This is a genomic window from Croceicoccus marinus, from assembly GCF_001661675.2.
In the GTDB taxonomy this organism is placed as follows: domain Bacteria; phylum Pseudomonadota; class Alphaproteobacteria; order Sphingomonadales; family Sphingomonadaceae; genus Croceicoccus; species Croceicoccus marinus.
In genome coordinates, this window is record NZ_CP019602.1 from 54053 (window position 1) to 504042 (window position 449990).

Annotated in this window: 423 protein-coding genes, 5 tRNA genes, 2 other RNA genes and 13 pseudogenes (1 of these 443 cut by a window edge); 250 read left to right on the forward strand and 193 right to left on the reverse strand. The window is 64.3% G+C overall.

Features of this window, described 5'->3' with window-relative positions:
* Positions 1 to 1761 carry the 3' portion of a ligase-associated DNA damage response DEXH box helicase gene (locus tag A9D14_RS00305; protein WP_066841982.1) on the forward strand. The gene continues 666 nt to the left of window position 1, outside the view, so only the last 1761 of its 2427 coding nucleotides appear in the window; its start codon lies beyond the left edge, outside the window; the stop codon is at positions 1759 to 1761.
* A gap of 63 nt (positions 1762 to 1824) precedes the next feature.
* Here the strand turns inward: A9D14_RS00305 and A9D14_RS00310 are convergent, their stop codons facing one another.
* The 4 genes from A9D14_RS00310 to A9D14_RS00325 all read right to left on the reverse strand — a co-directional run bounded on the left by A9D14_RS00310 (position 1825) and on the right by A9D14_RS00325 (position 4464).
* Positions 1825 to 2292, reverse strand: a complete 468-nt coding sequence (locus A9D14_RS00310; protein ID WP_066841986.1) for an ExbD/TolR family protein — start codon at positions 2290 to 2292, stop codon at positions 1825 to 1827.
* A gap of 31 nt (positions 2293 to 2323) precedes the next feature.
* The gene (locus A9D14_RS00315) at positions 2324 to 2854 is read right to left on the reverse strand and encodes an ExbD/TolR family protein (protein ID WP_083987452.1); all 531 of its coding nucleotides are present in this window, start codon (positions 2852 to 2854) and stop codon (positions 2324 to 2326) included.
* 110 nt (positions 2855 to 2964) lie between these two features.
* Positions 2965 to 3738 carry a MotA/TolQ/ExbB proton channel family protein gene (locus A9D14_RS00320; protein WP_066841988.1) on the reverse strand — a complete coding sequence of 258 codons (774 nt, stop codon included), beginning with the start codon at positions 3736 to 3738 and terminating at the stop codon, positions 2965 to 2967.
* 75 nt (positions 3739 to 3813) lie between these two features.
* Complete coding sequence (locus A9D14_RS00325; RefSeq protein ID WP_232468646.1) at positions 3814 to 4464, reverse strand: TonB family protein; 651 nt, start codon at positions 4462 to 4464, stop codon at positions 3814 to 3816.
* 440 nt (positions 4465 to 4904) lie between these two features.
* On the opposite strand from A9D14_RS00325, the gene A9D14_RS00330 reads away from it, so the two are divergent.
* The 20 genes from A9D14_RS00330 to A9D14_RS00420 all read left to right on the forward strand — a co-directional run bounded on the left by A9D14_RS00330 (position 4905) and on the right by A9D14_RS00420 (position 22732).
* Entirely contained in the window at positions 4905 to 5741 is an 837-nt protein-coding gene (locus tag A9D14_RS00330) for a hypothetical protein (protein WP_066841991.1), read from the forward strand.
* Positions 5742 to 5888: 147 nt separating this feature from the next.
* Positions 5889 to 7244 carry a homoserine dehydrogenase gene (locus A9D14_RS00335; protein ID WP_232468648.1) on the forward strand — a complete coding sequence of 452 codons (1356 nt, stop codon included), beginning with the start codon at positions 5889 to 5891 and terminating at the stop codon, positions 7242 to 7244.
* 166 nt (positions 7245 to 7410) lie between these two features.
* Positions 7411 to 8343 (forward strand): class II fructose-bisphosphatase, encoded by a 933-nt coding sequence (gene glpX / locus A9D14_RS00340; RefSeq protein ID WP_066841995.1) that lies wholly within the window; start codon positions 7411 to 7413, stop codon positions 8341 to 8343.
* A 225-nt stretch (positions 8344 to 8568) separates the two neighbouring features.
* Positions 8569 to 9504: a ribose-phosphate pyrophosphokinase gene (locus tag A9D14_RS00345; protein WP_066841997.1), complete on the forward strand. Its 936-nt coding sequence runs from the start codon at positions 8569 to 8571 to the stop codon at positions 9502 to 9504.
* Positions 9504 to 10286 (forward strand): histidinol-phosphatase, encoded by a 783-nt coding sequence (gene hisN, locus A9D14_RS00350; RefSeq protein WP_066841999.1) that lies wholly within the window; start codon positions 9504 to 9506, stop codon positions 10284 to 10286. Before A9D14_RS00345 ends, hisN begins: the two co-directional genes overlap by 1 nt.
* A gap of 96 nt (positions 10287 to 10382) precedes the next feature.
* Entirely contained in the window at positions 10383 to 10754 is a 372-nt protein-coding gene (locus A9D14_RS00355) for a gamma-glutamylcyclotransferase family protein (RefSeq protein ID WP_083987456.1), read from the forward strand.
* A 117-nt stretch (positions 10755 to 10871) separates the two neighbouring features.
* A complete protein-coding gene (locus A9D14_RS00360; protein WP_157668084.1) occupies positions 10872 to 11036 on the forward strand; it encodes a hypothetical protein in 165 nt (54 codons plus the stop codon).
* A 130-nt stretch (positions 11037 to 11166) separates the two neighbouring features.
* Complete coding sequence (rpmI, locus tag A9D14_RS00365) at positions 11167 to 11370, forward strand: 50S ribosomal protein L35 (protein ID WP_047821885.1); 204 nt, start codon at positions 11167 to 11169, stop codon at positions 11368 to 11370.
* A 14-nt stretch (positions 11371 to 11384) separates the two neighbouring features.
* The gene (gene rplT, locus A9D14_RS00370) at positions 11385 to 11744 is read left to right on the forward strand and encodes a 50S ribosomal protein L20 (protein ID WP_066842003.1); all 360 of its coding nucleotides are present in this window, start codon (positions 11385 to 11387) and stop codon (positions 11742 to 11744) included.
* Positions 11745 to 12199: 455 nt separating this feature from the next.
* On the forward strand, positions 12200 to 13321 hold the full coding sequence (gene pheS / locus A9D14_RS00375; protein WP_066847794.1) for a phenylalanine--tRNA ligase subunit alpha: 1122 nt from the start codon (positions 12200 to 12202) through the stop codon (positions 13319 to 13321).
* Positions 13318 to 15747, forward strand: coding sequence for a phenylalanine--tRNA ligase subunit beta (pheT, locus tag A9D14_RS00380; RefSeq protein WP_066842005.1), 2430 nt, complete (start codon positions 13318 to 13320; stop codon positions 15745 to 15747). The genes pheS and pheT overlap by 4 nt, the downstream gene beginning before the upstream one ends.
* Positions 15744 to 16673, forward strand: coding sequence for an aldose 1-epimerase family protein (locus A9D14_RS00385; RefSeq protein WP_066842007.1), 930 nt, complete (start codon positions 15744 to 15746; stop codon positions 16671 to 16673). Before pheT ends, A9D14_RS00385 begins: the two co-directional genes overlap by 4 nt.
* Positions 16674 to 17429 (forward strand): SDR family oxidoreductase, encoded by a 756-nt coding sequence (locus tag A9D14_RS00390; RefSeq protein ID WP_232468650.1) that lies wholly within the window; start codon positions 16674 to 16676, stop codon positions 17427 to 17429.
* A gap of 6 nt (positions 17430 to 17435) precedes the next feature.
* A complete protein-coding gene (locus A9D14_RS00395) occupies positions 17436 to 18959 on the forward strand; it encodes a peptide chain release factor 3 (RefSeq protein WP_066842009.1) in 1524 nt (507 codons plus the stop codon).
* Positions 18960 to 18992: 33 nt separating this feature from the next.
* Complete coding sequence (locus A9D14_RS00400; protein ID WP_066842011.1) at positions 18993 to 19550, forward strand: pyridoxamine 5'-phosphate oxidase family protein; 558 nt, start codon at positions 18993 to 18995, stop codon at positions 19548 to 19550.
* A 42-nt stretch (positions 19551 to 19592) separates the two neighbouring features.
* Positions 19593 to 19838 (forward strand): endonuclease/exonuclease/phosphatase family protein, encoded by a 246-nt coding sequence (locus tag A9D14_RS20345; RefSeq protein WP_332459773.1) that lies wholly within the window; start codon positions 19593 to 19595, stop codon positions 19836 to 19838.
* On the forward strand, positions 19831 to 20280 hold the full coding sequence (locus A9D14_RS00405) for an endonuclease/exonuclease/phosphatase family protein (RefSeq protein ID WP_332459774.1): 450 nt from the start codon (positions 19831 to 19833) through the stop codon (positions 20278 to 20280). The genes A9D14_RS20345 and A9D14_RS00405 overlap by 8 nt, the downstream gene beginning before the upstream one ends.
* 211 nt (positions 20281 to 20491) lie before the next feature.
* Complete coding sequence (locus tag A9D14_RS00410) at positions 20492 to 20830, forward strand: P-II family nitrogen regulator (protein WP_066842013.1); 339 nt, start codon at positions 20492 to 20494, stop codon at positions 20828 to 20830.
* A gap of 14 nt (positions 20831 to 20844) precedes the next feature.
* Positions 20845 to 22194, forward strand: a complete 1350-nt coding sequence (locus A9D14_RS00415) for an ammonium transporter (RefSeq protein ID WP_066842014.1) — start codon at positions 20845 to 20847, stop codon at positions 22192 to 22194.
* Positions 22195 to 22393: 199 nt separating this feature from the next.
* Positions 22394 to 22732: a P-II family nitrogen regulator gene (locus tag A9D14_RS00420; protein ID WP_066842016.1), complete on the forward strand. Its 339-nt coding sequence runs from the start codon at positions 22394 to 22396 to the stop codon at positions 22730 to 22732.
* Positions 22733 to 22748: 16 nt separating this feature from the next.
* Here A9D14_RS00420 and A9D14_RS00425 read toward each other — a convergent pair whose 3' ends face one another.
* Positions 22749 to 23183 (reverse strand): protein tyrosine phosphatase family protein, encoded by a 435-nt coding sequence (locus A9D14_RS00425; RefSeq protein ID WP_066842018.1) that lies wholly within the window; start codon positions 23181 to 23183, stop codon positions 22749 to 22751.
* The gene (locus A9D14_RS00430) at positions 23180 to 23980 is read right to left on the reverse strand and encodes a TerC family protein (RefSeq protein WP_066842020.1); all 801 of its coding nucleotides are present in this window, start codon (positions 23978 to 23980) and stop codon (positions 23180 to 23182) included. The genes A9D14_RS00425 and A9D14_RS00430 overlap by 4 nt, the downstream gene beginning before the upstream one ends.
* A 228-nt stretch (positions 23981 to 24208) precedes the next feature.
* Here A9D14_RS00430 and A9D14_RS20245 point away from each other — a divergent pair, with 228 nt between their 5' ends.
* The 5 genes from A9D14_RS20245 (at position 24209) to queC (ending at position 28996) form a co-directional block, all read left to right on the forward strand.
* Positions 24209 to 25018 (forward strand): cold-shock protein, encoded by an 810-nt coding sequence (locus tag A9D14_RS20245; protein ID WP_066842023.1) that lies wholly within the window; start codon positions 24209 to 24211, stop codon positions 25016 to 25018.
* A 178-nt stretch (positions 25019 to 25196) separates the two neighbouring features.
* On the forward strand, positions 25197 to 26387 hold the full coding sequence (locus A9D14_RS00440) for an aspartate aminotransferase family protein (protein ID WP_066842025.1): 1191 nt from the start codon (positions 25197 to 25199) through the stop codon (positions 26385 to 26387).
* The gene (gene argF / locus A9D14_RS00445; RefSeq protein ID WP_066842027.1) at positions 26384 to 27313 is read left to right on the forward strand and encodes an ornithine carbamoyltransferase; all 930 of its coding nucleotides are present in this window, start codon (positions 26384 to 26386) and stop codon (positions 27311 to 27313) included. The genes A9D14_RS00440 and argF overlap by 4 nt, the downstream gene beginning before the upstream one ends.
* Positions 27313 to 28221 carry an Hsp33 family molecular chaperone HslO gene (gene hslO, locus A9D14_RS00450; RefSeq protein ID WP_066842030.1) on the forward strand — a complete coding sequence of 303 codons (909 nt, stop codon included), beginning with the start codon at positions 27313 to 27315 and terminating at the stop codon, positions 28219 to 28221. Before argF ends, hslO begins: the two co-directional genes overlap by 1 nt.
* A 76-nt stretch (positions 28222 to 28297) precedes the next feature.
* Positions 28298 to 28996 (forward strand): 7-cyano-7-deazaguanine synthase QueC, encoded by a 699-nt coding sequence (queC, locus tag A9D14_RS00455; protein ID WP_066842032.1) that lies wholly within the window; start codon positions 28298 to 28300, stop codon positions 28994 to 28996.
* Between the two features lie 78 nt (positions 28997 to 29074).
* Here the strand turns inward: queC and A9D14_RS00460 are convergent, their stop codons facing one another.
* The 4 genes from A9D14_RS00460 to A9D14_RS00475 all read right to left on the reverse strand — a co-directional run bounded on the left by A9D14_RS00460 (position 29075) and on the right by A9D14_RS00475 (position 31718).
* Positions 29075 to 30148 carry an OmpA family protein gene (locus A9D14_RS00460; RefSeq protein WP_066842034.1) on the reverse strand — a complete coding sequence of 358 codons (1074 nt, stop codon included), beginning with the start codon at positions 30146 to 30148 and terminating at the stop codon, positions 29075 to 29077.
* Between the two features lie 238 nt (positions 30149 to 30386).
* Positions 30387 to 30728: a DUF2793 domain-containing protein gene (locus A9D14_RS00465; RefSeq protein ID WP_157668085.1), complete on the reverse strand. Its 342-nt coding sequence runs from the start codon at positions 30726 to 30728 to the stop codon at positions 30387 to 30389.
* Entirely contained in the window at positions 30613 to 31239 is a 627-nt protein-coding gene (locus tag A9D14_RS00470; protein ID WP_415877341.1) for a terminase large subunit domain-containing protein, read from the reverse strand. Before A9D14_RS00470 ends, A9D14_RS00465 begins: the two co-directional genes overlap by 116 nt.
* 14 nt (positions 31240 to 31253) lie before the next feature.
* On the reverse strand, positions 31254 to 31718 hold the full coding sequence (locus A9D14_RS00475; protein WP_066842038.1) for a hypothetical protein: 465 nt from the start codon (positions 31716 to 31718) through the stop codon (positions 31254 to 31256).
* Between the two features lie 249 nt (positions 31719 to 31967).
* Here A9D14_RS00475 and A9D14_RS00480 point away from each other — a divergent pair, with 249 nt between their 5' ends.
* Positions 31968 to 32600 (forward strand): YqaA family protein, encoded by a 633-nt coding sequence (locus A9D14_RS00480; protein ID WP_066842040.1) that lies wholly within the window; start codon positions 31968 to 31970, stop codon positions 32598 to 32600.
* A gap of 24 nt (positions 32601 to 32624) precedes the next feature.
* Here the strand turns inward: A9D14_RS00480 and spt are convergent, their stop codons facing one another.
* From spt to A9D14_RS00495, 3 genes are all read right to left on the reverse strand, one after another.
* Positions 32625 to 33893, reverse strand: a complete 1269-nt coding sequence (gene spt / locus A9D14_RS00485) for a serine palmitoyltransferase (protein ID WP_066842042.1) — start codon at positions 33891 to 33893, stop codon at positions 32625 to 32627.
* Positions 33894 to 33897: 4 nt separating this feature from the next.
* The gene (locus A9D14_RS00490; protein WP_066842044.1) at positions 33898 to 34137 is read right to left on the reverse strand and encodes an acyl carrier protein; all 240 of its coding nucleotides are present in this window, start codon (positions 34135 to 34137) and stop codon (positions 33898 to 33900) included.
* A 126-nt stretch (positions 34138 to 34263) separates the two neighbouring features.
* Positions 34264 to 34644, reverse strand: coding sequence for a response regulator (locus A9D14_RS00495; RefSeq protein WP_066847800.1), 381 nt, complete (start codon positions 34642 to 34644; stop codon positions 34264 to 34266).
* Positions 34645 to 34768: 124 nt separating this feature from the next.
* On the opposite strand from A9D14_RS00495, the gene A9D14_RS00500 reads away from it, so the two are divergent.
* The 5 genes from A9D14_RS00500 to A9D14_RS00520 are packed head-to-tail and all read left to right on the forward strand — an operon-like array spanning position 34769 to position 38013.
* A complete protein-coding gene (locus tag A9D14_RS00500; RefSeq protein WP_083987960.1) occupies positions 34769 to 35008 on the forward strand; it encodes a DUF3572 domain-containing protein in 240 nt (79 codons plus the stop codon).
* A 10-nt stretch (positions 35009 to 35018) separates the two neighbouring features.
* Positions 35019 to 35672: an HAD family hydrolase gene (locus tag A9D14_RS00505; RefSeq protein WP_066842048.1), complete on the forward strand. Its 654-nt coding sequence runs from the start codon at positions 35019 to 35021 to the stop codon at positions 35670 to 35672.
* A complete protein-coding gene (locus A9D14_RS00510; RefSeq protein ID WP_066842050.1) occupies positions 35669 to 36139 on the forward strand; it encodes a RidA family protein in 471 nt (156 codons plus the stop codon). Before A9D14_RS00505 ends, A9D14_RS00510 begins: the two co-directional genes overlap by 4 nt.
* A gap of 3 nt (positions 36140 to 36142) precedes the next feature.
* Positions 36143 to 36880 carry a glycerophosphodiester phosphodiesterase family protein gene (locus tag A9D14_RS00515; RefSeq protein WP_066842052.1) on the forward strand — a complete coding sequence of 246 codons (738 nt, stop codon included), beginning with the start codon at positions 36143 to 36145 and terminating at the stop codon, positions 36878 to 36880.
* On the forward strand, positions 36877 to 38013 hold the full coding sequence (locus tag A9D14_RS00520) for a GNAT family N-acetyltransferase (RefSeq protein ID WP_066842054.1): 1137 nt from the start codon (positions 36877 to 36879) through the stop codon (positions 38011 to 38013). Before A9D14_RS00515 ends, A9D14_RS00520 begins: the two co-directional genes overlap by 4 nt.
* A gap of 7 nt (positions 38014 to 38020) precedes the next feature.
* Here the strand turns inward: A9D14_RS00520 and A9D14_RS00525 are convergent, their stop codons facing one another.
* Positions 38021 to 38314, reverse strand: a complete 294-nt coding sequence (locus A9D14_RS00525; RefSeq protein ID WP_066847803.1) for an SEL1-like repeat protein — start codon at positions 38312 to 38314, stop codon at positions 38021 to 38023.
* A 324-nt stretch (positions 38315 to 38638) separates the two neighbouring features.
* On the opposite strand from A9D14_RS00525, the gene dksA reads away from it, so the two are divergent.
* From dksA to A9D14_RS00545, 4 genes are all read left to right on the forward strand, one after another.
* Positions 38639 to 39091: an RNA polymerase-binding protein DksA gene (gene dksA / locus A9D14_RS00530; protein ID WP_415877342.1), complete on the forward strand. Its 453-nt coding sequence runs from the start codon at positions 38639 to 38641 to the stop codon at positions 39089 to 39091.
* A gap of 195 nt (positions 39092 to 39286) precedes the next feature.
* On the forward strand, positions 39287 to 39649 hold the full coding sequence (locus A9D14_RS00535) for a PilZ domain-containing protein (protein ID WP_066842058.1): 363 nt from the start codon (positions 39287 to 39289) through the stop codon (positions 39647 to 39649).
* Positions 39650 to 39706: 57 nt separating this feature from the next.
* Entirely contained in the window at positions 39707 to 41176 is a 1470-nt protein-coding gene (locus A9D14_RS00540) for an ABC transporter substrate-binding protein (RefSeq protein ID WP_066842060.1), read from the forward strand.
* Positions 41177 to 41223: 47 nt separating this feature from the next.
* Positions 41224 to 41619 carry a DUF4112 domain-containing protein gene (locus A9D14_RS00545; RefSeq protein ID WP_232468653.1) on the forward strand — a complete coding sequence of 132 codons (396 nt, stop codon included), beginning with the start codon at positions 41224 to 41226 and terminating at the stop codon, positions 41617 to 41619.
* A 15-nt stretch (positions 41620 to 41634) separates the two neighbouring features.
* On the opposite strand, the gene A9D14_RS00550 is transcribed toward A9D14_RS00545, so the two are convergent.
* Positions 41635 to 41802, reverse strand: a complete 168-nt coding sequence (locus A9D14_RS00550) for a DUF1674 domain-containing protein (protein ID WP_083987464.1) — start codon at positions 41800 to 41802, stop codon at positions 41635 to 41637.
* A 74-nt stretch (positions 41803 to 41876) separates the two neighbouring features.
* On the opposite strand from A9D14_RS00550, the gene A9D14_RS00555 reads away from it, so the two are divergent.
* Positions 41877 to 43133: an RsmB/NOP family class I SAM-dependent RNA methyltransferase gene (locus A9D14_RS00555; RefSeq protein ID WP_066842067.1), complete on the forward strand. Its 1257-nt coding sequence runs from the start codon at positions 41877 to 41879 to the stop codon at positions 43131 to 43133.
* A gap of 3 nt (positions 43134 to 43136) precedes the next feature.
* Here A9D14_RS00555 and msrA read toward each other — a convergent pair whose 3' ends face one another.
* Positions 43137 to 43679, reverse strand: a complete 543-nt coding sequence (msrA, locus tag A9D14_RS00560; protein WP_066842068.1) for a peptide-methionine (S)-S-oxide reductase MsrA — start codon at positions 43677 to 43679, stop codon at positions 43137 to 43139.
* Between the two features lie 88 nt (positions 43680 to 43767).
* Between msrA and aguB the strand changes: the two genes are divergently transcribed.
* The 3 genes from aguB to A9D14_RS00575 all read left to right on the forward strand — a co-directional run bounded on the left by aguB (position 43768) and on the right by A9D14_RS00575 (position 45249).
* Entirely contained in the window at positions 43768 to 44622 is an 855-nt protein-coding gene (gene aguB / locus A9D14_RS00565) for an N-carbamoylputrescine amidase (protein WP_066842070.1), read from the forward strand.
* 9 nt (positions 44623 to 44631) lie between these two features.
* Positions 44632 to 45141: a 2-amino-4-hydroxy-6-hydroxymethyldihydropteridine diphosphokinase gene (gene folK / locus A9D14_RS00570; protein WP_066842072.1), complete on the forward strand. Its 510-nt coding sequence runs from the start codon at positions 44632 to 44634 to the stop codon at positions 45139 to 45141.
* Positions 45142 to 45173: 32 nt separating this feature from the next.
* Positions 45174 to 45249: transfer RNA gene (locus A9D14_RS00575), tRNA-Lys, on the forward strand.
* Positions 45250 to 45580: 331 nt separating this feature from the next.
* Here the strand turns inward: A9D14_RS00575 and A9D14_RS00580 are convergent.
* On the reverse strand, positions 45581 to 46222 hold the full coding sequence (locus A9D14_RS00580; protein WP_083987466.1) for a lytic transglycosylase domain-containing protein: 642 nt from the start codon (positions 46220 to 46222) through the stop codon (positions 45581 to 45583).
* A gap of 129 nt (positions 46223 to 46351) precedes the next feature.
* Between A9D14_RS00580 and A9D14_RS00585 the strand changes: the two genes are divergently transcribed.
* Both A9D14_RS00585 and A9D14_RS00590 read left to right on the forward strand, forming a co-directional pair.
* Positions 46352 to 47281: a DUF7146 domain-containing protein gene (locus A9D14_RS00585; protein WP_066842075.1), complete on the forward strand. Its 930-nt coding sequence runs from the start codon at positions 46352 to 46354 to the stop codon at positions 47279 to 47281.
* Between the two features lie 44 nt (positions 47282 to 47325).
* Positions 47326 to 51564: a strawberry notch-like NTP hydrolase domain-containing protein gene (locus A9D14_RS00590; protein WP_066842077.1), complete on the forward strand. Its 4239-nt coding sequence runs from the start codon at positions 47326 to 47328 to the stop codon at positions 51562 to 51564.
* 24 nt (positions 51565 to 51588) lie between these two features.
* Here the strand turns inward: A9D14_RS00590 and A9D14_RS00595 are convergent, their stop codons facing one another.
* Positions 51589 to 51903, reverse strand: a complete 315-nt coding sequence (locus A9D14_RS00595) for an excalibur calcium-binding domain-containing protein (RefSeq protein ID WP_083987468.1) — start codon at positions 51901 to 51903, stop codon at positions 51589 to 51591.
* 355 nt (positions 51904 to 52258) lie between these two features.
* Here A9D14_RS00595 and A9D14_RS00600 point away from each other — a divergent pair, with 355 nt between their 5' ends.
* From A9D14_RS00600 to A9D14_RS00630, 7 genes and pseudogenes are all read left to right on the forward strand, one after another.
* Positions 52259 to 52480, forward strand: a complete 222-nt coding sequence (locus A9D14_RS00600; protein ID WP_198302028.1) for a hypothetical protein — start codon at positions 52259 to 52261, stop codon at positions 52478 to 52480.
* A 135-nt stretch (positions 52481 to 52615) separates the two neighbouring features.
* A complete protein-coding gene (locus A9D14_RS00605) occupies positions 52616 to 54628 on the forward strand; it encodes a ParB/RepB/Spo0J family partition protein (protein ID WP_066842081.1) in 2013 nt (670 codons plus the stop codon).
* A gap of 166 nt (positions 54629 to 54794) precedes the next feature.
* Positions 54795 to 55799 carry an ArdC family protein gene (locus tag A9D14_RS00610; RefSeq protein ID WP_066842082.1) on the forward strand — a complete coding sequence of 335 codons (1005 nt, stop codon included), beginning with the start codon at positions 54795 to 54797 and terminating at the stop codon, positions 55797 to 55799.
* Between the two features lie 11 nt (positions 55800 to 55810).
* A pseudogene (locus tag A9D14_RS00615) lies at positions 55811 to 56229 on the forward strand (hypothetical protein).
* Positions 56230 to 56289: 60 nt separating this feature from the next.
* Complete coding sequence (locus tag A9D14_RS00620) at positions 56290 to 56664, forward strand: MbcA/ParS/Xre antitoxin family protein (protein ID WP_066842083.1); 375 nt, start codon at positions 56290 to 56292, stop codon at positions 56662 to 56664.
* A 31-nt stretch (positions 56665 to 56695) separates the two neighbouring features.
* Positions 56696 to 57355: an RES family NAD+ phosphorylase gene (locus tag A9D14_RS00625; RefSeq protein ID WP_232468657.1), complete on the forward strand. Its 660-nt coding sequence runs from the start codon at positions 56696 to 56698 to the stop codon at positions 57353 to 57355.
* A gap of 346 nt (positions 57356 to 57701) precedes the next feature.
* A complete protein-coding gene (locus A9D14_RS00630; RefSeq protein WP_066842085.1) occupies positions 57702 to 58655 on the forward strand; it encodes a DUF2493 domain-containing protein in 954 nt (317 codons plus the stop codon).
* 106 nt (positions 58656 to 58761) lie between these two features.
* On the opposite strand, the gene A9D14_RS00635 is transcribed toward A9D14_RS00630, so the two are convergent.
* Positions 58762 to 59205: an RrF2 family transcriptional regulator gene (locus A9D14_RS00635; protein ID WP_066842086.1), complete on the reverse strand. Its 444-nt coding sequence runs from the start codon at positions 59203 to 59205 to the stop codon at positions 58762 to 58764.
* A gap of 88 nt (positions 59206 to 59293) precedes the next feature.
* On the opposite strand from A9D14_RS00635, the gene A9D14_RS00640 reads away from it, so the two are divergent.
* From A9D14_RS00640 to A9D14_RS00660, 6 genes are all read left to right on the forward strand, one after another.
* Positions 59294 to 59716 (forward strand): group III truncated hemoglobin, encoded by a 423-nt coding sequence (locus tag A9D14_RS00640; RefSeq protein ID WP_066842087.1) that lies wholly within the window; start codon positions 59294 to 59296, stop codon positions 59714 to 59716.
* Positions 59713 to 60015 (forward strand): TehB family protein, encoded by a 303-nt coding sequence (locus A9D14_RS00645; protein ID WP_066842089.1) that lies wholly within the window; start codon positions 59713 to 59715, stop codon positions 60013 to 60015. Before A9D14_RS00640 ends, A9D14_RS00645 begins: the two co-directional genes overlap by 4 nt.
* 65 nt (positions 60016 to 60080) lie before the next feature.
* Positions 60081 to 60785, forward strand: a complete 705-nt coding sequence (locus A9D14_RS00650) for an HPP family protein (protein ID WP_066842091.1) — start codon at positions 60081 to 60083, stop codon at positions 60783 to 60785.
* Positions 60769 to 61044: a hypothetical protein gene (locus tag A9D14_RS19235; protein ID WP_157668086.1), complete on the forward strand. Its 276-nt coding sequence runs from the start codon at positions 60769 to 60771 to the stop codon at positions 61042 to 61044. Before A9D14_RS00650 ends, A9D14_RS19235 begins: the two co-directional genes overlap by 17 nt.
* Entirely contained in the window at positions 61013 to 61192 is a 180-nt protein-coding gene (locus A9D14_RS00655) for a hypothetical protein (RefSeq protein ID WP_066842092.1), read from the forward strand. The genes A9D14_RS19235 and A9D14_RS00655 overlap by 32 nt, the downstream gene beginning before the upstream one ends.
* Before the next feature lie 859 nt (positions 61193 to 62051).
* Positions 62052 to 62444: a single-stranded DNA-binding protein gene (locus A9D14_RS00660; RefSeq protein ID WP_066768330.1), complete on the forward strand. Its 393-nt coding sequence runs from the start codon at positions 62052 to 62054 to the stop codon at positions 62442 to 62444.
* A gap of 114 nt (positions 62445 to 62558) precedes the next feature.
* Here the strand turns inward: A9D14_RS00660 and A9D14_RS00665 are convergent, their stop codons facing one another.
* Positions 62559 to 62789 (reverse strand): DUF6437 family protein, encoded by a 231-nt coding sequence (locus A9D14_RS00665; RefSeq protein WP_066847808.1) that lies wholly within the window; start codon positions 62787 to 62789, stop codon positions 62559 to 62561.
* A 347-nt stretch (positions 62790 to 63136) separates the two neighbouring features.
* Here A9D14_RS00665 and A9D14_RS00670 point away from each other — a divergent pair, with 347 nt between their 5' ends.
* On the forward strand, positions 63137 to 63370 hold the full coding sequence (locus A9D14_RS00670) for a hypothetical protein (RefSeq protein ID WP_066842093.1): 234 nt from the start codon (positions 63137 to 63139) through the stop codon (positions 63368 to 63370).
* Between the two features lie 116 nt (positions 63371 to 63486).
* Here the strand turns inward: A9D14_RS00670 and A9D14_RS00675 are convergent, their stop codons facing one another.
* The gene (locus A9D14_RS00675; protein ID WP_066847811.1) at positions 63487 to 63681 is read right to left on the reverse strand and encodes a hypothetical protein; all 195 of its coding nucleotides are present in this window, start codon (positions 63679 to 63681) and stop codon (positions 63487 to 63489) included.
* 454 nt (positions 63682 to 64135) lie between these two features.
* Between A9D14_RS00675 and A9D14_RS00680 the strand changes: the two genes are divergently transcribed.
* Genes A9D14_RS00680 through mobF (A9D14_RS00690) form a run of 3 tightly spaced genes read left to right on the forward strand, consistent with a single transcriptional unit; the run spans position 64136 to position 69820 of the window.
* Positions 64136 to 64468 carry a hypothetical protein gene (locus tag A9D14_RS00680; RefSeq protein ID WP_066842094.1) on the forward strand — a complete coding sequence of 111 codons (333 nt, stop codon included), beginning with the start codon at positions 64136 to 64138 and terminating at the stop codon, positions 64466 to 64468.
* On the forward strand, positions 64458 to 66851 hold the full coding sequence (locus A9D14_RS00685; protein WP_066842095.1) for a type IV secretion system DNA-binding domain-containing protein: 2394 nt from the start codon (positions 64458 to 64460) through the stop codon (positions 66849 to 66851). Before A9D14_RS00680 ends, A9D14_RS00685 begins: the two co-directional genes overlap by 11 nt.
* A gap of 35 nt (positions 66852 to 66886) precedes the next feature.
* On the forward strand, positions 66887 to 69820 hold the full coding sequence (mobF, locus tag A9D14_RS00690) for a MobF family relaxase (RefSeq protein ID WP_066842096.1): 2934 nt from the start codon (positions 66887 to 66889) through the stop codon (positions 69818 to 69820).
* A gap of 95 nt (positions 69821 to 69915) precedes the next feature.
* On the opposite strand, the gene A9D14_RS00695 is transcribed toward mobF (A9D14_RS00690), so the two are convergent.
* A complete protein-coding gene (locus tag A9D14_RS00695; protein WP_066842097.1) occupies positions 69916 to 70341 on the reverse strand; it encodes a thermonuclease family protein in 426 nt (141 codons plus the stop codon).
* A gap of 12 nt (positions 70342 to 70353) precedes the next feature.
* Positions 70354 to 70995, reverse strand: a complete 642-nt coding sequence (locus A9D14_RS00700; RefSeq protein WP_066768314.1) for a S24 family peptidase — start codon at positions 70993 to 70995, stop codon at positions 70354 to 70356.
* Between the two features lie 283 nt (positions 70996 to 71278).
* Here A9D14_RS00700 and A9D14_RS19240 point away from each other — a divergent pair, with 283 nt between their 5' ends.
* The 3 genes from A9D14_RS19240 to A9D14_RS00710 all read left to right on the forward strand — a co-directional run bounded on the left by A9D14_RS19240 (position 71279) and on the right by A9D14_RS00710 (position 72297).
* Positions 71279 to 71479 (forward strand): hypothetical protein, encoded by a 201-nt coding sequence (locus tag A9D14_RS19240; protein WP_157668087.1) that lies wholly within the window; start codon positions 71279 to 71281, stop codon positions 71477 to 71479.
* 199 nt (positions 71480 to 71678) lie between these two features.
* Positions 71679 to 71906 carry an AbrB/MazE/SpoVT family DNA-binding domain-containing protein gene (locus A9D14_RS00705; protein WP_066842100.1) on the forward strand — a complete coding sequence of 76 codons (228 nt, stop codon included), beginning with the start codon at positions 71679 to 71681 and terminating at the stop codon, positions 71904 to 71906.
* Position 71907: 1 nt separating this feature from the next.
* Positions 71908 to 72297 carry a type II toxin-antitoxin system death-on-curing family toxin gene (locus A9D14_RS00710; protein WP_066842101.1) on the forward strand — a complete coding sequence of 130 codons (390 nt, stop codon included), beginning with the start codon at positions 71908 to 71910 and terminating at the stop codon, positions 72295 to 72297.
* Between the two features lie 76 nt (positions 72298 to 72373).
* Here the strand turns inward: A9D14_RS00710 and A9D14_RS00715 are convergent, their stop codons facing one another.
* Positions 72374 to 73150, reverse strand: coding sequence for a ferredoxin--NADP reductase (locus tag A9D14_RS00715; RefSeq protein WP_066842102.1), 777 nt, complete (start codon positions 73148 to 73150; stop codon positions 72374 to 72376).
* Positions 73151 to 73242: 92 nt separating this feature from the next.
* Between A9D14_RS00715 and A9D14_RS00720 the strand changes: the two genes are divergently transcribed.
* The 3 genes from A9D14_RS00720 (at position 73243) to A9D14_RS00730 (ending at position 76416) form a co-directional block, all read left to right on the forward strand.
* Entirely contained in the window at positions 73243 to 74121 is an 879-nt protein-coding gene (locus A9D14_RS00720) for a LysR substrate-binding domain-containing protein (RefSeq protein WP_066842104.1), read from the forward strand.
* Positions 74122 to 74300: 179 nt separating this feature from the next.
* Positions 74301 to 75218: a tyrosine-type recombinase/integrase gene (locus A9D14_RS00725; RefSeq protein WP_066842106.1), complete on the forward strand. Its 918-nt coding sequence runs from the start codon at positions 74301 to 74303 to the stop codon at positions 75216 to 75218.
* Positions 75219 to 75222: 4 nt separating this feature from the next.
* The gene (locus A9D14_RS00730; protein ID WP_066842108.1) at positions 75223 to 76416 is read left to right on the forward strand and encodes an IS91 family transposase; all 1194 of its coding nucleotides are present in this window, start codon (positions 75223 to 75225) and stop codon (positions 76414 to 76416) included.
* A gap of 415 nt (positions 76417 to 76831) precedes the next feature.
* On the opposite strand, the gene A9D14_RS00735 is transcribed toward A9D14_RS00730, so the two are convergent.
* From A9D14_RS00735 to A9D14_RS00760, 6 genes are all read right to left on the reverse strand, one after another.
* Positions 76832 to 77455: a hypothetical protein gene (locus A9D14_RS00735; protein ID WP_066842110.1), complete on the reverse strand. Its 624-nt coding sequence runs from the start codon at positions 77453 to 77455 to the stop codon at positions 76832 to 76834.
* Between the two features lie 308 nt (positions 77456 to 77763).
* On the reverse strand, positions 77764 to 78885 hold the full coding sequence (locus tag A9D14_RS00740) for a DUF4238 domain-containing protein (RefSeq protein ID WP_198302029.1): 1122 nt from the start codon (positions 78883 to 78885) through the stop codon (positions 77764 to 77766).
* Positions 78886 to 78956: 71 nt separating this feature from the next.
* On the reverse strand, positions 78957 to 79886 hold the full coding sequence (locus A9D14_RS00745; protein ID WP_198302030.1) for a TIR domain-containing protein: 930 nt from the start codon (positions 79884 to 79886) through the stop codon (positions 78957 to 78959).
* On the reverse strand, positions 79883 to 80446 hold the full coding sequence (locus A9D14_RS00750) for a Mov34/MPN/PAD-1 family protein (RefSeq protein WP_066842116.1): 564 nt from the start codon (positions 80444 to 80446) through the stop codon (positions 79883 to 79885). The genes A9D14_RS00745 and A9D14_RS00750 overlap by 4 nt, the downstream gene beginning before the upstream one ends.
* Positions 80424 to 82127, reverse strand: a complete 1704-nt coding sequence (locus A9D14_RS00755; protein ID WP_066842118.1) for a ThiF family adenylyltransferase — start codon at positions 82125 to 82127, stop codon at positions 80424 to 80426. The genes A9D14_RS00750 and A9D14_RS00755 overlap by 23 nt, the downstream gene beginning before the upstream one ends.
* The gene (locus tag A9D14_RS00760; protein ID WP_066842120.1) at positions 82127 to 83698 is read right to left on the reverse strand and encodes an adenylate/guanylate cyclase domain-containing protein; all 1572 of its coding nucleotides are present in this window, start codon (positions 83696 to 83698) and stop codon (positions 82127 to 82129) included. The genes A9D14_RS00755 and A9D14_RS00760 overlap by 1 nt, the downstream gene beginning before the upstream one ends.
* Before the next feature lie 145 nt (positions 83699 to 83843).
* Here A9D14_RS00760 and A9D14_RS00765 point away from each other — a divergent pair, with 145 nt between their 5' ends.
* The gene (locus tag A9D14_RS00765; protein ID WP_198302031.1) at positions 83844 to 86945 is read left to right on the forward strand and encodes a tetratricopeptide repeat protein; all 3102 of its coding nucleotides are present in this window, start codon (positions 83844 to 83846) and stop codon (positions 86943 to 86945) included.
* A 57-nt stretch (positions 86946 to 87002) separates the two neighbouring features.
* On the opposite strand, the gene A9D14_RS00770 is transcribed toward A9D14_RS00765, so the two are convergent.
* Positions 87003 to 87710: an adenylate/guanylate cyclase domain-containing protein gene (locus A9D14_RS00770; protein WP_066842124.1), complete on the reverse strand. Its 708-nt coding sequence runs from the start codon at positions 87708 to 87710 to the stop codon at positions 87003 to 87005.
* Between the two features lie 4 nt (positions 87711 to 87714).
* The gene (locus tag A9D14_RS00775) at positions 87715 to 88218 is read right to left on the reverse strand and encodes a Pycsar system effector family protein (protein ID WP_066842126.1); all 504 of its coding nucleotides are present in this window, start codon (positions 88216 to 88218) and stop codon (positions 87715 to 87717) included.
* 475 nt (positions 88219 to 88693) lie between these two features.
* Between A9D14_RS00775 and A9D14_RS00780 the strand changes: the two genes are divergently transcribed.
* The gene (locus A9D14_RS00780) at positions 88694 to 88924 is read left to right on the forward strand and encodes a hypothetical protein (protein ID WP_066842127.1); all 231 of its coding nucleotides are present in this window, start codon (positions 88694 to 88696) and stop codon (positions 88922 to 88924) included.
* Between the two features lie 10 nt (positions 88925 to 88934).
* On the opposite strand, the gene A9D14_RS00785 is transcribed toward A9D14_RS00780, so the two are convergent.
* The 18 genes from A9D14_RS00785 to A9D14_RS00870 form a co-directional block, all read right to left on the reverse strand.
* Positions 88935 to 91637 carry a conjugal transfer protein TraG N-terminal domain-containing protein gene (locus tag A9D14_RS00785; RefSeq protein WP_066842128.1) on the reverse strand — a complete coding sequence of 901 codons (2703 nt, stop codon included), beginning with the start codon at positions 91635 to 91637 and terminating at the stop codon, positions 88935 to 88937.
* A 12-nt stretch (positions 91638 to 91649) separates the two neighbouring features.
* Positions 91650 to 93098 carry a conjugal transfer protein TraH gene (locus A9D14_RS00790; protein ID WP_066842129.1) on the reverse strand — a complete coding sequence of 483 codons (1449 nt, stop codon included), beginning with the start codon at positions 93096 to 93098 and terminating at the stop codon, positions 91650 to 91652.
* Complete coding sequence (locus A9D14_RS00795) at positions 93088 to 93939, reverse strand: conjugal transfer protein TraF (RefSeq protein WP_066842136.1); 852 nt, start codon at positions 93937 to 93939, stop codon at positions 93088 to 93090. Before A9D14_RS00795 ends, A9D14_RS00790 begins: the two co-directional genes overlap by 11 nt.
* The gene (locus tag A9D14_RS00800) at positions 93920 to 95578 is read right to left on the reverse strand and encodes a conjugal transfer protein TraN (RefSeq protein WP_415877356.1); all 1659 of its coding nucleotides are present in this window, start codon (positions 95576 to 95578) and stop codon (positions 93920 to 93922) included. Before A9D14_RS00800 ends, A9D14_RS00795 begins: the two co-directional genes overlap by 20 nt.
* A gap of 74 nt (positions 95579 to 95652) precedes the next feature.
* Entirely contained in the window at positions 95653 to 96396 is a 744-nt protein-coding gene (gene trbC / locus A9D14_RS00805) for a type-F conjugative transfer system pilin assembly protein TrbC (protein ID WP_232468677.1), read from the reverse strand.
* 20 nt (positions 96397 to 96416) lie between these two features.
* Positions 96417 to 97442, reverse strand: coding sequence for a conjugal transfer pilus assembly protein TraU (traU, locus tag A9D14_RS00810; RefSeq protein WP_066842145.1), 1026 nt, complete (start codon positions 97440 to 97442; stop codon positions 96417 to 96419).
* On the reverse strand, positions 97439 to 98071 hold the full coding sequence (traW, locus tag A9D14_RS00815; RefSeq protein ID WP_066842148.1) for a type-F conjugative transfer system protein TraW: 633 nt from the start codon (positions 98069 to 98071) through the stop codon (positions 97439 to 97441). Before traW ends, traU begins: the two co-directional genes overlap by 4 nt.
* A 23-nt stretch (positions 98072 to 98094) precedes the next feature.
* Positions 98095 to 98643, reverse strand: a complete 549-nt coding sequence (locus A9D14_RS00820) for a S26 family signal peptidase (RefSeq protein WP_083987474.1) — start codon at positions 98641 to 98643, stop codon at positions 98095 to 98097.
* Positions 98630 to 99034 carry a TrbI F-type domain-containing protein gene (locus tag A9D14_RS00825; RefSeq protein ID WP_066842150.1) on the reverse strand — a complete coding sequence of 135 codons (405 nt, stop codon included), beginning with the start codon at positions 99032 to 99034 and terminating at the stop codon, positions 98630 to 98632. Before A9D14_RS00825 ends, A9D14_RS00820 begins: the two co-directional genes overlap by 14 nt.
* A complete protein-coding gene (locus tag A9D14_RS00830; RefSeq protein ID WP_066842151.1) occupies positions 99031 to 99447 on the reverse strand; it encodes a hypothetical protein in 417 nt (138 codons plus the stop codon). Before A9D14_RS00830 ends, A9D14_RS00825 begins: the two co-directional genes overlap by 4 nt.
* 15 nt (positions 99448 to 99462) lie before the next feature.
* Positions 99463 to 102018, reverse strand: a complete 2556-nt coding sequence (gene traC / locus A9D14_RS00835; RefSeq protein ID WP_066842152.1) for a type IV secretion system protein TraC — start codon at positions 102016 to 102018, stop codon at positions 99463 to 99465.
* A complete protein-coding gene (locus A9D14_RS00840; protein ID WP_157668088.1) occupies positions 102018 to 102752 on the reverse strand; it encodes a hypothetical protein in 735 nt (244 codons plus the stop codon). Before A9D14_RS00840 ends, traC begins: the two co-directional genes overlap by 1 nt.
* Positions 102753 to 102764: 12 nt before the next feature.
* Positions 102765 to 103661 carry a DsbC family protein gene (locus A9D14_RS00845; protein ID WP_066842156.1) on the reverse strand — a complete coding sequence of 299 codons (897 nt, stop codon included), beginning with the start codon at positions 103659 to 103661 and terminating at the stop codon, positions 102765 to 102767.
* Positions 103658 to 105013 (reverse strand): TraB/TrbI/VirB10 family type IV secretion system protein, encoded by a 1356-nt coding sequence (locus tag A9D14_RS00850; protein ID WP_066842158.1) that lies wholly within the window; start codon positions 105011 to 105013, stop codon positions 103658 to 103660. The genes A9D14_RS00845 and A9D14_RS00850 overlap by 4 nt, the downstream gene beginning before the upstream one ends.
* The gene (locus tag A9D14_RS00855) at positions 105006 to 105761 is read right to left on the reverse strand and encodes a type-F conjugative transfer system secretin TraK (RefSeq protein ID WP_066842160.1); all 756 of its coding nucleotides are present in this window, start codon (positions 105759 to 105761) and stop codon (positions 105006 to 105008) included. The genes A9D14_RS00850 and A9D14_RS00855 overlap by 8 nt, the downstream gene beginning before the upstream one ends.
* Positions 105761 to 106333 carry a type IV conjugative transfer system protein TraE gene (locus tag A9D14_RS00860; RefSeq protein WP_066842165.1) on the reverse strand — a complete coding sequence of 191 codons (573 nt, stop codon included), beginning with the start codon at positions 106331 to 106333 and terminating at the stop codon, positions 105761 to 105763. Before A9D14_RS00860 ends, A9D14_RS00855 begins: the two co-directional genes overlap by 1 nt.
* A 12-nt stretch (positions 106334 to 106345) precedes the next feature.
* Positions 106346 to 106633: a type IV conjugative transfer system protein TraL gene (traL, locus tag A9D14_RS00865; RefSeq protein ID WP_066559984.1), complete on the reverse strand. Its 288-nt coding sequence runs from the start codon at positions 106631 to 106633 to the stop codon at positions 106346 to 106348.
* Between the two features lie 34 nt (positions 106634 to 106667).
* A complete protein-coding gene (locus tag A9D14_RS00870; RefSeq protein WP_066842166.1) occupies positions 106668 to 107012 on the reverse strand; it encodes a hypothetical protein in 345 nt (114 codons plus the stop codon).
* Between the two features lie 136 nt (positions 107013 to 107148).
* Between A9D14_RS00870 and A9D14_RS00875 the strand changes: the two genes are divergently transcribed.
* Positions 107149 to 107826, forward strand: a complete 678-nt coding sequence (locus A9D14_RS00875) for a helix-turn-helix domain-containing protein (RefSeq protein ID WP_232468679.1) — start codon at positions 107149 to 107151, stop codon at positions 107824 to 107826.
* A 52-nt stretch (positions 107827 to 107878) separates the two neighbouring features.
* On the forward strand, positions 107879 to 108121 hold the full coding sequence (locus A9D14_RS00880) for a helix-turn-helix transcriptional regulator (RefSeq protein WP_066842169.1): 243 nt from the start codon (positions 107879 to 107881) through the stop codon (positions 108119 to 108121).
* 120 nt (positions 108122 to 108241) lie between these two features.
* On the opposite strand, the gene istB (A9D14_RS00885) is transcribed toward A9D14_RS00880, so the two are convergent.
* Both istB (A9D14_RS00885) and istA (A9D14_RS00890) read right to left on the reverse strand, forming a co-directional pair.
* The gene (istB, locus tag A9D14_RS00885; protein WP_066842171.1) at positions 108242 to 109111 is read right to left on the reverse strand and encodes an IS21-like element helper ATPase IstB; all 870 of its coding nucleotides are present in this window, start codon (positions 109109 to 109111) and stop codon (positions 108242 to 108244) included.
* A complete protein-coding gene (gene istA / locus A9D14_RS00890; protein ID WP_066842173.1) occupies positions 109108 to 110613 on the reverse strand; it encodes an IS21 family transposase in 1506 nt (501 codons plus the stop codon). Before istA (A9D14_RS00890) ends, istB (A9D14_RS00885) begins: the two co-directional genes overlap by 4 nt.
* Positions 110614 to 110785: 172 nt before the next feature.
* On the opposite strand from istA (A9D14_RS00890), the pseudogene A9D14_RS00895 reads away from it, so the two are divergent.
* From A9D14_RS00895 to A9D14_RS00970, 17 genes and pseudogenes are all read left to right on the forward strand, one after another.
* Positions 110786 to 111322 (forward strand): annotated as a pseudogene (locus A9D14_RS00895) (IS21 family transposase); the annotation flags it as partial.
* Positions 111312 to 112118: an IS21-like element helper ATPase IstB gene (gene istB / locus A9D14_RS00900; RefSeq protein ID WP_066842175.1), complete on the forward strand. Its 807-nt coding sequence runs from the start codon at positions 111312 to 111314 to the stop codon at positions 112116 to 112118. The pseudogene A9D14_RS00895 and the gene istB (A9D14_RS00900), both read left to right, overlap by 11 nt.
* A gap of 94 nt (positions 112119 to 112212) precedes the next feature.
* The gene (locus tag A9D14_RS00905; protein ID WP_066842177.1) at positions 112213 to 113157 is read left to right on the forward strand and encodes a heterodisulfide reductase-related iron-sulfur binding cluster; all 945 of its coding nucleotides are present in this window, start codon (positions 112213 to 112215) and stop codon (positions 113155 to 113157) included.
* Positions 113154 to 113582, forward strand: a pseudogene (locus A9D14_RS00910) (GlcG/HbpS family heme-binding protein). Before A9D14_RS00905 ends, A9D14_RS00910 begins: the two are co-directional and overlap by 4 nt.
* Before the next feature lie 34 nt (positions 113583 to 113616).
* Positions 113617 to 113769: pseudogene (locus A9D14_RS20435) on the forward strand (hypothetical protein); the annotation flags it as partial.
* Between the two features lie 61 nt (positions 113770 to 113830).
* Positions 113831 to 114436 (forward strand): annotated as a pseudogene (locus tag A9D14_RS00915) (malate synthase G); the annotation flags it as partial.
* Positions 114436 to 114963: a gamma carbonic anhydrase family protein gene (locus A9D14_RS00920; RefSeq protein ID WP_066842181.1), complete on the forward strand. Its 528-nt coding sequence runs from the start codon at positions 114436 to 114438 to the stop codon at positions 114961 to 114963. The pseudogene A9D14_RS00915 and the gene A9D14_RS00920, both read left to right, overlap by 1 nt.
* 451 nt (positions 114964 to 115414) lie before the next feature.
* Positions 115415 to 116734: an aromatic ring-hydroxylating oxygenase subunit alpha gene (locus tag A9D14_RS00925; protein WP_066842185.1), complete on the forward strand. Its 1320-nt coding sequence runs from the start codon at positions 115415 to 115417 to the stop codon at positions 116732 to 116734.
* Positions 116731 to 117348, forward strand: a complete 618-nt coding sequence (locus tag A9D14_RS00930; RefSeq protein ID WP_083987476.1) for a 3-phenylpropionate/cinnamic acid dioxygenase subunit beta — start codon at positions 116731 to 116733, stop codon at positions 117346 to 117348. The genes A9D14_RS00925 and A9D14_RS00930 overlap by 4 nt, the downstream gene beginning before the upstream one ends.
* A 29-nt stretch (positions 117349 to 117377) precedes the next feature.
* Entirely contained in the window at positions 117378 to 118124 is a 747-nt protein-coding gene (locus tag A9D14_RS00935; protein WP_232468683.1) for an SDR family oxidoreductase, read from the forward strand.
* A 156-nt stretch (positions 118125 to 118280) separates the two neighbouring features.
* On the forward strand, positions 118281 to 119105 hold the full coding sequence (locus A9D14_RS00940; protein WP_232468685.1) for an alpha/beta fold hydrolase: 825 nt from the start codon (positions 118281 to 118283) through the stop codon (positions 119103 to 119105).
* Entirely contained in the window at positions 119102 to 120010 is a 909-nt protein-coding gene (locus A9D14_RS00945) for a VOC family protein (RefSeq protein WP_083987478.1), read from the forward strand. Before A9D14_RS00940 ends, A9D14_RS00945 begins: the two co-directional genes overlap by 4 nt.
* Complete coding sequence (locus tag A9D14_RS00950) at positions 120010 to 120792, forward strand: 2-keto-4-pentenoate hydratase (protein ID WP_066842188.1); 783 nt, start codon at positions 120010 to 120012, stop codon at positions 120790 to 120792. Before A9D14_RS00945 ends, A9D14_RS00950 begins: the two co-directional genes overlap by 1 nt.
* Before the next feature lie 16 nt (positions 120793 to 120808).
* Positions 120809 to 121750, forward strand: coding sequence for an acetaldehyde dehydrogenase (acetylating) (locus A9D14_RS00955; protein ID WP_083987480.1), 942 nt, complete (start codon positions 120809 to 120811; stop codon positions 121748 to 121750).
* Entirely contained in the window at positions 121747 to 122775 is a 1029-nt protein-coding gene (dmpG, locus tag A9D14_RS00960; protein WP_066842189.1) for a 4-hydroxy-2-oxovalerate aldolase, read from the forward strand. The genes A9D14_RS00955 and dmpG overlap by 4 nt, the downstream gene beginning before the upstream one ends.
* Complete coding sequence (locus tag A9D14_RS00965; RefSeq protein WP_232468687.1) at positions 122768 to 123736, forward strand: NAD(P)H-dependent flavin oxidoreductase; 969 nt, start codon at positions 122768 to 122770, stop codon at positions 123734 to 123736. Before dmpG ends, A9D14_RS00965 begins: the two co-directional genes overlap by 8 nt.
* Before the next feature lie 76 nt (positions 123737 to 123812).
* Positions 123813 to 124409, forward strand: coding sequence for a TetR/AcrR family transcriptional regulator (locus A9D14_RS00970; RefSeq protein ID WP_066842191.1), 597 nt, complete (start codon positions 123813 to 123815; stop codon positions 124407 to 124409).
* Between the two features lie 141 nt (positions 124410 to 124550).
* Here the strand turns inward: A9D14_RS00970 and A9D14_RS00975 are convergent, their stop codons facing one another.
* The 3 genes from A9D14_RS00975 to A9D14_RS00985 all read right to left on the reverse strand — a co-directional run bounded on the left by A9D14_RS00975 (position 124551) and on the right by A9D14_RS00985 (position 129766).
* The gene (locus A9D14_RS00975; RefSeq protein WP_083987484.1) at positions 124551 to 125897 is read right to left on the reverse strand and encodes a serine hydrolase domain-containing protein; all 1347 of its coding nucleotides are present in this window, start codon (positions 125895 to 125897) and stop codon (positions 124551 to 124553) included.
* A 16-nt stretch (positions 125898 to 125913) separates the two neighbouring features.
* Positions 125914 to 128709 (reverse strand): TonB-dependent receptor domain-containing protein, encoded by a 2796-nt coding sequence (locus A9D14_RS00980; RefSeq protein ID WP_083987486.1) that lies wholly within the window; start codon positions 128707 to 128709, stop codon positions 125914 to 125916.
* A gap of 160 nt (positions 128710 to 128869) precedes the next feature.
* A complete protein-coding gene (locus tag A9D14_RS00985; protein ID WP_157668089.1) occupies positions 128870 to 129766 on the reverse strand; it encodes an AraC family transcriptional regulator in 897 nt (298 codons plus the stop codon).
* Between A9D14_RS00985 and A9D14_RS00990 the strand changes: the two genes are divergently transcribed.
* On the forward strand, positions 129722 to 133192 hold the full coding sequence (locus tag A9D14_RS00990; RefSeq protein ID WP_066847833.1) for an indolepyruvate ferredoxin oxidoreductase family protein: 3471 nt from the start codon (positions 129722 to 129724) through the stop codon (positions 133190 to 133192). The genes A9D14_RS00985 and A9D14_RS00990 overlap by 45 nt on opposite strands.
* A gap of 105 nt (positions 133193 to 133297) precedes the next feature.
* On the opposite strand, the gene A9D14_RS00995 is transcribed toward A9D14_RS00990, so the two are convergent.
* From A9D14_RS00995 to A9D14_RS01010, 4 genes are all read right to left on the reverse strand, one after another.
* Positions 133298 to 134965: an acyl-CoA dehydrogenase family protein gene (locus A9D14_RS00995; protein ID WP_066842201.1), complete on the reverse strand. Its 1668-nt coding sequence runs from the start codon at positions 134963 to 134965 to the stop codon at positions 133298 to 133300.
* A gap of 70 nt (positions 134966 to 135035) precedes the next feature.
* The gene (gene leuB / locus A9D14_RS01000; RefSeq protein WP_066842203.1) at positions 135036 to 136133 is read right to left on the reverse strand and encodes a 3-isopropylmalate dehydrogenase; all 1098 of its coding nucleotides are present in this window, start codon (positions 136131 to 136133) and stop codon (positions 135036 to 135038) included.
* Positions 136133 to 138073, reverse strand: coding sequence for an aconitase family protein (locus tag A9D14_RS01005; RefSeq protein ID WP_066842205.1), 1941 nt, complete (start codon positions 138071 to 138073; stop codon positions 136133 to 136135). The genes leuB and A9D14_RS01005 overlap by 1 nt, the downstream gene beginning before the upstream one ends.
* A gap of 111 nt (positions 138074 to 138184) precedes the next feature.
* Positions 138185 to 139114, reverse strand: a complete 930-nt coding sequence (locus tag A9D14_RS01010) for a LysR family transcriptional regulator (RefSeq protein ID WP_066842207.1) — start codon at positions 139112 to 139114, stop codon at positions 138185 to 138187.
* Between the two features lie 124 nt (positions 139115 to 139238).
* Here A9D14_RS01010 and A9D14_RS01015 point away from each other — a divergent pair, with 124 nt between their 5' ends.
* From A9D14_RS01015 to A9D14_RS01020, 3 genes and pseudogenes are all read left to right on the forward strand, one after another.
* Positions 139239 to 140570: an MFS transporter gene (locus tag A9D14_RS01015; protein ID WP_066842208.1), complete on the forward strand. Its 1332-nt coding sequence runs from the start codon at positions 139239 to 139241 to the stop codon at positions 140568 to 140570.
* Between the two features lie 87 nt (positions 140571 to 140657).
* Positions 140658 to 140783, forward strand: a pseudogene (locus tag A9D14_RS19250) (IS110 family transposase); the annotation flags it as partial.
* A 436-nt stretch (positions 140784 to 141219) separates the two neighbouring features.
* Positions 141220 to 141453: pseudogene (locus A9D14_RS01020) on the forward strand (transposase); the annotation flags it as partial.
* Between the two features lie 244 nt (positions 141454 to 141697).
* On the opposite strand, the gene A9D14_RS01025 reads toward A9D14_RS01020, so the two are convergent.
* From A9D14_RS01025 to istA (A9D14_RS01035), 3 genes are all read right to left on the reverse strand, one after another.
* Complete coding sequence (locus tag A9D14_RS01025; protein ID WP_066842211.1) at positions 141698 to 142729, reverse strand: IS110 family RNA-guided transposase; 1032 nt, start codon at positions 142727 to 142729, stop codon at positions 141698 to 141700.
* A gap of 254 nt (positions 142730 to 142983) precedes the next feature.
* A complete protein-coding gene (gene istB / locus A9D14_RS01030; RefSeq protein WP_066842213.1) occupies positions 142984 to 143712 on the reverse strand; it encodes an IS21-like element helper ATPase IstB in 729 nt (242 codons plus the stop codon).
* Positions 143699 to 145213, reverse strand: a complete 1515-nt coding sequence (gene istA, locus A9D14_RS01035) for an IS21 family transposase (protein WP_066842215.1) — start codon at positions 145211 to 145213, stop codon at positions 143699 to 143701. The genes istB (A9D14_RS01030) and istA (A9D14_RS01035) overlap by 14 nt, the downstream gene beginning before the upstream one ends.
* Between istA (A9D14_RS01035) and A9D14_RS01040 the strand changes: the two genes are divergently transcribed.
* Positions 145152 to 145757 carry a TonB-dependent receptor domain-containing protein gene (locus A9D14_RS01040; RefSeq protein WP_157668090.1) on the forward strand — a complete coding sequence of 202 codons (606 nt, stop codon included), beginning with the start codon at positions 145152 to 145154 and terminating at the stop codon, positions 145755 to 145757. The genes istA (A9D14_RS01035) and A9D14_RS01040 overlap by 62 nt on opposite strands.
* Positions 145758 to 145949: 192 nt before the next feature.
* On the opposite strand, the gene A9D14_RS01045 is transcribed toward A9D14_RS01040, so the two are convergent.
* The 5 genes from A9D14_RS01045 to A9D14_RS01065 all read right to left on the reverse strand — a co-directional run bounded on the left by A9D14_RS01045 (position 145950) and on the right by A9D14_RS01065 (position 151545).
* A complete protein-coding gene (locus tag A9D14_RS01045; RefSeq protein ID WP_066842219.1) occupies positions 145950 to 146735 on the reverse strand; it encodes an IclR family transcriptional regulator in 786 nt (261 codons plus the stop codon).
* A gap of 315 nt (positions 146736 to 147050) precedes the next feature.
* Positions 147051 to 147704, reverse strand: a complete 654-nt coding sequence (gene maiA / locus A9D14_RS01050; RefSeq protein WP_066842221.1) for a maleylacetoacetate isomerase — start codon at positions 147702 to 147704, stop codon at positions 147051 to 147053.
* The gene (locus A9D14_RS01055) at positions 147701 to 148408 is read right to left on the reverse strand and encodes a fumarylacetoacetate hydrolase family protein (protein ID WP_066847836.1); all 708 of its coding nucleotides are present in this window, start codon (positions 148406 to 148408) and stop codon (positions 147701 to 147703) included. Before A9D14_RS01055 ends, maiA begins: the two co-directional genes overlap by 4 nt.
* Positions 148405 to 149451 (reverse strand): gentisate 1,2-dioxygenase, encoded by a 1047-nt coding sequence (gtdA, locus tag A9D14_RS01060; RefSeq protein ID WP_066842223.1) that lies wholly within the window; start codon positions 149449 to 149451, stop codon positions 148405 to 148407. The genes A9D14_RS01055 and gtdA overlap by 4 nt, the downstream gene beginning before the upstream one ends.
* Before the next feature lie 831 nt (positions 149452 to 150282).
* On the reverse strand, positions 150283 to 151545 hold the full coding sequence (locus tag A9D14_RS01065) for a tyrosine-type recombinase/integrase (protein WP_066842225.1): 1263 nt from the start codon (positions 151543 to 151545) through the stop codon (positions 150283 to 150285).
* Positions 151546 to 152034: 489 nt separating this feature from the next.
* Between A9D14_RS01065 and A9D14_RS01070 the strand changes: the two genes are divergently transcribed.
* Positions 152035 to 152220 carry a hypothetical protein gene (locus A9D14_RS01070; RefSeq protein WP_157668091.1) on the forward strand — a complete coding sequence of 62 codons (186 nt, stop codon included), beginning with the start codon at positions 152035 to 152037 and terminating at the stop codon, positions 152218 to 152220.
* 102 nt (positions 152221 to 152322) lie between these two features.
* Positions 152323 to 152583 (forward strand): hypothetical protein, encoded by a 261-nt coding sequence (locus tag A9D14_RS01075; protein ID WP_157668092.1) that lies wholly within the window; start codon positions 152323 to 152325, stop codon positions 152581 to 152583.
* A gap of 279 nt (positions 152584 to 152862) precedes the next feature.
* Here A9D14_RS01075 and A9D14_RS01080 read toward each other — a convergent pair whose 3' ends face one another.
* Positions 152863 to 153093, reverse strand: coding sequence for a hypothetical protein (locus tag A9D14_RS01080; RefSeq protein ID WP_066842231.1), 231 nt, complete (start codon positions 153091 to 153093; stop codon positions 152863 to 152865).
* A gap of 1179 nt (positions 153094 to 154272) precedes the next feature.
* Here A9D14_RS01080 and A9D14_RS01085 point away from each other — a divergent pair.
* Entirely contained in the window at positions 154273 to 155253 is a 981-nt protein-coding gene (locus A9D14_RS01085; protein ID WP_157668093.1) for a Crp/Fnr family transcriptional regulator, read from the forward strand.
* Here the strand turns inward: A9D14_RS01085 and hmgA are convergent.
* Genes hmgA through phhA form a run of 3 tightly spaced genes read right to left on the reverse strand, consistent with a single transcriptional unit; the run spans position 155250 to position 158539 of the window.
* The gene (gene hmgA, locus A9D14_RS01090) at positions 155250 to 156548 is read right to left on the reverse strand and encodes a homogentisate 1,2-dioxygenase (protein ID WP_066842238.1); all 1299 of its coding nucleotides are present in this window, start codon (positions 156546 to 156548) and stop codon (positions 155250 to 155252) included. The genes A9D14_RS01085 and hmgA overlap by 4 nt on opposite strands.
* Positions 156549 to 156561: 13 nt before the next feature.
* Positions 156562 to 157668: a 4-hydroxyphenylpyruvate dioxygenase gene (hppD, locus tag A9D14_RS01095; protein WP_066842239.1), complete on the reverse strand. Its 1107-nt coding sequence runs from the start codon at positions 157666 to 157668 to the stop codon at positions 156562 to 156564.
* Positions 157661 to 158539, reverse strand: coding sequence for a phenylalanine 4-monooxygenase (gene phhA, locus A9D14_RS01100; RefSeq protein ID WP_066847839.1), 879 nt, complete (start codon positions 158537 to 158539; stop codon positions 157661 to 157663). The genes hppD and phhA overlap by 8 nt, the downstream gene beginning before the upstream one ends.
* A gap of 163 nt (positions 158540 to 158702) precedes the next feature.
* Here phhA and A9D14_RS01105 point away from each other — a divergent pair, with 163 nt between their 5' ends.
* Positions 158703 to 159107: an Lrp/AsnC family transcriptional regulator gene (locus A9D14_RS01105; protein ID WP_232468689.1), complete on the forward strand. Its 405-nt coding sequence runs from the start codon at positions 158703 to 158705 to the stop codon at positions 159105 to 159107.
* Positions 159108 to 159128: 21 nt separating this feature from the next.
* On the opposite strand, the gene A9D14_RS01110 is transcribed toward A9D14_RS01105, so the two are convergent.
* Positions 159129 to 163880, reverse strand: a complete 4752-nt coding sequence (locus A9D14_RS01110; RefSeq protein ID WP_066842242.1) for an NAD-glutamate dehydrogenase domain-containing protein — start codon at positions 163878 to 163880, stop codon at positions 159129 to 159131.
* 771 nt (positions 163881 to 164651) lie between these two features.
* On the opposite strand from A9D14_RS01110, the gene A9D14_RS01115 reads away from it, so the two are divergent.
* The 19 genes from A9D14_RS01115 to A9D14_RS01205 all read left to right on the forward strand — a co-directional run bounded on the left by A9D14_RS01115 (position 164652) and on the right by A9D14_RS01205 (position 183265).
* Positions 164652 to 164909 (forward strand): Flp family type IVb pilin, encoded by a 258-nt coding sequence (locus A9D14_RS01115; RefSeq protein WP_066842244.1) that lies wholly within the window; start codon positions 164652 to 164654, stop codon positions 164907 to 164909.
* 150 nt (positions 164910 to 165059) lie between these two features.
* Positions 165060 to 165938 carry a Flp pilus assembly protein CpaB gene (gene cpaB / locus A9D14_RS01120; protein ID WP_066842246.1) on the forward strand — a complete coding sequence of 293 codons (879 nt, stop codon included), beginning with the start codon at positions 165060 to 165062 and terminating at the stop codon, positions 165936 to 165938.
* A 4-nt stretch (positions 165939 to 165942) separates the two neighbouring features.
* Positions 165943 to 167334, forward strand: coding sequence for a type II and III secretion system protein family protein (locus A9D14_RS01125; RefSeq protein ID WP_066842247.1), 1392 nt, complete (start codon positions 165943 to 165945; stop codon positions 167332 to 167334).
* The gene (locus A9D14_RS01130) at positions 167324 to 167623 is read left to right on the forward strand and encodes a hypothetical protein (protein WP_066842248.1); all 300 of its coding nucleotides are present in this window, start codon (positions 167324 to 167326) and stop codon (positions 167621 to 167623) included. The genes A9D14_RS01125 and A9D14_RS01130 overlap by 11 nt, the downstream gene beginning before the upstream one ends.
* A 33-nt stretch (positions 167624 to 167656) precedes the next feature.
* Entirely contained in the window at positions 167657 to 169255 is a 1599-nt protein-coding gene (locus tag A9D14_RS01135; RefSeq protein WP_066842250.1) for a pilus assembly protein TadG-related protein, read from the forward strand.
* Between the two features lie 56 nt (positions 169256 to 169311).
* Entirely contained in the window at positions 169312 to 169767 is a 456-nt protein-coding gene (locus A9D14_RS01140) for a TadE family protein (protein WP_157668094.1), read from the forward strand.
* Entirely contained in the window at positions 169764 to 170411 is a 648-nt protein-coding gene (locus A9D14_RS01145; RefSeq protein ID WP_066842252.1) for a TadE/TadG family type IV pilus assembly protein, read from the forward strand. The genes A9D14_RS01140 and A9D14_RS01145 overlap by 4 nt, the downstream gene beginning before the upstream one ends.
* A 12-nt stretch (positions 170412 to 170423) precedes the next feature.
* Positions 170424 to 171611, forward strand: coding sequence for an AAA family ATPase (locus A9D14_RS01150; RefSeq protein WP_066842254.1), 1188 nt, complete (start codon positions 170424 to 170426; stop codon positions 171609 to 171611).
* Positions 171611 to 172984: a CpaF family protein gene (locus A9D14_RS01155; protein WP_066842256.1), complete on the forward strand. Its 1374-nt coding sequence runs from the start codon at positions 171611 to 171613 to the stop codon at positions 172982 to 172984. Before A9D14_RS01150 ends, A9D14_RS01155 begins: the two co-directional genes overlap by 1 nt.
* A complete protein-coding gene (locus tag A9D14_RS01160) occupies positions 172981 to 173982 on the forward strand; it encodes a type II secretion system F family protein (RefSeq protein WP_066842257.1) in 1002 nt (333 codons plus the stop codon). The genes A9D14_RS01155 and A9D14_RS01160 overlap by 4 nt, the downstream gene beginning before the upstream one ends.
* Positions 173983 to 173986: 4 nt before the next feature.
* On the forward strand, positions 173987 to 174958 hold the full coding sequence (locus A9D14_RS01165; protein ID WP_066842258.1) for a type II secretion system F family protein: 972 nt from the start codon (positions 173987 to 173989) through the stop codon (positions 174956 to 174958).
* Positions 174959 to 174980: 22 nt separating this feature from the next.
* The gene (locus tag A9D14_RS01170) at positions 174981 to 175751 is read left to right on the forward strand and encodes a hypothetical protein (protein WP_066842259.1); all 771 of its coding nucleotides are present in this window, start codon (positions 174981 to 174983) and stop codon (positions 175749 to 175751) included.
* Positions 175752 to 175763: 12 nt separating this feature from the next.
* Positions 175764 to 176231 (forward strand): A24 family peptidase, encoded by a 468-nt coding sequence (locus A9D14_RS01175; protein ID WP_066842261.1) that lies wholly within the window; start codon positions 175764 to 175766, stop codon positions 176229 to 176231.
* Between the two features lie 38 nt (positions 176232 to 176269).
* A complete protein-coding gene (locus A9D14_RS01180) occupies positions 176270 to 177004 on the forward strand; it encodes an energy transducer TonB (protein ID WP_083987496.1) in 735 nt (244 codons plus the stop codon).
* A gap of 283 nt (positions 177005 to 177287) precedes the next feature.
* Entirely contained in the window at positions 177288 to 179618 is a 2331-nt protein-coding gene (locus tag A9D14_RS01185; RefSeq protein ID WP_066842262.1) for a glycosyltransferase family 4 protein, read from the forward strand.
* Positions 179619 to 179706: 88 nt separating this feature from the next.
* On the forward strand, positions 179707 to 180879 hold the full coding sequence (locus A9D14_RS01190) for a glycoside hydrolase family 130 protein (protein WP_083987500.1): 1173 nt from the start codon (positions 179707 to 179709) through the stop codon (positions 180877 to 180879).
* Positions 180880 to 180888: 9 nt separating this feature from the next.
* Positions 180889 to 181926, forward strand: a complete 1038-nt coding sequence (locus tag A9D14_RS01195; RefSeq protein WP_066842264.1) for a mannose-1-phosphate guanylyltransferase — start codon at positions 180889 to 180891, stop codon at positions 181924 to 181926.
* Positions 181927 to 181978: 52 nt separating this feature from the next.
* Positions 181979 to 182782, forward strand: a complete 804-nt coding sequence (locus A9D14_RS01200; RefSeq protein ID WP_066847846.1) for a class I mannose-6-phosphate isomerase — start codon at positions 181979 to 181981, stop codon at positions 182780 to 182782.
* Positions 182783 to 182824: 42 nt separating this feature from the next.
* Positions 182825 to 183265: a DUF2721 domain-containing protein gene (locus A9D14_RS01205; protein ID WP_066842268.1), complete on the forward strand. Its 441-nt coding sequence runs from the start codon at positions 182825 to 182827 to the stop codon at positions 183263 to 183265.
* On the opposite strand, the gene A9D14_RS01210 is transcribed toward A9D14_RS01205, so the two are convergent.
* The 4 genes from A9D14_RS01210 to A9D14_RS01225 form a co-directional block, all read right to left on the reverse strand.
* The gene (locus tag A9D14_RS01210) at positions 183262 to 183558 is read right to left on the reverse strand and encodes a polyhydroxyalkanoic acid system family protein (RefSeq protein WP_066842270.1); all 297 of its coding nucleotides are present in this window, start codon (positions 183556 to 183558) and stop codon (positions 183262 to 183264) included. The two genes, A9D14_RS01205 and A9D14_RS01210, sit on opposite strands and share 4 nt — an antisense overlap.
* Before the next feature lie 26 nt (positions 183559 to 183584).
* A complete protein-coding gene (locus tag A9D14_RS01215; protein WP_066842272.1) occupies positions 183585 to 184529 on the reverse strand; it encodes a hypothetical protein in 945 nt (314 codons plus the stop codon).
* A 10-nt stretch (positions 184530 to 184539) separates the two neighbouring features.
* Positions 184540 to 185754: a toxic anion resistance protein gene (locus A9D14_RS01220; protein ID WP_066847849.1), complete on the reverse strand. Its 1215-nt coding sequence runs from the start codon at positions 185752 to 185754 to the stop codon at positions 184540 to 184542.
* 104 nt (positions 185755 to 185858) lie between these two features.
* Positions 185859 to 186974: a transporter substrate-binding domain-containing protein gene (locus A9D14_RS01225; protein WP_066847852.1), complete on the reverse strand. Its 1116-nt coding sequence runs from the start codon at positions 186972 to 186974 to the stop codon at positions 185859 to 185861.
* Positions 186975 to 187152: 178 nt separating this feature from the next.
* Here A9D14_RS01225 and A9D14_RS01230 point away from each other — a divergent pair, with 178 nt between their 5' ends.
* Entirely contained in the window at positions 187153 to 187284 is a 132-nt protein-coding gene (locus A9D14_RS01230) for an entericidin A/B family lipoprotein (protein ID WP_083987502.1), read from the forward strand.
* A 38-nt stretch (positions 187285 to 187322) separates the two neighbouring features.
* Here the strand turns inward: A9D14_RS01230 and A9D14_RS01235 are convergent, their stop codons facing one another.
* Complete coding sequence (locus A9D14_RS01235; RefSeq protein WP_083987504.1) at positions 187323 to 189176, reverse strand: glycoside hydrolase family 15 protein; 1854 nt, start codon at positions 189174 to 189176, stop codon at positions 187323 to 187325.
* A 105-nt stretch (positions 189177 to 189281) separates the two neighbouring features.
* On the opposite strand from A9D14_RS01235, the gene A9D14_RS01240 reads away from it, so the two are divergent.
* The gene (locus A9D14_RS01240; RefSeq protein WP_066842274.1) at positions 189282 to 190868 is read left to right on the forward strand and encodes a DUF389 domain-containing protein; all 1587 of its coding nucleotides are present in this window, start codon (positions 189282 to 189284) and stop codon (positions 190866 to 190868) included.
* 42 nt (positions 190869 to 190910) lie between these two features.
* On the opposite strand, the gene A9D14_RS01245 is transcribed toward A9D14_RS01240, so the two are convergent.
* Entirely contained in the window at positions 190911 to 192677 is a 1767-nt protein-coding gene (locus tag A9D14_RS01245; protein ID WP_232468691.1) for a fatty acyl-AMP ligase, read from the reverse strand.
* Between the two features lie 289 nt (positions 192678 to 192966).
* Here A9D14_RS01245 and A9D14_RS01250 point away from each other — a divergent pair, with 289 nt between their 5' ends.
* The 4 genes from A9D14_RS01250 (at position 192967) to A9D14_RS01265 (ending at position 195103) form a co-directional block, all read left to right on the forward strand.
* On the forward strand, positions 192967 to 193548 hold the full coding sequence (locus A9D14_RS01250; protein ID WP_066842278.1) for a regulatory protein RecX: 582 nt from the start codon (positions 192967 to 192969) through the stop codon (positions 193546 to 193548).
* The gene (locus A9D14_RS01255; protein ID WP_066842280.1) at positions 193549 to 194070 is read left to right on the forward strand and encodes a DUF192 domain-containing protein; all 522 of its coding nucleotides are present in this window, start codon (positions 193549 to 193551) and stop codon (positions 194068 to 194070) included.
* Positions 194071 to 194147: 77 nt separating this feature from the next.
* The gene (locus tag A9D14_RS01260) at positions 194148 to 194546 is read left to right on the forward strand and encodes an NADH:ubiquinone oxidoreductase subunit NDUFA12 (protein ID WP_066842282.1); all 399 of its coding nucleotides are present in this window, start codon (positions 194148 to 194150) and stop codon (positions 194544 to 194546) included.
* A 5-nt stretch (positions 194547 to 194551) separates the two neighbouring features.
* Positions 194552 to 195103, forward strand: coding sequence for a DUF2155 domain-containing protein (locus A9D14_RS01265; protein WP_232468693.1), 552 nt, complete (start codon positions 194552 to 194554; stop codon positions 195101 to 195103).
* On the opposite strand, the gene aat is transcribed toward A9D14_RS01265, so the two are convergent.
* Complete coding sequence (gene aat / locus A9D14_RS01270) at positions 195034 to 195774, reverse strand: leucyl/phenylalanyl-tRNA--protein transferase (protein ID WP_198302032.1); 741 nt, start codon at positions 195772 to 195774, stop codon at positions 195034 to 195036. The genes A9D14_RS01265 and aat overlap by 70 nt on opposite strands.
* A gap of 107 nt (positions 195775 to 195881) precedes the next feature.
* On the opposite strand from aat, the gene A9D14_RS01275 reads away from it, so the two are divergent.
* Positions 195882 to 195957, forward strand: a tRNA-Trp gene (locus A9D14_RS01275).
* Positions 195958 to 196200: 243 nt separating this feature from the next.
* Here A9D14_RS01275 and A9D14_RS01280 read toward each other — a convergent pair.
* A complete protein-coding gene (locus A9D14_RS01280) occupies positions 196201 to 197718 on the reverse strand; it encodes an alanine/glycine:cation symporter family protein (RefSeq protein WP_066842283.1) in 1518 nt (505 codons plus the stop codon).
* 307 nt (positions 197719 to 198025) lie between these two features.
* Here A9D14_RS01280 and secE point away from each other — a divergent pair, with 307 nt between their 5' ends.
* The 3 genes from secE to A9D14_RS01295 all read left to right on the forward strand — a co-directional run bounded on the left by secE (position 198026) and on the right by A9D14_RS01295 (position 199705).
* Positions 198026 to 198262 (forward strand): preprotein translocase subunit SecE, encoded by a 237-nt coding sequence (secE, locus tag A9D14_RS01285; protein ID WP_066842284.1) that lies wholly within the window; start codon positions 198026 to 198028, stop codon positions 198260 to 198262.
* 63 nt (positions 198263 to 198325) lie between these two features.
* Positions 198326 to 198862 carry a transcription termination/antitermination protein NusG gene (gene nusG / locus A9D14_RS01290; protein ID WP_066842285.1) on the forward strand — a complete coding sequence of 179 codons (537 nt, stop codon included), beginning with the start codon at positions 198326 to 198328 and terminating at the stop codon, positions 198860 to 198862.
* A gap of 57 nt (positions 198863 to 198919) precedes the next feature.
* Entirely contained in the window at positions 198920 to 199705 is a 786-nt protein-coding gene (locus A9D14_RS01295; RefSeq protein WP_066842291.1) for a competence/damage-inducible protein A, read from the forward strand.
* Here A9D14_RS01295 and A9D14_RS01300 read toward each other — a convergent pair.
* From A9D14_RS01300 to rimO, 4 genes are all read right to left on the reverse strand, one after another.
* A complete protein-coding gene (locus A9D14_RS01300; RefSeq protein ID WP_087910439.1) occupies positions 199691 to 201253 on the reverse strand; it encodes a DUF1570 domain-containing protein in 1563 nt (520 codons plus the stop codon). The two genes, A9D14_RS01295 and A9D14_RS01300, sit on opposite strands and share 15 nt — an antisense overlap.
* Positions 201254 to 201453: 200 nt before the next feature.
* On the reverse strand, positions 201454 to 202152 hold the full coding sequence (gene rplA, locus A9D14_RS01305) for a 50S ribosomal protein L1 (protein ID WP_066842295.1): 699 nt from the start codon (positions 202150 to 202152) through the stop codon (positions 201454 to 201456).
* Between the two features lie 4 nt (positions 202153 to 202156).
* Positions 202157 to 202588 carry a 50S ribosomal protein L11 gene (rplK, locus tag A9D14_RS01310; RefSeq protein WP_066842299.1) on the reverse strand — a complete coding sequence of 144 codons (432 nt, stop codon included), beginning with the start codon at positions 202586 to 202588 and terminating at the stop codon, positions 202157 to 202159.
* Between the two features lie 171 nt (positions 202589 to 202759).
* Positions 202760 to 204148: a 30S ribosomal protein S12 methylthiotransferase RimO gene (rimO, locus tag A9D14_RS01315; protein ID WP_066842302.1), complete on the reverse strand. Its 1389-nt coding sequence runs from the start codon at positions 204146 to 204148 to the stop codon at positions 202760 to 202762.
* Positions 204149 to 204342: 194 nt separating this feature from the next.
* Between rimO and A9D14_RS01320 the strand changes: the two genes are divergently transcribed.
* Positions 204343 to 204744 carry a DUF1761 domain-containing protein gene (locus A9D14_RS01320; protein WP_066842304.1) on the forward strand — a complete coding sequence of 134 codons (402 nt, stop codon included), beginning with the start codon at positions 204343 to 204345 and terminating at the stop codon, positions 204742 to 204744.
* Between the two features lie 207 nt (positions 204745 to 204951).
* On the opposite strand, the gene A9D14_RS01325 is transcribed toward A9D14_RS01320, so the two are convergent.
* The 8 genes from A9D14_RS01325 to serS form a co-directional block, all read right to left on the reverse strand.
* Positions 204952 to 205701 carry a TorF family putative porin gene (locus tag A9D14_RS01325; protein WP_157668096.1) on the reverse strand — a complete coding sequence of 250 codons (750 nt, stop codon included), beginning with the start codon at positions 205699 to 205701 and terminating at the stop codon, positions 204952 to 204954.
* A gap of 143 nt (positions 205702 to 205844) precedes the next feature.
* Positions 205845 to 205997, reverse strand: coding sequence for a hypothetical protein (locus tag A9D14_RS19255; protein WP_157668097.1), 153 nt, complete (start codon positions 205995 to 205997; stop codon positions 205845 to 205847).
* Positions 205998 to 206119: 122 nt separating this feature from the next.
* Positions 206120 to 206548: a TadE/TadG family type IV pilus assembly protein gene (locus A9D14_RS01330; RefSeq protein ID WP_157668098.1), complete on the reverse strand. Its 429-nt coding sequence runs from the start codon at positions 206546 to 206548 to the stop codon at positions 206120 to 206122.
* Positions 206548 to 207048 (reverse strand): TadE/TadG family type IV pilus assembly protein, encoded by a 501-nt coding sequence (locus A9D14_RS01335; RefSeq protein ID WP_066842310.1) that lies wholly within the window; start codon positions 207046 to 207048, stop codon positions 206548 to 206550. The genes A9D14_RS01330 and A9D14_RS01335 overlap by 1 nt, the downstream gene beginning before the upstream one ends.
* Positions 207045 to 209081 (reverse strand): pilus assembly protein TadG-related protein, encoded by a 2037-nt coding sequence (locus A9D14_RS01340; protein WP_066842312.1) that lies wholly within the window; start codon positions 209079 to 209081, stop codon positions 207045 to 207047. The genes A9D14_RS01335 and A9D14_RS01340 overlap by 4 nt, the downstream gene beginning before the upstream one ends.
* 161 nt (positions 209082 to 209242) lie before the next feature.
* Positions 209243 to 210340 (reverse strand): potassium channel family protein, encoded by a 1098-nt coding sequence (locus A9D14_RS01345; protein ID WP_083987510.1) that lies wholly within the window; start codon positions 210338 to 210340, stop codon positions 209243 to 209245.
* Positions 210330 to 211106, reverse strand: a complete 777-nt coding sequence (gene surE / locus A9D14_RS01350) for a 5'/3'-nucleotidase SurE (protein ID WP_066842315.1) — start codon at positions 211104 to 211106, stop codon at positions 210330 to 210332. The genes A9D14_RS01345 and surE overlap by 11 nt, the downstream gene beginning before the upstream one ends.
* Entirely contained in the window at positions 211106 to 212398 is a 1293-nt protein-coding gene (serS, locus tag A9D14_RS01355) for a serine--tRNA ligase (protein ID WP_066842317.1), read from the reverse strand. The genes surE and serS overlap by 1 nt, the downstream gene beginning before the upstream one ends.
* A gap of 207 nt (positions 212399 to 212605) precedes the next feature.
* Here serS and ald point away from each other — a divergent pair, with 207 nt between their 5' ends.
* The 5 genes from ald to A9D14_RS01380 all read left to right on the forward strand — a co-directional run bounded on the left by ald (position 212606) and on the right by A9D14_RS01380 (position 219450).
* Complete coding sequence (ald, locus tag A9D14_RS01360) at positions 212606 to 213733, forward strand: alanine dehydrogenase (protein WP_066842319.1); 1128 nt, start codon at positions 212606 to 212608, stop codon at positions 213731 to 213733.
* A 142-nt stretch (positions 213734 to 213875) separates the two neighbouring features.
* A tRNA-Leu gene (locus A9D14_RS01365) sits at positions 213876 to 213962 on the forward strand.
* A 177-nt stretch (positions 213963 to 214139) separates the two neighbouring features.
* Positions 214140 to 215342, forward strand: a complete 1203-nt coding sequence (locus tag A9D14_RS01370) for a tyrosine-type recombinase/integrase (protein WP_066842321.1) — start codon at positions 214140 to 214142, stop codon at positions 215340 to 215342.
* A gap of 262 nt (positions 215343 to 215604) precedes the next feature.
* The gene (locus tag A9D14_RS01375; RefSeq protein WP_157668099.1) at positions 215605 to 217779 is read left to right on the forward strand and encodes a hypothetical protein; all 2175 of its coding nucleotides are present in this window, start codon (positions 215605 to 215607) and stop codon (positions 217777 to 217779) included.
* 99 nt (positions 217780 to 217878) lie between these two features.
* Complete coding sequence (locus tag A9D14_RS01380) at positions 217879 to 219450, forward strand: hypothetical protein (RefSeq protein WP_066842325.1); 1572 nt, start codon at positions 217879 to 217881, stop codon at positions 219448 to 219450.
* Between the two features lie 202 nt (positions 219451 to 219652).
* Here the strand turns inward: A9D14_RS01380 and A9D14_RS19950 are convergent, their stop codons facing one another.
* The 3 genes from A9D14_RS19950 to A9D14_RS01400 all read right to left on the reverse strand — a co-directional run bounded on the left by A9D14_RS19950 (position 219653) and on the right by A9D14_RS01400 (position 223265).
* Positions 219653 to 220687 (reverse strand): tyrosine-type recombinase/integrase, encoded by a 1035-nt coding sequence (locus tag A9D14_RS19950; protein WP_232468695.1) that lies wholly within the window; start codon positions 220685 to 220687, stop codon positions 219653 to 219655.
* A gap of 786 nt (positions 220688 to 221473) precedes the next feature.
* Positions 221474 to 222595: a patatin-like phospholipase family protein gene (locus A9D14_RS01395; RefSeq protein ID WP_066842330.1), complete on the reverse strand. Its 1122-nt coding sequence runs from the start codon at positions 222593 to 222595 to the stop codon at positions 221474 to 221476.
* Positions 222596 to 222656: 61 nt separating this feature from the next.
* Positions 222657 to 223265 (reverse strand): TetR/AcrR family transcriptional regulator, encoded by a 609-nt coding sequence (locus tag A9D14_RS01400; protein ID WP_066842332.1) that lies wholly within the window; start codon positions 223263 to 223265, stop codon positions 222657 to 222659.
* A gap of 309 nt (positions 223266 to 223574) precedes the next feature.
* Here A9D14_RS01400 and A9D14_RS01405 point away from each other — a divergent pair, with 309 nt between their 5' ends.
* The 8 genes and pseudogenes from A9D14_RS01405 to A9D14_RS01440 form a co-directional block, all read left to right on the forward strand.
* Positions 223575 to 225017, forward strand: a complete 1443-nt coding sequence (locus A9D14_RS01405) for an efflux transporter outer membrane subunit (RefSeq protein WP_006833872.1) — start codon at positions 223575 to 223577, stop codon at positions 225015 to 225017.
* A 128-nt stretch (positions 225018 to 225145) separates the two neighbouring features.
* A complete protein-coding gene (locus tag A9D14_RS01410; RefSeq protein ID WP_157668100.1) occupies positions 225146 to 226120 on the forward strand; it encodes an efflux RND transporter periplasmic adaptor subunit in 975 nt (324 codons plus the stop codon).
* Positions 226117 to 229245, forward strand: coding sequence for an efflux RND transporter permease subunit (locus A9D14_RS01415; protein WP_006833870.1), 3129 nt, complete (start codon positions 226117 to 226119; stop codon positions 229243 to 229245). The genes A9D14_RS01410 and A9D14_RS01415 overlap by 4 nt, the downstream gene beginning before the upstream one ends.
* Before the next feature lie 31 nt (positions 229246 to 229276).
* Positions 229277 to 229948, forward strand: coding sequence for a LysR family transcriptional regulator (locus A9D14_RS01420; protein WP_083987516.1), 672 nt, complete (start codon positions 229277 to 229279; stop codon positions 229946 to 229948).
* 44 nt (positions 229949 to 229992) lie between these two features.
* Positions 229993 to 231344, forward strand: a protein-coding gene (locus A9D14_RS01425; RefSeq protein ID WP_151884740.1) for an IS3 family transposase whose coding sequence is annotated in 2 segments (ribosomal slippage) — positions 229993 to 230328 and positions 230331 to 231344 — 1350 coding nt in all. Because the reading frame shifts where the segments join, the coding sequence is not laid out codon by codon here.
* A 408-nt stretch (positions 231345 to 231752) separates the two neighbouring features.
* A pseudogene (locus A9D14_RS01430) lies at positions 231753 to 232678 on the forward strand (IS3-like element ISEli1 family transposase); the annotation flags it as partial.
* A 53-nt stretch (positions 232679 to 232731) separates the two neighbouring features.
* Positions 232732 to 233955 carry an IS256 family transposase gene (locus A9D14_RS01435; RefSeq protein ID WP_066842340.1) on the forward strand — a complete coding sequence of 408 codons (1224 nt, stop codon included), beginning with the start codon at positions 232732 to 232734 and terminating at the stop codon, positions 233953 to 233955.
* 36 nt (positions 233956 to 233991) lie between these two features.
* Positions 233992 to 234255: pseudogene (locus A9D14_RS01440) on the forward strand (integrase core domain-containing protein); the annotation flags it as partial.
* Between the two features lie 29 nt (positions 234256 to 234284).
* Here A9D14_RS01440 and A9D14_RS01445 read toward each other — a convergent pair.
* On the reverse strand, positions 234285 to 234455 hold the full coding sequence (locus A9D14_RS01445) for a DUF2188 domain-containing protein (RefSeq protein ID WP_083987518.1): 171 nt from the start codon (positions 234453 to 234455) through the stop codon (positions 234285 to 234287).
* Positions 234456 to 234608: 153 nt separating this feature from the next.
* The gene (locus A9D14_RS01450; protein WP_054525419.1) at positions 234609 to 234833 is read right to left on the reverse strand and encodes a hypothetical protein; all 225 of its coding nucleotides are present in this window, start codon (positions 234831 to 234833) and stop codon (positions 234609 to 234611) included.
* Between the two features lie 249 nt (positions 234834 to 235082).
* Here A9D14_RS01450 and A9D14_RS01455 point away from each other — a divergent pair, with 249 nt between their 5' ends.
* Complete coding sequence (locus tag A9D14_RS01455; RefSeq protein WP_066842344.1) at positions 235083 to 235898, forward strand: HNH endonuclease; 816 nt, start codon at positions 235083 to 235085, stop codon at positions 235896 to 235898.
* A gap of 30 nt (positions 235899 to 235928) precedes the next feature.
* Here A9D14_RS01455 and A9D14_RS01460 read toward each other — a convergent pair whose 3' ends face one another.
* The 12 genes from A9D14_RS01460 to A9D14_RS01515 all read right to left on the reverse strand — a co-directional run bounded on the left by A9D14_RS01460 (position 235929) and on the right by A9D14_RS01515 (position 251511).
* Positions 235929 to 236312, reverse strand: a complete 384-nt coding sequence (locus A9D14_RS01460) for a DUF3768 domain-containing protein (protein ID WP_066842346.1) — start codon at positions 236310 to 236312, stop codon at positions 235929 to 235931.
* Positions 236309 to 236497 carry a hypothetical protein gene (locus tag A9D14_RS01465; RefSeq protein ID WP_066842348.1) on the reverse strand — a complete coding sequence of 63 codons (189 nt, stop codon included), beginning with the start codon at positions 236495 to 236497 and terminating at the stop codon, positions 236309 to 236311. The genes A9D14_RS01460 and A9D14_RS01465 overlap by 4 nt, the downstream gene beginning before the upstream one ends.
* Before the next feature lie 539 nt (positions 236498 to 237036).
* Positions 237037 to 239643: an AAA family ATPase gene (locus A9D14_RS01470; protein WP_066842350.1), complete on the reverse strand. Its 2607-nt coding sequence runs from the start codon at positions 239641 to 239643 to the stop codon at positions 237037 to 237039.
* 18 nt (positions 239644 to 239661) lie between these two features.
* Positions 239662 to 242184, reverse strand: coding sequence for a GIY-YIG nuclease family protein (locus tag A9D14_RS01475; protein WP_232468697.1), 2523 nt, complete (start codon positions 242182 to 242184; stop codon positions 239662 to 239664).
* A 19-nt stretch (positions 242185 to 242203) separates the two neighbouring features.
* Positions 242204 to 243784, reverse strand: a complete 1581-nt coding sequence (locus tag A9D14_RS01480; RefSeq protein ID WP_047819587.1) for an Eco57I restriction-modification methylase domain-containing protein — start codon at positions 243782 to 243784, stop codon at positions 242204 to 242206.
* A complete protein-coding gene (locus A9D14_RS01485; RefSeq protein WP_047819586.1) occupies positions 243781 to 244431 on the reverse strand; it encodes an N-6 DNA methylase in 651 nt (216 codons plus the stop codon). The genes A9D14_RS01480 and A9D14_RS01485 overlap by 4 nt, the downstream gene beginning before the upstream one ends.
* Before the next feature lie 90 nt (positions 244432 to 244521).
* The gene (locus tag A9D14_RS01490; RefSeq protein WP_066842351.1) at positions 244522 to 245400 is read right to left on the reverse strand and encodes an ArdC family protein; all 879 of its coding nucleotides are present in this window, start codon (positions 245398 to 245400) and stop codon (positions 244522 to 244524) included.
* A gap of 221 nt (positions 245401 to 245621) precedes the next feature.
* A complete protein-coding gene (mobF, locus tag A9D14_RS01495) occupies positions 245622 to 248369 on the reverse strand; it encodes a MobF family relaxase (RefSeq protein WP_066842353.1) in 2748 nt (915 codons plus the stop codon).
* Positions 248369 to 250189, reverse strand: coding sequence for a type IV secretion system DNA-binding domain-containing protein (locus A9D14_RS01500; protein WP_066842355.1), 1821 nt, complete (start codon positions 250187 to 250189; stop codon positions 248369 to 248371). The genes mobF (A9D14_RS01495) and A9D14_RS01500 overlap by 1 nt, the downstream gene beginning before the upstream one ends.
* On the reverse strand, positions 250186 to 250560 hold the full coding sequence (locus A9D14_RS01505; protein ID WP_066842357.1) for a hypothetical protein: 375 nt from the start codon (positions 250558 to 250560) through the stop codon (positions 250186 to 250188). Before A9D14_RS01505 ends, A9D14_RS01500 begins: the two co-directional genes overlap by 4 nt.
* Before the next feature lie 201 nt (positions 250561 to 250761).
* Entirely contained in the window at positions 250762 to 251277 is a 516-nt protein-coding gene (locus tag A9D14_RS01510; RefSeq protein ID WP_066842359.1) for a hypothetical protein, read from the reverse strand.
* 42 nt (positions 251278 to 251319) lie between these two features.
* The gene (locus tag A9D14_RS01515; RefSeq protein ID WP_087910441.1) at positions 251320 to 251511 is read right to left on the reverse strand and encodes a helix-turn-helix transcriptional regulator; all 192 of its coding nucleotides are present in this window, start codon (positions 251509 to 251511) and stop codon (positions 251320 to 251322) included.
* 347 nt (positions 251512 to 251858) lie between these two features.
* Here A9D14_RS01515 and A9D14_RS01520 point away from each other — a divergent pair, with 347 nt between their 5' ends.
* From A9D14_RS01520 to A9D14_RS01540, 5 genes are all read left to right on the forward strand, one after another.
* Entirely contained in the window at positions 251859 to 252296 is a 438-nt protein-coding gene (locus A9D14_RS01520) for a hypothetical protein (protein WP_232468699.1), read from the forward strand.
* Between the two features lie 70 nt (positions 252297 to 252366).
* Positions 252367 to 252732: an IS66-like element accessory protein TnpA gene (gene tnpA, locus A9D14_RS01525; RefSeq protein ID WP_066842361.1), complete on the forward strand. Its 366-nt coding sequence runs from the start codon at positions 252367 to 252369 to the stop codon at positions 252730 to 252732.
* The gene (tnpB, locus tag A9D14_RS01530) at positions 252729 to 253070 is read left to right on the forward strand and encodes an IS66 family insertion sequence element accessory protein TnpB (protein ID WP_062068002.1); all 342 of its coding nucleotides are present in this window, start codon (positions 252729 to 252731) and stop codon (positions 253068 to 253070) included. The genes tnpA and tnpB overlap by 4 nt, the downstream gene beginning before the upstream one ends.
* A 73-nt stretch (positions 253071 to 253143) precedes the next feature.
* Positions 253144 to 254787: an IS66 family transposase gene (tnpC, locus tag A9D14_RS01535; RefSeq protein ID WP_066842363.1), complete on the forward strand. Its 1644-nt coding sequence runs from the start codon at positions 253144 to 253146 to the stop codon at positions 254785 to 254787.
* Positions 254784 to 255005 (forward strand): hypothetical protein, encoded by a 222-nt coding sequence (locus A9D14_RS01540; protein ID WP_198302033.1) that lies wholly within the window; start codon positions 254784 to 254786, stop codon positions 255003 to 255005. The genes tnpC (A9D14_RS01535) and A9D14_RS01540 overlap by 4 nt, the downstream gene beginning before the upstream one ends.
* A 204-nt stretch (positions 255006 to 255209) precedes the next feature.
* Here the strand turns inward: A9D14_RS01540 and A9D14_RS01545 are convergent, their stop codons facing one another.
* The 3 genes from A9D14_RS01545 to A9D14_RS01555 form a co-directional block, all read right to left on the reverse strand.
* On the reverse strand, positions 255210 to 255761 hold the full coding sequence (locus A9D14_RS01545) for a nucleotidyl transferase AbiEii/AbiGii toxin family protein (RefSeq protein WP_232468700.1): 552 nt from the start codon (positions 255759 to 255761) through the stop codon (positions 255210 to 255212).
* Between the two features lie 133 nt (positions 255762 to 255894).
* Complete coding sequence (locus A9D14_RS01550; protein ID WP_066842364.1) at positions 255895 to 256158, reverse strand: hypothetical protein; 264 nt, start codon at positions 256156 to 256158, stop codon at positions 255895 to 255897.
* A 201-nt stretch (positions 256159 to 256359) separates the two neighbouring features.
* Positions 256360 to 257094 (reverse strand): topoisomerase DNA-binding C4 zinc finger domain-containing protein, encoded by a 735-nt coding sequence (locus A9D14_RS01555; RefSeq protein WP_157668101.1) that lies wholly within the window; start codon positions 257092 to 257094, stop codon positions 256360 to 256362.
* Between the two features lie 368 nt (positions 257095 to 257462).
* On the opposite strand from A9D14_RS01555, the pseudogene tnpC (A9D14_RS20555) reads away from it, so the two are divergent.
* A pseudogene (gene tnpC / locus A9D14_RS20555) lies at positions 257463 to 258060 on the forward strand (IS66 family transposase); the annotation flags it as partial.
* A 36-nt stretch (positions 258061 to 258096) separates the two neighbouring features.
* Here tnpC (A9D14_RS20555) and A9D14_RS01570 read toward each other — a convergent pair.
* Positions 258097 to 260169, reverse strand: coding sequence for a recombinase family protein (locus tag A9D14_RS01570; RefSeq protein WP_066842370.1), 2073 nt, complete (start codon positions 260167 to 260169; stop codon positions 258097 to 258099).
* Complete coding sequence (locus A9D14_RS01575; RefSeq protein ID WP_066847877.1) at positions 260156 to 260335, reverse strand: hypothetical protein; 180 nt, start codon at positions 260333 to 260335, stop codon at positions 260156 to 260158. Before A9D14_RS01575 ends, A9D14_RS01570 begins: the two co-directional genes overlap by 14 nt.
* A gap of 306 nt (positions 260336 to 260641) precedes the next feature.
* On the opposite strand from A9D14_RS01575, the pseudogene A9D14_RS01585 reads away from it, so the two are divergent.
* Positions 260642 to 260879: pseudogene (locus tag A9D14_RS01585) on the forward strand (transposase domain-containing protein); the annotation flags it as partial.
* Positions 260880 to 261279: 400 nt separating this feature from the next.
* Here the strand turns inward: A9D14_RS01585 and A9D14_RS01590 are convergent.
* From A9D14_RS01590 to A9D14_RS01610, 5 genes are all read right to left on the reverse strand, one after another.
* Positions 261280 to 262011 carry an EAL domain-containing protein gene (locus tag A9D14_RS01590; protein WP_083987524.1) on the reverse strand — a complete coding sequence of 244 codons (732 nt, stop codon included), beginning with the start codon at positions 262009 to 262011 and terminating at the stop codon, positions 261280 to 261282.
* Complete coding sequence (locus A9D14_RS01595; RefSeq protein ID WP_157668102.1) at positions 261897 to 263027, reverse strand: diguanylate cyclase domain-containing protein; 1131 nt, start codon at positions 263025 to 263027, stop codon at positions 261897 to 261899. Before A9D14_RS01595 ends, A9D14_RS01590 begins: the two co-directional genes overlap by 115 nt.
* A gap of 1363 nt (positions 263028 to 264390) precedes the next feature.
* Positions 264391 to 266910, reverse strand: coding sequence for a glycoside hydrolase family 9 protein (locus A9D14_RS01600; protein ID WP_083987526.1), 2520 nt, complete (start codon positions 266908 to 266910; stop codon positions 264391 to 264393).
* 125 nt (positions 266911 to 267035) lie between these two features.
* The gene (locus tag A9D14_RS01605) at positions 267036 to 267971 is read right to left on the reverse strand and encodes an alpha/beta hydrolase (protein WP_066842376.1); all 936 of its coding nucleotides are present in this window, start codon (positions 267969 to 267971) and stop codon (positions 267036 to 267038) included.
* A 60-nt stretch (positions 267972 to 268031) separates the two neighbouring features.
* Positions 268032 to 269660, reverse strand: a complete 1629-nt coding sequence (locus A9D14_RS01610) for an alpha-N-arabinofuranosidase (protein WP_083987964.1) — start codon at positions 269658 to 269660, stop codon at positions 268032 to 268034.
* Positions 269661 to 269989: 329 nt separating this feature from the next.
* On the opposite strand from A9D14_RS01610, the gene A9D14_RS01615 reads away from it, so the two are divergent.
* From A9D14_RS01615 to xylA, 3 genes are read left to right on the forward strand one after another with little or no spacing between them, the layout of a single operon-like run.
* Entirely contained in the window at positions 269990 to 271027 is a 1038-nt protein-coding gene (locus tag A9D14_RS01615) for a glycoside hydrolase family 43 protein (protein WP_066847883.1), read from the forward strand.
* Positions 271027 to 272478, forward strand: a complete 1452-nt coding sequence (gene xylB / locus A9D14_RS01620; protein ID WP_066842377.1) for a xylulokinase — start codon at positions 271027 to 271029, stop codon at positions 272476 to 272478. The genes A9D14_RS01615 and xylB overlap by 1 nt, the downstream gene beginning before the upstream one ends.
* Complete coding sequence (gene xylA / locus A9D14_RS01625; protein WP_066842386.1) at positions 272478 to 273800, forward strand: xylose isomerase; 1323 nt, start codon at positions 272478 to 272480, stop codon at positions 273798 to 273800. Before xylB ends, xylA begins: the two co-directional genes overlap by 1 nt.
* 192 nt (positions 273801 to 273992) lie before the next feature.
* Here the strand turns inward: xylA and A9D14_RS01630 are convergent, their stop codons facing one another.
* Positions 273993 to 274892, reverse strand: a complete 900-nt coding sequence (locus A9D14_RS01630) for an OmpA family protein (protein WP_066842388.1) — start codon at positions 274890 to 274892, stop codon at positions 273993 to 273995.
* Between the two features lie 440 nt (positions 274893 to 275332).
* Positions 275333 to 275407 (reverse strand) — tRNA-Val (locus A9D14_RS01635).
* 109 nt (positions 275408 to 275516) lie between these two features.
* On the opposite strand from A9D14_RS01635, the gene A9D14_RS01640 reads away from it, so the two are divergent.
* Positions 275517 to 275858 carry a DUF3297 family protein gene (locus A9D14_RS01640; protein WP_083987530.1) on the forward strand — a complete coding sequence of 114 codons (342 nt, stop codon included), beginning with the start codon at positions 275517 to 275519 and terminating at the stop codon, positions 275856 to 275858.
* A 61-nt stretch (positions 275859 to 275919) separates the two neighbouring features.
* Entirely contained in the window at positions 275920 to 277299 is a 1380-nt protein-coding gene (gene der / locus A9D14_RS01645) for a ribosome biogenesis GTPase Der (RefSeq protein ID WP_066842390.1), read from the forward strand.
* Positions 277300 to 277312: 13 nt separating this feature from the next.
* On the opposite strand, the gene A9D14_RS01650 is transcribed toward der, so the two are convergent.
* From A9D14_RS01650 to A9D14_RS01660, 3 genes are all read right to left on the reverse strand, one after another.
* Complete coding sequence (locus A9D14_RS01650) at positions 277313 to 277717, reverse strand: hypothetical protein (RefSeq protein ID WP_066842392.1); 405 nt, start codon at positions 277715 to 277717, stop codon at positions 277313 to 277315.
* 72 nt (positions 277718 to 277789) lie between these two features.
* Positions 277790 to 278293 (reverse strand): bacterioferritin, encoded by a 504-nt coding sequence (gene bfr / locus A9D14_RS01655; RefSeq protein WP_066842394.1) that lies wholly within the window; start codon positions 278291 to 278293, stop codon positions 277790 to 277792.
* A gap of 136 nt (positions 278294 to 278429) precedes the next feature.
* A complete protein-coding gene (locus A9D14_RS01660; protein ID WP_066842395.1) occupies positions 278430 to 278603 on the reverse strand; it encodes a (2Fe-2S)-binding protein in 174 nt (57 codons plus the stop codon).
* Positions 278604 to 278840: 237 nt separating this feature from the next.
* Between A9D14_RS01660 and A9D14_RS01665 the strand changes: the two genes are divergently transcribed.
* Genes A9D14_RS01665 through A9D14_RS01675 form a run of 3 tightly spaced genes read left to right on the forward strand, consistent with a single transcriptional unit; the run spans position 278841 to position 281731 of the window.
* A complete protein-coding gene (locus tag A9D14_RS01665) occupies positions 278841 to 279560 on the forward strand; it encodes a ParA family protein (protein ID WP_066847889.1) in 720 nt (239 codons plus the stop codon).
* A 13-nt stretch (positions 279561 to 279573) separates the two neighbouring features.
* Complete coding sequence (locus tag A9D14_RS01670) at positions 279574 to 280299, forward strand: hypothetical protein (RefSeq protein ID WP_157668103.1); 726 nt, start codon at positions 279574 to 279576, stop codon at positions 280297 to 280299.
* A 28-nt stretch (positions 280300 to 280327) separates the two neighbouring features.
* Entirely contained in the window at positions 280328 to 281731 is a 1404-nt protein-coding gene (locus A9D14_RS01675; protein WP_198302034.1) for an SPOR domain-containing protein, read from the forward strand.
* 50 nt (positions 281732 to 281781) lie between these two features.
* Here the strand turns inward: A9D14_RS01675 and A9D14_RS01680 are convergent, their stop codons facing one another.
* From A9D14_RS01680 to A9D14_RS01730, 11 genes are all read right to left on the reverse strand, one after another.
* Complete coding sequence (locus A9D14_RS01680) at positions 281782 to 282684, reverse strand: acyl-CoA thioesterase (RefSeq protein ID WP_066842398.1); 903 nt, start codon at positions 282682 to 282684, stop codon at positions 281782 to 281784.
* A 101-nt stretch (positions 282685 to 282785) separates the two neighbouring features.
* A complete protein-coding gene (locus A9D14_RS01685; protein WP_066842400.1) occupies positions 282786 to 284954 on the reverse strand; it encodes a sodium-translocating pyrophosphatase in 2169 nt (722 codons plus the stop codon).
* Positions 284955 to 285082: 128 nt separating this feature from the next.
* Positions 285083 to 285997, reverse strand: coding sequence for a thiamine-phosphate kinase (gene thiL / locus A9D14_RS01690; protein ID WP_066842401.1), 915 nt, complete (start codon positions 285995 to 285997; stop codon positions 285083 to 285085).
* Positions 285994 to 286440, reverse strand: coding sequence for a transcription antitermination factor NusB (nusB, locus tag A9D14_RS01695; protein ID WP_066842402.1), 447 nt, complete (start codon positions 286438 to 286440; stop codon positions 285994 to 285996). Before nusB ends, thiL begins: the two co-directional genes overlap by 4 nt.
* On the reverse strand, positions 286437 to 286961 hold the full coding sequence (locus A9D14_RS01700) for a DUF1993 domain-containing protein (protein WP_066842403.1): 525 nt from the start codon (positions 286959 to 286961) through the stop codon (positions 286437 to 286439). Before A9D14_RS01700 ends, nusB begins: the two co-directional genes overlap by 4 nt.
* On the reverse strand, positions 286958 to 288259 hold the full coding sequence (hisD, locus tag A9D14_RS01705) for a histidinol dehydrogenase (protein WP_066842405.1): 1302 nt from the start codon (positions 288257 to 288259) through the stop codon (positions 286958 to 286960). Before hisD ends, A9D14_RS01700 begins: the two co-directional genes overlap by 4 nt.
* Complete coding sequence (hisG, locus tag A9D14_RS01710) at positions 288260 to 288937, reverse strand: ATP phosphoribosyltransferase (protein ID WP_066842407.1); 678 nt, start codon at positions 288935 to 288937, stop codon at positions 288260 to 288262.
* A gap of 44 nt (positions 288938 to 288981) precedes the next feature.
* Positions 288982 to 289896, reverse strand: a complete 915-nt coding sequence (locus A9D14_RS01715; protein ID WP_066842409.1) for an alpha/beta fold hydrolase — start codon at positions 289894 to 289896, stop codon at positions 288982 to 288984.
* A gap of 26 nt (positions 289897 to 289922) precedes the next feature.
* Positions 289923 to 290831, reverse strand: coding sequence for a pirin family protein (locus A9D14_RS01720; RefSeq protein WP_066842411.1), 909 nt, complete (start codon positions 290829 to 290831; stop codon positions 289923 to 289925).
* Entirely contained in the window at positions 290828 to 291547 is a 720-nt protein-coding gene (locus A9D14_RS01725) for a glutathione S-transferase (protein ID WP_332459775.1), read from the reverse strand. The genes A9D14_RS01720 and A9D14_RS01725 overlap by 4 nt, the downstream gene beginning before the upstream one ends.
* Positions 291544 to 291840, reverse strand: coding sequence for a BolA family protein (locus tag A9D14_RS01730; protein WP_066842415.1), 297 nt, complete (start codon positions 291838 to 291840; stop codon positions 291544 to 291546). Before A9D14_RS01730 ends, A9D14_RS01725 begins: the two co-directional genes overlap by 4 nt.
* Before the next feature lie 65 nt (positions 291841 to 291905).
* On the opposite strand from A9D14_RS01730, the gene A9D14_RS01735 reads away from it, so the two are divergent.
* Positions 291906 to 292520, forward strand: coding sequence for a J domain-containing protein (locus tag A9D14_RS01735; RefSeq protein WP_066842417.1), 615 nt, complete (start codon positions 291906 to 291908; stop codon positions 292518 to 292520).
* Positions 292521 to 292535: 15 nt separating this feature from the next.
* On the opposite strand, the gene A9D14_RS01740 is transcribed toward A9D14_RS01735, so the two are convergent.
* From A9D14_RS01740 to A9D14_RS01750, 3 genes are read right to left on the reverse strand one after another with little or no spacing between them, the layout of a single operon-like run.
* On the reverse strand, positions 292536 to 293180 hold the full coding sequence (locus A9D14_RS01740) for a glutathione S-transferase family protein (protein WP_066842419.1): 645 nt from the start codon (positions 293178 to 293180) through the stop codon (positions 292536 to 292538).
* A 3-nt stretch (positions 293181 to 293183) separates the two neighbouring features.
* A complete protein-coding gene (locus A9D14_RS01745) occupies positions 293184 to 294032 on the reverse strand; it encodes a VOC family protein (protein ID WP_066842421.1) in 849 nt (282 codons plus the stop codon).
* Between the two features lie 35 nt (positions 294033 to 294067).
* Entirely contained in the window at positions 294068 to 294748 is a 681-nt protein-coding gene (locus tag A9D14_RS01750; RefSeq protein WP_066842423.1) for a glutathione S-transferase family protein, read from the reverse strand.
* Between the two features lie 98 nt (positions 294749 to 294846).
* On the opposite strand from A9D14_RS01750, the gene A9D14_RS01755 reads away from it, so the two are divergent.
* The 3 genes from A9D14_RS01755 (at position 294847) to A9D14_RS01765 (ending at position 298677) form a co-directional block, all read left to right on the forward strand.
* Positions 294847 to 295581 carry a winged helix-turn-helix transcriptional regulator gene (locus A9D14_RS01755; protein WP_066842427.1) on the forward strand — a complete coding sequence of 245 codons (735 nt, stop codon included), beginning with the start codon at positions 294847 to 294849 and terminating at the stop codon, positions 295579 to 295581.
* Between the two features lie 53 nt (positions 295582 to 295634).
* A complete protein-coding gene (cobS, locus tag A9D14_RS01760) occupies positions 295635 to 296612 on the forward strand; it encodes a cobaltochelatase subunit CobS (protein WP_083987965.1) in 978 nt (325 codons plus the stop codon).
* A 154-nt stretch (positions 296613 to 296766) separates the two neighbouring features.
* Positions 296767 to 298677: a transglycosylase domain-containing protein gene (locus A9D14_RS01765; protein ID WP_066842431.1), complete on the forward strand. Its 1911-nt coding sequence runs from the start codon at positions 296767 to 296769 to the stop codon at positions 298675 to 298677.
* Positions 298678 to 298683: 6 nt separating this feature from the next.
* Here the strand turns inward: A9D14_RS01765 and A9D14_RS01770 are convergent, their stop codons facing one another.
* Genes A9D14_RS01770 through fmt form a run of 3 tightly spaced genes read right to left on the reverse strand, consistent with a single transcriptional unit; the run spans position 298684 to position 301500 of the window.
* Entirely contained in the window at positions 298684 to 299796 is a 1113-nt protein-coding gene (locus tag A9D14_RS01770) for a zinc-binding dehydrogenase (protein ID WP_066842433.1), read from the reverse strand.
* 29 nt (positions 299797 to 299825) lie between these two features.
* Entirely contained in the window at positions 299826 to 300584 is a 759-nt protein-coding gene (gene truA, locus A9D14_RS01775; protein WP_066842436.1) for a tRNA pseudouridine(38-40) synthase TruA, read from the reverse strand.
* A 10-nt stretch (positions 300585 to 300594) separates the two neighbouring features.
* Positions 300595 to 301500, reverse strand: coding sequence for a methionyl-tRNA formyltransferase (fmt, locus tag A9D14_RS01780; protein ID WP_066842438.1), 906 nt, complete (start codon positions 301498 to 301500; stop codon positions 300595 to 300597).
* Positions 301501 to 301547: 47 nt separating this feature from the next.
* Between fmt and recR the strand changes: the two genes are divergently transcribed.
* Together recR and A9D14_RS01790 are read left to right on the forward strand one after the other, a co-directional pair.
* A complete protein-coding gene (gene recR / locus A9D14_RS01785; RefSeq protein ID WP_066842440.1) occupies positions 301548 to 302144 on the forward strand; it encodes a recombination mediator RecR in 597 nt (198 codons plus the stop codon).
* Positions 302145 to 302202: 58 nt separating this feature from the next.
* The gene (locus A9D14_RS01790; RefSeq protein WP_066842441.1) at positions 302203 to 302769 is read left to right on the forward strand and encodes a peptide deformylase; all 567 of its coding nucleotides are present in this window, start codon (positions 302203 to 302205) and stop codon (positions 302767 to 302769) included.
* Positions 302770 to 302899: 130 nt separating this feature from the next.
* Here A9D14_RS01790 and A9D14_RS01795 read toward each other — a convergent pair whose 3' ends face one another.
* Positions 302900 to 303307 carry a four-helix bundle copper-binding protein gene (locus tag A9D14_RS01795; RefSeq protein ID WP_066842448.1) on the reverse strand — a complete coding sequence of 136 codons (408 nt, stop codon included), beginning with the start codon at positions 303305 to 303307 and terminating at the stop codon, positions 302900 to 302902.
* 101 nt (positions 303308 to 303408) lie between these two features.
* Here A9D14_RS01795 and A9D14_RS01800 point away from each other — a divergent pair, with 101 nt between their 5' ends.
* Both A9D14_RS01800 and A9D14_RS01805 read left to right on the forward strand, forming a co-directional pair.
* Positions 303409 to 304842: a DNA recombination protein RmuC gene (locus A9D14_RS01800; RefSeq protein WP_066847892.1), complete on the forward strand. Its 1434-nt coding sequence runs from the start codon at positions 303409 to 303411 to the stop codon at positions 304840 to 304842.
* A gap of 25 nt (positions 304843 to 304867) precedes the next feature.
* Positions 304868 to 305587 (forward strand): hypothetical protein, encoded by a 720-nt coding sequence (locus A9D14_RS01805; RefSeq protein ID WP_157668104.1) that lies wholly within the window; start codon positions 304868 to 304870, stop codon positions 305585 to 305587.
* Between the two features lie 59 nt (positions 305588 to 305646).
* On the opposite strand, the gene A9D14_RS01810 is transcribed toward A9D14_RS01805, so the two are convergent.
* From A9D14_RS01810 to A9D14_RS01840, 7 genes are all read right to left on the reverse strand, one after another.
* Positions 305647 to 306444: a TrmH family RNA methyltransferase gene (locus tag A9D14_RS01810; protein ID WP_066842452.1), complete on the reverse strand. Its 798-nt coding sequence runs from the start codon at positions 306442 to 306444 to the stop codon at positions 305647 to 305649.
* Between the two features lie 33 nt (positions 306445 to 306477).
* Positions 306478 to 306750 carry an HPr family phosphocarrier protein gene (locus A9D14_RS01815; RefSeq protein WP_066847895.1) on the reverse strand — a complete coding sequence of 91 codons (273 nt, stop codon included), beginning with the start codon at positions 306748 to 306750 and terminating at the stop codon, positions 306478 to 306480.
* A 44-nt stretch (positions 306751 to 306794) separates the two neighbouring features.
* Positions 306795 to 307199 (reverse strand): PTS sugar transporter subunit IIA, encoded by a 405-nt coding sequence (locus A9D14_RS01820; RefSeq protein ID WP_066842453.1) that lies wholly within the window; start codon positions 307197 to 307199, stop codon positions 306795 to 306797.
* A gap of 153 nt (positions 307200 to 307352) precedes the next feature.
* Entirely contained in the window at positions 307353 to 308318 is a 966-nt protein-coding gene (gene rapZ / locus A9D14_RS01825; protein WP_066842454.1) for an RNase adapter RapZ, read from the reverse strand.
* Positions 308315 to 308788, reverse strand: coding sequence for an HPr kinase/phosphorylase (locus tag A9D14_RS01830; RefSeq protein ID WP_066842456.1), 474 nt, complete (start codon positions 308786 to 308788; stop codon positions 308315 to 308317). Before A9D14_RS01830 ends, rapZ begins: the two co-directional genes overlap by 4 nt.
* Positions 308785 to 310434 carry a sensor histidine kinase gene (locus A9D14_RS01835; protein WP_232468703.1) on the reverse strand — a complete coding sequence of 550 codons (1650 nt, stop codon included), beginning with the start codon at positions 310432 to 310434 and terminating at the stop codon, positions 308785 to 308787. The genes A9D14_RS01830 and A9D14_RS01835 overlap by 4 nt, the downstream gene beginning before the upstream one ends.
* A 67-nt stretch (positions 310435 to 310501) precedes the next feature.
* Entirely contained in the window at positions 310502 to 311212 is a 711-nt protein-coding gene (locus A9D14_RS01840) for a response regulator transcription factor (protein WP_066847901.1), read from the reverse strand.
* A 384-nt stretch (positions 311213 to 311596) separates the two neighbouring features.
* Here A9D14_RS01840 and A9D14_RS01845 point away from each other — a divergent pair, with 384 nt between their 5' ends.
* Positions 311597 to 313177: a phosphoenolpyruvate carboxykinase gene (locus tag A9D14_RS01845; protein WP_066842458.1), complete on the forward strand. Its 1581-nt coding sequence runs from the start codon at positions 311597 to 311599 to the stop codon at positions 313175 to 313177.
* Between the two features lie 81 nt (positions 313178 to 313258).
* Here the strand turns inward: A9D14_RS01845 and A9D14_RS01850 are convergent, their stop codons facing one another.
* Positions 313259 to 313693, reverse strand: coding sequence for a DUF3597 domain-containing protein (locus A9D14_RS01850; RefSeq protein ID WP_066842460.1), 435 nt, complete (start codon positions 313691 to 313693; stop codon positions 313259 to 313261).
* Positions 313694 to 313821: 128 nt separating this feature from the next.
* Between A9D14_RS01850 and A9D14_RS01855 the strand changes: the two genes are divergently transcribed.
* Complete coding sequence (locus A9D14_RS01855; protein WP_066842462.1) at positions 313822 to 314022, forward strand: hypothetical protein; 201 nt, start codon at positions 313822 to 313824, stop codon at positions 314020 to 314022.
* Here the strand turns inward: A9D14_RS01855 and A9D14_RS01860 are convergent.
* Positions 314019 to 315254, reverse strand: coding sequence for a dihydroorotase (locus A9D14_RS01860; RefSeq protein ID WP_066842464.1), 1236 nt, complete (start codon positions 315252 to 315254; stop codon positions 314019 to 314021). The two genes, A9D14_RS01855 and A9D14_RS01860, sit on opposite strands and share 4 nt — an antisense overlap.
* Positions 315251 to 316273, reverse strand: a complete 1023-nt coding sequence (locus A9D14_RS01865; RefSeq protein WP_066842466.1) for an aspartate carbamoyltransferase catalytic subunit — start codon at positions 316271 to 316273, stop codon at positions 315251 to 315253. Before A9D14_RS01865 ends, A9D14_RS01860 begins: the two co-directional genes overlap by 4 nt.
* Positions 316274 to 316447: 174 nt before the next feature.
* Here A9D14_RS01865 and sppA point away from each other — a divergent pair, with 174 nt between their 5' ends.
* Complete coding sequence (gene sppA, locus A9D14_RS01870) at positions 316448 to 318325, forward strand: signal peptide peptidase SppA (RefSeq protein ID WP_066842468.1); 1878 nt, start codon at positions 316448 to 316450, stop codon at positions 318323 to 318325.
* A gap of 19 nt (positions 318326 to 318344) precedes the next feature.
* On the opposite strand, the gene A9D14_RS01875 is transcribed toward sppA, so the two are convergent.
* Positions 318345 to 318533 carry a hypothetical protein gene (locus A9D14_RS01875; protein ID WP_066847904.1) on the reverse strand — a complete coding sequence of 63 codons (189 nt, stop codon included), beginning with the start codon at positions 318531 to 318533 and terminating at the stop codon, positions 318345 to 318347.
* A gap of 136 nt (positions 318534 to 318669) precedes the next feature.
* Here A9D14_RS01875 and A9D14_RS01880 point away from each other — a divergent pair.
* The 4 genes from A9D14_RS01880 (at position 318670) to clpX (ending at position 322918) form a co-directional block, all read left to right on the forward strand.
* Positions 318670 to 318754 (forward strand) — tRNA-Leu (locus tag A9D14_RS01880).
* Between the two features lie 82 nt (positions 318755 to 318836).
* The gene (gene tig, locus A9D14_RS01885) at positions 318837 to 320483 is read left to right on the forward strand and encodes a trigger factor (protein ID WP_066842470.1); all 1647 of its coding nucleotides are present in this window, start codon (positions 318837 to 318839) and stop codon (positions 320481 to 320483) included.
* Positions 320484 to 320710: 227 nt separating this feature from the next.
* Complete coding sequence (clpP, locus tag A9D14_RS01890; protein WP_066842472.1) at positions 320711 to 321355, forward strand: ATP-dependent Clp endopeptidase proteolytic subunit ClpP; 645 nt, start codon at positions 320711 to 320713, stop codon at positions 321353 to 321355.
* Positions 321356 to 321661: 306 nt separating this feature from the next.
* On the forward strand, positions 321662 to 322918 hold the full coding sequence (gene clpX / locus A9D14_RS01895) for an ATP-dependent Clp protease ATP-binding subunit ClpX (protein WP_066842474.1): 1257 nt from the start codon (positions 321662 to 321664) through the stop codon (positions 322916 to 322918).
* Positions 322919 to 322989: 71 nt separating this feature from the next.
* Here the strand turns inward: clpX and A9D14_RS01900 are convergent, their stop codons facing one another.
* Positions 322990 to 323949, reverse strand: a complete 960-nt coding sequence (locus A9D14_RS01900) for a cation diffusion facilitator family transporter (RefSeq protein WP_066842476.1) — start codon at positions 323947 to 323949, stop codon at positions 322990 to 322992.
* Between the two features lie 300 nt (positions 323950 to 324249).
* Here A9D14_RS01900 and A9D14_RS01905 point away from each other — a divergent pair, with 300 nt between their 5' ends.
* Positions 324250 to 326805 carry a TonB-dependent receptor gene (locus A9D14_RS01905; RefSeq protein WP_066842478.1) on the forward strand — a complete coding sequence of 852 codons (2556 nt, stop codon included), beginning with the start codon at positions 324250 to 324252 and terminating at the stop codon, positions 326803 to 326805.
* Between the two features lie 81 nt (positions 326806 to 326886).
* Here A9D14_RS01905 and mtgA read toward each other — a convergent pair whose 3' ends face one another.
* The 3 genes from mtgA to A9D14_RS01920 all read right to left on the reverse strand — a co-directional run bounded on the left by mtgA (position 326887) and on the right by A9D14_RS01920 (position 329712).
* Positions 326887 to 327558, reverse strand: coding sequence for a monofunctional biosynthetic peptidoglycan transglycosylase (gene mtgA / locus A9D14_RS01910; protein WP_066842480.1), 672 nt, complete (start codon positions 327556 to 327558; stop codon positions 326887 to 326889).
* Positions 327559 to 327707: 149 nt separating this feature from the next.
* Positions 327708 to 328607 carry an RNA polymerase sigma factor RpoH gene (gene rpoH, locus A9D14_RS01915; RefSeq protein WP_083987534.1) on the reverse strand — a complete coding sequence of 300 codons (900 nt, stop codon included), beginning with the start codon at positions 328605 to 328607 and terminating at the stop codon, positions 327708 to 327710.
* A 115-nt stretch (positions 328608 to 328722) separates the two neighbouring features.
* Positions 328723 to 329712: an RluA family pseudouridine synthase gene (locus A9D14_RS01920; protein WP_066842482.1), complete on the reverse strand. Its 990-nt coding sequence runs from the start codon at positions 329710 to 329712 to the stop codon at positions 328723 to 328725.
* Between the two features lie 14 nt (positions 329713 to 329726).
* Between A9D14_RS01920 and A9D14_RS01925 the strand changes: the two genes are divergently transcribed.
* From A9D14_RS01925 to rnpB, 4 genes are all read left to right on the forward strand, one after another.
* Entirely contained in the window at positions 329727 to 330134 is a 408-nt protein-coding gene (locus A9D14_RS01925; protein WP_332459776.1) for a M67 family metallopeptidase, read from the forward strand.
* A gap of 110 nt (positions 330135 to 330244) precedes the next feature.
* Positions 330245 to 330901 carry a histidine phosphotransferase family protein gene (locus A9D14_RS01930; RefSeq protein WP_066842484.1) on the forward strand — a complete coding sequence of 219 codons (657 nt, stop codon included), beginning with the start codon at positions 330245 to 330247 and terminating at the stop codon, positions 330899 to 330901.
* Positions 330902 to 330986: 85 nt separating this feature from the next.
* On the forward strand, positions 330987 to 331622 hold the full coding sequence (locus tag A9D14_RS01935; protein ID WP_083987966.1) for an N-acetylmuramoyl-L-alanine amidase: 636 nt from the start codon (positions 330987 to 330989) through the stop codon (positions 331620 to 331622).
* A gap of 47 nt (positions 331623 to 331669) precedes the next feature.
* Positions 331670 to 332124: RNase P RNA component class A (gene rnpB, locus A9D14_RS01940), an RNA gene on the forward strand.
* A 355-nt stretch (positions 332125 to 332479) separates the two neighbouring features.
* Here rnpB and A9D14_RS01945 read toward each other — a convergent pair.
* From A9D14_RS01945 to A9D14_RS01955, 3 genes are all read right to left on the reverse strand, one after another.
* Positions 332480 to 333028 carry a DUF4142 domain-containing protein gene (locus tag A9D14_RS01945; RefSeq protein ID WP_066842486.1) on the reverse strand — a complete coding sequence of 183 codons (549 nt, stop codon included), beginning with the start codon at positions 333026 to 333028 and terminating at the stop codon, positions 332480 to 332482.
* Positions 333025 to 334296 (reverse strand): ferritin family protein, encoded by a 1272-nt coding sequence (locus A9D14_RS01950; RefSeq protein ID WP_066842488.1) that lies wholly within the window; start codon positions 334294 to 334296, stop codon positions 333025 to 333027. The genes A9D14_RS01945 and A9D14_RS01950 overlap by 4 nt, the downstream gene beginning before the upstream one ends.
* A 424-nt stretch (positions 334297 to 334720) precedes the next feature.
* A complete protein-coding gene (locus tag A9D14_RS01955; RefSeq protein WP_066842490.1) occupies positions 334721 to 335185 on the reverse strand; it encodes a peptidylprolyl isomerase in 465 nt (154 codons plus the stop codon).
* 261 nt (positions 335186 to 335446) lie between these two features.
* Here A9D14_RS01955 and mgtE point away from each other — a divergent pair, with 261 nt between their 5' ends.
* Positions 335447 to 336922, forward strand: coding sequence for a magnesium transporter (gene mgtE, locus A9D14_RS01960; RefSeq protein ID WP_083987537.1), 1476 nt, complete (start codon positions 335447 to 335449; stop codon positions 336920 to 336922).
* 39 nt (positions 336923 to 336961) lie between these two features.
* Positions 336962 to 337354, forward strand: coding sequence for a DUF1489 family protein (locus A9D14_RS01965; RefSeq protein WP_066842492.1), 393 nt, complete (start codon positions 336962 to 336964; stop codon positions 337352 to 337354).
* Positions 337355 to 337453: 99 nt separating this feature from the next.
* On the opposite strand, the gene A9D14_RS19260 is transcribed toward A9D14_RS01965, so the two are convergent.
* From A9D14_RS19260 to mscL, 3 genes are all read right to left on the reverse strand, one after another.
* Positions 337454 to 337741, reverse strand: coding sequence for a hypothetical protein (locus A9D14_RS19260; RefSeq protein ID WP_157668105.1), 288 nt, complete (start codon positions 337739 to 337741; stop codon positions 337454 to 337456).
* 247 nt (positions 337742 to 337988) lie between these two features.
* Positions 337989 to 338333: a transfer-messenger RNA gene (gene ssrA / locus A9D14_RS01970) on the reverse strand.
* A 45-nt stretch (positions 338334 to 338378) separates the two neighbouring features.
* Entirely contained in the window at positions 338379 to 338846 is a 468-nt protein-coding gene (mscL, locus tag A9D14_RS01975) for a large conductance mechanosensitive channel protein MscL (RefSeq protein WP_066842493.1), read from the reverse strand.
* 283 nt (positions 338847 to 339129) lie between these two features.
* Here mscL and A9D14_RS01980 point away from each other — a divergent pair, with 283 nt between their 5' ends.
* From A9D14_RS01980 to A9D14_RS02005, 7 genes are all read left to right on the forward strand, one after another.
* Positions 339130 to 339729 carry a LemA family protein gene (locus A9D14_RS01980; RefSeq protein ID WP_066842495.1) on the forward strand — a complete coding sequence of 200 codons (600 nt, stop codon included), beginning with the start codon at positions 339130 to 339132 and terminating at the stop codon, positions 339727 to 339729.
* A gap of 10 nt (positions 339730 to 339739) precedes the next feature.
* Positions 339740 to 340324 (forward strand): TPM domain-containing protein, encoded by a 585-nt coding sequence (locus tag A9D14_RS01985; RefSeq protein WP_066842497.1) that lies wholly within the window; start codon positions 339740 to 339742, stop codon positions 340322 to 340324.
* Positions 340321 to 341109 (forward strand): TPM domain-containing protein, encoded by a 789-nt coding sequence (locus A9D14_RS01990; RefSeq protein WP_066842499.1) that lies wholly within the window; start codon positions 340321 to 340323, stop codon positions 341107 to 341109. Before A9D14_RS01985 ends, A9D14_RS01990 begins: the two co-directional genes overlap by 4 nt.
* A gap of 2 nt (positions 341110 to 341111) precedes the next feature.
* On the forward strand, positions 341112 to 341810 hold the full coding sequence (locus tag A9D14_RS01995; RefSeq protein ID WP_066842501.1) for a TPM domain-containing protein: 699 nt from the start codon (positions 341112 to 341114) through the stop codon (positions 341808 to 341810).
* A 22-nt stretch (positions 341811 to 341832) separates the two neighbouring features.
* Positions 341833 to 342369: an NUDIX hydrolase gene (locus A9D14_RS02000; protein WP_066842503.1), complete on the forward strand. Its 537-nt coding sequence runs from the start codon at positions 341833 to 341835 to the stop codon at positions 342367 to 342369.
* 45 nt (positions 342370 to 342414) lie between these two features.
* Positions 342415 to 342570 carry a hypothetical protein gene (locus A9D14_RS19265; protein WP_157668106.1) on the forward strand — a complete coding sequence of 52 codons (156 nt, stop codon included), beginning with the start codon at positions 342415 to 342417 and terminating at the stop codon, positions 342568 to 342570.
* 85 nt (positions 342571 to 342655) lie between these two features.
* The gene (locus A9D14_RS02005) at positions 342656 to 343480 is read left to right on the forward strand and encodes a class I SAM-dependent methyltransferase (protein ID WP_066842505.1); all 825 of its coding nucleotides are present in this window, start codon (positions 342656 to 342658) and stop codon (positions 343478 to 343480) included.
* Between the two features lie 86 nt (positions 343481 to 343566).
* Here the strand turns inward: A9D14_RS02005 and A9D14_RS02010 are convergent, their stop codons facing one another.
* Entirely contained in the window at positions 343567 to 344733 is a 1167-nt protein-coding gene (locus A9D14_RS02010; RefSeq protein WP_066847919.1) for a pyridoxal phosphate-dependent aminotransferase, read from the reverse strand.
* Positions 344734 to 345079: 346 nt separating this feature from the next.
* On the opposite strand from A9D14_RS02010, the gene A9D14_RS19270 reads away from it, so the two are divergent.
* Positions 345080 to 345247 (forward strand): hypothetical protein, encoded by a 168-nt coding sequence (locus tag A9D14_RS19270; protein WP_157668107.1) that lies wholly within the window; start codon positions 345080 to 345082, stop codon positions 345245 to 345247.
* A 27-nt stretch (positions 345248 to 345274) separates the two neighbouring features.
* On the opposite strand, the gene A9D14_RS02015 is transcribed toward A9D14_RS19270, so the two are convergent.
* From A9D14_RS02015 to A9D14_RS02025, 3 genes are all read right to left on the reverse strand, one after another.
* Entirely contained in the window at positions 345275 to 345730 is a 456-nt protein-coding gene (locus A9D14_RS02015) for a PRC-barrel domain-containing protein (RefSeq protein ID WP_332459777.1), read from the reverse strand.
* 145 nt (positions 345731 to 345875) lie between these two features.
* Positions 345876 to 346949, reverse strand: coding sequence for a glycosyltransferase family 4 protein (locus A9D14_RS02020; protein ID WP_066842507.1), 1074 nt, complete (start codon positions 346947 to 346949; stop codon positions 345876 to 345878).
* A gap of 41 nt (positions 346950 to 346990) precedes the next feature.
* Positions 346991 to 347917: a UDP-2,3-diacylglucosamine diphosphatase gene (locus A9D14_RS02025; protein WP_066842509.1), complete on the reverse strand. Its 927-nt coding sequence runs from the start codon at positions 347915 to 347917 to the stop codon at positions 346991 to 346993.
* Positions 347918 to 348177: 260 nt separating this feature from the next.
* Between A9D14_RS02025 and recN the strand changes: the two genes are divergently transcribed.
* Together recN and A9D14_RS02035 are read left to right on the forward strand one after the other, a co-directional pair.
* Positions 348178 to 349878, forward strand: a complete 1701-nt coding sequence (gene recN, locus A9D14_RS02030) for a DNA repair protein RecN (RefSeq protein ID WP_066842511.1) — start codon at positions 348178 to 348180, stop codon at positions 349876 to 349878.
* Positions 349879 to 349882: 4 nt separating this feature from the next.
* Positions 349883 to 350953 carry an AI-2E family transporter gene (locus tag A9D14_RS02035; protein WP_066842513.1) on the forward strand — a complete coding sequence of 357 codons (1071 nt, stop codon included), beginning with the start codon at positions 349883 to 349885 and terminating at the stop codon, positions 350951 to 350953.
* Here A9D14_RS02035 and A9D14_RS02040 read toward each other — a convergent pair.
* Positions 350950 to 351663 carry a peptidylprolyl isomerase gene (locus A9D14_RS02040; RefSeq protein WP_066842514.1) on the reverse strand — a complete coding sequence of 238 codons (714 nt, stop codon included), beginning with the start codon at positions 351661 to 351663 and terminating at the stop codon, positions 350950 to 350952. The genes A9D14_RS02035 and A9D14_RS02040 overlap by 4 nt on opposite strands.
* A gap of 174 nt (positions 351664 to 351837) precedes the next feature.
* On the opposite strand from A9D14_RS02040, the gene A9D14_RS02045 reads away from it, so the two are divergent.
* Both A9D14_RS02045 and A9D14_RS02050 read left to right on the forward strand, forming a co-directional pair.
* Positions 351838 to 352221 (forward strand): BlaI/MecI/CopY family transcriptional regulator, encoded by a 384-nt coding sequence (locus tag A9D14_RS02045; RefSeq protein WP_066842516.1) that lies wholly within the window; start codon positions 351838 to 351840, stop codon positions 352219 to 352221.
* Positions 352218 to 353909, forward strand: coding sequence for a M56 family metallopeptidase (locus tag A9D14_RS02050; protein WP_083987539.1), 1692 nt, complete (start codon positions 352218 to 352220; stop codon positions 353907 to 353909). The genes A9D14_RS02045 and A9D14_RS02050 overlap by 4 nt, the downstream gene beginning before the upstream one ends.
* 237 nt (positions 353910 to 354146) lie before the next feature.
* On the opposite strand, the gene ypfJ is transcribed toward A9D14_RS02050, so the two are convergent.
* Positions 354147 to 355004 carry a KPN_02809 family neutral zinc metallopeptidase gene (gene ypfJ / locus A9D14_RS02055; protein WP_066847935.1) on the reverse strand — a complete coding sequence of 286 codons (858 nt, stop codon included), beginning with the start codon at positions 355002 to 355004 and terminating at the stop codon, positions 354147 to 354149.
* A 94-nt stretch (positions 355005 to 355098) separates the two neighbouring features.
* On the opposite strand from ypfJ, the gene A9D14_RS02060 reads away from it, so the two are divergent.
* The 5 genes from A9D14_RS02060 (at position 355099) to A9D14_RS02080 (ending at position 359935) form a co-directional block, all read left to right on the forward strand.
* On the forward strand, positions 355099 to 355884 hold the full coding sequence (locus A9D14_RS02060; RefSeq protein ID WP_066847938.1) for a 3-hydroxybutyrate dehydrogenase: 786 nt from the start codon (positions 355099 to 355101) through the stop codon (positions 355882 to 355884).
* A 164-nt stretch (positions 355885 to 356048) separates the two neighbouring features.
* Positions 356049 to 357524 carry an IMP dehydrogenase gene (gene guaB, locus A9D14_RS02065; protein WP_232468715.1) on the forward strand — a complete coding sequence of 492 codons (1476 nt, stop codon included), beginning with the start codon at positions 356049 to 356051 and terminating at the stop codon, positions 357522 to 357524.
* Between the two features lie 7 nt (positions 357525 to 357531).
* Entirely contained in the window at positions 357532 to 358044 is a 513-nt protein-coding gene (locus A9D14_RS02070) for a DUF6653 family protein (protein ID WP_066842519.1), read from the forward strand.
* The gene (locus A9D14_RS02075; RefSeq protein WP_066842521.1) at positions 358041 to 359219 is read left to right on the forward strand and encodes an RsmB/NOP family class I SAM-dependent RNA methyltransferase; all 1179 of its coding nucleotides are present in this window, start codon (positions 358041 to 358043) and stop codon (positions 359217 to 359219) included. The genes A9D14_RS02070 and A9D14_RS02075 overlap by 4 nt, the downstream gene beginning before the upstream one ends.
* A 182-nt stretch (positions 359220 to 359401) precedes the next feature.
* Positions 359402 to 359935, forward strand: coding sequence for a tetratricopeptide repeat protein (locus A9D14_RS02080; protein WP_198302035.1), 534 nt, complete (start codon positions 359402 to 359404; stop codon positions 359933 to 359935).
* Between the two features lie 23 nt (positions 359936 to 359958).
* Here A9D14_RS02080 and A9D14_RS02085 read toward each other — a convergent pair whose 3' ends face one another.
* Complete coding sequence (locus A9D14_RS02085; RefSeq protein WP_066842534.1) at positions 359959 to 360456, reverse strand: RNA pyrophosphohydrolase; 498 nt, start codon at positions 360454 to 360456, stop codon at positions 359959 to 359961.
* A 229-nt stretch (positions 360457 to 360685) separates the two neighbouring features.
* On the opposite strand from A9D14_RS02085, the gene A9D14_RS02090 reads away from it, so the two are divergent.
* The 7 genes from A9D14_RS02090 (at position 360686) to A9D14_RS02120 (ending at position 369277) form a co-directional block, all read left to right on the forward strand.
* Positions 360686 to 362626, forward strand: a complete 1941-nt coding sequence (locus A9D14_RS02090; RefSeq protein WP_066842536.1) for a 2-oxoacid:acceptor oxidoreductase subunit alpha — start codon at positions 360686 to 360688, stop codon at positions 362624 to 362626.
* Between the two features lie 11 nt (positions 362627 to 362637).
* The gene (locus tag A9D14_RS02095; RefSeq protein WP_066842538.1) at positions 362638 to 363699 is read left to right on the forward strand and encodes a 2-oxoacid:ferredoxin oxidoreductase subunit beta; all 1062 of its coding nucleotides are present in this window, start codon (positions 362638 to 362640) and stop codon (positions 363697 to 363699) included.
* A 3-nt stretch (positions 363700 to 363702) separates the two neighbouring features.
* Positions 363703 to 364809, forward strand: a complete 1107-nt coding sequence (locus tag A9D14_RS02100; protein ID WP_066842541.1) for an NADH:flavin oxidoreductase — start codon at positions 363703 to 363705, stop codon at positions 364807 to 364809.
* A 97-nt stretch (positions 364810 to 364906) separates the two neighbouring features.
* Positions 364907 to 365548 carry a hypothetical protein gene (locus tag A9D14_RS02105; protein ID WP_066842543.1) on the forward strand — a complete coding sequence of 214 codons (642 nt, stop codon included), beginning with the start codon at positions 364907 to 364909 and terminating at the stop codon, positions 365546 to 365548.
* Between the two features lie 125 nt (positions 365549 to 365673).
* Positions 365674 to 366576: a metal-dependent hydrolase gene (locus tag A9D14_RS02110; RefSeq protein ID WP_066842545.1), complete on the forward strand. Its 903-nt coding sequence runs from the start codon at positions 365674 to 365676 to the stop codon at positions 366574 to 366576.
* Between the two features lie 33 nt (positions 366577 to 366609).
* On the forward strand, positions 366610 to 367995 hold the full coding sequence (locus A9D14_RS02115) for a cryptochrome/photolyase family protein (protein ID WP_066842547.1): 1386 nt from the start codon (positions 366610 to 366612) through the stop codon (positions 367993 to 367995).
* Between the two features lie 49 nt (positions 367996 to 368044).
* Positions 368045 to 369277 carry an SAM-dependent methyltransferase gene (locus A9D14_RS02120; protein ID WP_066842549.1) on the forward strand — a complete coding sequence of 411 codons (1233 nt, stop codon included), beginning with the start codon at positions 368045 to 368047 and terminating at the stop codon, positions 369275 to 369277.
* Positions 369278 to 369335: 58 nt separating this feature from the next.
* On the opposite strand, the gene A9D14_RS02125 is transcribed toward A9D14_RS02120, so the two are convergent.
* From A9D14_RS02125 to purF, 3 genes are all read right to left on the reverse strand, one after another.
* Entirely contained in the window at positions 369336 to 369707 is a 372-nt protein-coding gene (locus tag A9D14_RS02125; protein WP_066842551.1) for a PilZ domain-containing protein, read from the reverse strand.
* A gap of 110 nt (positions 369708 to 369817) precedes the next feature.
* Positions 369818 to 370543 (reverse strand): SDR family NAD(P)-dependent oxidoreductase, encoded by a 726-nt coding sequence (locus A9D14_RS02130; RefSeq protein ID WP_066842554.1) that lies wholly within the window; start codon positions 370541 to 370543, stop codon positions 369818 to 369820.
* 4 nt (positions 370544 to 370547) lie between these two features.
* Positions 370548 to 372053: an amidophosphoribosyltransferase gene (gene purF, locus A9D14_RS02135; protein WP_066842558.1), complete on the reverse strand. Its 1506-nt coding sequence runs from the start codon at positions 372051 to 372053 to the stop codon at positions 370548 to 370550.
* Positions 372054 to 372420: 367 nt separating this feature from the next.
* Between purF and A9D14_RS02140 the strand changes: the two genes are divergently transcribed.
* The 6 genes from A9D14_RS02140 (at position 372421) to A9D14_RS02165 (ending at position 381313) form a co-directional block, all read left to right on the forward strand.
* Positions 372421 to 373662, forward strand: a complete 1242-nt coding sequence (locus A9D14_RS02140) for a lipoprotein-releasing ABC transporter permease subunit (protein WP_066847943.1) — start codon at positions 372421 to 372423, stop codon at positions 373660 to 373662.
* Entirely contained in the window at positions 373655 to 374353 is a 699-nt protein-coding gene (locus tag A9D14_RS02145) for an ABC transporter ATP-binding protein (RefSeq protein ID WP_066842560.1), read from the forward strand. Before A9D14_RS02140 ends, A9D14_RS02145 begins: the two co-directional genes overlap by 8 nt.
* Positions 374354 to 374470: 117 nt before the next feature.
* Positions 374471 to 374752 (forward strand): hypothetical protein, encoded by a 282-nt coding sequence (locus tag A9D14_RS02150; protein WP_066842561.1) that lies wholly within the window; start codon positions 374471 to 374473, stop codon positions 374750 to 374752.
* Between the two features lie 81 nt (positions 374753 to 374833).
* Positions 374834 to 378370 (forward strand): DNA polymerase III subunit alpha, encoded by a 3537-nt coding sequence (gene dnaE, locus A9D14_RS02155; protein ID WP_066842565.1) that lies wholly within the window; start codon positions 374834 to 374836, stop codon positions 378368 to 378370.
* Between the two features lie 149 nt (positions 378371 to 378519).
* A complete protein-coding gene (locus A9D14_RS20250; RefSeq protein ID WP_087910535.1) occupies positions 378520 to 380646 on the forward strand; it encodes a TonB-dependent receptor in 2127 nt (708 codons plus the stop codon).
* Positions 380647 to 380719: 73 nt separating this feature from the next.
* Positions 380720 to 381313 (forward strand): SOS response-associated peptidase, encoded by a 594-nt coding sequence (locus A9D14_RS02165; RefSeq protein WP_232468717.1) that lies wholly within the window; start codon positions 380720 to 380722, stop codon positions 381311 to 381313.
* Here the strand turns inward: A9D14_RS02165 and A9D14_RS02170 are convergent.
* Entirely contained in the window at positions 381310 to 382407 is a 1098-nt protein-coding gene (locus A9D14_RS02170; RefSeq protein WP_066842567.1) for a PA0069 family radical SAM protein, read from the reverse strand. The two genes, A9D14_RS02165 and A9D14_RS02170, sit on opposite strands and share 4 nt — an antisense overlap.
* A gap of 53 nt (positions 382408 to 382460) precedes the next feature.
* Between A9D14_RS02170 and A9D14_RS02175 the strand changes: the two genes are divergently transcribed.
* The gene (locus A9D14_RS02175) at positions 382461 to 382997 is read left to right on the forward strand and encodes a YcxB family protein (RefSeq protein WP_157668108.1); all 537 of its coding nucleotides are present in this window, start codon (positions 382461 to 382463) and stop codon (positions 382995 to 382997) included.
* 3 nt (positions 382998 to 383000) lie between these two features.
* On the opposite strand, the gene moaB is transcribed toward A9D14_RS02175, so the two are convergent.
* From moaB to A9D14_RS02190, 3 genes are all read right to left on the reverse strand, one after another.
* Positions 383001 to 383528, reverse strand: a complete 528-nt coding sequence (gene moaB / locus A9D14_RS02180; RefSeq protein ID WP_066842571.1) for a molybdenum cofactor biosynthesis protein B — start codon at positions 383526 to 383528, stop codon at positions 383001 to 383003.
* 10 nt (positions 383529 to 383538) lie between these two features.
* Entirely contained in the window at positions 383539 to 385335 is a 1797-nt protein-coding gene (locus A9D14_RS02185; RefSeq protein WP_066842573.1) for a lytic transglycosylase domain-containing protein, read from the reverse strand.
* A gap of 111 nt (positions 385336 to 385446) precedes the next feature.
* Entirely contained in the window at positions 385447 to 386274 is an 828-nt protein-coding gene (locus A9D14_RS02190) for a uracil-DNA glycosylase family protein (RefSeq protein WP_066847949.1), read from the reverse strand.
* Between the two features lie 155 nt (positions 386275 to 386429).
* On the opposite strand from A9D14_RS02190, the gene A9D14_RS02195 reads away from it, so the two are divergent.
* The 6 genes from A9D14_RS02195 to A9D14_RS02220 all read left to right on the forward strand — a co-directional run bounded on the left by A9D14_RS02195 (position 386430) and on the right by A9D14_RS02220 (position 394277).
* Entirely contained in the window at positions 386430 to 388076 is a 1647-nt protein-coding gene (locus A9D14_RS02195) for an electron transfer flavoprotein-ubiquinone oxidoreductase (RefSeq protein ID WP_066842575.1), read from the forward strand.
* 13 nt (positions 388077 to 388089) lie between these two features.
* Positions 388090 to 388920 (forward strand): 4-(cytidine 5'-diphospho)-2-C-methyl-D-erythritol kinase, encoded by an 831-nt coding sequence (locus A9D14_RS02200; RefSeq protein ID WP_066842577.1) that lies wholly within the window; start codon positions 388090 to 388092, stop codon positions 388918 to 388920.
* Entirely contained in the window at positions 388917 to 389648 is a 732-nt protein-coding gene (locus tag A9D14_RS02205; protein ID WP_066842579.1) for an N-formylglutamate amidohydrolase, read from the forward strand. The genes A9D14_RS02200 and A9D14_RS02205 overlap by 4 nt, the downstream gene beginning before the upstream one ends.
* Positions 389649 to 389765: 117 nt before the next feature.
* Positions 389766 to 391622 carry a dihydroxy-acid dehydratase gene (ilvD, locus tag A9D14_RS02210; protein WP_066847952.1) on the forward strand — a complete coding sequence of 619 codons (1857 nt, stop codon included), beginning with the start codon at positions 389766 to 389768 and terminating at the stop codon, positions 391620 to 391622.
* A 13-nt stretch (positions 391623 to 391635) separates the two neighbouring features.
* Positions 391636 to 393072, forward strand: coding sequence for a bifunctional ADP-dependent NAD(P)H-hydrate dehydratase/NAD(P)H-hydrate epimerase (locus A9D14_RS02215; protein ID WP_066842581.1), 1437 nt, complete (start codon positions 391636 to 391638; stop codon positions 393070 to 393072).
* Positions 393069 to 394277: a class I SAM-dependent RNA methyltransferase gene (locus A9D14_RS02220; RefSeq protein ID WP_066842583.1), complete on the forward strand. Its 1209-nt coding sequence runs from the start codon at positions 393069 to 393071 to the stop codon at positions 394275 to 394277. The genes A9D14_RS02215 and A9D14_RS02220 overlap by 4 nt, the downstream gene beginning before the upstream one ends.
* On the opposite strand, the gene A9D14_RS02225 is transcribed toward A9D14_RS02220, so the two are convergent.
* The gene (locus A9D14_RS02225; RefSeq protein ID WP_066842585.1) at positions 394274 to 394705 is read right to left on the reverse strand and encodes an MAPEG family protein; all 432 of its coding nucleotides are present in this window, start codon (positions 394703 to 394705) and stop codon (positions 394274 to 394276) included. The two genes, A9D14_RS02220 and A9D14_RS02225, sit on opposite strands and share 4 nt — an antisense overlap.
* 184 nt (positions 394706 to 394889) lie before the next feature.
* Between A9D14_RS02225 and A9D14_RS02230 the strand changes: the two genes are divergently transcribed.
* The 5 genes from A9D14_RS02230 to A9D14_RS02250 are packed head-to-tail and all read left to right on the forward strand — an operon-like array spanning position 394890 to position 398928.
* A complete protein-coding gene (locus A9D14_RS02230) occupies positions 394890 to 396101 on the forward strand; it encodes a saccharopine dehydrogenase family protein (RefSeq protein WP_066842586.1) in 1212 nt (403 codons plus the stop codon).
* Complete coding sequence (locus A9D14_RS02235) at positions 396101 to 396901, forward strand: alpha/beta fold hydrolase (protein WP_066842587.1); 801 nt, start codon at positions 396101 to 396103, stop codon at positions 396899 to 396901. Before A9D14_RS02230 ends, A9D14_RS02235 begins: the two co-directional genes overlap by 1 nt.
* Before the next feature lie 15 nt (positions 396902 to 396916).
* Positions 396917 to 397312, forward strand: a complete 396-nt coding sequence (locus tag A9D14_RS02240) for a hypothetical protein (protein WP_083987543.1) — start codon at positions 396917 to 396919, stop codon at positions 397310 to 397312.
* 42 nt (positions 397313 to 397354) lie between these two features.
* Entirely contained in the window at positions 397355 to 397759 is a 405-nt protein-coding gene (locus A9D14_RS02245) for a VOC family protein (RefSeq protein ID WP_066842589.1), read from the forward strand.
* Entirely contained in the window at positions 397759 to 398928 is a 1170-nt protein-coding gene (locus tag A9D14_RS02250) for a carboxynorspermidine decarboxylase (RefSeq protein ID WP_066842590.1), read from the forward strand. The genes A9D14_RS02245 and A9D14_RS02250 overlap by 1 nt, the downstream gene beginning before the upstream one ends.
* 43 nt (positions 398929 to 398971) lie before the next feature.
* Here the strand turns inward: A9D14_RS02250 and A9D14_RS02255 are convergent, their stop codons facing one another.
* Positions 398972 to 399922 carry a DUF3137 domain-containing protein gene (locus A9D14_RS02255; protein WP_066842592.1) on the reverse strand — a complete coding sequence of 317 codons (951 nt, stop codon included), beginning with the start codon at positions 399920 to 399922 and terminating at the stop codon, positions 398972 to 398974.
* A 112-nt stretch (positions 399923 to 400034) separates the two neighbouring features.
* On the opposite strand from A9D14_RS02255, the gene A9D14_RS02260 reads away from it, so the two are divergent.
* The 4 genes from A9D14_RS02260 to A9D14_RS19275 all read left to right on the forward strand — a co-directional run bounded on the left by A9D14_RS02260 (position 400035) and on the right by A9D14_RS19275 (position 402921).
* Positions 400035 to 400589 carry a LemA family protein gene (locus A9D14_RS02260; protein ID WP_066842594.1) on the forward strand — a complete coding sequence of 185 codons (555 nt, stop codon included), beginning with the start codon at positions 400035 to 400037 and terminating at the stop codon, positions 400587 to 400589.
* Between the two features lie 197 nt (positions 400590 to 400786).
* Positions 400787 to 401995, forward strand: a complete 1209-nt coding sequence (locus A9D14_RS02265; protein ID WP_066842598.1) for a type III PLP-dependent enzyme — start codon at positions 400787 to 400789, stop codon at positions 401993 to 401995.
* 269 nt (positions 401996 to 402264) lie between these two features.
* On the forward strand, positions 402265 to 402543 hold the full coding sequence (locus A9D14_RS02270) for a hypothetical protein (RefSeq protein WP_066842600.1): 279 nt from the start codon (positions 402265 to 402267) through the stop codon (positions 402541 to 402543).
* 237 nt (positions 402544 to 402780) lie between these two features.
* Positions 402781 to 402921, forward strand: a complete 141-nt coding sequence (locus tag A9D14_RS19275; protein WP_157668109.1) for a hypothetical protein — start codon at positions 402781 to 402783, stop codon at positions 402919 to 402921.
* A 36-nt stretch (positions 402922 to 402957) separates the two neighbouring features.
* Here the strand turns inward: A9D14_RS19275 and A9D14_RS02275 are convergent, their stop codons facing one another.
* Positions 402958 to 403278, reverse strand: coding sequence for a DMT family transporter (locus tag A9D14_RS02275; RefSeq protein WP_066842602.1), 321 nt, complete (start codon positions 403276 to 403278; stop codon positions 402958 to 402960).
* Positions 403279 to 403437: 159 nt separating this feature from the next.
* On the opposite strand from A9D14_RS02275, the gene A9D14_RS02280 reads away from it, so the two are divergent.
* Together A9D14_RS02280 and A9D14_RS02285 are read left to right on the forward strand one after the other, a co-directional pair.
* Positions 403438 to 404073, forward strand: coding sequence for a CPBP family intramembrane glutamic endopeptidase (locus A9D14_RS02280; protein ID WP_083987547.1), 636 nt, complete (start codon positions 403438 to 403440; stop codon positions 404071 to 404073).
* 44 nt (positions 404074 to 404117) lie between these two features.
* Positions 404118 to 405041: an NAD(P)H-dependent flavin oxidoreductase gene (locus tag A9D14_RS02285; protein WP_066842608.1), complete on the forward strand. Its 924-nt coding sequence runs from the start codon at positions 404118 to 404120 to the stop codon at positions 405039 to 405041.
* On the opposite strand, the gene A9D14_RS19760 is transcribed toward A9D14_RS02285, so the two are convergent.
* The 3 genes from A9D14_RS19760 to murI all read right to left on the reverse strand — a co-directional run bounded on the left by A9D14_RS19760 (position 404998) and on the right by murI (position 407596).
* Positions 404998 to 405225 carry a hypothetical protein gene (locus A9D14_RS19760; RefSeq protein ID WP_332459778.1) on the reverse strand — a complete coding sequence of 76 codons (228 nt, stop codon included), beginning with the start codon at positions 405223 to 405225 and terminating at the stop codon, positions 404998 to 405000. The two genes, A9D14_RS02285 and A9D14_RS19760, sit on opposite strands and share 44 nt — an antisense overlap.
* 117 nt (positions 405226 to 405342) lie before the next feature.
* Positions 405343 to 406563, reverse strand: a complete 1221-nt coding sequence (hemA, locus tag A9D14_RS02295; RefSeq protein ID WP_066842610.1) for a 5-aminolevulinate synthase — start codon at positions 406561 to 406563, stop codon at positions 405343 to 405345.
* Positions 406564 to 406780: 217 nt separating this feature from the next.
* Positions 406781 to 407596: a glutamate racemase gene (gene murI / locus A9D14_RS02300; RefSeq protein ID WP_066842612.1), complete on the reverse strand. Its 816-nt coding sequence runs from the start codon at positions 407594 to 407596 to the stop codon at positions 406781 to 406783.
* Between the two features lie 132 nt (positions 407597 to 407728).
* On the opposite strand from murI, the gene plsY reads away from it, so the two are divergent.
* The 4 genes from plsY to A9D14_RS02320 all read left to right on the forward strand — a co-directional run bounded on the left by plsY (position 407729) and on the right by A9D14_RS02320 (position 413751).
* The gene (gene plsY, locus A9D14_RS02305) at positions 407729 to 408322 is read left to right on the forward strand and encodes a glycerol-3-phosphate 1-O-acyltransferase PlsY (protein ID WP_415877346.1); all 594 of its coding nucleotides are present in this window, start codon (positions 407729 to 407731) and stop codon (positions 408320 to 408322) included.
* A gap of 18 nt (positions 408323 to 408340) precedes the next feature.
* Positions 408341 to 409459 (forward strand): DNA-processing protein DprA, encoded by a 1119-nt coding sequence (dprA, locus tag A9D14_RS02310; protein WP_066842614.1) that lies wholly within the window; start codon positions 408341 to 408343, stop codon positions 409457 to 409459.
* Positions 409460 to 409569: 110 nt separating this feature from the next.
* Positions 409570 to 412209, forward strand: a complete 2640-nt coding sequence (gene topA / locus A9D14_RS02315; RefSeq protein WP_066842616.1) for a type I DNA topoisomerase — start codon at positions 409570 to 409572, stop codon at positions 412207 to 412209.
* Between the two features lie 114 nt (positions 412210 to 412323).
* On the forward strand, positions 412324 to 413751 hold the full coding sequence (locus tag A9D14_RS02320) for an MFS transporter (protein ID WP_066842618.1): 1428 nt from the start codon (positions 412324 to 412326) through the stop codon (positions 413749 to 413751).
* A gap of 1 nt (position 413752) precedes the next feature.
* Here A9D14_RS02320 and era read toward each other — a convergent pair whose 3' ends face one another.
* From era to lepB, 3 genes are read right to left on the reverse strand one after another with little or no spacing between them, the layout of a single operon-like run.
* A complete protein-coding gene (era, locus tag A9D14_RS02325) occupies positions 413753 to 414700 on the reverse strand; it encodes a GTPase Era (protein WP_066842624.1) in 948 nt (315 codons plus the stop codon).
* A 5-nt stretch (positions 414701 to 414705) separates the two neighbouring features.
* A complete protein-coding gene (gene rnc / locus A9D14_RS02330) occupies positions 414706 to 415419 on the reverse strand; it encodes a ribonuclease III (protein WP_232468720.1) in 714 nt (237 codons plus the stop codon).
* Between the two features lie 23 nt (positions 415420 to 415442).
* Positions 415443 to 416381, reverse strand: coding sequence for a signal peptidase I (gene lepB, locus A9D14_RS02335; RefSeq protein ID WP_083987551.1), 939 nt, complete (start codon positions 416379 to 416381; stop codon positions 415443 to 415445).
* Positions 416382 to 416517: 136 nt separating this feature from the next.
* On the opposite strand from lepB, the gene pgi reads away from it, so the two are divergent.
* Positions 416518 to 418053, forward strand: coding sequence for a glucose-6-phosphate isomerase (pgi, locus tag A9D14_RS02340; protein WP_066842626.1), 1536 nt, complete (start codon positions 416518 to 416520; stop codon positions 418051 to 418053).
* An 87-nt stretch (positions 418054 to 418140) separates the two neighbouring features.
* Positions 418141 to 419517, forward strand: a complete 1377-nt coding sequence (gene gor / locus A9D14_RS02345) for a glutathione-disulfide reductase (RefSeq protein ID WP_066842629.1) — start codon at positions 418141 to 418143, stop codon at positions 419515 to 419517.
* A gap of 41 nt (positions 419518 to 419558) precedes the next feature.
* Here the strand turns inward: gor and A9D14_RS02350 are convergent, their stop codons facing one another.
* The gene (locus A9D14_RS02350) at positions 419559 to 421352 is read right to left on the reverse strand and encodes a tetratricopeptide repeat protein (RefSeq protein ID WP_232468722.1); all 1794 of its coding nucleotides are present in this window, start codon (positions 421350 to 421352) and stop codon (positions 419559 to 419561) included.
* Between the two features lie 275 nt (positions 421353 to 421627).
* Positions 421628 to 423034, reverse strand: coding sequence for a helix-turn-helix domain-containing protein (locus A9D14_RS02355; protein WP_066842633.1), 1407 nt, complete (start codon positions 423032 to 423034; stop codon positions 421628 to 421630).
* A gap of 180 nt (positions 423035 to 423214) precedes the next feature.
* On the opposite strand from A9D14_RS02355, the gene A9D14_RS02360 reads away from it, so the two are divergent.
* The 9 genes and pseudogenes from A9D14_RS02360 to A9D14_RS02400 form a co-directional block, all read left to right on the forward strand.
* Entirely contained in the window at positions 423215 to 424747 is a 1533-nt protein-coding gene (locus A9D14_RS02360; RefSeq protein WP_066842635.1) for an acyl-CoA carboxylase subunit beta, read from the forward strand.
* 14 nt (positions 424748 to 424761) lie between these two features.
* Positions 424762 to 425235, forward strand: coding sequence for an OsmC family protein (locus A9D14_RS02365; protein ID WP_066842637.1), 474 nt, complete (start codon positions 424762 to 424764; stop codon positions 425233 to 425235).
* A 3-nt stretch (positions 425236 to 425238) separates the two neighbouring features.
* A complete protein-coding gene (gene mce, locus A9D14_RS02370; protein ID WP_066842639.1) occupies positions 425239 to 425676 on the forward strand; it encodes a methylmalonyl-CoA epimerase in 438 nt (145 codons plus the stop codon).
* Positions 425676 to 426455: an enoyl-CoA hydratase-related protein gene (locus tag A9D14_RS02375; protein WP_066842640.1), complete on the forward strand. Its 780-nt coding sequence runs from the start codon at positions 425676 to 425678 to the stop codon at positions 426453 to 426455. Before mce ends, A9D14_RS02375 begins: the two co-directional genes overlap by 1 nt.
* 8 nt (positions 426456 to 426463) lie before the next feature.
* The gene (gene scpA / locus A9D14_RS02380; protein ID WP_066842642.1) at positions 426464 to 428608 is read left to right on the forward strand and encodes a methylmalonyl-CoA mutase; all 2145 of its coding nucleotides are present in this window, start codon (positions 426464 to 426466) and stop codon (positions 428606 to 428608) included.
* Between the two features lie 6 nt (positions 428609 to 428614).
* Entirely contained in the window at positions 428615 to 429415 is an 801-nt protein-coding gene (locus A9D14_RS02385) for a heme-dependent oxidative N-demethylase subunit alpha family protein (RefSeq protein ID WP_066842644.1), read from the forward strand.
* The gene (gene bioB, locus A9D14_RS02390) at positions 429412 to 430440 is read left to right on the forward strand and encodes a biotin synthase BioB (RefSeq protein ID WP_066842646.1); all 1029 of its coding nucleotides are present in this window, start codon (positions 429412 to 429414) and stop codon (positions 430438 to 430440) included. Before A9D14_RS02385 ends, bioB begins: the two co-directional genes overlap by 4 nt.
* Positions 430437 to 430781 (forward strand): lysozyme inhibitor LprI family protein, encoded by a 345-nt coding sequence (locus A9D14_RS02395; RefSeq protein WP_232468724.1) that lies wholly within the window; start codon positions 430437 to 430439, stop codon positions 430779 to 430781. The genes bioB and A9D14_RS02395 overlap by 4 nt, the downstream gene beginning before the upstream one ends.
* Before the next feature lie 19 nt (positions 430782 to 430800).
* Positions 430801 to 432324: pseudogene (locus A9D14_RS02400) on the forward strand (acetyl-CoA carboxylase biotin carboxylase subunit); the annotation flags it as partial.
* Positions 432325 to 432379: 55 nt separating this feature from the next.
* Here A9D14_RS02400 and A9D14_RS02405 read toward each other — a convergent pair.
* Positions 432380 to 433663, reverse strand: a complete 1284-nt coding sequence (locus A9D14_RS02405; protein WP_066842647.1) for an IS256 family transposase — start codon at positions 433661 to 433663, stop codon at positions 432380 to 432382.
* Between the two features lie 99 nt (positions 433664 to 433762).
* On the opposite strand from A9D14_RS02405, the pseudogene A9D14_RS19280 reads away from it, so the two are divergent.
* A pseudogene (locus tag A9D14_RS19280) lies at positions 433763 to 434290 on the forward strand (biotin/lipoyl-containing protein); the annotation flags it as partial.
* Positions 434291 to 434662 carry a tRNA-binding protein gene (locus A9D14_RS02415; protein ID WP_066842652.1) on the forward strand — a complete coding sequence of 124 codons (372 nt, stop codon included), beginning with the start codon at positions 434291 to 434293 and terminating at the stop codon, positions 434660 to 434662.
* A 2-nt stretch (positions 434663 to 434664) separates the two neighbouring features.
* On the opposite strand, the gene A9D14_RS02420 is transcribed toward A9D14_RS02415, so the two are convergent.
* Positions 434665 to 435456 (reverse strand): metallophosphoesterase family protein, encoded by a 792-nt coding sequence (locus A9D14_RS02420; protein ID WP_066842654.1) that lies wholly within the window; start codon positions 435454 to 435456, stop codon positions 434665 to 434667.
* Between the two features lie 299 nt (positions 435457 to 435755).
* Here A9D14_RS02420 and A9D14_RS02425 point away from each other — a divergent pair, with 299 nt between their 5' ends.
* From A9D14_RS02425 to A9D14_RS02465, 9 genes are all read left to right on the forward strand, one after another.
* Positions 435756 to 436523 (forward strand): TorF family putative porin, encoded by a 768-nt coding sequence (locus A9D14_RS02425; protein WP_066847986.1) that lies wholly within the window; start codon positions 435756 to 435758, stop codon positions 436521 to 436523.
* 152 nt (positions 436524 to 436675) lie between these two features.
* Positions 436676 to 437113, forward strand: coding sequence for a VOC family protein (locus A9D14_RS02430; protein WP_066842656.1), 438 nt, complete (start codon positions 436676 to 436678; stop codon positions 437111 to 437113).
* A 145-nt stretch (positions 437114 to 437258) separates the two neighbouring features.
* Positions 437259 to 438683, forward strand: coding sequence for a glycosyl transferase family protein (locus A9D14_RS02435; RefSeq protein ID WP_066847987.1), 1425 nt, complete (start codon positions 437259 to 437261; stop codon positions 438681 to 438683).
* Positions 438680 to 439765 (forward strand): hypothetical protein, encoded by a 1086-nt coding sequence (locus A9D14_RS02440; protein WP_157668110.1) that lies wholly within the window; start codon positions 438680 to 438682, stop codon positions 439763 to 439765. Before A9D14_RS02435 ends, A9D14_RS02440 begins: the two co-directional genes overlap by 4 nt.
* 131 nt (positions 439766 to 439896) lie before the next feature.
* Positions 439897 to 440814: a sulfite exporter TauE/SafE family protein gene (locus A9D14_RS02445; RefSeq protein WP_066842660.1), complete on the forward strand. Its 918-nt coding sequence runs from the start codon at positions 439897 to 439899 to the stop codon at positions 440812 to 440814.
* Positions 440811 to 441596 carry a TIGR02186 family protein gene (locus A9D14_RS02450; protein WP_083987553.1) on the forward strand — a complete coding sequence of 262 codons (786 nt, stop codon included), beginning with the start codon at positions 440811 to 440813 and terminating at the stop codon, positions 441594 to 441596. The genes A9D14_RS02445 and A9D14_RS02450 overlap by 4 nt, the downstream gene beginning before the upstream one ends.
* 464 nt (positions 441597 to 442060) lie before the next feature.
* Entirely contained in the window at positions 442061 to 443896 is a 1836-nt protein-coding gene (locus A9D14_RS02455; protein ID WP_415877351.1) for an ATP-binding protein, read from the forward strand.
* Positions 443897 to 444245: 349 nt separating this feature from the next.
* Positions 444246 to 444569 (forward strand): hypothetical protein, encoded by a 324-nt coding sequence (locus tag A9D14_RS02460; protein WP_066842663.1) that lies wholly within the window; start codon positions 444246 to 444248, stop codon positions 444567 to 444569.
* Positions 444570 to 444659: 90 nt separating this feature from the next.
* Complete coding sequence (locus A9D14_RS02465) at positions 444660 to 445370, forward strand: HPP family protein (RefSeq protein ID WP_232468728.1); 711 nt, start codon at positions 444660 to 444662, stop codon at positions 445368 to 445370.
* Positions 445371 to 445382: 12 nt separating this feature from the next.
* Here the strand turns inward: A9D14_RS02465 and A9D14_RS02470 are convergent, their stop codons facing one another.
* From A9D14_RS02470 to A9D14_RS02480, 3 genes are all read right to left on the reverse strand, one after another.
* Positions 445383 to 446279, reverse strand: a complete 897-nt coding sequence (locus tag A9D14_RS02470) for an ATP-grasp domain-containing protein (protein ID WP_066842665.1) — start codon at positions 446277 to 446279, stop codon at positions 445383 to 445385.
* Positions 446280 to 446394: 115 nt separating this feature from the next.
* Positions 446395 to 447141, reverse strand: coding sequence for a 7-carboxy-7-deazaguanine synthase QueE (locus tag A9D14_RS02475; protein WP_066842667.1), 747 nt, complete (start codon positions 447139 to 447141; stop codon positions 446395 to 446397).
* Positions 447142 to 447145: 4 nt separating this feature from the next.
* Positions 447146 to 449854 (reverse strand): valine--tRNA ligase, encoded by a 2709-nt coding sequence (locus A9D14_RS02480; protein ID WP_066847999.1) that lies wholly within the window; start codon positions 449852 to 449854, stop codon positions 447146 to 447148.
* Positions 449855 to 449990 lie beyond the last annotated feature (136 nt).

Genomic DNA, 449990 nt, shown 5'->3' on the forward strand with positions numbered 1-449990 from the left:
GACATTTCCATCCTGCTGCCTGACGGAGAGCGCGTGCCATGGGGCGGCCATGCGGCGACCTGGGCGATCCCGCAGATCTATGAGGAGATCCGGCGAAACCGCACCACGCTGGTCTTCACCAATACGCGTTTCCTGGCGGAATATATCTTTCAGAAGCTGTGGGACGTGAACGACGACACGCTGCCCATCGGCATTCATCACGGTTCGCTGTCGGTCGAGGCGCGGCGCAAGGTCGAGGGTGCGATGGCCCGCGGCGAACTGCGTGCGCTGGTGGCGACAGCCAGCCTGGACCTGGGCGTCGACTGGGGCGACATCGACTGCGTGATCCAGATGGGAGCGCCCAAGGGGTCGTCGCGCCTGCTGCAGCGGATCGGACGGGCCAATCACCGGCTCGACCAGCCCAGCCGCGCTCTGCTGGTGCCGGGCAACCGTTTCGAATTCCTGGAAGCGCAGGCCGCGCTGGACGCGGTCGAGGAGGGGGTGCGCGACGGTGAGGATTTCCGCCAGGGCGGGCTGGACGTTCTGGCGCAGCATGTGATGGCCTGCGCCTGCGCGGCGCCGTTTCAGGAGGACGCGCTGATGGCCGAGATCCGCTCGACGCTGGCCTATGCCTGGGTGGATGCAGGGGTCTGGCAACGCGTGCTGGGCTTCGTCGAGAACGGCGGCTATGCGCTGCGCGCCTATGACCGGTTCAAGCGCATCACCCGCGAGGAGGGCGGCTGGTGGCGGCTGACCCACCCGGAACACGCGGCGCGGCACCGGCTGAATGCAGGCATCATCCTGGACGGGGAAATGCTGACGGTGCGGTTTCGCAACGGGCGGTCGCTGGGCCGCGTGGAGGAGCGCTTTGCCGCCAGCCTTTCGCCGGGCGACACGTTCCAGTTCGCCGGCCTGGACCTTGAGGTCGAGGTGATCCGCGAGATCGAGCTGATCGTCCGTGCGGCCAAAAAGTCGGCTATGATCCCCAGCTATGGCGGCGCGCGCATGCCGCTGACGACGCATCTGGCGGACCGGGTACGAGGTTTATTGATCGATCGCGCGGGCTGGGCGCGCTTTCCTGACGACGTGCGCGAATGGCTGGAAGTGCAGGACTGGCGGAGCGAACTGCCCGGTCCCGGCGAACTGCTGGTCGAGAGTTTCCCGCACGCGACCCGCGAATATAGCGTGTTCTATACCTTCGAGGGGTGGAACGCGAACCAGTCGCTGGGCATGCTGGTGACGCGCCGGATGGAGGATCGCGGGCTAGGCCCGCTGGGCTTCGTGGCCAATGATTATTCGCTGGCGGTGTGGGGGCTGAAGCCGATCACCGATCCGGCCGCGATCCTGTCGCCCGACATCCTGGCGCATGAATTCACCGACTGGGTCACCAATTCACATCTACTGCGCCGCGCGTTTCGCGAGGTGGCGGTGATTGCCGGGCTGGTCGAACGCCAGCAGCCGGGCAAGCGTAAGACGGGCAAGCAGGTCACCTTCTCGACCGACCTGATCTATGACGTGCTGCGCAAGTACGAACCAGATCACGTCCTGATCGAGGCCGCCTGGCAGGATGCGCGCACGCGCATGACCGATGTCGGCCGCCTGGCCGGCGTGCTGGAGCGTGCGGAGCGGGAGACCGTGCATGTCCGGCTTGACCGTGTCAGTCCGTTGGCCGTGCCGGTGCTGGTGCCCATCGGACGCGAACGCATGCCCGCGGGGTCCGCCGATGACGAGATGCTGATCGAGGCAGAAAGCCTCATCTCGCTGGCTATGACGCCGGAATAGGCCCTGCGCATAAAAAAAGGGCGGACCCGAAGGCCCGCCCCAATTCCATCGCTTGATCGTCGATCAGGCCGTTGTCTGCGTCGGGTTCACACCCTGCGGACCCGATTCGAACATGCGATAACGCTCGTTACCGACGAAGCCGAACTTGGTCGCGCCCGAGTTCTTGATGATCTTCAGAACCTCGGCAGTGACTTCATAGGCGGTGAACTCGTCGGGCTCGAACTGAAGTTCGGGCTCGACCGGCAGCAGCAGCGATTCCTGAATCGTGCTGACCAGTTCGCCCTGCGTCACGGTTTCGCCGTTCCACAGGATCTCACCCTCGCGGGTGATGATCACCTTGTTCTTGATCGGATCGATGTTGACTTCGCTCGGCACGTTGCTGGGCGTCGGCAGATCGATGTTCACGGCGTGCGTGGCGACGGGGATCGACAGGATGAAGATGATGAGCATGCAGAGCATGACGTCGATAAGCGGCGTCGTGTTCATCTCCATCATCGGGGAGCCGTCGTCGCTGCCTCCTGACATTGCCATGGCTGGTCTCCTTTAAACTTGCGCGGCGCGATCAGGCGTCGGGATCGATCGGCGTCGAGATGAAGCCGACGGTCGGGTAGCCTGCTGCCTGGATCTGGTAGATCGCACCGGCCACACACTTCCACGGCGCGTTCTGGTCGGCGCGAATGTGCACCTGCGGGATCTTCTCCGGGTCTTCCGCGATCGCTTCCGGACCACCTTCGCGCTGGACGATGGCATCGAGCCGGTTGAACGAACGCTCCTGCAACTCGTCCGAGCTGACCGGAGTGTCATTGATATAGACGCGGCAGGCACCTTCGCGGCTTGCGCCGGAATAGCCGGCTTCACCCGGGCTGAGGCCGGCCACGTCGGTCGAGGTGATCGACAGCATCAGGTTTTCGACCTTGTCCTGCGATTCTTCCGATTCGATGATCGGCACCTTGAGCTGTTCGATCGACTGGATCGCGACCGGAACCGCGATCAGGAAGATGATCAGAAGCACCAGCATCACGTCCACGAGGGGCGTGGTGTTGATGTCCGACATCGGTTTCTCGGCGCCACCGCCGCCACTGGAAATCGCCATTATCTTACCCTATCTGGCCGTTTTCGGGCCCCTGGGGGCCAATCCGCGTCTTCCGGCACTTGCCGGTCGGCGGGAAAGCGGGGCGGCCCGAAGACCGCCCCAAAGGTCACTTACTTCTTGACTGCAGCGCTTGCGCCGGCAGCGGTCGTGGCCGGCTTGGCAGTTGCCGGAGCAGCGGTCACGGTCGGCTTGATGGTGCCGCGCGAGTTGATGTTCGCCAGAATGTCGGTCGAGAAGCCCGACAGCTGCTCGGCGATACGCTTGTTGCGAGCCTGCAGGTAGTTGTAGGCAAGCACGGCGGGAACGGCGACCAGCAGGCCGAGCGCGGTCATGATGAGCGCCTCACCCACGGGACCGGCGACCTTGTCGATCGATGCCGAACCGGCGATGCCGATGTTGATCAGTGCGCGGTAGATGCCGACCACGGTGCCGAACAGGCCGATGAACGGCGCGGTCGCGCCGACGGTGGCGAGGAACGGCAGGCCCGAAGCGAGGCGAGCGTTGATCGTCGCTTCCGAACGGGCGAGCGAGCCGTGCAGCCAGTCATGCGCTTCGAGGCTGTCGGTCATCTTGGCGTGCTGCTCTTCGGCGGCCAGGCCGTCGTCGACGATCTGGCGATAGGCCGAGTTCTTGCCCAGGCGGCCGGCGCCCTCACGCAGCGAGTTCGCACGCCAGAAGCCCGAGCGGACTTCCTTGCCCTGGCGCATGATCTTGTTCTGCTCGAACCACTTGGTGAACAGGATGTAGAACGAACCGAAGGACATGATGCCCAGGATGATGACGGTGGCGTAGGCGATGAAACCGCCCTGCTCGAGCGCTTCCTTGAAGCCGAACTTGTTGGCCGGCGCTTCCGAGGCAGCAGCGGCGAGGATTTCGATAATCATGCGGAAACTTCCTTCAATTACAGTGATTTGTTTTAAAAATCAGAGTTATGGGGCGGGCACTACACCCGCCGCTGCTTATCTTGGGATCTGGTAGCGGATCGTCTGCGACATCGTGCTCGAGATCTCGTCACCCGCGGCATTGAGTGCAGGATTGTAGCGGGCGTACCGCCGCATTCCTTCACACGCCGCCTCGTCGAGCGAGGACGAGCCGCTGGAGCTGGTCACCGAACAATCGGTTACCCGGCCATCCGCGCCAACCGTGATGCGCATGCCGACGGAGCCTTCCTCCTCGTTACGCAGCGCGCGGCTGGGATAGTTGTCCTGGATACGGGCAGCCCAGCTGCCGGCGTTCCGGGGGCTTGCACCACGCGCCTGCGAAGGAGCGGGAGGAGCCACTGGCGCCGGGGGAGCCGCAGGCGGGATCCGTACTGCCGGCGGAGACGGCGGCGGAATCGTCTGGACCGTCTTGATCTGCGGCGCAGGCCGCGTGATCTTCACGGCCGGAGGAGGCGCGACCGGCGGAGGCGGAGCCTGCGGCGGCGGCGGTTCGTCCGGCGGCGGCGGTGGAGGAGGCGGCGGTGGCGGCGGTTCCTCGATGTTGACCGCGGTCACTGTTTCCTTGACCTTCTCGATTGCCTCGTAAGCGAGGCCCGTGACCAAGGCATAGATGGCCGCGATATGCAGAAGGGCAACAATGATGATCGCAGCGATCTTGTTGCCGCTCATCTGTTGGTCAGCATATGCCATTCAAATAACCCACTCCATTAAAAGCACGCGCAAGCAGGCCTGCTAAAGCCTGCCCTCAACAAATGGATCGCGCATGGTGCCAAGCACCATATCCAACCCACGTTTCCTGCCCTGCCGGTAGAACCGGGCGCAAGCTGCCGGCCGAATTAACCCTTAAGGGCGTATCAACCGTTGAACCTGCGCAAGATTATTGCGGCCCGATCTATCGCCAAGCCGTTCGTTCCGGGGGTTTAACGCCGAACCGGGGGGTGCGCAAATGCTTTGTCGATTAAGGAGCGATTCACTACCAAGCTCGTTTGTATGGTTCGATGCGTCCTTCGCGCACGCGTTCATGCGCGCGATATTCTATATACATATTCCGTCCAAAGGGGGCCGTTCAGTTGCTTAATTCGAAACGTCCAGAACGCCGCGTCTTTTCCATGGTGGCTGCAGCCGCCGCCGGCATCTCGCTGGCCGTCGCCGCTCCGCTCGCGGCCCAGAACAGTGCCGGGGAAGCCGCCGGCGAATCGTCGATCACCTACGCCGACCTTGCCGATCTGACGCTTGATGCGCCCCTGGCGATCACGGCAGAGGTGCGCAGGACCAGCAGGATCGACCCTTCGCGCACCGGGCCAGTCCGCCCCGGCTGGGCGCGGATCTATGTCGAGGCAGAGACGAAGAGCCTGCTGGCCGGGAACACGCCGATTGGCGAAAAGCTGAAATATCTGGCGGACGTCAAGCTCACGTCCCGGGGCAAGGTGCCCAAGCTGAAGGGCGAGACCGTGGTGCTGTTCGCCCGGCCGGTTCCGGGCAGCAGCGACGAGATCCAGCTGATCGCGCCCGATGCGCAGGTCCCTGCCGCGAAGATCAACACCGTCTCGCTGCGCAGCCTGCTGGCCGAGAAGCTGTCGCCCGACGCAGCCCCCGTGGTGACCGGGGTGCGCGATGTGCTGCATACGCCGGGAAATCTTGCGGGCGAGGGGGAGACGCAGATCTTCCTGAAGACCAAGGATGGATCGCCCGCATCGATTGCGGTGGTGCGCGCGCCCGGCCAGCCGCCGGTGTGGGGGCTCTCCACCGGAGAGCTGGTGCAGATCGACGCCCGCCCGCCGCGCCCCGGCACGCTGGAATGGTACCGCCTCGCCTGTTCGCTGCCCGCGGCGCTTCCGGCAGAGGCACAGCTTGCCAGCGATCCGGCGCTGCGACAGCAGGCCGCGGCGGATTACCAGGTGGTGATCGAGCAACTGGGCCCGTGCGAGCGCAGGCGCGAATTCTGACGCGCGTTTCGGCAACGACCTGAGGGGCGCACAATTCGTACCCGGCAGAGGCGCTTTTTGTAACGCGCCTCTGGCCAAGTGCGAGCCAGTCGCCTAACCGCCACGCTCCTTTTTCGACCATCAATGTCCAGCATGGAGCCCAATCGCGTGTCCGATCAGTCCCGTTCGCAGCCCGCCCCCCTTCGCATCGCCCTTGCCGGTCTGGGCACCGTGGGCGCGGGCGTCATTCGGCTGATCGAGACCAATCGCGACCTGCTGGCGCGGCGCGCCGGGCGCGGGATCGAGATCGTGGCGGTGTCCGCGCGCGACCGGTCGAAGGATCGCGGCGTCGACATCTCGCGCTATGACTGGGAAGACGACATGGGCGCGATGGCGACGCGGCCCGATGTCGACGTGGTGGTCGAGCTGGTCGGCGGATCCGACGGCCCGGCGCTGACCCTGGCCCGCGGCGCCATCGCCAATGGCAAGAGCTTCGTCACCGCAAACAAGGCGATGATCGCGCATCACGGCCTGAGCCTGGCGCGCGAGGCGGAAGCCGCCGGCCACGCCCTGAAGTTCGAGGCGGCGGTCGCGGGCGGCATTCCCATCGTCAAGGGCCTGCGCGAAGGCGCGGCGGCCAATGCGATCGAGCGGGTCTATGGCATCCTCAACGGCACATCGAACTATATACTGTCGACCATGGAGGACACCGGCGCCGATTTCGCCGATGTGCTGGGCGAGGCGCAGGCGAAGGGCTATGCCGAGGCCGACCCTACCTTCGACATCGACGGCATCGATGCCGCGCACAAGCTGTCGATCCTGGCCAGCATCGCGTTCGGCACCGAGCTGGACTTCACCAGCGTGGGCGCGGACGGGATCCGCCGCATCCTGGCCGCCGATATCGCGCAGGCCAACTCGCTGGGCTATGTGATCCGCCTGCTGGGCATGGCGAATGTCGAAACGGGATCGGATGGCACGACCCGGCTGTTCCAGCGCGTCCATCCCTATCTGGTGCCCAAGAACCATCCGCTCGCCCATGTCGACGGGCCAACCAATGCCGTAGTGGCCGAGGGCAATTTCTCGGGCATGCTGCTGTTCCAGGGCGCGGGTGCGGGCGACGGGCCGACCGCCAGCGCAGTGGTCGCCGACATCATCGACATCGCGCGTTACTGGGACAGCGAGGGGGAGATCGATCCGCCTTTCTCGATCCCCGTCGCGGAGCTGGACAAGACCCTGCCCGCCGAGACCGGTCACCGCACGGGCAAGGCCTATCTGCGCTTCCTGGTCAAGGACCGCCCCGGCGTGCTGGCCGAGATCACCGCCGCGATGCGCGATGCGGGCGTCTCGATCGAGAGCCTGATCCAGATGGGCACCGAATATTCCGGCGGAGACGACGGATCGGTGCTGGTCTCGATGGTCACGCACGAAGGCGAGGAAGCCGCCGTCGATAAGGCGCTCGACTTGCTGGCGGGACTGGAAAGCATGACCGCCACGCCGCTGGTCATGCATATCCTGAAACAATGAACGGGCATGGGGGCGTGTAGCCCCTAAGCGGCAATCCCGATGCCCTCGGGGCCACGAACTCGACAAGGGGGTGCCGCTCGGTTACCCCGCTTCGGCCTGATATTCGAAAGGAATTGCCTCCGTGCCGCTACCCAGTGACGTCCTCGACCGCGTTCTTGTCCTCGAGATGGTCCGCGTGACCGAAGCGGCCGCGATTGCAGCCTCATACCTCGTGGGCCGCGGCGACGAGAAGGCCGCCGACGCCGCCGCCGTCGAGGCGATGCGCAAGGCGTTCGACGAACTCTACATGGACGGCACCGTCGTGATCGGAGAGGGCGAGCGTGACGAGGCGCCCATGCTCTATATCGGCGAGAAGGTCGGCGGCGCGCCGGGCAAGGGGCCGAAGATCGACATCGCTCTCGACCCGCTGGAAGGCACCACCATCACCGCCAAGGCCGGGCCCAACGCGCTGGCCGTGCTGGCCGCGGCCGAGGAAGGCTGCCTGCTGAACGCGCCCGATGTCTACATGGAAAAGATCGCAGTCGGCCCCGGCTATCCCGAAGGCGTGATCGACCTGACCAGGACCCCGACCGAAAACGTGAAGGCGGTTGCCGCCGCCAAGGGCGTCGAACCGGCCGAGATCATCGTCTGCGTGCTCGACCGTCCGCGCCACGAGGCGATGATCGCCGAGTTGCGCGAACTGGGCTGCGGCGTGGTGCTGATCGGCGACGGCGACGTGGCCGGCGTGATCGCGACCACCAACCCCGAGACCACGATCGACATCTACATGGGTTCGGGCGGCGCGCCCGAGGGTGTGCTGGCCTGCGCCGCGCTGCGCTGCGTGGGCGGCCAGTTCCAGGGCAAGCTGCTGTTCCGCAACGATGACGAACGCGCCCGCGCAGCCAAGTGGGGCATCGAGGATCTCGACAAGATCTACAGCCTGCGCGACCTGGCCAAGGGCGATTGCATCTTCGCCGCGACCGGCGTGACCGACGGATCGCTGCTGGCGGGCGTGAAGCACCTGAAGGGCGGGCGGATGACCACCGATTCGGTGGTGATGCGCGCCTCGTCCCGCACGGTGCGCTGGATCAAGGGCGAGCATCAGCGCGAGCCGGTCTGATCCGGATTGGCCGCTCTTTCGCAAGGCCCGCGCGGATCGTCCGCGCGGGCCTTTGCATTTTCGCCGGCGCCGCGCCCGACGCGGGCGTGCAATACGCCTTTTGCGCCAGCACGATTGTTGCAATCGCGCGACTCCCCGTTAAGGCCCCGTAGCGAGGAACGCCCTGGCAGGGCCATCGGCCGACTCCCAGAAACCGAACCTGCCCGCCGTGTTGAGGAACGACGAATGAAGATCATGTCCGGCAATGCCAACCTGCCGCTTGCCCGCGCCATCGCCGGCTATCTCGAAGTGCCGATGACCGACGCCAGCGTGCGCCGCTTCGCCGACGAGGAGATCTTCATCGAGATCCACGAGAACGTGCGCGGCGAGGACGTGTTCATCGTCCAGTCGACCAGCTTTCCCGCCAATGACAATCTGATGGAACTGCTGATCGGCATCGACGCGCTGAAGCGCGCGTCGGCCAAGCGGATCACCGCCGTGGTGCCCTATTTCGGCTATGCCAGGCAGGACCGGAAGCCCGGCCCGCGCACCCCGATCTCGGCCAAGCTGGTCGCGAACCTGATTACCGAGGCGGGGGCCGACCGGGTGCTGGCGGTTGATCTGCACGCGGGGCAGATCCAGGGCTTCTTCGATATTCCCACCGACAATCTCTACGCCGCCCCCGCGATGGCGGCGGATATCCAGGCGCGATACGGCGACCAGGACCTGATGGTCGTGTCGCCTGACGTGGGCGGCGTGGTGCGTGCCCGCGCGCTGGCCAAGCGGCTGGACAATGCGCCGCTGGCCATCGTCGACAAGCGCCGCGACCGGCCCGGCGAATCCGAAGTGATGAACATCATCGGCGAGGTCGAGGGACGCCACTGCATCCTGATCGACGACATCATCGATTCGGGCGGCACCCTGTGCAATGCCGCGCAGGCGCTGCTGGATGCGGGCGCCAAGAGCGTCGCGGCCTATATCACCCATGGCGTGCTGTCGGGCGCGGCGGTGGCGCGGGTCGAGAAATCCGTGCTGAAGGAGCTGGTCATCACCGACACGATCCAGGCGACCGACGCCGCGCGCGACAGCGGTTCGATCCGCATCCTGTCGATCGCGACGCTGATCGGCGAGGCGATCCGCCGCATCGCGGACGAGAGCTCCGTCAGCTCGCTGTTCGATTGATGAGGCTGACCGACGATATCGCGCTGGCCCAGCGGCTGGCCGACGCGGCGGGCGCGGCGATCCGCCCGCATTTCCGCACCGCGCTGGAATCGGACCGCAAGGGCGATGCCTCGCCCGTGACGATTGCCGACCGCGAGGCGGAGCAGGCGATGCGCGCGATCCTGGCGGCCGAGCGGCCCGGGGACGGCATCATCGGCGAGGAATTCGGCAGCGAGCGCGCAGGCGCCAGCCGCCAATGGGTGCTGGACCCCATCGACGGGACCGCGGGTTTCCTGGCGGGCCGCGCGATCTTCGGCACGCTGATCGCGCTGATGGTCGATGGCTGGCCGCTGATCGGGGTGATCGACCAGCCGATCGCGGGCGAACGCTGGGTGGGCGGCTCGGGCCTGCCGACATTGCTCAATGGCGCGCCCGTGCGCTGCCGCCCCTGCGCCAGGCTGGACGAGGCGACGCTGGCCACCACCGGGCCGCATTATTTCGACGATCACGACGGCGAACATTTCATGGCGCTGGCCGCACAGACGGATCACAAGCGCATGGTGATGGGCGGCGATTGCTATAATTACGCCATGCTCGCCAGCGGCCATCTCGACATCGTGGCCGAGGCGGGGCTGAAGCTGTATGATTATGCCGCGCTGATCCCCGTGGTCGAAGGCGCGGGCGGGATGATGACCGACTGGAACGGCGACCCGCTGAACGCGGACAGCGACGGACACGTGCTGGCGGTCGGCGACAGCGCCCGGCTCGAGGACGTGATCGAGGCCTTGGCCTGCGACCACTAAGCCTGCGACCACTAGGCCTGCGACCACTAGAGGAGCGCTGTCATCGCGGACCGGCTGTTTGTCTACGGCACGCTGCTGCTAGCGACAGATACGCCGATGGCGCGCTGGCTCGCGCCCCGGTTGGGGAATGGACGGGCTGCCACCATCAGCGGGCGGCTGGCCGCGATCCCTGCGCGGGGCGGGTATTTCCCGGCCCTGCTGCCGGCACCGGACCATCGGCGCGTCATCGGCATGGTGTTCGATGCCGCGCTTTCGCCTGACGACTGGCGCACGCTCGACATCTATGAAGGCCGCGAATATCGGCGCGATACGGCGTGGGTATCCGGGCCCGGAGGACGCAGGCGCGCGTTCTGCTATCGCTGGGTCTCCGCGCTGCCCCCGGCCGCGCGATCGATCGGCGGGGACTTCGGCGCCTGGCTGTCGCGCCACCGGTTGGCTGCTTTCGGCGCAGTTCGGCGCGAGATTTAGCGAAAAATTTACCGCTTCGTGACACGCTTCGACGTGTTTGAGCACAGCTTTTACGCATTTGCAGCACGAGTGGGGATCATGCTCTCATTCCTCAAGGCCATTCCATTCGGGATTTTCATGAGCTGGATCCTCTCGCTCTTCATGGGCAATGGGGGAACGAGCGGCGGGGTGCTGGCGGTGCACCGTGCCCATATCCTCGACATGTCGTTCTATTGGAGCTGGCCTTTGTTCTTCGCGGGGCTGGCGCTGACCTGGGCGCTGCTGCTGATGATGGACGCCTGAACGCCGCGGCGCTTGCAAAACCGGCGGCACGCGTTTAAGCGCGCGCCTTCACCGACACGAGATTCGATGATCGGCCTGGCGAAAAGGGCTGCCAGGGCTGGTTGAGCGTGTCCCTTTGAAGGAGACGAAAATGCCCAAGCTGAAGACGAAGAGCGGCGTGAAGAAGCGCTTCAAGCTCACCGCGACCGGCAAGGTCAAGCATGGCGTGGCCGGCAAGCGCCACCGCCTCATCAGCCATAACGGCAAATATATCCGCCAGAACCGCGGCACCACTGTGATCTCCGACGCTGATGCGAAGACGATCAAGAAGTGGGCGCCCTACGGGCTGAATTGAGGAGGTAACGAACCATGGCACGTGTCAAAAGGGGTGTTACCACCCGCGCCAAGCACAAGCGTCTTCTGGAACAGGCCAAGGGCTACCGCGGCCGCCGGAAGAACACCATCCGCGTCGCTCGCCAGGCTGTCGAGAAGGCCGGGCAGTACGCCTATCGCGACCGCAAGGTTAAGAAGCGCAACTTCCGCGCCCTGTGGATCCAGCGCATCAACGCCGCGGTCCGCGAGGAAGGCCTGACCTATTCGCAGTTCATGCACGGCGTGAAGCTTGCCGGGATCGAGCTGGACCGCAAGGTCATGGCCGATCTGGCGATGAACGAGGGCGCAGCCTTCGGTGCGATCATCGCGCAGGCCAAGAAGGCGCTTCCCGCCTGACAGGCATGATGCCGGGCGATCCGTTTCGCCCGGCCACCAGCTGACAATCGAAAGGCCCGGACCGGCATATGCCGTCCGGGCCTTTTCGTGTCTGAAGCTGGTGTCCGGCTTTGGGTGGGGAGTTCGCTGGCGGCCAGGTCCCCCAACCCGGCTCGCCAGCTTCCGAGCGGCGACCGACAAATTCCGGTCGCTTTGATCGGATCGACTTATGCTGCTTTGCGGTGAAGCGTGCAATGTCCGCGAGCGGCAAACCGGCTGTTGCGCCATTTTCGAACAGCCATTGTCACCATTGCCAAAATTGTCAGTAGTTAATTTCCTAACAAAAGTGCGGCTGGCACCCCGGTTTTTCGCGACTCGGCGGGCGGGCGGGCGTTGCCCTTTTACAGGCGCCGTCCTAGAGAGCGCCCTTCATCCCGAACACCACTCGAATCTGCGAAGTGACGCCAACCGAGATCATGGCAATCACCGATACCGATAGTCTGCGCGCCGAGGCACTGGCGCAGGTCGAACAGGCCGGCACGCTCGACGCGCTGGAAGCGGCGCGCGTCGCCTTTCTGGGCAAGCAGGGCAGCATTGCGCTGCTGCTGAAGACATTGGGCAAGATGAGCCCTGACGAGCGTCAGGTCGCCGGCCCCGCCTTCAACGGGCTGCGCGCCGAGGTGACCGATGCGATCGCGGCGCGCAAGGCGGTGCTGGAAGCAGCGGCGCTGGATGCAAAGCTGGCGGGCGAGACGATCGACCTGTCGCTGCCCGCGCCCGAATCGCCGATCGGCAGCGTGCATCCCGTCAGCCAGGTGATGGATGAGCTGGCCGAGATCTTCGCCGACCTGGGTTTCGCCGTCGCCACCGGGCCCGAGATCGAGGACGACTGGCACAATTTCACCGCGCTCAACATGCCGGAAAGCCATCCGGCGCGCGCGATGCATGACACGTTCTATTTCCCCGATGCCGACGCCGAGGGGCGCTCAATGCTGCTGCGCACGCATACCTCGCCGGTGCAGATCCGCACGATGCTGCAAGAAGGCGCTCCGCTGCGCGTGATCGCGCCGGGCCGCGTCTATCGCAGCGATTCGGATGCGACGCACACGCCGATGTTCCACCAGATCGAGGGGCTGGTGATCGACAAGGGCATCCATCTCGGCCATCTTAAATGGACGCTGGAGACCTTCCTGAAGGCGTTCTTCGAGCGCGACGACATCGTCCTGCGCCTGCGCCCCAGCTATTTCCCCTTCACCGAGCCTTCGGTCGAGGTCGATGTGGGCTATTCGGTCGAGAAAGGCCCCAATAATACCTCCAGGCGCGTGGTCGGCGGGTCGGGCGACGATGACGGGCATGCCTGGATGGAAGTGCTGGGCAGCGGCATGGTCAATCGCCGCGTGATTGAATTCGGCGGGCTGGATCCCGACGAATGGCAGGGCTTTGCTTTCGGCACCGGCGTCGACCGGCTGGCCATGCTGAAATACGGGATGGACGATCTGCGCGCGTTCTTCGACGGCGACCTGCGCTGGCTGAAGCACTACGGTTTCGCCGCGCTCGACGTGCCGACCCTCTCGGCCGGTGTGGGAGTGGGCGCATGAAGTTCTCGCTCTCATGGCTGAAGGACCACCTCGATACCGGGGCAAGCGCCGGCGAGATCGCGGCCAAGCTCAACGAGATCGGGCTTGAGCTGGAAGGCCTGGAGAACCCGGCCGAGGCGCTGGCGGGCTTTCGCGTGGCCAAGGTGCTGACCGCGGCCAAACATCCCGATGCGGACAAGCTGCAGGTGCTGACCGTCGACACCGGGGAAGGCGATCCGCTGACCGTGGTGTGCGGCGCGCCCAATGCGCGGGCCGGGCTGGTCGGCGTGCTGGGCCTGCCCGGTGCGGTGGTGCCGTCGAACGGCATGGAGATGAAGAAGGCGGCGATCCGCGGCGTCGAATCGAACGGCATGATGTGTTCGGCGCGCGAGCTGGACCTGTCGGACGAGCACGAGGGCATCATCGAGCTGCCCGAAGATGCGCCGGTGGGCCAAGATTACGCGGCCTATGCCGAACTGGACGATCCGGTGTTCGACGTGGCGATCACGCCGAACCGGCCCGACTGCATGGGCGTCTATGGCATCGCCCGCGATCTGGCGGCGGCGGGGCTGGGCACGCTGAAGCCCGTGGCCGACCGGGTGCACGAGGGCAGTTTTCCTTGCCCGGTGCAGATCGCGATCGAGGACAAGGAAGGCTGCCAGGCCTTTTTCGGACGCGCCATTCGCGGCCTGACCAATGGGGACAGCCCCGCGTGGATGCAGGCGCAGCTGAAGTCGGCGGGCCAGCGGCCAATCTCGGCGCTGGTGGACATCACCAATTACGTGATGCTCACCTATGGTCGTCCGAGCCATGCATACGACATCGCGCAGCTGACCGGCACGCTGACCGCGCGCCGCGCCAAGGCCGGCGAGGGCGTGACCGCGCTGAACGAGAAGCATTACCTGCTCGACGACAGCATGACGGTGATCGCCGACGACGCGCAGGTGCATGATATCGCGGGCATCATGGGCGGCGAGCATTCGGGCGTTTCGGACACGACCACCGACGTGCTGCTGGAAGTGGCGGCCTTCGATCCGGTGCGATTGGCGCAGACGGGGCGCGCGCTGAACCTGACCAGCGATGCGCGCAGCCGGTTCGAGCGCGGGATCGATCCCGCCTTCCTGGCGCCGGGTCTGGAACTGCTGACCGGCCTGATCCTCGACATTTGCGGCGGCGAGGCGAGCGAGGCGGTGCATGTCGGCGCGCCGCGTTCGGGCAGCGATGTCGTGCGTTACGAGCCTGCGATGGCCGAAACGCTGGGCGGCCTTGCCGTGCGCGAGGAGGAGCAGCGCGCGATCCTGAACGCCTTGGGGTTCGAGGTCGCGGCGATCGAGGAAGCGGGCAGGAGTCATTGGGCGGTAACCCCGCCCAGCTGGCGGCCCGATGTCGACGGCGCTGCCGACATCGTCGAGGAAGTGATCCGCATCAAGGGCCTCGATGCGATCCAGTCGGTTCCGCTGGATCGCGGCGCGGGCGTGGCCCAGAAGACCGCGACCCCGCTGCAGGTGCTGGAACGCAAGGCACGCCGTGCTGCGGCCAGCCGCGGGATGCATGAGGCGGTGACATGGTCCTTCCTGCCCGCCGATCAGGCGTCCAGCTTTGCGGAAGAGGGGCACGAGCCCTGGACCCTGGCCAATCCGATCAGCGAGGATTTGAAAGTCATGCGTCCCTCGCTGCTGCCGGGCCTGCTTTCGGCCACGGCGCGCAACCAGGCGCGCGGCGCGGACAGCATTCGCCTGTTCGAGATCGGCCGCCGCTATCTGCGTGGGCACGGCGGCGCGAGCGACGAGCGGCTGACGCTGGGCCTTGTGCTGGCGGGCGAGAAGCGCGCGCGCGATTGGCAAAGCGGCAAGGCGGCGGCGTTCGATGCATTCGACGCCAAGGCCGAGGTCGAGGCGCTGCTGAGGGCGGCAGGCGCTCCGGTCGACAGGCTGATAGTGATGGGCGCTGATGACACTTGGGCAGGCAGCGCGTTCCATCCCGGACAGTCGGCCACGCTGCGGCTGGGACCGAAGAATGTGCTCGCGCGTTTCGGCACGATGCATCCTCTGGTCGCCAGGCAATTCGATATCGACGGGACAGTCGTCGCGGCCGAGATATTCCTCGACGCCGTTCCCGCGAAGAAGGGGGCTGCGGGCTTCACGCGCGCGGCCTTCGTGCCCCCCGCATTGCAGCCGGTGATGCGCGATTTCGCGTTTCTGGTTCCCGATACGCTGGCGGCAGGCGATCTGCTCAAGGCCGTGCGCGGCGCGGACAAGCAGGCGATCACCGACGCGCGCATCTTCGACGAATTCCGCGGTGCCGGCGTGCCCGAGGGGCAGAAGTCGCTGGCCGTTGAGATCGTGCTGCAGCCCGGCGATGCCAGCTTTACCGAAGCGGACCTGTCCGCGATTTCGGCAAGGGTGGTCGCGGCTGCCGAAAAGCTTGGGGCGTCCTTGCGCGGATGAGCGAGACCGTCACCATACGATCCGAAGCGCTGACCGCGCGCATCGCGCTGACGGGGGCGGAGCTTGTCTCGCTTCACGATGCGAGCGGGGCGGAATGGATGACCGATGGCGATCCCGCCGTGTGGGCTGGCCATGCGCCGATCCTGTTCCCCATCGTGGGCGAGCTGGCGGGCGGCAGCTATCGGCTGGATGGCAGCGAATATGCCTTGCCGCGCCACGGCTTTGCCCGCCGCCGCGAATTCGAGTTGGTCGAACACACCGGCAATAGCGCGGTGCTGAGGCTGGGCGACGATGCCGGGACGCGGGCGGTCTGGCCGTTCTCCTTCGTGCTGGACCTGCGCTATGTGCTGCAGGGCGACGCGTTGACCATGACGGCGATCGTGACCAATCGCGGGCAGGATGCCATGCCGTTCAGCATCGGCTTCCATCCCGGCTTCGCCTGGCCGCTGCCGAACGGCGGCGACAAGGCGAAGCACCGCATCATCTTCTCGGATTTCGAGGAAGGTCCGATCCGCCGCCTGGACGAGGACGGCCTGCTGCGCGCGTTCGAGGATACACCGGTCAAGAACCGCGTGCTGCGGCCCTATCCGGGGCTGTTCCATGCCGATGCGCTGATCTGGGATCGCCTTTCCAGCCGCAGCCTGAGGTTCGAGGGTGAGACCGTGCAGCCGGAAGCGGGTTCGGACAAGAAGGAAGCGGCAGCGCCCGCCGCGCTTCAGATCGCCTTTCCCGATTGCCCGATGCTGGGCATATGGCAGAAGCCGGACGCCGATTTCCTGTGCCTCGAGCCATGGGCGGGCATCGCCGATCCCGAAGGGTTCGACGGCAATCTGCGCGAGAAGCCAGGCATGATGGAACTGGCGGCGGGCGATTCGCGCCGTTTCGACGTGACCATCACGATCTTTCCCGCCGAAGCTGGAGAATAGATGATGAAGACCGTCCTTGTGACCGGAGCGACCGCCGGTATCGGCGAAGCCTGTGCCCGCGCCTTTGCGAACGCCGGTTGGCGCGTGGTCGGCACCGGGCGCCGCGTGGAGCGGCTGCAGGCGCTGCAGGATGAGCTGGGCGCGGAGCGTTTCCAGCCCTGCGTGTTCGACATCCGCGACGAGGCTGCGCGCGACAAGGCGCTGGACGATCTGCCCGAGGCGTTCGGACAGATCGACTGCCTGGTGAACAATGCCGGGCTGGCGCTGGGAACCCAGCCGGCGCAGGACAGCGATCTGGACCAGTGGAAGGTTATGATCGACACCAATGTCACCGCGCTGGTGTCGCTGACCCGCAGGCTGCTGCCGATGCTGGTCGAGCGCAAGGGCGCGATCGTCAACCTGTCCTCGGTCGCGGCGAATTATCCCTATACGGGCGGTAACGTGTATGGCGGGACCAAGGCGTTCGTGCGCCAGTTCTCGCTGGGCCTGCGCAGCGACCTGCATGGCACGGGCGTGCGCGTGACCAGCATCGAGCCCGGCATGGTCGAGACCGAATTCACCGTGGTGCGCACCGGCGGCAGCCAGCAGGCGAGCGATGCGCTGTATGGCGGGGCCAATCCGATGACGGGCGGGGACATCGCCGAGACGATCCTGTGGGTGGCAAGCCTGCCCCCGCATCTCAACATCAATACGCTGGAACTGATGCCGGTAAGCCAGAGCTTTGCCGGGTTTCAGGTCGCGCGCGACGAAAAGTAGAACTTCATGGCTTCCGAGCGGCGGACCTTCGCCATCATCTCCCACCCCGACGCGGGCAAGACCACGCTGACCGAAAAGCTGCTGCTGACCGGCGGCGCGATCCATCTGGCGGGTGAGGTGAAGGCGCGCGGGCAGGCGCGGCGCGCACGTTCGGACTGGATGAAGATCGAGCAGCAGCGCGGCATCTCGGTCACTTCGTCGGTCATGACGTTCGAGCGGGACGGGATCACCTTCAACCTGCTCGATACGCCGGGGCACGAGGATTTTTCCGAAGACACCTATCGCACGCTGACCGCGGTCGATTCGGCGATCATGGTGATCGACGCGGCCAAGGGGATCGAGCCGCAGACCCGCAAGCTGTTCGAGGTCTGCCGGCTGCGCAGCGTGCCGATCATCACCTTCGTCAACAAGGTCGACCGCGAAGGGCGCGATCCGTTCGAATTGATCGACGAGGTTGCCGACATGCTGGCGCTGGACGTCAGCCCGATGAGCTGGCCCATCGGCATGGGCGGCCAGTTCGAGGGCATACTGGATTACGCGACCGGCCATGTCGCGCGGCCCGAGGGCGGATCGCGGGAATTCCTGGGCAAGATCGACGAGGATCCGGCGATCCCGGACGATTTCGCCGAACAGGCCGAGCTGGCGCGCGAGGCCTATCCCGATTTCGACATCGACGCCTATCGCGGCGGTGACCTGACCCCGGTGTTCTTCGGATCGGCATTGAAGAATTTCGGCGTGGTACAGATGATCGAGGCGATTGCCAATTACGCCCCGCCGCCGCGCCCGCAGCCGACCGACGATGGCGAGGTGCAGCCCGGCCGCGACGAGGTATCGGGCTTCATCTTCAAGGTGCAGGCCAACATGGACCCGCAGCACCGCGACCGCATCGCCTTCATGCGGCTGGTGTCGGGCACGTTCAAGCGCGGCATGAAGCTGACGCCAAGCGGGCTGGGCAAGCCGATCGCGGTGCATTCCCCGATCCTGTTCTTCGCGCAGGACCGCGAGATCGCCGATACGGCGGAGCCGGGCGACATCATCGGCATTCCGAACCATGGCACGCTGCGCGTGGGCGATTCGCTGTCGGAAAAGAACGACATCCGTTTCACCGGCCTGCCCAATTTCGCGCCCGAGATCCTGCGCCGCGTGGTGCTGAGGGATCCGACCAAGACCAAGCAGCTGCGCAAGGCCCTGGACGATCTGTCGGAAGAGGGCGTGATCCAGGTGTTCTATCCCGAGATCGGGGCGCAGTGGATCATCGGCGTGGTGGGGCAACTGCAGCTGGAAGTGCTGATCTCGCGGTTGTCGGCGGAATACAAGGTGGAGGCGGTGCTGGAAGCGGCGCCTTTCGCCACAGCGCGTTGGATCAAGGGCGACGCGGCGGCCATGGCCGAGTTCGAAAGCTTCAATCGCCCCAATCTGGCCAAGGACCGCGACGGCGACCTTGTCTTCCTGGCGAAATCGCCGTGGGACGTGAATTACCAGCAGGAAAAGAACCCAAAGCTGACCTTTGGCGCCACCAAGGAGAGGTGACAGCGGGTCGCCATCCGGATTATGGCGGTAGGCATGGCCCAGTTCTTCGATGTTATCGGCGACGACCACCGCGCGATGATCTCTCGCCAGCCGGTGTATTTCGTCGCCACCGCCGCGGCGGAGGGGCGGATCAACCTGAGCCCCAAGGGTTACGACACGTTTCGCATCCTGTCCGACAGTCAGGTCGCATGGCTCGACCTTGCGGGTTCGGGTAACGAGACCCACGCCCATCTGGCGGTCGACGGCCGCATCACCGTGATGTTCTGCAATTTCGAGCAGCCGGCGCTGATCCTGCGGCTTTATGGCCGCGGGCGCGCGGTGCTGCCCGAAGACGGCGAATGGAACGGGCTGGCGAAGCATTTCACCCTGCTGCCCGGTACGCGGCAGATCTTCGTGATGGATGTGGACACGGTGCAGACCAGCTGCGGTTATGGCGTGCCCCTGATGTCGCTGGAGCGCGACAGGCCGACGCTGATCAAGCATCACCAGAAGTCCGATCCCGATGACTGGCTGGCTAGGCAGCAGGCTATGGATCGCAGCATCGACGGTCTGCCCGTTCGCACGACCGACCGTTATTTCGGCGATGCGTGACGGTGCGCGGAACAATTCGGCGCGTCGCACGATAGGTTCGATGTGCAGCTGAAGATCGCAAGCTACAACATACACAAGGGCGTGGGACTGGATCGCAAGTGCGATCCGGACCGGATCCTGTCGGTCCTGGCCGAACTCGACGCCGATGTCGTGGCGCTGCAGGAATGCGATCGCCGCTTCGGCCAGCGGCAGAGCGTCCTGCCCCGCGCCCGGATCGAGGATTCGCGTTACCGGCCCGTTGCCATCGATACGCGGCCCGGCAGCCTGGGCTGGCACGGGAATGGCTAAGACGGTCGAAATCGTCGACACCGCGGCCCTGACCCTGCCTGCACTGGAGCCGCGCGGTGCGGTGCGGATCGACCTGCGCAAGGACGGCAAGCGGGCGCGCGTCATCGGGATGCATCTTGACCTGTCGGGGCTAATGCGACGCGAGCAGGCGCGCAGCGTGCTGGCGCATCTGGATGGGCTGGGCAAGCCAGTGCCGACGGTACTGGCGGGCGACACCAATGAATGGGCCGCTCGCGGCGGAGTGTTCCGCTGCTTCGCCGATGGCTGGACGGTGCTGGACTGCGGGCGGAGCTTTCCGACACGGCGCCCGATCGCGCGGCTCGACCGGATGATCGTCAGCGACCACTGGACCGTCGAGGCGGCGGGGCCGCATCACAGCCTGCTCGCCTCGCGCGCATCGGACCATCTGCCGGTATGGGCCACTCTGTCGCTGGACAAGTAGCGACCTGCAAGCGGGCAATACACCATCCAGGCATGCCCAAAAAACAGGCAATGTCAGACGCATTGCTTACGCTTTAGGCGCGAACACCAATATTTTATTACTGCATATTCGCCGTCCGCACGGAAAAGATTGTGCAAATGTGACTTGGCACATCCCTTGCATTGTAGATGTCGACCGGCAGAGGGGTCGGTAGGCTAACGAGGGGGCAGGGATGAAATTCATCATCGCCATCATCAAGCCGTTCAAACTGGACGAGGTTCGCGAGGCATTGGGCTCGCTGGGTGTCGCCGGGATGACGGTTACCGAAGTAAAGGGCTTTGGCCGCCAGAAGGGCCAGACCGAGATTTACCGCGGTGCGGAATATTCGACCAACATGCTTCCCAAGGTGAAGCTCGAGATTGCGGCCGCAGATGCGCTGGCTCCGCAGATTATCGAGACGATCCAGCAAGTCGCCAGCACCGAGGCCATCGGTGACGGCAAGATCTTCGTGCTCGACCTGGCTTCTGCCGTGCGGATCCGCACCGGCGAGAGCGGCGACACCGCGCTGTGAGGGGGAAACCAGACATGATCCGCAAAATCGCTTGCGGTACGGCGACGCTGGGCGCGTCGCTGTTCGCCGCTGCCACCGCCTGTGCCCAGGAGGCCGGCGTTCCGATCGCAGCTGCCACCGAAACGGTGGAGACCCTGGCCGTTCCGAACCCGGGCAACAACGCCTGGATGATGACCTCTACCCTGCTGGTCCTGATGATGATCCTGCCGGGCCTTGCGCTGTTCTATGGCGGCCTGACCCGTTCGAAGAACATGCTCTCGATGATGACGCAGATCGGCGCCACCGCCGCTCTCGCCATGTTGATCTGGGTGATGTGGGGCTACTCCACCGCCTTCGGACCCGAGGGCAACGCGTTCTTCAGCTGGGGCAATATGTTCCTGTCGGCGACCACGTCGGACAGCACGGCGGCGACATTCTCCGACGAAGTGATCTCGGAATATGTCTTCATCAGCTTCCAGATGACCTTTGCGGCGATCACCGCGGCGCTGATCCTGGGTGCCACGGCAGAGCGCATGAAGTTTTCGGCGACCATGCTGTTCGTGACGATCTGGCTGACCATCGTCTATTTCCCGATCGCGCACATGGTGTGGGCGGGCGGCGGCCTGCTGTTCGAAATGGGCGCGCTGGACTTTGCCGGCGGTACCGTGGTGCACATCAATGCCGGCGTCTCCGCGCTGGTGCTCTCGTTCCTGCTGGGCAAGCGCCACGGCTATCCGGCCGAACCGATGCCACCGCACTCGCTGACGCTGACGATGATCGGCACCGGACTGCTGTGGGTGGGCTGGTTCGGCTTCAACGCCGGTTCGGAACTGGAAGCCGACGGCACCGCCGGTCTTGCGATGATCAACACCTTCGTCGCGACCGCTTCGGCTGCCCTGTTCTGGATGCTGTGCGAGAAGTTCAGCGGCCACAAGGGGTCGGCCCTCGGCTATTGCTCGGGTATCATCGCGGGTCTCGTCGCGGTTACGCCTGCGGCCGGTAACTCCGGTCCGTTCGGCGCCATCGTCCTGGGCGCGATCGCATCGATCGTCTGCTTCATCATGGTCGCCAAGGTGAAGCCGGCTCTGGGCTACGACGATTCGCTCGACGCATTCGGCATCCACGGCGTTGGCGGCATCGTCGGCGCCATCGGCACCGGCGTGGTCTATGCGCCGAGCCTTGGCGGCCCGGGCGGCGACGACTTCATGATGGGCAGCCAGGTCATGACGCAGATCATTGCGGTCCTGGTCGCCATTGGCTGGGCTGCCGTGGGTACGCTTATCGCCGGTCTCGTCACCAAGATGATCACCGGGCTGCGCGTCTCTTCCGAAGTCGAGATGGAAGGTCTCGACATCGGCGAGCATGGCGAGCGTGCCTATAACTGACACCAAGATCACCAGATTGGCGGGGTGAAATCCTTCTCTCCTCTCCCACTCCGCCAACCAGCGTTCCTCCTGCGAACGGTGAACTGGGGCCGGAAGCCAAGCGCTTCCGGCCTCTTTTTCCTGGCACCGTGTTTCCCTTGAGTTCGGGGCGGCTTGCCGCCATCACGGGCGCAAGGGATGCGAGAGGAGCCGCGCCGCGATGAAATATGTGATTGCCATCATCAAGCCCCACAAGCTGGACGAGGTCCGCGAAGGGCTGAGCGCGCTGGGCGTGGCCGGTATGACCGTGTCGGAAGTGAAGGGTTTCGGCAGGCAGAAGGGCCAGACCGAGATCTATCGCGGCGCCGAATATTCGCTGAACATGGTGCCCAAGGTGAAGCTGGAGATCGCGACGAGCGACGCGCTGGCGCCGCAGATCGTGGAAGTCATCCAGAACGCCGCCAATTCCGAGACGATCGGCGACGGCAAAATCTTCGTGCTGGATCTGGCATCGGCACTGCGCGTGCGGACCGGCGAGATAGGCGACAGCGCGCTATAGCGCTGACAGCCGGGGGTCAGCGACCGGCGCTGAGCATCTCGATCATCTGGCGGATCGGCGAAACGTCGTAGCCGCCCGATGCCGCCTGCGAGGCGATGACCGATGGATTGGCGCCCTGCTTCGCGCGGGCCAGCGCCCACAGCAACGTGGAACGCGTGCCCGATCGGCAATAGGCGAGGATCGGTCCGCCGGCTGCCTCCAGAGCGTCGACCATGGCGTCGACCTGTCCCTGCCCGAAACCCGCATGGGTCACCGGTATCGCGCGATAGGCCATGCCGGCCGCCTCGGCGGCGGCGGCGATTTCGGCGCCATAGACCTGGCCCGGCTCTTCATCGTCGGGGCGATTGTTGACGATCATGGTGACCCCCAGCGCCTTGGCTTTGGCAACATCGTCCACGCCGATCTGCGGGCTGGCCAGGAATTCGTCATTGATCCGGCGGAATTCGTTCATGCCGCGACCTCGGGATGAGCCTCGGCCTTGCGGCGGTTGCGCTTGACCATGTTGAGCATTTCGACGCCGACCGAGAAGCCCATCGCGGCATAGACATAGCCCTTGGGCACGTGGAAGCCGAAGCCGTCCGCGATCAGCACGAGGCCAATCATCACCAAGAAGGCGAGAGCCAGCATCACCAGTGTCGGGTTTTTCTCAATAAAGCGGGCGAGCGGATCGGCGGCGATCAGCATGATGCCGACGGTGATAACGACCGCGGTCACCATGATCGGAACATGGTCGGTCATGCCGACGGCGGTCAGGATCGAATCGATCGAGAAGACGAGGTCGAGAGCGATAATCTGCGCGATGGCGGCCCCGAACGTGATTTGCGCGACGCCCTTCTTCTTGTCGAGCATCTCGCCCGAATGTTCGTCAGGCTCCATGTTGTGATGGATTTCCTTGGTGGCTTTCCAAAGCAGGAACAGCCCGCCCGCAAGCAGGATCAGATCGCGTCCGGAAAAGGACGTTTCGAAAGTGGGGACCCCATGTTCGCCAACATCCCCGGTAAGGCCGAGATCGAACAGCGGCGTCTGCAACGTCACGATCCAGCCGATCAGCATCAGCAGGCAGATACGCATGATCAACGCCAGGGCAAGGCCGATCTGCCGCGCCTTCGCCTGCTGATGTGCTGGCAGCTTGTTCGACAGGATCGCGATGAACACGAGATTGTCGATGCCGAGAATAATCTCAAGCACGACGAGTGTGATAAGGGCCACCCAGGCCGCGGGATCGGAAAGCAGTGCGACAATGTCCATGGCGCATCTCTGCCCGCAGACCGCAACCCGCGCAAGTCTCCTGACCGGATCTTCCGGCAGGGAATCGACCCAGGGTGCGCAATTCGTTCGCTATTGCCGGATAAATGCTTTATGAACGCTTGGCAGTGGGAACCGATATCCGCAGTATCGGTCTGATCGCCCGGCGCTTGTCCGTCCGCACGCCGGGGCGATAGAGGGAAGGGCGAGACGCAAGGTACGCTTCGGTTTATGGGTTATGATAAAGGTCGGCGCGGTCGCGGTCGTGACAAGCGCGATAGTTTCGGTGAAGAAGGGTTCGATCCGTTCTCGCGCGGTGGTTTCGGATACGATCAGGCGCCTTCAGAATCGGGTGGTTTTCGTGGTGGCGGCTTCGATCGCGATCGCGGCGGTTTCGGTAACGACCGTGGTGGCAGCAGCTTCGGCGGCAACGATCGCGGCGGCTTCGGCGGCGGTGGTGGTGGCCCGCGTGGCGGCGGCGGCGGCGGCGGTGGCTTCCGCGGCGGCGCTGGCGGTGGTGCCGGCGGCGGTGGCGGCGGGCGCATGCCCCCGCAGGTTGTCGGCGCAGGCAAGGGTGTCGTAAAATTCTTCAACACCAACAAGGGCTTCGGCTTCATTCAGCGTGAAGACGGCGGTGAGGACGTGTTCGTCCACATCAGCGCGGTCGAGCGTGCGGGGCTTGAGGGTCTGGCCGAGGGGCAGGAACTTGCCTTCAACCTCGTGGATCGCGGCGGCAAGGTTAGCGCTGCCGATCTTCAGGTCGTGGGTGACGTGATTCCGGTCGCCGCCGCCAAGCGCGAGGCGCCGCAGCGTCAGCTTACCGGCGACAAGGCTGCCGGCACTGTCAAGTTCTTCAACAGCATGAAGGGCTTTGGCTTCATCACGCGTGATGACGGCGAGCCTGATGCCTTCGTTCACATCAGTGCGGTGGAACGTTCGGGCCTTGCTGGCATCAACGAGGGCGACCGGCTCGAGTTCGATCTCGAGGTGGACCGACGCGGCAAATATTCTGCCGTGAACCTCGTTCCGATCCAGGAATAGTCGGCCCTGCCGACAGACTTGGGCGGAACCGGGTTTGACCGGGTCCGCCTGAAGCCCTAAATGGGCAATAATGGCGGTTCCCGATCGGGGGCCGCCATTTTCCGTTGTTTTCTTCCACGACCACGGCAAGGGGAGCCACCAGTTCAAATCCCCGCCCGCGAATGCAAAGGACATAAGAATGTCGATCACGCCGTTGATGCCCGTGTACCCGCGCTGCGATGTCCGGCCGGTGCGAGGAGAGAACTGCCATCTGATCTCGGAAGACGGCCGCCGCTTCCTTGACTTTGCAAGCGGGATTGCGGTGAACCTGCTTGGCCACTCGCATCCAGCTCTGATCGACGCGATCCAGCGGCAGGCCGCGACACTCATGCATGTCTCGAACCTTTATGGCAGTCCGCAGGGAGAGGCTTTGGCCAAACAGCTGGTCGACCTCACTTTCGCCGATACCGTGTTCTTCACAAACTCGGGTGCCGAAGCGGTTGAGTGTGCGATCAAGACTGCGCGCATCTATCACCAGTCAGCCGGTGCGCAGGACAGGTTCGAGATCATCACCTTCAACAACGCCTTTCACGGCCGTACGATGGCGACGATCAGCGCTTCGAACCAGGAAAAGATGCATAACGGCTTCTACCCGATGCTCCCCGGCTTCCGCCATGTCGAGTTCAACGATCTAGAAGCGGCGAAGGCGGCCATTGGGCCGAATACCGCTGGGTTCCTGGTCGAACCGATCCAGGGCGAAGGCGGCATTCGGGTCGCAACCGAGGAATTCCTGCAAGGGCTGCGCAAGCTGGCCGGTGAGCATGATCTGATGCTGATCCTGGACGAGGTGCAGTGCGGAGTGGCGCGGACCGGCACCTTTTATGCCTATGAGCAATATGGGATCGAACCCGACATCCTCGCCACGGCCAAGGGGATCGGGGGCGGCTTCCCGTTGGGTGCATGTCTTGCGACGGAAAAGGCCGCGCGCGGCATGACCTTTGGCACTCACGGCAGCACCTATGGCGGCAATCCGCTCGCGATGGCGGCAGGCAAGGCCGTGCTGGATGTCGTCGGAAACGACGAGTTCCTCGCCCAGGTGCGCGCCAGCGGTGAGAAGCTGCGCGGGCGGCTGGAACAGTTTATCGGCAACTATCCCGATCTCTTCAGCGAAGTTCGCGGGAAGGGGCTGATGCTCGGACTCAAGTTGAAGGTCGAGAGCCGACCCTTCGTTGCGCATCTGCGCGATCATCACGGGTTGCTGGCCGTGGCCGCGGGCGACAACGTCATGCGCGTCTTGCCGCCACTCGTGATCGAGGACGATCATATCGACGAGTTCATGGAAAAGCTGTCGGCAGGCGCAGCGCCCTACAGTCCGGAAGCCGTCTCATGAGCGTGAGGCATCTGCTGGATCTTGTCGATGCGGGCGGCGACGCGCTGCAGGCGATGATCGATGACGCCATGGCCCGCAAGAAGGCGCGCAAAGGCTGGACCAAAGGTCGCGTCGACGAAGATGCGCCACTGGCCGGCTGTACGCTGGCGATGATCTTCGAAAAGAATTCGACCCGCACGCGCGTTTCGTTTGATATGGCGATGCGTCAACTTGGCGGCAGCGCGATCATCATGGAAGCTGGCAGCATGCAAATCGGTCGCGGCGAAACGATCGCCGATACCGCGCGTGTGCTTTCCCGAATGGTCGATGCCATCATGATTCGGACCGACGATCATTCGAAGATAGAGGCGCTCGCTGAAAATGCGAGCGTTCCTGTCATCAATGGACTGACCGACCGGTCGCATCCGTGTCAGATCATGGCCGATCTTCTGACCTTGGTCGAACATGGCAAGGTGCTGAAGGGAATGGAACTCGCCTGGCTTGGCGACGGCAACAATGTCCTGCATTCGGTGCTGGAAGCGGCCGGCCTCATGGGCTTCAATGTCCGCTATGGCGTGCCCGACGGCTACGAACCTGACGAGGAGTTCGTCGAATTCGCAAGGTTTCGCGGTTCGAAGGTCACACTGACGCGCGACGCTGCTGAAGCGGCACGGGGCGCCGATGTCCTTGTCACAGATACATGGGTGTCGATGGGGCAGGATATGGCTCACGACAAGGTTGCCGCCATGAAGCCCTTCCAGATCAACGAGGCCCTGATGGCCCACGCGAAGCAAGATGCCGTCTTCCTTCATTGCCTTCCCGCCCATGTCGGCGACGAGGTGAGCGAGGGTGTTTTCGAGGGACCGCAGTCGGTTGTATGGGACGAAGCGGAAAACCGCATCCATGCGCAAAAGTCCGTCCTGCGTTGGGCGTTTGGGCAGCTTTGATGCCCGATGTACCGGCTTTGCCGCCTGACGAGACGGGCTTCGATGTTGTGTTGGGGTTCAGCCTGCCGGAACGCGACGTTCGCGGGCGCTGCGTACGTTTAGGGCCGGTACTCGATACGGTCTTATCGGCGCATGATTACCCGGGGCCGATCCGGCATCTGCTGTCTGAAGCCCTGCTGGTTGCCACGCTGATCGGCTCGCTCGGCAAGGAAGATCGCAGCCAGATGACGATGCAGGCGCAGTCTGCGAACGGTATCGTGGACATGCTAGTCTGCGACTACCGGGATGGCGAGCTTCGCGGCTATGTCCGGTTCGATGCGGAGCGGCTGGATGACCTGGGGGCCAATCCGCCTCTATCCGCCCTCGTCGGGACGGAGGCCTATCTGGCGATCACTTTCGATGTTGCCGATGGTGGACGTTATCAAGGTATCGTCCCCTTGAACGCAGCTTCGCTAAGTGACGCTTGTGAAGCCTATTTTCGGCAGTCGGAGCAATTGCCGACCGTCCTGCGGATTGCGGTACAATCGCAGGATGGCCACTGCGTAGCGGGCGGTCTGCTGCTGCAATACTTACCCGATGGTGAGGAAGGCCGCGAACGGCTGCATGTTCGCCATGACGATCCCAATTGGGAGCATGTCGAGATAATCAGCTCGTCCGTCAGGCATAGCGAACTGGCAGACCCTGCATTGTCTCTCGAGGCTCTGCTTTGGCGCCTGTTCCACGAGGAAGCTGAACTGCGGGTCGAGACGATTGCCAAGTTGGTGCGGGGGTGCAGATGCTCTGCAGATCATTATCATGCGGTGCTGTCGCGATTCGGTTCGGCGGAACTGGATGAGATGCGTGACGATGACGGGCTCATCAGGGTCGACTGCGCCTTCTGTTCACGCATCTTTCCCGTTGAAGTCTGATCAGGCCAGCCGTTAGCAAATCGGCATGCCGAACAGGCTTCTTGCGACGCTGCGCAGGACCTTATAGCGCTGCGTCATGACTAAAGATGACTTGAACGAAAAGCCCGCTGTAGTCCTGTTGTCGGGCGGGCTCGATTCCATGGTGACTGCCGGAATCGCCAAGACGCAAGGGTATAGCGTCAATGCTCTCACGGTCGATTATAACCAACGCCATCGGCGTGAACTCGACAGTGCGACTGTCATCGCCAACGCGATCGATGTCGATCGCCATCTCGTACTGCCGCTCGATCTTCGCAAGATCGGCGGCTCTGCTTTGACGAGCGAGATGGCGGTGCCGAAGGATGGAGTCGGCAGCGACATACCCATAACATACGTGCCTGCCCGCAATCTGGTGTTTCTGTCGCTAACGCTTGCCTGGTGCGAGGCTATTGGCGCGCAGGACATTTTCATCGGCGTAAACGCGCTGGATTATTCCGGCTATCCCGACTGCCGGCCCGAATTCATCAAGTCTTTCGAAAAGACCGCTGAACTGGCCACGAAGGCAGGTAGCGAGGGCGCAAAGTTCTCTATCCATGCCCCGCTACAGTTCATGTCCAAGGCCGAGATCGTCGATAAGGCCTATGAACTTGGGCTCGATCCGTCGATGAGCTGGTCATGTTATGATCCGGGTGAAGACGGGCGTCCTTGTGGGTTGTGCGATAGCTGCAGGCTGCGCCAGCAAGGCTTTGCACAGACCGGACGCCAGGATCCGGTGGATTACAGCAAACGGATCTAACCGGACCCGCCTCAGCCTCAAAGAAAAAGGGGCCGGATTGCTCCGGCCCCTTTCCATATCGATCTTTCGATCTCTGGCTTACATGCCCGAACCCGGACCGTAGGTGATTTCCACCCGTCGGTTCTGAAGTTCACGCACGCCATCGGCAGTCGGAACCCGCGGGTTCTGCTCACCGAAGCCTTCGGTCGAAATCGCCGCGCCCGGAATGTTCCGAGCCGTGAGATACGATTCCACCGACTGAGCGCGACGCTCGGAAAGCCCGATGTTGTAGCTCGCCGTACCCGACGTATCGGTATAACCAGCCACCATGATCGGAACCGAGTTACAGTCGGCATAGGAAGCGATGGCGCTGTCCAGAATGCTGGCTGCTTCAGGCGTGATCTCGGACGAATCCCAATCGAAGAACACGATATAGGGCCCGGTATTGCACACGACCTGCGCCGGAGGCGGCGGGGGAGGCGGCGGCGGGGGCGGGGGCGGGGGCGGCGGCGGCGGCGGCGGGGGAGGCGGCGGCGGAGCAGGCGACCAGAAGTTGTAGGTCAGCGAGCCCAGCAACGAGTGCGAACGAATGTCCGTCTCGAGCGAGTTGCCATCCGGCGTCACCAGTTCGATGTCTTGGTGGTTGAAGAAGCGATACTTCAGACCGACATCCCAGTTGTCCGTCAGCGGAGCACGAATGCCCGCAATGGCCTGCCATGCGAAGCCAGTGTCCGAATCGTCGATCAGGACAGGCTCTTCGAATTCGCTACGAGCAACACCAGCACCGCCGCCGATGAAGCCCTGAAGGCCATCGTCGTCGCCAAAGTCGATCATGCCATTGACCATGAAGCTCAGCGTGTTGAACTCGTGGTTCACTTCGCTGTCTTCATAGTTTTCACCGAACAGCGTCAGGCCGTCGTCGCCGGCGCCCTTGTAGGCTGCTTCGGTTTCGAGGCGAAAGCCTCCGAAATCATAGCCGGCCACGACGTCGAAGTCATAACCATAGTCCCAGTCGAAAGTCGCCTGATCATCGACGCCATTCACGTTAACGTCTGAATCCTCGACGAGCATAGCACCGCCATCGACACCAATGTACCACGCATCTTCGCGTGCCAGTGCCGGCGACGCTATGGCCGTAGAGGCCAGAGCAAGGCCGATTACCGCTTTATGCATCAGCGTTTCCCCTTATTTTCCATCTTGTTGATTGAAGCCACGGAGGCGAGTTCTATCCGTAGTTGATTTTGCGCGCAAGCTTGGTGAAACGAAGCATTGTTGCATTCGCGCATCACTTTTCTTGCACGCCATGGTCTTTCCGCTGATAGATTTTCCCTCACGTTATGGCGGCAATGGCTGTGGGGCAAAAAAGTTCCCATTCAGTTACACAAAAAAAGACAAGGGGTTGCGGCAAGTTTTAGCTTTCGGGCAGATGGCCGGACGTGCGTAGGAGCGAAATGATCTGCTCGATCGCGTCCCGTGCCTCCGAGTCAACGGTAGAGCCGCTGTTCGGAAAATCGATCTGCATGGGCTTGCTCCACACTCCCTTGAACCGGCGCATGGCGTCGAGATTTCGATCATATACCGACATTCCCGATGTGGGCGTCAGGAACAGCCACTGCCCTTGCTGCCAGCAGGCCAGATCATTTTCGTGTCTCTCGAATTCGGCGCTGCCGCCGCTCACGATCCAGCAATCGCCAGGCTTTGGATCGAGTGGCGGCGCGCCGGCCTCTCCCTCGACGATCGGCTGCAACAGCATGTCGGTTCGGATCAGGGCCTCGTTGACGAACAACTCTTTCTGGGCCTGTGCCACAGGCATGGCTGTGCTGCGGTCCGCGCAGGCTTTCCGGCTCGGCCGCCGAATACAGATAGGCCTGCGCCCCGCTAGGCCAGCTGAGCCGGCGAAGCGAAGGCTCGAACACCGGCCTCCGATAGGGCGGCGAGACGGCCAGCAGACCGCTCTCCCCTTCGACCATGATCGCGCGCGCTTCCGCCAGCGAAGCGCCGATCAGCGCAATGCGCGCATCGGGATGGTCGCGCGCGATCCGCCGCACCCATTCCGCGCCCGCCCTCGTCTTGCCGAACCCGCGACCGGCGCAGATCAGCCAGACCAGCCAGTCTCCTACGGGGGACAATTGCTCCTCGCGGGCCCATAGCTCCCAGAAATAGCGAAGTTCGCGGCGCTCCTCGGGCTGCAGCAGGTCCAGCACGGGCCTGCGATCGACATGGGGCAGGCTTGCCAGCCAGGCGAGGCGGTCGGTCCTGTTCATCGTCCCCGCCCCATTCAGTCTGCGCCTTCGCTGCCGTTCCTGGCCGGCCTGGTCTTGTCGGCCTGCCGCATCCGCTCCCTCATCATGTCGAGCTTGCTGTTGATGCGGTCGATGACCTCCTTCTCGTCCTCACAGGTTTGCTGCGCCTTGGTCCGGCCGAATGCCTCGCGGTGCGAGAGCAGCAGCCGGATCGACTGGGCATTGTCATATTTGCGGTCGTTCTTCGCATCCGCGGGCTCGCCCTCGCGCAGGCGGCACAGCAGGTCGAGTTCGAGCGCTTCGTATCCAAGGCAGAGCGCTTCCTGCCAGGCCGCGGCGAAGGCCGGTTCGCTGCGGCGCGTCTTGTAGGCGGTGCTGACGTCGATCCTGCCGGCGCGGGCGGCGGCGGCTACATTCGAGCTTTGCGCCAGTGTTTCCAGAAACCGCTCGCGCCAGTTGTGAGGGCGGCGCATGCGTTTTGTCTGCCGAGCATCGGTCATGACCGGCTCCCGTCACTAGGGTTAAATCGGCGGACCATCGGCCCGCATGGCTTGTGAGGTGGTCGCAAGAAGCGTCGGCGAGGGGTCCTCGGCGACTCGCTTTATCGCGATGTTCCGTGTCTCTAACCAAAGAGTGTGACGATGTCAATATAAAAGTGCCAAATAGGTTATTTTATCTTGGGGCTGGCCATGCGCCCGCACCCTGCTACACGCCGGAAAGCACAGGGTTCATGGGGGCGCGGCAGGCGAATGCTTCGCAAGCTATACGACTGGACGATCGACAAGGCTCAGCACCGCCACGCCGAAGCATGGCTGGCGGCGATCTCCTTCATCGAATCGAGCTTCTTCCCGATTCCGCCGCATCCGCTGCTGGGGCTGATGTGCCTCGCCAACCCGCGCCGCGCGATTCGCTATGCGCTGATCTGCACGATCGCATCCGTCGTGGGCGGGCTGTTCGGCTATGCGATCGGCTATTTCCTCTACGAGGCAGTGGGCAAGGCGCTGATCGGCGCACTGGGCCTGTCCGAAAGCTTCCCCGTCGCGGCCTGCTACCTGCGCGAGCGGGACTGGGAGGTCATCGTGATCGCGGGCGCCACCCCAGTGCCGTTCAAGCTGCTGACGATCACCTCGGGCTTCATCGAGATGAACCTGGTGACCTTCACGCTGGCCGCGATCGCCGGACGCGGCTTTATCTTCATGACGGTCGGGATTCTATTTCGCCTGTTCGGAGCGCCGATCAAGGCGTTCATCGACCGCTATCTCGGCATGCTGACCACGGCCTTCGTGCTGCTGCTGGTCGGCGGCTTCGTGGTCGCGTCCTACGTGGGCAGCAGCGAGGGCGATCCGGTGCGCGACCAGTGCCAGATCGCCGCCTCGGCCTAGCCGAAAGCGTTGAGAAAACCGGCGTCAGATGATGCCGGTCTTCTTCCCCGCTGTCTCGAACATGGTCAGGATCTGGCCAACCTGCTCCTCGCTATGCTCAGCGCAAAGCGAACAGCGCAGCAGCGTCATGTTGGCAGGCGTCGCCGGCGGGCGCGCCAGATTGACATAGAGCCCTTCCTTGAGCAGCGCTTCCCACATGCCGGCCCCTCGCTCCAGATCGGGCATGATGACCGCGATGATCGCGCTCTGCGGCTCGTCGGTGCCAAGCTGGAAGCCCAGCTTCTTCAACCCCGCATGCAGCCGCCGGGAATTGTCCCACAGATGCTGACGCTTGTTGCCGGCATCCATCAGCTTGCGGATCGATGTCGCGGCCGTAGACACCACGCTGGGCGGCAGCGAGGCGGTGAAGACATAGGGGCGGCAGACAAGCCGCATGATCTCGAACTTGGGATGGTTGGATACGCAGAAACCGCCAACCGTGCCGACGGACTTCGAGAACGTGCCGATGACGAAGTCGACCTCGTCCAGCACGCCCTGGTCCTCGGCCACGCCGCGGCCGTTCGGCCCGATGAAGCCCATCGAATGCGCCTCGTCGACCAGCACCATCGCGCCGTGCTTCTTGGCGACCGCGACCATTTCCCTGAGCGGAGCGATGTCGCCAAGCATCGAATAGACGCCTTCCAGCACGACCAGCTTGCCCGCGCCCTCGGGAATCCGGCGCAGCCGCTTTTCCATGGCGTCGATGTCATTGTGCTTGAACGGCACCACCTCGGCATTGCCCATCGCGCAGCCGTCCCAGATGGACGCATGGCTGTCGATGTCGAGGACGATGTAGTCGCCCTTGCCTGCGATGGTGGAGATGATCCCCAGATTGGCCTGGTAGCCGGTCGAGAACACCATGGCATGATCCATACCATAGAATTCGCGCAGCGCGGCCTCGCACCCCTTGTGCCCCACATAGGTGCCGTTCAGCACGCGGCTGCCCGTCGTGCCCGAACCGAAATCCGACAGCGCCTGCTTTCCCGCCGCGATCACGTCGGGGTCGAAGGTCATGCCCATGTAGTTGTAGGTGCCGAGCAGGATCGTCTCGCGCCCGTTGCAGACCGCGGTCACCGGCGAGAGCACTTGCTCCATCACCAGGTTGAACGGATCTTCCAGCCCGGAATCGAGCAGGTCCGAACGCTGCTTGATCAGCGGATCGAATTTCGAGAACAGGTCGCGCGGATCGCCCGTGGCCTCGCCCTCTCCGGGCAGCGGTGCGGGCCTGTCTGGCTGGCTGATGGCTTCAGTCATGATCCTACCCGCGCAGCCTGGTGACCGCGTCGATCAGCTGGCCATAATTCTCGATCTCGGCCTGCTGGTTCATGCTGATGATGATGTCGAACTCGTCCTCGATCGCGGCGACGAAATCCATCACCGTCAGGCTGTCCCACTCCAGATCGCCTGCGAAGGTCGTGTCTTCGGTTATCTCGACACCCTTCTTGTTGAAGGGTTCGATCAGAGTGTCGATGCGGGTCTTGGTATCTTCGCGGTCCATGGTCCTGCCAATCGGAATGCCTGTTGGCCCGTGGCAAAGACGGGCAGAGCCCAAGTGTCAAGCCAAAGCCACTTGCACCAAAAGGCTGTGCCGCCGCGAAATCGTTGAATCGAGCCGCTTTGCCGGTCAGGCGGCGGCGCGATTTTCCACCAGGGAATTCACCGCGCTCATGAAGGCGTTGATCGAAACCGGCTTGGACAGATAGGCATGCGCTCCGGCAGAGCGGATCCGTTCCTCGTCTCCCTTGCCGGCATAGGCAGTCACCGCCAGCACGGGAATTTCCGCCAGTCGCTCGTCCAGCTTGAGCGATTCGATGAGCGAGATGCCCGAGATATTGGGCAGCTGGATGTCCATGATGATCAGGTCGGGCTCGAACGCAATGGCCTGGTCGATTGCGGCAAGGCCGTCGGCCACCGGCTCCACCGCAAAGCCATGAGCCCTGAGCAGGTCGCAGAAAAGCTTTCTGTTGAGATCGTTGTCTTCGACAACCAGAACCCGTAATGCCAAGATCAGTCCCCCGAGGATCATTTGAAACCCACCTGATCCAGGGGCCTTGTGTAAAACCGGCAGGCGGCGTTTGACAATCCCAATCAGAGAATCATCCGGACCGGAAGCAAAAACTGTGGCGCTGATGGCACTTTCATGGGTGCTGCAGGACGAGGATCGGGCTCAGCGGCTGCTGTCGCTGACCGGTCTCGAACCCGATCATCTGCGCCATGCGTTGGGCGATCCCGCGGTGCTGGCGTCGATCCTTGATTTCCTCGCCAATCACGAACGGGACCTGCTGTCGGCGTCGGAAGCGCTCGATCTGTCGCCCGACATCATCGTCGCGGCGCGCAATCGGCTGGCCCCGCCGCCTGACGAGATGTAGAGGCGCTGCCATGCCCCAAATCGATTCCAACGCGCCGCTCGTCATTACCGATTGCGACGAGGTGCTGCTGCGCATGGTCACCCACTTCCGTGCCTGGCTTGCGGAAGATCACGCGATCACGATGAACGTCAGCCGCGATTTCATTGGCGCGCTTCGCCGTGACGATGGCCGCACGCTGGAGCAGGAGGAGGTCTGGACCCTGCTCGGCGGCTTCTTCGATGCCGAGATGCACCGGCAGGACGAAGTACCCGGCGCGATCGACGCGATCCGCACGTTGAGCCTGCATGCCGAGGTGGTCGTCCTCACGAACCTGGGCGACGAGCGGCGCGAGGACCGGATTCGCCAGCTTGCGACCTTCGGCATCGACCTGCCCGTCTATACCAACCAGGGGCCGAAGGGCCCGGCGCTCGCCCGCATCGTCGAGGAGCGGGGCCGCGACGCACGAGGGAACCTGCGACCGACCTTCTTCATCGACGATCTGGCGGTCCATCACGGATCGGCCGCCGAGATGGTGCCCCATGTCACCCGGCTGCACTTCGTGGGCGAGCCCGAGGTGGCGGCGCACACCACCTGCGCGTTCACCGCGGGCCACGCCCATGCGCGCATCGACAACTGGCAGCAGGCCCTTCCGTGGCTGCTGGACCGCATCAAGGAGCATTCATGAGCGTGAAGAGCATCGACAAGCGCCTGTCGGAAATGGGCATCACCCTGCCCGAACCGGCCGCTCCGGTCGCCAGCTATGTCGCGGCGGTCGAGCATGGCGGATTGCTCCATATCTCGGGCCAGTTGCCCTTCATCGACGGCCAGCTCGTCAAGGGGCGGCTGGGTGAGAGCGTGACGCTCGATGACGGCATGGCGGCGGCGCGGGCCTGCGGGATCATGATCCTGGCGCAGGCAAGGGCGGCCCTGGGCACGCTGGAACGGGTCGAGCAGGTGGTGAAGCTGGGCGGCTTCGTGAATTCGACCGGCGACTTCATCGACCAGCCCAAGGTCGTGAACGGTGCGTCCGACCTGATGATGGCGGTCTTCGGCGACGCGGGTCGCCATGCCCGCAGCGCGGTCGGCGTGCCGGTCCTGCCGCTGGGCGCAGCGGTCGAGGTGGACGCGATCCTCGCCGTCAGGCCTGCCTGATCGATGGGGGCATCCGCTCCCTCGTGGCTGACCGACTGGACCTATGCGCATCGCGGGCTGCACGGACCCGATGGCGCGCTGGAAAATTCGCTGCCCGCCTTTAGGGCGGCGATTGCCCGCGGCCACGGGATCGAATGCGATATCCAGCAAAGCCGCGACGGGTGCGCGATGGTCTTTCACGACTGGACGCTCGACCGGCTGACCGACGAGCGGGGAGCGGTGCGCGAAAGGAACGCCGCCGATCTGCAGCGGATCGGCCTCCATCAGGCCAGCGGCACGATCCCGACGCTGGACGCCATGCTGCGGCTGGTGGCGGGGCGGGTCCCGATCCTCGTCGAGGTGAAGTCACGGCGCGATGTCGACTGGCGCCCGCTTGCGCGTGCGGCGCAGCGCGCGCTCGCGCCCTATCGCGGACCTGCCGCGCTGATGAGCTTCGACCCCGACATCGTGCACTGGCTGCTGCGCCACTCGCGCCGCCCCGTCGGCATGGTGATCGGCCGAGGGGAATGGCAGCGCGCCGGCGGGCGAGGCGGATTTGCCGCGTGGCGGGGTCTTGCGATCCAGCGTCTCGATCCCGATTTCATCGCTTGTGACATTGCCGACCTCCCCGATCCTTGGATTGCCCGCCTGCGCGCGCAGGGCCTGCCGGTGCTGAGCTGGACGATCCGCAGCCGCAAGCTGGCCGCGCGGGCGGCGATCCATGTCGACGCCCCGATCGCCGAGGGCGCGGGCCTGCCGTGAGCGAGGGAGACCTTGCGATACGCCTGGCCGGATCGGTCGGCACCATCCCCTCGGCGGACTGGGACGCGCTGAACCCCGGCGGCAATCCGTTCACCAGCCACCGCTTCCTCGACATCATGGAGCAATCGGGCAGCGTGGGGCCCGGCACCGGCTGGGCGCCCGCCCCGTTGATCCTGGGCGATGGCATCGCCCCTCCACGCGCAGCCCTGCCGGCCTATCTGAAGTCGCACAGCCAAGGCGAATACGTGTTCGACCACGGCTGGGCCGACGCGTGGGAGAGGGCCGGCGGCAGCTATTATCCCAAGCTGCAGATCTCCGTCCCTTTCACCCCCGCAACCGGCCCGCGCGTGCTGGCGGCGAGCGAGGACGACGCCCGCATCATGCTGCGCGGCGCCGAAGCGCTGGTGTCGGGCGAGGATCTATCCTCCGCCCATGCGACTTTCATCATGCCCGACCAGATCGACCTGTTCCGTGAAGCGGGATGGCTGATCCGCCAGGACATCCAGTTCCACTGGACCAATCGTGGATTCCAGGATTTCGAAGCGTTTCTCGCCACGCTGGCATCGCGCAAGCGCAAGGCGATCCGCAAGGAACGCGCCCGCGCCATCGAGGGATTGCGCATCGAGCATCTGTCTGGCGACGCGCTGAAACCGGAGCACTGGGACGCATTCTGGCTGTTCTACCAGGACACCGGCGCGCGCAAGTGGGGCCATCCCTATCTGACGCGCGAGGCATTTGACCTGTTCGGATCGCGAATGAAGGACGATGTCGTCCTGATCCTGGCCTTCGAGGACGACATGGCGGTCGCAGGCGCGCTCAACTTCGCGGGGCCGCAGGCGCTTTACGGACGCTATTGGGGAGCGCTGGTCGACCGTCCGTTCCTGCATTTCGAGCTATGCTATTACCAGGCGATCGATGCCGCCATCGCACGCGGCCTGCAGCGCGTGGAAGCAGGCGCGCAGGGATCGCACAAGCTGGCGCGCGGGTATGAGCCGGTTACGACCTACTCGGCCCATTTCATCCCGCACGAAGGCTTTCGCGCAGCCGTCGCGGATTATCTGGACAAGGAGCGCGCGGGCATCGACATGCAGCAGAATGCCCTGCAGTCGATGACGCCGTTCCGGCGCGGCTAGCCGGGCGTCAGGCGTCCAGCCGGGCGTTCTCGATCAGCCATGCACGGGCGTTGCGCTGTGCATCGGCGATTTCGCGTGCGGTCATTTCGCTGGCTACCTCGCAGCGGCATTGCGGCGCTTCCTCGTGTCCGTTCGCGGCGGCCAGGTTGAACCATTTATGCGCCTCGACCATGTCGCACGGCAGGCCGTGGCTGCCGGTGGAATAGGCGCAGCCGAGTTCGAACATCGCGTGGTCGTCGCCCGTATCCGCAAGTGCCCGATAGATGTCCAGATAGTCGCCCGCTCCGGACCGGAACGGCATCGCACTGCGGAAATCCTGCTGATCGAGATAGCCCATGGTTCACCCCCTTCGAAGCGCCTTGCCCCCTGTGGCAGCGCAGGGTGCAGTCTGTCCCACCTTGGTCAACAAGCCGTTAACGATGTTCGCGCCCTGTTACGTATGGTTTTTCAGGCGGTGATCGGACTGTTCGGGATTGCTTAATCTGTGCACGAATAAGCAGGATCCGCAATGCGCGCTTGTGCCTGAATAGCTTGACAACTATAGGGCCGCGCATCGGGGTTTCACATTTGTCGCCGATGAGGGCCGTGGCGACATCTGGAGGTGCGGATGGCAACGAGCATGAGCATGGCGACCGGAAGCGAGATCGACGACCTTGCTGCGGCACGCAATGCGCTGGCGGGCGAATATCTGCCCAGCGCTGACGAACCTTACATGAATACGCAGCAGCAGGATTTCTTCCGCAAGCTGCTGACCGAATGGAAGCAGTCCATTCTCGATGTCTCCGCAGGCACGCTGCAGAACCTCCAGGAAGGTCCGATCCGCGAGCCCGATCTCAACGATCGCGCTTCGAGCGAGACTGATTGGGGCATCGAGCTGCGCACCCGCGATCGCCAGCGCAAGCTGATCGCCAAGATCGATTCGGCACTCCGCCGCATCGACGAGGGCGAATATGGCTATTGCGAGGTGACGGGTGAGCCAATCGGTCTTGGCCGACTGATCGCCCGGCCCATTGCGACCATGACCGTCGAAGCGCAGGAAGCGCACGAGCGGCGCGAGAAGATCTCGCGCGACGACTGAACTGCGGTGAAGCGTGGCGTATCGGGCATCGGTCGAAGCCCGATTGTCCCGATGCGGTACAAAGTTGTGCTGTTGGGGATAGTCCCAATGCGCTTTAGACTTTCTTAGGTCTTGTTCTCTACTGATTGCGTATTGGAATGAGCGGGCATGCGGGCCGTTCATGTTTTAAATGCGCAGTCCCCAGGGAAACGAGCGATGATCGACCGCCAGGATAATCGCAGGCATGGCCGCGACTCGCTCTTCCTCGTGACGGAGTTGAGGCTCGAGCGCGACGGACCTCCCTATGAGGTAAAGCTGCGTAACATATCGGATTCCGGAGTCATGGCCGAAGGTCCGATGCGGGTTTCGCGCGGGACTCGGGTCTATCTGGAACTGCGCAACGTCGGTACGGTGGCAGGCCATGTCGCCTGGGCGGCTGGCGACCGATGCGGGATCGCATTCGACGAATCGATCCGGTCCTCGCTTGTCCAGTTCCCGGTTTCCAATGTCGACCTTCCCGAAGGCGACAAACAGGAAAACGACGTCTCCCACTTATCGGACCGCGACGACCAGGGCTGACCGGCCGTCACAAGCAAATGGCTGACCGCGCCCGTGCGACTTGCTAGGACGCGGGGCATGAGCCGCCATCTGCTTCGCCCCCTCTATTGTCTGACGCTCCTGCTGCCGTGCCTGTCGGCCTGCAGCCAGGACAATGCCGCGCCGGTCGACGTCGTGCTTGTCGGCGACCGGGCAGCCGCCCTGTCAGAGGATGGCGACATGGATCCTGCCAGGGCGGCGCTGACCTCCGCCACCCAGGAAGGGCTTGTCGACTTCGACGCCGAGGGGCGCATCACCCCGGGCCTTGCCGAAAGCTGGATCGTCACCGACGACGGGCTCAGCTATATCTTCCGCCTGCGGACCATGCGCGACGGCGAGGATGAGCCGATCACCGCCGACGATATACGCAGCCTTCTGTCCGCCGCTATCGACCGCCAGCAGGATACGGCCCTGGGCCTCGATTTCCAGGCGATCGAGGCGATCTATGCGCGGACGAGCAGGGTCATCGAGATTCGGCTGAAATCACCGATGCCCGAGTTCCTCAACCTGCTCGCCGGGCCGGAACTGGCGGTGCAGACGGGCCGCGGCAATCCGCAGGTGATGGTCCTGGACACGGACGGCACGGGCGAACCCCGACTGCTACCCCCTGCCTTGCCAGAGGGGGCGGACAATCCGTTCAGCGATGCGGAGCCGCTGGAAATGCGGATCCTGCCTTCGAAGGAGGCAGTGGATTTCTTCCAGTCGGGCAAGGCGGCCGTTTTGCTGAACGGCAATGTCGACGGATTGCCCTTTGTCCGCATGGGCGGGCTGCTACGCGGCTCGATCCGGCTCGATCCAGTCTCGGGCCTGTTCGGTCTTGCTGTCGCGCGGCGAGACGAAGGTTTCCTGAGCGATCCGGTCAATCGGGAAGCCCTGTCGATGGCCATCGATCGCGATGCGCTGATCGAACCCTTCAATATCGGCGGCTGGGTGCCGACGACGCGCATCTTTCCAGCCGGCCTTCCCGACAGTGCGGGCCCCCCGCAGGAGCGCTGGCAGGCAATCACCATGGAGGACCGGCAGGCGATCGCCCGCCGCCGGGTTCAGAGCTGGACCGGTGCTAATGACGCCGCTCCGCAATTGACCGTCGCCCTGCCGCCTGGCCGGGGCGGCGATCTGCTGTTCAATCGCCTGCGCCGCGATATGGCGGCCATCGGTGTCGGACTGCAGCGGACGGTCGACCGCGACGAAGCCGATCTGTGGCTTGTCGACGAGGTTGCGCGCTACCGCATGGCGCGTTGGTATCTGAACCGGATGAACTGCGGCATCTCCCAAGCCGCTTGCAGCCCTGAAGCCGACGCCTTGGTGCAGGAAGCGGTTGGCGAAGCCGACGACATGCGCCGCGCCGTACTGATGGCCGAGGCCGAAGCACTGATCGCTGCAGAAAATGGCTTCATTCCCTTTGGCGCTCCGATTCGGTTTTCGCTCGTCAGGGGTTCGGTCGACGGCTTCGCGGTCAACCCGCTGGGCGTGCATCCCTTGTCCCCGCTGGCCTTGCCCCCCACCTAGGTTTAATGAAGGACAACGAACCCCGCCGACCCGAAGGCCTGCAGCCCATGTTCGAGGCGCAGTCGATCGGCATGGGCAGCGACCCCGCCTCTATCCGCCAGCGGATCGAAATGCTGGAGCGCATTCTCGAGCGCAGTTTCCGCATCCCCGGCATCAACTATCCGGTCGGACTGGATGCGATCGCGGGTCTGGTCCCGGTGGTCGGCGACCTGCTGACGGCAGCGATGGGCGCCTATGTGGTATGGGAAGCGCGCAACCTGGGTCTGCCCAAGTGGAAGATCTGGAAGATGGGCGCCAATGTGGCGTTCGACACCGCGATCGGCGCGGTACCTCTGGTCGGGGATGCCTTCGATCTGGTGTTCCGCTCGAACACCAGGAATCTCAAAATCATCCGCAAGCATCTCGACAAGCATCATCCCGAGACGCGCGTCATCGAGCAATAGCCGCGAATGCCCCGATCAGAAGTCGATCGCGATCCCGTTCTTTTCCCAGTCGCCGTAACGCGTGGGATCGGGCCGCTCACCCCCTTCGTGGCGCGAACCCTTGCCCGGATCGGGCGCAGGTTCGTTCGTCCAATGGGCGGGCTTCTCGAAGTCGGCGGGCCGCTTGGTGGCGCGTTTTGTCATGCATCGAACATGGGGTGGCTGGCGCATGATGGCAAGCGCGGCTAGGGCGGCTCCATCATTTTCAGGAGCCTTGCTTGCCCGATATCGCCGGATTGCCCGCCCGTAGGGCTGCCCTTCAGGTCCTAGATGCCGTGCTTCGGCGCGGTGAGACAATGGATGTCGCCTTGCCGCGCGCAGCCGGGCGGCTGCGACCTGCCGATGCGGCGCTTGCCCGCGCCATTGCGGGCGAAAGCCTGCGCTGGCTGACCGATCTGGACGCCCTGATCGACGGCGCGACGCGCCAGCGTCTGGCCGACGACGCCAAGGTGCGCAGCGTGCTGCGGCTGATGCTCGCGCAGGCCCTGCGGCTCGATACCCCGCCTCACGCGGTCGTATCGACGGGGCTGGAACTCCTCATGGGTGGACCGCGCCGTTTGGCTCACGGTGTGTTCTCGACCCTGATGAAGCAGGACGTCCGGCTGCCCGTTCTGCCCAGCCTCCCCGATACGGTCGGCGATCGCTGGGCCCACCAATGGCCCGACCGCGTCGACGCGATACGCCAGGGGCTGGCCGAACTGCCACCGCTCGACATCATGCTGCGCGATCCGGCGAGCGAGGCCGAATGGGCAGAGCGGCTGGGCGGTACGCCTCTTGGCCACGGCCGACTGCGCCTGCCGCGCGGACAGGCCGTGACCGAACTGCCGGGCTATGCGCAGGGCGCCTGGTGGGTGCAGGACATGGCCGCGACGATCCCAGCAAGCCTGCTTGGCGATGGCGCCGGTCAGCGAGTGCTCGATCTCTGCGCTGCGCCGGGAGGGAAGAGCCTGCAACTGGCCGCCGCCGGATGGGAGGTGATCGCTCTGGAAATCTCCAAACGGCGGCTGGAACGGCTGCGCGACAATCTCGATCGCACCGGTCTGGCGGCGCAGATCGTCACCGCCGATGCGCTGCAATGGCAGCCGCAAGAGAAGTTCGACGCCATCCTTCTCGACGCGCCATGCAGTGCGACGGGTACGTGCAGGCGCCATCCCGACGTGCTCCATCGCTTCCTGCCCGGTCGTCTGGATGAGATGACCCAGCTGCAGCAGGCCCTTTGCGACAGGGCTATCGACTGGCTGAAGCCGGGCGGAAGGCTGGTCTATGCAGTCTGCTCGCTGGAACGCGAGGAAGGGGAAGAACAGGCAAGCAGCCTCGCGTCCGATCGCCGGCTTGAACCGCAGCCGATTTCCCCGGAGGAGCTACCGGCGTCGCTCGACCCGACGAGCGAGGGCTGGCTTCGCACCGATCCGGGCATGATGGCGGAAGCGGGCGGTATGGACGGCTTCTTCGCCGCCCGCTTCGTTCGCCGTTAGCACCTATTCCACTGGCGACTTCGACCGATCGGCAAAGCTCTTGCGAAGCTTGGCCAGCTTGGGCGGGATGGTGGCGAGGCAATAGGGATTGCGCTGGCCGTCGCCTTCCCAATATTCCTGGTGGTAATCCTCCGCGATGTAGAACTCGGTCGGTTCCTCGATCGTGGTGACGACGGGAAGGTCCCGCTCGTCCTGCGCGCGGCGAATGGCGGCTTCGGCCCCGGCCTTCTGCGCCTCGTTCAGCGGGAAGATGGCCGAGCGATATTGCGTGCCGACATCGTTGCCCTGTCGGTTCAGCTGCGTCGGATCATGCGTTCCCATGAAAACGTCGAGCATGTCGGCATAGCTGATGACATCGGGATCGAAGGTCAGCCGAACAGCCTCGGCATGACCCGTATTGCCCGAACAGACCTGCTTGTAGGTCGGATTCTCGACATCGCCGCCGATATAACCGCTTTCCACCTCGCTGACGCCGATCACGTCGCGGAAGATCGCCTCGGTGCACCAGAAGCACCCGCCGGCCACGATTGCCTGTTCTTCGCTCATGAAATTCTCCTTGGCGCTTCAGATAGGAACGCGCTCACCGCGTTGCCAGTGCTTGTCACCCCGCCATCGGCACCATAACTGGGGGCCCATGACCCAGATCACCGTCGCCGCCCTCCAATGTGCCCTCGCCTCGGACGACGAGCAGGCAAACATCGCCGCCGTGTCCGCCCTGGTGGAGGAGGCCGCGGGCAGGGGGGCGCAAGTCGTCCTGCCGCCCGAACTGTTTTCCGGGCCCTATTTCTGCCGCGAGGAGGACGAGGCCCTGTTCGCCCTTGCCCGTCCGACCGAAGAACACCCTTCGGTGCAGGGGATGCAGAAGCTGGCCGCCGGTCTGAAGATCGCGATACCGACCAGCTTCTTCGAACGTGACGGCCATCATTATTACAACACGCTCGCCATGATCGGCCCCGATGGCGAGATCATGGGCACCTATCGCAAGAGCCATATTCCCGACGGACCGGGATATGAGGAAAAATACTACTTCCGGCCCGGCAATACCGGATTCAAGGTGTGGGACCTGTTCGGAACCCGCATCGGTGTCGGCGTCTGCTGGGATCAATGGTATCCGGAAACCGCGCGCGCCATGGCATTGATGGGCGCGGAACTGCTGTTCTATCCCACTGCCATCGGTTCGGAACCCTATGACGCGGACCTGGATACCAGCCGGATGTGGCGGCGCGCGATGATCGGGCACGCCGTCTCGAACTGCATGCCCGTGATCGCCGCGAACCGGATCGGGAAAGAAGGCGAGTGCCAGACCTTCTATGGCCACAGCTTCATCTGCGACGAATGGGGCGATTATGTCGAGGAGTTCGGGCGCGAGGAAACCGGCGCGCTGGTCGCGACGCTCGACCTGAAGCGCGCCGCCATGCACCGTGCCGGCATGGGCTTTTTCCGCGACCGACGTCCGCAGCTTTACGGGCGGCTGGCGGAAGATATCTGATCCGCCGCCATGCATGCCGGAGATCGCCAGCATTATCTGATCGGGCTTGGCTCGAACATGCGGCATGTCCGCCATGGATCTCCGGCGCAGGTCGTCCGCAAGGCCATCGAAAGGCTGCACGCCGCTTCTGGCTGTACGGTTGAAGCGATGTCCGACATCGTCCGCAGCGCGCCCGTGGGGCCGTCTGCAAGGGAGTATGCGAACGCTGCTTGCGTGGTGGGCTGCGACATGTCGCCCAAGGCCATGCTGGCGCACGTCAACGCGATCGAGCATGCTTTCGGCAGGCGGCGCAGCGGCCAGCGCTGGCGGCAGAGGACGCTCGATCTCGACATATTGCTCTGGAGCGGCGGGAGCCATGCCGCCAGCGATCTGCTGATCCCCCATCCGCAATTGCCCCACCGGGCGTTCGTTCTTGGCCCTGCAGTCCAGATCGCGGGCGAATGGCGCGATCCGCTGAGCGGACTTTCGCTACGACATCTGCATGCACGCTTGACCCGGCCGCGCCCCCTCCCTAGGTGACCACCCGCGGACCGCGTATGATCGCGTGGAACGGGCCCTTAGCTCAGTCGGTAGAGCAACTGACTTTTAATCAGTAGGTCGCTGGTTCGAACCCAGCAGGGCTCACCACTAACTATCTGTAATATAATGAATATTCTGCGGAACGCTGCTGGCCTGAAACGGCTGGTTCGCGTCTAGGTAGCTCCCTAGGTAGCTTTTGGCTTTCATAAAGTTTTTTGGTCCCTATGCGTCCATATGGGTCGTTTTGGTGGTTGTCTGAGCAATCCGGTGCGTTTGATCGGTGTTTTTCCGACTCGGTGGCCGATTAGTGAACAAACTGTTTCAGCTGCGAGTGAGCGAACCAATTCTGGCCGCGTCTCAAGATTGGATTGGTATCTGGAATTGCGATCAGGCGACCAGTACTAGGGATTAGCGTAGAACTTATGGGACCCGTCTGATTCTACGGCCGCCAATGGCGCAACACGTCGCGCACATATCGCGGTGTTTCGCCATTCTTCGGAATTCCGCCAGCGCGGCGAACCGCACCGGGTCCAGCATTGTATGCGGCGAGGGCGAGATGGACCACCCCGAACTCATCGAGCATCTGCCGCAAATAGCGGGCTGAGCCTTCGATGTTTGCTCGCGGATCGAAGCGGTTGGCAACACCCAATTCACGCGCCGTCCCCGCCATCAACTGACCAAGCCCACCGGCCCCTGCCTTGCTGACCGCGAGTGGATTATAACGGGACTCAGTCCAAACGAGCGCGTCGAGCAAGCCGCCGGGAAGACCAAACCGTGCCTCCATGGCCATGACATGCGGCAAATACATAGCACGACGATAATTCGTTGCTTTGCTGCTCCCTAAGGGCCGGGCGGCGACTGTTGCCATTGGCTGGATGGGGTGCACGGGAGTGGCGCCCCCTTCGGCGCTGCCCTGACCCTGCCGGGCCCAGATCCCATGCTCGACCAGCCGGAATTCTCCGTCGAGGTTTTCAACCCGATAACCTGCTTCCCCGTCGTCACCGTCATTGGCAATTGCGGGTGCCCCGAAAGCCATGGCGAGCCCGAAGGCTATTGCTGACAACCAGATTCTTTGGCGCATCTTTCCTGTTCCCGACTGGACGACTCGAATTAGAACATATATAGAACATCAATTGTTGGAAAGACCATGCGAGCGTGCAGAGTGGAGGCTGCACCGGGACGGGCATCGCTCAATTCGAAAGGCGCGCCCATGTCCCGAAAGTCCCCGATTTCATCGCTCGAACGCCGTGCACGGCAGATCGTCGAACAGCTTGATGGCACATGGCGCGGCCGGAAGGGCATGTGCTGCTGCCCCGCCCATGATGACCGCACGCCATCGCTGAGCGTGACACTGGGCCGCCAGGCAATCCTGTTCCATTGCTTTGCCGGCTGCAGCAACGAGGCAGTCCTCGCCGCCCTCAACCATACCGGCGTCAGGTCTCGGGATTTGTTCGACGCTGACCAAACTGTCGACGAGGGCTATATTCGGCAGTCAGGTCCCGACCAAAACGCTTGTCGTCTGTGGCGCGAGGCGCACGCTCTCCCGGAATCCCCGGCCAAAGCCTACCTTGGGTCACGCGCGATCGAAATCGCATCGTCTGACCTGCGCTATCACGAACGCACACCGCTGGGACCGAAGGGGGAGGCCCGTTTCCTGCCCGCGATGCTGGCGGCCGTTCGCAACGACGAAGGCGTCATCGCAGTCCATCGGACCTTTCTCGATCCGAACAGCAATCGCCTTGCGAAGTTTGACGGGCCCAAACGCGCGCTGGGCAGCCTGCAGACCGGCGCCGTCCGTCTTGCCATGCCCCGGGGCGGGAAGCTTGGCTTGGCCGAGGGCATCGAGACCGCGCTCGCCGCAACTCAGCTTTCGGGCATCCCATGCTGGGCGACACTCGGCAACGAACGCTTCGGCCTTGTCACGATCCCCCAAAGCGTGCGCGAGCTGTTCCTGTTTCTCGATGCCGATGAAGGCGGCGACCTCGCGCAGGAACGCGCCTGCGGTGCCTATGCTGCCCCTGGCCGCCGGATCGTGATCCGGCGCCCACGCAAGGCTGGCTACGACTGGGCCGATGTCCTGTGGGCCAGAGAAGGCAAGACCCGGTCCCGACAGACCAGAGGGGAGGAAGCTCCTGCCTGATTGAGGCCCCGACGAGGTGAGGGCCTTTTTCTCAGGAGGTCCATATGTCCCAGTCAGCCCTTCAGTTCGAATTTTCCGAGCCTTCGGAACCACTGGTCCTTTCGGCGGCGCGTCAGCTTGCCGATCTTCTCGCATCGGGTGCGGCGTTGACCCGCCGCGTCATCAGCGATGCGCTGAGCGAACAATTAGGTGGCAGCGATGCCGACGGACGCTGGTCACTGACCGACGCGCACGCAGTGCTCGAACTGGCGCAGGTCCTCTGGCTGATTGGCAAATCCGACCTTCTGGTCACCACGCCGCCCGATCATGCCGACCAGGCGTTCGCGGGACTCGAAGCACAAATTCCCACCCAGACCAGCCGTAGCGAGGAGCAGGTCGAGCTCCAGCAGTTTGCGACCCCGCCACGGCTTGCCTGGCTTGCCGCCCGCGCTTGTGCCCTGACCAAGGATGACCGCGTGCTCGAACCGTCGGCGGGCACCGGCATGCTCGCGATCTGGGCGGCAAAGGCAGGCGCTACGCTCGATCTGAACGAAATTTCTGCGTCGCGCAGATCGTGCCTTGCCGCCTTGTTCCCGCAAGCGATGGTGACCGGACACGATGGCGAACTGATCGACGAACTGCTCGCGCCCGATTGTTTGCCCAGCGTGGTGATTATGAACCCGCCCTTCTCGTGGAGCGCCGAACGCGGCCATGACGGCCGGACCGGTGCGCGCCATCTGCGTTCGGCATTCGCGCGGCTTCGACCCGGCGGTCGCCTGGTTGCGATCATGCCCGAGTGGTTCGACCTGCACCTTTTCGTGGCCAAGCTGCGCGGTCCGGTCACCCCGTTGCTCAATGTCACAATCGACGGCGGTTTCCGAAAATCGGGAACGGGTATCGCAACGCGGCTGCTGGTGATCGAGAAGGCTGACCGTGATGTCGCGATCGCCACGGCCCGCACCAGCGATCTTGCCGAGATCGCGGAGCTGATCGATGCGCTCCCGGTTCGCGAAAGTCCGGGTACACCGCTGCCTCTCATCCCGGTCCGAGCAATCGGCGCGCTCCGGTTGGTTCCGCAAGCGCGACGAACGCCGCTAGCTCCTCCCGTTCGTTCTGCACCAACCTCGGAAGCGGCACCGGTCTGTTACGAGGCGCTTGCCGAACCTGCGCCGATTGATGAGCAGGTCGGGCATTACTTGCCCTATCGCCCGAGCCGGGTCGTCATCGTAGATGCGGCCATGCACCCCACCGTACTGGTGGAATCGGTCGCGATGGGCTCGATCGCCGCGCCAATCCCCGATGCCGTCCCGCAACTGCCGGCAGGGCTTATCGCCAAGGGCCTGCTTTCAGCCGCCCAGGCCGAAACGCTGATCTATGCCGCCAATGCCCATGCGCGCGATATTGCCGGGACGTTCGAACCCGAAGACGAGGGCTGTGCTCTCAAACCCAGCACCGACGGCAAGGCCTATCGCATGGGCTATTTCCTCGGCGACGGGACCGGTGCCGGCAAGGGCCGACAGGTCGCCAGCGTGATTCTCGATCGCTGGGTGCGCGGCGAGCGCCGTCATATCTGGATCTCGAAGAACGAGGCGTTGCTGGAAGACGCGCGCCGCGACTGGAGCGCGCTCGGCGGACTGCCGCTCGATATTCAGCCACTTGCCACCTGGAAGCTTGGTACACCCATCACGATGCCCGAAGGCATCCTGTTCGTCACTTATCCGACGCTGCGTTCGGGTCGCGGCGATGCCACGCGGCTCGAACAGATCCTTGCATGGGCGGGCGACGACTTCGACGGGGTCATCGTATTCGACGAGGCCCATGCCATGGCGGGCGCAGCCGGCGGCGAGGGTGCGCGCGGCAAGGTCAAAGGCTCCGAGCAGGGCATTGCCGGCATTCGGTTGCAGAATCTCCTGCCGCGTGCCCGCGTCGTCTATGCCTCGGCGACGGGTGCATCCGATGTCAACAATCTTGCCTACGCCACCCGGCTCGGTCTCTGGGGTCCCGAGACCGCGTTCCCCGATCGCGTGAGCTTCGTCGCCGACATTCGTCAGGGCGGGATCGCGGCGATGGAACTGGTGGCTCGCGACCTGAAGGCGCTCGGCCTCTACACGGCCCGCGCACTGTCGTTCGCCGGCGTCGAATACGATGTGCTCGAACATTGCCTGACCCCGGACCAGATCGCGGTGTATGACGCTTATGCCGATGCCTGGGCAATCATTCATGCAAACCTCAAGGACGCGCTCGAGGCCACGCGCATTGTCGACGCCGACAGCGGCGATACGCTCAATGGCGGCGCCAAGGCTGCTGCGCTTTCGGTCTTCGAAGGCACCAAGCAGCGATTTTTCGCCCAGCTACTCCTCTCGATGAAATTGCCAAGCCTGCTGCCGGCCATCGAGGCTGCGTTGGGAGCGGACAATTCGGTCGTCATCCAGCTGGTCTCGACATCGGAAGCCATGCTTGATCGCCGACTTGCCGAACTGTCCGACGCCGAACGCGCGTCACCCGAGATTGATCTGAGTCCGGCCTCGTTTGTGATCGATTACCTCGAAAAGAGCTTCCCGGTTCGCCTGATGGCGGTCTTTAGCGACGAGAACGGCAACCCTAGGTCGGAACCAATGAGCGACGAAGAGGGCCGTCCGGTGCTGTGCCGCAGCGCGCTTGCGGCCCGTGACCGTATGATCGAGCAACTCTGCGCCTTGCCGCCGATCGCCACCGCGCTCGATGCAATCCTCGAGCGCTTCGGCACCGACAAGGTCGCCGAAGTGACCGGGCGCAGCCGCCGGCTCGTCATCGGACCGGACGGGAGCCAGGTTCTCCAGTCGCGTTCGGCCCGCTCCAACGTGGCCGAGACCCGCGCCTTCATGGATGGCACGAAGCGCATCCTCGTCTTTTCCGATGCGGGTGGAACCGGTCGGTCCTACCATGCCGATCTCGATTGCCCAAACCGGGAACGCCGCGTGCATTTCCTGCTCGAACCGGGCTGGCGCGCTGATGCCGCGATCCAGGGTCTGGGTCGCACCAATCGCACCAACCAGGCCTCGGCCCCGCTGTTCCGTCCGGTCACCACCGATGTGCGCGGCGAGCGCCGCTTTATCTCGACGATTGCGCGCCGGCTCGACAGTCTGGGTGCGCTGACCCGCGGTCAGCGCCAGACAGGTGGGCAGAACCTGTTCGATCCTGCCGACAATCTTGAAAGTTCTTATGCCAGGGAAGCGCTGGTCCGCTGGTTCGGCCTGCTGTTCGAAGGGAAGCTCGGCGCCGTCAGTCTCGACCGCTTCGAGCAATTGACAGGCCTGCGGATCGCGGCCCCTGACGGCAGCATGGTCGACGACCTGCCGCCGATCCAGCGCTGGCTTAACCGGATCCTCGCCCTGCCGATCGGCCTGCAGAACGCGATCTTCGATGAATATCTCGCCCTCGTCGAAGCGCGCGTCGATGCGGCGCGACAGGCGGGTACGCTCGACCTTGGCGTTGAGACGATCCCTGTCGAAAGTTTTGAAATTCTGTCCGACACGCTCCTGCGCACCGATCGCGTATCTGGCGCGACCACGCATCTACTCGAAATCGAGATCGCCCGCGCGCTTCGTCCGCTGTCGCTCGAACGCCTCGATGTGTTTCACGGGATCGACGACAAGCACCATCGCTGCTTGCGCAATGCGCGTTCAGGCCGGGTCGCACTCCTCGTGCCCGCCCGCAGCCTGCTGACCGATGAGGGCGAACGCATCCGCCGCCACGAACTGATCCGACCCTTGAAGCACACCTACTTGTCGGACGATGTGCTGGCTGAAAGCTGCTGGGAGGACATGGGCGTTGCCGCATTCCAGGCAGCCTGGAACGGGGAAGTCGCCGAAGCTGGCGCCAGCCTGAAGCGCGAACGGCTCTACCTTGCCACTGGCCTGCTGCTGCCGGTCTGGGACAAGCTTCCCGCCGAGCATGTGCGGGTCAGCCGGATTGCGGCGAGCGATGGCCGCTCGCTGATCGGCCGCGAGGTGCTGGTCGCCTTCGTTGCCGACTTGTGCCGGACACTTGGTATCGAGGGTGGGCAGGTACTGCCGGTCGGCGAGGTCATCACGGCCGTGCTACAAGCCGGACGCCCACAGGAAATCGCCGGACCCGATAACCTCATGCTGAAGCGCAGCCTCGTCAACGGTTCGCAGCGGCTCGAGCTTGCCGGGTGGTCGGCCGCGCGGCTTGATTGGTACAAGGCGCAAGGCTGCTTCACAGAGATCATTCGCTACAAGACACGGCTCTTCGTGCCGACCGACCAGGCGGAGCAGGTCCTCGAGCGACTTGCCGTTCGCTAGTTCGCCTGTCGGCGGGTTTGGCTGTTATTCGCAGCCAATCCCGTCATTGTCGCGGTCGAGGTGCCGCCCGTAACCGGGATCGCCCCGCCTGACCGGTGCTGCGCCTGCCGCCCGTGCGGCGGCGCAGTTCGGGAAATAGGTGCTCGATCCGCTGCTTCGTTGCGGCGGACTGGCCGGCGCGGCGTTGGACCCGCGGTGGCAGTGCCGCGTTCCCGCCTTGCGATCGTAGTGGCAGCCGTCTGCGGCAAGCCCACCGCCATGCGCCAGAGCAGGAACCGCGTTGCCAAACATGGCAAGCGGGGTCGCGAGCACCAGGGCGAGTAGCCCGAGAAGTTTCATGTCTATTTCCCCCAACGTCGCGATGACAAATCCCCAGATGATGCTAGCTCTAGCCCCCTAACGCATGATGAAGACAGGAAAATACCGATCGCATGGGGCCGAAGCGGCAGATTGCAGGACCGCTTTTCATGTTGCTGGCGCTGACCGCGATGATGCTCGCCATTGGTGAGGGCTGGACCCCGATGAGGAGGTGAAGGCGATGTCGAGAAAACCAGAGCCGAAGAAGAGCCTCGCGCTTCGCGTCGAGTTTAGCCTTTTGCTAACCGCCTGGATCCTATCGCTGGTCTGGATGATCGCGAACGTGGTGCACTGGCTGAACTGAATGCGGCAGGACAATCCGATCCGCAGTCACCGCGTGACAGTATTCTGCGACTGGCTCGAAACCGTGCCGTTCGGCGAGGAATTCGACGAGCGGCCCGAATATGCCTTCTTCACCGACCTCACCGAGGACGAACTTGTCGCGGCCGAGCACGAACTCGTGCGCCGCTATGCCCGTCTCGCCCACCGCGAGGACCTCCAGGCGCTGACTGCCCAAATGGCGGGATTGCGCGCGCTTGCCTCCGACAACGACCCCTGACGGTCCGATAGGCAGATGCGCTCACGCTAACGGCGGTTCGCGGGACCAAAATTAGAGGGGAGGGGGCTTTGCCCTGATTGCGCCCAAGGCTGCCGGTGGTCGGCATGCAAGGTCGCTCAATCAGGAGTATATGCCATGATCAAGACCATCCCGCTGAACAAGCTCGCCCCTTCGCCGCGCAATGTGCGCAAGCACGCCGATCCTGCCGCCGATGCCGAACTGAAAGCCAGCATTGCCGCCAGCGGCCTGTTGCAGAACCTCATCGTGCGTGCCGGTTCCAAGAGCAAGTTCGAGGTCGAGGCCGGCGAACGTCGCCGCCGCGCGCTCGTCGCTCTTGCCGATGACAAGGTCCTGCCGCGCACCCATCCCGTCACCTGCCTGGTGCTGGACGAGACGGCAAGCGACGCGGTCGAGACCAGCCTTGCCGAAAACTTCCACCGCCTCGCGATGAACCCGGCCGATGAAGCCCAGGCCTTTGCCTCGCTCGTCGAGGCTGGCGCCAGCAGCGAAGAGGTGGCCCGTCGCTTCGGTCTCACCGTCCGCTTTGTCGAAGGCCGCCTCCGGCTTGCCAATCTTGCCGAACCGGTCCTCACTGCCCTCGCATCGGGCGCCATCACGCTTGACCTCGCCAAGGCCTATGGCGCGACTTCGGACCAGGCGATCCAGGCCCGGGTCTTCGAACAGGTGTCCTCGACCTATTATGCGCCCAGTCCCGACAGCATCCGCCGCATGGTCCTGACCGGCACCGTGCGCGGCAGCGATCCGCGCGCGCGATTTGTCGGGCGCGATGCCTATGTCGAGGCGGGTGGCCGCATCGAGCGCGAGCTCTTCGACGACGATGACAGCGAAAGCTGGGTCGACGTTGCCCTGCTCGAGGATCTCGCGCGGGCCAAGATGGAAGAGCAGGCCAAAGTCCTCGCCGCCGAGCACGCGATCGCCTGGGTGCGCCCGACGCTCGACAACTATGTCAGCCATGACGTGCTTGAGGGGCTGCATCGCCTGCCCGCCGAGCCCGCCCCCTTGAGCGAGGCGGAACTGGCGCGGCTCGACGAACTCGACAAGTCGTTCGACGAACATGCCGCGATCCTCGAATGCGAGGAAAGCGCCGAGGAGGCGATCGCTGCCGCCGAAGCGACGATCGATGCGATCGAACGGGAGACCGACGAGATCCGTCACCGTCCGCTGGTGCTCGATCCTGACCTCAGGCCCGATGCCGGGATGATCCTGACTTTGGGCCGTGACGGCTCGCCGGTGCTCCAGCCGCACTATTATACCGAGAATGCCGCAGTGCTGGCACCGGAGGACGATGCGGTCGAAGTGGTCTCGGACGGCACGCGCGATGCGCCGCGCCGTGCGACCCTGTCAAAGCGGCTCGTCGACGAGCTTGCGATGCAGCGCCGCGACGTCCTCGCGCTACATGTCGCGTCCGATCCGGCCCTGGCGCTCGATCTTCTCGTCTTCACGCTGGCCGATACCGATACGCATGACTGGCGTGCACGCTCGGCGACGACCTTGCGCGGACCGATCGCGGCGGGCCCGGTCGTCGGTTTCGAGGCGAAGGATGCGCCGGCGACTGCGGCGCTGGCCGAACTGAGGGGCGGTCTCGATGAAAGCTGGCGCGGCGCGGGCGACATCGTCGCCCGATTCAAGGCGTTCCGCCGCCTCGACGAGGATGCACGCACGTCCTGGCTCGGCTTTGTCGTTGCCCGCACTTTCGAGGCAAGCCTCAACATGGCGGGCGACCGGGCGATCGCACTCCATGATCACCTGGGTTCGGATATCGGTATCGAGATCGCCCGCTGGTGGCGGCCCACGGCGGCGAACTACTTCGACCGCGTGTCGAAGTCGGTGATCCTCGAGGCATTGTCGGAAGTCGGCGGGTCGGATCTCGTCGCGCGTTTTGCCGCGTCGAAAAAGGGCGAACTCGCGGAAAGTGCCGAACGGGTATTCTCAGGCAATTTCATCACCGATGCAGCGGTGCGCGAGGCAGCGCTGGCCTGGGTTCCCGAAGTCATGCGCTTTGCCGCACCTGTGAGCGACGCCGATGATCAGGCGGTCGACGACGACGGCGCTGATGAACATGCGTCGGATGCTGTCGCAGGCGATGTCGCCGCCGACGATGATGGTCCCCGCGAGATGGCCGCCTGACCTCCTCCTGACAGGACAGGCCATCTGGCAACAGGGTGAGGCGGCTCCTTCCACTCGGAAGGGGCCGCCTCTTCTCTTGGCTCCGCTGGAAGAGAGGAGAGGGTGCCTTTGCTTCTTGCGGACCGGGCGATGCCTTTGTCGTCCCGGCCGCATCAGGAGAACAGCCATGCCCCGCAATTACAGCAAGTCCCGCGCCCGTTCGCGGGCCGAGACCGTCTCGCCCGCGCAGCGCATCACCGCCGAAATCATCAAGCGCCTCGAGGAGGGTACACGTCCCTGGGTCAAGCCGTGGCGCGGCGTTCCCTCGGCGCGGCCTTTGCGCGCCTGTGGCATTCCCTACCAGGGCATCAACGTGTTCTGGCTGTGGCTGGTGGCCGATATGTCCGGATTCGCCTCGCCCTACTGGATGACCTACAGACAGGCAAAGGAGCTGGGCGGACAAGTCCGCAAGGGCGAGAAGGCGACGATCGCGGTCTTCTACAAGAGCTACACCAGGGAGGTTGAGGATCCCGCGACCGGCGAAATGGAAGACCAGGCCCGCCGCGTCCTCAAAAGCTTTCCGGTGTTCAACGCCGACCAGGTCGATGACTTGCCCGTGCGTTTCCGCCCCGCACCGCCGGTCCAGCCGGTGGCGCCCGCTGGCCAGCGCGACGAGCTCGACACCTTCTTCGCCAGGATTCCGGCAAAGCTACGGCACCAGGGCGCCGAGGCCTATTACGAACCCGTCGCCGACCGTGTCACCATCCCGCCGGTCGAGCTCTTCACAGGCTACGACCACTATTATGCGACACTTGCGCACGAGCTATCGCACTGGACGGGGCATGCCAGCCGGCTTGCGCGCGACCTCAAGAACCGGTTCGGTTCGGAGAGCTATGCCGCCGAGGAACTGGTGGCCGAACTCTTGAGCGCGATGCTGGGTGCCGAACTCGGGCTACCGGTCGCCCATCTCGACAACCACGCCAGCTATATCGACCACTGGCTGCAGCTCTTCAAAAAGGATGATCGCGCGATCCTGACCGCCGCCGCGCGCGCCGAAGCGGCCTCCTCGCTGCTGTTGAAGCTGGGCGGACGCAAGGCGGATGGCAGCGATGCCGGTGATGCCAGTGATGATGATCATGGTCATGACCACCATGATGACAACGAGCGCGGCGATGCCGTGCTCGCGGCGTGAGGAGGCGGATCATGGGACGTTCCGTCAGCTATCCCTGCGGTGCCATTGTCGCCGTCTGATCGGTGCCGACGACGATGATTTCGACTGGGAATACGAATGCCTCGTCGACTGGATTCGTGCCGAAGCGGTTCGCGCTTTCCCATCACTCCGCGAGCACGATGGCTGGCGCAGCCGCGAGGATCGCATCCTCCTGCGCAACGCCTACGCCGATTGCGGGATTTCGACCTATTGCGGGCTTGCCGCGGTCTGGCTCGTCGAGCGCGACGATGGTGCCTATTGGGATGCCGATGCGGGAACCGCCCGTTCGCCCCGCGCGCAGCGCTGGCTCGGGCAGGTCGCAGACAAGTTCACGGGCCTATTCGGTGAACTCGAATGCCTCGGGCGTTTTTCGAACGGCGAGGCGATCTACCGGCGCCGCGACGCCATCTAGCATCACTCTTTCCAATTGAACAGATATGCATTATATCGTGCATATGAAAGGAGCGATGTGATGGCGACCCTGGCCCCGGAAGCAGCCGATCGCGGTGCGGTTCTGACGGCTGCTGTCGCGCGCATCGCCGATCTCTGGCAATGGAACAACGGCAGGCTCGGGCAGGTGCTCGGCCTGTCGCCTGCCACCGTATCCCGCCTGCGGCACGGACAGGCGCGGCTCGATCCGGCCTCCAAGTCCTTCGAGGCCGGGCAATTCCTGCTGCGCCTGTTCCGGAGTCTCGATGCCCTGCTCGGCAGCGACGACGATGCCGCGCGGCGATGGCTCGAGGCCGACAATCTCGACCTCGGCGGCAAGCCGATCGACCAGGTCACAACGATGCGCGGGCTCATGGGTCTATGCGACTATGTGGACGCCTGGCGCGCTCGCGTCTGAACACCGGTCCTATCGGGCTCGGGTCTGGCGCGTGGTCGAAGCCCAGCACCGCATCTCGACCGGACGGCTTGTGTCCGATCCTGTAGCGCAGGCTCTCCTCGAGGACCTTGCCGACGAGGTAAAGCCGGCCTTGCCGGCGAGTGCCGCGCATCTCGACTACCTGCTGGCTTCACCCTTTCGCTATGGGCACCGGCAGGACAGCCGTTTTCGCCGGGCCGATGAACGTCCCGGTATCTTCTATGCAAGCGAAGCCGAGGCGACCGCGATTGCCGAGACAGCCTATTGGCGTCTCAGGTTCTTCTCGCGCTCGCCGGGCTTTGTCCCGCCCTCGACGACCAGCGAACATTCGAGCTTTTCGGTTCTCGTTGCCAGCCAGGCCGCGCTCGATCTGACCGAGCCGCCGTTTGAATCTAACGAAGCCGACTGGATCGATCCTGCCGACTATACTGCCTGCCAGGACCTTGCCGTGGCCGCCCGCGAGGCGGCGACCGGTCTGATCCGTACATTGTCGGCACGCGATCCTGAACGGGGCTGCAATGTCGTCGTGCTCGATCCGGCGGCCCTTGCCGAGCGCCGTCCGAAACCGGGGCGGACCTGGCATCTGCGCTTCGAGAACGACAGGCTCGTGGCGCTGGCGGCGTTCCCCGCGCGCGACCGGTACGAATTTACCGCTGCCAGGTTCGGGCTCTGATCCGGTCGGACCCGAAGCATATGGGGTGATCCCCTGCCGGTTCGTCATTCCCTTGGGAGAGGCCGGAGCGAGAGAGGCCCTGGACCGGTCGGCTGAGGCCGCAACCCGCCAGCGGCAGGCCCGTGTTGGTCGGCTGTGATCGTCCTTTGCATCATCATGCGTTCGGCATTGATCTGACATCGAGGCACGCGCGACGGCATCAGATGGCCGACCTGCCCGCACCAGCCTGCCGCTCGGGGGTTTCCCACTTGCGCGGTGCGTCCCCATCCTTGTCCCGGCCCTGACGGGCTTTCGCCGGCGCTCCCCATCGGGTCTTGCCGGATCAAACCGTCAGGAGGATTATCCCATGCATTCGCAATTCCACGACCAGCTATCCGGCCTCGACCTCGCCGGATTTTCGATCGGCCCGGCGCCCGTTGGCGCCGCCGATTTTCCGACAACCGAGCAGGCCAGCCAGACATTGGAAGCGATCTGGTCCGATCTCTTCGCGATGTTTTCGGGCACCGCGCTCGAAGCCGATGCAGAGGATATCGGATGGGCCTTCGTCAACCTCTTCCACCGCTCGGCGCAGCGCAAGTCCAGCGCGCTCGACAGGGCCAGCGACGAGGTCCGTGCGCTCCTCGCCAGTGCGGATGGTTCGGAAGTCCATACCGGAGATCTCGAAGACCAGGTCGAGCGTGCCCAGTGCGCCGAGGCGTCGATGCTGGCGATGGAAGAAATGCGCGAGATCGCCGCATGCCTCTACCTCAACGAGTTCGGGTCCTCGTGGAAGCCGGTCTCGAGTTCGCGCTTCAACCATGGCGCGATGCTGACCTCCGCGCTCGTCGAGGGCCGCGAGTTCCTGCGCGCACGGGCCGCGTCGAAGCGCCGCGCAGCCATGCCCGAAGGTACGCCCGTGGTCTTTGCCGGCGGGCGCCCGAAATTTGCAACCGACGAGGAGGCCAAGGCTTTTGCCACCAACGTCTGGGCGACGCTCGACAAGGTGCGCGACCGAGTCCCCGACATGGTTCTCGTCCATGGCGGCGACACCAAGGGCTGCGACCGGCTTGCCGCATCCTGGGCCGAACGTCGCGACATCGCCCAGGTCACCTTCTCGCTCGACCGGCGCATGGGCGCACGTGCCGGGTTCCAGCGCAACGAGCGCATGCTGTCACTCGATCCGCGATACGTCGTTGCCTTTCCGGGCAATGGCGTTCTGGAGCGGCTTGTCATCGAGGCGAAGGCACGCCGGATTACCGTTGTCGATCGCCGCGGCCTGCTGGGCACCAGCCCCAGGGCGGTACAGCAGGTCAAGCAATGACCCATATCCGACGGCTGCGTTGCTTCCCTGCAGCGCAGCCGTTCGCTGTCCGATTTCGGCCAGCGCGATGATGTTGAGCGCGTGTTTGCTGGTGGGGCCGACCTACTCAGGCTGACGGTCGGCTACCTTGCGAAGCAGCATGGAGGAGATGGGTGAAATCACCCTTCTTCGCGAGCACGTCCGCCAGGGAATAGCGGCCAAGGATATCGAGGAACGCACCGAGCGCCTCGTCGAGCACACTGGTGAGGCCGCAAGCGGGCGCAATGACGCATCCCCCGCATTCGACGAGATCGAAATCGTCCTCGGTATATCGGATCAGTTCGCCAACGTTGATCTGTTCGGTTGGCTTCGCGAGGCGTATCCCGCCGGATCGGCCCCGAACGCTTTCCAGATAGCCCGCACCGACGAGGTCGCTCACGACTTTCATCAGGTGGTTCTGAGAAATGCCATAGGCAGTCGCGATCTCGGAAATCGAGCACAGCCGGTCGGGCCGCGAGCCCAGGTAGAGCAGCACGCGCATCGCATAATCGGTGTAGCGGGTAAGCCGCATAGCCCGTTCTCCAAAAGATGCATTTCTATTGCATGTTTTTGCAGCCCCGCATAGATGCGTCGGCAATACCTGTTTTGGAGTGGAAGCTATGGAACTCGAACGGATCGACGACGAGGGCCTCGGTCACCTTGTCGAAGCGTTCTATGCGCGCGTGCGAGCCGACGAAGAACTCGGTCCCATCTTCAACGATGCGATTTCGGACTGGCCCGAACATCTCGGCAAGCTCACCGATTTCTGGTCGTCGGTGATGCTGACCACGGGGCGCTACAAGGGACAGCCCGTCCCCGCGCACATGAAGCACCGGTCGAAGATAACGCCCGAACTTTTCGAACGCTGGCTCGGTCTCTGGGCCGAGACAACAGACGCGTTGATGGAACCTGCTGCCGCAAGGGCGCTTCAGGACAAGGCACGGCGGATCGCGCAGAGCCTGCAACTGGCGATGTTCTTTCGCATTGATGCCGATCAGCCGACCGGCCGCGCGAATATTTCCGAGCGGGTTGCGGCAGAATGAGTAGCGCCGAGGCGGAGTTTGGCCGACCCGAACCCTATCGTTCGACACCGATCTTCGACGAGAGCTCGTTGCCGGCAGCCTTGCGCGAACGACATGATACCAAGCCCGGGGTCTGGGGACTGATCCGCGTTCTGGAAGGACGTCTGAAGCTCACCATCCTCGAGCCGCTTGGTGAAACGGTGCTCGAGCCGGGAAAACCCGGTATCGTCCTTCCCGGGCAGCCGCATTACGTCACGCTTCTCGGACCGATGAAGATGCAGGTTGATTTCTACAAAGAGCCTCCGCCGACTGGCCGATAAGCCAAGCAATCCCCCCAATCCAGTTGCGCCTGCTGCGACAGGCATTTCCGACCTGAAGGTTCTTCGTGCTCAAATTCCTGATCTCGCGATCGGCCACTCTCCTGCCGCAGGGCGCGATTGGTCACCTTGGTTGGCTGCGCGGCGCAATCGGAGGAGGGCTCGCCATCCTCACGTCGGGCCTGGTCGCCATTGTGCTGCTGGGTACCAACAGCGCCGCCCTTCCGGTCCTCGTCGCGCCGCTCGGCGCCTCCGCAGTCCTGGTCTTCGCCGTTCCCGCCAGTCCGCTGGCCCAGCCTCGTTCGGTCATCGGCGGGAACCTCCTGTCCGCGGCGATCGGGCTGGCACTGGGTCATGCCATCGGCGAACCGATGCTCGCGGCAGGCCTCGCAGTCGGCATCGCGATCGCGGCCATGTCGGTGACCCGATGTCTCCATCCTCCGGGCGGCGCCTGCGCGCTTCTATGCGCGCTGGGTGCGGCGGGGCCGGAGGCCTGGAGCTGGGCATACCTGTGGCCGATTGCCATGAATGTCCTCGCCCTTTCGGCAGCAGGCTGGTTCTACAACAACCTGACGGGTCACCCCTGGCCGCACCATGCCGCTGTCCCGGCTGCGCCCCCGACGGCATCCGGTTTCGCCTATACCCATGAAGATCTCGAGGCGGTCCTTGCCGACTGGAACGAAGTACTCGACGTCGATATCGATGACCTCAATGCGATCTACCAGGCCCTGCATCGGCGCGTAGCCAGCCGCCATTATGTTCGGCATCGCTGAGCAGGATATTCTCTCGGCCATGACGCCCGAAAAAGCTGCGCAGGCCGGGCCTATCTTCCGGGGCACAGGACAAGCGCCGGGCGGCATTATGACCAATGTTAAACATGTGGCAGGCTTTGCCTGCTATCTGTTGGACTACTCTCCTCCCTCACTCGGCCTCGCCTTCGGCGGGGCCTTTTCTTTGCCGCTATCGGTACTAGCTAAGCGGCAAGGAGAGGAAACCCGACATGCCGCTTCGGATCACCATGCATCGCAATGACAAGGAGCCGATCGAATGCGTTTGCCTTGGCGACCTGGCCGAGGCGATCGCGGTCGCACGCGAGGCCAGGGAAGCCGGGGACTGCGTTGCCGTACAAATATGGAATACCGACGGACAGCTGCTTCACGAAGACGGCGAACTGGGGTAAATCTTTGCACAGCCGCGTCGCGAGCGGTTGTGACGATGCCCCGGCATCGTTAGCCCGGATCGAGACATCAGGGGGGCAAGACCATGTCGAACTATTCCACGCACCAGGGCAAGCCGGACCGGTGGTCGCATCCGGTCCAGAATCTCGACCCGTCGGTGCGACGCGCGCGATACGGGCGGCTCCAGCCACTCGAAACTCCGTCGCTGTTCGAGCGCATTTTCCGTCGCCGGAGCTGACCCGAGGTCCAGCACGATGCGCTGCCCGGACGGAGTGACGGCGTAACCGTCGACGCCGCTAAGCAGTTGCGCGATTGGCGGACCTTTCGCTAGATAATGCGGGCCGTTCACTGCCGATCATGCCCTGCCGGAACATCGCAGACTGACCCGATCGAGAACCATGGTCGGCGCGAATTTGCTGTCCGGCAGATGGTGCATCTGGCGTTCCATCCCGGTCTCGCGCTTGTCCCTGATCGCGGCCGCGTCTCATACGACGAGTTGTCGAAGGATGGCCTATCCATTTGCATTTGCTGGCATGATGGCGAGCAGATGACGCACGTCGATCCACGAACAGGGCCAGTGGCAATCCTCCTGCCGGCACCGGACGCCAATCCGGCTTTGTCGCGAACATTCCTGAACCAGGTCTGCTGATCCCTGCAACCCGCAGCCCTGCCGGCCGTGTTGGCAGCGTCTCTCGCTCGATTGCGGTGCAATCGCCGGGGCGCTGCCTGCCCGCACCACCCGGCGTCTGCAGGTTCCCCTTGGGTCCATGACCCTACGGTGCAAGTCTCCCATGCCCTGCTTCTGACCGGAGTTCGCAAGCCGGAAATGGTTTCCGGTTTGAGAGCAGAAGGAAGCCCATCATGACCAATATCGCAATCCTCGTCGGCCGCATCGCCCGCGATCCCGAAACCCGCACCACGCAAGGCGGAACCACCGTCACCACGATCTCGCTGGTCACCGACCGTCCGGCCCGCGACAAGGAAGGCAAGACCTACAAGGACGAGAACGGCTATACCGCCAAGGACAGCGAGTTCCACCGCGTCACCTGCTTCAACGGTCTCGGCCAGAACGTCGCCAAGTACTGCAGCAAGGGCCAGCTCGTCAGCCTCGAAGGCCGAATCCACTACACCCAGTGGAACGACCAGGACGGCAACAAGCGCTACGGCTGCGAGATCCTCGCCGACAAGGTCGACTTCCTGTCGCGCCCGAACCGCTCGGACAACCAGGATGCCCCGCCGATCGACGAAGACTGATCGGCACGGTACAACGACAAGGCCCCGCTGGCACGCGCCACCGGGGCCTTTCTTTTGCTTGTCCTGCTGGAGAGGCAGCGCAAGCGAAGCGAATTTCCGACCCGCGCTACAGCATCACGGCGTTGCACCCAGGTGCTCGAGCGCCGCATCGAGCCCCATCGCCGACGCCTGTTTGACGAGCCGCTTGAGCTTGCCGGCCTCGAGCGTTTCGGCGCCGCATTCGAGCAGCATAACGCCCAACTCCTGCGCGGCTTTCTCGCGCAGCTCCGCTTCCCTTGCATCGAGCTCCGCGCGCTGTTCACGGAGGCGGGTGAGCGCATCGCGTGCATTTCTGGACCTTGCCATGTTCGGTTCCTTACCTTGGCTGAAGGTCCCCTCGCGGTGCATCCTGCCACAGCCCAAATGTTCTGCAAAGGTTCTTGTTTGCGGCGAGGCGAGGGCATGCATTTGCCGATAGGTTGGGAGGTCTCTCTCGCAGTCCCTGTCATCGTGATGGAGGCTTGAGGGCCCGCGTCAAGGACGGACGGGGCCCCACCATTTTGCCCGCCACCGGATTGCATCCGGCAGCGAACAAAATCGTTACCCCCACCGCCGCTTCGCGGCCGCGTGTTCCACGCGGTCCCTGACCCGGTCCGTCGCCCCCATCGAGCGCTCCTGACGATGCGAAGCATCGAACTTCAGGAGGAAATGTCATGCACACTTGCAGCCATCATTCGTACCGGCCGGACGCGGATCAAACGGCGTTCATCGCGGCCATGGATACGGCCAATGCGCGGGCCCAGCACAGCTACTTTACCCAGTATGTCCTGACCGACAGCGAGGCAGGATACGTCACCATCGACGAAGGCGATTACGGCGCCTTGCCGGACCGGTTGATGGCCCGCGTGATCGACGCGGTGCCGGGCCGGTTCAGCGACGAATTCTGATCCAGGGGACGCACACCACATGAGGAGGAAGTCCGGTCAGGGCTTCCTCCTTTTGTTTTGCTCAACACACCGGATGTTGCACGATCTGCTTCCCTGAATGTGGAATGCCGAAGTTTTCAGTCCTGCCATTCGGGTAAGTCAAAACGCTCGAGGCGGTCCGGCATTGTGAGCATTTTTACGGCAGCCGCAGCGATAGCTTCGGCTTTGCTTGGAAAGGCTTCGGCCGACGAAATCGACACGCCGTTCGAATAGCTGACCTTCGCCTGGAAGCCATTGCCGCTGGGTGACGCGCTGAGGGTTACGCTGGTCATCATCGCACTCCTGTCCTGTACCAGGAATCGGCGCGGACCATACGCTGATCGATTTCCGGAAGCCATTCTTATCGGTTCCGGAAACCTGGCATCCTCGAGCCGCAGGCGCACCCACGGGAGGTAGCGGCAAGTCCCTCCATCAGGATCACGCTCCTATCACTGGACTACGCCTTCGAAGCTGGGAACAGGGAGCACACCCCACGCGACTTGTCGCACCGGTTTACAGCGGTAAAGGGCATCCAAAACAGATAGTTGATGGCGAAATGGGCAAAATGGCAGCTTCTCACCTGAATTCAGGTTGCTGGCCAAATCCAACCTGGATTCAAACTGGCGGGGACCGGGAAGGGCAGAATTCCGCCGCACTTGATGTTCTTGACATGTTCTCATCGTCAGTGTAGATCAAACCTGCCTTTCGCAGCGTGAACCGGGCTTCCTGACCCAAGGAATCCCGACCATGACCCGGCCCGTTGCCCTCCAGGTCTATCTCTCCGACACCCTCGCTGAGCAGGTTCGCAAGGCCGCCAGCGACCATGACATGAGCGTCAGCGAATGGCTGCGTTCGATCATTGCCGACCGCTGCGGGGAGCACGATCTCGCCACCCGGCACGACACCTCGATCACCCGTATCTTGCGCATGATGGTCTTTGCCCGCGTCGGTGTTGATGGCCTGCTTGCCGGTCATGCCGACCCCACGCTGCGTGACCGGATCTACAAGGTCTACCGCCGCCAGTGCACGGCGATCGGCCTTCCTTCCCCCGCAGCCGAGGGAGGCCGCGATGAAGCGTAATCTCGGCAACTTTACCCGCGGCAGCCAGCTCCTCGGGCACTTCGGCTTCATGTTTGCGGCCGGGCTCAAATGGCCGCTCATCATTGCCGTCGTCGCGTTCGGCGCACTGGCCTCGTGGATGGTCGCGCATGGTCTCGACGACCACCATATCTACCTCGTCTGGATGCGGATCTATGCCATGGGTTACCTCTTCATGGAGTTCGATCCCGCCAAGACCGTGACCATGGAAACGGTGTTCGGCGGCACCTTCCAGCTTCCCATCGCGCGCGTCGAAACCTACCCGCCGGTGGTGCGCGCGTGGGACACGATGCTGGACCTTGTCGGCACCGCGTTTGCCTGGACGATGTTCGCGCTCGTGCCAGCCTTCGCGCTGTTTTACTGGATCGCCGAACGCTTCGGCAGCCACTCGAAGGAACGCCGTCATGAGCGCGGTGCATCGCTGGTGCCGCTGGCGGAATTGACCCGCGAAATCCGTCACCACAACCGCGCCGAACGCCGCCGCGAACTGACCGAGACATTGGGTTGGCGCCGCTACTTGTGCCTGCCGTCGGAGCTGCAGGAGGTGATGCCCTACCGCCCATCGCATATCGCGAAACTGCCCTATCCCTGGCGGCTCGAGCAGAGCCATGCGATGCTCATCGGTACCACCGGCATGGGCAAGACCGTGGCGCTCTCCGAGATGGTCGAAGAGGCGCGCGAGCGGCGTCAGCGCGCTGTGATCTTCGACCTTACCGGTGCCTTTATCGAGCATTTCTACGCCCCTGACCGCGACGTCATCCTGAATCCTTTGGATGCCCGCTGTCCGCGCTGGAACATCTTCGACGAATGCCGATCCGAGGGCGAATTCTGGGCCGCCTCCGAAGCGCTCGTGCCGCACGATGGCGGCGGCGAAGCCCAGTTCTGGGTGATTGCCGCGCGTGCGCTCTTCGTCGAGTTCTGCCTGAAACTGGTGGAAGCGGGGGATGCCAGCAATGAAGCACTCGCAAGCCGGCTGATGAGTGCGGATCTTGCGAAGGTTCACGCTATGCTGCGCGGAACGATTGCCGATCCGATCACCGCGCCCGAGGCGGCGCGCATGGCGGAATCGGTGCGTGCCGTATTCAACGTCAATGCCCGCGCGTTGAAGCTCCTGCCGCGCGAAGGCGCGCGCTTCTCGATCCGCGAATGGGTCGAAGCCGAAGACAGAGAGGGCGGCTTTGTGTTCCTCTCGGCCCGCTACGTCGACCTCAGCGTCTGCACCCAGCTGCTCACGCTCTGGCTCGATCTTGCCATGAATACGCTGATGACGACGGCGCGGTCGGATGACCTCAAGATGTGGTTCTTCATCGACGAACTCGGCGCGCTCCACCGCCTCCCCGCCCTCGAAACCGGCCTGCAGACCGCGCGCAACTATGGCGGCGCGATCGTTACTGGCATCCATGCCTATGCCAAGCTGCAGGAAGTCTACGGCGAGCATATGGCCGAGACCCTGTCGTCGCTCGCCAAGACGAAGCTGATCCTCGGCACCGGCGACTACAAGACCGCCTCCTGGTGCTCGGAAGCAATCGGTCATGCCGAAGTTACCGACAAGGACGAGGCGCATACCTATGCCTATAACAATGCGCGCGATGCGGTCAGCCTGACGCCGAGGAAGCATATCGAGGCGCTGGTCCTGCCCGATCAGCTCAAGGACATGCCGAGCCTAACCGGCTATATCAAATTCCCCGACGGGTTCCCGGCAGCGCCCATCACGCTGACCCCGGTCAAGCGCGTCCGGTGCGCCGACGGGTTTATTCCTCGCGTCGAAAACAGCGCAGAGGTCAAGGCTGCGAAGACAATCGCTACGAAGGACAAATCTGTCGCTTCCGAGACCGCCAGTTCGAACGAACACCCCGCGTCGAACGACGACGGTGTCGGCAAGCCGAGCGTACCGAAAGAGAGCGCATCGAAGCAGGGCGAGCTGCAATTCGGGGACAGGTACGAAGCTGACCGCAAGGGCGAGGAAGGCACGCGCAATCATCGCGCCGGGCAACAGGTCGATCCCTTCAATGCCGGCGACCGCGCGGGCGTGCGGGTGGGGAAGGATGCCGTGGATCGCACGGCATCGGGCGCACCGGATTCGGGCCTTGCCGATGGTCGTCAGGCGGGTCTTGAACCGAACACGGCAGCCAGGCCGTCGCGCGCCGACGGGGCGCGGGAGGGGGAGCGCGAGGTGCCCGATGCATCCCGGCCCGATCGTCCCGGCAAGGCCGATGGACCGAGGGAAGCGCGTACAGGTGAAGCGCGGCCGGATGGGCGTATGCAGCGCGATGCGCGCCGCATCGTGCTCGAGGAAGGGCTCGGTGATCCGGGCGGCAAGACCAGCGACGCGCCGCCGCTCGACGACCTCGACTTCGATATTTGATCGCAGCCTTGATGCCCAAGAAAGGCGCGTAGTCGATGCTTTCGCTTGCCAATGTCCGCACCGCTTCGGGCGCTGCCGGCTACTTCGCCAAGGACAACTACTATACCCGCGCCGATGCCGACCGTTCGGGCGAATGGTTCGGCGAAGCCGCGGCAGCGCTGAGCCTCAAGGGCACCGTCGATGCGAAAACTTTCGAGGCGGTTCTGAAGGGCAACCTCCCCGATGGCAGCCGCGTCGGCAGCGACAATCGCTACCACCGCGCGGGTACCGATCTGACCTTCTCGCTCCCCAAGAGCTGGTCGATCCTCGCGCTGGTCGGCGGTGACAGCCGGATCCTCGATGCCTATGCCGGTGCGCTAAAGGAAAGCCTGGCCTGGGCCGAGAAGAACCTCGCCGAAACCCGCCTCCAGCACCGCGGCAAGGAGAAGATCGTCCAGACCGGAAATCTCGTTTCGGCGCTGTTTCGTCACGATACCAACCGCAATCAGGAACCCCAGGCGCATGTCCATGCAGTCATCGCGAATGTCACCAGGGGGCCCGACGGCAAGTGGCGCGCCCTGCGCAACGACAGGCTCTGGGAGCATCATACGCTATTGAATGCCATGGCCATGGCCCGCTTCCGGATCGAAGTCGAGAAGCTCGGCTACGAAATCGGCGAATTGGGCAAGCACGGCAATTTCGAGGCCGTGGGCGTGCCCAAGGCGGTGCGCGAAGCCTTCTCCACACGCCGCGCCGAAGTGCTCGAGAAGGTTGCCGGAATGGCGAGCCGGAGCCCTGCCGCGCATGATGCCGCCACGCTGATGACCCGGGCGGAGAAGGCGCCTGTCGCCGACCGCGTGGCATTGCTCGATGCCTGGAAGGCGAAGGTCGAAGAACTCGGCTTCATGCCCGGCGATATCATCGCGCGCGCCAATGCGCGGGCCGCGACGGGACTTGGCGAGGAGCAAGGTGCGCGCAGCGCTGTACGCAATCTCGGCGCCTCGGTGCGCGCCTTGGCTGCCGGTCTAGCCGAACGCTTGGGACTTAGGCAGGGCGATCCGCTGATCCCGACCCGGCTCGGCAATCGCCCGGTCGAGGAGGTCGCCGCGATCCACGCCGTCGCCTCGGCGGTACGGCATCTGTCCGAGCGCGAGGCAGCGTTCGATCGCTTCGCGGTCTACAGGACCGCGCTGTCGTTCGGGCTCCCGGCGAGCATTCCTGCCATCGACAAGCGCGTCGATCAGCTGCTCCGCCAGGGTCATCTCGTGCGCGGCAAGGGTGCTGACAAGGGGATGGTGACGACCCGCGATGCCATTGCTGCCGAACAGCGCATCCTTTCTGAAGTCGAAGCTGGACGGGGGCAGGGTGTGGCGCTGATGACCCCTGAGCGCGCAGGCGAGCACCTGCAGGCGCTGGCACAGGAGCGCTATGGCCTGACGCTCAACTCGGGGCAGGAAGGGGCGGGCAGGATGCTGCTTTCCTCCACCAATCGCATCGTTGCGATCCAGGGCGTTGCCGGGGCGGGCAAGAGCACGGTCCTCAAGCCCGTTGCGGACATTCTGCGTGCCGAAGGCCGCAAGGTAACGGGTCTCGCCGTGCAGAACACGCTTGTCCAGATGCTCGAGCGCGAGACCGGGATTGAGTCGATGAGCGTCGCGCGTTTTCTGGGCCGCTATGCCCCGCTGCTCGATGGCGGCGACCGGCAGGCGCTCGCCGAAGCGCGCAGCGAGTGGAAGGGCAGCACGGTGCTTCTCGACGAGGCCTCGATGGTCGGAAATGCCGACAAAGAAAAGCTGGTCCGGCTCGCCAATCTGCTGGAACTGGGACGCTTCGCCGCGATCGGTGACCGCAAGCAGCTGGGTGCAGTCGATGCCGGGAAGCCCTTCGATGTCATGCAGCAGGCGGGCATCGAGACTGCCGGGATGCGGATCAATATTCGCGCGCGCTATGCCGCCTTGCGCGAAGCGCAGCACGCCGCGCAGGCGGGCCAGATTGAGGAAGCGCTCCGGCACCTGGGTGACAATGTGGTCGAGGTGGCCGAAGGCGCCGCGCTGTCTGCGGCGGCAGCCTGGCTTGAACTGAAGCCGCCGGAGCGCGAGCGCACCGCGATCTATGCGTCGGGTCGCACATTGCGCGGCGCGGTCAACGAGGCGGTACAGACCGGGCTCAAGGCTAATGGTGAGCTTGGAGGCAAAGCCCTGCCTCTCGAGACAATGTCGCGGGTCAATCTGACCCGCGAGGAACTGCGTCATGCCAAGAGCTATGCCTCGGGCATGGTCGTCGAGGTCGACCGCCGTCAGCGCGCCCAAAACCTCGCTGCCGGCCGCTACACCGTCGTGGCCAGCGATCCGCGTCAGGAACAGGTCACGCTGGAAAATGTGCGTGGCAGGACATTCGCGTTCCGTCCCGACAAGTTGCGGCCGCAGGCAGAGCGCGATCCCTTGCGGCTTTATGAGATCAAACCCGTCACCATCCATGCCGGCGATCGTATCCGCTGGACCGAGACCGATCATCGGCGCGGACTGTTGAATGCCGACCAGGCAAGGATCGTCGCCATTGGCGAGAAGGCGGTGACGGTGGCGACATCGAGCGGGATCGAGCACGAACTGGCCCATGACGATCCGATGCTGAAGCGGCTCGACCTTGCCTATGCCTTGAATGCCCATATGGCGCAGGGGCTGACCTCGGATCGCGGCATTGCGGTCATGGACAGCCGGGAGAAGAACCTCTCCAATCAGCAGACCTTTCTCGTCACCGTCACCCGGCTGCGCGATGGCCTGACCCTCTACGTCGACAATGCCCACAAGCTCGAGGCTGCGGTCGAGCGCAACACCGGCATGAAGCGTTCGGCGCTCGAAACCACGAAAATGCTTGGCGACGCAGCCGCGCGGGGAACAGCGACCACCAATAAGACCAGGGAGCCAATCGAAGAGCAGAAGCTGCCCGAACTCGAACTTGCGAAGGTCAAACCGTTCGAGATCGGAATCTAACGGGCACCTGCGACACAATAGCAGTGTGGCGGGGCAAGTCGGCCACTCTGCTATCGATCGCTAGTCAGGTCGCGACTGTGTTGCTGTCGCCGGCCTCAGCGGCAGCGGTGGTCGCCCCAGTAGCGATCCCAAACCAGCACCGTGCCGGTTGCTACCATTGCGCAGCTGAGATCGGTGCCCGAGGGGAGCGTGCACCAGGCACCTGTGCGGTTGCCGCCTGCCGAGCCTGTCGACACGCAGCGCATAGGGCCGCTTGCAACGATCACATGGCCCGTCGATGTCGTGCCTCGCGGGCCACCGAGAACATCGACCAGCGCATCGCGCGCTTCGATCGCGCTGGCATCGGGGCAGGGCTGGTTCGTACGACACGTGCCGTCCATCTCGCGCGCGGCTATCCCTGAAATCCGGAGGCGCGGACCTTCCGCGCACCAGACCGGGCCATCGCCATCCCAGACCCGGGTCGGCGTGCAGGTGAAGGTCTGTCCGGCGGCAACGATCGAGGCGGCAAGAGCAAGAAGCATGGATTTCCCCTGTTACAGCTGCCGCCCGAACCAAAGCACGCGGCCGACGATGTTCACATTGCGTCGGTCGAGACCGTTCCAGCTTGGATAGGTAGGATTGTCGCTCGTTACCGAGATCCTGCGGCCGCTGGGCTCGATCGCGATGCGTTTGACCGACAGCGCATCGTCCATGCGCAGAACGTAGATCCCGTCGCGCAGCCGCGATTGCCCGTCGCCAAGGTCGACCAGCACCTCATCGCCATCGTGCAGCGTCGGTTCCATGGAATCGCCCAGGACATGGATGATCGAGAGGCTCGAGGCCTTGCTGGCGGTAAGGCGCCTGAGCCACTTTTCCTCGAACCCGAACTGCGAGGACTTCGCTTCCATCTCGGCCAGTGCGCCGTGACCGGCCGAGGCATCGACATCGAGGATGGGGACCTGCACCAGTTCGACCACCGGGCCCGAACGGCGGGCAGGGGCGCCCAGCACTTTCTCGTCGACCCCGAAGAAGCGGGCGAGCACCAGCCTGTCCTTCTCGTCGAGATGGCGCGGGCTGTTGCGCTTGATGTATTGCTGGATATAGGCCGCGTTCCGCCCAAGCAGGCGCGAGACCGAGGAATAGTTGACGCCCCGCTCCTGGATCAGGCGTTCGAGGTTTTCGCGGGCTTGGTCCATCACATGCGTCCGGTTCACGTTCCGACGAGGGAATCATTCTAGGAGATAGGAAGTTATTCCTAGATAGAACGTAACGCGAACGCAAGGGGTTTCGGCTTGCTGGTTATCAAAGACATGATTGCAGACCGCTCGGTCGGCTCGATGTTTCGGGAAGTATCCTCTTCAAGGATGGACTAGCAACGGGCATATTATGCTCTGACTGAGGGCGTGGACCTACCTTGTCTCTGACGCCGGATTGTCGAGGAAGCTGGTGGTCCGGCGCATTTGGGACTAACTGACGGTGATGAAGACGCTTGAACTCAATGGCTACCTTGCAGGCGTGAGCGCGCGAAAGGCAGAGTTGGCATCCAATGGCGTGATGTTGGCGGTTGAGTCCTGTCGCAATGGCGGTGCACGCCGTACTGCCGAAAAGCGGTCCGCGCTCAAGCGTGCCGATGCCCGTGCAAAGGTTGCAGACGTGCAGCCCGTCCTCTCGAATTACTGATTAAGTCCATAGTTACGGCGCTGATGCATCGCGCCGGGGCCACTACGCTTGATGTCCTGTCGCTAAAATTCGGAACGAAGGAGCCTGGAAAGCCAGGGATCCTCAGTCTGATGCCCCATGGCATTTCTCCCATTATCAGAACGGGCCGCCGGCATGATCCCGCGCTTGAGTTTGCCAAGCCGCATGTTATAACGTGCGTATGAACGCTAGCCTCAAGATCACCAAAATCGGCAACTCTGCCGGCGTTGTCCTCCCCAAGGAGCTCCTCGCGAAGCTGCGTGCAGGCGTGGGCGATACGCTTTACGTTTCGGAAACGCCGGAAGGCATTCGAATTACCGCGGCAGATCCTTCGTTCGAAGCCAAGATGGCTTTGGCAGAAAAGATCATGCGTGAAGACAGGAACATCCTGCGCGCGCTAGCGAAGTAGCATGGCAAGATCATCCGAACCGGTCTGGATCGAGGCCGAGTTGGCGCTTGCCATCCATGATCGACAACTGGCCGAGCATGGCGGCCCCATCGGTTTGCGCGATGCAGACGCATTGGAATCGGCACTGGCACGGCCCCGCAACCAATGGGCCTATGGCGAGACGGATCTGTGCAAGCTCGCTGCCGCCTATGCCTATGGTCTGGCGCGCAATCATCCCTTCACGGACGGTAACAAGCGGACCGCCTGGGTTCTCGCCCGGCTGTTCCTCGCATTGAATGATTTCGAGATTGCCTATGCGCCCGAAGACGCTGTTCAGATGGTGCTCCAGCTTGCCGCGGGCGAACTTGTTGAGGTTGCCATCTCGGAATGGTTTACTGAGAGGCGAGTCTAGAGCTGCTGACATCCTGACCATTGCCGGGCATCGAGCTTCCATTGAAAAGTTGACGTTCAAAATCCAGACTGGACACTCATTTTTCCGCGAACGCGCGCTCGATCACGTAGTCGCCCAACTCACCAGTGCCCGGCGAGATATCGAAGCCCAGTTCATCGAGCACGCCCGACATGTCGCGCAACATGGCTGCGCTGCCGCAGATCATCGCCCTGTCCAGCCGAGGATCGATTGCAGGCAGGCCAAGGTCGGCGGCGAGCTTGCCGGTTTCGACCAGCTGCGTCAGCCGCCCGGTGTTGCGAAAGGGCTCGCGCGTGACGGTGGGGTAGTAGTGCAATTTTCCGGACACGAACTCGCCAAGGAAGGGGTGCTCGGGAAGTTCCCGGCCCAGAAAGTCTGAGTAAGCCAGTTCACCGACCGTGCGCACGCCATGGGCGACGACCACATTCTCGAACTTCTCGTAGGTCTCCGGATCCTGCACGATGCTGAGGAACGGCGCGAGCCCGGTTCCGGTCGCGAACAGGTACAGCGTCCGACCGGGCCGAAGGTCACGGATGACGAGCGTGCCGACCGGCTTGTTGCTGACGATGATGTCCTGACCGGGCGCAATATGCTGCAGTTGGGATGTCAGCGGGCCGTCGGGTACCTTGATGCTGAAGAATTCCAGTTCGTCCGCATAGTGGGGGCTCGCGATGCTAAATGCGCGCATCAGAGGCTTACCGCTCAGGTGCATGCCGAGCATCACGAAGTGGCCGCTCTCGAACCGGAACGAGGGATCACGGGTCGTCCGGAAACTAAATAGCCGGTCGTTCCAGTGATTGACGCTGAGGACGCTTTCGGTGCGAAGACTTGCCATCTCAATTCTCCATGCGGGGCGTCCGGGCCCTAGGCGAACCTCTATTATCCAAAAAGCTGGTAATATGGATTTGCTATATCTATTGAATAGATATGCGGTTCAGCCTCCGTCATCTCGAGATATTCGTCGCCATCGCCCGCGCCGGGAGCATCTCGGTCGCCGCCGTCGAACTTTCCATGTCGCAATCCGCGGCGAGCACGGCGCTCATCGAACTGGAACGGCGCTATGGCCGCTCGCTGTTCGACCGTGCCGGAAAGCGATTGAAGATCAACGAGACGGGCCGTTCACTTCTCGTGCCCGCGCTCGAATTGTTGGCTCGCGCCGAGGAGATCGACGGGCTCCTGTCGGGCCGGACCGGTCCGGGGCCATTGCACATCGGCGCTACGCAGACGATTGGCAATTATGTCGCCCCGGCTCTGATCAATGCCTACTCCGAGCGGTACGAGGGATGCGCGATCACGCTTGAAATCAGTAACACGGCGGAGATCGCGGCCAAGATCGCCGATTTCTCACTCGATCTGGCGTTGGTGGAAGGCGCCCATGTCCACCCCGACCTTGTCGTGAAGGAATGGCTTCATGACGAGCTGATCCTGATCTGCGGCGTGTCGCACCCACTTGCCGGACGACAAGCGTGGGGCATTGATGATGTCCTTGCCGGACGCTGGGTCGTCAGGGAAAAGGGATCGGGTACCCGGCAGACTCTCGACACTGCCATGCAACCATACCTGAGCCGTTGGCGCATCGGTATGGAACTCCAGCAGATAGAGGCCATCTTGGAAATGGTGGCCGTCAGTTCGCTGATTGGTTGTGTCCCTCGCGTGGCTGCACAGAATCTCATTTCGCAGGGGCGGCTCGTCGAGATTAAAGTCCCCGAACTCGACTTGCAGCGTCGTTTCTACATCATCACGCACAAATCCAAGTACTTCACTGCCGGCATCCGCGCCTTTCTCGATATCTGTGAAGGCGCCTGATGGAGAGTCCCGGATACTGTTGCGGCTGAAGTCGAGCGAATTGTCTTATTCCGCCGACTTGCACGAACCCGCTTCGCGGGACGGGTGCCTATTTGCGAGGTAGCGTGGTATTAATTGGCTTTGGCCGGGGAGCGGCCGCCGCCTGACGATGCAAGTCCCTTCAAAGAGAGGAACTTGCCATGACTACCACCACTCCATCCACTTCCGTCAGTCCGCTGCGTCAGCGGATGCAGCACGACATGATGATGCGCGGGCTCTCGCCCCGCACCCAGCGTCAGTATGTCCGCAACGTACAGCGCTTTGCAGCCTATCTCGGGCGCCCTCCCGATACCGCCACGTCGGAAGACCTGCGCAATTTCCAGATCCACCAGCACGAGTGCGGCGCGAACGCCGGAACCATCAACAGCACCGTTTCGGCCTTGCGCTTCTTTTACACGGTCACCTTGCGGCGACGCGATCTTGCCCGCGGCCTTGTCGCCACACGCCGCCCGCACACGGTGCGTGAGGTGCTGAGCGTCGAAGAAGCCGCTCGACTGCTCGAGGCAGCGCCGGGGATTAAATATAAGGCCGCGCTGGGCGTCGCCTATGGCGCAGGCCTGCGGGTCTCGGAGGTCGCACACCTCAAGGTCGACGATATCGACAGCCAGCGGATGTTGATCCGCGTCGAGAACGGCAAGGGCGGGCGCGATCGCAATGCCATGCTTTCGCCGCCGCTGCTCGAACTGCTGCGGATATGGTGGCGCGAGGGCAAGCGACGCGGCGTCATGTTTCCGCATGGCTGGCTGTTCCCGGGGCGCAGCTACACCGATCCCATCTCGGCCCGGCAGTTGCACCGCGCTGTGCAGGAAGCCGCCGAGGTGGCCGGTATCAAGCGACGCATCAGCCCGCATACGCTGCGGCATAGTTTCGCCACGCATTTGCTCGAGCAGGATGTCGATATCCGCGTGATCCAGGTCCTGCTCGGCCATGCCAAGATCGACACGACCGCGATCTACACCAAGGTCTCGACCAAGACGATCCAGGCGGTGACCAGCCCGCTCGACCGGATCATCGCGCTGATGGAGGGCAAGGAACGAGCGGCATCGCCGCCCGGCTGAGCCGGTGCACGCCGGCCTCGAGGTCGCCCAAATCTTTCGAAGCGCAGGTCCGGCCTATCGTGCCGCGCACGACGGGCATCTCGGCCTGATGCAGCTCAAGGTCATGACGGCGATCGAGAACTGCCGCACCGCCGCGCTGGGTGGTCATGTCGAGGCCTGCGAGGACTGCGGCCATTGGCGCGTCGCCTACAATTCCTGCCGCAACCGGCATTGCCCCAAGTGCCAGGGTGCCGCGGCGCGCGTCTGGCTGGCCGAACGCGAGGCCGACCTGCTGCCCGTCGGTTACTTCCACGTCGTATTCACGCTGCCTGCCGAGATTGCCGCCATTGCATTCCAGAACAAGTCGCTGCTTTATGACCTGCTGTTCAAGGCGGCCTCGCAGACGATGCTGACGATCGCGGCAGATCCGAAGCATTTGGGCCCCCGTATCGGCATCACCGCTGTGCTCCACACATGGGGCTCGGCCATGACCCACCATCCGCACGTCCACATGATCGTGCCCGGCGGCGGCATCGCGCTCGATGGGACCCGCTGGATATCCTCGCGCCCCGCGTTTCTTCTACCGGTGCGCGTGCTCGACGCGCTGTTCCGCCGCCTCATTCTCACCGGCCTGCTGGCATTGTACGATGCCGGCCGGTTGTTCTTCGCCGGCAACATGGCCGCGCTGGAGCAGAGGCGCGCATTCCTGCGTCATATCGCGCCGGTGCGGAAGAAGCGCTGGGTCGTCTATGCCAAGCCCCCGTTTGCCGGACCGCAGGCGGTGCTAGCCTATCTCTCGCGCTACACCCACCGCGTGGCGATCTCGAACCGGCGTCTCGTCGCCTTCGACGACCGCGGGGTCACGCTGCGGTACAAGGATTATCGCCGCGACGGGCCCGAACGTCAGCGAGTCATGACGCTTCCTGCCGACGAGTTCATCCGCCGCTTCCTGCTCCATGTCCTGCCTCGCGGGTTCCATCGCATCCGCCATTACGGCCTGCTCGCCGGCTCCGCCCGCAAGGATGCCATCGCCCGGGCCCGCGCCTTGCTTCACGTCGCGCCCGAACCGCCGCCGTCCGACAACGTAGATCCCCCTGACCATCGCCCGCCATGCCCCTGCTGCGGCGGCCATATGATCGTCATCGAGACCTTCGCCCGTCGGCAGCAACCGCGCGCGCCGCCCCAAATCGTCGCGCTTACCCGGAGCCACGCGCCATGACCGGGCATGGCTTATCCTGCCCATTGGCCGCCTCTTGCCTGAACCGGCCAACGGTACCGTTCGCGCCCTCCACGGCTGCAGCTATGGCTTTGCCGTCCGGCGTCGGAGAGATGACCATGTCCGGAGCGCCATCATCGGCGCGACAGCGCTCGCCAAGGCGGTTCCGGCACGGCCAATGGGCGATGCGTCCCGCAAGCCAGACCATTCCAAAGCACAATTCCCCATAGCGCAGCGCATGCGGCCCGCGGGTTCCTGCATGTTAGGATTTCGTACGCTTAAGCGCCCGAAATCCTTCGACAAAGCCGTCGTAGGAAGGGGGATTGAAGCTACCCCTTAGCGGTCATTCGTTCATACTGCTTAGGAAGCAACCGGGCCCGCGAAGGAGAAGTGCTTGTGCTTTGACGCCGGCTCATTTCTATGTGCCGACCGGTGGCTGGACCGCGACGCCGCGAGTTTTGATCACCATCACAGAGAAGTCGGTAACTTCTTTGAGGTCGGGAAATGGGCCTTCTCTCGGCCCCCAGGACCAACGGGAGGCCGAGTAGATCATGTACATGAAGGGGTGATAGTCGGTGTAGAATGCGGTCAGGCTGAGGTGTCGACGCTCGGGCTTGACGTGGCCGAGCGTGATGTTGCGGTGACGCCTGAATTCTCGCGCAAATGATGGCGGCACGCTCTCGGGATAGGCGCTGAGGGCATTCTCCCATGCCGGAGCGGTCCCGTTGATAATCGCCTCCCTTCGATTGGTGAGCACGCGCTGCGCCTCCCTCATGATCTCGCGCTCGGCGTCTTCGAAATGCACGGCGGCCGTGTCGCGGCGGTCGCGCATGATCGCACCCATCAGGAACTCGTAGAGATGGTGGATGAACCGTGCATAGGCATTGTAGGACCGGTAGGCGCGCTGCCGGTCCTGTCCAAGCATGATCAGTTCTTCGGCACTTCGTGCGAAATCGACGAAGGCGTCCTGGCAGCGCATGAACTCGTGCTGGAGCGCCACGCATAGCGCTTTATCGTTGTCGTCGCCGATCTCGAATTTCAAATGCCCCTCCCAGTGCCGTCGATGCGAAGCCACCGATCCGGCAACGCCGACATACCCGCCGTTCGAGCCAACCGTACGTGCCCCTGTAAGCTGCCCTCCAATCAGCAGCGTGAGACCTGCCACAAGGAGCCTAACTGGGCCGGTAGCCGCAGGGTAGCTTTCAGTTCGAAAATAAGGAAGCAGACATTCGAGCCACCGATTCTCTCAGTGCGAACGAGATGCTATACCTACGGCTCAGAATGGGCCGAAAGCGAGGGGATTATTTCCGGGCGGTAAGCATCGATAACGGATACAACTAAGGTCGGTGGCTAATCTAAGTAGCCATCCCGCTCTATCGCCTCTGTCAACCGCGCCGCCTTCTCCGGCGTGTCAACATAGGGCGACAGAATTGGCCGTTGCCCAAAGAGATGCCGCCAGGTCATTCGCAGATGGCCAGGCTCGAACTCCGCGTCGACATGCACCGTGGGCACGGTCGCGGCATATTGCCGAACCAAGTCGTCGCACGAGCGGTCCCGAGCGATATAGAGCCGATAGCCGAACTGGGCGACCGTCCGGTTGATCTTACGAACCTTCGCCTTGTCGCTCAACACACGATGCCGCACAACGCTGTTCACAGGGCGAAGACGTGTCGATCCGCGAAGAACCATACCTGCATCGATCGGGAAAATGAACTCGATCTCTCCGCTTTCAGGGTAGGGCGTGCGGGCATGGGCTGATTGGTTCGGATCATAAAAGCAGACAGGATTGTCGGTAGTCAGGAACGGCGAGCCGGTCTTGTTATGGAGGACCTCGAAGCCCATGCGGAAGGCTAAATCGCCACTACCCACAATGTCCTCGAGCATATTGGCGAGGCTCTGCTCAGGATTGATGCCGACAGGGACGCGATCAAGCTTCCCAGCATATTCTGCTAGATTGGCGGGCAGCGCCCCGATCGCTTCTAAAGTCTGAATCTCCGCGCGCATCTTTTGTGCAAGGAGATATTCATGTCGTTCACGCGCCGCCGGCACACGCGCCATCAGAATCGCAACCATGCCGAGTAGATTGAAGGAAATCGCCGGCGACAAGCGCTTCGCACGCGCGGCGGCGACAGTGACAGGCCACACAGTCTCCACACGATTCCAATGATCTTCCCAAGACGTGTCATCACGACCGCCATCCTTGGATGGCAGCGAATAATATAGTTTGCGATACCCGATCGAGCCAGGCTGTGATGGCTGCGGATCATCAGGTTTGTCGTCAAAGTAAGCCCAGACTCGGCCGTCCGGGCCCGTGAAACCCGCCATATAGGTGATCGACAGATAGTGATGTTTGCGAAGCTTTCTCCCCGCCCCACCGCTACCGGCCTTGAGTTGGCTGAAAGGAACAACATCGCCATCGGTAGGGACTAGCCCCCAATTCCAACGAAACATCGATCCTCGAGGAAAATGCATTTAGTTATCGACGTCCTTGAAATGGTCACCGGGTAGGCGCCGCCCAATGACCGGCGATTGACCTCGCCGTTCTAATTTTTCTCGATTAGCGAAGCGCGAACACCCATTTCCTCGATGATGGCACTGATCCGATCGATCACGGGGCCGAGCGCCACAGCCCTAGCACTAGCTTTGTCAGCAGTTGCGTAAGGAAGCGGCGTCAGACCCTTGAAGTCGGAGGGCAGTATCACATCGGTGCGTTGCGGCACCAGCAACAGAGTCCGATGGCGGCCAAGGCGGGACATGAAAAAGCCGAGCTCGAAGATGACGTTGTCGCGCGGGACCTCCGATGTCTTGCCGCGGGCCGTGACGAGATCATCGGGCTCGCAGAGCGCAACGCCGAAGTCGGCAATGTTGACCTGCTCCTCGAGGGCTTCGATCGGATAGCCGCCGGCCGGAAAGATCATGTCGTCGCTCCAGATCTCAATGTCCGCATCGTGGGAAAGCCCGACGCGAATGGACTTTGCGATCGGTAGCGCCTCCGCAGAGCAGATCATGAACACCCGGGGGCGTATATTGGCACGGTTGACGAAGCGATTCCGCTGTTCGAGCCGCCCAGCAAGGTCCTGGGCGACGAGGCGCCACATCTCGGGATGCGCTTCGCCGACCTCGGCAAACTTCTCATAGCCAACTTTCAACGTGACCACGTTCTCGACCGCTTCGATGGTCGCGGATCGGCCGACACTGGGATTTATGGCCGACATTTCGCCGATGGTGCAGGGTGGCTCGCGGTGATAGAGGCGCACCCCGTTGATGATGATCAGGCCTCGGCCGGACAGCAGAAAATGTACCGACCGATCGCTGCCACCTTGCTCGATGATATTCTTGCCCGCGGCGAATTCGACCAAGTCGCCGGCATCGGCAAAGGCCGCAGCGATCGTCTCGTTGCCGCGAATAATCTTCTGGCCGAGCAGCGCGTCGATCAACACTGCGCGATCCTCATATCGTTTCTTCAAGCTCAATCGTTCCTCCTGTTGATGTCGTTCCTGCGCCACCAGCCTGACCGCGTCCAAGGCCATAGCGTAGGCCTGCCGGAAAGGGTCGGATCATCGGGCGGCCTCGGCTGAATGCGGATCTCGACCCGCGTCGGCGCCGATCCTGGCGTGAAGGCCGTTGCGCCAAGTTCGATGCGCTCGCCGCCGTCGAGGCGGATGATGAGCAGGACCGCGAACAACGGCGCGTCGGAACCGTCTTCTACGATCAGCTGCATCTGCGCCAGATCGGTAGTGCTCGGAACCGGCAGGTAGAGGGGATGGGAATGCCACTCGCCCAGATAGTTGAAACGCGCATAGTCGGCGCCGGTTCGGCGGAAGAAGCTCCGTATGAAGCGACGATGCTTCTTGGGATGGCGAACGAAGCAGCTCTCGGTTCCGCCCGAACGCTGAACCGACAGACCAACCACGCGGAATTCTTCGTCGGCGACGTGCTCGCCCACAAGCACACCGCCAATTTCACGGGTGCCGGCGCGCGACAGCGCTTTTTCGAACTTCGCGATGAGATCAGGCGGTAGCGTTACGATCATGACGTTCCTTGATCAGGCGCTGCACGGTGGCCAAGCCTTCTGGATCCATTGCCGGCGTGGCTTCCGGCTCCGGTTGGCCGAGGTCGATCGGAAAGGTGTGGAACGGCTGCAGGAAGAGCCATTCCGCCTTCAGCCCGATCAGATAAGCAGAGACGGGAAAAGCCGACTCGCCGGGCGACAGGAGCGTGTCGATAGCGAAGCGCGTGGCGTGCGCTGCGATCACGGCAACGTCGGCATCATCGGCGATCATCAGGCCATTCAAAGCGTCGATCCCGTACCCCGCGGTTGCGCGCGGTGCGACGACGTTCTTCTCCGCGCACACCGCTTCGATCCGCGTTCGCGCGATTTGCGGCGCAGGATCGAGACCGGGCCGCGACCGGGCGATCATACCGCCGAACCCGCCACCATAAATCTCCAGCCACAGGAGCGGCTTCCGGGCTGCGGCGACAACCGACCCGAGCAAGTTAAACACGCGCGCATTGGCGGTTGCGTCGATGATCAGGTCACAGGTCTGCAAAAGCGCCAGCACGCCGTCGATGCTGCCGCTGCTCTCCTGTCCGGCGAGCTGCTGACGGCGCACGGTGCACTTGGCGGCCGGCGCGATCATCTCGATTCGGCGCCTCAGCCCCTCAGCCTTGTGATCGCCGACCGCGTCCCAGTCGAGATCGTGCCGAACGAGATTTTCGGGAAGCATCACATCGTCATCGATAAACAGGAAATTGCCGACGCCGCTGCGGGCCAGGCTGGTTGCGATCTTGCCGCCAGCCGAGCCGCACCCGACAAGACCCACGGTCATGGTCCTAAGGGCCGCGCGAGATGGCTCCATGCGACCGCCGCCGTCCTCGGGAAGGCATTTGAATTCTGTGACGGTGTCGGTCCCGTCCTTCACCCAGAACAGACGGGCGACGCCATCTGCATGCACCAGGCACATATCCAGCACGTCAGAGACATAGCCCTCGGGATAGCTGCAGCCCGCTTCGGCCAGAGCCTTCTTCAACCCGGACGCAGTTCCCTGCGCAGGAATCGGCATTCCGGCTGGTAGAATGGCGACATGCCCTTTCAGGGTCAGGCTAGACGCCTTCAGGGCTTCCGGAACCGTCGGGTCACGCCAAACAGGGTCTTCATCGCCGACAGTCAGCGGGATCACGACGTGCGTCGTCGAGCGCATCAAAAAGTCCATCGGGAGCAGTTGCGGGCCTGGCGTTGCATCGAGCTTGCTCGCAAGCGCCCGGGTCAGGACAAAGCCCACGGTCGAAGCGCGCAGTTGCTGACCCAGGCTTTCAACATGGCGCGATGGCAGGACCGGATGCGCATCGGCATCATTCGGCGTCTCACCGTGCAATAGCCGGTAAGCACTCTCGACCATCTGGGCACCCGTGATGTCGGGCGTCCAATTGTCCGGGCCCCATTCGAGGCAAAGTTCGCCGCGCCCCCATTGGTGCTCCGACCAGCGCTCGGGGGATTGGGGAAGAACCGAGATCGGGGTGTAAGGAAATGTCTGCGGATATATCAGCCGGATCGGATAGCGCTTCGCGCCGATCTCGATTTCGGCATCGAAGCAAAGCCGGACCTGATCGTCGAAATACATGCTGGCGACGGTGAACCAGGCCTCCCGCCCTTCAAGGTCGGCAAGGGCCGCCTGTTCGGATGTCAGGCGGCCCAGATCACGCATATACCACATCAGGCGAAGCCTGCCGGCTTGGTCGGCGTGGCATCGCGGTTCGGAAAGCGGAAGGCGCTCGGTGCCGCAGCGGCCGGCGCGGCAATGACCGGCTCCAGAAGCGCCATCGACATCGCGGCCTTGGCGGCCGCAGCCGTCGCATCCCCTTCGTCAGCAAGCTCCTCGAGCGCCACCTCATAGGTCAGGCCTGAGCGCTTCCGGCTGGATCCGAAAATCTCCTGGCCAGCGTCGGAGCACCACCCATAAGCGACCGACCCGACCGCGGTCTCATCCCCCGCACACCGACGCTGCTCGTTCTCCGAAGCGAGGATGGCCCGTCCCGTTGCGCAGCGGATCATCGACCCCTTCATGCCCAGGCGCGTCAGTGCGACGGGACCAGCATCAAATCCGATTGCGATCCCTAGGCCGGCAACGTCGATGCCCTTGTCCTCGAGCAACTCCAAAGCGCGGTCGAAGCCGCTGCGCAGTCCGCCCGCGCACAGGATCGCCGCGCTTGCGCTCGCTTCGGTATCGGTGGTCTGCGCGGTACCTTCGCCGATGACACCGTGGACGCAGTCGCCGATGAACCGGATTTTGCGCCCCCCGAAATCCTCAGTGAGGACGGCGTCGAGTTCAGCGCGCAGCACATGTAGTGCCCGCACGACGTCCATTGCGTCATCGTCGTCATCGATATGGTCGGCAACATAAGCGGTGAAGCCGTCGATGTCCGCATAGATCGAGATCGCGTCGTTGCGGCGCGAATTGCCGGGCGTCAGTACCTCCAGATCGAGATCGGCAAACGGCGGTGTATGCCCGCTAAACGAAAACTTGCCGATCGGATTGACTTCCAGGTCCTTTTTCCAATCCTGGACGATGCCATCGGCGGTCACGGCGAGCGCCGCTACCTCCTGGCTGTCGCCCACCTCGGTTGCGGTCAGCGCGCTGGCGTCTTCGTCATCCACTTCATCCAGATCAATGGCGCCGCGCGCTTCGTTGGACAGATAGATGCCGGTAGCCGTTCCACCCCCGGCGCGCTTGGCGGCATGGTTTGCGGGCACGCCCAGGAAGAGCGGCTCGGAACTGCCACGGCGGCCGTTCCGCACCGCCAGGGCCAGGCCCGTGTCAATGCCGACCCTGACCTTTGCCGATGGAATCTTCTCGTCACCATCCTCGCCGGTCTTGGCCAGGACATCCATAATCAGTTGGCCGATCGCTACCGCCTTGTGCACGCGCGCGGCCTCGTCGCCATACGGCTTGGCGACCACTAGGTGCAGCCGTTGATTGTGGAAATCGACCTGAATCGCATCCACCGCGGCAATGATCCGGTAGACGGCGCGATAATGAAGGTTGAGAAAGCGAAAAGTCCGCTTGTGGCACGTCTCGCCTTCGACCTCGGTCGACTGCAGCATCTCGCCCAAGTTGAGAATGTCTACATAAACATGGACGCCCTCGACGCGATACGCCTTGTTCCGCGCGAGCCCATGCAGATCGGTATCGCGCACATAATCCTTGATCTCGACCGTCTCGACCTCCTTCAAGCGGGTTGCCACCCGCTTGTCGGTTGTCTCGATCTTCCACACCTTCTTCGCCATGATATTGAAATCCCTGTTCCTTTTCCGCTCAAGGCAATTTGCCAGCAGATTTGTTGGTAATCTATAAGCCATGTTTTTCCGTTTGCCAACAAAATTGATGGCAGCTAGGAGTCTGAAAGGTGTTGATCAGGGAGGAACGTCGACGATGGCGTATAAATTCAATCCGGCCTTTCAGTCTGATGACGAGGCTGTATCGAATTTTATCGTTCGACAGCGCGAGCTCGCGGAAATCTTGACGATCCTGCGCGGCGAGACGGCAGTGCCCCGGGTCGTTCTGGTCGCGCCGCGAGGTGCTGGAAAAACGACCTTGTGCCGGCGTGTGCTGGCTGAAATCAGGGCCGATGAAACACTGTACACATCCTGGCAGCCGATTTTCCTTGGCGAAGAAAGCTACACGGTCACCACGCCGGGCGAATTCTTCCTCGAATGTCTGTTTTATCTCGCCGACGATGCCGGCGACGCGAGCCTCAAGGCCCTGCACCGCGAAGCCGTAGCAATCTCCGACGAGACGATCCTGCTGCAGCGCTGCCTGGAGATCTTGCACGACGTCGCGATAGCGACTGGCAAGCGACTGCTTGTGGTTGTCGAGAACTTCCACATGCTGCTGAACGATCAGATCGGCGGCGACCGTTCAACCCTTCTGACTGCCTTGGCCGACGAAACGCTCTTCGGCGTACTTGCAACTTCTGTTGCGCAATCGAGCGACGAGAGTTCGGGCCGCGCCCTCGAGGGCTACCGCATGCTGCCGCTTCGGCCGCTGACGCTTGAGGAATGCCATGCATTATGGGCCTACCTTACCATGCATGACGTGCCGCGCGCCCGCATCCGGCCCTTGCAGATTCTGACCGGCGGAAGTCCGCGACTAATCCATATTCTTGCGGATTTCATGCGCACGCCTTCGCTTGGCGATCTCATGGAAAACCTCAATCAGCTGATCGATCAGAACACCGAATATTTCAAAAGCCAGCTCGACATGCTCCCAGCAGTCGAGCGGAAGGTGTTCGCCGCACTGCTCGACGCATGGGATCCGAGCACCGCAAAGCAGATCGCGGAGGCAGCGCGGGTCAATGTGAACACGGCCTCCGCCATGCTTGGTCGGTTGAGCGACCGCGGTTCGGTGATCAAGGAGCAAGGTCGCGGACGATCGGCGCTATATTACGCCGCCGAGCGGCTGTTCAATATCTACTACCTGATGAGGCGGCGCAGCCATCCTTCGAGCCGGGTCCGCGCACTTGTCGCTTTCATGACCGAATATTACGATCGTGACGAACTGGTCGCGACGACAGCCAAACTCGTCGATGAAGCCTGCCGATTTGAGCCCGCCAAGCGGGCCGACTATCACTGGGCCTTCGACGCTATTTTGACGGGGCAGCCCGAGACGGTCCGCGCACGTATCCTCGCGCAGACGCCCGCTGATTTCCTCCAGTCGCTGCGTCAGGACGGTTTGCCGGCGGAAGTCGCGCCAAGCTTGATCGAAGCGGAATTCGACGAGAGCGACGGCGATGCCGCTGTTGACAGGCTTCTTCGCGAGGCACACGACGCGCTCGAGAGCGACGATACCGACCGGGCGAAGGCTTTGCTCGCTGATGCCGCCGCTATCTCCCCATCGAACCCGATGCCATTCATACAGTTGGCATTCACGCATCTTCAACTCCACGAACATGAGGAATCCGTTCTGGCGGCCGAGCGCGTCGTGGAACAAGAGCCGGACAATCCCGGCACACATTCGATATACGGGCTGATGCTGTCGTTCGCCGACCAGACCGAGGAAGCCGAGGCGGCATTCAATCGCGCGTTGGAAATCGACCCCAGCTGCGCGCCGGCGATCCTTCATCTGGCGCGTTTGCGAGATCGGAATGATGATGAAGATGGTGCGCTCTATTTGTATCGCAGGGCGGCTGCGCTCGGCGAGTTGACAGATGACGCGACCGCGCACTTTGCCAGAATCCTGATGCGTCAGGACAAGGAGGATGAAGCCGAGGCAGTGCTTCGTCAGGCGCTCGAGGATCATTCTGATCGTTCCGAAGCCAGGCACCTCTTGGCCAGCTTGCTGAGCGGAACCGGTCGTGCGCCAGAGGCGATAATGCTGCTCCGGGATGTGGCCGAGTACGGCGACGATTGGATGGCCTGGGCCGATCTCGGCGCCTTTCTCTCAGCCGAGGGAGAATTTGCCGAGGCCCGCGCTGCACTAGATCGGAGCATTGCGACCGGCGCCGATAGCCCTGTGATCTACCGGATGCTGGCAACTGCCATGCGCAATTTGGGCGAACCTTTCGAAGCGATTGCCAAGTTAGTCGACGCCATGCTGGAAAAGTATGCCGACGATGCCTGGGCATGGATTGCGGCCGGAGATATTTATAGCGCGAGCCGTCAGCGAGATCGCGCCGAGAAGGCCTATCGCCACGCCACGACCCTCGAGGATGGCGAGCCGGCCTGGGTCAGGCTGGCGCGCCTGCTGATGGAGAAATCGGCTTCGGATACCGAGGCGGAGTCGGCACTGCGGAAGGCCGTCGAGGCAGTTCTTGAAAGCGGTGCATGCGGTCCGATGCGCGAAGTTGCCGAGCTACTCGTCCATCATGGCGACGATGACGACGCGCTCGAATTGCTGAACGAGGCGCTTGCCGCAAATGAAGACTGCTATTGCAGTCTTGTACTCCAGGGGGACATCGCGGCCCGTCGGCATAACGAGGATGGTGCGCGCGAACATTTCGAAGCCGCCCTAGCCCTGAATGACATTGGCGTATCGGCGCTGACGGGACTCGCGCGTATCTCTGCGCCTTCCGAAGCGAAGGCATTGATTGGCCGGGCGATGGAGGCTGACCCCGACAATCCCAAATGCCTTTTAGCGCGTGCGCAGTTGACCGATCGCGAACTGCAGTTCCGGATCGAGGACGGCTCCGAAGCGCTCAAACGCGACCCGGATCTGACCGAGGCACGGCTATTTCTCGCGCCGCTCGAAGCCAAGCGTGGCGATATCCAGGCGGCAATCGGCCATCTCGGTGCCGCACTGCCGGAATTGGAGACGCGCCGTGAGCTCATTCCGAGCTTTGTCGACACAAGCCTGGAGCTTGCCCGTGCTGGCCTTAGTAATGAGTTGAGCGCACTGCTCGACTCCGAAGAAGGCCGGACAGTGGAGCCGCTCTCGATAGCGTTGAAGCTGGACCGAGGAGAAACGCCAGCTGTCGCCAAGGAAATTCGGGAAGTTGCGCTTGATATTCTGGATCAGCTTCACGCCAACGAACGATAGCCGGCGCCTTCGCTGAGAGGGTAGTCGTCTGGTCGAAATAGGGTGCGTTGAACGCGGTTACGGCGTCCACTCGTAATTTGAGCGGTAGACGTCTTCGTCCACGCCAGCGAACTTCATGCTTCGCTTTTCCCACATATTCACCCCTTTGCTAAGCTTCGCTTCGTCCAACATTGCGTCATACACTGCGGCCGAGATGAAGGTGCAGTAGGGATATTCCCGATTATCGGAGAGCTTCGCGGCGAAGCTTGGTGGGCGGCCGATCCAAATGAGATCGTTGTTGTTGCGGATGCCCGCGCGAACCGCTCTGGAGATTCCGACATCGATGCCGCACGCTTGCCGGATCTTCACGTCATTATTCTTTACCGAGTTAAACCGGGCTGTCGCCTTTCTCTGAATCAGATTTTCAGTAGCCCACTGAATTTTCAGGGCAGCCTTCACTGCGTCCGTTCGCTTCCTATCGCCGATAAACACACCCATCACGCGATCACCATCGAAGCTTCGTATCTCACCTCCTTGCGCTCTGATGATGCGTACCGAGCAGTCCAGATAGGCGCGGATGATTTTCGCCGTGGTGTCCCAGGGACAAAGCTTTGCGATGACGCCCGATCCCGCGAGATCGGCATAGAGGAAAGCGGCATCCAGCTTCACGGCTCCGTTCGACAGGGCGATGTCGTCCGACGTCGGTATTTTCTTGCCCTCGCGTTCCTCGAACGCCGTTCCAAGGGTGCCGTCGACGGCATCCGTGAGATCGTCTTTCAATGCCATGGGATTACCCGCGAATCATTGGTATCCGACTATGTTCGATTGCCGTCATCACCAGAAAGATCGCAAAAGGCAGGAAGGTCGCCAGCGTAATACGGATTGCGACAGCAATGGCCCGGTATTTCTCGCACAGAATGTGGGAATTGCGCCAGACTTGGCCAATCATGTCAGAGCGATAGTCCGCCTCGCTAACCGCTTCGAACTCGTCCTTGAATTTGGTTTCCGTGCGGTCTCGGATTGCGGCGAAATAGATCAGGCTGCCCTGGCCGCCCTCAAGATCAGGAAAGTTGCACCGATAGAGAAATGTGTAGGACCCGACTAAGCCAAGGACCAGAAAAACAGCGGGAATGGCGATGTACCATTGTTTGAGATCGCCAGCTTGCACATTGAGCGCGCTGATCGTCAGCACAGCTGAGTTGACGGTGAAGAGCCCGCCGACCTTGGTGTCAACGCGGGGAAAGAAGCTCAAGACGCGCGTCAACTGCGCATCAATGACGTTAAGATCTTTCATGCCGCCCCTCCAATGGGAAAGGGTACCAATATCCGCCGACGCCGCAAAGCATATTGTCTGGGCGCTACTTGGACGACGAGCGGTGAAGAGCAAACTGTGAAAAGGTGTGAGCGAACGACCGCTTGCGGGATCACGAGCGAGGTCGTCAAACGGCGGAAACTGGGGCGCTGTGTTGCTGCCGCCATAGGCGGGCGGAAATGTCGGCTTTCCCCGATTCCATCCCCATAAGCGGACTTTCCGGAGTGTCCGACAGAGCGGTCGACCCGGTTCAACTAATTCTCCGTCGGCCTTTGCTCCTTTGGACGTTGACGGAAAATCTCCAAAACCGGGCGTGATGGAGGTTCATCGTCGCGGCCGAGGGAAGGTGCCAACTAATTCGGAGAGTAGAGGGTGCAAGTTGTCGGCGAACCCTATTGGGTCGAATTTTCCTCTCCCAATCCCAGTCTGTTTCCGCTATGTTCCAAGGATTAGCCGGATGAACGCCCTCATGCCCAACTTCGATCTTGATCCCAGAAACAAGCCTCGCGGCGAGGAATGGCAGGGATTTGCCGAGGTCGACGAGGCCATCCGCGAAAACCGCCTCATGGAATATCGCTTTCGCAAGTCCTGGGCCGATCCCTGGGGCCGCAAGCTTACGATAGCCGGCGTGCTGGTGATTGTCGCAGTGTTTGCGTACCTGATTGGGTCGTCCCTGCGGATATTTTAAGCCGCACCCCCTACCACTTCTTCACGTCATCCGCGGCATCGGCGCTGGCCCCGCGAGCCTCTTTCGTGGATTGCTGTAGCGCATCGCGAACCTTGCCGACACGTCCATTCCCGTCGGATTGCACGCGGCCTACTTCGTTCTGAATTGGCTCAATGTTTGGGGCGTACGGCACCGATCGTCCAGCGCTGCCGACTGTTGCGCGAGAGCGCACATCTGCCGCACCAGACACGTTCGGTCGCGCAACGGCTGAACCGGATTTCAGCACAAGCTGATCCTCTATATTGTCGCGCAGGACATCGGCATAGTTGTCGATAAAGCGGGCCTGCAGTGCCTGGCCTTCGCTGCCGAGCTGGAACGCAACGTCGTCGAAGCGCGCATTGCCGTAGAAGTCGCGGTTGCGGTCGATCTCCGCCATCCCCCATTCGCGATAGGCCTGAGACAGGTTGAGCGTGCCCGAGGCGCTGTTGCTGTCGAAGAGCGAGGCCTGCTGTTCGAGCCGATTGGCGATTTCTTCCGATCGCCGTGCTTCCCTCGTGTAGCTCTGGGCTTCGGTCAGCGATGCATTCATTCCGCTTGCGGACGTGGAAACGGCCGAACTAGACTCCGTCCCGACGGTGCGAACAAAGCCGTCGCGCGTGCTGGTCCAGTTCCGGCTATCGGAAATCTGGCGCAGGCTGCCCAATATCCGCGACCGGTCTTCCGAGGCGATCCCGATATCGCTGTCGGACCAGGTCTTTGTTCCGCCGCCTTTGGCGCCCGCCTTCGCAGACAAGACCCCGTTCGAAACGCCGGCATTGGCTCCGGCCTCGCCGCCCAAAAACCACGCTGTCGTGATATCGTCGGCCGCCCGCCGCGATAGCCCGAACTGCCGCTGGAGCGCGAGCGAGGCCTGATCGACCTCAGAAAAGGCGGTCTGGATGCTGTCGGAATTCGACTGGCCGGTGGCGGTCTCGAAGCCATGCCCCTGACTGTACTGGTCGCGCAGTTCGCGAAATCGCGAGACGGCACTGCTGGTCGATTGCGCGGCGATATTGGCGAGGCTTTCGGAATTCGCGCGGGCTTCGCTCGCCATGGTGGCAAGCCGGCTCGAGACTTCCTGGCCGACCGAGGGCGTGAACGGATAGCTCGAATTCGGGAGCTGGTCGTAGCTGGCCTCGGGATAGCTGGTCTCGATCGAACCACTGGCGCTGACGGTGCGGGTCTGCGCCGCGCCATAGCCGAAGGACGGCGCAACGGTCCCTTGCGCGAACTGGCGGGTGAGGACGTTCGAATTCTCGAAGCTCGTATTGCCCAAGGCGACATTGCCGGTGCTGGCCTCGCGGGCGGCTTCCTCGGCTGCGTTCTGGCTGGGGCCCAGATAGCTTGTCGCCTGGTGCGAGATCGCCATCGCGCCGCGGGCGACGCCACCGGCAAGAAACGGAACCGAAGCGATGAGGTAACCGGCAAGAATGCCGATGTCATTGTTGACGTCGGCCATGCCGGTAAAGCTGGCCAGCGTCAGGCCGTTCGATCCCGCAACCGCGCTCATGTCGGCGGCCCCCTTGGCCATCAGCATCATGTGGAGGATGACGAAGAGCGGCCCCCAGGCGGCAAGGTAGAAGAAGCCGGTGACGTAGCCCTTGAGCGCAACCGGCCCCGAGCGCGGCATCAGGAACAGCGGGAAGAGAACGGGGAAGAGCGCGTAGAACAGGACGGTCAGGACCACGTTCAGAAGCGGCACCCATTTCATGGCATTACTGGCGATCGAGGAATAGGTGCGCTCGGTCTGGATATCGGCGCGGGTCTGGGCATAGACATCGACGCTGCCGGCGCCGCTCGCCCCCGACATCGAATGCATCGCGCTTTCCATCGCGTTGATGGTCAGCGTCTGCTGGAAAATCTTGGTCGCATTGGCCGAGACGCCGGCGAGATACTGGTAGGCGATGGGCAGATCAGCAAAGAGCTTGGCCTTGGCGAGCGCCGCGGTCTGGTTGGGATAGAGCTGGCGCCCGAAGACACTGCCCATGTCATCGATCAGTCCAGCCCATTGCGCGGAAAGCGCATCATAGGCCTCGCGGCAGGTGACGATGTCCGAAGTGACCATGCCGCTGCCACTGTCGCGTACGAGAAAGCGCTGCGCGCGGGCCTGGCTGCCCGGCGCTATCGTCGCCCAGATATCGCTGCTTTCAGCGAGGTCCTTCATCGACATGCGGCCGAGCAGCACGTCGTAGAACACGCATTGCTTGAAATGCTCGTCGAGATTGGCGGCAAATTCCGGATCGGAAATCCGCAAGGATCGCGTCGCATCGTAAAGCCGTGCGCCATAGATCATGCCGTTCTTCGAATAGTCGAGATCGCCGGGAAGGCCGAAGACGACTTCGGCGGAGCCGGTGAGATAGTCGCCGACCTGGCTGGTAAAACTCGCCATGAGCGCGAGTCCCAGCGGCACATTGGCAACTTCTGCCGGCGCTAGGCCCGGGTTCAGCCGGTCGGTCACATGGACGTCGAGGCGCGGGACCATCAGGCACGAATAGATGAGCGTTGCGCCCAAAAACCAGTTGATCCAGGCGCGCCAGTCCTGGTTGAAGGCGAGGGTGAGGGCGGAAAGGCCCAGCCCCATGACCATGACAACCTGGATCAGGCTCTTGTAGCCGCCGTTCCCGGTCCAGGCGGCAACGGCCTGGAAGGTGCTGACGAGATAGTCGCCGCCGCCGATAGTGAAGATCTCGACCATGGGGAAATCCGATCAGTGCGTGAGCGCGCGGGTGCGCACGCCGCGCGACCAGTCGAGCGAGGCTGCCATGCCCGGCGACATCGAGGCGGCGAGCACGTTCTCGATGAAGGCGGTCTTCTCGATGATCTGCATGATCGCACTGACCCGCAAATGCGTATTGGCCTGCCGGTCGGCCAATGCGGTGCGCACGTCGCTGACCTGGCGTTGCCACATGGCAAGCTTGGCTTCGTCAGCGCCGATGAACGAGGTCATCGAGCGGCCCGCTTCGCCGGTAATCCGCTCGAGGATCGCGAAGAGCAGGTCGACACTGGCGATTTCGGCGAGGGTTTCGCGGTCGTCGGTCGGCATGCCGCGGCCATAGGCGGCCTGGACGGTGAGGATCTTGTAGAGCGGGACCGAGGAAACCTGCAGCAGTTCCTTCTGCGCATCGGTGATCGCAGTATCGTCGCGGATCGCATCGACCATGCCGCTGATGAGCACGGCAACGCGCGGGCGCAGTGCCTTCGAGGCGGGCAGGTTCAGCGTCTTGAAGCTGGGATTGAGGCACTGGTCGGGTTCATCGCAATCGAAGATCCGCACATCGTTTGCCGCTGTGCCGTCGAGCAGCGCGGTGACGAGCGTCGAGGAGGCATCGCCGGCAAAGGGCACGAACTTGCCGGGTTCGTCATCCTTGGGCGGAATATAGATGACGGTGCCGATCAGCGTCATCGCATATTCGGCAAGCTCGCGATCGAATGTCCCGCCGGGATTGAAGAAGGCGCTCTTCTTGAGAATCGTCCAGGTGTAGTTGCGCGGCACGCCCGGATTGACGTCATCGTATTTGCCCGCGCCTGCCGCAGTGGTGCTGGCGCGCTCGCCCTTGGCGCCGCAGCCGTGCTTCGCCGCCGCATAATCGGTGAACACGCCTTCGCTATTGCCGATCGCTTCGCAGATCGCCTTGTCGGCAAGATCGCCCTTGGGCCAGACGCCGCCGACGAGGCCTTGCGCCATTTCGCAGGAGCTGATGTTCAAATTGTTCATCAGCTGCGCTTTTTGCGAAAATTCCTGCATGATCTTCGAGCATTCGGGGCAGACGGTGTCGATCGCGAGGGAGAAGGCAAATCCGATCGAATTGTTGGCGACGGCTTTTAAAAGGGCGACGATCTCGCTCGCGTTGATGAACGAGAAGGAGCCGGCGAAGATGTCGATGCCGCCGCAACCGGCGCGGGCGCGCGGCAATTGCAGGTTGGCAATATTGGTCGTCTTCTGCGGAAAGCGCGTCCAGACATTGCCGAGACTGTAATAGCCCGCAGACTGGCCCTCGAAGGCGGTCGGACCGGTGACGTTGGAGGCACCGCCGAGATCGCCGAGGAAGGCATCCATCGACGAACCCACATCGGCCGAGGCCGGGACGGCAATCGTGGAACCGACGAGTGCGAGGGCGGCAATTGCGCCCGTCCATGGCTTGCACCTAAAAATCATGTCCGGCGTCCTTGCTGGTGAGGAGGTAGATGCGGTCCTGGAGTTCGTCGGCGCTCATCACGCCGTAGCCGATCGGAATGGCGCGCTGGTTTTTCGCGTCCCAGAGGACGACCGCGGGCGTGACCTTGGGCTCGAGACCCATGCGTGCGCGCTGGTTGGTTTCGACGGTGTAGTCGGGAAACTGCTTCGAGGGCCCGCCATCGGTCGATATCGCGCGCACGGTGATGTTCCAGGTCGATGTCACCGAGCGCACGATCGGGCTCATGACCTCGCAGGCGCCGCAGCTCTGTGCGAAGAAATAGAACAGGCCATAGCGCGCCGAGAGCGAGCGCATCGCGGCATCGCGTTCGGCTTTCCTTGCATCCTGCCATTGCCGCTTGCCGAGCGTCGAGACCGGGCGCTGGAGGGTGTAGTCGAGTTCGGGATACTGCCAGATCGCGCGTTGCCATACATCGGAGAAGAGCGCGGCCTGGTCGAGCTGGCGGCGCTGGAAACGGATATAGGCGGTGACATTGGCCGGGGTCGGTTCGATGATCGCGCGCGCCTTCAGCTCGCGCAAGGTGGCGGTGATCGCATCGAGCTTTTCGACCGCGCTCGACGTCGGCGGTTCGGCAGCGTCGGTGTCGTCTTCCACCTGTTCGGGCCGAGCGCAGTAGAACCAGTAGCCGAGGCGGCGTTCCTCGCAGTAGAAGGCGTCATCGCCGTCGCCGGTCGTAACGAAGGGCGTGTTGGTTGGCCTTTCGTCTGCCAAGGCAATCTTCGGCGCTCCGACCACGATTGCGGCGAGCAGCGTCATGGCGACGGCGAGGCGGCGCCAGGTCTCAGGAGCCGGAACGGGCATAATAGTCCTCGATTTTCTGCTGGATGTCGCTCGCCGCCTCGAGCTCGTCGGGGAGGCGCGCGGCGGCGGTGAACTCGGCGTAGACTTCGGAGAAATCCATCCGGCTCAAATCGAGCCGGGCGAACTCGTCGATGGTGAAGCCCTCGCATTGCTCGCGCTTGGGCTTGTCCCAGGGCTTGTTCAGCTGAACCCGGCCTTGTTCCTGGAGGATCCGGGTGAGCTTGGATTCAAAGCAGCAATAGACCTTCTTCTTGGTGAGACAGACGCCGAGGAAACTGTCCGAGCAATAGGTGCCGACATAGGCGCAGAGGCCCTGAGCATCGCGTTCATGGAGCAACACTTCCTCGCTGCTGCAGCCCAAGGCCACGAGGAGCTGCGAGCCGGGCAGCAGCGGGAAACCCTTGCCCTTGCAGCAGTTGAGGACGCCGAAGACTTTCGAGGAACAGGTGTTGCGGGTGCCTTCGAAGAGACGCAGCGTCTCGGGATCGAACTCGCGGCGGGCCTGGTCCATGGCATTCAAGGCCACGACGGCATCCTTGAACTCGTCATTCGGCGTGCGCTCGATCGTCTCGCACGACCCGTCGATGCAATAGACATCGCCGTCGCAGATATATTGGGTGGTGCCGGTCGCTTCGTCGGGCAGCGGGCAGTCGTAGACGCGCTCCCAGGTCCGGCAGGGTTCGCCCGCGAGGCAATCCTCGCGCACCAGCGTGCAGCCGGGCGTCGTATCGAGCGTGCCGCAATCCTCGGCGGCAGAATAGGTGCTGCAGCTGTAGCTGCGCTCCCAGGCCCAGCAAGGCTTGGTCACCGATTGGCCGCCGATGATCCGCGTCACCGGATCGGAAGCGGTGCAGGTCTCGACTTCGCGTGCGCAGGTATCTTCAACTTCGAGGCCGGCGCAGGCGCTCTCATTGCGCGTGGTAACGAGCACGTCCTCTACGCTCGTCGAAGTGGGCTCGAGCGGCGGAACCGGCGCGCTGCAGGAGAGCAGATCGACGCGAAGATCGCCGTAGCAGTTCCAGTAATATCCATAGATCCCGAAATCGCAGGGGATCGGAAAGGACTGGGTGACGGTGCAGGTTCCGGACGGGAAATTGCCGCAGGCATAGGGGCTGGCGGGATCGATGGTGCCGCCATCGACGCAGTAATATTGGTAGCGCGTCTGCTGCTCGATCCGCGTTTCCAACGTAATCGGACAGATGAGCAGGTCCTGGCTCGCGGTGTAGCCCGCATTGCAGGTGGCGTAATAGCGGCCGGGCGATGCGGATCCGCCGGGGAGCGCAACGCAGTCCCCCTGGCTGCCGGTGACCGATATGCCGCTGGTATAGGAGAGCGGATCCTCGCTGATGGTCGTGCTGCGCGCGAGCACCGCCTCGATGTCCTCGGGATCGAACGTGGCGCGGCTTTCCATGGACTCGCGCATCACGCGGTAGCCGGTATGGGCGGGCGCGGCGCTGGCGGCGCGGGATGTCAGGCTGTCGGGATTATCGCCATAAGTGCTTTCGATCGGATCGGCATCGTAGCCCGGAATGCGCGACGGATCGGGCGTCGTCGTGGCCGCCTCCTGCGCGCGGGTTGCCAGCGAACTGGCGAAATCCTTGCCGTCGGCTTTCGCGTCGTCGGTCGTGGTCTGGGCCATGCCGGTATCGATGGCGCCAAGGCCCGAGGCGACGACCAGCGCCAGCGCGATGGCGGCGGCGGTTCGGGCGCGGATCATGGCCGGTCTCCCGCGAGCCGGGCGAGGTGCTGCGCGGCGATCCGCGCGCCGGGGCCGTTCCCTTGCGCAAATGTCTCGAGGACATGGGCGAGCGTGACATTGCCGCTCATTCGGTCGTGCGGTGGGACATTCGTGCTGCAATCGAACCCGTCGCAGAGTTCGAAGTCGCTCGCGGCCATGACATAGGTCGGGACGGCCTCGACGCCGAAGGCGCGGAACAGGCGCGGGTCGATGCCGACATGCTCGAGTTGCGCGCTGTCCTTAGCAATCGGCGCGAGCGCGGCGGTCAGACGTTTGGCGCTGCCTTGCGGAAATCCGCGCAACACGACTACGCCGCCGGCCTTGCTGACATCGGCGATCATCGCGGCGAGCGCTGCTTTGGGCATCGACGTGCTAGCAAAGGCGATCAGCCGGGGCTGGCCGGCCAGTTCGGCCTCGGTCATGTCGCCCGCGTCGGCGATCATCCGGTCGAAATCGAACGCCTGGCTGTCATCGGGCTGGTTCGCACCGGACTTGGCCGCAGCGGTAAAACGTGCGCCGTTGTCGGCGGCGCCTTCTGCGGCCTGCCTGGCCTCCTCGGTCACTGCTTCGGCGCGGCGGCGGGCTTCGGTGGCGAGCGCTTCGGCATCGCTCGCCTGCGCCTTGGCCGCCGCGCGGATCTTGGCGAGATCGAGATCGGGCTCGTGGACTTGCGCGGACGCGGCGGCAAGGCCGGCGGTCATCACGAGGCTTGCGAGCATGGCGAGGGAGAGCTTGTTTGTCATAGCGCGCAACAGTTCCGCTTGCGCCAGACGAGGTAGCCCATGTCCTCGCCGATGGCTGGATAGACCTGACCTGCCGACATAAATGTCGTCGAGGCGCCGATGGGGGCGCAGGCATAGCGCCCGCTCGTCTGGGGGTTGGGATTGGTGGCCTGGAAGCGGTACTGTTGCTTGCGCATCACCGGCATCAGATATTTGCCGCACAGGCCCTTCGAACCCATCGTGCCCCAGGCGGCGAGTTCGCGGTGGAGCTTGTAGGCAAAGCGTGAAAGCACGAGCCGCGAGGCCTGGACATGGCCGATCGTCGCCGAGACGTTTCCGTTCAGCGGATACATTGAGCCCTGGCAGCCCGCGCACCAGAACAGCTTGTCGCTCGGCAGCTTGCGGGTCGCCTCGACGCAATCGGCAGCGCAGGCGGCCAGTGCCAGCGGATTGGCGAACAGCACGGCTTCGGGGTTGATGATCGCGGTGAGTTCGGAATCCTGCCAGAGCGGATCGAGCTCGGAGATATAGAGAATGTCGACCGAGCCCGATTCAAGGCACAGGAAGTCGGCGACAAGCTCCATCCAGTAGATCAGCGGATAGGCGTACCAGTGGACGTGCCACTGCGAATGGTATTGCGTCGCGCCGCCCACCGCCGAAGGCCCGGCCATCGTCTTGAAGCCGATGTCGAAACCCGGATCGAGCTTCATTCCGCCCAGATTGACGAAGCACCAGGGCTTCATCGACACATCGGCAAGCCGGACCGGCTCCCAGAAGCCCATGGCGATGCCGGGGCGCAGACCGCAGAGACACACCGGCAGATCGGGATTGTCGGGATCGGGCCGGTTCGATGGCCAGATTTTCAGGCTCCCGACCGAGATCGGGAACAGGCAGGACCAGCAGATATCGGTGATCGGGTTCACGAAACTCCCGGTGCAGCGTCCCGGCCCGGCATCGGCGCGCGCCGGCGTGGCGGCAAGCGCAAGGCAGGCGAGCATGACGACCACAAGCCGGACGATAGGAGCGAACGGGCGATACGTCATGGCCGGCCATCCCGTTTGGGTGGCAGCGCGTGTTCGCGGACCTGGAGCTGGCGGCCCTGTTGTTCGACCACGGCGGGAACGGCGCGAATGCCGAAGCGGCGGACGAGCTTGCCCTCCTGGTCGAACCAGAAACGGCGCTGGCGGGCTTTCATCAGCTCGAGCGGTGCGCCCGCCACCAGGATGAATTTTGCCTTGGTGCTGGCGTAGGTCCTTGTCGCCCAGGCGAGCTGCTCGGGGTCGTCGCCATCGAGAAAGACGAGTGCCTGGCGCAGCGGCACGCTGTCGAGCGGATTGACGCGGGTGCCGGCGGCGATGACGACGCGGCCCTTGTCGTCGGTGATGTTCTCGGCGACCGTAATCGTCGGATCGAACAGCCAGCTGCGCGGGGCTTCGGCACGCACGAGACCGGCGACCGGGCTCGGCCGATTGACGCGGGCGATCGTGCGCTGCTTCAGCCGTTCGTTGAGTTTTTTCGTTTCGCCGCTCGCCTCGAGCGCGGCGAGGCGCGCGTGGATCTGCGCAAGCAGGTCAGGTTCGGTAATCGCCCAGACCGTGCCTTGCTGGCCATAGTCGCGCGCGGCAGCAGGCGCTGCGGCGGCGGCAAGGCCGGCGAGTGCGAGTGGCAGCATGAGAGCCAGACGGCGTATCCGGGTCACAGGATCGGCCTCCCGACCCCGAGGATGCGGTCGGCACAGATCCAGCCAATCGCGGCATAGCGGCTGTCGAAGGAATCGGGATGGTCGGTGCCGACGTAATAGCAGCCGGCAGGGATCGTGCCCGTCGGCCCCAGCGCGAGGACTTCGCCCTTGCGGCTTTTCGGCTTGGCCGTGGCGACAATTTCACCGTTGATCGCGAAGGTTCGGCCCTGCCGCGTCACCACGTCGCCGGGCATGCCGAGCACGTGCTTGCCGAAAGGCTGCGGCTTTTTCCCGAAATGCGCTGTCAGTAGCTCGGAGGGCGGCGGCGCGAACAGCACGATCGTGCCGCGCGCCGGCGCCGCGTCTTTTTCCAGCCAGATCGCCCAATGCGGCAGCGAGGGGCTGGCATTGATCATCAGCGCGTGGCTCTGGGCAAAGCCATGGAGCGCGGTGAGCGCCAGCGCGCCGGCGCCCAGACCTGCCAGGAGGGCGAAGCGGGGCCATATCGGGCGCGAGCGGGGGCGCGGGCAAAGACTGGGAGCAGGGCGATCAGCGCGCGGCATGGTCCAAGTCCTCCATCCGGCGGACGACATCGGCGCGCACGATGGGCGTCATGTCGTGGGCCTGGCCCGCGAGCACGGCTTCGCCGACGAGCACGGTGCGCCCATTGCGGCCTAGCGCATCGACCGAGGCGTCGATCGCTTGCAGATAGGCCGCAACACGCCGCTGGCTTGCCTCGGGGTCGGCGCCGCTGCGCGCTTCGGCCTCGACGAAAGCGCCGATCAGCCCCGAGAGTTCGACGGTCACGACCTCGCGGCTTTGCAGCGCCAGCAGCGTGCGTGTTGTCCAGGCGCCCCAGAGCAGCACGCCAAGCAGCAGCACGCCCAGGCCGAGCGAGGCGAGCGGAACGCCGAACAATTGCCGGCGCGCCGCTAATGGGACGAGGCCGCTCATTGCGCGTCATCCCGGTGGACGGGAGTGCCAGTGACATCGGCGAGGAAGGCCGGCAGACGCCACATCGCGATCAGCGTCGTGCTCGAGATCAGCACGACCTGAATCGTCTGGGTAAAGGCAAGCTTGCGTGCTGCGTCGGCGGCGATCCAGCGCGCAGCCAGATTGTCGACCTGCCAGAACAGCACGTCGAGATTGCCGCCCGAAATCGCCAGGAAGAACAGCAGCGGCAGACCGAAGGCCATAAGCCAGCAGGTGCCGAGAAAGCCGCAGGCCTTGAGGCTGAGGTAGGCAATATCGGCGCCGTGCCGGCGCCAGCGCGCGAGGCGCTGGGGCAGGGTTGCGCTTGGATGTTTGTCCCGCGTCGGGGGCGCGGCCAGCGCGCGGTCGACGGGGGTGGTGACGTGCATGTTCATGGGCTTATTGGTCCTTCAATCGGGTGTCTGCGTATCGGGAAAGGCGATGCGTTCGATGGCATCGGCGAGCTGGTGGCCGCGCGCGATCTCGTGTTCGATCGCGGCAAATGTTCCGGGCGAGCTCGAAAACAGCGTCGCCGAAAAAGGATCGAGGACGAGCCGGCCGATCGCCTCGGTCTCGGGCCCCTTGATGAAGACTTCGGAATAGTCGGTGCCCGAGCGCTTGAGGCTGCGAATCAGCGTTTCCGAGCGGTCGTCCATGTCGAGGCGCTTCGACGCCTTGAAGTCGGCGATCGTCTCGCTCTTCTGCTGGAGGATCAGCATCCAGTCGCTGTTCTCGAGCGCCGCCGTCGCGCCGTCGGACTTGTAGTAGTCGTTGAGGGACTGGGTCGCGGTGGCGAGCGCGCCGCCATATTTGCGGCAGGTGCGGGCATAAGTCTCGACGAACTCGCCCATCGAGCCGCCCTTCAATAGGCTCCAGGCCTCGTCGATCAGCAGCAGCTTCTTCACCGAGCGGTCGCTGCGGGTCATCGACTGGCTGGTCATGAACATGATTGCCGAGAGCACGACCGCGCGCAGTTCCTCGCGCGCGGCGAGATCGCTCATCTCGTAAACGATGAAGGGCGCACCCACCTCGAGGCTCGCCTGGCCTTCGAAGAAGGCGCCATAGGTGCCGCCGTGCATGAAGGGCGCGAGTGCGGTCGCGAGATCGTGCGCGGCGGGCTTGTCCGACGCGGCCAGCGCTTCGCCGACCGCGGTGACGCTGGCGGCAGGGCCAGCTGCGGACCAGACCTCGTTCACCGCCTTGTCGATAAGGCCGCGTTCGGTGTCGTTGAGCGGCGCGCTGTAGCGCGCCATCTGGCCGATAATGGCTTTCACCATCGCGAAGCAGTCGAGGCGGTAATCCTCGTCGTCCTCGGCGCGGGTGGCATCGATCATCGAGAAGGGGTTGAGGCAGAACCCCGAAGCAAGGGTGAACTCGACGAAGCGGCCGCCCTGCAGTTTGACCGAATGCTCGAAGCTCCTCCCATCGTCGATGACGACGACCTCGGCGCCCGCACCGCGCAGCGCCGCGCACATTTCCTGGAGCAGGACGGACTTGCCCGATCCCGATTTGCCGCAGATCGCGACATTGTGGTTGCCCGCCTCGTTCTCGAAGGGCGACCAGTAGAAGGGCTGGCCGCGCCGTCCGACCAGCAGCAGGTGCGGCAGGGGCCCGCCCAAGTACTCGCCCTGCATCGGCGCGATATGCGCCGCCGTTGTCGACAAGAGCGTGCGCATGCGCTTCAAACGCGCCATGTCGGTGGCAAGGCCATCGGCCAGCGTCAGCGGCAGCGCGGCGACGAGCCCCTGGATCTGCAGAAAGCGTTCGTCGGCAAGGTCCCATCCGGCCGCCTTGTAGATCGACTTGATCGCGCGCTCGTGCCGGTCGCCTTCGCCCAATGGCGAAAAGCTGGTGAGCCCGTAGAAGACTTTGACGAGCCGACGGCCTTCCTGGAGCTCGGCCTGGACATGCTGCCATTCGGCGGACTGCTCGGCGAGACGGGGGAGAAAGCGCGCGCTCTTGGAGCCTGCAAGCGTCGTTGTGCGCATGAACTTGTAGCCGGCTTTCGCCTCGGCGGCCTGGCGGTCGGGATAGACAAGGCAGAGCATCGTCGCGACGGGGCAGGGAAAGCGCAGCTTGTCGGTAAAGAGATCGCCGATAAGCCGCGCGCATTCCCATGGCGCCCAGCGTGCCGGCATGTTGCGCACCGCGTAGTGGCGTACGTCGAACGCATCGGGATAGACGGTGCCGATCTCGGGAACGCCGTCGTGTTCTTCGCCGGTTGCGCGAAAGCGCTCGGTCGCCAGCACCATGCGATCGTCCTCGACGCTCAATTCGATATCGCGGCGCAGGATTTGATCCGAAATCGGGTCGTGCTGATTGTACGCGAGCGCATCGTCCTGCGGTGCGGTCGTCGGCGAAGTGAGATCGTCGACCAGCGCGATCAGCGCTTCGGGACCCACTTCGCTGACCCCGAGATTGAGCGACTTCAGCATCGAGACCAGCCCATCGCGGGCCTGCGCGAGTTCGTCGCTCGGGATATCGCTTTTTGATGGCACACCGACCGAGATGACGACCTGGTGATGGCGGGCATGGAAGGGCGCATCGGCCGAGCCCGATTTCCAGACGAGGCCGTAGAGCCGGCGCGCGCGGTGGCGCGCGATCGCTTCGTAGACCCCGCCCTGGAGGTAGCGCGGGGCAAACCAGGGGGCGACGATCCGGCTGATCCGCGGGCTCGCATAGTGGAGGATCTGGACGCAGGCGCCTTCAGGCAACCCTTCGGAAAACCAGGCGCCCAGAATCTCGCCGGTGCGCTCGTCGGCGCCGATCAGCGGGGTAACGGCCAGGACAAAGCCCTTCGAACGCGCATTGATGTAAAGGCGCGATGCAGGGTCGAAGACCCGGTAGGGGAGCCAGTCCGAGAGCATGTCGAGCATGAGCGCGGGGCGCGCGGCTTCGCCATGTTCGGCATCGCCAAGAAGGCCGGTGAGCACGCGGTCAGCCAATGTTCCGATCGAGAGCGCCATCACTTGGACTCCTTTTGTTCTTCCGCGCTTTGCGCTGCGACGACGGCGTCGAGGTTCGGGAAGCCGGGACGGATGACCTGCGTCGGGAAGGGCGCCGGAACAAATTGCCGGGAGACCCGATCGGGCGGGACGGTGCCGTCTCGAGATCCCCCGGCTGCCGGCAGGGGTGGGCCGGCATCTGCCTCGCGCGCCTCGGAGGGGACCGGGGGAGGAAGCGGCGAGGTAGCGGTGAAATTTTGCGCGACGAAGGGATCGTCCGATGGCGGTGTAGCGACGTCGGCGCGCGCATCGGCGCGTGTATCGACACCGCCTTCGGCATCGCGGATCTGGCGCTTGATCGCGCGCAGCAGCGTTGCCGGACGGCCCTTGCCCGTGCTGCCCTGCAACTCGGCGGCCCAGCGCGGGGTCTCGACGACGATCCAGGCTATCGCTTCTTCGTGCAGCGTGCCCGAGCCATCGACATGCGCGGGGAAGATGACTTTCAGGCGCCGCTCGGCAGTGCGCGATGTGTCGCCGGGCGCGACTGGACCGGCGGCAAATATCCGGGCTTCAGGTGACGGCTCGATGCCGGCGATCCCCGCGACCGCGTCCTTGTCGGTGACGGCGGTCGGCGCGCAGGTGCCCTTGAGCGCTCGGCAGGAAAAGTCGCCTTCGATATTGGTGCCAAGCCCGACGCAGCCGCTGGCGACGAAAAGCATGGGCAGGAGCACGAGGGGACGGAGGGAATAGGTCATGGGTTTGGCTCCTCAGCGCGTCTTCATGTTGGCGGTGAGAAAAGCGCGCAGCGCTTCGGCGGGGCGATAGCCCTCGAGCACCGCGCCATCCGAGGGCCGGACGATGACCGGCGTGCCGCCGAAGCCGTGCGCCTTGGCAAAGGCTTCGTTCTCGTCGAGCCCGGTGACATCGCAGGATTTGGCGCTGGCCAGCGCCACGCCGGCATAGGCCATGCGCAGCGAGACTTCGGGCCGCCTGGCGCAAAGCACCTGTTCGGCCAACTTGCGGCTGTCGGCGCCGAAGATCGAGATTGGGCGTTCCTCGACGCGTGCGCCGATCGCTTTCAACTCGGCCTCGAGCTTTTTGCAGTAGCCGCAGTGAAAATCGGAAAAGACCGTCACGCGCGGCCCGTCCTTGGGCCCCCAGTGGATGGCGCCTTTGTCGGACAGTTTCGACAGGTCGACCGTAGTGGGTGCTGCCGCATGCGTCGGTGCTGACGAATTGTCGCTGTCCGCTTCGCTGCGCCTTGCAGCGCCGGCCGCCAGCAGGTCGGGATTGAGTTCGAGCAGCCGCGCCGCGGTGAGGTCCTGCCGGGTCTCCATGTCGTAGACCCGGCCGATCACCAGATAGCGCGCTGTCCGGTCGACATAGAACAGCGTCTGCTTCGAGGCGACTTCGCAAAGACCTCCCAGACCCTTGCAGACGATCGCGTCGATCGCGGTCTTGGGGAGCCGGACTTTCAGCGCTTCGCGCACGGCCTCTGTCGTTGCGGCACTCGTCCCTTGCGCGAAGCTCGCGACGCCCCATCCGGTCGCGCCCGAAAGCGCGAGGACGGCGAGCGTGGCCGCGACAGGTTTGGTCCAGCGCGAGTGACTGAGTGTTCGGGCGCGGGTGCGCAGGCGTTCGGCAAAGTGGGGCTTCGAGGTCATTGGGCATTCCTCACGAAGGCGCCGTCGAGAAACACGATCTCGACTTCGATGCCGGTCGGCATCTCGACGACGGGTTGGTACTGTTCGGCGCGTTCGATGAGGTACTTGCTCACCGTATCGGCGGCATCGCCCGCGCCTTGGCCGAGACCGCCGGCGAGGATGTCGGTGCCCGAGAGTTTCGAGCGCGTGCCGTCGGAATTGGCGGTGATCCCGGAGAACACCGAATTGGCGTTGGCCGAAAAGCCGCGCCCGAACCCACCGACGATGCCGGCAAGCAGCGCCTGGCTGATCAGCGAGCCCTCGCGGCTGACGACCCGGCCGCGCACGCCCGACTTGCCGGCAAAGGCGATGAAGCCCTTGACCTCGGAGACCGCGACGCGGCCCCCGGGCTGGTCGCAGGTCATGCGGGCCAGTTTGACGTAGACTTTCTCGGACGAGAGATCGCCGCGCGCCGCGCCATTGACCACGCAACCCTCGATCCGGGTGGTGAGGACGCGCCCGTCTTGCAGGACCGAACGGGCCGGGCCGGTAATGCGCAACACGACAGGCAGCGGATCGGTCTGTGAGGCAACGCCCGCCGAGGCATCGACGCCGACGATGACGCGTGCCGGCGCGTAGGAATTGGGCGGCAGGTATTCGGGCGAATCCTCGATGACCAGCGGCGGCGCTTCGGCGCGGCGCACCGAGGCTCCGGCCGAACTCTTGTCCAATGCGAAATTGAGCAGGCGGACACCGGCAGGTGCGCTGCCATCAAGACCCGTCCCAGCGCTTGATTGCGGTGAACCGTCAGGTGATCCGAGACTACGCGCATCGTAGCCGCCCGCTTGCGGGCCATAGGTCGGTGGCGGCGGTGTGGCAGCCGCCGTGGTTTCGGCCGTCGCAAGCCGGGTCTTCAATTCTGCATTCTCCGCCGAGATCGCATCGATCGCCGCTTCGCCATCGGCGCGCATCATTTCGTTCTCGGCGCGGATCGCCTGGAGCTGGGCTTCGAGTTCGCTTCGTGGCAGCTGGTTTTCGGCCAGCTTCTTCTGCTGCTGTTCGACATTGCCGACGCGGTTGTCGAAGACCGAGACGAACTCGCGATTGGCAAGGTCGCGATTGACGAGGCCCGCCGTTTCGATCGTGCGCGCGCCATCGGCATCGGCGGAACCGCCATCCTCGCCGCCAAAAATGATCCAGCTGCCGCCCAGCAGCGCGATGGCACCGAGCGAGGCGAACAGCATCTTTTGTCGGCACTGGGTGCGCTCGTTGATATTGCCGACGGTAGCGGCCTTGCCCGGCGCGGATGCACTGGACACCTTGGTAGCGTCGGACTTGGGAGCGCTCGCCGGCGGCTTGGTTGTCTCAGTCATGGGAAAAGGCTCCTGCCCCGGTAACGAGATAGGCACTGGTCGCTTCGCCGGGCGCGAGTTCGTCCTTCCCGAAGGCGAGGGCGAGCGTGCCCGCCGGTGCCAGCGCGTCGGCATCGAGCGTGACCGGTTCGCTTGTCCGGTTGGCGATGCGCAGCACCTTGCCGGTGAAGGCCGCGCCCTGGTAATCGCTGACGAGCTGGATCTCGAAGTCACCGACACGGGCCGGCAGACCGCCAAGGCTGCGGATCTCGTAGCCTTCGATGAGTTCATCGCTTGCCATCGCACGGATCAGCCGCACGGCGGTGTCTTCGGGCGCGGTTGCCTTCTCGAAACGCGCGGCGGCACTTTGCCCGAGCGCGGGATTGGTGATGAAGACCTGTTGCGCCCCGACCGCTTCGATGCGGCAGGCGAACTTGTAGACCTGGCCCTTCTTGGTGGTCGCAAAGAAGCTGATCGAGCGGGCTGCAAAGGTCTCGGGGATCGAGACGTAGATATCGCCGCGCAGCGGTTCGTTGCTGACCGCGAAATCATTGTAGGGATAGCCGCTCGAGATCTTCGAGACGCTGGCGAACTGGTCCTCGACCAGCGCGAAACGGGTCAGTTCGCGCTGCGACACCGTGCAATCGATCGCCGCGCCATCGGCGGCCTGCTTGAACTGGTCGGCTAGGGCCGGCGTGGTACCCGCAAGCGCAGCGGCAACCGCGAGGCCTGACAAAGGCAGGCGCGAAATGGGATTGGGCCAGGGCATCAGCCAGCCTCCTTCTGGTCGTTGTCCGTGGAAATCTGGGCGAACCCGGCAAGCGCTAGCCTGAGGCCGCGATAGGTCCAGCTAAGGCGGAACTTGCGTTCGTCGCTTGCGATCACTTGCGAACCGACGAAAGTCTTGAGCTTGCCTGACACCTCGGACGTCAAACCCTTGGGATCGACGGTCATCTGGGTGATGACGAAAGCCTGGCTGACGTCAGAGCCGCGCTGTTCGGCAACGATCTTGACGAGGTCCGCCTTCAATCTCCCGCGATGCGCGGGATCGGCGACATCGAGGATCGTCTCCATCCAGTAGTCGAGACCTTCGGGGCTGCGGTTCAAGAGCATCAGCGCGACATCGCGGGTGACAAGCTCGAGATAGTCGGCTTCGACGCCTGCGCTCGAGACCGTCAGCGGGCGCTCGAGCGTTGGCAGCAGGACGACCTCGCGGGCGCGGGTCATGGCAAGACCGGTCGCTACGACCAGCGCGATGGCAAGTCCGGCGCTGGCGAGCGCGAACATGTTGCGTTGGCGCAGCAGCACCTGCTGGCGTTCGTGGGCAAAATCATGGAGCACGGCTTTTCCTCCTCAGCCTGCCAGGCGGCGGCAGTGGGAGGGCGGCGTTGCGACAAGGCCGGTAAAGCCTGCCGGCAGATACCAATAGGCGGCATGGAGAAGCCAGGAGCTTGTGCGTCCTGCCTTTGCCTTTCGCAGAGCGAACCAGGCTCCCATGGCAAGCGCAATGCCGATCAGTATGTGCTGGGCAAGGATCCCCCAGGCGAAGGGGATTATCATCCCGGCGAACTCGTCGATGGTCCAGAAGCCAATCAGCTCCGGATCGTCGAGACGCCGCGGGATCATGTACCGGTCTGCCATCGTGGCCGCCCTCCCGTCGTGACCGCAGGTGCCGTCAGATCACCGCGGTCACGACAGAGGTGACGATGGGAACGCCCGTGCCCACGCCAATCCCGACGCCGACCGGCACCGCGACCTGGCCCAGGGCAAAGCGGCCCGAGGCCAGCGCGATCAGGCCGCCAGCAAGACTGAGGACGGTGATGATCTTGCCGCCCGATCCTTCGAGGAAGTCGGTGAACATGGTGAGCGCCGGATTGAAGGTCGTGTCGGCGCCGGCATAGGCCGTGCCGCCCACAAGAACTGCGAGCGCGATCGGCAGGGCGAGGTTGGCCGCCTTGGCGAGGGCGGGCTTGCCGCGAGCCGAATGGGGTGCTGCGGCGGGAAGGGAAGGGGTGTGCATGAAGGAAACTCCGGTTCGTTGAGCGTCTGTGAGCCAGCGGTCGACCCGCTGTGTGATCCTTCATGCGGCTAGGAAATCAGTGTAGGAAAGAGGAAAGCGTGATCCGGACAATGCTACGGACGGATATGGACGATCAATGGAGTTGGTGACGGAGTTCGGTGACGGTGATGTAAGCGAAAATCGACTGTACTGCCGCAGAATCACGCGCTTTCTGTCGACGAATCACGACACTATCTTGCTGTCGTCATCGACGAACGAAAAACCAGATGTTCCGTTAATGTTCTTTCTTGTTTCCTACAGTCTGTTGGTTCGTTATGTCTGCGAGTCGCGATTACGAAAGCGAGGCAGGACGATGGACAGGCAGGGGAAAGATCTGGATGCGGGCAACGACCGGATTGCGCGCGTTCTGGCGCATGCGGTCGATAGCGCCGGGCGTTCGCGCGCCGATCTTGCTGCCGAGGCAGGCATGCACCGCGAAACCCTGACCCGGCTTATTCGCGGCGAGCGCCCGATCAAGCTTGAGGATGCCGCGCGGATCCTGTCGGTCTGCGGCGTGCCCGTCCGTTCGACGCTGATCCTCGCGCTGAGCGGCGACGACGAGCTTGCCTGCCAATGGATGCGGCACGACGTCGGCGCGTTTCTGGAAGAGTTTCTGGTGACCCTGCCGGGTGCGCTCGAGACCACGCTAGGCGAGCGCTGCGACGAATTGCGGCCGCGCTGGGCGAAAGGAACTTCGCAGCTCGTCGCGCGCATGCTTGCCAACCATATCGACGATTTTGCCGCGCGCGATGTGGCAGCTCAGCTGGCGCGGTAAATGGGGATCAGCCTGTTTTGGAGGGGGCCGCCTTCAAACGAGGTGAATTGTGATGACGAATGAAATTGCGAAAATTGAGGATGGCGATGCGCAGGTTGCAGCCCCGCGGCCGCAGCGGTTGCTGCGCTTGCCCGAGGTCATGCACCGGGTCGGGCTCAAGCGCTCGGCGATCTACCAGCGCATGAGCGAGGGGCGGTTTCCGAAATCTCGATCGCTTGGGCCGAAGTGTGCCGTCTGGCTCGAGAGCGAGGTGGAGGAGTGGGTCTTAGAAATAGCCAGAGAATCCTTGGTTTGATTGAGGTGACATTGTCTCTGGATCACTTTGATGAGATAGGTTTAACTATATGTAGCGCGACAAACTGGATGAGGATTGCGCGTCAATCAGGATGAGAAAGTGATTGTCGCGGCGCGTCGATCAGTGCCTGTTTTGATTGTCGCTGGCAAGGTCGTCGTTCTCATTCTGATTGTCGCGGATGGTCTCGAGGACCTTTGGCGTGGTGTAGGTGGCGGGGCGCCCGGCACCGGTGCGCCTTGCCTGTGCGGTGCGGCGCCGGTAACTTTCGACGTTCATCTCGAAGATGGTGGCGTGATGCACTAGCCTGTCCACGGCGGCGAGTGTCATGGCTGGGTCCGGGAAGACCCTGTTCCATTCGCCGAAGGGTTGGTTGGCGGTGATCAGCAATGACCGTCGCTCGTAGCGTACGCTGATCAGCTCGAAGAGCACCGACGTCTCGGCCTGATCGCGCGAGATGTAGGCGAAGTCGTCGAGAACGAGCAGATGGTATTTGTCGAGCTTGGTCATCGCGGATTCGAGTGCGAGTTCGCGTCGGGCGACCTGCAGGTGTTGCACGAGGTCGGAAGTTCGGGTGAACAGAACCCTCCAGCCCCGTTCCACCAATGCGAGGCCGATTGCCGCGGCAAGGTGGGTTTTTCCGCCGCCGGGCGGACCGAACAGGATAAGGTTGGCGCCTTGCTCAAGCCAGCCATCGCCGGCGCACAAGGCCATGACCTGGGCCTTGGAGATCATCGGCACGGCATCGAAGGCGAAGCAGTCCAGGGTCTTGCCTGCGGGCAGATGGGCCTCTGCCAGGTGGCGTTCGATCCGGCGGCGATCGCGTTCGGCGAGTTCGTGCTCGGCCAGCGCGGCGAGGAACCTGCTGGCAGGCCATCCTTCCTTGTCTGCCTGGGCGGCGAAGTCCCCCCAGATGTGCTTGATGGTGGGCAGGCGCAGCTCGTTGAGCATGAGGCTGAGGCGCTGTGCATCGATCATGGGAACTGCGCTCATGCGGCTTCTCCCTGTTCGATCAGTCCGTCGTAGATCGAGAGAGGCACCAGTTCGACCACGACTTCGGGCAGATCGGCAGGGTCCGGGCTGAACCGGGCCCGCAAGGTTGTCAGGCACGGTGTTCGCCGCGCGGTCAGATCCTCGGTCAGGAGCCCGGCGAGTTCGGCCTCGCATGCGCGTTCGTGGGCCATGGCCAGAAGTTCGACGGTAGTGCGGCATGCCTCCCGCTCGCCCTGAACTTCCAGCAAGTGGTCGAACATCAGGCGATAGGCATCTCGCGGGAACAGGCTGTCGCGATAGACCAACCCCAGCAGCGCCATGGGCTTGCGGCGCAGGGAATGGATCACGTGGCGGTAATCGACAACATGGCCGTGCTTCCCGTTCATGCCCGCGCGGCCGCGCGGCAGGGTCATGAGCCTCGTGCTCCCAATGAAGACGTCGAGGCGGTCATCATACAGGCGGACCCGCAAACGGTGCCCGATCAGGCGGGATGGGACTGTGTAGAACACCTTGCGCAGCGTGAAGCCGCCCGAGGACGTGACCGTCACCAGGATCTCCTCGTAATCGGTGGTGCGCATGTCTGGCAGCGGCTGCAGGAACTTGCGTTCGGCATCGATCCCGGGGCCGTGCCGCCGGTTGCGCGCATTCACGACCTCGTCGATGAAGCGGCGATAGTCGGCAAGGTCGGCGAAGTCGCTGCTACCGCGCAGCAGCAGCGCATCCTTCACGGCAGCCTTGATATGGCCATGGGCACTCTCGATCGCGCCGTTCTCGTGAGCAACGCCCCGGTTGTTCCTGGTGGGCTCCATTCCATAATGGGCACAGAGCGCATCATAGCGCCTGGTCAGGTCGATCCTGGCATCGGCGTCCAGATTGCGGAAGGCGGAGGAGAGGCGGTCGGTGCGATGAAGCTTCGGCGCGCCGCCTGCGGACCAGAGCGCGTTTTGTAGCCCTTCGGCCAAGGCAACGAAACTCTCGCCGCCCAGGATGATGTGCCCATGCTCGAAGCCGCCGCAAGGCAGCCGGAAGTGATAGAGCAGGTGATCCAGTGGTTGTCCGGCAATCGAGACTGCCAGATCGTCCATGCATGTAAAATCGGACAGGCCGAGCCGTCCCGCTTCGTGCACTTGCCGGAAAATGACTTCGCGATCCTGCCCGTTCATGGCGCGCCAGTCGCGAATACGCCTCTCCAGCGTTCGCCGGGAGCCGAACACCGTCTCGGGGTATCGGCGCCGCAGTTCCTCGAAGATCGCGATAGGCCGGAGGCCGGGAGCAGCCTCCAGCATCGGCACGACCACTTCATCGAAGATGCCGGCAAGGGGATCGGGCCGGCGCCGGCTGCGCGGTGTTTGCCGCTGTGATGGTAACCGGGCGTCCTGCAAAACCCGATAACCCGTCGCCGGGCTGAACCCGGCCTTCGCCGCCGCCAGAGCGACGGAGTCATTACGTCTGTTGGTCATGAAAAGTCTCACCTGATGATCGTTGATATGTCGGCCGGCCACACGCCAGGTCCTCCTCCCCGGAAAACCCGATGCATAGCGGCCACCACGACCATCACAGGCACCTCGCAAAGAGCGCCTCCGGTGTGTCGGGACCGGCTACGGGCTACGCCCTCCGCCGGTCCCGACACACCGGATTCTCATCTTGATTGTCGCGCTTTCTCACTCTGATCGTCGCGCGACAGTACCGGCATCCTTCGCCAACCGGCCGGTCAGTTTACGTATCTATCCCGACCGGATCGTCATCGCCGCTGAAGGCAGGATATTGTGCGAGCATCAGCGGATCATGGACAGGGCCCATCATCTGCGTGGTCAGACCATCTATGACTGGCGGCATTACCTGGCGGTGATCCAGCGCAAGCCTGGAGCACTGCGTAATGGCGCGCCCTTTACCGAGATGCCCGAAGCGTTCCGCCGGTTACAGGTACATCTCCTGAAGCATCCCGGCGGCGACAGGGAGATGGTCGATATCCTCTCGCTGGTGCTGCATCACGATGAACAGGCGGTGCTGTGTGCGGTCGAACTGGCGTTGGAAGCAGGGGTTCCCACCAAGACCCATATCCTCAACCTCCTGCACCGGCTGAGCGACGGCAAGGACGGGAACCCGCCCAGGATCGATGCTCCGCAGGCGCTCACCTTGAACCGTGAGCCCAAGGCCAATGTAGCCCGGTATGATGCCTTGCGCGGGAAGGAGATGCGCCATGCATCATGATCCTGCCAGTGCCGCCGTGGTGGTCATGCTACGTGGCCTGAAGATGTACGGTATGGCCCAGGCCGCCGACGATCTGATCGACCAGGGAGCACCGGCCTTCGGCACGGCGGTTCCTATACTGTCACAACTGCTCAAGGCGGAGGTCGCCGAACGTGAGGTTCGCTCGATCGCCTATCAGATGAAGGCGGCAAAGTTCCCCGCCTACAAGGATCTGGCCAGCTTTGATTTTGCGTCGAGCGAAGCGAACGAGGCCATGATCCGTCAGCTCCATCGTGGAGACTTTATCGATGGAGCCCACAACGTCGTTCTGATCGGCGGGCCCGGCACCGGCAAGACCCATATCGCCACCGCGCTGGGCGTTCATGCCGTCGAGCACCACCGTAAGAAGGTGCGCTTCTTCTCTACCGTCGATCTGGTCAACGCACTGGAACAGGAGAAGGTGCTGAACAAGGCTGGCCAGCTTGCCGAACGCCTGCTCCGCCTCGATCTCGTCATCCTCGATGAACTGGGATATCTGCCGTTCAGTTCGTCAGGCGGGGCATTGCTGTTCCATCTGCTGAGCAAACTCTACGAGCGCACCAGCGTCATCATCACCACCAACCTCAGCTTCTCCGAATGGGCCAGCGTGTTCGGCGATGCCAAGATGACCACCGCTCTGCTCGACCGGCTGACCCATCACTGCCACATCCTCGAAACCGGAAACGACAGCTTCCGCTTCAAGGCTTCCGCCGCCATCAACGAACAGAAAAAGGAGATCGTCAAACCCTTGACCAGGCCCAACAACCACGAGCAATAATACCCCCGCAACCCGGGTCAACTCTCAATGGAAATCCCGGGTCAACTCTCAGTGGAAATCAACACGCGAACGGCTGGTCCGCTCGCTACTGGCGATGGTGCTGCCGCATCCCGGCCGGTTTCCGCTCGCGCTGCGGCTGGCCCGGCTGGCGCGGCCGGCCTTACCGGCCATCGGCAAGGTGAGCGCGCTGCGGCCCGTGGCGGCGATGCTGGCCCTGGCGCCGGCCTCGCTTCCGGAACCAACGCCGCGCGAGGACCAGCCGGTGGCCGCTTCGCGCGGTCGCGTCGCGCTGCTGGCAGGATGCGCCGAGCCGGTGCTGCGGCCCGAATTCCGCGCCGCCGCCGTGCGCCTGATCAACCGGGCCGGTTTCGACGCGATCTTCGCTCCCGGCGAAGGGTGCTGTGGGGCGCTGGTCCATCACCTCGGGCGCGAGGAAGAGTCACTCGCGGCGGCGCGTCGCAACGTCGATGCCTGGTCGCAAGAGATGGCGCGCGGGCTTGACGCGATCCTGGTCACGGCTTCGGGCTGCGGCACCACGATCAAGGACTATGGCTTCATGCTGCGCGACGATCCCGCCTATGCCGAGAAGGCGGCGCAGGTCTCGGCGCTGGCACGCGACGTTTCGGAATTCCTCGCCGACGTCGCGCTGCCCGCCGCGACCCCGCGCGGCCTGACGGTCGCCTATCACCCGGCCTGTTCGCTGCAGCACGGCCAGAAAGTTACCGAAGCGCCGCGTCGCCTGCTGACCGATGCCGGGTACACGGTGCGCACGCCCGCCGAAGCGCATTTGTGCTGCGGTTCTGCCGGCACGTACAACATCCTCCAGGCCGAAATCGCCAGCCAGTTGGGCGATCGCAAGGTGGCGCAGATCGAACGGCTCGCCCCCGACGTCATTGCCACCGGCAACATCGGCTGCGCCGTACAGATTGCGGCGCGCACCGGGATCCCTGTCGTCCACACGGTCGAATTGCTCGACTGGGCCACAGGCGGCCCGGCCCCGCCCGCCCTTCATTCCCGCCAATACGAGGTCTCGACATGAACATCATTACACTCGACCAGGCGAACGCGATTATCGCCGCCGGATTCGACAAGGGCCAGGCGCTGGGCCTGAAGCCGCTCAGCATTGCCGTGCTGGATGCCGGCGGCCACCTCATCGCGTTCCAGCGGCAGGACGGCGCTTCGACCATGCGGCCGCAGATCGCGGCAGGCAAGGCTGGCGGGGCATTGGCGCTCGGCGTGTCGAGCCGGACGATCGCCACCATGGCAGCCGAGCGGCCGACATTCATCGCCGCGCTCGGTCCGGTGAGCCAGTAAGGCATCATCCCCGCCGCCGGCGGGGTCATCGTCGTGGAAGCAGAGGGGCGGCCGATCGGCGCTGTAGGCGTGACTGGCGACACCAGCGACAATGACGAGATCTGCGCGCTCGCGGGCATCGCCGCCGCCGGTCTGGTCGCCCAGTCTTGAGGAAGGGACGATGAGCGAGACGACGAGGCACGCGATGATCAACAAGGCCGGACTGCAAGTCGCCCAAGCCCTGGCGGATTTCATCGAGAACGAAGCACTGGGCGGCACCGGGATCGAGCCGGCTGCTTTCTGGCAGGGCATGGCGGATATCTACGCCCGCTTTTCCGGTGAGAATGCCGCCCTGCTGGAAGTGCGCGACCAGATCCAGGCACAGATCGACGATTGGCACACCGCGCGAGCCGGCACGCCTGCTCGAGCAAAAGATCGCCCATCCCCGCACTGGCGCCAATACCGCCTGGGTTCCCAGCCCCACCGCCGCGACGCTGCACGCGACGCACTACCACCTGGTCGATGTCTTCCAGCGCCAGCAGGAGCGTTCGAGCGAGCCGGTCGCCCCGCTGGAGCGGCTGCTTGCGGTGCCGCTGGCCGATGGCCGCAACTGGAGCGCGGACGAAGTGCGCGAGGAACTGGACAACAACGCCCAGGGGATCCTGGGCTATGTGGCGCGCTGGGTGGACCAGGGCATCGGCTGTTCGAAGGTTCCCGATATCCACGACGTCGGCCTGATGGAAGACCGCGCGACCTTGCGCATCTCGTCGCAGCACATGGCCAACTGGCTGCTGCACGGCGTCGCCAGCTCCGATGAGGTCGAGGCCGCGCTGCGGCGGATGGCCGCCAAGGTGGATGGCCAGAACGCGGGGGACCCGGTCTATTCCCCGATGAGCGGGCACGAGGATACGAGTCCTGCATTCCAGGCCGCTCGCGCGCTGGTTTTCGAAGGGGTGGAGCAGCCCAACGGCTATACCGAGCCGCTGCTTCACCAGTTCCGCGCCCGCCGGAAGGGAGCGGCCTGATGCCCCGCTATCGGATCGACGACAAGGAGCCGGCCGTTGCGGCAGGGGCGTGGATCGCGCCCAGCGCCGACGTGATCGGCGATGCCCGGCTGGGCGAGGACGCGGGCATCAGGTTCGGTGCGGTCATTCGCGCCGACAATACGCCGATCGAAGTCGGTGCCCGCACCAACGTGCAGGAAGGTGCGATGCTCCATTCCGACCCCGGAAGCCCGCTGACCATCGGCGAGGACTGCACCATCGGCCATCATGCGATGGTCCACGGCTGCACCCTGGGCAACCGGGTGCTGGTCGGGATGGGGGCGACCATCCTGAACAACGCTGTGATTGGTGACGATTGCCTGGTTGGGGCAGGGGCCCTGGTAACGGAAGGGAAGGTGTTCCCCAACGGCAGCCTGATTGTCGGCGCTCCGGCCAAGGCGGTGCGCGAACTGGGACCGGAGGCCATCGCCGCGCTCAAGGCATCGGCCGAAGGCTATGCGGCCAAAGCCAGGGCTTATGCGACAGGACTGACGCGACTGGACGACTGAACAATACTCTTGCTGCTCATCGAAGCTCCCGCGAAAGGGAGCATACCATGTCTGGAGCGTGCATTTGCGATGCTCTGCACCACTCGCATCGGCCATTACGGCAGCAGCCTTGCACAGGCTCGGGCTGACGACATCGGCGCGTTGCCGATGCGGTGCCTTGTTGGCGCGCAATCGGGGATTGGCCCCTGCGATGATCGGAGCAGTGATCTACGGCTGAGCAAATCGGTCGGGTGAGAACAATCGCAGGCTAGCCGCGTGGGGCAGCCGCGAATATTTCGACTGGATCGTGGCACGCCGACTTCCTCTGGTTTTCGGCCACCGCGACCGGAAGCATCGTGACAGCCAGCGACGCCACTGGCCCGCCAACCCCGAGCGAACCCGTTCAACCTGCGTCGAACCTCTTGCCAACCGAAACGGACAATGCCATACGGCAGCGTATGGAGATGGAAGAATGACATTCAACGCGTCGAGTTATGTCGATCCGGAGTTCGGCTCCGTCGATCGCAGGATTTTCTGGTCACCTGAAATCTACGAGCTCGAGCTGGAGCGGATATTCGCCCGATCGTGGCTGTTCGTCGCGCATGAGAGCCAGCTCGAGAAACCCGGATCCTTCCTGACCACCTACATGGGGCAAGACCCGGTCATCGTCTCGCGAGATGCGCAAGGGATCAACGTTTTCCTGAATTCCTGCCCCCACCGCGGCAATCGTGTCTGCTTTGCCGACTCGGGCGAAAGCCGACAGTTCACCTGCAACTATCACGGCTGGGCGTTCGGTCTCGACGGTGCGCTGAAGCGCATGCCCAAGATGGGCATCTACAAGGCGACGCCCGGCTTCCGCATGGAGGACTGGGGGCTGAAGCGGGCGCGGGTGGCGAGCTACAAGGGTCTGGTCTTCGCCAATTTCGACGAGGCGGCCCCTTCGCTGGACGAATGGCTCGGCGATTTCCGCTGGTATCTGGATGCAGTGCTCGATGCCGAGGACGGGGGCACGGAATTCCTGCCGGGCGGCGCGACGCGTTCCGTGCTGAACTGCAATTGGAAGTTCCCGGCCGACAACTTCGTCGGCGACATCTACCATGCGTTGTGGACGCATCTTGGCGGGGCGGAGCCGACGCTTGGCCCGCATGGCGGCGTGAAAGTGGAAAACGAGCGATCGTGGCACGTCTCGGTCAACGGCCATGGTTGGGAATTCAACGACAGCTTTTACGGCAATGCCGCCACCATGGGCGACCGGGAAGTCCTGCGATACATGCGCTCGAGGCAGGAGGCGATCACGAAACGGCTCGGTGAATTCCGTGCCAACATGTGGGGATCGGTGGCATCTTCGACGATCTTTCCCAACTTCTCGTTCCTTCCCGGTTATTTCACTTTCCGGACATTCCAGCCCAAGGGGCCGACGCGCACCGAAATCCATGCATGGACGCTCGTCCCCAGGAACATGCCCGATGAAATCAAGGACCGCTTCCGCAGAGGTTCGATGCGCACATTCTCACCCGGCGGCATCCTCGAGATGGACGATGGCGAGAACTGGGAGCATTCCACCGCCGTCAATGCTGGCTGGGTCACCCGCCATCAGCGGCTTTGCTATGCCATGAACCCTCAGGACGAAATGGCCGAAACCGGGCTTGCCGGGAATGTCAGGGCCGGTCAGCTTTCCGATTTCAACCAGCGCGAATTCTATCGCCAGTGGATGAAGATGATGGACGCTTCGTCGTGGCAGGATATCGAGCTGGCGCCCGTTGCCGGCCCTGCGGCGGAGGCGGTCGAATGAACGCGTCCGCTTCGACACGGCCGGACTATTCGACCTATCCCCGGCTCACCATGGCCGAGGCAAGGGACGCCGCGCGGCAACTGATCGCCATGCGCGGAGCGGGAAGCACGGTCGACGATGTCCGCCTTCTCTCGTTGCAGCGGTTCTATGCCATGGAGGCACGGTTGCTGGACGAGGAGCGCTATCAGGAATGGTACGAGCTTCTGGCCGACGACCTGTTCTACTGGCTGCCGCTGCGCCAGAACCGGCATCGCAGGGAAGGCGGTGACGGTGCCGATCCCGACGCGATGGCGTTTTTCGACGACTGCAAGGCGGACATCGCCGTGCGGGTCGGACGTCTGGCATCGGGCCTTGCATGGACGGAAGATCCTCCGACGCGGCACGTCTATGTCATCAGCAACGTCGAAGGCTTCGAGACCGGTGTTGCGGGCGAACTGGAGGTCCATTCGACCTTCATCCAGTATCGCAACCGTTCCGAACATGACGATGCGACGATCGTCGGGCGCAGGCGGGATCTGCTGCGGATCGCTGGAGACGGTTACATGATCGCGCGTCGTCTGGTGCTGGTGCCGCAGTCGGTCCTTCTGACCAAGAACCTGTCGGTTTTCTTCTGATGGCGCGGCTGGATGGATACCGCATCGTCGTGACCGGCGCGGCGGCGGGGATCGGCCGGGCCGTGGTGCGCCGCTACGTTGCCGAAGGCGCGCGGGTCGTCGCCGTGGTCCGCAAGGAAGGCGACATGGAAGGGCTGGCCAGTGACGGCGCGCTGCCGGTACTGGGCGATGTCCGGGACTACGCGACCGCGGAGCGTGCCGTTGCGCTAGCCGTCGAGCAGTGGGGCGGGCTGGACTGCTATGTCGCCAATGCCGGGATCTGGGATTTTCACAAGCGCCTGGAAAAGCAGTCTGCTTCCGAACTGGGCGATGCGTTCGACGAGATTTTCGCTGTCAACGTCAAGGGCCTGATGTTCGGCGCTCGGGCCGCGGTGGCGCACCTGCGCGCCACTGGCGGCAGTGTCATAGCGACAGGATCGAACGCAAGCTTCCTGGCCGGCGGCGGCGGGGCGCTGTACACCGCATCGAAGTTTGCGTTGCGCGGTATGGTTATGCAGCTTGCGCGCGAATTCGCGCCGGATGTGCGCGTCAACGCGGTGGCGCCGGGCGCGACAGACACGGCCATTTCCGGGCCGACCGCACTTGGCCAGGCCGACCGTGCGATGAATGGCGATGCTGACCGGATGGACGCGATGGCCGGCGATATGCCGCTGGGCCGGGTTTCCGTGCCCGAGGATCATGCCTCGCTGTTCGTCCTCCTCGCCAGTCGCGAGGAAAGCGCATACGTCACCGGGGCTACCATGCTTTCGGACGGCGGGCTGACCATTTCGGTGTGATCGGACCTCAGCGGATCTGCCGCTGGCGGGTCGGGGCTGTGCAGTCCCGTTCGCGGTCCGACGGGCCTCACCATACGGATGCGTATTGACTTGATCGGGGGTATGACGCAAGGTCGGTCCCGCAACTCGACAGGAAGAACTTGGATGAATGGAGAGGTGGAAGACGGTCGTGGCAAGACGGTTCAGGCATTGGACCTGGCGACCAATTACCATGACATGGGTGACGGGTTTCCCGTGGTGCTGCTGCACGGGTCCGGCCCTGGCGTGTCGGCATGGACGAACTGGAAGCGGGTGATGCCCGCGCTCGCTGACAGCTTTCGCGTCATTGCCCCTGACCTGGCGGGCTTCGGATATACCGAGCGCAATCCCGAACTTCACTACGACATCAAGCTCTGGTCGAAGCACCTGATCGCCATCCTCGACGCATTGGGGCTGGAAAAGGTGAACCTTGTCGGAAACAGCTTTGGCGGCTCGCTCTCGCTGGCCGCCGCGGCGCGTTTTCCCGAACGGTTCAATCGCATCGTCCTGATGGGGACGCCCTGCGACAAGTTCACCATGACGCCGGGCCTGCGCGCCGGGTGGAATTATACGCCCAGCCGCGAGAACATGCGCGAGGCGATGCAGCATTTCCCGTTCGATCCGGCTTGCATCACCGACGAGCTGGTCGAGGACCGCTATCAGGCGAGCCTGATCCCCGGAGCGCAGGAGGGCCTGCGCAAGCTTCTGGTCAAACCCAACGATGAAGGCGAGACGCCTCTATCGGGAATGCCCGTAGCTGTCGTCGGCAATGTCGTGCATCCCACGCTGGTTCTCCACGGGCGCGAGGACATGGTCATCCCGGTCGAGATGGGCATCCTGCTCGCGCGTTCCATGCCCAACGCCGAACTGCACATGTTCGGACGTTGCGGGCACTGGGTTCAGGCCGAACGTTTTGACGCCTTCATACGTCTTGCGAAGGCGCATTTCGGGGCGGCCGCATGAAGGGCTGCGTTAACGCGCTGGGCTATATCGGACTGGAAATTTCCGATCTTGCGGATTGGCGCGCATTTGCCAGCGGCGAGCTGGGGGCGCAGTGGGTGGACCGAGAAGACGGCACTGCCGATCTGAGGATGGACGATTATGCATCGCGCATACGTCTCCATGTCGGCGATGCCGACGATCTTGCCTATATCGGGTGGGAGGTTGCCGATGCTGCGGCGCTGGCGGCGCTGGCCCAACGCATTGAGGGAGCCGGCTTCGAGGTCGAGCGGCCCGGCACCGAACTGGCGCGGGAACGGCGGGTCTATGACCTGATCCGCTTCCGCGACCCGGAAGGGAACGCGCACGAAGCGTTCTATGGCGCGCTGCAAAGAACCGACCAGCCATTCGTCAGCCCTACAGGCGCGCACTTCAAGACCGGGGCGCAAGGTCTGGGCCACGTCGTGCTGTCGGTGCGCGATGACCAGGCGATGACGGATTTCTTCACCGATACCCTTGGCTTTCGGTTGTCCGACTACATCCAGACCGAAGTCGTGCCGGGGCGACCGCTCAGGATCACCTTCCTGCGCTGCAACGGGCGGCATCATTCGCTGGCGCTTGCGCCCGTTCCGCTGCCGAAGAAGATCGTCCACATCATGCTGGAGACGCGTTCGATCGACGATGTCGGGCGCGCGCTCTATCGGTGCATGGCGGCAGGCCGCCACCTCAGCTTCACCCTTGGACGTCATTCGAACGACGAGATGTTGAGTTTCTACCCGGTCAGCCCGTCCGGATTCGATGTCGAATACGGCTGGGGCGGCCTCGAGGTCGAGGATCACAGCTGGCACGTCGTCACGCACGACACGAATTCGGCGTGGGGTCATGTGTATCAACGCCCGCCACGGCCAGCAAAACCGGAGAACAATTGATGTCCGAATTCCACGAGGCGGTCGCTGCCCGACTGCGCGATGCCTATTCGACCGGTGTGATCGACCCGTTGCGGCAGGCCCTGGCGCCAACCGATGCCGCCGGTGCCTACGCGGTTCAGGCGATCAACACCCGTTTCTGGCAGGCTCAGGGGCGTCGCATCGTCGGGCGCAAGGTTGGCCTGACGGCGCAGGCGGTACAGCAGCAGCTCGGTGTCGATCAGCCCGACTTCGGCGTTTTGTTCGACGACATGGCCCTTGCCGACCAAGGGCGGCTGGACCCGACACGGGTCATCCAGCCCAAGGCCGAGGCGGAGATTGCCATTATCCTGGCTGCCGGCATCGACAATGCGGAGGCAAGCGCAAGCGATGTCGCGGCGGCAGTGGGCGAAGTCGCGCCGGCGATCGAGATCGTCGACAGCCGGATCGCGAACTGGCAGATCACATTCGCCGACACGGTGGCCGACAACGGCTCTTCGGCATTCTTCGTCCTTGGCGAATCGCGCAAGCCTCTTGCGGGACTCGACCTTTACAGCTGCGGCATGGTGATGGAAGTGAACGGCAAAGTTGCCTCGCTTGGCGCGGGTGCTGCCTGTCTTGGCCATCCGCTGGAGGCGGCGGCGTGGCTCGCCCGGACGCTCAGCGCGATCGGCGAGCCGTTGCAGGCCGGCGATGTCGTATTGACCGGCGCGCTCGGCCCCATGGTGGCCCTGAAACCGGGCGACACTGTCGCCGCGCACATCGGCGGACTCGGGTCTGCCTCCTTCACTTATGGCGACAACTGACCGGCGGGAGTAGCCTGTGTCCAAGATCAAGGCGGCGATAATCGGTTCGGGCAACATCGGCACGGACCTCATGATCAAGATCATGCGCAATTCCGATGTCCTGGAAATGGGTGCGATGGTCGGTATCGACCCCGAATCGGACGGCCTGAAGCGGGCCAGTCGATTGGGCGTCGCAACCACGCACGAAGGCATCGACGGGCTCGCCCGGCTGGATGTCTGGCCCGAAATCGGGGTGGTGTTCGATGCAACGTCGGCATCGGTCCACCAGCGGCATTCCAGTGTCGTGACCGGGGCAGGCAAGGTCATGATCGACCTGACCCCGGCAGCAATCGGTCCTTATGTGATCCCGGTCGTCAATGGCGACGCGCACCTCGACAGTTCCAACGTGAACATGGTCACATGCGGCGGCCAGGCGACCATCCCGATCGTTGCCGCCGTCAGTTCGGTCGCCAGGGTGCATTATGCCGAAATCGTCGCGTCGATTTCGTCAAGGTCCGCCGGGCCAGGGACGCGGGCCAATATCGACGAATTCACCGAGACGACGTCGAAAGGCATCGAGCAGGTCGGCGGCGCGGACAAGGGCAAGGCGATCATCATCCTCAACCCCGCCGAACCGCCGATGCTGATGCGCGATACGGTGTTCACCCTGTCGAGCGGTGCTGACGAAGCCGAAATCGAGGCAGCGGTGAAGGCGATGGTGGAGCGTGTTGCGGCCTATGTCCCCGGCTATCGCATGAAGCAGGACGTCCAGTTCGAACGGTTCGGATCCAACAATCCGGTGCGAATAACGGGTGTCGGAGAGTTCGAGGGGATCAAGAGCACGGTGTTCCTGGAGGTGGAAGGCGCGGCGCACTACCTGCCTGCCTATGCCGGCAACCTGGACATCATGACGTCGGCCGGACTGGCCACGGCGGAAAAGATCGCCCGGCGCAAATTCCTGCAGGAGACAGTGCGATGAGTTTCGATCCGGCAGTAGACAAGCTCTACATCCAGGACGTGACGCTTCGCGATGGCATGCACGCGATCCGTCACAAATACGGTATCGACCACGTGCGCGCCATTGCTGCGGCACTCGACGCTGCCAAGGTCGATGCCATCGAAGTCGCCCACGGCGACGGTCTCAACGGTTCGTCCTTCAACTATGGTTTCGGTGCCCACACCGATTGGGAATGGATCGAGGCGGTGGCCGACGTGCTCCGGCACTCGGTGCTCACTACCTTGCTGATCCCGGGTATCGGCACCATCGAGGAATTGAAGCACGCCTACTCGCTTGGCGTACGGTCGGTACGGGTAGCGACGCATTGCACAGAGGCCGACATCTCGAAGCAGCATATCGAGGCGGCCCGCAACCTTGACATGGACGTATCGGGCTTCCTGATGATGAGCCACATGAGCGAGCCGGATGCCCTGGCCGGACAGGCGAAGCTGATGGAAGATTACGGCGCGCATTGCGTCTATGTAACCGACAGCGGCGGCGCGATGGACATGGACGATTACCGCGCGCGGCTTGCGGCCTACGATCGTGTTCTGAAACCCGAGACGCAGCGCGGAATCCACGCTCACCACAACCTCTCGCTTGGCGTTGCCAATTCAATGGTCGGCGCACAGGCCGGAGCCGTCCGGATCGACGCCAGCCTGGCTGGCATGGGCGCCGGGGCCGGAAACGCTCCGCTGGAGGTGTTCATAGCCGCGGCCGATCGCAAGGGGTGGAAGCACGGGTGCGATCTCTACGCCCTGATGGATGTTGCCGAAGAACTCGTCAGGCCACTGCAGGACAGGCCGGTGCGCGTCGATCGCGAGACGTTGAGCCTTGGTTATGCGGGCGTCTATTCCAGCTTCCTGCGCCATGCGGAAAAGGCGAGCGAGGATTATGGGGTCGATACGCGGCGAATCCTCGTCGAACTCGGCCGCAGGCGAATGGTTGGCGGGCAGGAGGACATGATCGTCGATGTCGCCCTGGATCTGGCAAAGTCAGGTGACTGACCGGTCCATCGTCGACCAGTTGCAGGCACGGTTGCGTCTTCCGGCAATCGTGGCGCCGATGTTCCTGATTTCCGGACCCGACATCGTGATCGCCGCTGCCAGGGCAGGGATCATGGGAATGTTTCCCGCGCCCAATGCGCGCACGATCCACGATCTGTCCGAGTGGCTTGCCCGCATCACCAGAGAACTGACCGAAGCCGGGCGCGAGGGAATGTGGGCGATCAACATGATCGTGCACCCCACGTACGATCGTTTCGATGCGGAACTGGACCTTGTCTGTGAGTACAAGCCGCAGATCGTGGTGACGGCGCTGGGCAATCCGCGCCGTCCGATGGACCGCATCCATGCCTATGGCGGGTCGGTGTTCGCCGATGTCATCTCGCCCGCGCAGGCCCGCAAGGCGGCCGATGCGGGAGCGGATGGCCTGATCCTTGTGGCCAGCGGGGCAGGTGGCCACACGGGTCACTACAGCCATTTCGCCTTTGTCGAGGAAGTGCGCAGCTTCTGGGACGGCCCGCTCGTTCTTGCCGGTGCGATCGGTAGCGGCAACGCGATACGGGCGGCGCTGACTTTGGGGGCCGATTTCGCCTACATGGGGACGCGATTCATCGCGACCCGCGAAGCGCAGGTGGCAGAAGCGAACCGCGAAATGCTGGTGAGGTCGGGCATGGAGGACATCGTCACCACCCGGGCCGTCACGGGTATAGCATCGAACTGGATGCGCGAGAGCCTGGAAGCATCGGGCTTCACAGCCGAGATGCTCGAGGAGAAGAAGAAGGTCGATTTCTCTAATATGGGAGACACCAAGGCCTGGAAGAGCATCTGGGGCGCGGGGCACTCGGTGGGAAGGACCTGCCGCATCCAGACAGTAGCCGAAGTGGTCGATGAACTGGCGGACGAGTATGCAGGTGGGACATCGCGGGCACAATCCATCGAACGTTGGTCCACGTGTCGGCGGTGATGGTCTAGCGCCTCGATAAGGAAGGACGCCGCTGTTCGGCGTTGACAATCCGGCCGCGATCAAAAAATGCATGTCCATGAACAACTCCTCACGCAGCAGATCCGCCGATGCACAGCATCTCGGTATCGACGATTGGACGGAGGCTGCTCTCAAGGCTCTGGCCGTGAATGGCATCGACGGTGTTCGCGTCGAAATCCTGGCCAAGTCGCTTGGAGTGACCAAGGGTAGTTTCTATTGGCATTTCAAGGATCGCGATGCCTTGCACAAGGCCATGCTCGATCACTGGCGGCGACGCTCGACCCTTTCGCTGATCGAGCGGCTGGATAGTTCGGACCAGACGCCGAAGATCCGCTTGCGCCGATTGCTGCGGGTTCCGTTCACGGCCAGCCGGTCGCGCAGCGCTGCCGATGTCGAACTGGCAATCCGTATGTGGGGAAGGCGTGACCGGCGCGCTCAGGACGCGCTTGAGGAAGTCGACAGCCTGCGCCTGCGCTACATCGCCGGATTGTTGGAAGCCTGCGGGTTCTCGCGCGACATGGCCGAAGAGCGCGCTGTCCTTGCCTATTGCTACATGCGGGTCGGGGCCACCCTCATCGAAGCCGATGCGACCGACCTTCTGGAGCGGTGCGAAACGCTGCTGATCGAACCCGATCAGGCTGCCGCTTCAGCCTGATCGGGCAGTAAGTCGCGCATAGTGTCGGATGCGGCACCAGGCTGCGTTCCATCGCGGCATCGCAAAAAGGCAACTCGCCTGTCGGTCCGGCGTGCGACCACCTCCGCGCAGAGCATCGCAAGGCCTGGCGCGGTGCCAGGCTCAGCGATGCAGGCTGTTTACGATGGCCGCGAACAGAGCCGCATCTTCACGGCCATTCCTTTCGCGGTCCTCGTCCGGCCATGCGGCCCATTTCACGATGACCACCCGCTCTGCCGGGTTGATCAGCAGCACCTGGCCGGCGCTACCCATGCCGTAATAAGCGGTCGCCTGTCCTGTCATCGGCGCGCTGCCCGATTTTTCGTCGACACCGATGCCGATTTGCGGTGAGTTCGCGACGCTGCCCTTTGGCAACCACCAGGCAAAGCCGTAAGGGCGTCCGGCCGCGATCGACGGTCCGGTCGGGGTTGTGGCCTGCGCCAGCCAGCCGTGGGGAAGGGCCGATGTCCCGTCTCGAAGCCTGCCCTGATGGAGCAGGAAAAGGCCGAGGCGGCCATAGTCGCGCAATGTGGCGCCGAATCCGGAACCGCCGAAACCCGAGCCGTCGGTGGTTTCCATGTTCCAGTAGGCCGCGTCCTCCATCCCGAACCGCTGCCAGATCGCTTCTGAGAGGAATCGGGGCAGGGACATGCCGGTGGCATGTTCGACGACGATGCCGTTGAGGACGGCATCGGCGGTCGAGTAATGGAAGCTGGTGCCAGGCCCGACTTCGGGATTCTGCGGCCGGGTGCCGATCTTGTGCAGGAATTCCAGCAGGCAGCCCTTGTGAGAACCGAAACAGCCTTGCAGGTCGGTCAGGTCCGAATTCGGATCGGCGGGATTTTCGTAATAGTGGACGCCGGACGACATCGTGACCAGCTGGCGCAGCGTTACGGGGCCGTAGCGGGTGTCGGCCAGCTCCGGAACGTAGGTTGCGACGGTATCGTCGATGCTGGCAATGTCGCCGCGTGCAATGGCCGCGCCCAGCAGCGTGGAAGTGACGGACTTGGCCATCGAACGCGAGGCCGACACCGTCTGCGCGGTATCGCCCCTCGTATAGCGTTCGAGCACGATTCGGTCGTCCTTGAGCACCAGCAGTGCGACCGCGCCGGTCCGCTCGAAATAATCGTCGAGCGAGTGGACGCCGCCGTCGAAGCTGTATTCCGGCGTCAGCGCCTCTCCCGTCGTCAGCGGGTAGGGATTCTGCCCTGCCTCGACGATGCCGCTGGGGAAGAGCAGGTGCATGTTGCGATGACCGACCAGCTTTTGCCCGGCGGTCCAGCGCAACTGGTCTTCCGCCTTGGGCATGATGGCAAGATCGGATGCGGTCGCGGGCGGCAGTCCCCGGGAAATTGCCGGTGCCCCGACGTTCGCACGCTGACCGTCAGACGGCGAGATTGCGCACCCCGAAACGCCGATCGCAAGGCACATCGCCCCGAAATGACCGATGTACCTTGCGAAAGATGTCATGTGAAATTCCCTCCGATCACATCTTCAGGCGGAAGCCGACCCGGAAGCTGCGGCCGATGGTATCGTACAATTGCGCATTGATCGGAGCGTAGAGGAACGGCTGCGAAATGGCCGAGACGATGACAGGGTCCTTGTTGAACACGTTGTCGACGTTCACGAAGAAGCTGCCGTTCATCGAACCCTGCTCGAACTTGAAGGTCGTGGACAGGTCGAAATACATCGCACCCGGGATCGAGTTGTCTTCAAGCACGGCCGGTGTGTAGGCGTTGTCGTACTTGCCGGGCGAAACGTAGCGACCGGTGAAGATCACGCCCAAATCGTCGTTGTTGAAGCCGACCGAGCCATTCGCGCGCCACTTGGGAACAGCGCCGCTGTTTTCGCCCGCCGCTTCGTCACGCGTGCTGCCATCGTCGATATAGCGGGTGTCGGTATAGGTCGCGCGACCGCGCAGCGTAACCGTTCCACCCATGATATCGGCCGGGATGACGTAGGCGCCGTCGATGTCGACACCCTTGAGCCCTTCGGTGTTGATGTTGACCGGACGGCGATAGACGTTGGTGATGGTCGTCCCCGTGCGCTGAACATCGGCGCACAGCACAGCGTTGCCCGCATAGCAGCCATCGACGATCTGCTGCACGGTCAGCGTGTTGATCGCGCCGCTGATCTTGATGTCGTAATAGTCGACCGACAGCGAGAAACCGGGCAGGAAGCTTGGGGTCAGTACCGCGCCGACCGAGAAGCTGCGCGCGATTTCCGGCTTCAGGCTCGGACTGCCGCTCGTGATTGCGGTGAACCCGCTCTGCTGCGCGTCGATGACCGGGTCGTTCACGGTCTGCGCCGAAGCGACCACACCGCCCTGGAACAGGTCGTTCAGGTTGGGCGCGCGGATGTCGCGCGACCGCACGGCGCGGAAGCGGATGTCGCTTATCGGCTGGTAGGTCAGGCCCAGCTTCCAGGTGTTGACGTTGCCGCTTGTGCTGTAGTGTGTGCGGCGTACCGCGCCGTTGAAGTCGAGCGACTCGCCGAGCTTGCTGTCGGCCAGCAGCGGCACCACGACTTCGGCAAAACCTTCATAGACGTCGTACTTGCCGGTCGACGGCTTGTAGTTCGCCGAGAAATAGCCGTTTACCAGCGATATGGGGTCGGCGGTGCCGTTCACCTGTTCCTTGCGGTATTCGAGGCCTGTCGCGAACGAGATCGGTCCCGCCCACGTCTGCGCGGGCTCCCCCTGGATCGATGCGGAGCCGACGTACTGTTCAAGCTTCTGGTCGAGGATGGAAGCGCCGGTGACGTAATCTATGGCATCCTGTCCGTTCAGGCCGTAGCCGAACACGTTGTAGGGAACGCAGCCGTTGGTCGGATCGGTAAGCGTGGAGCGGCAGACGATATTGTCGTTCACGTCGTATACCGCATCGACGGCGCGGGCGTAGTTGGCCTTGATCTCGAGGTTGCGGACCTGGGTGTTGACGTGGGTCTGGCCATACTGGCCATAGACCTCGTAGCTCCAGCTTCCGCCCAGATCGCCTTGCGCGCCGATCACGTAACGCTGCAGTTCGCGCTTCGCCCGGCCGTATTGGCGGCCAAGGTCGGGATTGAGCGTGCCGAAGCTGAAGCTGGTCTCGCCCGGCTGCAGCTGTGCGCGAAGGTCGTCTGGCAGGAACGCGTTGTCGGCCTGGATGGTGATGTTGCCAAAGTGGAAGTTATACGCCGACGGCGCATCCGCGATCGCCTTGCCGTAGTTGACTTCGACGAATGGCTGGAAGGCGTCGTTCACTTCGAAGCTGAGGCGACCGAACGTCGTGAACTGCTCCAGCGGAATGTCGAGCGCATAGAACGAGGCCAGATCGCTGGTCGTGCCACCGATCATGTAGGGGCCGGACAGGGTGCCAAACGTGAAGTCGCTCTGCGCGCCATTCAGGCCGAACTGCGTTCCGCGCAGCGTGCCCGAGGTGATAAGGCCGCCGAACGCCGCACGCGAGTGGTTCACGTCGCTGGCGTTGATCAGCTGCGGTTCGCCATTGGTGGAGGTATATGCAGGGTTCGGGATGATCTTCTGGCCATCGTACCACGGGCGCGAACCCACTTCCCTGATGCCCTCGACCTTGGAGTACGTCGCGCTGGCGATGAAGTGCCCTCGACCACCGGCGAACCCGGTGCCGTATGCGCCTTCGACCTTGTAGTTGAAGTCGTCGCCATAAGTCGTGATGCCGGTCTGGCCTTCAAGCTTCAGTCCGGTGAAGCGTGTATCGAGCACGAAGTTGACGACGCCGGTGACGGCGTCGGAACCATAGGCCGCCGATGCACCGCCGGTCACGACGTCGATGCGCGACACCAGTGCCGACGGCAGGGTGTTCACGTCGACGAGGCCGTTGACGTTGGCGCCGACGACGCGACGTCCATCAAGGAGGACAAGCGTCCGGCTGGCGCCGAGCCCGCGCAGGTTGAGGAAGTTGGAGCCGCCCGAACCGGACGAAACGGTGACAGTTGCCTGACGCGGGGTCGATGAGCCAGCCAGTGCGGGAAGCTGGTTGACGACGTCGGCGAGGTTGGCCGGAGCTTTTGCCTGGAGTTCGGCGGCGCCGACAACGGTTTCGGGGGTCGGAGCCGAGTAGCCGTCGCGCTTCACTCGCGAGCCGGACACGATGATCGCTTCCATTGAAGAACCGTCCGAGTTCTGAGCGGCGGCGATTTCGTCTGCGGCATAGGTATCGGTCTGCGTTTCGTCAGCGACTTGGGCGAAAGCGGCGGGACTGGTCGCGGCCAGCACGGCGAAGCTGGCGGAAAGATACATTGCGGCCTTAGTCGGAATCATCGGAACCCTCCCTAGTTTATATGCGACAATTGTCGTCAGGGCCTCATTAGGCGAAACGATTTGAGCAAAAAAAATAGAGATTAATGATCGCTACGTTCTATTTTTTAGTTATATCGCCGGTTGGCCGACGTTTTCCGAACAGGACCGGAAATTGCCCCCGCTAGTGCGGCCGTGAGCTGGTTCGGGAGACTGGTTGGCTTCGGTTCGCCGTGCGCCAGCTGTGGGGCGTCATGCCGGCGACCTGATGGAACCGGCGCGTGAAGGCGCTTTGGTCGGCGTAGCCGCATGCCTGTGCGATTTCGGCGATGGATTTGTCCGTTTCGATCAAAAGCGGCGTCGCCATTTCCATGCGAAGCCGGTGAAGGAAGGACTGCAAGGTCATCCCCAGGACCGAACGAGAGTCCCGCTCAAGCTGTGAAACCGAGATGCCGGCAAGTCGGGCCAATGCCGCAACGTCCAGCGGTTGCGCGGGGTCTGCCCGCAACCGTTCCAGCGCCCGCGCAAGCCGGGTGTATTTCGTGGACTGGCCACCTCTTGCTTGTAGCGACCGACCGACCGTCAGCACCCCGACGGTCAGCCCGGAAAGATCGACGACCGGCAACCGGGTATAAAGAAGCCATGCCGCGCCGCGCATCCCGAACGGTTCGAGGCGGTCGCGGATAGGACGCCCTGTCGCCAGAACCTCTGCGTCGAGATCTTCGTAGTGCCGCGCGACATGTTCCGGAAGGAAGTCGCCAGACCTGCGGCCAATGAGGCCGGACACTTCGGTCAGCCCGAAAATTTCGGCTGTTGCAGGGTTTGCGGCGACATAGCGCAACTCGGCATCCTTCACGAAAAAGGATACGTCGCCAAGCTGCTCCATCATCGCGTCGAGCAAACCCAGATCGGCAGTTCCGAGCATATGGACTTTGGTCATTTTATGCAGAAATCCGCATCGTGGTTGCCGAAGCCGCTCTAGCAAGCAAGTCCCGGAAGGGTCAAATTGGCGATCAAAGCCGATGGAGAGGACACGATGTTGCCAGCCGTAACCCTGACCGACCGTTTTGAGCGTCGCCAAGGTCCCATTCTGATCAGCGGGGTGCAGGCGCTGGTCCGCCTCATGCTCCTCCAGGCAGACCGGGATCGTGCTGCCGGACTGGTCACGGGCGGGTTCGTCTCCGGCTATCGCGGGTCGCCGCTCGGCACGCTGGACCAGGCGTTCGCCTCAGCGCGCAAGTACACGGCAGAGCGTGGAATAGAGGTTATGCCGGGCGTCAACGAGGAACTGGCCGCCACCGCGATTGCGGGAACGCAGCAGATCGACACCACGCCCGATGCAAAGGTCGCTGGCGTTTTCTCGCTCTGGTACGGCAAGGGGCCGGGGCTGGACCGTGCCGCCGATGCCATCCGGCATGGCAATATCCAGGGCGCGTCGCAATTCGGCGGGGTTGTGCTTGCCGTCGGGGACGACCACGTTGCCAAGTCCTCGACAATCGCCTGCTATAGCGACGAGACGGTGGCAAGCCTGCACGTTCCGCTGTTCTATCCGGCGGACCCGCGCGAAGTCGTGGAGTACGGATTGCACGGTTTTGCCATGTCGCGGCACACGGGCTCGTGGGCGGCAGTCAAGATCGTCACTGACGTGGCCGATTCCGCGCGCACGGTGGCAGCGGACGAACTGGCCTTTGCGCCATCCCTGCCGCCAATTGCCGGCGCTCCGCGCGGCGTCCACTTCCGCTGGCCCGAGACGCCGCTGGAGCAGGAAGCCAAACAGATCGAGGTCCGGTTGCCTGCGGTCGCCGACTATGTTCTCGCCAACGGCCTCGACAAGGCATTCAACCGGACCGACGCCAGCCGGATCGGCATTATTGCCGCCGGCAAGACGTGGAACGACCTGCGTTCCGCGCTGGACATGCTCGGTCTCGACGATGCCGCCCTTCAAGAGCGGGGAATCGCGTTGTACAAGCCAGCGATGATCTGGCCGCTGGAGCAGCGCGGCCTGAGCGCCTTTGCCGAGGGCCTGGAGCGACTGCTGGTGCTGGAGGACAAGGGCGGCTTCATCGAAGGGCAGGTGAAGTCGATACTCTATGGCAAGTCGGGCTTTCCGGCGGTCGCGGGCAAGAAGGACTTTGAAGGCAGTCCCCTGTTGCCGGCAGTGGCCGAACTGACGCCGGAAAAGATCACCGTGGCGATCGGGCGGATCGCCCGGCTTGGACCCGAAGAACGCGAACTTCCGGAACAGTTGCGCGCGCTGCTGGAAACGGCGAATGCGGCGCAAGGCTCTGCCGTGCTGCGCAAGCCGTTCTTCTGCTCGGGTTGCCCGCATAACCGGTCCACCGTCCTGCCCGACGGCAGTCGCGCCTATTCGGGTATCGGTTGCCACGGCATGTCGACCAGCCTGCGGCCGCGCCATTCGGGATTCTGCCAGATGGGCGGCGAGGGCGTTCACTGGGTCGGCCTGTCGCGGTTCACCAACGAGGATCACGTGTTCGCCAACCTTGGCGACGGCACCTACTTCCATTCGGGAATACTGGCGATCCGCCAGGCTGTCGCATCGGGCGCGAACCTGACCTACAAGATCCTGTACAACAGCGCCGTCGCGATGACGGGCGGACAACCGGTGGACGGGGAACTGTCGGTCGAGCAAATGGCTGAACAACTGCGCGCCGAAGGCGTGCGCAAGATCGTTCTGGTTACCGACGATCCCGATCGTTATGCCGGACACGCTCTGCTCAAAGCTGCCGGACCGCGCGGGCCCATGATCGAACGCGTCGAACATCGCGACGATATCGATGCGGTGCAACGCGACCTGCGGACCGAGAAAGGTGTCACGGTCCTGCTCTACGACCAGATGTGCGCGACCGAGAAGCGACGGCTGCGCAAGCGGGGCAAGATGGCCGAACCCTCGCGCCGCGTGTTCATCAACACCGCGGTCTGCGAAGGTTGTGGCGACTGCTCGGTGAAGTCCAATTGCCTTTCGGTAGAGCCCGAACACACGCCGCTTGGGGTCAAGCGCAAGATCAACCAGTCCACCTGCAACAAGGACTATTCCTGCCTTACCGGCTTTTGCCCCAGCTTCGTCACCATCGAAGGCGCAAGCCCGCGCAAGGCGGCCAATTCGCAGGCGTTGGCAGGCATGGCTCCGCTGCCGGAAATACGGACAGTCGCCCCGGAGGAAAACCGCAATATCCTCGTCACCGGGATCGGCGGCACGGGCGTCGTAACGATCGGCGCGCTGATCGCGATGGCCGCACATATCGAGGGGCGCAAGGCCGGGGTCCTGGACCAGGTCGGGCTGGCGCAAAAGGGCGGTGCGGTCACATCGCATATCCATGTCGGACCGGACGATATCCATGCCCTGCGCACCCGGGCAGCGGGCGCCGACCTTTTGATCGCCTGCGACGAAGTGGGCGGAAACTCGCGCGATGCGATCGCCGCCATAGATCCGGGCCGCACGCGGGTGGTGGCCAATTCCGATATGGCGATTACCGGCGATTTTACCGGCAACCGCGACATGGTCATCGACGCAGCGCCGTTCGAACGGAACCTGTCGGAGAAGGCAGGTGTCGGGAACTTCGCAGCATTTCCGTTTACCCGCCTTGCCGAGAGACTGCTGGGCAATGCCATTGGCGCCAACCTGATGATGGTGGGTTATGCCTGGCAGAGCGGCTGGCTTTACCTCGACGCCGATGCCCTGGACGCGGCAATCGAATTGAACGGCGTTGCGCTCGCCATGAACAGGTCTGCGATCGAGATCGGGCGCGGGCTGGCCCAAAATCCGGATGCGGTGATGCAGGCGGCCGGTCTTGCCGACCCCGCGGCGGAGCAGCTCGACGACGTAATCTCGCGGCTGGCGGCCGATCTCGAACGGTATCAGGACAGTGCCTATTCAGAGCGCTTCCTGTCCATCGTCGCCACCGCTCGCGATGGCGCGTCCGCCCTTGGCGGCGGGGATGGTTTCGTGGACGCCGTGGCACGGTCGCTGTACAAGCTGATGGCCTACAAGGACGAATACGAGGTGGCGCGGCTCTACACCGACGGACGCTTTGCCGATGCCCTGCGCGAACAGTTCGAAGGTGGCGGGAAACCCAGCTTCTATCTTGCGCCGCCGTTTCTGGCGCGGCGCGACCCGGTGACGGGCCAGGCTCGCAAGCGCAAGTTCGGACCATGGGTTTTCACGGCCTTCCGCATTCTGGCAAGGATGAAGCACTTGCGCGGCGGCCCACTGGACGTTTTCGGCAAGACGCACGAGCGGCGGATGGAGCGGGCGCTGATCGAGCGGTTCGAAGCTATCGTCGCCGAACTGGCCGGCGCGTTGTGCCCCGCGAACCTGGACCTTGCGCGCCAGATTGCGGCGATGCCGATGGAGATTCGCGGCTATGGGCACGTCAAGGAAGCCGCTGTCACCGCTTTCGATGCCGAGTTGCCGTCACGGATGTCGGCCTTTCGCGATGCTGCGCAGCGGGGCGCCGCCAATGCGACTGCCGTGCCCGAATTCGCCTGAAGCCGTTAACATCTAACCGGCGGAGCGGTCCTGCGCGCCAGTGTGCAGGGCCACCCCCCTTGTTGCCGACGCTCCACGCGTCAAGCGCTCACGGCGTCGGGTATGTCAGGACAGGGTTTCGCGAAGGGCTGCATAACGCGCAGCCTGGGTCTTGCCACCGGCGATCCGGGGCAGGAAGCGGGATGCACGCGCGGTCGCGTTGTCGAGCCAGTGCTCGCTAGCCGCTATCAGCATCGCATCGCTCGTGCCGTCCCGCAGGTAGCCGGCAGCTATCCAGGCCAGCGCGGCAGTGGCGGCGATGTGCAGCATTGCTGTCGCCCCGCCTTCGGCACATTCCGGAGAGGCCGCGATTGTCCGGGCTGCTTGGTCGAGCACGTCGAGGCAGCTCTCCAGCCGGGCATCTCCGGTGCCGCGCGCCGTCGTCATGAAACTGTCGAAGCTCGACCGGTCATCGACCAGGCGACGTAGAACAAGGTCCTGCGCCTGCATTCCCGTGGTTCCTTCGAAGACGGTGAGGACGCGGGCATCGCGAAGAAACTGCTCTGCCGGCCATTCCGAGGTATAACCAGCTCCGCCCAGCACCTGGATCGCGCCGCTGGCGACATCGAACGCGGTCTCGCCGCCCGTGGTCTTTACAATCGGCAGCAGCCATGCCCCAAGCGCTTGGGCCTGCGTGTCGCCCTGCGAGGCGAGATCGTTGCAATTCGCCACCGCAAACAGCAATCCGCGCATCAGGATGGTCGGGGCCATAAGGTCGAGCAGCTGCAGCTGGACATCCGCATGACGCGCGATGGCCACCGGATCGGGAGATCCGCCCTGAAGCCGTTCTTCCGCATAGCGCATCGCCAGATCGGTCGCTCCACTGGCAATTCCGGTGCCCATTGCGCCCACGGCCATGCGCATGTTGGCGATCATCACGAACAACTGTGCCAGCCCGCGGCCTTCCTGCCCCAGCAGGATGCCCCGCGCCTGTTCGAAACCCAGTTCGCAGGTGGGAGAGCCATGCAACCCCAACTTCTCCTCGATCCGATGGACAGCAACTGCATTGCGGCTGCCGTCCGGCAGGATCAGGGGGACAAGGAACAGGCTGGGTCGCGACTTGCCCTCGGCATCGGTCGTGCGTGCCAGAACGACGTGGCCGATCTGTTCGGCAAGATCGTGATCGCCGAACGAGATCCACGCCTTGTTGCCCGTGACTAGCCAGCCCTCATCCTCCGCCCTGCTGGCGACAGTGCGGATACGGCGCAGGTCCGACCCCGCACCGGCTTCCGAAACGCATATGGTCGCGCCCCATTCACCGCTGACCAGACGGTTCAGCCAGCGGCTTTTCAGGTTGTCGTCCCCGAAGGCGCGGATCAGCCGGAAGGCCGAACGCTGAGGTACCGGAAGCATTCCGAATGCCGGGCAGGCCCGGTCGAACAGTTCCTGAGCCGCGAAGGCCAGGATCGCCGGCATGTCCTGGCCACCCAGGTCCTCTTCGGCCTCCAGCGTGGGCCAGCCGGCATCGACATATTGTTGCCATGCTTCACGGTGTGCGGCCGAAGTGACGACCCTCCCGGCCACCAGCGAGACGCCGTCGGCGTCCATTGTCCGGTTGAGGGGTTCCAGAACATCCGCAGCGAATTTCGCCGCCGCGCCAAGAATCGCCTCGCACATGTCCGGTGATGCCGCATCCCATGCGGCGCGGGCGGCGCGAACATCGGCAATCCGGTGCGACAGTTCGATCTGGCGTGCGACAGTGGCGAGATTGGCGGGTGGTAAGTTCGCGCGCATGGGGGGCGTCCTGTGCTGGGTTGCTTTGTCGGGCGGTCTGGGGCGAATCCGGTGGGGACTGGCGCTTGCCCTAATCGGGCGGGAGCAGCGCTTCCAGCCGGTCGGCGATGGCCTTGCCCATGGCCGAGCACGAAACGAGCGTCGTACCATCGACGTGAATCTCGGCCGTGCGCAGGCCTGCTGCCAGCACCTCGTCTATGGCCTGCTCGACCGTTGAGGCAAGATCGGGTCGGTCGAAGCTGTGCCGCAGCATGAGCGCGACGCACCTTATCATCGCGATCGGATTGGCCTTGTCCTGTCCCGCGATGTCGAGGGCACTGCCGTGGCCGGGTTCGTAATAGACCTGGCCGGTTTCGTTGAACACCACCGACGCAACAAGCCCGATCGATCCGGTCAGTGCCGATGCGACGTCCGAGAGAATATCGCCGAACAGGTTCGCCGTCAGGATCGTGTCGTAGCTGGCCGGGTCGGTTACAAGCTGCATGGCGGTGTTGTCGGCCAGCTGGTGGGTCAGCGCCACATCGGGATATTCCGCAGCGACCTCGGCCACGACACGTTGCCACAGGCGCGAGGTGGCCAGCACGTTGGACTTGTCGGCACTGACCAGGCGGCCCGACCGCGCGCGCGCCGTGCGAAAGCCGAGGTGGGCAATACGGCGCACTTCGCTTTCGGTGTAGCGCATCGTGTCGAACCCTTCGACCTCGCCCGGGAAGGGGCCGTCTTCGGCAATGCGCTGACCCTTGGGCTGGGCGGCGTATACGTCACCCGAAATCTCGCGAACGATCGCGAAGTCGGTGCTGCGGGCGCGTACTGGCCTGAGGGGCGACATCGCGAGTTGCGCGTCCGCAATGCGATATTCGCGCACGAGGCCATAGAGGTTCAGCAACTTGCGCAATGCGCCGATGGCGCTGTCGGGTCGCTTGGGGCCGAGGTGGTCGAGCGACGGGTCGCCGGCCGCTCCGAACAGAACCGCATCGGCATTGCGCGCCTCGGTCTCGGTTGCGGCAGGGAAGGGATTGCCCTCGTCCATCAGTGGACCGGTGCCGATCGCGCCTTCGACCAGTTCGGCCCGCACGCCGCAACGGCCTTGCACGATCGCGAAGATGCGCAGCGCCTCGGGCATGATCTCACGGCCTATGCCATCCCCGGCAAGCGCCAGCACGCGCATCAGCGGGCCATGGCCGCTTGTTGCTTCAGCTCATCGAACGAGACGAGTCGGCCCGCGATCGCGCTTGCCGCGACTGTAGCGGGGCTGCCCAGCCATACCTGACCGGGGCCGGACCGGCCGGGAAAGTTTCTGTTGATCGCACTGACGGTCACTTCCTCGTGCGAGCTTGAGGAACCCGGACCGCAGCCGGCGCACGCGCCGCACGATGGCATGAGCATTTCGGCGCCGACCCGTTCGAACACCGGAAGATAACCCTGTTCCTCGCAGTAGTCGCGGACCGCAAGAGTGCCGAATTGCAGGAACAGGGTGACACCCGCCTGTGCCTTCAGGCCATTGCGGTCGGCCCAGTCGAGAACCTTGAAGTATTCGTCGAAATCCTCGCGCTTGCCGCCGGTGCACGAACCGCCATACGCAATATCCACCGAAGGACGTTCGACAAGTTCGGACAGGGGGATCGCATTGCCGGGATCGCCCGGCGCCGCGACCACCGGCGAGATCAGCGAACAGTCGACCGTGACGATTTCGGAGAAGGGGGCGCCTTCATCGCTCTTCATCCATTCCTGCAGCGCGAAATCGACGCCGCGGCGCTCTTTAAGGAAGCGCACGGTTTCCGCGTCCGGCGCGACGATCCCGGTGAAACCGCCAAGCTCCGCGGTCATGTTGGTCAGCGTCGTACGTTCGTCCGTCGACATGGCGTCTACCGCTTCGCCGGCGAATTCGAACACTTTGCCAAGGCCGCTGCCGCGCTTCAGTTCGGGGCGTGCGGCAAGGTGGAGGACGATGTCCTTGCTCGCCACCCCTTCGGGCAATTTGCCATCCAGGCGAATCAGGATGCTGTCCGGAACCGTCAGGCGGCAATTGCCGGTCTTCAGGGCATAGGCCATGTCGCTCGAGCCAACCCCGAAAGCGAGTGCGCCCAGCGCCCCGCTATGTGTCGTGTGCGAATCCGTGCCGACAACGACTTCTCCCGGCATCGCGTAGCGTTCGATCATGATGGCATGGCAAATGCCCTCCGAACCTTCATGCGCGGGCAGGTAGCCATGGTTGGTGATGCCGTACTTGATCCCGAACGCCTGATGGCGCCGGGACATGCGCTCGACCCCGGGCAGCAGTCCGCCGTTGACGTGAACCGGGCTGCGATGCGCGAAGGTCAGGTGGTCTTCGAACAGGATGATGCGATCGGGATCAGACAGCGGTACCGGGTCGCCGAACTGATGATGAAGCAGGTTCGCGATCATACCGGTGTAGTATTCGTGGCTGAACCGCCAGTCCGTCCGCACGAACGAACCGGAGCCGGCGGGAAAGTCCTGGTCGGCGACGATCGCATGGCGTTGCAGGATCTTTTGCGTAAGTGTTCTGGGCGCTCCATCGGCCGGCCGGGTAGTCAGGGCGAATTCGCGGATCGCGTCTTCGTCGAGATTGAGCAGGCCGCCGGCACGCAGCAGGCGCGCGGCAAGGGCTTCGCGGCCCGCGACCAGTTCGTCGATCGCGATCGCTTCGCCCGCCGAGATCCGGTCGGCGAGAGACATGTCGGTGCTGGTGAAGATGCCCAGATTGTCGCAGTTCTGGCGGAAGATACGCTCGAAACTCTCGGCAATTATCAGCCTGACGCCGATCGTCTTGTGGGCCAGGGGCGAGTGTTCGCGCGAAGATCCCTTGCCGTAGCGTTTTCCGGCAACCATCACCGTGACCGGCGTGCCGCGAAAGGCGAGCTCGGGGATCGGCTGGGCATCGCCGGCCCGATAGGCGCTCAGCAGGCCGTCGCCAAAATCCTCGTAGCGGGCGCAAACTGCCTGCGAGGTCATCTCGTCGGTGGAGACGTCGTCGCGAAGGGGAATGGCATGGGCAAGCGTCAGACGTTGACCAGACAGCTGAGCCAGGATTTTGTTCTCGTCATCGCTCAGAAAGAAAATTTGCCCTTGAAAATCAATATTTTGCATAGCCATCCCTCGTTATTCGAGATGAAATAGCGCATGCACCATATTCTGAAAAATACAAAAGATGATTACGGAAGTTCTCTTATTTAGATAGCGACGCCTGATGACATCGCGTCACCCCGGATCCGAGACGATCGGCCAACGGCCGCTCTTCGTCTCCTTGCCGATCAGTTCGGTTACGATAGCGCTGACGGTGGCGGACAGTTTGGTGGCAGTACGGTTGCTGAGCCGGGCACAATCCAGCCGGCGGATCGGGGCTGGATCGACGATGGGACGCGCCACGACGCGGCCTTCGTTAGCCAGGTTGCGCACGGTGATGTAAGGGCAGATCACCACCGCAAGCCCCGCCTGGATCGCCTTGTGGACCCCGATCACCGAGTTGCATTCGAACATCTTGCTGGCGTTCATCGCCTGCTGCATCCGCAACTGGTTAGAGACGGAGCGCGCGGCATCGCCACGTTGCAGCACCATTTGCGGCAGACTCGTCGCTTCGGCCATCGAGATCGGGACGGGATCGGGCCCGACGAGACTGGGATGACCGACGCAGCACAGCGGCTCGTAGTGGACCATCGACAGTTGGACGCGCTCATCCTGCGCCGCATTGTACACGAAAACGAGGTCGAGATTGCCGCCGACGAGCTGGTCAAACAACTGGTTCGAGAAAGCCTCTTGCAACATCACGTCCGCTTTTGGCATCGCGTCCCGGATCCGCAGGAACAGATCGACCGCGATCGCGTCGACGATGGTGTAGGGCAGGCCGAGACGGAGCGAGCCGGTGATCTCGGAGGACAGTTGCTGCACGTCCTCGCTGGCCGATTCGATGCTTCGCAGGATGCTGCGTGCGTGTTCGTACAGCCTGGCTCCTTCCGGCGTGGGATCCATGCCGCGCGGCTGACGATCGAACAGTTTGACCTTCAGTTCGGACTCCAGGTTGGCTAGATGGTGGCTGATCGCGGATTGCGCCACGAAGCATTGCTGCGCCGCATGGCTCAGGTTCTTGCGCTCGAACACAGCGCAGAAATAGCGAAGCTGCTTGACGTCCATACACGCCCTGATCATTCGTTAAACGAGAATGATAACTTCTAATTAATATAATATCCAGAGCGAATAGGGCGCTTTAACGCCTCTCCCAACAGACTTCAAAAAAAGCCGGAACCGGGAGATTGGAATGCGCGAAGGCATTGATGATGGCGAGCGGATCCAGCGTCCGACGCGCTTTCGCTGGATGGTGCTGGGCCTGATCTTTCTGCTCTACTCGATCGCGGCCGCCGACAGGGCCAACATCGGAATCGTGCTGCCATCGCTCAGCGAGGAATTCGGTCTTTCGAAAACGCAGGCGGGCGCGCTGGCCAGCCTGTTCTTCATCGCATATGCCGCCGGACAAGTGCCTGCAGGATTCCTGATCAAACGCATGGGCGTGCGCAAGGTGCTGCCGATTTCCCTTATCCTGACGTCTGTGTTCACCGCGTGTCACGCGTTCGCAAACTCGGTGTTTGCGCTGAAATCGCTTCGGGTGCTGCTCGGCTTCTCCGAGGCTCCGATCGCGGCGGCATCGGTCACGTCAGTCAACAACTGGTTCCCGAAGAAGGAAAAAGGCACTGCGGCAGGCATATTCTTTGCCTCCACGAAGGCCGGGCCTGCGATTGTGCCCTTCATCGGCGGGATCATCATTGCCGTATCCAGCTGGCACTGGGTTTTTCTGGCGTTCGCCATTCCGGGTATCCTGCTGCCGTTCATCTGGTTGGCGCTGGTGCCCGACCGGCCGGGAGACAGCCGCCATGTGAACGCTGCGGAAGCCGAACTGATCGAATCCGACGATGCTTCATTGCGCGAAAACGGCGGCAGCACTCGCCCCGCGCGATCGTTCCCGGTTCTCGACAAGCTTATCCGCGCCCGCGAGTTCAAGGCAAGGACCGCCTCGAAAGAGGTTTTCAGGACCTGGAGCATCTGGGGCGCATCGTTGGGATACTTTCTGTTCGTGGGGATCATGAACGTGATCCTCGCCTGGTTGCCGACCTACCTCGCCGAGGAACGCGGTCTTTCGATTGTCAGTACCGGTCTTCTGGCTTCAATGCCTTTTGTCGGCGCGGTTATCGGGAATGTGGCCGGGGGCCTGATTTCGGACCGGGTTTTTGACGGCAGGAGAAAGCCCGTGATGATGTTCAGTTGCCTGATGACGACTGTCGTCATGATCTGGCTGATGGAAGCTCCCGAAAACCCTGTCGCCCTGGCGCTGGTCCTGTCGGTCACAGGTTTTCTCATTGCGATCGGATTTTCACAATATGCGATCTATACTGCGGGGCTGACCAGCAAGGCGATGTTCCCTATCGCGACTGGTATCCTGAACACGCTGGGCCAGCTTGGCGGCGCGGCGTTGCCTTTCGTCGCCGGAATGATCCTCGACGCTTCGACCTGGACGACCCTGTTCGCCCTGATGGCTTCGCTAGGTGTTGCCGCGTTCGTGATCCTGGCAACCATTACCGAACCGTTGAGGGCATAGCGTGGATGGTACGCTAAACGATGGAGTGGATGGCTCCCGCTCACCGGCTGAGGCAGACTGCCCCGGCTGAAGAGCGAGGAGGCGAACATGGGTGAGATTGTCACGATTGGGCCGGATATCGCGAAGTCGGTGTTCCAGGTGCATGGCGTAGATGCTGAAGGTCAGGTAGTTGTGACCCGGCAATTGAAGCGCGGACAGATGGTGAAGTTTTTCTAGGGGTTGCCTCCGGTTCTGATCGGGATCGAAGCTTGCGGTACGGCGCCAGTGCATTAATCGGACACAGATTCACGGTAGCACCGACGACATTTGGAAGGGTCAGCTGTCGGTCGGCAGTCGCGAAATTCACGACGTTGGCCCGCATGGCAGAGCGCCGCGTCGGTTTCCATGAGTGAACGTCGGTCGTGCGTTATGCTGATCTGCAGTGTATGTAAGACGATCGCTCAACGGACACTCCCGGCTCGCATGAGGTGGTCGCGGTAAATGAGCGTTCGTCGAGTCTCATTTGAATGGTGCTATATCATGACCTACACTTTGATCGGCTAAGCCCGATGTTTGACGGACAAACAGGATCTGGCGGCTCAGCGAGAAGCTGAGTAGCCCCTAGATTTCTGGACGCCTTCGATCCTAATTTTGAGGACAGGAGGCGACGATGGGGAAGCCCAATTTCAGTGATGAGTTCAAGCGTGATGCGGTGGCCCAGATCACCGAGCGCGGTTATCCGGTAGCCGAGGTGTCGCAGCGGCTCGGAGTCAGTCAGCACTCGCTGTATGCCTGGAAGCGGCAATTGGCCCGGCATGTGTCCGGCGATGCCAGCAAGGATGCCGAGATTCGCCAGTTGAAGCGCGAGTTGGCCCGGGTGACCGAGGAGCGCGACATCCTAAAAAACGTATGGCCCGCCCCGTCTGCAAGGGCAAAATGGATGGTGTAGCAGGTCTGCATCAACGTATCCGGTCTCAGGTCTGCTGACCTGGCCAAGATGGGTTCCGCGCGGCAGGAGCCTCATAAAGCCAACGGTGGCAAGCACCACATTTTTAACCAGGCTTTCCCGTCCGCCGGTTCGACCGTTATGCCATCTCTCTTACCTCCACAGACATGCTGAGCGGCCCGTCTACCGGACCGTCATTGCATCAAGCCAAGTTTGCTTGCGATCGGTATGCGTTGCCGCGCCGAAGGACTGCCCAGGCGACCCGCGCCAGTTTCGCCGCCAGTGCCACCACCACGACATTGGGATGCGCACGGACAAGCAGATTGCGGAGCCAGGCTCCCATAGCTGTTTGCTGCTCAGCAAAGTGCCGCATCGCCGCCCGCGCGCCGTGAATGAGCTGGGTTCGCAGGTAACGATTCCCGCGTTTGCTGATCCCGAGCATTTTGGTTTTGCCGCCGGTTGAGTGTTGACGCGGTGTAAGACCGAGCCAGGCAGCCAGATCGCGTGCTTTGGCGAAGGCGCTGGCATCGCCCACTGCGGCGACCAGTGCCGTGGCATTGATCACGCCAATGCCGGGAACTGTAAGTAGGCGCCGGGCCAGATCGTCTTCTCGCGTCATCGCAACCAATTCGTCGTCATAGGCACCGATCCTGCGATCAAGTTCTGCCCATTCGTCTCGCAGATCGTGAAGCAGGCACATCATTCTGGCACTGATCGGCGGATCACTTGCCAATAGTTCGCCAAGACGTTTGATCAGAGGACCACGCCGCTTTGGCAGAATGATGCCGCGCTCCAACAGCATCGCACGTAACTGGTTGGTCAGCCGGGTCCGCTCTGCAACCAACCTTGCGCGTGCGCGGTGCAGGATTTGCAGATCGAGCTGGGCTTCGTTTTTCGGCGTCACGAGACGCATCGTCGGGCGGGTCGCAGCTTCTGCGATGGCCTCGGCATCCCGATCATCGGTTTTCTGCGCTTTGACGTAAGGCTGAACATATTCCGGTGGCATCAACCGGATCGAGTGCCCGTGCGACTGGAATGTCCGGGCCAGAAAATGCGCGCCGCAGCATGCTTCCATCGCCACGATGCATGGCGGCAACTGCGATACGAACTTTATCAGTCCAGTACGCGTCTTGCGGCAGCGCATTACGACTGCACCGGCAGAATCGAGGCCCGCGACACTGCAACTGTTCTTCCCAAGATCCACTCCCAGAACCTCGATCGCTGGATTCGCCATTGGTCTTCTCCTCTTCCATTCCGTCGTCAAAATACGTTGAATGTTGAGGGGCGGGCCATCCCATAAAGCCACCGCGTATTTCGCTCGATGTCAATCGGCGTTCAATCGGGACCCCCTATCGGCGCGCAAAAGGGACCCCGTTAGCGTTGCATAGATCGATCGACGTTGGGCGCGGGTTTCGCGCTGCTGGCGGCGTAGGAAGGGCGTAGCCCGACCGGAGGCGTCAGCAGCGCGAAGGCGTTTTTCTGATCGGGTCAGCTGCGGTTTTTGAAGCGCCAGCTGTCGTTGCCGGTCTCGACGATGTCGCAATGGTGGGTGATGCGGTCGAGCAGCGCGGTGGTCATCTTCGGGTCGCCGAACACGGTGGGCCACTCGCCGAAGGCGAGGTTGGTGGTGATGATGACCGAGGTCTGCTCGTAGAGCTTGCTGATCAGGTGGAACAAGAGCTGCCCGCCGGATCGGGCGAACGGCAGATAACCCAGTTCATCGAGCACCACGAGATCGAGTCGGCTGAGCTGGGCGGCGATGGATCCGGCTTTGCCGATACGCGCCTCTTCCTCGAGCCGGGTGACGAGATCGACCGTGTTGAAGTAGCGCCCACGGGCACCGACACGCACGACGCTGGCGGTGATTGCGGTGGCCAGATGGGTCTTGCCCGTCCCTGTGCCGCCGATGAGCACGATGTTGCGGCGACCGGGCAGGAACGAACCTGCGTGCAGGGAACGCACCAGCCCTTCGTTGATAGGGGTGCCCTCGAACACGAAGGCATCGAGGTCCTTGATTACAGGCAGCTTGGCCGCGGTCATGCGGTAGCGGATCGAGGCAGCATGACGATGCGCTGCTTCTGCCCGCAGCAGGTCGGTCAGGATCTCGTTGGTCGTGCGCTTGCGCTGCAGCCCGGTGGTTACCGCCTCGTCGAAGGCTCCTGCCATGCCCTTGAGGCCGAGCGCGCGCATCGCCTCGATCATTTCATGCCGCTGCATTGAAGCCTCGCACCGTATCGTAGCGCGCGCAGTCCGCGATCGGCGGGTGACTGAGCTTGAGATCAACGACCACGTCCAGAGTGCGCTCGGATGGCGGGTCCCGGTATCGGGCCAGGATGTTGAGGATCACCTCGTCGCTGACGGCCCCGTTATCGAGCGCCTCCCGGATCGCGGCCTCGACCGCTTCCAGACCATCGGTCATTACGGCTGCCAGTACGCGCACGAAGCGGCGGTCGGCTTCGTCACCGCCGCCCAGCTTGCGCCGCAATCGCGCCAATGCCGGTGGCAGGTCCCAGCCCTGGAAGGGCGCCCCGTTCCGCAAAGCGCCGGGCTTGTTCGCCAGAACGGGCAGGTAATGCCAGGGATCATAGATCGTCCGGTCACGGCCGAAGTGCCGGGCATGCTCGGCGATTACCTCGTCGCCGAGGCGCACGACAATGCGGTCGGCATAGGCGCGGACCTGGACGGCCCGCCGCGCAGCCTTGGCCATGACTGAGTAGCGGTTGCGGTCGAAGCTGATCAGGCACGTGCCGGTCACGGCATGGGCGGTCTCGTGGAAGCCGTCGAAGGGCGCCAACATCGGCTGCAAGGCAGACCGTTCGAGGTCCAGCGCTTCGGCAACGGTCAGCTCCTTCTGCTCGGGATGCGCGTGCGTTGCGGCCCAGCGCAGGCACTCGGCCTCCAGCCACCCGTTGAGCTCCTCGATGCTGGCAAAGCGCAGGCGAGGCTGGAAGAACCGGCCCCGGATCGTCTGGACCTGATGTTCGACCTGACCCTTCTCCCATCCCGCCGCCGGCGAGCAAGCGGTCGGCTCGACCATGTAATGATCGGCCATGACCAGAAAGCGGCGGTTGAACACCCGCTCCTTGCCGACGAACACGGTGGTGACCGCGGTCTTCATGTTATCGTAGATGCCGCGCAGGGGAACGCCGCCAAAATAGGCAAAGCCCCGGGCATGGGCGTCGAACACCATCTCCTGCGTCTCGCGCGGATAGGCCCGGACGTAGACAGCCCGCGACGCACACAGCCGCATCTGCGCCACCTTCACTCGCATCGGCTTGCCCGCGATCTCCACATCCTCGTGGCTCCAGTCGAACTGGTAGGCCTCGCCGGGCTTGAACATGAGCGGGATGAACGCGGGCGCCCCATCACCCGCATCCTTGCGCCTCGCTTCCGTCCAGCGCCGGGCGTAGCGCCGGACCGCGTCGTAGGATCCCTCGAACCCCTCACGGCACAGCAGATCATGGATCCGGGTCATGCGCAGCCGATCACGCCGGTGCCGGGCCTCGTTCTCCGCCAGCAGCGTGTCGAGCCGCTCCTGAAACGGCCCAAGCCGGGGCAGCGGTTGAACCGTGCGGCGATAATCGAATGCGCCTTCTGGTGCCCGGATCGCCTTGCGCACCACCTTGCGGGATAACCGCAGATCGCGCGCAATCGCCTTGATCGCCTTCCCGCTCGCGTGTTCCCGCCTAATCCGAACGACCGTCTCCACCACCAACATCCCGATCTCACCACCTGGAAAACCAGGCGGTCAACTACACCATCAGAATGAAGGGTCCCTTTTAGACGCCGATCACCCCGCTAACGGGGTCCCTTTTGCACGCCGATCCACAGCGCAGGGCTGCATCGGCGGGACCCAGGCCAACCTGGCTGGTCAGACGCTTCCGCTTTCACCGAAGTGGAAGTTCAACACCGGCATTGATTACAATACGCCGTTGAACGATGACATGAATGTCACCGCAGGCGTGTTCTATCGCTATCAGAGCGCTGTGCAGTTCGATATCCTCGGCAACCCCAAGACCCGGCAGGATGGCTATGGTGTGGTCAACCTGCGCGTCGGGCTGGAAGCGTCGGATTATGCATCGCGGGGCTGGTCGGTCGAACTGTTCGTCAACAACCTGCTCGACAAGAACTATTACAGCTATCTTTTCGACCGGTCGAACCGCTTTACTTACCCCGATGGCAGCGATCGCACCGCGCTGGTTGCACGCTATGATCGCACCAGCTTCCGCTATGCCGGTATTCGCGGCACTCTTGAATTCTAGGATCCCTCGCAGCGTCCCTGCAGTTGTTCGTCAACTGCAGGGACGTTTCTGCCGCTACTCTATCGAAAATTTGACCGAACACTTGCCGAAGCCATTCCGGGATGGCTTTCGGTGCCGGGCGACCAGGTGCAAATCGGTCGGATTTTTCTCCCAGTTGCGCCCAATGCACGGACGTCAAACGGAGGATTCACCCTATCCGGGTAGGTCGCCCGACCAACCAAGCTCACGACTTAGGGCGAGGCAGAGTTCGGCCATTTCAGGAACCCCGTCCAGAATGCCGTGCAAGGTGGGACGACTGGGTTGAAGTACGGTCGCGGTAAGGGGAATCCGGCCCTGCAGGTCGAAGATTGGATAGGCCGTGGCGCGCAGCCCCGGCACCATGTCGCCTTCCACGCAGCCGAAGCCCCGTGACCTTACAGCCGTGCGGATGCCGGAAATCGAAGCATCGTCGAGGCTTGCTTCGCGCTTTTCCTGCTTCAGCAACCCTTCGGTTTCCTCCTCGGGCATGAACGCAAGGAACACCTGCCCGGTGGCGGAGCCCGTCAGCGGAAGAACGGTGCCAACATTGAAGGAAGTGAGCACAGGGGGGCGCCCCATGATCCATCGGACGATGGTCGGCCCCAAGGGGCCCAGCGCGGCCATCTGCACCGTCAGTCCCGTCTCTCTTGAAAATTCCCTGACGGCTTCGTCAGCCATCTTGAACGCATCGGCCCGTGCGAGCGTGGCAAGTCCGAGGCTGAGGGCCGCAGGCCCAAGATCATACCGCCCCGATTTCGGATCCTGCTGCGCCATGCCTTCCACCAGCAGGCTCTGCAGATAGCGATGAACCTGCGGCGAAGCCATGCCGCATGCCTGCGCGATCGCTCCCAATGGCGCCGAAGTGCCCAAACCGGCCATCGTCTTGAGAATCCTGAGGCCGATCTCAACCGATTGTATGCCGCGCCTGCGCCCCTCCAGCCCTGCAATATCCTTGGCCAAATTCGTGCTGCCCCAATCCGAATGCTAAAAAAACTGCTGCTTTTTCCGCCACCGATCAGTGTCCGTCAAGCTGACCTTCGGAACACGGCCTGAGCAAGATTTACTCCAGAAATCGACAAGGGAGGAGCGGACAGGTCATGTCCGTGGATCTGCGCCCGTGGCTCGTCGCATCAATGCGATGATCGCCGGCGACCAGCCTGCGCCGGACAGAAACGCAGATGTGCCGAACCGTCCCGCCCGAAAGGAGGTGCACTGGGAAAACAGGGAGTGCATGGCCATGCCCTGCACTCCTCCGTCATGCAAATTTGCCGGTCGTCACTCCGCGTCAGGCTGCACTTCAGGGCGCGAGGAGGCGAACGCATCGAGCGTCAGGCAGTTTGCTTCGATCGCGGCAAGGCGGGGCCAGAGCGCGGCATAATCCACGCCGAAACGACGCGCATTCACCAACTGCGGGACAAGGCAGATATCGGCCAGCGTAACCGTATCGCCATGGCTGAACCGACCCGAGCTTTCCGCGCAAAGCGCATCAAAGGCGGCAAGGCCTTCCCTGATCGTCGATGCGGCCCATTCGTTCATCGCCTGCGTCCCGTCCTGCTTGCCGCCGGCCTCGGCCAGATCGCGCACGCGGAACAGGATCTTGAGGTTCTGCACCGGATGGACATCGCAGGCGATCACCTGAGACAAGGCGCGAACGCGCGCCTTGTCATAGGGATCAGCGGGAAGAATCGACGGATCGGGATGAATCTCCTCCAGATACTCGCAGATTGCGAGTGACTGGGTTAACACCCTCCCATCGTCGCATTCCAGCGTAGGCACGAGACCTTGGGGGTTCATGCCGAGATATTCGGATGTGCGCGTCTCGCCCTTGCGCAGCACGTAATAGCAATTGTCGTGCGCGATGCCCTTGAGCGCAAGGGTCACGCGCACGCGGTAGCTTGCCGTGCTGCGAAAGAAGCCGTGGAGCTTCATGCCCTGTCCGGACCGGCTTTGGGGCCGATGGTCACAACGCAATCTTCCAGACCTTCGATACTGACCACGATCACATCGCCCGGGACAACCGCGCCCACACCTGCCGGAGTGCCCGTGTAAATCAGATCGCCGGGCTCGAGCGTGTAGTATTTCGACACCCAGTGGATCACCTCGGGCACGCTCCAGATGAGCTCGGCAAGGTCGGCATCCTGCTTGATTTCTTCGTTCACCGTCAAAGCGATACGGCCTTTTCCGGCATCGGGGAAACCCTCGATCGGGGTGATCAGGCCCAGGGGCGAGGACTGCGCGACATTCTTGCCGGTATCCCACGGGCGGCCTTTCTCGCGCGCGTCCAGCTGCAAATCGCGGCGCGTCATGTCCAGACCCGTCGCATAGCCGAACACGTGATCCATCGCCTCTTGCTCGCTTATCGCAAAGCCGCTCTTGCCGATCGCCAGCACCAGCTCGGCCTCGAAATGGAAATTGTTCGTTTCGGGCGGATAGGAAATTGTCGTACCGCTGGGAACAACAGTCTCGGCCCATTTGGTGAAGAAGAAGGGCGGCTCGCGATCGGGGTCGCGACCCATTTCGCGGGCGTGGGCGGCATAGTTGCGGCCGATGCAAAACACGCGGCGTACAGGGAAGTCCCGGCCGTCGGTCGTCTTTGCAAAGACAGTCGGTGCGGGTTCGAAAATAGCGGTCACGAGCACAACTCCTTAAAAAGCCCGAGTTTCTGTTGTGCGACCTGATCGGAAAATCCGAACAATACCAGGTCGCTTTTCGCCTGCAGGCGCAGTTCATTCCACGACGGCACGACAAAGGTGTCGCGTTCGCCGAGGTTGAATTCACGTTCGCCGACAACCGCGGTGCCATTGCCTTCCACCACGACGAAGACCGTTCCGTCGGTTGAGCGCCTGGCACGGGTCTCAAAGCCCGCAGGCAGGAAACGGACATGGGCGGAGATCGTGTTCATGATCGCCCCGCCATCGGCCGGATTGATGAATTCCAACGCATGACCGATGTGAGGATCTATCGCCGCGTGACCCGCCATCGCGTCGAGAGCGGGGCGCCACACACTGTGGGGGTAATGAAACAGCGGCTGGTCCTTGGGGCGATAATCCGCCGAATGGCCACCCATGGGGCGCATGTTATGGCCATAGGTCGCGATGCTGGCGCCCGGAGCCGCAGTTTCAGGATGCACCTTCTCGTCAAGATGCTCTGCGAAAGTGGCGTCGAACAGGCGCACCGTCGGAATATCGAGCCCGTCGAGCCAGATCATCGGCTCGCCGCTGGGATTGCCGTGATCGTGCCATTCCCAGCTGGGCGTCAGCACGAGATCGAAGGGGTGCATAATCGCCTTCTCGCCATTGACCGCCGTAAAGGCTCCCGACCCTTCCATCACGAAGCGCAGGGCGGACTGCGAATGGCGATGGGCGGGCGCGATCTCTCCGGGCAATATAAGCTGCAGCCCGGCGTAGACGCTGGGCGTGATTGCTGACATGCCTGCGAGCCCCGGGTTTTCCAGGATCAGCACGCGGCGCTCGGCCTTTTCGGCACTGATCAGGTCGCCTGCGCGAAGGAGAAACTTCCGTGCCTCATCGAACGACCAGAAGTGGGTAACGGCAGGCGAACTTGGCACCGGCTTCACTAGTTGTGCCATCGTCTCCCAAAGCGGGGTCAAGTTATGAGGCGCCATTTCCGCGTAAAGGTCGGCCAATTGTCGGCTTTGACTGTTTGCCAGGGTCATTTTGATCCTCAACCTTGATGTCCGCCCTGATTTAGCAATGGATAATTAATTTCGCAATGGGCAATCGCGGTGTCGTGTCCGCGATGATCTCGCCCCTGCTTCCGCGCAGGCTGATGGTGGGGTGAAAAAGGAAGTCCGAATGTTGGCCCGTACATTGCGCGGCTGAAACCCGGAAGGCATTCACGCGCTCGGTCAATCGGCGCTCGAACGGGGCCAGGATCGGCGTTAAAAAAGCGGGGCAGGGATTTGATGCGCGCGTACACCGTTGCGGGACGGCGTAGGGAGCCTTGATTCCAGGCAATCGGTGGCACGCCAATGCCGAACGTCCTTGGCGCTGAAACCTTGCCAGCGTTCCGTTCAGTGGAAATCCCGGGTCAACTCTCAGTGGAAATCAACACCTTTGGCTCATCTCGGCAGGTCTCCAGACTTCCATTCAAGATTGTGCGGCATAGGGCAGGATGGTGCCTTCCCGCGAAGAATGCTCCTACGACACCTCATCCTGAAAAGCCCGCGGATTGCAGATTCGACCAAACGAAATTGTCCCGTCGCACAGTCAGGGCAGCCCGCCGCAAAGATCCCTTTTTGGGGGTATCGATGGGGGTATTCTGCGCGTCGATTGCAAGGAAATCGATGCGCAGCAGATAGTTAGGGGCTGGCGAAAGATCCCTCCTCCGCTACCACTGATCTGTCCGAATATGGCTGCTAACTGCCGATGTAGTGCAGGCTTGTGGTGGACAAGATTTGCACCAGTTCACCGTCAATGTTCTTCTATGTTCGTCTGCGTTTGTATGCAGCCAAGGCTGCTCGGGGGTATTTCAGGGGGTAGTTTTATCAGCGGCCTCTGATGTTCTTCGATGTAATCTTGGTCACTTCATTAGCCCACAACGCCAAAGCTTCGCGCTTCTCTTCGGTGAAATGATGGTGATGGTACACTGCTGCGACCCCGGTCTTCGCAGAGCCGGACTGATGGTTGAGCACGGCTTCGCTGACAACCAAAGGGATGCCCAAACGCTGAAGCCCGGTCGCCACGGTCCTGCGGATATCGTGAATACGGTAATGGTTCATTTCGAACCCTATGATTTCGTCTGCTCGCTTACGCATGCGGTTCCAGGAACGAGTTATGCCGCTGACGGCATTCTCGGGGGTTGTTTGTGAGGCAAAGATCAATCGCTCTGCATGTAAAGGGTCATCTGCATCCAAGCCCGCCTTTTTGATGACGTCTTTGATAAGCGCCAGCGCTGGAGCCGAAAGGGGGATGATGTTTGCTTTCCCGTTTTTGGCTCGATTGCCGGGAACGGTCCAGGTTCGTGCATTCAGGTCGAACTCCGACAGTGTCGCACCCAGTACCTCGCTCCGTCGCTGGCCAGTGAGAATAAGCTGCTGGACGAAACTGCCGAACGGGTATCCATCTTCCACTGCCGAATGCCACAGAGCCGCGAGTTCGCGATCGGTCAAAACCCTGTCACGTGCCGCAGGCGGTTTCGGACACCAGGCATCGCGACAAGGATGCGCGGGTAACGCATCGAGCCGGGGAAGGGCCCAACTGTAGAAGGACGACAGATACCGATGCACATTCCGCGCCTGAACAGGTGTAGGTCGCTTGCCTTCGTAGGCCACTTTTTCATTGAGCTTGGACACGTCGCCGCGTGTGATCGTGTCAGCTAGCCGATTTCCGATCTCCGGCAGGATATAGATGTTGAAGGACCGTTCGATCTCGACAGCACTACGCTTCTTGCCGCGTACCTCGTTGGCGAGGTAAACTTCAGCCAGCTCACGAACAGTGCCGGTGCCCGATGAAAATTTCCGCTTCTCGCCTTCCTTCTTCGCGACGTCCTTGCCGTGCTCGATGTCAACCAGGAGATCCCGAGCCTTCTTGCGTGCATCGGCGAGCTTGAAGCGCACCGAATGGCGCCCCAAGGTCAGGTTCAACCACCTGCCGTGACATTTCTTACGCAGGATGTATGTCTTGATCCCTGACTTGCCGACCCGCAGCCGCAAGCCCCGTACCAGGTTGTCCGGGTATTCGACCTGGCCCTGCGCAGGGAGGGCTAAGCCGGCAATTCGAGCATCTGTAAGACCGACCGTTTTACCCATAATCCACCAGCTACCTTAGGTAGCTTTTTGTGCCAGATACTGGAGAACATATCAAGAACTATATGGACCGTAGGTAAGGGAAAACATACTAAAAACAGAAGCTTGTGTATACGTGCGGATGCACCTGGCGCCACTTTTAATCAGTAGGTCGCTGGTTCGAACCCAGCAGGGCTCACCAATCCTTGTTTTTCAGCGGTTTAAGGGTCATGTGAGTGGCATTGTCACACACATTTGTCTCTCACAGCGATGCCGTACCCTTCAGATCGAAAAACCGGACAAAAAGCCAAGCGCGGCCGCGAGAATCGCCGTCGCGAGCGAGATGGCAAAATCTTCAGAAAACTGCGGCTCTTGGTAGGCGAGGCAGAGCGCCGTCATGCGCAGTTCGATGAGCCCGTCGAACCGTTATCAGTAGTCATGGGGAAGCAGGATCGGCCGGCTTCATGGGAACTCAGCCCGTTTCCCATGGGGAGGCAGGACAACGGGAAGCCCATGCCGAAGTGGGAAGACCTTTCGCAATGGATGAAGGTGATGATGGCTACCATGGCTGGGGGCGAGCGGACCTTCACCGGCTTCGTGGCCGCACCCGGCGAGCAACGCGCCTCAGAGGTCGTCATCGAGACCGAGAGAGCCATGAAACGTGAGAACGATGGCTTTCACCCTTCAAGGTATCGATGAGACGCTCCTTGACGAGCAGAGAGACGGTCTGGAGGGGCTTCTGGAGACCGCACCGGTGGGCTGACATCTTACTGTAAGGGCGTCGGCTGGATCGCCCATGCGGTGCCTGTGCCGCAGCTGCATCTCTATCGGATCGAAGAGGTTCACGGCCATGACCACTTCGTCATTGCACCCAGCGGGGATGTCGCGGCGGTCTATTGTGAATGTGTCGGCATGCCGGATAGCAAGCCGATCATGTTCCGCATCCACGATGGCATGGTCGGACTGAGAGACGAGGCTATGCGCGGTCTTCCGGCGTTGCTGGCGTTTGGTGCGGTGGGGGTCGTTCGCTTCGACGCGCTGGATGGATGGCTGATGCGCTGAGCACTCTCAACGCGGTTTGCCCTGAACTGGAGCACCGTTTCAGGGCAAGCCTTCATCTAGATCTCACCGCTTCAGCCATCGTCATCCGATCGGCACGACAGGAATGCTGCTAATGACCCGCCCGCTTCGGTCATAAGCGCTTCTCGGCTGCTGCCCTGGAACCGGAGTGGCAGCTTTGCGATGCCCTTGTTAGCTCAAACCGGGGGGCTTGGTCGTTCGCGCCGCCATACAATTTCGTGATGCATTCAATGACCGACTGGCGGAGACGAAGTGTGCGATTTACTCGGCGTCCGCGTCGGCTGGCTCGGTTTCAATGACAGGGACTTCGACAGTGCGTTCCTCTGTCTTGAGCTCGACGTCGGCGGTATCGACATCGTATTCCGGCATGTTGCCGCCGCTGGCCTCCACATTAACTTCAGGCAATTCCGCTTCTTCGGTCTGTTCGACATCGCAGGCGGAAAGGGCCAGCGCAACGCCTCCGAGGGCTGTAAAAACGACAATCTTCTTCATAACTTGCTCCATACTGCGGTTCGTACTGAATGAAGGACGCGTCAACACAAGAACTTGTTCCCTGATCGTGTTCGACCGCGATCTCGCCGCAGCACAAATCGATTTCAGAGGGACCACCCCGGCAATTGCGCTCCCGCCGCCAATCAGGGTCCGACATCGCTGAGACGCGTTTGCAGCGTCGGCGACTGGCGCCGTTCGTAACCCAGTGCTTCGGCGATCCGCTCGTCTCAGCCGTATGGGTCGGTCCGAAAACGCACTTCGCCCGAAGGCTGCATGAAGGCAGTGTGATAGAGCATGCGGACAGGTAGCGACGAAAACGGACTCTGATGTGGACTGATTGCAAAAGCCGCGGCTGCGTTCGATCTGCCGCCTGAGCTGTTCACAGTGCGCCGTGACAGTGCGCCGTATAGATATACCCCGCGAGACGCGAACCTGAGACGTTTCACCCTTTCGACCGCAATGTCTCATTTGGGTTGAATCCACAATTCTGGGACAGCACAGCATGAAACTCTAGAGTCTATCGAGACAGGGGTGATGAGAATGCTGGTTGGCTATGCGCGTGTGAGTTCGGTGGGGCATGCTCGCATCGATCGCGGAGTTCGAAGCCGACATGGCCGAACAACTCGCTCACGAGCTTCGGCCGATATCTTCGCTAACCTTGCCGGAGTGACCTGCCGGGTGCTGTTGTCAGCCGCATCATGGATCGCTGCCGCACAGCCTAGTGCGGCAGATACGGAGCGTTCGAACGAGGCATGCGCAAGCTGACCTTCCTGCATCGCCTCAGTCTGCTTCCTGGTGTGAAGTGAGATGCGGGATAGTGTCTTGCCGCCAAAGTGCGCTTTCCACTCTGTGGGGCGCTCTATGATGGCTTGTGGCATGCGACGCTCATGATAATAGATACCGTTCGAACGCCGTCGAATATAGCGGATGTGATTTGCGATTTTACCGCCCCTTTGTCTCGCAGTGTGAGACAGAAAGCTCTATCAATTCTGTAACCTACGGCGTTGCGAGGGGCAATCGCTTCTGGGTTCGAACCCAGCAGGGCTCACCAAACTGCCGCAACCGCCTGCTGCAGATGGTAGCGGGTCACCGCTAGGCGCTGGTTACAGCCCCCATTCCCCCTGATGCTGTTCCATCGTCACCGTCGAACCGCGATGACTTGGCTGCGGGTATTGACCCTTGAATTCTTCGGCTTATCCGGATGGCAAGGACGTGCAGCTGCAGTATTCGGTCCATTTTGACTTCGTCGAGACTTGCCAAGATCAAGTTCGGGCTGTTAGAAAAATGGCGGGGAACATCTTTGGACATCGCTGGACTGAACATCAGCCCATAGCAACTATTCAGGGGCGGTACTTGTCGCAGGGCAGGTCCGTTAGGTGGGGTATGAATGTATCGCAGAATGTCTTTCTGGGGCAGGAGCGTGATCTGCGCAGCACCGATGCCGAGATCGGGTCCGCTGTCGGCTCGCTCGCTCGCAGGCTTTCGCTTCTTGGCGAAACTGTCGATGCATCCGCATTGTGTCCGGCGGTCGAGCGGATAAGCGCGATCCAGCGCGACCAGCCGATCTGGGCGGAGCGCAATCATAGCAACCGCATCTTCGTGCTCGAGAACGGCTTCGCCTTCGCTTTCAGCCTGTATCCGGACGGACGCCGCCATATCGGCGACATCTTCGCTCCAGGCGCGCTTTGCAACTGGTCGAGCGTGTCGGGGGGCATGCTGATCGAGAATGTCATTTTCAAGGCGCGCTCGAGAGTCATCGTGCTCGACCGTGACCGCCTGACCGACGTAATTGCCGACCAGAGGCACTTGCGCGAAGCGATCGAGCGCCACGAACATGCGCGCTGCCACCGACGGCAGCAGCGGTGCCGAGGATTGATCGCGCTACCCGCGGTCGAACGGCTGGCGCTGACGCTGCTCGATATTCAGGATGAACTCCGCGCCGGAGGCAATGGAGAGGATTGGATCGGGCTGCCGCTTACCTTGCGGGAACTGGGCGATCTGACCGGGCTGACCGATGTGCATGTGTCGCGCACGCTCAAGAAGCTGCAGGAGACGGGCTTCATCGAAAAGCGCGGCAAGCGTTTTCGCCTGAATGCCGAACCCAAGATGCAGGAAGCGCTCGATTACCAGTATTTCTTCTCTGCGGGCATCTGCGCCTAGGGAATCCTGGCCTTTTCGAAGCCGCCCCAGCAATCGTCGTAATCGCGCTGCAATTCATTAAGTGCGAGCGCTGCCTTCGTGGGCGCGATGACCGATCGGCTTTCGAACATGAAGGCAAGCGTGTCTTCCAGCTTCACGGGTTTGAGTTCCGCTTGCATCGCGGCCTGCGTGCTGACGGCGTCCGGTCCGTGTCCGTTCATCTGATTGTGCAGGCTCGCTCCGCCAGGTTCGAACCCGCCTTTGCCGTCTTTTGGTCCCTGTTTGGCATCGTATTCGCCATGGATCAGCCCCATGAATTCACTCATCACGTTGCGGTGGAACCATGGTGGGCGGAACGTGTCTTCCGCCACCATCCAGCGCGGGGGGAAGATCACGAAATCGCAATTTGCCGTGCCGGGCGTGTCGCTGGGGCTGGTGAGGACCGTGAAGATCGAGGGATCGGGATGGTCGAAGCTGATCGTGCCGATGGTGTTGAAGCGGGCCAGATCATAGCGCAGCGGTGCGCTATTGCCGTGCCAGGCGACCACGTCGAAGGGCGAATGATCCAGCGTGGTCTGCCACAGATGACCCTGGAATTTCTGGATCACCTGAAAGTCGTCTTCGACGTCCTCGAACCATGCGACCGGCGCCTCGAAGTCTCGCGGATTGGCAAGCCCGTTGGAGCCGATCGGGCCAAGGTCCGGCAGGCGGAAGGGCGCGCCATAGTTTTCGCACACATAGCCCCGCGACGGCCCGGCCAGCTGCACCGCAAAGCGCAGCCCGCGCGGGATCAGCGCGACATGGCCCGGCGGTACTTCCAGCCGGCCCAGTTCGGTCGTGATCGACAATGTGCCGATTTGCGGCACGACCAGCAGTTCCCCGTCCGAAAACTGCACGGCGCGCCGCTCCATCGACCGGTTTGCGGCATAAAGATGCACGCCGATGCCCGCCCCCGACGCGGCATCGCCGTTCCCACCATAGGTCGTCAGCCCCTCCAGCCAGTCGGTCGGCCGATCGGGCATGGAAAGCGCGCTCCAGCGCAGGCGATTGGGGTCGACCGCACCCCGCTCCAGCGGAGCGGTGGCGAGGCGGCTGGCCGCATCGAGCGGGCGGAACGGCGGATGGCTGGCGGCGGGGCGCAAGCGATAGAGCCACGAGCGCCGGTTCTCGGCGCGCGGCGCGGTGAACGCCGTGGTCGAGAACTGCTCGGCATAGAGGCCGAAGGCGGGGCGCTGGGGGCTGTTGCGGCCCACCGGCAGCGCGCCTTCGACTGCCTGGGTCGCGAAATGGTTGCCGAAGCCGGTCAGATATTCCATCCGACGCGCTCCGTCAGGCCGTCTCGCCCGGTCCGTCGACCTTCAGCGTGCCGCGGCGCACCTGGTCGCGCTCCATGCTTTCGAACAGCGCCTTGAAATTGCCCTCGCCAAAGCCTTCGTCACCCTTGCGCTGGATGAATTCGAAGAACACCGGGCCGACATTGGCCTCGGCGAAGATCTGCAGCAGCAGGCGCGGGCTTCCGCCCTCGGTCGTGCCGTCGAGCAGGATGCCGCGGGCCTTCAGCTTCTCGGTATTCTCGCCGTGGCCGGGCAGGCGTTCGGTCAGCATCTCGTAATAGGTTTCGGGCGGGGCGGTCATGAAGGGGACGCCGGTGGTCTTCAGCGAATCCCAGGCCGCCAGCAGATCGTCGCAGATGAAGGCGATGTGCTGGATGCCTTCGCCGTTGAATTCGCGCAGGAATTCCTCGATCTGGCCCTTTCCGCCTTCGCCTTCCTCGTTCAGCGGAATCCGGATCTTGCCGTCGGGCGCGGTCAGCGCCTTGGACGTCAGGCCGGTATATTCGCCCTTGATGTCGAAGAAACGGATCTCGCGGAAGTTGAAGAGCTTTTCGTAATAATCGGCCCAATAGGCCATGCGCCCGCCATAGACATTGTGCGTCAGATGATCGATGCGCTGGAAGCCGGCGCCCTTGGGGTGCTTCTCGATACCGGGCAGATAGTCGAAGTCGATGTCATAGATCGACATGTCGCCGCGCTCGGCGCCCTCGTAGCGGTCGACCAGATAGATGATCGCATTGCCGATGCCGCGAATGGCGGGCAGGCGCAGTTCCATCGGGCCGGTTTCAAGCTGCACCGGTTCGGCCGAACGGTCGAGCAGTTCCTCATAGGCGCGGCGCGCATCCCTGACGCGAAAGGCCATGCCGCAGGCGCTGGGGCCGTGTTCGCGGCTGAAGAACCAGGCGGGCGAGCCGGGTTCGTAATTGGTGATCAGGTTGATGTCGCCCTGCCGCCAAAGCTGGACGTCCTTCGAACGGTGGTTGGCGACATGGGTAAAGCCCATCGCCTTGAACACAGGCTCAAGCACGCCCTTTTCGGGGGCGGAGAATTCGACGAATTCAAATCCGTCGAGGCCGATCGGGTTTTCGAACAGGTCAGTCATGGGCGATGTCCTCGGCTATCTTGTTGAGTGTGATGGGCGCGTCGCCGTCCTGCAGGCGGTCGGCGGGAAACGGCTGCGTCTCTCGGTAGCGCTGATAGATCGGGCCGAAATCCAGATCGACCAGCCCGGTGATCAGTTGCTGCAGATCGTCGATCACGAAATAGGTGCTCTGGAAATCGTCGATGGCATAGGCTGTGCGCATGATGCGAACCGGATCGAAACGCAGGCGCAATACGTCGGGATCCGTCGTCGAGAAGACGGTCTCGCCGGCGGAAGACACGATTCCCGCGCCATAGGCCCTGATCTCGCCCTCTTCGCGGATCAGGCCGAATTCCACCGTGTACCAGTAGATGCGCGCCAGCATCGGCACCGCGTCCATCGCCCGCGCCCGCGCACCGGCCGCGCCATAGGCGGCCATGAAATCCGCGAACACCGGGTCGAGCAGCATCGGCACATGGCCGAAGAAATCGTGGAACACGTCGGGCTCGACCAGATAGTCCAGCTCGTGCTCCTCGCGGATCCAGCGCGTCACGGGGAAGCGGCGATTGGCGAGATGGTCGAAGAAGATCTCGTCCGGGATGAAACCGGGCACCGCGACGATCCGCCATCCGGTGGCGTCCGTCAGGATCGCGCCGGCCTGATCGAAATCGGGGATGCCATCGGCGCAGTCCAGCCTGGCGAGCCCTTCGCGGAACGCGCGCGCGGCGTGCTTTTCGGCAAGGCCGACCTGCCGCCCGTACAGGCGGCACCAGCGATCGTGCTCGGCATCGGAATAGGCGGCGTGGTCCTGGGGGACGGAGTAATCCGCCCGCGCCTGGCTGTAGTCGCCGCGCAGCTCGTTCGAACTATTGGCTGATCCGGGTTTCTTCATATTCGTATAATACCACACGCGCCGAACGGTTTCCGTGCAAAGATCGCGCGGATTACGGCTGTTTTTGGTGGAATCCACCAACGGACGGGACTAGCTTGGCGCAATGTCTCGCCTCGACGCCTATGATAAGCGGATCATCGCTGCCCTGCAGGAAGATGCACGCATGCCGATCGCCGCTGTGGCAGAGCGTGCCGCCCTGTCCGCCACCCCCGTCAGCCGGCGGGTCAAGCGGCTGGAGGACGACGGCGTGATTGCGGGCTATGCCCCGGTGCTCGACCTGCGCAAGCTGGGGTTCGAGCTGGAAGCCTATGTGCTGATCAATCTGAAATCGCATTCCGACAAGACGATCGCCCGGTTCGAAACGTTGATCCGCGAGCATCCCTATATCGTGTCGTGCCACGCGGTGACGGGCGACATGGATTATATCCTGCGGGTCATCGCGCGGGACGTCGAACATCTCTCGCAGATCACGCTCAAGACGCTGGTCCGCATGGAAGGCGTGCGGGACGTGAAGTCGATCATTGCGCTGGAAGCAGTGAAGGAAAGCCGGGCGCCGCCGCTGGAATAAGCGGCAGCGCCCCGGCTCCCGTCACCGCGTCAGCAGGTTGCGTGCCTGGCTGGCGATCTGCGCCAGCATGGCGGGGGCGATCAGCGTGGTCGCCTTGGCGCGACCGATCATCGCACGGAAGCGCGCGATTGCCGCTTCGCGGTCCTCGGCCCAGGCTTCCACCGCTGCGAGCGGATCGTCCTTCGCCTTTTTCGAACGGGCGAGGTCGCGCAGGAATTCCAGCCGCATCTGCTGGAAATCGCGCGAAAGTCCCGCGACCAGCAGGCGCTCCCACGGATCCGACGGAGCCATCAGCGCCGCCGTCGATTGCGCCCAGTGCAGCCCCAGCAGGTCGCCCAGCCGGGTGAAGGCGGTGGTCAGGACGCGCGGCTCGATCGCCGTATCGGACGCAAGCTGGGCGAGCCCCACCGCGCCGTCGAGGTCGAACAGGCCTGCCACGCGCATGGCTTCCTCCTCGGGCACGCCGCCTTCGGCAAAGCGGTCGAGCAGCTTCTGCGAATTGGCGCGCGCGTCTTCCGCCAGCAGGTCGCGCGTGTCGGTCGCAAGCGCCTCGACCCCCTTGCTCAACCGGTCGAAGGTAGCGGACGGCTTCACATGCCCGCCGCTTGCCCGCAGCACGTCGGCCATATGACCGCGTACTGCGTTGGCTAGGTAGTCCAGCAGCAGCAGCCGCGCAGGTTCGGGCATGCGGGCCTGTTCGATATGGTCCCAGCAGCGGTCCAGCGCGAACAGCTTCGTCACCACCGCGAAGGCCGCGGCGACTTCGGCCAGCGTGACGCTCTCCTCCTCGGCCAGTTCGAACGGGTGGACCAGGCCGAGCCGGTTGATCAGCGCATTGGCAAGCTGCGTCGCGATGATCTCGCGGCGCAGGCGGTGGCCCGCGATCTGCTTGCGGAAATCGTTCCGCATCGGCTGGGGGAAGGCCTCGAAGAGCAGGTTCTCGAGCCCTTCGTCGTCGGGCACGCCCGATGCCTCGATCCCCGCCTGCAGCCGCAGCTTGGCCGAGGACAGCAGCACGGCGAGTTCGGGACGGGTCAGGCCCTTGCCCTCCGCCGCGCGGCGGGCCAGCGTCTCGCTATCCGCCAGCCCCTCGGTCCGCCGGTCGAGGTCGCCGGTTTCCTCCAGCATCTCCATCACGCGCACATGGCTGGCCGTGGCATGCGAGGCGCCGCGTTCGGCCACCGACAGGGCAAGCGCCTGCAGCCGGTTGTCCTCCAGCACGATCGCGGCAACCTCGTCGGTCATCTCTACCAGCAGGGCGTTGCGGCGCTCCTCGGACAGGCGGCCGGATCGGCGCGCGGCGGCGAAGGCGATCTTGATGTTCACCTCGTTGTCCGAACAGTCGACGCCGGCCGAATTGTCGATGAAGTCGGTGTTGATCCGCCCGCCGTCCAGCCCGAACTCGATGCGCGCGGCCTGGGTGATGCCAAGGTTCGCGCCTTCGCCGACGACCTTCACGCGCAGGTCGCTGGCGTTGATGCGCAAGGCGTCATTGGTGGGATCGCCCACCTGCGCGTTCATCTCGTGGCTGGCCTTCACATAGGTGCCGATGCCGCCGAACCACAGCAGGTCGGCGGGAGCGGCCAGGATCGCCGCGATCAGGCGGTCGGGCTCGATCTCGCTGTCCTCGACGCCCAGCGCCTCGCGCGCTTCGGGGGAGAGCGGGATGTGCTTCATCGTGCGGGGGAACACGCCGCCGCCCTTGCTGATCAGCGCCTTGTCGTAATCGTCCCAGCTTGAATGCGACAGTTCGAACAGGCGCTTACGCTCTTTCCAACCCTTGGCGGCGTCTGGATCCGGGTCGATAAAGATGTGGCGGTGGTCGAATGCCGCGACCAGGCGGATCGCCTTGGACAACAGCATGCCATTGCCGAACACGTCGCCCGACATGTCGCCGCAGCCCACCACGCGGATCGGGTCGGACTGCACGTCGACGCCCATCTCGCGGAAATGTCGCTGCACCGAAATCCACGCGCCGCGCGCGGTGATGCCCATCGCCTTGTGGTCGTATCCGTACGATCCGCCGCTGGCGAACGCATCGTCGAGCCAGAAGCCGCGCTCCTCGGCGATGGCGTTGGCGACATCGGAAAAGCGCGCGGTGCCCTTGTCGGCGGCGACGACGAAATAGGGATCGTCGCCGTCAAGGCACAGCACGCCTTCGGGATGCACGACCTTGTCGTTAACGATATTGTCGGTGACCGAAAGCAGCGTGCGGATGAAGACCTGGTAGCTGGCCTTACCTTCGGCGGCCCAGGCTGCGCGGTCGCGCGTGGGATCGGGCAGCTGCTTGGGATAGAAGCCGCCCTTCGCGCCGGTCGGCACGATCACGGCGTTCTTCACGCGCTGCGCCTTCATCAGGCCCAGGATCTCGGTGCGGAAATCGTCGCGCCGGTCGGACCAGCGCAGGCCGCCGCGCGCGACCGGCCCGGCGCGCAGGTGAATGCCCTCAGCCCGACGCGAATAGACGAAGATCTCGCGCCATGGCACGGGCTTGGGCAGGCCGGGAACAAGCGACGAATCGATCTTGAACGCCAGCGCTTCCGCCGCCGCCGGGGCGAAGGCATTGGTGCGCAGGATCGCATCGACCAGGCTCTGGTACTGGCGCAGCAGGCGGTCGTCGTTGATCAGTTCGACCTTGAGCAGCGAGGTCCGGATATCCTCGCGCGCGTCGGCGGCAGCCTTTTCGCGGTCGCCCTTGAAGCCGGGCTGGTGACAGGCGCGGAACAGCGCCAGCAAATTGCGCGTGATGCCGGGGTTGCGGGCCAGTGTGCTGACCGCGGACACGATGGTGAAGCCCAGCCCGCCCTGCCGGAAATAGCGGTACATGGCGCGCAGCCAGTCGGTTTCGCTTGCGCTCAGCCCGGCCGAGATGACGAGGCGGTTGAACTGGTCGTTCTCCGCCGTGCTGTTAAGGACCGCGGCGATCGCGTCTTCGATGGCATCGGCGCGGGTAAGCAGCTCGTTCGGATCCTCGCCCCCGATCAGGCCCAGCCCGAAATCGTGGATCGTGCCAAGCCCGCCCGCGCCGAGCAGGGTGGGGATTTCGGACATGACGCGGAAGCCGAAATTCTCCAGCGCCGGGACCGCATCGGACAGCGGAAGCTGGCCGTGCTGCTGATAGACCTTCAGCCGCAGCGGCTCGTCCTCGGTCGCGGGCTGATGGTCGGGGCAATAGAGCCGCACCGCGCGCGCCGGGGGCGCATCGGCGGCCGCGCCTTCGGCGGTCCCAGTGATGCCGTGAAGCCGCGAAATGTCGCGCGCCGCCTCGGTGGAGCCATAGAAACTGCGGTAGGATGCCGGGAAATACTCCGCATAGCGCGCCGAAATGGCAGCCGCGCGGGTGCTGTCCTCAAGCTTGGCAAGCTCGCCCTCGACCGCCTCGCTCCAGCCGCGCAGCATGATCTGCAGCTGGTCGTCCAGCGCCGCCTCGTCGAATTCGCCGTCGATGGCCCTGATGTCGAGCACGAAGCGGATCATGGCCAGGTTGCCGCCCTCGACCTGCAGGCTCCAGTCCAGCACCTCTGCGCCGATCGCGTCTTCCAGCATGCCCAGGATGCGCAGCCGGACTTCGGTCGACAGCATGTCGCGCGGCAGCCAGACGAAGGCGAACAGATGGCGCGCCAGCGGAGCCTCTACCAGCGTCAGGCGCGGGCGGGGGCGGTCGGCCAGGCTGGTCATCGCGGTCGCCACCCGCTCGATATCGCGTTCCGAGAAACCGATCAGCAGGTCGTGCGGCAATTCTGTCAGCGCATGGACCAGCGCCTTGCCGGTATGCGCGCCGCTGTCGAAGCCCAGCCGGTCCATCATGTGGGTCAGCTGCTGGCGCATGCGCGGCACGCGGTCGGGCGGAGAGGCCAGCGCCGCGCTGGTCCAGATGCCGGCGTGCACCGACAGCGCCGCGACCTGCCCGTCCACGACCAGCGGGACGATGAACAGGTCGATGGGCACGCGGCGATGGACGTGCGACACCGCATTGGCCTTGACGATCAGCGGGGCGTGCCCGCGATTGTCGCCGCCCGGATCGTCGAACCAGGCAAAGGCGCGGTCGAACGAGGCGGGGGCCAGCATCTCGCGCGCGCTCTTGCGGCAGATGCCCAGCTTGTGCGTCATCGAACCGTCGCGCTTGCGGGTGACGTGGCCCAGCTGCGTCAGCATGTCGTCGCCCAGCCAGCGCAGCAGCGCCGCGCCCTCGGGGTCGGAGATGCGCTCGGCATCCTCCAGTATGGCGCTGTGCATGCGGGGCCAGTCCTCGACCGCGGCGCGTACGTCGGCCAGCGTGGTGCGGATGGCCGAGGCAAGCTCGCGCCGCGCCTTGGCGTCGATGCGCGCGGTTTCGATATAGATCATCGATTCGCGCGTCTCGCCCGCGCCCTGGCCGCTCATCAGCGCATTCAGCGCGCCGCCTTCGCGCCGGACGGGAACGACCGGATGCAGCAGGCGGTCGATCACCAGCCCCTGCGCGGCAAGGGTCGATGCGATCGAATCGACCAGGAACGGCATGTCGTCGTTGATGATCGCCAGCCGCATGAAGCGGTGCGCGTCATTGGCGGTCGCGACCTCGATCACCGCCTCGCCGTGCTCGCGCGTGGCGGCGGCGTCGAGGATGAAGCCCGTGACCGCGTCCATCTCGGCATCGGACAGCGGGGTGTCGCCCGACAGCAGCGATGCGCGGATATGCGCCGCCAGTATGTCCTTGCGGTCCTGGCCGTCGGTCTTGCCGCGCGCGTCGGTCTTGTCCCCGGCGGTTTTCTTGTCCCCGGCTTCGGTAGCCATGTATGTCCCTCTCTCACTTCGTCGGGCCGGTGTCGGCCCCGATAGCGTCCATGCGGATGCTATCGATACAGCCCGGACCATCGTTCGTTCCCGCCCGCGATGCCAGCGCGGGGCGGAAGCGGCCTGTTTCGGATGGGATGGATTTGGAACCGGGCGGTTTCAATTGCAACGAGGTTTCGGCGCGGGCCGACGTTCCGGGTCGCGATTGCCCGGCCGGTGTGGCCCCGAACGGTGTGGCCCCGACCGGTGTTGCCCCGACCGGTGTAGCGAGGCCGCCGGGGCGGTGGCGGGGCGGTAACTGACAGGGATGCAAATATCCGATTCGCGGCGGCGTTTATGTTAACAAGAGAGGTAAACGCGCAGGCCAGGCCGCATATTCCGTGCCAAGGCGAGACAGTCATGCCCGCAGTAAATTTACCACGCCATAAAGCTGCTGTTATCAAACGTTTTTTTAAAGGCATGACGAGGGATTTCATCAATCTAACGAAATGACAGCCCTTGTTAGATTTCCAAAGCGCCAAGCCGTTGAAATGCAACGGTTCCGGTGGGCGGGGGGATAAAGATTGACGATTCTTAACGGCGGGCGCAAATCTGGAGTCATTCCAGAGGGATGCGTGGGGCGCAGCCTTGCGGGGTTCGCCTGTCGGCAGGACAGGTTCCCAGGGTAGGCATTTCGGATGGAATGGGGGGAAACCGGAAATAGAGGCCGGAAACCTTCGGAATTAGCCAAACTGCGCTTGGGTCCAATCTTGACCTAGAGGGGTATTGAACATGAAGACTTTCATCAAGAATTTCATCGCTGACGAATCGGGCGCCTCGGCTGCCGAATATGCCCTGATCATCGCCGTCGTCGGCGTGGGCATCGGCGCTGCTGCGCTGGTGCTGGGTGCTAACGTTGAGAGCGCCGTCGGTAACGCCGCGAACGAGGTGAATAACTGCAACAACAGCGAAGCAACTGCTGGCAAGTATACTTCCGGCTCCGTTACCTGCGATGATAGCGGTGATGCAGCGGAAGTCACCGGCAGCTAATCGTCGAACAAGCCTCGCCGCAGTATTTTGCGGTGAGGCTTTTTCTTTCCCGCTCCCTAATGGGACGGTAGGGACTCTTACACTTTTCCCGGTTAACAGTGCGTGTTAAGAGAATGACAGATTGATCGCGGCTGAGGGGGCGCGAGGGGGATGATCGGACGTAACTGGATAATGCTGTTGGTGGCGATCGGTGTCGGCCTGATCGCCGTGGTCCTCGCCAATTCCTATTTCTCGGGTATCGAGGCAGAGCAGGAACGGCTGGCCGAGCAGCAGGAAGTGGCGCGCATCGTGGTCGCCACCCAGCCGCTGGAATTCGGCACCGCCATCACCACCGAAAACACCCGCATGCAGAATTTCCCGGCGAACTCGGTCCCGACCGGCGCCTTCTTCTCGGTCGAGGAGCTGGTGCAGGGCGGGCAGGTCGCCATCCGGCCCATCGTGCCGGGCGAACCCGTGCTGGCCGACAAGCTGAGCGGCCGCGCCGTGCTGTCCGCCAACCTGCCCGACGGCATGCGCGCCGTGTCCTTCCCGGTCAACGCGACCACCATGGTATCGGGCTTCGTGCGCCCCGCCGACGTGGTCGACGTGCTGATGACCCGCGGCGAGGGCGAGGACCGGATCGTCGAGGTGATCATGGAAAGCGTGCCCGTGCTGGCCATCGACCAGGTCGCGAACGAGAATGCGACCGAGCCCGGCGTCGGCGGCAATGTCACCGTGATGGTCGACCAGTACGACGCGCAGAAGATCACGCTCGCCCGCCAGCTTGGCCAGCTGAGCCTTGCGCTGCGCAATGTCGAGAACCAGGAGCCGGGACCCGGCATCGCCGTCTCGTCCCGCGACATCGGCAGCGGCTATCGCCCGCCGGTCCGCACCGCCTATACCGAACCGCGCCCGTCGGCGCCCGCAGCACCGCGTGCCCCTTCGGCGGCACCGGCAGCTGCACCCGCTCGCCCTTCGGGGCCGAGCATGACCGTGGTGCGCGGCACCGACACCGCGGATTATTCCGTAGACCGCCTTGGGGGGAGGTGATCTCATGCGCAGCAAGAACATAATGGCCGCACTGGCGCTTGGCGCCGCCCTGCCGCTCGCAGCACCGGCCATGGCCCAGAGCTATGGGGGCCAGGATTACGGCCTGCACGCAGGCGGGCTGGAAGTGCCCATCAACAAGAGCCAGGTCGTCACCAGCGACCGCGCGATCAGCCGCGCCATGGTGGGCAGCGCCGAGATCGCGGACGTGCTGCCGATCTCGGACCGATCGATCTATGTGCTGGGCAAGTCGGCGGGCACGACCAGCCTGACCCTGTACGACCGCAACAACCAGGTCATCGCGGTGATGGACGTCACGGTCGGCCCCGATGTCGACGGCATCCGCGGCGAACTGGCGTCGCTGATGCCGGGCGAGGACGTGTCGGCGCGCCTGTCGGCGGGGTCGGTGATCCTGTCCGGCTTCGTCAGCGACGCGGGCGCCGCCAGCCGCGCCTCTCGCATTGCCGAGGCTTTCGCGGGCGACAAGGTGGTGAACCTGCTTTCCGTGGGCGGCAGCCAGCAGGTGATGCTGGAAGTACGCTTTGCCGAGGTGAACCGCACGGTGGGCAGCCAGTTCGGCGCGCGCGGCGTGGGCATCAGCGACAGCGGCGATTTCGGCTTCGCGATCGGGCCGGGGGCTTCAGCCTCGAACGCCGGCGGCCTGAACGTGAGCGAGATCACCGGCGCCTTTGGTATCATCGGCACTTTGTTCAACATCGGCGACATCAATATCGAGGCCTATCTCGACACGCTGGAAGCCAAGGGCATGGCCAAGACGCTGGCCGAGCCGACGCTGGTCGCGCTGTCCGGCGAACCTGCCTCGTTCCTGGCGGGCGGCGAGTTCCCGATCCCCGTTGCGGGCGGCGCGGGCGGCAATGCCGATGCGATCACCGTCGCGTTCAAGACCTTCGGTGTCAGCCTTGCCTTCACGCCCACCGTGCTGGGCAACAGCGTCATCAACCTGGTCGTCGAGCCGGAGGTCAGCTCGCTGGATCCTTCCGCATCGGTCACGATCAACGACATCGCGATACCGGGCCTGCAAACGCGCCGCGCCAGCACGACGCTGGAACTGCGCGACGGCGAAAGCTTCGCCATCGCCGGCCTGCTGCGCGAGGACATGAACTCCACCGTGTCGCAGATGCCGCTGCTCGGCTCGATCCCGATCCTGGGGTCGCTGTTCCGGTCGACCGAATACCAGAAGGGCCAGACCGAACTGCTGATCGTCGTCACGCCGCGGCTGGTGAAGCCGATCCGGCCCGGATATGTGAACCTGCCGACCGACCGGGTCGAGGATCCCGATCCTCTCGACGTGCATCTGGTCGGGGACGACTATCAGCCCGTGCCGCTGACCCCCCGCACGCCAGCCCCTGCCCAGGAGGTTCCGGACTATGAATATTAAGCTGCTGATCCTGCCCGCCGCGGCGGTGCTGACGGGCGGTTGCTCCTATTACGGCAGCCAGGAAGCCGGGGTGTTCGATCCGGCCGCGTTCGGCGAAGCCAACCGGCAGGCCTATGCCGCGATGATCATTAATCCCGACCCCGTCTATGACGAGGACCTGACCTATTCGGCCGAAATCGCGAACGAGGCTGTCGAAGCCTATCGCGCGGGCGAGGTCGAAGAACCCGAGGTGCAGACGCAAAGCGGGCTCCAGGGCCTGAACATGGGCGGCGGCGGCGGCGGCAGCTGATCTGCCGGACAAGCGAGATGATGGCGACGAGAGATGCAGGGGGTAATTCGCAAATTCGCAGCTGACGAGAGCGGGGCGGTCGCAGGCCTATATGCTGTCGCGCTGATCGGCCTGATCGCCGTGGGCGGAGTGGGCTTCGACTATGCCCGCATGGCCGGCATGGATTCCGAACTGCAGAATGCGGCGGATCAAGCGGCCCTTGCGGCGGCGACGCAGCTGGACGGTGAAGCTCAAGCATGCTCACGCGGAGCTAATGCAGCGATCGGCCTCTTGAAGAATGTCACCCTGTTATCCAATGTCGACCCCGATCAAGGTGGGCGGAATGAGGTAACGATTAATTCGAAATCGTCATTTGCCTTGGCGGACAATGCATGCGCCAGCATTAAGACAGCAAGCGGTGCAAACATCCAATTTTACTCATCATATCAAGACCGAATTGCAAATACAGCGGCTGGGACTGACGGCGAAGCTAACGTAGTATCTATACAGGTTGACACTCGTACCGCTCAATACGCTTTCACTCCAATTGTCGGGGCAATCCGGGCAACATTATCAGCACGTGCTGTTGCGAGTCTTGGCTCGTCAATCTGCAAGGTGCCACCGGTGTTTATGTGCAACCCATTCGAGAAGGACACCGTCGGCGCCGACTTCAATGCTAATGCCCTCAAAGGGTTTGGCCTGAAGCTTCTCTCCGGTGCCCCCGATGTGCCGGGGAACTTTGGCTTTCTCGATACCGGCTTCGGATCAAATACGAATAGTACGCCAGAACTTGCGAAGGCTCTCGGCTGGGACGAAATTCCATACGACTGCGCGCCCGTCGATCTTGTTGGCTTAAAGCCTGGTCAGCGAGATGTCGTTTTCAATGCGTTCAATACTCGGTTCGATATAAATACGAATGGAGCGAATACATGTCCAAGCGGAGGAACTTGCGGCGCTGCAGATAATACTCGTAAGGATCTTATAAAGAAAAAACCAAATAATGGATCCAATGCATGTGGTGTCGGTGGTCAAGGATGGACCGAGACACCGACGCCCTATCGTCCCACGAGTGCAACTGTACCATTGACGACCAATTATCCTGAAATCATGGGGTTTCCGCGCGATATGTGCCACGCGGTCAGCTATGACGGAAGCTGCAGTGCAGCCAGTGGCTTGATCGGCAATGCCCTGTGGGACCGAGACGCCTATTTCAAGGTAAATTACGGGTGGAACCATTCCACCTGGGTCAGTGAATTGGGCAATCCGAATGTTTCCCGATATGCGGTCTATGAATGGGAATTGGCAGACAAAGATAATCGTCTGAAAAGTCAGCCAGTGGGCGCGGGCGATAGCGCATATTCGCAACCGGTATGTAATGGCCATGCGGCTACTGGGACCCCTGATCGACGTAAAATTTCGATGGCGGTGGTCAATTGCAAATCGCAGGCGGACAAGATTGCCGGCAATGCAAAAGTCGAAATACTAAAATGGGTTGATGTATTTCTAGTCGAACCTGCGTTCAACCGAGGTAGCGGCAATGCCAAGCGAACGACGGACGATCAGGTTTATGTTGAAGTGATCGAGGAAACGCGCTCGGCGGGTGCAGGTGGAGAGACGGAGATCCGAAAGGATAAGCCGTTCCTGATCGAATGAAGCGGCGATTCATATCCGGAATTAGGCGTAATCGTAGCGGCGTGGCGAGCGTTGAAATGGCGCTGATGATCCCGGTTCTCTTTGCCTTCATGTTCACGACTTTCGAAGCCGGCAATTATCTCTGGACCGAACATAAGATCATCAAGGCAACAAGGCAGGGTGCTCGCTACGTTGCGCGGTTGCCTTTCAGCAGCTTCAATTGTGCTACCGGAACGGTAGAAAATGCGACGATGTTAGCGCAGGTGAAGACGACCATGCGAACCGGCTCGCCAACCGGAGCCGGATCAATCAAAGTTCGGGGATGGACGGATAGCGACATTAGCATCACGGTAAGTTGCATTAGCAACAGTTCACTGGGCACGGATAAAGGTCTCTATACGAGCAAAGGATCTGCTCCGGTAGTAACGGTCAGTTCTCGCGTAAAATATCCGGCTATTGTGGGGCTATTGGGCTTCGACACGTCAAATACCTTTGTGCGCAGCCAGGCTCAGGCAGCGGTGACGGGGCTATGAGGCATACCGTGCGGTTTTGGCGGGAAGCGCAGGGTGCTTCTGCGGTCGAGTTCGCGCTCGTTCTCCCAGTGGTTATTCTATTTCTGCTGGGCATCATCGATGTCGGCCGCTTCATCTGGAATACGAACGAGATTGAAAAAGCTGTGCAGATCGGCACGCGTTGGGCGGTTGCCACCGACTATCTTCCCGTCGGGCTGGAGGATTATAGTTACGCCGTATCAGGTGGAGTACCGCAGGGCGAAGTGGTGCCTCAAAGCAAATTTACCGGGTTTGCGTGCACTTCTGCCGGTTGCATGTGCGAGGGGTTGGACACCGATGGCGATGGTGTACTCGACGCGGAGGCTAAATGCGGCGTTACCGACTCAACTGTCGCAGTGGATGCTGCGGCCTTCGGTAATCTGGTCGGCCGAATGCAGAGCATCTACGCAGGAATTGGGCCAAATAATGTCGAAGTAAATTACGACTGGTCCGGATTGGGATACTCCGGAGATCCGAATGGCTCCGACGTCGACCCTCTGGTAACAGTTACCGTTAAGGACGTGGGATTTCGCCCGATCTTCCTGGCGGGCATTTTCGACTTTGGCCTCCCCGATCTCAGCTACACGCTGACGATGGAAGACGGGGAAGGCGCGTTTTCGAACTAGGGTTTTGCAATCATGAAAAGCGAACTCAACATTGCAGGTAGCAGCGGGACCGAATTGCCCATGAATGCTTTCGTCGTCGCAAGCGCGGCCCATATCGCGCGCCTGGACGGCGCGATCGGCAGCAATCGGGCCAGCAAGCTGCACACGATCGCCCTGGATCCGGGCATGTCCGTTCCGCACTCTGTGATGGACCAGGCCGAGATGCTGGTGCTGGAAATCGATCCTGCAAGCGAAGCCTCGCTCGCCCGGATGGAACAGGTTCGCCGCGACCGGCCGGGGCTGCCGCTGCTCGCGGCCGTCGAAAATGCCGATCTGCGCCTTGTCCGGGCGCTGTTGCGGCAGGGTGTGACCGATGTGGTGGCGCTGCCGTTCGATTTCGACGAGTTGTTCACGCAGGTCATCGATGCCGCGGCGGCCAACAGCCATGCGACCGGCATGGACCGGCTCGCCCCGATGGCGACGATGGTGCATGCGGTTGGCGGATCGGGGGCGACCACCGTCCTGACGCATCTGGCCGCCGCCATTGCCGATGACGGCGCCTGCGGTTCGCGGGTCTGCCTGATCGACCTCGACCTGCAGTTCGGCGAAGTGGCCACGCAGTTGGGCATGACGCCGCAGCACAGCGTGCTCGACCTGCTGGAGGCGGGTGAGCGGCTGGACGGCGATCTGATCCGCGATACCTCCGTGCAGACGAAGCACGGCTATTACATCATCGCGGCGCCCAGCCAGATCACGCCGTTGGAGGATGTCGATGTCGACCGCCTGCTGCGCATGCTGACGCTGGCACGGCGCGAGTATGATTTCGTGCTGCTCGACCTGCCGGTGAACTGGACCAACTGGTCGCTGTCGGCGGCGCTGGCCTGCAGCGAGATGCTGGTCCTGACCGACCAGACCATCGGCGGGCTGCGCCAGACGCGGCGCTGCCTTGACCTGTTCGACATGATGGATGTTCCGCGCGAGAACCTGCACCTGATCGTCAATCGGGCCGAGAAGAAGATGTTCCAGTCGATCGGCGTTCACGAGGTGTCGGACACGCTGCATCGCAGTGTCTCGGCCACGATCGCCAGGGACAAGACGGGCCTGGATTCCGCGCAGGACCAGGGGCTGCTGCTGGGCGAGATCAACAAGAAGGCGCCATTCGTGAAGGATGTGGCCAGGCTGGCGGGACAGATGTGCCAGCGCCATGGGGGGCAAGGCTGATGAAATGGTCGGTGAAGCGCGCGGAGCAAGCCGTCCAGACTGATGGCTATGCGCCGCTGGCGCTGCAGACGCTGGACGGCGAGCAGGACGAGGCGAAGAAGCGGGCGCTCGACCTCAAGGTCTCGATCCACAGGGCGCTGCTGGACAAGATCAACCTGTCCGCGCTGGAACAGATGCCGCGCGAGCAGATCCGGACCGAGATCACCGAGATCATCGGCGAGATCCTGATGCAGCGGCAGGAGCCGCTGAACCGCACCGAACGCGCCGCGCTGATCGACGACGTGCTGGACGAATTGCTTGGCCTCGGCCCGCTCGAGCCGTTGCTGAAGGACGATTCCATCACCGATATCCTGGTGAACGGTCCTGACATCGTGTTCGTGGAACGCAACGGCCTGCTGGAACGCGCGCCGACCGAATTCCAGAACGACAAGCACCTGATGCGCATCATCCAGAAGATCGTCAGCGCGGTGGGTCGCCGCATCGACGAATCCTCGCCCTTCGTCGATGCGCGTCTTGCCGACGGTTCGCGCGTGAACGCGATCGTGTCGCCGCTGGCGGTCGATGGCTCGCTGCTCTCCATCCGCAAGTTCGCCAAGAAGCGGATCGGTATCGACCGGCTGATCGAACTGGGATCGGTGCCCGAGGCGATGGCGCAGGTGCTGCGCGCAGTGGTCGCCTCGCGCCGCAACGTGCTGATCTCGGGCGGTACCGGGTCGGGCAAGACGACGCTGCTGAACGCGATGAGTTCATACATCGATCCGCGCGAACGCATCGTCACGATCGAGGATTCGGCCGAGCTTCAGCTGCAGCAGGAGCACGTCGCGCGGCTGGAAACGCGCCCCCCGAACGTCGAGGGCAAGGGCGAGGTGACCCAGCGCGAGCTGGTGAAGAACGCGCTGCGCATGCGTCCCGACCGTATCATCGTGGGCGAGGTTCGCGCCGGGGAGGCGTTCGACATGCTGCAGGCGATGAACACCGGTCACGACGGTTCGATGACGACGGTGCACGCCAACACGCCGCGCGACGCGCTGTCGCGCCTGGAGCAGATGATCGGCATGAGTGGCATCGACATGCCTCCGCGCTCGGCGCGCGCCCAGATCGCGTCGGCCATCAACGTGGTGGTGCAGGTGGGGCGCCTCGCCGACGGCCGCCGCCGCGTGCTGAGCCTGAGCGAGCTGACCGGCATGGAGGGGGAGACCATCACCATGCAGGAAATCTATCGCTACAAGATCACCGGCCGTGACGAGAACAACAATGTGATCGGCAGGTTCGAGGCGACCGGCATCCGGCCCAAGTTCCACGGCGACGCGCTGTCGGCGGGCATCCACCTGCAGCCAGAGCTGTTCCGCCCGGACTTCGAGATGGGCTCATGATCGACACGCTGCTCAAGGCGGTCACGCTGCTGGCGATCTTCGGCACGGTTTTCCTGATCGTGCAGCTCGGCCTGAACTACACCTGGTCCAGGACCGCGCATACGCGCGCGGTCAACAAGCGTCTGACGATGATCCGCCAGGGCACGACCCGCGACGAGATCCTGGCGCGGCTACGCAAGAACACCCCGCAGGATCACGCCAACCTGCCCCCCGTCGTCGCGCGGATGCTGCAAAAGCTCGAACGCACGATGATGGCGGCGCAGGTCGGGTTCACGCCGCCGCAGATGATCATGGTGATGGCCGCCGCCTTCATCGTGATCGCGGTGCTGCTGATGCTGCTGATCGGCGGGGCGGGCTTTTCCTTTACCGCGGGGACTATCCTGCTGTCGATGGTGCTGGCCGCATCGGCCGCGTTCATCCTTCCCGTCATGGTGCTCAGCATGATCGCGACCAAGCGGCGCAAGCGGGTGGAGGAGCAGTTTCCCATCGCGCTCGACGTGTTCGTGCGCGCGCTGCGGGCGGGCCACCCGATCGCCGCGGCGCTCGAGCTGCTGACCGAGGAGATGGAAGACCCGATCGGCAGCGAATTCGGCCTTGTCGCGGACGAGGTCGCCTATGGCGCGGACCTGACCGACGCGCTGACCGCCATGGCGGAGCGTTGGGACCTCGACGACATCCGCATGTTCGTCGTCTCCCTCTCGGTGCAGAACGAGACGGGCGGCAATCTGGCCGAGATCCTGCAGAACCTGTCCGAAGTGATCCGCGCGCGCGCCAGCCTGTATATGAAGGTCCGCGCGCTCAGCTCCGAAGGGCGGATGACTGGATGGATGCTGACGATCCTGCCGGTCGCGGCCTTTATCGGCCTGTTCATGGTGAACCCCGAATTCTATCTGTCGGTGGCAGAGGACCGCATGTTCATCATCGGCTTCATCGTGCTGATGGTGATGTATGTCACCGGGTTCCTGTGGATCCGCAAGATCATCGATCTGAAGGTCTGACGCCATGATTGACTTTATCCTTGCCAACCAGACCGCGCGTATCGCCACCCTCGTCGGGCTGTTCGCGATCGTTGCCGCGCTGGTCTATCTGGCTCTTGGCGCGTTTTCGCGCCGGGCGCAGATCCGCGCGGGCCTGCAGACGCTGGGCACCGAGCGGCGCGAGACGCAGAGCGCGGCCAGCCTGCGCGAATCGAACAATAGTTCGGCCTGGGCCAATCTGGCGGACATGGTCGAGCGGACCGGCCTGAGCCTTGCCGATTCGAAGAACGACCGCCTGCGCGACAAGCTGATCGAGGCGGGCTATACCCATCCCTCGGCGCCGCGCATCTTCACGCTCTGCCGGCTGGTGCTGCCCTTTGTGCTGGTGCTGGGCTTCGTGCTCGTCATGTATTCGCGGCCCGAGCCGCCGGGCTTCTTCTCGCTGTATATCTTCGGGTCGCTGCTGGGTTTCCTGGGGCTGTACCTGCCCAACATCTATATCCAGGCCAAGGCCGACCGCCGGCGCGAGCAGATCGTGAACGGCTTTCCCGATTGCCTCGACCTGTTGCTGGTGTGCGTCGAAGCGGGTCTCGGGATCGAGGCGGGGATGGACCGCGTCGGGCGCGAGATGGTGCAGTCGCACCCGCTGGTATCGCAGCTTCTGTCGGTGGCGGTGCTTCGACTGCGCGCCGGTGCCAGCCGCGAGGAAGCGTTCCGCAAGATGGCCGACATGGCCGGGGTGGACGAGATCCGGTCCTTCACCACCTTGCTGGTGCAGTCGGACAAGCTGGGCACAAGCATTTCTTCAACATTGCGCGTCTATGCGGGCGAGATGCGCGAGAAGCGCCGGATGCGCGCCGAGGAAAAGGCGCACCGCATTCCGGTGCTGATTTCCGTGCCGCTGGTGGTATGCATGCTGCCCACGATGATCGGCGTGCTGATGCTGCCGGCAAGCATTCGCGTCGTTCGCGACATTTTCCCGCTGATGAACGGGTAAGGATAACTGGGGGTATCCGATTATGCTGCATTTCAACGTCAGAAAGGTCGCCGCCGCCACGGGGATCGTGGCCGCTTCGCTTGCCCTGTCGGGGTGTCAGGCCCTGTTCGGCCCGTCCCTTGCGTCCCGGGGGGAAGCGCAGAACGTGGACATGGCCGACTATTTCGAAGGGCGGCTGGCCGTCGGACGTCTGTACCTGGAAAAGGGCCTGACGACGCAGGCGATCATCGCGTTCCGGCAGGCGTCCTATGATCCGCGCTTCGCGGGCGAAGCCTTCAACGGCATGGCCGTCGCCTATGACCAATTGGGGCGGACCGATCTGGCGCATCGCTATTTCAACATGGCGGTGGCCGCTGCGCCCAAGGACGATCGCTTCTCGCGCAACCTCGCCCGGCTGGAGAACCGCATTCCGGTCCTGCCCGACGCGGTGACGCAGGTCGAGCCGGTCGAACTGGCGCAGCTGGAACTGCCCGAACCTGCCGCCGCCAACCCTGTAGAGCCGGTGCTGGAGAGGCGCGGTGCCATCACCATCGGTGCCCGCCCCGCAAGCGGCATCGTGGTCGCGAGCAAGCCGGAAACCGCCGCCATTCGCACATCGCGGTCGGAAGTGCGCGTTGCCCCTCCCGCGGCAGCACCTGCCGCAGAGCCGGCGCGAACCGCCGCACGCGCGCCTGCCCGCAGCGAGGGCCGCGCCGTCATCGCGCGTGCCCGGCGCAGCGCGGCGGCACGGCGCGGCTATCCGGTCCGGCTCGTTTTCAACGACCACAAGGCCAGCCTGGTCTCGCAGGACTGATCGATCGTGGAAATGGTGCCGGCCGTCTATCTGGCGGCTTTCAGCCTGCTCGCCCTTGCGGGAGCGTGGACCGACCTTCGCACGCATGTCATCTCGAACGGGTTGAACCTGGCGATCCTGGTGCTCGGCCTCGTTCTGGTGCCGTTGGCGTTTGGCTGGATGGCACTGGTCTGGGGGCTGGCGCATTTCGCGGCGGCTTTGCTGGTGGGGATTGCGCTGTTCGCGATCGGGGCATGGGGCGGCGGGGATGCCAAGTTCTTTGCCGCCTGCGCATTGTGGATTCCGATCCAGCATACTGCCGCCTATCTGGTCGGACTGGGCATAGCGGGACTGTTCCTGATCCTTGGCTGGGTCATCTGGTCCAAGGCGCGGGGCCAGCCGATGTCGCGCAAGTCTCCCTTGCCTTACGGTGTCGCGATTGCGGCGGGCGGGATCTTCGCGGTCGTTTCATTGCCGATGCTGGGTATCTGGCCTGCCTGACGCGGGAACGGTGGCCCCATGCCGGCATTTGATGGGTGATGACGCCAGCTTCGAATAATCCGGCAAGGCGGCGGCAGACACGCAGGCAGCGCATCGCGGTGATCGCCGTGGTGGCCTTGCTGCACCTTGGCGGCATATACGCCCTGCTCCGCGCGTTCGATATCGATGTCATTCCTGAATCGGCTCGCTCGATCATGGCGTTCGATGTCGAGCTTCCCCGCGCTCCGCCTCCGCCCCCGCCGCCCGAGCCCGTGCCGGAACCCGAAGGCGCTGCCGCGCCGCCCGCTCCCAAGGCCGAGCCGATTCCGAAGGCTGCACCGCTGCCCAAGCTGGTGGTGAAGCCCGATCCCCCGCTACCGCCCGCCCCGGCGCAGGGGTCCGAGACACGGTCCGGCGCCGCCGAGGAAGGCGCGGGTTCGGGCGGCGGCGGCATCGGTTCGGGCACGGGCAGCGGCGGTTCGGGCAGCGAGCCGGGCGGCGGGGTCGCGCAAAAGGCGGTCAAAATCGCCGGCGACATCGTCGATGCGCGAGACTACTCGCGCAGCGGCAGCCGCGCCCGTTCCGGCACATCGGTGACGGTTTACTTCACGGTCGGGGTCGACGGCGTCCCCCGCAACTGCCGCGTCGCCAGACCAAGCGGGGACCCGGAGGCCGACCGCATAACATGTCGCCTGATCGAACAAAGATTTCGCTATCGCCCGGCATTGGACCGTGATGGCAAGCCGGTTGCCGATACTACGGGATGGCGTCAGTCGTTCTTATTGAATAGCTAGGATTGTGCGCTTGCGAAAAAGCAAGACGATCTCTTTCTAGTGCTTTGTCGTCTTGTTGAAGCCGGTTACCATGCGTCCAGCCGCCCGATTCTCGCGATAATTTTGCAGTCGCGAAGGAACCTAAGGGTTCGCGGGCGCATTGAGGAAGATGCCGCCTCAACGCCGGGGATTATGCCAAATGGGTAATGGGACTTCACAAGGACAGCCGCCACGCCATTCCGGGAAAGCCGGATCCTCCAACCCGCCTGTCGCCAACCCGCTTGTTGGCAGTGAAGTCATTCGTTTGTTTTCCAATGCCGCCAAGCAGGCCGCGCGCCGCCGCGTTGCGCTGATCGGCACCTATGTCCCGCGCAAATGCGGGATCGCGACCTTTACCGGTGACATCGTGGAGCAATCCGCCAATTTCCATCCGGACATCCATTTCGACGTCTATGCGCTGACGGATCCGGCCAAGCCCGTGGATCACGGCAATATCGCGGGCGAAATAGCGCAGCACGATCCCGACGATTATGCCCGTGCGGCGCGGCGGATCAACGAATCCGGCGTCGACGCCATCTGGATCCAGCACGAATACGGCATCTATGGCGGCGATTGCGGCGAGATGATCCTGGATCTCGTGGACCGGGTGGCGGCTCCGCTGATCGTCACGCTTCATACCGTGCTGGCCCAGCCTTCTGCCAAGCAGCGCCGGATCGTCGAACGGCTGATCGACCGCGCTTCGCAGGTGATGGTGATGGCGCGCCATTCGCGCGATCTGCTGATGGGCATGTACAATGTGGGCGATGCCCGCATCACCGTCATCGAACATGGCGCGCCCGATCGTCCGTTCGGCAGGCAGGACGAATTCAAGCGCGCGATGGGTCTGGACAAGCGCACCGTCATGACGAGTTTCGGCCTGATCGGGCCGGGCAAGGGGCTTGAGCATGTCATCCAGGCATTGCCCGCGATCACCTCTCGCCATCCCGATTTCCTGTATCGCATCGTGGGCGCGACCCACCCCAATCTGGTCGCCGAGCAGGGTGAGAGCTATCGCGAAGATCTGCGCGCGCAGGCCGACCGTCTGGGCGTGGCGGGCCATATCGAATGGGACGACCGCTTCGTCGAGACCGAGGAATTGCTCGATCAGCTGGAGGCGAGCGACATCTATGTCACCGCCTATCCCAATCTGCAGCAATCGACGTCCGGCACGCTCAGCTATGCGGTCGCGCTGGGCAAGGCGGTGATTTCCACCCCCTATCTGCATGCGGCCGAACTGCTGGCCGACGGGGTCGGCGATCTGATCGAACCATGTTCGAGCGAGGCCATTGCCGCTGCGGTCAATCGGCTGCTCGACGATCCGGCGGAGCTCGCGGCCATGCAGAGGCGGGCCTATGCGCGCGGGCGGGAGACGATCTGGCCGCGCTATGCCGATGCCGTGGCGCGGCTGATTGACCGGGTCGCTGCCGATGCGCCGCGCCGCCGCATGGCAGAGCTTCAGACGCCGGCCTTGTCGGGTTTCCTCGACATGTGCGACGACACGGGCATGTTCCAGCACGCGATCGGCAAGGTACCCGATCGGCGGCACGGCTATTGCATCGATGACAATGCGCGGGCGCTGATGCTGGTCAGCCTGGCGGATGTGATGGACGAGCCGACCGCCGACCGGATGGCCTCGTGTTTCGCGGCTTTCATGAATCACGCCTGGAACCCGGATACGAACCGCTTTCGCAACTTCATGCGATTCGATCGCGGCTGGTGCGAGGACAGCGGCTCTGACGATGCGAACGGGCGCGCCTTGTGGGCACTGGGTCATACGGCGCTACATGGACGGAGCGAGGACATTCGCTGGTGGGCGCGAGGCCTGTTCGACGAAGCTCTGTCGATGATGGACGACATCGGATCGCCGCGCGCGATCGCCTTTGCCACACTGGGCGCTGCATGCCGGGTGGAGGGCGAGCCCGACCATGCAGGCGCGCTTGCCCTGTTAAATCGCAGCGGCGAACTGCTGCACCGCCTGCTGGCGGAATCGCGCCGCCCCGACTGGGCTTGGTTCGAGGCTGTGCTGGGTTATGACAACCCAAGGCTGTCGCAGGCCCTGATCGAGGCAGGGCGCATCACCGGGCGCGGCGAATGGACGCTGGCCGGGCTGTCCAGCCTGCGCTGGATCGCGTCGATGCAGCTGTCGGCCACCGGCCAGTTCCGCCCCGTCGGGTCGGAGACGTTCAGCCACCCGCACGAAGCACTGCCCTTCGACCAGCAACCGCTTGAGGCGCAGGCTGCCATCGAGGCGGCGGCCAGCGCGTTCCGCGTCGATCCGTCGCGGCGCTGGGTCGAACATGCGCGCACCGCCTATCGCTGGTTCTTTGGTGAGAACGACCGCGGTGCGGTGCTTGCCAACCTGCGCACCGGCCAGTGCCGCGACGGCATCACGCCGCGCGGTGCCAATCGCAATTGCGGTGCAGAATCGATTTTGGCATTTCAGCTTGCCTATTATGGCGTGCTAGCGCTGGCTCGTTCGCATCAGGACGAGTCGGATTCATCCGGTGGCGATCCGGAAGATCAACCCTTGGCGCTTGGCGCGGGAGACATTCTTGAGAAAAGGCGACTACCCGAAAAGCCCGCTGCGAATTTCTGACAGCAGGCTGCATGCAGATCATTCACGCGTTGTTCTTCGCCCCTTTCACCTAGGCTGGCAGGCGCGCACCGCCGACGGCAATCGCGCCATGAAGCTGATCGATGACATTGCCAGCCTCTCCGAAGAAGCGGTCGAGGCGGAGTATGCGCATGTCTGCCACGATTTCCTCGAGCGGCACTGGCAGACGGAGCAGATGTTCCTCGAGCGCTATGCCGAGGTCGAGGAAACGCTGGAACTTGACCCGGAGAACTATTCCGAACTGCGCAAGAAGCTGATCGGCAGCTATTTCTGCCACGAATATACCTATGCCGCAGCCGCGCTGATGAACCCGTCGATCGTCCCGCATCCGGACCAGAGCGGGATGAACGACGATGCCTGCCGCTTCGTGATGAGCCTGCGCGCCGTGGGCGAGGGGCACATCAGCTCGATCGCCTTTCGCGAGGGGATCATGGAATCGGACGGCACGTTCCGCCTCTGGCCGCAGTCGAGCTTCGCGACCGCCGCCAATTCGGCCGATATCCCGCCGGAAGGCGACGGCGCGGTGCAGGTGCATCGTCATCCCGAAAGCAGCCTGTCCAACACGGTGATCTTCCCGATTACCGAGCAGCAGGCGGGAGGGCTGGAGGATCTGCGCCTGGTCCGGTTCGACCACGGCGACGGCGACTATGAATGGATCGGCACCTACACCGCCTATTCGGGCCGTTCGATCCGGTCGGAACTGCTGCGCACCCGCGATTTCCGCAGCTTCACGCTGGAGCCGATCCTGGGCAAGGCGGGCCGCAACAAGGGCATGGCGCTGTTTCCGCAGAAGATCGGCGGCCGCTATGCGATGGTCGGGCGGCAGGACGGCAAGAACCTGTTCCTGATCTACTCCGACGATCTCGTCACCTGGGACGATGACGGCGAAAAGCTGATGGGCCCGAAATATCCCTGGGAATTCATCCAGATAGGCAATTGCGGTAGCCCGATCCTTACCGACGAGGGGTGGCTGCTGTTCACCCATGGGGTCGGGGCGATGCGCAAATATTCGCTGGGATGCGCCCTGCTGGACCGCGACGACCCTTCCAAGGTACTGGCGCGCAGCCCCGCACCGGTTCTGGCCGCAGAGGACGACGACAGGTCGGGCTATGTGCCGAACGTGGTATATACTTGCGGGGCCTTGAAACTGGGCGGCAGCATGTTGATTCCTTACGGTATATCGGACAGCGCGGTGGGCTTCGCCAGCTGTTCTGTCGAAGACCTGCTGGCGATGATGGAGTAACGCCCCGCAATGGCAAAAATGGTTCCTGTCGTGCTGTGCGGTGGCAGCGGCACGCGGCTGTGGCCGCGATCGCGCAAGAGCTTTCCGAAGCCCTTCCTGCCGCTGATCGGCGAGACGACTCTGTTCGAGGCGACGCTGCAACGCTGCGCCGATGCGGGCAGCTTCCTTCCCCCCATCGTGGTGACGGGCGAAAGCCACCTTGCCCATGTCGACGACCAGCTGGGCGACCTGCCGGGTGCGGGCATCATCGTCGAGCCGATGGCCCGCAACACGGCCGCGGCAATCGCGATGGCGGCCTGCCGGCTCGCGCCGGACAGCGTGATGCTGGTGTGCCCGTCGGACCACCACATCGCCGACGTGCAGGCTTTCGAGCGCTCGGCCAGGCAGGCGGCCGCGCTTGCGGACGATGGCTGGCTGGTCGCCTTCGGCATTACCGCCACCGCGCCCGAGACGGGCTATGGCTATATCAAGCGCGGCGAGCCGATCGGCCCCGGCGCCTATCAGGTCGAGCGTTTCGTCGAGAAGCCCGACCTTGACCGGGCACGCGAGTTCCTGGCCGATGGCGGCTATAGCTGGAACGGCGGGCTGTTCGCGTTCCGCGCGGATCGCTTCATGGAAGAGCTGGAAGCCCACCGCCCGTCAATCGCTGCCGCCGCGCGCAAGGCTGCCGAGATGGGCCGGGAAGAAGGCCGACGTTTCCATCCCGATGCCGATGCCTTTGCCGAGATCGAATCGGAATCGGTCGATTACGCGGTCATGGAAAACACGACCCGCGCCGCCGTGGTGCCCGCCAGCATGGGCTGGTCCGACATCGGAAGCTGGACCAGCCTGCGCGATGCGCTGCTGCGCGACGGCGAGGGCAACACCGTCAACGGGCGCGCCGAGCTGGTCGATTGCAGCAATGTCTATGTCGAGACCGACGGACCGCGCGTGTCGGCGATCGGGCTGGACGACGTGGTCGTAGTGGTCGATGGTGACGAAGTGCTGGTGACCACCGCGGCGGGCGCGCAAAAGGTCGGCAAGCTGCAAGGCGCGGCACGGCAATAGACAATGATAACGGGCCGGCACGATGTCGGCGGCAATGATGAAGGTTGCGGCGATGGCTATTCTGCCCACGCGTGAGGTCGAGAAGGTGTGGGGCCGGGATACGCTGCCCGCGCCGTTCTCGGCGCCCGAAGGCAAGCGCATTGGCGAGATCTGGTTCGAGCCGCCCGAGCAGCTGGGCGAGTTGCTCGTCAAATATATCTTCACATGCGAAAAGCTGTCGATCCAGACGCACCCCGACGACGACCAGGCCGAGGCGATGGGCAAGGGCCGGCAGGGCAAGTCCGAGTGCTGGTATGTGATCGATGCCGATCCGGGCGCGACGCTGGGTGTGGGCTTCGCCGACGATATCGACGCGGATGCAATGCGAGCCGCCGCCCTCGACGGATCGATCGAGGATCTGATGGTCTGGCACGAAGTCAAGGCGGGCGATTTCTTCTATATCCCCGCCAATACGGTGCACGCGATCGGCGCGGGTGTCAGCCTGATCGAGGTCCAGCAGAACTCCGACATCACCTATCGCCTGTACGATTATGGCCGCCCGCGCGAACTGCATCTGGAAGACGGCATGGCCGTCGCCAAGGGCGAGCCCTATGACCCGGCGCTTTCCCGCCATGTGCCCGATCGCGGCAGCTTTCGTCTGGTGGATGGGCCGTTCTTCATCCTAGACCGGCTGGACGGACCGCCGGACACCGGCACGGCGGCGGATTACGCCGGCCGGCTGCTGGTCATTCCGCGCGACAATCCCGTGACGGTCGGCGGCGAACAGGTCCACCCCGGACAATGCGCGCTGGCGGACGACATCGCTTCGGTCGAGTTTCCACAGGACGGCTGCTGCCTGATTGCGCGCCCCGTCTGATCGCATCTTGCGCAAGGGCGCGTCCGGACTACATTCGCCGCCATGATAGCGGAGACCATCCAGCTCGCCCTTGCGCCCGTGTTCGTACTGGTCGCGATCGGCAACATCCTCAACCTGCTGGCTGGCCGGCTGGGCCGGGTGGTGGATCGCGCGCGCGCGTTGCAGGTCAAGTACAAGGAAACCGAAGGATCCGAACATGACGAGGTCGTGCGCGAGATCCGGTCGGTCGATCAGCGGATCGCCATGATCAATCGCGCGATGCTGCTGTTGGTGGTGTCTGCCCTGATGATCGGGCTGACGGTGCTGTCGATCTTCCTCACCACCTATTACTGGGCGCATCTGGGCTGGCTGGACGGGGTGTTCTTCCTGTTCGCGCTGATGCTGCTGATGATCGCGCTGGTCACCTTCCTGTCCGAGGCGCGGCTGGCGTCAAGCACGCTGCGCATCCCCGCGCAGCTGCTGGAGAGCCACCGCAAGCTTTAGCTCAGCAGCTTGCGGCCCTTGTCTTCCAGCGTGCCGCTGATCATCGGTTCGACGAAGGACAGGGCGGGCGGCAGGTCGATTTCGAACACCACCTGCGTATCTTCGACATCGACGTGGCCGGTCAGTTCCTGGCCCATGGCGCGGATTATCATCAACATACGGTCGTCGCTCTGCCACGAGGTTTCGATCTGGGCGAGGCCGCCCGGCACGAAATCCGTCATGTCGCCGCGGCGCGTGTCGAGACGGCGGCGCACTTCGGCACGGTCGAGCGAATGGGGTACGGCTACGCGCATGGTCTAGGGTCTCTCTTGCAGAAGGGTCAGCGCTTGCTGCGCGAAGGCAGCGGGCTGTTGTCGAAATCCAGCGGCACGCCCCTATCGAGATCGGGCCTATCGAGATCGGGCCTGTCCAGATCGGGCCTGTCCAGATCGGCGCTGTCCAGATCGGCGCTGTCACGGTCGGGGCGGGGCAGGGCGACATCGGCCGCGCCGGGCGGCGGTAGGGCGGCATCCTGCGCCGACACCTCGCCCAGCGGCATGTCCGGCGCGCCATAGCGGTAATCGAGATAGCGGCTGCGGATTGCCAGCTCGTCCAATGCGCCTTCGGCCAGCTGGCGGGTGACGGTGTCGATTTCGGCGCTGATACGCTGCAATCCGTCCACCAACTGCACGTCGGGCGTACCGCCCGCGCGCGCTTCGCGGCGCAGGTGCGACGGGATCGCGGTATAGCTTGCGACCATTTGCGGCAGATGTTCGCCCACCAGCTTGCGCACCTCGACCGCGGCGGGCGTATTCTCGTCCAGGCCGGTCAGCTGCACGCCCAGCCCGTCGAGTTGGCTGCCGATATGGTCGATCAGCTGCACCGCGGGCGCGGGCAGCGCGGGGCGCTGCGCTTCCAGCCACAGTTCCGTCCGGTTGACGGTCTGCTTCAGGTCGCCTTTGGTCAGATCCTCGCGCCGGGGCATCTTGATGCGCGGAAAACGCAGGAACACGAAGGCGGCCACGATCATCAGCAGGACGGTGACGAACAGCCCCTCGAACCCCAGCGCCGATACGAAGGCGCCGAAGGCCATCGACGCGATCACGATCACCGCCAGTGCCACCGCGAGGCGCAGCAGCTTGCCGGTCAGGTGCTTGCGCTTGATCCTGGCCGAACCCTTCCCGATCGATTTGCCGCCCACGCGCCGACCGCCCGCGCGCTGATGCGTCAGGCTGGACTTGGCAGAAGCCATGATCCGGTCGGATTCGTGCGTGCTGTCGGCCATGCGCCTCGCCTCAGCCCTCGATGCTCAGCAGGTCGGACTGCTGGATTTCGGCGGCCGCGCGATTGGCGCCTTCGGCCCGCGCGATATAGCCGCGCGAGCGTTCCACCTCGTCCGACAAGGTATCGACGGTCTGCTTCATCGAATCGAGCGCCTTGACCTTGAAATTGTCGATCGTGTCCATCGTGTCATAGATGTTCTGGAACGCGCGCTGCAGCGTTTCCAGCGGAATCGTGCTGGACGCGGCCTGTTCGTGGATCGATCCGGTCTGCTGCTTCAGCAGCGTGCTGGTCGAATCGATGATGCCCGCGGTCGTGGTGTTGAGCGCGGTGATCTGGCCCAGCACCAGCTTCTGGTTGGTCATCGCCTGCGCCACGGTCACCGCGGTGCGCAATGCCGACACGGTGGTGGTGCTGGCGCGGTCGACGCCCTTCACCAGCTCGATATTGTTCTTCTTGACCAGGTCGAGCGCGAGATAGCCCTGCACCGATACCGCCATCTGCGTCAGCAGGTCCTGCGTGCGCTGGCGCGTGTAGAACAGCGCCGTCTCGCGGATCGCCTTGGCCTTGGCCGGGTCGGAAATGTCGAGTTCGTTCGCGGCATTCTCAAGCTCGCGGTCAAGAGCCTTGGAGATGTGGATCATCTGTTCCAGATTGCCCATCGCTTCCCACAGCTTGGCCCGCTCGGTATCGATGGCGGCATTGTCCATCAGCAGCTCGTCCTTGCCGCTGGCGAGGCGGGTGAGGATCGACTGGATGTGCGACTGGGCGCTGGTGTAGCTGTCGAAGTAGTTCTTCAGCTTGTTGCCGAACGGAATGATGCCCAGAATCTTGCGCGGGCCCGACAGCTTGCCCTGGCGGCCGGGATCCAGCTCCTCCACGGTGCGGCGCAGTTCGGCCAGGTCGGTGCCCACGCCGGTATCCTTGTCCATCGCGCGTACCGGGCGGTCGAGGAAGCGGTTCGACTGGCCAGCCGCCGCCACGATTTCCTTGCGGCCCATGTTGGTCAGCTGGTCGACCTTCTTGCCGAATTCGGGCGAATTGGCATCGGCGGAAATCAGATCCTCGACAAAGCTTTCGACCTTGGCGTCCAGCTTCGATTTCACCTGTTCGCTGACGGGCACGAGGCCCGCGGCCTTTTCGGGCTTCACGTCGGGAACGGGGCTGGGCGCCTCGAGCGAAAGCTCGTTCTCGGTGGCGGTTGCGGTGGGTACGGTCTGGTCTGCCATCGTCATCCTGAAAGTTGTCCGGTGCCCTGCGGCGACCCGATTAGATTAGTGTATTAGCAGCGTAAGACAGTCGTTTCAAGAAAGCGCAGTGATCGGGCGGGCGTTCAGCCGTCGCTGCCCAATGCGCGAGTCAGGTCGGCCTGCCAGTCGTCGCTTTCGACATAATCCAGCAGCGAGCGGTTGATCCCTTCGCGCAGCCGGCTTTGCGGCGGCAAGGCGATGCCGTATTCCTGTCGGCCATAGGTCCCCTGCAGCAGGCGCACATCCTCGGCCATGCCCTGCGTGCGGGCATAGCGCAGCAGCGGGTCGTCATGGACGAAGGCGTCGATCTCGCCCTCCGACACGGCGGCCATGCCTTCGGACAGCTCCGTGAAGCTGACATCGGGCGCGATGCCCTTTTCTGCCAGCCATTGTTCCGCCGCCGATCCGCCGATCACGCCGACCTGCTTGTCGGTCAGGTCGGAAGGCCCGGTGATGTCGCCCCCAAGCTGCCCCGCCGTCAGCGAGGAAGCCAGCATGCCGGTGAAGGTCGAGGTGATGATCAGCGCGGTGAACATCCAGATCAGCGCGACGATCTTGCCCGCCGGGCTGCGCGGCGCCTTGTCGCCATAGCCCACGGTGGTCATGGTGACGGCGGAAAACCAGAACCCCGAACCCAGGCCGCGAACATCCCTGGGGAACTCTTCCTCGTTATGCCGGCGTTCGGCCAGCCAGAACAGCAGGCCCACGAACGCGAGCACGGCAATCAGCGGCAGCAACCCCATCAGGAAGTTCATGCTGAAGAAATTTCCCAGCAGCGACAGCCAGTTCGGCCCGCGGTCGGGCACGGCGATGCCGAAGCCGGTCGAGTAGAAGGGGTGGGTGAAATCGACCTGCTGTTCGCGGTCGGCGGTGATGGTCAGCGCGCCGACGCTGGCGTCGTATTCGCCGCTTTCCAGGCCGCCGATCATGTCGGTCAGTTCGGCCTCGACGAAACGATACTCATAGCCGCTTTTCGCGGCGACATCGCGCCACAGGTCGATGGCAAGACCGTCCCATTCGCCGTCCGGGCCCTTCATCGCGAAGGGCGGCGCGACGCGGGTGGCGATCGACATCGTGCCGCCGCCGGTAGTCGTGGGGGCGGCCCTGGCGCTGTCCTGCGCGCGGGCAGTCGGAGCGCCGAACAGGAAGAGCATTGCCAGGGCGGCGAGGAGGCGGGCGAACGGGCGCTTCATCGTCATGGCCACCAACATGGCGGGGCGGGGACGGAAAGGAAAGCCCCCGCGAATCCGTGCGGGCGGACAGACGTTCATCGCCTGTTCGCAAGCGCGCTGCCATCCTTGTGCGATCCGGCCTTCGGAGTCATAGAACGGCTTTCGGCAATCGGCCCGGTCCGACAATCCCTTCAGGATACACACAATGCTGCGCAAGACCATCATCGCCGCCGCCATGACCGCAAACCTGCTGGCGCTTGGCGCATGCAATACGGTCAAGGGGCTGGGCGAGGATATCAGCTCGGTCGGCCGCGCGGGCGAGCAAGCGATCAACTGATCGCCCGCCCCGGCAGGGACCAACCCCGCCCGGCCGAGCTAGCGGTATTCGTTCCAGCTTTTCGTCAGCATCACCGCGCAATTGATGATGCCGACCAGTGAATAGGTCTGCGGATAATTGCCCCACAGCTCAAGGCTGTGCGGGTCGATGTCCTCGCTCAGCATGCCGGCGCCGGTGCGGCGGTCGAGCATCGCCTCGAACAGTTCGCGCGCTTCCTCGCCGCGGCCGGTATGGTGCAGCGCTTCGATCAGCCAGAAGGTGCAGACGTTGAAGGCGGTGTGCGGCAGGCCGAAATCGTCCTCGCTGTCATAGCGCAGCATGTGATCGCCGCGCCGCAGCGCCTTTTCCAGCACCGCCAGCGTCGAATGGAACTTGGGATCGTCCTTGGCGATGAAGCGCAGGTCGAGCAGCTGCAGCAGGCTGGCGTCGCGCTGGTCGCCGCCGAAGGTGGCCGCGATGGCGCCCGTCTTCTCGTTCCAGGCCGCCTTCAGGATCGCTTCCTGCACGCGGGAAGCATGGGTCATCCAGTATTCCTCGCGCTCCTTAAGCCCCAGCGCCTGCGCCGCATGGGCCAGCCGATCCGCCGCCGCCCAGCACATCGCCGCGGAATAGGTGTGGATGTGGGTGGAATTGCGCAGTTCCCACAGCCCGGCATCGGGCGTGGACCAGACCTTAAGTGCGCGCTCTCCGACGCGTTCGAGCGAGTGGAAATCCTCGATCCCCGACATGCGCAGCAGCCGCTGATCGGCGAAGGCCTGCGCGGAGGAGAGGATGATCTGGCCATAGGCGTCGTGCTGCACCTGCCGCCACGCGTCATTGCCCACGCGAACCGGACCCATGCCGCGATAGCCGGCAAGGCCCGCCGCCTCCCACTCGAGCAATTCGCCATTGCCGCGCACGTCATAGAGCGGCTGGATATGGCCGCCCTGCGCGTTGTCGACGATATTGCGCAGATATTCGAGATAGCTTTCCAGCACGTCGAGCGCGCCGATCCGGTTCAGCGCCTGCACCGTGTAATAGGCATCGCGGATCCAGCAATAGCGGTAATCCCAGTTGCGCCCCGAATGGGCATGTTCGGGAATGGAAGTCGTCAGGGCGGCGACGATCGCGCCCGTATCCTCATGCTGGCAAAGCTTCAGCCCGATGGCGGCGCGGATGACCGCATCCTGCCATTCGAACGGAATGGCGAGGCCGCGGACCCAATGCTGCCATTCGTCGGTTGTGCGGGCGAGCATGTCGCCGATGCCGGTGTCGATAGCCTCGGAAAAGCTTTCGTCCGGGCCGAAGAAGAAATGCAGGTCCTTTTCCAGGCGGAAGGCGCTTTCCTGCTGCACCAGCCCGACCGGCGCGTCGGTGGTGAGCCGCATCGCCATTGCGGGCATGCGGAACGAGACATGGCTGGAGCCGAAGCTGCGCTGGGGCGAAGTGTTGCCGTAATCGCAGGCCGGGCGCAGTGCCATCCGCATGCGGGGGGAGCCAGAGACGGGCCGGACGATCCGCACGAAGGCGACCGGGCGGTACATACGCCCCTTCCGCTTGAAGCGCGGGCAGAAGTCGTAGACGTCGAAGGCATTGCCGTCGTCATCGGCGAAGCTGGTCTTCAGGATCGGTGTGTTGCGCAGATAGGACTGCCCGACGACGCGCCCCCCTTCGAGCGCGATCGACCAGAAGCCGCGATCCTCGCCGTCCTCCTTGCCGTGATCGACCAGCGAGCAGAACACCGGGTCGCCATCGACCCGCGGCAGGCAGGCCCAGGTAAAGGTCCCCTCGGTATCGATCAGCGCGGAACATTGGCAATTGCCGATCGGCCACAGGTCGAGGGAAGCCGTCGCTCGCGGCGAAGCGGGCCGGGATTGCGAAACGGCGGCGGTCACATGATTCGGATCGTTCATCCCGGCGGTTTCTAACCTTCAGAATGCTGCTGTGAAGGGCAAAGCTAGGGAATGTTAAGGGCGGGCGTCTCGACAGCGTGGAAAAACCGTAGCAATCAGCCGCCTATGACAGAAACGACAGCAAGCGCCCCCGTGCACGAAAAGGCCATTCGCAGAGGCGACAGTTTCACCGACCTGCTGCTGTCCTGGCGGCTGTGGTGGCGGCATTCGGTATGCGCCAGTGTTAATCAGGCCGACGTGATCGAGCAGCGGCGCGAGGAAGCCGTGATTTCGGCCCGCTATCTGTTCATGCTGGCGATGTCGGCGGGGATCGCGGTGCTGGGCCTGCTGCTGTCCTCTCCGGCCGTGGTGATCGGCGCGATGCTGCTGTCGCCGTTGATGGGTCCAATCATCGGGCTGGGTTTCAGCCTGGCGACGGGCGATTTCGGCTGGCTCCGCAAGTCCGCCAAGGCGCTGGCGATCGGGACGGTGATCTCGATCGGCTTTACCGCGCTGATCGTGGCGCTGTCGCCGATCCAGACCGTGACCGAGGAGATCGCGGCGCGCACGCGGCCCAATCTGTTCGACCTGTTCGTGGCGCTGTTCTCGGCACTGGCGGGAGCCTATGCGATGATCCGCGGGCGCGAGGGTACGGTCGTCGGCGTGGCGATCGCCACCGCCCTGATGCCGCCGCTGGCCGTCGTCGGGTTCGGTCTTGCCACCTTCAACTGGACGGTGTTTTCGGGCGCGCTGCTGCTGTATGTCACCAACCTCATCACCATCGCGCTGACCGCGACCGTGATGGCGCGGCTCTACGGTTTCCGGACCAATCTGACGCATAACCAGACGCGGTTTCAGGACATCATCGTGATTGCCGCCTTCATGGGGCTGGCCGTACCGCTGGGGCTGTCACTCAACCAGATCCGCAAGGAAGCGCTGTTCAGTCGCCAGACGAGTGCGGCAATATCCGACAATTTTCCCGATAACGCCCGCGTATCGTCGATCGAAATCGAATTTGAAGGGCAGCCGGTCGGCGTGGTCGCCACCGTACTGACGCCCGAGATCGCGCCGCGCGCGCAGGAACTGGTGCAGCGGCGGCTGGCGCGCTTCCTGGGCGAGCCGGTGGCCGTGTCGATCGAGCAGTTCAAGGTCGGCACCAGCGCCACCGCCGCCGAGGAAGCGCAGCTGGCGGCGGCGCGGGCGCAGGCGCAGGAAGCGACCGACCGCGAGATCCGCGACCTGGTCGAGCTTCTGGCGCTGGTCGCCGGGGTGGCGGAGGACGATGTGCTGGTCGATCGCGACAATCGCCGCGCTCTGGTCAATGCCGCCCCGCTGGATGGCGCGGAACTGCTCGCCTATCGCGAGCTTGAGCAGCGGATCGCGCGGCGCGTGCCCGACTGGTCGATCACGCTGGTCCCGCCGGCCCGCACACTGCCCGAGATCACCGTGACCGAAGATGGGCCCGACGCCGAAGGGCAGCGTTCGATCGAGCTGGTCGAATGGGCAGGAACGCGCATCGCCGCGCCCATCGAAGTGACGGGTAGCGACGACGATGTGCTGCAGGTGCGGCGTCTTCTGGCCGCGAACGGGCTGGCTACGGTTCCGAAGGAGGGCGGCTCGCCGGGCCGCGTCCGCCTGCGCTGGGCGCCACCCGATACGCCGGCGGTGGACCTTCCGCGCGAGGAGGACGTAGAGCCCCGCGAAACGCCGTAAGCGTTCGTTCGGGCCGCCCGGCGGGCAAGCGGCCCGACCCGTTCAGGCGGCCAGCTGGTAGGGTTCGATCTCGCCCGCCAGATAGAGCTTCTTTGCCTTTGCGCGGCTGAGCTTGCCCGAGCTGGTGCGCGGCAGGGTGCGCGGCGGGACCAGTTCGACGACGCAGTTCATCCCGGTGATGGCGCGGACCTTGTCGCGGATCTCGTCATGAAGGCGTACGCGCTCGACCGGGTCGGAAACGCGGCAATGCACCAGCACGGCGGGCACTTCCTCGCCATTGTCGGCCTGGATCGCGAAGGCGGCGATGTCGCCCTGGTGGAAACCGGGAAGCTGTTCCACCGCCCATTCGATGTCCTGCGGCCAATGGTTCTTGCCATTGATGATGATCATGTCCTTGGCGCGGCCGACGATGAACAGATAGCCGTTCACCATGTATCCCATGTCGCCGGTATCCAGCCATGCGCCCTTGCCGTCGTCGCCGGGGACCAGGCATGCCTCGGTCGCCTCGGGGTCGCGGAAATAGCTGTGCATCACGCTGGGGCCGCGGCACCAGACCTTGCCGATCATGTGGTCGCCCAGCTTGTGCCCGTCCTCGCCGCAGATCACGACTTCCATGTCGCGCACGGCCTTGCCGCAATTGACGATGGCGCGGTAGCGGGCCGGGCGCGACAGGTCGCGCGGCACGCCCGACAGGCGCTCTTCCTCGACCAGTTCGACCTTGATGCCTTCGCCGGGCGGCATGATGGTGACGGCCAGCGTCGCTTCGGCCAGGCCATAGCTGGGCGTGAAGGCATTGGCCTTGAACCCGGCGTCGGCAAAGGCATCGACGAAGTTCTGCATCACGTCGGGCCGGATCATGTCCGCGCCATTGCCCGCCAGCCGCCAGCGCGAGAGGTCGAAGCGTTCGGCCACGTTCGACTGGCTGGAAATGCGGCGCGCGCAGATGTCATAGCCGAAGGTCGGCGAATAGCTGATCGAATTGCCCTCGTTGCGGCTGATCAGGTCGAGCCATGCGAGCGGGCGGCGGGCAAAATCCTCGGTCTTGAGATAGTCGCCCGAGACCTGGTTCGCGATCAGCGACAGGAAGCAGCCGACGAGACCCATGTCGTGATACCACGGCAGCCAGCTGATGCAGCGGTCGTTGGGCCCCACGGCCATGCCGTGCGAGTGCCCCGCAAGATTGTTCAGCAGCGCCTTGTGCGTGACGGCCACGCCGTGCGGGAAACGGGTCGAGCCGCTGGAATATTGCAGATAGCAGATGTCGTCGCTCGACACTTCGGGCAGCGCGACCTCTGCCGCTTCGCGCGCTGCGAAGCTGGTCCAGTCGATTCCCTGGCACCCTTGCCGCGCACAGGCGGCTTCGGCCATGGTGGCGATCTCGGCGGGATAGAACAGCACCTTGGGATCGGAACTGGCGAGCTGTACCGCCAGCTGGTCGATATAGCTTTCCTTGCCGCCGAAGCTGGTGGGCAGCGGAAGCGGCACCGGCCATGCCCCGGCATAGACCGCCCCACAGAACAGCGCCGCGAAATCGGTGCCGGTCTCGGCGATCAGCGCGATGCGGTCGCCGGGCTCGATCCCGGCGGCGATCAGGCGCCACGCGGCCCTGACCGCATCATCGCGCAATTCCGCGAACGGATAGGCCCGCACCAGCCGGCCGCGCGCATCGTGGAAGTTCAGCCCGCGCTTGCCGCGCGCGGCATAATCCAGCGCCTCGGCAAAGGTGCCGAAATCGGCGAAGCGGCGTTCGAGTGCGTCTTCGTTCGGTGTGGGGACGAGATCCTCGGCCCGTTCGGGGGTCTGCGTCATGATAGTGTTGCTTTTCCCGTTCATGCAAAATGTCCGGCAAGCCCGCGGCCTGATCGGAGTGAAGTCCGCTGCCTAGCGGATCGGGGGCTGAATGCCGAATGAAGCACCACCGCTGCACGCCGTGCGGCAACGGTCCGGTGCGCATCGACTGCTGAACGACGCGTCGAAAGCGGCATGCTTCGTCCTGCTCCCTATCTGCGCAACCCGTGACAGCCTGACATTAACCTCTTGTCGACCTGGATCGCGGGCCGTTCCCATTGTTACGGGAGTGTGGCACGATTAAGGCGGTATGACAGAGGATGCGGGCCCTTATCCACGAACTAATCGCCGCGCAAGGGTGGTGAAGCCGCTCGATCCGGCGCGGCTGGAGGAGCTGGCGCTGCATTATGTCGCGCGATTCGCGACGACGGCGAAGGGGCTGGAGCGCTATTGCCGGCGCAAGCTGCGCGAGCGCGGCTGGAACGATGACGAGCCGCAGCCCGATATTGCTGCGCTGGTCGAACGCTTCGTCCGCAGCGGATATGTCAATGACGAGGAATATGCCCGCGTGCGGCAGGGCGGGCTGCTGCGGCGCGGCTATGGCGCGCGGCGCATCCATGCCGCGCTGGACGCGGCGGGCGTGGCGCCCGACGACCGGCACGAGGTCGCGGACGGCGAGGCGCGGCAGGCGGCGCTGCGCCTGGCGCGCAAGCGGCGGTTCGGTCCGTTCGGCCCCGATGGCGTGCCGCCCGGCGACAGGGCGCTGCGCGAAAAGCAGATCGCCGCGATGATCCGCGCGGGCCATCCACTGGACAGCGCGCGCGAATTGGTCGATGCGGCGGATCGGCAATCCGCGCTCGCCTGGGCGGGCATGATGGACGAGGATTTCTGAATGTCGCTTCGCACCGGGATTATCGCGCTTTCGCTGGCGCTGGGCGCGTCGGCCTGCACCCAGGCGGAGACCCCTGCCAGCACGGCCGTCGCCGAAACGGCCGCGGTCCACCCCGAATCGGGTTTGCCGATCGTGCCGCTGACCATCACCAGCGGCGGCAGGGACATCGATTTCCAGGTCGAATACACGACCACGCCGCAGGCCGAGATGAAGGGGCTGATGTTCCGCACGGAACTGGGCCCGAACGAGGGCATGATCTTTCCCAACAAGATCATGAACCCCGGCTCTCCGCCCGCGCCGCGCAGCTTCTACATGAAGAACACGGTGATCCCGCTGGACCTGATCTTCATCGCGCCCGATTCGACGATCGAGAGCATTGCCGCGAACGCGGTTCCCTATTCGCTCGATTCCATCGAATCGCAGGGTCCGGTGATCGCGGTGCTGGAAATCGCGGGCGGACGCGCCGCGGAACTGGGGCTGAAACCCGGCGACAGCGTGGTGTGGAGCGAGCCTGCCGGCTGATCGGTGGGCGGTTTACGGTGCAGCCCCGCGCTTCGGGCGTTGCGGTGCGCAGCGGCCCGCGCTAACGGAATGGCGCGATGAACATTCTCATGAAGATCTTCACCTGGTGGGACGGCGCCACCATCGGCACCCTGATCGATAGCTGGCGTCATGGCGAGGAAGTCGGCCAGGACGCGCAGGGCAATCGCTATTTCCGCGGGCGCAAGAAAAATGCCCAGGGGAACGAGCGGCGCTGGGTGATCTATTCGGGGTCGAACGATGCCAGCCGCGTGCCTGCCGAATGGCATGGCTGGCTGCACGGGTCGGGCGATGACGTGCCCGAAAGCAACCTTCCACCGCCGCGCATCTGGGAAGTGGATTATACGCCGAACGCCACCGGCACGATGGGCGCCTATCGTCCGTCGGGCGCGCTGGAAAAGGGCGGCGTGCGCGCCCGCGCGACCGGCGATTACGAAGCCTGGTCGCCGGACCAGTGATTTCCGTGCGTTCGCTGGCCGCCGCCGCCAGCCTGATGGCGCTGGCGGCATGCGGCATGTTCGGCGAGGATGAGGCTGCGCCCCCTGCCGAGGAGACGAGTGGTTCTGCCGAGGAAGCGCCCGCCATCGCCGCGCAGGCCGAGAACGAGACGATCGCAGCCGATGAAGACGAGGCAGAGGGCGAGGACGTTCCCCAAGGCACGCCGATGGAAGAGCGTGTCGCCACGCTGGGCCTGCTGAACAAGCGCAACAATCTGACGGTCGACGTCGAACTGAAGCCGGGTGAAGAGACGATCGTCGACGACGTGCTGATCCGGCTGGCAAGCTGCGAGCGCCGCCCGCCATGGGATCCCGATCCCGAGACAGGCGCCTTCGTGCAGGTCGCGGTGCGCGATCCGGGGCGGGGCGAGGACGCGGGTTTCCGGCGGATCTTCTCGGGCTGGCTGTTCCTGAACAGCCCTTCGCTCAACGTGGTCGAGCACCCGATCTATGACGTCTGGGTCAAGGACTGCGCGATGAGCTTCCCCGGCGAGGAAGCACCCGAAGACAGCGAGTGAAATCCGTCGGGCAGGCTGGCGAAGCTGGCCTCCCTGGTCGGGCGCAGCGCCTTTTCCAGCAGGTGCAGATATTCCGACTGCTGCATGGCGACGGCCCCCATCGTGGAAAGATGCGGGGTCATGAACTGGCAGTCCAGCAGTTCCAGCCGCGATGCCTTCATCGCGGCGACAAGCCAGCATAAAGCCACTTTCGACGCATCGCTGACAAAGCTGAACATCGATTCGCCGCAGAACACGCGGCCGAAGCCAACGCCGTACAGCCCGCCGACCAGTTCGCGGCTGCCGCCGTCGCCGGTCCAGCATTCGATGGAATGGGCGCTGCCCATGCGGTGGAGGAGGCGGTAGCTGGCCGCGATGCGGTGGCTGATCCAGCTTTCGGTGCCATCGTCGATCCGGCTGGGGCGGCGCGGGGCGGCGCAGGCTTCCACGACTTCGGCAAAGGCGGTGTTGCAGGTGACGGTGAAGCGGCCGGATCGCAGCACCTTGGCCAGCGAGCGGGAGACATGCAGGCCATCGAGCGGGATGATCGCCCGTTCGCGCGGTTCGATCCACATTACCTCGGCGTCGTCGCGCGATTCGGCCATGGGGAAGATGCCGCTGCGATAGGCCAGCATCAGCAGTTCCGGATCGATCACGTCCTGCGCGTCTTCGGGTCGGCTGCGGTTGCTCATCGCGGGGCATCATGCCGCCAGATCGCGCCGCTGTCACCGCTTGATGCAAAAGGCCAAACGACTGCTTGTCAGCGGCGTCACTTCGCTATAGAGGGCCAGCTTCCTGCAGGGGTGTAGCTCAGCTGGTAGAGCATCGGTCTCCAAAACCGAGGGCCACGGGTTCGAATCCTGTCACCCCTGCCATTTCCTTCCAGACACGGTGAAATGATCCGCAGCGACCTTTTGGTCGCGGTGCGGTCCCGCATGGCAATAACCGGCTCTGTAGGGGGGTATCGACCGCGCGTTCTTTGACGTGAAGCCAGGGAGGCGGCGCGGTCTTCGAGATGGAAAACATCAGGGCCGCGATATCGTTCCCGCGGCCCTGCATTTTTTTTCGGGTCCTGGATCGGCCCGTTTTCCATCAGGCCGCCAGTTTCGATCAGGCTGTCAGTCCTCGCGCGTCTCGACCGCGAAATCCTTGCCCGCGGTCCTGTCGCCCCTCGACAGGGCGAATACCACGCCCGACAGCGCGGCCAGCGCGATCAGGTTGGGCAGCGCCATGGTGGCGTTCGAGATGTCGCCAAGGCGCCAGACCAGCTGCGAAGGCTGCGTCGCGGAAAACCAGATCGCGATGCACCACAGCACCCGCCAGATGATGTGCAGCACCTTCTCACCCCGCGCGTTCGAACCGGGGAGCCGGTCGTAGAGGAAGGTGATCGCGCGCTCGCCGTAATAGCTCCAGGTCAGAAGCGTGGTGAACACGAACAGGATCAGCGCCACCGACGCGACCAGCGTGCCCAGCGGGATATTGCCGATCAGCACCGGGAAGGCGGCGGCAAAGGCCGCGCTGGTGGTCACGAACCCCGATTGCGCCGTGGTGCCCAGGTCCGACTGCCAGACATGGCGCACAGCCTCGCCATTATGGGTGAAGGGGCCCTCGACGGTCAGGATCACCAGTGCCGTCATGGTGCAGATGATGATCGTGTCGATGAAGGTGCCCATCATCGCCATGCGGCCCTGCAGCTGCGGATCGTCAGTCTGCGCGACGGCGTGGGCGATCGGGGTCGAACCCTGCCCGCTCTCGTTCGAGAACAGGCCGCGCGCCACGCCCGCGCGCATCGCCATGATGATTGCCGCGCCCGCGAAACCGCCGCTGGCCGACTGGGCCGAGAAGGCGCCCGCAAAGATGCGGCTGAAGGTTTCGGGGATGTCCGCGATATTGATGATGATCGCGATGACCGCCATGATGATGTAGCATACCGCCATGAAGGGCACGACCTTCTCGGCGATGGAGCCGATCGACTTGATGCCGCCGATGATGACGACGAACACGGCGATGGCGACGATCAGCCCGCCCAGCCAGCGTTCGATCCCGAACAGTTCGTTGAGGCCACTGGCCACTTCGTTCGACTGGATCGAATTGCCGGTGACGAGGCCCGAGAACAGCGTGCCAATCGCGAAGATCACCGCCAGCCACGTCCACTTGGGGCCCAGGCCCTGCGTGATGTAGCTCATCGGGCCGCCGCGCCAGTTACCCTCGGGCGTCTTCTCGCGGTAGCGGATGGCCAGCGAACCCTCGGCAAAGCCCAGCGCCATGCCGATCAGCGCGGTGATCCACATCCAGAACACCGCGCCCGGCCCGCCCAGCGCGATCGCGGTCGCGACGCCCGCCAGATTGCCGGTGCCGACCTGACCCGACAGGGCGGTCGACAGCGCGGCAAAGGGGCTGATCTCACCCGCGCCCTTGCTCTTGCGGCTGGAGAACAGGCCCGCGAAGGCGCTGCCCAGCTTGAGGATCGGATAGAAGCGCAGGCCGATCATGATGTAGAGGCCGATGCCCAGCAACATGATCACCATCGGCGGAACGGGGATGACTTCGGCCCCGTCCCATGTGCCGCCCCAGATGAAGTCCGAGACATTGGTGACTTGATCGATCAGGCCCGAAGGCGCTGCCTCTGCGCTCATAGTTAGGAGTTTCCCCAGTCCGCTGTAAAAACAGGTCCGCCATGACAAATTAGTTGCAACGGCTACCTGTTGCTCCGCGCGATGGCCAGCCGCAATCGCCATCGGCCACCGGTTTCGTGCCAGCTGCCGCGATGCGTGCCCTGCGGATGCTCTTGCACGACGGGGCCGGCGGGGCTATGTGCGCGGTGTTTCCAGTCATCGGGAATTGTCAAAGCTGTCTCCGACCCCCGGTCGGCGCGGCGATGAGCCGATGGCGAAAGGGCCCTGCCGACAGGGTTTAAGAACAACAGGATTTGGAAAAGAAGGCATGGCCAAAACACCCGTGGCAAAGCCCGCAGAGCCCGCGAAGAAGCGCAAGACCTCTCCCGGCGAGTTCATTCGCCAGGTCCGCGCCGAGGGTTCCAAGGTCGTCTGGCCCAGCTGGGCCGAGACGGTGCAGACGTCGATCTTCGTCGGCATCATGATGCTGATCCTGTCGCTGTTCTTTCTGGGGATCGATTCGCTGTTCGGCGCGGTGATGCGCTGGCTGCTGACGCTCGCCTGATCTCGACAAGCCAAGTGATTTCGCGGCCATGGCGCGCCGCACAACGGATTTGAAGGAAGACCAATGGCTCGCTGGTACATCATCCACGCCTATTCGGGTTTCGAGAACAAGGTGAAGGAAGCGATCCTCTCCGAGGCCGAGCGCACCGGCCTGGAAGCGCTGGTCGAGGCGGTGGAAGTCCCTTCGGAAACCGTCACCGAGGTGAAGCGCGGCAAGAAGGTGCAGTCCGAGCGCAAGACCATGCCCGGCTATGTGCTGGCCAAGCTGGCGATGAACGACGACGTCTATCACCTGATCAAGAACACGCCCAAGGTGACCGGCTTTCTGGGTGCGAACAACAAGCCGCAGCCGATTTCCGACCGCGAGGCCGCCCGCTATTTCGGCGCCCGCGACGAGGCTGCCGCCGCCCCCAAGCGCGAGATCAGCGTCGATTACGAGATCGGCGATTCGGTCAAGGTGCTGGACGGCCCGTTCGCCAGCTTCAACGGCGTGGTGGAAGAGCTCGATTTCGACAAGAGCAAGGTCAAGGTCTCGGTCTCGATCTTCGGGCGCGCGACCCCGGTCGAGCTGGACTTCGAACAGGTCGAGCTGGTCAAGTAAGCGCCGCCCCGAAACTGGCGGTGGCACCGGCGTCGATCGCGCGCTAAGCCACTGGCCATGGGTGAACGCAACAAGATCTGGACCGCAGCCCTCGTCGTCATCGGCGACGAGATCCTGTCGGGCCGCACGCATGACAAGAATATCGCGCAGGTGGCCAGCTGGCTGCAGGTGCAGGGCATCCGCCTTGCCGAGGTGCGCGTGGTGCCCGACGACCAGACTGCGATCGTCGAGGCGGTGAATGCCCTGCGGCGGCGCAACGATTACCTGTTCACCACCGGCGGTATCGGCCCCACGCACGACGACATCACCGTCGATGCCGTTGCCGCAGCGATGGGCGTCGACGTGATCGTCCACCCGGAGGCGCGCGCCCTTCTGGAAGCCTATTACGACACGCGCGGCGGGCTGAACGATGCGCGGATGCGCATGGCGCGCACGCCCGAAGGGGCGCACCTGATTCCCAACCGCTATTCGGGCGCGCCGGGCATCCGCATCGGCAATGTTTTCCTGATGGCCGGGGTGCCCAACATCACCGCGGGCATGCTGGATGCGCTGACCGGCACGCTGGAGGGCGGCGATCCGGTGCTGTCCGAAACCGTCGGCTGCTGGATCGCGGAGAGCGAGGTCGCCGAACTTCTGCGCGAAGTCGAGCAGGCGCACGAGGGCGTGCAGATCGGCAGCTATCCGTTCTTCCGCGAAGGCCGATCCGGCGCGAACTTCGTGATCCGCTCGACCGACGCCGACCAGCTGGCCAGCTGCGTCCATACGCTGTGCGAAGGACTGGGCGAGATGGGGCGCGAGTTCACGCCGGACCCCCCCCGGGGGGCGCCTTCATTCCGTCCCTGAAGCCGGATCGCTTGCCGCGGCGGTTTCCGTCTCCTTTTCCTCGTCGAAGAATGAGAATCGGAATGGGCTTCCTTCGGCGGCGTCCGCCAGCTCCTCGACCGAGCGGCGGGCGATTTCCGCGCGGGGGCCGCCGTGCGGATCCGCCGCAACGGGGGCGAATGTGTAACGCGCCATCTCGATCTCTCCGGTCTGGGCGTACATGAAGGCCAGCGTCATCGACAGGTCCTGGTCGAAGGGCGCCAGCTGAGTGGCGCGGACCAGCGCGTGCTGCGCATGCTCGCTGGGTTCAAGGCCGCGATCCGCATAGCTGCGATAGAGATAGATAAGTGGCAGGGGATTGTCGTAATCCAGCTTGTTCAATCCCCCGAAGGCACGGATCGCCAGCCCATAGGCCGCATCCTGATCGGCCGCGTCGCCTGCCTTGCGGTATAGCGCCAGGGCCTTTTGCAGATGGGCGTTCGCCACGGTGCCATCGATGGCGATGGCGCGGTCGGCGACGGCGATCGCCTCGTCGTAATAGCCCGCGTCGACTTCGGCTTCGGCTTGGCCCGCCAGCACGCGCGCATCGGCGGGAAAGCGCGCGGCGACCTCGCGCGCCTTGGGCAGCAGTTCCAGCGCTTCTTCGCGCGAGACGCCGCTTTGCGAATGGGCGATGATCGGAAGCATCTTGTCCATGCCCTCTCCGACACCGAAGATGCGAACCGGGCGGATGGGCAGCATGTCGGGCGTAAGGCGATAGGTCAGCATCCGGCGGCTGCGCAGATAGGCGTCGAGGTCCTTGTCGAGCGTGTCGAGATCGCCGAACACCTGCTCAGCCGCCAGCAGCGTCGGGGTGCCGGAGGCCACGGCCTTCCAATAGGCGTTGAGCTGGCCTTTCCGCTCGTCGGAGAACCACAGATAATGGACGAGGGTCCAGCTTCGTCCATAGAAATTGTCGTAGAAGCGCCCCTTCTTCTGGTCATAGAGGGCGGGGTCCAGCAATTGCCGGATCGGCACCTCGACCGCATATTGCAGTTCGCCGGCGCGATGGTTGGCAGGCCGGCCGATCTGCAGCGATCCGTCCTTCAGCACCTTGGTCGAGGCAAAGAATTCGGCCAGGCCTTCGCCCAGCCAGCGGGGCATCCCGAAGCGCGAGGTCGAGATCAGGAAATGGTGGGCATATTCGTGGAGCAGCACGGTCTGCGAGAAGTCGGGCTCGCCGCTGGTGCGGCGCAGCGGCGGAACGAAGGCGCGCGACATGCCTGCATTGGGAACATAGAAACCGGCGACGTAGCGGTCGTTGCCGCCATAGGCTTTGCGAACCTCGCGCTCGCTGCCCATCACGAAGATCGTGACCCGGTTGGAGGGGCTGGGCGTCTCGGTGTGCTTGCCCGTCAGCGTCTCCATGGCGAAGTGATAGCGTTCCAGCATCTCCGCGAAATGCTGCAGATCCGCCTCGCTCTCTTCGGCATAGATGACGAAATGTTCGCTTTCCGCCTGCAGCCAGCGAGCCTGCACAGGCGTTGCCAGCAAAAGCGAAATCAGCGCAGCGACCCAGAAGCGCACCATGACTTTCCCCCCGATGGCCGAGACCCCCGTCACGGCACTACGGACCGGTTTATGGCCGCAGAATTACGAAATTGACAAGAACCCCAAATGGGCAGGAAGCGGAGGAAGGAAGGAGGGCGGCAGGAAGCGGGGCGGCAACAAAAAAGCCGGGAAGCGCGTGGCTTCCCGGCTCTTGTACCGGTTCGGCGGTGATCGGGCGATCAGGCGCCCTGCACCTCGGCGGTGTCGATCTTGAGGCCCGGGCCCATCGAGGACGAGACCGAGATCTTCTGGACATACTTGCCCTTGGCGCCCGACGGCTTCGCCTTGATCACGGCGTCGACGAAGGCGTTGAAGTTCGCCTTGAGGTCGTCGTCGGAGAACGACAGCTTGCCGATGCCCGAGTGGATGATGCCGGCTTTTTCAACGCGGTACTGGACCTGGCCGCCCTTGGCGTCCTTCACGGCCTGCGCCACGTTGGGGGTCACGGTGCCCAGCTTCGGGTTCGGCATCAGGCCCTTGGGGCCCAGCACCTTGCCGAGGCGGCCCACGACGCCCATCATGTCGGGGGTCGCGATCACGCGGTCATAGTCCAGGTTGCCTGCCTGCATGTCTTCCATCAGGTCCTCGGCGCCGACCTTGTCGGCACCGGCTTCCAGCGCCTTGTCGGCGTTGTCGCCGCGGGCGAACACGGCGACCTTGACGGTCTTGCCGGTGCCTGCGGGCAGCGACACCATGCCGCGGACCTGCTGGTCGGCGTGCCGCGGATCGACGCCCAGGTTCATGGCGACTTCCAGCGTCTGGTCGAACTTGGCGGTCTGCAGGTCGCGCAGCGTCTGCAGCGCTTCGTCAAAGCCGTACAGCTTTTCCGCGTCCAGCTTCTCGGCCAGCATCTTCTGCTTCTTGGTCTGCTTTGCCATCGGTTCAGCCCTCCACCACTTCGAGGCCCATCGAACGGGCGCTGCCCTCGATGATCTTCATGGCCTGGTCGATATCGTTCGCGTTCAGGTCGGCCATCTTCTGCTCGGCGATCGCCTGGACGTCGCTGCGCGCGATGGTTCCGGCCGAGATCTTGCCCGGCTCCTTCGAGCCCGACTTCAGCTTGGCGGCCTTCTTAAGAAGGTAGGATGCCGGCGGGGTCTTGGTGGTGAAGGTGAACGAGCGATCCGCGAAGACGGTGATGACCGTCGGGATCGGCATGCCCTTTTCCATTTCCTGCGTGGCGGCATTGAACGCCTTGCAGAATTCCATGATGTTCACGCCGCGCTGGCCCAGTGCGGGGCCGATGGGCGGCGAGGGGTTTGCAGCGCCCGCGGGCACCTGCAGCTTGATATAGCCTTCGATCTTCTTGGCCATGGGGCCACTCCTTTTCACACTGTCGGGCGCGCGTTGGCGCAGGCCCTCATGTTAAGCGGTCAGGCAGAGGCTGCTCGCCTCCTCCCGCAGGTTTCCCGGATATTGCAAGGGAAGGCGCGCGCATAGGCGCTTTCCCGATTCGAAGCAAGCAGCCGCTTCAGGCTGCCCCCTTCATGCCGATGGCGCTGCGTAGAGGTCGTGCGCGTCGGCTTCCTCGACCACCACCTCGACGATGTCGCCTGGCTTCAGACCGGGATCGACGTCGCGGATGAAGACATTGCCGTCGATCTCGGGTGCGTCGGCCTGGCTGCGGCCGGTCGCGCCGATGTCGCCGTCCTCGTCCGCTTCGCCCACCTCGTCGATGATGACGGGGAGGATGCGGCCCACTTTCGCGGCCAGTTTCGCCGCGCTGATCCGCTCGGTCACTTCCATCAGCCGGGCGTAGCGTTCTTCCTTCACCGCCTCGGGCACCGGGTTCGGCAGGTCGTTGGCCTGCGCGCCCTCCACGGGTTCGAAGCGGAAGCCGCCGACGCGGTCCAGCTGCGCTTCTTCCAGCCAGTCGAGAAGATATTTGAAATCATCCTCGGTCTCGCCCGGAAAGCCGACCACGAAGCTGGAGCGAACGGTGAGGTCGGGGCAGATCGCGCGCCACGACTTCAGCCGGTCCAGCACCTTCGCCTCGTTCGCGGGGCGCTTCATGGCACGCAGCACCGAAGGGCTGGCGTGCTGGAACGGGATGTCGAGATAGGGGGTGACCAGCCCCTCGGCCATCAGCGGGATGACCGCGTCGACATGCGGATAGGGATAGACATAGTGCAGCCTTACCCATGGCGGCACGCCGTCCGCGGTCCGCAAGCCGCCCAGTTCGCGGGCGAGGTCGGTCATGTGGGTGCGGACCGGGCGGTCCTTCCACATGCGCTCCTCGTGCCGGACGTCCACCCCGTAAGCAGACGTGTCCTGCGAGATGACCAGCAGTTCCTTCGTCCCGGCAGCGACCAGCTTTTCGGCTTCGCGCAACACGGCGTCGATGCGGCGGCTGGCCAGCTTCCCGCGCAATTGCGGGATGATGCAGAACGCGCAGCTATGATTGCAGCCTTCCGAGATCTTCAGATAGCTGTAGTGCCGCGGCGTCAGCTTCACGTCGGGCTGCGGGATCAGGTCCACGAACGGCCCGCGGGTCCACGGTGCAGCCTCGTGCACAGCATCGACCACCTGCTCGTACTGGTGCGCGCCGGTGACGGCGAGTACCTGCGGGAAGCGGGCGCGGATCGTGTCGGCCTCTTCACCCATGCAGCCGGTCACGATCACGCGGCCGTTTTCCGCGATAGCCTCGCCGATGGCTTCGAGGCTTTCTTCCTTGGCGCTGTCCAGGAAGCCGCAGGTGTTGACCAGCACCACGTCGGCCCCGGCATAGTCAGGGCTCATCGCATAGCCGTCGGCGCGCAGGCGGGTCAGGATACGCTCGGAATCGACCAGCGCCTTGGGGCAGCCCAGGCTGACCATGCCGACCTTGGGCGAGGGCGCGATGCGGCTGGGGCGGGATTCGGTTTCGGTTACCATGGGCGCGCCCCCTACACCGCATCGCCGCGCCGCGCCAGAACGAGTGATGCCCGTTACAAACCGCGCTGCCGAGGCGATTGCGACAGGGAACAAACCGGCTTCGAGCCTTTTCATTTATTGCCGGCTGCGCTTACCGTGATGTCAGTAGATCCGGATTGCGACGTAATTGGCCATTTGCAGAGGCAGGAGATCGGATGGGACCGGTGGATTGGTTCGGCGGCATTCTGGCCGCGCTGGCGGCACTGGCGGTGGCGGCCGCATGGTACCGGCTGTTCGCGCGGCCACTGTCGGTCAGCGCGGGGCCCGGCGGGCTGGAGGTGCGGCGCAGACCCTTCGTCACCATCGGCGGCACCTATGTGCTGATCCAGCTGTCGGCCTTCATGCTGGCGCATATGTTCGCGCGGCTGTCCGATCCGTCGAAATGGTGGCTGTATTTCATGATGACGGGCGGGGTCGCGCTGTTCTTCGTGATTCCGGCGCTGTGGACCAACTATCTGCACCAGCGGCACCCGCGCCGCATCGCGCTGATCGATGCGGGGTTCTGGCTGACCGCCTATCTGGCGATGGGCGCGGTGTTCTGGCTGCGCAGCCTTTAGCCGGAGCTTGTCCGGTTGACACAGGCGACACATCCTACAACCGCCGTCACCCGGCGCGGACCCGCGGAAATGCGGGCGTTTTGGCCCTTCGGTTGACACCTGCGGGGGCGGGGAAAAATCCTGACATTGCGAAAGAGCGGGCCTGCCATCCTGGCAGACCCGCCCCTTATGTCATCACGGCCGCTGTAGGACAGTAAAACCCGCCCTTCAGAACCGCATGATCGCGCTGGCGACCAGCTTTTCGCCGTAGTGGTGGTCCAGCACCGGCACGCGCAGGTCGCCGCGGTGGATGTCGGTATCGCTATAGGTCAGCGCCAGCGAGACGGGGGCGAAGTAATATTCGGTGCCCACCGCCCAGTCGGCATAGTCCCCCGCTGGGCGCAGCCGGTTGGCGCGGCCGGTGCCGTCGTCGCTGCCGCTGGAATGGCCGACATGGCCATAGAACAGGAAGGGCGTGGCGGGGATTCCGACAGACGCGCCCAGCCTTGCATACAGATTGCTGCCCCCGATCGCGTCCTGCGAGGGAGCGTAGCTGGCCGACAGATCGACCCGTGCCGGGCCGAGCGAGGCACCGAGGCCAGCCTCCGCCTCGCCATAGTTGAGGTCGCCCTGGCCGCCCGCGAAGACATGGGCGACTGCGGCCCCGCGCCAGTCGATCAGCCCGGCATAGGCCGAGTAGCTCGCCGCCAGTTCGAAGCCGGCATCGGCGCCGCCGTGGCGCGATGCCTCGCGCAGGGTCACGCCCTGGGCGGACAGGGTGATCGCGGACGTGACCGGCACGTCGACGGCAGCGCGCAGCGCGGGATCGCCGTCGCTCCACGACAGGCCGCGGCTGCGGTAATCGGTCGTCGCCTCAAGCTCGACCGAGGGGATGCCCTGCGCATGGGCCGCAAGCGGCGCGCCGGTACCGGCGAGCACCGCGCCCATGACGAGCGAACGGATGGGGAAGGAGTACAAGACGCGTTTTCTCCACAAATATGCAAAAGGCCTGCCGCCATCGATCCGGGGGGTTGCGCCGGGGGTGGCGCAGGATCGCGGCGACAGGCCTGATATCGCGATTGACCGGCCAGCCAAGGGGCTGGACCGAGTTTTTCCGCGACCTATTTCGCCCGGCAGCGCGGCTTTATCCACATACAGCGGTCGATGTCGGGCTGGGCATTGGCGCCTGCCAGCTTGTTGCTGCCGTCGAGGGTCGAGGTCGATGCGCAGCCGGCCAGCATGGCCGCTGCTAAAAGCATTGCGGTGATCTTCATGATTTATCCTGTCCTGCGAACTTTGTTTTATCTTTGTGTGTCAGGCGGATAAAGGTTGCGTTTTGCTGGGGCGTAACCCGTTTGTAACAAAAGGTTTCTGCCGCGCTATTATTGAAGCGCGGCTATTCCATCTCGGCCAGGCGGGGGAAGCAGGCCTCGGCCTCCACCGCGTCGGGGAATTGCGGGACCAGTTCGGTCATCACCGAGCTGAAGCTCGCGTCGATCACCACGCGGTTCGATCCGGCAAAGCTTTTGCAAGTGGTGTTGGTCTGCACCGCCACGTTCGCGGCGGCCAGCGCGATGCCATAGCCGCCCGCGCGGGCGATGGCGAAATCCTGCTGCGCGCTCTGGTCGTCGCAATCGGTGGAAATCGACATGCAGCGCACGGTCGAATAGGCGACCTCGTCCAGCGTGTGCTGGGTCCAGAACAGGCGCCCCGTCTCGATCAGGCCGAACAGCATGACGATCAGCGCGGGGCCCAGCAGCGCGAATTCGATGACCGTGCCGCCGTGTTCGTCTAGCAGCAGGCGCCGCATGAAAGGGGGCCGCATCATTCCAGCCTTAACGTGATGCTGCGCGATATCTGCCCGTTCCCCACCAGGCGGCTGGGCACCACGACCGAGCTGTAGTTCGCATTGGCGTCCAGCGTCAGGTAATAGCCCGCGCTGGTGCCGCTGGCGCTGCAGACGGTGCCGCAGGACTGGGCGGTGAAACTGCGATCGGCGTTGAGGCAGGCGCAGCTGCGCGACAAATTGGTGCAGCTGCCCGCGGTGCCGTTGCAGCTGACCGATACGGCCAGCGCATTGTCGTTCGCCATGGCGCGGGCATAGGACGGCAGCGTGGTGAAGGCGACATTGTCACGCGCGTCGAACGCGCTGATCGCGGTGGCGGACAGCGATTCGTCGACATGGCTGCGGGTGATGTAATACAACCCGAAATCCAGCCCCGCCGCGATCAGCACGAACAGGCCGACCGACCACAGCGCGAATTCGACGGCGGCGACGCCGCTCTCGTCCTTGCGGAAGCGTTTGAGCAGGGGGCGTTTCATCATTTCACCAGCTTGACCGCGGTCTTGCCCGAACCGCTGCTGGAACCGTCGGAGGAGACGCAGGCGCTGCCCGCGACCGCGCCGCCCGCGGCCTTGATCTTGCCCGCGATCAGCATGAAGCAGGTGCCGCCGCCATTGGTCGAATTGCCGCCGGTCATCGACACCTCGGTACCCGGCAGGTGGACCGCGCCGCCGAAGACATTGTTCGATCCGCCGGTCCAGCTGGCCTTGCTGGTGGTGTCCGAATGGAACAGCAGGGTCGCGATCTCTCCCCCCAGTACCGATTTGGATGCGGCCAGCAGCTTCGTCTTTGCCCCGCCCGCCAGCTTGAGCGTGCCCGATGCGATGAAGCTGACGTCGCGCCCCGCCATGTCGTATCCTGCCCCGGCGGCGCCATATTGCTCGCCATTGAGGGTGGAGGTCTGCGGCCAGGTGGTGCCGCCGGTGCCATTCTCGAAATCGCCGTCGATGGTGTAGCGGCCCGGTCCGAAGAAGGCCGAGCCCGCGATCTTGAGGTCGCCCTTGATGTAATGGTTGTTGGTCTCGCCGAACACGATGCCGCTGCCGCCCTGCGTGTCGATGTCGCCATGGGCCGAGAACGCGCCGTCGCCCATGAACAGCCGCGCGCTGCCCTCCAGCTTGATCGCATAGCCCTGTTTGCTGGCGCCGATGTTGTATTCGCCGTCGCCCGCGTTCAGCTCGCTGTTGCCATTGATCTTGATGCCTTCCAGCACGGTCAGGTCGCCGTCGCCCAGCAGCATGTTGCCGCCGCCGCCCAGGGTCAGCGATTTGAAGCTGTGGTTGCCCTTGCCGGCTACGAAATAATGCCCGCCGCCAAGCGCCACGTCGCCGTTGATGACGACATCGCCGTCGCCCTTGGTGTTGGTGCCCTTGAACGAGGCGGTGCCCGAGCCGATCCACAGCACGCCGTCGCCGATGGTGACGCCGCCGCTGCCGGTATCGAAACCGCCGTTCACATAGACGTCGCTGTCCCCGAAATCGACCTTGGAGCCGCCGCCGTTGGCGAAGCCGCCGGAGATCGTGATTGTCGAGCCGGATGCGAAGGTGACCTTGTTATCTCCGCCGACGGTGAATTTCCTGATGTTGTAGGTCCCCGCCGGCAGCACATAGTCGCCGCTGGTCCCGACCCGGTATGCTGCGGCGGCGGAATTGGGCTTCCACGAAAAATCGAAATCCTTGCCATTGGGCGTCACCGGGTCCGACAGCGCGGGCAGCGGGTCGGCATCGCCGATCTGCGCCACGGCGGCGCCAAGCTCGGTGTTGTTGGCCCATGGATCGGCCAGCGCGGTCGCGACATTGTGGCGGTCCTTGGCCGGGGGCAGCGCGCTGTTCCACTGCGGCACGTTGAGGCTGCCGCCATAGCGCAGCGTATTCGCGACGAGCGATCCCGAGTTCAGCGTGATGCTGCCGCTGCCCGAGATGATGTCGCTGGCCGCGATCGACTTGCCCTTCTGGTCGAGGTCGCCGATCGCCGCCACCGAGCAATTGGGCGCATTGATCGACGCGCCGCCGTTCACCACCAGCGAAGCGCCCCCCGCGTCGAGCGCGAGGAAGCAGGGCGCGGCATATTGCGCGGTGGACGACACGATCGCCGCGCTGTCGGCGGAGACGGTGTAGCTGCCCGAAAAGCCCAGCACCGATGCCAGCATGAAGGGGATCGGGCGCGAGACCGTCACCTCGATCGCGCTGTCGCCCGCTTCGGGATAGTCGGTGAGGAGCGTGGCATCGACGCTGGCGCCCTGCAGCCCGTTGGCGAAGGCGATCATGCCCGCGACCGCGTCGATGTCGATCGCGTCGTCGCGCTGATATTCCATCGCCGTCGCCAGCGCCGCCATGTCGGCCACGCGCTGGTTCATCACCCGCTGGCCGTACCCACGGTTGAGATCGAAGGCGAGGCCGACCGCGCCGATCACGACAGGCAGGCTGAGCGCCACGATGGTGTTGACCGATGCGCGTCCATCGTCGCGAAAGCGAACGAGGAAGCGGCGGGCGGAAGAGGTTTGCGGCTCTTTCATGGGCGGCAGTCATAGCCCACTCGTATTTTCCGGATTCTTTCCGCCTATGGTGAATCCGCCGTAAAATTAGCCGCTATTTGTGCACAATCGCTGTTATCTTCATTACAATGTGAAATTACTGTTAAAAAGATAACAGCCGAATACGCAGATGCCCGTATTTTTTACAATACGCCTTCGCCCATGTCGGGCGTCGGGCGGATGACGACGATCATGTCGCCTTCCTCCACCGCATTGGCGTCCGGCTCCCAATAGCCGATGGCGCGGCCCCTGCGGTAGAGCCGCACCCCGATGCTGCCCGTGCCCAGGTGGCGCAGCGGCTTGCCGATGTCCTCGGGCTTGGCCATGCGTTCGACCAGCTGCACCCGGCCCGAGACCGAGGCGAGGTCGGCAAGATAGTCGGCGACATGCATGCCGCTGGCGCTGCCGGCCAGCAGCAGGCCGGTCATGCGCACCGGGTTGATCACATTGGTCGCGCCCGCCTGCTTGGCCAGCAGTTCGTTGTCCGCGGCGCGGATGACGACGGTGATTGGCACGCTGGGCGCCAGATGGCGCACGGTCAGCACGATCAGGATCGAGGCATCGTCGCGCCCCGCGCTGACCAGCACGGTGGCGGCGCGGTCGATCCGCACGTCGCGCAGCGAATCGTCGCGCGTGGCATCGGCCTGCATCACGTTGCAGCCCAGCCGCTCGGCCAGGGCGAGGCGTTCCTCGCTATTGTCCATCACCACGATGCATTCGGGGTCGCAGCCGCGGGCGATCAGCTCTGCCACGGCTTCCGATCCCGATACGCCGAAGCCCAGCACGATATAATGGTCGCTCAGGCGTTCCTGGATGCGGTTCATGCGGAACTTCTCCCAGCTTCTTTTGATGACGAAATTATAGGCGGCGCCGACGAAGATGAAGATCACCGCAAAGCGGATCGGCGTCACGATCACTGCTTCGACCAGGCGCGCCTTGTCCGACACGGGCGCGATGTCGCCGAAACCCGTGGTGGTGATCGAGATCATGGTGAAATAGACGACGTCGAGAAAGCTGACATGGCCGTCGACATTGTCGACAAGGCCCGTGCGGTCCCACCAGTGGATCAGCACCACCACGAACACCAGCGAGATCGCAGCACCCAGACGGATGAACAGATCGGCCCAGACGGGCACCTTGACGCGGCGGCGCAGCGGGCGGTGCACCCTCAATCGCTCGCGCCGGAGCGGCGAGGCGTTCCGAGAGACAGCCTCGTCCTGGGGGTCGTCCTTACCCGCCATCGCCGTCCTTGAATCGCTCCGCCAGCCGGTCGAGCGAGGCGTAATGGGTAAGGTCGAGCTGCAGCGGGGTCACCGCGACGAAGCCGTCCTGCACCGCTTCCAGATCGGTTTCATGACCGGGCGTATGTTCGATCGGTTCGAGGCCGAACCAGAAATAGGGAAAGCCGCGCGGGTCGGTGCTTTCGACCAGCGTGCCGCGGCCATAGTCGTGGAAGCCTTGCCGGACCACCCGGATGCCCTGCACATCCTCCGCAGGCATCGCGGGGAAGTTGATGTTGACCAGCGTGCGTTCGGAAAAATCCATGCCGACCAGCGGGCGCAGCACTTTCGCGCCCCAGCCCCGCGCGGCGGCGAAGGACACGTTCTCTCCGGCGGCCTCGTGGCTGTAGACCTGGCTGAGCGCGATCGAGCGCACGCCCGCCAGCGCGCCCTCGAGCGCGGCGGAGACGGTGCCCGAATAGGTGATGTCGTCAGCCAGGTTCGCGCCGCGATTGACGCCCGACAGGATCAGGTCGGGCTTGTCCGGCATCACCTTGCGCAGCCCCATCGTGACCGCGTCGGTCGGGGTTCCGGTGACGGAGAAGCGCCGCTCGCCATGCTGGCGCAGGCGTACCGGGCGGGTCAGGGTCAGCGAATGGCCCGCGCCCGACATCTCCTCGGACGGGGCGCAGATCCAGATGTCGTCGGAGATCTCGCGCGCGATCGCCTCGAGCACGTCCAGGCCGGGGGCGTGGATGCCGTCGTCGTTGGTCAGCAGGATACGCATCAGGCGCCAGGCTCCAGTTTCGTGAGGCCGCCCGTATAGGGGTGCAGCGCTTCGGGAATGGTAACCGACCCGTCGGCCTGCTGATAGTTTTCCAGAAGCGCGACCAGCGTGCGGCCCACGGCAAGGCCCGATCCGTTGAGCGTGTGGACGAACTCGGTCTTCTTGCCGGGCTTGCCGCTCTCGTCGAGCGGCTTGAAGCGCGCCTTCATCCGCCGCGCCTGGAAATCCCCGCAGTTCGAGATCGAGCTGATCTCGCGGTAGGCGTCCTGCCCCGGCAGCCATACTTCCAGGTCATAGGTCTTGCGCGCGCTGAAGCCCATGTCGCCCGCACACAGCAGCATCTTGCGATAGGGCAGCTCCAGCGCCTCCAGCACCGCCTCGGCGGCGCGGGTCATGTCCTCGTGCATCTGCTGCGACCGGTCGGGGGCGGTGATGGCGACCAGCTCGACCTTCTCGAACTGGTGCTGGCGGATCAGCCCGCGCGTATCGCGCCCCGCCGACCCCGCCTCGCTGCGGAAACAGGGGGTGAGGGCGGTGAGCTTCATCGGCAGCTGGTCGTGGGCGAGGATCTGGTCGCGCACCGCATTGGTCAGCGAAACCTCGGCGGTAGGGATGAGGTAGCGGCCGTCGGTGGTGCGGAACAGATCCTCCTCGAACTTGGGCAATTGCCCGGTGCCGAAGGCGGCCTCGTCACGCACCAGCAGCGGCGGGTTGCATTCGGTGAAGCCCGCCGAACCCTGCATGTCGAGCATGAAGGCGCCCAGCGCCCGGTTCAGCCGCGCCATCTGTCCGCGCATGAAGGTGAAGCGCGCGCCGCTGATCGCGGCCGCAGTTTCGAAATCAAGGCCGAGCGCGGGGCCGAAATCGGCATGTTCCTTCGGCTGGAAGTTGAAGCTGCGCGGCGTGCCCCAGCGGGCGATCTCGACATTGCCCTCTTCGTCAGCGCCGTCGGGCACGTCGGGCGCGGCCAGGTTGGGCAGCGCGGCCAGCATCGCATCGAGTGCGTCGGCCTTGTCCTTCGCCTCGGCCTCGAGCGCGGGGAGCGTGTCCTTGAGCTGCGCGACCTCGGCCTTCAGCGCTTCGGCGGTGTCGCTGTCGCCCTGCGCCATCGCTTTGCCGATCGCTTTCGAAGCCTCGTTCCGGCGGTTCTGCCCTTCCTGCGCGCGGGTCTGCAGCGCGCGGCGATCCTCGTCCAGCGCAAGCAGGCTGGTCGAAGCGGGTTCGGCCCCGCGTTTCAGCAGGGCGGCATCGAAGGCTGCGGGATCGTCCCGGACAAGGCGGATATCATGCATGGTGGTCGCGGCTATGGCGAAAGCGGGTCGGGCCTGTCCAGTGGGGAAAAATTCTTGCGCGCAAATGCGGTCGCGGCACCGGTTCGATGCGGGAAGCGCGCATTCGGTGAATTTTGCTGAAATCGCGCGGAATCCAGTCGATTCGGGGCGGCTTACGGGTCTATTGGGGCTGCAATTTCAACCTTCCGGCTGCAACGGAGCCCCCTCATGCGTATCGGCACTCCCCGCGAAATCAAGAACCACGAATACCGGATCGGCCTGACGCCCGAAAGCGTGACCGAGCTGGTGTCGAACGGCCACGAAGTGCTTGTCGAAACCGGCGGAGGGCTGGGCATCGGCGCGGACGACGCGGCCTATGTCCAGGCGGGCGCGCGCATCGTCGACGGGCCGGAAGAGATCTTTGCCAGCTGCGACATGGTGGTGAAGGTCAAGGAACCGCAGGCGGCCGAACGCGCCATGCTGCGCGAGGGGCAGATCCTCTATACCTATCTGCACCTGGCCCCCGATCCGGCGCAGACCGCCGACCTGCTGAAGTCGGGCGTGACCGCCATCGCCTATGAGACCGTGACCGGCCCCGGCGGCGGGCTGCCGCTGCTCAAGCCGATGAGCCAGGTCGCGGGCCGCATGAGCGTGCAGGCCGGGGCGACCGCGCTGGAGAAGGCGCATGGCGGGCGCGGCACGCTGCTGGGCGGCGTGCCGGGCGTGGCGCCGGGCAAGGTCGCGGTGATCGGCGGCGGCGTCGTCGGCTGGAACGCGGCGCAGATGGCGGTGGGCATGGGGGCCGATGTCACCATCCTCGACCGCAGCCCCGAACAGCTTGAGCGGCTGGGCATGTATTTCGAAAGCCGCGCCAAGACGCGCTTTTCGAACAAGGCCAACATCCACGAAGTGGTCTGCGATGCCGACCTGGTGATCGGCGCGGTGCTGATCCCCGGTGCCGCCGCGCCCAAGCTGGTCAGCCGCGAGATGCTGAAGGACATGAAGACCGGCGCGGTGCTGGTCGACGTTGCGATCGACCAGGGCGGCTGTTTCGAGACGTCGCATCCCACGACCCACGACGAGCCGACCTTCGTCGTGGACGGCATCGTGCATTACTGCGTCGCCAACATGCCGGGCGCGGTTTCGCGCACCAGCACCTATGCGCTGAACAATGTCACCTTGCCGCACGCGCTGCGCATTGCGGCAGCATTCGACGCCGGAGACTGGCGCGGCGCGCTGCGCAGCGACCCGCACCTGGCCGAAGGGCTGAACGTCAGCGCGGGCAAGCTGACCTATCGCGCCGTGGCGGAAGAGCTGGGCTATGACTTCACGCCGGTGGAGCAGGCGCTGGCCTGAGCGGAGGCCAGGCAGGAAGGAATTGAAGGAGCGCGTCAATTTCCCGAATGTTTTTGGCGAAGGGGCCATTGACACGAATCAAGCCGCGCCCTAGTTGCGCGCTCCTACCTGCAAGGCGGCGCACTGGCCGCCTCGCAAAAGTGCCCAGATGGCGGAATTGGTAGACGCACCGTCTTCAGGTGGCGGCGCTCGCAAGGGCGTGGAGGTTCGAGTCCTCTTCTGGGCACCATTTGTTCTCATCAGAACGTTCCAAAACATTGCAGAAATGGCGGAATTCTGCCATTCTTGACCTCTAGCGCAGAAAGCGAGGTCTTGTTTTGTTCCGCTTTGTTCCAACGTCTGTGGGGGCCTCGGCTGGGGGCTCCAGCTCAAAAGCCCCCAAATCGCACGAAAGTGAGGCCCCCAAATGAGCCTCAATGTGCAGGAAATCAAAGGCTTCCGGGCTGCCGACAAGTCATACAAGAAATACGACTCGCGGGGGCTGCTGCTTTTGGTGAAGCCGAACGGCTCCAAGCTCTGGTATTTCAAGTACCGCTTTGGCGGTAAGGAGAAGAAGCTGCCCATCGGCGCGTTCCCTGAGATCAGCTTGTCGCAAGCGCGCCAGCTTCGCGACCGAGCACGGCTCAAGGTTTCCGATGGCATCGATCCAATGCTGGAGCGTAAGCGCAAGAAGGCCAGGATCAAGCTAGGTGCGGAGAACACCTTCGAGGTCATCGCCAATAAGTACATCGACGAGAAGATGGTGCCCGAAGGCAGGGCAGAGGCCACGCTGCGCAAGGCGCGCTGGTTCCTCGAACTGCTCAAGCCAGCGATCGGCAATATGCCAATCAACGATGTCGATCCGCAGTTGATGCTGGCGGCGCTCAAGAAACTCGAAGCCAAAGGTAATCTCGAGACAGCGAAGAAGTGCCGCTCCTTCGCAAGCCGGGTGTTCCGGCATGGAGCTGCGCTTGGCCAGTGCCAAACCGATCCGACTTCGATCCTGCAGGGTGCACTGGTCACGCCCAAAGCACGGCACTACGCGGCGATCCTCGAACCAGAGAAGTTGGGCGGGCTGCTCCGTGCTATCGATGATTTCGAATGTTACCCGGCGACGAAGTTCGCGCTGAAGATCGCACCCCATGTCTTTGTGCGACCCGGTGAGCTTCGCCACGGCGAGTGGAACGAGATCGATTGGGACAAGGCCACCTGGACAATACCGGAAGGCAAGATGAAGGCGCGGCGGGCCCATGTGGTGCCGCTATCACGCCAAGTGTTGGACCTGTTGCGAGAGCTCAAACCAATTACCGGCAGCAAGGGCTACATCTTCCCGGCGTTCCATACGAACCAGCGCCCGATGAGCGAGAATACGATCAACGCGGCATTTCGGCGTATGGGGTTCACTAAAGAAGAAGTGACGGCACACGGACTGCGCTCGACTGCTTCAACGATGTTAAATGAAAGCGGCCTCTGGCATCCTGACGCCATCGAGCGGGCACTCGCTCATGGTGACAGCAACGCTATTCGTGGCGTCTACAATCGCGGGAACTACTGGGATGAACGCGTAAAGATGGCGCAATGGTGGAGCGACTATCTTGATGAGCTTCGACAACGCGGAGCGAGTCGCTGACTGCAATTTGAGATGGTGGCGGCTTTGCGCCCTATTCCAATCGTTCGACCGTAGATCGATAAAATCCAATTATGGCCGTTCAGTTGGGCGCCGTCCGCATGCTTCCTGATGTTGCGTGAGCAAAATAGCGGACAAGCGTCTGTTGATTCAGAAATCGCGCACCGGCTACTTAGAGGACGGGAAATTAGGGTAGCCGACATGGTGAAAAATTCTCATTCGCAGCATATCGTCACGCACTGTCGGTCATAATAAAGAGAATGAATTGTCCCAGTTCCAGCCAGTATCAGATCTTGCGGCCCGGCTAATTGCCGCCAAAAGCCAGCGGGCGATGGTCGCGCTGCTTCGGAACCAAGTCCGCCAACCCACGTCGAAGTCACTCGCCTCGGATGTCAAGGCTCATGTCCAATTGCTGGCAAAGTATCTAAACGATAACCGCGCGGGCGAAGCAATCGCGACGGCACTCGCCATGATGTTTCTCGACGCGGATCATGCCATCGCCTGCATGCGGCGCGAGGGTGTTTTGCGAGCATCGCGGTATGAATTCCGGGGATCTCTGATCGGCAGGGTTGCCAAGGCCGCGCTCAGCGTGCGCGAGCTGCTGACGGCGTCCCCTGACCGAATCGTGTATCTCGAATCGGTCGTGGCGCTTTCGCGCCTCGCCGGCAACGCCCGGGCACTACAGAAAGAGATAGAGACGACGATCCGGTCGCGCCATGCCGTGGTACTGAAGACCGTATTCGTGATGGTTAACACCTTGTTCTACCACGGCTGGTTGAACGACCATGAGGCAAGCTCCCTGAGCGGCCATCGCTACTCCTCGGAAGAGTATGCTGAAGCGGCCTCGCTCGTGTTGCGCACCTACGCTTCTATGTTTCCGGTCGATGGCGTCAGCTTCACACATGTGGACACGGACGCTTTCACGAAGAACGCGCTCGTCTACGAGCGGTTGCTTGTTGCCGCTATCCGCCTTACGAAGTTCAGGGAAGCCGAGTTCTTCATCGACGGCCTTCCGTACCGCGCCGACAGTGCGGGTGAGACCGTCACCATCTCCTCCATCGATCCCGACCTCGAGCGCTCCGTCCGACTTGGCTACATCCAGTCACAGAACCAGGGAATGATCCGCTACACGCACCTGCAGCAGACAAAGCCTGCGATCTCCATGCGCTCTGTTATCGACCGCGGCTTCGAGCGGGGCAGCTTCGGGGAGATGCTTGAGCTGGTTGAACAACCGATACGTAGATTGGTTTTGCGCCTGCCGGCCGTGCCTGAAATTTTCGAAGAGTTCTTCGCGCGCGACGATCTGTTTCTCGACGAACTCCAAATGCTCCTCGCGCTCGACGTCGACAACTTCGGCACGTTCGAGGAATTGATCTTTTCGATCACCGACCACGTCACCTCGATGGACGTCTTTAAGGTGCAGCGCTACTTCAACTTTCTCAGTTGCGCCTATCAGCGACGTCTTTCGGACCTGAAGGACGAGTCCGAGCGCGGGGAGTTGACCCTGACCTCGACTTTGCTCGTCATCCGTCACGACGACCTTATAAAGCAGATGGAGCTGATTTTCGGCGATGTGGACAAAGCCGTTGAGATCGTCTCCCTCCTGACGATGGAGCCGGGCGAGCCGCACCTCGACCTACAGTATCGCCCTTTCTTGGATACCGGGGGCTACTACGTCATAGCGCCGCACGTTGTCGCGGCTTCAAACCTCGTGCGTAACACGATCGTCGCCAACCGTCTCCGGTCTGCCGCCATTGGCCCCAAGGACCGCGTGGTCCAAGCTGTAACGGAGGCGCTGGGTTGCGCAGGCTTCCTCGTCCATAGCGACTTTGAGGTGAAGGTTGCTGGCCAAGAGTTGGAACTGGACGTTGTCGCCTGGCGCGATCGGTCGCTCTTCCTGTTCGAGTGCAAAAACGCTTACCATCCGGTGTCCGTCCACGAGATGCGCAACAGCTGGGATCATATTCGCAGCGCCAGGAAGCAGCTCGACAAGCGGCACAAGATCCTAGCGAACACCAATAATCGGGAGGTCCTCTTTCAGAAGCTCGGGTGGGATGTCGACGCGTCCTGCGAAGTCCACACCGGTATTGTCATCGGTAACCGGGTCTTCCACGGAGCAAACTTAAACGGACACCCAATCCGGCAGGCCCACGAACTGATCAACGTCCTAACGAGCGGACGCATCGTCGCGGATGAGGACAGCCTATCATTTTGGCGAGGTCCTGACTTCCAAACCGCAGATTTAATTGCCTATCTTGGTCCCGCGTCGATTGCTACGGATCAGCTGGCGGCGCTGGATCCTCGCGAATGGCGCTATTCGATGGGATACCGAGACCTCGCGTTCTCATCGTACGTACTCGACATGATTAAGTGGGACCGTGAACTGCGTGCGAGGCATGGACCGCCCGTGATTGGTGGGAGGCGGCAGGGTTTGAGCTGATCTCGGGAAATTGCTTTCGGTTAGATGCCACCGCATCGCTTGTAACTGTCGCCGACCAGTCATTGCTGCTGTGGATCGGTTTGAAGGATTGGGGGATAGATGAGTGGAAGCCAAGGCAGACAGCCTTCCGATCAACAAAACGAGGGCGATAGCATCGACCTCTTTATATCGCGAGAAGAGTTGATCGCTCGCTTGGCTGACGACGTCCGGCTTTACGATCCTGATCGCCAGAGCGGCTTCGAGCGGATGTCACGAGAGCGCTTCGAGGCGCTTGCACTCTGGGGCCTGCCGCAGGACTTTAGGGACGAGTGCTCGCCCACATCCTTCTGGTCAGCCGACCGGGAGCGGCTCCTCGCCGTGGTCTATCTTAAGGGTGGTCCCGGCAAAGTGGGCCTCGCGGTGATCGCTCGCGATGGCGAGGGACGCTACCGCCCGGTTGGACATCAGCGAGGCCTTCCGACGGTCCGGGCCGCCGAAGACATGCTGCGCGGCAACATGGGGCTATCGGCCCTCGAACTCAAACCAACCCTAAAGCCATTGCCCGACCAGCCCAAAGGGACCGACCTATTCTCGCCGATCGCCGAAGTAGATGAAACGGCCCTGCATCCCGGCTTCAGAATCCTTCGAGACGGCGTAGCGCAGCGCGGGGCGAAAGCGCTAATGGCCGAGCTTTCGCGCTGGGTGCCCGACTTGGACGGCAACCTCGCCCGAGACTTCCAAACGACAGGTTACAGCGCCCGCGTCTGGGAGATTTACCTGTCATTCGCGTTCCGCGAAATGGGCTTCCGGTTACGTCACGATCATCAGTCACCCGACTACCACTTGGAGCGAAACGGGATCGAGCTTTTCGTCGAGGCGACTACCGCTAACGCACCCGACACCCGCGCTGTGGCGACAACGGGCGGAGAACCGCCTCCCGTTCCTGATGATCGATGGTCATTCCTTGAAAAGGAAATGACACTGAAGTTCGGGTCGCCCCTACATACCAAAGTCGGCAAGCGCTACTGGGAGCTTGATCACGTCAAGGGAAAGCCATTCGTACTGGCGATCGCCGACTTCCACGCGCAAGCCTCGATGACTTGGTCGCATACAGCGCTGCCTATCTATTTATATGGTCGTTCCGCCGCCGTCAGCACCGGACCTGATGGCCGCGAATATGGCGAGGAAAAGCGTATTGACGCCTTCGAGAAGGGCTCGAACCAGATACTTCCGTTTTTCGAGCAGGATGGGACGGAGAACGTGTCGGCCGTGCTGTTTAGCAACGCGGGTACGATCGCTAAGTTCAACCGCATGGCGGTGCGTGCTGGCTTTGGTGATCGGTTCGTTACCCTCCGGCGGTCTGGTGGCTGGAACGACCCACGCCCAGACGCCTACGAGGCCATCCCTTTCGATTTTGACGTGGAGGATCCCGCTTACTGGGAAGGTTGGGCCGACGAACTCGAGCTACACCACAATCCGCGAGCGCTCTACCCCATTGACGACGCGCTGTTTCCTAACATTGCAAACTTCCGGATCGAGGATGGCGAGGGGGTTTGGAGAGGCCCATCGCCACGTGTCCTATTCTCTCGCACCGTGACGCTCGATCTTCTTGGCCGCGAAATCAACGACGATCATCAGCCTGCCGCCGGTGCAGAGGATGCCGCGGGAAAGGCCTCCCGCCGCTCTCCCTAGTGTTCAGACCGCGCTTTGACCTAAGGACGGTGATACGGCGCCCCTGACACTTGCCGACACGGAGTTGCATTGCCGATGCGTAATGCAAAGCTGTAAAAACAAAGGCAACTATCGATGAAAGTTCGCTTCTAACGTCTCGTCGGCTGAAAGCTGTCGATCCGCCAATGGTTCAATTCCAGTCCACCCACTCGAAGGCCGGGCACTAAGCGCCCGGTTCCTTCTTCTCGTCGTCCAACGGCGTGCGCAGGACGATCCGGCCATTGATAGGCACCACTTCCAATTGAAGCGAAAGCCCTTTGCGGTCGCGGTGGAACCACGCGGCTCCGATGCGGGTCCAGAAACCCTTGTCGCCCTTGTTGGCGACATGCCAGGCAAGGAATTCCGGCGGGTTAGTCTCCTGCGCGGGTGCGGTATTGCTGCGTGCCATGATGATTTCCTTTCGTGTCTGGTGGCTCGTTGCACCAACGGAAGGGCCGCACGGCCAAGGGCAGAATTCGTGTTCAACACGGGTGCGGAGCGAACTGGCGCGGGCCGGGCATTGAAGGCTGACCGCGTGCGGCCAGTTGGGTGCTTGAGAACGAAGCCGCCCGATCGAAGGGAATTCAAACACATGCCAAACCGTCACACTTGCGCCCTCGATCGCTCTCGCCCAAACGTTCAGCATACTGGTCGGATCGGATTTGCAGCGGGTAGTAGCGACACCGTAGCGAAACACGCGGCCTGCGAACGAGCGGCATTTCTTCGCAGTCTCGTGCTTACCAGTGGCTTCCAGACGTTTGAGAGGAGCCAGGACTTCGAATGGCTCGATCTCGTTGATGGGTCGGTTCCCGATGGCAGGTGCAAGCTTGTCGAGGAAATAGTTGGCCTTGACGATCGTGCCATCGGCGCGGCCATTCTGGACCATCATCTGTTCAATATACTCACGTGCGACTGCTTCGAACGTCTGTGCAGAAAGGAACTCCGCGCGGATTTTCCGCTTCCGCTTCTCAAAAGCCGGGTCGCCCCCTGAAGCAACAGCTCGTCGCGCCTCGTAGGCCGCGTCTCGCGCTTGCTTGAGGCTGATGTCGGGATAGCTGCCGATGCAGAGCTTCTTTTGCGCGCCGCCGATCCGGTATCGGAAACGCCAAAGTTTACCGCCGGTCGGCGTGACCTCAACATACAGGCCACGCTCATCGGTTACCTTGTACGGCTTATCCTTGGGCTTGAGTGCGCGGAGGCGAGTATCTGTCAGAGGCATGTGGGGGCCTTTTCATCTGGGCCTTTGCGAAATGGCCTCAAAAGGCCCACAAAAGTGTCTGGAACCCCCGAGAACAGGCGGGACGATCCGGAACGATCCAAGGGCCAAATCCCTAGGATTTCTGCGGGTTTTATAGATTATTTGGGAGAACGTGAGAAGAACAAATGGTGCCAGAAGAGGACTCGATCGGGCCGCCTAACACGTTGATTTCTGGAGTTCTTCATTCAGCCTCTCAGGCTTAGAACCATCACACTTACCATCAGCCAAGTACGCTGTAGCGGTTCGACGTCAAAACCAGGCAACCTCGCGAGATATCGGCTGACTTCTTCGACAGAGTTGCGATCCGGTCTGCGCGGGTTGAGACCCAGACCGCTGTCTGTCAAAACCCAACCGCAACTGGTAACGCCTTCAAGCGGAGTTGCGATGATGTCCGGTTTAGCTAGATGCTTCATGGGTGCGTCGGCCCTACTTCTCCAGACTGACGTGACGCCCAAAGGCAGACTGAGCAAACCAACCCAAGCATCAGCCAGAATGCAGTTAGAACGACCGCGACCATGAATTGGAGCGTTGTCGGTTTGACGCGATCCGCGACCAACCGGTTGAGCAAAGCGATAGCCGCGCCCATGAAGGTGACCTGTTTCGCGCAGTTCAATGCAACTACCAGCAGGCCCGAGAGAACAAAAATTAGCATTCAGATGCAGCGTCCGCTGGCATTGAGAGATGCTTTTTGCTGGCCTTCGCAACCCGACGGCCAACGCCGTAGGAGGCCGGCAGGCCCCTACATCATCACTGACGTCCCTGCTCTTCGCCATGGGCGAACAGGGCCTGCATGAATGCGGAATCGAACTGCTCGTCTGGGAAGGCGTCATCATCGAAATCGTCACCGATCTGGTAGACCGCAAGCGTTACGCCATGATGGACGGCGAATTCGCGATAGGACCGTAGGATGTTCCTATCGGCATGGGCGATCATGGTTTCGATCGAGCGGCGCAGGATCGAAAAAGCCGTTGGCTCGACGCCTTCGACCTGCGGCGCAAGGCGGCCATTATACAGAATGGTGAAGGAGCCGTTAGTCACATCCGCTCGCTCACGGAGCTCGGCCTGTCCCCACAGGATGCTGGGCGGTATCGCGAGGAAGCTTCCTGCGGTGTCGCCGTCAACATGCATTTCGCGGAAGGGCTGCCCGTCCGCCTCGACATCGATCATTACGGGCGGCATCAGCGCAGGGACGCTCGAGGAGGCTAGAAGGAGACTCTCGATAAGATGCTCGCGGTTGGGCATCGGCGAGACGGCGATAGAACCCAGATCCCAGATCGTGCCGCGCTGCGTGTCAAGGTTGGTCGTAGTTACCAGAAGGCGGCGACCCTTCCGGTGTTCCTCTACGATCCGCTCGACAAGTTCGGGCGAAACCTCGCGCTCGATCATTTCGAGCAAGGGACGGCTGGTTGCAAAAGCTGGTCCACCGAGCAGCCCGGAGATCGCACGCTGACGGTAGATGTCGTCCGCGTCGATTGTCGTGTAGAGGCGGCGCAAAGCGTCGTCCTCGCTTGGACCTAGAAAAGCAAAAGGCGCGATAAGCGCGCCGGTGCTGACCCCGATGACGAGATCGAAGTCGGGCCGGTCGCCGCGTTTGCTCCAGCCCGTAAGGAAGCCTGCCGAGAAGGCTCCTTTGTCCGACCCGCTGGAGATGGCCAGCAGGTCGATCGGTTCGTCGTCACCCGAGGCTCGCCTCTCCGCCATCCAGCGATCATGCCATGGCCGGATAATCTCGATTGATGCCTCTGTATCGAACCGCGTGCCGGTGAAATCAACGAGTTGTCCACCCATCCGCGCCGCCGAGGAAACGTCTTCGCGCTCGGGCAGAGTTGCGCAGGCACCGAGCGCGGCAGAAAGGACGATCAAAAGCATCGCTCTCGGCGATGTCCGTCTTGGTATCCGCGAGGCGATACCAGGCCTGCGTCGCATGCTCCTATTTGCCATATCGCGCCATGAAGGTCTGATACGCGGCCGCAGCAATCCGGTGACATTCGTCGATCGACGCCTTCTCGCGCGAGCCGTACAAGCGCGGATCGAAAATCCCGACCTTGCAAAGTTCACCCAATTGCTGGGCGGCAAGTTCATGATCGTCGCACGCTAGCTCGCCCCGCCCGGCCCATAGCGCGATCATGCTCGCTACTTCGCGGTTGCCGCGTTGGGGGCCGTTATACATGAAGGTCGAAGTAGCGAGCGGAAAGCGGTCGAAGCCGCCGATGCAGATGCGGCACAGACGCAGCACGTCGTCGTCACGCCCGAACATGCGTGCGAGGCGCGTGGTGATGACCTTGAGACCTTCGGTCGCGGTCATGTCACGGAATTCCGGTGGTACGATCTCGCTGCGCACCCGGGTCAAGGAATGCTCGACCACCGCAACGTAAAGTGCGTTCTTGTCGCGAAAGTGATTGTAGAGCGTCGGCTTGGCGACTTTCGCCTCGCGCGCCACTGCATCCATGCTGGTACCCTCGAACCCCTCGCGTACGAACACGCGCTGAGCCCCGGCGAGAATAGCCGCCCGCTTCTTCGTCTGCGTGATCTTGTTCATCTGCTCCACTTCGTTCCGATCTGAAAGTGGCCATAGGCGATTCGGTTTCAGAAAGCCAACCCGAAGGTTCATGATGAACTTTTGGGTAGCTTTTCTGCTTGGCGTTCGGAATCGATATACCTATTGATCTCTCGCTAAGTTATTCGACATATTTCGTATCTTCTCAGCGCCTTAACGCGACTTTCGCGCAGGAGCGGCTGCTGAAATCCTTCAGGAACAAGCGACTGACTTAGCAAATTCGTTCTAGATTGTACTAGACGGTTCAGAGCGAATCGCCTAGCAGGCCAGCCCATTATGATCAGACTCACAATGCGACCAGGCCACCATCGCCGATGGATAGCCGCCGTTTTTTCGGCGGGTCTGGCAGGCTGCGCCACGGTCGGTCCTGATTACGAGCGGCCTCCTATCGAGGCGACAGCGACCGACTGGATCGATCGGGAAAGCGTACCGGTCGCCGAAGCGGAATTCATCGCCTGGTGGCGCAATCTGGGCGATCCGGTGCTCACTCGGCTGGTCGAAGCTTCGCTGCAGGACAATCTGACGATCCGACAGGCACTCCTTCGGGTCGAGGAAGCGCGGGCGCGACGCGCGCAAATCAGGGCTTCCGCGCTTCCATCGGTCGGAGCCGATGCCTCCGTCACCGCGCTGCAGCAAAGCCTCAACGCCAATCCGGGTTTTGCACAGATCCCCGGCTTTCAGCGAGAACTTGAAATCTACGATGTCGGGGGGTCGCTCGCCTGGCAGATCGACCTATGGGGCCAAACGCGCCGCGCTCTGGAAGCGGGCGATGCGCGCATCGAAGGCGCGATTGCAGCCGCCAACGGTGCACGGCTCGCCGTGGCCATCGAGACGGCTTCGACCTATCTTGCCCTGATCGGATACCAATCCGAGCGCGGCGCGCTTCTCGCCAGCATCGCGGCGCAGCGCGAACTGCTGGCGCTCTCGAATATTCAGCTTCGCGAGGGCGAAATATCGCGTGCCGACCTGCTGCTCGTTGAAAGCGAGCTCGCCCGCATCGAAGCCGAGCTTCCGCGCCTCGATGTCGAGATAAGGGCTGCTGCCCTGGCTCTCGGGCCGCTGATCGGCGGGTTGCCGGAACGAGAGATCGCGCTCGCGACCGAGGATCGGAACGAGGTCGCGCTGCTCGACGTGCCTGTCGGCCTGCGCGCCGATCTGCTCCGAAGGCGCCCCGATATCGCGCGCGCTGAACGCGAACTGGCGGCCGAGACCGCCGAGATTGGCGTCGCGAGGGCCGAGCTTTTCCCGCAGCTGCGCCTCAACGCGGCAGGGGGCTTCTCATCGATCGCGCTAGATACGCTCTTCGATGGCGACAGCACCAGCTATTCCATCGTGCCGTTTTTGTCGTGGCGCGTCTTCGAAGGCGGTCGAATCCGCGCGGAAATCGATCTCGCTCAGTTGGAAGCGCGCCGGGCTGCGCTTGCTTACGAGCAAAGCATTCTAACCGCGCTCGAGGAAACCGAGACGGCCATCGCCCGCTACGACCTGGGACGTGAGGCACTTGCACTGAGCGAGCGCGCCGCGACCCTTTCGGCAGAAAATTACCGCCTCGCCCGCATCCAGTTCCAGTACGGCGCGATCGACCAGCTTCGCTTGCAAGAGGCTGAGCGGGGTCTGCGGAATGCGGAACGCGGCCGAGCGATTGCCTATCGCCAGGCGAGTCTTGCCATGGCGGGGCTGTACGCCGCACTCGGCGGCGGCTGGCAGGCCGCACCATCGGGAGACCCATCGTGAAACATACCCTCGCCCTTTTTGGGTCAGCCTTCTTGCTGGCTGGCTGTTCCGAAACGGAAAAACCGCCCGAGCCCAGACCTGTCGCCTGGGTCGAAGTCGGCGCTTCGGAAACCACATCCGACGATCAAGTGACCTTCCCGGCGCGCGTACGCGCCGAACAGCGCGCGTCACTCAGCTTCGAAGTCGGTGGGACCCTCACCTCCGTACGCGCCGAGATCGGCGATCGGGTCGGACGCGGCGCGGTGGTCGCGACACTCGATTCCGCGACCTATCGCTTCAATGCCGCGTCTGCCGACGCGCAGGTCGTCGAAACCCGCGCGCGGCTTGCGCGCGCCCGACAGGAAGCGGAGCGACAGCGCGCGCTCTTTGCCGAGGGTGCAACCTCCGAGACGCGGCTGGAGACCGCCGATGCCGAGGTAAACAGTCTCGAGGCCCTTCTAGATGCCGGGCAGGCGCAGGCTGGCTCGGCGCGCGAGACGCTTTCCGATACCCGATTGCGCGCCCCCTTTTCGGGTCGTGTGGCGCGCAGGATCGTCGAGCCGGGCACCCAGGTCTCCCCCGGCCAGCCGGTGCTCGAGCTCGACGGTTTCGGAACCGAAGTGGTCTTCAGCGTCCCCGGAACGCTGCGCGATCGGCTTGCCACCGGTCAATCGGTCGAGGTGCTCCGACCGGGACGCGACGTGCCAGCTCTTGCGGCGACCATCACCGAGATTTCCAGCCGCGGCAGCGGGCCGGGCGCCTTCGAAATCGTCGCACGGGTGATGGCCGGTGAAGGGACGATCGAGCCCGGCGAGGTGGCCGAGGTTCGCCTGTCTCGCGACGCCGGTAACGAAGAACCGCGGCCACAGTCCGCCACTTACGCGATACCGCTGACCGCCATCATGCCCACCGGTCCCGATCGCGGAGAGGTATGGGTCGTCGACACGCAAACCGATAAAGTTTCCGCGCGCACCATCCGGTTCGAAGCGGCGAGCGAGAACCGCGTTACGGTAACGAGCGGGCTGAAGAGCGGCGACGTCGTCGTCAGCAAGGGAGCAGCCTTTCTGCAAACCGGTGAGCGCGTCAGTCTGATCGGCGCCGGCGCGCGGCGGTTCGCATCGTGAGCAATCTTTCGGAACTCGGCTTCCGCTACCGCGCGGCGGTTTTACTCATCGTCGTGCTCGCGATGATCTACGGCGTCGCGAGCTATTTCACGCTTCCCGCGCGCGAGGACCCCACGATCACTATCCGCGAAGCCGTGGTCGTTACCGCGCATCCGGGGATGGACGCGACACGGGTCGAGACCCTCATCACCACCCCGCTCGCCGAAGCTATCAAGACGATGCCCGAGGTCGACGAAGTGCGTGCCACTTCAATGGAGGGACAATCGATTATCCATGCCGAAGTCGCCTTCGCCACCGACGATCTTGATCAGGCGTGGGACGAACTGGACGAAAAGGTCGAGGAGACTGTGGGCCAGTTCCCTGAAGGTACGATGGCGCCAATCATCAACGACGAGTTCGGCGATGTCGCGGTCATTACGCTGGCGTTGCAATCTGCCGATTTCCCGATGGACGAGCTGGGCGATCTTGCGGAGCATGTGCGCGACCAGCTCTACACCATTCCCGGCACCAAGCGCGTCGACATCCTGGGTCGACCGCAGGAGCGGGTCTATATCGAGATGAGCAATGCGGTGCTCGCCCAACTCGGCGTTCCGCTCGATGCGGTCGCTGCGGCGCTCGCACAGCAGAACGTCGTGGCGCCCGGTGGCGCAATCGAGACCGAAAGCCGCCGATTGTCGATCGAACCGTCGGGCGCCTTCGAAACACTTGAAGACGTCAGAAACCTTTATCTCGACCTCGGCCCGGCAGGGACCATCCGGCTCGGCGATTACGCGCAGGTCAGCAAACGATCTATCGATCCTCCGTTGCAGCGCGCCTATTTCAACGGTGATCCTGCCATCGTCTTCGCCATCTCGATGGACGAGGCGCAAAGCGTGATCAACTACGCCGATCGCGCGCAGGAAACGATCGACGACGTGCGCCAGTCGCTGCCCGCGGGCATAACGCTTGAAACCATGACCTGGCAGGCCGAGCAGGTGAAGAACGCTGTCTACGGCGTTAGCTTCAACGTCCTCCAGACGTTCGCCATCGTGCTTGCGACCATGATCCTCTTCCTTGGCCTTCGCACGGGGCTCGTAATCGGCGCAGTGGTTCCTGCGGTCGTGCTGATCACACTCGCAATCATGGGCATGTACGGCATCAAGCTAGAGCGTATGAGCCTTGCAACCATCGTTATCGCGCTCGGCCTGCTGGTCGATAACGGCATTGTGATCGCGGAGGATTTCGAACAGCGCCTCGCCGAAGGCATCGACCGGCGCAAGGCTATCGGTCAGACGGGCGGAGAACTCGCCGGGCCGCTCCTCGCGTCGACACTCACCATTATCCTTGTGTTCCTGCCGCTCATGCTCGCGCAGCAGGAATCGGGTGAATACACGCGCAACATTTCGCTCGTCATCCTGATCGCTCTGTCGAGCTCTTGGCTGATCGCGGTCACGGTGATCCCCACCCTGTGCTATTGGTTCGCCAGGCCACCCGAGGAGCAACAGAAGGGCAAGATCAGGGCCAAGGTTGACGAAACGTTCGACTGGGGATCGGCGCGCTACGAGAAGCTTCTTCGCTGGGCGCTCGCGCATCGCAAGCTCTATCTTGGCGGCATGGCCGCGCTGTTTGCTATCGCAGCGGCATCGCTGCAGCTGGTTCCGCAACAATTCTTCCCCTCGTCCGACCGTGCGCAGATACTCGTCTATGCCGACATGCCCGTAGGAACCTCGAGCGTTGCGATGGACGAAAAGGTTCAGGCGATCTCCGAGTTCATTGACGATGACGAGCGCTATCCAGACTTCGACAGCGTGGCTTCCTATTCAGGGTTTGGGGGACCGCGCTTCGTGCTGTCGCTCGCACCATCGGACCCAGCCCCCAATAGGGGTTTCCTCGTCATCAACGCGAAGGACGCGGAGGTGCGCGATGCCGGTGTCGAGCAATTGCGGCAGGACATGGCCGTGGCCTTTCCCGACACTCGGATGCGGATCGCGGGGATGTTCCTCGGGCCGAGCGATCCCAACGTGATCCAGGTGCAGGTTCGCGGCCCGGACCCCGATGTCCTGCTTGAAACGGGCGACAAGCTCGCGGGCATCCTGCGCGAGGTCGAAGGGACGATCGACATCTTCTCCGATTGGGAAGAACCGTCCATGCAATACAGGGTCGAGGTCGACCAAGCGGCCGCGCGTGCGGCGGGCGTGACCTCGGCCGACGTCTCGCGTGCGCTCACGACCTATTTCTCGGGGCAATCCGTAGGCGTCTATCGCGACGGCGATGATCTCGCGCCGATCGTCATTCGTGCTCCCGAAATCGAGCGCACCGATCCGGCCCGACTGGAAGCGGTGACGCTTGTCGGGGCGGAAGGAGCGGTCGTACAGTTGGGTGAAGTAGCGATGGCTTCGCTTGTCCCGCAACGGGGACGCATCCAGAGCGAGAACCTGATCAAGACGCTCACGGTCGAAGCGCGTCCTACCTCGGTCACCCCGCAGGACATGGTTCCGATGGTGCAGGACAAGCTCGACGAGCTCGAGGCGATGCTGCCGCCGGGTCATCATATAGAATGGGACGGCATTATCGCCGAGAGCTCGGAAGGCACCAGCGCGCTGCTCGCCAATCTGCCCCTGATGATGGGGCTGATCGTCATCATGCTGGTGATCCAGTTCGGTGCGTTCCGACAGGCCGGTGTCGTTCTCCTAGTCGTTCCTCTGGGCGTGATCGGTGCGGCAGCCGGGCTTCATATCATGCAGGCCGATTTCGGCTTCATGGTGATCCTCGGCCTGTTCGCTCTGTTTGGCATTATCATCAACAATGCCATCGTTCTCGTCGACCGCTGCGAGATCGAGCGCAGTGAAGCGGAGAAACGTGCACACGATGAAGGCAAAACGCGCGACGATGCTGACGTTGAGCAAGTAGCCGAAGCGGTGGTCCAGGCCGGCATGCGCCGGTTCCGACCAATCCTGATGACGACGATCACCACGATCCTCGGACTCCTACCGCTCATCATCGGACAGGACGTGCTTTTCTACGGCTTGGCCAGCGCTATCGCGTTTGGTTTGGTGTTTGCTCTGGCAATCACATTGGGCGCGGTGCCCGTTCTGTACGCGTGGTTCTTTGGCGCACAGTCCGCCAGCTCGAAATCAGGAAAGTGATGATTGTACCGTCAACATCCGGGGCTCGTAATTGGCATTCGACATTCGTCAACTAAGATATGCAATCGCTGCAGCGGATCACGGCAGCTTTTATCGCGCCGCCCGCGCCCTTGATGTTGAACAATCAACGCTCAGTCGCTCAGTTATGAAGCTCGAACGATCGGTCGGCGCTCAGCTATTCTTGAGGTCACACTCGGGTGTAGCTCCAACGACCGCCGGGTTGCGATTTCTGCGCAGCGCCCGACCTATGGTCGCCAATGCGGACCGGATGATCGCCAACACGCGCGCGGCGGGCAGTGGCCGTGCAGGAGGTTTCGTTGTCGGGTTCAACAACTCCGTCTCTGCTGGAAACCTTCGTGCTACGCTGGTCGCCGCGCAACGCGAGAACCCTGACCTTAAAATCAACGGCGTCGAATCGGACCGCAGTGCACTTTTCGCGGGTCTCGACAGCGGCGAGATCGATATAGCCATCTTGATGGGCGAGATCGCCCGCGATGATTGTCGGCACGCCTCGTTCTGGAGCGAGCACGTCGTCGCTGCGATGTCGAAGGGTCACGCACTCTATGAGCGTGACACTGTCAACTGGACTGATCTGCGTGGGCAGCGCTTTATGCTGCCGACCGCCGATCCCGGCCCGGACATCCGCGACATGCTGATCGGTATGTCCCCCGTCAGCACCTATGGCACAGATTTGAGGTTGTGATTCAAGGAGGATTTGGGCTTCGTCGTAGTGACGAAGGAACGAAGATGAAGCCCAAATCCTCAAGGTCCAAATTGCCTGCCGAGCAGGTGGTCAAGGACATCCGCCGCAAGACCCGTCGGCATTTTTCATCGGAAGACAAGATCAGGATCGTGCTGGAAGGCCTGCGCGGCGATGACTCGATAGCTGAGTTGTGCCGCAAGGAAGGCATTGCCCAGAGCCTGTACTACACCTGGTCCAAGGAGTTCATGGAGGCCGGCAAACGCCGCCTGGCTGGCGACACCGCCCGTGCAGCGACTACGGACGAAGTCAGGGATCTGCGCCGTGAGGCCCGCGATCTGAAGGAATGCGTGGCCGACCTCATCCTGGAGAACCGCTTGCTCAAAAAAAGCATGATCGCGGATGGGGGAGACGACGCATGAGATACCCCGCATCCGAGAAGCTGGAGATCATCAGGATCGTTGAGCAATCGCATCTCCCGGCCAAGCGCACGTTGGACCAGCTCGGCGTCGCACGGCGCACCTTCTACCGCTGGTATGACCGTTACCTTGAAGGCGGGCCGGAGGCGCTGGCAGACAGGTCATCGACGCCGATCCGCGTGTGGAACAGGATCGCACCCGAGGTTCAGGATCAGATCGTCGAGATGGCGCTGGAGCAGACTGACCTCAGCCCAAGGGAACTGGCGGTGCGCTTCACTGACGAGAAGCGCTACTTCGTGTCGGAAGCCACCGTCTACCGGCTGCTCAAGGCCCACGATCTGATCACCAGTCCGGCCTATACTGTGATCAAGGCGGCAGAGGCGTTCCACACCCAGACCACGCGCCCCAACGAGATGTGGCAGACCGACTTTACCTACTTCAAGATCATCGGGTGGGGCTGGGTCTACCTCTCGACCGTGCTCGACGATTACTCGCGCTACATCATCGCCTGGAAGCTCTGCACCACCATGCGAGCCGAGGACGTCACCGACACGCTCGACATGGCTCTGGCAGCCTCAGGCTGCGACCATGCCAATGTGCTGCACAGACCACGTCTGCTGAGCGACAACGGTCCCAGCTACATCGCCGGGGAACTGGCCGAATACATCGAAGCGAACCGGATGAGCCATGTGCGCGGTGCACCCTTCCATCCGCAGACCCAGGGCAAGATCGAGAGATGGCATCAAACGCTAAAGAACCGCGTGCTGCTCGAAAACTACTTCCTGCCTGGCGACCTCGAACAGCAGATCGAGGCGTTCGTCGAGCATTACAACCACCAGCGCTATCACGAAAGCCTCGACAACGTGACGCCTGCCGATGCCTACTTCGGCAGGGCTGCCGCCATCATCAAACGACGAGAAAGGATCAAGCGAAAGACACTCGAACATCGGCGCTTGCAACACCGCAAGCTCGCCGCCTAAACATCAAACCCAGACGAGGCCCGCACTCCGCAATCCTACGCCGCGAGTTGTGCCAAATGTTTTGACGACGGACAGTCGAGCATCTGCAGCGGCTTGGCGTTCCGGACATCGTGATGGGTGAGCGAGAAATAGCAGCGCGCATGCTTTCGTTCACCGCGCGCCAACTCCAGTCGTCGCCAGGGAAAGGATGAATCGCCTATAATGCAACATTACGTCGTTCATGAGTCCTGGAATTACGATGCCCTAAAGGGCAATCGAAAGTCTTGGGTTAGGCAAGGATGCGAAGTCCATCGCCGAAAACTCTATCCAGAAATGGACCAATTTTCAGGTAGCAGAGCAGATTGACGTGACCCCCTGATTTTCCTCCAAGTTGGATTTGAGTCCGGCCCTGACAGAAGGACGGACGAGATGAAGAGAACGAGGTTTTCAGAAGAGCAGATCATCGGCGTGCTCAAGGAGGCGGAGGCGGGAGCGAAGACCGCCGACCTGGCCCGGCGACACGGGGTTTCGGAAGCGACGATCTACAACTGGAAGTCGAAGTATGGTGGGCTGGAGGTGTCTGATGCCCGGCGGCTCAAGGAGCTCGAGAGCGAGAACGCCAAGCTCAAGCGCCTGCTGGCCGACACGATGCTGGACAAAGCGGCGTTGAAGGATCTTCTGGCAAAAAAGTTCTGACGCCCGCCGCGCAGCGGGAAGCTGTCGCTCATCTTCAGGCATGCCACGGGATGAGCGAGCGGCGGGCGTGCCGTGTCATCGATGCCGATCGCAAGAGCGTGCGTTACCGTTCCACCCGGGGCGATGACGCCGATCTGCGTGAGAAGCTGCGCGAGCTGGCCAACCAGCGACGGCGGTTCGGCTATCGCCGTCTGCACATCCTGCTGCGCCGGGAGGGGATCATGATCAACCGGAAGAAGACCCAGAGGCTCTACAAGGAGGAAGGCTTGGCGGTGAGGCGTCGACGCAGTCGCAGGCGCGCAGTCGGCACGAGGGCACCTGCTCCGGTGCTCGCCTTACCGAACCAGCGCTGGAGCCTGGACTTCGTGCACGACCAGATGGCGTCGGGCAGGAGGTTCCGGGTGCTCAACGTGGTCGATGACGTGACAAGGGAGTGTCTGGCAGCGGTGCCGGACACGTCGATCTCTGGTCGCCGTGTCGTTCGAGAGCTGACCGAGCTGATCGCCCAGCGTGGCAAGCCCGGCATGATCGTCAGCGACAACGGAACCGAGCTCACCAGCAACGCCGTGCTGGCATGGTGCGGCGAGATCGGCGTCGAGTGGCATTATATCGCGCCCGGAAGGCCGATGCAGAATGGCTATGTCGAGAGCTTCAAGGGACTGTCAGGAATTCCGTGTGTGGGCGGGCATAATGGGTAAGAAGGAGTCCCACTATGTCCCGACGCAAAGAACCTGCGATCCCCAATGAGCTGCTGGATCAGCTTTTGGCTGGCGGTGCTGCCAGTGCCGCTTTCGAACAAGGCGGCTTGCTGGATTCTCTGAAGAAGGCGCTGACCGAGCGCGCCTTGAATGCGGAGATGGATCACCATCTGACCAGCGACGAAGAAGCCGGGAACACGCGCAATGGCTATGGCCGCAAGAGCGTGACCACCGATGCCGGCAAGCTGGAGATCGATGTCCCGCGCGATCGTCAGTCGAGCTTCGAGCCGCAACTGATCGCGAAGTACCAGCGCCGTTTCCCCGGCTTCGATGACAAGATCATATCGATGTACGCGCGCGGCATGAGCACCCGGGAGATCACCGGGCATCTGCACGATCTGTATGGCATTGACGTGTCGCCGGACCTGATCAGCACCGTGACCGACGCCGTGCTCGACGAAGTCGCCAGCTGGCAGCAACGGCCGCTCGATCCGGTTTACCCGCTCGTTTTCTTTGATGCGATCCGGGTCAAGATCCGCGATGAAGGCATGGTCCGCAACAAGGCGATCCACATCGCGTTGGGCGTCCGCGCTGATGGCGCCAAGGAGGTGCTGGGCCTGTGGCTCGAGCAGAACGAAGGCGCCAAGTTCTGGCTGCGGGTGATGAACGAGCTCAAGAACCGCGGGACCGAGGATATCCTGCTTGCCGTGGTCGATGGGCTCAAGGGCTTCCCCGAGGCCATCACCGCCGTGTTTCCCGAAGCCGTGGTCCAGACATGCATCGTCCATTTGCTGCGCAATTCCATGGACTTCGTGTCCTGGAAGGACCGCAAGGGGCTGGCGACGGCGCTCAAGGAAATCTACCGCGCCCCCAGCGCCGAGGCCGCCGAACAGGCGCTCACCTCGTTCGAGGCTGGTCCCTGGGGCAAGCGTTATCCCGCCATCGGCCAGAGCTGGCGACGTGCCTGGGCCGAGGTCATCCCGTTTTTTGCGTTCCCTGATGAGGTTCGCCGGATCGTTTACACCACGAATTCCATCGAGGCCCTCAACTCGAAGCTCCGCAGAGCCGTCAGGGCGAGAGGCCACTTCCCGAGCGACGAGGCCGCCACCAAACTGCTTTATCTGATCTTGAACCGATCGGAGAAAGAGTGGAAAATGCCGCCGCGTGAGTGGACCATGGCAAAGGCCCAGTTCGCCGTGATATTCGGTGAGCGCTTCATCAAAGCCATGGCGGCGTAATGTTCAACCGCCCGTCCATACACGGAATTCCTGACAGTCCCGAGCTTCAACGGTCGCATGCGGGACGAACTGCTCAACGAGACGCTGTTCATGAGCATGGCCCATGCCCGTGTCGAGATCGCCGCCTGGGTGGATGATTACAACCGGGAGCGACCGCACTCATCGCTTGGCTACGCAACACCGGCGGCGTTCGCCGCCGAACTGGATAAGCAATGGCCTGCTTCGCTACGCCCTACGGGCTCCACTACGCAGCCCATTGCTTCAATCGCGCTTATGCGCAAAACAACCGCCCGGCTCTAATCCCAGCTGGGGGAAAGCTGGGGGTCACGTCACTGGATGTAAAGTTCCGTCTTCTGATTCTGAGCGATCCTTGTTGCAGCCTTGATCGCCTCGGCTTGGGTGTCGTGCACGCTGCTCGCTCTGGATGAGCCAGCCTTCTTCACCGCCCAACCACCAGTTGAACTTCGAACTACGTGCTGACCTTGCTTCGCCATCGCCATTACCTCCACGACGAATATAACAATCCTGCAAACTTGGCGCTAGGTGCTCGAAGCGATCTTTATGGCGACGATGTCCGCAACATCGCCAGAAAACTACGACAATCGACGGTCTTCTATCTGTCCGTCCTAGTCGATCCGCCCGAAGGCCGGGCGCTAAGCTCCCGGTTCCTTCTTCTCGTCGTCCAGCGGCGTGCGCAGGACGATCCGGCCATTGATCGGCACCACTTCAAGCTGCAGCGAAAGCCCTTTACGGTCGCGGTGAAACCACGCGGCTCCGATGCGGGTCCAAAAGCCCTTGTCGCCCTTGTTGGCGACATGCCAGGCTAGGAAGTCCGGCGGATTGGTCTCCTGCGAGGGTGCGGTATTGCTGCGTGCCATGATGATTTCCTTTCGTGTCTGGTGGCTCGTTGCACCAAACAGGAAGGCCGCACGGCCAAGGGCAGGATTCATGTCCAACACGGGTGACCCCAGCGAAGGCCGGGGAAACCGGCGCGGGCCGGGCATTGAAGGCTGACCGCGTGCGGCCAATTGGGTGCTTAAGAACGAGCCCGCCTGATCGAAAGGCATGCAAACACATGGCAAACCGCCACACTTGCGCCTGCGATCACTCTCGCCCAAACCTTCGCAATGGCAATCGAGGGCAGTTCCCGGAAACGCTGGAGCGAAGAGGAGACGGTGCTTGCGCTGTATCTCTACTTCCAGCTGCCGTTCGGAAAGCTGCACTCGGGCAATCCGGAAATCCAGGAGCTTGCCGCAGCGCTCGGGCGCACGAATAGCTCGGTCGCGATGAAGCTGTGCAACTTCGCCAGCCTTGATCCAAAGATCACCGACAGCGGACGCAAGGGCCTGGACGGCGCATCCAAGCTGGATCGCGCGGCCTATGCGGAGTTCGGCCAAGATTGGACAGGTCTCGTCTCGCGGGCCGAAGACCTATGGGCTGCACAGATCGGGCAATTCGACCCATCGCCCGCACCATCGCGCCTCAATGAGAAGCGCAGTGAATTCCGGTTCGAGACCTATCAAGGCGAGTCCACCACACAGGCGCTTGTGAACCAGCGTGTCGGCCAAGACTTCTTCCGCCGCGCGGTGCTCGCCAATTACGAAGAGACCTGCTGCATCACCGGCATCGCCGATCCCCGCCTTCTGACCGCAAGCCACATCAAGCCATGGGGCAAGGACAGCGACAACCGGCACAACCCCGCCAATGGCTTGCTGCTTTCAGCGACACTCGACCGCGCCTTTGATCGGGGGCTGATCACGGTCGATCGCCAACGGCGCATTCGCGTCTCGCGGCAATTGCGCGAAAGCCAGAGCCGCGAGACGCGCGACTTTTTCCAGCAATTCGAGGACGCGACTCTGCGCTCAGCAATCCGGTTCGATCCCGAGCCAGCCTTTCTCGATTGGCACAACGAACATTGCTTCGTCGATCAACGCGCCGCCTGACCTGTCAGGCGGCGCGCGGACTGCCGCCCCTCAATATTCACTGGCGAGCATGATGGTGAGCACCCGCCGGGTCACCGCAGGATTGGCCGGGTCATCGCTGCCAAAATGCAAATCGCGGTCGTAGGCATCGATCTTCCAGAACACGGTTTCGGCAGGCCGCGCAGGTCGCGTGGTCGTCCAGCGATCTTCGCCATCCTGATAGATCGCTCCGAAATCGCGCTCACCGTAAGGATCGTTGTCCGGCGTGAAGGCGTCGAAGGTTTCGATCAGCTCGCGCACCCGCGACTGATCTGCCTCTGACAAGGCTCGAAAGCCTTCGGTTGCCACAGCAACGCATGCAACGCCCATCGCCTGCCGCGCCCGGTCATTAAGCCGCGCAATGCGCTCGCTGCGGGAAAGGGCGCCAGTACTCATTGCACCGCCCTCCCGCCAAGTTCGCAGAGTTCGACCAGCTCGCCAAAATCCTCACGCTCGCCCAGTTCCTCGGCCAAGCGCTGCACGGTTCCGAACGGCAGACCGTTCTCATTGGCCAGCATTCGCAACCAGTCCTCGCGGCACTCGGCTCCGCATGCGCGGTAGTTCAAGATCAGGTCACCCATTTTCTGCCCTCCTTCGGCTGAAAGCCGCATCCGACACGCGGCATGCGGCCTGCCTTCCGGCGAGGATGGGAGGGGGAGGGAAAACCGGAATCGATGCCCTGGCGCGGGCCAGCGGGCACAGCCCGCCACACGGGGGCGTCTATTTCCGGTTTCGGGAACGAGAGGGCAAAGCCTTTGGTGTTCCCGCCAGGGATCGCCCGGCGATCCAGAGAACATCGGCACCCTTGCAACGGCGCGAAGCCGACGGAGGTCCTGCGCACGCGATCAGTGCGCCAGCGGGCCTCCGGCAATGAAAGAGGCAAGAGTGCCTGCGGGTTAGCTCAGGAATGCCGCGCCCTCAGGAGCGCAGAATGCGTGGGACAGAGCGCGTCCACCAGGAATTCCCGCTCTGCTTCGAACTGCTCCTGATCGTCACCCGGGTGGGATGAAACCGCAAAGCGGGTTCAGTCGAGCTTTGCGAGATAGAGCAGGTTGCCCGGAAGGGTAGCTTTCCATTTGTTGGATAAGATTAAACGAGGGGTTCGCTCATGTCGGTCACTTTACGGCAATCGAGCCGCGTTTTGACGTTGACGCAAATCATCGGTCCATCTGGCGAGAGTGTTTATTTCACTGTCAAGGGCATCTGGGTTTGGAAGCGGGCGATTCAACGCAGGTGCGGTGCTATGCAGCAACTCAGAACACCGCTGAAAACCATCGCGCATGGTCTCACAGTCAGCGATCGTGATCGCAGTCAGCTTGACGAGGCCGGGCGTTTTTACCTCGTTGGACAGACGGCGAAGAACGTGACTTACCGCTTCCTCAACCGCGATTTCCCACGTGTCTCGCAGCGATCCGGCGATAGATTTTACCGTTTCACGCCATTTGTCCTGATCGCCCTGATCGAAGTGATAGCGTTCATTGGCGAGCTGGTTGGTCAGGCTTGTGGTAATGTCGGTGACGCGCCGTGCCTTGAAGGGAGGCTCACTACGACAGAAACCAGCCTTTTCGGTGCCGCGACTGACAGAACTTATGGCAACCTGCGGAGTAGGGTCCACCTCTTTCGCAGCTCGATCCAGCTCGAACAGAAAAGCCAGATCGTGCGTGAACACGATGACCTGTCGGTTCGCCGCTTCCGCGATCAGCCGCTTGGCAACGGCCTCGCGGTGCATGTGGTCGAGCGAGGACACAGGATCGTCAAATACGATGCCGGATTTGTTCTCGGTCGTGGCGAGTTCCGCCATGAACGCGGCCAAGGCGACGCATCGATGCTCGCCCTCGCTCAAGACCTGCCCCACCGATGCAGTGGGCTTGCGAGTCAGCGCAACCTTGAAGCGTGGCACGCCCTGCACGCTGTTTTGCTGGCGCAACTCGACGGCAAGCCCTGCAATCTCGAAACTCGCCACCTCACGCGCAAACTGCGCGCGCAGCGCGTCCGTTACCAATGCCTGCGCAACTTCCGTGCTTTTCGTAGTTATGCGGTTGGTCGCGGTGTCGCGCTGTGCCGCTTCGAGCGCCTTGATCTGTTTCAGGCGCTCGATCTGCGCCAGCACGTCTGCCTTGATGCCGTTAAGCCATTGGCGATCGGCAAGCTCGGTGCGCTCGGCGATCAGCGCCTCGCGCGCAGGGGAATCGGCCTCTACCGCAAGCGCTTCGCCTCGCGCATCAAGGTCCGCCACCTGATCGACCAAAGCCTTAGGCGGCAAAGCGACCAGTTTCGCATCGATGATGGCGGTGGGGTCGGCATGACGGCGGCGGATCTGACGATGACGCCAGAGGGCGTGTACGCCCGCACGTCTGACTTCGGTGGCCAGCGCATCCTGACGCAAATCGTCACGGATGGTCGCCACGATGGCGGTGAGTTCGGCCAGAGTCAGTCCGCTTCCCGCGAATGCCGTAACGGCGTCGTCATAGGCTGCGCGTGCGGCATCGGCTCGCTGCTGGCTGTCGTCGCGCACGAAATTCTCGAAGCGATTGAGGCGGTCGGCGGCTTGCGGGGTCAGTTCCTGCTGGCACAGAACGCAAACGCTGCCGGCATCGGTGACGGGAAAATCCCGCTCGGGATAGGCCGCCTCAACCGAAAAGGCCCGCGCGCTTTCCCACAGCGATTGCCACACCTCGGAGCCAATATGGGGTAACGGCTCGCCTGCAAACAACGCGCCCGACGCGGCCTCCGCCGCTCGCCGCGCCGCTTCACTATCGTTCGCCAGTCGGCGGAGCGAGGTGACGCCATCATCACTGATGGCAGCAACCAGTACGTCCAGCTGAGCAATATATCCTTCGACCTTGGCTTTAAGCGCGGCAAGCTGGCGGGCAGCGCGCGCAGGATCACCGGCGAGGTCGGCGGTGAGTTGCGCCAGCCGGTCCTGTTCGGCCTGCGTAAGAGTCGCCAGCGCCTCCACGGCGGCTGGATCGGTATTTGCGGCAAGGCGCGCAAGAAGCTGACCGACTTTGCTGGTGGGGCTGCATGTGGGGGTGTTAATGCTCTGCGGCGTCTGCGCCTGTAGCTGGGTGATCTCAGCGGCGAGCTTATCTTTCACCGACTTACAAAGCTGGGCTAGGGCGCTCAGCAGCTTGAGCGGGAATGGCGTGTAGGCTACGTCGTTGGTTTCATCGACATAGATGTTGGCGGTGCGGGAGTCAAAAACGCTTACAGCGGATAACGCCGTATCGGCGGGCTGGCCAAGCTGCCATGCGCATGTGCGGTTCTGGCCGCTGATCGCGTATTCAATGGTGGCGCTCGGGGTGCCGGGCTGGGCGTCATAGATGTCGGGTATGATCTCCTCGCCACGCCCCGAGATGCGTGCCCGACATGCGCGTTTCAGGATACGGGCGTAACCGGATTTTCCTGATCCATTATCGCCATAGATTATGGTCAGTCCAACACGGTGAAGAGATAGCCTCTGATCGGGAGCCAAGGCGTTAACATTTCGCACGTCATGCACCTGCCGCAGATAGACTTCTCCTTGATCGCGGTTGGGGTCGCGCAAGTGTGCCGCTTCTAACGGTACTGCCTGACCGTCGCCTTTGCAGATGGCTACAAGCTCATCGAGCCCGGCGGCATCAACACTACCCTCTGCCGCAAGCCTGCGCAACGCATCGCGTTGCCAGCCTGGGCTGTCTGCGGTCCATGCAAGGATATTGGCCAACGCCTCGGCTTCGGTCGTCATGCAGCCCCCAAAATCCATTCACTCCTTCGCCACTACGGTGTCATACAGGCCATAATGCGTTAGCCCTTCGTGGCTCTCGATGCCGGTATAGCGTAGCGAGGCATCTTCGTAGCGGCGGAACGCGAAAACCGCTTCATTCATCCGCTCGGTGTTGAACACTCGAAGGCGAACCAACAGGTGGAAATCCGCCACGGTCAGGCCAGTAACCGCATGGAAAAGGTCCGGTTCCAGCTTGGTAATCACGTCCTGTAGCTTGTTTTCGCGGAAGTCGGTCAGATACATGAAGGCCGGGATGCGGGTGGCGAACTTTATCAGCTTTTCCTGAACCAGCTTGCGCTTGGTTTTGAACTCCTTTTCCTCGGCGGTCAGTTCCTTCTTCTCTTTCGGGGTCAGCTCCCCGTCATTGGCTTTGGCCTTGTCCTTGATGTCCTTGATCTTCTCGCTCTTGTTGATAATCGTTTCGATGATGTTGTCGCCCAAGGCGCGCCAACCTTCGATCCGCTCAACAGCAGCCATCGCTTCGGGGTTTTCGAGAACGCGGCGCAACGTGTCGTTGTCCACGTTCACCAGCATGGCCGATTCCCATTTCCGGGCCAGCAGGGTCGCGGACGTTCCCGCCATCGCAATGTCGAGGATGCCGCCCGCGTCGATCTGCATCATCTTCGCGCCGTCATAGGCCAGCACGGGCAGGAACGAGACAAGTTCCTTCACGGCGTTTTCCGGGTTCGCTTCCCCCGGTGAAAGGCCGATGCCATATTCCGACAACTGCCGCAGCGCCCTAGTCGGGGCGAAATCGAACACGAAGCAGACCGGCTTGATGATCTCTTCCTCGTTCGGATTGTCCCCGTTGGGATTCTTGATCGACCAGGGCGACTGCACCCGGAACGCCGCCTGAAAATATGTTTCCGGCGATTGGAGATTGCGCAGCATCAGGATCGACGACCATTGCTTGACCGTAACCCCGGTGGTCAGCTTGCCGCAGGAAAGCGTGATGGTCTTAGTGTCGAAACCGCTGCCAACCTTGTCCCGAACGGGCGGCAAGGCATCAAGGCCGATGCCCGCCGATGCGCCTGCGGCCACGATCACCTGATAATCGTGCCAGAACGTGTTGTGTTTCTCTTCCAGCAAGTTCGCCATAGCATGGCAGGCGGCGACATTAGGCAGGAACCAGAAGCTATGCTGCAAGTGAGGCAGAAGCCGCGTGTCCGAATAGGGCCACGGCGGAACAACGCCCGTCTTGATGCTGTCGAATGATCGCGGTGCATCTGGCGAGTTGCGAATGACGTTGAGCCATTTCTGCACCTCGTCCTTGTGCTTAAACTGCGCGAGAACGCCTGTGCCGTTTGCCGCGAAAAACTCATTGAGATCAAACTCGTCCAGCTCGCCGCCGCTGGCAATGTGAGTAATTTCCGGCGGCATCTGGTAAGTCAGCAGGCGCATTTGCGGCAATGCGCCGTAAGGATTGCGCTGCCCCGGATGCTGAGCGGCAAATTCTTCCTTGGCGCGCTGCTCGTCCGTGTAGGTCCAGTTGAATATCTGCTCTTCGATGAACTCGCCCGTGGCCAGCGCCTTGAAGGGTGTGCCAGAAAGATAGAGGTATGCCCGCGTGGTAATCGGCAGAAAGTCGGTTTCGCTTTCCGACATGACACCAAGGTCTTCGTTCACATCGTCCAGACCATCGGCATATTCCAGCTTGGCTTCCTTCTTGGCCTCGCCTGCATCCTCGCCCTCGAAAAGCTCCTTGGCCGTCTCGCGCCATGCGCCGAAATGATATTCGTCGAACACGACCAAATCCCAGTTGATCGTGTGGAGCCATTCGTTGCGGGCCTTGATGTTCCCCGCCTTGTCGCGCCCCAGCAGGTCCTGGAACGAGCCGAAATAGACCACCGGCTTGTCACCGTCGATCTGGCTGGGATCGCGCCCGGAATTGCGGGAGAGATACTGCCACCCGTCGAAATCGACATGGGATTCAAGATCCGTCTGCCAGGCATCTTCGACGGCGGGCTTGAAGGTCAGCACCAGGACCCGCTTCGCGCCAAGCTTCTTGGCAAGCTGATAACTGGTGAAGGTCTTCCCGAAACGCATCTTGGCGTTCCACAGAAAGCGGGGAACGGCATTGGCATCCTGCTGCCAGCGCGAGTGATAATAGGCGTAGGTCTGCTCGACCGCTTCCAACTGCTCCTTGCGCGGCGGGAAGTCCTCATGATGCGTGCCGGTGAATTTCTGCCCGCTGCGCAGTTCGGCCAGCACGGTTTTCACATCGGCCAGCGAGCATCGCATCCATTCAAGCTGCGGATTGGCAAAACCCTTGCGTTTGAGCGCATCGCGCACGGCGTGGTCAGTGATGATCGACCCGTCATCGGCCTCGCCGGGTTCGTCTAGTTCAATGGTGTAGTTGGCAATCGCTGCTGTCTTTAACTGCTCGGCAATCCGCTGCTTCACGTCGCGCGTTGTCTGGCCGACCTTGAGCAAGCCGTCATGTGCTTCATCCGCGATAGAATAAGCGTAGATGCGCGGGCGCGCATCGGGTTTGGCGGTCAATATCTGATCAATAGAAGGCTTACTCGCCATCGTCGACGCTCATGGATCGCACTTGAGATTCAATATAGGCGCGCTCTTCATCTGAAATTCGGTATTTTTCGTAGAGCACTTCATCGGTCCAAGTGCGATCCCACGTCTGCATCGGCACCCAAGCGTATGTTGAGTTCAAAGCGTGCTGGGTAATTTTCCGCTGTGAGACAAGAAACCGGAAAAATCGTGTCATGTAATATGACTGGATGCTTGCAGCTTCGTCGGGTGTAGCCACATCAAATACGAGATAAGACTGCGTGCAGGCAGATGGGGCCGGTGCGATCAGGGGTTTTCCCAAAATCTGGTGAGGCAGCCCATCACCTCCATTGTATGCCTCAGGAACAAGTAGCTTCCAACGGTCGATCAAATGAACGTTTTTCGATATTGCTTCGCGAGGAACGTAGCCGATACCCCTCTTCATCCTGCGAATATAGAAAAGTGGTATGTGCCCCGACTTTTCGGTTTCAGAGTATCCGTCAAAGTTTGATGCTAGGCCGAATGTGGTATCGCGAGACAATATCGAATTAATCGGCAGCTCCTCGCGCTCAAGGACCTTGTGCAGTATCGAGATTGCACGACCGTCACGAACAAAAATGTCATATTCATCGAGCTTGCGTGAAACTGGTCCAAGTGCTTCCCCGCCTCGGAAAGTGGTCACGTTGCAGTTGCCCTGGTGCGCACTATCCCAAAGGAAATAGCAAACACCGGCCTTAATCTCGACTCCAGGAAACACTTCGCTCGATGCAGGGAAATCCGATAGTTCCCGCAGGTGTCCACCTCCAAGGAAAGACTGCCGAAATCCATCCATTCCACGCCCACCAGCCATCCAACGAGAAGGGATAACCATGCTGACAAAGCGCGGTTCAAGTTTGGCTGCCTGCTCCACGAACAAGTGATAGATTGAAGAGTCGCTTGTTCCGCCTGCGCCGCCCGTCATCTGATATGGCGGATTTCCAATAATTACATCGAACTGCATGTCGGCTCCGAACAACTCGCCGAGGCGAGCTTTTATGTCGTTGGTGTGGATGAAGGCGTAAGCATGGTTTTCCAATTCCGGTTCGCGATCGAAGATTGCACGGGGAGCACCGCAAAATTGGCATTTTGAGCCATCCCAAGAATGCTCGGTGCGCTCAAACCAGATATTGCCATCGTCGTTGGCAAATGCCGTGGCGACGGAATGCTCGCCGGTCGCGTGCTTGGAGCAATAGAGGCTGCGGCGCGCCAGCAGGCTGGTCAGCCGGGTGATACCGATGCCGAAAACCTGCTGGGTCAGGATGTGGTCAACGCGGGTCTGCAAATCCGGGATTTCGGTTTCCAGCCCAGCGATTAGCCGCTTGGCAATTTCCCGCAGGAAGACACCGGATTTCGTGAACGGGTCCAGAAACCTGACCGAATTGTCCGCCCAGATGCTCGCGCCACCATTGTCCGCCGCCCATGCCTCTGCCAGCGTATCCAGCATCCGGTTGGCGAACTCCGGCGGCGTGAACACCTCGTCGTTTGACAGGTTGGCGATGCAGGTCAGCACATCGGGGTTGCGCCCGCGCAGTGCAAAGCTGGCCTGTTCAATCATGCGCTCGTCCCCGTCCCATCATTCGCCGCCGCAAGATAGCGCACGCTCATCGGCGGATATGTCTGTGAAGGCGTGAAAATTTCGTGCTTGCCCAATGCTGAAAACAGGGAGTCTTCGGCGCTGAAACTTGCCATGCCGGTCAAGACATCAAGCCGGAAATCGCGGCGCTGGAATTTCCCTTTGCCCAGATAGCCCCACTCGACCACGCGGATCGGTGCGTCATCAATCGCGCGCATCGTCATCGCATCGCCGTGAACGAGATTGAGCGAGAGGACGTGAGAGGCGGCACGGTAAACATCGTCTTCCGCATCCAGCGCCAGATAGTCCGCGAAAACCTCCAGCATATTCGCGCGGCATTCCGCGATATTATCGGCCAGCAACTCAATGCCGTAGCAGCACATAAGCCCCAGCAGTGCATGATGCCGCTTCTCGAAGTCGGATTTGCCGAATTTGAATTCCACGGCGGCCAGCTTGCGTTGCAGGATCGGAACAAGGAAATTGCCGCTGCCGCAGGCGGGTTCAAGGAAGCGGGAATCAATCCGCTCCGTCTCACCCTTCACAAGATCGAGCATCTTCTCCACCAGCCAGGGCGGTGTGAATACCTCTCCATGATCGGCAACGCGCTGCTTGGACTTGATTAGGTTCATGATAATACTTCGAAATGATGTTCGCAGCCGGTCTGCCGTTTCTGGAAGACGATAGACCGTACTACAAATTCTCTCAACGTATTGCTCGACCTAATCCGAGCTCAAGAATTCAGCAGCCTTCGCCGCCGCGCTCGCAGCGGTGAAGATCGCACGGTTGTCGGCCTTGAGCACCTTCAGCCAGGTGGCGAGGTAGCTGGCGTGATCGGGGCGCGGACTGGCGGAAAGACCGAGGTCGCCACAGAGAAAGGCTGAGCCGAGCTCGGCCACCAGCTCTTCCATGGCATAGGCATCGTCACCGAACCGCTTGCCAAAGGTCCGCGCCAGGCGGTGGTCAGCGCCAGACCAATGGACGAGCTCGTGCAACAAAGTGGCGTACCAGTTCTGCGCCGCGCTGCCGCTGGCCGTTGCGAAGAACCGCTCGCGGTCCGGCATGGTAATGGTGTCGGTTGCGGGAGTGTAGTGGGCGCTGTCGCCGTTGATGCGTACGGCGGCACCCGTGGCAGAAACGAAAGCGTCCGCGTGCGGGATTGGGTCGAAGTCTTCTCCGTCTGGCACTTCGGGCAGGGCGTAGCCTTCGACCTGGCTGGTGTTGAACACGTGCGAAGCCTGCGCGAAGATGCGGGTCGAGTTGTCTCTTTCCTCGGCCTGATCGTCATCACGACTGTCGAAGACCTTGTAGAACACGATGGGCGAAGCCTTCTCGCCCTTGCGGACCTGAGCACCAAGTGACTGCCACTGGCGATAGGTTGCCCAGAGACCATGTCCGAAGTCCTGCGCTTCGGCGCTGGCCCAAAGGGCGAGTACGTTGACGCCGCGATAGGCTTTCCCAGTTGCCGCATTCGTGGGGCGCGAAAGCGGCGCGGTGCTGCGATGCCAAGGGAGCGAGAAAGTATCCGTGCCGCGTTCAAGGGCGGCGATGATCTGGTTGGTGATCGTATCGTAGATGCTGGCGGTTGTGGTGCTGTCCATGGTGAAACTCCTTCGTCCAATCGTTGGGAACGCGAATGAAGGGACGGGCCGGATTGGCCGGGCGGGTCAGCGGTTACGCGGAACAGCCAACACGGGAGGGCCTCAGCCCGAATGGAGCGGGCAGGCTGTTGATCCCGCCCGGCACGGCCTGTAGAAGAAGAGCAGTTCATTCCAACGGCAGGACGAAGGATGCTATGGCCTGCCGTCGCCGGTGCTTTCGATCAGCCCAACCCAGCACCCATTGCCTGTGACTTTCCGGCTTCCGGAGTGCTCGCGGCCAGGGCAATCTGCTTTTCGCCCGCACGCTCATAGATCGCGCGAACGAGCCGGTCCTTATCGTCTGTGACAACCACCGCCTCGGCTTTGGCACGCGAAAGCGCGACATAGAGCATCTTCTGGTCGACCAGATTGGTGGAGCGGCTGTCGGCGTGGATCAGGACACGCTCGGCGGTCTGACCCTGTGCGGCGTGCGCTGTCTGGACATAGGCGTGACGCAGATGGGCGTCGCGAGGATCGGAGAGATCGAGATTCTGCTCACGTCCTTTGGCGAGCTTCACGGTTGCCCGGCCACGGTCAGTATCGATGCTGGTGACGGACCCGCCAAGGCCATTGATCCTTCCCGCTTCGCGGTCGTTGCGGGTGAACTGCAAGCGGTCGCCGGTCCGCAGCTCCATCGGCTTCGGCTCGAACACTTCGGCTTTGCCTGCACCCCATTGCCGCGGATGCCAGTCCAGCGACCGTCCATCGCGACCTTCGAGGGCAATGCGCCCGCGCTCGGGATCGACAGCTGCAATTGCGAAGCTTTCGCCCCGGCGCACGCCCTTGGCGGCATAGTCACGACTAAAGCGGACCACATCGCCGATGGCATAGCATGCTGCCTCGCGCGCTTCGGCACGGGTCAGGCCCTTCGCCACAAGCGCATCGAACCGCACGGCCTCCTGCGAAAGCTCGCCGCGCTCGGCCAGCTTTGTGCGGATCATACTGGTGAGCCTGTCGCGACCTTCACGCGATGGCTCGATGACCAGCGTTCGCGAGCGCTCTGCTGGCGAAAGGGCCAGATAGCGCCGGGCCATCGCCCCAAGGCGCGCCTCCGGCGTTGCACCTTCGATCACCTTGCCGCCGCCCCGTTCCAGCGCGGCCAGCGCCTTGCCCGCATGGCCATCGATTGAGGCCATGACGGCTTCACGGGTCCCGGCATTGGTCTGCCGGACCACTTCGGCCAGCTTCGCGGTCGCCATCCCCGCTTGCTGCAACTGGGCAAATGCAGCCCCCGCACCTACCGATCCAAGCTGTTTCACGTCGCCAACCAGCACGAGCCGGGCTCCGACCTTCTCAGCACGTGTCATGAGTTTCGCCATGTCGTGGGCCGCGAGCATCGAGGCTTCATCGACAATCCAGACGGCATCTTTGCCCGCTGTTTTTGCCTCGGGCGCAAGCAAATGCCGAGCCACGGTATCGCCACGCAGGCCGAGCGCCTCGCCCAGCACAGTTGCTGCCGATGCGGTTGGCGCAAGCGCGGTAACCGCAAGTCCGTGACGCCGTGCTTCGCGGGCATAGGTTGCAAGCACGGTGGTGGTCTTGGCCGTACCGGCATAGCCCTGGACGGCAGCGATGCGGTCGCGCGAAGTGAGCAGGTCTGCGGTCGCGCGTTTCTGGTCTTCGGTCCAGACGTAGCCATAGCGCACCGATTGGCGCGCCGCGCGCTCGATCGTTCGTGCTGCTGCCACCTGACTTGCAAGCGATTGCGCCATGCCGCGCCCGGCTTCCTCCAGGCGCAGCATGGTTCGCTCGGTCTTGATGGCCTGCGGCGTCGTGAACCCCGCAAACTCCGCCCCGCGCTGGTCAAGGACGGTGCGTGGGACAAGCTCGCCGCGCTCTCCGGCCTCGGCGATCGCTGCGCTGACTGCACCGTGCCCGGCTTTGCCGAAGGCGAAGTCTCCTGCCTCGCGCGTCAGCGTGCTGGCCGAAAACACTGCCTGCCGCTCAGACAATTTGGCAGCGGCCCATGCCACAGCCTGCCGCGCCAGTAAGTCGGGACTAATGGTTGCTTCGCTGCTTTTGACCCGCTCCCTCGCCTCGGCAATCAGCTTGTCTCGCGCCGCCTTGTCGAACCCGCTGTCATTGGCAGTCGCCCGCCAGTCGGCGCGCAAGGTGCGATGATCCGCATTGGTCTTGACCTCGCGCGTATCGAGCGCGGCGATCTGCTTTTCGGCGGCGCTCGCTTGCTCGCGGTTCGTGCCCCGCTCGGCGAGCCGGGCATCGATTGCTGCGGTGCGCTGGCTCAGTGCATCAATGGCCTTCTCTGGCACACCTGCGATCTCGAACAGCGAGTCTTTGCCCTTCTCTATCCGGTAACCCAGTGCGGCAACGCCGTGCGCCAACTCCTGCCGGTAGATCGCGCCGATCTCCTTTTGCAGCTGATAGAAGGCGCGCGGCTCAAGGCTGCGCCAGTTGCCATCCTTGTCCTGGGTTCCGTTAATGATCACGCCGTGGGTGTGCAGCTGCGGGTCCTGCGCCCGGCTCGTGGCATGGCGGAAGGTGGCGATGGCGAGGTTGCCGGTCGTCTCGCGCCGGACCTCGCCGTCCTGCCTGATCCGGGTTGCCGCCATGTGCTTCTCGACATGGGCGAGCGCCAGTTTCACCGCTGCGCCATGGGCCTTGATCAGCCGCTTGTCTCCGGCAACCTCGGCCATGATCGAGACCGACTTGGGCGCGGACAGTGTGATGTCCCAGCCTGGCCGGTGTTCGACCTTGCCATCACGGGTGGTGCCAAGCTGCTGCCCAGCAATACGGCCTTCGAGCAATTCTGCGAACTTCTCGCGGTCGACCTCGCCTGACAGGCCCAGCTTCTCCGCTGCCTCACCAAACCATTCGGATGGTGCCATGCCGCCTTCGGCATAGTAGTCGTCGGCCTCGTAGTAGCTCGCGGCTTGACCGGCACTCGACAGCGCCGAGACCGATGCGACCATCAGACGGGTCCTGGCTTCGCGTCGGGCTCGGCACCTTTGACGATCTCGCTGACCCGGCTCCATAGCGTGCCCGCCGGATCGCCTGGCACGTAGGCAGGCTGACGAGGGTCGCCACGCCGGGTGATGTGATCGGCGGTGAGGCCGATGCGCGCGACCGGCAGGCCATCGGGGAGCAACAGATAGCCCTGATGCGGAGAGAGCCGCAATTCGCTTTCAAGTACGGCGGGACGGAATTGTCGCTGGGTAGCGATGGTCGTGCGCGGCACTTCGCTGCCAATCGACAGCGTGTCGGTGGCAACGCGCAATTCTACCTCGCACTGGCCGATTGTCTCGCTCGCCCATTTGCGGGTTTCCTGATCGACGGTTTGCAGGAACAGCTTGGTATTACAGCAGGCGAGCATGGCCTCGGCGATGTTTGCACCGTAGCGATTGCGCATCTGCCCGAGCGCTTGAAAGGTGAGCACGATGGCCGCGCCGAACTTGCGTCCCTCTGGCAGCAGTCGGGCAAGGTTCTCGACGCGGGGAAGGTCGGCAAGCTCGTCGAGCACGAACCAGATGCGGCGGTCTGGCGACGGCGACAGACCCAGCACCGCACTCGCTGCGCATTCGAGCCAGCATGCCATGAGGGGCTTCGATGCTTCGAAGTAGTCTTCCTTGCGGGGCACGAAGATCCACGGCTTTGCACCCTCGCACTTGTCCAGCTTTGCGATGAAGTCTCGGAAGGCAAAGCGTTCTTCCCCTTCATCTTCGACCTTCAGGAACTGGATCAGGTTCGCCGCCTTGGCGAGCATGAAGAGCACGCTGCCAGTGGCGCGGTCGGCGTCGTTGGCAAAAGTGCGGGCGGACGACGTGTGCCCCAGCCACTCCTTCAACTGCTCCTTGTCCTTGACCTGCAAGGCTTCGAGCAGGGCTTCGAGGCTACAGTTCTTTTCCGCCCAGAGCGAGCGGATCATGTTGGCGACAAGAATGCGGCTGGTTTCCAACCAGACATCGTCATCCTGACTGCTTGTTTCGGAGACAAGCTGGCGCGCTATTCGGTCTGCATCGGCGGGGTGCGATATCTCGTCGAAGGGCGTCCAGAAAGCACAGCGCGCATCGAAGGGATTAAGGATAATGTCGCCGCGCGCGGGGTTGTAATAGTGCGCGATGAACTCTCCGCTAGTGTCATAGACCAGCGCTGCTTCGCCGCGCCTCTCAATACCGTCGAGCATCTGGCGAAGTGCAGTGGTCTTGCCGCTACCGGTAGTGCCGAGAAAGGCAAAGTGGCGGGTCTCGATCCGGCGCGGAACGGGGACCGGACCGATGCGCAATGTATCCCTGCCACAGAGCAAAGTGGTTTGTGCGGCGACGTCCTCTTCATCCACCACACGGGTTCCACCAATGACCCGGTCGGCGAGCGTATCTTTGCCCTGAGCCGACATGGTGCGCTGGAGCACCCAGACCGTGAACAGGCCTATGGCAAAGCCGGTGGTTGCACCGCCAGCGATCACTTTGACGACCTGCCAGAAGGTATCGGTGAAGAGCGGCTCAGAGGCAAACCAAGCGGCGGAAACGGTCCAGCGTTGGCCTTCCATCGCAATGTTTATCTTTATGTCGCTGCCCCCTAAGGAACCGAGCAGGGTCAGCACGTTGGCCCACGCATACTGCACTGCTGTCGTTATCGCGGGGCCATGCAGTAAGAACTGTGGGGCGATGATCGCTCCGGTCGCTGCTGCACCAAGAGTGATCGTGGAAAAGAAGCGAAAACGCTGCTGCCAGTGCGCCATGCGCACCCGCCACAAGGCGTGCGCGCGGGTGACAAAATCGATGTTGGAATTCATGGCTCAATCTCCAAGGCGAGCGAGCGCTGGCGCTCGAATGCGGCGCGCGCTTCGGCTGCTATTGTCTCGTCGGATTTCTTCGTTCCCAGCGCCGCATGGCGCGCGTAAGCGTAGGCCGCACATGCAGTAAACAGGGCCCGGTCGAGCACCCTTTCGACCTCGGCGAGGCGCTCCGAGATCGATCCGATCTCGCTCGCCAGTTCGGCTAGATCGGTCTCCTTGTCGGTGCCGTGAAGGACCGAAAGGAAGCCCGCGTCGATCACCTTCAGGAGCATCGCATACTCCGACAATCCACGCCGGTCGGCGATGCCGGACAGCGACCGTGCCTGCGAAGGATTGAGGCGGATGGTGCGCTTTATGTGGCTCGCCATCACCACCTCCCGCGCGCGCTCGAAGCGCGCTCCAGAAATGGCAGAATTGCGAGGGTCTGAACGCTTCGTTTCAGGGAGCGCGCTATCCGCGCGCTCCAGAAACCGCAGAAATCCTTGATGCACACGTGCGTGGGGTGTGTATGAAAATTACGGGTCCGATACGCAGTATCGTGGCCCCTTCCATCTCCAGCTTTTCTCCGGTCAACTGGCATGGGCGTCTTGCTCCATGCTTGCCGTTGGAGGCGTCGCAGACAGGATCAGATTGCGGGCGATATCGTCGTCGAAATACCGTTCGCGGGACTGGCGGGAAGGCAACTGGCGCTCCGCCATATCAGGGCGTGTGAACCAGCGAAGCAGTGCGAGGTCGATCGCTGATCGAACGTCATCTGCGAGCAGGTTGGTCTCTTCTGGCGTGAGGTCAAGCCACCCGAATTCGGTGCGAAGCTGGCTGCCAAGCGGATACCCGGTCCCGTCTCGGCTCCTGTAAATCGGGCCCTCGACAGTGAGGCAACAGTCTTGCCCCTCAAACCGCTCGCGGACCGGGCGTTCGTACCAGAGCCAGGGATGCAATGTGTGGCGACGGGCGCGCCCATCGGCGTTGTCTTCAACGAGCAATTCGACGAGCTGGGCCGCGCGCTCTACGTCATCGCTCGGAAGGCGACCGATCAGCCAGCCATGCTTCTGCAGGGCCGCGTTGATAAGGGAAAGGATGGACATGGGGGAGATGCTTTCTGCGGGCCATTGCCCGCCCAGGAGGGGTCAATAGCTGCGCAGGGGGAGGGCCTCGATCCACTCCTCGATGTCGGTGGAACGCCAGCGGATACGCCCGCCGCCAATGTCGATGGGATGAGGAAAGGCACCTCGGCGGATGCGTCGCCAGATTGTTGTCCGGCTGCGAATGCCCGTGAGGCGCATGACCTCATGGCAGGTGAGTAATTCAGTATTCGGCACGACAGACTCCTTTGCTTCAAGGTTCTGTCACCGAAGCCGTGTTCCCCCACGACGATGGGTTGTCCTTCAAATTGCCGTTGCGGACCGTGCGATCAGATGTTCAACTCAGCGCCACCAAGCTTCGGTGACGCGACAAACGCTATGCGAATCGCAATGATGTAGGAAAGAACAAAAATAGAACAAATGCCGTTCCGCATTGGCGGGTGGACGATGTTGGATCGCTATGGACAATCCGGGACTGAAAGAATTTTTGCCGCTGGTGTCCGCTTTCGGCCAATGCAGGTCCGAATCGACGGTTCTGGTGCAACGGGAGACCGGTTTTCGCGCGAATCGCAGCTTGAGCCGATATGACAAGCAAACGCGCTTTCGCTTTGCACGTTGATGCGGACATGCAAAGAAGGCGCGAAAATCTTTACACGTTAGCGGATTTGCGGATGCAGCAACTTCGGTCGGATAATGCCATCTGGGATGATGGCGAATGGATCAGCTGGGACGAAATCAACGAGCAAATCCAGTACAAGGAATGGCGGGCAAAATATCCCAATGCCGATCTGTCGCTGGTCTCGATATTCGAGAACCTGATCGGCACGGCTGAAGATTATCACCTTCACACAGGCAAGCACCTTCAGGTGTATGGCGATATCGGAGAGCTCTACGGGGCGATCACGCACGGCATAAAGCTGCACCGCAACTACGCTCAAGGATCGGACGGACGGCTCGGCAATGACCTGGTCGAGGTCAAGACAATCACACCATTCAAGAGCAATGACGTACCCATCCGGTGAGGCCCGCCTTGTCCGGCGAGTGAACGACCGGTCTTAAGAGCGCTCGTATGAGCGAGCTTGGGAGCGGAGCATGGGTCAGATCACGGTGATGACGGGGCCGGAGCGTCGTCGGCGTTGGAGCGAGGAGGAGCGGATTGAGATCCTCTCCGAGGCCTTTGCGCCGGGCGCCTGCGTTGCCGATGTATCGCGGCGGCGCGACGTTTCGACCAGCCTGATCTACACATGGCGTCGCAAGTTGCGCGAACAGTCGGCGGCTGCGTCCTTGCCGGTACCGGAGATAAATTTCGCCCAGGCCGTGCTCGCCGATGATGAGCAGCCTGCCGATCACGATCCGTGTGCCGCGGTCACGGTCGATCTTGGCAATGGTCGGTGCGTGCGCATTTCGTCGAATGCGCCTGCCGCACTGGTTTCGGCGACCTTGAAGGCGCTGCGATGATCCCATCGGGCGCGAGGGTCTGGATCGCGATGGGCCATACGGACATGCGCAAGGGCATGCAGGGGTTGGCCTTGCAGGTTCAGCAGGGCCTGAAGCGCGATCCACATGGCGGCGACCTGTTCGTGTTCCGAGGGCGGACGGGATCGCTGGTCAAGATCATCTGGCACGACGGCATCGGCATGTCGCTTTATGCCAAACGGCTCGAGAAGGGTCGCTTCGTCTGGCCCTCGGCGAGAGAGGGCATCGTCTCGCTGACCAATGCCCAATTGTCCTGCCTGCTGGAGGGGATCGACTGGCGTAACCCGCAATATTCATGGCGTCCGCAGAGCGCCGGATAGGGGCTGCATTTTCTTCGTTGGCTGGCGCATTTTGGGCTTTGACCGAAGGCCGATCTGTGATTCCATGCCCCTTATGGACACGGCCGCATCGCCCCTGCCGGATGACGTCGAAGCGCTCAAGGCGCTGCTGGCCGCCGCGCTCTCACGCGCCGATGATGCCGAGGCACGCCTTGCCAAGGCCAGGGCCCGCGAGAGCGCGATCGAGGCGCTGATCGCGCACCTCAAGCTGCAGATCGCCAGGCTGCGTCGCGAGCAATATGGCGCCAGCGCCGAACGCAGCCGACGTCTGCTCGACCAGCTGGAATTGCAGCTCGAAGATCTCGAGGCCGATGCCTGCGAGAATGATTGCGCTGCCGAAGCCGCTCCGGCGAAGACGAGCGAGGTTGCCGCGTTCGACCGCAAGCGCCCGAGCCGCAAGCCGTTCCCCGAACATCTGCCCCGCGAACGCGTCGTCATCCCCGCGCCCTGTTCGTGCCCGTCCTGCGGCAGCGCGCGTCTGTCAAAGCTGGGAGAGGATATCACCGAGACGCTGGAAGTGATCCCGCGCCAGTGGAAGGTGATCCGGACGGTGCGTGAGAAGTTCTCCTGCCGGGATTGCGAGACGATTACGCAGCCCCCGGCGCCGTTCCATGTCGTGCCGCGCGGATGGGCCGGGCCCAGCTTCCTCGCCATGCTACTTTTTGAGAAGTACGGTCAGCACCAGCCCCTCAACCGGCAGGCCGAGCGCTTCGCCCGCGAAGGCGTAGCGCTCAGCACCTCGACCCTGGCCGATCAGGTCGGTGCCGCCGCCTTCGCACTCATGCCGCTCTACCGGCGGATCGAAGCCCATGTGCTGGATGCAGCCCGGATCCATGGCGACGATACGACCGTGCCGGTCATGGCGAAGGGCAAGACCGATACGGCGCGCCTGTGGGTCTATGTGCGCGATGACCGGCCCTTCGCCGGCTCCGATCCGCCAGCAGCCTTGTTCCACTATTCCCGCGATCGGCGCGGTGAGCATCCACGGGAGCATCTGGCGTCCTGGGCAGGGATCCTGCAGGCCGATGCCTATGGCGGCTACAACGAGCTTTACGCTCCCGGTCGTCAGCCAGCACCCGTGATCGAGGCGGGCTGCTTCGCGCATGCACGGCGCAAATTCTTCGAGCTGGCCGATGTCGAGGGAGCCGCGCGCAGGAGAAGCCGCGGCGAACGCACCGGCATGATCTACCCGATCGCGCTAGAAGCCGTGCAGCGCCTCGATGCCCTGTTCGAGATCGAGCGCGGCATCAACGGCAAAACGCCAGGCGAGCGTGTTGCACTCCGGCAGGAACGCAGCGCGCCGCTGATGGCGGGCCTGCACGCCTGGCTCACCGCGCAGCTCGCGAAGCTGTCGCGCAGCCATGATATGGCCAAGGCCATCAACTATATGCTCCGGCGCTGGGGTGCCTTCACCCGGTTCCTCGATGATGGCCGGATCTGCATCACGAACAACGCTGCCGAGCGGGCGCTGCGCTGTGTGCCGCTTGGCCGCAAGGCATGGCTGTTCTGCGGTTCCGACCGCGGCGGACAGCGCGCGGCCGTGCTCTACACGCTGATCCAGACGGCCCGGCTCAACGATGTCGATCCGCAGGCGTGGCTGGCCGATGTCCTCGCGCGCATCGCCGGACATCCTGCCCACCGGATCGACGAACTACTGCCCTGGAACTGGGAATCTGGGCGAGCCAGAATCGCAGCTTGATGGCGCACGTTAACAAGGTCCATTCGGTCAGCACGATCGCACTCGTAGCGCGTCATCTAAGCGTCGAAGAAGATCTTATTGCTGAACTCGCGTCGGGCATGGACCCGGAAGACGGGCTGATATGGGTGTACAGCCTTGATCGTCCGGACGGCGCGATGGCATTTACCGAATACGGCGTCGAAAACCTCACAACACTCATCGCCGACCACGATATATAGCACTGCCGCGGCCTTCACCGGATGGGTACGCAATGACCGGGTCACGCTGAACCTCAGACGGAACTTCAGCATGGTCTTTCTGGTCAAGATCACCTCTGACTTCGAGGTTCGCGGGAAGCTCATTCCACGCAAGGCCTTGCCCCGTGTCAAGGGTGACAAGCTGGTTCTTGAGTGGGCGGATATTGGGGCTGAGCGAGGGGAGCCCTAGGCGCCTAGCGTTGCACGCAACAGCTGCACTGTAATCGCCTGCGCTTCGTCAACCAAGTGACCGTTATGATCGCGGTACATGAGTTGCTTGATGATTGAGCTAGCGAACTCAGGCTTCATATTTTCCGCAGCTCGAAGGGCATTCGTACATCGATCAACTCCACATTCCCGGAGGGCATTGATCACGTAGTCTTTGCCCAGCTTTTCGTTGGTAGCCGCGATATCGAACATATCGCGTGGCTGCATCGATGCACCGCGATAGTAGACCTTCTTAGCAACTATCTCTGCCGCAGTTTCCTGCCGGATTGTTCGCCCCCGTAGCTCACTGACCTGTGATGGCTCTGGCGTAATGTCGGCACAGCAAATGAAGTCGATTTCACCAATGTCCTCGAAGATCAGTTTGAGGGAACCTGCGCCGTCTGTTTTGTAGGTGTCTGGCATTCGATCGAGCTCAAACCCCTGCGTCTCGGGATTGAGGTAAGGGAGGAATTGGGGATCGGAAAGGAAGAGGTCGATGTCATGGCTCTCGCGATGATCGATCTGGAGCATCAATGCAGTCCCACCTCCGAACGACCAATCTGGCTCGCGGCCAACGGCTTCGGTGGTTCGCGCGATGATGTCGGATGCCAAATCAAATAGAAGCGGCCATTGGCTCGGCTGCTGTCGAGGCGAGATCACTTTCTCAGGCTGCCAGAGGCAGCGAGTACCCAGCCATCTTGGAAAACTGGCCAGCGACAGCTTTCGCCATATCCTCATTGACCTTCATTTCAGCCATGAAGGCTTTCTGGATCGCTGGTGCCACTTCCGAGAAGAAAGCGAAGACGCTGGCGTCACACGTTTCCACACTCGATGGGTCAGCGATGAGCGCAGCGAGTTGATGAGCGGAATGGTTCGCCCCATAGGGGGCGTTCACCGTTGCCAGAACCTGTGCAGTTAGGTTGCTCATCTTAAACCTGCGGAATCGATCTCAGGGTGAGAATATACGCTTCATGCGTTAGCAAAACAAGAATGTTCGAACATAGGAAGAACGCAGAGGGCCAATCCGCGATTTATCCCGCATTTTTCAAAAATCGCGTTTTGCGGGATAAAAGCCCCTCGATTGCAGACGCGCTCGGACATCGCTGCGATCCCTTAGAGCTCACTCCAGTCATCCATTCAAATTGCGTGAGTGACGGCACCTCGGAAAATTCGAGCATCCAAGGAAAGTCCCGAAACGTCCGCTCTTCTCAACCAACTGACCATCGCAGCCTTCCATCGGACACGAGATTGCTGCCTCAGGGGCGTCGAAGAGAGGCGTTTGGGGAGCAGGCTTCGGTTTCGCCCGACGAGTCCGGTAGCGCTGCTTTTTGAATTCCCACGGATGAACGTTGTCGTCATTTGCCCAGATGCCGCGTCGATTTCGCTGAGCATCGTCAAGCGCCTCGAAGTAGCTTTCATCGGGTCCATAGCGATCGAGTACCCATGCCCATCCATTGAGGATCATTTCCAATTCGATGTTGCGGTGAGATGGTGCAGTCAGTCCACGAATGAACTGTCCGAGCTGGGAAGCCGCACTGCTGGCACCATTGCTCTGATCCATCTGCAAGTAAGGCACGGCTACGATCCGCTTGTGGCGATCGACAATGCCGCCAGTGTCCATCTTTATCAGAATGGCCAGATCGACATGCCTTCCGCCAATGAGCGATTGAAGGAAATCACGCGCTTCGATGCCGCCAGGCTGCTCCATCTCCGGCGCGTCGATGAACCCCAGCCTGATGGTCACTTCAAGGCTTGCTCCCCGTCGTGGGTTGTCGATACGGGTCAGGAAGCCATCGCCGTCAAAGACCTTTAGGACAGGCACCCGAATGGTTTCGGAACCGGGATCTTCGGGTGCGATAAGCAAATGCCAATCCTCCTCAACGTCGCGAACAGCATTGTAGCGAAAATGTATATCGTTTCACTTAGCATCCGATTTTCGGAGCTGGTCGCCACCGCGTCAAATGCATCGCATTGGAGCTGGTCGGCCATGCAAATTTGCTGGAAATCAGACGCGTTTTGCGTTAATAGGCGCCTATTGAAATCATTGAGTTTTTCCGAGGGTGGGACCCAAATCCTCTGGTAAAAATACATTCTGGGGGCACCAACGGGGGCCTCACTTAAGTAACCAAGGTCAAGATTCTCGCAGTTTTGCGACATTCTGAGAGCGGTTCGAGTCCTCTTCTGGCACCATTTTTCTTTCCGGCTGAATCCGCAAATGTCCGGAAAGGCATCCAAATTCACAGCGACGACACGCCCGTACCGATGCTGGTGCCAGGCAAGGGCAAAACCGCGCAAGGTCGGCTTTGGGCCTATGTCGTCGATGACCGGGCCAGCGGAGCAAACGGCCACGATTGGTGTGGTACTAGTTCACGCAGACACGCAGCGGCACCCATCCGCAAACCGGACTGAAGACATTCACCGGTCTCCTTCAAGCAGATGGGTACGCCGGATATGCCAAGCTCTATGGTGGCAGTCGCATTCAGGAAGTGGCTTGCTGGGCGCATTTCGGCGCAAGATATTCGAGAACCATCAGACCAGTCCGACACCGCTGACCAACGATCTGATCGAGCGGATCGGAGCACTCTATCGGATCGAAGACGAAGTTCGCGGCCAGCCCCCCGATATCCGCCGGCAATGGCGGCAGGAGAAAGCCAGGCCATTGGTCGACGATTTACGCTCGGCGATCGACGATGCGTTGCGCCGCCTGTCGCCCAAGGCGGCAATGGCCAAGGCGCTGACCTATGGCCGCAAGCGCTGGATTGCCCTCACGCGCTTCGTCGATGATGGACGAGCCGAGATCGACAACAATATCGCCGAACGCGCGATGCGCAGCGCTCCGAAGCGTGTTTCATTATGCACTCCGTATTCAAGTATCTGTAAACATTGGAAGCATGTCCGCGTCAACAACGCGACACGGGCGACCCTTTCGGGCCATCGCAGATTTTACCGCTTCCGACATCAAATCGGCGGAGCGGATTTGATGCGGTGCGCGCGGTACGACCTGCACTGCCGGAAGCACGCCGGTTTTGATGAGAAGTCTTATCGTATGGCTTGAGGTGCCAAGCGCTTTGGCCGCCTCAGTCATGGTGAGCCATTCGCCGTCTTTCACCGCAGACCGATAGGCATCGATCCCTCGCACGCGCCGAACAGAGTAGACCCGGTGCGCCGTCCAGGTTTTGCCTTGGCCGGTGGGCAAGCCCATCCGATTCAGCGTCGCGGCGATATGCTCGTCGGACCAACGGCCCGCCATGCTGCGCATCACCTCCAGCGCATCCTCCGCTGTTGCACAACCGTGCTCGCCGGCTTTCGGCTTGCGAACCCGCAGTTCCGAGTGCTGGCCGCCCCGCCAATGGATCGTGAGCACGACGTCACGCACGGCATCATCGACATCGACGACGATGTCGGCGATCATTGTACGTAGCATTTGCTGGCGAGCGCGCATCGTCACATCCGGAGCGTTCCAGGCCGCCGACAGGTTTTCCGCCAGATTGGCGAAGGCATTTGGATCGGCCTCGATGGTCGAGGGCCCTTCCGCAGGCTGGCGAGCCTTCAAGTCCCGCACGCGACGGAGCGCGATTTCCCAGTTTTTCTCCAGCTGCGCCGCTATCAGGCGATTATCGGGATCACAAGCTGCGTAGCGGCGCTCGGCTAGGCTGGCCTCGTAGCGCGCCTGCTGGAGTTCCAGGTCGAGGATCTGGCGCTGCTCTTCTTGTCGTTCCCGGTTCATCCGCTCCGCCTCGAACGCGGCTTCGATCGCCAAGGGTTCTACCGCGCGCAGCAGTTCGCGCGCAACTGCTGCATCCACTCGTAGACCGCCAAAGGTCATGCATCGAGGTAAGCCCATCATCAGGTTCGGCTTGTCACAGCGGTAGACTGGCCGACTTTGCGGGTTACCGGTGTAAGCAACGCTCAGTCGCCGCCCGCACCGTCCGCACGTCATGATCCCTGACAGCAGTGCCTTGCCGCCTCGGCCTGACTTTACGCCGCCAGCGCGGCCATAGTTGTTGAGGGCCAGCTGCTTCTGGTTGCGCTCGTATTCTTCCCAGCTGACGTAGCCCTCGTGGTGCTCCTTGATGAACACCTCCCAGGTTCCGACCGGCTTGCCATGCCCGTAGCTTCGCCGCGCTCGCCCATCGACAATGGTAGTCCGCTTTTCGCTTTTCCCGTAGACGTAAACACCTGCATAGAAGGGGTTTTTGAGGACGGCGATGACGTTGCGATAGCGGATAGGTAACCATGTGAAGCTGGTCATGCGGCCTTCGTCCGAAGGCCGCGGGAAGTGGATTCCATCGGCCTTCATAGACAACAGCACCTGACGCGCACTGCCCAGCTCTCGGAAGCGCGCAAAGATGAGCCGGATTACCTCCTGAAGGCGTAAGTCGGGATCGAGTCCCAGGCCCGCTTCGCGGTGCCAGATGTAGCCGAACGGGACAGACAACCGCAATTCGCCGCGGCGCGCCTTCGACCTCGCGGCATCGAGCATTCGCGTCCTGAGAACGCCGAGCTCGAACTCGCTGATGCTGCCCTTCATTCCCAGGAGTAGGCGGTCGTTGGGCTGGCAAGGATTGTACACGCCATCATGATCGATGACACGGGCTTCAACGAGCCCGCACAGTTCCAGCAGATGGTGCCAGTCGCGACCATTTCGCGCGAGCCTTGACGCATCGAGGCACAGCACGGCACCCACCTTGCCCGCGCACAATGATGCGACCAGGCGATCAAAGCCGGGCCGCGCAACGGTTCCGCTCGCGGATCGTCCGAGATCATCGTCGATGACTTCGATATCGGTGAAACCGTGCTGACGTGCGCTGTCGACGAGGTCGTATTGCCGCCGCTGGCTTTCCAGGTTGGTCATGACCTGGGATTGTGTCGATTGTCGCACGTAGACGACGGCCTTGCGCTTCAGCAGTTGCGCCGGGATTAAATCAGTGCCGGTCATCGCCGAGCTCCTCGACGACGAGGCCAGCGGCTTGCATCAGGATTTGAGCAAGCGTGATTACGGCCTTCGTCCGTTCCGCCTCGCTCATCCCGTCCACCCTCCGGGGCTCGAAGATCAGGCTCATCTGTCTGCCCGAGGCCGGTGCGGGCGTGTCGTGCTTGTTCATCGACTTCCTCCAATGCGACTCCATCATCGCGTTGGGAGTTTGGTGAAGCAGCGACCGCGGTGACCAGCCTCTTCAAATCGGAAAGCGCTGCAACATCAACTTGGGGCGGGCCGATTCTCATCTTGGAGCAGGCGACCGGATCAACCATCCAACCAGGCATCGAAACGACGATGCCAGATGGGCCTTCGACCTTGAGAAAGCGCCCCGTCGCTCGCTCCTCTACCCGCCGTACGCTGACTTTCCGCCCGAAATAGGGATGCCAAGGATAGTGAACTTCCCGCTCTTCGCCGACATGGGCAGAATGAACGGGCGATGGCTATAGGCCGCCAGAACTGGCTGTTCGCTGGCTCCGAGGCGGGGGGGGGGGCGCCGCTGCTATCTATCCCTCATCGAAACCGCGAAACTCAACGGCATCGAGCCGCAGGCCTATATCGCCGACGTCATCGCAAAAATTGCAGACGGATGGCCGGCATCGCGCTGGGACGAGCTCATGCCATGGAACTGGACAGCTCCCCTGCGACCGCTGATCGCCGAAGCCGCATAATCGGCGGCTTCCAAGCCACGCTTACGCTGATCGGACGCACTGAGATTTGGCGATCGGTGAGGACTGACAGCTTGTGGGCTGCAGCTGTCGGCTCTTTCAGCCTACAGCCTGGTGACAGTACTTGAGCGTGATTTCAGCCAGAGCCGCGGAAAACCGTAGAGCCCAAAACCGGCCATCCTGGATCAGTTCTGAGTTCGGCGAAGCCTGGGCGCTTGCCGATCGTCTGCTGCTGTTCGGGGGCTTCACTAGCGGGCATGTCGCCTCACCGTCCGGCTGAAAACACTCCGAATCCGCAAACCGGTGAGCTTACTCTGCTTCTATTCCCAAGCTGCGTCATGGGCCCATGTCCCGGCAATAGGCCGCTGGTCTTATCTTATCATGGTGCCCGATACGTCGGTGCTCACAACGCGCCAATCGAGCGCATTGCAATCGGCGGACGTGTTGCTGCCATATCTCTACGCAGCATCCAGGCCGGCACCTGCTTTATCGTCATGGGCGAGGCATAGTGGAAACCCTGCGCGAACTGGCATCCGAGGTCGGCCAGGATGCTTCCCTGCCGTTCGGTTTCGATCCCTTCGATGATGCATTCCAGATCAAGCGCCCGGCACATTTCGAGAATGGCTTGCAGGATCCTCGTGCCGCCCGCCTCGTCAAGATCCTGGACGAATGACCGGTCGATCTTGATCTTGTCGATCGGCAGGCGGTTCAGATAGCCAAGACTGGAAAAGCCAGTGCCGAAATCGTCGAGCGCGATGGAAATTCCGTGCTGACGCAAGCGGTGGATGTTGCGCGTCGCCGTGGCGAAATCGCGCATCAGCGCGGTTTCCGTTATCTCGAATACAAAGCGTCCTGGGGCCAGGCCGGAATTGTCTATCGCTGCAACAAGCGCATCGACGGTTGCCGACGTGACGATATCGTGCGCGGAAAGGTTGAAGGATATCGTCTGGTGCTGAGGAAGCAGTTTGACGTCCTGCAGCAGCTTGTCGAACAGCGACAGGGTAATCGTGCCCATGGTGTTCAGCCGCTCGGCCGCCTCGATGAATTCGCCGGGCACGATCTTGCCGAGTTTTGCGCTTTCCCATCGGCCCAGCGCTTCCCAACCGCAGACCGCGCCGGATGACAGCGAGATGATGGCTGGAAATGGATCGACAGCTCGCTGTCGAGATCGGCAATCTGGAGCTGCGTCTCCATCTCAGTCTTGGTGAGCAGTTGCTTCGCCAGTTCGTAGCTGAACAGGCAGGTGCCGCCCCGCCCGTTCGACTTGACGTTGTAGAGCGCGTAGTCGGCATGGTGGAACAGGTCGGCAGCGCTGGTTCCGCCATGGGGAAAGGTCGTGAAGCCTATCGAACAGCCGATCGCGAACGCGTTGTCGCCGATGGCGAAGGGGCGGGCCAGCGCCTTCGAAATGGTCTCGCCGAGCGCGCTCGCCTGCGCTTCGCAGCCTGGCGCGATGATGCCGAATTCGTCGCCGCCAAGTCGCGCGACAACATGGCTTTCATGGTCCAGCGAACGCAGCCTCTCGCCCACCTCCACCAGCAGCTGGTCCCCCACCGCGTGTCCGTAGATGTCGTTGACCGGCTTGAAGCGATCGAGGTCGACGATGCCGACGAAGAACGACGCCCCCGCATCGCGGCTTTCGGCTATCGCGGCTTCCATCTGTTCGAGGAAGACGCGCCGGTTCGGCATTCCGGTCAGCGCATCGGTCATCGCAAGGGCGCGGTTCTCGGCCGTCAGTCTGGCCGTCTCCTGCTGCTGCAACGCCAGTTGGGTTTGCGACGTGACGAGCTCGACGAAACCTTCGAACACGTTTTGCGAGACCCGGATCATCAGTGTCGTCACGATCGCGGCGTTGAAGGCGATCAGCACGAAGGCAGCATTTCCTTGCGACAAGTGGAACAGCACGTAGGGCAACATGATCAGCAGGTGCACGAGCCGTGCGGCCTGCGGCAGGTGGATCAGGCAGAAGATGCAGCCGATCGCGGTCAATACGACGCAGACCGCGATCGCCGCCTGTTCGAACGGTCCGCCGAACTGATCCAGAAAGAACGCATAGCTTAGATAGGCGATGGCGATCGGTATCACCGCAAGCGTCGTGCGTTTCAGCGTTTTGCGTGCGTCTTCGACCGTGATGGCGTCCGCCGCCGGCATCAGGCGCAGCCAGTGGATCATCCGTGCCGTGCTGATCACGATGAACACACCGCTGGCGACGGTCAGAACCGCGTCGGGGGCGTGATTGCGATAGAGCAGGACGATGGCACATGCGGTAATGATGAGCACCGCGTATAGAAGCGGTATCTGCCGCTTCAGCGCGGCATATTGCGCGATAATGACCGCCGGATCGTCCGAATAAGGGGGCCAGCGCCAGAATCCGAGGAATTGAGCGTAGATGGTTCGTGCGCTGTGCTCTTTCCCCATGGCGCGCGCTCCGATTTCTGGTGCCTCAACTGCGCGGCATAGTCCGCGTCAGCCACCCTACCGTTGCGATCTTTAAGGAGTCGTAAGGCTGCGTCTAAGCCGGTTTACGTGTATCCGGAAAGGCGCAGGTCCGACGGGTTGCCAGTTTCGGGGCACCGACAGGTTTATGTGCTGTTCGATGATTCGCTAAGGAAATGTCCAGGCCATTCGCTGACTATCCGGTCCTGGCGCAGCGGCGGCCGAAGCGGACGTTCGGCTTTCGAGTTCATATCTGGCATTCCGACAAAGCGGCAGATCCGATATGACCTGGCCTGTATCCTTGATGGGCTTCCTGAATGTTGACGAAGGTGCCGCACAAGCCGCGGCACCAAGATCTGACGCGTTCCAGGATGCTATAAGGCAAGCCTTTTGCCGCGCCGGTTTCGGTAGGGTTCGCCAGCCCGCACTGAAACGAATGAGCGCCCTCAAGATTCCTAATCACTAACGCATCCGGATTACCGGCAATCGCGGCTAGGCGCGGCCGGAAGGTTCGGCGCGCTTCGAACAGCTGTCCGAGCTTCAGAAGCAGCGGGCCCGGCTTTGTCTTCTGGGATGACACCCGATTTGATGCGCCTTTCCCATGAATGGTGCGATGCGGTCGCGCCGCTGGTCTTTGTTCGCCACATCACGGATGATAGCGACCAACTGCGCTACAAGCGCGAATTTCCGAGACTCTAGATCTAAGCGATTCGCGGCACTTGATAATTGCGACAACAGCACCGCATCCCTTGGCAGAGCTTGGCCCGCCAGCGTCACAGTTCCACGAATATCCGGATCGAATAGCTCTGGAGCGGGCGCGACAACCCCGCCCTGATTTTCACCGATCAGCGGAATTCGTGTCGGATCGATCCCGCCGCACGCAAGGAGCATTGCGGGACCAGCGAACGGGTCCGCTCGATCCAATGAAAGTGATCCGGGCTATCCATCTCGAGCGGCCCTGGTGTTCGATTATATCAGGACGCGAGCCGTTACTGGGCACCATTTCTCAAGAACCAGCGCTTTGTCGCATGGCGGCATCGCCCGCTTTCAAGCGGGCGATGCGTTGCCTTTCGCGGGGTCAGCGGGTGTTCCGGTTCAGGTCGATGGCGGACTGGACCAGCGCAACATAGCTGGGGGTCATGTTCACCACATATTCGTTCTGGCCCCAGAAGAACGGCCAGTTCTCCTGGTTTTCGGGATAGTCGGGTTTGATCACCAGCACGCCGGGAACGACCCCGCCAGGGATGAACGAGAAGTCGGCCCGGTTGCTGCCATAGGCGACCTCTTTCGACTGTGCGCCCACCCCCGATACGAACGACAGGTTCGAGGCGGGATGCGTGCCGTGGATATAGTCCAGCGCGCGGTACACGCCCGATCCGTCGGACAGCTCGGGAAACGCCTTGTGGATCGCGTAGTCGGTCAGCCCGCTCTGCATGATCGCGCCATTGCCCGCCCAACCGCCGGTGGTGATCGGCACGCCATAGGGGTTGGGGCCGGTGAACGGCTCCTTTGCAGACACGATCTCGCGCGCCGCCTTTTCGACTTCGCTGCGGAAGGCAGCGGGCATCCTGGGCAGGACGCTCAGCGCGGTGCGGATATATTGCGGCGCCTGCTCGGACACTTCGGGCCACAGCTCTGCCACGCGCTTTGCGTATTGTGGCTTGCCGGTGGTGTTCAGCAGCTCGGCGGCGGCGGTGAACTCCTCGCCCGGCAGCCATCCGCCGGTGGTGTTGCCGTGGCTGTATGTGAAGGGCGGGCGGGACTGTACCTCCTGCCAGGTTTCCTCGGCGATGCGCAGCGCCTTGGCGGCCAGCGCGTCGTCGAAACCCTTGAGCGAACGCGAGGCGGCCGCCAGCGCGGCGGCGGTGCCGTAATCGAGCGCGCTGGCGCGGGTGGTGAAGATCCAGCGGTCGTCGGGCGTGCCGCTGTGGGTCGGCGTCCGCTCGCCGAATTCCAGCGATCCGTCATAGATCAGCCCGTCGGTCTTTGACGCCGCGTCGCCCAGATGGGTGTATTGCGCGACATCGGGTTCCACCACCCCGTGCACCGCATGGCCGACCGCATCGTACATCGACACCAGATAGAGCACGCCATGCGCGATCTGCTGCTGGATGTCGGCGTGGCCGTCGGGGACGTGGATCTCGACACGGCGCAGGTCGTGATCGACCAGCGTCTGGTCACGCTCGGGCCGGAACTGGTCCCAGATATGCGCCAGTTCGCGCACCACGGCATATTGCGTCTGGGTGCGGATGTCGAAATCGCCCGCGTCCAGCCAGCCGCCCACGGTCATGCCGGGGATATGCTCGCCCGGCTTGAAGCGCGTGTCGGTGGTCGGTCCCTGCCGGTAGAGGTCGATATGTTCGTGGTTGACGGGTGCCTGCCGCCCATCGTCGCGGTGCGGATCGCCGTGCCACACGCGATAGGCCTCGTTCACCAGCATGTGGTCCATCTGCACCGGCATGAACACGTCCATGCCGGGGTGCCAGGCGTTTTCGTACACATCCTCGGCAATGCGGAAGGGGGCGGTGCGCTGGTCGCGATATTCCAGTGTGTAGAGGCCGGGTTCGCGCACCTGCGAAAAGTCGAAGGTCGCATAGCCGTAGCGCAGGTAATCGCCCCATGGCTGCGGCGCGCCCGATGCCGCGACGGTCTCGTTGCCTTGCGGGTCGATGCGCAGCAGGCGCACTTCGCCTGCCGGGGTGTCGCTGGCATCCATTTCGATCACCGCGCGCTTTTCCTGCTGCGGCACATAGCCCAGCTGCGAATGGCCGATCACCGGTTCGCGCGTCCAGCCGGGGACGGCGTTGGGGGTCAGCGTCCATTCGGCGACGGCACCGGTCTGGCCCGCGGGCAGCAGGCCGCGCACGACGAACCAGCCGTTCTGCGCCTGGTTGCGCCCGTCATAGAGCGCCAGATCGCCGCCCGCGGACTGGATCGTCACGCGGCGCGCCGGATCGTTCGGTGCCAGCACCAGCGTGCGGCCCGTCGCCATCGGCAGGGGTTCGGCGCCGGGGCCGATGTCGCGCCCGCTGGCGGCATTGCGTTCGCCGCCCGCGACCATGTTCGCGGCGGGATAGCGGGGGAAGGCGCCCGGCTTGCCGTCGGCGAAATAGCTCTGCCGGAAATAGGCCGAGGGCAGGAATTCGAGGTTGAGCCCCGCCTTGCCCGCCAGCGCCTGCGGCAGCGGTTCGTCGAGCAGCACGGTCAGCTTCACCGCCTCGCCCGCTTCCTGCGCGACGATGCGGTAGCGGAAGTCGTATTGCGGATATTCGAGCGTGACCTCGACCCGGCCATTGGCGACATCGACCTTGCGGTCGACCATGCGGCCGATCGGGTCCCATTGCCCGGGGGTGGCGGACAGGCGCACGTCGCCGTTGGTGGCGATGCGCTCGCCCTGCTGGATCAGTTCGACGCCGCTGATCTTGGAATCGGCGAACAGCCCGTCGTACCAGTTGGAGAAGACGAGCACGTTGGCGCCCGGCGCTTCGAAATATTCGCTTTCCGACAGGTCCAGCGTTTCGGCGTCCTGCGCAGCCGCGGGGCCGCCTGCCAGGGCGGCCAATGCCGCCGAGCCGAGCAACATGCGTTTCCAGTCCATGATTCTCTCCCGATTGTCTATCGCGTTGTTATCGTTGTGGTAGCGCTACCATTTTCGAAGCGCAAGTGGTCCGGCTTGTCGCCCCCGCAGGCCGCGCGCGCCGGAGGGACGGCGCGCGCGGCGGATCAGCCTGCGGTTTCGATATAGCCGTGCATCGTCAGCCAGTCGGCGAAGGCGTCGAACCAGCCGGTGCTGGTGGTCGCCTTGGGATACATGCCGAAGCCGTGGCCGCCCTGTTCGTAGAAATGGAACTCGACCGGGCGGCCCGCTTCCTTCCAGCTTTCGATCAGGCCGAAGCCGGCATTGGCGAAGAACGGATCGTCGGCGGCCAGCGCCACGAACAGCGGCGGCGCATCGGCGGGAACCGGGAAGTCGGTGATCGGGCCATAGATATTGCCCAGGAACGCGGGGTTCGCTTCCTCGCCGCGCAGTTCGGTCGCCATCGTCAGCATGGCGCCCGCCGAAAAGCCCAGCATGCCGATACGGTCGGGATCGACGTTCCATTCGCCCGCCCGCTCGCGGATCAGGGCAAAGGCGGCGCGGGCGTCGGCGATCTGGGGCGCGATCGCCTTGACCGTCTCCTCCACTTCGGGGCTGGGCGGACGGGCGCCGGGGCCGAACATCTCGCGCATCGATCGCTCGAACCCCGGCATGTCGGCAGGGGTCTGGTTCAGCCGGTATTTCAGCACGAAGGCGGCGACGCCGCGGTCGGCCAGAGCGCGGGCGACGTCCCACCCCTCGTTATCCATCGACAGCGTGCGAAAGCCGCCGCCGGGCGCGACCACCACCGCCGCGCCGGTCGCCTTGGCGGGATCGGGGAGGAACGGGGTCAGCGTCGCTTCGGTCACGTTGCGGGCGAAGCGGCTGCCATATTGCCGGTGCCAGCTTTCCGGCGCCGTGGCGCCGGGCAGGGGCGGAGTGTCCAGGTCGATCGCATCCGGCTGCGCGGGGATGGCGATCGGGGCCATCCGGTCGTCCTGCGGCGCGGCATCCTGCGCCATGGCCGGGAAGGCGGTCGCCGTCAGGGCCAGCGCGGCCATGAGCATGGTTCTGGTCTTCATGCGTATCCTCTCACCTTGCGGTGCCGGGAACGGCCTGTCGCCATTCCCGGCACGTTTTCGTTACCGCAATTGCAGGACGACGATGGACTTTGCGGGGAGCGTGGCGGTAACGGTTCCGCGCGATACCCTTGCGCCGGTGAAGGCGGTGGGGGTGACGACTTCGGGGTTTTCGAAGTCGTTGTGCGCGTCCATCGCGCGGGCGGTCAGGATACGGCCCGTGGCGCCGGCGGGGTTCACGCCGTCGAGCGCGATGGTCACCGGATGGGCGTTGTTCGGGTCGACATTGACCAGCGCCAGATGCACCTGCCCGTCGGTGCCGCGCACCGCCGACACGCTGACCGCCGGGATCGACACGTCGTCCTTTTCATACATCGGCGCGGCGACGTCCACCGGAAGGGCGGTCGCGCCCTGCCACGGTTCGTACATGTCGAACACGTGATAGGTCGGCGTCTTCACCATGCGCGGACCGTCGGTCAGCAGCATCGCCTGCAGCACGTTCACCATCTGCGCGATGGCGGCCATCTTCACCCGCTCGGCATGCTTGGTGAAAATGTTGATGTTGAGCGCGGCGACCATCGCGTCGCGCAGGCTGTTCTGCTGCTGCAGGAAGCCCGGATTGGTGCCCGGCGCGGGATCGTACCAGGTGCCCCATTCGTCGACCGCCAGCATCACGCGCTGTTCGGGATCGTACTTGTCCATGATCGCGGAATGGCGGGTGATGAACTCGTCCATCTCCATCGTGTGGTCGAGCGTGGATGCCCATTCGCTTTCGGGGAAGCCCAGCGCGGGGCCCTTGTCCTCCCAGGTCGCGTCGCGCGGGCGGGTATAGAAATGCAGCGCCAGCCCGTCGATCAGCTTGCCCGAGATCTTCATCATCGTCTCGGTCCACTCATAGTTGGAATCCGACGGGCCGCTGGCGATCTTGAGCATCTCGCCCGTGCCGGGCTTGGTGAAGGTGACGAAGCGATTGGTCAGGTCCGCGGCATATTCGGCGCGCATGTTGCCGCCGCAGCCCCACAGCTCGTTGCCGATGCCCAGGTAATCGACCGTCCAGGCATCCTCGTGCCCGTTGGCCGCACGCTCGCGCGCCAGCGCGGTGGTGCCCGCGGGCGCGGTCATGTACTCGACCCACTGCGAGGCTTCGGCGGGGGTCCCGCTGCCGAGATTGACCGAGACATAGGTGCGCGCGCCCAGCCGCTGGGCAAAGCCCATGAACTCGTGCGTGCCGAAGCTGTTGTCCTCGTTCACGCCGCCCCAGTTGGTGTTGATCTTGACCGGGCGGTCCTCACGCGGGCCGATGCCGTCGCGCCAGTGATATTCGTCGGCGAAGCAGCCGCCGGGCCAGCGCACCATGGGCACGTTGATGTCCTTCAGTGCCTGCAGCACGTCGGTGCGATAGCCGCCGTCGTTGGGGATGGGCGAATCCTCGCCCACCCAGACGCCGCCATAGATGCCGGTGCCCAGATGCTCCATGAACTGGCCGAACACGTCGGGATGCACCTGCGCGCCCGGCTGGTCAGCCTCCACCGTCACCACCGCGCCCTCGCCAGCGGCGCGGGGCTGTGCTTGCGCCTGGGCTTGCGCCTGCGCCGGCAGCGGGGCGGCTGCCAGCGCCAGGGCGAGCGAAAGCCCCGGCAGGGCGCGCTTGCGGATGGATGATTCACGGGTCTGGGTGGATGCCGCTGGCATGGCTTTCACGATAGGACTCTCCATAATGCCGCCTGTTTCCGGCGACCTGATCGACTGCATTGTCAAATTGCTACTTGTAGGAGTAATAGAGGTGCAATCCGGCTGGTCAAGACGGAACACCTGTGTGTCGAACCGGAACGGGACGAAAGCCCCAAAACGCGAAAAACCCGTTATGAATGCTTGGCCCCGACGCGTGGTAGCGCTATCACCCGGGGCGCGGCTCGTTCAGAGGCTGATTGAGGAGATAGAGGATGCGGATCGGACTGGTTTCACTGGCAGCGCTTGGACTGGCGCTGGGCGCGTGCCAGAATCAGGCGGAAGTCGACACGATGGCGGCAGCGGGCGGCGATGCGGTATCGCCCGACGGCCGCAGCTATCTCTCGCAGCCGCTGACGAGCGAGATCTATACCGCCGATCCTTCGGGCCACGTGTTCGACGGCAAGCTGTATATCTATGCCAGCCACGACATCGATGCGGGCATTCCCGACGACGACCTGGGCAACCAGTACGCGATGCGCGACTATCGCATCCTGCGCATGGACCGTCCGGGCGGGCCGGTGACGGTCGGGCCGGTGGCGCTGGACGTCAAGGACGTGCCCTGGGCATCGCAGCAGATGTGGGCGCCCGATGCGGCCTACAAGGACGGGACCTATTACCTGTACTTCCCCGCGCGCGACAAGACAAAGGACAAGAACGGCGTCGGCGCCTTCCGCATCGGGGTGGCCACCTCGAAGAGCCCGATGGGGCCGTTCGTGCCCGAGCCGAACTATATCGAGGGAAGCTTCTCGATCGACCCGTCGGTGTTCACCGACGACGACGGCACCAGCTACATGTATTTCGGCGGCATCTGGGGCGGCCAGCTGCAGCGCTGGAACAACGGCGTCTATGATCCGCAGGGGTCGGACACCGACCTGATGCAGGACGACCAGCCCGCGATTTCGGGCAAGGTCGCGCGGCTCAGCCCCGACATGAAGAGCTTTGCCGAACCCGTGCGCGACGCGCTGATCGTGGACGAGGCGGGCAATCCGGTGCTGGGCGGCGACCACGACCGCCGCTTCTTCGAGGCGGCCTGGGTCTTCAAGCGGGACGGGAAGTACTACTTCACCTACTCGACCGGCGACACGCATTACCTGAATTATGCGATCGGCGATTCGCCCTATGGCCCGTTCACCTACAAGGGTCACATCCTCGAGCCGGTGCAGGGCTGGACTTCCCACCATTCGATCGTCGAGTGGAACGGCAAGTGGTATCTTTTGTATCATGACACGCAGCTGAGCGGGAAGAACCACCTGCGCAACGTCAAGATGACCGAACTCACGTTCAATCCGGACGGCACCATTCCGACCATCAGCCCGTTCACCAACTGATGTTCCTGGGAATCGATATCGGAACGTCGGGCGTCAAGGCGGTCGCGCTGGATGAAACCGGCGCGGTCGCCGGGCAGGGCACCGCTGCGCTTTCGGTGCAGCGGCCGCAGCCCCTGTGGTCGGAGCAGGACCCCGAGGCGTGGTGGCGCGCGACCACCGCCGCGGTGCAGGCGATCGATCCTGCCGTGCGGCGCGCGGTGCGCGGCATCGGCATCGCCGGCCAGATGCACGGCGCGACGCTGCTGGGGGCGGACGACCGCCCGCTGCGGCCCGCGATCCTGTGGAACGACGGCCGCTCCGACGCGGAGTGCGAGGAGCTTGAGGCGCAGGTGCCCGAGCTTCGCCGCATCACCGGCAATATCGCCATGCCCGGCTTTACCGCGCCCAAGCTGGTCTGGGTCCGCAAGCACGAGCCCGCGATCTTCGAGCAGGTCGAGACCGTGCTGCTGCCCAAGGACTATGTCCGCCTGCGCATGACGGGGGACAAGGCGTCCGACCTGTCGGATGCGGCCGGCACGCTGTGGGTCGATGTCGCGCAGCGCCGCTGGAGCGACGAGGTGCTGTCGGCCACCGGCCTTGGCGAAAGCGCGATGCCGCGCCTGTACGAGGGCAATGAAATCACCGGATCGCTGCGCGGCGAGATCGCGGAGCTTTGGGGCATGCCGGTCGTGCCGGTCGTCGCGGGCGGCGGCGACAATGCCGCGGGCGCGGTGGGCGTGGGTGTCGTGTCCGACGGCGATGCGCTGCTGTCGCTGGGAACGTCGGGCGTGATATTCGTCGCGACCGATGAATTCCGGCCCAATCCGGCGCGTGCGGTCCATGCGTTCTGCCACTGCCTGCCCGGCATGTGGCACCAGATGAGCGTGCATCTGTCGGCAGCATCCTGCATCGACTGGGTCGCGCGGCTGACGGGCGCGGCAGGCGCCGCCGACCTGTTCGCGCGGGCCGAGGAAACCGGGCCCGGCACGGGATCGGAGATCTTCCTGCCCTATCTGTCGGGGGAGCGGACGCCGCATAACGACGCGCGCGTGCGCGGCGCGTTCCTCGGCCTCGACAACGATACCGATCCGGGCCGTCTGGCGCAGGCCGTGCTGGAAGGCGTCGCCTTTGCGCTGGCCGACGGGCTGGACGCGCTGCGCGATGCGGGCACCAGGGTCGAGAGCCTGTCGGTGATCGGCGGTGGCGCGCGGTCCGGTTACTGGGGCCGCATCATCGCCGCCGCGTTCGAGGTTCCGCTCGTCTACCTCAAGGGCGGGGAGGTCGGGCCCGCGCTCGGCGCCGCGCGCCTTGCCCAGCTTGCGGTCGACGGCGGCACGCCCGCCGATGTCTGCACACCGCCGCCCGTATCGCACCGGATCGATCCCGAACCGGCGCTTGTCGATCAACTCGCGCCGCGCAAGCATGCCTTCCGCGACGCCTATCCCCGCATAACCCCCAAGAGAGGTCTCTGATGTCCACCGCTTCCGATTATTTCGCCGAATTTCCGGTCATCGCCTATGAAGGGCGCGACGCGGAAAACGAGCTTGCGTATCGCTATTACGACAAGAACCGCACCGTCATGGGCAAGACGATGGAAGAGCATCTGCGCTTCGCCGTCTGCATGTGGCACACGTTCTGCTGGCCCGGTTCCGACGTGTTCGGCGCGGGCACGTTCGACCGCCCGTGGCTGTCGCACCCCGACAGCACCGAAGCCGCCGCGATGAAGCGCGCCACCGCGCTCGACTTCGTGCGCAAGCTGGACCTGCCGTTCTATTGCTTCCACGATGTCGACGTGATGGAAGCGGCCAGCAATGTCGCCGAATACCAGCGCAATTTCGCCACCGCGGTCGACCATCTGGAACAGCTGCAGGGCGAAACCGGCCGCAAGCTGCTGTGGGGCACCGCCAATCTGTTCTCCGACCCGCGCTATGCGGCGGGCGCGGCGACCAGCCCGGATCCCGAGATCTATGCATGGGCCGCGCTGCAGGTCCGCTCTGCCATGGAAGCGACGCACCGCCTGGGCGGCAGCAACTATGTGCTGTGGGGCGGCCGCGAGGGTTACGAGACGCTGCTCAACACCGACCTGAAGCGCGAGATGGACAATTTCGGCCGCTTCCTCAGCCTGGCGGTCGAGCACAAGCACAAGATCGGCTTCACCGGCACGATCCTGATCGAGCCCAAGCCGCACGAGCCGACCAAGCACCAGTATGATTTCGACACGGCGACCGTGTACGGCTTCCTCAAGCGCTATGGGCTCGAGAACGAGGTCTGCGTCAATATCGAGGCGAACCATGCCACGCTGTCGGGCCATACGTTCGAGCACGAGATCGCCATGGCCAATGCGCTGGGCATCTTCGGTTCGATCGACGCCAATCGCGGCGACCACCAGAATGGCTGGGACACCGACCAGTTTCCGAACTCGGTCGAGGAGATGACGCTGGCGATGATCGAGATCATCCGTGCCGGCGGCTTCACCAACGGCGGCTTCAACTTCGACGCCAAGGTGCGCCGCCAGTCGAGCGACGCGGTGGACCTGCTGCATGGCCACATCGGCGGCGTCGACGTGCTGGCGCACGCGCTGCTGAATGCCGAACGCATCATCGAGGACGGCCGTCTCGATGCGTTCCGCAAGGATCGCTATGCCGGCTGGGACGCCGGGCTGGGCAGCAAGATCCATGCGGACGGCACCAGCCTGGCCGACATCGCCGACATGGCGGTGCAGCAGAACCTGTCGCCCAGGCACCGCTCGGGCCGCCAGGAGCGTCTGGAGAACCTGATCAACCGCTTCGTCTGAGGCTTTTTCCGGCCGCCGGTTTGGGCGGCGTTCGGAACGGCGGCCCCGTCATCCGCAAGGGTGGCGGGGCCGCTGCGTTTGGGGGGCTCGGACCGGGAAGGCCCGCAGCCGGGCGCGGGACAGGGTCCAACCATAAAAAAAGGGGGGCAGGTCGCGCCTGCCCCCCTTTCGATGTGTCCCTGTGAAGGGGTCTTACATCTCGTCCACGGCCTTGCTGACCAGCACGTTCACCGCAACGCGGCGGTTCTGCGCCTTGCCTTCGGGCGTGGAGTTGTCGGCCATCGGATCCGCCTCGGCCATGCCGGTCGGGGTCAGCATGCGATAGGGCTTCCAGCCGCAAGCCTGCTGCAGGTGGTTCACCACCCGTGCCGCGCGCTTCTCGCTCAGCACCTGGTTGATTTCCTGGCTGCCGGTGGAGTCGGTATAGCCCACGACCAGCAGCAGCGCGTTTTCCATGGCATCGGCCTGGCTGGCGGTGCTGCACAGCAGGGCCTTGTCCTGTTCGGACAGATTGTACTTGCCGGTGTCGAAATTGACGTTGGTGACGTTCTTCACATTATACTTGTCGATGTCGCCGAAACGACCACGCAGGGCTTCGGTCGCGGCCGCGTTCTGCTGGATCGCAAGCTCGTTCTCGCCAAAGCGCTGGTCGGTGGCGTTGTAGATCATGTTGGCGGTCTTGAGATCCTTGGTCTTGAGATCGATCTCACCCGCGACTAGGCCGCCGTCCCACTGCATCGTCTCGATCGAGACGGGCAGGCCGTTCAGCAATTCGTTCGCTGCCAGCCTGTCCTTGTTCAGGCCGAGGAAGCCGCCGCTCGACTTGATGCGGGTTTCGTCCGTCACGGTCAGCACGGTCTTGGTGCCGTCTTCGGCGGTGATCTGGATGCGGTCGCCGCTGCGTGCGGAGATGATGCCTTCCATATCGGGACCGCGGGTCATTTCCGACATCGCGGGCATCTGGGGACCATAGGTGGTGCTCAGCGTGTCGCCCTGCGGCGCGGGCTGCTCCTGCGCGGCCAGACCCGACATGGGCAGTGCAAGCGAGGCCACCAGCAGCATGGCTTTGGAACGTTTGGTAAGGGCATTCATACAGGTCACTCCTTCGGTTCGTTCAGCCGGCCATCGCGTTGTAACGGGCGTGAAGCCCGATCCCCCCGTGATGCATTGCCCGGCAATCTGATCTCTTCACCCCTCGAAAAAAAGGCGCACGACATTGCTGCCGTGCACGAGCGCTTAAGCTGGTGTTTACATTATGCTTGCCGCTTGATGAACAGCCTTTGCAGGGACGGGCGCGGAATGGTCGGTTCGACCGACCGGTGCGACGAATTGAGGCGAGATGATGGCATGATTGTGCAAAAGCACGTCCCTGCGATGCGGTTTCGAGCGGGGATGTAGGGGCGGCGGGACGGACCGATCGATGGCGAAAAGCGTGCTTCAAGTTCGGATTGCGGCGCGATGTCGGTCGATACGGAGATATGCCGGTCAGCAAAGCATCCATCCCATCCCAGTCCTGGCGGCGATGGAGCGGATGGTGGGCGCGGCAGGGATTGAACCTGCGACCCCACCCGTGTGAAGGGTGTGCTCTACCACTGAGCTACGCGCCCGCTGACGTCAGGAGGGGACCAGAATCACCCTTGCGTCGGCAGAGGCGCGCCTTTGCCAGAGCGTGAAGCCGTTGACAAGCACCCCGTTACCGGTAGAGGCCCGAACCCCATGACCGAAGAGAACAACTCGCCCGATTCCGCGCCCGAAGCGGCGCCCCAGGATGCCGCTCCCGCCAAGGCAGGACCCGACGTGCCGCCCGATCATCTGGCGATCGATCCGCGCAGCCCGCATTTCGATGGCGATGTGCTGCGCCGCGGCGTGGGCATCCGCTTCAAGGGCACGCAGCGCACCAATATCGAGGAATATAGCATTTCCGAAGGCTGGGTGCGCGTGCAGGCGGGCAAGACGATGGACCGCAAGGGCCGTCCGCTGACCATCAAGCTGAACGGCCCGGTCGAAGCATGGTTCGAGGATCTGGGCGAGGACGCTCCGGTCGCGAAAGCCGGCTGACCGGCCACAAAGCCTGCGCAATTGTGTTGCAAGGCGGCGTGATAAGCGCCACCTGACAGCCATGCTACCCCAAGTCGTGATCATCGGACGCCCCAATGTGGGCAAGTCGACCCTGTGGAACAGGCTGGTCGGCAAGAAGCTCGCGCTGGTCGACGACCAGCCGGGGGTGACGCGCGACCGCCGTTTCGGCGATGCCGAGCTGCTGGGGATGAAGTTCCAGATCGTCGACACCGCCGGGTGGGAAGACGACGATCCCGCCAGCCTGCCGGGCCGCATGCGCGCCCAGACCGAGGCAGCGCTGGTCGGCGCGGCGATGGCGCTGTTCGTGATCGATTCGCGCGCCGGGCTGACCCCGCTCGATGAGGAAATCGCCCGCTGGCTGCGCGGGCAGAGCGTGCCTGTGGTGCTGGTCGCCAACAAGGCCGAGGGCAAGGCGGGCGACGCGGGCCTGTACGAAAGTTTCGCGCTGGGCTTTGGCGATCCCGTCGCGCTGTCGGCCGAGCACGGCGAAGGCGTGGCCGATCTGTTCGAGGCGATGCTGCCGATCCTGGATCCGCTGCAGCCCGAAGAGGAAATCGCGGAAGAGGACGACGGCGAGGAAAGGCCGCTCGGGCCGCTGAAGCTGGCCATCGTCGGGCGGCCCAACGCGGGCAAGTCGACGCTGATCAACCGGCTGCTGCAGGAAGACCGGCTGCTGACGGGGCCCGAGGCGGGGATCACCCGCGATTCGATCACGATCGACTGGCACTGGACCGATCCGCGCACCGACGAGCCGCGCGCGGTCAAGCTGATCGACACCGCGGGCATGCGCAAGCGCGCCCGCGTAATCGACAAGCTTGAGCGCATGGCGGTGGCCGATGCGCGCCACGCGGTCGATTTCGCCGAGGTGGTGGTGCTGCTGCTCGACGCGACGCTGGGGCTGGAGCACCAGGACCTGAAGATCGCCGCCCATGCGGTCGAGGAAGGCCGCGCGCTGATCATCGCGATCAACAAGTGGGACGTGGCGGCGGAGCCTTCGTCGCTGTTCAACGGCATCCGTGCCGCGCTGGACGAAGGTCTGGCGCAGGTGCGCGGCGTGCCGCTGGTGGCGGTGAGCGCGCGGACCGGCAAGGGCACCGACCAGCTGCTGCAGGCCGCATTCGACATTCGTGACCAGTGGAACCGGCGCGTGCCGACCGCGGGGCTGAACCGCTGGTTCGACGATGCGATGGCCGCCAACCCTCCGCCCGCGCCCGGCGGCAAGCGGATCAAGCTGCGCTATATCACCCAGGTCGGCGCACGCCCGCCGCGCTTCGTGATCTTCGGCACAAGGCTGGACGAGCTGCCCGAAAGCTATCGCCGATATCTGGTGAACGGCATCAGGCGGGAACTGGGCTTTGGCGCGGTGCCGGTGCGGCTGATGCTGCGCAGCGCCAAGAACCCCTACGCCACCAAGGAGTAGGCGGCGCAGGCCGTCAGGGTCCGTCCCGGCAATAGCGGATCATCTCGGGCGAATTGAGATGGGCGCGCAGCGTTTCGCTGCCTTCGGACCAGCGTGCGGCGGGATCGTCGCGCAACGCGCAGACCAGCGCCAACGCCTCGGCATTTTCGGCCAGCGCGTGATAGGCGGGAAGGCCGAGCACCGATACGTCCTGTCCGCGGATCCGCCCGTCGACGCGGCCCACGAAATCCTGTTCGGGACCGCTGACGATCAGCGCGCCAGTCTCGGGATCGGTTGCTGTTTCGGTCGGGGCATCGGCGGTGAAGGCCAGCCAGATCGCCGCGACGACGGTGATGGCCAGCAGGGTCATGGCCAGGATCATCGCCGCCCGGAAGCGCTTCTGCCGCCGAATCTTCAGCGGTTCGCCGATGGATGTCACAGCGCGCCCGTCCGGATCATCGCAGCAGCGTCCAGCACACGGTTCAACGCAAGCGCCAGCTCACGCCCCGGCTCAGGCCTTGTAGCCCGGGCCTTCGTCTTCGCCGGCAGGCTTGCTCTGCAGCTGGACGTAATTGTGCAGGCCCATGCGCTCGATCATCTCGAACTGCGTCTCGAGGAAGTCGACATGCTCTTCCTCGCTTTCCAGGATGCGCTCGAAGATTTCGCGGCTGACATAGTCGCGCACCTTCTCGCAATATTCGATGGCATCGCGCAGCAGCGGGATCGCCTCCATCTCGAGCGCGAGATCGGCGCGGAGAATCTCCTCGACCGTCTCGCCCACCTTCAGCTTGTGGATCGCCTGGAAGTTGGGCAGCCCGTCGAGGAACAGCACGCGTTCGGCCAGGACGTCGGCGTGTTTCATCTCGTCGATGGACTCGTGGCGCTCGTACTCGGCCAGGCGGCGCACGCCCCAGTGGTGCAGCGTGCGGTAATGCAGCCAGTACTGGTTGATCGCCGTCAGCTCGTTGGTGAGTGCCCGGTTCAGGTACTCGACGACTTTGGGGTCGCTCTTCATCGCGAAGATCCTTGCTTTCGAATGTCCGATTAGGATCGGTCATTGCGAAGCGGGGCTGCGCTTGCAAGCATAAACGCCTGTTGCGAGGCGTTCGAAGTAGCAGGATGCGGGTGGCTGCGCGAAAGGCTGGCGGCGATCACGCCGCGCAGGCGCGCTCTTCCATGCAGATGTCGGCCGCTTCGTCGAGGCACTGGCGGCACTGCGGCTCGACCCCCATGCAGCGATAGACCTCTTCCGCGTCGCCGGAACAGCAGCGGGCGGCTGCCCGCAGATCGCCTTCGCGAACGGCGTTGCAGATGCAGATGATCATCGTTGAATGGCCCTCTCTATCCTGGCGGTCTGTCCGGTCGAATCACATCTAATGCGAACTGCTCTCAAAAGCAATAGCGTTGCGAGTGAATTGCAAGAGCGGGGAATGCCGGCAGGGCGGAGTGTTTCACAGGTCACCACGAACGAGGGGATTTGAGGAATATTGCCTTGGATTAACCCAAAATTAGGTTTGAACGCCAAGATTGGGGGTCGATTGAAATGTTCAGGGGGATTCTTGGTGCGCGTTCTCGCATTGGCTTCACAGAAGGGTGGGTCCGGCAAGACCACGCTGTCCGGCCATCTGGCCGTTCAGGCCCAGCGCGCCGGCGCCGGCCCGGTCGTGCTTATCGACATCGACCCTCAGGGATCGCTGGCGGACTGGTGGAACGAGCGCGAGGATGAATTTCCCGCCTTCGCCCAGACCGCCGTCGCCCGCCTGGCGAACGACCTTGCGATGCTTCGGCAGCAGGGCTTCAAGCTGGCGGTGATCGATACGCCACCCGCGATCACCATGGCGATCCAGTCGGTGATCTCGGTCGCGGAACTGGTGGTGGTTCCGACCCGGCCCAGCCCGCACGACCTGCGCGCCGTGGGCGCGACCGTCGACATCTGCGCGCGTGCCAACAAGCCGCTTGTGTTCGTGGTGAACTCGGCGCTGTCCAAGGCGCGGATCACGTCCGAAGCGGCTGCCGCGCTGGCGCAATACGGCACCGTCGCGCCGGTGGTGCTGCATCACCGCACCGATTTCGCCGCGTCGATGATCGATGGCCGCACCGTGATGGAAATCGATCCGCACGGCCGTTCGGCGCAGGAGATGGAGCAGCTCTGGTCCTTCCTGGCCGAGCGTCTGGAAAAGAATTTCCGCCGCAATGTCTTTGCCGGGCAGCAGGGTGCCGCGCCCGTGATGGGCACACCGCGCACGGGCGGCGGTTTCGGCCGCCGCGCGGCTGGATCGTGATCGGGAGGCTATGATGAACGGAATCACCATGGACGCCATGCCTTCGAGCCTGCTCGCCAAGAAGGGTGCGGCCAAGCCGGCCATGCGCCGCCAGTCGCAGGTTCAGCAAGCCGGTTTCGGCAGCAATGCCAACGGCCTGTCGGGCTGGCTGACCGGCGCAGAGGACGATTGCGGCTGGAACGACATGGGCGACACGCCCGCGCCGAGCGCCGGCGGCAGCGTCATCGGTCTGACACCGGTCAGCGGCAAGGCCGATTCGCTCTATCTGCACGCCAGCGGCGACGATTGGGACGAGGCCGAGGGCTATGACGAGGACCAGCGGGCCGAGCCCGGCTGGACGCCGGCGCCGGTCGCGGCCGCGAATCCGGTCGGCGCGATGCAGAGCCGCCTGCGCGAAGCCGCGGTGCCCGCACCGCAACCCGCCTTTGCCGACGGTTCGGCAGCCAGCTTCGAGCAGCCTGCCTTCACCCGCCCGGACCCAGCCATCGAAGACGCCGAATCGCCGGTCGGCCTGCTGGGCCATGTCCGCGCGATGCTGGTGCATCTGGGCGCGATGATCTTTGGCCGCGGCCCCGTGCTGGTGGTGCATCCCGATCACGCGCTGCGCGAAAAGCTGTCCAACGCCGCCGCCCGCGAGGGTTGCAGCGAGGTCGAGATCGCCGAACGCGCGATCCTCCGCTATGTCGACACCGCGCCCAGAACCGGCTTTACGTCGTCGCATGTGATGGGCAACGCCTGACCGCCAAAGGATAGGTAAGGACGCAATGATGAAGACCCGTATCCGCCGCAAGGCCCTGCTGATCGCGCTTGCCGGCGCGACTGCCGCGGCGCTGCCCGTGGCCGCCCCCGCGCGCGACAATGCCCAGAAGGCGGAAGCGGCGCTGGCCAGGGAAAATGCCGACAAGGCGGTATCCTATGCCGAGCGGGCGGTGATCGAGAATCCGCGCGATCCGGAAACCCGCGTGCTGCTGGGCCAGGCCTATCTCAAGGCGGGTCGCCTGATGTCGGCCCGCGATTCGCTTGCGGCTGCGGTGGAACTGGGCGATGCCAGCCCGCGCACCGCGCTGATGCTGGCGCTGGCGCAGGTCGGCGCGGGCGAACCGCGCCTTGCCATCGGCACCATCAACATGCAGGGCAGCGCGATCCCCGCTGCCGACCGCGGCCTGGCGCTGGCTCTGGCGGGCGAGACCGCGCGCGGGGTGGAGGTCATCTCGGCCGACATCCGCGCGGGCAACAACACCCCCAAGTCGCGCCAGAACCTGGCCTATGCCTATGCCCTGGATGGCCGCTGGCGCGAGGCGCGCGCCATGGCGGCACAGGACGTGCCCGCCGACCAGATCGGCGACCGCATGACCGAATGGGCCAGCACGGCTCGTCCCGACCTTTATGCCCAGCGCGTCGCCGCGTTGGTAGGCGCAGAAGCGGTCGAGGATCGCGGCATGCCGCAGCAGCTTGCGCTGGCCAATTCGGCGCCCATCCCGGTTCAGCAGCCCGCACCGCGGATGGCGGCCGCGCCTGAGCCCGAGCCGGCTTCGAAGCCCGCCCCGGTCGCGGTGGCCGAAGCGCAGTTGGACATTGCCGAGCTGCCGCCGGTGCAGCAGCAGGCCCGGCCTGCGGCCCCGACGAACAGTTCGACCGTGTCGCTTGCCGTGGTGCAGCCTGCGCCAGCCGCGCCGTCCTCGCGCGGGAGGCCCATGCCTGTGGCGGTCGCATCGCTGCCTCCCAGTTCGGCTGCCGCGCCCGCGCCAGCCGCGAAGCCCGCTGCCGAGCCGGTGCGCGTGGCTGCAGCCCCTGCGCCTGCGCCGAAACCTGCGGCCAAGCCCGCTGCAAAGCCCGCCCCGAAGCCTGCTGCCAAGCCGCAGCTGCCCGTTCCGGCGGCGCGCGGCACGCATGTCGCGCAGCTCGGCTCCTATGCCAGCCCCGAGGCGGCGGAGGCCGGCTGGAAGGTGTTCCAGTCGCGCTATGCCAATCTGAAGGGTGCGCAGCCGGTCATCACCAAGGCGACCGTCGACGGCAAGGATTACTGGCGCGTTGCCGCCGGCGGGTTCGACCGCCAGGGCGCGAACGCCATGTGCTCCGCCGTGAAGGCAAGCGGCAATGGCTGCATCCCGATTGCGCAGGCGAATGGCGGCCGCGGCCCGAACAAGGCGCGGCTGGCCACGGTCGACTGATTGATCGCTTCCTTGGGGATGGGGCGCTGCAGTGATGCGGCGCCCCTTTTTCATTCCGCCTTCGGTTCGATCACGCGCATCAGTCCCTCCTGCGCGGTAGAGGCGATCAGCTGGCCATCGCGCGTGAAGAACAGGCCGCGCCCAAAGCCCCGCGCATCGCCCGACCACGGCGAATCAAGTGCATAGAGCACCCAGTCATCGATCCGCGCATCGGCATGGAACCAGATCGCGTGATCCAGGCTGGCCGCCCGAAAGCCGCCGCGCCACCAGGCCCGGCCATGCACCGCCATCGGCGCCGATAGCAGCCCGTAATCCGAGATATAGGCAAGCACGAGCCGGTGCATCGCCGGATCGGCGGGCAGCGGCGCCTTCATCCGGAACCAGAAATAGGCATGGCCGCGATCGTTCAACCTGCCGTCGGGCGAAATGGGCGGCATGCGGATTTCATAGGAACGGTTGCGGCGGAACGCGGCCATCGCCTTGATCGGACGGCCCAGGCGGTTCATCACCTCTTCCTCGGTCTCCAGATCCTCGGGCATGCGCACGTCGGGCATAGGCATCTGGTGCGACAGACCGTCTTCTTGCCGGTGGAACGAGGCGGTGAGGTTCAGGATCGGCACCCCGTTCTGCGCCGCGATCACGCGGCGGTTCGAAAAGCTGCCGCCGTCGAAATCGCGCGCGACCGAAAACTCGATGCGATAGTTCTCGTCCCCGCCGCGCAGGAAATAGGCGTGGAGCGAATGGGGGCGGCGTGACGGGTCGACCGTGTTCTGCGCAGCGGCCAGCGCCTGCGCGACGACCTGTCCGCCATAGATGCGTCCTACTCCGCCGGGCTTGCGATGGCCCAGGAAATGGTTGTCGGTCTGCTGGTCCAGGGTCAGCAGGCGCACGGTGGCGGCGATCTTTTCCTCGTCGCTCATCGTGTCGGGCAGGGGGTTCTCGTCGTCTTCCATGCTGTGCGCATGGCCCCGCACGGCCTGTCCGTCAATTCCCGCACATGCGAAGAAGCCCCGCCCGCGCGTCGGCGGACGGGGTTCTGCGGGCCAGGAAAGGATCAGCCCGCCAGCGCCGCCAGCAGCAGCAGGGCGACGATATTCGTGATCTTGATCATCGGGTTCACGGCAGGGCCCGCCGTGTCCTTGTAGGGATCGCCCACCGTGTCGCCGGTCACCGCCGCCTTGTGGGCTTCGCTGCCCTTGCCGCCGTGATTGCCGTCCTCGATATATTTCTTCGCATTGTCCCATGCGCCGCCGCCGCTGGTCATCGACAGCGCCACGAACAGCCCGCTCACGATCACGCCCAGCAGCAATGCGCCCAGCGCGGCAAAGCCGTTCTGCTGGCCCGCGACGAGGGTGATGACGAAATAGACCGCCACCGGGGTCAGCACGGGAAGCAGCGAGGGAACGATCATCTCCTTGATTGCGGCCTTGGTGACGAGATCGACGGTCCTGGCATAATCGGGCTTGGACGTGCCTGCCATGATGCCGGGATCGGCGGAGAACTGATCGCGCACGTCCTTGACCACGTCGCCCGCCGCGCGGCCCACCGCGGTCATGCCCATCGCGCCGAACAGATAGGGCAGCAGCGCGCCCAGCAGCAGGCCGACGATGACATAGGGGTTTTCAAGGCTGAAATCGACGTCGAGGTTCGGGAAATAATGCGTCAGGTCGGTCGTATAGGCCGCAAACAGCACCAGCGCGGCCAGCCCCGCCGAACCGATCGCATAGCCCTTGGTCACGGCCTTGGTGGTGTTGCCCACCGCGTCCAGCGCATCGGTCTTTTCGCGCACCGCGTCGTCCAGCCCCGCCATTTCGGCAATCCCGCCCGCATTGTCGGTGACGGGCCCGTATGCGTCCAGCGCCACCACCATGCCCGCCAGCGCCAGCATCGCGGTCGCCGCATAGGCGATGCCGATCAGGCCAGCCAGCTGATAGGCGATGATGATGCCCGCCACGATCACCAGCGTGGGCAGAGCGGTCGCTTCGAGGCTGATCGCAAGGCCCTGGATCACATTGGTGCCGTGGCCGGTCTCCGACGCCTTGGCGATCGAGCGGACCGGGCGGAAATTGGTGCCGGTGTAATATTCGGTGATCCAGATGATAAGGCCGGTGATGACCAGCCCCAGCATCGAGCACCAGAACAGATCCCAGCCGGTAAAGCGCGTGATCTGGGCCGACAGCCCTTCCTCGGCGAGATTGCTGCCGTCGACGATCTGCACGACATCGCCGACGGGTTCGCCGCCGATCAGCATGCCCATGTCGCCCAGTGCCAGCTGCATCATGAACCATATCGCGGGAACCGACAGCGCCGCGGTGACGAGGAAGCCCTTGTACATCGCGCCCATGATGTTGGTGCCCCCTCCCAGTCGCACCGCATAGGTGCCGACGATGGAGGTCAGGATACAGGCCCCGCCGATCAGCAACGGCAGCACCATCAGATTGCCCAGCAGCGTGCCCGCCGTATCGGCCAGCAGCAGCGCGGTCAGCACCATGGTCGCGCCGACGGTGACGACATAGGTCTCGAACAGATCGGCGGCCATGCCCGCGCAGTCGCCGACATTGTCGCCCACGTTGTCGGCGATCACCGCGGGGTTGCGGGGATCGTCCTCCGGAATACCGGCCTCGACCTTGCCGACGAGGTCCGCGCCCACGTCCGCAGCCTTGGTGAAGATGCCGCCGCCCAGCCGCGCGAAGATCGAGATCAGCGAAGCACCGAAGGCGAGCGCGACCAGAGCGTCGATCACCGTGCGGTCCTCTCCGCCTATGCCATATCCAGCGATGGCGGTCAGATACCAGTAGAACACCGCGATCGCGAGCAGGGCCAAGCCCGCCACCAGCATGCCGGTGATCGCGCCCGCGCGGAACGCCAGCGTCAGTCCCTCCTGCAGGCCCTTTTGCGCCGCCGCCGCCGTGCGCACGTTCGACCGGACCGAGATATTCATGCCGATGAAGCCCGCCACGCCCGACAGCACCGCGCCGATCACGAAGCCGATGGCGCTGATCGCGCCAAGGAACAGGCCGACGATCACCGCGACGATCCCGCCGACGATGGCGATGGTGGTATATTGCCGCTTCAGATAGGCCTGCGCGCCTTCCTGGATCGCGCCCGCGATTTCCTGCATGCGCGCGGTCCCGGCGTCCGCGCCGAGTACTTGTCTGCTGGTGACGAATCCATAGACGATGGCCAGAAGGCCAAGTGCAATCGCGATCGTGACAAGACTCACTTCGCTTCCCCTCCAATAATGATCGCGCCCTTTTCGGGCGTCATGGAGTGGAGGCTACACGCTAATCGGTCCCGCGCAAGCAGGCATTGTTCATGCGGCGGAAAGCTTACGGAGCGCGGGCCGCAAGATCAGATGCCGTGTCGATAACCCAGCGGCTGGCCTGCCAGCGGCGGCGATCCGTCCAGCAGCAGCGGGTGCGCGCCGCGCGGCAGCACGCTGCCGATGCGGGCCGCGTCGACGGGGCAAGCCGCGCCTTCGGGCAGGGTGAACAGCAGTTCGTAGTCGTCCCCCCAGCTCAACGCCTCGCGCCTGCGGCGGCCCAGGGCGGGGTGAATGGGGACAAGGCGAGTCTCGATGGCGAAGGTCGTGCCGCTGGCATCGGCCATGCGCGATGCATCCAGCAGCAGCCCGTCGGACAGGTCCATCATCGCGCCGACCACCGGGGCGAGCGCCTGCCCTTCGGCAAGACGGGGGACCGGACGGCGATAGGGGGCGGTCAGCGCGTGGTCGTCGCTGCCCGCCTGCACCGCCTCGAACCCGGCGAGCGCGGCGCCGCACCGGCCGGTGACCCACAATGACTGACCCGCCGTGGCATCGGCGCGGGAGGGCGGCGGATCGCGCCGCGGCTGGCCCAGCGCGGTCAGGCCGATGACCTTGGGCGCATCGGGGAAAGGGGCGGAAACCGTATCGCCGCCCAGCAGCGGCGCATCGAACGCGGCCAGCGCCTCGCCAAGCCCCGCGAGGAAACGCGTGTTCCAGGCCTCGTCGCCCAGCATGAAGCTCAACAACAGGCCGACGGGGCGGCAGGTCTTCGCGGCAAGGTCGGACAGGTTCGACGCGACCAGCTTCCACGCGACATCGGCGGGGTCCTGACCGGCAAGCCAGTGCACGCCCTCGACCATGGTGTCGTGAGTGGCGACCAGAGCGCCAGAGGCGTGCAGGACCGCTGCGTCGTCGGTCAGCCCGCGCGCGCCGGGATCGTGCGCCAGAGCGCGGAGGGCGGCGATGAAGCTTTCTTCGCCTGAAGGTCCGCTACCGCTCAGGCGCGGACGTCCCTGGCGATGGCGTCGAGCAGGCCGTTCACGAATTTCGCCTCGCGCGGTTCGAAGAAGGCGTGGGCGACATCGACATATTCGGTGATCGCCGCCGCCTTGGGCACGTCGGGCCGGGCCAGCAGCTCATAGGTACCGCAGCGCAGGATCTGCACCATGGTCTTGTCCAGCCGCGCCAGCGACCAGCCCTGTGCCAGCCTGTCGCTGACCATCACGTCGATCTCGTCCCGGCGGGCATCGACGCCCTTTACCAGATCGTCGAAAAAGGCGACCTCGGCATCGGCATATTGCTCGTCCTCGATCTTTTTGCCCAGCCGGTGCTGGTGGAATTCGTCGAGCAGGCGCGCAAGCTGCGTCCTTTCCATGTCCATCTGGTACAGCGCCTGCACCGCGGCGAGGCGGGCGGCGGAGCGGGATTGCGATTTGGCTGTCATGGCTTGGTCCAGTCCGGTCCCAGATAGTCGCGCTTGCCGATCGGAACGCCCAGCTGGCGCAGGATGTCATAGGCAGTGGCGGCGTGGAAATAGAAATTGGGGATGGAGAACGAGAGCAGGAAGTTCTGCCCCGTGAAAGGCACGACGAACTTGTCGCCCATGCGGAACTCCATCGCGGCGGTGCCCACGGTTTCCATGTCGGCTTCGCTCACTGCGGACAGTTCCTGCCGTGCGTCCGCCAGCATCGCGCGCATCGCGGCAAAACCGCGCGGCGGCTCGCTGCGGTCGGGCGAGAATACGCCTGCGCGGATGCCCGCGAGGGCGCCGACCGAATGGACGACAGTCGATTTCACCTGATAGGCGAAGTCCAGCATGTCGGACGTGATGCGCGCGCAGCAGACATCCTCCTCGCTGCGCCCATGCTCGGCGCACCATGTCTCGGCCTTGCCGATCAGGTGCTCCATGTTGGCGAGCATGCGCAGGAAGCCGGGAATGGTGGCGGCGTGAAGGGACAGGGTCATTTCGCGTTTCCTTGCAGACGCAGCGATATCGAGCGGGCGTGGGCGTAAAGCCCCTCCGCCTCCGCCAGAGCGACGGCGGCGGGGCCAATGGCGGCCAGCGCGGCCTCGTCCAGCTCGATGAAGCTGGTGCGCTTCATGAAGTCGAGCACCGACAGTCCGCTGGCGAAACGCGCGCGGCGGCCGGTGGGCAGGACGTGGTTCGGCCCCGCGACGTAATCGCCGACCGCCTCGGGCGCATGGCGGCCGATGAAGACGCTGCCCGCATGCCGGATCGCTTCCAGCATCGGTTCGGGATCGGCAACGGCCAGTTCGACATGCTCTGCCGCCAGCGCGTTGGCGAGCGCCGGCGCTTCGTCCAGCGAGGCGACCTCTATGATGACGCCGTGGTCGCGCCAGCTGGCTTCGGCCACGCGGCGGGTCGGCAATTGCGCGAGTTCGACGCCGACCGCATCGGCGACCCTGTCGGCGAAGTCGTTGTCGTCGGTGATCAGGATCGATTGCGCCATCGGATCATGCTCGGCCTGGCTGAGCAGGTCGGCGGCGATGTGGCGCGCGCGATTGTCCTTGTCCGCGATGACCAGGATCTCGCTCGGCCCCGCGACCATGTCGATGCCCACGGTGCCGTAGAGCTGGCGCTTCGCCTCTGCCACCCAGGCATTGCCAGGGCCGGTGACGACGTCGACCGGCGCTATGCGTTTTGTCCCGTGGGCCAGCGCGGCGATCGCCTGCGCGCCGCCGATGCGCCAGATCTCGTCCACTTCGGCAAGATGGGCGGCGGCCAGCACCAGGTCGTTGATCTGCCCGCCGGGGGTGGGGGTGGCGATCACCAATCGTTCGACGCCTGCCACGCGCGCCGGAATCGCATTCATCAGCAGCGATGAGGGGTAGGCCGCGCGTCCGCCCGGAACATACAGCCCCGCCGCATCGACCGGCCGCCAGATCGCGCCCAGCCGCACGCCCTGATCGTCGCGGTAGTCGCGGCGCGCGGGCAATTGGTCGCGGTGATAGGCGGCGATGCGGTCCGCCGCGGTTTCCAGCGCCTGCCGCAATTCGGGGGCGAGCGCATGGAACGCCGCCTCGCAAGCGTCCTTCGATATGCGCCAGTCGTCCTCGCCCGCGGGGGTCCATTTGTCGAAGCGCGCGGTGTAGTCGGCCAGCGCCGCGTCGCCGTCGGCCTTTACCCGGTCGATGATATTGGCGACGTCGCGGCTGACGTCGTCATCCGCCTCGCGCCGGTCGGCGACGATGCGGGCGAAGGCCTTGGCAAAGCCGGGGTCGCTGGATTTCAGGCGCTTCATTCAGGCGGCCCCGACGGTTTCTGGCATCGGCTGTGCTGCCAAGGCGCGGAACTTGTCGATCAGCGGGCCAAGCCGCGCGCTATCGGTCTTGAGAGCGGCACGGTTGACGATCAGCCGTGCCGATACGGGCAGCAGTTCGGCGGTTTCGACCAGCCCGTTTTCCTTGAGCGTCTTGCCGGTGGAGACGAGGTCGACGATCCGGTTGGCAAGGCCCAGCATCGGCGCAAGCTCCATCGCGCCGTTCAGCTTGACGCATTCGGCCTGTATTCCGCGCGCCTCGAACCAGCGGCGGGTGAGATTGGGATATTTGGTCGCGACCCGCAGATGGCTGGTGCTGCGAAGTTCGGTCGGCGGCGCGTCCTTGGGCTCCGCGATGGAGAGGCGGCAATGGCCGATGCCCAGGTCCACCGGCGCATAGAGGTCGGCATAGTCGAACTCCTCGATCACGTCCGAACCGACGATCCCCGCCTGCGCAGCCCCATGCGCGACGAAGGTGGCGACGTCGAAGGCGCGCACCCGGATCAGGCGGATCGACGGATCCTCGCACGCGAAGGACAGCGAGCGGTTCTTCTTGTCGTGGAAGCCCGCCTCGGGCACGATTCCGGCCTGCGCCATCACGGGCAGGGCTTCGTCGAGGATGCGCCCCTTGGGCACGGCGAAGGTGAGCGGCTGGGTCATGACAGCCGCGACTTAGGCGCGCAGGCTGCGGCTGGCAATGGGCGTTACCCTTGGGTGCAGCCCAGAAACCGGTCCATGGCCGCATTGACCGCATCCGCGCGTTCCCAGACGACGAAATGGCCCGCATCCTCGATCCGCTCGACGGTCAGGTCGGTGACGTGGTCGCCCAGCCGGTCGAGATTGGCGGGGCGCAGCGCATGGTCCTCCATGCCCCAGACGACCAGCGTGGGGATCGTGACCGGCGGCACATTGATAGGCCTTGCATCCGCGGGCACGGCAAAGGGGGCGTCCATCGGCAGGACATCGATGGTGGACGCGCGGTACCAGTTGATCATGCCCAGCGCGCTGTCCGGATCGGACCAGTCCTGCAGCAGCGCGGCCTGTTCCTCCGGCTCCGGCTGGGTCGACGATCCGCGGTCGGGGAAGGCCTTGGCAAGCAGCGGCAGCAAGCCGCCCTCTCGGATTAGCGGATCGTTGGCCGTGTCGCGGAAAATGCGGATATATTGCGACGCCGCGCGCTGGTCGCGGTCGGTGTAGAAAAGGCGCTGCATCACCGCGGGATGCGGCGCATTGGCGATGATCGCGCGCGTCACGCGGCCCGCATGGGGTCCCGGCGACGAGGGCTGGCCCGCCATCGCCACGCCCCACGCGATCGCGCCGCCCCAGTCGTGGCCGACCACGGTGAACTCCGTCACGCCCAGCGCATCGGCCAGCGCGAAGACGTCGCCGATCAGCAGTTCGGCGCGGTAATTCTCGGGCCCGCGCGGTCTGGACGATCGGCGATAGCCGCGCTGGTCGGGCGCGATGCAGCGATAGCGATCGGCGAAATGCGGGAACTGATGCCGCCAGGTGCGATGTGATTCCGGAAAGCCGTGCAGGAACAGCAGGGCGGGGGCGTCCTGCGGCCCCTCGTCACGAACCTGCAATTCGATATTTTTGCCCAGATCCACCGTTTTCATGCGTCAGCCCCATACCCGGTCTTCTTTCAGGGATAGCTGACAGTCTTTGGCTGGTCCGGCAAGGGGATGAATTCCTTGTCGTCGCCCGGCACCTTGGCGAACTTGCCCGCGCGCCAGTCTTCCTTGGCCTGGTTGATCCGGTCGCGTGATGACGACACGAAGTTCCACCATACATGGCGGCGGGTCATCGCCTCGCCTCCCATCAGCACGACGCGCGCCCCTTTTTCGGACCGCAGGGTCATGGCGCGGCCAGGGCGCAATACGGCCAGCTTGAACATGTCCAGCCGCTCGCCATCCACCTCGGCTTCGCCCTCGACCAGCAGCAGCGCGCGTTCGTCGGTCTCCGCCTCGATCGGCATCGCGCCGCCGGGGGCGAGGATGATGTCGGCATTGATCGTGGCGGCATGGCAGGTTGTCGGCGCGGTCGCGCCCCACAGGTTGCCCATGATCACGCGGGCTTTTGCGCATGTATCCTCGACGATGGGCAGGTCGTCTGCAGAAACGCTTTCGAAGCCTGCGTCGATCTCTTCCTTCGCTTCGGGCAGGGCAAGCCATGTCTGCGTGCCGAAAATCCTGCCGCCCGCTTCGCGCTCCGCCTGGGGGGAGCGTTCGGAATGGACGATCCCGCTGCCCGCGGTCATCAGGTTCACCGCGCCGGGACGGATCGTGGCGAAGCTGCCCAGCGAATCGCGGTGGTCGATCGCGCCCTGCATCAGATAGGTGACGGTCGACAGGCCGATATGCGGGTGGGGGCGCACGTCCATGCCGTTGCCGATGTCATATTGCGCGGGGCCGAACTGGTCGATGAAGACGAAGGGTCCGACCATGCGGCACTTGGCCTGCGGCACCGCGCGGCGCACTTCGAAGGCGCCCAGATCGTGGCTGACAGGATCGACCGTAAGGGCGATGGCGGTTTCGGGGTTTAACTCGCTCATGCTGCGTCCAGCTCCGGATAATGGCGGAAGATGCCGTCCTCGTTGAAGCCCTGGCACCGGTCCGATGCACGATAGGCCGCGATGGCGGGCAAATCCACGAAGGCATCGCGCAGCGCGTACAGCTTTGGATAATCCGACTTCACTGCTGCCATGCGCCTTGGGAACATGTAATGGAGCCCGTCGATCAGCAGCGCGAGCGAGCTGTCGACATGGGTCCATTTCCCGCCCAGCACGAAGGGCCCGTCATTAAGTGCGGCGGCGCGTTCGAAATGGCCGAGGAACTTGGGGATCCGGTCCTCGCGGAACTGCGCGGCGGTGCGCTTCGCCTCGTCCTTCTGGTCGGCGTAATAGGCGCCGCTGCCGACCGGGTGATGCACGTTGTGTACCTCGGCCACGATATCGGTGATCGTCAGCTGCAGCTGGATCAGGCCAAGGTCGGTCTGCGGGTCATCGCCGCCCAGCCCGTGCCGGTCGGCCAGCCATGTGAGTATATGCGCCACCTGTGCCACCGCGACATCGCCATCGACCAGATAGGGCGGGGCGAAGGGCGCGAAGCCGCCGCCTTCCTCGCGCTTCTCCATGTCGGACAGCAGCGCTTCCACCCCGTCGTCGCGGGCGGGCTCGCTATAGGGGATCTCCGCGGCTTCCAGCGCCATGCGAACGAACTCGCCGCGTCCGGGCAGGCCCGGCCAGTAATACAGACGATAAGCCATCATGCATTCTCCGGAAGCGGTTCGGCGGGGGCCAGCGCCTTGATCGCGAAGGCATGGACCCGCTGGCCGGGAATGTCGCCTAGCGCGGCCAGCACCTTGCGCTGGCGCTGCAGACGGGAGACGCCCTCGAACGCGTCGGCGCGGATGATGACAGAGAAATGCGATTCGCCGCTGCCGTCGTCGCCCGCATGGCCCGAATGCATCGCGCTGTCGTTCGACACGACCAGCGTTTCGGGATGGAAAGCATCGGTCAGAAGCTGGCGGATTTCGCCTTCGATCGGTCCGGAATCGGGCATGGGCTGGCTTTCGTGTGAAGTGCGGGGGGTTCCATTTGGGGCGCGCTGCCATCATCTCAAGGGCAATGAAGCACGACAGGTTCCACGGACGATTCGAGAATGAGGGGCGCGCATGCGATGCGCCGGGTTGCCGCGAGGCAGGCGAATTCCGCGCGCCGGGCCGCCGCGCATCGGGATTCGACGGGCCGGGCGACTGGCGCTGGTTCTGCCTTGAACACGTGCGCGCGTTCAACGCGGGCTATGATTTCTTCGAAGGGATGAGTGCGGACGAGATTCTGGACGCGCAGTCGCCTGCCTATGGCTGGGGCGCAGGGTCGCCGAAGGGGCGCAACGCGTTTTCCGCCACCGCGGGCGTCGACGGCGTGCCGCGCTGGGCCGATTTCGACGATCCGCTCGACGCGATTTCCGCCCGCGCGCGCAATATCAAGAGCCGGGCGCGGCAAGGCTGGGAGCGCGAGGCAAGGGCGCGCGATGTCGGCCTGTCGGGCGCGGACCGCGATGCGATGGACGTGCTGGGCCTGTCCTATGACGCGGACCGGCCAGCGCTGCGCCGCCGCTATTCGGAACTGGTGCGGCGCTATCACCCGGACCGCAACGGCGGCGACCGCAGTCACGAACAGCGGCTGCAGAACGTGGTCGACGCCTATCAGCACCTGAAAAAGGCGCGGCAGTTCGGCTAGGGCCGCCGGGGGGCGTCAGCCGTCCTGCTGCGATTCCTGCTGCGCCTGGGCGATCAGCGCATTGTGCGCGTCCTTCGCCGCGCGATAGGCGTCGTGCGCGCGAAATCGTTCGGCATAGGCGGCAAAGGCGGGGCGATCCGGCAGCGTGCCGAACACCAGCCCCCAGTCCACCGCAGAGCCGACATAGACGTCCGCCATGGTAAAGCGCTCTCCGCACACGAAATCGTGATCGGCCAGCCACCATTCCAGCGTGTCGACGGTGCGCTCGTAGCTGCCGAACCCGGCCATGCCCTCGCGCCCCTCGGGCACTTCCCAGCCCATCGCGCGCGCGGTGGTCGCCTGTTCCAGCGGGCCCGCGGCAAAGAACAGCCAGCGGAAATAGGCGCCCCGTTCGCGCGGTGTCGGCAGCAGTGTCTGGCCCGGAGCGACCTCTGCCAGATAATGGCAGATCGCGGGCGCCTCGCTGATCGTGACATCGCCGTCCGCCGCGTGGTGGATGATGGTCGGGATCTTGCCCATCGGGTTCGCGTCCAGCAGCGCCTGCGGCTTGGCGTTCCAGTCCACCGGCACAGTCTCGAAAGCGACACCCGCCTCGCGCAGCGCCCAGTGGACGATCTGGCTGCGGCTCATCGGGTTATGGAAGAAGCTTATTTCGGCCACGCGTCAGTCCTTCCTGGGGGCGAGGAGGCCGAAGATCGTGCCTTCCGGATCATGCGCCATGATGATGACTTCGTCGCCGGGGACGTCTTCCGGGCCGAAGATCACGCTGCCACCGTTCGCTTCGACCGCGGACCGGGCGCTTTCGATATCGGGCACGCGGAAATAGAATCGCCAGCAGGGCGCGCTTCCCGCCATCGCGGCCATCGCGGCACCGATGGTCCGCTCGCCGGCCTTGAGGAAGACGTAATCGCCCATTTCCGGACCCATGCTCATCCGCTCGTCCGTGTCATAGCCGAAGATCTCGCGGTAGAAGCCGAGCGCGGCGTCGAGGTCGGGGGTGATCAGCTCGTTCCAGCCGCAGCGGCCGTCATGGCTGCCCTCCGCAGCGAACACCTGGCTTTCTATATCGGGGCTATCGATATCGGGGCTGTCCATGTCGGGAAGGCCGCGCATGACGTAGAAAGCTATTCCCTGGGGGTCGGTGACGAACGCCATGCGGCCCGCGCCCTCGATATCGAAAGGCGCCATCAGCACGCTGCCGCCGCGCTGCGCAATGCGCGCGGCGGCGGCGTCGACATCCTCCACGCAAAAATAGGTCACCCACAACGGGCGCGCGCCGCCCGCCAGCATCTCGGGCGTCAATTGCATCGCGCCGCCCACGAAATCATATTCGCCTTCGGCGTGCCTGATGAAGCGATAGGCAGCGGGACCGCCCGTGCCCCCGTCCATCCCCGCATCCATCCCTGCGTCCGTGAAGCGCCAGCCGAGCACCGCCGCGTAGAACGGCTCGGTCACCGCCGAGTCGCGGGTCAGCAATTCGTACCAGATCGGCTCTCCGGACAGGTTGGCCATCGTCCTCTCCTTTCAGTGCTGGTGGTGTGAATGTCTCACGCGGTTTGCATCCGCGGGGCGAAGCGCTCGTCGAAACCGGCAAGCTGGTCGGCCAGCGCCTGCCGGAAGGCGGGGCGGTCGGTGCCGCGCACCAGATAGCCTGCCAGCACCGGGTGATCGCCCAGCGTATCCATCGATTCGCTGCTGCGCAGGACCGAGACCATGGCAATGTCCGCGATCGAGAACTCGCCGGCCAGCCATTCGCGCGCACCCAGCGCAGTCGCAACCGCCCTGTGCCGCCGGTCGAGGTTCTTCAGCGCATCCGCCCGGCGCAGCCTCGCCCATTCCTCGCCGGCGTGGAAGATCTCGATGGCGGCAAGCTCGTTCTGCACCGGCTCGACGCTGTTATAGGCGGCAAACAGCCATGACAGCGCAGTGGCGCGCGCCTGTCCCGTGGCGGGCAGCAGCCTGCCGGTCCGTTCCGCCAGATGCAGCAGGATCGCGCCGCTTTCGAACAGATGGATGTCCCTGTCGCGCAGCACCGGCACCTGGCCGAAAGGCTGCTCGCTGCGCCAGTTCGCGGGCTTTTCGACCGCACTGATCAACCGCTCGCGATAGGGAAGTCCGGTTTCCTCGCAGAACCAGCGGGCGCGCAGGTCGCGCACGAAACCGCGGGCAAAGGGTGGGACCCAGTTGTAGCCGGTGATCTCGATCGGGGCATCGGGTGCGATGGGCATGTCTATCCTCCATCCCGGTGCCGCTTCGCGCTTCTGCTGGCGAATCGGCGGCGACCTTGGCTTGCGAAGCGTGCCTTTACAGGTTACGAAAAGCAACCATGGAGTTTCAAAACAAAAGTAATGGAGGAAAGGGTCTGGCTGCACCCGCCCACGGGCGCTGGTACCAGGACGCTTGTGCCGCCAGCTTTGCCTTCGAATTGATCGGCGAGCGCTGGTCGCTGCATGTCATGCGCGAACTGATGCTGGGACCGCGGCGATTTTCCGACATTCGCGCCGCGCTGCCCGGAATCAGCGCCAAGGTGCTGACCGAGCGGCTCGCGCGGCTGGAGGAACTGGGCGTGCTGACTCGCCGCAGGCTGCCGCCGCCCGCCGCCGTGCAGGTCTACGAACTGACCGAATGGGGCTATATGGCCGAGCCGATGATGCAGGAACTGGGCCGCTGGTCGGTGCGCTCGCCGCTGCACGATCCGGCGCTGCCGCTGACGGCGGTGTCCGCCATGCTGTCGCTGCGCACGATGATCGATCCGCAAAGGGCGGCGGGGCTGGCGGCGCGGATCGGATTCGCCCTTGGGGACGACCGCTTCATGGCCAAACTGGCGGACGGGTCGCTTGCGATCCGCCGCGCCGACGGTCTGGAGGGCGCGCAGGCGATCTTCCGCGCGCCTGAAGCAGGCGCGATCCTGCCGCTGTTCTACGGCAAGCGCGATCCGGACGAAGTTGCGACAGCGACCGGTCTGACGATCGAGGGCGACCGCGATCTGGCCCTGCGGTTCGCCGGAATTTTCGCACTGCCGCCCAAGATTGCCCCTTCGGGCGGCGGCGGCGGGCACTAATCGCGGTTGCAGCAAGCGCCCGCCCCGTATAACCGAGTGGCGCGATGAACGAGATGATCCAGAACACCAACAGCCACGAAACGCTGATGCAGGCGCCCGATACCGAAGTCGACGTGCGCGACACCTTCGGCATCGATATCGACATGAAGGTGCCCGCCTTTTCCCGGGCGGACGAGCGTGTGCCCGATACTGACGCATCCTATGTGTTCGATCCGGACACCACGCTGGCGATCCTTGCAGGCTTTGCCCATAATCGCCGCGTCATGGTGCAGGGCTATCACGGCACCGGCAAGTCGACCCATATCGAACAGGTCGCCGCGCGCCTGAACTGGCCCTGCGTGCGGATCAACCTCGACGCGCATATCAGCCGCATCGACCTGGTCGGGCGCGATGCCATCGTGCTGCGCGACGGACTGCAGGTGACCGAATTCCGCGAAGGGCTGCTGCCCTGGGCGCTGCAGACCCCGACCGCGCTGGTGTTCGACGAATATGACGCGGGCCGCCCGGACGTGATGTTCGTGATCCAGCGCGTGCTGGAAACCGCGGGCAAGCTGACGCTGCTGGACCAGAACCGCGTGATTCGGCCCAACCCCTGGTTCCGCCTGTTCGCCACCGCCAACACGGTGGGGCTAGGCGATACCAGCGGGCTGTATCACGGCACGCAGGCGATCAACCAGGGCCAGATGGACCGCTGGAACATCGTCGTCGGCCTGAACTATCTCCCCGAAGAGACCGAGGTGAACATCGTGCATGCCAAGGTGCCGACGATGGAAACCGGCACGCTGGCCAAGATGGTCCGCACCGCCGACCTGACGCGGCAGGGCTTCATGAACGGCGACATCTCCACGGTGATGAGCCCGCGCACGGTAATCAGCTGGGCGCAGAACGCGCAGATCTTCGGCGATCTGGGCTTTGCCTTTCGCCTGTCGTTCCTGAACAAGTGCGACGAGACGGAGCGCATGCTGGTGGCCGAATATTACCAGCGGGTGTTCGGCGTGGACCTGCCCGAAAGCGTCGTCGGCCGCGCCTGAGCGGCGCTGCGAACCGGCGAATCCGCTCGATGAACGGCACTTGCGCGTGCGCGCAGGGGGCCTAGCCTTTGGCGGGTGATGCCGGTTCAACATCCTGTCGACTATCCGCCACCGCTCATCGCCGCGAAAGATCGCGGCTGCTAGTGCCCCGCCCGTGAAGAACCGTGATTTCCTTTCCCAGGCCCGCGAACTGCTCGCCACTTCGCGCCGCAATCGCGGTGCGGAGCCCGATGCGCTGGACGAGGACTGGTACCGGACCGATGCCGACCTGGAGCTCGACGGGCTGGACGGCGACGATTCGCTGCCCCGACCGCGCGGGCCGTCGCTGGCCGGGCGCGCGGGGATGGGCTGCCTGTGGCTGCTGGCGCTGCCGTTCCGGCTGGCCTGGGCCTTCATCAAGTGGCTGGCGATCGGATCGGTCGTGGCGGTGCTGGCGATTATAGTCTGGCTGGCGCTGACCAAGCCGGTCGAACGCACGCTTGAACCGCATGGCGATCCCTATGTGCTGGTCAGCCAGAAGGGCGAGCCCATCGCGCGCGGCGGCGACGTGGTGCTGGCCCCGGTCGAGGCGGAACTGCTGCCCGACCACGTGGTGAATGCCTTCATCGCGACAGAGGACCGCCGGTTTTATTCGCACTGGGGCATCGATCCGCGCGGCATGGCGCGCGCCTTCGTGTCGAACCTGTTTTCGGGCACGCGGCAGGGCGGATCCACGATTACCATGCAGCTCGCCAAGGTGACCTATTTCACCCACGACCAGACGATGGGCCGCAAGCTGCTGGAAATGCCCACCGCGCTGTGGCTGGAGGCATGGCTGACCAAGGACGAGATCCTTGAGCGTTACCTGTCGAAGATCTATTTCGGCGATCGCAGCTATGGCATCCGTGCGGCTTCCCTGCGCTATTTCGACAAGGCGCCCGAGGCGCTGACCCCGGCCGAGGCAATGGTGCTGGCGGGCCTGCCCAAGGCGCCCAGCAATTACGCGCCCAGCTTCCACCCCGAGGCTGCGCGGCAGCGGGCGTCGGTGGTGAAGCGCGCGATGATCGATGCGGGCTATCTCACGCCCGCCGAGGCGCGCTCCATCGGTCCCGCGACCTTCCGCCTGACGCGTGAGCGCGACCTGCCGCGCTATGCCCATTTCACCAACTGGATCCGCCAGGAAGCCGAAGCGCAGGGCTATGACGCCGATGCGCGGATCATCCCGACCACGCTGGACGTAGACGTCCAGCGCGCGGCAGAGGCTGCGGTGAAGGCGGTCGACGTGGGCGATGCGCAGGTCGCCATCGTCGCGATGCGGCCGGACGGGGCGGTGCTGGCGATGGTGGGGTCCAAGGATTACAACGAGAACCAGTTCAATCACGCGCTGGCCGGGCGGCAGCCGGGATCGACCTTCAAGATCTTCGTCTGGCTGGCCGCGCTGCAATCGGGGATGACGCCCGAGACAATGGTGGCCGATACGCCGCTGGCGGGCGGGCCGCGCAATTCGGGCGGCAAGTACGAAGGCAATATCACGCTGGAACGCGCCTTCACCAAGTCCAGCAATGTCGCGGCGACCCGGCTCTACGAGGGTATCGGCGGTGAGGCGGTGGTCGATCTGGCCCGGCGTTTCGGCATCTCGGCGCAGCTGGATCCCAACGACACTTCGGTCCCGCTGGGCACGGCGGACGTCTCGCTGCTTGAGCTGACGGCGGCCTATGCGGGCGTGGCGCGCGGCGAATATCCGGTGGTGCCCTATGCGGTGATCGATGCCGACGGGCAGTGGATCGACCATTCGGGCGAATATACGCTGGACCCGCGCGTGCGCCGCCAGATGGCCGACATGCTGCGCGAGACGATCAACGGCGGCACGGGCCGGGCGGCGAGGCTGGCGATCCCCAATTTCGGCAAGACCGGTACCAGTCAGCAGAACCGCAATGCGGTTTTCGTCGGCTGGGCGGGCGGCATCGTCGCGGGCGTGTGGGTCTATGCCGAGGCGGACGACACCGACCGCACTGGCCTGTCGGGCGGCGACGCCCCGGCCCGCATCTGGAAGGCTTTCATGCAGCGCGCTGTGCCGGGGGCCTGAATCCCGCTATCCGTTCGGCAGGACCAGGAACTTTTGCCCGGTCTTGCGCGCATTATAGGTCAGCACCGCGTCCTTTTGCAGCATCTGGTCCAGCGTGATCCGGTCGCTGTAATGGCTGGCGAAAGTGGTGGTCAGCTCGCTTAGCACCCGCTTCTGCATGCGGGCGCGGACTTCGCTGCCTGCCTTCTGCAGGAAGGGGAACAGCAGCCAGCCGCTGACGTCCCAGGTAAAGCCGAAACCGCGCGACAGCTTGGTCGGCCCGGTGTCGAGCGCGCCGTAGATATAGACCTTCTTGTCCTCGCTCGACCCATAGCGGCTGAATTCCGCGCCGCGCGTCGCCTGCGCTTCCATGGCGGTCAGCATGTCGCTGGCCATGGTGCCGCCGCCGATCGGATCGAAGCCCAGCATCGCGCCGGTTTCCTCCACCGCGTCGGCCAGCCGCTTGATGAAGCCGTCTTCGGTCATGTCGATGACATGGGTCGCGCCCAGGTCCTTCAGAAGCTTCACCTGGTCCGCGCTGCGCACCACATTGACCAGCGGAATGCCATCGGCAAGGCAGATCCGGACCAGCATCTGGCCCAGATTCGACGCGGCGGCGGCATGGACGATGCCGGTGTAGCCATCGGCCCTCATCGTTTCGGTAAAGCCGAGCGCGGTCATCGGATTGACGAAGCTGGACGCGGCCTGCTCGGCGGTGACGTCGTCGCCGATCGCGAAGGCCATCGACGCATCGCATGTCGCATAGGTGCCATAGGCCGCGCCCGGAACGCAGGCGACGCGCTTGCCCATCAGGGCCTGCGCGGCCGGATCGTCGCCCGCCGCGACCACGGTGCCCGCGCCTTCGTTACCGGCGGGCATCGCCTTGCCATGGCGAGCGGCCATGGAACGCGTGACCTTTTCGGGCATCTGCGCGACCAGCCGGCCATCGCCGTAATCGGCATTCTCGACATCGGCGGCGGCGAACAGAAGGCCGAGGTCCGATGGATTGATCGGAGCGGCCTCCATCCGGACCAGCAGATTGCGCCCGGTGGGGGCGTCCCAGTCTCGTTCGGCAAGCCTGAGGGTCAGCGTGCCATCGGCATCCAGCTGCGTCGTCAATTGCCTGCCATCGAAACCCATCGCTCAGTCCCCACTGTCTTTGGCCGTCATCATTGGCCGTTATAAATCGCTTCCATGAAATATAGGCCCTGCGGCGGGGCGTTGTAACCCAGCGCGGCGCGGTCCCTGGCCGCGAGTGCATCGGCCATGTCCTGCTCGCTCCACCGCCCCATGCCGACCAGCGCGAGGCAGCCGACCATGGATCGGACTTGATGGTGCAGGAAACTGCGCGCCGCGGCATGGATCGCGATTTCCGGCCCCCATGCACCCTCCGCCGCCTCGACATCCAGCCGGTCGAGCGTCTTGACCGGGCTGGCCGACTGGCAATGGGCCGAGCGGAAGGTGGTGAAATCGTGCAGTCCCACCAGATGCTGCGCCGCGCGGTGCATGGCGGCGGCGTCGAGTTCCTGCGGCACCTGCCACGCGCGGTTCTTCAGCAGCGCGAGCGGCGCGCGGCGGTTGACGATGCGGTAGAGATAGCGCCGCCCGGTGCACGAAAAGCGGGCGTGCCAGTCGTTGCCCACCACCTGACAGGCCGTGACCGCGACCGGATCGGGGCGCAGCTTGGCATTGATGCCTTCCATCAGGCGGAAGGGGGCGATGTCCTTGGCCACGTCGATATGCGCGCGCATCGCCGCCGCGTGCACGCCGGTGTCGGTGCGGCCCGCGGCATGCATGCGCACGTCCTCGCCGGTGATCGCCTGTGCGGCCTCCTCCACCGATTGCTGGACGGAGGGGCCGTCGGCCTGGCGCTGCAGCCCGAAGAAGGCGGTGCCGTCATATTCCAGGGTAAGCGCGAAACGGGTCATCGGGGGCGCATCACCGGATCTCGGTACCTGCGGGGATCGGCTTGCCGCGCAGCATGGCGGCGGTTTCCATCGCGGGCTTGCCGGCGCGCTGGACGATGGTGGGGCGCAGCGCGCTGAAGCCGCAGGCGATAGTCAGATCGTCGTCCAGCGTCGTGCCCGCGACGCCCTCGCGTCCGATCACTTCGGCGGCGAGCACGCGGATGCGCTCGCCCTCGAACTCGAAGAAGGCGCCGGGGCGGGGGGCGAAGGCGCGGACCTGTCGTTCCAGCAGCGCCGCGCCGTGGGTGAAGTCCAGCCGCGCTTCCGCCTTGTCGATCTTGGCGGCGTGGGTCGCGCCGAACTGGGGCTGCGGCTGGGCGCGGCGGCGGGGCAGGTCTTCCAGTACCTCGACCATCAATTGCGCGCCCAGCGCCGACAATTCGCCGGCCAACTCGCCCGCGGTCTTGTCGTCGATGCGGGTGGTGCGGGTCAGGATCATGGGCCCGGTGTCGAGACCCTTTTCCATCTGCATGATCGTCACGCCCGTGGTCGGGTCGCCCGCCAGGATCGCGCGCTGGATCGGCGCGGCCCCGCGCCAGCGCGGCAGGATCGAAGCATGGACGTTGAGGCAGCCGTATTCGGGCGCCTCAAGCACCGCGACGGGGAGCAGCAGTCCATAGGCCGCGACGACCGCCACATCGGCGCCCAGCGCGGCGAAGGCGTCCTTTTCCTCCTGCGGTTTAAGGCTGACGGGGGTACGCACCTCGATCCCGTGCGCCTCGGCGGCGAGGTGCACGGGGGAGGGTTGCAGCTTCTTGCCGCGACCCGCCGGGCGCGGGGGCTGGGAGTAGGCGCAGATCACCTGGTGCCCGGCAGCGATCACCGCTTCCAGCACCGGCACGGCGAATTCGGGCGTTCCCATGAAAATGATGCGCATCGGGTTCGGACTTTCAGGAAAGAGGCGCAGTCCCTATCTGCCCACCCATGGCATCGCAAGAGATCGAAGCACTCGCCGGCGCATTGGCGCGCCTTCCCGGCCTTGGGCCGCGTTCCGCGCGGCGCGCGGTGCTGTGGCTGGTAAAGCGGCGCGAATCCGATCTGCCACGCCTTTTGGAAGCGCTGGCAATGGTGCAGGAACTGCTGGTCGAATGCGACATCTGCGGCAATGTCGACACGAAGAACCCGTGCGGCATCTGCAGCGATCCGCGCCGCGATGCCCGTTCGCTATGCGTGGTGGAGGAGGTGTCCGACCTGTGGGCGCTCGACCGGTCGAAGCTGTTTCCGGGGCGCTATCACGTGCTGGGCGGCAGATTGTCGGCACTGGACGGCGTAGGGCCGGAGGATCTGGCGATCGGATCGCTGCTGACGCGGATCGAGACGGGCGATGTCGACGAGGTGGTGCTGGCGATGAACGCCACGCTGGAGGGGCAGACGACAGCCCATTACATCGCCGAGCGGCTGGAAGGGCGCCCGGTGCGCATCACCCAGCTTGCGCACGGCCTGCCGGTGGGCGGAGAGCTTGATTACCTGGACGAAGGTACGCTGGCGCAGGCGCTGCGCGCGCGACGTCCGGTCGGCTGAACGCTGGCAGATTCGACGAATCATTGCCGGAAACGCGTTCGGTCCCTAAATAGGGTCGATGGCTATCCGTGAAATTCTTGAAGTGCCGAACCCGCTGCTGAAGCGCGTGTCGGACCCGGTCGAAACCTTCGACGACGAGCTGAAGCAGCTGGTCGAGGACATGTTTGAGACGATGTACGACGCCCCCGGCATCGGCCTTGCGGCGATCCAGGTCGGCGTGCCGCTGCGGGTCCTGGTGATCGACCTGCAGCCCGACGATCCCGATGCGGAGGCCGAGGTCTGCAACCATGGCGGGCACGAACACACCCACCAGCCGACGAAGAAGGAACCGCGGATCTTCATCAATCCCGAGATCCTCGACCCGTCGGAAGAGGTGAAGGCCTATCAGGAAGGTTGCCTTTCGGTGCCCGAAATCTTCGCCGAGGTCGACCGCCCCGCCACCTGCCGCGTGCGCTGGCAGGACCTTGAGGGCACGACCCACGAAGAGGACATGGACGGGCTGATGGCCGTGTGCATCCAGCACGAGATGGACCATCTGAACGGCATCGTCTTCATCGACCATCTGTCGCGCCTTAAGCGCAACATGGCGATGAAGAAGCTGCAGAAGATGCGCGCCGCGGCGTAGTTTGTTCTAGTCACTCAGACGCCGGGCGCGGGCCATTCGGCCCGCTTGGCTTCCTCGCATAAGCTCGGACGCGCGTTCGCGTTTGCCGGTGTCGCTGCGCGCTCGGAGCTCTTGCCGACCGGTCTATGGATCAGGCGCTGACCGCTTCGTCGTGCAGGTCTTCCATGGCGCCCTTGCAGTCGCGGGCGCATTCGCGGCACATCTGGGCACAGCGGCGACAATGGGCGTTGTCGTGCTTCTCGCATTCCTCGGCGCAGGTCTCGCAGGCCTTAACGCATAGCGCCAGCATCGCGCGGATCACGCTGCGATTCTCGTCCGTGCGGCGGCTGGCCACGCGATAGGTCGCCTCGCAGATGTCGCTGCAATCGCTGCACAGGCGGATGCAGCGCGTCATGTCCATTTCCTCGGCGCTGCAGGCATCGGCGCAGCTGTTGCAGATCGCCGCGCAATACATCGCGTGCTTGACCGCGGTGCCCAGCTTTTCGTTGTAATCGCTGCCGACGGAGGGGTGTTCGGAAATCATCTTCTGGATGGACATTGGCATTCTCCTTTCCCCATCAGCGGCAAAGCGGGGGATAGGTTCCAAAATGATTGGGACGAGCGTTGCGCGCTCGCCGCCGTTCCGCCTATGTTCCCGGCATGGATATACTTGCCCTTGTTCTTGTCATTGTCGCGCTGGCCGTGGGTGCCGCGCTGGGTTGGTTCTTCGGATCGCGGCCCGTGGCCGATTGGCGCGCGCGTCATGCGCAGCGCGATGCCGACGCGAAGGAACTGGACGACAAGTTCCGCAGCGCAATCGCCGAACTCGCGACGATGAGCGAGCGGGCCGAACGTGCGGCCATGCTCGATGACGAGATCAGGGTCTTGCGGCAGGAGAGCGACGGGATGCGCGTGAAGATCGCCGAGGCGGCGCGCGACCGGCACAACCTTGCCGAGCGCGAGAAGCTGCTGGTCGAGGCGCGCGAGGTGCTGGGCAAGGAATTCGAGGCACTGGGCAACAAGGCGCTGGAAGGCGCGCAGACCCGCTTCCTCGAACGCGCGAACGAGCGGTTCGAGGCGAGCGAGAAGGCCAATGCGGAGAAGATCCGCGCGCTGCTGTCGCCGGTGGGCGAGCGGCTGGACAACTATCGCAAGCAGGTCGAGGATCTGGAAGCGAGGCGCGTCGATGCGTTCGGCCAGCTGTCCGGCCTGATCGAGGGGATGCGCAAGGGCCAGGAAGACGTGCGGCGCGAGGCTGCGCGGCTGGGCAATTCGCTTCGCAATGCGCCCAAGGCGCGCGGCCGCTGGGGCGAGCAGCAGCTGAAGAACGTGCTCGAGCACTGCGGGCTCGCCGAGCATACCGATTTCCACCTCGAACATTCGATCGATACCGAGGATGGCCGCCTGCGCCCCGACGCGATCGTGCGCATTCCGGGCCAGAAGATGTTGGTGATCGACGCCAAGGTGTCGCTGAACGCCTATCAGTCCGCGTTCGAGGCCGAGACCGACGAGGCGCGCGAGACGGCTCTGGCGCAGCACGCGGCATCCATGCGGACCCATGTCCAGCAGCTGGGCGCGAAGGCGTATCAGAGCCAGTTCGAGGAAGCGCCCGACTATGTCGTGATGTTCGTGCCGGGCGAGCATTTCGTGGCCGCCGCGCTGGAAACCGATCCGACCTTATGGGACTTCGCATTTGCGAAGGGCGTGCTGCTGGCGACGCCGACGAACCTCGTGGCTATTGCACGGACCGTCGCACAGGTCTGGCGGCAGGACGGGCTGGCGAAGGAGGCGAAGGAGATCGGACGCATGGGCGGCGAGCTGTACGACAGGCTGGCCGTCGCGGCCGAGCATATGAAGCGCGTCGGGTCCGGACTGGAAACGGCTGTCAATAATTACAACAAGTTCGTGGGTTCGTTCGAACGCAACGTACTGTCCGCTGGCCGCCGCCTGAAGGACAAGCATATCGAGATCGGCAAGCGCGAGATTGACGATGTCCCGCAGGTGGAGAGTTCTCCGCGCTATGGTCACAGCGATGTGCCTGTCTTGCCTAAGGGCGATAATGCTGCAATTGCACAGGCTTCGCCCCAGGACTGAAACGGACTACGGACTAGAAGACTCGATGAAACTCCAGATTGCTGGACTGTGCAGCCTTGCCCTGCTTGTGACTGCCTGCGGGGAAAGCCCCGCCGACGAAGCCCCCTCCACCGAACCGACTGCCCCCGCCAGCGAAGCGCCTTCGCTGGCCAATGCCGTCGCCTCGGCCGAAGGGCCGTTCGCGCCCAAGGACGATTGCGGCGAGCTTTATGGCTTCGACAGCTTCCGCGGCCAGCTTCGCCGCGCGATCACTTTCCAGAACACTGAGAGCCTTGCCGCGCTGGTCGATCCGGACGTCAGGCTCGACTTTGGCGGCGATGGCGGCATCGACGCGCTGAAGACGCGCCTTGCCGACGATCCCTCGCTGTGGAGCGAGATGAGCGATGCCATAGCGCTGGGCTGCAGCGCCGAGGACGAGACGGCCGTGACGATGCCCTGGGCCTTCGCCAACCTGCCGGATGGCGCCGAGGCGACCTCGACCTATCTGGTGACGGCGAATGATGCGCCCGTCCGTGCAGAGGCCGGCGAGACCGCGGCCAGCAATGGCGCGATCAGCTGGGATCTTGTCAAGCTGGCAGGCGATGCCCCGGCAGAAGGTGCTGAATACGTCGAGGTCAGCACCCTCGACGATGCGACCAGCGGCTTCGTCGCGGCGCAAAGCCTGCGGCCGATTACCGATTACCGCATCCTGGCCAATCGCGGTGACGATGGCTGGAAGGTCACCGCCTTCGTCGCGGGCGACTGATCCGGCCTTGCCGATAGCGCGCCGGGCGGGTCATCTGCCCGGCGCGTATTTCTTTTAAATCAGCGCAGCGCCGCCAGCGCTTCATAGGCCAGCACGGCCCCGGCCACGGCGGCGTTCAGGCTGTCGGCGCGGCCCAGCATCGGGATGGTGACGCGCAGGTCGCATGCCATCTCGTACCCCTCGGGCAGACCGCGCGATTCGTTGCCGACCAGCAGGAAGCAGGGCGCCGCATAGGGCGCGCCGCGATAATCGACCGCATCGCGCAGCGACGCGGCGACCAGCTGGCCTCCGGCTCCGCCGCGCAGCCACGGCAGGAATTCCTCCCACCGGGCCAGTGCAAGCGGCACGGTGAAGATCGCGCCCATGCTGGCGCGCACCGCTTCGACCGAGAACGGATCGGCGCAATCGTCGATCAGCACCAGCCCGCCCGCGCCCACCGCGTCGGCAGTGCGCAGCATGGTTCCCAGATTGCCCGGATCGCGCAGCGCCTGCGCCGCCAGGAACAGCGGCGCGGCCGTGCGGTCCAGCCGGTCCAGCCCGGTATCGAACTCGCCAAACACGCCGCAGACCGCCTGCGGATTGTCCTTGCCGGTGATCTTGGACAGGGCGGCTTCCGACATGGCCAGAACCTCGCCGCCCGCATCCTCGACCGCCGCGATCAGCGTATCGAGCAGCGGGTGCGGATCGCGCCCCTCGGCCATGGCCAGCATCTGCGGCAGGCGGCCGCTTTCGCGCGCATCGGTCAGCAGGCGCAGCCCCTCGGCCAGGAACACGCCTTCGCGCCGCCGGTGCTTCTTGTCGCGCAGCGAGCGCAGATATTTGACGGTGGGATTGGACAGGCCGCTGATGGTCTTCATGGGCTCGGGCTTTGCCAAAGGGAGAGCCTGCGCTCAATCCTCTCCGAAACGATCCTCGACCAGCGTGACCAGTCTTTCCATCGCTTCGCCGGCAGCGGGGCCGGAAGTGCGGATCTCGATCTCGTCGCCCTTGGCGGCGCCCAGCATCATCAGGCCCAGGATGGAGCCGCCCGCAGCCTCGTTCCCGTCGCGCGCGACGCGGACCACCGTGCCTTCGGGCAATGCCGCCACCGCGCCCACGAATTTCGCGCTGGCGCGGGCATGCAGGCCCCGGCGATTGGCGATCGTCACCTTGCGGACCAGCATGTCCGGCGCGCCGCTTTTATTGGCGGAAGGGGCGCCGGAATCGCTCACGCGTCCTGGCCCAGGAATTCGGAAGCGACGGTGATATAGTTGCGCCCGGCATCGCGTGCGGCGACGACGGCATCGGTCACGCTCATCTCCATGCGCGCGCCGGCCAGGCGGATCAGCATCGGCAGGTTGATGCCGGCGATCACCTCGACCTCGCCCGTGCGCAGCAGCGAGATCGCCAGGTTCGACGGCGTGCCGCCGAACAGGTCGGTCAGCATGATGACGCCCGCGCCGTCGTTCACTTCGCTGATGGCGTCGGCGATTTCGCTGCGCCGCGCTTCCATGTCGTCGTTCGGGCCAATGCAGACCGGAACGATCCGGTCCTGCTTGCCCACCACGTGTTCCATGGCAGCGACGAATTCCCGCGCCAGGTCACCATGGGTTACCAGGATGAGGCCAATCATGTCAGTCCTTCTAAACAGCCAAAACCCACTATGGCCTCACCCAAATTTACGCCGCCTTGCTGACGTGCGCTTTTCTTGCCAGCGTGTTTTCCGGCCGGATCGTCCCGGCCCGTGGCCCTGCTCGATCCGACATTGCGCCGACGTCAACAAAGGTTACCCCGCGCGGGAGCCGCCTTCGACCAGATCACTTGCACCGATGTCAAGATTGCGATGCAGCACGCCGGGATTGTGTCCCGTTTTGCGCAACTCGTGCGCCATGCTTTCCGCGCTGAAGACCGAGCGATGCTTGCCGCCCGTACAGCCGAAAGCGATATGGAGATAGCTTTTTCCCTGCGCTTCGTAGAGCGGGACCAGCGACAGCACCAGGTCGCGGATGCGGCCGAAGCTTTCCTGCCAGGCGGGATCGGCGGCGATATGGCTGGCGACCGGCGCGTCGCGGCCCGTCAGCGGGCGCAATTCGTCGACCCAGTGCGGATTGTCGAGGAAGCGCATGTCGAACACCAGATCGGCAAGCGGCGGCATGCCGCGCGCGAAGCCGAAGCTGGACACTGTGATCGTCATCCCCTGCGGCGCGCTGGGGGCGAACAGCTCGCGGATCGTGCGGCCGAGATCGTTGGTCGAGAAGCTGGTGGTGTTGACCACCACGTCCGCCCAGCGGCGCAGCGGTGCCATCAGCTCGCGTTCGGCGGCAATGCCGGCCGCCACGGGCCGGTCGCCCGCCAGCGGATGGCGGCGGCGCGTCTCGTTATAGCGGCGCTCGAGTTCTTCGGATCCGCAGTCGAGGAACAGCGTGGACAACGCGATGTCCACGCGCCGGGCCAGCGCATCGACCTCGGCGATCACGCGCTGCGGGTCGAATCCGCGGGTGCGCGAATCGAAGCCGATCGCCAGCGGATGGCTTTCCGCCGAATTGCGGTCGTGGCCGGGACCGGGCGCGGTCGAGACCAGGCGCGGCAGCAGGCGCACGGGAAAATTGTCGACCGGCTCCCAGCCCAGATCCTCCAGCGCGCGCAAGGCTGTCGTCTTGCCCGCGCCCAGCAGGCCCGTGACCAGCAGGATGCGCGTCTGCTTCGCGGCGTCGCCGTCGTCGTCGCGGGGTCGGGGCGAGTCGCTCGTCATCGCGGGTGGCTATCGCGCACTGCGGGCAGAATCGGAAGCCCGTGCACCTTCATCGCCCATTCCGCGCGCAGCCCCAGCACCGGCGTATCGGGCCAGAGCGCCAGCGAGGGAACCGGAAGGCCGCAGATATTCTTGCTGCCCGCTTCTTCGACATGGCGGGGGGCGCCGTGCGTCAGGGTCACGGCCAGCGCCACGGGCGCGGGGACCGCCTGCATGGTGACGATCCCGACATTGCGAATCTCGACCATTCCGCGGGTGTTGGGATGGGGGAAGGCCCATAGCACGCCGCCCACATCGGCCAGCATCACCCCATCGTCGCCCACCAGCACGCCGCCGCGATCGATCAGCGCCAGCGCCAGGCTGGTCTTGCCGCTGGCGGGCTCGCCCTCGATCAGCAGGGCGCGCCCGTCCAGCGCGACGACGCTGGCCTGATAGGCGGCGGCGTGATCGGGGACGGGGACGAGGGTCATGACTTGGCGTCTCCTTCCAGCGCGGGGAGGGTGATGACGAAGACCGCCCCGCTTGCGCCATCCGCGCGCCCGCGCACGGCCAGCGTGCCGCCATGACCGGTCACGATGGAGCGCGCGATGGCCAGGCCCAGGCCCGAGTGCTTGCCGAAGCTCTCCGGTTCGGGCCGGTGCGAGTGGAAGCGTTCGAATACCGCCTCGCGCTCTTCCTCGGCGATGCCGGGGCCGTCGTCGGTGACGGTGATCTCGACCGTGTCGCCAAGGTCGCGGAACGCGATGGCGATGCGACCGCCATGGGGCGAGAAGCTGGCCGCGTTGTCGACCAGGTTTTCGAAAACGCGCTCTAGCTGGGCTTCGTCGCCGCGCACCATGGTGGCGCTGGTGGGCGCGCTTTCGACCGTGAATTGCAGGTCGCGTTCGGCGCTGATGCGCGCGGCGGCGGTGCGCCCGCCGATGACATTGCGGGCCAGCGCCAGCAGGTCCACCGGCTCGAACGAGGCGCGCGACAGTTCGGCGTCGAGGCGGCTTGCCTCGGCGATTTCGGTGATCAGCCGGTCGATGCGCCGCAGGTCGGCCTGCGCGATCTCGGCCAGCTGGTGGCGCAGCGATGGGTCATCCACCGTTTCCAGCGTGTCCAGCGCGCTGCGCAGGGACGCCAGCGGGTTCTTCAGCTCGTGGCTGACATCGGCGGCAAAGGCCTCGCCCGCGTCGATGCGGTCGCGCAGCGCCTGCGTCATGTCGGACAGCGACCGGGCCAGCGTGCCGATCTCGTCCTGGCGCTCGGGCAGGCGGGGGATGACCACATCGCGCTCGCGCCCGGCGCTGACCCGGGTGGCGGCGCGCGACAGCGTGCGGACCGGCTGGACGATCGTGCGGGCCAGGAACAGCGACAGCTGGATCGAGAAGATCACCGCCAGCGCCAACAGGACCAGCAAGGTCTGGCGCGCGGCGCGGATCGCGACGGTGATGTCGGTCGCGTTGCGCATGGTCAGCAGGGTCTCACCCTGCGCGCCATAGGGCGCGGCGGCGGTGATGACCGGCGTGCGGTCGGGCGCATAGCGCAGCATCACCGTACCCGCGCGCGCTTGTTCGGCGACGAACACCTCGGGCCACTGCGATTTGGTGGCGGGTTCGGCGTCGTCCTCAGGGTCGTATCGCGAGACTGGCGGGGCCATGACCAGAAAGTCGACGATGCGGTCCATCGTGCGCGCCAGCGTATGGGTCCAGTCCTGCTGGTCGGGATCGGCGAAGAAGAAGGCTGGCTCGCCCACCACGAAGCTGTCGGTCTGCAGCGCGCCCTGCGAATCGAAGGTGCGCAGCCGCAGCCGCTGCTGGTCGCCGATGCGGGCAAGCAGCGCGGCATGCTCGCTGGCGGGTGCCTCGGCCAGCGCGTTGGCGATGATCTCGACCTCGGACCGGGCGAGGCGCGAGCGTTCGGCGACAAGCTGCTTGCGATTGGTGTCGAGCACGAACAACCCGCCCAATACCAGCCCGACGATCAGCAGGTTGACCGCAAGGATGCGCGTGGTGAGCGAGAAGCGCCGCGTCCAGAAGAGCGGATCGGGGGCATTGCCTGCGCCGGGTTCTGCGGCACCGGAGTCGCGCGCGCCGGATTTGCCCGCAGCGGAATGGGCCGTCTCGCCCGGCACCGGATACTCCTGCTCATCATCCGGGGCGGGCGGACCGCGCGGCACCTGCGCGCCGGGATGATGCGGATCAGTCCCCCGCAAAGCTGTAGCCCGCGCCATAGAGCGTCGAGATGCCGGTGAATTCCCTGTCGACCTGCCGGAACTTGCGGCGCAGGCGCTTGATATGGCTGTCGATGGTGCGGTCGTCGACGAAGACGTCGTCCTGATACGCTGCATCCATCAGCTGGTTGCGCGTCTTCACCACGCCCGGCCGCTGGGCCAGCGCCTCGAGGATCAGGAACTCGGTCACCGTCAGCGACACCGGATGGCCGTCCCAGGTGACGCGGTGGCGCTCCGGCTCCATCGTCAGGCGGCCGCGGGTGGTCAGCTCGGCGGGGGGCTGGCTGGTGTCGCCCGACAGCCGGTTCATCACCAGCTCCTCGCGCCGCAGCAGCGCGCGGATGCGCGCGATCAGCAGGCGCTGGCTGAAGGGCTTGGCGATATAGTCGTCCGCGCCCATCGCCAGGCCCAGCGCCTCGTCCTGCTCGTCGGTCTTTGACGTGAGGAAGATGACCGGAAGCGAAGATCTCTCACGCAAGCGGCGCAGCAGTTCCAGCCCGTCCATGCGCGGCATCTTGATGTCGCACACGGCAAGGTCAGGCGGATTTTCGATCAGTGCTTCCAGCGCGGCGGAGCCGTCTGAATAGACCCGCGTGTCGAACCCCTCTGCCTGAAGGGCGATCGAGAGGCCGGTCAGGATATTTCGATCATCGTCCACCAGGGCGATAACATGCGCCATAAAAACAACCTTCTTGTCGCGAATTCCGCTCGTAACAACGCGCGGGCCGCCATGCATGTTTCGGCTTAGCCAATTCGGACGCGCCAGCCAAATGCCTGCTGCCGACTTGCGGTGAAAGGGTGGCGCCGTGACGCCTTGTAACTCTTTGGGAGCATGATCCCAATGAAGCAGAACTGGCCATTCGCGGCGATTCGTGACAGGGTCGGGTAGAGGGTTTGACTCTGCCAATATTTGTGAGCATCTGAAAATCAATAAGTCGAGGCGACGGGCGCATGTCCGGCGACCACGAAGTCATCCCGAGAGGATTGCATTGATTGTCCGCGCCTGCGCCGCGCGGCTGGCCCCGTCTGGAAGGGGTCCTGAAAGGAGAGCAACGTGCCGAAAATGACGTCCTTGTCGGATCAGGGTATCGCGACCGATGCCGAAATCCATGCCAATCTGGGCCGGTCCCAGCTGATCGAACATGCGCTGGCGAATGGCGAAGGCCGCCTTGCCGCGGATGGTCCGCTCGTCGTCGATACCGGCCGTTTCACCGGTCGCAGCGTCAAGGACAAGTTCGTCGTTCGCGACGACATGACGCAGGACACGATCAACTGGGGACCGATCAACCAGCCCATGAGCCCTGAGCATTTTGCCAATCTCAAGGCCGATTTCATGGAAGCGCTGAAGGATCAGGAAAAGCTGTATGTCGCCGACCTGTTCGGCGGTTCGCAGCCCGATTACCGCGTCAACGTGCGTGTCATCACCCAGATGGCCTGGCATTCGCTGTTCGTGCGCACCATGCTGGTGCGCCCCACGGCGGAGGAACTGGAAAGCTTCGTTCCCGAATTCACGATCATCAACCTGCCGAGCTTCAAGGCCGATCCCGATCGCCATGGCAGCCGTACGGACACGATGATCGCTGTCAGCCTCACCGAAAAGCTGATCCTGATCGCCAACACCGAATATTCGGGCGAGATGAAGAAGGGCGTGTTCGGCCTTCTCAACTATCTGCTGCCCGAACAGGGCGTGATGCCGATGCACTGCTCGGCCAATATCGGTGCCGACGGCAAGACCGCGATCTTCTTCGGCCTGTCGGGTACCGGCAAGACCACGCTGTCGGCCGACGCCAGCCGCACGCTGATCGGCGACGACGAGCATGGCTGGTCGGATTCGGCGGTCTTCAACTTCGAAGGCGGCTGCTATGCCAAGATGATCGACCTGTCGGCCGAGGGCGAGCCCGAGATCTATGCCACGACCAAGATGTTCGGCACGATCCTGGAAAACGTCGCGATGGACGAAGAAACGCGTACCATCGACTTTACCGACACCAGCAAGACGCAGAATACCCGCGGTGCCTATCCGATCGATTTCATTCCCAATACCTCGGAAGAAAATCTTGGTCCGGTGCCGTCGAACGTCATCATGCTGACCGCCGATGCGTTCGGCGTGCTGCCTCCGATCGCGCGGCTGACGCCCGATCAGGCGATGTACTACTTCCTGTCGGGCTATACCGCCAAGGTTGCCGGTACCGAGATCGGCGTGACCGAGCCCGAAGCGACCTTCTCCACCTGCTTCGGTGCGCCCTTCATGCCGCGCCACCCCAGCGTTTACGGCAATCTGCTGAAGGAACGCATCGCGCAGGGCGGCGCGCAGTGCTGGCTGGTCAATACCGGGTGGACCGGCGGCAAGTACGGCACCGGCAGCCGCATGCCGATCAAGGTCACGCGCGCCCTGCTCAATGCTGCGCTCGACGGATCGCTGGGCGATGTCGAGTTCCGCAAGGACCCGAACTTCGGTTTCGAGGTTCCGGTCGCGGTTCCGGGTGTCGACAGCACCATCCTCGATCCCCGTGCGACCTGGGACGACAAGGACGAATACGACCGCACCGCGCAGAAGCTGGTGCAGCTGTTCGTCGACAATTTCGCGCAGTTCGAAAGCCATGTCGACGAGGGCGTGCGCAAGGCGGCTCCGACCGCGGCCTGACCCGAATTCGCGGCACATGAAAACGCCCCGGACCAAGGCGGTCCGGGGCGTTTTCGATTTCGGCCCTGCTGAGCCGCGACGCTAGTCGGTCAGCGAGGCGGGAACCTTGCCGCCATTCGCGGCCAGTTCACGCATCACCTGCTTGTGCATCCAGATGTTATCCTCGGCCGACCCTTCGTAATCGGTGCGCCCCATTTCGGCAGCAAGTTCCTTGCGATTGGCATAGCCGGCATCGATGTCGAGCAGCTTCATCAGATCGACGATGGAACTGCGCCAGTTGAGGTCCTTGCCCTCGCCCATCGAAGCGAGCCGGGCCTCCACGTCGACCTCTGCCATCGGCGCGGGCTTGGCCTGAGCAGGTTTTGCGGGGGCGGCCTGTGTCGCGGCGGGGCGCGTCGGAGCGGGACGCGTCGGAGCGGGGCGGGGAGGCGCGGTCTTGCCGGCTGCGGCGCCCGGCTTGGCCTTGTCGTCGTCCTTGCCGAAGATCGAGTCGCGGATCTTGCTGAATATTCCCATGTCGATTTCCTGTTGATCCTTTCAAAGCCCATTGGCCAAAGCCGGTCCGGACGATAACCGCCGAGCGCGGCCCGGGTTGCATCATTTGGGGTGTTCGGAGCCGAAAGCGCGGTCTATGCGCTGGCGGCATGGCCGATATCGCGCTTTCCCTGATGGTGCTTTGCGCCGCGGTGATGACCGTGGCGGCGTTCTTCGCGTTCCGCCGGGGCGACCGGAAACAGGGTGCGCTGATGCTGGTGCTCGCGGCGGTGCTGGCGATCAATGTCGCGATCTGGACCGTGCCCGGCCCCGGCGAAACGCTGAGCGATGCCTCGGAAGGCGGCGGCTAGCCCTCGATCTTCTGGCCGCCCTTGAACAGGGCAATGGCGCGGCCCTGCACCGGCTGCTTGTCGAACGGGGTGTTGCCCGCCTGCGCTTCCATCCGATCCGAATCGACGATCCATGGGCGGTCGGGATCGATGACCGCGATGTCGGCTTCCAGTCCCGCTTCCAGCCGCCCCGCCTCGACCCCCAGGATGCGCGCGGGATTGACGCATAGCAATTCGCACATCCGTGCCATGTCGATCACCCCGTCGCGCACCAGGCTGAGCGTCAGCGGCAGCAGCGTCTCCGCGCCCGCCATGCCGGGGGCGGCATCGACGAAGGGCAGGCGCTTGTCCTCTGGCCCGCGCGGGTCGTGGCCCGATGCGATGGTGTCGATCGTGCCGTCCGCCAGCGCGATGCGTACGGCCAGCCGGTCCGCCTCGCTACGCAGCGGCGGCGAAAGGCGGGTAAAGGTCAGGAAACCCGCAGTCGCGATATCCGACAGCATGAAATAGGCGGGGGTCACGCCGCAGGTCAGCCGCACGCCGCGCGCCTTGGCCGCGCGGACCAGGTCGAGCCCCGCGGCGGTCGTCACCTGCCGGATATGCAGATGAGCGCCTGCCATCTCGGCCAGCGCGATGTCGCGCATGATGGCCAGCGATTCCGCTTCGGCAGGGGCGCTTGGCAGGCCGAGACGGGTCGCCATCTCGCCGGCGGTCGCCACGGCCCCGCCGGTCAGTCCGGCATCCTCGGCATGAGAGATGACGGGCAGGCCGAGCATCGCGGCATATTGCATCATGCGCAGCATGATGCCCGAATCGCCCAGCCATTGGCGACCCGACGACACGGCGCGCGCGCCCGCTTCCTGCATCAGTCCCAGCTCGGGCAGTTCCGAGCCCGCCAGTCCGCGCGTCGCGGCGGCGATGGGATGGACCCACAGGTCGGGCTTGCCATAGCTGGCGGCGAAACGGACTCGCGCCGGGTAGTCCAGCGGCGGGTTCTGGTCGGGCATCAGCGCGGCGCGGGTGATGCCGCCGAAATGGAACGCGGGCTTGTCGATCTCGAACACGCCAAGGTCGATGATGCCGGGCATGACGATCTTGCCCCTGGCGTCATGGGTGCGGTCGCCGGGCTGTGCCTCGACTTCGCCTGCCGCGACGATGCGGTCGCCTTCGCAGCGGATCGATCCGGCAGAAGGCGCGCCGCTGCCGGTGAGCAACTTTCCGCCCGTGATGATCAGGGGTTCGCGCGGGATCATAGCGAATTCCACCCTTCGACACCGCGCGCGCGGCGCGTCACCACGTCCAGGCAGGCCATGCGCAGCGCCACGCCCATCTCCACCTGCCGGGTGATGGCCGAGCGTTCGAGCATGTCTGCGACCGACGAATCGATCTCGACCCCGCGGTTCATCGGGCCGGGATGCATGACCAGCGCATGCGGCGCGGCGCGCTTCAGCCGCTCGGGCGTCAGGCCGAACAGATGGCGATACTCTCGGGCCGAGGGGATGAAGGGGCCTGCCATGCGTTCGTTCTGGAGGCGCAGCATCATCACCACGTCGACCCCGTCGATGGCGGCATTGAAATCGCTGAAGGGCGTGACCTTCATATGCTCGATCGCCGCTGGCATCAGGGCGGGCGGGGCGCAGACGCGCACTTCGGCGCCCAATGTCGTCAGCAGCAATATGTTCGATCGCGCCACCCGGCTGTGCATGATGTCGCCGCAGATCGCGATCTTCAGCTTCGCGAATTCGTCGCTGAGCGGACAGCTGTCGCTGCGCAGCCAGAACCGCATGGTCAGCGCGTCGAGCAGCGCCTGCGTCGGGTGTTCGTGCTGCCCGTCGCCCGCGTTCAGCACGGGGCAGTCGACCTTGTCCGCGATCAGTTGCACCGCGCCGGACGACGAATGGCGGATCACGATGGCATCGGCGCGCATGGCGTTCAGCGTTGTCGCCGTGTCGATCAGCGTCTCGCCCTTCTTCACGCTGGACTGCGCGGCGTGCATGTTGACCACGTCGGCGCCCAGCCTTTTGCCCGCGATCTCGAACGACAGCAGCGTGCGGGTCGAATTTTCGAAGAACGCGTTGATGATGGTCAGGCCCGCCAGCGCGTCGGCATGTTTCGCGGGCTGGCGATTGAGTGCGACCCATTGCTCCGCCTCATCCAGCAGATAATGGATTTCCCAAGGAGCCAGCGGCGCGATGCCGATCAGGTCCTTGTGCGGAAACGCGTCGCCACCGGCGGGATAGCGGGTGGAGGAGGGGTTTGGTGCATCGCTCATCTTGAGACCGGGCGTCTAAATGGCCTTTCGCGTTCCGGCAAGGCCGATGGCGCGCGCCGTGCAAAGCCCCCCCTTCGGTCCGGCACGCGTTTCGCATTTGCGACATTGGCCGCCCCGCCTTAACTAGCGCGCAAATGCCGGGCGATCTTGGCCCGCGCAGGAAGGAAGTTCATCATGGCGTTCGCGCGCAAGGTCTGGAAGCTGCTGGTCGCCATCAAGGACGGGCTTGTCCTGCTGCTTTTGCTGCTGTTCTTCGGTGCGCTCTATGCCGTGCTGACCTTTCGCCCGGTGGCCGCCGTGGTCGAGGATGGCGCGCTGCTGGTCGCGCTGGACGGCGTGGTTGTGGAAGAGCCCGCGCCGACCGATCCGTTCGCCATGGTCCTGTCGACCAGCACGCCGATCCAGGAACACCGCGCCCGCGATGTGGTTCGCGCGATCGAGGGGGCGGCAACCGACGAGCGGGTCAAGGCGGTGGTGCTCGACCTCGACTATTTCCTTGGGGGCGGGCAGGTCCACATGGAAGAGATCGGCAAGGCGATCGACAAGGTGCGCGCCGCGGACAAGCCGGTGCTCACCCATGCCATCGCCTATACCGGCGACAGCATGCAGCTGGCCGCCCATGCCAGCGAGATATGGGTCGATCCGCTGGGCGGCGCGCCCGTGGCGGGACCGGGGGGCACCTATCTGTTCTTCGGGCAGATCGCCGAGCGGCTGAAGATCAACGTTCACGTCTATCGCACGGGCGAATACAAGAGCGCGGTCGAGCCCTATACGCTGAGCGGATTTTCCGGTGCCGCACGCAGTGACATCGAGGGGACCTATGGCAATCTGTGGGAAAACTGGCTCGACGGCGTGAGGAGGGCCCGCCCCCAGGCGCAGGTGCGGCAGGTGGCGATGGACCCCGTCGCCCCGATCCGCGCGGCGAACGGCAATGGGGCGCTGGCGGCTGTCAATACGGGGCTGGCCGACCGGATCGGCAGCTATGAGGATTTCTCGCTGCGCGTCGCCGAACTGGTCGGCAACGACCCCAACCTGCCCGACGAGCCGCGCAGCTTTGCCCACACCTCCTATCGCGACTGGGTCGAGGCGGTAGCGCCGCCGCAGGACGGGCGGGCGATCGGCGTGGTCACGGTCGCGGGCAGCATCGTCGACGGCGAGGCCGGGCCCGGCACCGCCGGCGGCGACCGCATCGCCGCCCTGCTGGACGAGGCACTGCAGGACGATCTGGCCGCGCTGGTGGTGCGCGTCGATTCGCCGGGTGGATCGGTCACGGCGTCGGAGCGGATCCGGCAGGCGATCCTGCGCCACAAGGCGCGCGGCATTCCGGTCGTGGTGTCGATGGCCAATGTCGCGGCCAGCGGCGGATATTATGTGGCGACGCCGGGCGATGCGATCTTCGCCGATCCGTCGACCATAACCGGCTCGATCGGCGTATTCCTGGCCGTGCCGAGCGTCGAGAACGCTCTGCCCGAATGGGGCGTGACCACCGATTCGATCCGGACGAGCCCGCTTGCGGGCCAGCCCGACCTGCTGGGCGGTTTCACGCCCGAGATGGACGCGATCCTGCAGTCGCAGGTCGAGCACAGCTATGATTTGTTCCTGGGACTGGTATCGGAAAGCCGCGACATCAGCCGGGCGCGGCTGCGCACCGATATCGCCGGTGGGCGCATCTGGGCAGGCGGCCCGGCGCGGCAGGTGGGGCTGGTCGACCGCTTCGGCAATCTCGACGAAGCGCTGGTTCATGCGGCGCAGCTTGCAGGGCTGGGCGCAGGCGACTGGCACGCCCGCTACCTTCAGGACGAGCCAGATCCCTTCACCGCCTTTTTGCAGTCGATGACGGCGCCAGAAGAAACGGTGGAGGAGGGCGACATGCTGGCGGTGATGATGGCGCGGCGCGATCTGGTCGCGGGACGCTCACTGGCCGATCTGGTGCAATTGCTCGATCGGCCGCGCATCCAGGCGCGATGCCTGGGCTGTCCGCCGCCGGTTTCGGGCGCAGAAAACGCCAGGCCCGCGGCTTTGCGGGTCCTGCTTGACCGGTTGGGGCTCTGAGCCTCGCAGGCTGCGCCGATCAGTCTGGCGGCATCGGTGTTTCGGGCAGCACCGGGTCCGGATTGTCGTAGTCGGGGGTCGGCGTCTCGAACTCGTCGGGGCGCGCGGGTTCGCCGGGCGCTTCGTTTGGCGAAGGCGTCACTGGCGCCTCGGGCGGAGCCGCGGGTTCGATCGTATCGGGCGAGGGGATGTTGGGTTGCGTAGCCATGGCTTTGGAACGCGCCAAAAGCGCGAACGATCCACGGGACATCCGCGCCGGTCCCCAATGCGCTTGCTCTTTTGCCGCCTGTCCGATAGAGGCCCGCGAGCCTGAAAATCCTGTCCGCTGGTCGGCACAGGGCAACGCGGGCGTGGCGGAACTGGTAGACGCGCCAGATTTAGGTTCTGGTATCGCAAGATGTGGGGGTTCGAGTCCCTTCGCCCGCACCAGGCTCGCCGCGCATTATCGCGGCCCTTTGTTGTCCGTGCGGCTCCCAGAGAACGCAATACAGCGACGCCTGAAAGAGACATCATGCAGATTTCCGAAACCAAGAACGACGGGCTTGCCCGCGCATATACCGTCAAGATCCCCGCCGGCGAGATCGCCGACAAGGTCAGCGCCGAGATCAAGAAGATCGCGCCGCAGGTCCGCATGCCCGGCTTCCGCCCCGGCAAGGTGCCCGCGAACCTGGTCAGGAAGATGCATGGCGAGGCGATCCACGCCGACGTGCTGAACAAGACCGTGCGCGAAAGCGTCGACAAGGTGATGGCCGAGCACAAGCTGCGCCCCGCGATGCAGCCCGCAGTCTCGCTTGGCGAAGACTATGAGGAAGGCAAGGACGCCGAGGTCGCGATCGAGCTGGAAATCCTGCCCGCGATCGACACCCCCAAGACCGACGACCTGAAGCTGGAACGCCTGGTCGTTCCCGTCAGCGACGAAGCCGTGGACGAGGCAGTTGCCAAGTTCGCCGAGGGCCAGAAGAGCTTCGAGGACGCCAAGAAGACCCACAAGGCAGGTGAAGGCGACCAGCTGATCATCGATTTCGTCGGCAAGCTCGACGGCGAGGAATTCGAAGGCGGCAAGGCCGAGGACGCCCCGCTGGAAATCGGCGCGGGCCGCTTCATCCCCGGTTTCGAGGAGCAGCTCACCGGCGTGAAGACTGGCGAGGAAAAGACCATCACGGTCACCTTCCCCGAGGATTATCCCGCCGCGCATCTCGCCGGCAAGGAAGCCCAGTTCGACATCACCGTAAAGGCGGTGAAGGTCCCGGGCGAGACCAAGATTGACGACGAGTTCGCCAAGTCGCTGGGGCTCGAAGGTCTCGACAAGCTCAAGGAACTGCTCAAGGCGCAGCTGGAGCAGGAAACCGCCGGCCTGACCCGCACGCAGATGAAGCGCCAGCTTCTCGACGCGCTGGCCGCCGGTCACGATTTCCCGGTCCCCGGCCAGATGGTCGATGCCGAGTTCGAGCAGATCTGGCAGCAGCTTCAGCACGAAGCCAGCCACGAGGAAGATCCCGAAGCCGCGATGAAGGAGATCGAGGCCGAGAAGGACGACTATCGCAAGATCGCCGAGCGCCGCGTGCGCCTGGGCCTGCTGCTGTCGGAAATCGGCCAGGCCAACGGCGTCGAAGTGTCGAGCCAGGAAATGCAGATGCTGGTCCAGCAGGCGGCGCAGCAGTACCGCCCCGAAGATCGCCAGCGTTTCATGGAATATGTCCGTTCGGAACCGATGGCCGCGGCCCAGCTGCGCGCCCCGCTGTACGAGGACAAGGTCGTCGACTTCCTGTTCGACAAGGCCGAAGTGACCGAGCGCGAAGTGACGCGCGAGGAACTGCAGGCCGCGATCGAGGCGGAGGAAGGAGCCGAAGCCGAAGCGAAGCCCGCCAAGAAGGCCGCGGCCAAGAAGCCCGCAGCCAAGAAGAAGGCTGACGACGCGGTCGAGGACGAGGCGGAAGCCAAGCCGGCGGCCAAGAAGGCCCCCGCCAAGAAGAAGGCTGACGACACCGCCGAAGACGATGCGGACGCAAAGCCCGCAGCCAGGAAGGCTCCGGCCAAGAAGGCCGCTGCCAAGGCGGACGACGAGGGCGAGGCAGACGACAAGCCTGCCGCCAAGAAGGCGCCTGCCAAGAAGGCTGCTGCCAAGAAGACATCCGCCAAGAAAGCCGACGCCGAATAAGCGATCCGGTCGACAGCGATCGAAAGGGCCGCGGGCGCAAGCCTTGCGGCCCTTTTCTTTCCGGCAATTGCCGGCCAGGCATGCTGGATTGTGCGAATGGTCCGAGGGGGCTGTTTAGGCATCGGTAAGGACATCGAACGCAAAGGTCCGTGGAGGGCGGGGCAAACGGGGTTGAACAACCGTCGGGCAAGCCCGACATAGGCGTTCCAGATTGCACAGAGGATTTCATGAACAGTATCGGGAACATGCGTATCGACCCCGAAACCGGCGCGCTCGTGCCCGTGGTCGTCGAACAGACCAGCCGCGGCGAACGCAGCTTCGACATTTTCTCGCGCCTGCTGCGCGAACGCATCGTCTTCGTGACCGGACAGGTCGAGGACCACATGGCATCGTTGATCGTGGCGCAGTTGCTCTTCCTGGAATCGGAAGACAGCACCAAGGACATCTCGATGTACATCAACTCGCCGGGCGGCGTCGTCACGGCGGGCATGGCGATCCATGACACGATGCAGTACATCAAGCCGCGCGTGTCGACCGTCTGCATCGGCCAGGCGGCGTCCATGGGCAGCTTCCTGCTGGCCGCGGGCGAACCGGGCATGCGCATCGCGCTTCCCAGCGCGCGCATCATGGTGCACCAGCCCTCAGGCGGCGCGCAGGGCATGGCCTCGGACATCGAGATCCAGGCACGCGAGATCCTGCGCATCCGCCGCCGGATGAACGAGCTGTACGTCAAGTATACCGGCAAGCAGCTTGAGGAGATCGAGCGGGCGATGGACCGCGACACCTTCCTCGAAGCGGAGGAAGCGCGCGAATTCGGCATCGTCGACAAGGTCTTCGTGTCGCGCGCCGATGCGGCAGCCAGCGAAGGCTGATTGCGGGTCGGGACGTTCGGGATCCGGGCCGGTGGGCTGCGAAAAGTCCGCCGATCCGTCCTGATGCAGCGGTTCATCGGGGCCTATGGCTCCAAAGGGTCAGTCGCTGTCATCAGCTTGAAGCATGGTCATCGCGTCGATGCCGCTGTATCCTTCAAGCGGATGTGCCTATCTTTTAATCGGATATACAGGGCGTTGCATTTATACACTGTATGCCAGGAAGCTGACCTGCCCGCGGTTGATTCTCTGTGACAGCCGCGTAAATTTGAGGATGGCCCGATTCTGCGGGCGCTTTACGAGACAATTATGACCAAAGTTAGCGGATCGGACAGCAAGAGCACCCTGTACTGCAGCTTCTGCGGGAAGTCGCAGCACGAGGTGCGCAAGCTGATCGCCGGACCTACCGTTTTCATCTGCGATGAATGTGTCGAGCTGTGCAACGACATCATCCGCGAGGAGACAAAGGCCGGCATCGCGGGCAAGAAGGACGCCGGCGTTCCTCCCCCGATCGAGATCTTCCAGACCCTGAACGATTACGTGATCGGTCAGGATCGGGCGAAGCGCGTACTCTCGGTCGCGGTGCACAACCATTACAAGCGGCTGCGTCATTCGGGCAAGTCGAGCGAAGTGGAACTGGCCAAGTCGAACATCCTGCTGGTGGGCCCCACCGGTTCGGGCAAGACGCTGCTCGCCCAGACGCTGGCGCGCACTTTCGACGTGCCGTTCACCATGGCCGACGCCACCACGCTGACCGAAGCTGGTTACGTGGGCGAGGACGTGGAGAACATCATCCTCAAGCTGCTGCAGTCGTCCGACTACAATGTCGAGAAGGCGCAGCACGGCATCGTCTATATCGACGAGATCGACAAGATCACGCGCAAGGCCGAGAACCCGTCGATCACGCGCGACGTTTCGGGCGAGGGCGTGCAGCAGGCGCTGCTCAAGCTGATGGAGGGCACGACCGCCAGCGTTCCGCCGCAGGGCGGCCGCAAGCACCCGCAGCAGGAATTCCTGCAGGTCGACACCACGAACATCCTGTTCATCTGCGGCGGCGCGTTCGCGGGGCTCGAGAAGCTGATCTCGGACCGCTTGCAGAAGCGTTCGATCGGTTTCGGCGCGCATGTGTCCGACCCGGAAAAGCGCAAGGTGGGCGAGCTTCTGTCGAAGGCGGAACCGGAAGATCTGCTGAAATTCGGGCTGATCCCCGAATTCGTGGGTCGTCTGCCCGTCATCGCCACGCTGGAAGACCTCGACGTCGAGGCGCTGGTCAAGATCCTGGAAGAGCCCAAGAACGCGCTGGTCAAGCAGTACCAGAAGCTGTTCGAGCTGGAAGACGTGCAACTGACCTTCACCGCCGATGCGCTTCAGGCGATCGCCGGCAAGGCGATCAAGCGCAAGACCGGCGCACGCGGGCTGCGCTCGATCGTAGAGGCGATCCTGCTCGATACCATGTTCGATCTGCCCACGCTGGAAGGCGTGTCCGAGATCGTGGTCGACAAGGACGTGGTCGAAGGGCGCAAGGAACCGGTGCAGGTCCTGAAGGGCAAGGAAGCCGCCGCCTGATAGCGGTCCGGATAAGCAATTCAACAAGGGCCGGGGGCGCTGCTCCCGGCCCTTTCTTTATGTCCGGGTGACTAGACGGTGTCGGCGCGTTCCAGCGCGCAGCCCGCGTCGGGCGAAAGCTCGACCTGCAGCGTCGAGTGGTGGATGCCGAAATCGTGGTCCAGGCGGTGCGCCAGGTCGTGCAGGAAGATGTCCCCCGGATGACCCTCCGGCATTACCAGATGGGCGGTCAGCGCTGTCTCGGTCGTGCTCATGGGCCAAATGTGCAGATCGTGCACCGCCGCCACGCCGGGAAGCCCGGCAAGGAACTCGCGCACGCGGGGCATGTCGATGCTGTCGGGAACGGCCAGCAGCGCCATCTTCACGCTGTCCTTCAACAGGCCCCAGGTGCCGACCGCAATGATCGCGACGATGACCAGCCCCGCCACCGGATCGACCCACTGCCAGCCCGTCAGCGCGATCAGCAAGCCAGCGATGACGACACCGGCCGACACGGCTGCATCGGCCGCCATGTGCAGATAGGCGCCCCTGATGTTGAGATCCTGCTTGCGCCCGCGCACGAACATCAGAGCGGTGGCCGTATTGATGACGATCCCGATTCCCGCCACGATCATGATCGCGCCCGGTTCTACCGGGGCCGGATCGAAAAGGCGGCGAAAGGTTTCGATCGCGATAGCGCCCAGCGCCACCAGCAACAGGGCCGCATTCGCCATGGCCGCCAGGATCGAGCTTGATTTCAGCCCATAGGTAAAGCGTTCGGACGGAGGCCTGCGGGCTGCGGCGCTGGCTGCCCAAGCGATCAGCAGCGACAATACGTCGGACAGATTGTGCCCTGCATCGGCCACCAGCGCCATCGAGCCATACCAGAATCCCGCCCCGGCCTCGATGATGACAAAGCCGGTGTTGAGCACGATACCGATCGCGAAGGCCCGGTCGAAACTCTCGGGCGCATGGCTGTGCCCGTGATCATGCGAATGGCCGGAATGACGATCCTGCGTGGCTGCGGGTGAGTGCTGGTGTCCAAGTCCCATCACACCCTTGTAGCGGCTGTCACGCGCGGGAAAAGACCCCTCGCCGGGGCGTTGCAGAAATGCCGCAATGCATCATGAATTTCGGTTCGGCTCCCCCCAGAGCTCCGTTCGCCTCATGGCGGCAAGCCTTGAAAATCAAGGAAAAGACCGATCTTACAGTGAAATGGGAGCATTCGGGCGAACTTAGGCGGCTCCATTGTCACTTGCTCGTCATGTATGTCAGCTTATGGCGCAGCGCAGCAAGGTCGCAGTCCTGCCGCACCATGCCATACGAACTTCACTCAGGGACCCAGTTCAGCCATGAAGAAATTTCTTCTGCGCAGCACGGCGATCGTCGCCATCGCCGTGCCCGCCGCCGCCCACGCCCAGTCGACCGGTTCGATCGACTTCGAGGACGAGATCATCGTCACCGGCGCGCTTTCAAGCGATGTCGGCGGTGTTGAGATTCCCGACACCCCCAAGGCCAAGCAGGTGCTGAACGAGGAGATCATCCGTCGTCAGCGGCCCGGCCAGACAGTCAACGACATCATTAATCTGGTCCCGGGCGTCAGCTTCCAGAACAATGATCCCTGGGGCTCCTCGGGCGGCGGCTTCACTATTCGCGGCTTCGGCGCGAATCGTGTTTCACAGACCCTGGACGGTGTGCCGCTGAACGACTCGGGCGGCTATGACCTGTATACAAACCAGCAGGTCGACTCCGAAGTTCTGGAGACCGTGAGCGTCAATCTGGGCGCAACCGATGTGGACAGCCCGACTGCTTCGGCTTCAGGCGGCACGATCAATATTCGCACGCGCGTCCCCAGCGATGACTTCAAGATCACCACCACCATGACGGTCGGTGACGTTCTGGCCGAAGGCAGCTATGGCGACAGCCTCTACATGCGCGGTTTCGGGATGATCGACACCGGCGACATCACGGGCATGGGTACCAAGGCCTTCTTCTCGGCTAGTTACCTGACCTACGGCGTCCCCTATAATCCTTACGGAAAGATCGAGAAGACCCAGCTAAACGGCCGCATCTTCCAGGATATCGGCAGCAACGGCGACTTCGTCTCGGTCGCCGGTCACTGGAACGTCAACCGCAACAATTTTGCCGGTTCCGAAAGCCTGGGCGATCTGCTGGGATATTACGACGGGGATTTCTCGAAGCGCGAGCGTTTCACCCTTTATGACAAGGATGACGAGGCGGGTTATCCATGCACCGTCGAACCCGGTTTGGTTTATCAGGGCGGCGGCGTGAATGGCGTTTCTGAACGCTATGACGACAGTAACGAATGCGGCGAACCGTTCTATCGTCGTTACAATCCTTCGGATACGGGCAACATCCGCGGTTCCTCGCGCTTCACGCTCACCGACTCGATTGTTCTGACAGTCGACCCGAGCTACCAGTACGTGAAGGCCAACGGTGGCGGCCCCGACGATCCGCGTGAAGCATTCTTCACGGTCGATAGTGTTGGCTATACCGGTGCATTCAACGGTGGATACTACTTCGGCCGTGACCTGAACGGTGATGGCGACTTGCTCGACCGCATTGCAGGCAACGATCCCAGCCAGACCCATACTGATCGCTATGGCGTCGTGGCCAATCTGATCTACGACATCAGCAATGACCACACCGTGCGCGCCGCCTATACTTGGGACCGTGCGCGTCACCGGCAGACTGGACAGATCACCTACATGTTGCGCAACGGCGAAATCAGCGACGTATTCGCCGTCGACAATCCGTTGCTGGATGTAGAAGGTAATGAGGTTAACAAGCGTGACCGTCTATCCTATGCAATCCTGCATCAGGTCTCGGGCGAGTATCGCGGCCGCTTTGGCGACCTGACTGCCGTTCTCGGCCTCCGCGCGCCGTTCTTCACGCGAGAGTTGAACCAGAACTGCTATACGACCTCGGCCAGCGGTTTTGTGGATTGCCCCGCGCCCGGTCAGGATCTGACCGCTTATGAAGCGGCTAATCCGAACTATGTCGGCCCTCTCGAGCGCACTTACAAATATGACGATATCTTGCCGAGCGTCGGTTTCACCTATGCCGTGACCGGTGCAGCTTCGGTGTTTGCGAACTACTCGAAGGGCATTTCGGTCCCTGGGACCGATCCGCTTTATGACTCGCTGTATCTGGGTGAAGCCGTAGCGCGTCCGGTTCCGGAAACGACCGACAACTTCGATGCAGGTTTGCGTTTCCAGCAGGGGCGGATAACCGCGCAGATCGCCGGTTGGTACACGCGGTACGAAGATCGCTTGGCCACCGCTTTTGATCCAACGGCGAACAATGGCGATGGTGAAACCGTGTATCGCAATCTCGGCCGGGTCGACAAATACGGTATCGACGGTTCGATCGCATTCCAGCCGACCGCGAACACGCTGCTCTATGTCTTCGGTTCGTACCAGGATTCGGATATCGATTCCGATACTATTGGCGGCATCTGCGGTCTGAATCGCGATGGCGAGGTTGAGGATACTGAGTTCGGCTGCACCGCCGATAATCTGGGCGAGCAGTTCATACTGCCCACCGGCGGCAATGCAGAGTCGGGTGCACCGAACTATTCCTTCGGGGCTCGCGGCCAGATCGCTTTTGGCGATCTTGAACTGGGTGCGCAGGTCAAGCGTACTGGCAAGCGCTGGGTGAATGACATCAACACCGAACGCACCCCGGCCTACACTCTGGTTGATTTCGATGCTCGCTACAACATTGCGGAATTTGCAACCGGGGGTAACGTCGCGCTGCAGTTGAACATTACCAACATCTTCGACGAGTATTACATCGGCTACTTCGGTGGCTCGTTGAATGATTTCCCGTTTGCACAGATCGGCGCTCCGCGCGCGGGAAGCCTGTCGATCATCATCGGCTACTGATCATCTTGATCTAAGCCGTAAGAAATCGAGCGCGGGGGTGAGTACCTCCGCGCTCTTTTTCGTTTCTGTCGCAACCGCGCACTACTGATAGATGCAGGCGTCCAACCCCTCGTTCGCCACCACGTTGATGCGCGCTGAAATGGTATTGCCGTGACGCCGCAGCCAGCCGCCGGGGTTCACGACCGAGCGCTCCTTGGGAAGGGGGAGGGCGGCAGCCATGCGCGCCGCCTCGCTGCGGCTGAGCGTGTCGGCGGAATGCTGGAAATAGCGCTGCGCCCCTGCCTCTGCGCCATAGGTGCCGATGCCGGTTTCCGCGACATTGAGATAGACTTCCATGATCCGGCGCTTGCCCCAGATCTGTTCGATCAGGAAGGTGAACCAGGCTTCCAGCCCCTTGCGGAAATAACCGCCCCCTTGCCACAGGAAGACGTTCTTCGCGGTTTGCTGGCTGATCGTCGACCCGCCGCGGATGCGGCCGCCCTGCGCGTTGCGGGCCATCGCACTGGCTATCGCCTCGGCATCGAAGCCGTCGTGAGAGCAGAACTTGGAATCCTCGGCGCCGATGACGGCGCGCACCAGGTTCGGATCGATCTCCTCCAGCGGCTCCCAATCCTTGGTGATGCCGTTTTCGTCCATCAGCATCGTCGCGGTGACGGGCACCGGAACGAACCGATAAACGACAGTCAGAAGAAGGCTGAGCACCACGAAAAGCGCGATCAGCTTGAAGAGAATGAGAAAGATACGACGGATCATGCGCCGGTCTTAGCGCAGGATCACGTACGAAAAAATGGGGCTGTTACGAGGCGTCTCTCCGAAACACCGCTGGCAACGCTCTGCTGTTCAGGAAGTAACGCAGCATGACGGCCGGACAATGTGAGCCCGGCCGTCATTCCAATTATCGATCAGGCGAGTTGCGGCGTACGCTCCCCGGCGATGCGCTGCATCGCCTTCTGGATCTTCTCGAACGCGCGCACCTCGATCTGGCGAATGCGTTCGCGGCTGACGTCATAAACCTGCGACAGTTCCTCCAGCGTCTGCGGATCGTCGGTCAGGCGGCGCTCAGTCAGGATATGCTTTTCGCGGTCGTTCAGCACGTCCATGGCTTCTAGCAGCATGTCGTGGCGAACCTGCTTTTCTTCCGCTTCGGCAACCGTCTCGTCCTGAAGAGGACGGTCGTCGGTCAGCCAGTCCTGCCACTGCCCAGAACCTTCCTCGTCCGCACGCATCGAGACGTTCAGCGAGGCATCGCCGCCCATCATCATACGGCGGTTCATGTTGACCACTTCCTGCTCGGGCACGCCGAGGTCGGTTGCGATCTTGGCCACGTCGTCCGGATGCAGATCCGAATCCTCGTATGCCTCGAGGTTCTTCTTCATGCGGCGCAGATTGAAGAATAGCTTCTTCTGCGCGGCGGTGGTGCCCATCTTCACAAGCGACCACGAGCGCAGGATGAACTCTTGAATCGAGGCCTTGATCCACCACATAGCGTAGGTGGCGAGGCGGAAGCCGCGATCGGGCTCGAACTTCTTCACGCCCTGCATCAATCCGACATTGCCTTCGGAGATCAGGTCGGAGACGGGCAGGCCATAGCCGCGGTAACCCATGGCGATCTTGGCCACGAGTCGCAGATGGCTGGTGACCAGCTGGGCTGCGGCCTGGGGATCCTCATGCTCGGCATAGCGCTTGGCGAGCATGTATTCCTGCTCAGCCGTAAGCACCGGGAATTTCTTGATTTCCGACAGATAGCGGTTGAGGCTTTGCTCGCCGCCTAGGGCCGGAACGGTTGGTTTGCTATTCGTCACGTCCTGTAACCTTTCCTTGCGTCGGTCAGACTCGCGGGACCCCTTGTGGGCATCCCCAATCCATGACCACATCTTCACTCTAGGCGCGTTCCCCCGCGTTTTCCCGCCTAATTTCTCAATTTGAACGAGCGAGTTCTTCGATCAGTTCCGCCATGTCGCGCGGAATCTCGCTGGAGAATTGTATCCTTTCGTCGCTGGCGGGGTGGATGAAGCCCAGCATGGCCGCGTGAAGGGCCTGGCGATGAAAGGATAGCCGATTGAGAATCGGTCGAAATCGGGAATCGGAGCGCCCATAGACAGGGTCTCCCAATAGCGCATGACCGATTGACGACATGTGAACGCGGATCTGGTGTGTTCTGCCTGTTTCCAGCGTGCATTCGACCAGCGCGGCGCCGTGAAGCGCCTCGAGCGTGCGGAAATGGGTGATCGCGTGCTTGCCGCGCTCGTCGCCCCCGTCCAGCACCGCCATCTTCTTGCGGTCCTTGCTGCTGCGGCCGATGCGCCCCTCGATCGTTCCCGATGGCGGCATGGGCCTGCCCTTGACCACCGCGCGATAGGCGCGGTCGATCGAGTGATCGGCGAACTGGCGAGCCAGCCCTTCATGCGCAAGATCGGACTTTGCAGCCACAATCAGTCCGGACGTATCCTTGTCGATGCGGTGCACGATGCCCGGCCGCGCCACGCCGCCAATGCCCGACAATTGACCCGCGCAGTGATGCAGCAGCGCATTGACCAGCGTGCCATCCGGATTGCCGGCGGCGGGGTGTACCACCATTCCCGCCGGCTTATCGATCACGATCAGATGCTCGTCCTCGAACACGATGATCAGGGGAATGTCCTGCGGCACGGCCTCTGCCGGGGTGGGGGCGGGGACCGCGATCGCGAAGGGCGTTTCGCCGACCGTCTTTGCCGATCCCGAGGAGAGCGCCTTGCCGTCCAGCGTCACCGCGCCTTGCGCGATCAGCGCCTTGATCCGCTCGCGCGACAGGCCGCTGGCGTGGCTGAGCGCCTTGTCCAGCCGTTCCCCTGGCTGGACCATTCCCTCGATCAGCTGCGCGCCGTCGTCCTCGTCGGCATCATCGATGGCGATTGTCCTGTCCCCCATGCTAGGGAAGATGGGTGCCGTTTCTGACCGTGACAAGAACCGTCGTCGATGCCATCGCCGCTTCCGCCAGCCGTGCTGCGCCGCGGGAGGCTTGCGGCCTGCTGCTGGGTCGGGGTTCGCGGATCGACGCGTTGAGCGAAACCGTCAATGTCGCCCCCGATCCGCTGCGTCATTTCGAGATCGACCCGGCCGCGCTGATCGCTGCGCACAAGGCGGAAAGGGCAGGCGGCCAGCAGCTGATCGGCTATTTCCATTCCCATCCCTCTGGCTTGCCCGAGCCGTCTGCCACCGATCAGGCGCAGGCTGCGCGCGACGGGCGGGTCTGGGCCATCGCCACGCCCGCCGGCGAAATCGGCTGGTTCGTCAGCGAAGAGGACGGTTTTGCGCGCCTTTGCCCGCAAATTCTGCCGGAACTGCCCTGAAACCGGACCCCCAGACGCTAATCCCGGTGGAATCACCGGCATGGCGCTTTCTTGCGGGGCCCGATGCGGTTATGGCGGGTCTTCACGACGGAAAGCGCTGAATGCCTGTAATGACTGCAGATTCCATCCATTTGACCAGCCTGATCGCATCACGCCTGTGCCACGACCTGTTGTCGCCGGTCGGCGGCATGGCGAACGGGATCGAGCTGCTGGTCGACGAAACCGATCCGAAGATGCGCGAGCAATGCATCGATCTGCTGGCGCAGGGCGCGCGGCGAACGGCTACCCGGCTGCGGTTCTTCCGCCTGGCCTTCGGGGCTGCCGGCGGGTTCGATTCCCAGCTTCCCGCGGCCGAGATCGAGGAATTGGTCAAGGCGCAGGCAGCCGAGGGGCGCGACATCAGCGTCGAATGGGCCGTGTCGGCGGCAGAGCTTTCGAAACCGGCGGCCAAGGTGCTTTTGAACTATGCGCTGATCGGGATCGACGCCTTGCCGCGCGGCGGCACGCTGGCGATTGCGGCGGAGGAGCGCGACGAATCCTATGAGATCGCGGTGCGGGCCGAGGGGACGCGCATCGCGTTCGACAAGGACGTGGGCCGCTCGCTGGAGGGAGAGATCGAAATGAACGATCTGTCGGCCCATACCGCCCCGGCCATGCTGGTGCGGCTGATCGCGCAGGATTGCGGCGGCGGGGTGCAGCATGCGCTGACCCCGGACGGAGCCACCGGCGGCGCGCTGGTGCTGGGCGCCATCCTGCCCCGTGGCTGAGGGCGCTTCGAAGCCGGGCGACGATCTGCCGCTGGTCCGGGATTGCCCGTCGCCCAATCACAACGAACGTGCGGCGCCCATCACCATGGTCGTGCTGCATTATACCGACATGCCCGATGTCGAGGATGCCATCGGCAAGATGTGCGATCCCGATTCGGCGGTCAGCGCGCATTACTGCATCACGCGGCAGGGCGAGCTGGTGCGGCTGGTGGACGAGGAACGGCGCGCCTGGCATGCGGGTGTTTCCTATTGGCGCGGCAACACCGACGTGAACTCGTCCAGCATCGGAATCGAGCTGGACAATCCGGGCCATACCTGGGGCTATGAACCGTTTACGGGGCCGCAGATGGAAACGCTTTGCATCATGCTGGCCGACATCATGAAGCGGCACGACATTCCGCGCGCCAATATCGTTGGCCATTCCGACGTGGCCCCGCAGCGCAAGACGGATCCGGGCGAATTGTTCGACTGGGCGTTTCTGGCGAAGCACCGGCTGGCGCTGCCCCGGCCCGACATCAAGCTGGGCGACCCGTTCGAGAACGACGGCGCGTTCTATCTGGCGCTCGAGCGGTTCGGCTATGACATCGCCGACGGGCATGCGGCGGTGCGCGCGTTCCAGCGGCGGTTCCGGCCCGAATGCGTCGACGGCCAGGTCGACGGCGAGATCCGCGCCATGCTGTTCGCGCTGCTGCTGGACCGCGACCGGGGCGTCACGCGCTAGTCATTCCGCTTGCCAGCGGGCGGTTTGCCGCTAATGACCCGCTTGCGTCGGGGAGCCGGGCAGCCGCGTCGGGGAAACCCGTACGAGGAAAGTCCGGGCTCCACGAAACAAGGATGGCGGGTAACGCCCGCCCGGCGAGGAAACGGCCGTCCGTCAGGGCGGCACGTCCGAAGCCGAGGGACAGTGCCACAGAGAGCAATCCGCCGATGGGTTTCACGTCGAAAGACGGGGGACCACAGGCAAGGGTGAAAGGGTGCGGTAAGAGCGCACCGGGGAACCGGCAACGGCGACCGCATGGCAAACCCCATCCGGAGCAAGACCGAATAGGGGCGGCGCGCCCGGCCGAAAGGTGCAGGGCAGGGGTGTTTCGCCCCGTGACCGCCCGGGTTGGTTGCTTGAGCCTTGCGGCAACGCAAGGCCTAGATGAATGGCTGCCCTTGCGGGGCTGGTGTTTTACATACCGCCCGCATGACAGAACCCGGCTTACAGGCTCCCCGGCGTATTTTCGGGCTGTTCGCTCGGCGGCGTTTCGGTTGACGATGCTTTGGTTGACACAGGCGACACGTCCTACAACGGCTGTCACCCTGCCGAACGCCGCGGATTTGCCGGGTCTGATACCCATCGGTTGACACCATGGGGGGCGGGAGAAATCGACAAGGTGAAAGAGCGGGCGGGCCGATAAGGCCCGCACGGGCGCTTTAGGCCAGCCGGCCTGTGTAGGACAATAAAACGGCGGGCATTCCGGAACCTGGTTCACGACTGCTTTCAGGAACAGGCGATAGCAGTCTAAACGGCCGCAAAGGGGCGGAAAGCGGACATTCTGCCTTGCGAGTTCAGCTTAACGAGAGACCGCGCGTTCACAGGGTTGCGTGAAGCTTCTCCATCATTGCCAGATGTCGCTGGACAACCGGCGCCGTGCTTTCAGCAACGGAGCGCAGCTGCCAGTTGTCGCCGGAACTCGCATAACCGGTCATCAGATCAACCGTCTCCTTATGAGCCAGCACCTGCTGGTCGAGATAGGTATCATCGAACTTCTCGTCGGGTGCTGCCTCTAGATGCTCCAGCATTTTGCGCCGACGCATGTCCACCTCGGTGGGCAGCTCGGGAAGGCCCGCGGTTTCGGACATCCGATACGCAGACCGGAGCTGATGGGTCGCCGTAGTATGGTCGTCGATCATCTTGCGCGCGGCTTCGCGCACGCTGTCCGACCGCGACCGGCGGAGCGCCATGCGCGCTGCCGTGATTTCGTAGATGTCGCCGATCGCCGCATTCTTCGCGAACGCCTCCCCGGAATGCGATCCGAGCGTCTTTGCCTTCACGCGCCCGTGCATTCCGCCGAGCGTGTCCTGAAGCTTGTCCGCGGTTTGCCGGAGGCCCGTATGCTTGTGGTCCTGGTCGGTCATCATGCGTTCTCCGTCGCGAGCTGGCAGGCCTTTTCGTAAGGCGTATCCTCAGCGGTGCCGCTGTCGCGCAGCGAAGGATTGGGGTGCTCGCCCTCGGTGTTGAAACGGTATTCTTCGCCGAATTGCTCGCGGTGCCGACTGATCACGTCCTCGCTCGGCACTCCGCCGGCGTTCACCTTGCGCTGATAATCGAAGAAACGGTGATCGGAGGGCAGCTGGCCGACCGGCACGAATTCGGAATCGTAAGCCGTCCAGTCGAGCGTGCGATTCAGCACGTCGCGCACGTATTGCTTGTTAGGCTCGAACGTCATGGGTTCGGTGAGGCCCCCCTTGGGGAAGAAGTCCGCAGCATCGAGCCCGTCCACTTGCTTCATCATGTCGGCAGCGAGCCGCAGATGCTCGATTTCCATGGCGAGATGGGTTTCCCAGACCTGACGAATCTTGGGATCGGTCTCGGTCTCCATGCATGACCAGTAGAGCCAGCATTCGTTGTACTCGTGCAGGACGAGATTGAGCAATTCAGGTGTCGTCGGGTCGAGAATGGACTCGTAATGCGTGACGTGCTGCTCCTCGACCTGCGCGATCTCGAGATAAAGCGCGCGGGCCATCGGATCTTCGGGACGATTGCCGACGGTCATGTAGAAATTCATCGTCTGCTGTTCGGCCGAGACCACGGTCAGCGCGTTCAGGATCGACTGGATGTCCGCTGCCTGCACGGTCATCGGTCGGCGAAGTTCGTCATGCGGATGGCGGTGATGGAAGATGGTCGGGCGGCCGGGCAAGATCTCGGTGAGGTCGCCAGTGATTTCCTCCGCCTTCCGCCGCTCGCCCATCAGGTCCATCAGATTGGCATAGCGGTAGAGGTGATCGTAATCCTCCAGCACGCCGAACTCGTAAGCCTGGGTCAGATACGGATCGGGCTCGTGCCGTGCGATCCAACTCGTCAGGTCCACGGCGACCTGCTCGTAGCCGATGGTGTTTGCGATGGTACTTTCGCTTCCCGGAATCAGCCAGTTCACCCGCTTCTGCTGCTGTTGCTCCGCCTTGCGCACGAGAGCCAGCATTTGCTTGATCCCGGTATCGGCGGTGCGGCGTGCGGCGTTGTGGGAATTCATGATCGCCTCGACCTCGATCCCGTTCATCAGGATCACGCGGCAACGGGTATAGGGATGAACCTCATTCGTGTCGTAAGTATCTCCTGCTAGCTCCGACCATGATCGGAACTGGCGATCCATGGGAATGCCTTTTTCCGTGAGCGGGTTGAAAGCCATGCTGCTTCTCCTGCGGTTTCGGGACGGCGGAATGTTCAGCTCTAAAGGCGCGCAAGAAAGAATGTTCCCCAGATTCTTGTTTTTCTGTAGTGATATATAAGATGTTAGAAGCCTATTTCAGGAATCTTGCGGAGCGCTTCGATGGCGTGCTCGTCGGCGGAAACGCCTTTCAAAATACGGGGGTGCGTTGCCGTCATGGCTCTTCACAACCGCTGCGGTCTAGAAATCGCAGTCACGGCTTGAACCAGCACGGTAATAGCCGCACAGCCCTCGCCGCCTGAACGTCCGCAATCGGTCGGTAGCGGAACGTCCGCGTCTAGACCGAAATAGCCAACAGCCGACCCCATCCACTCACGACACATCTCGCAAAAAAAAAGGTTCACCCAACAGGCGCCCCTCCCTCATACATCGCTGAACGTCAGGCTTACGAAACCGTGGCCTTCACGATCTTGCCCGGGTTTGCCGGCGGCTCGCCCTTGGGCAGCGCGTCGACGTGGTCCATGCCTTCCTCGACCTCACCCCAGACGGTGTACTGGCGGTCCAGGAAACGGGCGTCGTCGAAGCAGATGAAGAACTGCGAATTGGCGCTGTTGGGCGCGGATGTGCGCGCCATCGAGCAGACGCCGCGCGTGTGCGGGTGGTCGTTGAACTCGGCCTTCAGGTCGGGCTTGTCCGAACCGCCCATGCCGGTGCCGTTCGGACAGCCGCCCTGCGCCATGAAGCCGGGGATGACGCGGTGGAACTTCACGCCGTCGTAGAAGCCTTCGCCGGCCAGTTCCTTGATGCGCTCCACATGGCCGGGGGCCAGGTCGGGACGCAGCTTGATCACGACGTCGCCGCCTTCGCCATTGCCGGTATCGAGCGTGAGGGTGAGTTTATCCTCGGACATGAAATCTCCTTTGTCGCCCCTGTCGGCGGGGCGTTCCTGCGGGTCGCAGACGCATATAGGCAATCGCCGCGATATGTCACGCCCGCGCCGCGCAACAACGCCGTCCACAGGCGCTGCCCGCCAGTCCACAGGCTTTTGCCGCGCTTCTCCACCCGGCGTTCCCCGGATCTGTCCACAGCCTGTCCACATCGGCGGCGGCGGGGGGAGAGAGCCGCGTTTCCCGGTTGATTTCGCGGTGCAGCATTCTAGACACCGGCGGTGATGGACCGCGACGATCTCAATCCTGCCAGCGAGCATGACGCCGACCGGGCGACGCTGGAGGATATCATCGCGGCGGAGGACGCCGATCGCGTGAGCGAGGCCGAGGAAGCGCGCGCCGAGCGGCTGGACGAGGATGACCGGCTGAAGCCCGAATTCGTCGAGGCGGTGCGCGAGGCGCTGCAGGAGGACGCCGAGACCGACGTCCGCGACCTGGTCGAACCGCTCCATCCTGCCGACATCGCCGATCTTTTCGAAATCCTGCCGCGAGAGGACCGCCCGGCCCTCGCCCGCGGCATCGCCGATCTGATGAGCGGCGAAGTCATTTCGGAAATGAACGACTACGTTCGCGACGACCTGCTGGAATCGCTGCCGCCCGATGCGGTCGCCGGCATTGCCGAACAGCTGGAAACCGACGACGCCGTCGCGCTGATCGAGGATCTGGACGCCAGCGACCAGGCCGCCGTCCTGGCAGAGATGGGTCCCGAAGACCGCGCCGCGATCGAAAGCGCGCTGTCCTTCCCCGAGGAATCGGCGGGCCGCCTGATGCAGCGCGACCTGGTTGCGGTGCCCGAGCATATCAGCATCGGCGATCTGATCGATTACATGCGCGAGAATGCGGACCTCACCACCGAGTTCTGGGAGGTCTTCGTCGTCGATCCCACCCATCGCCCGGTCGGTTCGGTGCAGCTGTCGTGGATCCTGCGCACGCCGCGCGGGGTCGCCATCGCCGACGTGATGAAGCGCGACCAGACGCTGATCCCCGCCGACCTGGACCAGGAAGAGGTCGCGCTGCGCTTCCAGAAATACGCGCTGATTTCCGCGGCGGTGGTGGACAAGGCGGGGCGGCTCATTGGCCAAATCACCGCCGACGACGTCGCGCATATCATCCAGGAAGAAGCGGGCGAGGATACGCTGCTGCTGTCGGGCGCGGGCGAAGGCGACATCAACGAGCCGATCCGCACGTCCTATTCGCAGCGCGTGCGCTGGCTGATCGCGAACCTGGGCACGGCGCTGGTCGCCTCGCTGATCATCGCAGCGTTCGGCGCGGCGATCGAGCAGCTGGTGGCGCTGGCGATCCTGATGCCCGTCGTCGCCAGCATCGGCGGCAATGCGGGCACGCAGACCATGGCGGTGTCAGTCCGCGCATTGGCGATGAACCAGCTGACGCGGTCGAACACCAGCCGCGTGATCTGGCGCGAGATGCGGGTTGCGCTGCTGAACGGCATCACCGTCGCGGCGCTGATCGGCGCGGCGACGGCGGCGATCTTCACCCCGATGCTGGGCGTGGTGATTGCGGCGGCGGTCGTGCTGAACATCATCACGGCGGGCATGGCAGGCGTGCTGGTGCCGGTGATCTTCGACCGGCTGGACCAGGACCCGGCGGTCGCGTCCTCGGTCTTCGTGACGATGATCACCGATTCGATGGGCTTCTTCGCGTTCCTCGGCCTTGCCGTGGCATCGGGGCTGGTCGGCTGAATTCTTGAGTAGCCGCGCCGGGTACCTATCTTGGGTCCGATGCCCCTTCATCTGACCAAGATCGCGTTCGGCGCACAGAGCTATGACGATATCGAAGGCTGGTTCGCCAATCGCCCGCGCCTGTCGCTGAACACGCGCTATTGCCCCAAGCGGGTGGAGGAGCTGGAGGGCGGCTCGCTCTACTGGATCCACGAACATGCGCTGGTGGCGCGCAGCCCGATCACCGGCTTCGAGCAGCAGGACAACGGCCGCTGGTGGATCCACCTGGAGCCGAAGCTGATCCGCGTTCAGACCCGCCCGCGGCGCGCGCACCAGGGCTGGCGCTATCTGAAGGACGAGGACGCCCCCGCCGATCTGGCTGAGGGAGAAGAGGCAGGCGACGTGCTGCCCGGCAGGCTGCTGGGACAGTTGACCAAGCTGGGGCTGGTCTAGGCGCGGCGATCGGGTGCGGTCGGAAATATGTGGCGGTTGTCGGGGGGCGGTCGGAATTGGCCGGACTACAGGAATGGGGTGGGAAGGCGATACTCGTCACTAGGAATTGAAGAACCCAGATGCTGCAGCAGCGATACCCCACGAAACAACAAAAAATGTGGCGATCAAGTTTGGGCTGCACTTGGATTTCTTCAGCGCGAAAAACAGCCCGGCTGGGAAAAGCAAAGGCGTCAGTTGAAGGCTCAAACATGAAGCGTTCGACTCATTGAGCCAAATTTCGAACCCCGACACTACAACTAGCGCTACCCAGAAGGTTGCAACGAGTGAGGCTACTACAAAAAGCAACCAGAGCGATAATCGCATCGCATGTGTCAGGTGCATTTTCATGCGGGTAGAATGCACTCGTCCTCGAACGTCCGCAATCGGTCGTATCCGGAATGACGGCTTTTGCGCAGGATCGCGGCAAAGCCGCGGGCGCCAGTCAACGGCATGGCGCGAGCCGACAAGTCGGCAATCGATCGGCCTCGCGCATTTGAGTGCCTACCGTCGCGCCGTGCCCGATCCGACCGCGCGATCTTGTCGACAATGTCGGGGGAAAGGTGGGGGTTTCTGTTGCTACGTACCCCCGGACGCCCGGAATCCCTTCTGTTGCCCGGTGGGTCCAACCGCGCTTTAGCTTTGTAACGTCAGGGCGTTAGCCCCTAGAATTACGCAGCGAGAGCGAGTGCTTCGTTATCGTTGGCACTTGTGGGTTTTTGAGCCTTTAACGGGTTACTCAGCCCGGGCGAAAACAGTGCCTTTCAACACACGTCGATCCTGGTTCGGCCCCCTATACCAAGCCCTCGATAACAGGGGGTTTGGTGGAGCCGCCGGGTACTGCCCCCGGGTCCGCTGTGCCTATTGCACACCGCAATTTATCGCCATAGCCGGTCGAAACCGGCAGGACCCATATAGCGATCTGTAAATTAATGTGAAGTGAGCGCGCGAAATTTGCCGCGCGTTCCTTCCCGGCGGACAGGCGGCGTCAGATTTTAGCCGACGCCTTCAGCTGGTCGCGGATTTCCTTGAGCACGTCGAGCTGCGGATCGGTGGGCACAGACGGTTCTTCCTTGGTGTTCTCGGCCTTGACCATCTTTTCCTCGATTTCCTCCATCACCCGGTTGGCGCTGCGCACCAGCAGGAACAGGGCGAAGGCGATCAGCAGGAAGTTCACGACCTGGGTGATGAGGTCGCCGTAGCCGATGACCGGCACGCCCGCCTCTTTCAAGGCGGCGAAGTCGGCGGTGTCGCCGGTGTAGTCCGCCGGGATGCCGCCAAGCACGAGGAAATGGTTCGACCAGTCGATCGTGCCGAAGATCCAGCCCAGCAGCGGCATGATGACATTCTCGGTCAGCGAGGTGGTGATCTTGCCGAAGGCCGCGCCGATGACGACGCCCACCGCCAGGTCGAGCACGTTGCCGCGGGCGATGAACTTCTTGAATTCCATGAGCATGAAGCAGCATTTCCCCTTTTTATCGGCCAGCGCCTTTCGTCAGCCGGCCCCGTTCGTCAGCAGCCCCCGTCAGTCGGCGGCCCCCGTTAGTCGGCGGCCCCGTTAGTCGTTCAGGCGCGCAGATGTAACGGGCAATCGCGATGCGGCAATGCGATTTTGCCGGTTCGTCCGCTCTTGTTGAGCGGGCCGGGCACCCTATAGTAGCGACGAGACGCTATATTATCGGCAAGACAGGGACCGCACGTCCGCGCGGGCCCCGCCGAACAGAGGAGAGCCGACCGCCATGGCCAATTCCAGACTCATCCGCCTGCTTGTCGCGGGGCTGCTTCTTGGCATGCTCGCCGCCTGCGGCATCAATTCCGTGCCCACTGCCGAGGAAGAGGCCAAGGCCCGCTGGGCCGACGTGCAGAACGCCTATGACCGGCGCGCGCAATTGCTGCCCAATCTTGCATCGGTCGCCAGCAGCGCGAGCGAGCAGGAGCGCGGGATCCTGACCGACGTGATCGAGGCGCGCAGCCGCGCGACCAGCATCCAGGTCAGTGCCGACGACCTGGATAACCCCGAGGTAATGCAGCAATATGCGCAGGCGCAGGGCCAGCTGTCGCAGGGGCTGGGCCGGCTGCTCGCCAATTTCGAGGCCTATCCCCAGCTTCAGTCGATCACCAATTACCAGATGCTGCAGAGCCAGGTCGAAGGCAGCGAGAACCGGATCAATATCGCGGTGCGCGATTATAACGAGGCGGTGCGCGAGTATAACACCACGATCCGCACCTTCCCGTCGATCATCGGCGCCAAGCTGGTGCATGGCGCCGAGCCGATGGTGCCGTTCGAGGCGGTGACCCCCGATGCCGAGCAGGCGCCCGACCTGGGCGAGATGCTCTGACGCAGGCGCCGTGCCGGCCGGCGACATCTTGCGGCACCCGCTGCGGCACTGGCGCTGGTTCGCGCTGGCCTTCGTGCTGACCGCGGGTTTCATCCTGCCGTGGAGCGGCGGGGCGTTCCGCTATGTCGGCGACGATGCCGACGGCGCGGAGGAGGCGGGCGGCGCCTCGGCCTATGCGCAGGAGGTGGAGCGGGTGATCGACCCGATCGGCCTGTTCGAGGCGGACGAGGCGCGGCGCCTGTCCGCCGCCGTGGACCAGGCGCGCGCGCGCAGCGGGGCGCGTTTCGTGGTGCTGACGACGCGCGGATTGCGCGGCGAGGACTTCGATCGTTTCGCAAGCCGGTTCCATGGCGGCTGGGAACGTGCGACGGGGCAGAATGACGCGGCGATCGTGTTCGTGTCGCCGGGCGATTCGCTGGTGGGCGTGTCGACCGGGCACGATCTGCCGATCCGCCCCACCGACGCGGAGCGGCAGGCGATCATCGAGCGGATGAAGCCGCTGGCCCGACAGGGCGAATTCGAAGCGGCGATGATGACCGGAATGGAAGGGATCGAGGATCTGCTGGCGAAAGCGGCGGCTCCGAACGAGACATGAGATTTTTGCCTGTCCTGATCTGGCTTGCGGCCGCCTTGCTTGCGCCCCTGGGGTCCCGCGACGCGATGGCGCAGGAGTTTCCCGAGCTGACGGGCCGCGTCGTCGATGCGGCGGGCATCATCCCCCCTGCCGAGGAAGCCGCGCTGGCGCAGAAGCTGCAGGCGTTCGAGGCGCGCACCGCTCGCCAGCTGGTGGTCGCGACCGTGCCTGACCTGCAGGGCTATGACATCGAAAGCTATGGCTATCAGCTGGGCCGCACATGGGGCATCGGCAGCGAGGAGAGCGACGACGGCGCGCTGCTGATCGTCGCGCCCAACGAACGCAAGGTGCGGATCGAGGTGGGCTATGGGCTCGAGCCGATCCTGACCGACGGGCTGTCGTTCCTGGTCATCAACCGCGAGATCCTGCCGCGCTTCAAGCAGGGCGACATGCCGGGCGGGATCGCGGCGGGCACCGACGCGATCATACAGCAGCTGGAACTGCCGCCCGAACAGGCCGCGCAGGTCGCCGCCGCCGCCAACGAGGAAGCGGCGCAGGCGCGCGAGGGCGACGGGATCGGCATCTTCGAGGTGATCTTCCTGCTCGTCTTCCTGTTCTTCTTCATCATTCCGCTGCTGCGGGGCCTGCGCGGCGGGCATCGCTATCGCGGCGGCGCGCCGGTGATCATCTGGGGCGGCGGCGGCTTTGGCGGCGGGTCCGGCGGCGGCATGGGCGGAGGCTTCGGCGGCGGTTTTTCGGGCGGCGGCGGCGGCTTCGGCGGCGGCGGCGCGAGCGGGGGCTGGTAATCATGGCAGGTTTCGGCACACCCAGGACCGTCTATCTGGGCGAGGAGGATCATCGCCGCGTCACCGCAGCGGTCAGCGCGGCGGAGCAGCACACCTCGGGCGAGATCGTGACGATCCTGACCGAGAAGTCGGACGATTATCTCGATGTCGCATTGTGCTGGGCGGCGGCGGCCTCGCTGGTCGGGCTGGCGGCGCTGGCGATCAATGCCGAGTTCTATATCGGCCTGTGGGACCGGCTGACGGGCAACTGGGGCGCCGAACACACCCCTGCCGAGCTGTTCTGGATGGCGGGGCTGTTCGCCGCGTTCCAGTTTGCCGCGGCGATGATCGTGCTGGCGTGGTGGCCGTTCCGGCTGATCCTGGTGCCCGGACGCATCAAGACAAGACGCGCGCACGACCGCGCGGTATCCTTCTTCAAGGTGGGGGCCGAGCGGCGCACCCATGGCCGCACCGGTATCCTGATCTATCTGTCGATGCGCGAGCACCGGGCCGAGATCGTCGCCGATGCCGCCATCGCCCACAAGGTGCCCGACGAGGTCTGGGGCGAGGCGATGATCGACATGCTGGGCGAGCTGAAGGAAGGGCGCACCGCGGCCGCCATGGTGTCGGGCGTGGAGCATGTCGGCAAGGTTCTGGCCGAACATTTCCCGCGCGCCCATGACGATCAGAACGAGATTCCCGATCGCCTGATCGAACTCTGATACCCGACGCCAAAGGACAAGCATGACCGCAGACCGGGACGCACCCGAACGCATCGCCTGGGAAGGCAGATGGATCGTCGCGAAGCAGCGGGGGCGCTGGGAATATGTGTCGCGCGCGCGGTCGATCCGGGCGGCGGTGGTGCTGGCGGTGGAGGACGGCCACGTGCTGCTGGTCGAGCAATATCGCGTGCCGCTGGGCAAGAACTGCATCGAGCTGCCCGCCGGACTGATCGGCGACGACGACAGCGGCCCGGACGAGGATCCGCTGGCCGCCGCGGGCCGCGAGCTGGAAGAGGAAACCGGCTATCGCGCGGCCGTGCTGGAGGATGCGGGCGAATTCTGGTCCTCGCCCGGCATGGTGAGCGAGAGCTTCACGCTGGTGAAGGCGCGCGGGCTGACGAAAACGGGCGAGGGCGGCGGCGTCGAGGGCGAGGACATCATCGTCCACCGCGTGCCGCTGTCCGACATCGAGCGCTTCGTCGCCGGTGCGCGCGCCGATGGCAAGGCGGTGGACGTCAAGCTGCTGCTGCTGCTGGGCGCAGGATTGCTGCAAGACTAGCGGTTTTCGCTTTCGCCCGCCGCCCGCTGGCGGCATAGCGGGGGCATGGCGAAGCGGGGACGATACCGGACGAGTGCGATGGCCAAGCTGGCGGCGGTGCTGCTAGTGGCGGCGCTGGCATGGGCGGCGTGGGAATTCGGCCTGTTCACCGCCATTGCCGAGCTGTCGACCGTGCGCGTCCCGGCATCGGCACGCGGCTGATCCGGGCGCGAACGTCCCGCCTTTTTTCATTGGCAGGCCGCGCGCATCGCCTAAAGTCGCGCAACGATCCCATCAGGAGAGAATCATGCGCTTGAAGCTGCTTGTTGCCGCCATGGCATTGGCCACCCCTGCCGCCGTGCTTGCCGACCATCACGCCAATCCGGCGATGGAAGCCGCGCTGGCGCAGGACAACCGCGCCGACGACCGCGCCCGCGACCAGTATCGCCACCCCGCCGAAACCCTGGCCTTCTTCCAGGTCGAGCCGGGGATGACGGTGGCCGACTTCATGCCCTCGGGCGGGTGGTATACCCGCGTGCTGGTGCCCTATCTGGGCGCGGACGGGCATTATATCGGGCTGAACCCCGATCCGGCGCTGATCACCGACCAGGGCGGCAAGGACTATACGTCGAAGATGGTGCCGCGTTTCGCCGAGCAAAGCCCCGCATGGAACCTGTCGGGCGCGAAGGTCGACAACATGACCACCGGCGATCTGACCGACGCGCATGACGGCACGGTCGACCGCGCGCTGATCTTTCGCGAGATGCACAACATGAAGCGCTGGGGCAGCGCCGGGGCGGAGCTGGACCGTATCCACGACCTGCTGAAGGACGACGGCATGCTGGGCATCGTCCAGCACCGCGCCCGCGCCGATGCGCCCGACGCCTATGTCGACGGGTCCAAGGGCTATCTGCGCCAGCAGGACGTGATCGACATGGTCGGGCAGCACGGCTTCGAACTGGTCGGGGCGAGCGAGATCAACGCCAATGCCAAGGACCCGGCCAATTGGGAAGGCGGCGTCTGGTCGCTGCCGCCCAGCTATAGCGGTGCCGAGGACGAGGCGACCCGCACGGCGCGCGCCGCCATTGGCGAGAGCGACCGCATGACGCTGCTGTTCAGGAAGCGCGGCTGATCGGGCAAGGGCGCGCCGCCGTTCGTCGCGGCGGCGCGCCGCCCCCCCCCCCAAGCAGTATTCGGCTCAGCCCATCAGGATCCGGATCAGCCCATCAGGATCCGGTCGAGCGCCAGCCGGAACGCCTGCATGTCGGCGGCGGAGCCGACCGTGATCCGGCTCATCGTCGGCAATGCGTCCCATGACCGGCCGATCTGCACGTTATGCTCCATGAACTTTGCCTGCATGTCGGCGGGGGTCCCCAGCGTGCCCCAGTCGGCCATGAACATGTTCGCGTGCGACGCGATCGTCGGGATGCCGCGCGCCTGCATGTGGGCCAGGGTCTCCTCGCGCACCGCGACCATCTCGGCACGGCGGGCGGCGATCTTGCCGGCCAGCGGCAGGCAGGCGGTGCCGCAGGCGACCGCGGTCATCGGCACCATGAAGGTCACCTGCTGACCGTCATAGCGCATCATCCGGTCATACAGCGCGGGATTGGCGAAGGTCAGCCCCAGCCGCATCCCCGCCATGCCGAACATCTTGGAAAAGGTGCGCAGCACGATCACGTCGTCGCGGCTGGCGGCAAGGCCGGCGGCGCTGGGCGTGTCGGCGAAGTGGATATAGGCCTCGTCCACCACCAGCACGGCGTCCTTCGGCTTGTTCTCCGCCAGCCAGACGATATCGGCCAGCGGGGTCAGCGTGCCGGTGGGGTTGTTGGGCGAGCAGATGTAATAGAGCCCCGCGTTCGGATCGGCGGCCAGCATCGCGCGCACGTCGTGGCGGTGGTCGGCGGTCAGCGGCACGCGCTGCAGCGGAACCCCCAGCCACTGGCTGGTGCGCCACGCCTGCTCATAGCTGGGATCGGCGGTCACCAGCCCGCGTTCGGGCGAGCAGAAGCTGACGACCACGCGGTTGAGCGGATCGCTGGAGCCGGGCCAGGAAAGGATGTGGTCCTGCGGCACGCCCTCGACCCCGGCCACCGTGGCGGCGAGGCGGGCGTGATCGTTGTCGGGTTCGTAGCGATTGCCTTCCTTCACCGCCATCGCGGCGGCGGCGGCGCCCTCGGCAAAGGGGCCGGTCCAGCATTCGTTCGACGCGATCCGCACCGCGCCCACCGCGGCAGGGCCGGATTGCTGGGCAAGGGCGGGGCGGCCGAAGCTGGCCATTGCCGTGCCGCCGCCCAGGATCATCGCGATGCGGCCGACCTGGCGGCGGTTGAAGCCGCGCCCGCCCAGTTCCTCGCGCGTGTCGGCGGGCAGCGTTGCGTGCGGCATCTGGTATTCGTCAGCGTAATCGTCGGACAGCATGGCCGGGCCCCTTGTGGTGATCGCAAACGCCTGCACCGTTCCCCCGCTTTGCAGCATGTCAGGGCATGCGGCCACGACCGCCCGAAACCCCCTGCTGCGCTATGCGAAGGGGAGTTCATCAAATAAGGGAGGAATTGTCCATCGGTTCGTGAACCCGGACGTCATATTCGGTTGCCGCTTTACTTGAAGCGGCCGCGTAAACCCTGCCCGTTCATAATGAATATCAGTCTTTCGTAAAGCTGGCGGGCAGCAGTCTTCGCCCCCGGCGTCAGGCTCGCCATGGGGGCGGGGCCGCCGATCCGGGGGAAGCGAGATGAGTCAGTTGGGCGCGATCTTCATGGCCATCGGCCTGGCCTTGCTGCTGTTCCTGCCGAATTTCCGCAGCCGCAACATGCGCATGGCGTCGCAGGTCGGCAGCGCCGCGGTATTCGGCGCGGGCACGATCGGCTTCGTCATCGGCGTGATGACGCCGCCCGTCTAGGCGGGCGGCGTCGATCGCGGGAACCGATCAGTAGGGCACGCCCCAATAGCCATAGATCTGCGCGGCATAGGCGCGGTCCCAGTCGGGGCGTTCATTGTCGCGGATCGTCGGGCTGGCCTTCAGCGTGTCCTCTTCGGCGGAAAGCACATAGCCTTCGAGCGCAGTGTCGTAGTCCAGCGCTTCCCACGGCACGGGGCGGTGTTCCGCGCCCAGGCCCAGGAAGCCGCCGAAGCTCAACACCGCATATTCGACGCGGCCATTGCGCTTGCCGACCATGAAATGGTTGATCTTGCCGATCTTCTCGCCATCGGGGCGATAGACGGCGGTGCCTTCCACGCGGTCGGACGCGATCAGGTCCTTGCCCTCGTCGCGCTCCATCATGTGTCCGGAATCCACCAGCTCGCGCACGGAGCGGCTGCGGCCAGTATCGGTACGGCCAGTGCCGGTGCGGGTGGTGCTGTTGCGTTCTGCGGTATCGGCCATGGTCATTCTCCCTTGTTGTGGGTGAAGATGATGGCGCCTTGGGTCGAGAGATTGCTCGGCCGGCTCGCGCGGCGTCATCCTCTATGGAAGAAAGTCGCCCACGGCGCGTCCGGTTCCGGGAAATCGCATCTATATTCGCCGGTTTTCAGGCGGCGAGCGGAGAGGATCGCCCGTCCTCCAGCACTGCGCCGAGTGCGGCGACGAACTGGTCGGTCGCCGCGTCCCAGCTGAAGCTGGCGCCATAGGCGGCGCAATCGGCCCGGCTGGCAAGCAGCGCATGGGCGATGGCGGTGTCGAGATCGTCGTCCACCGCGCCGATGGTGCGGGAAAGCTGGCTCTCTCCGCCCCGGCCGCGGGGGCCGACGATGTCGATGGGCCCCTGCACCGGATAGCCCGCGACCGGCACGCCGCAGGCCAGCGCCTCGACCATGACCAGCCCGAACGTGTCGGACCGGCTGGGAAAGACGAAGCAATCGGCGGCGGCATAGGCGCTGGCGAGATCCGGTCCGGTCAGCCTGCCGGTGAACACGGCGGCCGGGTAGCGCGCCTTCAGGCCGGCGAGGGCGGGACCGTCGCCAACCACCACGCGCGTGCCCGCATGGCGCGAGCCGAGAAAGTCGTCCAGACCCTTTTCGGGCGCGAGCCGGCCGACATAGAGCAGCACCGGGCCGGGCAGCGCGCGCAGCCGCGGATCGGGCGCGGCGGCGGCATGGAACAGGTCGGAATCGATCCCGCGCGACCACGGCGCGACCGGTCCGATGCCGCGCGCGGCCAGTTCGGCGCGCAGGCTGGGCGTGGCGGCCAGCACCGCGCGCGAGGGGGCGTGGAAATGCCGCATGATCGGCCAGAAGCGCTCTGCCGAAAGTCCGGTGCGGACGGCGGCATAGTCGGGAAAGCGCGTGTGGAACGCGGTGGTGAAGGGCATCGCGTTCCGCCGGCACCAGCGCCGCGCGGCCCAGCCGATCGGGCCTTCGGTGACGATGTGGACAAGGTCGGGGCGAAAAGCCTCGATCAGGCGGGCGGCGCGCGCGCCGGGCGCCATCGCCAGCCGGATCTCGCCATAGAACGGCATCGGCATGTTCACGAACAGGTCGGGGGTGACCAGTCCGACGACATGGCCGCGCGCCCGCAGCCGGGCGATCGTTTCCTGCAGCGTGCGAACCACCCCATTGACCTGCGGGACCCACGCATCGGTGGCCAGCAGGATGCGCCGGGGCATCGGGGTGGCAGGCGGGGCGGGCGGGGCGCGATCTGCCACCGTCAGGCCGCCGCGGGTTCGGCGGCGGGGACCGGTTCGGGCAGCGGCGGGTCCTGCTGCGCCTGGCGAGAGATCCTCTCGCGGTCGCGCATGTCGGCGGCGTGGTCGATGATCCGCATGGCGCCGTCGAAATCCTCGACCAGCGCGGTGCAGCTTTCGACCCAGTCGCCGTCGTTGTAATAGGTGACGTCGCCGATCTGGCGGATCTCGGCGCAGTGGATATGGCCGCACACCACCCCGTCGACCCCGCGTTCGCGCGCGGCATGGGCGACCGCTTCCTCGTAATCGCAGACGAACTGGACGACGTTCTTCACGCGGTGCTTCAGATAGGCCGACAGCGACCAGTAGGGCAGCTTGAGCAGGCGGCGCACGCGGTTGAGCCAGATGTTCGACTTCAGCAGCAGCGCATAGGCCTGGTCCCCCGCAAAGGCGAGCCAGCGGGCATAGAGCACCACCCCGTCGAACGCATCGCCGTGGACCACCATCAGGCGGCGGCCGTCGGCGGTGGTGTGGATCACCTCGTTCGCGATCTCGACCCCGCCGAAATGCATGCCGGCATAGCTTCGCAGCATCTCGTCATGGTTGCCCGCGACCAGGATCACGCGGGTGCCGCGATGCGCCATCTTCAATATGCGGCGCACCACCTCGTTATGGGCGTCGGGCCAGTACCAGCCCTTCTTCAGCCGCCAGCCGTCGACGATGTCGCCGACCAGGTACAGCGTCTCGCACTCCACCCCCGACAGGAAGTCGATCAGCAGTTCGGCGTTGCAGCCCGGCGTGCCGAGATGGACGTCGGAGATATAGACGGTGCGATAGCGGCGCTTGGGGCGAAAGCCGCGCGGTTCGGGGCGGTCCAGCCAGTCGGGCAGCATGCCCGGCGCGGCGATGGCGCTGTCCGCGCCAAGATGCGTGAAAATCGACTTCCGCATGTCCGGTCCCCTATCGTTCGTTCGTGCGTTCGTTCGTTGGTTCTTTCGGGCCAAGTCAGCGCGGCTGCGCGCGCTTGCGCCAGATGTCATTTCCTCTCTATCAACCTCGTCATGCCCGCGCGTTGTTTCGGTTCGGCGACGGTGTGACAGCGTTGTGACGGGAAGCGGGGTAAAGCTGTGGAAAAGCTGGGGGCATATTGTGAGCGGGCTGGGGAGGCTGTGGTGAAATCCGCGCCGAGGGTCCATCTATCGCCTCGACCATGCTGACCAGCCTGCAGATCCGCAATATCGTCCTGATAGAGGCGCTCGACCTCGACTTCCGTGCGGGGCTCGGCGTGCTGACGGGCGAGACGGGGGCGGGCAAGTCGATCCTGCTCGACGCGCTGGGGCTGGTGCTGGGCAACCGGGCGGAAACATCGTTGGTGCGCAGCGGCGAGGACAAGGCCAGCGTCACCGCGACATTCGAATTCGCCGCCATGCCCCCGCTGCTGGCCGAGGCGCTGGAGGATGCGGGCGTCGAGATCGAGCCGGGCGAACCGTTGCTGCTGCGCCGGCAGGTAAAGGTGGATGGCGGATCCAAGGCCTTCGTCAACGGGCAGCCGGTGGGGGTGGCGGTGCTGCGCTCGCTTGCGCCCGCGCTGGTCGAATTGCACGGGCAGCACGACGACCGCGGGTTGGTGAACCCGCGCGGCCACCGCGAACTTCTGACCCGCTACGCCGGGATGGACGAAAGCCGCGTCGCCGAGGCGTGGGCTGCATGGCGCAAGGCCGAGGATGCGCTGGCCGAAGCGAAGCGCATCGCCGCCGACGCGCAGGCGGAGGAAGAGCTGTTGACCGCGCATGTCGAGGAGCTTGAGAAGCTGGCTCCCGTGCCGGGCGAGGAGGAGGAACTCGCGCTGGCCCGCGCCGACATGCAGAAGGGCGAGCGGCTGGCCGACGATCTGTCCGACCTGGGGCATGTGTTCGCAGGGTCCGACGGGCCGCTGGCGCAATTGCGCTCCGCCGCGAGAAAGCTCGACCGCATTGCCGAGGATCACCCCGCGCTGGGCGAGGCGCTGGCCGCGCTTGACCGCGCGCTGATCGAGGGGGGCGAGGCGGAGGAAGCGCTGACCCGCGCGAACGAGGCGCTGGCCTTCGATCCGCAGGTTCTGGACGAGACCGAGCGCCGCCTGTTCGACCTGCGCGCCGCCGCCCGCAAGCACGATGTCGAGGTCGATGCGCTGCCCGCGAAGCTGGAGGCGATGCGCGAGGCGCTGGACGCGATCACCCATTCGGGCGAACGCATCGCCGCGCTGGAGCGCAAGGCGTTCGACGCGGGCGCGCATTACCACGCCGAGGCAGAGACCTTGTCTGCCGCGCGGGTCGAGGCCGCGCGCAGGCTGGACAAGGCGGTCGCGGCGGAACTGGCGCCGCTGAAGCTGGATGCCGCGAAGTTCCGCACCGCGGTCCAGCGCCTGCCCGAGGAACGCTGGGGCCCGCACGGCATGGACGGGGTGGAATTCCTGATCGCGACCAATCCGGGTGCGCCCTATGCGCCGCTGACCAAGATCGCCTCTGGCGGCGAATTGTCGCGCTTCATCCTGGCGCTGAAGGTCGCGCTGGCCGAGGAGGGCGGCGCGGCGGTCATCATCTTCGACGAGATCGACCGCGGCGTCGGCGGCGCGGTCGCCAGCGCGATCGGCGACCGGCTGGCGCGGCTGGCGAATGGCTCCTCAGCAAGCGGCAAAGGCAACGGAAGCGCCGCGGGACAATTGCTGGCCGTCACCCACAGCCCGCAAGTCGCGGCGCGCGGCGGCAGCCACTACATGATCGCGAAATCGAGCGAGGGCACGGTCACGCGCACCTCGGTCCGCATGCTGGACGCCGGACAGAGGATCGAGGAAATCGCCCGCATGCTGTCGGGCGCGGAAATCACGCCCGAGGCACGGGCACAGGCCGAGCGCCTGCTGGAAGGTGTATAGCGCGATGGACGAGCAGAGCCGCAGGACCCGGATCGAGCATGGCGGCTTCCTGCTGTTCCTGCTGGCCATCACCGTGCTGCTGGGCTTCATCGCCTGGCCGTTCCTGACCGCGCTGTTCTGGGCGATGCTGGCGGCGATCATGTTCCAGCCGCTGTATCGCCGGGTGCTGCGCAACATGGGCGGGCGGCGCAACCGCGCGGCGGCGCTGACCCTGCTGGTCATCACGGTCGCGGTCGTCATCCCGCTGATGATCATCGGCACGATGATCGTCGACCAGGCCACCGGCATCTATCTGGCGATCCAGGAAGAGCAGCTGGATGCCAGCCAGTATTTCCGCTGGGGCTATGACGCATTGCCAGCGCGGCTGCAGGTGATGGTCGACAATTCGGGATATGGCGATTTCTACGTCCTGCAGCAGCGGGCGCTGGAACTGCTGCAGGAAAGCGTCGGCCTGATCGCCAGCAAGGCGCTTGAGATCGGCGGCGGGGTGCTGGGCTTTGCGTTGTCCTTTGCGGTGGGACTGTATGCCGCCTTCTTCATGCTGCGCGATGGGGAGGAGCTGACCGCGGCGGTGCAGACCAGCCTGCCGATGAAGCCTTCCATCGCCGAGCGTCTGGTGGAAAGCTTCGTGTCGGTCACGCGCGCGACGATCAAGGGATCGATCGTGGTCGGGCTGGTGCAGGGCGCGCTGGGTGCGATCACCTTCTGGATCGTGGGCCTGCCCGCCGCGCTGCTGTTCGGCCTTTTGATGGCGATCTTCTCGCTGTTGCCCGCGGTGGGGACGGCCATCGTGTGGGTGCCGGCGGCGATCTATCTGTTGGCGACGGGCGCGATCTGGCAGGGGCTGGTGGTGATCGGTTCGGGCGTGCTGGTGATCGGCATGGCCGACAATGCGCTGCGGCCGATACTGGTCGGGCGCGATACCGGGCTGCCCGACTGGGTGATCCTGGTCACCACTTTGGGCGGGATCGGTGTGCTGGGAATCACCGGCATCGTGGTCGGCCCGGTGGCCGCCGGGCTGTTCATCACCGGCTGGGCGATCCTGCGCGAACAGCGCGGGCTGGCAGAGGGCTAGTCAGCCGGGTTTTCCGGGCTTTCGACCGGGCGCACGGCGGTCATTTTCACCGGTTGCGCCAGCATCTGGCCCTTCATCCAGCCCTCTCCCCTGTCGGGGTCGAGCGGGGCGTTCCAGATCGCTTCCACCACGTCCATCCCGTCGACCACGTGGCCGAACGCGGCATAGCCTGCGCGGCGGGCCGGATCCGGATTGTCGGGATCGGCATCGAGGCCCGGCATGTCGGACAGCAGGATGGACCAGTCGCCGGTGGCGCTGCCCGGCTCCAGCATGGCCATCGACAGGGTGCCGCGCGTGTGTTCGATGCCGGTCTGGTCGGTCGGTTCGTGCGCGATCGGCGGCAGCACACGGTCGGGATAGCCCTGCGCGCCGCCCTGGATCAGCCCGTTGGGCTGCTCGCCCCAGTCGAGGCGCATGGCGCGGTAGAATTCCGCCCCGTCGAAGCGCTTTTCCGTGGCATAGCGCAGGAAATTGGCGGCAGTGACCGGCGCGCGTTCGACCTCGAGCGCGACGGTGATGGTGCCCAGCGACGTTTCTATGGCCACAAGCTGCGTGCGCGGCGCGACGGTCGTGTCGCTGGCGGTCGGCGCCTGCGGCGTGTCCTGTGCCGCGGCGGCGGCGGGGGTGGGGATCGGCTGGTCGGCGGCGGGCTGCGCGGCGGCGGGTAGGGCCAGGAACAGGGCGGCGGCAAGGGAGAGCATGCGGGTCATGCGCGCGAGTATTGCGCTGCCGGGGCGGGGGTGCAAGCGGTCATGGCATCGGCTGCTGGCCGACGAACGATATAGACCGCTCGACCGGCGACATGGTTGCTGGGCCCTTGCCGTTTACAGCTGTAGTCGTATCGTCTACATCTGTAGTCGCAATTCGAGACACGGGAACGATTCATGCCAGATGCCGCCGCCGACCGCATTTCCGAAGCCGAGCAATCGGTGCTGGAAGCGCTGTGGGAGGCGGGCGAGCCGCTGACCGCATCGCAAGTGGCCGAGCGCGTGGACGAGGAAAAGGGCTGGAGCTTGGCCACGGTCAAGACGCTGCTGTCGCGGCTGGTCGCCAAGAACGCCATCGCGACCGAGCCCGATGGCCGCCGTTTCCTCTATTCGCCGCTGATCGGGCGCGAGGCCTTTCTGGGCAGCGAATCGCGCCGCCTGCTGGACCGCCTGTTCGGCGGGCGCGCGGCCAGCCTGTTCGCGCATCTGGCCGAAGCCGAGGCGCTGAGCGAGCGCGACCTGACCGAGATCGAGGGACTGCTGAGGGAGCTCAGGAAATGATGACGCCAACGGGAATGACTGGGGACATCGCCCTTCTGGATTACGCCGCCGACACGCTGATCGGAACCGGGGTGCTGATCGCCGCCGCGCTGCTGCTGCGCCGGCCGGTGGCGCACTGGTTCGGGCCGCGCGCGGCCTATGCGCTGTGGGCCTTGCCGCTGGCACGGCTGGTCATGCCGCCGCTGGTGCTGCCGGCGTGGATGCGGCCCGCCGAGGTGCCCGCCGTAGATGCGGCGCCGGTTGCGGCAAACGTCCCGCTGTTCGCAGACAAGACCCCGCCGGTGCTGCCGCAGGCCGATCTGGCCGCCATGGGCGATCCCGCGCCGTCGCTGATCGCGCCTGATGTGCTGGTCGGATCGCTGGTGTTCGTCTGGCTGGCGGTGGCGCTGGCGTTCCTGGCATGGCGCTGGTCGTCCTATCACCGCATGCGCCGCATGCTGCTGAAGGGCGCGCGACCGGTGGGCGAATGGGAAGACATCCGCCTGGTCGAGACCGATGCCGTTGCCGCGCCCGTCGCATTCGGCGTGCTGGACAAGGTTATCGCGATGCCGACCGGCTTCATGGCCGACCTCGACAGCGCGGGCCGCGACCTCGCCATCGCGCATGAGATCGCGCATCACCGCGGGCACGATCTGCTCGCCAATATTGCCGCCCAGCCCTTGCTGGCGCTGCACTGGTTCAATCCGATCGCGTGGCTGGGCTGGCGCGCGATGCGGCGGGACCAGGAAGCCGCGTGCGATGCGCGCGTCATGGATTCGCATGCCGACGGAGGGCGCGACGTCGCCATTCGCGCGCATTACGGATCGGTGATCGCCGCCTCTGCGCGTGAGCAGAACCTTGCCCTTGCAGCCCCCATGGCCGGATTTCGGGAGATCGGGCCCCTGCTGGGCGAGAAAGCCATCGTCCATCGTCTCAGGAGCCTGACCATGTCCCCCTCCCGCCTGCGCCGCCGTACCGGTATCATGCTGATCGGCGCCGGAGCCTGCGTCGCTTTGCCGCTGACCGCATCGATCTCCTATGCCGAGGGGCAGGTCGACGTGCCCGCGCCGCCTTCCGTGCCGGCCGCGGTGCCCGCCGTGCCGCAGCCGCCGCTGCCCCCCGCGGCGCCCTTTGCGCCCGAGCCGCCGCTGCCGCCCGAACCCCCGCTGCCGCCCGAGCACGGCGTCCATTCGGGCGACCCGCACAGCTGGATCTTCGAGGAGCAGCGCGAGCTGGAAGAGGAAGATGCCGAAATGGTGCGGGAACAGGCCCAGCTTCGTGAAGAGATCCGCATGGTGCGCCGCGACACGGATATGAGCCGCTCCGAGCGCGCCCATGTCGAGCGCGAACTGGAACGCGCCGCCGCCGAGCTGGAGCGTTCCCGCGTCGACATTCGCCGGGCCGCGCGCGAGGCGATGCGAGCCGCCGCCGCCGCGCCGCAGGTGCAGGAATTCACCTCCGCCGACGGCAAGCTGCGCACGATCCGCGTCAGCCAGGTCGGAAACGACGGCAGGAGCCGCGTCGTGCAGGAGCATGTGATCGACGAGCGCGCGATCGAGCGCAGCGCCATGCACGCGGCCATCGCGGGGATCGAAGGCGCGCGGGTGGCGATCGCCTCGAGCGCGGCGATGTCGGCCGATGTGCGCGCTGAGGTGCTGGCCGATCTGGACGCCGAACTGGCCGAGCTTCGCCGCGACATGGCGGAATAGGTCGAAGGGTTCGTATTCCCATTACGCGCGGCCGGGGCGGGGTTCAGGTAGTCACCGGTCCGCCGCCCGCCATTCCCTGCAGGCAGACGGCCGGGGAAACCGCGATTCCGGGCGACCCTGCACGGCAGGCATCGATCTCGCCCGCCCGGCGGAGCAGCGGGCTGGGCGGCAGGGCGCGGAAGTCAGTTCCTTCCCGCGCCCCCACCCATCAGCCTGGCACCCATCAGCCGGCGCCCGTCAGCCCAGCAGGGCCGAGAAGGTGTCGCACTGGTCCTCGTCACCGGTGCGCAGGCCGCGTTGCAGCCATTCCTGGCGCTGGGCGCTGGTGCCGTGGGTGAAATTGTCGGGGCTGACGCGGCCCTGCGTCAGCGCGTCGTCGCCGATCGAGGAGGCGGCGGTCATGCCTTCCTCCAGGTCGCCGGGTTCCATCAGCTCGCTATTCTTGGCGGCCCACACGCCCGCATAGCAATCGGCCTGCAGCTCCATCGCGACCTGGATGCGGTTGGCCGCGCCGGGGTTCTGCTGCTGCAACTGGCGCACCTGTCCGGCCTGTCCGGTCAGGTTCTGGACGTGGTGGCCATATTCATGCGCCATCACATAGGCACGCGCGAAATCGCCGCCCGCGCCCAGCTGCTGGTCGAGCTGGTCGTAGAAGCTGGTGTCAATGTAGATGCCCTGGTCGCTCGGGCAATAGAACGGCCCCATCGCGCTCTGCGCCGCGCCGCAGCCCGAGCGGCCCTGACGGTCGTAGAAATTGAGCGTCGGGCGCGCGAAGTCGATGCCCGCATCCTGGAACAGCGGCTGCCATGTCTGGTCAAGCGAGGACAGCGCGGCGCAGCTTTCGCGGCTGTATTCGTTGACGCTGCAGCTTTCCTCCAGCGTCTGGCCGCCGGTCTGCACCGGGGCGCTGGAATCGACCGAATCGACCATGCCCAGCGTGGCCATCGGGTCCAGCCCGAAGATGAAATAGCCCGCGATCGCCAGCACCACCGCGCCGCAGCCCAGCTTGCCACCGCCGCCGCCAAGGCCCCCGCCGCCGCCCGCGCCGCGCTGGTCGCGCACCCTGATATTGCGGGAAATGTCGTTGAGCCGCATCGTCGCCCCCCTGATGATCTGCCACACATGCCGGGCGTGATTCGCCCGCGCACGTCAAGTTCCTGATCGACTACAAACCATAATGGAGGCTGAAATGTTCCTTTCCGGCAAGACCGCGCTCGTGACCGGTTCCACCTCGGGCATCGGGCTCGCCTATGCGAGGGCGCTGGCGGCGGAGGGAGCGAACCTGGTGATCAACGGTTTCGGCGACGAGGCGGAGATCGAGAAGGAACGCGCCGCGCTGGAGGCGGCAAGCGGGGCAAAGGCGATCTACGCGGGCGGCGACCTGACGAAGACCGAGGGCTGCGAGAGCCTGATGCAGGCGGGGCTGGATGCGTTCGGCGCGGTCGACATTCTGATCTGCAATGCGGGCATGCAATATGTCGCCCCGGTCGACGAATTCCCGGTCGAGAAATGGGACCAGATCATCGCGCTGAACCTGTCGAGCGCGTTCCATTGCTCGCGCCTTGCCATTCCCGGGATGAAGCAGAAGGGCTGGGGCCGCATCATCTTTACCGCCAGCGCCCATTCGCTGACCGCCTCGCCGTTCAAATCGGCCTATGTCTCGGCCAAGCATGCGCTGGCGGGGCTGGCCAAGACCATCGCGCTGGAACTGGCGGAGCAGAACGTGACCGCCAATTGCATCAGCCCCGGCTATGTCTGGACCCCACTGGTCGAGGAGCAGATCCCCGACACGATGAAGGCGCGCCGCATGACGCGCGAGCAGGTGATCAACGACGTGCTGCTGGAGCGCGAGCCGACCAAGAAATTCTCGACCGCCGAGGATATCGCCGCGGTCGCATTGTTCCTGTGCGGCAAGGCGGCGGACAATATCACCGGGACCAATATCTCGGTCGATGGCGGGTGGACCGCGCAATAATCCGGCAGTTTCACCCCCGCCGCGCGCCCGTTTCGCCCCCGTTTCGTCCAGGCGCCGCGGGGGTGCAATAAATGCACCATAGCCCTCTAGCGGAAGGGGGGTCATCTGGTTACATGGGCCGCCACGATTCCCCCCTTACGCAAATATGAAGGCAGGCAAGTCCCGTGGCGAACCGCATCACATCCGAAATCCCGCTGGGCCTGACCTTCGACGACGTGCTGCTGCGTCCTGCGGAATCGAACATCGTGCCCAGCATGGCCGATACCCGCACCCGCATCACGCGCGAGATCGCGCTGAACATCCCGATCCTGTCGAGCGCGATGGACACGGTGACCGAAGCCGACATGGCCATCGTCATGGCGCAGATGGGCGGCATGGGCGTGCTGCACCGCAACCTCACCATCGACGAGCAATGCGCCGCCGTGCGCCAGGTGAAGCGATTCGAGAGCGGGATGGTGGTGAACCCCATCACCATCACGCCCGAAGCGACTCTGGGCGAGGCGCGCGCGATCATGCAGGCGAACCGCATTTCCGGCATCCCGGTGGTCGAGGGGTCGGGGCGGCTGGTCGGCATCTTGACCAATCGCGACGTGCGCTTTGCCGCCAATGACGCGCAGCCGGTGAAGGAGCTGATGACGGCGGACGACCTCGCCACCGTCAGCGCCGATATCGGACAGGAAGAGGCGCGCCGCCTGCTCCACCAGCGCCGGATCGAGAAGCTGCTGGTGGTCGACGATGCCTATCACTGTATCGGGCTGATCACGGTCAAGGATATCGAGAAGGCCGTGACCTTTCCCGATAGCACGAAGGACAGCGCGGGCCGCCTGCGCGTGGCCGCTGCCTCGACCGTGGGGGACAAGGGTTTCGCGCGGACCGAGGCGCTGGTCGATGCGGGCGTCGATGTCGTGGTGATCGACACCGCGCATGGCCACAACAAGGATGTCGCCGCCGCGGTCGAGCGGGTGAAGAAGCTGTCGAACAGCGTGCAGGTGATCGCCGGAAACGTCGCCACGGCAGAGGCGACCAAGGCGCTGGTCGGCGCGGGCGCGGACGGGATCAAGGTGGGCATCGGCCCCGGATCGATCTGCACCACGCGCATCGTCGCGGGCGTCGGCGTGCCGCAGCTGACCGCCGTGATGGAAAGCGCCGAGGAAGCGATGAAGAGCGATGTGCCGGTCGTTGCCGATGGCGGCATCCGTTCGTCGGGCGATGCGGCCAAGGCGATCGCGGCGGGCGCGTCGACCATCATGGTCGGATCGATGCTGGCCGGGACCGAGGAAGCGCCGGGCGAGACGTTCCTGTACCAGGGCCGTTCGTACAAGAGCTATCGCGGCATGGGCAGCGTGGGCGCGATGGCGCGCGGGTCTGCTGACCGCTATTTCCAGCAGGACATCAAGGACCAGATGAAGCTGGTGCCCGAAGGCATCGAGGGCCAGGTCCCCTACAAGGGTCCGGCCAAGGATGTCGTCCACCAGCTGGTCGGCGGGATCAAGGCGGCGATGGGCTATACCGGCTGCGGCGATATTCCGTCGATGCGCCAGAAGGCCGAGTTCATCCGCATCACCAATGCGGGGCTTTCGGAAAGCCATGTCCACGACGTGACCATCACGCGCGAGGCGCCGAACTATCAGGGCCGCTGAGGCCGCGGTGGGATACGAAGCCCGCCTCGCCAAGGTTTTCGGGCTGGACGATGCGGGCTGGGATCGCCACGCCAATCCGTGGAGCGGGTGGAGCCGGCTGGTCACCGGGTGGCCGGTGATCATCGCGGTGGGCTGGAGCCGGCTGTGGATCGGCTGGTGGGCCGTGCCGCTGGGGCTGCTTGCCGCGTTCTGGCTGTGGCGCAATCCGCTGAGCTTTCCGCCCGCGCAGGGCGACAGCCACTGGATGAGCCGCGCCGTGTGGGGCGAGCGTCTGTGGATCCGGCGTGAAGGATTGGCCGAGGCGGGCCTGGCGGTCTGGAAATTTCATGGCTGGAACGTGCTGGCGGGGCTGGGCGCGGCGGTCGCAATATACGGGATCGTGATGTTCGACGTGATCGCCTGTTTCTCTGGCGCCTTGGCCAGTTTTTTCGCCAAGATCGGCTTTGTCGCGCGGTGCGAGACATTGTATCGGCGCGCCGTCGCCGTGCATCCCGAATTACGGCGCGGGGGCGCGCGATGACGCCTGCCGCACGGGTCCAGGCCGCCATCGAACTGCTGGACGGCATCATCTCCGCCGCGCGCGAGGGCGGTGCGCCTGCCGACCGCGTGGTGGCCGATGGGCTGCGCGCGCGCCGCTATGCCGGATCGAAGGACCGCCGCGCGATCCGAGAATTGGTCTATGGCGCGATCCGCGCCTGCGGACCGGTGCCCGATACGGGCCGCGCCGCGATGCTGCGATTGGCCGAGTTGCAGCCCGAACTGGCGGAATCGTTCGACGGATCCTCCTATGGCCCTGCATCCATCGGCGCGAATGAGAAGGCAGCGCAAGGCGGCGTCGCACCCGCCTGGCTGGCCGAGCGGCTGGCGGCGTCGGATATTGCGGGCGAAGAGGCCGAGGCGCTGCTGGACCGCGCCCCGCTGGACATTCGGGTCAATGCGCTGAAGGCCACGCGCGACGCGCTGGAACTGCCGGTGGCGGGCGAGCCTCTGCTCGCGCCGCATGGACTGCGCCTGCCTGCAGGCACTCCGGTCGAGGGGTGGGATGCCTACAAGGGCGGGCTGATCGAGGTGCAGGACGGCGGCAGCCAGCTGGCCTGCATGGCCGTGGGCGCGCAGCCGGGCGAGACGATCATCGATTTATGCGCGGGCGCGGGCGGCAAGACGCTGGCGCTGGCCGCGGCGATGGAGAACGCGGGCACGCTGGTCGCCTGCGATACCAATCGCCAGCGCCTGTCGAACCTGCGTCCCCGCGCCGAGCGGGCGGGCGCCGACATCGTGACCGAGATCCTGCTGAACCCCGGACGCGAACTGGACGCGCTGGACGCCTGGCGCGGCAAGGCCGATGCAGTGCTGGTCGATGCGCCCTGCAGCGGCACCGGGACCTGGCGGCGCAATCCCGAATCGCGCTGGCGCATCACGCCCGATGAGATCGAGCGACTGTCGGCCCTGCAGTTCCGCCTGCTGGAAATCGCGGGCCAGCTGCTGCGTCCCGGCGGGCGGCTGGTCTATGTCGTCTGCTCGCTGCTGGACGAGGAGGGCGCGGCGCTTTTCGGCAGGTTTACAGCGGCTTGCCCGGATCTGCTTGCCGATTCGCCGGCCATTTCCGCGGGCCGGTCAAGGGGCAGCGGGACACGGCTTACCCCGTATCGCGACGGCACGGACGGATTTTTCTTCGCGCGGGCGGCAAAGGTCTGATAATCTGACCTCCTATGGCTGACGTCTCGGCAAGATCCGGCCCGCCAGCGGCACGACATCTACCGCCTGTCCCAACAGCGGGGCAGGTCGCGAAGGCGGAGCAAGTCGCGGAACCGGGCGCATCGAACGGCAGTTACGGGATCACGCCCCCATCGCGGGGATCCACGCCTATGGAGCTTTTCATGCGCTATTCGCCCCTTGCCCTTGCCTTGTCCCTTGTCGTTGCCGTCACGGCCAGCACGGGTTTCGGACAAGTGCAGCAAACCGAAGATCCGCGCGTGACCGAACTGCTTTCGATGGGCCGGGCCGCGCTGGCGTCGGGTAATGCGGATGCGGCGACCGACCGGTTCGAGGCGGCGCTGGTGCTCGATCCCGGCTATGCGCCGACCTATCTGGAGCTGGCCGATGCCGCCCGCATGCGCGGCATGCAGGGGCAGGCGATCCATTACTACCGCGAGGCGCAGAGCCGCGATCCCGGCAATCTGCACGCGATCGCGGGCGAGGGCGCGGCCATGGCGGAAAAGGGCGCGACCGCCAAGGCGGAGCAGAACCTGGCCAAGCTGCAGAGCCTGTGCGGCACCAATTGCGCCGAGGCGGGCGAACTGGCCGCGGTGATTGCGCGCGGCCCGCTACCCGAAGTGAAATCGGCGGAGGCCAGCACGCCCGAGGGCATCGGCCCCGATTCCATCGGCAAGCCCGCGACCGAACAGAACTGATCGCCGGGCCTGGGCGCCGCGCGTCAGATCAGCGCGCGGAATTCGGCCAGCACCTGCTCGTACACCGGGCGCTTGAAGGGGATGATCAGCTCGGGCAGCAGTTCGGGTTCGATCCAGCGATATTCCTGGAATTCGGCGGGATCGTGCGCGGACAGGTCGATATGCTCGTCCCCGCCGGTGAAGCGCATCAGGAACCAGCTCTGCCGCTGGCCGATATACCGGCCGCCCCACAGCTTGCCGTGCAGATGCGGCGGCAGTTCATAGAACAGCTCTTCGCGCGTGGTGGCGACCAGTTCGACATGCTCGCGCCTTATGCCCGTTTCCTCGCGCAGTTCGCGGAAAGCGGCCTCGTTCATGTCCTCGCCCGGATCGACGCCGCCTTGCGGCATCTGCCACCAGTCGCCTTCCTTGGTGTCGATCCGCTTGCCGACGAACACGCGCCCCAGATCGTTGACGATCATCATCCCCGCGCAGGGACGGAACCGGGCGGGATCGCGGTCGGCTGAATTGGGCGTGGTCATGGAAAGGCGATTCCGCTTGGCTGATACGGCAGGTGTCGTCGCGCAGGTCAGATAGGGCCTTGCGCAAGCGCCCTGATATGGCGCAGCTTGCCGGGATACAAAGTATTTCTCGATTGTAACCTTGCAGGGGCCAGGCACGGTTCGCCTGCAGGGGGATTGAAAAAGCATAAGGGGCGTTCGCAGGCAGATTTCCGCAGGGCAGGACGGCTCCACTGGAAGAGGGTACGCGATGGCACAATCAGGCAGTCCCGCACCGGCTCGCGAAGCCGTCACCGTCCGCTTTGCCGGGGATTCGGGCGACGGCATGCAGCTGACCGGCGGGCAGTTCACCCTGTCGACCGCGCTGGCGGGTAACGATCTGGCGACCTTCCCCGACTTCCCGGCCGAAATCCGCGCCCCGCAGGGCACCTTGTTCGGCGTGTCGGCCTTCCAGATCAATTTCGGATCGACCGCGATCGAGACCGCGGGCGACGCCCCCGACGTGCTGGTCGCGATGAACCCCGCCGCCTTGAAAGTGAACCTGTCGGCGCTGAAACCCGGCGGGCTGATCATCGCCGACAGCGGCGAGTTCACGCAGCGCAACCTCGACAAGGCGAAATACGATACCAACCCGCTGGAAGACGGCAGCCTGGCGAAATGGGACCTGATGGCCCTCGACATCAGCGCGCAGACACTGGAAGCGGTGAAGCCGTACGGCCTTGGCAACAAGGAGGCGCTGCGCTGCAAGAACATGTGGACGCTGGGGCTGGCGCTCTGGATGTTCGACCGGCCGCGCGATCCCATCCATGACTGGCTGAACGCGAAATTCGCCAGGGCGCCCGACATTGCCGCCGCCAATATCGCGGCGCTGGATGCCGGGCATGCCTTTGGCGAGACGGCGGAGATTTCCGGCCCGCTGCGGCAGGTCCATGTCGATCCGGTCGAAAGCGAACCGGGCCTGTATCGCACGATCACCGGGGCGGAGAGCGTGTCGCTGGGCCTGGTCGCCGGGGCACAGCTGGCGGAATTGCCGATGTTCTTCGGCGGCTATCCGATCACGCCCGCCAGCGCGATCCTGCACCATCTGGCCCGGCTGCGCGAATTCGACGTCACGACGTTCCAAGCCGAGGACGAGATCGCCGCGATCTGCGCCGCCATCGGGGCAAGCTATGCAGGGCATCTGGGCGTCACCAGCTCGTCCGGCCCCGGCATCGCGCTGAAGGGCGAGGCGATGGGCCTTGCCATCATGACCGAGCTGCCGCTGGTGATCGTCAATTCGCAGCGCGGCGGGCCGTCGACCGGACTGCCGACCAAGACCGAGCAGTCGGACCTCTACCAGGCGGTCTATGGCCGCAATGGCGATGCGCCGCTGCCGGTGGTTGCCGCGCGAAGCCCCGCCGATGCGTTCGACTGCGCGATCGAGGCGTGCCGGATCGCGGTGCAGTACATGACGCCGGTGATGCTGCTGACCGACGGCTATATCGCCAATGCGGCCGAGCCGTGGAAGGTGCCCGATCCTTCGACGTTCGAGCCGTTTCCGGTGCAGTTCCTGATCCAGAAGAACGCGGCCGGGCCGGACGGAGAGCCGGCGCTGCTGCCCTACAAGCGCGACGAGAACGGCAGGCGCCCATGGATCAGGCCCGGCACGCCCGGCCTGATGCACCGCATCGGCGGGATCGAGAAGGATGCGCTGACGGGCAATATCTCGTACGATCCGGCGAACCACCAGCACATGACCGATGCGCGCAAGGCCAAGATCGACGGCGTGTCGGTGCCCGACCAGGACGTGTGCCTCGGCAATGACGGCGGCAGGCTGGTGCTGGTCGGCTGGGGCAGCACCTATGGCCCGATCCACCAGGCGGTGCGGCGGGCGAGGAAGCGGGGGCTGGACGTCAGCCATGTGCATGTCCGCCATGTCTGGCCGCTGCCAAGGAACCTTGGCGCGCTGCTGAAGGGTTTCGACAAGGTGCTGGTGCCCGAGATGAACACCGGCCAGTTCAAGACCGTGCTGCGCGACCAGTTCCTGGTCGATGCGCAGCCGCTGACCAAGACCAGCGGCCAGCCCTTTGCCATCGCCGAGATCGAGGATGCGATCTGCGACGCGCTGGGGACCCCTCGCCCCGGCCAGATCGGCGGCGAAGTGGCCGTGAACGACACCCAGCTCCCGACTCCCGAATCGGTCGAGCAGTAAGGAACAGCCCCATGAACGAACTGACTCGAATCGAAACCACGCTCAAGGACTGGGAAACCGATCAGGAAGTGCGCTGGTGCCCGGGATGCGGGGACTATGCGATCCTGAAGGCGGTGCAGCGTACCCTGCCGCAGATAGGCGCGGACCCGGCAAAGACCGTGTTCGTCAGCGGGATCGGCTGCTCCAGCCGCTTTCCCTATTATGTCGAGAGCTATGGGTTCCACACGATCCATGGCCGCGCGCCCGCTTTCGTGACCGGCATCAAGCTGGCGAACCCCGATCTCGACATCTGGATGGTGACGGGCGACGGCGACGGCATGTCGATCGGCGGCAATCACACCATGCATTTGCTGCGCCGCAACCTCGATTGCCAGATCCTGCTGTTCAACAACGAGATCTATGGTCTGACCAAGGGGCAGTATTCGCCCACCAGCCGCCGCGGCACGACCAGCCCGACCAGCCCCGGCGGCAGCGTCGACCGGCCCGCCAACCCCTGCGCATTCGCGCTGGGATCGGGTGCGCGCTTCGTGGCGCGCGGCTATGACGTGTCGAAGGACTTGGGCGATGTGCTGGTGGCGGCCCATGCCCACAGGGGTGCGGCTTTCATCGAGATCTTCCAGAACTGCATCGTCTACAACAAGGACGTGTTCGACGATTTCACGCAGAAGAAGGTCGCTGCCGAAACGCAGGTCTGGGCCATCGATGGCGAACCGCTGGTGTTCGGTGCGGGCAAGGACAAGGTGCCGACCAGGGGGCTGGCGCTGGATGCCGCGGCCATGGCGTTGAAAGTGGTCGATATCACCGATGGAGATTGGCAAGCGGCGGGCGTGCTGGTCCACGACCAGACCAACCGCATATTGGCGCACATGCTTGTCGAACTGGAATTCGGTCCGTTCCCCATGGTGCTGGGGGTTATATATGACGATCCGCGTCCTACCTATGATGCGGCCATTGCCGAGCAGATGCAGGCTGCCCGAGCCAAGGGCGCAGCCAGGAACCGGGGCGACCTGGCGGCATTGCTGGCGAAGGGCCAGACCTGGACCGTTTCAGGCACAGCACAGGACCCGATCTAGACCATGTCGATTCTTTTCACGCCGTTCACCCTGCGGGGTCTGACGATTCCCAACCGCATCGCGATGGCGCCGATGACGCGCAATTTCTCGCCCGGCGGCGTGCCGGGGGCGGATGTTGCCGAATATTACCGCCGCCGCGCACAGGGCGGCGTGGGGCTGATCATTTCCGAAGGCACGGTGGTCAACCGGCCCGAGGCGCGCAACGACCAGGGCATTCCCTTCTTTCACGGCAAGGACGCGCTGGCCGGCTGGCAGGACGTCGTCGACGCGGTGCATGGCGAAGGCGGGCTGTTCGCCCCGCAGATCTGGCACACCGGCCTGGTGCGCGAGCAGTTTCCCGACAAGCCCCGCCCCTCCACGCCGGAAGGCCCTTCCGGCTTGTTCCGCCCCGGCGAGCCATATGGTCAGGCGATGAGCCAGAAGGACGTTATCGACACCATCGCGGCGTTTGTCGAATCGGCGCGCGCGGCGGCGGAAATGGGCTGCGACGCGGTGGAGCTGCACGGCGCGCACGGCTATCTGATCGACCAGTTCTTCTGGTCCGGCACCAACCAGCGCAGCGACGAATGGGGCGGCCCGGCGCTTCCCGACCGCGTGAAATTCGCGGCGGAGATCGTCGGCGCGGTCCGCGAGGCGATCGGCGAGACGCCGCTGATCCTGCGCATCAGCCAGTGGAACCAGCAGGACTATACCCGACGCCTGGCGCTGACCCCGACCGAGCTGGAAGCGTGGACCCGCCCGCTGATCGATGCGGGCGCGGACATGCTGCATTGCTCGCAGCGCCGGTTCTGGGAACCTGAATTCCCCGAGATCGACGGAGAGAACGGGCTGAACTTTGCAGGCTGGGTCAAGAAGCTGACCGGCATCCCGACCATGAGCGTCGGTTCCGTCGGGCTGTCTGACGATTTCTTTGGCGCGTTCAAGGACCAGAAGACCGAGGCGAATACCGATCTCACCCAGCTTGAACGCCGGATCGAGGCGGGCGAGTTCGACATGATCGCGGTCGGCCGCGCGCTGATCGCCAACCCGGACTGGGTCGGCAAGGTGCGCGAAGGCAGGCTTGCGGAATTGAGCGGCTATCGCACGGAAATGCTTCAGGAACTGGCCTGACACCGCTGTTTCTACGAATTTTGAACAAAATCGGCTTTCGCCTGTTGATGGGGTAACAGGAGTCCGCGCGTCACCCCCATCAACAGGAGAATCTTACATGAAAAAGCTGATGTTCACGACCATCGCCAGCGCAGCAGCCCTTGGCCTTGCGGCCTGCGGCAGCGAGGATGTCGAGAATACGCCGATCGACGATGTCGACGAGCTGGTCGATGCCGATGTCAACGAAGTCGGCTATCCGGTCGGGGGCGAGCTCAACCCGGACCAGCAGACCGCGTTCGACACGATGGACCGCCAGGCGGCCAGCGACGAATTTGACATGAACTATGACGCCATCCGCACCGAGCGGGTCGCCAACGCCGATCTTTCGACCGGCGATGCGATGGGCGGTTCGGGGTCGATGGACGCTGGCGACACGGGCGGCGACGCGATGAGCGGCAGCGGTTCGATGACCAGCGCTTCTTCGGGTTCGGGCTCCGACATGCCATCGCGCAGCGCGATGGATTTCGGCTGGCTGGACCGCAATGACGACGGCAGGCTGTCGGTCGCGGAATATGCGATCTGGGCGGTGCCGGTCGATCCCAACGATCCCGCGCCGAACGATGCGAAGAAGCCCTACATGACTTCGGAAGAGATCAACCAGGCGGGCGAGACGTTCTTCTATTTCGACCAGGACGGTTCGACCTATCTGTCGGAACAGGAATTCGCGATGGCGCGCGATTCGGCGATGACGCCTTCGTAAAAGCTTCGGCCTGATCGCCTGGAACGACAGGCTACACAAGACGGCGGCACTTCCCCAAGGGGCAGTGCCGCCGTTTTTCGTTGGGTTCGTATTGCCGCGCGATAGCGGCCTTGCCATGACGCGGCATGGATAATCTGACGCATGGCCTTGTGGGCGCATTGATCGGGCAGGCGGGGCTGAAGCGCCGGACGGGGCTGGCCATGCCCGCGCTGATCTTTGGCGCCAACCTGCCCGACATCGATGCGGGCTGCGTCGCGTGGGGCACGCAGAGCCTGGCCATGCGTCGGGGGCTGACGCACGGGCCCTTCGCCTTGTTGTTGCTGCCGCTGGCGCTGGCGGCGTTTCTGTGGTGGTTCGACCGCTGGCAGGCGCGGCGAGGCACGCGGCCCGATACACGACTGCCGGTGCGGTTCGGCTGGCTGTTCGCCCTAGCCTTCATCGCCTGCCTGACCCATCCGGCGCTCGACTGGATGAACGTCTATGGCATTCGCCTACTTGAGCCGTTCTCGCACCGCTGGTTCCACGGCGACGTGCTGTTCATCATCGACGTGTGGCTGTGGGCGATGATGGGGCTGGGCGTGTGGCTGTCGCTTCGGCGCGAGAAGCGCGGCGGGAACTGGCGCGCGCCTGCGCGAGCGGCGATCGCTGGGGCGCTGGCCTATATCGGGGTGAATGCGGGGATCACCGCGGTCGAGGAGGCGCGCCATGACGGGGTCCGCGAGGTCATCGCCATTCCGCCGCCGGTCGCATTCTGGGATCGCGGAGCCGCCGTCCGGTCGCCGGGCGGCGACTGGTCGCTGGCGGGATGGGATGTGGCGAATGCAGACCGCTGCCGCCTGCTGGATCCGCGCATCGCCGGCGCGGGCCGCCCCGATGTCGCTGCCTTCCTGTTCTGGAGCCAGGCACCCTTTGCCCTGCGGCGCGAGGGCGGCGGCATCGCCATCCACGACGCGCGCTTCTTCTTCGGTCCGTCGCGCGGCAACTTCGTCGTCGAATTGCCCGAAGTGCCGTGTGTGCCGCTAGACTAGGAACCCCATCCTGCAAAACGCCGTTCACCCCCTATGACCGCCCCGCATATCGTCTGGCTGCGCCGTGACCTGCGCCTTGCCGATCAGCCCGCCCTCTACGCCGCCGCCCAGGAAGGACCGGTGATCTGCGTCTATGTCCTCGACGACGAGGGGGCGGGGAACCGTGCGATGGGCGGCGCGGCGCGCTGGTGGCTGCATCATTCGCTGCAGGCGATGGACCGCGAACTGGGCAAGCATCGGGGGAAACTGATCCTGCGGCGCGGCGATGCGGCGGACGAGATTGCCAAGCTGGCCGAGGAAACCGGCGCGGCCGCCGTTCACGCCATTCGCCATTACGAACCGTGGTGGAGGAAGGCGCAGGGCAGGTTGGCGGACCGGCTCGACCTGCGGCTTTACGACGGCAATTATTTGCTGCCGCCCGGCACGGTCACGACCGGATCGGGCGATCCGTACAAGATCTATACCCCCTTCGCGAAATCGGCGCGGCAATGCATGCCCCAGCGCGAGGTACTGGACGCACCCAGCCTGACGAACCCTGATGAATGGCCGGATTCGGGCGATCTGGACGACTGGAACCTGCTGCCGACCAAACCCGACTGGGCCGCCGGTTTCCGCGACGCGTGGGAAGTCGGCGAAAGCGCGGCGCTGGCGCAGCTGGACGATTTCGCCGACCGGGTGAAGGACTACGAGGACGACCGCAACCGGCCCTCCATCGACGGATCCTCGCGCCTTTCGCCGCATCTGCACCACGGCGAGATCTCGCCGATGCAGGTCTGGGACCAGCTGACCCGCCACACGGGCGAGGGGGCGGAGACGTTTCGCGGCGAATTGCTGTGGCGCGATTACACGCAGAACGTGATCTGCCAGTTCCCCGCCTATCCGTCCGAAAGCTATCGCGACCTTGGCGGCGAGAAATTGTGGCGCAATCCCAATCGCAGCCATCTGATCGCCGAGGAGCTTGAGGCATGGCAGCAGGGCCGCACCGGCTATCCCATCGTCGATGCCGGCATGCGGCAGCTGTGGCAGATCGGCTGGATGCACAACCGCGTGCGCATGATCGCGGCCAGTTTCCTGATCAAGCATCTGCTGATCGACTGGCGGCACGGCGAGCAATGGTACTGGGACTGCCTGGTCGATGCCGATTACGGCAACAACGGCGTGAACTGGCAATGGGTTGCGGGCACCGGCGTCGATTCGAACATGTTCCCGCGCATCATGGCCCCACTGTCGCAGTCGGAGAAATTCGATGCGGGCGATTATATCCGCCAATTCGTGCCCGAACTGGCCGAGCTTTCCGACGACCAGATCCACGACCCCGACGACAAGCACCGCCCCGGCGATTATCCCGCCAAGATCATCGGCCACCGCGAGGCGCGCGAGCGGGCCCTGTCCGCCTATCGCGAAGCCAAGGGGGAATAAGCCGCCGAGGCGCTTGCCCGCTGCAGATCCGCTGCATATCTCTGAACACATGGAGAGGCGGGGATTGCATCTGACAGAGGCTGCGGGGGGCGACCGGGATTCTACCGGTCTGCTGGCGCGCGTCATTTCCGGCGGGCAGTCCCGGATCCTGCAGCGGATCGACCGGGGGCTTTCCAGCGGGTCGGTCACCGCGCACCTGCCCAATGGCGAGACGCGGGTGCTGGGCGGCAGGCGCGGCGGGTTCGATGCCGACATCACCGTCCACGACTGGCGCTGCGTGTTCCGGCTGGCGACGGGCGGATCGGTCGGCTGGTACCGCGCGTGGGAAAAGGGCGAATGGTCCAGCCCCGACCCGGTCAGGATCTTCGCGCTGTTCATGGCGAACGCCGCCACGCTGGGCAATACGGGCCGCGCCAAGGGGCCGTGGCGGATTATTTCCCGCCAGTACCACCGGCTGCGGCGCAACACGCGGACGGGATCGCGCCAGAACATCGCGGCGCATTACGATCTGGGCAATGATTTCTATACGCCGTGGCTGGGCCGGACCATGGCCTATTCCAGCGCCATCTGGCGCGACGCGATGACGCTGGACGCCGCGCAGCAGGCCAAGTTGAACGCGATGGCAGCCCGCATCGAGGGTGCGCCCGGCCCCAGCGTGCTGGAGATCGGTTGCGGCTGGGGCGCGCTGGCGGCGATGCTGGCCGAGCGCGGGCACGAGGTCGAGGCCATCAGCCTGTCGGACGAGCAGCTTGCCTTCGCGCGCAAGGCGGCCCCCGATGTCGAGTTCCGCAAGCAGGATTACCGCGATGTCGACGGACGCTATGACGCGATCGTCAGCGTCGAAATGGTCGAGGCGCTGGGCCGCGAATACTGGCCCGCCTTCATGGATTGCATCGCGCATAATCTGAAATCGGGCGGCCGCGCTGCGATCCAGTTCATCTCGATCCGCGACGAATTGTTCGAATCCTATGCCCGCAGCGCGGATTTCATCCAGACCTATATCTTCCCCGGCGGCATGCTGATCCGCACCAACGAGTTTCGCAGGCTGGCCGAAGCGCGGGGACTGGAATGGCGGGACGAGGCGCGGTTCGGGCAGGATTACGCCCGCACATTGGCCGACTGGCGGCTGCGCTTCGACCGCGCGGCGGAGCAGGGGCGCCTGCCGCGGGGCTTCGACGAATCGTTCACCCGGCTGTGGCGCTTCTATCTGATGTATTGCGAAGGGGGATTCCGCGGCGGCGGAATCGACGTGCATCAGGTGACGCTGGTAAAGCCCGCCTGATGCCGCAATCGATCGTTCCGCCGGGCGAGGAAGTGAACCCGGCGGAACGAAGACTTGTTCACACGACGCTGCGCTGCACGCTGCCCTCGCGGTAGCGCGAGACGATGTCGTCGTAGATCACCGGGCTGAGCAGGTTCTGGAACGCGCAGCCGACCAGGTTGCTCTGCCACCAGATGACCTCGCACTGCAGCGCCTCCAGCCCCGGCAGCTTGAGCCAGCATAGCGATCCGATCGCCAGCCGGTTGACGCATTGCGCCGAGAATCCGCCCAGCGACAGATCGTTGACGATGGTCGAGAACCCGTGCCCGCCGGTAGGCCGCAGTGTCGCGGGGATTGCCACCCGCAGGCGCGGAGCCGAGCGATCCTCTTGCGCGGCCGCGTAATAGCGGCCGGTCGTGTTGTATCGATCCCTCGTTCTGAATTCGGTCATGGCCGCTGTCCTTTTCGCACAACGAAATATGGTCCGATACCTAGGCGGTGCCTTCAGACCGTTCCTGATTGGGACAATATAGTCGAAACGAGGTTAGTATTTAGTTAAAATCACGCCTCTACGCGAAATTTAATCCCGTTAACGAAACCATCCCTTAAAAGCGTGAGGATTTTTTCCGCGACGACTTCGGGTGTCTTTACCGTATTGGGGTCCTCGCCGGGAAAGGCGCGTGCGCGCATCGCCGTCCTGGTGGCGCCGGGATCGACGATGGCGGCGGCGACTCGCGATACTTTCGCATTCTCCTGCGCATAGCAGGACAGCAGCGTGTCGAACGCCGCCTTGGACGCGCCATAGGCGCCCCAATAGGCACGCGGGTTCGCCCCGACCGAGCTGGTCAGCCCGATCACCTTGCCCGCCTCCGCCGCCTTCAGCATCGGATGGAATGCCGCCAGCAGCGTCTGCGTCGCCAGCACGTTGACGGTCAGCGCCTGCGAGAATTGCTTGCCGTTGATGTCGGTGACGGATGTCAGCTCGGGCAGGAGTGCCGCGTTGATGACCAGCGCGTCGAGCTTGTCCCAGCGGCTGGAGACCGCCGAGGCCAGCCGCGCCACGGAATCGGGTTCCGCAAGGTCGAGCGGCGCAATGGTCGCGCTGCCGCCCGCCGCGTGGATCTTTTCCTCGACCGCTTCCAGCGCGCGGTCGTCGCGGGCGGTCAGCACGACATGCATGCCCGCCCCTGCCAGTGCCAGCGCGGTCGCCTCGCCAATGCCGCGCGATGCGCCGGTGACAAGGCCAAGCTGACCCGCAAGCGGGCGTTCGTCGGTCTGTTCGTTCATGGGATCAGGCGACCTTTTCCGGCTTGCCGGGGGCGAGGTTCAGCTGGCCCGCATGGGTCTTTTCCGCAAGGTCGGTCAGCCGCGTCGGATAGTCGCCGGTAAAGCAGGCGTCGCAATATTGCGGGCACTTGGGCTTGCGCTCCGCCTCTCCCACCGCGCGGTAGAGGCCGTCGATCGAGACGAAAGCCAGGCTGTCCGCCTGGATGAATTCGCGCATCGCTTCCATGTCCATGCGCGCGGCGAGCAGCTTGTTCCGCTCCGGCGTGTCGACGCCGTAGAAGCAGCTGTGCATCGTCGGCGGGCTGGCGATGCGCATATGCACCTCGGTCGCGCCGGCATCGCGCATCATCTGCACGATCTTGAGGCTGGTGGTGCCGCGCACGATCGAATCGTCGATCAGCACGATGCGCTTGCCCGCGACCAGTGCGCGATTCGCATTGTGCTTGCGGCTGACGCTGTTGGTGCGCGCGCCATCCGATGGCTGGATGAAGGTGCGGCCCACATAGTGCGAGCGGATGATGCCCAGTTCGAACGGCACGCCCGATTCCTGCGCATAGCCGATGGCCGCGGGCACGCCCGAATCGGGCACCGGGATGACGAGGTCGACATCGGCGGGCGATTCGATGGCAAGCTGCTGCCCGATCGCCTTGCGCACCGAATAGACCGACTGCCCGGCCGAAATCGAATCGGGACGCGAGAAATACACATGCTCGAAGATGCAGGGGCGCGAGGCGGTCTTGGTGAAGGGCCGGTGGCTGGTGGTCTTGCCGTCGAGGTCGACCTCGATCAGCTCGCCCGGTTCGACCTCGCGGTCGAAATTGGCGCCCACGATGTCGAGCGCCACGGTTTCGGACGCGAACACGACCGCACCCTTCCCGTTCTTTTCGGGTATATGCCCCATGACCAGCGGGCGGATGCCCAGCGGATCGCGGCAGGCGATCATGCCCGCAGGGGTCGAACAGATCAGCGAATAGGCGCCTTCCAGCATGCGCAGCGCATCGACGAACTTGTCGAGCAGCGTGGGATAGCGGCTGGTCGCGACGAGGTGGATGATCACCTCGGTATCGGCGGTGCCCTGGAAGATCGCGCCGCGCCGGACAAGATCGCTGCGCAGGTGCATCGCGTTCGAGATATTGCCGTTATGCGCGATGGCGAACCCGCCCGAGGCGAGTTCCGCATAAAGCGGCTGCACGTTGCGCAGGCCCGTGCCGCCGGTCGTCGAATAGCGGACATGGCCGCAGGCCATTGTGCCGGGCAGTTCGGCCATCGCCTCGCCCGTGCCGAAATTCTCGGCCACGTGGCCATTGCCGCGGCGGACGTGGAATTCCTGCCCGTCGTAGGAGACGATGCCCGCGGCTTCCTGTCCGCGATGCTGCAGCGCGTGCAGGCCGAGCGCCGAGACGGCGGCCGCGTCGCGCGCGCCGACGACGCCGAAGACGCCGCATTCCTCGCGCAGGGAATCCCCATCCTCGTCATGAAAGGGATGGTGGACGAAGTCCGTGGACATCATGCCTTGAATGTTCCGCTGTATAGCCTGTGGCCCGCACCCGGCTGCCCTAACAGATGTGGGCACCGACGTCATGCGCGCCATTTGGCGATGTTTCGTTTCGATTACAACCGCAGTCTTCATTCCAGCGCGTGTAGCTGGGCTTGCCGCGTCACGGTGCGCCGTGCATGCGGCAAGGTATAGCCGATTGCCGTTTACGGCTTCTGAACGCGCCGCTGCGGCCGCCGCGCCGGTGCCGCCTGCAAACGTCCCTTCCTCAAACCCTTCTTGCCACCATCTCCCTGGCATCCTAGTTCAGCTTCCTCTCATCCCGGCCCCTTCATGGGTGTGCCAGCAGATCCGCCAGTTCACTCCATCCGGAGCCGCATTCTTGATACTTTCCCCCTTCGAATGGACGATTGCCAAGCGCTACATGCTGCCCGGCCGCGGCGAGGCGTTCATCGCCATGGTCGCGGGTATCAGCCTTGTCGCCGTGATGCTGGGCGTCGCCGCGCTGGTCATCGTGATGAGCGTGATGAACGGTTTCCGCGCCGAGCTGATGGACAAGATCGTCGGTCTCAACGGCCATGCCATCGTGCAGGGCTATGGCGGGCGGCTGCCGCAATGGCAGGACGTGCTGAAGGACGTGCGCGAGACGCCGGGCGTCACCCGCGCCTCTCCGCTGATCGAACAGCCGCTGCTAGCCACCTATAACGGGCGGGTCGAGGCCGTGCTGGTGCGCGGCAATTTGCCCGAGGACATCCAGCGGCTGGCCGACAAGAACGTGCTGGGCAATCTGGACGCGCTGCAGCCCGGCGCGCAGAAGGTGGCGGTCGGATCTCGGCTGGCGCAGAACATGGGCGCGCGGATCGGGGACACGATCACGATCATCAATCCGCAGGGCCGCTCGACCCCCTTTGGCACCGTCCCGCGCGAGATCGGATACGAGATCGCCGCCATCTTCGAGATCGGCATCTACGATTACGACCAGGCGTTCGTCGTCATGCCGATCGAGGATGCGCAGACCCTTTTGCTGACCGGCGACCAGATCGGCATGATCGAGATCACGACCGAGAACCCGGACACCGTGGGCGAGACCCTGGCCCCCATTCGCGGGCGCCTGCAGGGGCAGGCGATCGTGTCGGACTGGAAAACGATCAATTCCTCGCTGTTCGAGGCGCTGGCGGTCGAGCGGGTCGCCATGTTCGTGGTGCTGTCGATCATCGTGCTGGTGGCGGTGTTCAACATATTGTCCAGCCTGATCATGCTGGTGCGCGCCAAGACGCGCGATATCGCGATCATGCGCACGATGGGCGCGACGCGGCGGTCCATCCTTAAGATCTTCGTGACCGCCGGATTCCTGATCGGCGCATTGGGCACCGGGGCGGGGCTGGCGCTGGGCTTCGTGGCGCTGGCGTTCCGGCAATCGGCGGTGCGCGGGGTAGAGGCGATCACCGGGCAGGAATTGTGGGATCCCTCGATCCGCTTCCTGACCACGCTGCCCGCGCGGACCGACCCGGCGGAGGTCACGACCATCGTCATCATGGCGCTGGTGCTGTCGTTCCTTGCCACGCTTTACCCTGCCTTCAAGGCGGCCAGCACCGATCCGGTGCAGGTGCTTCGTTATGAGTGACCCCGTGACACAACTTCCCAGTGCACCCGTCGTCGTCCTGTCGAACCTGACCCGCAGCTTCACGCAGGGCGGGGTGACCATCGACGTGCTGCGCGGCGTCGACATGGAAGTGATGCCGGGCGAGATCGTGGCGCTGCTGGGTCCGTCGGGATCGGGCAAGTCGACCATGCTGCAGGCGGTCGGCCTGCTGGAAGGCGGTTTCGGGGGCGAGATCACGATCTGCGGACGATCGGCCGAAAAGTCGAACGGCGATGCGCGCACCGCGCTGCGGCGCGATCATCTGGGCTTCGTCTATCAGTTCCACCACCTGCTGCCCGATTTCGACGCGCGCGAGAATGTGGTGCTGCCCCAGCTGGTCGCAGGCGTGCCGCGCCCGCAGGCGCGCGAGCGGGCGGAGGAGCTGCTGACCGCGCTGGGCCTGGGCCAGCGCATGGACCACCGCCCCAGCCAGCTTTCGGGCGGCGAGCAGCAGCGCGTCGCCGTGGCGCGTGCGCTGGCGAACAAGCCGCAGCTGGTGCTGGCGGACGAACCCACCGGCAACCTGGACGAGGCGACGAGCGACCGCGTGCTGGAGGAATTCCTGCGGCTGGTGCGCGGACAGGGCAGCTCGGCGCTGGTCGCCACGCATAACGAGCGGCTGGCTGCCAAGATGGACCGGGTGGTGCGGCTGCATGACGGAAAGCTGGCCTGATCCTGGCCGCGTCTTGCCGTTCGGCGGAACGATCGGCGGCGCTGCCGCGTTGATTCGCTGAACCGCCCGCAGGCTCTATCAGGTCCACCGGGCAGCCCGTACCAGGGAGAAAACGACATGACCGGCCCCACCACTATCCAAGGCGAATCCGACCCCCACGGCGGGATCGACTGGAACGACCACGCATCGATCCACCGCCGCCCCGAAGGCAACAAGAGCGACATGCTGCGCGGCTTCCAGGTGATCCGCGACGGCACCTTCGCCGAGATGGTCCGCTTCGTCGCCGCGCTTCCCGAGGATGAGCGCCAGCATCTGGTGATCCAGAAGTCGGGCGACCGCCTGTTCGAGCTGGGCGAGATCATGAATCTGGCGCGCCGCGACGACATGCCGCAGGCCTAGCCGCACTTTCCCCGATCCTATCCACGATCCAGCGTGCGGCGGCCCTTGGCCGCGGCGCGGGCCATCGCCATAAAAGCAGGCATGGCCTCTTCGCGTCCGACTCTAGCCCGCTATATCCCGCTGCGCGTCCTTTCCAGCTACTCGATGCTGGAAGGGGCGATAGACCCGAAGAAGCTGGCCAAGCTGGCCAAGGACCGCGGCTTTCCCGCCATCGCGATCTGCGACCGCAACGGGCTCTACGGCTCGATCGCGTTCGCGGGGGCATGCAAGGATGTCGGCGTGCAGCCGATCATCGGCGCGCTGCTGGGCGTCGCGCGGCCTGACTCTGAGAGCCAGAACGGCGATCCGTCGGTCGACTGGCTGGCGCTCTATGCTCAGGACGAGCAGGGCTATGACAATCTGTGCCATCTGGTGTCGAAGGCGCATCTCGAACGCCCGCTGCATCTGGAACCGCATGTCACGCTGGACGATCTGGCGGGCCGCACCGACGGGCTGATCTGCCTGACCGGGGCGGGCGAAGGCGCTTTGGCCCGGTTGTTCGCGCATGGCCAGAACAGCGCCGCGAAGCGCTATGCCGATGCGCTGGCCCCGCATTTTCCCGGCCGCCTCTATGTCGAGATCGCGCGCAGCGGGGCGGCGAACGAGCGTGAGAGCGAGGAAGCGCTGATCGATCTTGCCTATGCGCGCGACCTGCCGCTGGTGGCGACCAATCCCGCCCTGTTCGACGAGGCGGGCTTCCACGCCGCGCATGACGCCATGCTGTGCATCGCCAACAGCACCCATATCGATACCGAGGACCGCCCCCGCGCGCCCCGCGACGCATGGGTCAAGCCGTCCGAGCACATGGCGGAGCTGTTCTCCGACCTGCCCGAAGGCCTGACCAATTCGCTGGTGATCGCGCAGCGCTGCGCGGTCGCGCCGCCCTATCGCAAGCCGATCCTGCCCAGCCTTGCCGGCGATTTCGAGGGCGAGGCGAGGGCGCTGGCCGAGGATGCGCGCGCCGGTCTGGCGAAGCGGCTGGAGGCCTATGAAGAGCTGACCGACGAACAGCGCCGCGAATATGAGGAGCGTCTGGATTTCGAGATCGGGATCATCACCCAGATGGGCTTTCCCGGCTATTTCCTGATCGTTGCCGACTTCATCAAATGGGCCAAGGACAATGGCATTCCGGTCGGGCCGGGGCGCGGTTCGGGCGCAGGCAGCGCGGTGGCCTGGGCGCTGACCATCACCGACCTCGACCCGCTGCGGCTGGGGCTGCTGTTCGAACGCTTCCTCAACCCCGAACGCGTGTCGATGCCCGACTTCGACATCGACTTCTGCGAAACCCGCCGGGGCGAGGTGATCCGCTATGTGCAGGCGAAATACGGCCACGACCACGTCGCGCAGATCATCACCTTCGGCAAGCTGAAGGCCCGCGCGGTGCTGCGCGACTGCGGGCGCATCCTGCAGATGCCCTATATGCAGGTCGACCGCCTGACCAAGATGGTGCCCAACCATCCCACCGATCCCTGGACACTGCGCCGCACGCTGGACGGCGCGGCCGATTTCCACGGTGAATACAAGCGCGACGGCGACGTGAAGCGGCTGGTTGACCTCGCCATGCAGCTTGAGGGCCTGCCGCGCAATTCATCGACCCATGCTGCGGGCGTGGTGATCGGCGACCGGCCGCTGTCGCAGCTGGTCCCGCTCTACCGCGATCCGCGTTCGGACATGCCGGTGACGCAGTTCGACATGAAGCATGTCGAGACGAGCGGGCTGGTGAAGTTCGACTTTCTTGGCCTCAAAACCCTGTCGGTATTGCGCAAGGCGGTCGACCTGTTGGGGCGGCGCGGGATTTCGGTCGATCTCGACGGGCTGGCGTGGGACGACAAGGGCGTGTTCGACCTCCTCAAGCGAGGCGACACGGTGGGCGTGTTCCAGCTGGAATCGGAAGGCATGCGCCGCACGCTCTCCGCCGTGAAGCCCACCAAGTTCGAGGACATCATCGCCCTCGTCTCGCTGTATCGTCCCGGCCCGATGGACAATATCCCGCTGTTCGGACAGCGCAAGAACGGCCTTGCCGAGATCGAATATCCGCACCCAAAGCTGGAAGGCATACTGGCCGAGACCTACGGCATCTTCGTCTATCAGGAACAGGTGATGCAGGCCGCGCAGATCCTGGCGGGATATTCGCTGGGCGACGCCGACCTTCTGCGCCGCGCAATGGGCAAGAAGGTGCAGGCCGAGATGGACCAGCAGCGCAGCCGCTTTGTCGAGGGCTGCAAGGCGGTGTCGGGCATCGAGGCGAAGAAGGCGAACGAGCTGTTCGACTTGATCGACAAGTTCGCAGGATACGGCTTCAACAAGTCGCACGCGGCCGCCTATGCGCTGCTGGCCTATCAGACCGCGTGGCTGAAGGCGCATTACCCCCATGAATTCTATGCCGCGGCGATGTGCTTTGACATGCACCAGTCGGAAAAGCTGTCGATCTTCGTCGACGACATGCGCCGGGCGGGCATCGCGCTGGCCGGTCCGTGCATCAACCATAGCGAGGCGGAATACACGGTCGAGCCGACCGAGGAGGGCCACCAGGTCCGCTATGCGCTGGCGGGCCTGCGCAATGTCGGCGAAAAGGCGATGGACGCCATCGTCGCGGAACGCGAGGCACGCGGGCGGTTCGAAAGCCTCAAGGATTTGTTCGAACGCCTGCCCGCCGGATCGATGAACCGCCGCCAGCTGGAGGCGCTGGCCGCGGCAGGCGCGCTGGACGCGCTGGATGCCAATCGCGCGAAAATCACCGCCAATGCCGAACTGCTTTTGGCCGTCACCGACGCCGCGGTGCGCGAAAAGGCCAGTGGGCAGGCCGCGCTGTTCGGCGGCGAGGATCATGCACAGGCCGATTTGCGCCTGACCGAATGCGATCCCTGGCCGCGCAAGGAGCAGATGGAGAAGGAGCGCGAGAATTTCGGCTTCTACTTCGCCGCGCATCCCGTCTCGCAATGGCGCGCGGTCGCCAGTGCCAATGGCGCGCGCAGCCATGCCAGCCTGATCGAGGGGGGCGTGGTGGAGAGCCCTGCGGAACCCGTGCGCAACGGCCAGCGGGGCGCAAGTCGGTCCAGCGCGGTGATGGCGGCGCTGGTGGAAAGCGTGAACAAGCGCAAGACCAAGCGCGGCAATGATTTCGTGATGGCCGATTTCTCGGACCAGACCGGCAATTTCTCCGCCAGCTGTTTCGAGGAGGCGCTGGTCGAGCCGTTCCAGAAATGGGCGGCGGCGGGCGAATGCGTGCTGCTGAATGTCGAGCTTGACCGCCCCAATCCGGACGAGCCGCCCCGCATCACCGTGCGCGGCGCGCGGCCCCTGTCCGAAGTGACCGGCAGCGCGCGCATGGAACTGACGCTGACCGTGGCGAGCGAGGCGGCCCTGCCCGAGCTTGCGCTGGCGCTGCCCGCCGACGCCAAGGCGAACGGAGAGGTGGTGGCGACGCTGCTGCTGGGCGAGGGGCGTCATGCCCGCGTGCTGCTGGGCCGCAATTTCGCGCTGGACGGGGAACTCACCGACCGCATCAGCGAGATTGCGGGCGTCTCCAACGTGGCGCTGAAGGCGCGCGCGGTGCCGCAGATGAAGCTGGTCGCCTGACGCCCGGCGGGTCGACCCCTAAAAAACATTGTGCGGATGCAACAAGCCTCTTGATCGGGCGCGCGCTGCGGATTATCGGCGATGATATGTTATATCATGCTCGACCCACTCGCCGCCTGTCCCTCCTTCTTGGCGCTGCCGCCTGGCTGATGCCGCTCGCCGCGCATGCCCAGCAGGCCGAGGCGCCTCCGCCAGCGGGCGATGTCGATGACGACGACGACTTCCACGGCCCCGAGATCATCGTCACCGGCAGCGGCGTCGGCAGGCTGGACGTGCTCGCCGGTACCTCGGTCGTCAGCGGCGTCGAATTGCAGCGCGAGATGGCGGGCCAGATCGGCGACGTGCTGGCGAACCTGCCCGGCGTGTCGGCCACCGGCTTTGCGCCCGGCGCCTCGCGCCCCGTGCTGCGCGGCTTCCAGGGGGAGCGCGTGCGGGTCCTCACCGACGGCATCGGCGCCATCGACGCATCCAACACCTCGGCCGACCACGCGGTCACCATCGACCCGCTGACCGCCGACCGGATCGAGGTTCTGCGAGGACCCGCCAGCCTGCTCTATGGCAGTTCGGCCATCGGCGGCGCGGTCAATGTCATCGACCGCCGCATCCCGCTGCGCATCCCTGACGAGCCGGTGCACTTCGACGGCACAGCTGCCACCGATACCGCGTCCGACCTGCGCCAGATCGGCGGATCTATCGACGCGCCGCTAGGCCGTGAATTCGTCGTTCATGTCGACGGTTCGTGGCGCAAGACCGACGACCTCGAGATTCCGGGCTATGCGCTTAGCGATGGTCTGCGCGCCGAACTGCTGGCCGAAGCCGCCGAACATGCGGACGAGCCCGAAGAAGCCGAGGAACTGATCGAGGCCGCCAATGTGCGCGGCATCGTCGAGAACTCGGATACCGAGACATGGTCGGCGGGTGCTGGCGTGTCATGGATCGGGGACCGCGCCACGCTCGGCGTGTCGGTCGGCCTTTACGACACCTTCTATGGCGTGCCGCTGCGCCCCGGCGCGGGTCACGCGCATGAGGAGGAAGGCGAGGACCACGACGAGGAAGGGCACGAGGAGGATCACGGCCACGACGAGGAGGGCCACGATCACGAAACCGTCGACATCGACATGCGCCAGTGGCGCGGCGATCTGCGCGGATCGCTTGCGTTCGACGATGGCCCGTTCGCCGAGGTCAGGACCCGCTGGGGCGTGACCAACTACACCCATACCGAGCTTGAGAACGGCGAGACCGGCACCGTCTTCGACGTCAATGGCATCGAGGGGCGCGTGGAACTGGTCCAGCGCGGCGGCCTGCTGGGCGCGAATGGCGGCGGGTCCGTCGGCGCACAATATTATCGCCGCGAACTCGACGCGGTCGGCGCCGAGGCTTTCGTGCCGCCCAGCACTACCAGTCAATATGCGCTGTTCACGCTTCAGGAACTCGATTTCGATGCGGTCACGCTGGAAGTGGCGGGCCGCTACGAACGCGCCGATCTGTCGGCGGACGGCTATGCGTCGCGCGGTTTCGACAGTGTCTCGGGCGCGGTCGGCGTCTGGCATGAAACCGCGCAGGGCCTGCGTTTCGGCGTCAACGCCAGCCGGGTCGAACGCGCCCCCGCGGCAGAGGAGCTCTATGCCGACGGCCCGCACCCCGCGACCCAGCAATTCGAGGTGGGCGACCCGTTCCTGGACACCGAAAAGGCGCTTGGGATCGAAGCCTATCTGCGCGGCGCGCTGGGCCCTGCGACCTTCTCGCTGACGGGCTTTGCGACCCGCTTCGACGATTACATCTATCTTGCCGCCACGGGCGAGGAAGAGGACGACCTGCCCGTGTTCCAGCAATTGCAGGACGATGCCGACTATATCGGTTTCGAGGCGGAGACCGCATTCCCGCTGGTGACGCTGGGCGATGTGACGATCGGCAACGAGATTTCCGCCAGCTATGTCCATGCCGAGCTTGGCGACGGATCGCCGGTTCCGCTGATCCCGCCGCTCTCGGGCCGCTATGCGCTGACGGCGACGACGACCCAGCTGGAAGGGCGCGTCGAACTGGGCCTGTACGACGATCAGGACCGCGTCGCCGAATATGAGACGCCGACGGACGGCTTCACCATGGTCGATGCCTCGCTGGCGTGGAAGCCGTGGCGCGGCAATCGCAACCTGACCTTGATCGGGCAGGTCGACAATGTCTTCGACGTCGAGGGCCGCCGCCATTCCAGCGTGACAAAGGACTTCGTGCCGATGGCGGGCCGCAATGTCCGGCTGAGCGTGCGCATCAGCCTTTAGGGCGGGACCTCGCTGCGCCTTTGACAGCGGCCTCCATGCGCGGCAGCTTTCGTCCATGTGCAATCTCTATCGCATGACGAAAGCCGCCGACGAGGTTGCGCGCCTGTTCGGCACGGATGCCCCGCCGGGCGTCAACATGGGCGAGGAAGTGTTTCCCGGCTATCCGGGCATGGTGTTCGACGGGGCCGCCCTGCGCGGGATGGTCTGGGGCTTTCCGCTGTCGGTGAAGGGCAAGTCGGGGCGGATGCTGAAGCCCAGGCCGGTCAATAATGCGCGCTGCGACCGGCTGGACAGCTTCATGTGGCGCTACAGCTTTGCCGAGCGGCGCTGCCTGATCCCGATGACCGCCTTCGCGGAAGCCGAAGGACCCGGCGGCGGCAAGACGCGCAGCTGGTTCAGCCTGCCCGATCAGCCGGTCTTCACCGCGGCGGGCATCTGGCGGCACAGCGACGAATGGGGCGCAGTATTCTCGATGGTGATGACCGACGCAGCGCCTGCGGTACAGGGCCTGCACGACCGGTCGCCGGTGCTGCTGGACCCCGGCAGCCGCGACATCTGGCTGCGCGGGACGGGCGAGCAGGCGCTGGCCCTGTGCGCGCCCTATGCCGGGCCTATGCATGTCGACCGCACCGCCGAGCCATGGGTGCAGCGCGCGGCGGCGCATTAGAACAGCGCCAGCTGCCCGTCGAGCGAGGGCGGGCGGAACGCGCTGCAATCGAGTTCCGCGCGGCGCTGGGGGATGCTGCTGCGTTTCAGGGCGACGCGGAAGCGGGCGCGCAGCATGTCGGCCCAGGCGCCTTGCGGCTTGAAGCGTTCGTGGAAGCGATGCTCGTTGTCGCGCCCGCCGCGCATGTCCTGCACCAGGGCCATAACCTTGGCCGCGCGGTCGGGGTAATGCACGTCCAGCCATTCGCGGAATAGCGGCGCAACCTCGTGCGGCAGGCGCATCATGATCCAGCCCGCGCTGTTCACCCGCGCTTCGGCCAGGCGTGCCACGGTGCGTTCGATGAACTCGTCGGTGATCGCGGGGATGACGGGCGAGATCATGCCATGGGTTGGCACGCCCGCTTCGGCCAGCCTTGCCAGCGCCGCCAGCCGCTTTGCGGGTGAGGGCGCGCGCGGCTCCAGCGTCTGCGACAGGCGCGGATCTAGGCTGGTGACCGAAATGCCGACCGCGACCAGCCGGCGGCGCGCCATCTCCTCCAGCAGGTCGAGGTCGTGCAGCACCCGGTCGGACTTGGTGGTGATGGTGACGGGGTGCCGGACTTCCAGGCACAGCTCCAGGATCGCGCGCGTGATGCGATAGCGCCCCTCGATCGGCTGATAGGGGTCGGTGTTCGTCCCCATCGCGATCGGGCGGGGCGCATAGCCCGGCTTCGCCAGTGTCTTGCGCAGCAATTGCGCCGCGTCGGGCTTGGCGAACAGCTTCGTCTCGAAATCGAGGCCGGGGGACAAATCGTGATAGGCATGGGTCGGCCGCGCGAAACAATAGATGCAGCCATGCTCGCATCCCCGATAGGCATTGATCGAGCGGTCGAAACCGATGTCGGGCGATGTGTTGAAGGTCAGGATCGAGCGCGGATGCTCCTCGGTCACGGTGGTGCGCCGCCGGCCCGCCGCGCCGTCGATGATCTCCACCTCGTCCAGCCAGTCGCCGTCCGCCAGCCGTTCGGCCAGGCCGAAGCGCTGCGGCACCGCATTGCTGGGCGCGCCGCGGCCTCGCTCGACCTCGTGATGCGCGGGATGGGGGCGACTCGGCATGGCGGCAAATTACGCGGCGGCAAAGAACAAAACAAGAACTTATGGATTTGTTCATGCCGCCCTCCTATGCCACTGGCGTGATAACGCGCGGCCCCTACAGCTATGAAGTGACCGAAGATATGGTGGTCGAGGCGATGCGCCGCCACATGGTCCGGCGCATGACGCACGGGCTGGTGGGCCGGCTGTTCATTGCGGTGCTGGCGCTGCTGGCGCTGCTCATCGCGCTGGACCTGGCGTTCTATGGCCGGCTCTCGCGCGCTTCGCTTGCTTTCCTGGTCGCGGTGCCGCTGGCGCTTGCCGTCATCAACCTGTGGCTGGTGCCGCAGCTGGGCCGCCGCCAGTTCCGCCAGAGCGCTGCGCTGCGCGCGCCCGGCAGTTTCGAATGGGATGACGGGTCAGTCCGCTTCACCAGCGAACGCGGCGAGGCGCGGATCAGGCTCGGCGAACTCTATCGCTGGGACGAGACCGCGAATATCGTCCTGCTGTACCAGACCGAGATGTTCTTCAACCTGGTGCCAAAGGCCGATCTGCAAGGCGAGGCGCCCGAGTTGATCGCAAGGCTTCGCGCGGCGGGCGTGAAGCGCAACTAGCCCCTATTTCTCCCTGAGCCGCGGCATCAGCTCGACGAAATTGCAGGGCCGGTTCCGGCTGTCGAGCTGTTCGGCCAAGATGCCGTCCCACCCGTCCTTCACCGCGCCGTTCGATCCGGGCAGCGCGAAGATATAGGTGCCCCGCGCCACCACCGCGCAGGCGCGCGATTGCACCGTGCTGGTCCCGATGGTCTTGAACGACAGATAGCGGAACAGTTCGCCAAAGCCCGGGATCGCGCGCGTTTTCACCTGGTCCAGCGCCTCGGGCGTCACGTCGCGGCCGGTCAGGCCGGTGCCGCCGGTGGTCACGACCGCGTCGATCTCCTCATCCTCGATCCAGCGGTGAAGTTCGGCGGTGATCAGCTCGGCATCGTCGCGGATGATCGCCCGGTCGGCCAGATGATGGCCTGCCGCCGCAATCCGTTCGGCCAATATGTCGCCGCTGGTGTCGTTCTCGCGCGTGCGCGTGTCGGACACGGTCAGCAGCGCGATATTGATCGGCTTGAATGCCCGGCTTTCGTCGATCGCCATGTGCCTGTCCTCAGCCCCCGCTGCGCACGGTGCCGGAAGTGACTTCCTTGCCGTGCATCGCCACCGCATCGCTGCCCGAAACACCCGGAAAGCGCGGCCACAGGTTCTGGGCATAGGCCTCGCGCGCGTCGGAATCGCGGCCCAGCTGGCGCTGGTACATCCAGTAGTTGGTGGTCACGATCGCGACATAGGCGCGCGTTTCCCAATAGGGGATCGATTCCATCCATAGCAGCGGATCGCCCTGTGCGTTGATCTCGCTGTTCCAGCGCTGCACCGGCGACAGGCCCGCGTTATAGGCCGCCATGATCTTGGGCAGCAGACCCTGCGTGCCGCTGGAATCGCGCAGCATTTCCAGATGGCGCTGCCCGTAGCTCATGTTCGTGGGCGGATCCTGCAGCGCCGATGTGCTCTGCCCAAGGCCCAGCCCTGCATGGTGGCGCGCGGTGATCGGCATGATCTGCATCAGCCCGACCGCGCCCGCGGGGCTGACGGCCTCGGGCTGGAACCGCGATTCCTGCAGCGTGTGCGCAAAGGCCAGCGCCGGATCGACACGCCAGCCATCCACCGGCTGCCAGCGCGTCAGCGGATAGCGCGTGGCGCTGTCGGGCTTGGTCCCCGGCGGCGCGGCATAGGCCATCGCCAGCTGCGTGCCGGGCAGGCCCAGCGTGCGCGCCAGCCGGGCGAGCGGCTGATACTGCTGCGCGCTGCCGATCTGCGCCTGGTGGCGCAGTACTTCGTCGGCCAGCCCCTCGCGCCCGATCTCGGTCAGGGCGACCGCGGTGCGGACATTGGGATTGCCGGCCAGCGCGTTCCAGTCGCCCCGATCGAAGCCGGTGCCCGACTGGATCGGCGGCAGGCGCATGCCCAGCTGTTCGGCGGCCAGCATGCCGTACAGCGTTTCGGAATAGCCCGCGGCATTGCGCAGCGCCGGTGCGGCTTCGTCGGGCTGGCGGCAGCGGGTGAAGCTGCGCGCGGCCCAGTAATGCGCGGCGGCGCGCAGTTCCTGGTTGTCGGCGGTCTGCGCGGCGCGGGTGAAGCCGTCGGCCGCCATCTCGCAATTGTTGAGCCGCCATGCGGCCAGCCCCGCGACCCACCAGCCTTCGCCTACCCACGGGCCGGTACCGCCATTGGCGACATTGCGCGCCAGGTTCAGCGCGTTGTTGTCGTCATTCTCGATATAATAGGACCATGCCACGCGCTGGCGCCATTCGGCCCGCGCGCTGGAGGTAAGGCCGGCGTCCACCCCATCCAGCAGGATGCGCGCGCCGCCGGGATCGTCGTTGCTGATGCGCTCCAGAATGGCGCTGGCGATGCTCTCGGGCATCGACCCGTCGCCCACCGAACGCGGACGGGTGCGCTTTTCGGGCGCGCGGATCGACACCAGGCGCTGCGTGCTGGGCAGGCTAGGCGCCGATTCCAGCCCGCGCTTCAGCGCCAGCCGTCCGATCTGGCCCGCCTGCGGTAGGTCGGTGCCGCGCGACAGCCATGCGTTCAGCGCGGGCAGTTCGATCCGGGGCGAGGTGGGGGCAAGGTAATATTCGGCCAGCGCCAGCTGCGTCAGCGGCCCGTCGGGCTTTTGCGCCAGCATGTAATCGACCTGCGCCCAGTTCTCCGCATCGATCTGGCGGAAGACCTCGGCATAGAAGGCGCGGTCCTCATCGCTCAATTGCGCGGGGATATGGGCCGATTGCTCGACCGCGGCGACGGCGTTCGCGACATTGGCCTGCGCGGGCGCGGCGCCCAGCGCGGCCACCGCGAGAAAAGAGATCAGGGACCCGGTCAGACGCCGGGACAAAGTGGCAGCCATGGATCAGCGGTTCCTTCTTGCCTGTTCCAGCCAGCGCAAAGACCGGGCGCTTTCCCGCGCCCGAGGGTAACAACGATATCGCGCGAAGGGTGAATCCCCGGCGCGCTTTCGTCAAGCCGGGCGTGAGAGCGCAAGCCAGCGCCCCCACCAAAGCGCCTTTGCCTGCGGCCTGCTGCGCATGACCGCCAGTGGATAACTTGCCAGCAGCGGGATTTCCCGCGCATCTCCGCCGCTTTCCACCATGATCGCCCCTTGCGCCGAGGGGGCGTCGAATCGCTCCGGCGACAGCAGATTGACCAGATCCGCGCCGAAGATCGCCAACATACGCGGGGCCGCCAATGCGATATGATGCCGCATTAACGCGCCCAGCCCCTCGGCCTCCAGCGCGCGCCAGTCGGCGGCGGGCATATGGCGCGGCAGCGCGGACGCAAGATAGCAGTCGCCGCGCGTCAGCCCCATCGCCGCCAGCATCGCATCCAGCAGCCGCCCGTCCTCGCCCGACAGCAGTGTGCCGCCATCGTCGGAGGCGGGGTCGGTGACCAGCACCATCAGCCTTGCGCCTGCCTCTCCCACCGGGGCGGCGCGGTCGGCGACCGGCCCTGCATCCAGCGCCGGCTCGTTCATCCACCAGTCGCGAAAGGCCGCCAGCGTAGCCGGCCAGCCCTGCGCGTCTCCGCCGATCCCTGGCGCAGGCGCCTGCTGCGGCGCGGCGGGCCTGGGCCTGTTGGGGCTGGGCCGATTAGGGCGGGGCGCATCGGCATCGCGTGGCTGCGCCGCTTCGGCGGGCGGCGCCCCCTCGGCAATCCAGTCGCGCGGCTTGTCATCGAAGGCCAGGTCGACGCCTGCATCGGCCCAGAACGCGGACCAGCTTTCGATCAGGGCCGCATTGTCGGCGTGCGCCGAACTGTCGCCGCCCGATCGGCCGTCAGGCCCTGCCATGGGATCGTTGGAAGAGGTCAATGCGCTGCCCGAATGGGAATCCGATTTTTCGCGCCTACCCTTGACCACGCCGCGTTCTGCAATCAAGTCCTGATGCAAGAGAGAGTACGGTCTGGCCCAGCGCATGCCGACCACGCCACAAGAGGAAGCCTGTCATGTCCGAACGCGAATCCATGCCCTATGATGTCGTCATCGTCGGCGGCGGCGTTGCGGGACTGGCCGCGGCGATCCGCCTCAAGCAGGTGAACGACGCGCTCGAAGTCTGCGTCCTTGAAAAGGGGTCCGAGATCGGCGCGCACATCCTGTCGGGCGCGGTGGTCGATCCGCGCGCGCTGGACGAGCTGCTGCCCGACTGGCGCGACGACGGCTGCCCGATGGCCGATACGCCCGTCACCGACAACATGCACTGGTCGCTGACCCGCGGCGGCAAATATTCCATGCCGGAAATCATGCTGCCCCCGTTCATGACGAACGACGGCAATTATACCGGCAGCCTAGGCAATCTGTGCCGCTGGCTGGCCGAAAAGGCCGAGGGGCTGGGCGTGGAGATCTTCCCCGGCTTCCCGGCGGCGGAGATCCTTTGGAACGACGACGGTTCGGTCAAGGGCGTGGCGACCGGCGACATGGGCGTGGCCGCCGACGGCAGCCACAAGCCGGACTATCAGCCCGGCATGGAACTGCACGGCAAGTACACGCTGTTCGCCGAGGGCGCGCGCGGGTCGCTGACCAAGCAGCTGAAGTCGCGTTTCGACCTGGAAGCCAATTGCCAGCCGCAGACCTACGGGCTGGGCATGAAGGAATTGTGGGACATCGATCCCGAAAAGCATGTTCCGGGCCGCGTGATCCACACGCAGGGCTGGCCGCTTTCGGAAAACGACGCGTGGGGCGGCGGCTTCATCTATCACCAGGCGGGCGGCCAGGTGGCGCTGGGCTTCGTGGTCGCGCTCGATTACGCGAACCCCTATCTCTATCCGTTCGAGGAATTCCAGCGCTGGAAGCAGCACCCCGACATCCGCAAGATCCTGGAGGGCGGCAAGCGCGTGTCATACGGCGCGCGCGTCATCAACGAGGGCGGCTGGCAGTCGGTGCCCAAGCTGACCTTCCCCGGCGGCGCGCTGATCGGCTGCGCGGCGGGCTTCGTCAACGTGCCGCGCATCAAGGGCAGCCACACCGCGATGAAATCGGGCATGCTGGCCGCCGAAAGCATCGCCTCTGCCATCGCCGCCGACCGCGCCAATGACGAAGTGTTCGAGTACGAAACCACGCTGCGCTCAGGCTGGATCGCGGACGAGCTGAAGAAGGTCAGGAACGCCGAACCCGCGGTCGCCAAGTTCGGCGGCGGGCTGGGCACCGTGATCGCGGGCGTCGACATGTGGATGCGCACGTTCAAGATGGGCCTGCCCGTCACGATGAAGCATCACCGCGATTGCGACAGGCTGATGCGCGCGGATCTGTTCAAGCCGATCGAGTACCCCAAGCCCGACGGGGTGATCAGCTTCGACCGGCTGTCATCCGTGTTCCTGTCGAACACCAATCACGAGGAAGACCAGCCCTGCCACCTTCAGCTCAAGGACAAGGACGTTCCGCTGAAGATCAACCTGCCGGTCTTTGCCGGCCCCTCGGCGCGCTATTGCCCGGCGGGGGTCTATGAATTCGTCGGCGTGGAAGAGGGCGATCCCAAGTTCGTGATCAACGCGCAGAACTGCGTCCACTGCAAGACCTGCGACATCAAGGACCCGACCCAGAACATCAACTGGGTCACCCCCGAAGGCGGCGGCGGACCCAACTATCCTAACATGTAGGGACCACCCCCGTTTGAAAGCCACCGCTTACGCCAAGATCAACCTGGCCCTGCACGTGCGGGGCAGGCGGGCCGACGGCTATCACGATATCGAGACGATCTTCGCCTTCGTCGATGCGGGCGACGTGCTGTCGGTGACAACCGGACAGGCGGAGGACCGCTTGCAGGTCGTGGGCGAGTTCGCCGCTGCGCTGGGCGGCTCCTCGGTGGGCGACAACATATTGATGCAGGCGCTGAACGCCTTTCCGCGCCCCGGCGCGGATGGGCCGGACGGCTGGCATGTCACGCTGGAAAAGAACCTGCCCGTCGCGGCGGGGCTGGGCGGGGGCAGCGCCGATGCGGGCGCGCTGATCCGGCTGATCTGCGATAGTCATGGCTGGCCCGAAGACTGGCAGGAACGCGCCGCGCGGCTGGGCGCGGACGTGCCCGCCTGCGTCGTCAGCCGCACCGCGCGCGGCACCGGCACCGGGACGGAGCTCGACGTGATCGACAGCGAACTGACCGGCATGGCGGTGCTGCTGGTCAATCCGCGCAAACCGCTGGCGACCGGCCCGGTGTTCAAGGCGTGGAACGGGCTGGACCAGGGACCGCTGGCCCAAGGCACCTTGCGCGAGATCGTGCCCAAGGCGCGCAACGATCTGGAGGATGGCGCCCGCGCGCTGGTGCCCGCGATCGGGCAGGTCGTGGGCGCATTGAAGGCTACCTATCCCTGGCTGGCCCGCATGTCGGGTTCGGGCGCCAGCTGCTTTGCCCTGTATGAAACCGCCGAGGCGCGCGATGCAGGCGCGGCGGAGATCGCGATGCGCCATCCCGACTGGTGGCAGATGAGCGGGACGCTTCTGTGATCGAGGAAACCGAAAGCTGGCGCCGCATCGGCACGCCGGTGCGGGGCGGTATCGTGCTGGTTTCGGACCACGCATCGAACCGCGTGCCCGATGACATGGAACTGGGCATCACCCGGGCGCAGCTGGACGATCACATCGGCTGGGACATCGGTGTCGGCGCCGTGGCCGACCGCATGGCCCGCCGCCACCAGATCGCCGCGCATCTCGGCAATGTCAGCCGCCTGGTCATCGACCTCCACCGCGAGGAGGATCACTCAAGGCTCATCCCCCAGGAAAGCGACGGCGTCCTGATCCCCGGCAATATCGGCGCCGACCGCGAAGGGCGGCTGAAGCGCTTCTACCGCCCCTATCACGACGCGATGGAGGAATGGCTGGAGGACGCCGCGCCCAGCCTGATCGTCTCGCTCCACAGCTTCACCCCCGCCATGGCGAGCGATCCGGGCAAGAAGCGCCCCTGGCAGGTCGGCCTGCTCTACAACGAACAGGGCGATGCGGCGGCGCATGCCATGCGGCTGTTTCGCGAATACGGGCTGACGGTGGGCGACAACGAACCCTATTCGGGCAAGCAGCTGAACGCCACGATGAACCGCCACGGCGAGGCGCATGGCCGCCCCTATCTGGCGATCGAGGTGCGCAACGACCTGATCCGCAACGAACGCGAACAGGCGCGCTGGGCCGACATGATCGCCGACGTCGCGAAACGCACCGACGAGTTGCTGAAGCCTTAGTCCAACCGCAGGATTGGGGCGGGACAGGAATTCTTGCTTCGGTTACAGTGGCGCCTGCGCTAGAGGCGCTGCTGAATGCGCCTGACGCGCAACAAAACACCACCGGAGTCCCTGACAATGCCTGCCTATCGTTCACGCACCACCACCCACGGCCGCAACATGGCGGGTGCGCGCGGGCTGTGGCGCGCGACCGGCATGAAGGACGAGGATTTCGGCAAGCCGATCATCGCGATCAGCAACAGCTTCACCCAGTTCGTGCCCGGCCACGTGCATCTGAAAGACCTGGGCCAGCTCGTCGCGCGCGAGATCGAGGCGGCGGGCGGGGTTGCCAAGGAATTCAACACCATCGCGGTCGATGACGGCATCGCGATGGGCCATGACGGCATGCTTTATTCGCTGCCCAGCCGCGACATCATCGCCGACAGCGTCGAATACATGGTCAATGCGCATTGCGCCGACGCCATCGTCTGCATCTCGAACTGCGACAAGATCACGCCCGGCATGCTGATGGCCTCTATGCGCCTCAACATCCCGGTCGTGTTCGTCAGCGGCGGACCGATGGAGGCGGGCAAGGTCGTGCTGAAGGGGAAGGAGCACGCGCTCGACCTGGTCGATGCGATGGTCGCCGCCGCGGACGAGAGCTATACCGACGAGGAAGTGACCGCGATCGAGCGCAGCGCCTGCCCCACCTGCGGATCTTGCAGCGGCATGTTCACCGCCAATTCGATGAACTGCCTGACCGAGGCGCTGGGCCTGTCCCTTCCCGGCAACGGGTCGATGGTGGCCACCCACGCCGACCGCGAGGCTCTGTTCCGCGAAGCGGGGCGCCTGATCGTCGATTTGTGCAAGCGCTATTACGAACAGGACGACGAAAGCGCGCTGCCGCGCAATATTGCGTCCCACGCCGCGTTCGAGAATGCGATGAGCCTGGATATCGCGATGGGCGGGTCGACCAATACGGTGCTGCACCTTCTGGCCGCCGCGCATGAAGCCAAGGTCGATTTCACCATGGAGGACATCGACCGCCTGTCGCGCCATGTCCCCTGCCTCTCCAAGGTCGCACCCGCCAAGTCCGACGTGCACATGGAGGACGTCCACCGTGCAGGCGGCATCATGGCGATCCTGGGCGAGCTGGACCGCGCCGGCCTGATCAACGGCGAATGCCCCACCGTCCACAGCCGTTCGATGAGCGAGGCGATCGCGCGCTGGGACATCACCCAGACCAATTCGGACAGCGTGCGCAATTTCTATGCCGCCGCGCCCGGCGGCGTGCCGACGCAGACCGCCTTCAGCCAGAACCGCCGCTGGGAATCACTCGATACCGACCGCGACAATGGCGTGATCCGCAATGCCGAGAACGCCTTTTCCAGGGATGGCGGGCTGGCGGTGCTGTTCGGCAATATCGCCCGCGACGGCTGCATCGTGAAGACCGCCGGCGTCGATGAGAAGATCCTGAAGTTCACCGGCCCCGCGCGCGTCTATGAAAGCCAGGAAGCCGCCGTCGTCGGCATCCTCGGCAACGAGGTCAAGTCGGGCGAAGTCGTGGTGATCCGCTACGAAGGACCGCGCGGCGGGCCGGGGATGCAGGAAATGCTCTACCCGACCAGCTATCTGAAATCCAAGGGGCTGGGCGCGGATTGCGCGCTGGTTACCGACGGGCGCTTTTCGGGCGGCACCAGCGGTCTGTCGATCGGCCACGCCTCGCCCGAGGCGGCCGAGGGCGGCGCGATCGGTCTGGTCGAGACGGGCGACACCATCGCCATCGACATTCCCGGCCGCACGATCGACCTGATGATCAGCGACGCCGAAATGGCCCGCCGCCGCGCCGACATGGAGGCGAAGGGCGACGACGCATGGAAACCCGTCCACCCGCGCCCGCGCAAGGTGTCCGACGCGCTGCGCGCCTATGCCGCGATGACCACGAGTGCTTCACGCGGGGCAGTGCGCGACGTCGACCAGCTCTATCGCCGGTAAAGAGACGCCGGACATGCACCATCAGCCGCACCCGATCGCGCCCGATCAGGTGCTGACCGCCGCGCAGATGCGTGATGCGGAACAGAGGCTGATGGATGCGGGCACCGATGTTCATACGTTGATGCAGCGGGCCGGGCGCGGCGCGGCTGAATGGGTCTGGCGCATCGCCAGCGGCGCGCCCGTCACCGTGCTGTGCGGCCCCGGCAACAATGGCGGCGACGGCTATGTGATCGCCGAAACCCTGCGCGAACGCGGCTTTCCAGTGCAGCTGGTCGCCGCGCTGCCCCCCGCCACCGATGCGGCGAAACGCGCGGCCTCACTCTATTCCGGGCCGGTCGTGGATGCCGCCGAGGCGAAGGGCACGGTGCTGGTCGATTGCCTGTTCGGCAGCGGCCTCAACCGCGAAGTGACCGGCGTGCTGCGTGACATGCTGCACGAACTGTCCGCGCGGCATCACCGGCGCATCGCCATCGACCTGCCCAGCGGCGTCGCGACCGACAGCGGCGAATTGCTGATCGACGAACTGCCGCATTACGACCTCTGCATCGCGCTGGGCGCGTGGAAGCCTGCGCATGTGCTGATGCCCGCCATGGCGCATTGGCGGCAGGCGCGGCTGGTCGACATCGGCTGCGACACCGAACCGGGCGGCGCGCGGCTGATCGGCAGGCCCTCTATCGCCGCGCCCGCGGCTGACGCGCATAAATACCGGCGCGGGCTGGTCGCGATGGTCGCTGGTCCAATGGCGGGTGCCGCGCTGCTGGCCTCGCGCTCGGCGGCGCTGGGCGGGTCGGGCTATGTCAAATTGCTGGCGCAGGAGCCTCTGTCGGGCGCGCCCGCCGATCTGGTCGTGCTGCGCGCGCCGGGCGCGATGACGCTCCCGCAGGCCCTGTCCGACGATCGCATCGCCGCGGTGCTGTGCGGCCCCGGCCTTGGCCGCGACCACCAGGCGCGTGAGCGGATGGAGGCGGCGCTGAATTGCGGGCATCCGCTGGTGCTCGATGCCGATGCGCTGACCCTGCTGCAGCTGGCCGACCGTGCGGATCGCACCGATCGCACTGGGCCGCTGGTGCTGACCCCGCATGAGGGCGAGATGGCCGCGCTGGAAAAATCGTTCGGCCTTTCCGGCAAGGGCACCAAGCCCTGCCGCGCGCTCTGCCTTGCGCAGTCGGCGGGGGCGGTCGTGATTGCCAAGGGCGCGGACACGCTGGTCGCTTCGCCCGGCGGCGCGCTGGCCTATGCGCCGCCATCGCCCAGCTGGCTGTCGGTCGCGGGCACGGGCGACGTGCTGGCGGGGCTGACCGCCTCGCGCCTCGCGGTGACGGGCGACCCATTCCGCGCCGCGACCGAAGCCGTGTGGCTGCATGCAGAGGCCGCGCGCCGCACGGGTGCCGATTTCACTGCCGCGATGCTGGCGGAATCGGTGCGCGATGCTATGTGCGCCGCCCTATGAGTATCATTACACGCATCGCCGCCAAGGGCGATGGCCAGACGCAGGACGGGCGCTTTGTCGCGCTGACCGCCCCCGGCGACGATGTCGCGCCCGATGGCACTATCACGCCGGGCCCGCATCACGCCCAGCCGCCCTGCCGCCATTTCCCGCAATGCGGCGGCTGCCAGCTGCAGCAGCTGGACGAGGAAAGCTGGCGTGATTTCGTCACCAGCCGCGTCGCCAATGCCGCCGAGGGGCAGGGGCTGGAGCCCCAAGCGCTGGAACCCGCCGAACTTTCCCCGCCGCTCAGCCGCCGCCGCGCCACGCTGCACGCCGAGGCGCGCGGAAAATCGGCCCGCATCGGCTTTCGCGAGGAACGCTCGCACAATATCGTCGACATGCACCAGTGCGAGGTGCTGGTGCCCGCACTGTTCGATCTGGTCGCGCCGCTGCGCCGCCTGATCGCCGGCTTTGGCCGCAAGCGCCTGTCCGCCGACATCCAGCTGACGCTCTGCGACCAGGGGGTGGACTGCAACATCACCGGCTACACGCCCGAGGGGCTGGCCGAGACCGAGGCGCTGATCGCCTTTGCGCAGCAGAACGGCCTCGCGCGGCTGACGCTGAACGACGGTTATGGCCCCGAAACCCATTGGGAGCCCGAGCCCGCGACCGTCACCCTGTCTGGCGTGCCGGTAGCGCTGCCGCCGGGCAGCTTCTTGCAACCTACCCGAGAGGGCGAGGCGGCGCTGGTCGCCGCCGCGAGCGAATGGCTGGCGGGCGCGAAACATGCCGCCGACCTGTTCTCCGGCCTCGGCACCTTCGCCTTCGCCCTGTCGGCCAAAAGTTCAGCAGGCGGCGCGAAAGTGCTGGCCGTCGAAGCCGCGCGCGACGCGCATCTGGCATGCAAGTCGGCGGCGGGCATCGCGCAGCGGCAAGTCTTCGCCATGCACCGCGACCTGTTCCGCAATCCGCTGCAGGCCGACGAACTGGCCCGCTTCGACGCGGTGCTGCTCGACCCGCCGCGCGCCGGGGCGAAGGAGCAGGTGGCCCATCTGGCGCAGAGCGCGGTGCCGCGCATCTGCTATATCAGCTGCAATCCGTCGAGCTGGGCCAAGGACGCCGCCGCGCTGGTGGCGGGCGGATACCGCCTCGTCAAACTGCGCCCGGTGGGCCAGTTCCGCTGGTCGACCCATGTGGAACTCGCCAGCTTGTTTGAGAGGGACTAGCCCAGCACCGACAGGAACGCGCGGATCGCCAGCAGCACCAGCGCAAGGCTCGACACCACGAACAGCGCCGCGCGCACCGACACCACGTTGACCCGCGCCTGCCATACCGAGTGGACCACGCGCACCACGACATAGAACCACGCCAGCCCCACGTCGTAACCGCTCGCCCCGCCCAGCGACAGGATGACGCAGGCTGCATAGAAGATCGTCGGCTGCTCCATCAGATGGTTGTAGTTCTGCGCCACCCAGTCCTTCGCCTCGGGCGCGACGCGGGCGATGTCGCCGCCGACCGCGCCGGGCGGCATCTTGGCGACATTGATGCCATGCTGCCGGAACAGGCCCATCCGGTGGATCAGCATCCAGAAGAACATCACCACCGTCCACACCACCAGCGCGGCGGCAGGTATCAGTATCGTCGTATCGGCCATGGATGTTCCCCATTCTCCCCGGTGGCGGAACAGTGCCGCCGACCGCCTGTGCTGTCAAAAGCTTTGATTTCGCCCCCTGTGCCGCGCTGCTGTCGCTTGCGTGTCACCGATGCGGGTCTATATCGGCGCCTTCATGGATTTATGGCCCCGCCATGCCGCGGGGCGCGCTTTAAGGAGATGCAGTGTGGGCAAGGTTCTGGTGATCGGCGCGGGCGGGGTCGGCTCGGTCGCGGTGCACAAGATGGCCATGAACAGCGGCATCTTCTCTGAAATCGTGCTGGCCAGCCGCACCGTGTCCAAATGCGAGGCCATCGCCGCCAGCGTGAAGCAGCGCACCGGCGTGACCGTGCCCACCCACGCCATCGACGCCGACGATGTCGCGGCCACGACCGCGCTGATCGAACAGGTAAAGCCCGACCTCGTCGTCAATCTGGCGCTGCCCTATCAGGACCTGTCGATCATGGATGCCTGCCTCAACGCGGGCGTGCACTACATGGACACCGCGAATTACGAGCCCAAGGACGTCGCGAAGTTCGAATACCACTGGCAGTGGGCCTATCAGGACAGGTTCAGGGACGCGGGCCTGATGGCGCTGCTGGGCAGCGGCTTCGACCCCGGCGTGACCAGCGTGTTCGCGATGTGGCTCAAGAAGCACAAATTGAAGACCATCCGCCTGCTCGACATCCTCGACTGCAACGGCGGCGATCACGGTCAGGCCTTCGCGACCAATTTCAACCCCGAGATCAACATCCGCGAAGTGACCGCGCCTGCGCGTCACTGGGAGAATGGCGAGTTCGTCGAGACCCCGGCGATGGGCGTCAAGCAGACCTTCGGCTTCGAAGAGGTCGGCGAGAAGACGATGTACATGATGTACCACGAGGAGCTGGAAAGCCTCGCCCGTTTCGTGCCCGAGATGGAGCGGGCGCGCTTCTGGATGACCTTTGGCGAGGAGTACATCAAGCACCTCACCGTGCTGCAGAACGTGGGCATGACCCGCATCGACCCCGTGATGTACGAAGGGCGCGAGATCATTCCGCTGCAGTTCCTCAAGGCCGTGCTGCCCGAACCCTCCAGCCTGGGCGAGACGACCAAGGGCAAGACCAATATCGGCGACATCGCCACCGGCGAGGCGCTGGACGGATCGGGCGAGAAGACGTTCTACATCAAGAACATCTGCGACCATGAAAAGGCGTATGAGGAAACCGGAAACCAGGCCGTCAGCTATACCACCGGCGTCCCGGCGATGATCGGCGCGGCCATGATCCTGACCGGCAAGTGGAAGGGTGAGGGCGTGTTCAACATGGAGCAGTTCGATCCCGATCCCTTCATGGAGATGCTGAACGAACACGGCCTGCCGTGGAGCGTGGAGGAGCTTGACGGCCCGCTGCCGTTCTGATGACGGAACGCGCTGCCGAACCTTACCCGATGCTCTTCGTCCATGGCGCGCTGGGGGATGCGCGCACATGGGGGCCGGTGCTGGATGCGTTGCCCTTCGATGTCGATGTGCGGGCGATCACCCTGTCCTATTTCGGTGCCGCCGCCTGGCGCGGCGACGGCAGCGATTTCGGCACGGAGCGTCATGCCGCCGACCTCGAGCAGTTCATCGACGCGACGATGGACGCCCCGGTGGTGGTCGTCGCCTGGTCCTATGGCTGCCACCCCGCGCTGCTGCTGGCGCAGCGGCGCTCGGACCTGGTCGCGGCGCTGGTGCTGTACGAGCCGGTGATCGGCAGCTTTGTCGATGATGACGATTTGCGCCACCGCTTCGGCGCGGATGCCGCCGCCTGCTTCGGCCCCGTGGGCGAAGTACTGGCCGAACAGGGCGAGGAAGCCGCCGCGCACCGTTTGTTCGACAATGTCGGTCATCCCGGTTTCATTGCCGACCTGCCTGATGATCGCCGCCGCATCGCGCTGTCGAACGCGCGCACGATCCCGCTGATGATGGGCAAGGGCGTGCCGCCGACCAAAATCACCGCCGACGATCTGCGCGCGCTGGACCTGCCGGTGATCGCCGCGATGGGGTCGGAAACTCGCCCCGCCTTTGCCATACCCACGCGCGTGCTGGCGGATGTCGCGCCGCAGGGCCGGCTTGAAGTGGTCGAAGGCGCGGGCCATCTTCTGCCAGAGAGCGACCCGGCTCGCTTCGCCGGACTGGTCACCGAATGGCTCGCGCAGCAGGACATCGGCGCGCGCTGAACGACAGGAGAGGGCATGAAGGCAGGATGGGCGGCACTGGCGCGGGCAGCCGCATTGGCAGGCGTTCTGGCTTTGGCCGGATGTCATGGCGATCCGCCAGCCGATAGCATGCCCGATGCGCCGCGCGATGTCGCCCCGGTCATGCCCGCGCCCGACGCCGCCGCATGCATGGCGCAGGGCGGCATGCTGGACCGCAGGGGCAGGGCGCAGACGCTGATGTGCGTGCATCCCTATCCCGACGCGGGCAGGCAGTGCACCTACACCCGGCAATGCGCGGGCAAATGCGTGACCGCGCCCGACGACGGCCCCGACGGTCAGATCGTCGGCACCTGCCAGGCCGACGACGCGCTGTTCGGCTGCTTTGCCGAGGTGGTGGGCGGCAAGGCGGTCCGCGCAATGTGCGTGGACTGACACGAAAGGGGCGCGCACGCTCTTTGGAAAGGAGCCATAGCCATGACCGATTGCAAACCCGCGGGCTATCCGGCGATCTCGCCCTATGCGGTGCTGGACGACCCCGAGGCTTCGCTGCAATTCATCGAGAAGCTGTTCGGCGGCAGGCGCCTGTCGGTGACGCAGGATGACGGCGGCCGCATCCGCCACGCCGCGATCCGCATCGGCGAGGCCGTGCTGATGATGGGCGAGGCCAGCCGCGAATGGCCCGCGGCCGGGGCGCATCTTCATTTCTACATGCCCGACATCGACGATATCTGGCACCGCGCGCTTTCGCTGGGCGCGACAAGGGTGCAGGAGCCGATGCAGCGCGACGACGGCGATTACCGTGGCGGCTTTCGCGATCCCGGCGGCATCACCTGGTGGATCGCCTGCGCAGGCACGCGCGACAGGAAGGAACCAGACTGATGGAAACCCGCGCCGGCGATCCCGGAGCCTTTGCGAATTTCGACCTCGACCTGGTCGACAGCCCGGCCTTCGTGGTCGACGCCGCCAAGCTGCGACAGAACCTGCGCGTGCTGGCCGATATCCGCGACCGGTCGGGCTGCAAGGTGCTGGCCGCGCTGAAGGCGTTCTCGATGTGGTCGGTCGCGCCGATGATCGGCGAATATCTCGACGGCGTGTGCACCTCGGGCCTTTGGGAAGCGATGCTGGCGGGCGAGCATTACGACGGCGAGATCGCGACCTTCTGCGCGGCCTACAAGGAAGAGGACATGGAGGAGATCTGCCGCCTGTCCGACCACGTCATCTTCAACACGCCGATGCAGCGCGAACGCTTCGCCCCCATCGTCGAGGCCGCCCGCAACCGGGGGGAGACCTTCGACGTCGGCCTGCGCGTCAATCCGCTCCACCCCGAAGGCGAAGTGCCGCGCTATGATCCCTGCGCCCCGCATTCGCGGCTGGGCTTCCCGGTCGACCAGCTGACCGAGGAGCATGTCGAGGGGCTCGACGGGCTGCATTTCCATACCTTGTGCGAACAGGACCTGGGGCCGTTGAAGCGCACTTGGGAAGCGCTGCTGCCGCATATCGAATATGTGATCCCCGATCTCAAATGGCTGAATTTCGGCGGCGGGCACCACATCACGCGCAGCGACTACCAGCGCGACGAGCTGGTGCAGTTCCTGATCGACGTGCGCGACATGACCGGGTGCGAGATCTATCTCGAACCGGGCGAGGCGGTGGCGCTGGACGCGGGCATCCTGGTGGGCACCCTGCTCGACACCCATTACAACGAGATGAAGCTGGGCATCACTGACATCTCGGCCACCTGCCACATGCCCGACGTGCTCGAGGCGCCCTATCGCCCCGCCATGCTGCATGAGCGCGAGGACGTCGAACCGATCCGGCTGGGCGGCCCGTCGTGCCTGGCGGGCGACGTGATCGGCGACTACGGCCTTCCGGGCGAGGCGGTGGGCACGCGCTTCGCCTTCCTCGACCAGGCGCATTACTCGATGGTCAAGACCACGACCTTCAACGGCGTGCCGCTGCCCTCGATCTGGCTGTGGGATTCGGACAGCGGCCTGCTCGAGAAGGTGAAGACCTTCGGCTACCGCGATTTTCGCGACCGGCTGAGCTGATCGGCGCCCGCCGCCCCCGCCGCCCCCGCCGCCCCCGCCGCGCCTAGCGGAACTCGTTCATCGTCTCGGCCAGCCTTGCCAGCGTGCCGAACTGTTCGATGGTGCGCGCCACCATGTGCTCGTCCATGCCCGCGTCCATCTTGCCGCTTTCGAACATGTTGCTGGTGCGGATCGCGATCACCATGTCGCCGCGCTCGTGCCGCCCGTCGAACAGCGCGCAGATGTCCTTGCCCGCGAAGCTGCTCTCGATCTCGATCAGCCGTTCGACATAGGCGGGGTGGATCAGATAGCGCGCCTCGACCGGGTCGGTGGTCCACGCATCGAAACTGTCCTCGAAATCGGGATGGACGACCGGCACCGCCTCGAACCGCTCTCCGTCCAGCCTGACCGAATCCTTGCGCCCGCCGAAAAGGCCGGTGTGCCTGCCCTCGCGCAGCAGCAGCGTGCGCGAATGGATGCCGCGGCCATATTGCATGGTGACGATCGCGCCCCGAAACACCGTGACCCAGCGGCGGTTCTTCCCGCTGCCGCGCCGTTCCTCCAGCTTCGCCTCGTGCAGTTCGAAATGGTGCCCGGCGATCTCGCCCGCCCAGTGATCCTCGAAGCGGGCGCGGTCGTGGTGCGGCACCATGCCCAGCGCCTTGGCACGGCGGAAGCCGGTGCCGGACAGCGTGTCGAGGGTGAAATTCAGGCCCAGCGACTTCGCGATGGCCTGGTTGATGCCGGTCTTGACCGACTTGCGCGCCGCGTTGACGGGCCGCCGCGTCCATCCCCATGCAAAGGTCAGGATCACACCCGTCGCCGCCGCCTTGACCGGGAAATCGGCAGGCAGGGCGATCCACGCGATCAGCAGGACCGGCCCCAGCACCGCCGCGGCGATCCAGATCCGCTTCAGCGCCTGGGCCTGCGCCTCGCTGCGCATTACCTTCTGTTCCCGCAGCCACCCGCCCAGCGGGCCGGCCATCAGGGTTCGGGCTTGCGGCAGTTCGATCATCGTCCACTCCGACGCATCGGGCGAGGGGGGCTCTGCCCATCGCCCTTTCCTTGCAGCCACGCACTGCCTAGGCTGCGTGGCGGAGCGGCGAATCGCAAGGGAATTGCGGGCGATGGCGGGCTGGATAATCGTTTTGATCGTCTTGGTGGTGGTCGCCGTGCTGGTGATCGGCATCTACAACCGCCTCGTCTCGCTGCGGCAGACGGTGCGGCAGGGCGTCGCCGACATCGACGCGCAATTGCGGCAGCGGCATGACCTGGTTCCCAATCTGGTCAGCACGGTAAAAGGCTATGCCGCCCACGAATCGGACACGCTGGAAGCGGTGATCGCTGCCCGCAACCGCGCCGCGGCAGGCAATCCCAACTCGGGGGACGAGGAGCAGCTGGCCGTGGCGCTCGATCGCCTGCTGGCGCTGCAGGAAGCCTATCCCGAACTGAAGGCGAACAGCAATTTCCAGCAGCTGCAGGGCGAGCTGGCCGATACCGAGGACAAGATCGCCGCCGCCCGCCGCGCGCTGAACGCCGCGGTATCGCGCTACAACACGGGGATAGAGAGCTTTCCCGCCGTGCTGTTCGCGGGCATGCTGGGCTTCCGCCACGCCGATTTCCACCGGCTCGACGATTCGGAAGTGGGCACCGTCGACCAGGTTCCGCAGGTCCGGTTCTGAACCCGGCGCCCCGCGGTTTCGCACGGCCCGCCGAACACAGAATCCGCCCTGCCGCGCTGATGGTGGCATCCCGGAACGCGTGAAATTACCTTGCGTTTTATGGACCGGTGCTTATATGCGCCCCCTCGCTGCCCCATGGGGACTTCCAAACCGCAAGGCAGCTCTTGTCGAATGTCTACCTCTGGGGGTCCCTTGAATTGTCCATTTTCCCTGACGCCGCTGCTGTAGTCCGCGCCCTGTCGCCGGACGAACCGGTAATCCTCAACCGCCCGCATGCTGCGCGGCGGGCCGCGGAGTTCTTCGTCCAGAAGTTTCCCGGCAAGGTGCTCTACGCGGTCAAGGCCAATCCCTCGCCCGACCTGCTGCAGATCCTGCACGACGGCGGCGTGACGCATTACGACGTCGCCTCCATCGCCGAGGTGCGGCTTGTGCGCAGCACGCTGGGCCGCGATGTGACGCTTTGCTTCATGCACCCGGTCAAGACCGAGCGCGCGATTGCCGAGGCCTATTTCGAGCATGGCTGCAAGACTTTCAGCCTCGACAGCCATGAAGAGCTGGACAAGATCGTGCGCGCCACCACCCGCGACGGGGTAGAGGCAAAGGACCTGCGCCTGTGCGTGCGCCTGCGCGTGTCGTCCGAATATTCCGAGCTGTCGCTAGCCGCCAAGTTCGGCGTCGACCTGACCGATGCCGCGGGCCTGCTGCAGGCCGTGCGTCAAAAGGCCGACTGGCTGGGCGTGTGCTTCCACGTCGGTTCGCAGGCCATGACCCCTTTCGCCTATGTGCAGGGGCTCGAACGTGTGCGCGCCGCGATTGCCGAGGCCAGCGTCGTCATAGACATGATCGACGTCGGCGGCGGTTTCCCCTCGGTCTATCCGGGGATGGAGCCTCCGCCGCTGGAGGATTACTTCTCGGTCATCCACCGCCATTTCTACGAATTGCCGATCGCCTACAACGCCGAGCTGTGGTGCGAGCCGGGCCGTGCGCTGTGCGCGGAATACAATTCGATGATCGTGCGCGTCGAAAAGCGGCGCGAGAACGAGCTGTTCATCAACGACGGCGCCTATGGCGCCTTGTTCGATGCCGCGCATATCGGCTGGCGCTTCCCCGTCCGCCGCGTGGCCGGGCCCGAGAATGACGCCGAGATGGCCGATTTCGCGTTCTATGGCCCCACCTGCGACGACGCCGACTATATGGAAGGCCCGTTCCCGCTGCCCGCCGACATGCGCGCAGGCGATTTCATCGAGGTCGGGATGCTGGGCGCCTATGGGGCTGCCATGCGCACCGCGTTCAACGGTTTCGGCGACGGCCCGGTGGAAGCCGTGTCGGACGAACCGATGAGCAGCCTGTACCGCGGCGACCGCGCAGATCCGCGCGTCTCGGATAACGTGATCTCGCTGCGCTAGGCCGGGTCATCTCGCTGCGCTAGGCCGGGTCATCTCGCTGCGCCAAGCCGGGCGATTTCGCTGCGTTAAAATATGATCCCGTCGTACGCGGCGGGATCGTCCCGCATCCTGGCGAGCCGAAGGCCTGCCACGCGATCCGGCCGGGCGGCACAATTTTGCCGCAATTTCGGAAACATCGCGCCGTTCGCCCGTTGGAAAGGTTCCGGAAACACACAGCGTCCCCTGGCCGGTTGCCGCGCCGGGGGACGTGAAACAAAAGGAACCCCCAAATGAAGAAACTGATCATGCTCGCCGCCGCGCCGACCGTCCTGGCCCTGGCTGCCTGCGGACCCGATTCCGCGGTCGAGGAACAGGGAGACGCGCTGGAAGAACGCGCTGATGCCGTGGAGGATTATGGCGACGACCAGGCCGCCGCGCTCGAGGAAATGGCCGACGAGGCGCCGACCGATGCTCGCGAAGACGCGCTGAACGCCCGCGCCGAGGAGATCGACGACATCGGCGACGACCGCGCCGACGCGCTCAACGAAGTCGCCGACGAAATGGAATGACGACGCGCAGGCCGCGGAGCGACACTCGCTCCGCGGCCGTCGCTTTCGACAAGACACCAATAGCTTCCCGTGCCCTGATGCCGCGCGCCGCAAACAGCCGCCGGCCCCAGGGTAATTCCCGATAAGATCGCGCGAACCGCCCGCTACGCTGACCCGCCTGTCGCGCAGATCGGATGGGCCAGGCAGGTCAGCGACGACGACGGACCGCTCGGCCCGTTCCGCGGCGAAGTGCTGGCAGTGGGCGCGACCGCATCGACCACGGTGATGATGGCGGGCAAGCCCGGCACCTTCCGCGGCCGCGACATGCACGGGGTCGACGTGACCGACCGGCCGAGGGGTTCGACCTTCCGGATCGATTCGCCTATCCGCCCGCGATGAACATGCCCGGCTAGGTCCGGCGACGGGCTGGGGTCGTCATTGCGGCGAGGCCAGCTTCATCAGCACCACGCCGCCCACGATCATAAGCGCCGCCACGATCCGCAGCGGATTGGCCGCCTCGCCCAGCAAGGCGATGCCCAGGACGAAGGCGCCCACCGCGCCGATGCCGGTCCAGATCGTATAGGCGGTGCCCAGCGGCAGGCTGCGCATGGCCATGGCCAGCAGGATGAAGCTGGCCGCCACCGCCCCCAATGTCACCAGCGAGGGGCCGAGCCGGGTGAACCCCTCGGACTGTTTCATGCTGAATGCCCAGATCACTTCGAACACGCTGGCGAGAAGCAGAACGATCCATGCCATGCGGCAGCCTCCTTCGACTGCCGGGCCGTCCCGGTCTTGAATGCCCTTTCTCGGTGCCGGAACGTGGTCGCGGCCCGCCGTTTCTATGGCAGCCGCACGCGGGGCGCAACCGGCCCCGCGCTAACAAAGCCTTAGGCAAACCGGCGCTATGGCCGGGGCATGAGTGCCTCCGCAGTTTCGATTCCCGCTCGCCCGTGGATACCCGCCGTGCTGTGCCTTGGGGTGCTGGCACCGGCGATCCTGGTCCCCGCCTTCGGATTCCTGGCGTCGCTGGCGCTGATGGCGGCGGTGCTGACGGTGATGAAGCCCGCGCGCCAGGCGGCGCTGGCCTTCGTCTGGAGATCGCGCGCGAAATCACTGGCGCTGGGCATCGTGGTCGGCGGAGCGCTGGCGGTCGGCATCGCCGAACTGGTCCGCCCGTTCGTGGAAAGCATCCTGGGCCGGGGCGTCGATACCGCCGGGCTCGACGCGGTGGCGGGCAACTGGCCGGTGTTCGTGGCGACGCTGGTGGTCGCGCTGGCCAGCGCCGCGGCAGAGGAGGTGCTCTATCGCGGCTATGTGATCGGCTGGGGCGCCAGGATCTTCGGGCGCGGCGCCGTGCCGCTGCTGGTGCTGATCTCCGCCGCCGCCTTCGGCGCCTCGCACAGCTATGGCCCGTCGGGCGCGGTGGTGACGGGGCTGATCGGGCTGGCGCTCGGCGTGCTCTACCAGCTGTGCGGGCGGCGGCTGCTGCCCTGCGTGGCCGCGCATATGACTTTCAACCTGATCGGATCGGTCGCCCTGTTCCTCGCCTGATCGCGGTGCTAGTCCCGTCGCAAAACGATGGGAGTCGACGACGAATGAGCCTGCCCGACTGGTTGAAGCACCGCCTGCAATTGCCCGCGATCGCCGCGCCGATGTTCATCGTGTCGCAACCCGACCTGGTACTGGCGCAATGCCGCAGCGGGATCGTCGGCTCGTTCCCCTCGCTGAACGCGCGCCCCGACGGTACGTTCGAGCAATGGCTGCAGCGGCTGAACGCCGAACTGACCGACGATGACGCGCCTTTCGCGGTGAACCTGATCGTCCATCGCAGCAATGCGCGGCTGCAGACCGACCTGGAACTCTGCGTCAAGTACAAGGTGCCGATCGTGATCTGCTCGCTAGGCGCGCGCGAGGAAGTGAACGATGCGATCCATTCCTATGGCGGGCTGGTGCTGCACGACGTGATCAACGACAAGTTCGCGCGCAAGGCGGTGGAAAAGGGCGCAGACGGCGTGGTCGCGGTGGCGGCGGGCGCGGGCGGCCATGCGGGCACGACCTCGCCCTTCGCGCTGGTGTCCGAGATTCGCAGCTGGTTCGACGGCCCGGTGGCGCTGTCGGGCTCCATCGCGAACGGCCAGTCGATCCTTGCCGCGCAGGCGATGGGCGCCGATGTCGGCTATATCGGCAGCGCCTTCATCGCCACCCAGGAAGCGGTGGCGGTCCCCGAATACAAGCAGATGATCGTCGACAGCCGGTCCGAGGACATCGTCTATTCGAACCTTTTCACCGGCGTCCACGGCAATTACCTGCGCGGCTCGATCGAGCGGTCGGGCATGGACCCGGACAATTTGCCGGAATCGGACCCCAGCGCGATGGACTTTGGCGGCAGCAAGGCGTGGAAGGACATCTGGGGCAGCGGACAGGGAGTCGGCTCGGTCGACGCGGTTGTGCCCGCGGCGGAGCTGATCGCGCGGTTCAAGCGCGAATATGCGGCGGCGAAGGCGCGGTTGCTAGGCTGAATTCGGAAACGACCTGACAAGGCTGCTTCCAGGGCAGATGCGGCTCGACCTTTGCCCTCAGCAGCCGGAGGAGCCCGTCGACCATGAATGCGTAATCATCCGGTATGGACAGGCAAATGATGCGTGCCGACTTGAGGTCGCCGCGAAATTTTCGTTGCAGTTTCCCGCGGTGCGTTTTCTCCATGACGAAAACCATGTCGGCCAACCGATCCCGGGATGATCCGCAAAGATCTGCTCGGCCGTGGGACTACGCAGCCGGTTCTGACTGCAGACGAACAGAATTTTCTACAACAGCGCCCCGTCACGCCGCCTTGCGCAGTTCCAGCTCCAGCCTGTCCCAGATCTCGACCAGGGCGCCCACCAGGTCGCTCATCATCTGTTCGGTGTGCGCGGGGCCGGGGGTGAAGCGCAGGCGTTCGGTGCCGCGCGGGACGGTGGGGAAATTGATCGGCTGCACATAGACGCCGTATTCGGCGAGCAATATGTCCGAAATCTTCTTCGCGCGCACCGGATCGCCGACCATCAGCGGGACGATATGGGTGGTCGAATCCATCACCGGCAGCCCCGCATCGCGCATCGCGTCCTTCAGGAACGCGGCGGATGCCTGCTGCGCGTCCCGCTCGGCGCTCGAGGATTTCAGGTGGCGGACCGATGCCAGCACGCCCGCGACCAGCACCGGCGACAGCGAGGTCGTGAAGATGAAGCCCGGCGCATAGCTGCGCACGCAATCGATGATGCGCTTGTCCGCCGCGATATAGCCGCCCATCACGCCGAACGCCTTGCCCAGCGTCCCCTCGATGATGTCGATGCGCGATGCCGCGTCGTCGCGTTCCGAAATGCCGCCGCCGCGCGCGCCATACATGCCCACGGCGTGAACCTCGTCGATATAGGTCAGCGCGTTGTACTTGTCGGCCAGGTCGCAGATCGCGTGGATCGGGGCGACGTCGCCGTCCATCGAATAGACCGATTCGAACGCGATCAGCTTGGGCGTCGCCTCGTCCTCGGCAGCCAGCAGCTCTTCCAGATGGGCGATGTCGTTATGCCGCCACACGCGCTTTTCGCAGCCCGAATTGCGGATGCCCGCGATCATCGAGGCATGGTTCAACTCGTCCGAAAAGATCACGCAGCCCGGCAGCAGCTTGCCCAGCGTGGTCAGCGTGGTGTCGTTCGAGACATAGCCGCTGGTAAACAACAGCGCGCCTTCCTTGTCGTGAAGGTCGGCCAGTTCATATTCCAGATCCACGTGGTAATGCGTGTTGCCGCCGATATTGCGCGTGCCGCCCGAACCCGCGCCCACGTCGTGCAGCGCGCTTTCCATCGCCTCGATCACCTTGGGGTGCTGCCCCATGGCGAGATAGTCGTTGGAACACCACACGGTGATCGGCTTTGGCCCGTTGTGACCGGCAAAGCAGCGCGCATTGGGATAGGCACCCTTGTTGCGCAGGATGTCGATGAACACGCGGTAGCGTCCCTCGGCATGCAGCCGGTCGATCGCCTGGTCGAAAATCTGGTTGTAGTTCACGTCGTACCGCTCGCCTGTGGGGTTGTCTGGCTGGATCGCTTGACGCGTCCTGCCAGGGTCTGCCCCCGCGCGCATTGCGCCAGATCAAATTCGCGCGCCGCGCCAATCCATGACCCGAACCGGCGGTGCGGGCCATTGCTTGTCGGGGAAAGCCCCTACTGCATTGTCCGCAGCCATGCAAAGCATGATTGGCGATCACCCTGACGAAGCGATGCGATCACAGCACCGCGATCCGCGCAAGACCGCGCCGCGCCAGCGCGGGCCGCAGGGCGGACAGACCCGCCTCGTCACGCGTGAACAGCGCAAGGTCGGGCGATGACGCCGCGAATGACTGCCCCTGCGTCAGAAAGGCGATGCGCCGCGCGATCCCCTCTGCCCCGTCGATCATCGCGACGCCGGGGCCGAATGCCTGCGCCAGCTCGTCGGCCAGCAAGGGAAAATGCGTGCAGGCAAGGACCAGCGTGTCGATCCGCTCGCCGCCATCCATCGCGCGCATCGCGGACATTGTCCGGGCGATGACCGCCGGATCGACCGGTTCGCCGCGCAGCTTCGCTTCCGCCGCGGCGACAAGGCCGGGGGCGGCCAGCCTCAGCAATGTCTTGTCCGCGGCGAATTCCGCTTCCAGCCGGTCGACATAGACCTGCCGGATCGTCGCGCCGGTGCCGATCAGCCCGATCACCCCCGTCCGCGTCATGGCGGCGGCGGGCTTGATCGCCGGCACCGTGCCCACGATCGGGATGTTCAGCACGTCGCGCACCATGCCCAGCGCGATGGTGCTGGCGGTGTTGCAGGCGATGCACGCCAGCCGCGGCTGGAACCGTTCGGTCATGCGGCCCAGCAGGCCCGCGACCCGCGCGGCGATCTCCGCCTCGCTCTTCTCCCCATAGGGAAGGCCCGCGTTGTCCGCCGCATAGATCACCGGCGCCTGCGGCAGTTTCCGGCGCAGCGCGTCCAGCACGGTCAGGCCGCCGACCCCCGAATCGAACACCAGTATGGGCGCGTCGGGGCGGATCGGCGGGGCGTCATGCGTCATCGGCCCGGTCCATGCTGCAGCGCGGGCGAATGTGCAAGATGCGCGCAGGCCACAGGAACCGCGCCTCCCGCGCTTGAGCCGCATCGGCCAAGCGGCTAACGCCGGAAGCCAATCGTCTGGGAGAGCGCCCGAGTGAACACGATCGACCTGCTGTCCGCGCTGGTCTTCGGCTATGTGCTGGGATCGATCCCGTTCGGGGTGATCCTGACCCGCGTGGCGGGTGCGGGCAATCTGCACGAGATCGGATCGGGCGGCACCGGCGCGACCAACGTGCTGCGCACTGGGCGCAAGGGGCTGGCGGCGGCAACCCTGCTGCTCGACCTGGCCAAGGGGCTGGTGGTGGTGCTGATCGCGCGCGCCATCTGGCCGGGAAGCGAGCATTGGGCGGGCCTTGCGGCGATCGTCGGGCACTGCCTGCCGATCTGGCTGCGCTTTCGCGGCGGAAAGGGCGTGGCGACGCTGATGGGTGTGGCGCTGGGCCTGGCCTGGCCGATCGGGCTGGCGTTCGCTGTCGTCTGGCTGGGCATGCTGGCGATCACCCGCATCTCGAGCGCCGGGGGCATGAGCGCCGCCATCGCCGCGCCGATCGCCGCATTCGCCATGGGCTGGCCGCATTACGCGCTGGCATTGGCGATCATGGCCGCGCTGGTGCTGTGGCGGCACCGCGCCAATATCCAGCGGCTGATGGCGGGCACCGAACCGCGCATCGGCAAGAAGCAGGCCTAGAGCGTTCGCCCGACAATCATGCCGATCAGCCAGGAAGAAGCCTTCGCGCGCATTCGTCTGCTGCGCTCGCCCAATGTCGGGCCGGTCGGTTTCCGGCAATTGCTGGCGCGCTTCGGCAATGCGGCCGCCGCGCTCGATGCGCTGCCCGACATGGCGGCGCGCGGCGGCGGCAAGCAGCAGCCCGCTTCCGAAGCACTGGTGCGCGAAGAAGTGGGCGCGGTCCGCGCGGCTGGCGCCCGCTATCTGTTCCACGACGACCCGGCCTTTCCCGCCCTGCTGGCCGAAATGCACAACGCGCCCCCCATCCTGACGATACGCGGCGATCTGGCACTTTTGCACAAACCGGCGGTCGCCATCGTCGGCGCGCGCAACGCCTCTGCCGCCGCGATCTCGCTGGCGCGGCAGTTCGGGCGCGAGCTGGCGCAGCAGGGCCGGCTGGTCGTATCGGGCCTGGCGCGCGGGATCGACGCCGCCGCGCATGAAGGCGCCCTTGCAGAAGGCGCGACCGCCGCCGTCATCGCCAGCGGCATCGACGTCACCTATCCGCCGGAGCACGCCGATCTGCAGGAACGCATCGCCGCCGAAGGCCTGCTGATCGCCGAACAGCCCGCCGGCACCCAGCCGCAGGCGCGCCATTTCCCCAGCCGCAACCGCATCATCGCCGGCATGGCGGCAGGCACGGTCGTGGTCGAGGCCGCGCCCAAGTCGGGCAGCCTGATCACCGCGCGCATCGCGGCGGATGCGGGGAGAGAGGTGATGGCGGTGCCCGGCAATCCGCGCGACGCAAGGGCGCGCGGCTGCAACTATCTGATCCGCGAAGGCGCGGTGCTGGTGCAGGGGGCGGACGACATCGCCGAATTGCTCGACAGCTTCGAAGGCGCCCCGCGCAGCCGCTTCCGCGAGGAGACGCCGGTGTTCGCCCATCTGCCCAGCGAGGACGGGATGGACGGCCTTGGAGAGGGCAGTGACGAACCCGCCGTCGACATCGCCGCGCTGATATCCGCCGCGCCCGTCAGCGTCGACGAGCTGATCCGCACCAGCGGCGCGGCCCCCGCGGCGGTGCAGCTCGCGCTGCTGGAAATGGAACTGGCGGGGCGCATCCAGCGCCATGCGGGCGGGCGGGTTTCGCTTGCGTGAGGGGCGTTAATCGCCTTGACGGGGCCGCGAACCGGTCCCCATTTTCGCGCGTATACGCGTAGAGGGGCCGAAAAGACACGCCGGCCCGCATCGGGAAACCTTGAACTGACATGCAACTCGTCATCGTAGAATCGCCCGCCAAGGCGAAGACCATCGAGAAATATCTGGGCGCCGACTACAAGGTGCTGGCCAGCTATGGCCACGTCCGCGACCTGCCGCCCAAGGACGGCTCGGTGAAGCCTGACGAGGGCTTCGCGATGGACTGGGAGCTGTACGGCGACAAGCAGAAGCAGGTGCGCGCCATCGCCGACGCCGCCAAGACGGCCGACCGCCTGATCCTCGCCACCGACCCTGACCGCGAAGGCGAAGCCATCAGCTGGCATGTCCTCGAACTGCTGAAGAAGCGCAAGGCGCTGCCCAAGGAGGTCGAGCGCGTCACTTTCAACGCGATCACCAAGACCGCGGTGACCGACGCGATGAAGAAGCCGCGCGAGCTCGACCGCGATCTGATCGACGCCTATCTCGCCCGCCGCGCACTGGATTATCTGTTCGGCTTCACCCTGTCGCCCGTGCTGTGGCGCAAGCTGCCCGGCGCGAAATCGGCGGGCCGCGTGCAATCGGTCGCGCTGCGCCTGATCGTCGAGCGCGAGCGCGAGATCGAAAGCTTCACCGCGCAGGAATACTGGTCCGTCGTCGCGCATATGGAGCATGACGGCACCGGCTTCGAAGCGCGGCTGGTGAAGTTCGAAGGCAACAAGCTTGAACGCCTGTCGCTGGGCGATGAGGGTATCGCGGTCCGCGCCAAGACCGCGGTGATGAACGGCGCCTTCACGGTCGAGGATGTCGAGACCAAGCCGGTCAAGCGCAATCCCGCCCCGCCGTTCACGACATCTACCCTGCAGCAGGAAGCCGCGCGCAAGCTGCATTATTCTGCCAGCCACACCATGCGGCTGGCGCAGGGCCTGTATGAGCAGGGGCTGATCACCTATATGCGTACCGATGGCGTCCAGATGGACCCCGGCGCGATCAGCGAGGCACGCAAGGCGATCAGCGACCGCTATGCCAAGTCTGATTCTGGGGGGCATTACCTGCCCGAAAAGCCGCGCCAGTATCAGACCAAGGCCAAGAACGCGCAGGAAGCGCATGAGGCGATCCGCCCGACCGACTTCACGAAACCGCGCGGCGGCAGCGGCGATGCGGCCAAGCTCTACGACCTGATCTACAAGCGCGCGCTGGCCAGCCAGATGGCCGCCGCCAGTCTGGAACGCACCAGCGTCACCATGCGCGACGGAACCGGACAGCACGAGCTGCGCGCTACCGGCCAGGTGGTGAAGTTCCCCGGCTTCCTCGCGCTGTACGAGGAAGGCCTCGACCAGCGCAGCGACGACGACGACGAAGGCCTGCTGCCGCTGATGAAATCGGGCGACCGTCCGGCCAAGAAGTCGGTCGACGCCAACCAGCATTTCACCCAGCCCCCGCCGCGCTATTCCGAGGCCAGCCTGGTCAAGAGGCTGGAGGAACTCGGCATCGGGCGCCCGTCGACCTATGCCGCCACGCTGCAGGTGCTGAAGGACCGCGACTATGTCCGGACCGAGAAGAACCGCTTCTTCGCCGAGGATTCGGGCCGCCTGCTGACCGCCTTCCTCGAACGCTTCTTCGAGCGATACGTCGCCTATGACTTCACCGCCGGGATGGAGGACGAGCTTGACGACGTGTCGGGCGGGCGCGCCGACTGGCACAGCGTGCTCGAGGCGTTCTGGCGCGACTTCAAGCCCAAGTCCGACGAGGTGATGGAGCAGAAGCCCAGCGACATCACCGTCGCGCTGGACGAATTCCTTGCCGACTACCTCTTCCCCCCGCGCGAGGACGGTTTGCCTGCGCGCGCCTGCCCGCAGTGCATCGCCGAGGGGCGCGATGGCGGCGAGCTGCATTTGCGCGGCGGACGCAACGGCGCGTTCATCGGCTGCGTCAACTATCCCGAATGCAAGTACACCCGCCGCTTCGGCCAGCCGGGCGAGGATGGCGAGGGCGCGGATACCGAGATCGGCAAGCACCCCGAAACGGGCGAGCCGATCGAGCGCAAGACGGGCCGCTTCGGCCCCTACATCCAGATGGGCGAGGGGAAGGAGGCCAAGCGCGCCTCGATCCCCAAGGACATTCCCGAACTCGACCTGGAATGGGCGGTCAAGCTGCTGTCCCTGCCGCGCATCGTCGGCGAGCACCCCGAGAGCGGCAAGGAGATCGAGGCCAATATCGGCCGCTATGGCCCCTATCTGCGCCACGACGGCAAATATGCGAAGCTGGCGGGCACCGCGGACGTGTTCGACACCGGCATGAACGCGGCCGTCACCCTGCTGGCCGAGGCGCAGAACCGCGGCGGCAAGGGCGCGCGGGCCGCGGCCGAACCGATCAACACATTCGGCGAACACCCCACCAGTGGCGGCGAAATCAAGCTGCTGGCGGGCCGCTATGGCCCCTATGTCACCGACGGCACGACCAATGCCACGATCCCGCGCGACATGAAGCCCGAGGACGTGACCGCCGAAGACGCGGTCCGCCTGATAGACGAACGCGCCGCCAAGGGCCCCGCCAAGAAGAAAGGCGCAAAGAAGAAAGCCGCGCCCAAGAAGGCCGCCCCCAAGAAGGCTGCGACCAAGACTGCGGCCAAGTCTGCGGCCCCCAAGAAGGCACCCGCGAAGAAGAAGGCCCCGGCCAAGGCAAAGGCGGGAACGGACGACGCCGAGGGCTGATCGCCGGGCAATAAGCGCCCGCCGATCGGACCGGGGCGGCGGAACGAATTGCCGCCGCCCGCGTCCTTCCCCCATGCGACATGGCTATGGCATTGCGGACGGGCGGGCGTGTCGATGAACAGCGCCCCCGCGAAAACCGGCAAGGCACCAGCGCACGATCGCGAGGACGGCGAGGGCCTGCCCATGCCGCGCCGCGTATGGGCGATCATCGCGGTCAGCTTCGGCACCGCGCTGTTCGTGCTCGATTCGGTGATCGCCAATGTCGCGCTGCCCACCTTGTCGCGCGAACTGGACGTCAGCGAAGGGGCGGTCACCTCGGTCGTCACGATCTATCAGCTGGTGATGGTGATGGGCCTGCTGCCCTTCGCCAAGCTGGGCGACCGCATCGGGCACCGCCGCATCTACCAGATCGGGCAGGTGCTGTTCTGCGCCGCTTCCGCACTGGTCTGGTTCATCGACAGCTTCGCCATGCTGCTGGTGCTGCGCGCGCTTCAGGCGCTGGGGGCCAGCCTGGCGCTGGCGGTGGCATCGGCGATGATCCGCAACATCTATCCCGAAAAGAGCCTTGGCAGCGGGCTGGGCATCAATTCGGTGGTGGTCGCTTCCTCCGCCGCGCTGGCGCCGACTTTGGGCGGCTTCATCGTGGCGCATTTCTCGTGGCAATATGTGTTCGTGGTCGCGGTGCCCTTCGCGCTGCTGTCGCTGGTGCTGGGCCGCAGCCTGCCCAATGCGCGCCCCGGCGCCGACCTCGACGGCGTGGGCAGCGTGTGGAGCGCGGTTACCGTCGCGCTGCTGATCGGCGGCGTGCAGCTGGCCGCGCATGAAGGCACGCTGCTGCCCGGCATCGCCGCCTTCGTGTTCGGCGTGCTGTCGGCGTGGTGGCTGGTCAAGCGCGAACGCAAGCAGGACCGGCCCGTATTGCCCGTCGACATCCTCGCGCTTCCCGCCGTGGGCCTGTCGGCGCTGGCGGGCGCGGTGGCGTTCTGCGCGACCGGGCTGCTGACCGTGTCGCTGCCCTTCATCCTGGAACAGAAATTGGGCTACACGCCCGACCAGGTCGGCCTTGTGCTGCTGCCGTTCCCGCTGACCATGCTGATCTTCGCGCCGTTCACCGGGTGGCTGTCCGACCGCGTCGCCCCGACCAAGCTGGGGCTGTTCGGCCTTGCCATATTGATCGCAGGTTTCGCGTCCTTCATCTTCCTGCCCGCCGACGGCAGCTATGTCGATGTCGCGTGGCGGCTGGTCACCTGCGCGATCGGTTTCGCGTTCTTCATGCCGCCCAATTCGCGCCTGCTGATCGGCAGCGCCCCGCGCGACCGTTCGGCGGCGGCGGGCGGCGTGCTGTCGACCTCGCGCCTGTTCGGGCAGGCCAATGCGGCGGCGCTGGCGGGCCTGATGCTGGGTCTTGGCCTCGGCCTCGGCCCGGTGCCGTTCTATGTGGCGATCGGCCTGTCGGTGGTCGCGGGCCTGTGCTCGCTCACCCGCTACCGCACGATCATCGCGCAGCGGCGGCTGGCCGCCTTTGCCGAAATCGGCACCTGACCTATTTCACCCAGTCGAGCCCCAGCACCTCGTAAAGCTCCTTGTCCTCGGCCCAGTTCTCCTGGACCTTCACATGCAGGAACAGGTGCACTTTCTGGCCCAGCAGCTTCGACAATTCCTCGCGCGATGCCTCGCCGATGGCCTTGATGCGCGCGCCGCCCTTGCCCAGCACGATGGGTTTCTGGCTGTCGCGGCCTAGCACGATCTGCTGGCGGATCTCGACCGAACCGTCGGGCCGCTCGACATAGGCCTCGGGCCGGATCGCGCTGTCATAGGGCAGTTCCTCGCGCAGCTGCAGATACAGCTGCTCGCGCGTGATCTCCGCCGCCAGCAGCCGCTGCGACGCGTCCGACACCTGATCCTCGGGATACAGCCACGGACCTTCGGGCATCAGCGAGGCGAGATGCGCCTTCAGCTCGCCCACCCCGTCGCCGGTCAGCGCCGAGACGAAGAAGATCTCGTCGAACTTGGCCTGCGCGTCGAGGTCCTGCGCCAGCACCAGCAGCGCCTCCTTCTTCGAGGCGTCGACCTTGTTGATGACCAGGATCCTGCGTTCGGGCCGCTGCGCCAGCGTTTCGATCAGCGGCATCAGCTCGTGCCGGCGCTGCTTGATCGGATCGACCACCAGCAGGATCGCGTCCGCCTCGTCCGCGCCTTCCCAGGCGGCATTGACCATCGCGCGGTCCAGCCGTCGCCGCGGCGCGAAGATGCCGGGCGTGTCCGCCAAGACGATCTGCGTCGGCTCGCCCGCGGCATTTTCCGCCAGCGCGATGCCCAGAAGCCGCGCGCGCGTGGTCTGCGCCTTGGGACTGGTGATCGCGACCTTCTGGCCCACCAGCGAATTCACCAGCGTCGACTTGCCCGCATTGGGCGCGCCCAGCACCGCCACCACGCCGCAGCGTGTGCCGGTCCCCATCGCTTCGGGCGCGTCGTTTGCACTTTCGTCCATAATTCCTATCCGTGACGCTGAAGAAAGCGGGCCGCCGCGTCGGTTTCGGCCTGCTGTTTGGAAATGCCCGTGCCGGTTTCGTCGCCCACGCCCTTGACCGACACGCGCACCGTAAAGCGCAGCGCATGGTCGGGGCCGCTGCGTTCGATCAGATCGTATTCCGGCATCTTGCGGCGATTGCCCGCGGCCCATTCCTGCAGGGCCGACTTGGGATGCTTGGACTGGCCGGTGCGCCCCTCGACCGCGTCGGCCCACCAGCGGCGGACCAGCGCGCGGGCGGTGTCGAAACCGTGCTCCAGGAAACAGGCGCCGATCAGCGCCTCGATGACGTCGCCCAGTATGTTGTCGCTTTCAAGCCCGCCATCGGCGCGCGCCTGCTTGCCCAGCCGCATGTGATCGGCCAGCCCCTCGGTCCGCGCGGCCTTGGCGCAGGCGGCGCGGCTGACCAGCGCGTTCAGCCGCTGCGACAGCTTGCCTTCCGACCCGTCGGTATGTTCGTACAGCCATTCCGCGATGGTCAGCCCCAGCACCCGGTCGCCCAGGAACTCAAGCCGCTGATAGTCGAAGCTTTCGCCCGTGCTGCCATGCGTCAGCGCCGCGACCCACAACCCCTCGTCGCGCGGCACCGCGCCGGTCTGCGCCTCGATCCAGTCGCGCGCCGTGTCGTCCAGTGCAACGCTTTGGCTCGTATCTCTTGCTGCCATGCCTTCCGCTGTCATGCCTTTCGCTGCCATCCAGCCTGTCAGAACGTCTTCCCGATGCGGTCCCAGCGGGTGGCCTGGAACCAGGTCCACGGCAGGAACCATTCGGCCGAACCGTCGGTCGAGAACATGGTCACCTGCGCCTTGCCGACCAGGTTTTCCATCGGGACCATGCCGATGCCGCCGCCGATCCGCGCGGGGAAGCGGCTGTCTTCCGAATTGTCGCGATTGTCGCCCATGGCAAAGACATGCCCCTCGGGCACGGTGAACACCGGCGTGTCGTCCTGCGGCGTGTCGATCAGGTCCAGCACCTGGTAACTGCGGCCCGACGGCAGCGTCTCGACATAGCGGGGATAGCGGCAGAAGCGCGTGCCCGCGACGCCCGCTTCCTCGAACCGCATGTCGATGCAGGGCGACCCCCGGCCCGAGATCGCGGCCGCGTCCAGCATGTTCTGCGTGACGGGCAGCAGCAGGTCCGCGATCCGGCGCTTGGGGATGGCCTGGCCGTTGATGAACAGCTGGCCGCCGCGCATCTGCACCTGGTCGCCGGGAAGGCCGATGATGCGTTTGATGTAATCGTTCGCCGCGTCTGGCGGCGCCTTGAAGATGGCGACGTCGCCGCGCTCGGGCGTGCTGGCAAGGATCCGCCCAGGGATGAGCGGCATCGAGAACGGCAGCGAATAGCGCGTGTAGCCATACGACCATTTCGACGCGAGCAGGTAATCCCCGATCAAGAGGCGCGGCAGCATCGATTCCGACGGAATGTTGAAGGGCGAGAAGACGAAGCTGCGAAAGATGAACACGATCACCGCCAGCTTCAGCAGGAAGACGGGGAAGCTGTCCTCCTTCTTCTCCTTCTTCTCCGCCCGGGGCGCGGCGCCGGCAGGCCGCGCGAACGGGTCGCCGGAACCCGGCTGGCGGTCGGCCGACGGGCGTTCGGGCGCGCCATCGCCATTCTTGCTGGGGCCGGAAATCTGCATGTAACCTGTTTTCGCTTCTGGACGGTCTGGTATCGCAGCGCGGCATAGGGCAGGAAGCGCACGGCGGCCAAGCGAAACCTTGCGCGCCGCCCGATTCAATCGACCGGTAACACGGCAACAGGGAACAGATCTTACCATGACCGACGCCGCCGCGATCCGCGACCGCCTCAAGAACCTGCCCACGCCCACGCTCAAGGAACTGTTCGACGCCGATCCGCAGCGTCTCTCGGCGCTGACCGGCCGGATCGGCTGGGGAGAGGGGCAGACCGCCGGCTCGATCCTGTTCGACTGGTCCAAGACCCATCTGGACGAGGTTCACCTGGGCGCGTTCGAGGAGCTGGCCGACGCGATGGACTTCGCAGGGCGCCGCGACGTGCTGCTGACCGGCGGCATCGCCAACCCGACCGAGGGCCGCGCCGCCCAGCACACCGCCGAGCGCGGCATCGGCTCCGACGCCGCGGTCGAGGAAGCCGACGCGCTGCACCAGCGCATGAAGCTGCTGGTGGGCGCGATCCGGGCCGGCGAACTGGGCGAGGTGAAGCACCTCATCCATATCGGCATCGGCGGTTCCGCGCTGGGCCCGGCCTGCGCGCTGGCCATGCTGGCGCGCGACATCGACGCGCCGCTGATCGACGTGCATGTCGTGTCGAACATCGACGGCTGCGCGCTGGAAGACGCGATGCATGGCTGCGATCCGAAAACGACGATGATCGCGGTCGCCTCCAAGACCTTCACCACGACCGAGACGATGACCAATGCGACAAGCGCGCTGGACTGGCTTAGGGAAAACGGCGTCGCCGATCCCTATGGCCGCGTCGTCGCATTGACCGCCAGCCCGGAAAAGGCGGTCGAATGGGGCGTCGACGAAACCCGCGTGCTGCCCTTCAGCGAGACCGTGGGCGGGCGCTATTCGCTGTGGTCCTCGATCGGCTTCCCCGTCGCCATCGCGCTGGGCTGGGACGAGTTCGAGGCGGTGCTGGCGGGCGCGCAGGCAGTCGACATCCACTTCCGCGACACGGACGCGCGCGCCAACCTCCCCTTGCGCGCCGCCTTCGCCGACCAGCTCTACACGCGGCTGCGCGGCTGCCAGACCCGCGCGGTCTTCGCCTATGACGAACGGCTGAAGCTGTTTCCCGACTATCTTCAGCAGCTCGAAATGGAATCGAACGGCAAGCTGGTGACGATGGACGGCAAACCCGTCGACGGCCCCACCGCGCCGATCACCTGGGGCGGGGTGGGCACCGATGCGCAGCACGCGGTATTCCAGCTGCTCCACCAGGGCACGGTGACGGTGCCGGTGGACTTCATCGCCAGCATCGCGCCGGGCGATGCGCTGCCCGACGAACATCACCGCATCCTGCTCACCAATTGCTTTGCGCAGGGCGCGGCGCTGATGGCGGGCAAGGGCAGCGACGATCCCGCGCGCAGCTATCCCGGCAACCGCCCCAGCGCGACCATTCTGTGCGACGACATGGATGCCGCCACGCTGGGCGCGCTGATCGCGTTCCACGAACACCGCACCTTCTGCAACGCGGTGCTGATGGGCATCAATCCGTTCGACCAGTTCGGCGTCGAACTGGGCAAGCAGATCGCGAAAGAGATCGAGAGCGGCAAGGGCGAGGGTTTCGACCCCAGCACCGAGGCGCTGCTGGAAGCCGCCGGGCTGAAATAACGGGGGCGGTTCCGCGCGGGCGGGGCGGCAAGCCTTTGCAATCCGCCCCGCACCGCCCATATCGCCCCGACCAAGCAGGAGCGATCAATGAGCTATACCCCCGACACCGCCTATGACTTCGACCTCTTCGTGATCGGCGCGGGGTCCGGCGGTGTGCGGGCCTCGCGCGTGGCGGCGGCGCATGGCGCGCGTGTCGCGGTGGCAGAGGAGCACCGCGTCGGCGGCACCTGCGTCATCCGCGGCTGCGTGCCCAAGAAGATGCTGGTCTATGGCGCCCATTTCGCCGAGGACCTGGAAGACGCGCAGCAGTTCGGCTGGACGGTCGAGAATGCGACCTTCGACTGGAGGAAATTGCGCGACACCGTGCTCGACGACGTCACGCGGATCAGCGGCCTCTATACCGAGACGCTGGGCAATCACGACGTCACCATCTTCGACGAACGGGCCGAGCTGGTCGACGCGCATACGCTCAAGCTGGCCAGCGGCAGGACCGTGACCGCCGCGACCATCCTGATCGCCACCGGAGCGCGCCCCCGCGTGCCCGACTGTCCGGGGCACGAGCTTGGCATCACCAGCAACGAGGCGTTCCACCTCGACGAGCTGCCCCGGCGCATACTGATCGCCGGCGGCGGCTATATCGCCAATGAATTCGCCGGCATCTTCAACGAGTTCGGCAGCAAGGTCACGATCATCAACCGGTCCGACAAGCTGCTGCGCGGCTATGACGAGAGCCTGCGCGACCGGCTGCTGCAGATCTCGATGATGAAGGGCATCGATTTCCGCTTCAACGCCGAATTCCGCGGGATCGAGAAGACCCAAAGTGACGAAAACGGCAAGGGCTGCCTGCGCGTCTCGATGACCGATCACGAGCCGATCGAGGTCGATTGCGTGCTGTTCGCCACCGGCCGCGTCCCCAATGTCGAAGGGCTGGGGCTGGAGAACGCGGGCGTCGAACTGGGCGATCGGGGCGAGATCAGGGTCGACCGCTTCTCGAAGACCAATGTCGATAACATCTACGCCGTGGGCGACGTCACCGACCGCGTGCAGCTGACCCCCGTCGCCATCCGCGAGGGGCAGGCCTTTGCCGACAGCGTGTTCGGCGGCAAGCCCACCAGCGTGTCCTATGACTGCATCCCCAGCGCGGTGTTCAGCCACCCCCCGCTGGCGGGCGTCGGCATGACCGAGGGCGAGGCGCGCAACAAGATGGGCGACGTGAAAATCTATCTCGCCGATTTCCGCCCGATGAAGAACGTGCTGGCGGGCCGCAACGAACGCGGCCTCTACAAGATGATCTGCGAGGGCAATACGGGCCGGATCGTCGGCATCCACATGATCGGCCCCGACGCGCCCGAGATCATGCAGGCCGCCGCCGTCGCGGTGAAGGCGGGCCTGACCAAGGACGATTTCGACGCCACCGTCGCCATCCACCCCACCATGGCGGAAGAGCTTGTCCTGATGAAATAGCGCGCGCCCGGCGCGGACCGGCCCGTACCTGACAGTCCCCGTCAGATCCGCGTCATGTCCAGCCAGCGGTCGTCACCCAGCCATAATCCGTCGAAGGCGGCCTGCGCGGCCATCGCCTCGGGCCCGTGGCCCAGCCTCCGCTCGGTCCGCGCAAGGCCATACAGGGCCAGCGCGCTGTTGGGCGCCTCGAACAGCGCGGCGCGGAAGGCCTGGCGTGCATCCTCGTACCGCCCCGCCTGGAAATAGGCCGCGCCCAGCGACTGGCTGACCGGATAATACCAATAGGGCGGCTCCATGTAGGGGATCGCCTTCTGCAATTCGGTCGCGGCGGCGAAATGCCCGATCGCCGTTTCCGGGCGGCCCTGCTTCATCGCCATGCGCCCCTGCGCGACCTCGGCGGAGAGGCGGATGATCAGCGGCGCGGGAAAGCCGTCGCCCTCCATGCTGGCCGCGCCCGGCGATCCCGCAAGGCCCTGCAGCGCGGCGAGTTCGCCGGCGAAGCCGTCCTCGTCGCCTCGCTCGGCATGGGCGACCGCGCGCGCGTAATGGCGCATGGCTTCCACGTAATCGAGCGGATGCGCCTGTTCCGTCAGCGCCAGGATCGCGGCCGCCGATCCATATTGCGCCTGCGCGAAGAACGGCGCCGCGTAGATCGCCTGCACCCACGGCAGCGCCCGCCCGGTGTCGACATCCAGGATCGACTGCAGCCGCGCCGCCTGGCTCGCCACGGTGCCGACATCGCCCAGCATCTGCGCCGATGTCAGCAGGAAATGGACATTGTGCGGGTAATAGCCGAACCGCACCATCGGGTCCCCTCCAGCACTTGCCAGATAGGCCTCGTCCGCGGCGACCGCGTCCCGGTTCACCGCCAGCGAATCCGCATAGCGCCCGATCCGGTAATAGATGTGCGAGGGCATGTGGACCAGATGCCCCAGCGCCGCCGGCCTGCTATCGCGCAGCCGGTCCGCCGCGGCTTCGGCCCTGGCCGGTTCGGGCAATTCCTGCAGATGGATGTAAAGGTGCGAGGCCTGCGGATGGAGCGGCGTGCGCGCCATCACCTTCTCGATCAGCGCGACAGCCTGGGGAATGCGGGGCCGGGCGGTCCCGGATTCCAGGTTCCAGTAATTCCACGGCGTGGTGTTCATCGCCGCTTCGGCCGCCAGCACGGCCAGGTCGTCGCTGGCGGGCGCCTGCCGCGCCAGCGCCAGCATGGCATCGGCATAATCCGCATCCAGCGCCGCGCGGTCGGCCCCCTGATCGGCGGAATAGCGGCGGGACTGCGCCTCCACCAGCGCGGCGACCAGCGGATCGGCCCCGGCGGACAGGCTGCGCGCCTTGTCCAGCGCGGCGAGCGCGGCGCGGTTCTGCTCGTCGTTCATGGCCGCATTGATGTTCGGCCCGTTCGCCATCGCCTCGCCCCACCAGCACATGGTGCAACCGGGATCGATCCGCTGCGCGTGGCGGAACGACCGGATCGCGGCGCGATGGTTGAAGCCATAGGCCAGCGCCAGCCCCTGTTCGAAATAACGGCGGGCCAGCGGGTCGATGTCGCCCAGCGGCAGGTCGGTCGCGGCCAGGCCGGGATAGAGCCCCATGGCGGTGTCGCCGCCATCCTGCACCATCTTTTCGGCCAGCTTCAGCCGGTCGCCAAGGGTAGAACCCGAGGCATCGAGCCCGCGGCAGGCCAGCCTGCCGGCCCGCGTCGGGTCCAGCGCCGCCATCGCCTGGGCCGAGAGCGCCTCGTTCGCGCCAAAATCCGGGATACCCGTCGCCGATCCGCCGGACCCGCCGACCGCGATCAGCAGCGCCGCGGAGAGAGCAAGCCTGTGCTCCATCATCCACCTCCAGCGCGACCCGCCTCGAAGGCTCTTTCATAGCAGATTGCCCGCCTTTCGGCGAGCGCGCCGCGGCCGCCGGTTTCGCGCTGTCCTACAGGCGCGTTGCGCGCTAGGCCATCGAGACCGCGGCTCCTTGATCTCGTTCGTTTTTTCCAGACCCCCATGGTGTCAACCGAGGGCCGGAATCCCGCGCTTGTCCGCCGCTTTCGGCAGGGTGACAGCGATTGTAGGACGTGTCGCCTGTGTCAACCGGCCGGCGCGCCCGGACCGACTCACCCGAAGCGATAGGGCACGACGCCGCGTCCGCCCGGATCGACCACGATCGCCCTGTCGCCCGGCGGAAAGGCGCGCTGGTCGCAGTTCTCGCGGGGGCATAGCCGGCAGGAGATGCCGATCGGCATCGCCGCGCCGCGCGCCGCCACGTCCAGCCCGTCGGCATAGATGAAGTCGGCGGCGTCCTTCGCCTCGCACCCCAGCGCCACGGCATAGCGGCGCGGCGGGCGGGCATAGCTGCCCGACGGCTTCACCAGCCCCTTGGCCATCGAGACATAGCGAACCCCGTCGGGCGTCTCGGCCAGCTGTGTCAGGATGCGGTCGGGGATCGCCACCGCCTCGTGCACGATCCACAGCGGGCACGCCCCGCCAAAGCGCGCGAACTGCAGGGGCGTCGCCGAATGCCGCTTGGTGATGTTCCCGGCCATGTCGACCCGGCAGAAGAAGAAGGGGATGCCCCGCGCCCCTTCGCGCTGCAGCGTCGATAGCCGGTGGCACGCCTGCTCGAAGCTGACCGCGAAACGCTGGCGCAGCCGGTCGATGTCGTGCCGCTCCGTCAGCGCGGCGGCGCGAAAGCCTTCATAGGGCATCAGCAGGGCCCCGGCCGCGTAATTGCCCAGCCCGATCCGCAGCAATTCCCGCGCTCCGGCCGAGGCAAGGCCGGACTGCTCGGTCACCGCGGCGATCCTGTCCGCCAGCGCGATCCCGGCCAGTTGCCATGCCAGCTGGAACCGCCGCGTCTCCGCAGGCTGCGCGGGATCGAGCGTGAATTCGCGCCGCGCCGCATCATATTGCCGCAGCCCGCCCTCCGCCTCGCCCACCGACAGCCCCAGGTCCCGTGCGAATGCCAGCAGCGCGGCTTCCGTGGGAGAGGGCGCGTCCCCGGCGATCCTTGCGGCCAGCGCCTCGGCCCCGCGGTCCAGCGTGTCGATGTAATTGCCCGCGCCGTGGAACCAGTCGCGCACTTCCTCCCACGGCAGGCGTCCCGACTGCGCGGTTTCGCCCGACTCCAGCGCCTCGTCCAGCATCTGCAGCCGTTCCCCCGCTTGCCGATAGGCGGCATGCAGCGAAACGAAGCGGTCGGCCAGATGCGGCTGCTGGCGCACCGCGCGGGCGGCGGCATCCTCGCCCAAAGGCTCGGCAAAGATCGGGTCCGATGCGGCGCGGCGCAGCGCCTCGGCCCTTTTGTCCGAACTGTCGCCGCCCAAATCGTCGAGCCGCAGGTCGAAGCGCCGGGTCAGCGCGGCGATCAGCGGCGGGGTCAGCGGCCGGTCGTCGCTTTCCAGTTGCGAGAGATAGGATACCGAGATGCCCAGCGCCCCGGCCATTTCCGCCTGCCGCATGCCGCGCCGCGATCGCAGGGCGCGCAGGGTCTTGCCGGCAAAGATGCGCTGGGGGCGGTCCATGGGTGACTGATAGGCAGGCGCGGTTTGTTTTGCAAAACCTTGCGACCGAATTTTGCAAATTCGCATTGGACTTGCAAAGTGCCGCCCGCGATAGGCAGTCTGGCAAGGATGGCGGTGCCTGCCGTCCCTGCCTGCAGGCAACACCGCACGCATAACACAATGGAAGAGGCCCCCGTCCGCATGTCCGCCAATATCGCCGAAGTCGAACGTCGCCGCGCCGCTGCCCATCTGGGGGGAGGCCAGAAACGCATCGATGCCCAGCACGAAAAGGGCAAGCTGACCGCCCGCGAAAGGCTCGACGTGCTGCTGGACGAGGGATCGTTCGAAGAGCTCGACATGTATGTCGAACACAATTGCGTCGATTTCGGCATGGACGAGGCGCATATCCCCGGCGACGGCGTGGTCACCGGATCGGGTACGATCAACGGGCGGCTGGTCTATGTGTTCAGCCAGGATTTCACCGTGTTCGGCGGGTCGCTGTCAGAACGCCACGCGCAAAAGATCTGCAAGGTGATGGACGCTGCAATGAAGGTCGGCGCACCGGTAATCGGCCTGAACGACAGCGGCGGCGCGCGCATCCAGGAAGGCGTCGCCTCGCTGGGCGGCTATGCCGAGGTGTTCCAGCGAAACGTGCTGGCATCGGGCGTGGTGCCGCAATTGTCGCTGATCATGGGCCCCTGCGCGGGCGGTGCGGTCTATTCGCCCGCGATGACCGACTTCATCTTCATGGTGGAGGACAGCTCCTACATGTTCGTGACCGGCCCCGAAGTGGTCAAGACCGTCACGAACGAGGTGGTGACGCAGGAGGAACTGGGCGGTGCATCGACCCACACCACCAAGACCAGCGTGGCGGACCTGGCGTGCGAGAATGACATCGTGGCCCTGCTGCAGGCACGCGATTTCATCGATTATCTGCCGCTGTCCAACCGCGACGAACTGCCCGAGCGTCCCACCAGCGACCCGTGGGACCGGCGCGAAGACAGCCTTGACACGATCATCCCTGCGTCAGCCAACCAGCCCTATGACATGCACGAAGTCATCAGGAAGACCGTGGATGAGGGCGATTTCTTCGAGATCCAGCCCAAGCACGCGGGCAACATCATCTGCGGTTTCGGCAGGGTCGAGGGGCGTACCGTGGGCGTCGTCGCCAACCAGCCGATGGTGCTGGCAGGCGTGCTCGACATCAACTCGTCGAAGAAGGCGGCGCGCTTCGTGCGTTTCTGCGACGCGTTCGGCATTCCGATCCTGACCTTTGTCGATGTCCCCGGCTTCCTGCCCGGCACCGACCAGGAGCATAACGGCATCATCAAGCACGGCGCGAAACTGCTGTTCGCCTATGCCGAGGCGACCGTGCCGAAGATCACCGTCATTACTCGCAAGGCATATGGCGGGGCCTATGACGTCATGGCGTCCAAGCATCTGCGCGGCGATCTCAACTACGCCTGGCCCACCGCCGAAATCGCGGTGATGGGCGCGAAGGGCGCGGTGGAGATCATCTTCCGCCAGGACCGCGACGATCCGGACAAGATCGCGGCCAAGACCAAGGAATACGAGGACCGCTTCGCCAATCCGTTCGTGGCCGCATCCTTGGGCTTCATCGACGAGGTGATCATGCCCCACTCCACCCGCCGCCGCATCGCGCTGGGCCTGCGCAAGCTGCGGAACAAGGAGCTGGAGAATCCCTGGAAGAAGCACGACAATATCCCGCTGTAAGGGAGGAACGGGCGATGGCCGACCATACAGCCAAGGTGCGCTGGCAGATTTGGGAGGGCGAGGATTTCGCCTCGAACCGATACAGCCGGGCCCATACATGGAGCTTCGACGGGGGGCTGTCGGTCCCCGGTAGTGCCGCGCCCGGCTATCTTCCTGCCGCACTCATCGATGAAAGCGCGGTTGATCCGGAAGAGGCGTTGCTGGCGTCGGCGGCAAGCTGCCACATGCTCTATTTCCTCGCCTATGCGGCGAAGGCAGGGTTCACGATGACAAGCTATGAGGATAATCCCGAAGGCAAGGTCGAGAAGAACGAGACAGGCGATCCGTGGATGTCGACGATCGTCATGCGGCCCAGCGTCGTATTCACCGGCGACAAGCGACCGACCGGCGATGAGATCGAGAAGCTCCACCACCGCGCGCACAAGAGCTGCATCATCGCCAACAGCCTGAAAAGCGCACTGACCATCGAACCGATAATCGAGAGTTGAACGATGAAACTGGGTAGGATGAATCACCTTGGCTACGCGGTGCCGGACATGGACGATGCGATCGCGCATTACCGCGACGTCATGGGCGCATCGGTGGTGACCGAGCCGTTCGACATGCCCGAACAGGGCGTGAGAGTCTGTTTCGTTCATACGCCCGGCGAGCAGGGTACCGAGGGTACGCAGGTCGAATTGCTGTCGCCATTGGACGAAAACTCGCCCGTAGCCGGTTTCATTGCCAAGAATCCGTTGGGCGGTCAGCATCACGTCTGTTTCGAAGCGCCCGACATCGCCGAGGCGCGCGCCTATTTCGAAGGTATCGGCAAGCGCATCCTTGGCCCCACGCGGATCGGGGCGCATGGAACGCCGATCTTCTTCGTGCATCCCAAGGACATGATGGGCATGCTGACCGAAATCATGGAAACACCGAAGGAAGCGCACTGATGTCCGACGTTCTCAAGACCGAGCGCGATGGCGATGTCGTCACGCTGACGATCACGCGCGATCACCGTATGAACGCGCTGACATCGACGTTGGTCGTGGAACTGCGCGAAGCGATGGTCGCCGCCGTCCAGCAGGGCGCCCGCGCCATCGTGTTGACGGGAGAGGGCAGGGCGTTCTCCTCTGGCGCCGATCTGCAGGGCGACGGCAAAGACGCGCTGTCCCCGGACCTCAGCGAAGAGATCGAGAAGTCCTATAATCCGCTGGCCCGCGCGATTGCGGACCTGCCGGTCCCGTTCGTCGTGGCGGTCAATGGACCGGCCGTGGGTGCGGGCATGGGGTTCGCGCTGTCGGGCGATATCGTGATTGCCGAACGCTCCGCCTATTTCCTGCTGGCCTTTGCCAATATCGGACTTGTCCCCGATGCGGGGGCGACATGGATGGTCGCGCGTTCGGTCGGCCGGGCCCGCGCGCTGGAACTGGCGCTGCTGGGCGAGAAGATCCCGGCAGAGGATGCCAAGGCGATTGGCCTGATCGCCCGCGTGGTGGACGATGGCACCTCTCTGGCCGAGGCGCAGGCACTGGCCAAGAGGCTGGCGGCGGGGCCGAGCAAGGCGCTGGGCATGATCCGCAAGCAGGTCGCCCATGCGATGGACCACCAATTCACCGAAACACTGGCGGAAGAGGCGCGGAACCAGCGCGAGGCCGGTTTCAGCGACGATTTTGCCGAAGCCGTCACCGCCTTCCGTGAAAAGCGCAAGCCGGCCTTCAAGGGCCGCTGAGGAACGACATGACCGACAAGACCCTGAAAGACTGGAAGGCCCTTGCCGAGAAAGAGGTGAAGGGCCGCGACCTCACCTGGCACACGCCCGAGGGGATCGACGTCAAGCCGCTCTATACGCAGGCCGACGTGACCGACTGGGATCCCGGCCTGCCCGGTTTCGCCCCGTTCACCCGCGGGGTGAAGGCATCGATGTATGCGGGCCGTCCGTGGACGATCCGGCAATATGCGGGCTTTTCCACGGCAGAGGAATCGAACGATTTCTATCGCCGCAACCTGGCGGCGGGGCAGAAGGGGCTTTCGGTCGCCTTCGACCTTGCCACCCACCGCGGCTATGACAGCGATCATCCGCGCGTCGTGGGCGACGTCGGCAAGGCGGGCGTGGCCATCGACAGCGTCGAGGACATGAAGATCCTGTTCGACCAGATCCCGCTCGACCAGATGAGCGTATCGATGACGATGAACGGCGCGGTGATCCCGTGCCTCGCCTTCTACATCATTGCGGCGGAAGAACAGGGCGTCAGCCCCGACCAGCTGACCGGGACCATCCAGAACGACATCCTGAAAGAGTTCATGGTCCGCAACACCTATATCTATCCGCCCGAACCCAGCATGCGGATCATTTCGGACATTTTCGCCTATACCGCGGACCACATGCCCAGGTTCAACTCGATCTCGATCTCCGGTTATCACATGCAGGAAGCCGGCGCGACGCAGGTGCAGGAGCTGGCCTTCACCATCGCCGACGGCATGGAATATGTGAAATACGGCGTGGCCAGCGGCCTCGACATCGACAAGTTCGCCGGACGGCTGAGCTTCTTCTTCGCCATCGGCATGAACTTCTTCATGGAAGTGGCGAAGCTGCGCGCCGCCCGCACCCTGTGGCACCGCGCGATGACGCAGCTGGGTGCACAGTCCGAACGATCCAAGATGCTGCGCACCCACTGCCAGACAAGCGGCGTCTCGCTGACCGAGCAGGATCCGTACAACAACGTCATCCGCACCACGGTCGAGGCGATGGCCGCGATGCTGGGCGGAACTCAGTCGCTCCACACCAATGCGCTGGACGAGGCGATTGCGCTGCCCACCGATTTCAGCGCCCGCATCGCCCGCAACACGCAAATCGTGCTGCAGGAAGAAACCGGCATGACCAATGTCGTCGATCCGCTGGGCGGCAGCTATTACGTCGAGGCGCTGACCAAGAACCTGGTCGACGAGGCGTGGGCCATCATCGAGAAGGTCGAGGCCGAGGGCGGAATGGCCAAGGCCGTGGCGGCGGGCTGGCCCAAGGGCATGATCGAGGAAGCCGCCGCCGCCCGGCAGGCGCGCGTCGACCGGGGCGAGGACGTGATCGTCGGCGTCAACAAGTTCCGTCTTAAGGACGAGGACCCGATCGAAACGCTCGACATCGACAACACCGCCGTGCGCCAGTCGCAGATCCGGCGGCTGGAAAAGATGCGCAGCACCCGCGACGAGGCGAAATGCCGGGCCGCGCTCGATGCGCTGCGCGAAGGGGCGAAGGGCGACGGCAACCTGCTGGCGCTTGCCGTGGATGCGGCGCGCGAACGCGCCAGCCTTGGCGAGATTTCCGACGCGATGGAAGCTGCCTTTGGCCGCTATGACACCATGCCCAAGCCGGTAAAGGGCATCTATGGCGCCGCCTATGCCGGCGACAGCCGCTATCAGGCCGTGGTCGAGGGCGTCGAGGCCGTCGAACGCCGCATGGGCCGCAAGCCGCGCGTGATGATCGCCAAGATGGGTCAGGACGGCCACGACCGCGGCGCGAACGTGATCGCATCCGCGTTCGGCGACATGGGTTTCGACGTCACCACCGGGCCTTTGTTCCAGACGCCGCAGGAGACCCTGGAAATGGCGCTGGAACGCGATGTCGACCTGATCGGCGCTTCCTCGCTGGCGGCAGGGCACAAGACGCTGATCCCCGAACTGATCCGACTGCTGAAGGACGCAGGCCGCAGCGACATCAAGGTGACCGCGGGCGGCGTGATCCCGTCGAGCGATTACGAATTTCTGCGCAACGCAGGCGTGCAGGGCATCTATGGCCCCGGCTCGAACGTAGTCGAATGCGCCGCGGATGTGCTGCGCTTGCTGGGCCACAACATGCCCCCCGCCGATCTGGACGAGGCGGCGGAGTAACACGCGATGTCGCTCGGCTTCTCCGTCGAAACGCTGCTGCCTGACGCTCGGGTGTCTGGCCCGCTGCGCATGGGGCTGGTGCGTCTGGCCGAGAGCGAGTGGCTGGCGGCGGATCCCGATCTGGGGCCGCGCGGCGCGACATTCGACGCCTATCCCGATTTTGTGCAGGTCATGGCCGAGGCGCACGCTGCAGAGGCCGAATTGTGCGACATGCTAGGCGTCACCGGCGGTATCGAACAGGCCGCCCGAACGCATTGGGAGGATTTCTGTATCCTCACGCAGGATGCGTCCGGCGCGCCCTATCGTCTTACCGCAGCGGCGGTGGCATTTCCGACCGATTGGCAGCTGGCCGAAAAGATGGGCAAGCCCATCGCCGCCGTGCACGATCCCATCGATTTCTATGCCGAGCAATTGTCGGCAGGCGTCGACCGGTTCCTGAATGGCCTGCGCGCCCCGCATATCTTCGGGCGCACCAATGCGTTCGTCGTGCCGAATGGCCTGTGGCGCTATCTTCCCAGCGACGACCCGGCCGAGCGTTATGACCGTGTCACGCCGGAAAACGCGGGCCAGGCGCTCTATGTCCGCTGCGAGCGCGAGACATTGCGCCGCCTGCCGAGATCGCAGGCCATCGTCTTTACCATCGGCGTGTATGTCGCGCCGCTGGGCAGCCTGTCTGACGCGGGCGTTGCGCGGATCGCCGAAACGCTCCACGGTTTCGGCGCGGGCGAGGGTGACCGACGCGCCGCACCGCATTATGCCCACGCGCTTTCGGCCTATGCCAAGACGCGCCAGAGGAAAGCCGCATGACCACTATCGCTCCCGCCCGTAACGACTGGACCCGCGAGGAAATCGCGGCCCTGTTCGACCTGCCCTTTACCGAACTGGTCTTCCGCGCCGCCGAGGTGCACCGCGCGCATCACAAGCCCAACACGGTCCAGCGTTCGACCCTGCTGTCGATCAAGACGGGCGGCTGCCCCGAGGATTGCGGCTATTGCAGCCAGTCTGCACATAACGACAGCGGGCTGAAGGCGACCAAGCTGATGGAAGTGCAGCAGGTCCTGCAATCCGCCGCGCAGGCCAAGGACATGGGCAGCACCCGTTTCTGCATGGGCGCGGCCTTTCGCAATCCCAAGCCCCGCGACATGCCTGCGCTGACCGAAATGGTGCGGCAGGTGAAGGCGATGGGGTTGGAAACCTGCATGACGGCAGGGATGCTGACGGGCGAACAGGCCGCACAGCTGGCTGACGCAGGACTCGATTACTACAATCACAACATCGATACCGGCCCCGAATATTACGAGCGCGTGGCGACCACCCGCAGCCTGGGCGACCGCCTGCTGACGCTGGAGCATGTGCGCGCGGCGGGCATCAATGTGTGCTGCGGCGGCATCGTCGGCATGGGCGAAACGCGTGAGGACCGGGTGGGGTTCGTCCATGTGCTGGCCACGATGGAGGTCCATCCCGAAAGCGTTCCGGTCAATGCGCTGGTGCCGGTGAAGGGCACGCCGCTGGGCGACATGCTGGCCGATACGCCCATGGCCCAGATCGACGAGATCGAGTTCGTCCGCACCGTCGCGGCCGCGCGTATCACCATGCCCGAAAGCATGGTCCGCCTGTCCGCCGGGCGTGAGAGCATGAGCGCCTCGACGCAGGCATTGTGCTTCATGGCGGGCGCGAATTCGATCTTCAGCGGCGAGCAATTGCTGACTGCACCCAATGCAGGCGACGACAGCGACGATGCGCTGTTCGCGCGGCTGGGGCTGGAAGCGATGGCGGCCCCGGGTGCCAATGCCGCGGCCTGCGCCAGCTTGCCTGCCGAGGCGGCCGAGTGATCGCAGCCCTGGTCCTGCTGATGGCCACGCAAGCCGGCCCTTGCGCCGATGCGGTCACGCAGACGGACCTGAACCTGTGTTCCATGAAGGAATACGAGGCAGCCGATGCCGAACTCAACGCCGCGTGGCGCGATCTGCGGGATGTCGCCAAGCAGCGGGGCATGTCGGACAGCCTGCTGAAGGCGCAGCGCGCATGGATCGCCTTCCGCGACGCGCACTGCGAGACGGTCGCCGCGCGCTATGCTGGTGGGTCGATCGTGCCGCTGATCGCCAATCGATGCATGACCGAATTAACCGAAGCCAGGAGCGCGCAATTACGCGAATTGGCCCATACGAACTGAGCCAGAGAGGAAGCCGCCAGTGTTCAAGAAGATCCTGATTGCCAACCGCGGTGAGATTGCCTGCCGTGTGATCAAGACCGCGCGCCGCATGGGCATCGCGACCGTCGCCGTCTATTCCGACGCCGATGCGCGCGCTCCTTTCGTGCAGATGGCGGACGAGGCGGTGCATATTGGCCCGGCGGCAGCTTCGGAAAGCTATCTGGTGACGGACAAGATCATCGCCGCGGCCAGGCAGACCGGCGCGGACGCGGTGCATCCCGGCTATGGCTTCCTGTCCGAACGCGCCAGCTTCGTCGAGGCGCTGGCCGCCGAGAACATCGCCTTTATCGGCCCGCCCCTGAACGCGATCGCCGCAATGGGCGACAAGATCGAATCCAAGAAGCTGGCCAAGGAAGCGGGCGTCAATGTCGTGCCCGGCTTCGTGGGCGAAATTCGCGACACCGACCACGCGGTCGAGATCGCGAACGGCATCGGCTATCCGGTGATGATGAAGGCCAGTGCGGGCGGCGGCGGCAAGGGGATGCGCCTTGCCTATAGCGAAAAGGACGTGCGCGAGGGTTTCGAGGCGACCAAGCGCGAGGGGCTGAATTCGTTCGGCGACGACCGCGTCTTCATCGAGAAGTTCATCGAGAACCCGCGCCATATCGAGATCCAGATCCTGGGCGACCAGCACGGCAACATCCTTTATCTGAACGAGCGCGAATGCTCGATCCAGCGCCGCCATCAGAAGGTGGTCGAGGAAGCGCCGTCGCCGTTCGTCACGCCCAGGATGCGCAAGGCGATGGGCGAGCAATGCGTCGCCCTGTCGAGGGCTGTCGGCTATTACAGTGCCGGCACCGTCGAACTGATCGTCAGCGGCGCGGACAAGACGGGAGAGAGCTTCTACTTCCTGGAAATGAACACGCGCCTGCAGGTCGAGCATCCCGTGACCGAGGCGATCACCGGCGTCGACATCGTCGAACAGATGATCCGCGTTGCGGCCGGCGAGGAACTCTCTTTCACGCAGGACGACGTCAAGATCGACGGCTGGGCGATCGAGAACCGCGTCTATGCGGAGGATCCGTATCGCGGCTTCCTGCCCAGCACGGGCCGGCTGGTGCGCTATGATCCTCCGGTCGATGGCTGGACCGACGATGGCAGCGAGAACGGGCGGCGGGGCGTCGATGGCGTTCGCGTTGACGACGGCGTCTACGAAGGCGGCGAAGTCTCGATGTTCTACGATCCGATGATCGCCAAGCTGGTCACCTGGGCGCCGACCCGCGACGAGGCGGCAGATCTGCAGATCGCAGCGCTCGACGCGTTCGATGTCGAGGGGCTTGGCCACAATATCGACTTTCTGACGGCCGTCATGCAGCACCCCCGGTTCCGCAGCGGCGAACTGACCACCGGCTTCATAGCCGAGGAATATCCCGAGGGGTTCGGGGGCGCCGAGGCTGACGGGGCGATGGGCCGCAAGCTTGCCGCCATGGCCTGCTTCGTCGCGGCGGCGCATGCCGATCGCGCGCGCCGGGTCGACGGCCAGCTGGGCCACCGCCTGTCGCCGGGGAATGTCCCGCTTTCTGTTGAAACTCGCCTGAGCGGCGGTGCTTTCTGCGAGGTTATGCGGCGTTCTTGACTTGGTCAATCTGGTCCTTTTGGCGGTGGTCGATAAGGGCCTGCTTGAGAATTGGCAGCTGCTTGTATGCCTTGAGACGCCGGAAACCCTTCTTGGCTTCGAACATGCCCGCGGCTGTCCAGCGCAAGGCCATCCTGGCATCCCGCCAGCGTTTCACGTTCCGGCAGACCTGTCGGATGACGCTGTTCATGGACTCGATGATATTGGTGCTGGCCAGTGAACGCCTGAGTTCAAGCGGCAGCCCCAGCCTGACCACGGTGAGGATTTCGTCGAGCCCCTCCAGGATCGAGCGCGAGACATCGGGGGCCTCCTGTTCGAAGCGCCGTGCGAGATTGCGGATCAGGCGTTCGGCCTTTTCAGCATCGTCCATCTCCCAGGCCTGCTTCAAGGCGCGGCGTACAGCGGCATGATGCTTGGGCGCAAGGCGGTCGGTGATGTTGCGCGCCTTGTGGACCTGACAGCGCTGGATGGGAATGTCCGCCCCGAAGGTCCGACGCAACGCCTTGCTCAGCGCCTTGGCCCCGTCCACGATGAACAGGTAGCAGCCCTCGGGGTTCACTCCACGCTCGATCAGATTATCGAGCAGGGCTTGCACCGTTGCTGCGTTCTCTGTCGCCCCCTCGACGACACCCAGAGGGTGCTTTTGCCCGGAAGCCTCAATCCCGACAGCGCCGATCATCAGCAGATGATCGTCCAGATGCAGCCCGTCGATCTGGATGGCGACCAGATCCAGCTCCGACAGATCGGAGGCCATCCATTCATCGAGCTTGGCCTGTGTCAGCGCCTTGAACCGCCGGGAGACCGCAGAACTGGATAGGCCGCTGCCCGCGTCCGCAGGTACACCGGCCTCGGGCAGCCGAACGGCACGGCCGAATTTGCGCGTGGCCATGTTCATCACCATCAGGTTCATGGCCCATTGGTCGAGATACCCACCCGCAGCGATCTCCTCCCAACTCGGCAGCGCCATTTCCTTGCCCGTCGCCTTGCTGCGAACGCGCGGGCGATCGACCTCGATCTTGCCGCCATGAAAGCCCACTTGGGATTTCGTGCGACCCCAACGGTAGCCGGGCTTACCAGGGCAATGTTCATAGCGATCCCCCGCCAACCGGGCCACGTCTTCGTTCATCATCTGCGTCAGGCTTTCGATGCCCGCCATCAGGCAGAACTGCTCGAAACTCTTCGTCAGCGCGCCATAGGCGTCCTCGACAAGCGAAGACCCGACAGGCGCGGTGGCCAGGGCACTGGCAGATGTGGTAGTCGTCTTCATGGTGTTGCTTCCTTTCTTGGTTTGATCACCCCGAGCCTACGGCTCAGGGGAAGCAACGCCACCCTCTTTCAAAGTTTCAACACTCGCCGGGACATCCCCCTGTCGCCGCCCGCCGACTGGGTGGTCGAACTGGGCGAGGCCAGGCACGAGGTTGTTCTGGCCGAAGATGCAATTACCGTCGATGGCGCGAAGATCGACATCTCGATGGAATACACGCCGGGCCAGCGTCTCGTCAGTGCCGTGTTCGACAGCGATGAAGAGGGCGAGGGCGGCGAGACGCTGACCGCCAAGGTCGAGGCGATCGCCGCGGGCTTTGCGCTGACGACCCGCGGTGCGCGGCACAGGTTGCGCGTACTGCCCGCACATGTCGCGCGCTATCAGAAGCACATGATTGAAAAGACACCGCCCGACATGTCGAAATTCCTCGTCTGTCCGATGCCGGGGTTGCTGGTGTCGCTGAACGTGGAAGAAGGCGATCAGGTCGAACAGGGACAGCCGCTCGCCGTGGTGGAAGCGATGAAGATGGAGAATATCCTGCGGGCCGAGAAATCCGGAACGATCAGGGCGGTGAACGCCAAGGCCGGGGATTCGCTTGCAGTCGACGCGATCATCCTGGAAATGGAATGAATGCACGTTGATCAGAACGCCTCCACGCCGCCCGCAGATACGATCGGTTTCGACGATTTCCTGAAGGTCGACATCCGTGTCGGCACGGTGGTGCAGGCCGAGCCCTTTGAAAAGGCGCGCAAGCCGAGCCTGGTGCTGCACATCGATTTCGGACCGGGCGTTGGCGTGAAGAAGACCAGCGCGCAGATCGCCTCGCTCTATTCGGCCGGCGATCTGGTGGGGCGGCAACTGGCGGCGGTGGTCAATTTTCCGCCACGCCAGATCGGGCCGCTGATGTCTGAAGTGCTCACTCTGGGCTTCGCCGATGCACAGGGGCGCGTGACGCTGTTTTCGCCCGACCGGCCGGTGCCCGACGGTGCGCGGCTGCTATAGGCTTATTTGCCCGGCTTTTCGGATGCCTCGATAAACCAGCGCTCGCGTCCTTCCAGCCCGATGGCCGTCAGCCTGCCCGAACGGAATGCGCCGGTGTCGATGCCGATGCGATTGGGGCGATCGGCACGCGGGCCGATCTCCACCTCTTCGCGAATGGTGTGTCCGTGAACCACGCATACGTCGAGCGGCGCGTCGTGGCTGAGGAAAGGTTCGCGTATCCAGCGCAGATCGCGTCCGACCTGCTCCTCAAGCGCGATGGTGGGGTTGATGCCGGCATGGACGAACAGATAGTCGCCGATCCGGATCATGTCCTCCATGCCCTCGATGAACTCGATATCGGCCAGCGGCACCGCCTCGCGCGCCAGCTTGGCAAGATCGCTCAGCGATGCGGAACGATAGACCTTCAGCGGGATCGGATAGCTCAGCAGGGTTTCCCTGCCACCGACCCTCAGGAAGTGGCGCAGGTTCTCGTCACTGTCCAGCGCGCGCAGCATCATCTCCTCATGGTTGCCCATGAGCATGCGCACATTGCGCCTGCCCGCCCATTCGCGTGCCCGCGCGATGACGCCGGCACTGTCGGGACCGCGATCGATCAGGTCGCCCAGAAGGATGATCGTTGTGTCCGCCTGGCCACGCGCGGCATCGTCCGCTTCGATCAGCTCGATCACATTGTCGAACAGGTCGCGCCGCCCATGGATGTCGCCCACGGCATACACGCGCTCACCCTGCGGAACGGAGGGACCCTGGAGCGGCTCGCCGCGCTGGCGATCGAGGATGTCGCGAAAGAAATTCATGATGCATTGTTGCCTTTGACCGAACCTGGTTAATGATCGCTGAATCCAGCGGCAAGGCGTTCGCGGTCGGCGGGGAGTGCTTTCGCGCCATTGTCATTTCAATGCGCCTAATCGGGTTTCGTTGCAAGAAATCCACACCAGCCAACCCGATTGACACAGAAAGTTAAGATTACCCTTGTGCACTGCAGCAACTCGCTGCAGGCAAAAAGCGCATGTCCTCGACACGCGCCGATAAACAAGGCGCGGCGAGCGATTGTCAGGAGGGGCGAGGATCCTTGGACAATGATGAGGAAAAAAACATGAAGAATCTCCTCCGCGCAGCAACGGCCGCTACCGTTCTCGCCGGTTCGGCCCTGGCCGCAGCGCCCGCTTTCGCACAGGACGAGAGCGATATTTCCGTGTCCGCAAATGTCGCGATGGTGACCGATTATCGCTTCCGCGGTGTCAGCTACTCCGGCGGTGATTTCGCGATTCAAGGCGGTTTCGACGTCGCGCATTCCAGCGGCTTCTATGTCGGCACCTGGGCTTCGTCGCTGGATGACGAGACGGCCGGCTATGGCGACACCGAACTTGATATCTACGGCGGCTACAGCGGCGCGATCAGCGACACGCTGTCGTTCGACCTGGGCCTGCTGATTTACGTCTATCCCAGCGCTGCCGGCGAAGACAACGACTACTGGGAGCCCTACGCCTCGCTCACCGCAGCCGTCGGCCCCGCGGAAGTGACCGCAGGCGTGGCCTATGCGTGGGAGCAGGATTCGGTACGTAGCTCGTTCGCGGACGACAACCTGTACCTGTATACCGATGTCGGCTTCGGCATTCCCGACACGCCCGTCTCCGTAAGCGGCCATCTCGGCTACACCGACGGCTCGTTCTCCTCGCCGACCTATTTCGGCACCAGCGACGACACGACCTCGTTCGACTGGTCGATCGGAGCGGCGATGGCCTTGTTCGGCCCGCTCGAAGTCGGCGTGTCCTATGTCGGCGTCGAAGGCAAGGCCAACACGGTCCGCGACAATTACATCACCGACGACACGATCGTAGCGACGCTGTCGGCCAGCTTCTGATCGGCTGACCAGGGCCGCAAGGCCAGCAACATCGGCGGTCTGCATCCCGATCGGGGGGTGCAGGCCGTTTTGCATTGGGCGGACACAGCCTTGGAAGTCGCCGGACGCAGCCCCCTCTTGGAAAGCGCGGCGGCAGCACCTAGTTTCGCGACATGACCAAATATCTTCACACGATGATCCGGGTTTCGGACCCTGACGCCACAATCGATTTCCTTAAGCTGATCGGGCTTGAGGAAACACGCCGCATGGAAAGCGAGAAGGGGCGCTTCACGCTGATCTTCATGGCGGCCCCCGGGCAGGAAAACGTTGCAGAAGTGGAGCTGACCTACAACTGGCCGGCCGAAGACGGCTCGGAAGCCGAAACCTATACCGGCGGTCGCAATTTCGGCCATCTCGCCTTTCGCGTCGACGATGTCTACGCGACTTGCCAGCGAATCATGGACGCTGGCCATATCGTCCACCGCCCGCCGCGTGACGGTCACATGGCCTTCGTCAAGACGCCCGACGGCATTTCCATAGAGCTGTTGCAGGACGGCCATCTCGAACCTGCAGAGCCTTGGGCCAGCATGGAAAACACCGGCAGCTGGTAACGCTGTCCGCCGGACGCAGGATAAGGCACCGGCATTGCTTGCGGCGTGATTGAAGCGTCGTTAAGCCCTTCGCCAGAGGACTGCCGCGCAAGGGTCTTGCGCGGCCGCGCATCGGGAAATGCAGGTCTTCTGGACGGGGTATTCGATGGTCGCTCTCGAAAGCGGGCTGGGCCTGCTTCTTTCCGCTGCTGAAGCCGTCAGGCTCGAACTTCTCCTGTTCGCGGGTTTCTGGTTCGTCATTGGCGCTCTGGACGAGCTTGCGATCGATGTCGCATGGCTATGGCTGAAGTCGACCGGGCGGGCCAGGACGCACAGCCTTGCTGCGCCGCTCGATCCGACCCTGATCGGCTCCATCGCCCTGTATGTCCCGGCGTGGCGCGAGGCGCGGGTGATCGGACCCATGCTGCGCCATGCGCTGGCAGCATGGCCGCATGACGGTCTGCGGATCTATGCAGGCTGCTACGTGAACGATCCTGAGACTTTCGCGGCTATCGAGGCGGCAGGCACCAGGCCGGATGGTACGACCGACCCGCGCCTGACCATCGTGGTGAACGAAAGGCCGGGTCCGACGACCAAGGGAGACTGTCTAAACCGCTGCTATGCCGCGATGCTTCATGACGAGCAGCGGGAAGGGCGCCGGTTCCGCGCGGTCCTGCTTCACGATGCCGAGGACCTCGTTCATCCGCAGGCGCTCTCGCTGATCGACCGCGAATTGGAACGTGCCGACTTCGTCCAGATCCCCGTTCGCCCCGAACGCCACGAGGCATCGCAATGGGTGTCGGGCCATTACTGCGACGAATTCACCGATGCGCATGCGCGCGAGATGGTCGTGCGGGCCGAACTGGGCGCTGGGATACCGGCCGCCGGGGTTGGCTGCGCCTTCTCGCGCAGCGCGCTCGACCGCATAATCGCGCGTCGCGGGTCCGACGCCGGGCCGTTCGATCCCACCGCCCTGACCGAGGATTACGAGCTTGGCATGCTGATCGGAAGGGCAGGTGCCGAGGGGAAAGGCGGCCGCTTCGTACGGGTGCGAGCCTCCGATGGATCGCTGATCGCTACCCGCGCCTATTTTCCGCACCGGCTGGATGCCGCCGTCCGGCAAAAGGCGCGCTGGGTTCAGGGCATTGCTTTCGACGGCTGGGAACAGCTGGGATGGAGCCGTAGTCCGCTGGAATTCTGGATGCGGCTGCGCGACAGGCGCGGGCCATTGGTGGCCGTGGTCCTGCTGACCGCCTATCTGCTGATCGCGCTGACCCTGGTTCTGCGGCTTGCCGAAGCCACTGGTATTTATCGGCCGGCGCGGCTGCCGCCCCTCATCTATTGGGGCCTCATCCTCACGACGCTGGCCTTCGTGTGGCGCGGGATCGTGCGGTTCTTTCTGGTGGGGCGCGAATATGGATGGAGCGAGGGCCTGGCGGCCATCATCCGGATTCCGGTCGCCAACATCATCGCCATTATCTCGGCGCGGCGGGCGCTGGGGCGCTATGTCTCCGACCTCAGGGGCAAGGGCAAAAGCTGGGACAAGACCGAGCATGACCGCCACCCGGCGGATGCCAGGCCGCGCGGATGACGAGCACGGCCGCTAGGCGGGGGCAGCCGCTTGTCGCATTGACCGGGCTGATGGGCGGCTGGGTCGCGCTTCGCGTGATGGTGCCGGGGATTGAGATCATCGACGTGCCGGTGCCGCCGAACGTCGCGAAGCGGGTCGGCCAACCCGAACAGGTCCCGGTAGAGGCGGAGCCCGAACCGCCGATACCGGCAGCGCCGCCTCCGGTTACGCGGCGCCCGCCCCTGCAGCCGCGCGAAGCCCTGCCTTTTCGCGCCCCGTCTGTCCCGACCGAACCGCTTCCTGCGAAGACCCGGACCTATGCGCCGATCCCGCAGCGGGCTGGACCATCGCCTTCTCCGCATTCGGGACCGCCGCCGCCGGCGCCAGAGCCGCCACGCTCCCCGCCGTCGCCTCGGTTGCTGCCGTTCTCCCCGGTACAGGCGCGGGATGACGGCAAGCGCTGGTCCGCCGATGGCTGGCTGCTGTGGCGCAAGGGCAGCGGTTCGGCAGCGGCCCTGCCGGGCGCGACCAGCTATGGCGCAAGCCAGGCAGGCGCGGTGCTGCGCTACCGACTGTCGCATGAGAGCGCGCTACGCCCCCGCGCTCATCTTCGCGTGACCAGCGCGATCGACAGCGCCGACAGGGAAATCGCGGCCGGCATCGGGATCCAGCCGCTCCGCAAGATCCCGTTCGAAATCCTTGCCGAAGGCCGTGTCGGCATTTTTTCGGGCGACATTCAGGCCAGGCCAGCGGTGGTCGGCGTATTTGGTCCCCCTGCGCAGTCGCTGCCGCTCGACCTGACGGCGGAACTTTATGGGCAGGGGGGCTATGTCGGGGGAACCGATCCCACCGGCTTTGTCGACGGGCAGATGCGCGTAACCCGTGCAATCGACATCGGCCGCGCGCATTTGCAGGCCGGCGCGGGAATCTGGGGCGGAGCGCAGGAAGGTGTGGAGCGCGTCGATGCCGGTCCGAGTGTATCGGTCACGGCGCCGATCGCCGGCGGGATCTTCGCGCGCGCCAGCATCGATTGGCGCGAACGCGTCGCCGGGGACGCCAGGCCGGGATCCGGCCCCGTGGTGACGCTGTCCGCCGGGTTCTGACCGCGACCGATCTACGCCACCGGCCGATTAGTTTGCAAAATCCGCAAGGGCCATGCAGACATCCCCGCCTGCTTGCTGCATAAGGCGATCCAGCATGTCGCTGCTTCGCCGCCGGATTCCATAACCCCGCCATGGACGTCTACCTCCCGATCGCGAATCTGTCGGTGAACGGCCTTGTCATCGTCCTTCTGGGCGGCCTGACGGGGCTGCTTTCCGGCCTGTTCGGCGTCGGCGGAGGCTTTTTGACAACGCCCCTGCTGATTTTCTACGGCATTCCGCCGACGGTCGCCGCCGCATCCGCCGCAAGCCAGGTGACCGGGGCCAGCGTCTCGGGCGCGATCTTTCATGCCAAGCGCGGCGCGGTCGATTACCAGATGGGCGCCATGATGGTTGGCGGGGGCATCGTGGGAACCGGCATCGGGGCGCTGCTCTTTCGCCTGCTGGAAGCGATCGGGCAGATCGACGTGGCGATTGCCATTCTCTATGTGGTCGTGCTGGGCAGCGTCGGCATCAAGATGGCGATGGAATCGGTGCCCGAACTGCTGTCCGACCGGTTCGAGCGGCTGAAGCGTGCGCCCAGCAAGAGGCGGCACCACCCCTTGGTCGCAAGCCTGCCTGGCCGCTGGCGGTTCTACAAGTCGGGGCTTTATATCTCCCCGCTTGCGCCGGTGCTGCTGGGCATGGCGGTCGGCACGCTGACGATGCTGATGGGCATCGGCGGCGGCTTTCTGCTGGTGCCGCTGATGCTGTACGGCCTGGGCATGAGCGCGGCGGTGGTCGTCGGCACGTCGCTGTTCCAGATCCTGTTCACCACCATCGCGACGACCATGATGCATGCGTTGACCACCAATGCGGTCGATATCGTGCTGGCCGCGCTGCTGCTTGTCGGCTCGGTATCGGGCGCGCAAATCGGCGCGAAATTCGCCCTGGATGCCAGGCCGGAATTCCTGCGCGCGGTGCTGGCGGCGATCGTGCTGGCAGTCGCGCTGCGCATGGCGGTGACGCTGACCTTCCGGCCGGGCGAGATCTTCACCGTGTCGCCGCTATGACCCGCCTGCCCGTCCTCGCCGCGGGCCTGTGGGCCTTTCTGGTCGCCGCGTCCCCCGCTTTGGCCCAGGGCCGCGATCCGATCCTGATCCCCGAAATCTCGCAGCACGAGGTCGTGGTGCGGCAGGGTTTCACCGGTGCCAACCTGCTGCTGTATGGCGCCGTACTCCAGCCCGACGGCAGCCGGGCCCGAGGGGATACGCCCTACGACATCGTTGTCGTGCTCAAGGGCCCGACCGAGGCGATCAACCTGCGGGAGAAGCGGCGCATCTGGGGCATGTGGATCAATGCCGATTCCGCCCAGTTCCGCTCCGCTCCCTCCTATTACGCGGTTGCCTCGTCGCGTCCGCTGCCCGAGATCGTCGATACGCGCACGGCGGCCATCTACGAGCTCGGCCTCGATTCCCTTCAGCTTTCGCCCATCGGCGCCATCCGCCCGGACGAGGTGTCGCGCTTCGTGGCGGGCCTGGTCGCCAAGCGGGTGGCCAACGGGCTTTACGTGCAGGCCGAAGGGGCGGTCACCATCAGCGAGGGCGTGCTCTACCAGGCGCGCATTCCCTTGCCTTCCAGCGTGCTGACCGGCGAATATACGGCGGAGACATTCGCCATCGCCAACGGGCGGGTCATCGCTTCGGCCACCAGCGAAGTGACCGTCACCAAGCGCGGCTTCGAACGCGCGGTCGAGATCTGGTCACGAGACTACAGCACAATCTACGGGCTGATGGCCGTTGCCCTTTCGGTCTTCATGGGTTGGGCCGCGGGCCGGCTGTTCGCGCTGGGCTGATCGCGGGTTTGGCGCCCGGTATCTTAGCACCGCATTAACCCTGCCTCCCTAAGCTGCAGCGCAGATGCATCGGGCCGTCGCGGTTGGCGGCCCTTCAGCGAGGCGCGGCAATGAACGACCATACTTCCCGCTTTTCGGGTCGCCCCCTTTCCGGCAGTCCGGAATTCCAGCGGCGATCCCCCTTCGGCCGCTCGCCCGATGCGGGTGCCGCGCCGGAAAGCGGTGGCCCCGAGCCCGAGGAACGGCGCGGCGATCCGGCGATGTCGCCCGCGATGGCCCGGCTGAACCGGTTTCGCAACGCCGCGCCCGAACCCGATCCGCAGACGCTGAAGCCGGCGCGCCCGCATGTGCCCGCCCCGCCCGCAGCATCCGCGCTCGCAGCATCCCCGCCTCCAGCATCCCCGCCTGCAGGGTTCGCGTCCGCCTCCGAAGCGCCGCCCGCTCCGCCGCGGGCCGACGAACAGATGCGCCCCACTGCCGTCCCGCCGCCGCCGCGCGGGATGAGCGAAAAGGACGCAATCCACCGCCCGATCGAGCCGCCGCGCCCCCCGGTTGAGGAGCCCGAGCCGCAGCTGATCCGGCGCGCCCCGCCGCAGCCCGAACCGGCACCCAGGCCTCGCGAGACCGAAGCGCGCGTCATTGCCGAACGCGCCGGTAGCGCGGGCGAGGCTGCCAGCGAACCGGTCGAGCGCAAGTCGAGCCAGGCTTCCAGGCCGATCGGCGAAGTGCTGGACATCGCAGGCTCGATGTCGCGGGTCATGCTGCAGCGTGACCGGCTGATCGAATGCCGGCAGGACAGCGATCCGACCGTGCAGCTGGCCGGCCTCGTCGGCTCGCAGATCAAGGTGCGGGTGGGCCAGATCTGGCTGCTTGCCAGCGTTCGCACGCAGTCGCTGGATCGCGGCACCGGCCAGATCATCGCCGAGATCGACTTCCTTGGCGAAGGTCAGGAAGAGAAGCTGACCGGCCGGGTCCGCAACTTCACCCGGGGCATCACCAACTATCCGATCCCGGGCGCGGAGGTCTATGCAGCGACCAACCCCGACCTGGCGCAGATCTATGCGTCGGACGGGCGGGCCAATATTCAGATCGGCAAGGTGTTTCCGACCAAGGAAATCCGCGCGGGCCTGTATATCGACGCCATGCTGGGCAAGCATTTCGCCCTGCTCGGATCGACCGGTACCGGTAAGTCGACCAGCGCCGCGCTGATCCTCCACCGCATCTGCGAGGCTGCGCCCGAGGGTCACATCGTGATGATCGACCCCCACGGCGAATATAACGCCGCGTTCCGGGGCTTTGGCGAGCTGCTCGACGTGTCGAACCTGCGGATGCCGTACTGGCTGATGAACTTCGAGGAGCACTGCGAGGTCTTCATCAATTCCGAAGGGTCGGACCGCATGGCCGACATGGACATTCTTGCGCGCTGCCTGCTGCGGGCGCGCGGCAAGAACAAGATGGCCGGCGGGATGAGCAAGCTGACCGTGGACTCGCCGATTCCCTACCTGCTGTCGGACCTGACCAACGCGATCCAGGAAGACATGGGCAAGCTGGACAAGGCGACCAATACCGCGCCGTTCCTGCGGGTGAAGGGCAAGATCGAGGAGATCAAGGCCGATCCGCGCTACCAGTTCATGTTCTCTGGCATGCTGGTCGCCGATACCATGACCGACGTGATCGGGCGCATCTTTCGCATGCCGACCAATGGCAAGCCGATCTCGATCATCGACGTGTCGGGCGTGCCTTCGGAAATCACCAGCACGGTTGTCGCGATGCTGAGCCGCATGGTGTTCGACTTTGCGATCTGGAGCCGCGACGAGCAGACCCGCCCGATCCTGCTGGTGTGCGAGGAAGCGCACCGCTACGTCCCGAACGAGCGTAATTCCGATGGCAACTCGGTCGGCAAGATCCTGTCGCGTATCGCCAAGGAAGGCCGTAAATACGGCATCAGCCTGGGCCTGATAACGCAGCGTCCGTCGGACCTTGCCGAAGGCGTGCTGTCGCAGTGCGGCACGATCCTTGCCATGCGGCTCAACAACGAACGCGACCAGGATTTCGTGAAGGCAGCCATGCCCGAAGGCGCGCGCGGCTTTCTTGCCAGCATACCGGCGCTGCGCAACCGCGAATGCATCGTCTGCGGCGAGGGTACGGCCATCCCGATGCGCGTCACCTTCGACGATCTGGAAGAACGCAAGCGCCCGGCATCGGAAGATCCGCTGTTCAGCGAACTGTGGTCCAGGTCCGGCGGCGAGGAGGACGCGGTCGAGCGTACCGTCATGCGCTGGCGCGCCCAATCCCGCTAAGGCCCGATCGCGCCAAGTCCGGTCGCTCCGGGCCCGATCTTGCAAGGCGTCATCCGGTTGACACAGGCGACACGTCCTACAGGGCGTGTCGCCTGGCCGGACCCCGCGCTTTCCTGCGGGTTTCGGGGCCAGGGTTGACACCATGGGGGTGCGGGAAAAATCGACATTGTGAAAGAGCGGGTGCGGCAAGGGCGGTAATCGCGCCGCGCCGTGTAGGACAGTAAAAGCTGCGCGCGCCGCGCCGCTCTCTCGCGGCCCGCTTGCGGGTGGCGCGCGGGGGCGGGGCAGGGTAGAGCACCGCCATGGCCGCTTTACCCCGTCATCTCCCCAGCCCTTTCGGCAGCGCCGCGTGAAGGGCGAGATCCGATCCAACTGGTCGCACGCGATCCTGGTGTGCCGCAAGTGCAGCCGCAAGCAGGCGAAGCGCGCCGAGGGACCCGATAAGAAGGCTCTCGGCGGCAAGAAGGGTCTGGCAAAGGCGCTGAAGAAGGAACTGGCGGCAGGCAAGGGGCGCAAGGCGAAGCTGGGCATCGTCGAGGTGCCCTGTCTCGATATCTGTCCGAAACGCGGCGTGGTGCTGGTCGATACGCGGAGGCCCGATCAATGGCGGATCGTGGGGCCGGATGCCGATCTGGGCGAACTGGCGCGCGATCTGGCGGATGCCGGGAAATAGCGCCGGGGGAATAGCGGCGCGAAAAACTTGCCAGGCGAGCGACATGGCTGCCATGGGCGCGCCATTTTCGAAGCAACCGGAAAGGCCGCCGTGTTCAGATCGCTGATTTCCCGATCGGCTTCGCTGCTGCCCCAGGCAGCGCGCGGTCACCTGGGCTGGCTGCGCGGCGCGATCGGCGGGGCGATCGGGATCGTTACGGCGGGCGCGCTGACCATGATCCTGCTGGGATCGAACGCGCGCGGGTTTCCGCTGCTGGTTGCGCCGATGGGGGCATCGGCCGTGCTGGTGTTCGCGGTGCCCGCCAGTCCGCTGGCCCAGCCATGGTCGGTGATCGGCGGCAATCTTCTATCCGCAGGCATTGGCCTTGCCATCGGGCACGCCCTGGGCCAGCCGATGATCGCGGGCGGCATCGCGGTCGGGCTGGCAATCGCCTGCATGTCGCTGGCGCGCTGCCTGCACCCGCCGGGCGGTGCCTGCGCCCTGCTTTGCGCGCTGGGCGCCGCTGGGCCCGAAGCCTGGGGCTGGAGCTATCTGTGGCCCATTGCGCTGAACGTCGGCGCGCTGGCGGGCGCGGGCTGGCTGTACAACAATCTGACGGAGCATCCCTGGCCGCATCGCGTTATCGTGCCTGCCGGGCCGCCGCCCGCACCGGCCCTGGACTATACCCACGCCGACATCGAAGCCGTGCTCGCCGATTGGAACGAGGTGCTGGATGTCGACGTGGACGATCTGGACGCATTCTACCGGGCCCTGCAACGCCATGTGGTGCGCAGGCAGCGAGGCGGGCAGGCGAGAGACTGACCCCGCGAAGGGTCAGAGCCGGAAGCTGATGAAATCCAGGATTTTCGCCGCGATGTCGACGTCGCAGCAGCTTTCGATCCCCTCGAAACCCGGCGAACTGTTCGCCTCGCAGATCTTGTAGCCGTCGCCGTCGAACAGCAGGTCGATCCCTGCGATGTCGAGGCCGAGCAGCCGCGCGCTTTCCAGGGCCAGCCATTCGGCGTTGCGATCGGGGGTGAACGGCACGACTTCGCCGCCCAGCGAGAAATTCGCCTTGAAATTGTCGTTGACCGAGCGGCGCTCCATCGCGGCGACCACGCGCCCGCCGATCACGAATATGCGGATGTCGCGCCCGCGGCTGTCGGCGATGAATTCCTGGAAGATCAGGTTGGCGTTCGACTGGGTGGCGCGGATCAGCTCCATCAGATCCTCGAAATTCTGGCGGCCCTCGCACAGGAACACGCCGCTGCCCTGGCTGCCGCTGAGCGTCTTGACCACGACCGGGAAGCCCAGCTTCCTTTCGACCAGCCCGACGTCGATGGGGAATTTCGCCAGCATCGTCTTGGGGATCGGCAGCTTGGCGCGGCCGAGCAGCTGGTGGGTGAACAGCTTGTCGCGCACCGTCTCGATCGAGAGCGAAGTGTTGAAGGTGGGGACGCGCAGCCGTTCGAACTGGCGGATAACCGACAGCGCGAAATAGGTCGTGCCCGCGCCCATCCGGGGCAGCAGCACGTCAGGCAGGTCGACGACAGCGGAATCGACCATCAGGCTGCGCTCGGACGCGGCGGTGACGAGCAGTTCGAACTGTTCGGGCTTGAACACCTCGATCTCGTGACCGCGCTTTTCGCCGGTCTCGATCAGGCGTTTGACTTCATAGGCTTCGGGCTTCAGCGCGGCGGCCGAGTCCTTGTACAATATCCAGCTTTTCATGGGGTATGCTCATGCAGGGGCGGTCGCCGGCCTATAGGCCGCGACCGAGACAATTCGGGGACAGTTCATGGTAGGGGCGGCGAGAAATTCGCCGATTCTCTGAGGGTCGCGCCCCTTACGTCCCGCGCGTGTCGCCGTAAAGATGGATATGCAGCCGGTCGGTCAGGCGCAGCCCGTGCCGCATCGCCAGCGGGGCAAGCCAGCGCATGCGGTCGTACAGCGTGGCGGAATCGGTGCCTTCGGGCATCAGCTGCAGGCGGCTGGGAAGGATGCCGTATGTCCGTTTCAGTTCGAGCACTTCGTCCAGATCGGCAGGGGTCGCGATCACGAACTTGAAGAAGGCGCGCGGGTCTTCCGAATAGGCCTGCAGCCGTTCGGGGACCAGCGCGAGATCGGCGTCATTGCCGCTATGCGCGAGCTTGGGGCTGACATTGTACTGGTCGATCAGCCTGTCGAGCGCATGGGGAGCCTCGACCGTGCCGTTGGTCTCGACCTCGACGTGGAGGCGCGGGCGGATGTCGCGCAGCAGCGTGATCAGCCGCGTGAGGGCCGGGGCCTGGAGCAGGGGCTCGCCCCCGGTGACGACAAGGCGGTCGGGATCGAGGGCGAGGATCTTCTGCGCGGCGTCGTGTTCGTCGATCGCGACCTGATTCGCCTTGCGGGCAAAGCTCTCGCCGCCGCGATGCGGGCGATTGTCGCCGGAAAAGCGCCAGGTATAGGCGGTGTCGCACCACACGCAGGCCAGGTTGCAGCGCGACAGGCGCACGAACACGCTGGGCCGCCCGGTGGACGGCCCTTCGCCCTGCAGCGAGGCAAAGATTTCCGGCTCGCCCGGCTGGGTCGTGGCGAGGACGATCGGCAAGCCGCTATCCCAGCCGCGCCAGCGCTGCCGTCAGCCGTTCGACTTCCGCCGAATGGTGCGCGTGGTCGGCGCGGGCCTTTTCGACTGCCTCGGGCTTGGCGCGCTCGGTGAAATTGGCGTTCGACAACCGGCCTTCGAGCGATTTCGCTTCCTTCTGCGAAGCGGCCAGAGCCTTTTCGAGGCGGGCCTTTTCGGCGTCGATGTCGATCAGCCCTTCGAGCGGAATGACGAACGTATCCTCGCCCGCCGTCACCTGCATCGCCGCGCCCTTGGGGGCTTCGGCGAAGTTCACCGACGACAGCCGCGCCACGCGGTCGAGCGCGGCGGGATTGGCGGCGATCGCCTCCCTCGCGGTGGCGCTGGGCTGCGGCAGGAAGGCTTCGAGCTTGGCGCCGGGGGCCAGGCCAAGCTCGTTCTTGGCGCCGCGCAGCGCGGTGGTCAGCGCGATCAGCCAGTCGACCTCAGCCTTGGCGGCGGGGTCGATGTCGGCCTGCGGCTGCGGCCACCGCGCGGTGATCAGCGGGTATTCGGGCCGGTCGCCCAGCTTGGACCACAGCTCTTCGGTGATGAAGGGCATGAACGGGTGCAGCATGACGAGGATCTGGTCGAGCACCCAGCCTGCCACGGCCCTCGTTTCGGCGTCGATCTGACCCTTTATGAGTTCGAGGTACCAGTCGCAGAAATTGGCCCAGACGAACTGGTAGATCGTGTTCGCCGCTGCGTCGAAGCGCAGCGCGGCCATCGCCTCGTCCAGCGCCTTGAGCGCCGCGACGGTCTCGCCGATGATCCAGCGATTGACCGCGCTGGTCGCTTGCGGAGCGGCGATCTGCGTGGATGCGGCAATGCCGTTCGCCTCGCAGAAGCGGGCGGCGTTCCACAGCTTGGTGGCGAAATTGCGGTAACCCTCGACCCGCTTTTCATCCATCTTCACGTCGCGGCCTTGGCTTTCCATGGCGGCCATGAAGAAGCGCAGCGCATCGGCGCCGTACTGGTCGATCAGGCCCAGCGGGTCGACGACATTGCCTTTGGACTTCGACATTTTCGCGCCATCGGCGGCGCGCACCAGTCCGTGCAGATAAAGCCGAGGCCACGGCACCTCTTTCATGAAATGCATCCCCTGCATCATCATGCGCGCATCCCAGAAGAACAATATGTCGAAGCCCGAGACGAGGAGCGAGTTCGGGTAATGCTTGCGGACCAGTTCCGTGTCGTCGGGCCAGCCGAGCGTCGCGAAAGGCCATAGCGCGGAGGAGAACCATGTGTCGAGCACGTCATTGTCGCGCGTCAGCTTCACGCCTTCGCCCGCCAGCTTCTGCGCCTCTTTCTCGGTCTCCGCGACATGGACGCTGCCGTCCTCGGCATACCATGCCGGGATCTGGTGCCCCCACCACAGCTGGCGCGAGACGCACCAGGGCTGGATGTTCTCCATCCAGTTGAAGAAGGTCTTTTCCCAGCTTTTCGGCACGATCTCGATCCGGCCGTCCTTCACCGCCTCGATCGGGCCTTGGGCGAGGGTGGCGGCATCGACATACCACTGGTCGGTCAGCCAGGGTTCGATCACAACGCCGCCGCGGTCGCCATAAGGCGTGGCGATGGTGCGCGGTTCGGCGTCGTGCTCGGTCTCGTTGCCTTCCGCGTCCTTTGTGACATGCGGGATCAGGAAGCCGGCTTCCTTCATCCGCTGCACGACCAGGGTACGTGCCTCGAACCGGTCGAGGCCGAGATATTCGTCAGGGACAAGACCGTCGGCGGTCTGCACCACGCCCGCCTTGCCATCCAGCATGTTGAGCATGTCGCCCGCCGCGATGCCGGCGCGCTTGCCAACCTCGAAGTCGTTGAAATCGTGGCCGGGCGTGATCTTCACCGCGCCGGATCCGAGTTCGGGATCCGCATGTTCGTCCGCCACGATGCGAAAGCGGCGACCGGTGATGGGCTGGAGGATTTCCTTGCCGATCACGCTGGCGTAGCGCTCGTCATCCGGGTGAACGGCGACGGCCATGTCGGCCAGCATCGTCTCGGGCCGCGTGGTCGCGACCTCGATATAGTCCTGACCGCTTTCCAGCGTCACGCCGTCCGCCAGCGGATAGCGGAAGTGCCAGAAGCTGCCCTGCACCTCGCGCGTCTCGACCTCGAGGTCCGAGATCGCGGTGCCCAGCGCCGGGTCCCAGTTCACCAGCCGTTTGTCGCGGTAGATCAGGCCCTGGTTGTACAGGTCCACGAAGACCTTGAGCACGGCCTTCGAGAAATGCTCGTCCATGGTGAATTGTTCGCGCGACCAGTCCATCGAACAGCCCAGGCGGCGAAGCTGGCGGGTGATCGTGCCGCCCGATTCCTCTTTCCATTCCCAGACATTGGCGATGAACTCCTCGCGGCTCATGTCGGTGCGCTTCACGCCCTGCGAGGCGAGGTTGCGTTCCACCACCATCTGCGTCGCAATGCCCGCGTGATCGGTGCCCACCACCCACAGCGCATCCTTGCCGCGCAGCCGTTCGTAGCGGATCACGATGTCCTGCAGCGTATTGTCGAGCGCATGGCCGATATGCAGGCTGCCCGTCACGTTCGGCGGCGGGTTGACGATGGTGAACGCCTCGGCATCCGGGCGTTCGGGGCGGAACAGGCCATTATGTTCCCAATGGGCATACCAGCGCGCCTCGATCCCGGCGGGGTCGAAGGTCTTGGGCAGGTTCGTGGGTCTGGTGTCAGCATCGCTCATGCGGCGCGCTTTGCCAGCGGGCAGCCGCATGGGCAAGCACCAGAAACACGCGGCCTGCAGGGGGCAGGCGAAACGCGCCGGCGCATCAATGTCGCCAGACGCTTGTGACCGGGCGGTTTTTCGACCATGACCCGTG

What these genes read in the sequence shown, in the direction of transcription:
- A9D14_RS00785 (WP_066842128.1), bottom strand. Translation starts at nt 91,637, where the DNA reads ATGGTCGAGATCTTCACTATCGGCGGCGGCGACTATCTCGTCAGCACC.
- A9D14_RS00605 (WP_066842081.1), top strand. Translation starts at nt 52,616, where the DNA reads ATGATCAAGACCATCCCGCTGAACAAGCTCGCCCCTTCGCCGCGCAAT.
- hisD (WP_066842405.1), bottom strand. Translation starts at nt 288,259, where the DNA reads ATGAAGCGCCTGAAATCCAGCGACCCCGGCTTTGCCAAGGCCTTCGCC.
- A9D14_RS01865 (WP_066842466.1), bottom strand. Translation starts at nt 316,273, where the DNA reads ATGAGCGATGCACCAAACCCCTCCTCCACCCGCTATCCCGCCGGTGGC.
- A9D14_RS00680 (WP_066842094.1), top strand. Translation starts at nt 64,136, where the DNA reads ATGACCCGGCCCGTTGCCCTCCAGGTCTATCTCTCCGACACCCTCGCT.
- A9D14_RS01465 (WP_066842348.1), bottom strand. Translation starts at nt 236,497, where the DNA reads ATGGGTGACCTGATCTTGAACTACCGCGCATGCGGAGCCGAGTGCCGC.
- A9D14_RS01660 (WP_066842395.1), bottom strand. Translation starts at nt 278,603, where the DNA reads ATGATCATCTGCATCTGCAACGCCGTTCGCGAAGGCGATCTGCGGGCA.
- A9D14_RS19240 (WP_157668087.1), top strand. Translation starts at nt 71,279, where the DNA reads ATGAAGACGCTTGAACTCAATGGCTACCTTGCAGGCGTGAGCGCGCGA.
- A9D14_RS02240 (WP_083987543.1), top strand. Translation starts at nt 396,917, where the DNA reads ATGAAGGCAGGATGGGCGGCACTGGCGCGGGCAGCCGCATTGGCAGGC.
- A9D14_RS19235 (WP_157668086.1), top strand. Translation starts at nt 60,769, where the DNA reads ATGTTCGGCATCGCTGAGCAGGATATTCTCTCGGCCATGACGCCCGAA.
- mgtE (WP_083987537.1), top strand. Translation starts at nt 335,447, where the DNA reads ATGGACCGCGACGATCTCAATCCTGCCAGCGAGCATGACGCCGACCGG.
- A9D14_RS01505 (WP_066842357.1), bottom strand. Translation starts at nt 250,560, where the DNA reads ATGGCGAGCCACATAAAGCGCACCATCCGCCTCAATCCTTCGCAGGCA.
- A9D14_RS01750 (WP_066842423.1), bottom strand. Translation starts at nt 294,748, where the DNA reads ATGCCCATCGCACCCGATGCCCCGATCGAGATCACCGGCTACAACTGG.
- pgi (WP_066842626.1), top strand. Translation starts at nt 416,518, where the DNA reads ATGACCGACGCCGCCGCGATCCGCGACCGCCTCAAGAACCTGCCCACG.
- nusG (WP_066842285.1), top strand. Translation starts at nt 198,326, where the DNA reads ATGGCTCGCTGGTACATCATCCACGCCTATTCGGGTTTCGAGAACAAG.
- A9D14_RS01480 (WP_047819587.1), bottom strand. Translation starts at nt 243,784, where the DNA reads ATGATTGAACAGGCCAGCTTTGCACTGCGCGGGCGCAACCCCGATGTG.
- A9D14_RS02470 (WP_066842665.1), bottom strand. Translation starts at nt 446,279, where the DNA reads ATGAAAAGCTGGATATTGTACAAGGACTCGGCCGCCGCGCTGAAGCCC.
- A9D14_RS02280 (WP_083987547.1), top strand. Translation starts at nt 403,438, where the DNA reads ATGAGTGCCTCCGCAGTTTCGATTCCCGCTCGCCCGTGGATACCCGCC.
- topA (WP_066842616.1), top strand. Translation starts at nt 409,570, where the DNA reads ATGCAACTCGTCATCGTAGAATCGCCCGCCAAGGCGAAGACCATCGAG.
- A9D14_RS02245 (WP_066842589.1), top strand. Translation starts at nt 397,355, where the DNA reads ATGACCGATTGCAAACCCGCGGGCTATCCGGCGATCTCGCCCTATGCG.
- A9D14_RS01795 (WP_066842448.1), bottom strand. Translation starts at nt 303,307, where the DNA reads ATGTCCATCCAGAAGATGATTTCCGAACACCCCTCCGTCGGCAGCGAT.
- recN (WP_066842511.1), top strand. Translation starts at nt 348,178, where the DNA reads ATGCTGACCAGCCTGCAGATCCGCAATATCGTCCTGATAGAGGCGCTC.
- A9D14_RS02255 (WP_066842592.1), bottom strand. Translation starts at nt 399,922, where the DNA reads ATGATCGAACTGCCGCAAGCCCGAACCCTGATGGCCGGCCCGCTGGGC.
- A9D14_RS00465 (WP_157668085.1), bottom strand. Translation starts at nt 30,728, where the DNA reads ATGCTGTTGCAGCCGATCGTCGAGGGAGAGGCCGGCGCGCCGCCACTC.
- A9D14_RS00410 (WP_066842013.1), top strand. Translation starts at nt 20,492, where the DNA reads ATGAAATTCATCATCGCCATCATCAAGCCGTTCAAACTGGACGAGGTT.
- A9D14_RS01920 (WP_066842482.1), bottom strand. Translation starts at nt 329,712, where the DNA reads ATGGGGGACAGGACAATCGCCATCGATGATGCCGACGAGGACGACGGC.
- A9D14_RS00535 (WP_066842058.1), top strand. Translation starts at nt 39,287, where the DNA reads ATGATCGACCGCCAGGATAATCGCAGGCATGGCCGCGACTCGCTCTTC.
- A9D14_RS02375 (WP_066842640.1), top strand. Translation starts at nt 425,676, where the DNA reads ATGTCCGACGTTCTCAAGACCGAGCGCGATGGCGATGTCGTCACGCTG.
- A9D14_RS00635 (WP_066842086.1), bottom strand. Translation starts at nt 59,205, where the DNA reads ATGCGGCTTACCCGCTACACCGATTATGCGATGCGCGTGCTGCTCTAC.
- A9D14_RS01200 (WP_066847846.1), top strand. Translation starts at nt 181,979, where the DNA reads ATGGCTATTCTGCCCACGCGTGAGGTCGAGAAGGTGTGGGGCCGGGAT.
- A9D14_RS00545 (WP_232468653.1), top strand. Translation starts at nt 41,224, where the DNA reads ATGTTCGAGGCGCAGTCGATCGGCATGGGCAGCGACCCCGCCTCTATC.
- A9D14_RS01675 (WP_198302034.1), top strand. Translation starts at nt 280,328, where the DNA reads ATGAAGACCCGTATCCGCCGCAAGGCCCTGCTGATCGCGCTTGCCGGC.
- hppD (WP_066842239.1), bottom strand. Translation starts at nt 157,668, where the DNA reads ATGACTGACCTGTTCGAAAACCCGATCGGCCTCGACGGATTTGAATTC.
- A9D14_RS01195 (WP_066842264.1), top strand. Translation starts at nt 180,889, where the DNA reads ATGGCAAAAATGGTTCCTGTCGTGCTGTGCGGTGGCAGCGGCACGCGG.
- pheS (WP_066847794.1), top strand. Translation starts at nt 12,200, where the DNA reads ATGGCAATCACCGATACCGATAGTCTGCGCGCCGAGGCACTGGCGCAG.
- A9D14_RS19265 (WP_157668106.1), top strand. Translation starts at nt 342,415, where the DNA reads ATGGCGAAGCGGGGACGATACCGGACGAGTGCGATGGCCAAGCTGGCG.
- A9D14_RS00385 (WP_066842007.1), top strand. Translation starts at nt 15,744, where the DNA reads ATGAGCGAGACCGTCACCATACGATCCGAAGCGCTGACCGCGCGCATC.
- A9D14_RS00755 (WP_066842118.1), bottom strand. Translation starts at nt 82,127, where the DNA reads ATGTGGTATATGCGTGATCTGGGCCGCCTGACATCCGAACAGGCGGCC.
- A9D14_RS00980 (WP_083987486.1), bottom strand. Translation starts at nt 128,709, where the DNA reads ATGATTCCGACTAAGGCCGCAATGTATCTTTCCGCCAGCTTCGCCGTG.
- A9D14_RS19760 (WP_332459778.1), bottom strand. Translation starts at nt 405,225, where the DNA reads ATGGAGAAAACGCACCGCGGGAAACTGCAACGAAAATTTCGCGGCGAC.
- A9D14_RS00780 (WP_066842127.1), top strand. Translation starts at nt 88,694, where the DNA reads ATGAACGCCCTCATGCCCAACTTCGATCTTGATCCCAGAAACAAGCCT.
- A9D14_RS00720 (WP_066842104.1), top strand. Translation starts at nt 73,243, where the DNA reads ATGCGGTTCAGCCTCCGTCATCTCGAGATATTCGTCGCCATCGCCCGC.
- A9D14_RS02025 (WP_066842509.1), bottom strand. Translation starts at nt 347,917, where the DNA reads ATGCGGAAGTCGATTTTCACGCATCTTGGCGCGGACAGCGCCATCGCC.
- A9D14_RS01405 (WP_006833872.1), top strand. Translation starts at nt 223,575, where the DNA reads ATGCGACCAGGCCACCATCGCCGATGGATAGCCGCCGTTTTTTCGGCG.
- A9D14_RS01955 (WP_066842490.1), bottom strand. Translation starts at nt 335,185, where the DNA reads ATGTCCGAGGATAAACTCACCCTCACGCTCGATACCGGCAATGGCGAA.
- A9D14_RS02035 (WP_066842513.1), top strand. Translation starts at nt 349,883, where the DNA reads ATGGACGAGCAGAGCCGCAGGACCCGGATCGAGCATGGCGGCTTCCTG.
- A9D14_RS00320 (WP_066841988.1), bottom strand. Translation starts at nt 3,738, where the DNA reads ATGATTATCGAAATCCTCGCCGCTGCTGCCTCGGAAGCGCCGGCCAAC.
- A9D14_RS01150 (WP_066842254.1), top strand. Translation starts at nt 170,424, where the DNA reads ATGAAAAGCGAACTCAACATTGCAGGTAGCAGCGGGACCGAATTGCCC.
- A9D14_RS00505 (WP_066842048.1), top strand. Translation starts at nt 35,019, where the DNA reads ATGCCCCAAATCGATTCCAACGCGCCGCTCGTCATTACCGATTGCGAC.
- A9D14_RS00715 (WP_066842102.1), bottom strand. Translation starts at nt 73,150, where the DNA reads ATGGCAAGTCTTCGCACCGAAAGCGTCCTCAGCGTCAATCACTGGAAC.
- A9D14_RS00360 (WP_157668084.1), top strand. Translation starts at nt 10,872, where the DNA reads ATGAGCTGGATCCTCTCGCTCTTCATGGGCAATGGGGGAACGAGCGGC.
- A9D14_RS01490 (WP_066842351.1), bottom strand. Translation starts at nt 245,400, where the DNA reads ATGGACAGCACCACAACCGCCAGCATCTACGATACGATCACCAACCAG.
- A9D14_RS01570 (WP_066842370.1), bottom strand. Translation starts at nt 260,169, where the DNA reads ATGACCGGCACTGATTTAATCCCGGCGCAACTGCTGAAGCGCAAGGCC.
- A9D14_RS01680 (WP_066842398.1), bottom strand. Translation starts at nt 282,684, where the DNA reads ATGGAAGACGACGAGAACCCCCTGCCCGACACGATGAGCGACGAGGAA.
- A9D14_RS01725 (WP_332459775.1), bottom strand. Translation starts at nt 291,547, where the DNA reads ATGATGGCTTATCGTCTGTATTACTGGCCGGGCCTGCCCGGACGCGGC.
- A9D14_RS01245 (WP_232468691.1), bottom strand. Translation starts at nt 192,677, where the DNA reads ATGACGCAGACCCCCGAACGGGCCGAGGATCTCGTCCCCACACCGAAC.
- A9D14_RS01610 (WP_083987964.1), bottom strand. Translation starts at nt 269,660, where the DNA reads ATGCCAGCGGCATCCACCCAGACCCGTGAATCATCCATCCGCAAGCGC.
- dmpG (WP_066842189.1), top strand. Translation starts at nt 121,747, where the DNA reads ATGAGTTTCGATCCGGCAGTAGACAAGCTCTACATCCAGGACGTGACG.
- A9D14_RS01445 (WP_083987518.1), bottom strand. Translation starts at nt 234,455, where the DNA reads ATGGCGATGGCGAAGCAAGGTCAGCACGTAGTTCGAAGTTCAACTGGT.
- A9D14_RS00750 (WP_066842116.1), bottom strand. Translation starts at nt 80,446, where the DNA reads ATGATCGTAACGCTACCGCCTGATCTCATCGCGAAGTTCGAAAAAGCG.
- A9D14_RS01815 (WP_066847895.1), bottom strand. Translation starts at nt 306,750, where the DNA reads ATGCTGGTCCGCAAGGTGACGATCGCCAATCGCCGGGGCCTGCATGCC.
- A9D14_RS02360 (WP_066842635.1), top strand. Translation starts at nt 423,215, where the DNA reads ATGTCCGCCAATATCGCCGAAGTCGAACGTCGCCGCGCCGCTGCCCAT.
- truA (WP_066842436.1), bottom strand. Translation starts at nt 300,584, where the DNA reads ATGACCCGTTTCGCGCTTACCCTGGAATATGACGGCACCGCCTTCTTC.
- A9D14_RS01450 (WP_054525419.1), bottom strand. Translation starts at nt 234,833, where the DNA reads ATGGCACGCAGCAATACCGCACCCTCGCAGGAGACCAATCCGCCGGAC.
- A9D14_RS00850 (WP_066842158.1), bottom strand. Translation starts at nt 105,013, where the DNA reads ATGACTGAGACAACCAAGCCGCCGGCGAGCGCTCCCAAGTCCGACGCT.
- A9D14_RS01670 (WP_157668103.1), top strand. Translation starts at nt 279,574, where the DNA reads ATGAACGGAATCACCATGGACGCCATGCCTTCGAGCCTGCTCGCCAAG.
- A9D14_RS02445 (WP_066842660.1), top strand. Translation starts at nt 439,897, where the DNA reads ATGGACGTCTACCTCCCGATCGCGAATCTGTCGGTGAACGGCCTTGTC.
- istB (WP_066842213.1), bottom strand. Translation starts at nt 143,712, where the DNA reads ATGCAGCGGCATGAAATGATCGAGGCGATGCGCGCGCTCGGCCTCAAG.
- A9D14_RS01340 (WP_066842312.1), bottom strand. Translation starts at nt 209,081, where the DNA reads ATGAAAGAGCCGCAAACCTCTTCCGCCCGCCGCTTCCTCGTTCGCTTT.
- A9D14_RS01615 (WP_066847883.1), top strand. Translation starts at nt 269,990, where the DNA reads ATGGCGGCAGCGGGCGGCGATGCGGTATCGCCCGACGGCCGCAGCTAT.
- A9D14_RS00325 (WP_232468646.1), bottom strand. Translation starts at nt 4,464, where the DNA reads ATGAGCGGCAACAAGATCGCTGCGATCATCATTGTTGCCCTTCTGCAT.
- A9D14_RS01550 (WP_066842364.1), bottom strand. Translation starts at nt 256,158, where the DNA reads ATGAGCAACCTAACTGCACAGGTTCTGGCAACGGTGAACGCCCCCTAT.
- dnaE (WP_066842565.1), top strand. Translation starts at nt 374,834, where the DNA reads ATGGCCTCTTCGCGTCCGACTCTAGCCCGCTATATCCCGCTGCGCGTC.
- A9D14_RS00775 (WP_066842126.1), bottom strand. Translation starts at nt 88,218, where the DNA reads ATGAAAGATCTTAACGTCATTGATGCGCAGTTGACGCGCGTCTTGAGC.
- murI (WP_066842612.1), bottom strand. Translation starts at nt 407,596, where the DNA reads ATGACGCATGACGCCCCGCCGATCCGCCCCGACGCGCCCATACTGGTG.
- A9D14_RS20245 (WP_066842023.1), top strand. Translation starts at nt 24,209, where the DNA reads ATGGGTTATGATAAAGGTCGGCGCGGTCGCGGTCGTGACAAGCGCGAT.
- mobF (WP_066842353.1), bottom strand. Translation starts at nt 248,369, where the DNA reads ATGGTCGCATCGGTCTCGGCGCTGTCGAGTGCCGGTCAAGCCGCGAGC.
- cobS (WP_083987965.1), top strand. Translation starts at nt 295,635, where the DNA reads ATGATCCAGAACACCAACAGCCACGAAACGCTGATGCAGGCGCCCGAT.
- A9D14_RS00630 (WP_066842085.1), top strand. Translation starts at nt 57,702, where the DNA reads ATGCATTCGCAATTCCACGACCAGCTATCCGGCCTCGACCTCGCCGGA.
- A9D14_RS01010 (WP_066842207.1), bottom strand. Translation starts at nt 139,114, where the DNA reads ATGGACGTCAAGCAGCTTCGCTATTTCTGCGCTGTGTTCGAGCGCAAG.
- A9D14_RS01455 (WP_066842344.1), top strand. Translation starts at nt 235,083, where the DNA reads ATGGCAATCGAGGGCAGTTCCCGGAAACGCTGGAGCGAAGAGGAGACG.
- A9D14_RS00825 (WP_066842150.1), bottom strand. Translation starts at nt 99,034, where the DNA reads ATGAGCGGCCTCGTCCCATTAGCGGCGCGCCGGCAATTGTTCGGCGTT.
- traU (WP_066842145.1), bottom strand. Translation starts at nt 97,442, where the DNA reads ATGACGTATCGCCCGTTCGCTCCTATCGTCCGGCTTGTGGTCGTCATG.
- A9D14_RS01605 (WP_066842376.1), bottom strand. Translation starts at nt 267,971, where the DNA reads ATGAAGACCAGAACCATGCTCATGGCCGCGCTGGCCCTGACGGCGACC.
- A9D14_RS01930 (WP_066842484.1), top strand. Translation starts at nt 330,245, where the DNA reads ATGACTGCAGATTCCATCCATTTGACCAGCCTGATCGCATCACGCCTG.
- A9D14_RS01470 (WP_066842350.1), bottom strand. Translation starts at nt 239,643, where the DNA reads ATGACGACCGAAGCCGAGGCGTTGGCCAATATCCTTGCATGGACCGCA.
- mtgA (WP_066842480.1), bottom strand. Translation starts at nt 327,558, where the DNA reads ATGATCCGTCGTATCTTTCTCATTCTCTTCAAGCTGATCGCGCTTTTC.
- gtdA (WP_066842223.1), bottom strand. Translation starts at nt 149,451, where the DNA reads ATGACCCTGGCAAACAGTCAAAGCCGACAATTGGCCGACCTTTACGCG.
- A9D14_RS00925 (WP_066842185.1), top strand. Translation starts at nt 115,415, where the DNA reads ATGACATTCAACGCGTCGAGTTATGTCGATCCGGAGTTCGGCTCCGTC.
- A9D14_RS02425 (WP_066847986.1), top strand. Translation starts at nt 435,756, where the DNA reads ATGAAGAATCTCCTCCGCGCAGCAACGGCCGCTACCGTTCTCGCCGGT.
- A9D14_RS01205 (WP_066842268.1), top strand. Translation starts at nt 182,825, where the DNA reads ATGATAGCGGAGACCATCCAGCTCGCCCTTGCGCCCGTGTTCGTACTG.
- A9D14_RS01210 (WP_066842270.1), bottom strand. Translation starts at nt 183,558, where the DNA reads ATGCGCGTAGCCGTACCCCATTCGCTCGACCGTGCCGAAGTGCGCCGC.
- A9D14_RS01860 (WP_066842464.1), bottom strand. Translation starts at nt 315,254, where the DNA reads ATGATCCCGCGCGAACCCCTGATCATCACGGGCGGAAAGTTGCTCACC.
- purF (WP_066842558.1), bottom strand. Translation starts at nt 372,053, where the DNA reads ATGATGTCCACGGACTTCGTCCACCATCCCTTTCATGACGAGGATGGG.
- A9D14_RS00880 (WP_066842169.1), top strand. Translation starts at nt 107,879, where the DNA reads ATGACGAATGAAATTGCGAAAATTGAGGATGGCGATGCGCAGGTTGCA.
- A9D14_RS01380 (WP_066842325.1), top strand. Translation starts at nt 217,879, where the DNA reads ATGAGTGGAAGCCAAGGCAGACAGCCTTCCGATCAACAAAACGAGGGC.
- argF (WP_066842027.1), top strand. Translation starts at nt 26,384, where the DNA reads ATGAGCGTGAGGCATCTGCTGGATCTTGTCGATGCGGGCGGCGACGCG.
- dprA (WP_066842614.1), top strand. Translation starts at nt 408,341, where the DNA reads ATGCCGATCAGCCAGGAAGAAGCCTTCGCGCGCATTCGTCTGCTGCGC.
- A9D14_RS00440 (WP_066842025.1), top strand. Translation starts at nt 25,197, where the DNA reads ATGTCGATCACGCCGTTGATGCCCGTGTACCCGCGCTGCGATGTCCGG.
- A9D14_RS00700 (WP_066768314.1), bottom strand. Translation starts at nt 70,995, where the DNA reads ATGGACCAAGCCCGCGAAAACCTCGAACGCCTGATCCAGGAGCGGGGC.
- rapZ (WP_066842454.1), bottom strand. Translation starts at nt 308,318, where the DNA reads ATGACGAGCGACTCGCCCCGACCCCGCGACGACGACGGCGACGCCGCG.
- A9D14_RS00705 (WP_066842100.1), top strand. Translation starts at nt 71,679, where the DNA reads ATGAACGCTAGCCTCAAGATCACCAAAATCGGCAACTCTGCCGGCGTT.
- serS (WP_066842317.1), bottom strand. Translation starts at nt 212,398, where the DNA reads ATGCATGATATCCGCCTTGTCCGGGACGATCCCGCAGCCTTCGATGCC.
- A9D14_RS02175 (WP_157668108.1), top strand. Translation starts at nt 382,461, where the DNA reads ATGCCGCCCTCCTATGCCACTGGCGTGATAACGCGCGGCCCCTACAGC.
- A9D14_RS02165 (WP_232468717.1), top strand. Translation starts at nt 380,720, where the DNA reads ATGACGAAAGCCGCCGACGAGGTTGCGCGCCTGTTCGGCACGGATGCC.
- traW (WP_066842148.1), bottom strand. Translation starts at nt 98,071, where the DNA reads ATGCTGCCACTCGCACTCGCCGGCCTTGCCGCCGCCGCAGCGCCTGCT.
- A9D14_RS19270 (WP_157668107.1), top strand. Translation starts at nt 345,080, where the DNA reads ATGAGTCAGTTGGGCGCGATCTTCATGGCCATCGGCCTGGCCTTGCTG.
- mce (WP_066842639.1), top strand. Translation starts at nt 425,239, where the DNA reads ATGAAACTGGGTAGGATGAATCACCTTGGCTACGCGGTGCCGGACATG.
- A9D14_RS00620 (WP_066842083.1), top strand. Translation starts at nt 56,290, where the DNA reads ATGGCGACCCTGGCCCCGGAAGCAGCCGATCGCGGTGCGGTTCTGACG.
- A9D14_RS00655 (WP_066842092.1), top strand. Translation starts at nt 61,013, where the DNA reads ATGCCGCTTCGGATCACCATGCATCGCAATGACAAGGAGCCGATCGAA.
- A9D14_RS01905 (WP_066842478.1), top strand. Translation starts at nt 324,250, where the DNA reads ATGAAGAAATTTCTTCTGCGCAGCACGGCGATCGTCGCCATCGCCGTG.
- folK (WP_066842072.1), top strand. Translation starts at nt 44,632, where the DNA reads ATGCATGCCGGAGATCGCCAGCATTATCTGATCGGGCTTGGCTCGAAC.
- A9D14_RS02115 (WP_066842547.1), top strand. Translation starts at nt 366,610, where the DNA reads ATGACCGCCCCGCATATCGTCTGGCTGCGCCGTGACCTGCGCCTTGCC.
- A9D14_RS01220 (WP_066847849.1), bottom strand. Translation starts at nt 185,754, where the DNA reads ATGGCAGACCAGACCGTACCCACCGCAACCGCCACCGAGAACGAGCTT.
- clpX (WP_066842474.1), top strand. Translation starts at nt 321,662, where the DNA reads ATGACCAAAGTTAGCGGATCGGACAGCAAGAGCACCCTGTACTGCAGC.
- A9D14_RS00510 (WP_066842050.1), top strand. Translation starts at nt 35,669, where the DNA reads ATGAGCGTGAAGAGCATCGACAAGCGCCTGTCGGAAATGGGCATCACC.
- A9D14_RS02220 (WP_066842583.1), top strand. Translation starts at nt 393,069, where the DNA reads ATGAGTATCATTACACGCATCGCCGCCAAGGGCGATGGCCAGACGCAG.
- aat (WP_198302032.1), bottom strand. Translation starts at nt 195,774, where the DNA reads ATGAGCAACCGCAGCCGACCCGAAGACGCGCAGGACGTGATCGATCCG.
- A9D14_RS01945 (WP_066842486.1), bottom strand. Translation starts at nt 333,028, where the DNA reads ATGATGACCGACCAGGACCACAAGCATACGGGCCTCCGGCAAACCGCG.
- A9D14_RS00390 (WP_232468650.1), top strand. Translation starts at nt 16,674, where the DNA reads ATGATGAAGACCGTCCTTGTGACCGGAGCGACCGCCGGTATCGGCGAA.
- phhA (WP_066847839.1), bottom strand. Translation starts at nt 158,539, where the DNA reads ATGAAGAAACCCGGATCAGCCAATAGTTCGAACGAGCTGCGCGGCGAC.
- clpP (WP_066842472.1), top strand. Translation starts at nt 320,711, where the DNA reads ATGAACAGTATCGGGAACATGCGTATCGACCCCGAAACCGGCGCGCTC.
- A9D14_RS01600 (WP_083987526.1), bottom strand. Translation starts at nt 266,910, where the DNA reads ATGGACTGGAAACGCATGTTGCTCGGCTCGGCGGCATTGGCCGCCCTG.
- istB (WP_066842175.1), top strand. Translation starts at nt 111,312, where the DNA reads ATGCATCATGATCCTGCCAGTGCCGCCGTGGTGGTCATGCTACGTGGC.
- A9D14_RS00525 (WP_066847803.1), bottom strand. Translation starts at nt 38,314, where the DNA reads ATGCCGTTCCGGTCCGGAGCGGGCGACTATCTGGACATCTATCGGGCA.
- A9D14_RS01770 (WP_066842433.1), bottom strand. Translation starts at nt 299,796, where the DNA reads ATGGGTTTCGATGGCAGGCAATTGACGACGCAGCTGGATGCCGATGGC.
- A9D14_RS00970 (WP_066842191.1), top strand. Translation starts at nt 123,813, where the DNA reads ATGAACAACTCCTCACGCAGCAGATCCGCCGATGCACAGCATCTCGGT.
- trbC (WP_232468677.1), bottom strand. Translation starts at nt 96,396, where the DNA reads ATGCTCGCAAGCCTCGTGATGACCGCCGGCCTTGCCGCCGCGTCCGCG.
- A9D14_RS02120 (WP_066842549.1), top strand. Translation starts at nt 368,045, where the DNA reads ATGGAGAGGCGGGGATTGCATCTGACAGAGGCTGCGGGGGGCGACCGG.
- A9D14_RS00540 (WP_066842060.1), top strand. Translation starts at nt 39,707, where the DNA reads ATGAGCCGCCATCTGCTTCGCCCCCTCTATTGTCTGACGCTCCTGCTG.
- traL (WP_066559984.1), bottom strand. Translation starts at nt 106,633, where the DNA reads ATGGCAGACCGGTACATGATCCCGCGGCGTCTCGACGATCCGGAGCTG.
- A9D14_RS02225 (WP_066842585.1), bottom strand. Translation starts at nt 394,705, where the DNA reads ATGGCCGATACGACGATACTGATACCTGCCGCCGCGCTGGTGGTGTGG.
- A9D14_RS01300 (WP_087910439.1), bottom strand. Translation starts at nt 201,253, where the DNA reads ATGGTGCGCTTCTGGGTCGCTGCGCTGATTTCGCTTTTGCTGGCAACG.
- A9D14_RS01875 (WP_066847904.1), bottom strand. Translation starts at nt 318,533, where the DNA reads ATGGCTACGCAACCCAACATCCCCTCGCCCGATACGATCGAACCCGCG.
- A9D14_RS02080 (WP_198302035.1), top strand. Translation starts at nt 359,402, where the DNA reads ATGCGCTATTCGCCCCTTGCCCTTGCCTTGTCCCTTGTCGTTGCCGTC.
- mobF (WP_066842096.1), top strand. Translation starts at nt 66,887, where the DNA reads ATGCTTTCGCTTGCCAATGTCCGCACCGCTTCGGGCGCTGCCGGCTAC.
- A9D14_RS02430 (WP_066842656.1), top strand. Translation starts at nt 436,676, where the DNA reads ATGACCAAATATCTTCACACGATGATCCGGGTTTCGGACCCTGACGCC.
- maiA (WP_066842221.1), bottom strand. Translation starts at nt 147,704, where the DNA reads ATGAAGCTCCACGGCTTCTTTCGCAGCACGGCAAGCTACCGCGTGCGC.
- A9D14_RS01630 (WP_066842388.1), bottom strand. Translation starts at nt 274,892, where the DNA reads ATGAATGCCCTTACCAAACGTTCCAAAGCCATGCTGCTGGTGGCCTCG.
- aguB (WP_066842070.1), top strand. Translation starts at nt 43,768, where the DNA reads ATGACCCAGATCACCGTCGCCGCCCTCCAATGTGCCCTCGCCTCGGAC.
- A9D14_RS01500 (WP_066842355.1), bottom strand. Translation starts at nt 250,189, where the DNA reads ATGAATTCCAACATCGATTTTGTCACCCGCGCGCACGCCTTGTGGCGG.
- A9D14_RS02090 (WP_066842536.1), top strand. Translation starts at nt 360,686, where the DNA reads ATGGCACAATCAGGCAGTCCCGCACCGGCTCGCGAAGCCGTCACCGTC.
- A9D14_RS20250 (WP_087910535.1), top strand. Translation starts at nt 378,520, where the DNA reads ATGCCGCTCGCCGCGCATGCCCAGCAGGCCGAGGCGCCTCCGCCAGCG.
- A9D14_RS19255 (WP_157668097.1), bottom strand. Translation starts at nt 205,997, where the DNA reads ATGAAGATCACCGCAATGCTTTTAGCAGCGGCCATGCTGGCCGGCTGC.
- A9D14_RS01990 (WP_066842499.1), top strand. Translation starts at nt 340,321, where the DNA reads ATGAGATTTTTGCCTGTCCTGATCTGGCTTGCGGCCGCCTTGCTTGCG.
- A9D14_RS01065 (WP_066842225.1), bottom strand. Translation starts at nt 151,545, where the DNA reads ATGGGTAAAACGGTCGGTCTTACAGATGCTCGAATTGCCGGCTTAGCC.
- A9D14_RS00830 (WP_066842151.1), bottom strand. Translation starts at nt 99,447, where the DNA reads ATGAACATGCACGTCACCACCCCCGTCGACCGCGCGCTGGCCGCGCCC.
- A9D14_RS00665 (WP_066847808.1), bottom strand. Translation starts at nt 62,789, where the DNA reads ATGGCAAGGTCCAGAAATGCACGCGATGCGCTCACCCGCCTCCGTGAA.
- A9D14_RS00975 (WP_083987484.1), bottom strand. Translation starts at nt 125,897, where the DNA reads ATGACATCTTTCGCAAGGTACATCGGTCATTTCGGGGCGATGTGCCTT.
- A9D14_RS00920 (WP_066842181.1), top strand. Translation starts at nt 114,436, where the DNA reads ATGCCCCGCTATCGGATCGACGACAAGGAGCCGGCCGTTGCGGCAGGG.
- A9D14_RS02385 (WP_066842644.1), top strand. Translation starts at nt 428,615, where the DNA reads ATGTCGCTCGGCTTCTCCGTCGAAACGCTGCTGCCTGACGCTCGGGTG.
- spt (WP_066842042.1), bottom strand. Translation starts at nt 33,893, where the DNA reads ATGACTGAAGCCATCAGCCAGCCAGACAGGCCCGCACCGCTGCCCGGA.
- A9D14_RS02005 (WP_066842505.1), top strand. Translation starts at nt 342,656, where the DNA reads ATGCGCTTGAAGCTGCTTGTTGCCGCCATGGCATTGGCCACCCCTGCC.
- A9D14_RS01070 (WP_157668091.1), top strand. Translation starts at nt 152,035, where the DNA reads ATGCCGAAGTGGGAAGACCTTTCGCAATGGATGAAGGTGATGATGGCT.
- moaB (WP_066842571.1), bottom strand. Translation starts at nt 383,528, where the DNA reads ATGGCGATCGACGAAAGCCGGGCATTCAAGCCGATCAATATCGCGCTG.
- A9D14_RS01435 (WP_066842340.1), top strand. Translation starts at nt 232,732, where the DNA reads ATGTCCCGACGCAAAGAACCTGCGATCCCCAATGAGCTGCTGGATCAG.
- surE (WP_066842315.1), bottom strand. Translation starts at nt 211,106, where the DNA reads ATGCGTATCCTGCTGACCAACGACGACGGCATCCACGCCCCCGGCCTG.
- A9D14_RS00840 (WP_157668088.1), bottom strand. Translation starts at nt 102,752, where the DNA reads ATGACCTATTCCCTCCGTCCCCTCGTGCTCCTGCCCATGCTTTTCGTC.
- A9D14_RS00820 (WP_083987474.1), bottom strand. Translation starts at nt 98,643, where the DNA reads ATGCCGCGCGCTGATCGCCCTGCTCCCAGTCTTTGCCCGCGCCCCCGC.
- fmt (WP_066842438.1), bottom strand. Translation starts at nt 301,500, where the DNA reads ATGCGCATCATTTTCATGGGAACGCCCGAATTCGCCGTGCCGGTGCTG.
- A9D14_RS01510 (WP_066842359.1), bottom strand. Translation starts at nt 251,277, where the DNA reads ATGTCCATCCTTTCCCTTATCAACGCGGCCCTGCAGAAGCATGGCTGG.
- A9D14_RS02320 (WP_066842618.1), top strand. Translation starts at nt 412,324, where the DNA reads ATGAACAGCGCCCCCGCGAAAACCGGCAAGGCACCAGCGCACGATCGC.
- A9D14_RS01215 (WP_066842272.1), bottom strand. Translation starts at nt 184,529, where the DNA reads ATGGCCGACAGCACGCACGAATCCGACCGGATCATGGCTTCTGCCAAG.
- A9D14_RS01105 (WP_232468689.1), top strand. Translation starts at nt 158,703, where the DNA reads ATGCCGATCGCCGCTGTGGCAGAGCGTGCCGCCCTGTCCGCCACCCCC.
- A9D14_RS01730 (WP_066842415.1), bottom strand. Translation starts at nt 291,840, where the DNA reads ATGCCCGATTCCGGACCGATCGAAGGCGAAATCCGCCAGCTTCTGACC.
- A9D14_RS00740 (WP_198302029.1), bottom strand. Translation starts at nt 78,885, where the DNA reads ATGCATTTTCCTCGAGGATCGATGTTTCGTTGGAATTGGGGGCTAGTC.
- A9D14_RS01175 (WP_066842261.1), top strand. Translation starts at nt 175,764, where the DNA reads ATGGTGCCGGCCGTCTATCTGGCGGCTTTCAGCCTGCTCGCCCTTGCG.
- A9D14_RS01130 (WP_066842248.1), top strand. Translation starts at nt 167,324, where the DNA reads ATGAATATTAAGCTGCTGATCCTGCCCGCCGCGGCGGTGCTGACGGGC.
- A9D14_RS00400 (WP_066842011.1), top strand. Translation starts at nt 18,993, where the DNA reads ATGGCCCAGTTCTTCGATGTTATCGGCGACGACCACCGCGCGATGATC.
- A9D14_RS02235 (WP_066842587.1), top strand. Translation starts at nt 396,101, where the DNA reads ATGACGGAACGCGCTGCCGAACCTTACCCGATGCTCTTCGTCCATGGC.
- A9D14_RS02170 (WP_066842567.1), bottom strand. Translation starts at nt 382,407, where the DNA reads ATGCCGAGTCGCCCCCATCCCGCGCATCACGAGGTCGAGCGAGGCCGC.
- der (WP_066842390.1), top strand. Translation starts at nt 275,920, where the DNA reads ATGCTACCCCAAGTCGTGATCATCGGACGCCCCAATGTGGGCAAGTCG.
- bioB (WP_066842646.1), top strand. Translation starts at nt 429,412, where the DNA reads ATGACCACTATCGCTCCCGCCCGTAACGACTGGACCCGCGAGGAAATC.
- recR (WP_066842440.1), top strand. Translation starts at nt 301,548, where the DNA reads ATGGCATCGCAAGAGATCGAAGCACTCGCCGGCGCATTGGCGCGCCTT.
- A9D14_RS01520 (WP_232468699.1), top strand. Translation starts at nt 251,859, where the DNA reads ATGACAAGCAAACGCGCTTTCGCTTTGCACGTTGATGCGGACATGCAA.
- hmgA (WP_066842238.1), bottom strand. Translation starts at nt 156,548, where the DNA reads ATGGAATATCTGACCGGCTTCGGCAACCATTTCGCGACCCAGGCAGTC.
- A9D14_RS00480 (WP_066842040.1), top strand. Translation starts at nt 31,968, where the DNA reads ATGCTTCGCAAGCTATACGACTGGACGATCGACAAGGCTCAGCACCGC.
- traC (WP_066842152.1), bottom strand. Translation starts at nt 102,018, where the DNA reads ATGGCGCTCTCGATCGGAACATTGGCTGACCGCGTGCTCACCGGCCTT.
- A9D14_RS02050 (WP_083987539.1), top strand. Translation starts at nt 352,218, where the DNA reads ATGATGACGCCAACGGGAATGACTGGGGACATCGCCCTTCTGGATTAC.
- A9D14_RS02415 (WP_066842652.1), top strand. Translation starts at nt 434,291, where the DNA reads ATGCACGTTGATCAGAACGCCTCCACGCCGCCCGCAGATACGATCGGT.
- A9D14_RS01240 (WP_066842274.1), top strand. Translation starts at nt 189,282, where the DNA reads ATGACAGAAACGACAGCAAGCGCCCCCGTGCACGAAAAGGCCATTCGC.
- A9D14_RS01800 (WP_066847892.1), top strand. Translation starts at nt 303,409, where the DNA reads ATGGATATACTTGCCCTTGTTCTTGTCATTGTCGCGCTGGCCGTGGGT.
- A9D14_RS00595 (WP_083987468.1), bottom strand. Translation starts at nt 51,903, where the DNA reads ATGAAACTTCTCGGGCTACTCGCCCTGGTGCTCGCGACCCCGCTTGCC.
- A9D14_RS01080 (WP_066842231.1), bottom strand. Translation starts at nt 153,093, where the DNA reads ATGAAGAAGATTGTCGTTTTTACAGCCCTCGGAGGCGTTGCGCTGGCC.
- A9D14_RS00395 (WP_066842009.1), top strand. Translation starts at nt 17,436, where the DNA reads ATGGCTTCCGAGCGGCGGACCTTCGCCATCATCTCCCACCCCGACGCG.
- A9D14_RS02405 (WP_066842647.1), bottom strand. Translation starts at nt 433,663, where the DNA reads ATGAAGACGACTACCACATCTGCCAGTGCCCTGGCCACCGCGCCTGTC.
- A9D14_RS00770 (WP_066842124.1), bottom strand. Translation starts at nt 87,710, where the DNA reads ATGGCATTGAAAGACGATCTCACGGATGCCGTCGACGGCACCCTTGGA.
- hisN (WP_066841999.1), top strand. Translation starts at nt 9,504, where the DNA reads ATGAGGCTGACCGACGATATCGCGCTGGCCCAGCGGCTGGCCGACGCG.
- queC (WP_066842032.1), top strand. Translation starts at nt 28,298, where the DNA reads ATGACTAAAGATGACTTGAACGAAAAGCCCGCTGTAGTCCTGTTGTCG.
- A9D14_RS00405 (WP_332459774.1), top strand. Translation starts at nt 19,831, where the DNA reads ATGGCTAAGACGGTCGAAATCGTCGACACCGCGGCCCTGACCCTGCCT.
- A9D14_RS02145 (WP_066842560.1), top strand. Translation starts at nt 373,655, where the DNA reads ATGAGTGACCCCGTGACACAACTTCCCAGTGCACCCGTCGTCGTCCTG.
- mscL (WP_066842493.1), bottom strand. Translation starts at nt 338,846, where the DNA reads ATGCTCATGGAATTCAAGAAGTTCATCGCCCGCGGCAACGTGCTCGAC.
- A9D14_RS01255 (WP_066842280.1), top strand. Translation starts at nt 193,549, where the DNA reads ATGTCGCTTCGCACCGGGATTATCGCGCTTTCGCTGGCGCTGGGCGCG.
- A9D14_RS01230 (WP_083987502.1), top strand. Translation starts at nt 187,153, where the DNA reads ATGCTGCGCAAGACCATCATCGCCGCCGCCATGACCGCAAACCTGCTG.
- A9D14_RS02015 (WP_332459777.1), bottom strand. Translation starts at nt 345,730, where the DNA reads ATGGCCGATACCGCAGAACGCAACAGCACCACCCGCACCGGCACTGGC.
- A9D14_RS00670 (WP_066842093.1), top strand. Translation starts at nt 63,137, where the DNA reads ATGCACACTTGCAGCCATCATTCGTACCGGCCGGACGCGGATCAAACG.
- A9D14_RS01850 (WP_066842460.1), bottom strand. Translation starts at nt 313,693, where the DNA reads ATGGGAATATTCAGCAAGATCCGCGACTCGATCTTCGGCAAGGACGAC.
- A9D14_RS02105 (WP_066842543.1), top strand. Translation starts at nt 364,907, where the DNA reads ATGAAAAAGCTGATGTTCACGACCATCGCCAGCGCAGCAGCCCTTGGC.
- A9D14_RS01805 (WP_157668104.1), top strand. Translation starts at nt 304,868, where the DNA reads ATGAAACTCCAGATTGCTGGACTGTGCAGCCTTGCCCTGCTTGTGACT.
- A9D14_RS00790 (WP_066842129.1), bottom strand. Translation starts at nt 93,098, where the DNA reads ATGATTTTTAGGTGCAAGCCATGGACGGGCGCAATTGCCGCCCTCGCA.
- A9D14_RS01935 (WP_083987966.1), top strand. Translation starts at nt 330,987, where the DNA reads ATGGTCGTGCTGCATTATACCGACATGCCCGATGTCGAGGATGCCATC.
- A9D14_RS00905 (WP_066842177.1), top strand. Translation starts at nt 112,213, where the DNA reads ATGGTGCTGCCGCATCCCGGCCGGTTTCCGCTCGCGCTGCGGCTGGCC.
- A9D14_RS01225 (WP_066847852.1), bottom strand. Translation starts at nt 186,974, where the DNA reads ATGACGATGAAGCGCCCGTTCGCCCGCCTCCTCGCCGCCCTGGCAATG.
- A9D14_RS01595 (WP_157668102.1), bottom strand. Translation starts at nt 263,027, where the DNA reads ATGCCGGCGGCGGACGCCATCACGGTCGAAGACGCACGCAAAACGCTG.
- A9D14_RS01110 (WP_066842242.1), bottom strand. Translation starts at nt 163,880, where the DNA reads ATGGCTACCGAAGCCGGGGACAAGAAAACCGCCGGGGACAAGACCGAC.
- A9D14_RS02195 (WP_066842575.1), top strand. Translation starts at nt 386,430, where the DNA reads ATGTCCGAACGCGAATCCATGCCCTATGATGTCGTCATCGTCGGCGGC.
- A9D14_RS02125 (WP_066842551.1), bottom strand. Translation starts at nt 369,707, where the DNA reads ATGACCGAATTCAGAACGAGGGATCGATACAACACGACCGGCCGCTAT.
- cpaB (WP_066842246.1), top strand. Translation starts at nt 165,060, where the DNA reads ATGATCGGACGTAACTGGATAATGCTGTTGGTGGCGATCGGTGTCGGC.
- A9D14_RS00425 (WP_066842018.1), bottom strand. Translation starts at nt 23,183, where the DNA reads ATGAACGAATTCCGCCGGATCAATGACGAATTCCTGGCCAGCCCGCAG.
- A9D14_RS00725 (WP_066842106.1), top strand. Translation starts at nt 74,301, where the DNA reads ATGACTACCACCACTCCATCCACTTCCGTCAGTCCGCTGCGTCAGCGG.
- tnpB (WP_062068002.1), top strand. Translation starts at nt 252,729, where the DNA reads ATGATCCCATCGGGCGCGAGGGTCTGGATCGCGATGGGCCATACGGAC.
- A9D14_RS01845 (WP_066842458.1), top strand. Translation starts at nt 311,597, where the DNA reads ATGACGTCCTTGTCGGATCAGGGTATCGCGACCGATGCCGAAATCCAT.
- A9D14_RS02010 (WP_066847919.1), bottom strand. Translation starts at nt 344,733, where the DNA reads ATGCCGCACGCAACGCTGCCCGCCGACACGCGCGAGGAACTGGGCGGG.
- secE (WP_066842284.1), top strand. Translation starts at nt 198,026, where the DNA reads ATGGCCAAAACACCCGTGGCAAAGCCCGCAGAGCCCGCGAAGAAGCGC.
- A9D14_RS01575 (WP_066847877.1), bottom strand. Translation starts at nt 260,335, where the DNA reads ATGAACAAGCACGACACGCCCGCACCGGCCTCGGGCAGACAGATGAGC.
- A9D14_RS02130 (WP_066842554.1), bottom strand. Translation starts at nt 370,543, where the DNA reads ATGAACGAACAGACCGACGAACGCCCGCTTGCGGGTCAGCTTGGCCTT.
- A9D14_RS00610 (WP_066842082.1), top strand. Translation starts at nt 54,795, where the DNA reads ATGCCCCGCAATTACAGCAAGTCCCGCGCCCGTTCGCGGGCCGAGACC.
- A9D14_RS19950 (WP_232468695.1), bottom strand. Translation starts at nt 220,687, where the DNA reads ATGCCTCTGACAGATACTCGCCTCCGCGCACTCAAGCCCAAGGATAAG.
- A9D14_RS01790 (WP_066842441.1), top strand. Translation starts at nt 302,203, where the DNA reads ATGGCTATCCGTGAAATTCTTGAAGTGCCGAACCCGCTGCTGAAGCGC.
- A9D14_RS00355 (WP_083987456.1), top strand. Translation starts at nt 10,383, where the DNA reads ATGGCGCGCTGGCTCGCGCCCCGGTTGGGGAATGGACGGGCTGCCACC.
- tnpA (WP_066842361.1), top strand. Translation starts at nt 252,367, where the DNA reads ATGGGTCAGATCACGGTGATGACGGGGCCGGAGCGTCGTCGGCGTTGG.
- lepB (WP_083987551.1), bottom strand. Translation starts at nt 416,381, where the DNA reads ATGCAGATTTCCGGCCCCAGCAAGAATGGCGATGGCGCGCCCGAACGC.
- A9D14_RS00585 (WP_066842075.1), top strand. Translation starts at nt 46,352, where the DNA reads ATGTCCCGAAAGTCCCCGATTTCATCGCTCGAACGCCGTGCACGGCAG.
- A9D14_RS02270 (WP_066842600.1), top strand. Translation starts at nt 402,265, where the DNA reads ATGAAGAAACTGATCATGCTCGCCGCCGCGCCGACCGTCCTGGCCCTG.
- A9D14_RS02450 (WP_083987553.1), top strand. Translation starts at nt 440,811, where the DNA reads ATGACCCGCCTGCCCGTCCTCGCCGCGGGCCTGTGGGCCTTTCTGGTC.
- A9D14_RS00855 (WP_066842160.1), bottom strand. Translation starts at nt 105,761, where the DNA reads ATGCCCTGGCCCAATCCCATTTCGCGCCTGCCTTTGTCAGGCCTCGCG.
- A9D14_RS01980 (WP_066842495.1), top strand. Translation starts at nt 339,130, where the DNA reads ATGGCCAATTCCAGACTCATCCGCCTGCTTGTCGCGGGGCTGCTTCTT.
- A9D14_RS01235 (WP_083987504.1), bottom strand. Translation starts at nt 189,176, where the DNA reads ATGAACGATCCGAATCATGTGACCGCCGCCGTTTCGCAATCCCGGCCC.
- A9D14_RS00945 (WP_083987478.1), top strand. Translation starts at nt 119,102, where the DNA reads ATGAAGGGCTGCGTTAACGCGCTGGGCTATATCGGACTGGAAATTTCC.
- A9D14_RS01025 (WP_066842211.1), bottom strand. Translation starts at nt 142,729, where the DNA reads ATGGCGAATCCAGCGATCGAGGTTCTGGGAGTGGATCTTGGGAAGAAC.
- A9D14_RS00345 (WP_066841997.1), top strand. Translation starts at nt 8,569, where the DNA reads ATGAAGATCATGTCCGGCAATGCCAACCTGCCGCTTGCCCGCGCCATC.
- A9D14_RS01950 (WP_066842488.1), bottom strand. Translation starts at nt 334,296, where the DNA reads ATGGCTTTCAACCCGCTCACGGAAAAAGGCATTCCCATGGATCGCCAG.
- A9D14_RS01190 (WP_083987500.1), top strand. Translation starts at nt 179,707, where the DNA reads ATGAAGCTGATCGATGACATTGCCAGCCTCTCCGAAGAAGCGGTCGAG.
- A9D14_RS01260 (WP_066842282.1), top strand. Translation starts at nt 194,148, where the DNA reads ATGAACATTCTCATGAAGATCTTCACCTGGTGGGACGGCGCCACCATC.
- A9D14_RS00675 (WP_066847811.1), bottom strand. Translation starts at nt 63,681, where the DNA reads ATGACCAGCGTAACCCTCAGCGCGTCACCCAGCGGCAATGGCTTCCAG.
- A9D14_RS00695 (WP_066842097.1), bottom strand. Translation starts at nt 70,341, where the DNA reads ATGCTTCTTGCTCTTGCCGCCTCGATCGTTGCCGCCGGACAGACCTTC.
- A9D14_RS01720 (WP_066842411.1), bottom strand. Translation starts at nt 290,831, where the DNA reads ATGAGCGAGTTAAACCCCGAAACCGCCATCGCCCTTACGGTCGATCCT.
- rplA (WP_066842295.1), bottom strand. Translation starts at nt 202,152, where the DNA reads ATGGCAAAGCAGACCAAGAAGCAGAAGATGCTGGCCGAGAAGCTGGAC.
- A9D14_RS00475 (WP_066842038.1), bottom strand. Translation starts at nt 31,718, where the DNA reads ATGACCGATGCTCGGCAGACAAAACGCATGCGCCGCCCTCACAACTGG.
- A9D14_RS00660 (WP_066768330.1), top strand. Translation starts at nt 62,052, where the DNA reads ATGACCAATATCGCAATCCTCGTCGGCCGCATCGCCCGCGATCCCGAA.
- A9D14_RS00470 (WP_415877341.1), bottom strand. Translation starts at nt 31,239, where the DNA reads ATGAACAGGACCGACCGCCTCGCCTGGCTGGCAAGCCTGCCCCATGTC.
- A9D14_RS01640 (WP_083987530.1), top strand. Translation starts at nt 275,517, where the DNA reads ATGACCGAAGAGAACAACTCGCCCGATTCCGCGCCCGAAGCGGCGCCC.
- A9D14_RS01400 (WP_066842332.1), bottom strand. Translation starts at nt 223,265, where the DNA reads ATGAACAAGATCACGCAGACGAAGAAGCGGGCGGCTATTCTCGCCGGG.
- A9D14_RS02215 (WP_066842581.1), top strand. Translation starts at nt 391,636, where the DNA reads ATGCACCATCAGCCGCACCCGATCGCGCCCGATCAGGTGCTGACCGCC.
- dksA (WP_415877342.1), top strand. Translation starts at nt 38,639, where the DNA reads ATGGCGACCGGAAGCGAGATCGACGACCTTGCTGCGGCACGCAATGCG.
- A9D14_RS02085 (WP_066842534.1), bottom strand. Translation starts at nt 360,456, where the DNA reads ATGACCACGCCCAATTCAGCCGACCGCGATCCCGCCCGGTTCCGTCCC.
- A9D14_RS01295 (WP_066842291.1), top strand. Translation starts at nt 198,920, where the DNA reads ATGGGTGAACGCAACAAGATCTGGACCGCAGCCCTCGTCGTCATCGGC.
- A9D14_RS01855 (WP_066842462.1), top strand. Translation starts at nt 313,822, where the DNA reads ATGGCCGATATCGCGCTTTCCCTGATGGTGCTTTGCGCCGCGGTGATG.
- A9D14_RS01995 (WP_066842501.1), top strand. Translation starts at nt 341,112, where the DNA reads ATGGCAGGTTTCGGCACACCCAGGACCGTCTATCTGGGCGAGGAGGAT.
- scpA (WP_066842642.1), top strand. Translation starts at nt 426,464, where the DNA reads ATGACCGACAAGACCCTGAAAGACTGGAAGGCCCTTGCCGAGAAAGAG.
- A9D14_RS02075 (WP_066842521.1), top strand. Translation starts at nt 358,041, where the DNA reads ATGACGCCTGCCGCACGGGTCCAGGCCGCCATCGAACTGCTGGACGGC.
- A9D14_RS00315 (WP_083987452.1), bottom strand. Translation starts at nt 2,854, where the DNA reads ATGGCGATTTCCAGTGGCGGCGGTGGCGCCGAGAAACCGATGTCGGAC.
- ald (WP_066842319.1), top strand. Translation starts at nt 212,606, where the DNA reads ATGCGTATCGGCACTCCCCGCGAAATCAAGAACCACGAATACCGGATC.
- A9D14_RS01395 (WP_066842330.1), bottom strand. Translation starts at nt 222,595, where the DNA reads ATGCTTTTGATCGTCCTTTCTGCCGCGCTCGGTGCCTGCGCAACTCTG.
- A9D14_RS02250 (WP_066842590.1), top strand. Translation starts at nt 397,759, where the DNA reads ATGGAAACCCGCGCCGGCGATCCCGGAGCCTTTGCGAATTTCGACCTC.
- A9D14_RS01830 (WP_066842456.1), bottom strand. Translation starts at nt 308,788, where the DNA reads ATGACCCTCGTCCCCGTCCCCGATCACGCCGCCGCCTATCAGGCCAGC.
- A9D14_RS01715 (WP_066842409.1), bottom strand. Translation starts at nt 289,896, where the DNA reads ATGAAAACGGTGGATCTGGGCAAAAATATCGAATTGCAGGTTCGTGAC.
- A9D14_RS00420 (WP_066842016.1), top strand. Translation starts at nt 22,394, where the DNA reads ATGAAATATGTGATTGCCATCATCAAGCCCCACAAGCTGGACGAGGTC.
- A9D14_RS01810 (WP_066842452.1), bottom strand. Translation starts at nt 306,444, where the DNA reads ATGAAGACCATCAGCGGCCTGTCCAATCCCACCGTCAAATATCTGCGC.
- sppA (WP_066842468.1), top strand. Translation starts at nt 316,448, where the DNA reads ATGGCGTTCGCGCGCAAGGTCTGGAAGCTGCTGGTCGCCATCAAGGAC.
- hslO (WP_066842030.1), top strand. Translation starts at nt 27,313, where the DNA reads ATGCCCGATGTACCGGCTTTGCCGCCTGACGAGACGGGCTTCGATGTT.
- A9D14_RS01840 (WP_066847901.1), bottom strand. Translation starts at nt 311,212, where the DNA reads ATGGCGCATGTTATCGCCCTGGTGGACGATGATCGAAATATCCTGACC.
- xylB (WP_066842377.1), top strand. Translation starts at nt 271,027, where the DNA reads ATGTTCCTGGGAATCGATATCGGAACGTCGGGCGTCAAGGCGGTCGCG.
- hisG (WP_066842407.1), bottom strand. Translation starts at nt 288,937, where the DNA reads ATGACCCAGCCGCTCACCTTCGCCGTGCCCAAGGGGCGCATCCTCGAC.
- A9D14_RS00845 (WP_066842156.1), bottom strand. Translation starts at nt 103,661, where the DNA reads ATGACCTCGAAGCCCCACTTTGCCGAACGCCTGCGCACCCGCGCCCGA.
- A9D14_RS01015 (WP_066842208.1), top strand. Translation starts at nt 139,239, where the DNA reads ATGCGCGAAGGCATTGATGATGGCGAGCGGATCCAGCGTCCGACGCGC.
- A9D14_RS02150 (WP_066842561.1), top strand. Translation starts at nt 374,471, where the DNA reads ATGACCGGCCCCACCACTATCCAAGGCGAATCCGACCCCCACGGCGGG.
- A9D14_RS02285 (WP_066842608.1), top strand. Translation starts at nt 404,118, where the DNA reads ATGAGCCTGCCCGACTGGTTGAAGCACCGCCTGCAATTGCCCGCGATC.
- A9D14_RS01140 (WP_157668094.1), top strand. Translation starts at nt 169,312, where the DNA reads ATGGCGCTGATGATCCCGGTTCTCTTTGCCTTCATGTTCACGACTTTC.
- A9D14_RS01700 (WP_066842403.1), bottom strand. Translation starts at nt 286,961, where the DNA reads ATGACCCTGTCCCTTCACGCCGCCACCATTCCCGGCTTCCTGCGCATG.
- nusB (WP_066842402.1), bottom strand. Translation starts at nt 286,440, where the DNA reads ATGACAGCCAAATCGCAATCCCGCTCCGCCGCCCGCCTCGCCGCGGTG.
- A9D14_RS02480 (WP_066847999.1), bottom strand. Translation starts at nt 449,854, where the DNA reads ATGAGCGATGCTGACACCAGACCCACGAACCTGCCCAAGACCTTCGAC.
- A9D14_RS00645 (WP_066842089.1), top strand. Translation starts at nt 59,713, where the DNA reads ATGAGTAGCGCCGAGGCGGAGTTTGGCCGACCCGAACCCTATCGTTCG.
- rnc (WP_232468720.1), bottom strand. Translation starts at nt 415,419, where the DNA reads ATGACAGCGGAAGGCATGGCAGCAAGAGATACGAGCCAAAGCGTTGCA.
- tig (WP_066842470.1), top strand. Translation starts at nt 318,837, where the DNA reads ATGCAGATTTCCGAAACCAAGAACGACGGGCTTGCCCGCGCATATACC.
- A9D14_RS00515 (WP_066842052.1), top strand. Translation starts at nt 36,143, where the DNA reads ATGGGGGCATCCGCTCCCTCGTGGCTGACCGACTGGACCTATGCGCAT.
- rpmI (WP_047821885.1), top strand. Translation starts at nt 11,167, where the DNA reads ATGCCCAAGCTGAAGACGAAGAGCGGCGTGAAGAAGCGCTTCAAGCTC.
- A9D14_RS02275 (WP_066842602.1), bottom strand. Translation starts at nt 403,278, where the DNA reads ATGGCATGGATCGTTCTGCTTCTCGCCAGCGTGTTCGAAGTGATCTGG.
- A9D14_RS01170 (WP_066842259.1), top strand. Translation starts at nt 174,981, where the DNA reads ATGCTGCATTTCAACGTCAGAAAGGTCGCCGCCGCCACGGGGATCGTG.
- A9D14_RS02435 (WP_066847987.1), top strand. Translation starts at nt 437,259, where the DNA reads ATGGTCGCTCTCGAAAGCGGGCTGGGCCTGCTTCTTTCCGCTGCTGAA.
- rplK (WP_066842299.1), bottom strand. Translation starts at nt 202,588, where the DNA reads ATGGCCAAGAAGATCGAAGGCTATATCAAGCTGCAGGTGCCCGCGGGC.
- A9D14_RS02060 (WP_066847938.1), top strand. Translation starts at nt 355,099, where the DNA reads ATGTTCCTTTCCGGCAAGACCGCGCTCGTGACCGGTTCCACCTCGGGC.
- msrA (WP_066842068.1), bottom strand. Translation starts at nt 43,679, where the DNA reads ATGAGCGAAGAACAGGCAATCGTGGCCGGCGGGTGCTTCTGGTGCACC.
- A9D14_RS02020 (WP_066842507.1), bottom strand. Translation starts at nt 346,949, where the DNA reads ATGCCCCGGCGCATCCTGCTGGCCACCGATGCGTGGGTCCCGCAGGTC.
- A9D14_RS00995 (WP_066842201.1), bottom strand. Translation starts at nt 134,965, where the DNA reads ATGCGCGCGAACTTACCACCCGCCAATCTCGCCACTGTCGCACGCCAG.
- rplT (WP_066842003.1), top strand. Translation starts at nt 11,385, where the DNA reads ATGGCACGTGTCAAAAGGGGTGTTACCACCCGCGCCAAGCACAAGCGT.
- A9D14_RS01125 (WP_066842247.1), top strand. Translation starts at nt 165,943, where the DNA reads ATGCGCAGCAAGAACATAATGGCCGCACTGGCGCTTGGCGCCGCCCTG.
- A9D14_RS02190 (WP_066847949.1), bottom strand. Translation starts at nt 386,274, where the DNA reads ATGGCAGGGCCTGACGGCCGATCGGGCGGCGACAGTTCGGCGCACGCC.
- A9D14_RS00310 (WP_066841986.1), bottom strand. Translation starts at nt 2,292, where the DNA reads ATGGCAATGTCAGGAGGCAGCGACGACGGCTCCCCGATGATGGAGATG.
- A9D14_RS01115 (WP_066842244.1), top strand. Translation starts at nt 164,652, where the DNA reads ATGAAGACTTTCATCAAGAATTTCATCGCTGACGAATCGGGCGCCTCG.
- A9D14_RS00800 (WP_415877356.1), bottom strand. Translation starts at nt 95,578, where the DNA reads ATGGCCCAGACCACGACCGACGACGCGAAAGCCGACGGCAAGGATTTC.
- A9D14_RS02095 (WP_066842538.1), top strand. Translation starts at nt 362,638, where the DNA reads ATGAACGAACTGACTCGAATCGAAACCACGCTCAAGGACTGGGAAACC.
- A9D14_RS00765 (WP_198302031.1), top strand. Translation starts at nt 83,844, where the DNA reads ATGGCGTATAAATTCAATCCGGCCTTTCAGTCTGATGACGAGGCTGTA.
- tnpC (WP_066842363.1), top strand. Translation starts at nt 253,144, where the DNA reads ATGGACACGGCCGCATCGCCCCTGCCGGATGACGTCGAAGCGCTCAAG.
- A9D14_RS00875 (WP_232468679.1), top strand. Translation starts at nt 107,149, where the DNA reads ATGGAGTTGGTGACGGAGTTCGGTGACGGTGATGTAAGCGAAAATCGA.
- A9D14_RS01745 (WP_066842421.1), bottom strand. Translation starts at nt 294,032, where the DNA reads ATGGCCAACCTGTCCGGAGAGCCGATCTGGTACGAATTGCTGACCCGC.
- A9D14_RS00500 (WP_083987960.1), top strand. Translation starts at nt 34,769, where the DNA reads ATGGCACTTTCATGGGTGCTGCAGGACGAGGATCGGGCTCAGCGGCTG.
- A9D14_RS01320 (WP_066842304.1), top strand. Translation starts at nt 204,343, where the DNA reads ATGGGACCGGTGGATTGGTTCGGCGGCATTCTGGCCGCGCTGGCGGCA.
- A9D14_RS01165 (WP_066842258.1), top strand. Translation starts at nt 173,987, where the DNA reads ATGATTGACTTTATCCTTGCCAACCAGACCGCGCGTATCGCCACCCTC.
- ypfJ (WP_066847935.1), bottom strand. Translation starts at nt 355,004, where the DNA reads ATGCGGCTCAACGACATTTCCCGCAATATCAGGGTGCGCGACCAGCGC.
- xylA (WP_066842386.1), top strand. Translation starts at nt 272,478, where the DNA reads ATGTCCACCGCTTCCGATTATTTCGCCGAATTTCCGGTCATCGCCTAT.
- A9D14_RS01900 (WP_066842476.1), bottom strand. Translation starts at nt 323,949, where the DNA reads ATGGGACTTGGACACCAGCACTCACCCGCAGCCACGCAGGATCGTCAT.
- A9D14_RS01250 (WP_066842278.1), top strand. Translation starts at nt 192,967, where the DNA reads ATGACAGAGGATGCGGGCCCTTATCCACGAACTAATCGCCGCGCAAGG.
- A9D14_RS02045 (WP_066842516.1), top strand. Translation starts at nt 351,838, where the DNA reads ATGCCAGATGCCGCCGCCGACCGCATTTCCGAAGCCGAGCAATCGGTG.
- A9D14_RS19260 (WP_157668105.1), bottom strand. Translation starts at nt 337,741, where the DNA reads ATGAAAATGCACCTGACACATGCGATGCGATTATCGCTCTGGTTGCTT.
- A9D14_RS01180 (WP_083987496.1), top strand. Translation starts at nt 176,270, where the DNA reads ATGACGCCAGCTTCGAATAATCCGGCAAGGCGGCGGCAGACACGCAGG.
- pheT (WP_066842005.1), top strand. Translation starts at nt 13,318, where the DNA reads ATGAAGTTCTCGCTCTCATGGCTGAAGGACCACCTCGATACCGGGGCA.
- A9D14_RS02185 (WP_066842573.1), bottom strand. Translation starts at nt 385,335, where the DNA reads ATGGCTGCCACTTTGTCCCGGCGTCTGACCGGGTCCCTGATCTCTTTT.
- A9D14_RS01330 (WP_157668098.1), bottom strand. Translation starts at nt 206,548, where the DNA reads ATGCGGCCCCCTTTCATGCGGCGCCTGCTGCTAGACGAACACGGCGGC.
- era (WP_066842624.1), bottom strand. Translation starts at nt 414,700, where the DNA reads ATGGACGAAAGTGCAAACGACGCGCCCGAAGCGATGGGGACCGGCACA.
- A9D14_RS02455 (WP_415877351.1), top strand. Translation starts at nt 442,061, where the DNA reads ATGCGCCCCACTGCCGTCCCGCCGCCGCCGCGCGGGATGAGCGAAAAG.
- A9D14_RS01370 (WP_066842321.1), top strand. Translation starts at nt 214,140, where the DNA reads ATGAGCCTCAATGTGCAGGAAATCAAAGGCTTCCGGGCTGCCGACAAG.
- A9D14_RS00460 (WP_066842034.1), bottom strand. Translation starts at nt 30,148, where the DNA reads ATGCATAAAGCGGTAATCGGCCTTGCTCTGGCCTCTACGGCCATAGCG.
- A9D14_RS00430 (WP_066842020.1), bottom strand. Translation starts at nt 23,980, where the DNA reads ATGGACATTGTCGCACTGCTTTCCGATCCCGCGGCCTGGGTGGCCCTT.
- A9D14_RS00870 (WP_066842166.1), bottom strand. Translation starts at nt 107,012, where the DNA reads ATGCACACCCCTTCCCTTCCCGCCGCAGCACCCCATTCGGCTCGCGGC.
- A9D14_RS00760 (WP_066842120.1), bottom strand. Translation starts at nt 83,698, where the DNA reads ATGGCGAAGAAGGTGTGGAAGATCGAGACAACCGACAAGCGGGTGGCA.
- A9D14_RS01755 (WP_066842427.1), top strand. Translation starts at nt 294,847, where the DNA reads ATGGAGTTTCAAAACAAAAGTAATGGAGGAAAGGGTCTGGCTGCACCC.
- istB (WP_066842171.1), bottom strand. Translation starts at nt 109,111, where the DNA reads ATGAGCGCAGTTCCCATGATCGATGCACAGCGCCTCAGCCTCATGCTC.
- A9D14_RS00950 (WP_066842188.1), top strand. Translation starts at nt 120,010, where the DNA reads ATGTCCGAATTCCACGAGGCGGTCGCTGCCCGACTGCGCGATGCCTAT.
- A9D14_RS00795 (WP_066842136.1), bottom strand. Translation starts at nt 93,939, where the DNA reads ATGCCCGTTCCGGCTCCTGAGACCTGGCGCCGCCTCGCCGTCGCCATG.
- A9D14_RS00415 (WP_066842014.1), top strand. Translation starts at nt 20,845, where the DNA reads ATGATCCGCAAAATCGCTTGCGGTACGGCGACGCTGGGCGCGTCGCTG.
- leuB (WP_066842203.1), bottom strand. Translation starts at nt 136,133, where the DNA reads ATGCGCGTGCTGGCGCTTGCCGGGGATGGCATAGGCCGTGAGATCATG.
- A9D14_RS01965 (WP_066842492.1), top strand. Translation starts at nt 336,962, where the DNA reads ATGCCCCTTCATCTGACCAAGATCGCGTTCGGCGCACAGAGCTATGAC.
- A9D14_RS02260 (WP_066842594.1), top strand. Translation starts at nt 400,035, where the DNA reads ATGGCGGGCTGGATAATCGTTTTGATCGTCTTGGTGGTGGTCGCCGTG.
- A9D14_RS01545 (WP_232468700.1), bottom strand. Translation starts at nt 255,761, where the DNA reads ATGCTCCAGATCGATCATCGCGAGAGCCATGACATCGACCTCTTCCTT.
- A9D14_RS01155 (WP_066842256.1), top strand. Translation starts at nt 171,611, where the DNA reads ATGAAATGGTCGGTGAAGCGCGCGGAGCAAGCCGTCCAGACTGATGGC.
- A9D14_RS00550 (WP_083987464.1), bottom strand. Translation starts at nt 41,802, where the DNA reads ATGACAAAACGCGCCACCAAGCGGCCCGCCGACTTCGAGAAGCCCGCC.
- A9D14_RS02420 (WP_066842654.1), bottom strand. Translation starts at nt 435,456, where the DNA reads ATGAATTTCTTTCGCGACATCCTCGATCGCCAGCGCGGCGAGCCGCTC.
- A9D14_RS01135 (WP_066842250.1), top strand. Translation starts at nt 167,657, where the DNA reads ATGCAGGGGGTAATTCGCAAATTCGCAGCTGACGAGAGCGGGGCGGTC.
- bfr (WP_066842394.1), bottom strand. Translation starts at nt 278,293, where the DNA reads ATGAAGAGCGACCCCAAAGTCGTCGAGTACCTGAACCGGGCACTCACC.
- A9D14_RS00710 (WP_066842101.1), top strand. Translation starts at nt 71,908, where the DNA reads ATGGCAAGATCATCCGAACCGGTCTGGATCGAGGCCGAGTTGGCGCTT.
- A9D14_RS00330 (WP_066841991.1), top strand. Translation starts at nt 4,905, where the DNA reads ATGGTGGCTGCAGCCGCCGCCGGCATCTCGCTGGCCGTCGCCGCTCCG.
- glpX (WP_066841995.1), top strand. Translation starts at nt 7,411, where the DNA reads ATGGTCCGCGTGACCGAAGCGGCCGCGATTGCAGCCTCATACCTCGTG.
- A9D14_RS00930 (WP_083987476.1), top strand. Translation starts at nt 116,731, where the DNA reads ATGAACGCGTCCGCTTCGACACGGCCGGACTATTCGACCTATCCCCGG.
- A9D14_RS02040 (WP_066842514.1), bottom strand. Translation starts at nt 351,663, where the DNA reads ATGACCCGCATGCTCTCCCTTGCCGCCGCCCTGTTCCTGGCCCTACCC.
- A9D14_RS01460 (WP_066842346.1), bottom strand. Translation starts at nt 236,312, where the DNA reads ATGAGTACTGGCGCCCTTTCCCGCAGCGAGCGCATTGCGCGGCTTAAT.
- A9D14_RS00590 (WP_066842077.1), top strand. Translation starts at nt 47,326, where the DNA reads ATGTCCCAGTCAGCCCTTCAGTTCGAATTTTCCGAGCCTTCGGAACCA.
- A9D14_RS02110 (WP_066842545.1), top strand. Translation starts at nt 365,674, where the DNA reads ATGGATAATCTGACGCATGGCCTTGTGGGCGCATTGATCGGGCAGGCG.
- A9D14_RS01335 (WP_066842310.1), bottom strand. Translation starts at nt 207,048, where the DNA reads ATGATGAAACGCCCCCTGCTCAAACGCTTCCGCAAGGACGAGAGCGGC.
- A9D14_RS00490 (WP_066842044.1), bottom strand. Translation starts at nt 34,137, where the DNA reads ATGGACCGCGAAGATACCAAGACCCGCATCGACACTCTGATCGAACCC.
- A9D14_RS02100 (WP_066842541.1), top strand. Translation starts at nt 363,703, where the DNA reads ATGTCGATTCTTTTCACGCCGTTCACCCTGCGGGGTCTGACGATTCCC.
- A9D14_RS02350 (WP_232468722.1), bottom strand. Translation starts at nt 421,352, where the DNA reads ATGGAGCACAGGCTTGCTCTCTCCGCGGCGCTGCTGATCGCGGTCGGC.
- A9D14_RS02355 (WP_066842633.1), bottom strand. Translation starts at nt 423,034, where the DNA reads ATGGACCGCCCCCAGCGCATCTTTGCCGGCAAGACCCTGCGCGCCCTG.
- A9D14_RS01485 (WP_047819586.1), bottom strand. Translation starts at nt 244,431, where the DNA reads ATGAACCTAATCAAGTCCAAGCAGCGCGTTGCCGATCATGGAGAGGTA.
- A9D14_RS01280 (WP_066842283.1), bottom strand. Translation starts at nt 197,718, where the DNA reads ATGAGCGCAGAGGCAGCGCCTTCGGGCCTGATCGATCAAGTCACCAAT.
- A9D14_RS01145 (WP_066842252.1), top strand. Translation starts at nt 169,764, where the DNA reads ATGAGGCATACCGTGCGGTTTTGGCGGGAAGCGCAGGGTGCTTCTGCG.
- A9D14_RS00640 (WP_066842087.1), top strand. Translation starts at nt 59,294, where the DNA reads ATGGAACTCGAACGGATCGACGACGAGGGCCTCGGTCACCTTGTCGAA.
- rimO (WP_066842302.1), bottom strand. Translation starts at nt 204,148, where the DNA reads ATGGTAACCGAAACCGAATCCCGCCCCAGCCGCATCGCGCCCTCGCCC.
- A9D14_RS00685 (WP_066842095.1), top strand. Translation starts at nt 64,458, where the DNA reads ATGAAGCGTAATCTCGGCAACTTTACCCGCGGCAGCCAGCTCCTCGGG.
- A9D14_RS01735 (WP_066842417.1), top strand. Translation starts at nt 291,906, where the DNA reads ATGAAGCACGACAGGTTCCACGGACGATTCGAGAATGAGGGGCGCGCA.
- A9D14_RS01820 (WP_066842453.1), bottom strand. Translation starts at nt 307,199, where the DNA reads ATGATTGGCCTCATCCTGGTAACCCATGGTGACCTGGCGCGGGAATTC.
- A9D14_RS00990 (WP_066847833.1), top strand. Translation starts at nt 129,722, where the DNA reads ATGTTGCCAGCCGTAACCCTGACCGACCGTTTTGAGCGTCGCCAAGGT.
- A9D14_RS01345 (WP_083987510.1), bottom strand. Translation starts at nt 210,340, where the DNA reads ATGGCGGGTAAGGACGACCCCCAGGACGAGGCTGTCTCTCGGAACGCC.
- ilvD (WP_066847952.1), top strand. Translation starts at nt 389,766, where the DNA reads ATGCCTGCCTATCGTTCACGCACCACCACCCACGGCCGCAACATGGCG.
- A9D14_RS02440 (WP_157668110.1), top strand. Translation starts at nt 438,680, where the DNA reads ATGACGAGCACGGCCGCTAGGCGGGGGCAGCCGCTTGTCGCATTGACC.
- A9D14_RS02365 (WP_066842637.1), top strand. Translation starts at nt 424,762, where the DNA reads ATGGCCGACCATACAGCCAAGGTGCGCTGGCAGATTTGGGAGGGCGAG.
- A9D14_RS00580 (WP_083987466.1), bottom strand. Translation starts at nt 46,222, where the DNA reads ATGCGCCAAAGAATCTGGTTGTCAGCAATAGCCTTCGGGCTCGCCATG.
- gor (WP_066842629.1), top strand. Translation starts at nt 418,141, where the DNA reads ATGAGCTATACCCCCGACACCGCCTATGACTTCGACCTCTTCGTGATC.
- A9D14_RS02000 (WP_066842503.1), top strand. Translation starts at nt 341,833, where the DNA reads ATGACCGCAGACCGGGACGCACCCGAACGCATCGCCTGGGAAGGCAGA.
- A9D14_RS01005 (WP_066842205.1), bottom strand. Translation starts at nt 138,073, where the DNA reads ATGCAAAATATTGATTTTCAAGGGCAAATTTTCTTTCTGAGCGATGAC.
- A9D14_RS01160 (WP_066842257.1), top strand. Translation starts at nt 172,981, where the DNA reads ATGATCGACACGCTGCTCAAGGCGGTCACGCTGCTGGCGATCTTCGGC.
- istA (WP_066842215.1), bottom strand. Translation starts at nt 145,213, where the DNA reads ATGTTGGTGGTGGAGACGGTCGTTCGGATTAGGCGGGAACACGCGAGC.